The 461,373-nt window shown below is 50.6% G+C and carries 416 protein-coding genes, 11 tRNA genes, 3 rRNA genes, 6 pseudogenes and 1 riboswitch (1 of these 437 running past the window's edge); of the genes and pseudogenes, 163 read left to right on the forward strand and 273 right to left on the reverse strand.

The features are described from left to right. Positions 1-62: 62 nt before the first annotated feature. Complete coding sequence (locus tag EBB_RS26500) at positions 63-191, forward strand: hypothetical protein (RefSeq protein WP_306790073.1); 129 nt, start codon at positions 63-65, stop codon at positions 189-191. Positions 192-788: 597 nt separating this feature from the next. On the opposite strand, the gene EBB_RS14515 is transcribed toward EBB_RS26500, so the two are convergent. Both EBB_RS14515 and lnt read right to left on the reverse strand, forming a co-directional pair. Continuing rightward, a complete protein-coding gene (locus tag EBB_RS14515; RefSeq protein ID WP_306790006.1) occupies positions 789-2,249 on the reverse strand; it encodes an alkaline phosphatase in 1,461 nt (486 codons plus the stop codon). A gap of 93 nt (positions 2,250-2,342) precedes the next feature. Continuing rightward, positions 2,343-3,899 (reverse strand): apolipoprotein N-acyltransferase, encoded by a 1,557-nt coding sequence (lnt, locus tag EBB_RS14520; RefSeq protein WP_306790007.1) that lies wholly within the window; start codon positions 3,897-3,899, stop codon positions 2,343-2,345. Between the two features lie 102 nt (positions 3,900-4,001). Here lnt and EBB_RS14525 point away from each other — a divergent pair, with 102 nt between their 5' ends. After that, positions 4,002-5,510, forward strand: a complete 1,509-nt coding sequence (locus EBB_RS14525) for a cyclic-di-GMP receptor FimW-related protein (RefSeq protein WP_192394494.1) — start codon at positions 4,002-4,004, stop codon at positions 5,508-5,510. Here the strand turns inward: EBB_RS14525 and EBB_RS14530 are convergent. From EBB_RS14530 to EBB_RS14545, 4 genes are all read right to left on the reverse strand, one after another. Further along, a complete protein-coding gene (locus EBB_RS14530) occupies positions 5,488-6,387 on the reverse strand; it encodes a 5'-nucleotidase (protein WP_192394495.1) in 900 nt (299 codons plus the stop codon). The genes EBB_RS14525 and EBB_RS14530 overlap by 23 nt on opposite strands. A gap of 2 nt (positions 6,388-6,389) precedes the next feature. After that, positions 6,390-8,114 carry an SPOR domain-containing protein gene (locus EBB_RS14535; RefSeq protein WP_192394496.1) on the reverse strand — a complete coding sequence of 575 codons (1,725 nt, stop codon included), beginning with the start codon at positions 8,112-8,114 and terminating at the stop codon, positions 6,390-6,392. A 63-nt stretch (positions 8,115-8,177) separates the two neighbouring features. Then, positions 8,178-8,909 (reverse strand): class I SAM-dependent methyltransferase, encoded by a 732-nt coding sequence (locus EBB_RS14540; protein ID WP_192394497.1) that lies wholly within the window; start codon positions 8,907-8,909, stop codon positions 8,178-8,180. 2 nt (positions 8,910-8,911) lie between these two features. Beyond that, a complete protein-coding gene (locus EBB_RS14545) occupies positions 8,912-9,217 on the reverse strand; it encodes a DUF1244 domain-containing protein (RefSeq protein WP_192394498.1) in 306 nt (101 codons plus the stop codon). Positions 9,218-9,329: 112 nt separating this feature from the next. Here EBB_RS14545 and EBB_RS14550 point away from each other — a divergent pair, with 112 nt between their 5' ends. The 5 genes from EBB_RS14550 to EBB_RS14570 are packed head-to-tail and all read left to right on the forward strand — an operon-like array spanning position 9,330 to position 11,786. Beyond that, positions 9,330-9,659, forward strand: a complete 330-nt coding sequence (locus EBB_RS14550) for a hypothetical protein (protein ID WP_192394499.1) — start codon at positions 9,330-9,332, stop codon at positions 9,657-9,659. 27 nt (positions 9,660-9,686) lie between these two features. Next, complete coding sequence (locus EBB_RS14555) at positions 9,687-10,229, forward strand: septation protein A (RefSeq protein ID WP_192394500.1); 543 nt, start codon at positions 9,687-9,689, stop codon at positions 10,227-10,229. Next, entirely contained in the window at positions 10,229-10,531 is a 303-nt protein-coding gene (locus tag EBB_RS14560) for a YciI family protein (protein ID WP_192394501.1), read from the forward strand. Before EBB_RS14555 ends, EBB_RS14560 begins: the two co-directional genes overlap by 1 nt. Next, positions 10,528-10,791 (forward strand): BolA family protein, encoded by a 264-nt coding sequence (locus EBB_RS14565; protein ID WP_192394502.1) that lies wholly within the window; start codon positions 10,528-10,530, stop codon positions 10,789-10,791. Before EBB_RS14560 ends, EBB_RS14565 begins: the two co-directional genes overlap by 4 nt. 14 nt (positions 10,792-10,805) lie before the next feature. Further along, positions 10,806-11,786, forward strand: coding sequence for a peptidylprolyl isomerase (locus EBB_RS14570; RefSeq protein ID WP_192394503.1), 981 nt, complete (start codon positions 10,806-10,808; stop codon positions 11,784-11,786). A 91-nt stretch (positions 11,787-11,877) separates the two neighbouring features. Here EBB_RS14570 and EBB_RS14575 read toward each other — a convergent pair whose 3' ends face one another. Next, positions 11,878-12,081 (reverse strand): (2Fe-2S)-binding protein, encoded by a 204-nt coding sequence (locus EBB_RS14575; protein ID WP_192394504.1) that lies wholly within the window; start codon positions 12,079-12,081, stop codon positions 11,878-11,880. A gap of 238 nt (positions 12,082-12,319) precedes the next feature. Between EBB_RS14575 and EBB_RS14580 the strand changes: the two genes are divergently transcribed. The 5 genes from EBB_RS14580 to EBB_RS14600 are packed head-to-tail and all read left to right on the forward strand — an operon-like array spanning position 12,320 to position 18,280. Continuing rightward, positions 12,320-12,796: a formate dehydrogenase subunit gamma gene (locus EBB_RS14580; protein WP_192395039.1), complete on the forward strand. Its 477-nt coding sequence runs from the start codon at positions 12,320-12,322 to the stop codon at positions 12,794-12,796. Further along, on the forward strand, positions 12,796-14,337 hold the full coding sequence (locus EBB_RS14585) for a formate dehydrogenase beta subunit (protein WP_192394505.1): 1,542 nt from the start codon (positions 12,796-12,798) through the stop codon (positions 14,335-14,337). The genes EBB_RS14580 and EBB_RS14585 overlap by 1 nt, the downstream gene beginning before the upstream one ends. A gap of 20 nt (positions 14,338-14,357) precedes the next feature. Beyond that, the gene (gene fdhF, locus EBB_RS14590; protein WP_192394506.1) at positions 14,358-17,210 is read left to right on the forward strand and encodes a formate dehydrogenase subunit alpha; all 2,853 of its coding nucleotides are present in this window, start codon (positions 14,358-14,360) and stop codon (positions 17,208-17,210) included. A 14-nt stretch (positions 17,211-17,224) separates the two neighbouring features. Continuing rightward, positions 17,225-18,064, forward strand: coding sequence for a formate dehydrogenase accessory sulfurtransferase FdhD (gene fdhD / locus EBB_RS14595; protein ID WP_192394507.1), 840 nt, complete (start codon positions 17,225-17,227; stop codon positions 18,062-18,064). A 27-nt stretch (positions 18,065-18,091) separates the two neighbouring features. Next, positions 18,092-18,280, forward strand: coding sequence for a formate dehydrogenase subunit delta (locus EBB_RS14600; RefSeq protein WP_276308146.1), 189 nt, complete (start codon positions 18,092-18,094; stop codon positions 18,278-18,280). A gap of 129 nt (positions 18,281-18,409) precedes the next feature. On the opposite strand, the gene EBB_RS14605 is transcribed toward EBB_RS14600, so the two are convergent. From EBB_RS14605 to EBB_RS14655, 11 genes and pseudogenes are all read right to left on the reverse strand, one after another. Beyond that, positions 18,410-19,738: a TolC family outer membrane protein gene (locus EBB_RS14605; protein WP_225587454.1), complete on the reverse strand. Its 1,329-nt coding sequence runs from the start codon at positions 19,736-19,738 to the stop codon at positions 18,410-18,412. Beyond that, entirely contained in the window at positions 19,735-20,382 is a 648-nt protein-coding gene (locus tag EBB_RS14610) for a response regulator transcription factor (RefSeq protein WP_229427582.1), read from the reverse strand. Before EBB_RS14610 ends, EBB_RS14605 begins: the two co-directional genes overlap by 4 nt. A gap of 21 nt (positions 20,383-20,403) precedes the next feature. Then, positions 20,404-21,762: an HlyD family type I secretion periplasmic adaptor subunit gene (locus EBB_RS14615; protein WP_192394508.1), complete on the reverse strand. Its 1,359-nt coding sequence runs from the start codon at positions 21,760-21,762 to the stop codon at positions 20,404-20,406. A gap of 1 nt (position 21,763) precedes the next feature. Beyond that, positions 21,764-23,914, reverse strand: a complete 2,151-nt coding sequence (locus tag EBB_RS14620; protein WP_192394509.1) for a type I secretion system permease/ATPase — start codon at positions 23,912-23,914, stop codon at positions 21,764-21,766. A 111-nt stretch (positions 23,915-24,025) separates the two neighbouring features. Beyond that, positions 24,026-25,063 carry a tRNA pseudouridine(13) synthase TruD gene (gene truD / locus EBB_RS14625; protein WP_192394510.1) on the reverse strand — a complete coding sequence of 346 codons (1,038 nt, stop codon included), beginning with the start codon at positions 25,061-25,063 and terminating at the stop codon, positions 24,026-24,028. A gap of 79 nt (positions 25,064-25,142) precedes the next feature. After that, positions 25,143-25,480 (reverse strand): annotated as a pseudogene (locus EBB_RS14630) (transposase); the annotation flags it as partial. Between the two features lie 38 nt (positions 25,481-25,518). Next, entirely contained in the window at positions 25,519-25,917 is a 399-nt protein-coding gene (locus tag EBB_RS14635) for a hypothetical protein (protein ID WP_192394511.1), read from the reverse strand. Between the two features lie 105 nt (positions 25,918-26,022). Beyond that, positions 26,023-26,319 (reverse strand): HigA family addiction module antitoxin, encoded by a 297-nt coding sequence (locus EBB_RS14640; RefSeq protein WP_192394512.1) that lies wholly within the window; start codon positions 26,317-26,319, stop codon positions 26,023-26,025. 22 nt (positions 26,320-26,341) lie between these two features. Then, on the reverse strand, positions 26,342-27,349 hold the full coding sequence (locus tag EBB_RS14645; RefSeq protein ID WP_192394513.1) for an STAS-like domain-containing protein: 1,008 nt from the start codon (positions 27,347-27,349) through the stop codon (positions 26,342-26,344). A gap of 162 nt (positions 27,350-27,511) precedes the next feature. Continuing rightward, positions 27,512-28,765, reverse strand: a complete 1,254-nt coding sequence (locus EBB_RS14650; protein ID WP_192394514.1) for a tyrosine-type recombinase/integrase — start codon at positions 28,763-28,765, stop codon at positions 27,512-27,514. Further along, the gene (locus EBB_RS14655; protein WP_192394515.1) at positions 28,765-29,157 is read right to left on the reverse strand and encodes a hypothetical protein; all 393 of its coding nucleotides are present in this window, start codon (positions 29,155-29,157) and stop codon (positions 28,765-28,767) included. The genes EBB_RS14650 and EBB_RS14655 overlap by 1 nt, the downstream gene beginning before the upstream one ends. Positions 29,158-29,444: 287 nt before the next feature. On the opposite strand from EBB_RS14655, the gene EBB_RS14660 reads away from it, so the two are divergent. From EBB_RS14660 to EBB_RS14690, 8 genes are all read left to right on the forward strand, one after another. Then, positions 29,445-30,743 carry an AAA family ATPase gene (locus tag EBB_RS14660; RefSeq protein WP_195880881.1) on the forward strand — a complete coding sequence of 433 codons (1,299 nt, stop codon included), beginning with the start codon at positions 29,445-29,447 and terminating at the stop codon, positions 30,741-30,743. A 105-nt stretch (positions 30,744-30,848) separates the two neighbouring features. Next, complete coding sequence (locus EBB_RS14665) at positions 30,849-31,757, forward strand: ParB/RepB/Spo0J family partition protein (RefSeq protein WP_192394517.1); 909 nt, start codon at positions 30,849-30,851, stop codon at positions 31,755-31,757. 696 nt (positions 31,758-32,453) lie between these two features. Continuing rightward, complete coding sequence (locus tag EBB_RS14670; protein WP_192394518.1) at positions 32,454-33,470, forward strand: YagK/YfjJ domain-containing protein; 1,017 nt, start codon at positions 32,454-32,456, stop codon at positions 33,468-33,470. A gap of 408 nt (positions 33,471-33,878) precedes the next feature. Next, complete coding sequence (locus tag EBB_RS14675) at positions 33,879-34,811, forward strand: IS5 family transposase (protein ID WP_192394519.1); 933 nt, start codon at positions 33,879-33,881, stop codon at positions 34,809-34,811. A 476-nt stretch (positions 34,812-35,287) separates the two neighbouring features. Next, on the forward strand, positions 35,288-35,899 hold the full coding sequence (locus EBB_RS14680) for a hypothetical protein (RefSeq protein ID WP_192394520.1): 612 nt from the start codon (positions 35,288-35,290) through the stop codon (positions 35,897-35,899). A gap of 4 nt (positions 35,900-35,903) precedes the next feature. Further along, on the forward strand, positions 35,904-37,664 hold the full coding sequence (locus EBB_RS14685; protein WP_192394521.1) for a hypothetical protein: 1,761 nt from the start codon (positions 35,904-35,906) through the stop codon (positions 37,662-37,664). Positions 37,665-37,885: 221 nt separating this feature from the next. Then, the gene (locus tag EBB_RS25940) at positions 37,886-38,035 is read left to right on the forward strand and encodes a hypothetical protein (protein WP_195880882.1); all 150 of its coding nucleotides are present in this window, start codon (positions 37,886-37,888) and stop codon (positions 38,033-38,035) included. Positions 38,036-38,357: 322 nt separating this feature from the next. Further along, positions 38,358-38,867, forward strand: coding sequence for a hypothetical protein (locus EBB_RS14690; RefSeq protein WP_225587455.1), 510 nt, complete (start codon positions 38,358-38,360; stop codon positions 38,865-38,867). A gap of 648 nt (positions 38,868-39,515) precedes the next feature. Here the strand turns inward: EBB_RS14690 and EBB_RS14695 are convergent. From EBB_RS14695 to EBB_RS14725, 7 genes are all read right to left on the reverse strand, one after another. Beyond that, entirely contained in the window at positions 39,516-41,099 is a 1,584-nt protein-coding gene (locus EBB_RS14695; protein ID WP_192394522.1) for an ABC transporter substrate-binding protein, read from the reverse strand. After that, positions 41,083-41,547, reverse strand: a complete 465-nt coding sequence (locus EBB_RS14700) for an SCO family protein (protein WP_192394523.1) — start codon at positions 41,545-41,547, stop codon at positions 41,083-41,085. The genes EBB_RS14695 and EBB_RS14700 overlap by 17 nt, the downstream gene beginning before the upstream one ends. Positions 41,548-41,652: 105 nt before the next feature. Next, positions 41,653-43,197: a hypothetical protein gene (locus EBB_RS14705; protein ID WP_192394524.1), complete on the reverse strand. Its 1,545-nt coding sequence runs from the start codon at positions 43,195-43,197 to the stop codon at positions 41,653-41,655. A gap of 36 nt (positions 43,198-43,233) precedes the next feature. Continuing rightward, complete coding sequence (locus tag EBB_RS14710) at positions 43,234-45,051, reverse strand: YncE family protein (RefSeq protein WP_192394525.1); 1,818 nt, start codon at positions 45,049-45,051, stop codon at positions 43,234-43,236. A gap of 135 nt (positions 45,052-45,186) precedes the next feature. Continuing rightward, positions 45,187-45,741 (reverse strand): hypothetical protein, encoded by a 555-nt coding sequence (locus tag EBB_RS14715; RefSeq protein WP_192394526.1) that lies wholly within the window; start codon positions 45,739-45,741, stop codon positions 45,187-45,189. Between the two features lie 34 nt (positions 45,742-45,775). Next, positions 45,776-51,715, reverse strand: a complete 5,940-nt coding sequence (locus EBB_RS14720; RefSeq protein WP_192394527.1) for a cupredoxin domain-containing protein — start codon at positions 51,713-51,715, stop codon at positions 45,776-45,778. 1,011 nt (positions 51,716-52,726) lie between these two features. Further along, complete coding sequence (locus tag EBB_RS14725; RefSeq protein WP_192394528.1) at positions 52,727-53,236, reverse strand: DUF1993 domain-containing protein; 510 nt, start codon at positions 53,234-53,236, stop codon at positions 52,727-52,729. Positions 53,237-53,393: 157 nt separating this feature from the next. On the opposite strand from EBB_RS14725, the gene EBB_RS14730 reads away from it, so the two are divergent. The 7 genes from EBB_RS14730 to EBB_RS14760 all read left to right on the forward strand — a co-directional run bounded on the left by EBB_RS14730 (position 53,394) and on the right by EBB_RS14760 (position 63,426). Further along, positions 53,394-54,866, forward strand: a complete 1,473-nt coding sequence (locus tag EBB_RS14730; RefSeq protein WP_192394529.1) for an IS1182 family transposase — start codon at positions 53,394-53,396, stop codon at positions 54,864-54,866. Between the two features lie 581 nt (positions 54,867-55,447). Then, positions 55,448-57,502, forward strand: coding sequence for an HsdM family class I SAM-dependent methyltransferase (locus tag EBB_RS14735; protein WP_192394530.1), 2,055 nt, complete (start codon positions 55,448-55,450; stop codon positions 57,500-57,502). Beyond that, the gene (locus tag EBB_RS14740) at positions 57,499-58,791 is read left to right on the forward strand and encodes a restriction endonuclease subunit S (RefSeq protein WP_192394531.1); all 1,293 of its coding nucleotides are present in this window, start codon (positions 57,499-57,501) and stop codon (positions 58,789-58,791) included. The genes EBB_RS14735 and EBB_RS14740 overlap by 4 nt, the downstream gene beginning before the upstream one ends. Before the next feature lie 12 nt (positions 58,792-58,803). Continuing rightward, complete coding sequence (locus EBB_RS14745; protein WP_054762424.1) at positions 58,804-59,001, forward strand: ribbon-helix-helix domain-containing protein; 198 nt, start codon at positions 58,804-58,806, stop codon at positions 58,999-59,001. Further along, the gene (locus EBB_RS25945) at positions 58,994-59,512 is read left to right on the forward strand and encodes a PIN domain-containing protein (RefSeq protein WP_225587457.1); all 519 of its coding nucleotides are present in this window, start codon (positions 58,994-58,996) and stop codon (positions 59,510-59,512) included. The genes EBB_RS14745 and EBB_RS25945 overlap by 8 nt, the downstream gene beginning before the upstream one ends. Further along, the gene (locus EBB_RS14755) at positions 59,505-62,732 is read left to right on the forward strand and encodes a DEAD/DEAH box helicase family protein (RefSeq protein ID WP_192394532.1); all 3,228 of its coding nucleotides are present in this window, start codon (positions 59,505-59,507) and stop codon (positions 62,730-62,732) included. The genes EBB_RS25945 and EBB_RS14755 overlap by 8 nt, the downstream gene beginning before the upstream one ends. Before the next feature lie 94 nt (positions 62,733-62,826). After that, the gene (locus EBB_RS14760; protein WP_192394533.1) at positions 62,827-63,426 is read left to right on the forward strand and encodes a hypothetical protein; all 600 of its coding nucleotides are present in this window, start codon (positions 62,827-62,829) and stop codon (positions 63,424-63,426) included. A gap of 103 nt (positions 63,427-63,529) precedes the next feature. Here EBB_RS14760 and EBB_RS14765 read toward each other — a convergent pair whose 3' ends face one another. Then, the gene (locus EBB_RS14765) at positions 63,530-63,922 is read right to left on the reverse strand and encodes a hypothetical protein (protein WP_192394534.1); all 393 of its coding nucleotides are present in this window, start codon (positions 63,920-63,922) and stop codon (positions 63,530-63,532) included. Positions 63,923-64,095: 173 nt separating this feature from the next. Between EBB_RS14765 and EBB_RS14770 the strand changes: the two genes are divergently transcribed. Beyond that, on the forward strand, positions 64,096-64,710 hold the full coding sequence (locus EBB_RS14770; RefSeq protein WP_225587458.1) for a DsbA family protein: 615 nt from the start codon (positions 64,096-64,098) through the stop codon (positions 64,708-64,710). Positions 64,711-65,190: 480 nt separating this feature from the next. Here EBB_RS14770 and EBB_RS14775 read toward each other — a convergent pair whose 3' ends face one another. From EBB_RS14775 to EBB_RS14790, 4 genes are all read right to left on the reverse strand, one after another. Continuing rightward, the gene (locus EBB_RS14775; RefSeq protein ID WP_192394536.1) at positions 65,191-68,583 is read right to left on the reverse strand and encodes a caspase family protein; all 3,393 of its coding nucleotides are present in this window, start codon (positions 68,581-68,583) and stop codon (positions 65,191-65,193) included. Positions 68,584-68,647: 64 nt separating this feature from the next. After that, positions 68,648-69,217 (reverse strand): DUF4384 domain-containing protein, encoded by a 570-nt coding sequence (locus EBB_RS14780; RefSeq protein ID WP_192394537.1) that lies wholly within the window; start codon positions 69,215-69,217, stop codon positions 68,648-68,650. Further along, entirely contained in the window at positions 69,208-70,266 is a 1,059-nt protein-coding gene (locus EBB_RS14785) for a S1 family serine peptidase (RefSeq protein ID WP_192394538.1), read from the reverse strand. The genes EBB_RS14780 and EBB_RS14785 overlap by 10 nt, the downstream gene beginning before the upstream one ends. Before the next feature lie 55 nt (positions 70,267-70,321). Then, positions 70,322-71,314 carry a hypothetical protein gene (locus EBB_RS14790; RefSeq protein WP_192394539.1) on the reverse strand — a complete coding sequence of 331 codons (993 nt, stop codon included), beginning with the start codon at positions 71,312-71,314 and terminating at the stop codon, positions 70,322-70,324. Between the two features lie 832 nt (positions 71,315-72,146). Between EBB_RS14790 and EBB_RS14795 the strand changes: the two genes are divergently transcribed. From EBB_RS14795 to EBB_RS14825, 7 genes are all read left to right on the forward strand, one after another. Further along, the gene (locus EBB_RS14795; protein WP_306790024.1) at positions 72,147-73,406 is read left to right on the forward strand and encodes an IS4 family transposase; all 1,260 of its coding nucleotides are present in this window, start codon (positions 72,147-72,149) and stop codon (positions 73,404-73,406) included. A gap of 174 nt (positions 73,407-73,580) precedes the next feature. After that, positions 73,581-74,225: a thermonuclease family protein gene (locus tag EBB_RS14800; RefSeq protein WP_192394540.1), complete on the forward strand. Its 645-nt coding sequence runs from the start codon at positions 73,581-73,583 to the stop codon at positions 74,223-74,225. A gap of 129 nt (positions 74,226-74,354) precedes the next feature. After that, positions 74,355-75,794 (forward strand): MFS transporter, encoded by a 1,440-nt coding sequence (locus EBB_RS14805; RefSeq protein WP_192394541.1) that lies wholly within the window; start codon positions 74,355-74,357, stop codon positions 75,792-75,794. Next, entirely contained in the window at positions 75,778-76,626 is an 849-nt protein-coding gene (locus tag EBB_RS14810; protein ID WP_192394542.1) for a hypothetical protein, read from the forward strand. Before EBB_RS14805 ends, EBB_RS14810 begins: the two co-directional genes overlap by 17 nt. Beyond that, positions 76,616-78,049, forward strand: a complete 1,434-nt coding sequence (locus EBB_RS14815; RefSeq protein WP_192394543.1) for a hypothetical protein — start codon at positions 76,616-76,618, stop codon at positions 78,047-78,049. Before EBB_RS14810 ends, EBB_RS14815 begins: the two co-directional genes overlap by 11 nt. 62 nt (positions 78,050-78,111) lie before the next feature. Next, positions 78,112-79,002 (forward strand): MreC domain-containing protein, encoded by an 891-nt coding sequence (locus tag EBB_RS14820; protein WP_192394544.1) that lies wholly within the window; start codon positions 78,112-78,114, stop codon positions 79,000-79,002. After that, entirely contained in the window at positions 78,989-79,147 is a 159-nt protein-coding gene (locus EBB_RS14825) for a hypothetical protein (RefSeq protein WP_192394545.1), read from the forward strand. Before EBB_RS14820 ends, EBB_RS14825 begins: the two co-directional genes overlap by 14 nt. 274 nt (positions 79,148-79,421) lie before the next feature. Here the strand turns inward: EBB_RS14825 and radC are convergent, their stop codons facing one another. The 6 genes from radC to EBB_RS14855 all read right to left on the reverse strand — a co-directional run bounded on the left by radC (position 79,422) and on the right by EBB_RS14855 (position 85,438). After that, complete coding sequence (radC, locus tag EBB_RS14830) at positions 79,422-79,895, reverse strand: RadC family protein (protein ID WP_192394546.1); 474 nt, start codon at positions 79,893-79,895, stop codon at positions 79,422-79,424. An 88-nt stretch (positions 79,896-79,983) separates the two neighbouring features. Continuing rightward, complete coding sequence (locus tag EBB_RS14835; protein WP_225587459.1) at positions 79,984-81,000, reverse strand: recombination directionality factor; 1,017 nt, start codon at positions 80,998-81,000, stop codon at positions 79,984-79,986. An 87-nt stretch (positions 81,001-81,087) separates the two neighbouring features. Then, complete coding sequence (locus EBB_RS14840; protein ID WP_192394547.1) at positions 81,088-82,095, reverse strand: YqaJ viral recombinase family nuclease; 1,008 nt, start codon at positions 82,093-82,095, stop codon at positions 81,088-81,090. A gap of 250 nt (positions 82,096-82,345) precedes the next feature. Next, on the reverse strand, positions 82,346-83,320 hold the full coding sequence (locus tag EBB_RS14845; protein WP_192394548.1) for a DUF932 domain-containing protein: 975 nt from the start codon (positions 83,318-83,320) through the stop codon (positions 82,346-82,348). Between the two features lie 112 nt (positions 83,321-83,432). Beyond that, positions 83,433-83,777, reverse strand: coding sequence for a hypothetical protein (locus EBB_RS14850; RefSeq protein ID WP_192394549.1), 345 nt, complete (start codon positions 83,775-83,777; stop codon positions 83,433-83,435). Between the two features lie 419 nt (positions 83,778-84,196). After that, entirely contained in the window at positions 84,197-85,438 is a 1,242-nt protein-coding gene (locus tag EBB_RS14855) for a hypothetical protein (protein WP_192394550.1), read from the reverse strand. 297 nt (positions 85,439-85,735) lie between these two features. Here EBB_RS14855 and EBB_RS14860 point away from each other — a divergent pair, with 297 nt between their 5' ends. Next, positions 85,736-86,818 (forward strand): tyrosine-type recombinase/integrase, encoded by a 1,083-nt coding sequence (locus EBB_RS14860; RefSeq protein ID WP_192394551.1) that lies wholly within the window; start codon positions 85,736-85,738, stop codon positions 86,816-86,818. A gap of 89 nt (positions 86,819-86,907) precedes the next feature. Here EBB_RS14860 and EBB_RS14865 read toward each other — a convergent pair. The 4 genes from EBB_RS14865 to EBB_RS14880 form a co-directional block, all read right to left on the reverse strand. Continuing rightward, positions 86,908-86,983: transfer RNA gene (locus tag EBB_RS14865), tRNA-Lys, on the reverse strand. Between the two features lie 102 nt (positions 86,984-87,085). Continuing rightward, the gene (locus EBB_RS14870; protein ID WP_026603562.1) at positions 87,086-87,634 is read right to left on the reverse strand and encodes a response regulator transcription factor; all 549 of its coding nucleotides are present in this window, start codon (positions 87,632-87,634) and stop codon (positions 87,086-87,088) included. Then, positions 87,612-88,985, reverse strand: a complete 1,374-nt coding sequence (locus tag EBB_RS14875) for an ATP-binding protein (RefSeq protein WP_192394552.1) — start codon at positions 88,983-88,985, stop codon at positions 87,612-87,614. The genes EBB_RS14870 and EBB_RS14875 overlap by 23 nt, the downstream gene beginning before the upstream one ends. A gap of 267 nt (positions 88,986-89,252) precedes the next feature. Further along, complete coding sequence (locus EBB_RS14880) at positions 89,253-89,528, reverse strand: hypothetical protein (RefSeq protein WP_192394553.1); 276 nt, start codon at positions 89,526-89,528, stop codon at positions 89,253-89,255. A gap of 377 nt (positions 89,529-89,905) precedes the next feature. Beyond that, a riboswitch (cyclic di-GMP riboswitch) is annotated at positions 89,906-89,991 on the forward strand. A 100-nt stretch (positions 89,992-90,091) separates the two neighbouring features. Here EBB_RS14880 and EBB_RS25950 point away from each other — a divergent pair. Both EBB_RS25950 and EBB_RS14890 read left to right on the forward strand, forming a co-directional pair. Continuing rightward, positions 90,092-91,204: a hypothetical protein gene (locus tag EBB_RS25950; RefSeq protein ID WP_225587460.1), complete on the forward strand. Its 1,113-nt coding sequence runs from the start codon at positions 90,092-90,094 to the stop codon at positions 91,202-91,204. A 99-nt stretch (positions 91,205-91,303) separates the two neighbouring features. Continuing rightward, complete coding sequence (locus EBB_RS14890) at positions 91,304-92,074, forward strand: hypothetical protein (protein ID WP_192394554.1); 771 nt, start codon at positions 91,304-91,306, stop codon at positions 92,072-92,074. Between the two features lie 199 nt (positions 92,075-92,273). On the opposite strand, the gene EBB_RS14895 is transcribed toward EBB_RS14890, so the two are convergent. Genes EBB_RS14895 through EBB_RS14910 form a run of 4 tightly spaced genes read right to left on the reverse strand, consistent with a single transcriptional unit; the run spans position 92,274 to position 96,010 of the window. Further along, complete coding sequence (locus tag EBB_RS14895) at positions 92,274-93,926, reverse strand: tetratricopeptide repeat-containing sulfotransferase family protein (RefSeq protein WP_192395045.1); 1,653 nt, start codon at positions 93,924-93,926, stop codon at positions 92,274-92,276. 41 nt (positions 93,927-93,967) lie between these two features. Beyond that, positions 93,968-95,335, reverse strand: a complete 1,368-nt coding sequence (gene radA / locus EBB_RS14900; protein WP_192394555.1) for a DNA repair protein RadA — start codon at positions 95,333-95,335, stop codon at positions 93,968-93,970. 12 nt (positions 95,336-95,347) lie between these two features. Continuing rightward, on the reverse strand, positions 95,348-95,704 hold the full coding sequence (locus tag EBB_RS14905; protein WP_192394556.1) for a type II toxin-antitoxin system RelE/ParE family toxin: 357 nt from the start codon (positions 95,702-95,704) through the stop codon (positions 95,348-95,350). Between the two features lie 3 nt (positions 95,705-95,707). Further along, complete coding sequence (locus EBB_RS14910) at positions 95,708-96,010, reverse strand: type II toxin-antitoxin system Phd/YefM family antitoxin (protein ID WP_033158420.1); 303 nt, start codon at positions 96,008-96,010, stop codon at positions 95,708-95,710. Positions 96,011-96,277: 267 nt separating this feature from the next. On the opposite strand from EBB_RS14910, the gene EBB_RS14915 reads away from it, so the two are divergent. The 4 genes from EBB_RS14915 to EBB_RS14930 all read left to right on the forward strand — a co-directional run bounded on the left by EBB_RS14915 (position 96,278) and on the right by EBB_RS14930 (position 98,395). Further along, positions 96,278-96,487, forward strand: a complete 210-nt coding sequence (locus tag EBB_RS14915; RefSeq protein WP_192394557.1) for a hypothetical protein — start codon at positions 96,278-96,280, stop codon at positions 96,485-96,487. A 65-nt stretch (positions 96,488-96,552) separates the two neighbouring features. Further along, positions 96,553-97,005, forward strand: a complete 453-nt coding sequence (locus tag EBB_RS14920) for a hypothetical protein (RefSeq protein ID WP_192394558.1) — start codon at positions 96,553-96,555, stop codon at positions 97,003-97,005. A 106-nt stretch (positions 97,006-97,111) separates the two neighbouring features. Continuing rightward, the gene (locus tag EBB_RS14925) at positions 97,112-97,951 is read left to right on the forward strand and encodes a competence protein CoiA (protein WP_192394559.1); all 840 of its coding nucleotides are present in this window, start codon (positions 97,112-97,114) and stop codon (positions 97,949-97,951) included. A gap of 33 nt (positions 97,952-97,984) precedes the next feature. Beyond that, complete coding sequence (locus EBB_RS14930; RefSeq protein WP_192394560.1) at positions 97,985-98,395, forward strand: hypothetical protein; 411 nt, start codon at positions 97,985-97,987, stop codon at positions 98,393-98,395. Positions 98,396-98,559: 164 nt separating this feature from the next. Here the strand turns inward: EBB_RS14930 and EBB_RS14935 are convergent, their stop codons facing one another. The 4 genes from EBB_RS14935 to EBB_RS14950 are packed head-to-tail and all read right to left on the reverse strand — an operon-like array spanning position 98,560 to position 104,041. Beyond that, a complete protein-coding gene (locus EBB_RS14935) occupies positions 98,560-100,152 on the reverse strand; it encodes a phospholipase D-like domain-containing protein (RefSeq protein ID WP_192394561.1) in 1,593 nt (530 codons plus the stop codon). A gap of 60 nt (positions 100,153-100,212) precedes the next feature. Continuing rightward, the gene (locus tag EBB_RS14940; RefSeq protein WP_192394562.1) at positions 100,213-101,709 is read right to left on the reverse strand and encodes an endonuclease/exonuclease/phosphatase family protein; all 1,497 of its coding nucleotides are present in this window, start codon (positions 101,707-101,709) and stop codon (positions 100,213-100,215) included. A gap of 48 nt (positions 101,710-101,757) precedes the next feature. Further along, a complete protein-coding gene (locus EBB_RS14945; protein ID WP_192394563.1) occupies positions 101,758-103,347 on the reverse strand; it encodes a glycoside hydrolase family 57 protein in 1,590 nt (529 codons plus the stop codon). A gap of 7 nt (positions 103,348-103,354) precedes the next feature. After that, entirely contained in the window at positions 103,355-104,041 is a 687-nt protein-coding gene (locus EBB_RS14950; RefSeq protein ID WP_192394564.1) for a DUF4912 domain-containing protein, read from the reverse strand. Between the two features lie 184 nt (positions 104,042-104,225). On the opposite strand from EBB_RS14950, the gene glgX reads away from it, so the two are divergent. Beyond that, on the forward strand, positions 104,226-106,424 hold the full coding sequence (gene glgX, locus EBB_RS14955) for a glycogen debranching protein GlgX (RefSeq protein ID WP_192394565.1): 2,199 nt from the start codon (positions 104,226-104,228) through the stop codon (positions 106,422-106,424). 60 nt (positions 106,425-106,484) lie between these two features. On the opposite strand, the gene EBB_RS14960 is transcribed toward glgX, so the two are convergent. Genes EBB_RS14960 through EBB_RS14970 form a run of 3 tightly spaced genes read right to left on the reverse strand, consistent with a single transcriptional unit; the run spans position 106,485 to position 109,434 of the window. Next, the gene (locus EBB_RS14960; protein WP_192394566.1) at positions 106,485-106,997 is read right to left on the reverse strand and encodes a hypothetical protein; all 513 of its coding nucleotides are present in this window, start codon (positions 106,995-106,997) and stop codon (positions 106,485-106,487) included. Beyond that, on the reverse strand, positions 106,994-107,629 hold the full coding sequence (locus tag EBB_RS14965) for a hypothetical protein (RefSeq protein ID WP_192394567.1): 636 nt from the start codon (positions 107,627-107,629) through the stop codon (positions 106,994-106,996). The genes EBB_RS14960 and EBB_RS14965 overlap by 4 nt, the downstream gene beginning before the upstream one ends. Continuing rightward, positions 107,626-109,434, reverse strand: a complete 1,809-nt coding sequence (locus EBB_RS14970) for a VWA domain-containing protein (RefSeq protein WP_192394568.1) — start codon at positions 109,432-109,434, stop codon at positions 107,626-107,628. The genes EBB_RS14965 and EBB_RS14970 overlap by 4 nt, the downstream gene beginning before the upstream one ends. 136 nt (positions 109,435-109,570) lie before the next feature. Here EBB_RS14970 and EBB_RS14975 point away from each other — a divergent pair, with 136 nt between their 5' ends. From EBB_RS14975 to EBB_RS14985, 3 genes are all read left to right on the forward strand, one after another. After that, entirely contained in the window at positions 109,571-110,743 is a 1,173-nt protein-coding gene (locus EBB_RS14975) for a phosphoglycerate kinase (protein WP_192394569.1), read from the forward strand. Between the two features lie 734 nt (positions 110,744-111,477). Next, positions 111,478-111,897, forward strand: a complete 420-nt coding sequence (locus EBB_RS14980) for a GFA family protein (protein ID WP_192394570.1) — start codon at positions 111,478-111,480, stop codon at positions 111,895-111,897. A gap of 245 nt (positions 111,898-112,142) precedes the next feature. Further along, the gene (locus tag EBB_RS14985; RefSeq protein ID WP_192394571.1) at positions 112,143-112,577 is read left to right on the forward strand and encodes a DUF3617 family protein; all 435 of its coding nucleotides are present in this window, start codon (positions 112,143-112,145) and stop codon (positions 112,575-112,577) included. A gap of 237 nt (positions 112,578-112,814) precedes the next feature. On the opposite strand, the gene EBB_RS14990 is transcribed toward EBB_RS14985, so the two are convergent. The 6 genes from EBB_RS14990 to EBB_RS15015 form a co-directional block, all read right to left on the reverse strand. Beyond that, complete coding sequence (locus EBB_RS14990; RefSeq protein ID WP_192394572.1) at positions 112,815-115,916, reverse strand: efflux RND transporter permease subunit; 3,102 nt, start codon at positions 115,914-115,916, stop codon at positions 112,815-112,817. Continuing rightward, entirely contained in the window at positions 115,913-117,025 is a 1,113-nt protein-coding gene (locus EBB_RS14995; protein WP_192394573.1) for an efflux RND transporter periplasmic adaptor subunit, read from the reverse strand. The genes EBB_RS14990 and EBB_RS14995 overlap by 4 nt, the downstream gene beginning before the upstream one ends. Further along, positions 117,022-118,581 (reverse strand): efflux transporter outer membrane subunit, encoded by a 1,560-nt coding sequence (locus EBB_RS15000; protein WP_192394574.1) that lies wholly within the window; start codon positions 118,579-118,581, stop codon positions 117,022-117,024. Before EBB_RS15000 ends, EBB_RS14995 begins: the two co-directional genes overlap by 4 nt. Beyond that, positions 118,571-119,239, reverse strand: coding sequence for a CerR family C-terminal domain-containing protein (locus EBB_RS15005; RefSeq protein ID WP_192394575.1), 669 nt, complete (start codon positions 119,237-119,239; stop codon positions 118,571-118,573). Before EBB_RS15005 ends, EBB_RS15000 begins: the two co-directional genes overlap by 11 nt. A 512-nt stretch (positions 119,240-119,751) precedes the next feature. Next, positions 119,752-121,914: a hemerythrin domain-containing protein gene (locus tag EBB_RS15010; RefSeq protein ID WP_192394576.1), complete on the reverse strand. Its 2,163-nt coding sequence runs from the start codon at positions 121,912-121,914 to the stop codon at positions 119,752-119,754. 83 nt (positions 121,915-121,997) lie between these two features. Beyond that, entirely contained in the window at positions 121,998-123,023 is a 1,026-nt protein-coding gene (locus EBB_RS15015) for a GlxA family transcriptional regulator (RefSeq protein WP_192394577.1), read from the reverse strand. Between the two features lie 307 nt (positions 123,024-123,330). Between EBB_RS15015 and EBB_RS15020 the strand changes: the two genes are divergently transcribed. From EBB_RS15020 to EBB_RS15045, 6 genes are all read left to right on the forward strand, one after another. Beyond that, positions 123,331-123,846: an RNA polymerase sigma factor gene (locus EBB_RS15020; RefSeq protein ID WP_192394578.1), complete on the forward strand. Its 516-nt coding sequence runs from the start codon at positions 123,331-123,333 to the stop codon at positions 123,844-123,846. A 12-nt stretch (positions 123,847-123,858) separates the two neighbouring features. Next, complete coding sequence (locus EBB_RS15025; RefSeq protein ID WP_192394579.1) at positions 123,859-124,815, forward strand: FecR family protein; 957 nt, start codon at positions 123,859-123,861, stop codon at positions 124,813-124,815. A 126-nt stretch (positions 124,816-124,941) separates the two neighbouring features. Next, positions 124,942-127,287, forward strand: a complete 2,346-nt coding sequence (locus EBB_RS15030) for a TonB-dependent receptor (RefSeq protein WP_192394580.1) — start codon at positions 124,942-124,944, stop codon at positions 127,285-127,287. Between the two features lie 13 nt (positions 127,288-127,300). Beyond that, positions 127,301-128,497: a PepSY-associated TM helix domain-containing protein gene (locus EBB_RS15035; protein WP_192394581.1), complete on the forward strand. Its 1,197-nt coding sequence runs from the start codon at positions 127,301-127,303 to the stop codon at positions 128,495-128,497. A 171-nt stretch (positions 128,498-128,668) separates the two neighbouring features. Beyond that, positions 128,669-129,571, forward strand: coding sequence for a cation diffusion facilitator family transporter (locus EBB_RS15040; RefSeq protein ID WP_192394582.1), 903 nt, complete (start codon positions 128,669-128,671; stop codon positions 129,569-129,571). Positions 129,572-129,670: 99 nt separating this feature from the next. Next, the gene (locus tag EBB_RS15045) at positions 129,671-130,948 is read left to right on the forward strand and encodes a D-alanyl-D-alanine carboxypeptidase family protein (protein WP_192394583.1); all 1,278 of its coding nucleotides are present in this window, start codon (positions 129,671-129,673) and stop codon (positions 130,946-130,948) included. Positions 130,949-130,956: 8 nt separating this feature from the next. On the opposite strand, the gene EBB_RS15050 is transcribed toward EBB_RS15045, so the two are convergent. Continuing rightward, a complete protein-coding gene (locus EBB_RS15050) occupies positions 130,957-131,163 on the reverse strand; it encodes a SlyX family protein (protein ID WP_192394584.1) in 207 nt (68 codons plus the stop codon). 129 nt (positions 131,164-131,292) lie between these two features. On the opposite strand from EBB_RS15050, the gene EBB_RS15055 reads away from it, so the two are divergent. From EBB_RS15055 to EBB_RS15070, 4 genes are read left to right on the forward strand one after another with little or no spacing between them, the layout of a single operon-like run. Beyond that, positions 131,293-131,595: a DUF6763 family protein gene (locus EBB_RS15055; protein WP_033158396.1), complete on the forward strand. Its 303-nt coding sequence runs from the start codon at positions 131,293-131,295 to the stop codon at positions 131,593-131,595. A gap of 8 nt (positions 131,596-131,603) precedes the next feature. Beyond that, positions 131,604-132,452 carry an ATPase gene (locus EBB_RS15060; RefSeq protein ID WP_192394585.1) on the forward strand — a complete coding sequence of 283 codons (849 nt, stop codon included), beginning with the start codon at positions 131,604-131,606 and terminating at the stop codon, positions 132,450-132,452. A 13-nt stretch (positions 132,453-132,465) separates the two neighbouring features. Beyond that, the gene (gene metA / locus EBB_RS15065) at positions 132,466-133,530 is read left to right on the forward strand and encodes a homoserine O-succinyltransferase MetA (RefSeq protein WP_192394586.1); all 1,065 of its coding nucleotides are present in this window, start codon (positions 132,466-132,468) and stop codon (positions 133,528-133,530) included. After that, positions 133,530-133,994: a nucleoside deaminase gene (locus tag EBB_RS15070; RefSeq protein WP_192394587.1), complete on the forward strand. Its 465-nt coding sequence runs from the start codon at positions 133,530-133,532 to the stop codon at positions 133,992-133,994. Before metA ends, EBB_RS15070 begins: the two co-directional genes overlap by 1 nt. Here EBB_RS15070 and EBB_RS15075 read toward each other — a convergent pair. Beyond that, the gene (locus tag EBB_RS15075; RefSeq protein WP_192394588.1) at positions 133,988-134,434 is read right to left on the reverse strand and encodes a hypothetical protein; all 447 of its coding nucleotides are present in this window, start codon (positions 134,432-134,434) and stop codon (positions 133,988-133,990) included. The two genes, EBB_RS15070 and EBB_RS15075, sit on opposite strands and share 7 nt — an antisense overlap. A 210-nt stretch (positions 134,435-134,644) precedes the next feature. On the opposite strand from EBB_RS15075, the gene hslV reads away from it, so the two are divergent. The 10 genes from hslV (at position 134,645) to EBB_RS15125 (ending at position 144,954) form a co-directional block, all read left to right on the forward strand. After that, complete coding sequence (gene hslV, locus EBB_RS15080; protein WP_020483114.1) at positions 134,645-135,205, forward strand: ATP-dependent protease subunit HslV; 561 nt, start codon at positions 134,645-134,647, stop codon at positions 135,203-135,205. A 4-nt stretch (positions 135,206-135,209) separates the two neighbouring features. Further along, a complete protein-coding gene (hslU, locus tag EBB_RS15085; protein WP_192394589.1) occupies positions 135,210-136,529 on the forward strand; it encodes an ATP-dependent protease ATPase subunit HslU in 1,320 nt (439 codons plus the stop codon). 2 nt (positions 136,530-136,531) lie between these two features. After that, positions 136,532-136,921: a gamma-butyrobetaine hydroxylase family protein gene (locus tag EBB_RS15090; RefSeq protein ID WP_171694362.1), complete on the forward strand. Its 390-nt coding sequence runs from the start codon at positions 136,532-136,534 to the stop codon at positions 136,919-136,921. A gap of 8 nt (positions 136,922-136,929) precedes the next feature. Beyond that, positions 136,930-137,679 (forward strand): bifunctional demethylmenaquinone methyltransferase/2-methoxy-6-polyprenyl-1,4-benzoquinol methylase UbiE, encoded by a 750-nt coding sequence (gene ubiE / locus EBB_RS15095; RefSeq protein WP_192394590.1) that lies wholly within the window; start codon positions 136,930-136,932, stop codon positions 137,677-137,679. Between the two features lie 37 nt (positions 137,680-137,716). Next, on the forward strand, positions 137,717-138,325 hold the full coding sequence (locus tag EBB_RS15100) for a Uma2 family endonuclease (RefSeq protein ID WP_192394591.1): 609 nt from the start codon (positions 137,717-137,719) through the stop codon (positions 138,323-138,325). Continuing rightward, entirely contained in the window at positions 138,309-138,944 is a 636-nt protein-coding gene (locus tag EBB_RS15105) for a ubiquinone biosynthesis accessory factor UbiJ (protein WP_192394592.1), read from the forward strand. The genes EBB_RS15100 and EBB_RS15105 overlap by 17 nt, the downstream gene beginning before the upstream one ends. A gap of 14 nt (positions 138,945-138,958) precedes the next feature. Further along, the gene (ubiB, locus tag EBB_RS15110) at positions 138,959-140,527 is read left to right on the forward strand and encodes a ubiquinone biosynthesis regulatory protein kinase UbiB (RefSeq protein WP_192394593.1); all 1,569 of its coding nucleotides are present in this window, start codon (positions 138,959-138,961) and stop codon (positions 140,525-140,527) included. A 167-nt stretch (positions 140,528-140,694) separates the two neighbouring features. Further along, positions 140,695-141,582, forward strand: a complete 888-nt coding sequence (locus tag EBB_RS15115) for a hypothetical protein (protein ID WP_192394594.1) — start codon at positions 140,695-140,697, stop codon at positions 141,580-141,582. Positions 141,583-142,553: 971 nt separating this feature from the next. Continuing rightward, positions 142,554-144,140 carry an ExeA family protein gene (locus EBB_RS15120; protein WP_192394595.1) on the forward strand — a complete coding sequence of 529 codons (1,587 nt, stop codon included), beginning with the start codon at positions 142,554-142,556 and terminating at the stop codon, positions 144,138-144,140. Positions 144,141-144,150: 10 nt separating this feature from the next. Next, entirely contained in the window at positions 144,151-144,954 is an 804-nt protein-coding gene (locus tag EBB_RS15125; protein WP_192394596.1) for a general secretion pathway protein GspB, read from the forward strand. Between the two features lie 62 nt (positions 144,955-145,016). On the opposite strand, the gene EBB_RS15130 is transcribed toward EBB_RS15125, so the two are convergent. Together EBB_RS15130 and EBB_RS15135 are read right to left on the reverse strand one after the other, a co-directional pair. After that, entirely contained in the window at positions 145,017-146,504 is a 1,488-nt protein-coding gene (locus tag EBB_RS15130; RefSeq protein WP_192394597.1) for a DcaP family trimeric outer membrane transporter, read from the reverse strand. 3 nt (positions 146,505-146,507) lie between these two features. Then, complete coding sequence (locus tag EBB_RS15135; protein WP_192394598.1) at positions 146,508-146,981, reverse strand: cytochrome c; 474 nt, start codon at positions 146,979-146,981, stop codon at positions 146,508-146,510. 167 nt (positions 146,982-147,148) lie between these two features. Here EBB_RS15135 and glnE point away from each other — a divergent pair, with 167 nt between their 5' ends. The 3 genes from glnE to EBB_RS15150 all read left to right on the forward strand — a co-directional run bounded on the left by glnE (position 147,149) and on the right by EBB_RS15150 (position 152,468). Next, the gene (glnE, locus tag EBB_RS15140) at positions 147,149-150,022 is read left to right on the forward strand and encodes a bifunctional [glutamate--ammonia ligase]-adenylyl-L-tyrosine phosphorylase/[glutamate--ammonia-ligase] adenylyltransferase (RefSeq protein WP_192394599.1); all 2,874 of its coding nucleotides are present in this window, start codon (positions 147,149-147,151) and stop codon (positions 150,020-150,022) included. Positions 150,023-150,086: 64 nt separating this feature from the next. After that, complete coding sequence (locus EBB_RS15145; protein WP_192394600.1) at positions 150,087-150,719, forward strand: ribonuclease T2 family protein; 633 nt, start codon at positions 150,087-150,089, stop codon at positions 150,717-150,719. Between the two features lie 99 nt (positions 150,720-150,818). Continuing rightward, positions 150,819-152,468, forward strand: coding sequence for a phospholipase D-like domain-containing protein (locus EBB_RS15150; protein ID WP_192394601.1), 1,650 nt, complete (start codon positions 150,819-150,821; stop codon positions 152,466-152,468). 103 nt (positions 152,469-152,571) lie between these two features. Here the strand turns inward: EBB_RS15150 and EBB_RS15155 are convergent, their stop codons facing one another. Continuing rightward, positions 152,572-153,450: a TIR domain-containing protein gene (locus EBB_RS15155; RefSeq protein ID WP_192394602.1), complete on the reverse strand. Its 879-nt coding sequence runs from the start codon at positions 153,448-153,450 to the stop codon at positions 152,572-152,574. Positions 153,451-153,837: 387 nt separating this feature from the next. Between EBB_RS15155 and EBB_RS15160 the strand changes: the two genes are divergently transcribed. The 4 genes from EBB_RS15160 (at position 153,838) to EBB_RS15175 (ending at position 159,715) form a co-directional block, all read left to right on the forward strand. Then, positions 153,838-155,046: an efflux RND transporter periplasmic adaptor subunit gene (locus EBB_RS15160; RefSeq protein ID WP_192394603.1), complete on the forward strand. Its 1,209-nt coding sequence runs from the start codon at positions 153,838-153,840 to the stop codon at positions 155,044-155,046. Beyond that, positions 155,043-156,977 (forward strand): MacB family efflux pump subunit, encoded by a 1,935-nt coding sequence (locus EBB_RS15165; RefSeq protein WP_192394604.1) that lies wholly within the window; start codon positions 155,043-155,045, stop codon positions 156,975-156,977. Before EBB_RS15160 ends, EBB_RS15165 begins: the two co-directional genes overlap by 4 nt. Before the next feature lie 2 nt (positions 156,978-156,979). Then, complete coding sequence (locus EBB_RS15170; RefSeq protein WP_225587461.1) at positions 156,980-158,368, forward strand: efflux transporter outer membrane subunit; 1,389 nt, start codon at positions 156,980-156,982, stop codon at positions 158,366-158,368. Between the two features lie 288 nt (positions 158,369-158,656). Further along, complete coding sequence (locus tag EBB_RS15175; protein WP_192394606.1) at positions 158,657-159,715, forward strand: Ntn hydrolase family protein; 1,059 nt, start codon at positions 158,657-158,659, stop codon at positions 159,713-159,715. 49 nt (positions 159,716-159,764) lie between these two features. Here the strand turns inward: EBB_RS15175 and EBB_RS15180 are convergent, their stop codons facing one another. From EBB_RS15180 to EBB_RS15200, 5 genes are all read right to left on the reverse strand, one after another. Then, on the reverse strand, positions 159,765-160,751 hold the full coding sequence (locus EBB_RS15180; protein WP_192392300.1) for an IS110 family RNA-guided transposase: 987 nt from the start codon (positions 160,749-160,751) through the stop codon (positions 159,765-159,767). Between the two features lie 646 nt (positions 160,752-161,397). After that, on the reverse strand, positions 161,398-161,928 hold the full coding sequence (locus EBB_RS15185) for an REP-associated tyrosine transposase (RefSeq protein ID WP_192394607.1): 531 nt from the start codon (positions 161,926-161,928) through the stop codon (positions 161,398-161,400). A 58-nt stretch (positions 161,929-161,986) separates the two neighbouring features. Then, positions 161,987-162,169, reverse strand: a complete 183-nt coding sequence (locus EBB_RS15190; protein WP_192394608.1) for a hypothetical protein — start codon at positions 162,167-162,169, stop codon at positions 161,987-161,989. Positions 162,170-162,228: 59 nt separating this feature from the next. Continuing rightward, on the reverse strand, positions 162,229-162,774 hold the full coding sequence (locus EBB_RS15195; protein ID WP_192395046.1) for a uracil-DNA glycosylase family protein: 546 nt from the start codon (positions 162,772-162,774) through the stop codon (positions 162,229-162,231). A gap of 71 nt (positions 162,775-162,845) precedes the next feature. After that, entirely contained in the window at positions 162,846-163,610 is a 765-nt protein-coding gene (locus EBB_RS15200) for an exodeoxyribonuclease III (RefSeq protein WP_192394609.1), read from the reverse strand. Positions 163,611-163,682: 72 nt separating this feature from the next. On the opposite strand from EBB_RS15200, the gene EBB_RS15205 reads away from it, so the two are divergent. Continuing rightward, a complete protein-coding gene (locus EBB_RS15205) occupies positions 163,683-165,086 on the forward strand; it encodes an amino acid permease (protein WP_192394610.1) in 1,404 nt (467 codons plus the stop codon). 48 nt (positions 165,087-165,134) lie between these two features. Here EBB_RS15205 and EBB_RS15210 read toward each other — a convergent pair whose 3' ends face one another. After that, entirely contained in the window at positions 165,135-165,623 is a 489-nt protein-coding gene (locus EBB_RS15210; protein WP_192394611.1) for a TlpA family protein disulfide reductase, read from the reverse strand. 596 nt (positions 165,624-166,219) lie between these two features. On the opposite strand from EBB_RS15210, the gene EBB_RS15215 reads away from it, so the two are divergent. The 4 genes from EBB_RS15215 (at position 166,220) to EBB_RS15230 (ending at position 170,947) form a co-directional block, all read left to right on the forward strand. Further along, on the forward strand, positions 166,220-168,742 hold the full coding sequence (locus EBB_RS15215; protein WP_229427583.1) for a TonB-dependent receptor: 2,523 nt from the start codon (positions 166,220-166,222) through the stop codon (positions 168,740-168,742). Positions 168,743-168,995: 253 nt separating this feature from the next. Then, positions 168,996-170,237, forward strand: a complete 1,242-nt coding sequence (locus tag EBB_RS15220) for an amidohydrolase family protein (protein WP_192394612.1) — start codon at positions 168,996-168,998, stop codon at positions 170,235-170,237. A gap of 67 nt (positions 170,238-170,304) precedes the next feature. After that, complete coding sequence (locus EBB_RS15225) at positions 170,305-170,541, forward strand: FitA-like ribbon-helix-helix domain-containing protein (RefSeq protein WP_192394613.1); 237 nt, start codon at positions 170,305-170,307, stop codon at positions 170,539-170,541. Next, complete coding sequence (locus EBB_RS15230; RefSeq protein WP_192394614.1) at positions 170,528-170,947, forward strand: type II toxin-antitoxin system VapC family toxin; 420 nt, start codon at positions 170,528-170,530, stop codon at positions 170,945-170,947. The genes EBB_RS15225 and EBB_RS15230 overlap by 14 nt, the downstream gene beginning before the upstream one ends. Here EBB_RS15230 and EBB_RS15235 read toward each other — a convergent pair. The 4 genes from EBB_RS15235 to EBB_RS15250 form a co-directional block, all read right to left on the reverse strand. Then, a complete protein-coding gene (locus tag EBB_RS15235) occupies positions 170,944-171,846 on the reverse strand; it encodes a class I SAM-dependent methyltransferase (protein WP_192394615.1) in 903 nt (300 codons plus the stop codon). The genes EBB_RS15230 and EBB_RS15235 overlap by 4 nt on opposite strands. 126 nt (positions 171,847-171,972) lie before the next feature. Beyond that, on the reverse strand, positions 171,973-172,761 hold the full coding sequence (gene ygiD, locus EBB_RS15240; RefSeq protein ID WP_192394616.1) for a 4,5-DOPA-extradiol-dioxygenase: 789 nt from the start codon (positions 172,759-172,761) through the stop codon (positions 171,973-171,975). A 26-nt stretch (positions 172,762-172,787) separates the two neighbouring features. Continuing rightward, on the reverse strand, positions 172,788-173,669 hold the full coding sequence (locus tag EBB_RS15245; RefSeq protein WP_192394617.1) for a pirin family protein: 882 nt from the start codon (positions 173,667-173,669) through the stop codon (positions 172,788-172,790). A 27-nt stretch (positions 173,670-173,696) separates the two neighbouring features. After that, positions 173,697-174,296, reverse strand: coding sequence for an FMN-dependent NADH-azoreductase (locus EBB_RS15250; RefSeq protein ID WP_192394618.1), 600 nt, complete (start codon positions 174,294-174,296; stop codon positions 173,697-173,699). A 102-nt stretch (positions 174,297-174,398) separates the two neighbouring features. Here EBB_RS15250 and EBB_RS15255 point away from each other — a divergent pair, with 102 nt between their 5' ends. After that, a complete protein-coding gene (locus EBB_RS15255; RefSeq protein WP_192394619.1) occupies positions 174,399-175,298 on the forward strand; it encodes a LysR family transcriptional regulator in 900 nt (299 codons plus the stop codon). 144 nt (positions 175,299-175,442) lie between these two features. Continuing rightward, positions 175,443-176,120 carry a hypothetical protein gene (locus EBB_RS15260; protein ID WP_192394620.1) on the forward strand — a complete coding sequence of 226 codons (678 nt, stop codon included), beginning with the start codon at positions 175,443-175,445 and terminating at the stop codon, positions 176,118-176,120. 93 nt (positions 176,121-176,213) lie between these two features. Here EBB_RS15260 and EBB_RS15265 read toward each other — a convergent pair whose 3' ends face one another. From EBB_RS15265 to EBB_RS15275, 3 genes are all read right to left on the reverse strand, one after another. Further along, the gene (locus tag EBB_RS15265; RefSeq protein ID WP_192394621.1) at positions 176,214-177,806 is read right to left on the reverse strand and encodes a SulP family inorganic anion transporter; all 1,593 of its coding nucleotides are present in this window, start codon (positions 177,804-177,806) and stop codon (positions 176,214-176,216) included. Between the two features lie 30 nt (positions 177,807-177,836). Next, entirely contained in the window at positions 177,837-178,469 is a 633-nt protein-coding gene (locus tag EBB_RS15270) for a carbonic anhydrase (RefSeq protein WP_192394622.1), read from the reverse strand. Positions 178,470-178,734: 265 nt separating this feature from the next. Further along, the gene (locus tag EBB_RS15275) at positions 178,735-179,430 is read right to left on the reverse strand and encodes an SDR family oxidoreductase (RefSeq protein WP_192394623.1); all 696 of its coding nucleotides are present in this window, start codon (positions 179,428-179,430) and stop codon (positions 178,735-178,737) included. Positions 179,431-179,583: 153 nt separating this feature from the next. On the opposite strand from EBB_RS15275, the gene EBB_RS15280 reads away from it, so the two are divergent. Continuing rightward, entirely contained in the window at positions 179,584-179,784 is a 201-nt protein-coding gene (locus EBB_RS15280) for a KTSC domain-containing protein (protein WP_192394624.1), read from the forward strand. 24 nt (positions 179,785-179,808) lie between these two features. On the opposite strand, the gene EBB_RS15285 is transcribed toward EBB_RS15280, so the two are convergent. Both EBB_RS15285 and EBB_RS15290 read right to left on the reverse strand, forming a co-directional pair. Next, positions 179,809-180,693, reverse strand: a complete 885-nt coding sequence (locus EBB_RS15285) for a 3'(2'),5'-bisphosphate nucleotidase CysQ family protein (RefSeq protein ID WP_192394625.1) — start codon at positions 180,691-180,693, stop codon at positions 179,809-179,811. 17 nt (positions 180,694-180,710) lie between these two features. Then, on the reverse strand, positions 180,711-181,682 hold the full coding sequence (locus tag EBB_RS15290) for an oxidoreductase family protein (protein WP_192394626.1): 972 nt from the start codon (positions 181,680-181,682) through the stop codon (positions 180,711-180,713). 143 nt (positions 181,683-181,825) lie between these two features. Here EBB_RS15290 and EBB_RS15295 point away from each other — a divergent pair, with 143 nt between their 5' ends. The 4 genes from EBB_RS15295 (at position 181,826) to EBB_RS15310 (ending at position 185,373) form a co-directional block, all read left to right on the forward strand. Continuing rightward, positions 181,826-182,875: a threonine aldolase family protein gene (locus EBB_RS15295; protein WP_192394627.1), complete on the forward strand. Its 1,050-nt coding sequence runs from the start codon at positions 181,826-181,828 to the stop codon at positions 182,873-182,875. A 79-nt stretch (positions 182,876-182,954) separates the two neighbouring features. Continuing rightward, positions 182,955-184,826, forward strand: a complete 1,872-nt coding sequence (locus EBB_RS15300) for an intermembrane phospholipid transport protein YdbH family protein (protein ID WP_192394628.1) — start codon at positions 182,955-182,957, stop codon at positions 184,824-184,826. Next, on the forward strand, positions 184,823-185,020 hold the full coding sequence (locus EBB_RS15305) for a YnbE family lipoprotein (RefSeq protein ID WP_192394629.1): 198 nt from the start codon (positions 184,823-184,825) through the stop codon (positions 185,018-185,020). The genes EBB_RS15300 and EBB_RS15305 overlap by 4 nt, the downstream gene beginning before the upstream one ends. 11 nt (positions 185,021-185,031) lie before the next feature. Continuing rightward, the gene (locus tag EBB_RS15310) at positions 185,032-185,373 is read left to right on the forward strand and encodes a YdbL family probable chaperone protein (RefSeq protein WP_192394630.1); all 342 of its coding nucleotides are present in this window, start codon (positions 185,032-185,034) and stop codon (positions 185,371-185,373) included. Positions 185,374-185,948: 575 nt separating this feature from the next. On the opposite strand, the gene EBB_RS15315 is transcribed toward EBB_RS15310, so the two are convergent. After that, complete coding sequence (locus EBB_RS15315) at positions 185,949-186,722, reverse strand: hypothetical protein (protein ID WP_192394631.1); 774 nt, start codon at positions 186,720-186,722, stop codon at positions 185,949-185,951. 7 nt (positions 186,723-186,729) lie between these two features. Further along, positions 186,730-187,611, reverse strand: coding sequence for an Hsp33 family molecular chaperone HslO (gene hslO / locus EBB_RS15320; RefSeq protein ID WP_192394632.1), 882 nt, complete (start codon positions 187,609-187,611; stop codon positions 186,730-186,732). A 75-nt stretch (positions 187,612-187,686) separates the two neighbouring features. Here hslO and msrA point away from each other — a divergent pair, with 75 nt between their 5' ends. From msrA to EBB_RS15335, 3 genes are all read left to right on the forward strand, one after another. Further along, the gene (msrA, locus tag EBB_RS15325; protein ID WP_192394633.1) at positions 187,687-188,319 is read left to right on the forward strand and encodes a peptide-methionine (S)-S-oxide reductase MsrA; all 633 of its coding nucleotides are present in this window, start codon (positions 187,687-187,689) and stop codon (positions 188,317-188,319) included. A 256-nt stretch (positions 188,320-188,575) separates the two neighbouring features. After that, positions 188,576-190,429, forward strand: a complete 1,854-nt coding sequence (locus tag EBB_RS15330; protein ID WP_192394634.1) for a methanol/ethanol family PQQ-dependent dehydrogenase — start codon at positions 188,576-188,578, stop codon at positions 190,427-190,429. A 93-nt stretch (positions 190,430-190,522) separates the two neighbouring features. Then, on the forward strand, positions 190,523-191,380 hold the full coding sequence (locus EBB_RS15335; RefSeq protein ID WP_192394635.1) for a quinoprotein dehydrogenase-associated putative ABC transporter substrate-binding protein: 858 nt from the start codon (positions 190,523-190,525) through the stop codon (positions 191,378-191,380). 15 nt (positions 191,381-191,395) lie between these two features. On the opposite strand, the gene malQ is transcribed toward EBB_RS15335, so the two are convergent. The 3 genes from malQ to glgC are packed head-to-tail and all read right to left on the reverse strand — an operon-like array spanning position 191,396 to position 195,848. Beyond that, positions 191,396-192,868: a 4-alpha-glucanotransferase gene (gene malQ, locus EBB_RS15340; protein ID WP_192394636.1), complete on the reverse strand. Its 1,473-nt coding sequence runs from the start codon at positions 192,866-192,868 to the stop codon at positions 191,396-191,398. A gap of 18 nt (positions 192,869-192,886) precedes the next feature. After that, positions 192,887-194,578: a glycoside hydrolase family 57 protein gene (locus EBB_RS15345; protein WP_192394637.1), complete on the reverse strand. Its 1,692-nt coding sequence runs from the start codon at positions 194,576-194,578 to the stop codon at positions 192,887-192,889. Then, positions 194,568-195,848, reverse strand: coding sequence for a glucose-1-phosphate adenylyltransferase (glgC, locus tag EBB_RS15350; RefSeq protein WP_026146964.1), 1,281 nt, complete (start codon positions 195,846-195,848; stop codon positions 194,568-194,570). Before glgC ends, EBB_RS15345 begins: the two co-directional genes overlap by 11 nt. 215 nt (positions 195,849-196,063) lie before the next feature. Here glgC and glgB point away from each other — a divergent pair, with 215 nt between their 5' ends. The 5 genes from glgB to EBB_RS15375 all read left to right on the forward strand — a co-directional run bounded on the left by glgB (position 196,064) and on the right by EBB_RS15375 (position 205,429). Beyond that, complete coding sequence (glgB, locus tag EBB_RS15355; RefSeq protein ID WP_192394638.1) at positions 196,064-198,244, forward strand: 1,4-alpha-glucan branching protein GlgB; 2,181 nt, start codon at positions 196,064-196,066, stop codon at positions 198,242-198,244. Positions 198,245-198,254: 10 nt separating this feature from the next. Continuing rightward, positions 198,255-199,688 (forward strand): glycogen synthase GlgA, encoded by a 1,434-nt coding sequence (gene glgA / locus EBB_RS15360; RefSeq protein ID WP_192394639.1) that lies wholly within the window; start codon positions 198,255-198,257, stop codon positions 199,686-199,688. Beyond that, the gene (locus EBB_RS15365; RefSeq protein WP_192394640.1) at positions 199,678-200,469 is read left to right on the forward strand and encodes a secretin GspD/PilQ domain-containing protein; all 792 of its coding nucleotides are present in this window, start codon (positions 199,678-199,680) and stop codon (positions 200,467-200,469) included. Before glgA ends, EBB_RS15365 begins: the two co-directional genes overlap by 11 nt. Before the next feature lie 151 nt (positions 200,470-200,620). Continuing rightward, on the forward strand, positions 200,621-201,667 hold the full coding sequence (locus tag EBB_RS15370; RefSeq protein WP_225587462.1) for an extracellular solute-binding protein: 1,047 nt from the start codon (positions 200,621-200,623) through the stop codon (positions 201,665-201,667). After that, on the forward strand, positions 201,668-205,429 hold the full coding sequence (locus EBB_RS15375; RefSeq protein ID WP_192394642.1) for an EAL domain-containing protein: 3,762 nt from the start codon (positions 201,668-201,670) through the stop codon (positions 205,427-205,429). It begins immediately after the preceding gene. Here the strand turns inward: EBB_RS15375 and EBB_RS15380 are convergent. From EBB_RS15380 to serA, 21 genes are all read right to left on the reverse strand, one after another. Continuing rightward, positions 205,422-206,258 (reverse strand): CorC family transporter, encoded by an 837-nt coding sequence (locus EBB_RS15380; protein WP_192394643.1) that lies wholly within the window; start codon positions 206,256-206,258, stop codon positions 205,422-205,424. The genes EBB_RS15375 and EBB_RS15380 overlap by 8 nt on opposite strands. Then, positions 206,255-206,719 carry an rRNA maturation RNase YbeY gene (gene ybeY / locus EBB_RS15385; RefSeq protein ID WP_192394644.1) on the reverse strand — a complete coding sequence of 155 codons (465 nt, stop codon included), beginning with the start codon at positions 206,717-206,719 and terminating at the stop codon, positions 206,255-206,257. Before ybeY ends, EBB_RS15380 begins: the two co-directional genes overlap by 4 nt. A gap of 3 nt (positions 206,720-206,722) precedes the next feature. Next, positions 206,723-207,712, reverse strand: a complete 990-nt coding sequence (locus EBB_RS15390) for a PhoH family protein (RefSeq protein ID WP_192394645.1) — start codon at positions 207,710-207,712, stop codon at positions 206,723-206,725. Beyond that, on the reverse strand, positions 207,712-209,067 hold the full coding sequence (gene miaB / locus EBB_RS15395) for a tRNA (N6-isopentenyl adenosine(37)-C2)-methylthiotransferase MiaB (RefSeq protein ID WP_192394646.1): 1,356 nt from the start codon (positions 209,065-209,067) through the stop codon (positions 207,712-207,714). Before miaB ends, EBB_RS15390 begins: the two co-directional genes overlap by 1 nt. A 105-nt stretch (positions 209,068-209,172) precedes the next feature. Beyond that, positions 209,173-209,901, reverse strand: coding sequence for an oxygen-binding di-iron domain-containing protein (locus tag EBB_RS15400; RefSeq protein WP_192394647.1), 729 nt, complete (start codon positions 209,899-209,901; stop codon positions 209,173-209,175). Between the two features lie 41 nt (positions 209,902-209,942). Beyond that, positions 209,943-210,557, reverse strand: a complete 615-nt coding sequence (locus EBB_RS15405) for a hypothetical protein (protein ID WP_033158338.1) — start codon at positions 210,555-210,557, stop codon at positions 209,943-209,945. A gap of 100 nt (positions 210,558-210,657) precedes the next feature. Beyond that, positions 210,658-211,350 (reverse strand): 7-cyano-7-deazaguanine synthase QueC, encoded by a 693-nt coding sequence (gene queC, locus EBB_RS15410; protein WP_192394648.1) that lies wholly within the window; start codon positions 211,348-211,350, stop codon positions 210,658-210,660. Continuing rightward, positions 211,340-211,984: a 7-carboxy-7-deazaguanine synthase QueE gene (gene queE / locus EBB_RS15415; RefSeq protein ID WP_192394649.1), complete on the reverse strand. Its 645-nt coding sequence runs from the start codon at positions 211,982-211,984 to the stop codon at positions 211,340-211,342. The genes queC and queE overlap by 11 nt, the downstream gene beginning before the upstream one ends. A gap of 12 nt (positions 211,985-211,996) precedes the next feature. Continuing rightward, on the reverse strand, positions 211,997-212,863 hold the full coding sequence (gene ybgF, locus EBB_RS15420) for a tol-pal system protein YbgF (RefSeq protein ID WP_192394650.1): 867 nt from the start codon (positions 212,861-212,863) through the stop codon (positions 211,997-211,999). After that, positions 212,860-213,426: a peptidoglycan-associated lipoprotein Pal gene (pal, locus tag EBB_RS15425; RefSeq protein WP_192394651.1), complete on the reverse strand. Its 567-nt coding sequence runs from the start codon at positions 213,424-213,426 to the stop codon at positions 212,860-212,862. The genes ybgF and pal overlap by 4 nt, the downstream gene beginning before the upstream one ends. A 64-nt stretch (positions 213,427-213,490) precedes the next feature. After that, positions 213,491-214,756 (reverse strand): Tol-Pal system beta propeller repeat protein TolB, encoded by a 1,266-nt coding sequence (gene tolB, locus EBB_RS15430; RefSeq protein ID WP_225587550.1) that lies wholly within the window; start codon positions 214,754-214,756, stop codon positions 213,491-213,493. Between the two features lie 40 nt (positions 214,757-214,796). After that, a complete protein-coding gene (gene tolA, locus EBB_RS15435) occupies positions 214,797-216,320 on the reverse strand; it encodes a cell envelope integrity protein TolA (RefSeq protein WP_192394653.1) in 1,524 nt (507 codons plus the stop codon). A gap of 8 nt (positions 216,321-216,328) precedes the next feature. Further along, on the reverse strand, positions 216,329-216,739 hold the full coding sequence (gene tolR / locus EBB_RS15440; protein ID WP_225587463.1) for a protein TolR: 411 nt from the start codon (positions 216,737-216,739) through the stop codon (positions 216,329-216,331). 44 nt (positions 216,740-216,783) lie between these two features. Next, on the reverse strand, positions 216,784-217,461 hold the full coding sequence (gene tolQ / locus EBB_RS15445) for a protein TolQ (protein ID WP_020483188.1): 678 nt from the start codon (positions 217,459-217,461) through the stop codon (positions 216,784-216,786). After that, entirely contained in the window at positions 217,461-217,856 is a 396-nt protein-coding gene (gene ybgC, locus EBB_RS15450; protein WP_192394654.1) for a tol-pal system-associated acyl-CoA thioesterase, read from the reverse strand. Before ybgC ends, tolQ begins: the two co-directional genes overlap by 1 nt. 18 nt (positions 217,857-217,874) lie before the next feature. Continuing rightward, a complete protein-coding gene (gene ruvB, locus EBB_RS15455; protein ID WP_223146856.1) occupies positions 217,875-218,909 on the reverse strand; it encodes a Holliday junction branch migration DNA helicase RuvB in 1,035 nt (344 codons plus the stop codon). Then, a complete protein-coding gene (gene ruvA, locus EBB_RS15460) occupies positions 218,909-219,511 on the reverse strand; it encodes a Holliday junction branch migration protein RuvA (protein WP_192394656.1) in 603 nt (200 codons plus the stop codon). The genes ruvB and ruvA overlap by 1 nt, the downstream gene beginning before the upstream one ends. After that, positions 219,508-220,005: a crossover junction endodeoxyribonuclease RuvC gene (ruvC, locus tag EBB_RS15465; RefSeq protein WP_192394657.1), complete on the reverse strand. Its 498-nt coding sequence runs from the start codon at positions 220,003-220,005 to the stop codon at positions 219,508-219,510. The genes ruvA and ruvC overlap by 4 nt, the downstream gene beginning before the upstream one ends. Before the next feature lie 33 nt (positions 220,006-220,038). Then, a complete protein-coding gene (locus EBB_RS15470) occupies positions 220,039-220,791 on the reverse strand; it encodes a YebC/PmpR family DNA-binding transcriptional regulator (protein WP_192394658.1) in 753 nt (250 codons plus the stop codon). Positions 220,792-220,859: 68 nt separating this feature from the next. Next, positions 220,860-221,501, reverse strand: coding sequence for an HAD-IB family phosphatase (locus EBB_RS15475; protein ID WP_192394659.1), 642 nt, complete (start codon positions 221,499-221,501; stop codon positions 220,860-220,862). Beyond that, a complete protein-coding gene (serA, locus tag EBB_RS15480) occupies positions 221,498-223,081 on the reverse strand; it encodes a phosphoglycerate dehydrogenase (RefSeq protein ID WP_192394660.1) in 1,584 nt (527 codons plus the stop codon). Before serA ends, EBB_RS15475 begins: the two co-directional genes overlap by 4 nt. 95 nt (positions 223,082-223,176) lie before the next feature. On the opposite strand from serA, the gene EBB_RS15485 reads away from it, so the two are divergent. Then, positions 223,177-223,653, forward strand: a complete 477-nt coding sequence (locus EBB_RS15485) for a TlpA family protein disulfide reductase (protein WP_225587464.1) — start codon at positions 223,177-223,179, stop codon at positions 223,651-223,653. A gap of 130 nt (positions 223,654-223,783) precedes the next feature. On the opposite strand, the gene rrf is transcribed toward EBB_RS15485, so the two are convergent. From rrf to tyrS, 6 genes are all read right to left on the reverse strand, one after another. Beyond that, positions 223,784-223,899 (reverse strand): 5S ribosomal RNA (rrf, locus tag EBB_RS15490). Between the two features lie 199 nt (positions 223,900-224,098). After that, positions 224,099-226,994 (reverse strand): 23S ribosomal RNA (locus tag EBB_RS15495). 322 nt (positions 226,995-227,316) lie between these two features. After that, positions 227,317-227,392, reverse strand: a tRNA-Ala gene (locus tag EBB_RS15500). Between the two features lie 116 nt (positions 227,393-227,508). Further along, positions 227,509-227,585, reverse strand: a tRNA-Ile gene (locus EBB_RS15505). 60 nt (positions 227,586-227,645) lie between these two features. Continuing rightward, positions 227,646-229,179, reverse strand: a 16S ribosomal RNA gene (locus tag EBB_RS15510). The 16S, 23S and 5S rRNA genes sit together here with 2 tRNA genes alongside, the layout of an rRNA operon. Before the next feature lie 353 nt (positions 229,180-229,532). Further along, the gene (gene tyrS / locus EBB_RS15515) at positions 229,533-230,726 is read right to left on the reverse strand and encodes a tyrosine--tRNA ligase (RefSeq protein WP_371741588.1); all 1,194 of its coding nucleotides are present in this window, start codon (positions 230,724-230,726) and stop codon (positions 229,533-229,535) included. 147 nt (positions 230,727-230,873) lie between these two features. Between tyrS and EBB_RS15520 the strand changes: the two genes are divergently transcribed. Then, positions 230,874-232,169, forward strand: a complete 1,296-nt coding sequence (locus tag EBB_RS15520; protein WP_229427584.1) for a peptidoglycan DD-metalloendopeptidase family protein — start codon at positions 230,874-230,876, stop codon at positions 232,167-232,169. Between the two features lies 1 nt (position 232,170). Beyond that, positions 232,171-233,286, forward strand: a complete 1,116-nt coding sequence (locus EBB_RS15525) for an anhydro-N-acetylmuramic acid kinase (protein ID WP_192395049.1) — start codon at positions 232,171-232,173, stop codon at positions 233,284-233,286. Here EBB_RS15525 and erpA read toward each other — a convergent pair. Beyond that, complete coding sequence (gene erpA, locus EBB_RS15530) at positions 233,278-233,610, reverse strand: iron-sulfur cluster insertion protein ErpA (protein ID WP_033159303.1); 333 nt, start codon at positions 233,608-233,610, stop codon at positions 233,278-233,280. The genes EBB_RS15525 and erpA overlap by 9 nt on opposite strands. A gap of 254 nt (positions 233,611-233,864) precedes the next feature. Here erpA and EBB_RS15535 point away from each other — a divergent pair. Next, positions 233,865-234,614 (forward strand): annotated as a pseudogene (locus tag EBB_RS15535) (IS5 family transposase). An 80-nt stretch (positions 234,615-234,694) separates the two neighbouring features. After that, positions 234,695-235,192 carry a SixA phosphatase family protein gene (locus tag EBB_RS15540; protein WP_192394663.1) on the forward strand — a complete coding sequence of 166 codons (498 nt, stop codon included), beginning with the start codon at positions 234,695-234,697 and terminating at the stop codon, positions 235,190-235,192. Positions 235,193-235,208: 16 nt separating this feature from the next. Here the strand turns inward: EBB_RS15540 and nirJ are convergent, their stop codons facing one another. The 11 genes from nirJ to EBB_RS15595 form a co-directional block, all read right to left on the reverse strand. Further along, positions 235,209-236,348, reverse strand: a complete 1,140-nt coding sequence (nirJ, locus tag EBB_RS15545; RefSeq protein WP_192394664.1) for a heme d1 biosynthesis radical SAM protein NirJ — start codon at positions 236,346-236,348, stop codon at positions 235,209-235,211. Between the two features lie 3 nt (positions 236,349-236,351). Continuing rightward, positions 236,352-236,831, reverse strand: coding sequence for a siroheme decarboxylase subunit beta (gene ahbB, locus EBB_RS15550; protein ID WP_192394665.1), 480 nt, complete (start codon positions 236,829-236,831; stop codon positions 236,352-236,354). Continuing rightward, positions 236,831-237,274 carry an Lrp/AsnC family transcriptional regulator gene (locus EBB_RS15555; RefSeq protein ID WP_192394666.1) on the reverse strand — a complete coding sequence of 148 codons (444 nt, stop codon included), beginning with the start codon at positions 237,272-237,274 and terminating at the stop codon, positions 236,831-236,833. The genes ahbB (EBB_RS15550) and EBB_RS15555 overlap by 1 nt, the downstream gene beginning before the upstream one ends. A gap of 2 nt (positions 237,275-237,276) precedes the next feature. Continuing rightward, on the reverse strand, positions 237,277-237,846 hold the full coding sequence (gene ahbB / locus EBB_RS15560; RefSeq protein WP_192394667.1) for a siroheme decarboxylase subunit beta: 570 nt from the start codon (positions 237,844-237,846) through the stop codon (positions 237,277-237,279). Next, positions 237,839-238,294: an Lrp/AsnC family transcriptional regulator gene (locus EBB_RS15565; protein ID WP_192394668.1), complete on the reverse strand. Its 456-nt coding sequence runs from the start codon at positions 238,292-238,294 to the stop codon at positions 237,839-237,841. Before EBB_RS15565 ends, ahbB (EBB_RS15560) begins: the two co-directional genes overlap by 8 nt. A 1-nt stretch (position 238,295) precedes the next feature. Beyond that, on the reverse strand, positions 238,296-239,474 hold the full coding sequence (locus tag EBB_RS15570; protein WP_192394669.1) for a cytochrome D1 domain-containing protein: 1,179 nt from the start codon (positions 239,472-239,474) through the stop codon (positions 238,296-238,298). A gap of 17 nt (positions 239,475-239,491) precedes the next feature. Further along, a complete protein-coding gene (locus EBB_RS15575) occupies positions 239,492-239,602 on the reverse strand; it encodes an excalibur calcium-binding domain-containing protein (RefSeq protein WP_192394670.1) in 111 nt (36 codons plus the stop codon). Beyond that, positions 239,599-240,114 (reverse strand): cold shock domain-containing protein, encoded by a 516-nt coding sequence (locus EBB_RS15580; RefSeq protein ID WP_192394671.1) that lies wholly within the window; start codon positions 240,112-240,114, stop codon positions 239,599-239,601. Before EBB_RS15580 ends, EBB_RS15575 begins: the two co-directional genes overlap by 4 nt. 11 nt (positions 240,115-240,125) lie before the next feature. Next, positions 240,126-240,338 (reverse strand): c-type cytochrome, encoded by a 213-nt coding sequence (locus EBB_RS15585; RefSeq protein ID WP_225587465.1) that lies wholly within the window; start codon positions 240,336-240,338, stop codon positions 240,126-240,128. Between the two features lie 93 nt (positions 240,339-240,431). Beyond that, positions 240,432-240,743 (reverse strand): c-type cytochrome, encoded by a 312-nt coding sequence (locus EBB_RS15590; protein ID WP_192394673.1) that lies wholly within the window; start codon positions 240,741-240,743, stop codon positions 240,432-240,434. Next, positions 240,740-242,320, reverse strand: a complete 1,581-nt coding sequence (locus tag EBB_RS15595; RefSeq protein ID WP_192394674.1) for a nitrite reductase — start codon at positions 242,318-242,320, stop codon at positions 240,740-240,742. The genes EBB_RS15590 and EBB_RS15595 overlap by 4 nt, the downstream gene beginning before the upstream one ends. 205 nt (positions 242,321-242,525) lie before the next feature. Here EBB_RS15595 and EBB_RS15600 point away from each other — a divergent pair, with 205 nt between their 5' ends. From EBB_RS15600 to EBB_RS15650, 11 genes are all read left to right on the forward strand, one after another. Next, entirely contained in the window at positions 242,526-243,098 is a 573-nt protein-coding gene (locus EBB_RS15600; protein WP_082879783.1) for a MarR family winged helix-turn-helix transcriptional regulator, read from the forward strand. 86 nt (positions 243,099-243,184) lie between these two features. Then, entirely contained in the window at positions 243,185-244,168 is a 984-nt protein-coding gene (gene pdxA / locus EBB_RS15605; protein WP_192394675.1) for a 4-hydroxythreonine-4-phosphate dehydrogenase PdxA, read from the forward strand. Positions 244,169-244,180: 12 nt separating this feature from the next. Continuing rightward, positions 244,181-245,962 carry an SIR2 family protein gene (locus tag EBB_RS26720; RefSeq protein ID WP_192394676.1) on the forward strand — a complete coding sequence of 594 codons (1,782 nt, stop codon included), beginning with the start codon at positions 244,181-244,183 and terminating at the stop codon, positions 245,960-245,962. A 19-nt stretch (positions 245,963-245,981) separates the two neighbouring features. Beyond that, the gene (rsmA, locus tag EBB_RS15615) at positions 245,982-246,773 is read left to right on the forward strand and encodes a 16S rRNA (adenine(1518)-N(6)/adenine(1519)-N(6))-dimethyltransferase RsmA (RefSeq protein ID WP_192394677.1); all 792 of its coding nucleotides are present in this window, start codon (positions 245,982-245,984) and stop codon (positions 246,771-246,773) included. A 166-nt stretch (positions 246,774-246,939) separates the two neighbouring features. Then, positions 246,940-247,578 (forward strand): adenylate kinase, encoded by a 639-nt coding sequence (adk, locus tag EBB_RS15620; RefSeq protein WP_192394678.1) that lies wholly within the window; start codon positions 246,940-246,942, stop codon positions 247,576-247,578. A 75-nt stretch (positions 247,579-247,653) separates the two neighbouring features. After that, entirely contained in the window at positions 247,654-249,069 is a 1,416-nt protein-coding gene (gene leuC / locus EBB_RS15625) for a 3-isopropylmalate dehydratase large subunit (RefSeq protein WP_192394679.1), read from the forward strand. After that, the gene (gene leuD, locus EBB_RS15630; RefSeq protein WP_192394680.1) at positions 249,066-249,704 is read left to right on the forward strand and encodes a 3-isopropylmalate dehydratase small subunit; all 639 of its coding nucleotides are present in this window, start codon (positions 249,066-249,068) and stop codon (positions 249,702-249,704) included. The genes leuC and leuD overlap by 4 nt, the downstream gene beginning before the upstream one ends. A gap of 21 nt (positions 249,705-249,725) precedes the next feature. Further along, a complete protein-coding gene (gene leuB / locus EBB_RS15635; protein ID WP_192394681.1) occupies positions 249,726-250,805 on the forward strand; it encodes a 3-isopropylmalate dehydrogenase in 1,080 nt (359 codons plus the stop codon). 5 nt (positions 250,806-250,810) lie between these two features. Continuing rightward, positions 250,811-251,833, forward strand: a complete 1,023-nt coding sequence (locus EBB_RS15640; RefSeq protein ID WP_192394682.1) for an aspartate-semialdehyde dehydrogenase — start codon at positions 250,811-250,813, stop codon at positions 251,831-251,833. A 69-nt stretch (positions 251,834-251,902) separates the two neighbouring features. Next, positions 251,903-254,911: a FimV/HubP family polar landmark protein gene (locus EBB_RS15645; RefSeq protein WP_192394683.1), complete on the forward strand. Its 3,009-nt coding sequence runs from the start codon at positions 251,903-251,905 to the stop codon at positions 254,909-254,911. Between the two features lie 320 nt (positions 254,912-255,231). Continuing rightward, on the forward strand, positions 255,232-256,734 hold the full coding sequence (locus EBB_RS15650; RefSeq protein WP_192394684.1) for a B12-binding domain-containing radical SAM protein: 1,503 nt from the start codon (positions 255,232-255,234) through the stop codon (positions 256,732-256,734). A 12-nt stretch (positions 256,735-256,746) separates the two neighbouring features. On the opposite strand, the gene EBB_RS15655 is transcribed toward EBB_RS15650, so the two are convergent. Further along, complete coding sequence (locus tag EBB_RS15655) at positions 256,747-257,604, reverse strand: SDR family oxidoreductase (protein WP_192394685.1); 858 nt, start codon at positions 257,602-257,604, stop codon at positions 256,747-256,749. Positions 257,605-257,906: 302 nt separating this feature from the next. Next, positions 257,907-258,413 carry a hypothetical protein gene (locus EBB_RS15660; protein ID WP_033159282.1) on the reverse strand — a complete coding sequence of 169 codons (507 nt, stop codon included), beginning with the start codon at positions 258,411-258,413 and terminating at the stop codon, positions 257,907-257,909. A 704-nt stretch (positions 258,414-259,117) separates the two neighbouring features. Between EBB_RS15660 and EBB_RS15665 the strand changes: the two genes are divergently transcribed. From EBB_RS15665 to EBB_RS15675, 3 genes are all read left to right on the forward strand, one after another. Beyond that, the gene (locus EBB_RS15665) at positions 259,118-259,288 is read left to right on the forward strand and encodes a helix-turn-helix domain-containing protein (RefSeq protein WP_192394686.1); all 171 of its coding nucleotides are present in this window, start codon (positions 259,118-259,120) and stop codon (positions 259,286-259,288) included. A gap of 89 nt (positions 259,289-259,377) precedes the next feature. Further along, positions 259,378-260,649 carry an IS256 family transposase gene (locus tag EBB_RS15670; protein ID WP_192394687.1) on the forward strand — a complete coding sequence of 424 codons (1,272 nt, stop codon included), beginning with the start codon at positions 259,378-259,380 and terminating at the stop codon, positions 260,647-260,649. A 111-nt stretch (positions 260,650-260,760) separates the two neighbouring features. Then, entirely contained in the window at positions 260,761-261,372 is a 612-nt protein-coding gene (locus EBB_RS15675; RefSeq protein ID WP_192394688.1) for a transposase, read from the forward strand. On the opposite strand, the pseudogene EBB_RS15680 reads toward EBB_RS15675, so the two are convergent. Then, positions 261,298-262,917: pseudogene (locus EBB_RS15680) on the reverse strand (IS3 family transposase). The gene EBB_RS15675 and the pseudogene EBB_RS15680 sit on opposite strands and share 75 nt — an antisense overlap. Before the next feature lie 44 nt (positions 262,918-262,961). Beyond that, positions 262,962-263,966, reverse strand: coding sequence for a type I restriction enzyme subunit R domain-containing protein (locus EBB_RS15685; RefSeq protein WP_223146840.1), 1,005 nt, complete (start codon positions 263,964-263,966; stop codon positions 262,962-262,964). A gap of 108 nt (positions 263,967-264,074) precedes the next feature. Here EBB_RS15685 and EBB_RS15690 point away from each other — a divergent pair, with 108 nt between their 5' ends. After that, the gene (locus EBB_RS15690; RefSeq protein ID WP_192394689.1) at positions 264,075-264,485 is read left to right on the forward strand and encodes a transposase; all 411 of its coding nucleotides are present in this window, start codon (positions 264,075-264,077) and stop codon (positions 264,483-264,485) included. Between the two features lie 50 nt (positions 264,486-264,535). Here the strand turns inward: EBB_RS15690 and EBB_RS15695 are convergent. Further along, positions 264,536-265,623 (reverse strand): IS3 family transposase gene (locus tag EBB_RS15695; RefSeq protein ID WP_192394690.1). Its coding sequence is split into 2 segments (ribosomal slippage): positions 264,536-265,362 and positions 265,362-265,623, totalling 1,089 coding nucleotides; the frame shifts between segments, so codons are not numbered across the junction. Here EBB_RS15695 and tnpB point away from each other — a divergent pair. The 3 genes and pseudogenes from tnpB to EBB_RS15710 form a co-directional block, all read left to right on the forward strand. Beyond that, complete coding sequence (gene tnpB / locus EBB_RS15700; RefSeq protein ID WP_306790009.1) at positions 265,611-266,009, forward strand: IS66 family insertion sequence element accessory protein TnpB; 399 nt, start codon at positions 265,611-265,613, stop codon at positions 266,007-266,009. The two genes, EBB_RS15695 and tnpB, sit on opposite strands and share 13 nt — an antisense overlap. A gap of 31 nt (positions 266,010-266,040) precedes the next feature. Further along, positions 266,041-267,627, forward strand: coding sequence for an IS66 family transposase (gene tnpC, locus EBB_RS15705; RefSeq protein ID WP_192394692.1), 1,587 nt, complete (start codon positions 266,041-266,043; stop codon positions 267,625-267,627). 53 nt (positions 267,628-267,680) lie between these two features. Then, a pseudogene (locus tag EBB_RS15710) lies at positions 267,681-267,917 on the forward strand (IS256 family transposase); the annotation flags it as partial. A 262-nt stretch (positions 267,918-268,179) separates the two neighbouring features. Here EBB_RS15710 and EBB_RS15715 read toward each other — a convergent pair. From EBB_RS15715 to EBB_RS15725, 3 genes and pseudogenes are all read right to left on the reverse strand, one after another. Then, positions 268,180-268,925, reverse strand: a pseudogene (locus EBB_RS15715) (IS5 family transposase). A gap of 132 nt (positions 268,926-269,057) precedes the next feature. Beyond that, on the reverse strand, positions 269,058-270,947 hold the full coding sequence (gene parE, locus EBB_RS15720) for a DNA topoisomerase IV subunit B (protein WP_192394694.1): 1,890 nt from the start codon (positions 270,945-270,947) through the stop codon (positions 269,058-269,060). A gap of 234 nt (positions 270,948-271,181) precedes the next feature. Further along, a complete protein-coding gene (locus tag EBB_RS15725) occupies positions 271,182-271,679 on the reverse strand; it encodes a phage tail protein (protein ID WP_192394695.1) in 498 nt (165 codons plus the stop codon). 656 nt (positions 271,680-272,335) lie between these two features. Here EBB_RS15725 and EBB_RS15730 point away from each other — a divergent pair. From EBB_RS15730 to EBB_RS15745, 4 genes are all read left to right on the forward strand, one after another. Then, positions 272,336-272,569, forward strand: a complete 234-nt coding sequence (locus EBB_RS15730) for an exodeoxyribonuclease VII small subunit (protein ID WP_020484945.1) — start codon at positions 272,336-272,338, stop codon at positions 272,567-272,569. After that, entirely contained in the window at positions 272,562-273,455 is an 894-nt protein-coding gene (gene ispA, locus EBB_RS15735; protein WP_192394696.1) for a (2E,6E)-farnesyl diphosphate synthase, read from the forward strand. The genes EBB_RS15730 and ispA overlap by 8 nt, the downstream gene beginning before the upstream one ends. Before the next feature lie 118 nt (positions 273,456-273,573). Continuing rightward, positions 273,574-275,433 carry a 1-deoxy-D-xylulose-5-phosphate synthase gene (gene dxs, locus EBB_RS15740; RefSeq protein ID WP_192394697.1) on the forward strand — a complete coding sequence of 620 codons (1,860 nt, stop codon included), beginning with the start codon at positions 273,574-273,576 and terminating at the stop codon, positions 275,431-275,433. Positions 275,434-275,448: 15 nt separating this feature from the next. Beyond that, entirely contained in the window at positions 275,449-275,964 is a 516-nt protein-coding gene (locus tag EBB_RS15745) for an adenine phosphoribosyltransferase (RefSeq protein WP_192394698.1), read from the forward strand. A 42-nt stretch (positions 275,965-276,006) separates the two neighbouring features. Here the strand turns inward: EBB_RS15745 and EBB_RS15750 are convergent, their stop codons facing one another. From EBB_RS15750 to hpnH, 3 genes are read right to left on the reverse strand one after another with little or no spacing between them, the layout of a single operon-like run. Next, entirely contained in the window at positions 276,007-277,026 is a 1,020-nt protein-coding gene (locus tag EBB_RS15750; protein WP_192394699.1) for an MlaA family lipoprotein, read from the reverse strand. Between the two features lie 21 nt (positions 277,027-277,047). Further along, the gene (locus tag EBB_RS15755) at positions 277,048-277,653 is read right to left on the reverse strand and encodes an ABC transporter substrate-binding protein (RefSeq protein WP_171696413.1); all 606 of its coding nucleotides are present in this window, start codon (positions 277,651-277,653) and stop codon (positions 277,048-277,050) included. A 46-nt stretch (positions 277,654-277,699) separates the two neighbouring features. Beyond that, positions 277,700-278,803 carry an adenosyl-hopene transferase HpnH gene (gene hpnH, locus EBB_RS15760; protein ID WP_192394700.1) on the reverse strand — a complete coding sequence of 368 codons (1,104 nt, stop codon included), beginning with the start codon at positions 278,801-278,803 and terminating at the stop codon, positions 277,700-277,702. A gap of 439 nt (positions 278,804-279,242) precedes the next feature. On the opposite strand from hpnH, the gene EBB_RS15765 reads away from it, so the two are divergent. From EBB_RS15765 to EBB_RS15815, 11 genes and pseudogenes are all read left to right on the forward strand, one after another. After that, the gene (locus tag EBB_RS15765; protein ID WP_192394701.1) at positions 279,243-280,334 is read left to right on the forward strand and encodes a phytoene/squalene synthase family protein; all 1,092 of its coding nucleotides are present in this window, start codon (positions 279,243-279,245) and stop codon (positions 280,332-280,334) included. Positions 280,335-280,343: 9 nt separating this feature from the next. Then, on the forward strand, positions 280,344-282,302 hold the full coding sequence (gene shc, locus EBB_RS15770) for a squalene--hopene cyclase (protein WP_192394702.1): 1,959 nt from the start codon (positions 280,344-280,346) through the stop codon (positions 282,300-282,302). Then, on the forward strand, positions 282,299-283,003 hold the full coding sequence (locus EBB_RS15775) for a phosphorylase family protein (protein ID WP_192394703.1): 705 nt from the start codon (positions 282,299-282,301) through the stop codon (positions 283,001-283,003). The genes shc and EBB_RS15775 overlap by 4 nt, the downstream gene beginning before the upstream one ends. A gap of 81 nt (positions 283,004-283,084) precedes the next feature. Continuing rightward, complete coding sequence (locus tag EBB_RS15780) at positions 283,085-284,470, forward strand: aspartate aminotransferase family protein (protein WP_192394704.1); 1,386 nt, start codon at positions 283,085-283,087, stop codon at positions 284,468-284,470. 10 nt (positions 284,471-284,480) lie between these two features. Next, positions 284,481-284,840: a copper resistance CopC family protein gene (locus EBB_RS15785; protein ID WP_192394705.1), complete on the forward strand. Its 360-nt coding sequence runs from the start codon at positions 284,481-284,483 to the stop codon at positions 284,838-284,840. A gap of 5 nt (positions 284,841-284,845) precedes the next feature. Next, positions 284,846-286,477, forward strand: coding sequence for a CopD family protein (locus EBB_RS15790; protein ID WP_192394706.1), 1,632 nt, complete (start codon positions 284,846-284,848; stop codon positions 286,475-286,477). A gap of 2 nt (positions 286,478-286,479) precedes the next feature. Beyond that, positions 286,480-288,342, forward strand: coding sequence for a 1-deoxy-D-xylulose-5-phosphate synthase (dxs, locus tag EBB_RS15795; protein WP_192394707.1), 1,863 nt, complete (start codon positions 286,480-286,482; stop codon positions 288,340-288,342). Between the two features lie 47 nt (positions 288,343-288,389). Next, positions 288,390-289,088 carry a class I SAM-dependent methyltransferase gene (locus EBB_RS15800; RefSeq protein WP_192394708.1) on the forward strand — a complete coding sequence of 233 codons (699 nt, stop codon included), beginning with the start codon at positions 288,390-288,392 and terminating at the stop codon, positions 289,086-289,088. Between the two features lie 98 nt (positions 289,089-289,186). After that, a pseudogene (locus EBB_RS15805) lies at positions 289,187-289,932 on the forward strand (IS5 family transposase). Between the two features lie 35 nt (positions 289,933-289,967). Then, the gene (gene gloB, locus EBB_RS15810; RefSeq protein WP_192394709.1) at positions 289,968-290,735 is read left to right on the forward strand and encodes a hydroxyacylglutathione hydrolase; all 768 of its coding nucleotides are present in this window, start codon (positions 289,968-289,970) and stop codon (positions 290,733-290,735) included. Positions 290,736-290,820: 85 nt separating this feature from the next. Beyond that, positions 290,821-291,684: a glycosyltransferase family 2 protein gene (locus tag EBB_RS15815; RefSeq protein ID WP_192394710.1), complete on the forward strand. Its 864-nt coding sequence runs from the start codon at positions 290,821-290,823 to the stop codon at positions 291,682-291,684. Between the two features lies 1 nt (position 291,685). Here the strand turns inward: EBB_RS15815 and EBB_RS15820 are convergent, their stop codons facing one another. The 10 genes from EBB_RS15820 to EBB_RS15865 form a co-directional block, all read right to left on the reverse strand. Beyond that, entirely contained in the window at positions 291,686-292,819 is a 1,134-nt protein-coding gene (locus tag EBB_RS15820) for a methyltransferase (RefSeq protein ID WP_192394711.1), read from the reverse strand. Positions 292,820-293,069: 250 nt separating this feature from the next. Continuing rightward, positions 293,070-293,870: a TatD family hydrolase gene (locus EBB_RS15825; protein ID WP_192394712.1), complete on the reverse strand. Its 801-nt coding sequence runs from the start codon at positions 293,868-293,870 to the stop codon at positions 293,070-293,072. Positions 293,871-293,918: 48 nt separating this feature from the next. Continuing rightward, positions 293,919-294,272, reverse strand: a complete 354-nt coding sequence (locus EBB_RS15830; RefSeq protein WP_192394713.1) for a PilZ domain-containing protein — start codon at positions 294,270-294,272, stop codon at positions 293,919-293,921. Positions 294,273-294,276: 4 nt separating this feature from the next. Beyond that, positions 294,277-295,278 (reverse strand): DNA polymerase III subunit delta', encoded by a 1,002-nt coding sequence (locus tag EBB_RS15835; RefSeq protein ID WP_192394714.1) that lies wholly within the window; start codon positions 295,276-295,278, stop codon positions 294,277-294,279. Beyond that, a complete protein-coding gene (tmk, locus tag EBB_RS15840) occupies positions 295,278-295,904 on the reverse strand; it encodes a dTMP kinase (RefSeq protein ID WP_192394715.1) in 627 nt (208 codons plus the stop codon). The genes EBB_RS15835 and tmk overlap by 1 nt, the downstream gene beginning before the upstream one ends. Then, positions 295,901-296,890 carry an endolytic transglycosylase MltG gene (mltG, locus tag EBB_RS15845; RefSeq protein WP_306790012.1) on the reverse strand — a complete coding sequence of 330 codons (990 nt, stop codon included), beginning with the start codon at positions 296,888-296,890 and terminating at the stop codon, positions 295,901-295,903. Before mltG ends, tmk begins: the two co-directional genes overlap by 4 nt. A gap of 2 nt (positions 296,891-296,892) precedes the next feature. Then, entirely contained in the window at positions 296,893-297,714 is an 822-nt protein-coding gene (gene pabC, locus EBB_RS15850; RefSeq protein ID WP_192394716.1) for an aminodeoxychorismate lyase, read from the reverse strand. 30 nt (positions 297,715-297,744) lie between these two features. Further along, positions 297,745-298,989: a beta-ketoacyl-ACP synthase II gene (fabF, locus tag EBB_RS15855; protein ID WP_192394717.1), complete on the reverse strand. Its 1,245-nt coding sequence runs from the start codon at positions 298,987-298,989 to the stop codon at positions 297,745-297,747. A gap of 90 nt (positions 298,990-299,079) precedes the next feature. Continuing rightward, the gene (gene acpP, locus EBB_RS15860; RefSeq protein WP_013820083.1) at positions 299,080-299,313 is read right to left on the reverse strand and encodes an acyl carrier protein; all 234 of its coding nucleotides are present in this window, start codon (positions 299,311-299,313) and stop codon (positions 299,080-299,082) included. Between the two features lie 177 nt (positions 299,314-299,490). Next, positions 299,491-300,423, reverse strand: a complete 933-nt coding sequence (locus EBB_RS15865; RefSeq protein WP_192394718.1) for a hypothetical protein — start codon at positions 300,421-300,423, stop codon at positions 299,491-299,493. Between the two features lie 168 nt (positions 300,424-300,591). On the opposite strand from EBB_RS15865, the gene EBB_RS15870 reads away from it, so the two are divergent. Next, positions 300,592-301,278, forward strand: a complete 687-nt coding sequence (locus tag EBB_RS15870; RefSeq protein WP_192394719.1) for a VIT1/CCC1 transporter family protein — start codon at positions 300,592-300,594, stop codon at positions 301,276-301,278. A gap of 156 nt (positions 301,279-301,434) precedes the next feature. Next, positions 301,435-301,761, forward strand: a complete 327-nt coding sequence (locus EBB_RS15875; RefSeq protein WP_192394720.1) for a hypothetical protein — start codon at positions 301,435-301,437, stop codon at positions 301,759-301,761. Between the two features lie 130 nt (positions 301,762-301,891). Here the strand turns inward: EBB_RS15875 and draG are convergent, their stop codons facing one another. Both draG and EBB_RS15885 read right to left on the reverse strand, forming a co-directional pair. After that, positions 301,892-302,791 (reverse strand): ADP-ribosyl-[dinitrogen reductase] hydrolase, encoded by a 900-nt coding sequence (gene draG / locus EBB_RS15880; protein ID WP_192394721.1) that lies wholly within the window; start codon positions 302,789-302,791, stop codon positions 301,892-301,894. Continuing rightward, on the reverse strand, positions 302,788-303,594 hold the full coding sequence (locus EBB_RS15885; protein WP_192394722.1) for an NAD(+)--dinitrogen-reductase ADP-D-ribosyltransferase: 807 nt from the start codon (positions 303,592-303,594) through the stop codon (positions 302,788-302,790). Before EBB_RS15885 ends, draG begins: the two co-directional genes overlap by 4 nt. A gap of 307 nt (positions 303,595-303,901) precedes the next feature. Here EBB_RS15885 and aqpZ point away from each other — a divergent pair, with 307 nt between their 5' ends. The 9 genes from aqpZ to EBB_RS15930 all read left to right on the forward strand — a co-directional run bounded on the left by aqpZ (position 303,902) and on the right by EBB_RS15930 (position 309,795). Next, a complete protein-coding gene (aqpZ, locus tag EBB_RS15890; RefSeq protein WP_192394723.1) occupies positions 303,902-304,591 on the forward strand; it encodes an aquaporin Z in 690 nt (229 codons plus the stop codon). 177 nt (positions 304,592-304,768) lie between these two features. Next, on the forward strand, positions 304,769-305,116 hold the full coding sequence (locus tag EBB_RS15895) for a hypothetical protein (protein WP_192394724.1): 348 nt from the start codon (positions 304,769-304,771) through the stop codon (positions 305,114-305,116). A 579-nt stretch (positions 305,117-305,695) separates the two neighbouring features. Continuing rightward, on the forward strand, positions 305,696-307,042 hold the full coding sequence (locus tag EBB_RS15900; RefSeq protein ID WP_225587467.1) for an IS5 family transposase: 1,347 nt from the start codon (positions 305,696-305,698) through the stop codon (positions 307,040-307,042). 45 nt (positions 307,043-307,087) lie between these two features. Beyond that, positions 307,088-307,816, forward strand: coding sequence for a hypothetical protein (locus EBB_RS15905; RefSeq protein ID WP_192394725.1), 729 nt, complete (start codon positions 307,088-307,090; stop codon positions 307,814-307,816). After that, a complete protein-coding gene (locus EBB_RS15910; RefSeq protein ID WP_192394726.1) occupies positions 307,816-308,436 on the forward strand; it encodes a hypothetical protein in 621 nt (206 codons plus the stop codon). The genes EBB_RS15905 and EBB_RS15910 overlap by 1 nt, the downstream gene beginning before the upstream one ends. A 477-nt stretch (positions 308,437-308,913) precedes the next feature. Next, positions 308,914-309,459 (forward strand): hypothetical protein, encoded by a 546-nt coding sequence (locus EBB_RS15915; protein ID WP_192394727.1) that lies wholly within the window; start codon positions 308,914-308,916, stop codon positions 309,457-309,459. Positions 309,460-309,509: 50 nt separating this feature from the next. Next, positions 309,510-309,585, forward strand: a tRNA-Gly gene (locus EBB_RS15920). Between the two features lie 48 nt (positions 309,586-309,633). Beyond that, a tRNA-Cys gene (locus EBB_RS15925) sits at positions 309,634-309,707 on the forward strand. A 12-nt stretch (positions 309,708-309,719) separates the two neighbouring features. Continuing rightward, positions 309,720-309,795: transfer RNA gene (locus tag EBB_RS15930), tRNA-Gly, on the forward strand. Positions 309,796-309,937: 142 nt separating this feature from the next. On the opposite strand, the gene EBB_RS15935 is transcribed toward EBB_RS15930, so the two are convergent. Next, positions 309,938-313,864: a DUF3683 domain-containing protein gene (locus tag EBB_RS15935; protein ID WP_192394728.1), complete on the reverse strand. Its 3,927-nt coding sequence runs from the start codon at positions 313,862-313,864 to the stop codon at positions 309,938-309,940. A gap of 98 nt (positions 313,865-313,962) precedes the next feature. Further along, positions 313,963-315,630: a serine/threonine-protein kinase gene (locus EBB_RS15940; protein WP_192394729.1), complete on the reverse strand. Its 1,668-nt coding sequence runs from the start codon at positions 315,628-315,630 to the stop codon at positions 313,963-313,965. Between the two features lie 316 nt (positions 315,631-315,946). Between EBB_RS15940 and EBB_RS15945 the strand changes: the two genes are divergently transcribed. From EBB_RS15945 to EBB_RS15965, 5 genes are all read left to right on the forward strand, one after another. Further along, positions 315,947-317,695 (forward strand): DVUA0089 family protein, encoded by a 1,749-nt coding sequence (locus EBB_RS15945; protein WP_192394730.1) that lies wholly within the window; start codon positions 315,947-315,949, stop codon positions 317,693-317,695. Between the two features lie 110 nt (positions 317,696-317,805). Further along, positions 317,806-318,618 carry an alpha/beta fold hydrolase gene (locus EBB_RS15950; protein WP_192394731.1) on the forward strand — a complete coding sequence of 271 codons (813 nt, stop codon included), beginning with the start codon at positions 317,806-317,808 and terminating at the stop codon, positions 318,616-318,618. Positions 318,619-318,686: 68 nt separating this feature from the next. Then, complete coding sequence (locus EBB_RS15955; RefSeq protein WP_192394732.1) at positions 318,687-320,948, forward strand: caspase family protein; 2,262 nt, start codon at positions 318,687-318,689, stop codon at positions 320,946-320,948. A 267-nt stretch (positions 320,949-321,215) separates the two neighbouring features. Then, the gene (locus tag EBB_RS15960; protein ID WP_192394733.1) at positions 321,216-322,592 is read left to right on the forward strand and encodes an AAA family ATPase; all 1,377 of its coding nucleotides are present in this window, start codon (positions 321,216-321,218) and stop codon (positions 322,590-322,592) included. Next, complete coding sequence (locus EBB_RS15965) at positions 322,589-323,245, forward strand: retron system putative HNH endonuclease (RefSeq protein WP_192394734.1); 657 nt, start codon at positions 322,589-322,591, stop codon at positions 323,243-323,245. Before EBB_RS15960 ends, EBB_RS15965 begins: the two co-directional genes overlap by 4 nt. 237 nt (positions 323,246-323,482) lie before the next feature. On the opposite strand, the gene EBB_RS15970 is transcribed toward EBB_RS15965, so the two are convergent. The 26 genes from EBB_RS15970 to nifE all read right to left on the reverse strand — a co-directional run bounded on the left by EBB_RS15970 (position 323,483) and on the right by nifE (position 353,737). Next, positions 323,483-324,859 (reverse strand): hypothetical protein, encoded by a 1,377-nt coding sequence (locus EBB_RS15970; protein WP_192394735.1) that lies wholly within the window; start codon positions 324,857-324,859, stop codon positions 323,483-323,485. A 650-nt stretch (positions 324,860-325,509) separates the two neighbouring features. After that, the gene (locus tag EBB_RS15975; RefSeq protein WP_192394736.1) at positions 325,510-326,259 is read right to left on the reverse strand and encodes a PEP-CTERM/exosortase system-associated acyltransferase; all 750 of its coding nucleotides are present in this window, start codon (positions 326,257-326,259) and stop codon (positions 325,510-325,512) included. A 375-nt stretch (positions 326,260-326,634) separates the two neighbouring features. After that, positions 326,635-327,585: a glycosyltransferase family 2 protein gene (locus EBB_RS15980; protein ID WP_192394737.1), complete on the reverse strand. Its 951-nt coding sequence runs from the start codon at positions 327,583-327,585 to the stop codon at positions 326,635-326,637. Next, positions 327,578-328,780, reverse strand: coding sequence for a glycosyltransferase family 4 protein (locus EBB_RS15985; protein ID WP_192394738.1), 1,203 nt, complete (start codon positions 328,778-328,780; stop codon positions 327,578-327,580). Before EBB_RS15985 ends, EBB_RS15980 begins: the two co-directional genes overlap by 8 nt. Before the next feature lie 22 nt (positions 328,781-328,802). Further along, complete coding sequence (locus EBB_RS15990; protein WP_192394739.1) at positions 328,803-329,672, reverse strand: glycosyltransferase family 2 protein; 870 nt, start codon at positions 329,670-329,672, stop codon at positions 328,803-328,805. After that, entirely contained in the window at positions 329,669-330,460 is a 792-nt protein-coding gene (locus EBB_RS15995; RefSeq protein ID WP_192394740.1) for a glycosyltransferase family 2 protein, read from the reverse strand. Before EBB_RS15995 ends, EBB_RS15990 begins: the two co-directional genes overlap by 4 nt. A gap of 3 nt (positions 330,461-330,463) precedes the next feature. Next, positions 330,464-331,408, reverse strand: coding sequence for a class I SAM-dependent methyltransferase (locus EBB_RS16000; protein ID WP_225587468.1), 945 nt, complete (start codon positions 331,406-331,408; stop codon positions 330,464-330,466). A 20-nt stretch (positions 331,409-331,428) separates the two neighbouring features. Next, positions 331,429-332,748 (reverse strand): lipopolysaccharide biosynthesis protein, encoded by a 1,320-nt coding sequence (locus EBB_RS16005; protein WP_192394741.1) that lies wholly within the window; start codon positions 332,746-332,748, stop codon positions 331,429-331,431. A 10-nt stretch (positions 332,749-332,758) separates the two neighbouring features. Beyond that, a complete protein-coding gene (locus EBB_RS16010; RefSeq protein ID WP_192394742.1) occupies positions 332,759-334,003 on the reverse strand; it encodes an O-antigen ligase family protein in 1,245 nt (414 codons plus the stop codon). Positions 334,004-334,012: 9 nt separating this feature from the next. Continuing rightward, positions 334,013-336,232, reverse strand: coding sequence for a polysaccharide biosynthesis tyrosine autokinase (locus EBB_RS26725; RefSeq protein ID WP_371741582.1), 2,220 nt, complete (start codon positions 336,230-336,232; stop codon positions 334,013-334,015). Between the two features lie 137 nt (positions 336,233-336,369). Further along, the gene (locus EBB_RS16020; RefSeq protein WP_192394743.1) at positions 336,370-337,470 is read right to left on the reverse strand and encodes a polysaccharide biosynthesis/export family protein; all 1,101 of its coding nucleotides are present in this window, start codon (positions 337,468-337,470) and stop codon (positions 336,370-336,372) included. 12 nt (positions 337,471-337,482) lie between these two features. Then, the gene (locus EBB_RS16025; protein ID WP_192394744.1) at positions 337,483-338,904 is read right to left on the reverse strand and encodes an undecaprenyl-phosphate glucose phosphotransferase; all 1,422 of its coding nucleotides are present in this window, start codon (positions 338,902-338,904) and stop codon (positions 337,483-337,485) included. 620 nt (positions 338,905-339,524) lie between these two features. Further along, positions 339,525-340,145: a PEP-CTERM sorting domain-containing protein gene (locus EBB_RS16030; RefSeq protein ID WP_192394745.1), complete on the reverse strand. Its 621-nt coding sequence runs from the start codon at positions 340,143-340,145 to the stop codon at positions 339,525-339,527. 79 nt (positions 340,146-340,224) lie between these two features. Beyond that, complete coding sequence (locus tag EBB_RS16035; protein ID WP_192394746.1) at positions 340,225-343,650, reverse strand: dockerin type I repeat-containing protein; 3,426 nt, start codon at positions 343,648-343,650, stop codon at positions 340,225-340,227. A 766-nt stretch (positions 343,651-344,416) separates the two neighbouring features. Further along, positions 344,417-345,691, reverse strand: a complete 1,275-nt coding sequence (locus tag EBB_RS16040) for a (Fe-S)-binding protein (RefSeq protein WP_192394747.1) — start codon at positions 345,689-345,691, stop codon at positions 344,417-344,419. A 1-nt stretch (position 345,692) separates the two neighbouring features. After that, a complete protein-coding gene (locus EBB_RS16045; RefSeq protein WP_192394748.1) occupies positions 345,693-346,145 on the reverse strand; it encodes a hypothetical protein in 453 nt (150 codons plus the stop codon). Between the two features lie 3 nt (positions 346,146-346,148). After that, positions 346,149-347,111: a DUF364 domain-containing protein gene (locus tag EBB_RS16050; protein ID WP_192394749.1), complete on the reverse strand. Its 963-nt coding sequence runs from the start codon at positions 347,109-347,111 to the stop codon at positions 346,149-346,151. 8 nt (positions 347,112-347,119) lie between these two features. Continuing rightward, positions 347,120-347,500 (reverse strand): hypothetical protein, encoded by a 381-nt coding sequence (locus tag EBB_RS16055; protein ID WP_192394750.1) that lies wholly within the window; start codon positions 347,498-347,500, stop codon positions 347,120-347,122. Then, positions 347,497-348,003, reverse strand: a complete 507-nt coding sequence (locus tag EBB_RS16060; RefSeq protein ID WP_192394751.1) for a hypothetical protein — start codon at positions 348,001-348,003, stop codon at positions 347,497-347,499. The genes EBB_RS16055 and EBB_RS16060 overlap by 4 nt, the downstream gene beginning before the upstream one ends. A 3-nt stretch (positions 348,004-348,006) precedes the next feature. Further along, a complete protein-coding gene (locus EBB_RS16065) occupies positions 348,007-348,330 on the reverse strand; it encodes a (2Fe-2S) ferredoxin domain-containing protein (RefSeq protein WP_020484886.1) in 324 nt (107 codons plus the stop codon). 680 nt (positions 348,331-349,010) lie between these two features. Then, positions 349,011-349,328: a ferredoxin III, nif-specific gene (gene fdxB, locus EBB_RS16070; protein WP_033157155.1), complete on the reverse strand. Its 318-nt coding sequence runs from the start codon at positions 349,326-349,328 to the stop codon at positions 349,011-349,013. 9 nt (positions 349,329-349,337) lie between these two features. After that, positions 349,338-349,553: a CCE_0567 family metalloprotein gene (locus tag EBB_RS16075; protein WP_020484884.1), complete on the reverse strand. Its 216-nt coding sequence runs from the start codon at positions 349,551-349,553 to the stop codon at positions 349,338-349,340. Between the two features lie 8 nt (positions 349,554-349,561). Continuing rightward, positions 349,562-350,035, reverse strand: coding sequence for a NifX-associated nitrogen fixation protein (locus EBB_RS16080; protein ID WP_192394752.1), 474 nt, complete (start codon positions 350,033-350,035; stop codon positions 349,562-349,564). A gap of 347 nt (positions 350,036-350,382) precedes the next feature. Further along, positions 350,383-350,814, reverse strand: a complete 432-nt coding sequence (gene nifX, locus EBB_RS16085) for a nitrogen fixation protein NifX (protein ID WP_192394753.1) — start codon at positions 350,812-350,814, stop codon at positions 350,383-350,385. A gap of 44 nt (positions 350,815-350,858) precedes the next feature. Further along, positions 350,859-352,256: a nitrogenase iron-molybdenum cofactor biosynthesis protein NifN gene (gene nifN / locus EBB_RS16090; RefSeq protein ID WP_192395052.1), complete on the reverse strand. Its 1,398-nt coding sequence runs from the start codon at positions 352,254-352,256 to the stop codon at positions 350,859-350,861. A gap of 2 nt (positions 352,257-352,258) precedes the next feature. Then, complete coding sequence (gene nifE / locus EBB_RS16095; RefSeq protein WP_192394754.1) at positions 352,259-353,737, reverse strand: nitrogenase iron-molybdenum cofactor biosynthesis protein NifE; 1,479 nt, start codon at positions 353,735-353,737, stop codon at positions 352,259-352,261. 216 nt (positions 353,738-353,953) lie between these two features. On the opposite strand from nifE, the gene EBB_RS16100 reads away from it, so the two are divergent. Both EBB_RS16100 and EBB_RS16105 read left to right on the forward strand, forming a co-directional pair. After that, positions 353,954-354,811 (forward strand): ion transporter, encoded by an 858-nt coding sequence (locus EBB_RS16100; RefSeq protein ID WP_192394755.1) that lies wholly within the window; start codon positions 353,954-353,956, stop codon positions 354,809-354,811. Between the two features lie 43 nt (positions 354,812-354,854). Further along, the gene (locus EBB_RS16105) at positions 354,855-355,652 is read left to right on the forward strand and encodes a hypothetical protein (RefSeq protein ID WP_192394756.1); all 798 of its coding nucleotides are present in this window, start codon (positions 354,855-354,857) and stop codon (positions 355,650-355,652) included. A 96-nt stretch (positions 355,653-355,748) separates the two neighbouring features. Here EBB_RS16105 and EBB_RS16110 read toward each other — a convergent pair whose 3' ends face one another. Together EBB_RS16110 and EBB_RS16115 are read right to left on the reverse strand one after the other, a co-directional pair. Then, positions 355,749-355,949, reverse strand: coding sequence for a YgaP family membrane protein (locus EBB_RS16110; protein ID WP_192394757.1), 201 nt, complete (start codon positions 355,947-355,949; stop codon positions 355,749-355,751). A gap of 8 nt (positions 355,950-355,957) precedes the next feature. Next, positions 355,958-357,235, reverse strand: a complete 1,278-nt coding sequence (locus EBB_RS16115) for an NAD(P)/FAD-dependent oxidoreductase (RefSeq protein WP_192394758.1) — start codon at positions 357,233-357,235, stop codon at positions 355,958-355,960. 205 nt (positions 357,236-357,440) lie between these two features. Between EBB_RS16115 and msrB the strand changes: the two genes are divergently transcribed. The 5 genes from msrB to EBB_RS16140 are packed head-to-tail and all read left to right on the forward strand — an operon-like array spanning position 357,441 to position 364,287. Continuing rightward, a complete protein-coding gene (msrB, locus tag EBB_RS16120; protein WP_192394759.1) occupies positions 357,441-357,833 on the forward strand; it encodes a peptide-methionine (R)-S-oxide reductase MsrB in 393 nt (130 codons plus the stop codon). Beyond that, positions 357,833-359,137, forward strand: a complete 1,305-nt coding sequence (locus EBB_RS16125) for a M18 family aminopeptidase (protein ID WP_192395053.1) — start codon at positions 357,833-357,835, stop codon at positions 359,135-359,137. The genes msrB and EBB_RS16125 overlap by 1 nt, the downstream gene beginning before the upstream one ends. A 47-nt stretch (positions 359,138-359,184) precedes the next feature. Continuing rightward, a complete protein-coding gene (locus EBB_RS16130) occupies positions 359,185-359,766 on the forward strand; it encodes a YfiR family protein (RefSeq protein WP_192394760.1) in 582 nt (193 codons plus the stop codon). Beyond that, complete coding sequence (locus EBB_RS16135; RefSeq protein WP_192394761.1) at positions 359,759-362,119, forward strand: EAL domain-containing protein; 2,361 nt, start codon at positions 359,759-359,761, stop codon at positions 362,117-362,119. Before EBB_RS16130 ends, EBB_RS16135 begins: the two co-directional genes overlap by 8 nt. 8 nt (positions 362,120-362,127) lie before the next feature. Further along, positions 362,128-364,287, forward strand: a complete 2,160-nt coding sequence (locus EBB_RS16140) for a TonB-dependent receptor plug domain-containing protein (RefSeq protein WP_192394762.1) — start codon at positions 362,128-362,130, stop codon at positions 364,285-364,287. Here the strand turns inward: EBB_RS16140 and EBB_RS16145 are convergent. The 9 genes from EBB_RS16145 to ffh form a co-directional block, all read right to left on the reverse strand. Next, entirely contained in the window at positions 364,284-364,706 is a 423-nt protein-coding gene (locus tag EBB_RS16145; protein ID WP_192394763.1) for a transcriptional regulator, read from the reverse strand. The genes EBB_RS16140 and EBB_RS16145 overlap by 4 nt on opposite strands. A gap of 95 nt (positions 364,707-364,801) precedes the next feature. Then, positions 364,802-365,575, reverse strand: coding sequence for an acyl-ACP--UDP-N-acetylglucosamine O-acyltransferase (lpxA, locus tag EBB_RS16150; RefSeq protein WP_192394764.1), 774 nt, complete (start codon positions 365,573-365,575; stop codon positions 364,802-364,804). 2 nt (positions 365,576-365,577) lie between these two features. Beyond that, positions 365,578-366,462: a site-specific tyrosine recombinase XerD gene (gene xerD, locus EBB_RS16155; protein ID WP_192394765.1), complete on the reverse strand. Its 885-nt coding sequence runs from the start codon at positions 366,460-366,462 to the stop codon at positions 365,578-365,580. Beyond that, positions 366,459-366,965, reverse strand: coding sequence for a methylated-DNA--[protein]-cysteine S-methyltransferase (locus tag EBB_RS16160; RefSeq protein ID WP_192394766.1), 507 nt, complete (start codon positions 366,963-366,965; stop codon positions 366,459-366,461). Before EBB_RS16160 ends, xerD begins: the two co-directional genes overlap by 4 nt. 95 nt (positions 366,966-367,060) lie before the next feature. Beyond that, positions 367,061-367,408 (reverse strand): 50S ribosomal protein L19, encoded by a 348-nt coding sequence (rplS, locus tag EBB_RS16165; protein WP_020484866.1) that lies wholly within the window; start codon positions 367,406-367,408, stop codon positions 367,061-367,063. A gap of 12 nt (positions 367,409-367,420) precedes the next feature. Continuing rightward, entirely contained in the window at positions 367,421-368,161 is a 741-nt protein-coding gene (trmD, locus tag EBB_RS16170) for a tRNA (guanosine(37)-N1)-methyltransferase TrmD (RefSeq protein WP_192394767.1), read from the reverse strand. An 8-nt stretch (positions 368,162-368,169) separates the two neighbouring features. Continuing rightward, positions 368,170-368,661, reverse strand: coding sequence for a ribosome maturation factor RimM (gene rimM / locus EBB_RS16175; protein WP_225587469.1), 492 nt, complete (start codon positions 368,659-368,661; stop codon positions 368,170-368,172). Between the two features lie 26 nt (positions 368,662-368,687). Continuing rightward, positions 368,688-368,939, reverse strand: a complete 252-nt coding sequence (gene rpsP / locus EBB_RS16180) for a 30S ribosomal protein S16 (RefSeq protein WP_026602075.1) — start codon at positions 368,937-368,939, stop codon at positions 368,688-368,690. Positions 368,940-369,027: 88 nt separating this feature from the next. Then, complete coding sequence (gene ffh, locus EBB_RS16185) at positions 369,028-370,383, reverse strand: signal recognition particle protein (RefSeq protein ID WP_192394769.1); 1,356 nt, start codon at positions 370,381-370,383, stop codon at positions 369,028-369,030. A gap of 126 nt (positions 370,384-370,509) precedes the next feature. On the opposite strand from ffh, the gene EBB_RS16190 reads away from it, so the two are divergent. After that, positions 370,510-371,307: a cytochrome C assembly family protein gene (locus tag EBB_RS16190; RefSeq protein WP_192394770.1), complete on the forward strand. Its 798-nt coding sequence runs from the start codon at positions 370,510-370,512 to the stop codon at positions 371,305-371,307. A gap of 45 nt (positions 371,308-371,352) precedes the next feature. Here EBB_RS16190 and EBB_RS16195 read toward each other — a convergent pair whose 3' ends face one another. The 33 genes from EBB_RS16195 to EBB_RS16355 all read right to left on the reverse strand — a co-directional run bounded on the left by EBB_RS16195 (position 371,353) and on the right by EBB_RS16355 (position 411,836). Next, positions 371,353-373,848 (reverse strand): 6-hydroxymethylpterin diphosphokinase MptE-like protein, encoded by a 2,496-nt coding sequence (locus tag EBB_RS16195; RefSeq protein ID WP_192394771.1) that lies wholly within the window; start codon positions 373,846-373,848, stop codon positions 371,353-371,355. A gap of 106 nt (positions 373,849-373,954) precedes the next feature. After that, positions 373,955-374,812 (reverse strand): flagellin N-terminal helical domain-containing protein, encoded by an 858-nt coding sequence (locus EBB_RS16200; RefSeq protein ID WP_192394772.1) that lies wholly within the window; start codon positions 374,810-374,812, stop codon positions 373,955-373,957. 545 nt (positions 374,813-375,357) lie between these two features. Further along, on the reverse strand, positions 375,358-375,690 hold the full coding sequence (locus EBB_RS16205; protein ID WP_192394773.1) for a hypothetical protein: 333 nt from the start codon (positions 375,688-375,690) through the stop codon (positions 375,358-375,360). Next, the gene (gene fliS / locus EBB_RS16210; protein ID WP_026602079.1) at positions 375,690-376,076 is read right to left on the reverse strand and encodes a flagellar export chaperone FliS; all 387 of its coding nucleotides are present in this window, start codon (positions 376,074-376,076) and stop codon (positions 375,690-375,692) included. Before fliS ends, EBB_RS16205 begins: the two co-directional genes overlap by 1 nt. Before the next feature lie 15 nt (positions 376,077-376,091). Next, positions 376,092-377,489, reverse strand: coding sequence for a flagellar filament capping protein FliD (gene fliD, locus EBB_RS16215; protein WP_192394774.1), 1,398 nt, complete (start codon positions 377,487-377,489; stop codon positions 376,092-376,094). Positions 377,490-377,515: 26 nt separating this feature from the next. After that, positions 377,516-377,953, reverse strand: coding sequence for a flagellar protein FlaG (locus EBB_RS16220; protein ID WP_192394775.1), 438 nt, complete (start codon positions 377,951-377,953; stop codon positions 377,516-377,518). Positions 377,954-378,015: 62 nt separating this feature from the next. Continuing rightward, positions 378,016-378,867, reverse strand: coding sequence for a flagellin domain-containing protein (locus EBB_RS16225; protein ID WP_192394776.1), 852 nt, complete (start codon positions 378,865-378,867; stop codon positions 378,016-378,018). 127 nt (positions 378,868-378,994) lie between these two features. After that, complete coding sequence (locus EBB_RS16230; RefSeq protein ID WP_192394777.1) at positions 378,995-380,047, reverse strand: nucleotidyltransferase family protein; 1,053 nt, start codon at positions 380,045-380,047, stop codon at positions 378,995-378,997. Between the two features lie 3 nt (positions 380,048-380,050). After that, positions 380,051-380,698: an acetyltransferase gene (locus EBB_RS16235; RefSeq protein WP_192394778.1), complete on the reverse strand. Its 648-nt coding sequence runs from the start codon at positions 380,696-380,698 to the stop codon at positions 380,051-380,053. Then, positions 380,695-381,762: an N-acetylneuraminate synthase gene (gene neuB, locus EBB_RS16240; RefSeq protein WP_192394779.1), complete on the reverse strand. Its 1,068-nt coding sequence runs from the start codon at positions 381,760-381,762 to the stop codon at positions 380,695-380,697. Before neuB ends, EBB_RS16235 begins: the two co-directional genes overlap by 4 nt. Then, positions 381,759-382,937: a UDP-N-acetylglucosamine 2-epimerase gene (gene neuC / locus EBB_RS16245; RefSeq protein WP_192394780.1), complete on the reverse strand. Its 1,179-nt coding sequence runs from the start codon at positions 382,935-382,937 to the stop codon at positions 381,759-381,761. The genes neuB and neuC overlap by 4 nt, the downstream gene beginning before the upstream one ends. Next, positions 382,937-384,076: a LegC family aminotransferase gene (locus tag EBB_RS16250; RefSeq protein ID WP_192394781.1), complete on the reverse strand. Its 1,140-nt coding sequence runs from the start codon at positions 384,074-384,076 to the stop codon at positions 382,937-382,939. Before EBB_RS16250 ends, neuC begins: the two co-directional genes overlap by 1 nt. Then, complete coding sequence (locus EBB_RS16255; protein WP_192394782.1) at positions 384,069-385,049, reverse strand: NAD-dependent 4,6-dehydratase LegB; 981 nt, start codon at positions 385,047-385,049, stop codon at positions 384,069-384,071. The genes EBB_RS16250 and EBB_RS16255 overlap by 8 nt, the downstream gene beginning before the upstream one ends. Further along, a complete protein-coding gene (locus EBB_RS16260) occupies positions 385,046-385,771 on the reverse strand; it encodes an acylneuraminate cytidylyltransferase family protein (RefSeq protein ID WP_192394783.1) in 726 nt (241 codons plus the stop codon). The genes EBB_RS16255 and EBB_RS16260 overlap by 4 nt, the downstream gene beginning before the upstream one ends. Before the next feature lie 33 nt (positions 385,772-385,804). Then, entirely contained in the window at positions 385,805-386,869 is a 1,065-nt protein-coding gene (locus EBB_RS16265; RefSeq protein WP_192394784.1) for an SAM-dependent methyltransferase, read from the reverse strand. Positions 386,870-386,924: 55 nt separating this feature from the next. Next, the gene (locus EBB_RS16270; protein ID WP_192394785.1) at positions 386,925-388,052 is read right to left on the reverse strand and encodes a class I SAM-dependent methyltransferase; all 1,128 of its coding nucleotides are present in this window, start codon (positions 388,050-388,052) and stop codon (positions 386,925-386,927) included. A 16-nt stretch (positions 388,053-388,068) separates the two neighbouring features. Beyond that, entirely contained in the window at positions 388,069-389,208 is a 1,140-nt protein-coding gene (locus tag EBB_RS16275) for a glycosyltransferase family protein (protein WP_192394786.1), read from the reverse strand. 108 nt (positions 389,209-389,316) lie between these two features. Next, positions 389,317-390,135: a sulfotransferase domain-containing protein gene (locus EBB_RS16280; RefSeq protein ID WP_195880885.1), complete on the reverse strand. Its 819-nt coding sequence runs from the start codon at positions 390,133-390,135 to the stop codon at positions 389,317-389,319. 17 nt (positions 390,136-390,152) lie between these two features. Then, positions 390,153-390,989: a hypothetical protein gene (locus EBB_RS16285; protein ID WP_192394788.1), complete on the reverse strand. Its 837-nt coding sequence runs from the start codon at positions 390,987-390,989 to the stop codon at positions 390,153-390,155. Between the two features lie 80 nt (positions 390,990-391,069). After that, on the reverse strand, positions 391,070-392,191 hold the full coding sequence (locus EBB_RS16290; protein WP_192394789.1) for a glycosyltransferase family protein: 1,122 nt from the start codon (positions 392,189-392,191) through the stop codon (positions 391,070-391,072). An 88-nt stretch (positions 392,192-392,279) separates the two neighbouring features. Next, positions 392,280-393,200, reverse strand: a complete 921-nt coding sequence (locus EBB_RS16295) for an NAD-dependent epimerase/dehydratase family protein (protein ID WP_192394790.1) — start codon at positions 393,198-393,200, stop codon at positions 392,280-392,282. Next, a complete protein-coding gene (locus EBB_RS16300; RefSeq protein ID WP_192394791.1) occupies positions 393,200-394,312 on the reverse strand; it encodes a DegT/DnrJ/EryC1/StrS family aminotransferase in 1,113 nt (370 codons plus the stop codon). The genes EBB_RS16295 and EBB_RS16300 overlap by 1 nt, the downstream gene beginning before the upstream one ends. Positions 394,313-394,346: 34 nt before the next feature. After that, positions 394,347-396,260, reverse strand: coding sequence for a B12-binding domain-containing radical SAM protein (locus tag EBB_RS16305; protein ID WP_192394792.1), 1,914 nt, complete (start codon positions 396,258-396,260; stop codon positions 394,347-394,349). A gap of 12 nt (positions 396,261-396,272) precedes the next feature. Continuing rightward, positions 396,273-397,439: a glycosyltransferase family protein gene (locus EBB_RS16310; protein ID WP_192394793.1), complete on the reverse strand. Its 1,167-nt coding sequence runs from the start codon at positions 397,437-397,439 to the stop codon at positions 396,273-396,275. Continuing rightward, entirely contained in the window at positions 397,436-401,251 is a 3,816-nt protein-coding gene (locus EBB_RS16315; RefSeq protein ID WP_225587470.1) for a glycosyltransferase family protein, read from the reverse strand. Before EBB_RS16315 ends, EBB_RS16310 begins: the two co-directional genes overlap by 4 nt. Positions 401,252-401,268: 17 nt before the next feature. Next, a complete protein-coding gene (locus EBB_RS16320) occupies positions 401,269-402,660 on the reverse strand; it encodes a radical SAM/SPASM domain-containing protein (RefSeq protein WP_192394794.1) in 1,392 nt (463 codons plus the stop codon). Positions 402,661-402,683: 23 nt separating this feature from the next. After that, positions 402,684-403,757, reverse strand: a complete 1,074-nt coding sequence (locus EBB_RS16325; protein WP_192394795.1) for an alpha-ketoacid dehydrogenase subunit beta — start codon at positions 403,755-403,757, stop codon at positions 402,684-402,686. Next, a complete protein-coding gene (locus EBB_RS16330; protein WP_192394796.1) occupies positions 403,750-404,745 on the reverse strand; it encodes a thiamine pyrophosphate-dependent dehydrogenase E1 component subunit alpha in 996 nt (331 codons plus the stop codon). The genes EBB_RS16325 and EBB_RS16330 overlap by 8 nt, the downstream gene beginning before the upstream one ends. Beyond that, positions 404,742-406,262 carry a PfkB family carbohydrate kinase gene (locus EBB_RS16335; protein WP_192394797.1) on the reverse strand — a complete coding sequence of 507 codons (1,521 nt, stop codon included), beginning with the start codon at positions 406,260-406,262 and terminating at the stop codon, positions 404,742-404,744. The genes EBB_RS16330 and EBB_RS16335 overlap by 4 nt, the downstream gene beginning before the upstream one ends. A 4-nt stretch (positions 406,263-406,266) precedes the next feature. Next, entirely contained in the window at positions 406,267-406,830 is a 564-nt protein-coding gene (locus EBB_RS16340) for an SIS domain-containing protein (protein ID WP_192394798.1), read from the reverse strand. Between the two features lie 10 nt (positions 406,831-406,840). Then, positions 406,841-407,827, reverse strand: a complete 987-nt coding sequence (locus EBB_RS16345) for an SDR family oxidoreductase (protein ID WP_192394799.1) — start codon at positions 407,825-407,827, stop codon at positions 406,841-406,843. A 9-nt stretch (positions 407,828-407,836) separates the two neighbouring features. Beyond that, positions 407,837-408,937 (reverse strand): radical SAM protein, encoded by a 1,101-nt coding sequence (locus EBB_RS16350; protein WP_192394800.1) that lies wholly within the window; start codon positions 408,935-408,937, stop codon positions 407,837-407,839. Positions 408,938-409,067: 130 nt separating this feature from the next. Beyond that, positions 409,068-411,836 (reverse strand): Hsp70 family protein, encoded by a 2,769-nt coding sequence (locus EBB_RS16355; RefSeq protein WP_192394801.1) that lies wholly within the window; start codon positions 411,834-411,836, stop codon positions 409,068-409,070. 361 nt (positions 411,837-412,197) lie between these two features. Here EBB_RS16355 and EBB_RS16360 point away from each other — a divergent pair, with 361 nt between their 5' ends. Then, positions 412,198-413,121 carry a matrixin family metalloprotease gene (locus EBB_RS16360; RefSeq protein ID WP_192394802.1) on the forward strand — a complete coding sequence of 308 codons (924 nt, stop codon included), beginning with the start codon at positions 412,198-412,200 and terminating at the stop codon, positions 413,119-413,121. Positions 413,122-413,192: 71 nt separating this feature from the next. Here EBB_RS16360 and EBB_RS16365 read toward each other — a convergent pair whose 3' ends face one another. After that, positions 413,193-413,855, reverse strand: a complete 663-nt coding sequence (locus EBB_RS16365; protein WP_192394803.1) for a protein-L-isoaspartate(D-aspartate) O-methyltransferase — start codon at positions 413,853-413,855, stop codon at positions 413,193-413,195. Beyond that, complete coding sequence (gene surE / locus EBB_RS16370; RefSeq protein ID WP_192394804.1) at positions 413,852-414,607, reverse strand: 5'/3'-nucleotidase SurE; 756 nt, start codon at positions 414,605-414,607, stop codon at positions 413,852-413,854. Before surE ends, EBB_RS16365 begins: the two co-directional genes overlap by 4 nt. A gap of 64 nt (positions 414,608-414,671) precedes the next feature. On the opposite strand from surE, the gene EBB_RS16375 reads away from it, so the two are divergent. The 3 genes from EBB_RS16375 (at position 414,672) to EBB_RS16385 (ending at position 417,171) form a co-directional block, all read left to right on the forward strand. Continuing rightward, the gene (locus EBB_RS16375) at positions 414,672-415,241 is read left to right on the forward strand and encodes a Smr/MutS family protein (protein ID WP_192394805.1); all 570 of its coding nucleotides are present in this window, start codon (positions 414,672-414,674) and stop codon (positions 415,239-415,241) included. A gap of 253 nt (positions 415,242-415,494) precedes the next feature. Beyond that, entirely contained in the window at positions 415,495-416,535 is a 1,041-nt protein-coding gene (locus tag EBB_RS16380) for a type I glyceraldehyde-3-phosphate dehydrogenase (protein ID WP_192394806.1), read from the forward strand. Positions 416,536-416,586: 51 nt separating this feature from the next. After that, complete coding sequence (locus EBB_RS16385; RefSeq protein WP_192394807.1) at positions 416,587-417,171, forward strand: DNA-deoxyinosine glycosylase; 585 nt, start codon at positions 416,587-416,589, stop codon at positions 417,169-417,171. Positions 417,172-417,269: 98 nt separating this feature from the next. Here EBB_RS16385 and rplQ read toward each other — a convergent pair whose 3' ends face one another. From rplQ to EBB_RS16645, 52 genes are all read right to left on the reverse strand, one after another. Beyond that, complete coding sequence (gene rplQ, locus EBB_RS16390) at positions 417,270-417,650, reverse strand: 50S ribosomal protein L17 (protein WP_192394808.1); 381 nt, start codon at positions 417,648-417,650, stop codon at positions 417,270-417,272. Between the two features lie 18 nt (positions 417,651-417,668). Further along, complete coding sequence (locus tag EBB_RS16395) at positions 417,669-418,679, reverse strand: DNA-directed RNA polymerase subunit alpha (RefSeq protein WP_192394809.1); 1,011 nt, start codon at positions 418,677-418,679, stop codon at positions 417,669-417,671. 24 nt (positions 418,680-418,703) lie between these two features. Continuing rightward, the gene (rpsD, locus tag EBB_RS16400) at positions 418,704-419,324 is read right to left on the reverse strand and encodes a 30S ribosomal protein S4 (protein ID WP_192394810.1); all 621 of its coding nucleotides are present in this window, start codon (positions 419,322-419,324) and stop codon (positions 418,704-418,706) included. A gap of 18 nt (positions 419,325-419,342) precedes the next feature. Continuing rightward, positions 419,343-419,729, reverse strand: a complete 387-nt coding sequence (gene rpsK, locus EBB_RS16405; RefSeq protein ID WP_020484822.1) for a 30S ribosomal protein S11 — start codon at positions 419,727-419,729, stop codon at positions 419,343-419,345. A 23-nt stretch (positions 419,730-419,752) separates the two neighbouring features. After that, a complete protein-coding gene (gene rpsM / locus EBB_RS16410; protein ID WP_020484821.1) occupies positions 419,753-420,109 on the reverse strand; it encodes a 30S ribosomal protein S13 in 357 nt (118 codons plus the stop codon). Positions 420,110-420,185: 76 nt separating this feature from the next. Beyond that, positions 420,186-420,299: a 50S ribosomal protein L36 gene (rpmJ, locus tag EBB_RS16415; RefSeq protein ID WP_081607976.1), complete on the reverse strand. Its 114-nt coding sequence runs from the start codon at positions 420,297-420,299 to the stop codon at positions 420,186-420,188. A gap of 18 nt (positions 420,300-420,317) precedes the next feature. Further along, positions 420,318-421,643, reverse strand: a complete 1,326-nt coding sequence (secY, locus tag EBB_RS16420; protein WP_026602113.1) for a preprotein translocase subunit SecY — start codon at positions 421,641-421,643, stop codon at positions 420,318-420,320. After that, positions 421,644-422,078, reverse strand: coding sequence for a 50S ribosomal protein L15 (rplO, locus tag EBB_RS16425; RefSeq protein ID WP_192394811.1), 435 nt, complete (start codon positions 422,076-422,078; stop codon positions 421,644-421,646). Beyond that, positions 422,078-422,263 (reverse strand): 50S ribosomal protein L30, encoded by a 186-nt coding sequence (rpmD, locus tag EBB_RS16430; protein ID WP_020484818.1) that lies wholly within the window; start codon positions 422,261-422,263, stop codon positions 422,078-422,080. Before rpmD ends, rplO begins: the two co-directional genes overlap by 1 nt. 6 nt (positions 422,264-422,269) lie before the next feature. Then, positions 422,270-422,776 carry a 30S ribosomal protein S5 gene (gene rpsE / locus EBB_RS16435; RefSeq protein ID WP_020484817.1) on the reverse strand — a complete coding sequence of 169 codons (507 nt, stop codon included), beginning with the start codon at positions 422,774-422,776 and terminating at the stop codon, positions 422,270-422,272. 9 nt (positions 422,777-422,785) lie between these two features. Further along, positions 422,786-423,139: a 50S ribosomal protein L18 gene (rplR, locus tag EBB_RS16440; RefSeq protein WP_192394812.1), complete on the reverse strand. Its 354-nt coding sequence runs from the start codon at positions 423,137-423,139 to the stop codon at positions 422,786-422,788. Positions 423,140-423,147: 8 nt separating this feature from the next. Beyond that, positions 423,148-423,681: a 50S ribosomal protein L6 gene (gene rplF, locus EBB_RS16445; RefSeq protein WP_192394813.1), complete on the reverse strand. Its 534-nt coding sequence runs from the start codon at positions 423,679-423,681 to the stop codon at positions 423,148-423,150. Positions 423,682-423,696: 15 nt separating this feature from the next. Next, positions 423,697-424,092: a 30S ribosomal protein S8 gene (gene rpsH, locus EBB_RS16450; protein WP_192394814.1), complete on the reverse strand. Its 396-nt coding sequence runs from the start codon at positions 424,090-424,092 to the stop codon at positions 423,697-423,699. Between the two features lie 28 nt (positions 424,093-424,120). Beyond that, entirely contained in the window at positions 424,121-424,426 is a 306-nt protein-coding gene (rpsN, locus tag EBB_RS16455; RefSeq protein ID WP_192394815.1) for a 30S ribosomal protein S14, read from the reverse strand. Positions 424,427-424,437: 11 nt separating this feature from the next. After that, the gene (gene rplE, locus EBB_RS16460) at positions 424,438-424,977 is read right to left on the reverse strand and encodes a 50S ribosomal protein L5 (protein WP_192394816.1); all 540 of its coding nucleotides are present in this window, start codon (positions 424,975-424,977) and stop codon (positions 424,438-424,440) included. 12 nt (positions 424,978-424,989) lie between these two features. After that, positions 424,990-425,307: a 50S ribosomal protein L24 gene (gene rplX, locus EBB_RS16465; RefSeq protein ID WP_192394817.1), complete on the reverse strand. Its 318-nt coding sequence runs from the start codon at positions 425,305-425,307 to the stop codon at positions 424,990-424,992. A 10-nt stretch (positions 425,308-425,317) separates the two neighbouring features. Next, the gene (rplN, locus tag EBB_RS16470) at positions 425,318-425,686 is read right to left on the reverse strand and encodes a 50S ribosomal protein L14 (RefSeq protein ID WP_013820378.1); all 369 of its coding nucleotides are present in this window, start codon (positions 425,684-425,686) and stop codon (positions 425,318-425,320) included. A 27-nt stretch (positions 425,687-425,713) separates the two neighbouring features. Then, positions 425,714-425,977: a 30S ribosomal protein S17 gene (rpsQ, locus tag EBB_RS16475; protein WP_192394818.1), complete on the reverse strand. Its 264-nt coding sequence runs from the start codon at positions 425,975-425,977 to the stop codon at positions 425,714-425,716. 2 nt (positions 425,978-425,979) lie between these two features. After that, positions 425,980-426,171, reverse strand: coding sequence for a 50S ribosomal protein L29 (gene rpmC / locus EBB_RS16480; RefSeq protein WP_192394819.1), 192 nt, complete (start codon positions 426,169-426,171; stop codon positions 425,980-425,982). After that, on the reverse strand, positions 426,171-426,584 hold the full coding sequence (gene rplP, locus EBB_RS16485) for a 50S ribosomal protein L16 (RefSeq protein ID WP_026602118.1): 414 nt from the start codon (positions 426,582-426,584) through the stop codon (positions 426,171-426,173). The genes rpmC and rplP overlap by 1 nt, the downstream gene beginning before the upstream one ends. Before the next feature lie 19 nt (positions 426,585-426,603). Next, positions 426,604-427,275, reverse strand: coding sequence for a 30S ribosomal protein S3 (rpsC, locus tag EBB_RS16490; protein WP_033157219.1), 672 nt, complete (start codon positions 427,273-427,275; stop codon positions 426,604-426,606). Between the two features lie 9 nt (positions 427,276-427,284). Continuing rightward, entirely contained in the window at positions 427,285-427,617 is a 333-nt protein-coding gene (gene rplV / locus EBB_RS16495) for a 50S ribosomal protein L22 (protein ID WP_020484806.1), read from the reverse strand. Between the two features lie 9 nt (positions 427,618-427,626). After that, on the reverse strand, positions 427,627-427,899 hold the full coding sequence (gene rpsS, locus EBB_RS16500; RefSeq protein WP_081607975.1) for a 30S ribosomal protein S19: 273 nt from the start codon (positions 427,897-427,899) through the stop codon (positions 427,627-427,629). A gap of 12 nt (positions 427,900-427,911) precedes the next feature. Next, positions 427,912-428,739 carry a 50S ribosomal protein L2 gene (gene rplB / locus EBB_RS16505; protein WP_036277056.1) on the reverse strand — a complete coding sequence of 276 codons (828 nt, stop codon included), beginning with the start codon at positions 428,737-428,739 and terminating at the stop codon, positions 427,912-427,914. 33 nt (positions 428,740-428,772) lie between these two features. Beyond that, positions 428,773-429,066 carry a 50S ribosomal protein L23 gene (gene rplW / locus EBB_RS16510; protein ID WP_192395055.1) on the reverse strand — a complete coding sequence of 98 codons (294 nt, stop codon included), beginning with the start codon at positions 429,064-429,066 and terminating at the stop codon, positions 428,773-428,775. Positions 429,067-429,068: 2 nt separating this feature from the next. Beyond that, positions 429,069-429,689, reverse strand: coding sequence for a 50S ribosomal protein L4 (rplD, locus tag EBB_RS16515; RefSeq protein WP_192394820.1), 621 nt, complete (start codon positions 429,687-429,689; stop codon positions 429,069-429,071). Between the two features lie 3 nt (positions 429,690-429,692). After that, positions 429,693-430,343 (reverse strand): 50S ribosomal protein L3, encoded by a 651-nt coding sequence (gene rplC / locus EBB_RS16520; RefSeq protein WP_192394821.1) that lies wholly within the window; start codon positions 430,341-430,343, stop codon positions 429,693-429,695. A gap of 30 nt (positions 430,344-430,373) precedes the next feature. Continuing rightward, positions 430,374-430,685, reverse strand: coding sequence for a 30S ribosomal protein S10 (rpsJ, locus tag EBB_RS16525; RefSeq protein WP_020484801.1), 312 nt, complete (start codon positions 430,683-430,685; stop codon positions 430,374-430,376). A 5-nt stretch (positions 430,686-430,690) separates the two neighbouring features. Further along, positions 430,691-431,881: an elongation factor Tu gene (gene tuf, locus EBB_RS16530; protein WP_192394822.1), complete on the reverse strand. Its 1,191-nt coding sequence runs from the start codon at positions 431,879-431,881 to the stop codon at positions 430,691-430,693. A 26-nt stretch (positions 431,882-431,907) separates the two neighbouring features. Next, complete coding sequence (gene fusA, locus EBB_RS16535) at positions 431,908-434,001, reverse strand: elongation factor G (protein ID WP_192394823.1); 2,094 nt, start codon at positions 433,999-434,001, stop codon at positions 431,908-431,910. Positions 434,002-434,024: 23 nt separating this feature from the next. After that, on the reverse strand, positions 434,025-434,495 hold the full coding sequence (rpsG, locus tag EBB_RS16540) for a 30S ribosomal protein S7 (protein ID WP_020484799.1): 471 nt from the start codon (positions 434,493-434,495) through the stop codon (positions 434,025-434,027). 13 nt (positions 434,496-434,508) lie between these two features. Next, positions 434,509-434,883, reverse strand: a complete 375-nt coding sequence (gene rpsL, locus EBB_RS16545; RefSeq protein ID WP_013820393.1) for a 30S ribosomal protein S12 — start codon at positions 434,881-434,883, stop codon at positions 434,509-434,511. A 150-nt stretch (positions 434,884-435,033) separates the two neighbouring features. Continuing rightward, positions 435,034-439,245 (reverse strand): DNA-directed RNA polymerase subunit beta', encoded by a 4,212-nt coding sequence (gene rpoC / locus EBB_RS16550; RefSeq protein WP_306790013.1) that lies wholly within the window; start codon positions 439,243-439,245, stop codon positions 435,034-435,036. A gap of 61 nt (positions 439,246-439,306) precedes the next feature. Beyond that, on the reverse strand, positions 439,307-443,383 hold the full coding sequence (gene rpoB / locus EBB_RS16555) for a DNA-directed RNA polymerase subunit beta (protein ID WP_192394824.1): 4,077 nt from the start codon (positions 443,381-443,383) through the stop codon (positions 439,307-439,309). A 122-nt stretch (positions 443,384-443,505) separates the two neighbouring features. Further along, positions 443,506-443,874, reverse strand: a complete 369-nt coding sequence (gene rplL, locus EBB_RS16560) for a 50S ribosomal protein L7/L12 (RefSeq protein ID WP_020484796.1) — start codon at positions 443,872-443,874, stop codon at positions 443,506-443,508. 46 nt (positions 443,875-443,920) lie between these two features. Further along, positions 443,921-444,415 (reverse strand): 50S ribosomal protein L10, encoded by a 495-nt coding sequence (rplJ, locus tag EBB_RS16565; protein ID WP_026147170.1) that lies wholly within the window; start codon positions 444,413-444,415, stop codon positions 443,921-443,923. A gap of 189 nt (positions 444,416-444,604) precedes the next feature. Next, positions 444,605-445,300 carry a 50S ribosomal protein L1 gene (gene rplA / locus EBB_RS16570; protein WP_020484794.1) on the reverse strand — a complete coding sequence of 232 codons (696 nt, stop codon included), beginning with the start codon at positions 445,298-445,300 and terminating at the stop codon, positions 444,605-444,607. Further along, positions 445,300-445,731 (reverse strand): 50S ribosomal protein L11, encoded by a 432-nt coding sequence (gene rplK / locus EBB_RS16575; protein WP_020484793.1) that lies wholly within the window; start codon positions 445,729-445,731, stop codon positions 445,300-445,302. Before rplK ends, rplA begins: the two co-directional genes overlap by 1 nt. Positions 445,732-445,830: 99 nt before the next feature. Further along, positions 445,831-446,364, reverse strand: a complete 534-nt coding sequence (gene nusG, locus EBB_RS16580; protein WP_033159599.1) for a transcription termination/antitermination protein NusG — start codon at positions 446,362-446,364, stop codon at positions 445,831-445,833. Further along, positions 446,364-446,744, reverse strand: coding sequence for a preprotein translocase subunit SecE (gene secE, locus EBB_RS16585; RefSeq protein ID WP_192394825.1), 381 nt, complete (start codon positions 446,742-446,744; stop codon positions 446,364-446,366). The genes nusG and secE overlap by 1 nt, the downstream gene beginning before the upstream one ends. Before the next feature lie 37 nt (positions 446,745-446,781). After that, positions 446,782-446,857 (reverse strand) — tRNA-Trp (locus tag EBB_RS16590). Between the two features lie 34 nt (positions 446,858-446,891). Next, positions 446,892-448,082 (reverse strand): elongation factor Tu, encoded by a 1,191-nt coding sequence (tuf, locus tag EBB_RS16595; RefSeq protein WP_020484790.1) that lies wholly within the window; start codon positions 448,080-448,082, stop codon positions 446,892-446,894. A 41-nt stretch (positions 448,083-448,123) separates the two neighbouring features. Then, positions 448,124-448,199: transfer RNA gene (locus EBB_RS16600), tRNA-Thr, on the reverse strand. 20 nt (positions 448,200-448,219) lie between these two features. Further along, positions 448,220-448,293 (reverse strand) — tRNA-Gly (locus EBB_RS16605). An 18-nt stretch (positions 448,294-448,311) separates the two neighbouring features. Continuing rightward, positions 448,312-448,396 (reverse strand) — tRNA-Tyr (locus EBB_RS16610). Between the two features lie 75 nt (positions 448,397-448,471). Continuing rightward, positions 448,472-449,026 carry an aminoacyl-tRNA hydrolase gene (gene pth, locus EBB_RS16615; protein WP_192394826.1) on the reverse strand — a complete coding sequence of 185 codons (555 nt, stop codon included), beginning with the start codon at positions 449,024-449,026 and terminating at the stop codon, positions 448,472-448,474. 22 nt (positions 449,027-449,048) lie between these two features. Next, the gene (locus EBB_RS16620) at positions 449,049-449,645 is read right to left on the reverse strand and encodes a 50S ribosomal protein L25/general stress protein Ctc (protein WP_192394827.1); all 597 of its coding nucleotides are present in this window, start codon (positions 449,643-449,645) and stop codon (positions 449,049-449,051) included. Positions 449,646-449,690: 45 nt separating this feature from the next. Continuing rightward, entirely contained in the window at positions 449,691-450,644 is a 954-nt protein-coding gene (locus EBB_RS16625) for a ribose-phosphate diphosphokinase (RefSeq protein ID WP_192394828.1), read from the reverse strand. A gap of 35 nt (positions 450,645-450,679) precedes the next feature. Then, positions 450,680-450,754 (reverse strand) — tRNA-Gln (locus tag EBB_RS16630). Between the two features lie 9 nt (positions 450,755-450,763). Next, the gene (gene ispE / locus EBB_RS16635) at positions 450,764-451,630 is read right to left on the reverse strand and encodes a 4-(cytidine 5'-diphospho)-2-C-methyl-D-erythritol kinase (RefSeq protein ID WP_192394829.1); all 867 of its coding nucleotides are present in this window, start codon (positions 451,628-451,630) and stop codon (positions 450,764-450,766) included. A 5-nt stretch (positions 451,631-451,635) separates the two neighbouring features. Then, positions 451,636-452,202, reverse strand: a complete 567-nt coding sequence (gene lolB, locus EBB_RS16640) for a lipoprotein insertase outer membrane protein LolB (RefSeq protein ID WP_192394830.1) — start codon at positions 452,200-452,202, stop codon at positions 451,636-451,638. After that, positions 452,199-453,923 (reverse strand): tetratricopeptide repeat protein, encoded by a 1,725-nt coding sequence (locus EBB_RS16645; protein ID WP_225587472.1) that lies wholly within the window; start codon positions 453,921-453,923, stop codon positions 452,199-452,201. Before EBB_RS16645 ends, lolB begins: the two co-directional genes overlap by 4 nt. Before the next feature lie 146 nt (positions 453,924-454,069). On the opposite strand from EBB_RS16645, the gene hemA reads away from it, so the two are divergent. Genes hemA through EBB_RS16665 form a run of 4 tightly spaced genes read left to right on the forward strand, consistent with a single transcriptional unit; the run spans position 454,070 to position 457,686 of the window. Then, positions 454,070-455,320 (forward strand): glutamyl-tRNA reductase, encoded by a 1,251-nt coding sequence (gene hemA / locus EBB_RS16650; RefSeq protein WP_192394831.1) that lies wholly within the window; start codon positions 454,070-454,072, stop codon positions 455,318-455,320. Positions 455,321-455,328: 8 nt separating this feature from the next. Then, positions 455,329-456,414 (forward strand): peptide chain release factor 1, encoded by a 1,086-nt coding sequence (prfA, locus tag EBB_RS16655; protein ID WP_192394832.1) that lies wholly within the window; start codon positions 455,329-455,331, stop codon positions 456,412-456,414. Then, complete coding sequence (gene prmC / locus EBB_RS16660; RefSeq protein WP_192394833.1) at positions 456,407-457,267, forward strand: peptide chain release factor N(5)-glutamine methyltransferase; 861 nt, start codon at positions 456,407-456,409, stop codon at positions 457,265-457,267. Before prfA ends, prmC begins: the two co-directional genes overlap by 8 nt. Beyond that, positions 457,264-457,686 (forward strand): M67 family metallopeptidase, encoded by a 423-nt coding sequence (locus EBB_RS16665; RefSeq protein ID WP_192394834.1) that lies wholly within the window; start codon positions 457,264-457,266, stop codon positions 457,684-457,686. Before prmC ends, EBB_RS16665 begins: the two co-directional genes overlap by 4 nt. Before the next feature lie 25 nt (positions 457,687-457,711). On the opposite strand, the gene EBB_RS16670 is transcribed toward EBB_RS16665, so the two are convergent. The 3 genes from EBB_RS16670 to EBB_RS16680 all read right to left on the reverse strand — a co-directional run. Beyond that, positions 457,712-458,650, reverse strand: a complete 939-nt coding sequence (locus EBB_RS16670; protein ID WP_192394835.1) for a cation diffusion facilitator family transporter — start codon at positions 458,648-458,650, stop codon at positions 457,712-457,714. Positions 458,651-458,840: 190 nt separating this feature from the next. Next, positions 458,841-460,430: an OprO/OprP family phosphate-selective porin gene (locus EBB_RS16675; protein WP_192394836.1), complete on the reverse strand. Its 1,590-nt coding sequence runs from the start codon at positions 460,428-460,430 to the stop codon at positions 458,841-458,843. A 425-nt stretch (positions 460,431-460,855) separates the two neighbouring features. Then, positions 460,856-461,373, reverse strand: the 3' portion of a protein-coding gene (locus tag EBB_RS16680) for an HDOD domain-containing protein (protein WP_192394837.1). Its footprint extends 334 nt past the window's final position; only the last 518 of its 852 coding nucleotides appear in the window; the start codon falls outside the window, past its right edge; its stop codon occupies positions 460,856-460,858.

Genomic DNA, 461,373 nt, shown 5'->3' on the forward strand with positions numbered 1-461,373 from the left:
GCTGTTGAGTTTTAGCAAAAAGCTGGCAGAATCGAGTCAGCCGATAGCTTTTGGGAGGTCTTATGAAAATACTTGCACTGCTGATACTCGCCGGACTTACTTATGGTCTTGCGTTATTCATACTTGGAATAATCAAAGAATTGGCGGAATTCGCCATTGAGGCATGGTGTGACGTTGAGATCGGAAGATAATTTTATTTAATTCAGTCAGACGGACATACTTAGGTTTCAAAAACGCATTAAATTGTCAACTAGACAAGCAGAGCCGGGAGCAATATCCGGCTTTTTTGTGGCCGTAGTTTTCTCGTACACGTATCTAAACTATAAATACGGGTAATCTTAAAGGCGGCGTGGTTTTTATTGGCACGCTATTTGGGACAAACGCCGCCTGTCGGGCGGTCGATTTAGTTAACAGTCTCCCGCATTCCATACAGATAAAACTCCCGGTTGGCGACCCGTAGGCAAATTCCATCGTCAAGGTAGAGTGGTCGCAATAATTGCCGTCGGTATGGTTAGCTATTGGTATCGCTTTTATATTGTCCATAATTTTTTCCTTATAACCGTCTAAGCTAGATTTGTGTGTCGTTACTTTAATCAGGCTTCCTTAAATCTAGATTATGTGTGAATTAAGATTGCATTATTAGTGGCCCAAGCAAATCCGGCCACGCGCTAATTTGCCATGAATTTCTAAATTTGCCGGTATAGTTTGACTCGTACGCTTAATACAAGTACACGGTCTTAATGCCTTATCTGTGCGCTGAAAATCCTGTCCTCATGATTGGCGAGATTTTACCGACCGGCTTTAAACCTCAACGCATGCGCCATCACTTGATAGATGTAACTTTGCTCTTGTACTCCATGAAATAAATGCGCCTTGGGACCGAACGCGAAAATGGCCACATCTTCGGCGCCGTGCGTTTCGCTGCCTAGCGGGACGGCGGCTTCCTGCAGAAAATCGGGATGCGAGGTATCTACAACGCTTAGATCCGGGCGGCCGTTTTGGCCTCGATAGCCCGGCCCATTGGCATATCCCAGCGTCGCGTATGGCAGACCGTTGCTGTCTTTGGCAAAACCGTTCTCGCCGGTTTGTTTGACCAAGCCCATAATAGGATTGCCGCGCTGTGGATAGCCGACGATAGTAAAGGTATGGCTATGGTCGGCGGTAACGATGATTAACGTATCCTGAGGATTGGTTTTTTCCAGCGCCTTGCGTACCGCATTGGATAGCTCGATTGTTTCTGTCAAGGCTCTATAGGCATTACCGGCGTGATGGGCATGATCGATACGGCCCGCCTCCACCATCAGCACATAGCCTTTTTTATTTTTCGACAATATATCTATGGCTTTTTCGGTCATCTCGGTCAAAGACGGCTCCCCACCCTTATCGCCAAGCCGATCATGCTCATATTCCATATGCGAACGCTCGAAGAGTCCCAGCAAATGCTCGGTTTGCTTAGAGTCTATCGCGTCGAAGCCGGCTTTGTTATAGACATAGGCGGCTTTCGGATATTGGGTTAACCAACGCAGGGTCAAATCAACACCGTCTTTGCGGCTACCAAACTTATCACTATCTTCCGGATCCGGCGTCGTTTCGGGCAAAAACATGTTGCGCCCGCCACCCAACACCACTTCCAGGCCATTGCCGTATTCGAAATCCAGTAATTGTTTAGCAATATCGCGCACGGTGGCGCCCGCGGGAACTTGCGTATCTGACTCCCAATCGCGTTCAGAGGTGTGGGCGTAACAAGCAGCCGGCGTGGCATGTGTAACTCGGGCAGTAGAGACCACGCCAGTCGATAGGCCTTTTTCCTCGGCTTGCTCCAGCAAGGTTTTCACCTTGTAGGTATTGATAACCTCTGCACTTTTTTCCTGGCGAGCCACCTGCATGCCTACCGACAATTCGCCATCATTGGTTTTCACACCGGTAATAATGGCCGACATGGTCGGCGCTGAATCGGCGGTTTGTTGATTGGCGCTATAAGTTTTCGATAGCGCCACATAAGGCGCGGTTTCGAAACTCAATGAATTCTCCTCACCGCCACGATTACCCGGTTTGCGCTGCCCTTCCAAAATGCGCGCGGCGGTAATGGTCGAGATGCCCATACCATCACCAACGAATAGAATCACGTTTTTGGCGAATCCTTGATTGGCTTTAAGTTGCTCAGCCGCCTTGATGCGGTTTTGCCCAGATTCCAACCAGAACGCCGGCGTTTCCCAAACCGGTTCAGCCAGGGATGTTCCGACCGCCAAGATCAGTGTGCTTATCAGAATTACGGATTTACAGTGCTTGGGGATCATAAGTGCTTTTGATGAGGGATGTTTTCTAAATCAAGCGCCACATTTCTAAACGGCTTCAACGCCTTGCTTAGAAATACTGACACCGAACCGGCGATGCCGGACATATGTCACCAGCAGCAATACCGCCAACACCCCGAAAAAGCCTTTGTCACCCAAGATGACGTAAGGCGTAAGACCACGCATCGGCACTATATAGTCGGTTAAAGTAGTGGTGCTAAACAAAGGCGCTTGCTTACGTAACACGCCATCCGGACCAACAAAACCGGTCACACCGGTATTAGTCGCTCTCACCAAGTAGCGGCCGGTTTCCAGCGCCCGCATTTGCGCCATTTGCATGTGTTGATGCGGCTGCGAGGAATCGCCGAACCAAGCGTCGTTAGTCATATTGACGATATAAGCTGCATCCGCAACTTGCCTGGCAACCAATTCACCGAAGGCATCTTCATAACAGATAGTAGTGACAAACGCATGACCGCCCGCCGTCAACAACGTTTGCCGGTCGCCACCGGCCGCGAAATCGCCCAGCGGTATTTGCAATTTATCCAATACCCAGCCCGATAAAGGCTGAAGCGGCAGATATTCGCCAAACGGCAGTAAGTGATTTTTGTGATACAGGGCTTGTTTGTCGCCTAAGGTCATAACGCTGTTGTAATACTCTTTGCCCTGCCCACTGCTGGGTAGCCCAACCACCAAGTCAACCCCATGCGCTTGCGCGGCAGTTTGTAGCGGATCGATGTAGAACTCTTTGACTTGCGACAGAAAGGCCGGAATCGAGGTTTCCGGCCAGATGATTACATCAGAATCCCAATGCTGTTCGGTAAGTTCCTGATATAGCCTGAGTGTGTTGAGTTTCTGATTTTTCTGCCACTTCTGATCCTGGCCAATATTGCCTTGCACCAAGGTGACCTTGATCGGCGCGCCTGTGGCTTGAGTCCACGCCACCGTTTGCAAATAGCCACCGCCAGCCCAAATTACCTCTAAAACCAGCAGCCCCGGCAAAGGCGGTAATTTGCCGCGCAATAACTCGACTAAGGAAAAAGCCGATGCAGCCAACAAAAACCCGACCCCATAAACTCCGGCCAGTGGGGCGTAACCGGCCAACGGCGTAGATAATTGACTGTAAGCAATTTGCAGCCAGGGAAAACCGTTCAACAACCAATAACCGCGAAAGTACTCGACGGCTACCCACGCAATAGCGGCAGCCATGATACGTAGCCAGACCCCGGAACAGATTGAGGCTTTGGCAATAAACCAGCCGGTTAAGGCCGGAAATAAAGCCCAAACCGCTACCAGCAAAGCCGTCAGCGCAATCGAGCTATACGGGTCGCCGCCGCCGAAATCATGAATACTGATATACGTCCACCAAATCCCCGAACCGAACAAGCCCAAACCGAACAAATAACCAGTAAGAGCAGCCCTGTTCGGCGCCTGCCGCTGCCAAACCCAGTAAATAAAAGCTAACGCGCCGATTGCGGCGTAAGCATAATCGTATGGCGCAAAGGCCATGGTGAGCAATGCTCCAAAAACGGGTGCGGCAAGTTCCCATTTACAATTCAATATTCGCTTCATTACTCTGCTGTGGTTATTCGATGGAATCGGCATTTTATGCAGCTGCCGGGGTTTCGTAAAATTGGCAGCTGCCTATAGCCGTCAATCTGAACTAAACTGAGCTTATGTTTTCAACACAACTTAACTCGCAAGTACATGACCGATAACGCATCACTGCCTTTTGAGCTGTCAACGGAGTCCCTAGGCGCATGGATTAATTCATTAAGCGCGCTGCCGGCGGCGAACGCTGCAAATCAGTTGAATCTGGTCCTTAAACAACTGACTCGCAGTAACGGCACAGCCGCAAACGTGTTGCCGATACTCGTAAACTTAACCCCGCTGACATTGCATTTATCCAATGGCTTGACCAACGCGGCGCGTTCCGAAACCGATATAGCCACCAACACCAAAGCGCTGAAAATTGCGAAACTAGCCATCCAGCTACTCAGACATTTGAGCCTGGCTTTTTGCCGCACGGTCGAGACCAAACAACTCGATACATCGCTGACCCAACAAGCGATATTTTATGCCTTGCAGCTCGTGGGGTATTGTCTGCGCAGCACGGCGCTGTTTTACGAAATGCCGTCCACAACCTTGTGGAAAAAGAGCGGTCTGCTTTACACCATAGCCGGCGAACTGCAACTGTTAAAAAAACCGGTCTCGTCCAAACCTCAGGAATTCAAGTTACAAAGCACCATTGAAGCAGTCATAAAACGCAATGTATTGTTTGCACTCAGCAAACCCAACCAATACTCAACAACTGAAATCAGTCAATTATTTCAGTTGGCCAATCGGCATCAGGATCGCCTGGAGATCAGCAAAACTCCCAATCCGGATTGCGGTTTTATTTGGAATCTGGGCAGCGAACCAAGCCCGATACCGCGTACTAACAGCACATTGCCGCGCGGCTCGGTATACATCAACTGCCTAGGCCTCGGCCATGCCTTGCAACTTGGCGAAATCGAGACCGAACTGAATTCAAATATGCAAACCAAACTGGCCTTGCACTTGACGGGATACAGCAATATTTTCGCATCGGTGGCGATCGGCCCGCCGATGCCGGCACACTTACTCGAGGGCTTCGTTGCGGTCAGCGCCCATCTACAAGGTGAAGAAAAATTATCGAAAATCATGAACCTGAGCTCGCAGTTATCGCGAGGCAGATCTCTGGCCCGCGATATGTCTCTAGTGCCGTTGGAACATGAAAAAAGTTTCTACAAACCGCTCAATGCCAGCATTATCAGCTTCCCCGAACACGGCACTAATCTGAGTCTGTTACGCAACGTCAGCAAGCAATTCCTGGTGGCGGAAAGCCCCGCACCCAATTGCTCAACCGGCGATATTGGCTTACTTTGCCGGGAGCAGCAACCCGCCAAACTGGTAATAGTTCGCCAGCAAACTCTCTATGAAGATGTGACGCTAATTTTGCTGGAACCCATTATCGGCAACATTACCATCCACGACATCGAAAACGCCGGTGACAGCAACAGCCAAAAAGCGATAGTCATCGGAATGGAAACCGCTCAACCTGAAGTGTTATTAGCCAACGGCAAATACACCGTAGGCAGTAAAATCAAACTATTGTACGGCAACACCTTGTATTTGAAAGCTTGTGTGGAAAGCACCCCCTGGTTAGTGCGCTTCAAGGCCGGTGTTGATTTGTGACACCATGCGGGACGTGGGCTGCTGCGATTTGATGGGACTCCGCGGAATCGCAATGGCCTTTTTGATCATCGAAGAAAATATCAGCCCCAAACGCTTTTAAAAACGCCCCCTTGGGCATACCGCCTAAAAACAAGGCTTCATCTATCCTGATTCCCCAAGCCCGCAAGGTTCTAACGACCCGCTCGTGAGCAGGCGCCGCCCGTGCGGTGACCAGTGCGGTGCGAATCGGCGACAAATCTTGATCGAAATGGGTTTGGATCCGGTGCAAAGCAGTTAAAAACTCTTTCAAGGGCCCGTCGGATAAAGGCTTATGGGCTTCGTTACGCTCGTTGGCGGCAAAAGCGGCCAAACCGTGTTGTTGATAAATCCGCTCGGATTCGTCGGAAAACAACACCGCGTCACCATCAAACGCAATCCGCAATTGCGGAGACGGATTGGCTACCGCGCCGGAGACGATGGTCGCGGCGGCATAGCCGGCAGCCAACGCTTTTCTGACATCCTCGCCATTGGCGGATAGAAACAAATGCGCGCCGAACGCCGGGATATATTCGTAAGGCGAGACGCCGCTGGTAAACGCCGCGCGACTAATCGCCAAGTCGTAATGATTAATCGAATTGAAGATGCGCAAACCGGTATCCGCGCTATTTTGCGACAACAGGATAATCTCCACCAGTGGCGCTCCGGGAAAAGCTTTGTTGATATCCAGAAATTTCTTCACCAAGGAAAAGCCGAAACCCGGCGACAGAATTTCGTTTTCGTGCTCAACCTGATAACGGCAAAAGGCTTCCTTGCCCTGGGTTTCGAAAATCGCATGCGATTCATCCAGATTGAATAAGGCCCTGGACGATACTGCAACTACCAGTTTCTGATTATCCATGGTTATTCTTTATTGCGAGTAACCCAAACCGAATCGAGATTAAGGGTTTTCTTGATTTTCGCCGCGTAAGCCGCCGCTTCGTACTGGGTTTTAAAACCATCCACAAATAAGCGATACCAGTTTTCGCCCTTGGATTCGGTTTTGACTACCTTGGCCGGCACACCCTTGCCCGCGAACTCTTGGGCTTTGCTCTTGGCGTACCAATCCTGTTTAAACGCAATTAAATTGACCGCCCAATTTTCCTCGACCGGTTCCGGCTTTTTCTTTTCCGGCTTAGAGGCCGGCGCGGCAGCTTGCGCTCGACCTTTTTCCAAGGCGCTAACCTTGTTTTGCAAGGCTTCTATGGTTGCGCCGATTTGCATGATCTGGCTGCTGATTTCCGTAGAAGGCTTGGCCTGATCGCCGTTGGCTTTTGCCGCACCCGGATCAGTATGCCCAGCCTTACTTAATTCCGCGATCTGAGTTGCCATCACACCATTGCTGACCGTCAATTCATCCAACTGTTTGCGCAACATTTCCTTGTCCGCGGCATCGCTGGTAGGCGCAGCATTCACTTGTTCCTGCAATTTCCCGATAATAGTCACCAACTCGCCGACTTGCGACTTGGCAATCATGCCTTGAATGCCTAACCCAGTGCCAATCAGCAGCGCCGCCGCCGCTATGCCATTCGCCACATAGGCAGCTACCGGCTTTTTCGCCGCCAAGGCCTCCAATGCCCGCTTGGTTTTCTTTTGTTCGGTCTGCACGCTTTCCAGACTATCCAGACAACCCAGCAGCTCATTTTTACCCGCCGCCTCGGTTAGATCGTGGCGAATCTGCTGCTGATGCTTCTTAAGGTCGACGATATTCCGATTCAAAGCAGCAATTTCGCTACTATGATCGATGACTTGTACCGGCGGCACCGGGTTTGCTTGAACTTGCTCGACCGCAAGGGCAATCGGCGCTGTTTCCGCCTCGTTACTCTGGACAACGACTAATTCTTCCTCGCTGTCTTGCTCACTGACCGCTGCCGCCAATATCGAATCCAAATCTGGCTCCGTTTCCGGCGCGCTTGGTTGGACGCTGTTATCGGGTTCTTCCAAATCGGCGAACTCGTCGACAATTGGCGTTGCCGCTGGTGCATATTCGTCATCAGCCGAAATATCGAAATCCGCAATTAGAAAATCGGCATTACCGCCTGCTAAGTCAGCGTCATCGGAAAACTCGTCTATTTCGGCCATATTTTCCAGGTCGTCCACCGTGGTGTCCGGCAAACCCACCACGGCCACCGGAGCATCCTCCGCAAAATCATCGATTTGACCGACTCGCTCTAACTCTGCGACTTCTTCAAACACATCATCAACCGACAATTCTAAAGGGGCCTGCTGATTTTCGACATCGACGATGTCGGCAAGCTCGTCGTCAACTACTTGCTGCTCGAGTCGGGGATTAATACCTAAATCAACCTCCAAATCGTCGCCAAACTCATCAATATCATCTGCTAAACTCGATGCAACCTTGGGTTCATTCGCACTCAGCAATTCATCGATATCCGCAAACTCGTCGATTTCCTGTTGTGCTTCTGGCTCGAATGTCTCGTCGCCCACCAGCAAACGGTCAATCGCTTCGTCATCATCTATCGTGCCAACCTGTTGTTCGGAGGGATCACCAATATTGAGCATGGCATCCAGATCGTCGGCAAACGCATCCAAGGTTTTTTTATTTTTACTAGCAGTCGATTCAGCCATGTTTTTTCTCGTTTAAGCTGCACATAGTTCAGCAAATCCTGATTCGCAGAGCAGCACAAAATATCATTTAAGCGCAGTGACCAAGGCATTGACCTCCATGCGTTGCTGCAATTCGATGTCCCGAAAACCCACCTCAGCCATCTGCGCCAACGCGACGGATTCGCGCATCACGTGATTTTCCGACTCGTCGTTAAACAGATGGACTATCCAATGTTCGAGTAAATCCAACCGGTTGATATCGGTCAACACCTTAAAGTAGCCGCCGACTTCTCGCTGTATGCTGCGGGTATGCGCGCTAATATCATCCAAGGCATAACGGTCGCCATTGACGAATTTTCCACCCGGCTTTAATACCCGATATATTTCTGCCAACACTTGCCGCCGGTAATCGCTATGGAAATTATGCAAAGTGTATGCCGACGCCAAAATATCGACGCTGTCACTCGCTAATCCCTGCAACGCCGTCAGCGCATCCTCACCGGAAAAACGCAATCTGCCTGCGGCAACCCAGTCCCGCAAACTCTGTTTCGCCTGGTTTTGCATGGTGGGTTCGTTATCGTTACTCAATATATTTAGGTTATCCGCAGCAGACAGGATCGCCAGGGTGGTGATACCCGTGCCGCCCCCGAGCTCAACCACTGTCTGCGGGGTGCCCTGCTTCTCACAGTAGGTGCCAACAATTTCACCGACTAAGCGACTCATTTCCGTCGCAAATGGGCAGATCAAATTTAACATTTGATATTCTTGGCCAATCACGCTGGAGAACATCGCATCGAAGCGTTTTTCGACTGTCATGATCAAGATTGTGCTTTCAATTTTTGTTTTGCGTCATACGCTGCCAGTTGCTCAGGAGTGGCCTCGCGTTGATATTTGTCTTTCCATTCGCTGTAGGGCATACCGTAGACAATCTCGCGCGCTTGCTCGTAATTGATGTCAATTTCGCGCTCGGCTGCCGCAGCTGCATACCATTTAGCCAGGCAATTCCGGCAGAAATCGGCGAGCACCATCAGTTCGATATTTTGCACTTCGGTATGCTGTTGCAAATGGGCCAGCAATTGTCTGAAAGCAGCAGCTTCCAGCTCGACGTTATTGGACTGAATCATGAAATCCTCCTTTAAAACCGGCATTTTAGCAGCAAAGCCGTTAGGCTCATGTACAATTGCAGCCAAAGATTCTACAATGAACTAATTGATACTTGGGCTCTAATCGCGCTTTGTGAACACAATACACAGTTCATCCTTGGCTTTTTATCCGGTCGGCTACAACCAGCCGAGAGCCGTACGGCCCGATAATAATCTTGAACAAAAACAGAAGCCTAATAGCGACGAGACCGGGATACCTCGGCAGAGTCCTGATTTACCTAAAACCTCGTCAACCGCTCAAATCAAGGCCGCTTTGGCGGACAACGGGTTGACGGTAAGCAATAACGACCAGCCAAGTAATTCGCGCACCTTGAAAGCATTGAACGCCTACACAGAAAACCGCAATCAACCCGCTCAAAACCGGGTTGCCGAGATGATTTCCGGTATCGATCTTTACGTCTAACCTCCCTCCCATCTTTCAACGTCAATCATGAAACCGCTTTTAGAGTTTTTCCCAATCGTTCTATTTTTTGTCGCTTATAAACTGTACGACATTTACATTGCCACTGCCGTCGTAATCGCCGCCACAGTTGTGCAGGTCATCAGCTATTGGCTGCTATATCGAAAAGTGGAAACCATGCGGTGGATTACGCTGGGACTGATTTTGGTCATGGGTGGTGCGACGCTTTATTTACAAGACGAACAGTTTATTAAATGGAAATTGACCATTATTGAGTGGCTATTCGGCGGTGCATTTTTAGTCAGCCAATTCGTTGGCAAAAAGACTTTCATAGAACGCATGATGGGCGCAAACCTGGAATTGCCTGATCGCATCTGGAAACGCCTTAACATGAGCTGGTCCATGTTTTTTATCGGAGTCGGCTGTTTAAATTTGTACGTAATGGCGAACTACAGCACCGACGACTGGGTCAGTTTTAAAACTTTCGGTGTTCCCGGCCTGATGCTTATTTTTATTGCCGTACAAATAGTGTTCTTGTATAAGTTTATTCCCGCACCAGAGGCTAAAGAATAATGTTATATGCCATCATGGCCGAAGATGTCGTGGGCAGCCTGAGTAATCGCTTGGCCGCCCGTCCCCAGCATCTGCAACGATTAACCGTATTACAAAACCAAGGCCGCTTGGTATTGGCGGGACCGCATCCTGCGATAGATAGTGAAAACCCCGGCGATGCCGGATTTAGCGGCAGCCTGATTGTTGCCGAGTTTGCCAGTCAGCAGGATGCTCAAGACTGGGCCGATGCCGATCCTTATATCTCCGCGGGCGTGTATGCTCGTGTTACCGTTAAACCATTCAAACAAGTATTTCCCCAATGACAGCCGACCATATCAGACAGAAGCTGGAAGAAGCTTTTAAGCCAGAATTAATCGAAATCATCGACCATAGCGCCGCGCACGCCGGTCACGCCGGCAACAAAGGCGGCGGTCATTTCCATGTCACTCTCATATCCACTCAATTTGAAGGTAAATCACTGGTGCAAAGACATCAGATGGTTTATCAAGCTTTGGGCGACATGATGAAGGATGAAATCCATGCCCTGGGCATTAACGCCTTAACCCCCTCTGAAAACAGCTAAAGGAAATTCTTAAGATGAAACTGAAACTTATTCCCCTGATACTAGCCAGTAGCGTATTGTTACCCGGTTGCTTCGAAGAAAAAGCCAAGGAAGCTGCCGCACCAGCAGCACCGACTGTCAGCAAAGAGGACGCGGTTGCTTCGGTTAACGGCACCTATATCAGCAAGAAAACTTTGGAAACCTTGGAAAAAGAAATTGCAGAACGCAGCCAAGGCCAAACATTCCCAAAAGAACAGCTATTGGAAGAACTGATTCAACGCGAATTGCTGATTCAACAAGCAGTGCAAAAACAACTGGATAAATCGCCGGAAGTAATCGAACGCATGGCAACCGTGAGAAACTCCTTGCTGTCGCAAGCAGCGTTACAAGATTACCTGAAAGCCAACCCGGTCACCGACGAAGAAATCAAAGCGGAATATGACTCGAAAATGGCTAATATGGGCAGCGAATACAAAGCACGTCACATTTTGGTTAAAACCGAAGACGAAGCAAAAAAGCTGATCGCGGAACTCGAAAAAGGTGGCGATTTTACCGCGCTGGCTAAAAAGCACTCTATTGATCCGATGGGCTCCGAAGGTGGCGATTTAGGTTGGTTTACCGCCGACCGTATGGTCCCGCCATTCTCTGAAGCAGTAGTTGCACTGGAGAACGGCAAATTCAGCAAAACACCGGTTCAAACCCAATTTGGCTGGCACGTGATTCTGCGCGAAGAGTCCAGAGCTTTGACACCACCACCATTTGATTCAGTCAAAGAACAAATTCGTCCAATGTTACAGCGCCAAAAAGCGCAAGCCATGATCGAAAACTTGCGTAAAAACGCCAAAGTTGAAGTCTTGCTGCCGCCGACACCGCCAAAGCAAGAAGAGGCTCAACCAGCAGCGCCAGCTGATCAGGCTGCACCAGCACCTGCTGCGGAGGTCACTCCGGCCGAACCAGCCAGCGCCGCGCCAAACCCAGACGTAAAACCCACCGAACCTGCGGCTACAGCTAAATAACGCATACAAAACAGGGCGGTCCAACCGCCCTGTCTTTTTGCAGCATAAGTCTTAATTTCTTATATTGCTATAAGGTCGGATAACTAAATAACTATGCCGCTTGGACTTGAGCTTGGGCGTGCATCTTCCGATTCTGCGTATTTTCATCCAGCAAAGCTTTAATACTGGCTGTGCATTTTCCACATACACCGCCTGCACCCGTGCACTGCATCAGCTGCCTGCGATTACATACACCTTGACTAATTGCCTGCGTAACCTGCCTATCGGTGACCGCTTTACACACACATACGTACATAACACCCTCTCTTAAATCATATGCACATTAATGATAACAATTATCATTTAAAAGTAAAGCATCCACCATCACATTTTTTCCACTCGAACTTCCCAAACTAATCAGAGTCCGAAGATGCAATTACCTTGCTTTGCTTAGGAAATACGCGGGATTGAGGCACGAACCCGAATTGCAAATCCAGGTTTGTTCATGATTAAATAGGACGATAACCTTTTCGTCATTTATTACAGAGCCAATGATGCAAGACTATCAAACCCAAAAACCCACCGTCTTGGAAATACTGGACACTCATCAAGCGATGCCGGGTAATCTGCTGCCCATTCTGCATGGTATTCAGGACACGCTGGGCTACATCCCGCCGGCCGCCGTAGTAGACATTGCCAAATCGCTCAATCTTTCCCAAGCGGAAGTCCACGGGGTTATTAGTTTTTATCATTACTTCCGGGAGACACCGCCCGGAGATCACACGATAAGGATTTGCCGGGCCGAATCATGCCAAGCCATGAACGGTAAAGCATTGGAAGCCCATGCTAAACAACAGCTTGGCATCGATTTTCACGAAACAACAGCCGACGGAATTTTTTCATTGGAACCTGTTTATTGTTTGGGTAACTGCGCTTGTTCGCCATCAATCACGATAGACGACGAGGTGATTGGTCGCGTCACAACTGAAAAATTTGATCGCTTGCTAGCCACTTATAAAGGTGCCAAATAATGACACGCGTATTCATTTCCCGTGATTCCACCGCACTGTCCCTGGGTGCTGAACAAGTTGCCACGGCCTTGGAACAACAAGCTGCCAGCAAAGGCCTATCAGCCGAAATCGTCCGCAATGGCTCTCGCGGATTGTTTTGGCTGGAACCCCTAGTGGAAGTCGAAACCAGCCAAGGCAGAGTTGCCTATGGCCCTGTACAAGTAGAAGATGTGGCATCTTTACTCGACGCAGGCCTACTGGATGGCAAGCAAAATCCGCTTTATTTAGGCAACATTGAAGAAATAGCTTATTTCAAAAATCAAAATCGTCTTACCTTCGCCCGTGTCGGCTTAACAGACCCGGTCAACATCGAAGACTATTTGGCTCACGATGGGTACCGTGGCCTGAAAAACGCGCTGGCTTTGCAAGCCACCGAGATCGTCAAGCAGGTCACTGACTCGGGCCTGCGTGGTCGTGGCGGCGCCGCGTTTCCGACAGGCATAAAATGGAACACGGTGTTAAACGCCCCTGCGGACCAAAAATACATTGTCTGTAACGCTGACGAAGGCGACTCCGGCACATTCTCCGACAGGATGATCATGGAAGGCGACCCCTTCGTTTTGATCGAAGGCATGACAATCGCTGGCCTCGCCGTTGGAGCTACTCAAGGTTATATCTATCTGCGCGTCGAATACCCACACGCCAAGATCGCCCTTAATCAAGCCATCGAAGCGGCGTACAAAAACGGTTATTTGGGCGAAAACATCCAAAACAGCGGTAAAACCTTCCACCTGGAAGTACGAAGCGGCGCCGGTGCCTATATTTGCGGCGAAGAAACCTCCTTATTGGAAAGCTTGGAAGGTAAACGCGGATTGGTCCGTTTTAAGCCGCCACTTCCCGCTATCGTTGGCCTGTTCGGCAAACCCACCATCGTCAACAATGTCATTTCGTTGGCCTCGATTCCGGTGATCCTGGACAAAGGCGGCGAATATTATAAAAACTACGGCATGGGGCGTTCACGCGGCACCCTGCCTCTACAACTTGCTGGAAATATCAAGCACCCCGGTCTGTTTGAGGTCGCTTTCGGCATGACACTGCGTGAACTGCTTTACGACTACGGCGGCGGCTCCGCTAGCGGTCGACCGATACGCGCGGTGCAGGTCGGCGGCCCATTGGGCGCTTACTTACATGAAGGCCAATTCGATACCCCGCTCGATTATGAAGCCTTCGCGGCCATATCGGCGGTATTGGGCCATGGCGGCATCGTCGTGCATGACGACACCGTCAATATGGCGGATATGGCGCGCTACGCGATGGAATTTTGCGTGGAAGAATCCTGCGGCAAATGCACACCTTGCCGGATCGGATCGACACGCGGCGTCGAAGTGATAGACCGCATCGTCGACGGTGCGCAAAAGGAGAAAAACACCGTGTTGTTGCGCGACTTGTGTGACACCATGACTTACGGATCTTTGTGTGCGATGGGCGGCATGACACCTTTCCCGGTGTTGAGCGCGCTGAATCATTTCCCTGAAGACTTTGGCCTCACCGCCAAAGCCTGATCGATTACCAGGAGATAAATATGTCTGCCAATAACGAAATAGATTACGGAACTCCCGCGAGTTCGTCTGCAAATCAAGTCACTCTGGAAATCGACGGCCATAAGGTCACTGTCAACGCCGGCAGTTCCGTGATGCGCGCCGCCGCCGAAGCGGGGATCAGCATCCCCAAACTCTGCGCGACCGATAGCCTCGATCCGTTCGGCTCTTGTCGGATGTGCCTGGTACAAGTCGAAGGCGCGCGCGGCTATCCTGCTTCCTGCACTACCCCGGTCGCGGACGGCATGAAGGTCTGTACCCAGAACGATAAGTTGGCCAGCATCAGACGCGGCATTGCCGAGCTGTATATCTCTGATCATCCTTTGGACTGTTTAACCTGCGCCGCCAACGGCGATTGCGAATTGCAGGATACCGTCGGCCAGGTCGGCTTGCGTGAAGTGCGTTACGGTTTCGATGGCGAGAATCATCTGGATTCCGAAAAAGACACCAGCAATCCGTATTTCAGCTTTGATCCGTCGAAATGTATCGTTTGCTCGCGTTGCGTGCGCGCTTGCGAAGAAGTGCAGGGCACTTTCGCCCTAACTATCGACGGCCGCGGCTTCGACTCCAAAGTCTCTCCTGGACAAAATCAGCCGTTCATGGAATCTGAATGCGTATCCTGCGGCGCCTGCGTACAAGCTTGCCCGACCGCAACGTTAATGGAAAAATCGGTAATCGATAGTGGGGTACCGGAACACAGCACCATCACCACCTGCGCTTACTGCGGAGTCGGTTGCTCATTCAAAGCCGAAATGAAAGGCGAACAACTGGTGCGCATGGTGCCGGACAAAAACGGCCAAGCCAATCATGGACACTCTTGCGTCAAAGGCCGTTTCGCGTTCGGTTATGCCACGCACAAAGACCGCATCACTACTCCTATGGTCCGGGAAAACATTGCCGATCCGTGGCGCGAAGTAAGCTGGGAAGAAGCGATCAGTTTTGCCGCCAACAAATTGAAAGGTATTCAAGCCAAATACGGCAAAGACTCAATCGGTGGCATTACCTCATCGCGCTGCACCAACGAAGAAACCTATCTGGTGCAAAAATTAATCCGCGCCGGCTTCGGTAACAACAATGTCGATACCTGCGCCCGCGTTTGCCATTCGCCGACCGGCTATGGCTTGAAAAGCACCTTCGGTGAATCATCCGGCACCCAAACCTTTGACTCGGTCATGCAGTCCGATGTGATTATGGTCATCGGCGCAAACCCGACTGACGGCCATCCGGTGTTCGGTTCAATGATGAAACGCCGCTTACGCCAAGGCGCGAAACTGATCGTAGTTGATCCGCGCAGTATCGATTTGGTGAGCAATAGCCCGCATGTGAAAGCCGACTACCATCTTAAACTGCGCCCCGGCACCAATGTTGCGGTTGTCACCGCATTGGCTCACGTCATCGTCACCGAAGGCTTGGCGGATGAGAAATTCGCGCTGGAGCGTTGTGATGTTGAATCGTTCACTAAATGGAAAACCTTTGTTGCCCTGCCCCAACATTCACCTGAAGCCGTCGCCGAATTAACCGGCGTACCCGCCGAAACCATGCGTGCAGCGGCTCGCTTGTACGCAACGGGCGGCAATGGCGCGATTTATTACGGCTTGGGTGTGACCGAACATAGCCAAGGCTCAACAACCGTCATCGGTATCGCTAATCTGGCAATGGCCACCGGCAATATTGGCCGCGATGGAGTTGGTGTAAATCCGTTACGCGGACAAAACAATGTCCAAGGCTCTTGCGATATGGGTTCGTTCCCGCACGAGTTCGTCGGCTACCGCCATGTTTCCGACTCGCAAACTCGCGTTCAGTTTGAATCCGCCTGGAACGTGGCGCTGTCCTCAGAACCCGGCTTACGTATCCCGAATATGTTTGCCGCCGCTATCGACGGCAGTTTCAAAGGCTTGTACGTACAAGGCGAAGACATCGCTCAATCCGACCCTGACATCACCCATGTACATCACGCACTGCGTGAATTGGAATGTTTGGTCGTACAAGACATTTTCCTGAACGAAACCGCTAAATTTGCTCACGTATTTTTACCAGGCTCATCGTTCCTGGAAAAGAACGGCACCTTCACCAATGCTGAGCGCCGGATCTCGCCGGTTCGTAAAGTGATGACCCCGCTGGGTGGCAAGGAAGACTGGGAAGTGACCCAGGATTTGTCGAATGCATTGGGTTATCCAATGAATTACAGCCATCCTTCGGAAATCATGGACGAAATCGCGGCGCTGACGCCACAATTTGCCGGCGTCAGTTACGAAAAAATCGACGAAATGGGCAGCATTCAGTGGCCTTGCAATGAAGAAACACCGGATGGCACGCCTATCATGCACGCCGAACAGTTCGTGCGCGGCAAAGGTCGTTTCATGCTCACCGAATACGTTGCAACCGAAGAGCGTACCAGCAGCAAATATCCGTTGATCCTGACAACCGGTCGGATCTTGTCTCAGTACAACGTCGGCGCCCAAACGCGCCGCACGGAAAACGTCGCCTGGCACGAGGAAGACCGCCTGGAATTGCATCCGCACGATGCTGAAGTACTGGGTATTAGCGATGGCGACTGGTGCGGCGTGAAAAGCCGTTCCGGAGAAACCGTGTTGCGCGCCTTGATTACTGATCGCATGCAACCCGGCGTGGTTTACACCACGTTCCATTTCCCGCATTCAGGCGCTAACGTCATCACCACTGATAACTCGGACTGGGCAACCAACTGTCCGGAATACAAAGTCACCGCTGTACATGTCGCCAAAGTGGCACAAACTTCGGCATGGCAACAGGAATACCAAGACTTTTCCGACAATCAGTTGGCTCTACTGGAAAACCGCATCGCGGTCAACGAGTAAGCAGCAACCGCCTTATGGATGCAGTCTCAAGCGAACTAGGCTGGACCAGCTATCGAACCGGTACGTTCGATAGCTGGCGCGGCCCAGTTCACACCGCGAAAGAGGATTATGTCGCTGAAGAAGTGCCCGTGGTGTTGGTGTACAACACCATTCCGCACGTGGTGATGCTGACGACCCCCCTCAATCTGGAAGATTTTGCCTTGGGTTTCAGCCTGACCGAAGAGATCATCGGGCATACCTCGGAATTGCAAGCGATACGCGTCGTACAACGTTCCAAAGGTGTGGAAGTTAGGATGACGATCCCTGAAGAACGCTTTGAGAAGCTGCACGGCAAGGGAAAAAACATGACCGGCCGAACCGGTTGCGGTTTATGCGGAGCTACCACGCTGGAGCAAGCCATTCGGCGGCCACATCATGTGGGTCAAGGTTTAGCGCTGAACGCAGGACTATTAAGCAGCGGTTTTGCCGATATGGCGCAAAAACAATCTCTGAATTTATTGACCGGTGCGGTCCATGCGGCAGCTTGGCTGCACCCGGAACGCGGCATCGTTACAGTGAGGGAAGATGTCGGCCGTCATAATGCGCTGGATAAACTAATAGGCTCATTGGCCAAGGCCAACTGCGATTTTGAAAAGGGCTGGCTACTAGTGACCAGTCGCGCCAGTTACGAAATGGTACAAAAAGCAGCTAGCGTCGGCATCACCTTACTGGCCGCCATCTCGGCACCTACCGCGTTAGCAATTCAATTGGCGGAAGAATGCGGACTGACCCTGGTTGGCTTCGCCCGCCACGAAAATCACATGATCTACACTCACCCTCATCGTTTACAACATTACCAAGAATCAGCCGCATAAAACATGGATAACCATAACCTCATTAAAATGGCCAACAACATTGGCGCTTTTTTCAAATCCGAACCCGACCGGGAATTGGCCATTAAGGGCGTTGAACAACATATCCGCAACTTTTGGGAACCGCGCATGCGTAAAGCCATTGTCGAATATGTGCAACAAGGTGGTAAAGAGTTGATGGAGATAGTGTCGGAAGCTGTATTGCGTATTGCCAAATAATCTCTAGTTGGCTTGACACTCAGCTGCAAACTACTGAAATAAACGTTCAAGCTAAAATCTCAGCTTTCCCCAAATAGATCCTATTTGGGGAAGTCTAGTCGCAAGTCCTTTTCTTAACGCGCGAACAGTTTAATCGGCGGAGCTAAGGGGCTGAACCTCTGCAGGCAAAGTCGTACCCAAATATTTATTCAGCTGGCCTTTGCTCGCTAAAATTCGAAATTGCGAAAACAGCTCATCGTATTTGGCGTTGATATACGAACTTTTGGCGATATAGGCCTCGTTGAAGGTATCCAACAAGTCCAATAAGGTCCGTTGACCGATATTGAATTGCTGCTGATAAGCGCTGATGGTTTTTTCGCTGGAATCGACGTGTTGCTTAAAAAACTCCAGCTGGCTTTTCACGGTTTGATGAGCGACCCAAGACAAACGCATGCTTTCAACCACCTGCCTGTGGGTATTATCACGAATATCCTTGGCCTGATTGATTAACTGCGCGGTTTGCTCACGGCGGGCTACGTCCTTACCCCCGTTAAAAATGTTATAGCGCATGCGTAACATTGCCGTCATATCGGAGTTGGTGCCGCGGATGCCGTCCAGGTTGTAGTTATGACTGACGCCGGTCTCAATATCAAAACGCGGAAAATAAGGCGCCATAGCCGTAGCATGTTGCGCAAATGCCGAATCGATATCCGAATTGGCCGATTTCAGAATCGGATGGTCGGCCAACGCTTCCTCTATAGCTTGATCCAGCGACTGAGGCAATGCAGTTTCAGGGGATTGAATCGGCTGAATCCCTTCCGGCAGTATGCCGATGACCCGCAAGAAACTGGTCTCGGCATCTTTCAAATTACCGATTTCGGACAACACGTTCTTTTCCGCCAAGGCTACCCGGCCCATTGACTGATCGACGTCCGCCCGTTTACCCACGCCGCGTTCGCTACGCAGTTTGATTTGATCGTTGGTACCTTGATGGCGTTGCAAATTTTCCTTAGCCAGATTCAACAACTCCTGACGCCGCAACACTTTAATATAAGCTTCAACACCGTCAAGCGCGGTAATTTCCGAACGGCCAAATACGGTGTAGGCTCTTGAATCGGTGCGAGCTTCTTGCCTTTCCACTTCATTCGGAGTAGCTAGACCATCAAACAACATTTGTCTGGCCAGAATCGCCCCTTCCTCCCTATGATAAAAAACCGATCCGTCACCGCGGCCGCGGGTGGTAGGGTTATTCGATTCTTCCCAGCCGATGCCGGCTGTGACATCGACAGTTGGAAAATAACCGGCTTTGGCTTGGCCGATTTCCTCTTCAACCGCGCGGCGCTCTGATTTGGCAGCTTGAACTTGGGGATTTTCATCCAACACTTTCTGAATAGATTCTTGCAAACTCAACGCCTGACTGCTTGATACACAGGCCAAATGCATGACTATTCCTAAACTCAAACTCCTGCTGACTCTCATAACATTCCTCTCTGATATTGATCGATTTCTTTTAACAATAGAGCTAATCTCAATCGGTCGTCGACATTCAATTTCCTAAAAATCGACGATAAATGTGCTTTTACAGTCCGCTCGGAAATATTCATCGCAAAAGCAATACGCTTATTACTTTCGCCCTGCCGTATCATGTCCGCCACTTCCACTTCGCGCGCGGATAAACTAGCCAGTTGCTTTAGCTTTAATTCGGTATCGACGGTACTAGGCGTGAGTTGTGTGCGCCTGGTGCTGGTCAACACCCCAATGACCTTGGGCACCAAAGCTCGACGAATCCAAATATCGCCCGCCAAAATACAAGCTACCGCACGAGTTAAAAGCTCCGACGCTTCGGATTGTTCGCAATAGCCGGCGGCACCGTTAATCAGCACCTCGATCTGCTTATGTTCCGGCCAATCGCAGCCCATCACCAGGAACCGGACTTTTTTGTTGGCAAAAACCGTTAACAAACTGGCATCGTCATCCAGTTTTTTTGCATCGAAAATCACTGCATCGGCCGTATATTCGCTGCGGATACTGTGCAGCATACTAACGTTATATTCCGCGATCAGCGCATGAGTCCACTGCGCCGTCAGCTGAGGATTATTGGAATAAATCAGTATGTTAGCCACAAATGTAATCGTTGTTATGAGTTATCGTTCTCTTAAAGCCCTATCCCTGGCTTTCAATATCGGCTTCAAGAGGTAATCAAGCACTGTTTTTTTTCCGGTCAAAATATCAACTTCCGCGGTCATCCCGGCAATAATTTCCAAACGTTCGCCGCCCTTTTCCAGGTAGTTCTTAGCGGTACGTAAACGAATTAAGTAGTAATTGTCCTCATCTTTCTTCTCGCCGGGAATGCTGTCGGCGCTGATATGTTCCAAAGAGGCCTCCAGGCCGCCGTAGATCGAAAAATCATAAGCACTTAGTTTTACCACAGCTTTCTGCCCAGGGCGAAGAAAAGCAATGTCCGCCGGCCGTATTTTCGCTTCGATCAGCAACTGATCTTCCAGCGGCACGATTTCCAGCAAATCCATCCCCGGTTGAATGACGCCGCCCACCGTAGCCACTTTGATACGCTTTACCGTGCCTTTTACCGGCGACAGCACTCTGGTACGGCTAACTCTATCTTCCAAAGCCACCGCAGATTCGGATGTGCGATCCAGCTCCGCCTTCACTTCGTTCAACTCTTTCAGCGCTTCGGTTTTATAGCGAATCTTGATCTCCGCCAATTTGTTACGCGCTTCGTCCAATGACGAACGTAGACGCGGCATCGCTAGATTCGCGGAATTCAAATCGCCTTTCAAGTCATTGGCCGCGCGCTGCAAACGGAGTAATTCAACTTGCGACATCGCTCCGTCGGCTACCAGCGGTTCGGACATCTTCACTTCGTCTTGCAATAATTTGTAGCTACGCGCCAACTGGTCGCTTTTTGATTGAATTTCAATAATTTCCTGTTCTTTCTGCCGCACCTGCTCGGCAAAAATATCGCTATTCGACCTTATTTCGTTCTGCTTTGAAACCAGCAATTGCCTGACATTCTCGGCAATTTGCGGAGCGTTTTTCAAAACCTCCTCCGGAATAGCCAAGGGGGTACCGTTGATTTCGGCATTCAAGCGGGCGGTATTCGCCAATAACTCGTAATACTTTAACTTGGCTTCTTTAAACGAAGAAGCAAAACGGACTTGATCGAGTTGTAGCAACACCTGATCCTTGTCCACCAACTGGCCTTCTTGAACCAATATTTCCGAAACGATACCGCCCTCCAGATTCTGCACCACCTGGACCTGACTGGACGGTATGGTCTTGCCATCACCACGCGTGACTTCGTCCAAACTGGCAAACCCGGCCCAAACCAAAGCCACCGCCACAAATGCCGCCGATGACCACAGGATCAAATGGCTTTGCAAGGGTAATTCGTAAAGATTGGCAGCGTTGACATCACTTAAAAAGCGCTGATCTTCGGCTCGATAGCGATGCTCGGCGCGCCACTCGGCTATTTTTTTCAACATATTAGATAGCCACCTTGATCTGTCCTTGGCGCAAGGCTTCCAGCACATGGCCCTTGGGGCCGTCAGCGACCATATGTCCGCCGTCCATCACAATCAGCCGGTCCACCAAGCTGAGCAGCGACATGCGGTGCGTGACCAATATCAGAGTCTGTTCGCCCAATTGCGCAGCAAACCGCTGTTTAAACGCCTCTTCGCTACTGTTGTCCATCGCATTAGTCGGCTCGTCCATAATAAAAATCGACGGCGACAACAACAAAGCTCTGGCCAGCGCAATACTTTGCCGCTGACCACCGGACAAGGACGCACCGCGTTCTCCCACTTGCAAATCAAAACCCGCAGGATGTTTACTGACGAATTGATCCACACCGGCAATCGCCGCCGCCTTTAACACCGCAGCGTCATCGGCGTAGCGTGAACCCAAGACAATATTGTCCTTCACACTGCCAAACATTAAGGCAATATCTTGCGGCACATAGCCGATTTGCCGGCGTAAATCGGAAGGATCGATTTGGCGAATATCCGTGCCATCTATTAATATCGAACCCTCTTGCGCCTGATATAAACCCAGCATCAATTTTTCCAGCGTACTTTTGCCGGAACCAATGCGGCCGATAAATCCCACGCGTTCGCCAGCCTTGATCTTAAAGGATATGCCATCCAGAGCCTTGACCGGTTGCTGCGGATAGCTAAAACGGACATGCTTGAACTCTATCTCGCCCTTGAAATCCGGCCTATGCAAATAGTCCTTGCCGCTCTCGCGCTCAACCGGCAGAGCCATCATGCGGTTAAACGATCCCAAGGCCGTCACAGCCTGATGGTAACGCGTCAATAGTGCGGCAACCTGCCCGACGGGAGCCAAGGCCCGCGAGGTCAACATCGTGCAAGCCACCAAGCCGCCGGTCGTCAAATCGCCATCAGTAATCTGGTAGACGCCGGCCACCACCACCAATACCGATGCCAATTGCTGAAGAAAAGCGGTCAAATTGACGGTCAAGCCGGCATAAAACCGCGACTTTAAACCCAGCCGGGCAATTTCGCCGACATTCTGTTCCCAGCGCCGCTGCAATTGCCCTTCCGCACCGGCCGTTTTAATAGTTTCCAGATTGGACAGGGCTTCCACCAGCGTGGCATTTTTCTCGCCGCCGAATTTGAACATGGCATTGATCGTGTTTTTCAACGGCGCCTGCAAGGCGATGCCAATCAACATGGCCAGCGGTAAAATCGCTAACGGAATCAAAGCCAAATTGCCGCCGACGCTATAAATAATCAGTAAAAACAAAAACAAAAACGGCAAATCGATCAATGTTACTAGCGTAGCCGAGGTCAAAAACTCGCGAAACGATTCGAATTCGCTCAGGTTGTTGGCAAATGCGCCCACCGATGGCGGCCTGGCTTCCATGCGAATATTCATCAGTTTTTCGAAAATATTCGCCGACAAAATAATATCCGCGCGCTTGCCGGCCGCATCGATAAAATAACTTCGCAGCAGCTTCATCGCCAACTCGAAGCCAAATACAATCAGCACACCTACCGTCAGTACCCACAAGGTTTCCAGCGCGTGATTCGGTACCACGCGATCATAAACGTTCATGAAAAATAAGGGCGCCGCCAAAGCGAACAGATTGATTAATACCGAGGCCGCCAACACTTCCGCATAAATCGGCCAGGATTTATACAAGACGTCCCAAAACCAATGTTTGACCTTGGGCACGGCTGATTCCGCCGTTCTGCCGTCAAAACGATGCTGTAATTGCACAAAAAAAGCCGAACCGCTGTAACTGGCTTGCAGTTCCGCAAAGCTGACGGTCTTCTCGCTGCTCTCGGTTTCCGGTAACACCACGGTATAGTTTTCTGCGCTCTTGGCGAGCAACACGCAGGCGTTGCCATCTTTAAGCAACAGCACTGCCGGTAGCACTAAATTGGAAATTTTCTGCAAAGGCCTGCGCAACAAGCGACTGCTCAAACCGGCACGTTCAGCGGCGCGCACAAATAAGGCCGGCGTTAATTTATTGTCGACTAAAGGCAGTCCAGCCACCAAGGCCGTTGCGGTTTGCGAAATATGCAACAACTTGCAGACCGATAGCAAAGCCAACAATAAAGGATCGTCAAACGTGGAATCTGCTGGTCCGGTTATCTGGCCGCTTTCAGGCATGAAGGATGTGAATAGAAGTTATGGTTTGTATAACGCTAAGGCGCGCTACTGTACTTAAGTATTATAAAGCGCTGCCATTACAACTTAAAAAGCATTTTTATCAAAGCAAATTCAATCACTGGCACCAGGTGCGCCGCCAATAATTTCCCGTAACAAGGCGGTGGCATAGCTACCGGCGGGCAAATTAAAGCTCAATTTGAGTTGATTATCCAACCACTGCCACGCCATATCTTGCGGCAAAGCGCGCAAGGCCCGGCGATCTGCTTCCAGCTCAAACGCAATCAAGCCGTCCGCTATCGACGCGTTAGCGGCAATCACCGCATTTTCTATAGCGCCGGCCGCGGCCTTGGCAATCGTGCCGCCACGACCCCACAGGATCCCCGTGGGATGAATATCACCCTGCTCGACACGCACTGACAGACTATTGTCGTTGCTATCGTCGGTAAAACAACTATTGTTGCCCGCCAGTTTGAACACATCGCCATTTAACGCGCGATGCCAATTGGCTTGCTCGACACGTTGCGCCAAAATCATATTGAACAAATACGACCTCGCCGCGGATAAATAAATGGAACGTTGTTCGCGCTTGACCTTGGCGCCGGCAAACATGGTCAGCGCGCGCTGGATATTTTGACCATGATGCCCGAAACGCTGCGGGCCGAAGTAATTGGGAAAACCTTGGACTTTAATCTGTTGCAGCTGCTTTTCGGCGAGAGCCTGGTCGCCCGTCCAATTGCGGATCAGCAAAGTAAAGCGGTTGCCGGCCAATACCCCACGCTTCAGTTTCCGGGCATGACGCACCGTTTGCAAAATCTTCAAACGCTCGGTTTCAATGCCAGACCAATCAGGATCGTCCTTACCCGGCAGCCACACGCTAAACCATTGCCGGGTACGGCCATGTCTATCCTTCAGCCCGGCGTAGCTGACATCACGTTGGCGGACGCCCGCATAGCGGGCCAACTGCCGCGCGACAAACTCGGTGTTTTCGCCGATTTTTTCGATATTCAGGAATACATGCTCACCGCAGCCCTCAGGCTGGAAAGACAGGATTTCTTCAACGACGAAATCCTCAGGCTCGGTTTTAATGTCGCCGGAACCGGACGGGCCGCCGTAGGCATAAGGCCATTCGGGTAAACTAAATTCTGTCATTGGGTATGTAAAATATCGTAGGTCATGTTTCCGCGATACGACTGCATGGATGTGGGAGGTGTAGCATGCCTAAAGCCGCACACACCAACCGAAGACTGGCCCGCTTGGCCTGAATCAGGGGTTGCGCCATCTCGCGGAGGCAAGATGGCGTTAGGCCTTTTTTTCCAGGGCTTCCTTGATGATGTCGGCCTTCAGCCGTTCTTCGGCATACATTTTCTTCAGCCGCCGGTTTTCGTCTTCCAACTCTTTTAGGCGAACCATCAGGGACGCATCCATGCCGCCATATTTGGAGCGCCATTTGTAAAACGTGGCAGAGCTAACGCCGTGTTCACGACAGATCTCCGGTACGGGCGTGCCGGCTTCCGCTTGCTTCAATATCGCCAGAATCTGGCTGTCACTAAATCGTGAGGTCTTCATGTAAAACTTCCTTCGTCTGTTACGAGAAAATTCTACTTTTAAACGCTGCTTTTTTCAGGGGGGATTACCGCAGCATCTTCTTCGATTCCATATCTCTCTGCGACAATTTGAGCCGCGCCAGGTTTATCTTTATGCGATGTTAGGTTATTTCCTTCAGTTAGGTGACTATCTATTGATAACGCTATATTGAAATCTCGTTCTTTATCAGAATATCGTCCTTTAGGTCTTTTAATTATTCCAACTATAACGTCAGCAATAAAATCGCGCGTGTCTTTGCTCAAAACATCATCACTTCTTAATATGTATTCCAATCCAGTAATCCCATGAGCTTCAAAATTTTTCTTTACTTCTCTATACTGATAGTCCAAACCTATGGTTTTAAGAAGACCATATTTTTCCCCAACTCTAAGTATTTCTTTTAGGTTTTTGATAGCCATTTCCCACTCCATTCAAGTGCAAATCATTAAATTGGATAACCAGCCAGGCGGTTAATGACGCCGCTTTTCTCCCCGTCGGGATAGGCTGGTTAATTCGGATAATCGTTATGCCGCGCGCGGCCGATCAATCGGCGTGACGTTAGGCTTGGGCTTTTGTCGGGCCTGCCACAAATCGTATTCGGCCTGCATGCGTACCCAGGTATCGGCGGTCGGTCCGTTCAGCCAGGCTTCGAGCCGGATTGCCATATCGGCGCTGATCGCCGCCCGGCCATTGACGACGCGCGATAATGCGACGCGGGAGACGCCAAGCTGCGCGGCGGCTTCGGTGACGCCGATACCCAGCTCGGGTAACACATCCTCTTTCAAAATGCTGCCGGGGTGTGGGGGATTGAACGTTGTCATATTCGTTTCCTGTTAAATGTGCTCATTTCGCCGACAATGCCCGCTTGACCATGTTTTCCACGGCTAAGGTTAAATTGATCGGCAGCAACTGAGTGTTGGGATGAGCGTTGCCGAACACTCGGAAGACTTCGTCGGCAAACGCTTGGCCGATTTCCTCGACGCCGGCAAAATCCAATACTACGGTCTGAAAGCGCTCGAAGCGCATGGTCAAACGCTTTGCTTGCGACCGGGAAACCAGCTTTTCGCCTTCATGCTGAGCCAGCCGAACCGGCACAATGGTCTTGGCGAAGGTATACTCCTCCGGCGCGGCAAACTGATCGAAGACGTCTTGCAAGATGCGCGGGCTATCGTTGGCCAGGCGCATCAATACCAAGGTGCCCGGCGCATTGGCGGGACGTTCCAGCAGAATATCGGCGCCCCATTCGTCGTGCATGAAATGCAAAAGACCGGAGCGAATGTCGAAAGCATCCATCACCTTGGACGAAAAGAAAATGCCTTCGCCAGTATGATTGGCAGGGTCGGTGGTCAGCTTGCCCTTGGCCAGTTCTAGGATCGCCTCGCGCGGATCGTACAAATTCATCGCCCGCTGAATTTTCAGAAAGATACCTTCCCCTTCGTCGGCGATGTAAATGGTGGTGTTGAGGGCATCGCGAACCAATTCCACGGCGACGTTTTCGGAGCCGGAATGGTCGATGGCATTGTTCACCATCTCGGTGACGGCGTAATGCCAGATGTCGCGGACATTGCCGGGCAAATCGCTTAGTAACGGCGAAATGGATTCTGCCCAGACAATATCTTCGCGCAATCCGGCTCGGGGGTAGACGCGCTGCACTTGCGCCACCGTTGCCAATTGGTAACGCACGCCACGGCCCACGCCGGATGAGGTGATGACACCTTCTTTTTTCAGTTTTGTCAGCCAAGCACTGGCGGCTTGGCGGGAAACGCCGTGTTGATTTGCGAGACGGGCGGCTACATTGGTGCCGTCTTCGGCGATGGCGACTAGGATGGAATGACGAAGGTCGGTGCTCATAACGATTAAACGTAAAGTAATTTTAAATTAATTGTAAAGACAAGACCTGCTAAACGTAAAGCATTGCTTTATATTGTTGTTCTATTAATCCATTAAAAAAGCCAACCAAGCGGCTAACAACGCCGCCTGTCCCCGTCGTCGGGTAAGGTTGGCTCTATAGGATTACAGGTTGAACGCTTGCGCCAGCTCGTTGACGATCTGCCGCTTTTGGTCGCGCCCCTGATGGATATAGCGCATGGTGGTTTGGATGCTTTTGTGGCCGGCCAGCTTGGCTATTTGATTGATCTCCTTGCCGGAGTCGGATAGCGCCGAGCAGAAGCCATGCCGTAGGCAATGAAAGGTAAATTTCTCCAGCTTGACGCTGCCGTCCGGATTATGGATGTCCCGGTCGGCAATATTGGCGGCTTTCAGCACATTTCGCCAGGCCTTGCGAAAATCCATCGGCTGCTCGGGAAGCTCGACCGACGGAAAGATCAATCCGGTACCGACTTCCTGATGGCGCTTCAGCTCGGTCATGACGACCGGCGCTAAATACAGCTCCCGACTGGTACCGTTCTTGGTGTCACCCAGAAAGGCACTGCTGTCCTTGAAGTTAACATCGCTCCAGCGCAAGTTCATCAACTCGCCTTTGCGGGCACCGGTCGTCATGGCCATCACGACCAACAAATACAGCTTATCCCAATGCGATTCCCGGCAGGCTTTCAGTAACCGCTTACGTTCGGCCTCGCTTAACACCCGGTCCCGCCGCTTGGTGTCATCGTCGACCACCACACTGCGAACGAGATTTTCATCGACATATCCGCGGCTCAGGGCAAATTTGTATACGCTGGACAAGACCGCCTTCTTGCGATTGATGGTCGTGGCGCGCTGGCCCTCGTCGATCAAGTCGTCGATGTGTTCGCGAATGTCGAAAATATCGATGTCGGTCATGATGCGGTCGCCGAAGTATTGGCACCAGTAATCGATCCGTTGCATCTGGCCTTTGTAATCCTTCTTGTTCCAGCGAGACAGATATTCATCGCAGACTTCACGTAAGGTCTTGTACCGGATGCGTTTGCCGGCCTTGATGAATAGCTCGGCGCCGCCCATACGCTCGATTTCTTGCACGGTAAGCTGTAACAGTTCTTTTTTGGATAGGGCGTTGATGGCTTCCAGTTTAGCCTGATGGCGGATTGCAAACAGATCGATACCCAACTGCTTGAAAATATCCTCGCCACCCAAGGCGCAAATTTCATCCTCTGAAAGGGCCATTAATTGCGCCTGATCCAGGTTCAAAATAGTCTTGATGCCTTTCTCGATGTTATCGGCCCAGGCTTGCGCGAGACTTTCCGTTGGGAAGGTTTTGTTTTTGACGATGCCTTTTAAGCGGACATCTGCTCGGAAGTTACCATTTGGCAAAGGTCTGATGTAGGCCATTACACCCCCTCGCCGATTAGTTCACCTTGGCTAGAAGCCGTTCGCAGGCAACAAAGGCGTATTTGCTCGATCACATAGTCACTTTCCGAGCCAACACCAACAATTTCGGCTAATAGCTCTTGCCGACCAGCTTCATGTTTGGATCTGAAATATGATTTTCGTTGTTCGCCGTGGGCGTTCGGAAAGGCTAAGCGGACATGTTGTAGCACAACATCGTTTTGCGCCTTGGTGGCAAATAGCGGGCTGTGATACTTGCTTTCGTAATCGGCCACGCAAAAATATTCGACGTGATAAATCGCGGAAATTTCTTTGGACTTTTGAGACTCTTGAGAAGGTTGCTCGGACAAAACATCGTTTTGTGAGCTTTGAAGGGATAGATTTTGCTGGTTCATTACGCCACCTCATTGGAGCAAATAATGCAGAGTGCGCCTAAATTTGCGCCTTACTGCGGTTATGTTGCTTCAACTCGACGGCAATCCAGTTGATAAGCTATTGATTAGCTTAAAACATTCAGTGGTGGGTCGTGTGCGATTCGAACGCACGACCATCGCATTAAAAGTGCTATATCTATTTATAACGCATTGATTTAATTTAACTAAAACAAATAGCCTTCACGTTGCTTTGTATATTTGTGCATATCTTTGCGTATCCAAATTACCCAGATTTTACCCAAGCATCATTGTCTAGAGTCGCTTCTAGACAATTATTTGGCGTTATTTTTATTTTAAATCTGGAGTTTTTGAAAATGGCTAATGTTAATAAATTTCTGTTCGGTAACGTAGACTATGAGGGGGATGATTCCAACCCCTCTTACTCAAGTGATGTTCCAGGTGGGCGACATAACAGATGGTTTGACCCCAAACAAATCGCAAGTAGACGTAATGCAGCTTTAGCTCAAGAAGCCAGCAAATTAAATCGGCGAACTTTTTCAGATGTGACTTTAGAGCCAACCTCTTGGCTACTCGAAGGATTGATACCAAAAGGACATTTGACTGCGCTAGTCGGACCGCCAGGTACCAGCAAAAGTACAATAGCTTGCGCTATAGCGGCAGCCGTCTCTCAAGGTGCCGCGCTTTTACATCCGAACATTAAATGTAACAAGCGGGGCCGCGTTATTTTGGTAAGCAATGAAGATGACATAGGAACCCTAGCAATCCGATTAACAGCCGCAGGAGCAGATCTGACTCGTGTCTCTTGTATCAATGCAAAGGAAGGCAAAAATGGCGAGTCACCATTTTCTCTTGCGAACGAGCGTGATCAGAACCGTCTTAGAGGACTTAATTATCATTTCGAAGATAATGTTGAGCTGATCATCCTCGATCCATTTCAAATTGCCATTGAAGGTGATCATGCGAATAATGCCAAAGCACGTCAAGGCTTAGAGAGCGTAGCGAAATTTGCACATGATCTAGATTGTAGCATCTTGGTAATCGCTCACACCGTCAAAAATCCGATTGGTAAGGATCCTAACGCTAGAATTGCCGGAGCAGCCCCCGTGAGAGAAGTTCCACGTAGTATTCTCTTGACTGGTAAGATCAAAAGTGGCCCCACTGAGAGCCGGGGGACGCATGTTCTGGTTCAAGTCAAAAACAACCTGGGTAAAACTGACCGTGGCTTCGAGTATTGTGTAAGCGAAGTCGATATTCCTAACTTAACTGGCATTGGCGATCAAAATACAACGATACCATCGGTTAAGATTGTCTTCACGGCTGAAAGATTTGGTTCCGCAGAAGAAATTCTCCAAGAGGCTGAGCGACCTAAACCCGTCAAAAACAAAACAGACTTGGCAGAGGAGTTTTTGCTAACCACCCTCAAGAATGGACAGAAACCTTTGTTCGAAATCGAAGAGCTTGCATTGCTAGCCAATATAACGAAAGGGACATTGAAGCTTGCTAAATCGAATTTGAAGATCAAAGCTACCAAGCAGAAGGGAGATGGGCGTTCAATCTGGTCATTGCCGGAGAGTCCCACAGGTTAATATTGGGCTACCTAGCCACCCTGACCGTGGAGCTGGTAATTCCGCTTCCTTTGGCGGAGTTGCCAGCACTTTGCAGTCAACCTTCATTATCCCCCCAAAAAAAACATGCTAAACGTAGACGCTAAAGAAATCCTTTCAAATTTTGATGCTCAGATTGCTCTCAAGGAGCGCCATCGCTTGATCGATGTGAATCTGATCGATCCGAATCCTGAGCAACCACGTACCCATTTTCCCGAAGAAACATTAGACCGTCTTGCACAGTCAATCCAGGAAAATGGCCTGCTTCAACCCATTATTGTTCAAAAATTGGGTGATCGTTATCAACTCATTGCAGGCGAGCGACGATTGCGTGCTTTTATTGAGATGAAAGAGCAAAAAATTCCAGCAATAGTCAGAACAGTTGACAATCAAAACATCGCCATTTTGGCTCTAGCTGAAAATATAGTGCGGGAAGATTTGACTGACTATGATATCGGTAAGAAAATTCGAAGCATTGAGGAGAGGTTCCCTAATAAAAAAGACCTCGCCGCAATGATTGGTATAAATCGAACCGATATGTACCGCTATTTGGCTTTCGATAGTCTACCTGATTTCATTTTGAATGATTTGGATACGAATCCTAAGCTACTGTCACGCTCTTCGGCAGAGCAGATTAAAAAGATGCTAGCTCATTATACAAATTCCGATACCGTTCGCTCATCATTAGAGACTGCGTGGAATTTACTGAAAGATGGAAAGCTTCAACAAACCAAAATCACTGCTTACGTTAAAAACAAACTCAAGGAAGTCTGTGGGGTAAATCAGGCTTCTACTGAAAATTATTTACTGGATGAAAATGGTAGTGAGATTGGCCGGGTAAAACAAACTGGTAAGTACTGGGCCATTGAGCTGGGTGTTGATGTATTTGACGAGGATCAGCGGAGCCAGATTCTACGTTTTATCCATGGCTTACGCAGCGACCACTCCGGAAGTGTCGCAAGTTGCGACAACTTAGACGACCGATGCACGCCGTGATAGAAGCATCACGGACGGTTCTCAAACTAACAATGGCTCGATTACCAGCGCTCAGTAGACGGGCTTAGATTGCCTTTCTGCATGCCCATTTCGAATGGGTGGCTCTGTATTCGGCTGCTAATTCCGCTAATTTAGCAACATTAGCAGGTGTTTTTAGAGAGTATGTAGATTTATTGTTTTTCGGCTCATATAACAAGTTCTTATTCGCTGTCTTATGCTCTTTTGTTTTCTACCGTACGCCCATAGATTAATGGGCGTGTCTACTGATGACAGGTTAAAACTTATCGTAATGCATATCATATGAACTTGCACCAACTAGATATAAAAAACAGATTTAAATTTTACTTGGACTCAAGTGTAAATTAATTTTTGTTATTCATGATTGCTAGGGTTTTTTCAGTCTGGGTACTTTTGTATTATATGTTATTAATACACCTCTCCACAGACTCAGGCTTAGCTCAGGCTTTAGGCTTATACCCAGGCTTAGCTCAGGCTCAGACTTCAGACTGTTATTCTTAAACAGAGGCTTTACTATCTGACATGTCGATACTCCCTAAGTCTGATCTCTAGCATTTCTCCATACAATTAATACATCAAACAGAACACTCTGTGTTCGTTTAGATCAATATTGATTTTTGAAAGATGAATCGAAACTGCAAGTTCATAACTAAATCAATCAAACCAAGAGGTTTTGTCATGAACTCATTAAGCAACAAGCTCATACAATTAGGACAACTCACTGAAACCATCATCAATCACCCTGACGATCCGCTCTACATCGTCATCGATCAAGGCAATGGGATACTACAAGTGATGCCTACAGAACTTGCGATCTATATCGAACAAACTGTTCAACAGTGTTTGTTCGTGGTATTGAATCAATTCCCGATACATGGCTTCCATCCCTACGTAAGCGTTTTCGTCAACACTGTACTTGACTGTGATCTACCCGCTGCCATTGAACGGCATCGATCACTAAAAAAACAAAACGATCTGTATCAGGTCGGTATCGACTACGAACTGATGTTAGACCTTATCACACGTATGAAAACGAGTGTTAATAACATACTTGGAATGGCAGGGAGTGTCGAGTTTAAAAAATTGATCTATAACGCCCATCGTTCAGCGAAGAAGAATCATGACGGCATGATCCGTTACATCGATTCCTTGTTCGAGCATTACTCACGCTTGCAAGTGATTCGGTTGGACTTACACTATCACAAAGGTCATGCCATCCAACGTTACGACGATATCTCGACACGCTATTGGCAAGCTAAAAATGACTTCAAACATCTGTTAAACAACGCCAAGATGAACAGCCTGTTTGATGCCATGGTGGGTTATATCTGGTCGCTGGAATATGGATCAGAAAGAGGTTTCCATTACCACATCTTCCTGTTTTTTGATGGTTCTAAGGTCAGAGATGATGTTTATCTTGCTTGGCAAATCGGTGAATATTGGAAATCCTTGACCAAATCGTCTGGTACTTACTGGAACTGCAACGAAAAAAAGAAAGGCTACAGTCAACTTGGTATCGGTATGATTCATTTCAGTGATGCTGAAAAAGTCCACTATCTTAAAAAAGCAGCTGCATATTTGATTAAAGTTGATCACTACGTGCGGATTCTGACACCGGATAACGGTCGAACCTTTGGCCGTGGCGAGATATTACCTCCTAGAACCGTTATCAATGGCAGACCTAGAACTGCGTAATGTGGTGATTTGATCATCGGTACCGTTGGCATTTGCTTATATAGGCGTGTCAACGGTACTTCCTCTTAGTCATTTAAAAATGCTCTTTAAATAAAACACATTGAAAACAGTGATTGTGATGATTGTGTGATTGATTGCGTTATTTTTGAACAATTGAATAGTTAATAAAAAACAGTTACTTAAAGATCGCATATCGATCCCAATAATGCCCGCTATACGCCGTTATCGATCAAGGCAAGGGGTTTGTATCAACCAACCCTAAGTCGTTATTAAACGGTCTCTATGGCGCTCTGAGAGGCTATTTGTATCCATAGCTGAAACTGTTTCCATTGCATGATTCAATGGCTTTGTTGCATAAACCCAATGTTATCCCCATGTTATGGTCAAATTGACTGACTAATCGACCGGATGCCAAAGCCACAACCGCACAAATACCGAACCACGAACTGGCGAGACTACAACCGATCCTTGAAACAACGCGGCTCGCTATTACTGTGGATTGATAAGGAGATGGAGTGGTTAGCACCTGGCAGTGGCAAGCAAGGTCGGGCAGATAAGTTTTCCGATGCCGCTATTCAGTTCTGCCTGATGATCAAAAACCTGTTCGGATTGGCGTTGCGTCAAGCCAGTGGAATGGTAGCGAGTCTGTTGAAACTATCGGGACTCGATTGGTCGACACCGGATTACTCGACGTTATGTCGCCGCCAGCAACGCTTACAGGTCTGCATTTCCTATCGCCCTAATCCGAAAGGATTGCATTTGCTCGTCGATAGCACCGGCGTAAAAATGCTGGGCGAAGGCGAATGGAAAACCAAGAAGCACGGCGCCGAGTATCGTCGTCAATGGCGCAAGGTTCATTTGGGTGTCGATGCCGAAACCCTAGAAATCCGAGCGATTGAGGTGACTTCCAATCGCGAGGGGGATGCCCAAATCCTGCCGGCGCTACTGAATCAAATTCCCGCCGATGAACGCATAGAGTCTGTCAGCGGTGACGGCGCGTACAACACCAAGAAGGCTCATGCCGCAATTTCCGAACGGAACGCCGAGGCCATTATCCCTGTGCGCAAAAACGGTAAGCCCTGGAAGGAAAACACCGCAGGCGCCAAGGCTCGAAACGAAATCTTGCGGGCCATACAGCAATTGGGGCGAGCAATTTGGAAGACATGGAGCGGCTATCATCGACGCAGCCTGGTCGAAACGAAGATGCGCTGCTTCAAATTGTTGGGTGAACGCGTTAATGCTAGGCTCTTCAACAGCCAAGTTGCCGAATTACAAATTCGAGTGGCATTACTCAATCGGTTTACCCAACTGGGGACGCCGATGACTGTGGCCATGCCCTAAATCCGTCTTGCGGATTTGGGGTAGGGGAAATTTGGCTCTTATTGGGTTTATGCAACAAAGCCTGATTCAATACCAAGATTAACCTGTTCGTTAGAACCGTTATAACTACTAATCTTATGGAAAGTATCGAACAACACGGTTTATTGCAGCTTGATTCTGATTATCCAGTCATATACGCATTAATAACCAACATGCATCTCTGTGTGAATCAAATCAGACAAGAAATACAAAGTGATGCGTTTAAAACGATTATCTATAACGCCAATCGCGTGTCAAAAAAAATCATGAGTGAACGATGACTAGAGGGTTAGTATCTCATACGGGACGTGGCCGTCTTGATTCCGGTACGTTTGATTTTTGCTGTCAAACACAGTTCGCTTTGGATTCTTCACCTCGAATAAATCAAAAACTCGAAATAACAGCTATCTTTGTCAGCATCGGCTTTAATGATTACGATGCACAGGGGATGAAATTAAATGACAATTCTAGCTAAATTCGAACGCAAATTTCTATTTGGTTTAACCCGTGCCTTTGCGATGTTTTTTATCTTCACTACGCTGGCAGGTTTATTGATCGGTGGCGTGTTAGTGTTGCTGAATCAGGCAGGTAATCAATCCAGTCAAGTAACGCCGCAGGATGTCATTGATATTTTAAAACCGTCCTTGCCGGTTGAAAATGCCGCGCCTACCCCTCAAGCCCCTTCAAAACCGCAAGCTAAACATTTGCCTTTGGGTTTGAAATTACCCTTTATCCTGCAAAAGCATTTCAGTGAGCCTAATAATATGGAGATTCTGATTGGCTGGCTCAACACTGTTCCTTCTGATCAGCAACAAGTCTTTTTAGATGAAATGGCGGCAGCAGTTACTCAGGCTGAAAAAGAGCATCTTGCCCCTTTTGATGCAATCAATACCTATCATGAGCTAAAGAAAGAAAAATTAGCGGCGGAACAACTCTCGGCGGCGGCTCAGAAAGAAGCCTGGCTATGGTATTCCGGCGCCATCGGTAGTGCTATTGTCATTATTGCCTTGTTCAGTTTGATTCTGGTTTTACTGGCCATTGAACGCAATACCCGTCAGGATGGGGAATAAGCACATGAAAAAGTTTGCCTACACCTCGCTGGTGTTGTTATTGGCGGCATGCAGTCAATCGGACCAACCCAAGTCCGATCAGTATCCTGGCTTTGTGCAGATCGGTACAGATAGGGAAACATCGCACTTATTTGTCGATATGGATTCGGTGAAGCGGGATGCCAACGGTAACGTAACCTTCAAACAGCTGCGGGTACTGGATAGCGGTAGTTACGCGATTCAGGATGCGGTCACCAACTGTCGCGATACTTATAAAGGCTTAGCCGGTACAAAATTTACAAAAGACGGCGTCAGGGACGCCGATTATCCAGCCGATTCCTCGTTTAATGCTTACCGAGAGCAACCGGCGTTATCTGCACTCGTCAACAAAGCATGCGAGAAAGCAGAGGAAAGTCGTGTCATTGTGGGGACGTTTGATGACATAAAAGCTTTGGAATTAGTTTATGGTCCTTACCATCCTGAATTGAAAGGTGCTTATTGGACCACTATCAATCCACCTGCCGGCTTAAACCAGTCAGCTTCCGAGTTTTCCGGCAAGGATGGTGTTGTACAAATCGTGTTTTCTGAAGAATACACGGAGGGCAAAGACACGAAACACATCATATTCACGCAGACTCAACTAACCGATGGCAGTAACGATTGCCATCCCTGCGGTCCGTTGTTGGGTGCTATTGTCTTCGTTCGCGTCGGCGATAAATGGCGCATTGAATCCGATAACCGTTATTTAGACATCATGGGTGTATACGGGGCGCCGCCTGAGCTAAGTTGGATCAATCTCGGCAAAAATACTCATGCCATTTCGGCCAAGCTCACCGATATGCATCAAGGCGTCATCTCGGCTTATATGAGTATTTACACATTGAAAGCCGTTGGCTGGAATCAGATACTGGAATCGCTGGATGAGAGCGAAACCATTAGCGACCTGCATTTAAATCTGAACAATAGCAATCCCGAACAGAATTATGCAGAAGCCACGGTAGTATTAAATTTCGATGATGAAGGCAAAAAATCGGTGGTTGAAAAAAAATATAGCTTCGACGGCAACCGTTATCAACTGAATAATCCTACCCCACACACTACGATTGACTCACACGCAGCAACGTCTAATATCAATACCAGTAGACCAATTCCTGAAAATTCGAGCACTTCCGCAGATCAAATACCGGTACCTGGCCATGTCGTGGGCGATACCTATATTACCGAAGTGATCAATCTGGCTGATAACAAACCAGGGATAAAAACCGAACGTAAAGTGGTGTATTCGGACGCGACAAAAATGGTGGTGGAGTCGAAAAGCCTATCCAGTAAAAAAGGCACTGTGAGAGTATTGGATTACACGCCGGAATGGAACTTAGTTCGGTCAAGAAATCCGGATGGTAGTGGACTGGATTACGCACCCGCATTGAAGTATTACGACTTTCCTTTGTCGACCGGGAAAAAATGGCAACAAACCAGTATTGAAACCGATATAAAAACCGGCGCACAACGCAAACACACGCTGTCATCGGAGGTTTTGGGCAGGGAAAGAGTGACCGTTCCAGCCGGCACCTTCAATGCTATCAAACTGATCACAAAATCAGAACTGGTTGACCTTGCTAAAGGTGAAACCACTTTTGGTTCCGACACGTCATGGTATGTTCCAGAAATCCGTCGTAGCGTGAAATCAGAAACTGCTTCCCGAAAGCCCGATGGCACAGAAGATAGGCAAATTATTCAACTGATTGAATATAAACTTGGAAATGCAGAAGACATAAAAGGAGATTAACTTATCCTATTTTAGAAGCCACGGCATCTTGAAGTTTTAATATGTTTGCTACTGCTATGACTAAAAGTCAGAATATACGCCGCCTCTGGCGTTGTTAGCTTGGAAAAAGTCAAAACTTCATAGTGCCGGATCTATAGCTAATTTATTGAACAAGTCGATCAGTATTTTCTTGACTGACCACCGTAACCAAGGATGACGACTCAGAACAGTGACCAGTTTAGGTGAAATTTTTATTCGTCGTTTTAACGGTGCTGTTTTCTACGGCCATTTTACTGGTCGCCGGTTTTCAGCTGATTCGCTTGCTCGTCAGCGAAATGGCCGACTTTGTGTTGGAAGCTTGGCGAAGTCCCGAACTGCGATCTATGCATTGAGTTCAAATAGACGTTCATTTTCATGAAGTGCATGAATTATGTCATCGTTTTATCCGGGCAAGCAAACGGTCTAAGCCTATTCATTAAATCCATTGACAAAAATTTGGCCAATCTGAACCAAGTCCTTGTGCCACAACAAAAATACGGCCTTGGTCACGGCTTGGTCACAGTCTTATCCACAGAAGCTGTGCATAAAGATCGATGGAAAACCAATCAGCCAAAGCGAAGTGTAATTGGGCGTTAGCCCATTTGAATTGTTTGCCATGGCTTGCATCGCTAAGCGGGTGATGTTTTCATAATCCGTTTTAAGCTTCCAATCATCATGCAAGCACTCTCAGACCAACCGCTCTTTGCCGCCCTGCAATACGCTAGAAACCAAGATGAACAGGCCGGTCGTGCCATCATTGAACGTTTCCAAACCCGGCAACCGGCGTTTGCACAAACCCTGTTCAGTGTGTTTCCTTCGACGATGGTCGATTTAGATCAAGCCATGGCGCATCTGTTCATGGATCTATGCTTTGATGTCATCGCGGTTTACGAACACGCGTTCGGCAAAGTTCCTGATCAGCGGATCGTCGGCAATCGTTGGTTTGAAGAACGCGCAGAACACCTAGATCAAGAAATGAAACTGGCTGCCAAGACGCCGGCCGATGCCATTGATCAAGACCGGCAAACGGATCTGGTGAATTTTTTACATGCTGCTATCGATCAACAACCTTGTCGCTCGACCGATGCGGTTCGGTTAGCCAAAACGATGATCTTTACTACAGTGCAATTGATTGACGTACTCTATGACGCCGCTAATTCAAAGCCGGATCAAGCTATCCATTAAGCTATTGAAAATTGCGGATCTCGTACCCATCAAAGGCGAGATTCATCGTTTTATTTGATTTCAATGACACAATCGATTGCTACCAAACCCGAACCTCGCAAAGCACAATCCAACTGGTGTTACCAAACCTATTTTCTATCGCGACGACAGCACCGTGAAACAGTTGCCAATATAACATCAGCCGTTGCACTTCCTCTTTGGTCCAGGAGTAATCATCCGCAGACACTGCAAGTTGCACGGCGGGATCAGGTTATCGAGAAAATGGAGGCATTGGCGGCATCCATCGGTGTGCGTCTTACAATCATAGATGAGAGCTCTGCGCCGTAATGAACCAAAATCCCAATGCCAATGCCATCGCGAATGACGATGTCGCCAAATGCCCCCGTATTGGCTCTATGCATCTGATACATTGGGTTACATCACCTGCAAGTTAAAATCTGAAAGTCGATGATCTTGTATTAATTAGGTGGGCGAACTTAAGCTGACGTTTGCTAAACGTAATGATGACGCTCCAATCGGCCAAAACCGGCCGCTGAGGATGCTGGCGAAATTTTCCATCCCTAAGTTCGGCGAATGGCCGCTTTTCTGCAAGCAAATCGACTTTATGACCGCGTCACTAGGCCCATCTGCGGTTTCCACGTCATTAATTTATCGGACGGTGACCCATTCACTCCGATGGCTGTAGCCTATTTTATTATCTATATTCAGAACATAACCCCCTTTCATGCCGTAGGGACTGTACTTGCTAAACTCTAAAGCGGGCATAAAATCCATATTAAGGCTATTTCCATGCTTAAGCACATCGATAAAAGAGCTTCGGCTCACCTGCTTGCCAGCTTGTTTCAAGCCTGCATGAACGAACTCTACAGCTTTGCAGGCAACATTTTGCAATCCGGGATTCAGCAACTCAACGCCCTGACTGCTCAGCTTGGATCGGAAGACATCCAATCTGGCTTTTGAGAATGCAAAAGGAGTCGCTAACAACGCTTTGTTTACGGAGAAATCCGGAGAGTCCAGCACATTCCCTCCCAACAACTCAAGCAAACTTAATAAAACCGGCTGATTTTTCATATCTGCCAACAAAGGACTTAGGTGTTTGAATTCTTGTGCATTGCCCAAAAATAAAACCGCATCGATTTGCACATTGGCTAAGGTGGATAGATCGTCGACCGATTCCTTTTGATTCGGATGTAATGCAATCGATTGCGTTAACTCAATCTGAGGATAACGCTTTAAATAGGTCAGAATCTTCGGCAACAGCTTTCGATTCTGCAAATCATCACTGACTACGATAGCCAGTTTTGAAATTTCGGCATCCGCTTTTGGAGCAACATGTCCAATCCAATATTCAATAAGAGCCCGTGACTGATCGTAATAAGATGGCAAGAAATTGAAAAATGTAGCCGTCAACGGCGAATCTTCGTTCGGCGAGAAAGACAACGGCGAAATTACAGGTAGATTCTCTTGTTCAATCAGGCGATACATATCCGCTGTCACGACCGGAATGTAGGCGGAAACCAGGGCAAATACTTTGTTTTCAAGCAGCGAATTTTGGAGAGCTAACAACGTTTCTTCGGCATTCGCGCCGGAATCTAGCGCCGTCAAAGTTAATTTGCGCCCGTAAATAGCGCCGCGATCATTCAAATCGGCGATGCAGCTCTCTAGGGTAGCTTTCAATAGCTTCCCAGTTTCAGCCAGGGCGCCGGTCAAAGGTAGTAACGTGCCCAAACGTATCTCGGCTCTGTCGATGCCTGGGTCCCAATCCACATCGGTTCCCAAGCGTTGCAAATACGCCATCAACCGAGTCAGTTGCTGTTCTGTGAAAGCATATCGGGGCATGGCGCGACTCAGCGGTCGATGGTTTGGGTAGAGTCCCCGGATGATCGCCTGCTTCAGACTTTTGAGGTCATAGCGACGACGTACTGCCGAATCGGCAAATAGATCGGGGGCGCTAATGGCTGGTACGCTGATGCCTGCTTCGCGTTTACCCTCGCCTCTAAGGCCGTGGCAGTTGGCACAGGGAAACAGCGTTCCATCCAATTGGGTTTTGGTGTCTCCAACTTCAACCACAACGAGCGGATCGCCTCGGCGATAGAGTTGACGTCCCTGTAATTCGGAAGATGTCAACTTTTCTTGCGCATGAACACAATTGGCTATCCCTGTCAGTAACGAAAACAATATCAAGCCAAACAGGCCCAATCCGCCTTGTTGTCTATTATCTTCGAGCAGCACTAGAAACCTGGTCAATGGCGGCGACAATCTGTCGAGCCTGAGGCAGGCCATATAATCGAATCCAGCGTGCCGTGGCATCGTCGCCGACAATCACCATATTGCTGTGTTGATTCTTGTCCACGGTATAAACCCCAAGACTTTTCAATATTTCGACAATCACCGCTCGTTCACCGGTTACAAAGCGCCAGTTCGCGGCGGCGCCGAACTTTTGGCTGAACTGCTGCAATTGCTCGACGCTATCGAACGCTGGATCGACGCTGATGCTGATGAGTTGAACCTTACGGCCAGCCAATTGTTGTTGAACCTGGCGAAAAATGGCACCGGATATAGGGCAAATGGCAGTACAACGAGTAAATACAAAATTGATCGCAACGGTTTTGTCTTGAATCAAATGCTCATAAAACAATGTCTCGGCACCGCCCTGATCAAGCACAGTTTTATTGATCAAACTTTGCTCAGGGAAAAGCCATGGTTCAGCCGCTGAACTCGCAGCCAGCATTAGCAGCCATAACCCGCACCCAATGGCTTTAAATCTCTTCACGACAATCTTGTGTTAATTACAAAAACTGCTGCTGAGTCGGTCATGCCCAGATTCCGGCCAAGGTTCCAACGCTTGCAAGGGTTTATCTTCATCCTCCGGCCACCAGCCGCGTGATAAGAAGCACAGATCTTCGAAATTGGCAGGAATAGCGCCAGGCAATGGCTTTTTAGCGCCAAACACGCGTCCCTCCGGGAAAATATATTCGGCGACGGGCGCTGTGTATTCGCCGTAAATCAGGCCATTGGCTGCTTTAGCCGGTTCAGCAGGTGGTAAGACCGAGGATCCGAGGATGCCTTGTATCCGCGCACGAATTTCCCGGGTGGGTGGCATGAAAACTTGCTGATCAACCGTAATACGAAAACGTCCCATCGGCGCCACAGGTTCCGGCCTTACACTGGACAGCAAGCGTTCGGTAAACTTGCCCTTTTCAATTGGCATTTTTGCATCCAGCGCAAACACATCAACATTTCGGCTGGGATCGGTGGTGAAACCGACGATGCGAAAACGAGTGACCAGATTTTGACCTGGTACAACTTTGCCTGGCCCGGTCTCCTGATCAAGCCCAGGAAATGCAGAGCCTCCGCTACCCAATAATGCCTCCTCGATAAACACGTAGGCAGGATTCTTGCCCTTTTCGGTAAATATTCCCAAATCCGCCTCCAGAGCGGACGCCGAGATATAGCTGGCGTTTGGGTCGCTTGCAGTAGGTTCTTTGACGAGAATCCCCGTATAGGTCACGTAATCGTCGACAGCGAGGGGCACCATTTTATTGGCGTTACAAGCAGAACCACATGCCGGGGCATCGTTCAAAGCGGCCGTGGTTCCGACCGTAAATCGGTGTAAGGGCTTACCATCCGCGCCATTGGGTCGATTAGAAGCCGGACACTCCGGAGTTGCCGGCTTAGGAACGCAAAGCGGGTAGCCGGTCGCAGCATGAACCGTGGGATTGCCCTGATCGGCCCGGAATCTTTCGTCCGCGGATTGTGCCTTACCGTAGCGTCCTGTACCGGTACCGATGTCCGGGTCGTTGAGCCTTACTCTCATTGACACGGCAGGGTTATTTAATGCCGGACCAATCAGCATTTCGCCATCCGCGGTTATATCCTTGATAAAACCGGATGCGGTCTGCAACGGCAATTGCATGATATTGACCAATCCGGCCCGATATTCCCCGTCAACAATATTGCCGATCAGATCGGCCGTGTAGGGATAGGCTGGCGGCGGCGTATCTTCCAGCGCCAAACCGCTTTGTCCGACCCCAGCCACCGGCAATTTTTTGTCGAAAATATCCTTAGGCTTCAAATACGATCCGGGCATCACCACATAACTGTTTTTGGGAACAATCACCGTAATACCGTTAACTTTCATGATCGCTCCCGCCCTAGGATCATTCGGATCGGCGCACCATGGCCCATCGCTGGCAACGCACATGCGAAATTGCTGAATGTAGCCGATGAGATTGAACGAAGTGGTGGGCACCGGATCAGCTGCACTGGTCGCTCCGGCAAAGCCAACCAACGTTGCGGCAAGCAAATTTAGCGAGACAAATCTGTTCATGACATCCTCCAACCTCTAATAAATGGTTTGTAATCGTTATTGTTGTGTCAGAAGTTCCTTGCCAATAGTGGGCTGAGCCACCTTAACCGTTTGCAATGCCTGATTGTTTGACTCCAGATTCTTCGAACGAGCTTCCACCAAAACATTAAAATTTCCAACATGCGGAAAGGTAACTGATGCCTGATAAATGCCCTCCGACACTTCTTGCAACCACACCCATCTTTTCCAATTGGGCAGTTCAAATGCCAGTAAACGTGCATCGCGAATCCCTGACACCGGTTTTCCGGATGCGGCATCGTTGAACTGAACAGTCAATACCGTCTCGACATTGGGTTGCGGCATGTCGGACTGAGGTAGCAGCACAGGCTTGACAGTCTGCAATTCAGAAGGAGGATTAGCTGGCTGCTCGCCCGAAAACTTGGCGGTAAAACAATGCACAATTCGCGGCTGATCCAGCATCACAGCAACATCATAATTGCCTGGTTCCCGCACCGATACGGGAGCGGAGAACTCTCCTGGCGAGGTTTCATGCAAACTGTTATCTAACAGTAACAAACCCCTTGGCGCTCGCCGAGAATTGTCCAGCGATCCCATGACGACCATCATGCCTTCGGCGTAGTAATACAAACTCTTATCGGCTGCGCTGGCGATCATCATGCCGTTTTGATCTGGCAAGGGCGCCATCATCGCGGAGACACCGATCGCTTCCGGTAAAACCGCAGGCGCTTTCTCCCCGGCCTGTACCAGGGTGACTGACAGTTCAAGCAACTGACTATCCGACTGATCAGCCAGAGAGGAAATCTGTTTCAACTGGTTATGATTGATCAGTGCGAATTTCTCCGAGGCTAAGCCGCGAAAATAAACGTAGTCGGCGCTGAAAGCCAATTGATCCGGCTCTGCCGGTAAATTGGCGTAAGCCACTTTCCGATTGTCAGCGGCATCGACCACGAAAGCCTTGTTTTGCAATTGATTAACGACCCAAACATACCGCCCACCAGGATCGGTGGCCAACTCGGTTACCCCGCGGCCGACGTCGATTTGCGTCTCCACTTTTAGTTGGACCGGATCGATCACGCTCAACGAACCGTCATTGATTGCTGCCACATAAAAACGCTCGGCCTTGGCAACCCACACCGGTTTCAACGGCGTACCGGGTACCGGAATATCAGCCAGCTTTTTCAAGGTCTTGGTGTCGAATAGTGATACAGTGTTGGCCTCGGTATTGGTGACGGCAACATACCGGCTATCCGAGCTTAAGCCGATTTGGTGTAATCCTGCGCCCGCTTCGATAAACGTGACGCCGGATTTGCCAGCCCTGTCGATCACCGTCAATTTGGGTGAACCATCTAGCCCCACCCAGAGCGATTGCTGATCGGGCGCCAACCGAATTCTGGCTGGTTTGCTGCCTTGCCCGGTGGCGATGTTTGTGACCAAACGACGAGCCTTGGTGTCGATCACCGCCACTTGCGAAGCGTCTGGCATGGTTACGTATAACGTGCCATCTTGCGTCAATGCCCAATCCAGCCCCTGAGCCGGTAATTGCACCACGCCGGCCAATTTGCCGCTGGACCATGACACCAATGGATTCAGAAAAGTGACCGTTTTATCCTGATTCAAAGTCACGACAAAATAACTGTTTAAATCAACATCGGCACGAGTGGCTAACTGGCCGCTGGCGAAATTACGCACTTTTGCTTCGCAACTGGTTTCCGTCGCGACCTGCTCGGATCGGCGTAGAGACAACCAGACTTTGGGGCGCAAGCCTGTTACTGCCTGCCCCTGTTGTTTGACAGACAGAATCAACGGCTGATTGAGTGTCAATGATGTGGAATTTTTAGCATAATCCGAGCTCACCGTGTTCAAACTGAACTGGAGTTGATCCGGGCCAACGGATGTACTGGCAGCATTTGCCAAACTCACACCATTTAAAAGCCCAATCACAACACAGAGCCGGATCAATCGCATAGCCGTTATCCCCAAGCCCAGAAATCAGCCAACCAACAGTCTTAAACTGTTGATATAGAAGCCTTCGATGTTCGAATTGTTTTTCGGCAAGACATCGAATCGCGCAATCTCTATCGATTGCTCGCTCTCTGCGAGGGCTCCGAGAAATACCGCATTGTTGTCCATTGCATTGATGGTTTGCCCACTGTTCTGGTCGTCATAGCGCTTGCCATCAACATCCGATATACGAAGTAGCGCAACAAACTCACAACCGTTGACATTACTATCCACGGCATATTGCACCCCCACTCCCAATATCCTTTGCCCTGGTACGGTATGAAACTCAAGGCGAATACCCTGGATGAACGCTCCTGATGTCGGCATCCAGTTGGATTTGATCAACTTCTCATCGGCTGTGAAATTGACCAGCGCTCGTTCAATGGAACAACGGCTGCCACGCAATTCAATGCCACCGGCAATGGTTACAGCAACTTCATCAAATACGTTTTCTTTATCGGCCGGAATTAACTTGCCGGGAATTACTTGCCATTCAAAGTCCTGGCCAGGCAAGTCGTTTCGTTGTGTTTTTATAAATTTCATGGCGATCACCTTGCAAAGTAAATATCGGCTACGACTATTTCGGTTTCACCCGAAATATGCCCCACATTCCGCCCTGAAATTGAAACTGCTCCTGTACTCTGAATAAATAATCACCCGGCGTCGCAAACTCCCCGCCTGCCCGGGTAAGAATATTGACATGCCGAGTTGGACCAATTCCGCCAATGGCACCCAGGCGCATCGTTTTGGGTTTCTCCGATTCCGGCGTACTGTCGTCCCGTTCAAAAAGCCGGGTCGAAGCATTTATCCAGGGTTGATAATCCCAATTATGTCCGTACAGAACGAATGCATGTTGTCGGGAATGGCCACCTGGATGGACGATCCTGAATCGCACCGACTCGCCCGCCTTTGCTGAAAACACTGGCGTCTGGGGGTCGCCACAAGGTCCCTGGCAACCAGGATTGCTGTGCAGCGAACTCAAAGTATTGGTGTAGTCCACCGCATTCAGCACATTGAAATCAGCACCAGAAGTGCCCAAGCCATTTCTGGCCCAAAGGGGCTCGGTTCGGTAATTAAAGCCTTTCTGACCAGTGTCTTCGGCATCATCCGCCATGCGATGATTTGGCATCGGCTGATGATGCTGGCGTAAACTCAGATCATCTTGCACCACCAACACGAATTCTTTGAATTTTTCGCCAGACGGTGTCGAAATATCGGCCACGGTATTGGCGCTTGATGAGTATGTCGCATTGAGAGGCTCAACGACCAGCGCACCGACCAAGCCATGCGAACTGTGCTTGATGACATCGCCAAAACTGCGAATGGAAACCGCACCAAACTCCATGGGTGTATAGCGGATATAGCCGGTAACTTGTTCGCCATCCGGTTTAGTGGCATCCTTGATTTCCTGATCGATACAAGCCTGTCCACACGGCAACGCCTCTCTCTCGGACTTGCTCAGTACTTTTTGGTCCCCCATGTACCACCGATAAAGACTCACCAACTCGCTACTATCTTTGTCGCATTCCTTGAATGGCTCGTCACCCGCTATTTGGCAACCTTGTGCCATCGGAGAATCTGTTTGCCTTGGATTTAGGCCTACATTGGAACCTTCGCTAAGCGGCATGTTTTCCGCCACCAGTTGGGGCACCAAACCGATTCGACTGGACATCTGCAGCTGGTTAAAGTTGAAACCGTTCACGATCGGCGGCATCAGGTTATAACTCTCGCTGCCAGCGGCCACATGCTTGCCGTCCATGTTTTCGACAATTTTAGGCAAATAATTTTTGAACTGTATATCGACGCAATCGCCGGCATTGGCTCTGAGCACCAAAGGCTCTATGGGCTGGTTATCAGTGACATATTTTTGTTTCAAATAATCGAGGATTTTCTGGCCATTATTCCAGGCTGTCTTACCGCCACTTGAATCAACGACGACAGACTCCGGAACTTCAAAAAAGGCGATCGCATTAGGATCGTCAATCGCAAACGTCGGCCGATTGTTATAGAACAGATTCTTGATTTGCGAAACACGCCACGCCGTTAGGTACATGTTCTTTTTCGCTGCAGCATCGCTACTCGGACAAGGCAGGCGCTCCCCATCACCACTAACCAGTGGTGGTGTAGTAACCACAGTGTCAGGCAGGCGGGCCAAACCGTCAATTTTGGCCGGACTGCCCATTGCGCCAACCGGACCGTGGGCTCTGAGCATCCCCCACATCCCATCCCAGAGATTTTCCACCGCAGGCGAGCCCAACCAGTAATCACTGACGCTCGCCCTCGGCACGCTCACCAACGTATCGAATTCAAAATGCTCGGATATACCCAACTGTTGGCCATTCATATACCCTGAATTCGGCGCATGCGGTTCAGCCAGCCATTTCATGCCCTGCATTGAAAATACGTGCTGCTCTTCCTGTGCGCCTTGTATCAAATGCAGTTGCAATGGATCGCCTTCGTAGGCGGCCAGCACTGGCGTAGAGGGATCTCCCCCCTTCGAATCACGCCAAGGTTCCTGCAGATACAAATTTTTGACAAATTGCCGTCTTCTTTCTTCGCCGCGCTTGATGATGGCTTTTAATTCAACCTGGTCATCAATTTCATTCGGCACATTGGCCAACAGTTTTTTCAGCCGCTGTGCTGCATGCTGGTCGGCAGTCTGTGTCCAGGCTTGCTGGTTACCGGGATCAGCAGTCGAATCACGATGAGTCAATGAGCTGAATATGTTGGCCATATCACCTTGCGCGCCAGTTTTCTGGCGATATTCCAAACTATCGGCATCTTCCCCGCCAACCCGCAATGGAATGGGTTCATTACGATAATTCAATAGCCTTGTGCCCGGATCTTCTGCGGAAATACCCTCCGGTTTGGGTTTCAAGCCATCGCGCACCACGTGCGGCAACATCAAATCGGCTTGCCGACTAGGCGGGTTGACCGGACGCAAATCCGCGTTGTAGAGAATCGCAAAATCGGCGAAGGCCAGGTTGTACTCGCGCCGGACGTTTTGTTTGTTTTTCTTCAGTTGTTCTAGCGGATAATCCTTTGGATAGACGATGTTAGCTGCGTAACTGGTTGGCCCGCCGTCGCTACGACATGCACCGTTTTTCAGCGCGCCGCCAAGGGTTTGATCGTTACACCCTTGTTGACTATCGATTGCATCGGGCGCGGAATTGAGTTTCGCCCAGACACTGTCTTTAGGCTCCACCACCAATGCGGCGTAAAAACCGTGTTGCTGATGCGAGCTAGGGCCGTAATGATCGTGGGTAAACACGGCGCGCATGGTTCTGTCGTCCCATTTGTCGTTCAATACCGGATCGGCCCACCAACGTTGCACCGTGGTCTGTGCACCGCACCAGGGATGGTCTTTTTGCTCGCTACCTGTCGCACAAGTACCCAAAGCGGCTTTACTCTCCATGCTGCCACCAGCCTTAAACATTGGATGGGTTTTTGCGGTAAGCGCCGGGTGCGGTTGATCATCGTTCGAATAAACAACCTTGCCTTTATGACTAGCATCGATGCGTTCGCGCACTTCATCGGGGGAAAATGTTCCGTCCTCATAGTTCCAGCCATTGGCGGAACCGTCTGATGAAGTCACATCGAATTTCACCAAGTGAATGTGCTGACCGATGGTATCGGTCGGGGTATAGACCTGAAAGTCATCCAGATTAAGTACGCTGGGAATCAGATTGGTCGCCTGAAACTGGATACAGTCACCGGAATTGGCTCTGAAAAACAAAGGTTCCGCCAGCCGGGTACCATCAAGAGTTTTGGCCGCATCCTGCTCCAGCACCGGCATCCGCGCTTGCGGATCGTGCCAGCCATACTTATTGACCGTCATATCGAATTGAATATAAGCGGACTTGTAAATACGGGGATGACTACGATTTACCTCAACAGCGCTATTGGCATCCGTTGACTTGCCGAAATACTGCGATGGACAAGGATCGGCAAAGGGAGCGCCTTGAGCCGGCGGCAGGCCGTTCACCCTAAAATGCTTTCCTGAATCGAACGCTGGATTGGCTGTTTGGTCAACAGGGTCCGATTCTTTGGTGCTCTGATAGCCCAAGCCATTCCACAGCGGGTTCATAGGCGTCAGCGGACTTTTAGGGTCTTCGCCATCGTTATGAATCAAACGTTTGACCGGCCATTGCGTCGGCTCGGATTTCAAAGTCCATTGCAAGGAGTCATCCGATAGATTGGCCAGAACCTGTTTGAATTCGTCCTGACAAGCCTGCCACACTCCATGCGGCATGTTGGCCGGCTGCTGATCGCTTTTTAAACCTAAAATAGTTTTCTTCTCCCAGCCGGCATGAAAAGCCATAGCCAGAATTTCTTCTTTGGTGCCGCACTGAGGCAGTATTCTTAATGTGGCGGTCTCGACCTCCTTATCCAGACCTAGATTGTTGGGGTCACTATTGAGTTTCCAGACCCGATGGGCAACATAACGAGCGGATTTGTTTTCATTCTTATCGCCGTGGCTCTCGATCAACCGCTTCACCTCATTCGGATCATTCAGATCGATTTGTTTATTGCTGCCTTCGAGAATGACATGCCGAGGCAATCCGCCATCCAACCATTTTTCATCGGCACCGGACGCATTATCGTTGACGGCCATGTCCATCGGCGGCTGCGGCGGCCTATGCCCGACTTCGCCGGCGATAAAAAACGGATAGCCGCGCAAATCAGCGGTCGGTAATGGTGCCAAAGCGAATCCGGGAATCGGTACGATTGCCGGATTAGGCGAACCGTTCTCTTTAAGCTCGTTATCCGGCAAATTGCGCATCCTGGGATCGTTCTTCGCTGAAACGGATTGTTTTGGATCAAAATAACCCGGTTTACCGTCTTCGAATACATCGTGGTTGCGCCATAATTCCCACATGCCGGCGGCAAAATGTGGGTACAGATGGCAATGAAAGATGGCGTCCCCGACCGTCAAATTGCGGTTACCGCCGCCGCCATATTGAATGTCGTAGGTGTAGGACGAACCCGGCGAAATGGTTTGCGAGTCCAGATAATTGGCGTTTGGATCGTTCTTATCCTGTAACCATTGGTGAGCATGCAAATGAAACACGTGGGTTTCCTTGGGGCCCGCGTGAATATTGCGGAAACGCACCGGGTCGCCAAGATAGGAATGATGCACGTTGGACGGGTCGTCCGCATACAACGCTTCTACGCTGTGTCCATCCTGATCGCGGCGCACTATCATCGCCGGATCACCGTTAACCCATGAGCTTAAAAAGAATTCCTCAAGCTTGCATTCCGGACAATCCTTGCCAGGACCGATTTTTTTCAGATTCGCCAGCACCGCAGAACCCACGCCGGAGGCACCGTAATTGATTGCCATACCGTCGGCGATACGGCTAATCGGATTACTTTCGTCGGACAGTTCAGCAAACGCTTGAAACACCTTATTTTCGTCGTGAAATATGGTGGTAAATTCTCTGAACGACATTCCGCAGCTGGAACCGGGGGAACGTAAACTGCAGACTTCCGGCGTCTCGCTAGTCTTGTCGGTTTGATAAATCACCGCGTTAAGATCGGAATGCTGAATCACCCCATCTTTGACAATCGCCAGTCTCGGGTAATCGATGTGCGAGTAGTCACTGTCGCCACCCGCAGCCGCCACCAATTCGTCGTGAGTCACCTGGGAACGATACCAGACACTGCCTTTGGGTTCGACGTTGATCGAACCGAACAATCCAAGACCCAGTTGCCCGCCGTCACCCTCGCCACCCGCAAGCGCTCCCGCTGAATACATGAAGTATCCGCCTTCTTGCCGCGCGAACCAAACATAGGTGGTGTGCTGGCCAGGTTCGACCAGCGAATTAGGGTTATTGCCAACATTGGCGCCGTCGGATCCCATATTTTTTCCTGCACCTTTACAGGACGCTTTTAAGATGGCTTTGTCCTGTTCGCTGACTGTCGAGGTTGACGAATTCTCGTCTAGCTTTTTGCAGATTTCAGGACGAATCGCCACATAGTCCAAACCGTTAACATGTATCGATGCCGCGCGGGTGGTTGGATAATCCGGCTCCTCTTCCCGGGGGAAGGGAAAGCTATTTGGCAACTTGGGATCGCGTGGCGGAGTGGATATATCGGTAGCCTTGCTATCGCCTGATTCTGTGACCTGAACCGAATGTCGCTGCACACCGCCGCCGGCGTAATGCTCCTTGCCGGGCTCAAAATTTTTATCCCTGGGAAAATCGGCCCGCACGAAGGTAGAGTGGTTTTCCGGTAATGGTGCCAGCAGGTTCCAAAACTTGACCTGCAAGCAGTTACCCTCATTGACCCGCAACACCAATGGCCTGGGGCGTTTATTGCTTCTCAAACTGACCCTGCCGGCGATACTTTTGGCAAATGCCGGATCATCCAGCTTTGCCGCTTCAGGCAAAGGTAATTGCTCTTCTATCGAAGTCGACGGATCGTCATAAACCACGTCCTGACGCAGGGCATAGACCATACCTGCCGGATTGAATGCACCGAAACGATTGAAGGTGATTATTTGTTCTAACGCCACGACTTCAGCTGTAACGTTATTTTTGTTATTTGGATTGCACACATCCGGCAAAGAGTCATGGGCGGCGACATCAGGCTTGGGTTGTTGGGTAGGATCCTGTATTTGGTTGTCCCCGCATCCAACAAGCAGATAACTGATAAAACAACACAACGTTAAGATTGGCGCTCGAAAAGAGGCTGGTTTGGGCTGCGTCTCAACTGATGCGCTCACCCCGTTATGATGGAATAGATATGATTTCATGGCCGCTCCTATTTGCTGTCCATGGCGGACCAGCATTTATGATTATTTGAACAACCTGACGGCTTTAATTATGAGGTCATAAAAAATCTATGACTATCAACAAGCCGATACTGCCAAACTAAATAGGAATCCCTGCCTTGATAACGTTATGGTTCGAGCATGGTTTAGAACCGATTCAAAACAGGTTTAGTTGAATCGGCTTTTTATCTGAACTTAAAAAATTGCGAATAAATCCAACAATAACTTCAAAAACTTTGATGTAGATCAATGCTAGACGATTGACAAAAGGTATGCAAATAGTTTTGTCAAAATTTTCGTTGGTAAATCGATTCCTGGAATAAAGACACCTAGTCCAGTAACTTTGCAAGAGGAATAGTCCGAAAAAATCCGCCAAGTCAACGTGTGCAGCGACCAGGTAGCGCTTGAACATTAGTTAATTAAATTCACGCCAAGTCTGTTGAGCATTTCAGCCTGCTAGTAGTGCGTTTCAAGAAAGCAATTGCAAATTTTTCGGTGCTTTTATTGTATTTTAAAACATTGCTTTAGGAAAATATTGGCAATTATCTAATTGTAATCTTTTTAATGAAACGATCCACTAGATGGCTATTATTTGGGGTATCCACGCTTTGAATGTCTGTTTTGTGGATTTACAATTCGCAGAATCTGTATCTTAGGGACTGTCCGGTTTGGAGAAACATGAATGACGGGTTTGGGTCGAAATGTCACGGTCAATCAAACAAAGCGAATGCCCGCTTTCAAATCAACCCACTTTCACCCCACGTCACCCAGATAATCCTTCTTACCGATTTCCAGCCCGTTATGTCGCAGAATGGCGTAGGTAGTAGTAACGTGAAAATAAACATTCGGTAGCACAAAATCCGTCACATAGGCCAAGCCGGTAAAACTTGATGTGCGATCATGCCGGGGTAGCAAAATAGTGTTGCCCTCGGTGCCATCGATTTGATTGGCGTTAAACGAATTGATATGCGCCAGTGTTTTATCAATTCGCTCGATCAAATCAGGAAACGAATTTTCATTGTCTTCAAATTTCGGCGGCTCTTGTCCTGCTAGCCTGGAAACAGCACCCTTGGCAACGTCGCTAGCAATCTGCACTTGGCGTTTCAACGGGTACATGTCAGGAAACAACCTGGCATTGACCAAGACCGACGGTTCGATCTTCTTGGCTTCCGCGTAGGCAGCCGCCTTTTCCAAAATCTGTTGTAACTGCGTCAAGCTATGAGCCATGGGTAAAACCGTAATGGCATACATGGATAATGACATTTGAAGACTCCTGAGCGAATGAAACAAGATAACGTGCAGTTTAAGCCGCTTTGCAAAATCGCGCGATCACTATTGTCGATTCGCATTTGGCCCAGACTGTGTCAAAACGCCAGTTTTGGTATAATTTGGCTTAGGGTTTATTGATTGGAGCCAGCCGATGAATCGATTCATTAAAGGTGAATGCCGTACTCAAATTACCTTGCTACCGGAAAGTCTGGATGACTATGTGGTCGAGACCAATCCGGTTCGTGTCGTTGATGTCTTTGTCGACGAACTGGACCTGGGTCAACTGGGTTTCGAGGGTGTTCAACCGGCTGTTACCGGCAGACCCGCCTATCACCCAGCCGTTTTATTGAAGATTTACATCTACGGCTACCTCAATCGCATCCAATCCAGCCGTCGTTTGGAAAAAGAAACCCAGCGTAATATCGAGTTGATGTGGTTAACCGGGCGCTTGATGCCGGATTTCAAAACCATCGCCACGTTCCGTCAAGAGAACGGTAAGGCCATCCGCAACGTCTGTCGCCAATTCGTCATGCTTTGCCAGCAACTGGGATTATTTTCGGAAGCTTTGGTGGCTATAGACGGCAGCAAGTTCAAAGCCGTCAATAACCGTGATCGCAACTTCACCAGCGCCAAATTGCAACGGCGGATGGACGAGATCGAATCCAGTATCAATCGTTATTTAACGCAGCTGGATACCGCCGATCGTCAAGAACCCGCTGTAGCACAGCCGAAAACCGAGCGTTTGCAAGAGAAAATTGCCGCCTTAAAAGCGCAGATGAAAGCCCTGAAAGACATCGAGGTTCAGCTAAATCAGACAGCCGATAAACAGATTTCCCTGACCGACCCTGATGCCCGTTCCATGAAAACGCGGGGGACGGGCATCGTGGGTTATAACGTGCAAACCGCCGTAGATACTGAACATCATTTGATTGTGGAACACGAGGTGATCAACGAGGGTGTTGATCGCAGCCAGCTTTCAAACATGGCGAAAAAAGCCCGCTGTGCCATGGGGGTTGACGATTTAACCGTCATCGCCGATCGCGGTTATTTCAAAAGCGAAGAAATCCTCGCCTGCCTCGAAGCCGGCATTACCGCGATTGTGCCCAAGACCGTGACATCAATCGCCACAGCCGATGGCCGTTTTGGCAAAGCGGATTTCATTTTTGATGCCGAGAAAAACGAATACCGCTGCCCAGTTGGAGAGGCTTTGATTTGGCGATTTGCCACGATTGAGAAGGGTTTGAAATTACATTGCTACTGGAGTTCGGCCTGTCAAAGCTGTGCGCTCAAGGAGCAATGTACGCCCAGCCCACAACGGCGCGTCAAGCGTTGGGAGCATGAAGACATTCTTGATGCCATGCAATCCCGCTTGGACTTAGCACCTGACAGCATGAGAATTCGCCGGCAGACTGTCGAACATCCTTTCGGTACGCTCAAAGCCTGGATGGGCGCCACTCATTTTTTGATGAAAACCTTGGCGCACGTTCGCACCGAAATGAGCTTGCATGTGCTGGCCTATAATTTGAAGCGAGTGATCAATATCATAGGTCTTACAGCGCTGATTGACGGTATCAAAGCCAAGATGGCATGGTGTCGTCCTAGTGAATCAGCAATAGTCGGTTAATGGCTATTTCAGAGTACGGTTGTGTGAAGCCAATCGGCCAATAGGGCTTTACAGAGTCCCCTTTCGGCAAAAGTCGATTCCACTATTCCCAGAATGGAAGATCCCCCAGCAACCCACAATGGCTTTAAAACCCAACTAAATTCCATATTCTTGCTCAAACACCCCATTTTTGTGTTTTTACACGATCTGGGCCAAAGTGATACGACTTCCCGCCCCTCAAAAATCCGATGGCACGGAAGATAGGCAAGTTATTGATGTGATTGACTATAAATTTGGGCATGACGGCATCAACGCAGGAGACTAATTTGTCGCCTGAGGCGGGACATGCCTATTTAACCAATGTAACGATTTCTCCAGCGCCACAGCCGTCCATTATTTCGCCTTGCGCTAAATCAGCGGATTCGCCATTATTCCCAAGTTAATGGGTGTTGATCTGGAACATTTCAGCGTCAAGAGTTCAACTACTATATAGATCGGCGGATTTTTTCTTCAAAAGCCACAACACGCAACCCACAAAAACCCTGTACATTTAGCCGACACCCTGACTGTACAAACCAACGGATACGATCTACTTAGGAACCATGGCCGATAATCAAAACATCCTGCAATACGAATCCAAAATCTGGGCAACCGCCGATCTTTTAAGAGGCTGTGGTATCAAGGAATCGGAGTGGCCGTCGTTCATGATGCCGTTCTTTGCCCTGGTCATGATCGAAAGCCGGCTGTTTCGCATGTTGGACGATATGAAAGCCGAATACGGCGCAGACACCTTGGCGGGGATGGATCAGGACGATTTCATTGGCATGATTCGCGACAAGGGCCAGGGCTACAATGTCTATATCTTCGAGCGCCATAAAACCCTGAAAGATATTTGCGCCAACGACAAATCCTTCGATATTGATTTTGACGCTTATTTGCACGGCTTCGACGGCGAAACCAAAGACTTGCTGGGCGTGGATGCGACCGAAGGCGAGAAATTTCTGGACATCAAAGGCGTCATTACCAAACTCAAAGCCAAAAAAGTACTGCTGGGCTACACCAAGGAATGGAGCGAGATCGATCTCAAACCCTTCAACAACTCCGAAATCACCACGCTGGAAGAACACATCAAGCGTAAATGGGCGGACATTTCCGCCGAAACCGCCGGGGAGCAATACACACCCGATGACGTGATTGCGTTGATTGCCGAGATTATCGCTTCCAAGATTCAGCCATCCGAAAAACTGTTAAAGCTATACGACTGCAGCTGCGGCGGCGGCAACATGCTGTTTGGCTTGGAAGACCGGATCAGCGAGAAGGTCCAGCGCCTGACCCAGACCTTCGGCCAGGACTGGAACGATGCGCTTTACGCTTTGGCCAAGATCGAAAGCCGGTTTCGGATCGATTCCAAAATCGAGCACGGCAACACGCTGACCGATGACAAATTCTATAACGAAGAATTCGACGTGGTGGTCGCCAATCCGCCCTATGGCGTCAGCTGGAAAGGCTATCAAAAAGACATTCTCAACGACAAAACCGACCGCTTCAAATTCATCCCGTCCATCTCCGACGGCCAATTGCTGTTCATGCAGCACCTGATCGCCAAGCTCGATGCCACCGGCATGGGTGTAGTGGTTCACAACGGCTCGACCTTGTTTTCCGGCGATGCCGGTTCCGCTGAAAGCAATATCCGTAAATGGATGCTCGATACCGATGTGGTCGAAGCCATCATTCAGCTGCCGACCGATGAGTTTTTCAACACCGGCATTTATACCTATCTGTGGGTACTTAATAAAAACAAGGACGCCGCCCGCAAGGATAAAGTCATGCTGATCAACGCCAGCGAGAAATTCAAACCGCTGAAGAAAAGCAAAGGCTCCAAGCGCAAGGAAGTGGATGAACAAAGCCGCCTGGAGATCGTGGAAACATTGGCGGCGTTTGTAGACAATGACTATGCCCGCGTCTTCGACAAGGAGTATTTCTACTTCAACAAACAGGCCATCCTGCTCACAAATATCGATAGCAACGGCAAAAGCTTTGAAGCGCAACTGGCAGACGGCAAAAAAAGCCTGAAACTAAAGCCGATCAAACTGGACAATGGCGAACGCACCCTCACCGACTTTGACATCACCAGCTTCGATGCAGGGCAATTTGTCTCCCTGGCCGACTATTTTGAAAACGACATCAAACCGTTCGTCGCCGGGTTGGATTACAAGGAAGAGCCTGTGGTCGTCACCACCGCAAAAGCCCAATACCGCTTTGATAACGACAAAGAAACTCTGCTTAAAACCGAAAACGGCCAAATGGAAGAACTGGGCTGCGGTAAGATCGTGGTCAAAGCCAGTCTAAAAAACGCTAGCCGCAGCCAGCCGGAACGGATCGAAATCACGGTCGAACTCACCCCGGACACGCAGAAAGATTACGAGATTATTCCGTTTCATAAACACGAGGCCGAAAACCAACAGGCGATTGCCGCCTTCATGGCCAAATACATCAGCAAGCCGTTTGAGACTCTGGAAAACGTGGTCGGCGTGGAAATCAACTTTAATAAGGTGTTTTATAAGCCTGAAAAACTGCGGCCGGTCGGCGATATTCTGGCCGACATCGCTAAGTTGGATGAGCAAATCAAGGCTTTGGAAGAAGGGTTGGTACTATGATCCAGCAGGTTTCCAAGCGCTATGACGCTTATCGGGATAGTGGGGTTGAGTGGTTGGGTGAGATTCCAAAGCATTGGAAACAGAACCACCTAAAACGTATTTGCAGAAAAATAACAGATGGTGCCCATACATCGCCAGACTTATCATCGAATGATTACCCATTTTTAACTGTAGTAAATCTGAACAATGGAAAATTAGATTTCGATAATTGTTTATTTACATCCAGCGATGATTACGAAAAATTGGTTCGCAATGGGTGCCAGCCACGGAAATATGACGTTTTATATAGTAAGGATGGGACAATATCTGAAACAGCAGTAATACACAAAGATAAAAACTTCGTCGTGGGATCTTCTTTTATTATTATTCGCCCAGATTTAAACATAACTAATTCAGTTTATATTAGTTATTTATTGTCGTCTGTAGTTATGCGCTTTCAGGCAAGGATTTATGTTAAGGGGGCAAGTCTACCTAGAATTTCTATTTTCAATGTTTCTAAGTTAATATCAATTACTCCTTCCCTACCCGAACAAAAATCTATAGTCGATTATCTCGATGAAAAAACCGCGCAAATCGACCAACAAATCGACCTGCTTTCCCAAAAGGCCAAGCGCTATGGCGAACTAAAGCAAGCCCTGATTAACGAAACCGTCACGCGCGGACTGGATATAACCGTTCCCCTGAAAGACAGCGGGATTGAGTGGATTGGGGAGATTCCGACGCATTGGGATTTACAACGCATTGGAACGGCTTTCGAGGAAAGAAGCGAGAAGGTCAGCGACACCGATTACCCACCACTTTCTGTTTCAATGGGGGGGATTGTTCCGCAAATGGAGTCAGTCGCAAAAACTGATAATAACGACAATCGCAAAAGGGTCGCGGTTGGAGATTACGTTATAAATAGCCGTTCAGATCGTAGAGGAGCTTCCGGTATTTCTATTTATGACGGTTCTGTATCAGTTATCAATATTGTTTTAGCCCCAAGAAGGGCATTTTTTGGTAAATATCTTCATCATTTATTTAGAAGCTATCGTTTTATTGAAGAGTTTTATCGAGTAGGTCGTGGTATTGTCGATGATTTGTGGACAACACGATATTCAGTGATGAAAGCGATTGAATTTGCTTATCCCTCTTATGATGAGCAAAAAGCCATCGCCGATTATCTCGACCAAAAAACCGCACAAATCGACGCGATTGTCGAAACCATCAATACCCAAATCGACAACCTGAAAGCACTGCGTAAAACCCTGATTAACGATGTCGTGACCGGTAAAATCTGCATTCTTTAGGAGGACCTGACTATGAGCCAAACCGTACAAGCCGAAATACCTGATCAACTGTTCCAACAGGCGCAAACTCTGGTACATCAGGGGTGGGCCGGCAGTTTTCAGGAAATTGTCAATGATGCCCTGCGGCGTTATCTGGAATCCCATCAGGAAGCCTTGACCGAAGCCCTCATCCAGGACGATGTGCAATGGGGCTTGCATGGGGATGACTAAAGCCGCTCTGGTTGTCGCCGACGCCGGACCGTTGATCCATCTGGATGAATTGGCCGCCCTGGATGTGATCGGCGATTTCGCCGCCGTGATTGTTCCCGATGCGGTTTGGCGGGAAGTGCAACAACACCGGCCGCAGGCTTTATCACATCCCGCCGTAAAGCTGCTTAGGCAATCGATGCTGTCGGCCTCGGCGCAAGTGAACGCCGTCGCGGCTTTATATACCTTGCATCAGGGAGAACGCGAAGCGCTGGCCTTGTGTTTGCAACAGCACATTACGCTGCTGCTGACGGATGACACCGCCGCCCGTTTGGCCGCCAAAAACCTCAATATCAACGCCCACGGCACCTTGGGTTTGCTGATCCGGGCCGTGCGCAAACAACATCGCAGCCCTGCCGAGGTGTTAGCGTTATTGGCCGCCATTCCGGCTCAATCCAGCTTGCATATTCGCCCGAGTTTGTTGGATGAGGTGATCGCCCAAATCAAAGCGGAATGGATAACCGACGATGAATGAATTACACCTGCAAGACCGATTTTTAGTGCCTTTTCTGCGCGATGGCCTGGGTTACCGGGAAGTCAAAGCCAACACCGTCACACAGTCGCTGATTATCGAAGAAGACCTGCAAGCCTTTATTGCCGAAACCGAACTGAACCAAAAGCCCTATGAGGCCTTGCTGAAAAAATACGGTGGCAACCAAAAACAGCTGTTAACCGATTTGATCGAACTGATCCAGGAACGCTGCGGCAGCAGCCGTAACAAAGCCTTGTTCCTGAATGCCAATAAATCCGTGGCTTTGCAGGGCATCAAACTGCACTTGTTCTACACCGGCGACAGCGTGATACATGACAACGCCTTGTTCGAGCAGAACATTTTTTCGGTGGTACAGGAATTGCCCTACAAATACCGCTATCAGGATCAGCTGATCTATTCGTTCCGGCCGGATTTGGCCTTCTTCGTCAACGGCATTTATCTGGGCTATAGCGAGCTGAAATCCAATTACACCAACCAGAACGCCAGCAAGAATGGCCGTGGCAAGGTGATCAAGGACTATTTCGAGGCGGTGAAAGCCTATTACACCCATGTCGATGCCAACGCCATGCTCAGCGAGAAGGATAAGGAAGCCGTCCGCAGGGATTTTTTGAAAGTGTTTGAAAAAGCCATTCACATCAGTACCACCGATATTAAAGATACCTACGTGATTCGCACTATCTCGGACTTTTTCGAGGATATTCTGGAAACCTGCCGCCAAGGCAAGTTTGATCGCGATGACTATGAAAAACGGGTGATGAAGGTGTTCAAGCCGTATCCCTTGGCCAATCCCGATGCCGACAAAAAGGACAAATTCAAGGAACTGTTTACCGCCCATTACGGCAAGCCGTTCATCGAGAAGGAAATTCTGTATTACAACTTCATCGAGCGCGATGTTTACGTCGTCAAAGGCGTCAAGCAGCTTAAAGACGAGAAAGGCCAGCTGATTTCGCCCCGACCGAAACAGAAATTCGGCACCGATAAAATCATCGCCAAAATCGATGAGTTTCTGGAGCATGAAGGCGAAGATGATTACTTTATCGCCTTGCTGGAAAAGCAACTGGCCCATGTCTCGCCCGTCAGACGTCAAGAGCTGATCGACAAGCGTAAAGCCTACGCCAACAACAAAAACGTCTATTCTCTGCTGATGCAATACGCCGCCGGCTTTGGCAAGTCCAATATCATCGGCTGGACGGCGCTGCAGCTGAAGGACATGCGCCGCCATGGCGAGTATGTCTACGACAAGATCATGATTGTGGTGGATCGCTTGCAGTTGCGCAGCCAGATCGATTCGTTGATGTTGAATATGAACATCGACAACCGGATGTATATCGAGGCGCATAACAAGAAAACCTTTCAGGAGGCCTTGAAATCGGATATGCGGATTGTAATCGTCAATCTGCAAAAGTTTGGTGCTGCCCGCGACATGCTGGATAAAGAGGTATTGGATAAACTGGCCACGCTACGGATCGTGTTTCTGATCGATGAAATCCATCGCTCCAATAGCGGCGAGATGCACGAGGACATGGTGAATATCTTCGATGAATTGCAATCTGCGTTCGATCAGGACCGGGCTTATCAGGCAAAACGCGATAAAAAGAATCTGATTATCGGTTTCACCGCTACGCCGGACGATCATACGCTGGCCCGGTTTGGCGAATATAGCGGCTACGCCGAAAGTGAAAAGTTATGGGTGCCGTTTGATTCGTACACCATGAAAGAAGCCATCGAGGATGGTTTTATTCTGAATCCGCTGAAAAATATCGTACCGGTGGCCTCGAAGATGTTGTTCGACGTGCCCAAAAACGAGCTGGAAGGCTTGGAAGCCAAGACCTACAAGGACGCGCAAAAGAAACAGATTTATGAAAACCGCGAACGCATCGACGCCATTGCTGAATACGTGGCCGATATGCTGGTCAAGGACGTGTACCGGCAGATACGCGGCACCGGTAAAGCCATGCTGGCCGTGCATTCCATCAAAGCGGCGATTGCCTATAAACAGGAAGTGGCCAAGCATTTTAATGAACGAGTCAAGGAGCCTAAATATCAGAAGTACGCGGACGCGCCGATTTATATCGTCTATTCCGATAATCAGGATGAGCAAAGCGCCAAGGGCTTGAATGGCGGCTTGTCGGAAGAAAAGGTGTTGGAGCAATTTTCGTTGAGAAAAAATGGCTTGATCATCGTGGTCGCCAAGCTGCAAACTGGTTTCGATGAACGCCGGCTGCATACCTTGTTTCTGGATAAGGAGATTCGCGGCATCAGTGCCATTCAAACCATTTCTCGCGTCAACCGTACCACCAAGTACAAAAACGACTGCAAGATCATCGATTTCTCTTACGAGAATGTAAATGTGCAGAATATAAAAGATGCCTTCGAGCATTTTTCCGATGTGGTGGTCAGCGATTTCGACCCCTTCAGCGATAAACGGGTTCTGGAAATCCTGTTTACCGAGCTGAAAAAATCCGAGGTGTATCAGAAGTTTTTCGATGTCTTCATGGCGATTTTCAAGGATGCCAACAAGCGGGACGATCCGGAAAACTATCTGGATCTTGAAAACAGTATCGAAAAATTCATCGATGCCAATCCCAAGCGAACGGCGGATACCAAGGCGAAAACGGCCCAGTATTTTACGATCCTGAACCGAATTGAATACGTAATCGAACTGGAACTGAAATTCAGCGTGCCGTCCTTTTTGCGCTTCTGGCGGCTATTCAATACCTTGTACAACCAGATGCACCGAACGGATGATGTCAAAGACCCAATCGAGGTCTATTTCGACAATCAGATCGGCATCATTGAAGTGGAAACCCAGGAAACCGAGGCGAAGAAAAAAAAGCCGACCAAAGTGGCGGAAGGCACCGAATCTGGCGGCAGCTACCAGTTCGATATTTTGAAGATCATCGAAGCCCGCAACGAACAGGAAGCGATTGTCGGCGGCTTGATTAAAGACTTTGCAGGCAAGATTCAGGAGCTATTCGATTTTGTCCGCCAGGAAGATGAAGGCAAACGGCTGATGGTCAAGATTAAATCCCAGGTATCGGAAGATGAGATATACAGCGATTTTGCCAAGCTATACCGGCGCTTCAGAGCCTTACGAAAGAAGACGGTGGGCGATTATTTTTTCAAGGAAACCGAAGATTTGGTGGAAAAACTGTGCGATGATTTTGAAGTGAGCGTTAAGGCTAATAATGAAGGGATGTGAAAACGTGTCGAAATTACCATACCTCCATTCTGTCAATAAGCCGATGTTGCTCTGGAAATAGCCAACGGATTTTACAGTCACTCAGGCAGTCAATATGAAAACTATCCATCAATCAGTTCAGGCTTTGAGCAACTTTTTAAAAGACCTGCCTACTAATAAACGAAAGATTTCTGATGATTCCCGCCCTAAAGTTCTTGAGCTACTGCAAGAATGTTGGCCACACCTAAATGGGGGGGATGAGCAAAATACGCGGTCGGATAAGATTTATCGCGCAGAAAATTTACGCTGGATACAGCCGAAATTGCATTTTGAATTGGAGCGTCATGGCGCTACAGTCAATGGGTCTAGCAGAGCCGATGTTCACCACTGGGAAATTGATGTAGATGAAGGCACTGCTCAAGTCGTGAAGGTCGGACGTCGACAGCTTACAAAAACGGCACCTAGAATGGATGTCAGAGCAAAAGCCACGGAGATTGCTGATGCTATCTTAAACGGGCGCGAACATCCATCGTTCAACTGGGATAACAATCAAGAGTGGGTCGTGATTACGATTAGTGAAATTATTCCAGAAACAATACCCCAGACGACACAGTCTCGTAGAAAGCGTTTTAGAGATACCCTTGATTCGATATTATTCGAACAGGGTTGGGTGCGTAAAAATCATGGCAGTAAGCTAGGCTATAGTCGGGCATAGTGTGAGGGCCTCCTGAATTTTGCGTTAGCGAGAACTCAAGCATAGGAAAGAGGATGAGATAATAAAAGTAGCGTACTGGTCTATGCCAGTACGCTACTCGTGTTTAAAAATTCATCGCTTCGAATCCAGATGGGTAGCCAGGATTGGCTTTCTCAATCTCCAGTTGATAGCGATTAAAACGTTCACCGGATTGCTTGCCGAAAAACCTAATCAGGACGGCATCGCCCACTTCAGCCTGTTTACGTTTCATGCCTTCCTGTAACCAACCATTCAGAAAAGCCGAAGCGCTTTCACCCGTATCAGCGAGTTTCACAGTCACCACGTGTTGCTCGCCGTACTGGGGGTGTTCAAAGCTATGGAAGCTATTAATAATGCCCAACAAATTTCCGTCTCTTTCAAAGTTCCAGTACCTGACATTATCGTCTGAGCCTCCATTGTTACCGCCGGCAATCGCTCTTAATCTTGCGAATTTATCATTTGTGTTATTACTAGACATAGTATACTCCAACAATTAATTAATAAATGAAACACATGAGTTACGTCTTATTTAAATAAGTAACTAATTCATGGAAAGATATTCTCTCCATATAATATACAAAGTTAGTAGCTATTAATTTGATAAAAACAATATAAAGCGCTGATTATTAATAACTTTATCCAAATATGTCCATGAATCTTTATTATTTTCATGATCCGATGTGTAGCTGGTGTTGGGCATTCAGGCCAATATGGCAAGAGGTGGTGACGAGGCTTCCAGACAATGTGGTTGTCAAACGCATACTCGGAGGATTGGCCCCCGACACGGATCAACCCATGCCGACCGAGATGCAAGCGAAGTTAAAAGGCATTTGGCAGAAGATTCAGCAACCCGTACCCGGCACAGCTTTTAATTTCGACTTTTGGACGACCTGCATACCACGCCGATCGACGTATGCGGCGTGTCGTGCCGTCATCGCAGCACGTGAACAAGATTCGGTTAAAGAGGAGGCTATGATCTTGGCGATCCAGCAGGCTTATTATCTACACGCCAAGAATCCGGCCGATATGAGCACACTGTTTGCTCTGGCATCGGATATTGGATTAGATCGTGAACGCTTTGAAGCCAACATGACAAGTGCTGTCGTCAATCAAGCGCTCATGCGGGACATTGAATTTACCCAAACGCTGAATGTAAAAGGTTTTCCAACGCTGCTGTTAGAAAATCAGGGCATAGTTACCGCTATCGATTATGATTACACCAGTGCCAACAACGCACTGCGCCAAATCGAGCACCTTAGCCAGTGACTCATTTTCCGATTAAGATTTTAAGAGCCCCTTTGACTGCGGTCATACGTTTGACTGAAAGAGTTGAAGATAGTGTCCACCTATAACCAGGTGGACACCTATGAAGGAGCCCGCAACGAGGCTGGCGAAATTTTTCATCCATTAGGTTCAGCGAATGGCGGCTTTTTGGCAAGCAACCTTATGTCGCCTTCGGCTCAATCCGGCCGAGGCTGTGTAAAAACGCAAAAAATCAAAAGGCGGTGGAAAACTCAATCGACTTATTTCTACCTATTAACAACTGTGTGGAAAAATTAGACCCATAAATCAAAGAAATTACCAGTCAAGTGGTGCTAATTTTTATTTTTGCATTTCATTTTTACGTTTTTACACAGCCTCGGCCATTAGGAGACAGAGAATGGTTTCCAGTCAAGGGCTGGTCAACCCTTGAAAGCGGCCATTCAATTATTACTTTGGAACAAGAAAATATAGCTGTCTACCAACTCAAAACAGCGCGAATTCTCCAATCAAACCGCTACGGATCAACCATGGAGTCTGTGTACCAAGGCTTCGAGCTACTACATCTCCCTTTAATTTTCGATATAACTCACTAACCTCAATAAATCCGTTATTGTCGTTATCTGTTGCCGGATAATCCTCAAGTGCACGAACCAAAGAAGAGGTAAAATAGCCTCCAGTATCTTTGTCCTCCTTACTAGGTTGCCAGCCTTTTGAAGCAGCGAAAACTAAAATTGCTGAATTATTGTTGGTGAGCAGGCTATCCACCAAGTCATCGTTCCTTAATCGGTATAAATCTCCGCTTCCACCAGCCTGGCATGCATCAATGAATACCACGACTCGCCCTTTCGAATTAGAGAGAATTTCCGCGATTTTTTGCCAGGAGAGTGCTGTATTTTGTATTTCGTTTAATCTGGTGTCATTGGTCGATAGGTAATAATCTTTATCCGCAACTTTCAAGCCGTGGCCTGAGTAAGAAAATACAAGAGTGTCATCTATCTGAACTTGCGAAACCAGGTCTGCCAATGTCTGCTCGACTAAGTTTGCAGTGACTTTCATGCCGTCACTATCAGTGAGGGCATTTGCAACGCGGCGCTGGTAATAACGTTCACCATAATTATTAAGGGTGGAAGTCAGCTTATTTGCGTCATTTGCTGCTTGTTTCAATGGTAGCAAAAGATCCGCTTCAGCTGTGTGATCAACGCCAACGTTCAAAGCATATAATATACCAGGCATTGTAATGACTGATGACACCCGGGACGAAATCGGGCGACTGGTCAACCCATTGATATCGACTGCCCTCGCGGTAATCCAGTGAGCTCCTGTCGCTTCCGTTAATTCACTATCTACAGTGACGTTTTTTGTATCAACAGGAATCGTTTTCAGTAGTCGCCCGTCGACAAAGAGTTCTATCGATTTCAGTAGATTGCTACTTTTCACTGTCACTTGCACTTTCGTTTCATTGGGTTTGTTATCGTAGACTTTTAGCTCAATCGTTGGAGGTGAAGAAATAACAACATTCTGGCGTAAGTCTCCCCGTAAGACTTCACCCACTAAGCCAGGTCTACTGAGGACTTTTTCATATTGTTGGAGATTATGAAATGCTCTATCTCCGTCAAAATGGATTTGAACTAAATTAGCTCCTTCACCTGTCGCAGAAAAATACCCCTCGTCATTCCATACGATTACCTCGTCATCGACGATCAGCCCCGAAAGTATCTGGCGACCATCACTTATGCTGTAGACAAATAAAGTGCCATCGCGGTTTAGCTGAACCAACTGGTCATTGGTTTTGCTTAGAAAAATATGTTCTGCAAGCTCCGCGCGCTGTATGTCGCTGAACATGATTATTCGCTTGTCGCTCCTCAAGTCATAGATAACTAGCCGTGATTTTGGTATTGAAAGGAGCACCAGATATTGACGCGCCTCATCAAAAAATACTTTGGTTATTCCGACATACTCTGGCCTTGTTCCAAGGGATTTGTCGAGTTTTTTTTGATACATTCTAACTACTGGTATTAAATCGGCGACGGAGACATTAGCTTGTTCGCCGACACGGTAAGGAATCAAAGAATCTCCATCACTATCTTCGCTATCATCAATGAAGGCTTGACTTAGGTCGACATATTGATTTCCGGGTGCTCTATCGTTACGAATGAGTCTCAGGCGAAGGAAATCGTTACCATGATTGGTGCCCCATCCGTTTACAAATGCAGCTAAGTGAAAAGAAGTGCCACTATTTGTCCAGCGCCAATAATCGGCGGCACAACCTATTCGAAAAAATGGATTGTTATCATCATTATGTTCACCCACCAACTCCCAACTTGGGCTCCCACCGCATCCTTTGCTTGCAGTAACTTGGTTAGTAACATCCGGCGTCGATAATATGACTTCCTTTCGCAACTTTTCAGGAGACTCTGAGAGACGGCCCTCTGAAGTCACTAATGATGTTAGTTTCTGAGTACTGTGAAAGGAGACGCCACGATCTTCGAAAAAATCCATAAGTCGGCGGTCATTCTGGTTATATTGATTTTCTTCCCCCGCGACCACCTCCAATCCACGCCAGTCGCCCCGAAGTTGACCCTTGTTGACTGTTGTAGTTTTAGGCAAAGTACGCGCCTGGGCTTGGTGCGTGACCAAAAACTCTTGTTGCTGCTTTGTTTCAATGTGACTAAGCCGAACCCGCTCTATCAAATCAGTTGAGTTTATTTTTACTCTAGCCTTCGAAGTAGAAAGCAACTTACGTGGTCCTTTTGATGAATCAAAAGCACCGTAAAAAAACTCATCGAAATTCCTCAATCTATCCTCAAACTCAAAAACATCAACGCTCAAATCGTCCATGGCGATAAAAATTTGGTACTGATCCCAGGCTGAACCGCAGCCATTACATAATTCCTTACATATTAATTCGGATTCTGGAGAAATCTGCTCTGCCGTTCGACAACCTATTTTATGATCCGATATCTCTGGATCCCTTTCTTTATTTACCAGTAACTCTTCATTGCCGAGTCGACTAGATGGTGCTAGTGGGCGCACTAACCGAGTATCCAGTGTATCTATCAGGCTTTGTATGGCTACTATCTCGGCCCTCTGATTGTGAAGACTGATAACTATACTGTCCTCTTCCGCCCAAGCAAGTACCGGCCCTTCCAGGCGCGCAACTTGAGTTCTGCTCAAAAGGTCATAAATAACGAGGTGATACCCATCAGGGACTCCAACATCCGCAGCTACAAAACGAGATGTTGGGGAAAAATTTGGGTTATGTCCCTGCTGATCAACTAGGAGCAGGTCTGTTTCGACGTCGAAAACCTGAAAGCGGCCCCGTCTTGAACGAAGAACAAATTTTCCGTTATTTGAAATAACTGTCTTACTTCCGTCATCTATCGCAAATGGATCCTGTACGTGGATATGACCGCGTCCGAGACCAACCTCGATTCGGTTTTCTTTGCTCCACATTATATTTTCTCCACATGTTCCAATGCGGATTAAGGCCGTAGCAATGCTCGCTGGACCACTCTGGAAAAAACGGATTGCGATTGATCCGTTTTTATTAATGGGTACGATTGCCCGGAGGCGTCCATGTCCAAACGTAATGCCATGTGGTGCTCGTGCTTGTGGTGTTAGGCCATGGACTCCGCTACCTTCTATTCTGACCTCTTCTGGCAAGGCCACCACCAGATAAGTCGCAGCATCAGTAAGATCAATGGAATTCTGCCATGAAATGCTAAATGTCTCTCCTGCTCGTATCTCCTTGGATGTATCGAAATCGACCTGAAGTCCAATAAGATTCTTATCGTCTAAAGTATCTTTTTTGCCACACACTTGTGCTAATGAGCTGAAGCATGAGAACACAAGCAGCATAGAAAGTAAGATACGCAAATTCAACACTCGAATCCATGGGGAGCGGTATCGTATTCTTGAATGGACGCCAAGCAGCTCATGATCATTCGGTGACGACATAACCAAACTCTCCCATAGCCCAATCGGTTGAGGGCTTTATCCCCAACCCCTTATTGGATAACTCGGACTTTATCTGTGAGACGATGTGTGCAAGAAAATAACTCGGCGGTGATTCTTCGACGGCCAACCCTCTCGTTGTCCCTGGCTCAGCGATAAATGCAGCAGTGTTAAATGATGGTGGACCGACAATTGCCAGCACTCTAGATTCTCCTAAGGGTTTTTTTACCCGAATCTTAAACCCATAATTTTCCCCCGGAATTTCAACTACTTTTCTGGAAATAACTGCCTTGGGACCGCTGAAAACATTTGGAAACAGTTGTACTACATCTCCATCTGAGTTGATATCTAAAACAACCAAGTTGCCTTTGATCTTGCTGCGTATTTGAACGGTAACCGTCGACCCTATTTTCAGCTGTTTTCCTTCAGTCAAAGAAACTGATACTTTTTTATCGTTCGGATTTAAGTAGCGTTTAATTTCCGAGTACGCGCCGGCTGCTAGTGCACGGTTGATCCGGTCCGTGGATTTGGGTAAAATTCCATCACTTATTGGCAAGTCATCAATGGACTGTCTGATCCAAGGTGCAAAAGATGAAACTCGGGTATATACACCCCAGTCTTCCCTACTAGCACATCTATCCCCCAACTAGTAATACCCACTTGGTAGCCACATCCAAAACGATCCAGCCGGATCAAAGGCCCACCACTGTCGCCGTAACAGGTATCTTGCGGCTCCATATCCATCCTATCTGTTAGACTATACCCGGCACAAATCTGGCCTTGTCCTACCGCATCTTGAGGGTATCTTTCTTTACATTCAGATTCTGATACAGTCGGCAATTCAACCTCCATGAGTCGAGCCGAACCGGCTGATGCCAAAAAACCTTCTTTAGCACGAAATTGATTTGCGTTGGGATCAGGATGCAAAACACCAAATCCGGCGGCTAAAAGAAGATCTCCAGGTGGATCTATAGGGTCGAGGGACACACTTTGTGACAGACGAGATACTGGTTCATCCAAGCTCTTTTCTAAATAAAGTATAGCTATGTCATGTCCATCTTTTCTTGGATTTCCGTGGTAATCATCATGCAACTTAAATTCACGGACCCTGACGCCCTCTTCACTTCCAATGGTCGTCAGATCATATGTTCCATATACCACTTGAAGAACGCCGGAATCGTCATACTTCACGAAATCATTAACTATCTCAGCTTGACGTTTTCCCAACTCCCATAAGCAATGTGCTGCCGTAAGGACCGCCGTTGGAGAAACCAAAGTACCACCACAGAAATAACTTCCTACTGTGCTTCCTGAATAACTTAGTCGCAGAGCAACAAATCCAGGCCATTGTTTTATAGAATTTACAAAAATTCCATTTATAGCCCTGTTCTGAGTGTCGAGATCACGCGGGTTTTCACATATTCTATTATCTTTCAATGGGTTGACTATCGCCTTATCTTGAGTTTTCTCAGGGTTGGTATTTAGTATAACGGACTGTTTTGAGGAGGGGGAAGATACTGATTGGCAGTTAGCCAGGGGAATTAAAATTAGGTTTAGAAATAAAAAACCTTTCAACCTAGAATAGAACTGCTTAGAAGAGTGCATTAGAATTATCCTAGTTCCGAAAATAAATAAGTCTTGATTTACTTAATCGATACGACTATCTAAGAATCTCAGAAGCAATAGAATAATTTGTCATCGCTAGTTTCACGTTTCTGTGCTGAAGGACAATTTCTCTAAGGATGTTTTCACATTCTTGTTGTTTAGTTAAACTTCTTTCAGCGATCCCGATGCAGCCGAGCGTTCCCGGTGCTCGGCCATCGGGATGAATCCGAAACAAACTCCGTCCATATACATTGGTATCCGTTTCGGGAAGAACATCAAAAGAATAGGATACACCTTCGACCATCATTGCAGGGACGTCATGCCTGTCTGGTCGATAGTGATTGACGTTATATCTGCCAGGGGGTAAAGGACCTCCCCGCCGTTTAAACGAAGGTGCGCTCCCTCCTGTATTTGCCTGATAATGCACCCAACTACCGTTTAATTTCTTAATAAAAAGCGTACCAAATCGAATTGGATGGTTTTTGTGACTGGCACGTTCCTGACTTGCAGCAAATACAATGCTGCAACCGTCCACCGGTATTGGCGGACCTGGGTCAAATGCTCGACTCAAGTATTCGTCGTACTCCAAAACATGATATTCATCTCTTAGCTCCGGGGGTAACAAACTATTGATTGATACCTCCAAAGGTGTAATGGTCGGAGTCAAAGATCTACTTGTCACTTGACTTTGCTCCGCTTCCTGTATATTGGTTAGGAGGTCGTACAAACCTTCGTCGTTAAGGTTTTTGCAGGCTATATAAAGCTGAATGAACAATCGCTTCCAATCAACATTATTTAGAGAGTTTATTGCAGCCTGAGCTAAACGAAAAGCTTCTGGATAAATTTGATTATCATAAAGCTCCCCTAAATTCTCACCGCTTGAGGACTGTAGCGAATTTATTATTTCGTTAACCTTTTTTATATCTTCATAGTTCGGTGAACCTTTTTCACCACGAACTACTTCGCTTGAGCAAGCGACCATCGCAAGTGCAGGTATACCGAATGTCGTTAAAAGAATTCGGCGTCTATTCAAATTGACCTCATTCATGACCTAACTCCCTCTTTATCAATTTTGAGATGATATTTACTCTTGGGATAATAATATCCCTTAAAGAAATAAACCGAGTCGCAACCAATAACAGTGCTGATCCGATATCGTGAATTTTCTCGATGCAACTAGACATAACCTTTCAGCACAACAAGCAGATTGTTATCATCAAATTTGTTACAGTGCAAGTTGTATATTGTCAAATACTACAACTATGCAGATTTATTTACAATTTCTGTTCGGAAAAATTTCACATTGCCGAAAATAGAGGCCAAATCACAAGGCGATCAAATAGAAACCGATGAGGATATTTTTGTCAAAACCGCTAATACAAAAAGGATCCTTGTCGAATTCCTTTTCATACACCTAAATACATCTTATGGCAGGTGATGTCTGTTGATTCGTTAAAATAGATGACTGCTTTCCGTGGGAAAGCTGCAATTTGAATATAAATGACGAATGACTCTTCTGGGTCGTTTTGCCACTGTGACGATTGACCGCTTTCAGGTAACGTAATTTAATGACGGCTTTCCGGCGATGAATTTGAAGAGTGGACGGTCGTATCACGACCCTTTTTGACGGTCGAGTTTCTATAAGAGCGGTCACTCAAACTAAATACAGATTCTGCAAACTGCAGGACTTCAAAGCAGACTGTAAATTGCCCGGTTGAGTTGGGCGAGATGAGTTAAAATTAGGTGTCCAAACCTGAAGCGGGTACGGAGCACTAGAGTCAATGCCGTTAAGTTAAGGATTTTATGTTATAATATTTGCCACAACTAACTGAAAAATAAGGATAAATTAGTGAATCAGACTTAGCAGTATCCATGCCAGCATTCTTGCCCATCTTTCAAAGCTTCTCCACGCGCCCGACTTCATCGCCGCGCATCGGGCCCACGACAAAGCTTTTACCCGGCAACGCGTTCTTACCTTTCCCGTGCTGGTTTCATTCCTGCTCTGCTCGTTCAAAGGCAGCTTGCAAACCCTGTTGGACGACTTGTTCGCCACACTGGATGGCGGAGCGCTCCGTACCGTGACGAAAAGCGCCGTCTCGCAAGCCCGTCAAAAACTCAAGGCCACCGCCTTTGAAGCCCTCAACGACAGCCTGATCGGCTTGCTGAATGAACTGCTACCCGAACCGCGCTGGCAAGGCTTACGCCTGGTCGCCACCGATTCGACGACTTTACGCTTGCCGCCCTGGCAAGAAAATCAAGACGAATTCGGCGTTCAAACCGACAGCGCCAGCCAACCTTATGTGCTGGCTCGTGCGCTGGGACTGTTTGCCACCACGTCGAAGCTGATGATCAAAGCAGTGGTCGGTCGCTTCGATGACGCCGAACGGGCTTTGCTGGCATCACTGCTGCCGCATCTCAGCGGCGACGATCTATTGATCATGGATCGCGGTTTTCCCGCGATCTGGCTGTTCACCCTGTTACAACAGCGCGGCTTGCCGTTTCTGGCTCGCATGGACGGTAACCAATGGCCCGTCGTCGAAGACTTTTTGCGCTCAGCGCTATCGGAAACCGTGGTGACGCTACCGGTTTCCGCCCATGCCCGTCGCCAGGCGCAGGCTGCCGGCATGAATTTGATCGACAAAACCTTGACGCTACGACTGATCAAAGTCGTGCTATCGACTGGTCATATCGAAGTGTTGGCCACTTCGCTGATCGACAGCCAAGCTTTCCCCCTCCAGGCGTTCGGCGAGCTGTACCACGCCCGCTGGGCTATTGAAGAAGCCTTCAAAGTGCTCAAACATCGGCTCTACCTGGAACAATTCACCGGCGAATTGCCCGAATCAATTCGTCAGGATATCCATGCCAAAATTTTCACCGCTAATCTCGCCGAAGCCTTGGCTCGCGAGGCTTACGCTCTGCTGCCGGACGAAAAGGCCGCGCGCTATTTCCCCAATATCACCTATATCCTCCATTCCTTGAAGAATCGATTATTCGGCTGGCTGATCCAACGCGTGCCGCACGATCACGTTTTGGAACTGATTGCTCTCTATGCCCGAACCCTGGAACGCAAACGACCCGACCGAAAGACACCTAGGCCGAAAAACCGTGTCAGCCCCAAGCCCAGGCGACAGTATCGGTGAGGCTTAACTTAACGGCATTGGCACTAGAGTGAGTAGTACTCGCTTTAAATCTCTGGGATTGAGAAGCTACAAAAGGCATGTGTCCTGATTCAGATTGACTTTGTGGATAGATTTCAATACACAAAGTCGTAAAGCTGTAAAACAACAAATCCTTAAACTCACACGGAAGTGCCCATGCGTCCCGCTCTTGTTGTCCTATTCTTGAATCTGTTTCTATCTGTGCCGGCGCTGGCCGAGCAACACCAAGGCCGTGTGGTGGGGGTGCATGATGGCGACACTTTCACGCTGTTAGATGCGGGCAATCAACAAACCAAAGTGCGACTGGCCGAGATTGACGCGCCGGAATACGGACAGTCTTATGGCAAGAAAGCCAAGCAGGAGCTTTCCAGCTTAATCTTTGGGAAAGCGGTAATGGTGACGGTTCAGGATACCGACCGTTACGGCCGACTGGTGGGACGAGTGTTTGCGGATAATCAAGACGTGAATGCGCAAATGATTGAGCGCGGGGCGGCGTGGGTTTACCTGAAATACCTCAAAGACCCGTCACTCCTCCCGCTGCAAACCGACGCACAACAGGCCAAACGCGGGTTATGGAAATTACCGGAATCTGAGCGCATCCCGCCTTGGGAATGGCGACACCCAACCATACCAACGATAAAAACACCCCAAGCCAATGCCCAAGGCTTTACTTGCGCCACGAAACAAACCTGCCGGCAGATGACCAGTTGCGAAGAAGCCCGCTTCTACCTCAACAGCTGCGGCCTCTCCAGTCTCGACGGCAACCATGACGGGGTGCCGTGTGCGAGTTTGTGCCGGTGAGGTGAAAATGAGACATACTCAATCAGTTAGTCTAAATCCAATAAATCGGCGATAATTGAATCTTTGTGTTGTAAATACGTTGGGGAAACGCGCAGTTTCGGCGAATGATACGGAAGCATTGATACTAGAATGAAGACGCTCGATAAAATCAAAGATCTCCTTGTATCATCGGAGCAGATACATCTCTCTGGGATCGGCCAATTTCAGCGATTAGACATCAATAAACTTAAAAAAGAACTCCGGCTAGATGAACGAGCAAAGGAAAATGGCAGTAAACAGTTGCCAAGTTCAGGGAGCGAAGATTTCGACGACGTCGAAAGTGAAATCATTAATACCATCGAAGCCGAAAGAGGCATATGCCTGAACGAGTTTAGTGACCATCTGACAACTTATAATCAGAGATTGGCAAACCTGAACATTGAAGCGCGGCTAACACAGGTCACTCTTGCCGCCAAAGAAGCAATCGGTGACTTTAAGGCTCAGATTCATCAGGGACAGGATGACCTTGAAATTGCCCGAGATGATGTAGATAAACACGCAAACCAACTAAAAAACTTCAAGTTAGAACATGGCCTGACCCGCCCCGCTCACTATCCCCGTTCAAAAGTTTTCCATCTGGGCGTGATAGCTATCATATTTGTAGCTGAATGTTTATTTAACGCACTTTTTCTAGCTGTTGGTAACGAGTTCGGTCTTTTGGGTGGTGTGGGAGAAGCCTTCGTTATTTCTCTCGTCAATATCGGCATAGCTTTGTTTTTAGGCCGAAAAGCGGTGCCATTTATTTTCCACAAACATTTTGGCCTAAAGCTGTTTTGGGGCGCAATAATCCTGATTTTCTGTTTAGGAAACTTTGGATTTAATCTCCTCGTTGCCCACTATCGTGATGCACTCGCTATTGAAATGTCAGATAAGGCCGCTATCACCGCTATGTCATCTTTCATGGCAAGTCCGTTCAATATCACCGACTTTAAATCATGGATCATGGTTGGCGTTGGCTGTTTCTTTGCTCTCATCGCATTGTTTGATGGGCTTGGAATGGACGACCCTTATCCAAAATATGGCCATTGGGATAGGCTTCGTCGTAGAGCTTATGAAACCTATGCTGATAAAAAGGCTAGTTTGTTAGAAGATTTAAAAGACACCCGCGATGGTGCTTCTATTGGTTTAGCTCAACTCAAAGAAGACCTTATTAAACGTAGGCAAGAACATGATTCAATTATTGCAAATAGAACCAATTTGCTGATTAATTTTGACACCCACCAAAACTACCTTGAAAGCTGTGGCCGTGAACTCATCACCTTTTATCGAGCACGAAACCGAGAATCAAGGAACACCAAGCCACCTAAACACTTTGATCATGCTTGGCGGCTCGAACGAAAACATTCCCCCGTCCTTCCCCCATTATCTCTTTCCGATGAGCGTCTGAATGAAGTAATGATTGAGGCCAGCACAACCATACAAGCAGCGATTAGCGATGTTATGGATGAGTTTGACCGCGCAATAAATAAAATCGAGCAGATCAGCACAATCCTTTACCAAAAAGAAACGAACCATGTCGAGACGCAATAATCCTCGTAATCGCAAAGACGCACGGGTTGAGAAGGAAGACTATTGGGGTATTATCATGCTCATAGTCGCCGCGCTGATTATTATTGGAATTGGCGGGGCTTTTGTCTATTCGAAAAAAAATATGCCTGAAATCGAGAAAAGCACCTTATGCCCGAAATCTGGGGCGACAAGTGTCACTGCCTTATTGATTGATGCCACGGATAGCTTGTCCATTCAGCAAAAGCAGGCTTTTTTATCTGCCTTTCAGAGCTTGAGTGACTCCATATCCTTACATGGACGGCTGGATCTTTACTTTATTCACGACACTCAAACAAGTCTTCTGAAGCCGGTTGTTTCTCTCTGTAATCCAGGGCATGGGGCAGAAATCAGCGAGCTTGTGGGCAACCCACGCCATGTTGAACAAACATGGCAGGATGGTTTCGGGCAACCCCTTGAGCGTGAAATAACGCAGCTTCTTAATGCATCTCCTGAAAAGGAATCCCCTATTCTGGAAAGCATTCAGTCGGTGGTTCTGACCAGTTTATCTGCGCCGATAGATCGGGATAAACCTAAAAAAATCATTATCGTTTCCGACCTTATGCAACACACATCGAATGCCTCTCTCTATCGAGGAACGCCGGCTATCGAGAGCATCATCCAAAATAAATCGTTTAATCGTGTGAAAAGTGATTTACGCGATATAGATATTAGCGTTTGGATGCTTGCGCGAGATAACGCGCTGAGCCGCTCAAAACTCGTTGAGCTTTGGCAGAGGATATTTGCAGAGCAAGGCGCTCAAAACGCTTATTTTTGTGTCTTAGTTGAAAGCAATGGGTGCCAAAATGACCGATAAAATGCACACGCCACGGATGAAACCTGTGCGGAGTTTTTACGACAAATACCTATTTGGTCTCGTGTTTGGTATTGGGACAGCCGGTATAGTCGGACTCAAGTATTTTCAAATACCTCAGATTTATGTAACCGCATTTCCAGTTGCGTTAATGTGTGTCTACGCTGCGATACTTTTCAAGGTTAGAGAACGTAGACTTAGTGAAGATCAATCGGGCGATAACCTTTACTATTTAGGGTTTCTTTATACCCTCGTCAGCCTTTCTTACGCACTCTACAATTTCACGTCTTCAACCGAGCAATCTCCTGCGACAACCAGCATTGACCCCATCATTAACAGTTTTGGAATAGCCCTCGCGACAACGATTGTAGGGTTAATGTTTCGCATTATTTTCAATCAAATGCGCCATGACATTGTAGATGTTGAAGCGGAAGCACGAATAGAATTGGCGAATGCAGCAACACGTCTGCGAACCGAACTCGATCAAATCACGCTGGACATGAATCATTTTGGTCGTGCGACGAAACAATCTATAGCAGAGGGCTTGCAAGCCGTTTCGCAAGAGGCTTCCGATGCCATGAGCCAAAGTGCCACCAAGTTCGGTGAAGTAGCCGAAATGCTCGGGAGCCGCATGAACAAAACCCTTGACGGTTTTGTACAGAACACAGAGCAACTCAACATTACGTCTAGTGGTATGGTGGTGGCTATCGAATCCTTGTTAAAACGGGTCGAAAACATTGAAGCTCCGACCGATTTAATTACAACAAAAATTGCTCCCGCCATGGAGGCTATCAAAGAAGCGGGCGAGGCGATTAATAAAAGGGCTAGTGGTGATGGCAAAGTGCTTGCCAGATTAACAACAGCGATAGAAAACGCAGTAGCGAGCTCTAGCCTGCTTGAGCAAAACGTATCGGCGTTGAACGCGGTCGCTGTGCAAGCACAGGAAAACATGGTGACGCTGAATAAGTCTGCGGATATTGGGAACAGTATTTTATCGTCCATCTCACAGACCGTCGCAGAAGCCCAAAAACTTACGCAAGAACATGTTAATGCCCTCCATGAAGTTAAACAATCATTGGGAGGGACTTCGACAGTCATGTCATCCCTGATTGCTTCATGGCAAGCCGAGGTTGATGCGGCGATAGTGCTTATTTCTCAAAAGGGGTCTGAAGCCAAAAATAATATTGAACAATCAATTAATGACCTTAAAGGGCAGGAAATACGCGCTATTCAAGAAATGGCGAGTTCAGCGGAAACCATCCTCGAAACGGTTCGAAAACATTCTGATGAATTAGATAAAGAGCTTGAGAAGTCGCGGAAATCAACCATTCAAGTTCACGCTGGATTAAATGAAATCATTGACGAAATATCTGCACGTCTCCAATCAGAGACAGTGTCCAGACAAGCCCAAAAGATTGATTACTGATGCAACACTCCAATTCACGACAGGATCGCTCCTACCGTCGTGGACTCGTTCTCGGGTTCACGATGGCCGAAATTATGATTTTGATTCTGTTTGCGATTTTAATGGCACTTGGGGCAACTATCGTTTCTAAGGAGGAACGCCTCAAGGCACTCGCCCAAGTTGCTGGAGAAAATGCTGTTAGCTCTGCTCTGCTTATTCAAGAAATCCGTCGCGCTTTCCCTAATGCTCAAACCATTGATGAACAATTCAAAGAAATCAGGATGGCCATCCAAAACTCAAAAGAATTGGATGTCATTAAACGTGAGTTAGAAAAACTTCAAGCTGAACTTGAAAGTTATAAAGAATTGAAAGCGCTTTTGGAACGGGCTAAAGAATCGCCTCAAATCACCCCGAATGAAATTGCCCAAGATGTAATCCTTGGCAAAGAAATCAAAGAGTTCGCTAAAAATCAAAATCCCCCTATTGACCCCAAAGACGTTAAATCCGCGCTCTCTGCTTTGAATAATTCGACGGATTTAGTCAGCCAAAAGCGTGTTCTTGAAAAGGAAAACGAGACCTTAAAAGGTCAAATACTCAATTTGACGCAAAGGCTAGGTGGGCGCGGAACCGAATACCCGCCATGCTGGGTGGCGCCCAATGGTAAACCCGATTACATATTCGATGTGGCACTTAAATCGAATGGCTATGTGATCCGTGACCGCAAACTACCTCATCGCCAAGAAGAGCAAGCACAGTTGCCTCTTCAGCAAATATCCTTTGATACTGATATTTCCCAAAGCACCTTTTCGAAACAGACTGAAGCCCTCTTAAATTGGAGCAAAGAGCATAACTGTCGGTTTTTTGTGCGAATCTACGACCTGACAGGCCGGCAGGAAAAAGATAACTATAAGCTCAAAGAACGCATCCTTCAGCAAAGTTTTTATAGCTACGAGGTGTTGAATGAACGCTTCTGATGACGAAATCAGCAAGAAGATTGATACCTTGAAGGCTTTAGCCTCTCGACGCATTGATGAAATCCTGAAAGCGAGAATTACTGCCAAGCAAAGGGAAAGTGGTGTAGCGTTAATTAATTCCCTGTTCGGCTGGCTCAAAAAATAGCGAAGCGATGCAGGAACCTATAAAAATGGCTCCATCTGTTTGAACAACAAATCCGGAAATTAAAGATCAGCATTCAGCCACGGTCACCGACAATCAAAATGCAATCGTCCGACAACAAACTAACTAAAGAAAAAACACCCCGTTTGGAGCCCCATCAAGGGCAAAAACGGGGCGTATTGACGGCATCAGGTTTGTTTAGTTAGTGAGTTCCGGCTAGCTAGCCCGCTGGCTATGGTCAGGAACAGTTTTAAGTGACCCAAACACCCACCGCTCATCACAACAATCCATGCTCGGCAAAGGAATACACCGTTTCCCCGACCACGAAGTGATCGAGTACCCGGATATCGATTAAGGCTAAAGCCGTTTTCAGCTTCTCGGTAATCGTCCGATCCGCCTGACTGGGCTCGCTGATACCGGACGGATGGTTATGGGCAAAAATCAGGGCTGCGGCATTATGCCGTAACGCCGTCTTCACCACCTCGCGCGGATAGACGCTGGCACCATCAATGGTACCCCGGAATAATTCCTCGCAGGCAATGACTTTGTGCTGATTATCCAGAAACACCGCCATAAACACCTCGTGTTCGAACGGGGTGAGTTTGATTTGGATACAGTCCTTGGCTTTATCCGGACTGGTCAAGGCTTCGCCTCGGCTGAAACGGCGTTGGTAGATTTGCAACGCTTGGAACAGTATTGCCTCGTCATCGGCCACCTGATAACGCCGATTATGGCCTCGCTGGTATAACATGGGTGTTCTCCTGTCAAAACAACATCAAATCAAGAAGAAAACGGTCCCTTCCGGGGCGGTGTTCTCCAGAAGGGTTATCCGCATAGCCTCAAACCGCTGATAACTGCTGGGCTTTCGCCGCCAGTTTCGCGTTCAACGCATCGGTCGTCATTTCAGGTCGGATAACGTCTGCCGCTTTCGCGCCAGCGTTCACTTTTACCGCCTCAGTGGCTGTTTCCGTCTCTGCCGCTCCGGTCGCTGCATTCCTGCCATGCGCTGCAGAAGCGGATTGGGTGCTGGTCTCGCTCACCCTGCCGTCCGTATCGACACCCGGAAAAAACTCCTCCACCACCGCCGAGCCATCGTCCTCGTTATCTTCAAACGCGCCATTTCTAAAACCCACGCGTGCCGCCTGATCCAATGCCGCTTGATCGAAACCCGCTGCCTGGCGTTCGTCATCCAGGCGTTTCGCTTCACTTAAGGCCTCCTCGATGCTTTGATGCCCACGTAAGGTGATATCCACATAAAAGATCGCCGAACCGTGACTTTGCCGAGTGGACTTACCGCGCAGCTTCAGTTCCAACGGCAAACACGACAAGCGGTTACCGGACACGGCTTTAAAATATTCCAAGCGTGCCGCCAAGGTACGGATGCTGTTGAAACCCGTGGTACGAAAGATAAAACTACCCAAGGGATCGTCATCGCCGATCAGCACATTTAAACGCCCGTAGGGCTTGCAGGCGCCGTTCGCGGCTAACGGACAAGCTTCGGGTGCTGGACAAGGCAAGCTGTCCAAGCCATCGCGCCCACGCCGCTTACAGCGCTCGCCATCACCGACACATAACGGTCGCCCGTTGGCACGGTCGAACAAACTGTATTCGGCCCGAAAGTTTAAATCCGGCTCATTGAACAACAACCGAATCGGAATACTGCGAATCTTGCCGCCCTGGGCTTTACGCAAGACCTCATCGACGGGATGCAGAATCCAGCCGTCCCGCTGTTGTAATTGACTGGTGATGGTAAATTGGTCGTCTTTGACCGGTAAGCGTTTACCGTCTTTTTCAACCACCTTACCGATGGCAATCCGCCCCAATATCGGCGGGGTAATGGCTAAGCCTTTCAACATGAGAGTCTCCTGAAACGAAATAACATGAACGAAGACCAGGCGCTTTCGAAGCGCCGGGTCAATTTGAAGGGGGTGAATGGAGTGGTGCTACTGAATCAAAAAACGCCGACTGCCGGTTTTCGTAGTGGCATACTGCTGCAGCAATTCGGGTTGATCCTGCAGTAAGCGCTTGCTGTCCAAGGCCTGACTGTCCTTGGCTTTCTTCCAGGTGACGCTGCCGCTCTCAAACACCGCCTTGCTGGCCTCGCCCATGGCTTGCAGTAAGGTTTGTTTGAACTGGGCTTCCTTTTGCTCCAGTTCCGCCAAACTGAGCCGGACATTGACCAGATCGGCAAAGGTGGCGGACAGGGTTGCATCCTGACTGAAATCGACGGTTTGGCCGTAGTCCTGCGGATACAAACAGCGCAAGGCCAACTCCGCCGACTCCGAACCGTCCACCGGTGGCGGGGTATCGGTTTCCACGTACTGCCAAAACTGCCGTTCTAGTTGAATCAAACGGCCAATCAAGGCCTCGTCACGCTGAATCCGATGGATTTCCAGGTCCTGACCGCCCAGCAATACCGCGACATCCGCCGTGGTTTTGCCGGTAACGGCTAACTGGTGCTGTACTTGCAGTTGCACATACTCCGGCACCCCGTCTCGCCATAACCGGGCGCCGTTGATGCCAGCGGTTTTGCATTCCAGAATCTGCACCGCATCGCTACCGACCACTTCCCGGTCGACATTGGCCAGCATCCACAACAAACTCGGATGCGGGTGTTGCAATACCGCATTGACGCGTCTGACTTTGTTGCCGGTACGCCGGGTGTAATGCGCTGCTACAATGGGCTCTAACAGATTGCCCCAGTAAGTCGGACTGTCCTCGTCATTCGGATCAATCTTCGGTAAGTTGCCATCGCGGCCGGTCTTCTCCAGCCACAGTTCAAGCTGGGATTGATAAGGGTTCAACCCCACGGCGGCCGCCGCATCGGAACTGCCAATGCCGCGCTTTCTGACGTCCAGCCAGTCTTCGCGCGGTAGGTTTTTGGTGTTGACCAGCCGCAAGGCCGGTTTGCTGCGGGGTGCCGGTGGGGTTTGTAAAGCCACTTCGGTCATGATGACCTCCTATGAATAGTAAGAAGTAAGGAAAAACCTTGAAAAGCGTGACGCGGGTTCACAGCAAAGCCCTAAAACGGCTGCTTACCCGCGAAAACTAAAGCGATAATCCCTGTTCACCCTGCGCCCAAAACAAAAACGCCCAGTCGGAAAACCGACCAGGCGTTTTGTCACGGGATGGGGTGTGATGTCGTGTTAAAGCAATGCCAGATCAGACGAACGGCATGGGACGTAGGCAGTAGCGTTCGCGTTATGCCGCCAATTGCAACGCCGCATCCAAGGCCCGTTGCTTGATAGTGGCCCCTTGCCCGAACCAGGCCGAATCCATCCGGTGTTCCGTACTGCGGGCCCGTTTTTCATGATCGACGTATTCGGTCACGGCATTGAGTAAACCCCAGGCCGTGCCTTTGGCCGATTCCAAATCCGCGCCATGCCCTTGACCGTCATACAGGCTTTGTACCTTGTTCAAGGCCCGCTCATTGCTGAGTGCCACGGGTTCTGCCTTGGCGTTAGCCGGTTGTACATCGCACAATACCCGCAGGAAGTAGTTCATCGCTTCATGCGATTTCACTTTCCGCTCGGATAAGGTGCGCATCCGGTACATGAAAGCATCCCATTGCGACACTGCCACACCCAATTGCTGTTTCACGGCTTGTGCATCGAACTTGGTGCTGTGCGGCACTTTGATCGCTTGGGTGGCGCCATTGACGGCAATGCTCAGGGTGTTGTTACACACCACCCGAATGGTGGTCGGTGTCGCGGTAGTGGCTAACGTCCCATCGCAGGAGGTGGCTAACAACAGATAGCCATGCACCCGATCATTACCCTTCAAGGCCGCCGATTGTCCGGTCTTGGCCAAGGCCCAAAACTTCTTGCCGCCTTTCAACACCCCAGCGGTTTCCAGCTCATAACCGGCGACTTCGGTTAAATCCCGATAAAACTCCAATACCTCGCGCGGTTGCACCACTTGATAACGCTGGGAGACCACCGACAAGGCGGCTTTGCTATCGGACCGGTACAACACCTTGTGTTCCGGAAACGACTGAATCGCGCCCAGATGCCCCACGGTATCGGTCATAAATCGCACCGGGGATGCCTCAATCTGCCAGTCCATACCGGCTTGCTTGGCCCAAACCTCCAACGGTTGTTTGGGGGCTAATAAATTACCTAAGCCATGCCAGGGTTGTTCCCCAACGTAAGCCATTTGTTCGAGAAGATGCGCCATCAATAACTCCTATGATCAGTGGATCATGCACACAATTAAAAACAGAAACGAAAACGAAATCAAAAACAGGATGGTTGATAGACCATCCTAAAAACCCTAAACCAACCGACCTTCAGCTCAACCGGTCACCAAACGTCAGGCCGCAGTCTTGGCAGACATAGTTATCCAGCACCCGCTGATCGATCACCTCGCCCAACTTGGCGCCGGTGACACCGCCGGTAGCGGCACCGATCAAGGCACCAAAAATCGCACCGGCAACACTGCCGATGGCCACGCCTGCAGGACCTGCCATGACCCCCACGGTCATGCCCACTTCGGCCCCTGCCGACGCACCCGACAGGGCACCGGCTACACCGCTGGCCGCACCACCCACTGTACCGATGACGCCACCGATTTTTTTAGCGTGATCCAACGACACCACCCGATGCGAACGGCAGATAGGACATTGCATACTCATCACTGAGACTCCTTAATAAAAATACCGGACAGACGCCATGGATACCCGTACGCGTTAGCGCACAGAATCACCCCCAGGACGGAACACCGGCAGAAAAAGACCAGCGCGTGACGTGACGTCACACGCTGAAGGATGATTGAACAGCAAGCCTGTTTATCCGCGCTTGGACACGTGGTCTAGTGCGGATTAGGTAGGCTCAGGATAGGTATATGTGATTGGGATTTTTTAAAAGCGGGGAATGTCGGAAATTTAGGGAGTATATGATTAACTCGTAACATCGAAATTCAGCGTAAATTAAATCAATGACTTGCGCATCGCATTGTCTTGCAAAACAGAATTAATTAGAGGTCTTTAGGAAATAGATAAATGTATTTTAGAAATACTTATCAGTACGATCTGTTGGTTTTAAAGGGTTTGTATTAATTTTTAAATCTTGATTTATAAGTAGGAAATGTCTTTATGAGAGTCTCATTGATTGTCATAATCTGTTTTCGTACGTCGTCATAATTACTTACCAGGGACTCAATAGTTAACTTAATCTGCGAGTACGTATCTAAAACTTCCTTAGCTACCTCGTCAAGATTATTATTTTTGTCGTCTTTCAATGATTCTCGCCGGCTTTTCTTTAGCTTGGGTTTGCTTGGCTGTTGCTGCGCTTCTTTCTTTTTTACATGCGCGTCATAGAGCATCAGTCCGGAAAGGTATTTTGACACTGATTGGTATTTTTTGATCAGGTGGTAATTAGAACTTGACGCCTGGAGAAATGAAGATACGGACTCTTTGTGTACCTTAAATATACTTCTCGGACCGGTTCCGAAGTCGATTATGTCCATAATAAATTTATTTTGTTCATAAAAGAACGTCTTTAAAAATTCACGCATAATAATATTGATATTTTCGGCTTCTTGGTCAACCTGTATTGACAAAACGATTGAATTGGCTAGTTGCTGCCCATTGATACTTACCTTGGCTTCATTTGAGTTATAAATATCATAATTTGATTGTTTGTAAAGGATAACTTCTGGAGCTAAAAAATCAGGGAATGATAGGCTCAAATTATATTGAATATCTTTATTATCGCGCGAGGCTCTCGATTCGGCGGAAGTCAAACCTATTTTCCCGAGAAGCTTTTTCTGGCGCCGAAAATCCGGATCTAAGTTTAGTTTCCACCAATTTAGTACTTTTGAAATCTCGTTGGGAGACGTCAAATCTGAAAATTTATAATGGAAATTTTTTAAATCAGGTTTGATTGAGTCTTTTAGTTCTCTATACGGAGTTAATAATCCATCAAGGTCTTCTTTTGATAGCGATATATATAAAAAGTCCGAGTTGAGTAAAGCTAATTTGCAATACGAAAACTGAATGGCATCTAGAGTCCAGTCGGTCAATGCTTCAATATCCATTTCTAAAGGATACCTATACTCTGGTGCTTCCTCGAAGCTGAAAGTGTATGCCGCCAGCTTCTCAACCATGTTGAGCTCAATAAATCGCTGTTCAACTGACTGTTTTAACAACAGTAGTTGAGTGAATTCTTGATTACGAGCGCGTTTTAAATACCTCAAATAAAACTCAAACAAAAAGAATTTTTCGAACTGCCTTATAAGATTCGCTTCTGAGTCTAATTTTGCACGCTCTAGATCATGCTTCTTGATGTTTGTCAATGGATTCAGGGTTGCATATTCTCAAGTGGTGGATGTTGATCGTTCGATGTGGCTCAATGATTACACATTTAGACAGCACACGGATACGACAATGTATGGTTTTCCTCCAAGAATCTTAAGACCGGCAGAAGCTCAGTATTACTGCGGCATGGGGAGAACTGTGTTCGAAAGAGAGATTAGACCCTACGTGCCGGAAACTCAAATGGGAGATCAAGGAATCGGATTTGAACGAGTTGACCTTGATAACGCTTTAGATGAATATAAGACCCGCAACGTGAGGGTTAAGGAGAAACCATCATGGCAAAAAGAGACAGTCTCCCAGGCCTTTACTGGGACAAAGAAACAGGGAAAGCCTCGATTGACAAGCGCATCGACGGACTCGGAAGAGTTCGCCATCGCTTTACAGCGAGCACGTGGCACGAAGCAGAAGTCGAATACCACCGGGCCATAGCTGCTGCCAAAACGGAAGCGTCAGCGCCAAAGTTTAGGACGTTTCGAGAAGCGGCGACGAAGTATTTAAAAGAGGAAATGAAACCCAGTCTGTCTCGTGACGCCGATTGTTTGGCGAATCTTGATCCTTGGATTGGGTATTTAACCCTCAATCAAATTCATCAAGGGACGCTTCAGGTGTATATCGATCATCGTCGTGAGCAAGGTGTTAAAAGCGCTACGGTGGTTAGAGAACTGGCCGTCGTCAGGCGTATTCTGACCTTGGCATCCAGGGTGTGGCGTGATCTTGATAACGAACCGTGGCTGCCAGTAGCGCCACTTCTGCGGATGCCGGATTGGAATGATGCAGCGAAGGCGTATCCGCTTTCGATCGATGAGCAACGGCGGTTTTTTAAAGAGCTGCCAGCCCATCTAGCGGAAATGGCACTGTTTGCTGTACATACCGGTGCGCGGGAGCATGTGGTCGTGCAATTACGTTGGGAGTGGGAAGTTGAATATCCCGAACTCGATTCTTCTGTTTTCGTCGTGCCTGGCAAGTTCACGAAAAACGGAACGCCGTGTTTGATAGCACTTAACAGTGTGGCACGAAATGTCGTCGAGAGTCGACGAGGTCAGCACGATACGCATGTGTTTGATTATCGGGGTCGATCGATTGATCGCATGCACAATACCGCTTGGAAAAAGGCCTGGATTCGAGCTGAGCTTCCGGTGGGGAATGATGTGTTATCGGGTCCGCACAACCTCAGGCATACCTTTGCTCGGCGTTTGCGATTAGCGGGTGTGCCATTGGAAACGCGGAAAGCATTAATGCATCACATTGATGGTGATATCACCATCCATTATTCGCCTGCGGAAGTAGGTGAGTTGGTAAGTGCTGTTGAGAAACTGACGACAGTAGAAGGGGTAACCATGTTGCGATTAGGATCATGATTTACCCGCTGGGTAATTTTGGGGAATGACAGACACAAAAAAAGCAGTCGCCATGAGAAGCTAACTGCTTAATTTGTATAACATTTTGATGGTGGGTCGTGTGCGATTCGAACGCACGACCATCGCATTAAAAGTGCGGTGCTCTACCGGCTGAGCTAACGACCCCCTGAATGAGCCGCCCATTATACTCAGAAATATTAGTTTTGCAACGATTAGTTGTAATAAACACAAAAATAATACTTTCCGCCCCCAAATAGTGCCGGTCGCCTATTCTTTTACCGGCCGTTTTTCCAGCTTTCTTTGCAAGGTTCTTCTGTGCATATTCAATGCTCTGGCAGCGGCTGAGATGTTACCGTCGTGCTGCATCAGCACCTTTTGCAAGTGTTCCCACTCCAAGCGCTTTACCGATAGCGGATTGTCACTGATGGCAACTGACGCATCGCCTTCGTTTTTGTATAAGGCACTAACAATCTCATCGGCATTCGCCGGCTTGGTCAGATAATGAATCGCGCCCAATTTGATAGCCTCCACCGCAGTGGCAATACTGGCAAAGCCGGTCAGCATGACGATTTGGGTATTGTCATCCAAAGAAATCAATTTCTTAACCATTTCCAATCCGGAGTCAAAACCGATCCGCAAGTCGATTACCGCATATTCAGGCTCAGTTTGTTCCGCCAGTTTCATTGCCGTATCGACATCATTGGCGACAGTCACTTGAAAATTACGCTTTTCCAGTGCCGGCTTCAACACCGAACAAAAGGTGACGTCATCATCGACCAGCAATAAATTGGGCTTATCCATAGGTAATTGGTTCATGCATACTCTCCTTAGCTAAAAGCGGCAAACTGATTTCAACGCAAGCACCGCCCGACTCTAAATTACTAAACTGTATTTTACCGCCGAGCCGCTTGATAGTGGTATAAGTCAAAAACAAGCCGACCCCCATGCCTTGTTTATTGCTCTTGACCGGTTGATGCCCGGCAAACTCGATAAATTCAGCGGGCAAGCCTGGACCGAAATCCCGGATTTTCAAGTTTAGTGTTTCTTCATCCCACTCCACATGAAACTCAATGCCCGCATCGACCGGCGACGCCTCTGCAGCATTATTTAGGATATTAATGATGGAGTGAGTCACAGTACGTTCCGCAATCACGCGCGCTTCCATATCCACATTCGGCGAAATAAATAGCTTGAGCCGGGTAGCCGCTTTATGCGTGCGCCACTGGCCTAATACTTCATCGATATATTCGCTCACCAGCATCACCTTGCCGGATTCCGCCCTCATCTCGCCGGCGGAGGCCGACATCACCGACAAGGCCTGCTTACAGCGATCAATCTGCTGCTGAACAATCACCAGCTTCTGATGCATATCCGGATAACGATGCTCCGACAACTCTTCCGCCATCTCATGCGTCAAAATGGCAATTGTCCCCAGCGGCGTACCCATATCATGCGCGGCGCTGGCCGCCAAGGTACCTAAGGACACAACTCGTTCGTCGCGTAGCGCACTCTCGCGGGCATCCGCCAAATTGCGCTCCCGCTCTTTCAGGGTCTTGGACAGTTCGACCACAAAAAAGGCGACTAAGCCGGCGCTAAATACAAAACCAAACCACATGCCGAATACATGCAGATTGAAATAACGCCTGTCGTTCATCAAGTGCATTTGCAGGCTCATTTCCGGCGTCATCTCAGTCATCGCCGGATGGGCCATATGCGGCTCGACAGCCGGCAACGGTACGTTGTAGGCAATCAGTACCGTATAAACGCAGGACGTAATGATCACCATATTCCAGGCATAAGCCTGTGGCAGCATAATGGCCGTAACAATCAAAGGCAGCAGAAATACCCAAATGATCGGGTTTGACGCACCGCCGGTCAGATAAAGCAAATAGGCCAGCGCCAACACATCCATGCATATTTGCGAAAAAATCTCGTGCTCGGTAACTTCTTCCGGCGTTCTCAGCCGCAACCAGGTGTAAAGATTAAGTATGGAAATCGCAAAAATCGCCAGCCACAACTGATTTTGCGGCAAATTGATACCCAAGCCGTTAACCGCAATAAACACCGCCACCGTAACGGCAAACAGCATCAAATTTCTAAGAATGTATAACCAACGCAGGTTTTCGCGAATGGATATTTCGGCTTTGGGCAGAATGTGTGAAAGCATAGAAACAATACTAAATTGAAGAAAGCATCGCAGCGATGTACGACCGCCGCTTGCTTAACAAGGTGGAAAGCCGACCAAACCTGGATGGCAGCCGCCTGAGTATTCAATCGATTTTTGATAGCAACCTTCACCCCAACCGCTACGTGCCATGGCAAATACGGAATTAAGCTAGCTGCTTAAAAGATCGAACGACAATCTACGAGCTAATCTTTTCGGAGCAAGCGCCACGGTCTGACGAATCATGCCCCCAAAAAATAGTGCGGCATATCACGCACTAGCCAAACGCCAACCGCCGTTTTTATCCACCCATCTCATGCTCAGCCAATACCAAAACGTCATGGGCAGCATCATCGCAAACCATTCCCAATCGTCGATTAAAAATAATTTGGCAACCCAGCCGTTGCCATCGAAATATAGCGGCCAAGGCACACAGTAAACGGTAAAAACAATACTACTCCAGATCAACAGTAACGCGCCTTTGCGGGTTTCTATACTGGATAGAGCCAGGAACACCCACAGCGGGGTTTTATCGGTTTTTTGCATACATCTCTCCACTGAAAAATCTCGTGCCAACCCAATTAGTGGCGCAACAACCTAACAATAAACGACTAGAAAAGAAAGAACTTCCTGAGCAAATCCACCAAAACAAACTTCACCACCAAACCCGGATAATTTAACAGAAATTGAACTGTGTTATATAAAGCAAGCGCCTGAGCTATTTCGCTGAGTTTCGCCCGCAGCTCACTCACGCCATCCCAGGCAAAACACGCAGTAATATAATGAAATATATATATTTTATTAAGTTGGCCCATTATTCGCTTTAACTAGTGCACTTGCTTCGTGGTTTGCATTCCGAAAAGCGGTTAGTAGGTCTCTAACCCTGCCATGTCTGCCGCCGGCGGAATCAGTAAATCTCTGGAAGCAAGCATTGCCACACCCGTCGTGAGGCGGGGCCGGAAAATCACGGTTCTTAAAAAAACGATTTAAAGAAGGCCGGATTGCCCCCATGCGTGCCATGGGCGAGGGCAAAGTTTGGCTCGCTGCTGTTGGTCAAGTTTTGTCAGTTTCGCTGTTACCTTTAATTCCAATAACAAAAGAGGACGATCATGATCTTTCATAAAACGGCTATAGCAGCTATTTTGACAACTGGCCTAGCGGGTGTTTCCAGCCAAGCGTTCGCGCACTCTTACTACAACCTGACCGGCGCGGGCACAGTAGCCTCCGGTAACTCCGCCATCGGCTTCGGCATCGCCAACAGCATCAACGGCACAGACGGTGTATCTGCAAACTCCAACGGCACCAACAGAATCGCTAACGGTACCAACGTTTATACAGTCGGCGACTTAAACGCAAACACCTTAATTCCGGGCACAGGTACCGCGGCTGAGACAGCCACAGAAGTAGCAGGCAACCTACCCTATATGTGGTACTCAGGTCAGCATACAACCGCTGCCGGCTTCACCAAACGCGAGTTGCATACCGGCTCCAGCGCTACAGACAACGATGGCGCACTGACAGCAAATCTTATTAACTCAAACCCTAGTTTCGGTACCAATACTATCGGTAGCTTGTGGAAAGCTTACTCGGACAAGAACGGCGGTACCAACGCCGCCACCTGGGGCACCATCATGGCCGATCTGCCAGCTAATGGCGACCATCCTTACTTAGCGGTAGCAGGCAATTCGGCATCAACCGGCCTGGGACTGGATTACGGTTTGATTCATATTAGCTGCGGCGCAAACACAGCAAGCGCTAACTGCGCCAGCGCGGGCAATATCAAAACCACCATTACCGTGAAAAACGACGCCGATTACAGCCAGTTTAACGGCTTATTGGACGTGGCTCTCTATCGCAATGTGGACAGCAGTTCCACATCTGACCGTAACGCGGCTGCCACAATCGGCGAAACGGGCCTGCAAGGCTCAAGCTTGGGCGAAGCTATCTGGACAGCCAGCATGAACAGCACTTCCGACACCTTGTTCTACTCGTTTGTGTTCGATCAAGCCGAGTGGAATGCCACAGGCACACCCGGACTACACACCAATGGCTTTTATACCTTGGTGGTCGGCGCACACGGTGGCGGCGCTCTCGATGGCGTAACCTATGACGTACTGGTTACCACTTCGGCAGTGCCTGTTCCAGGCGCAGTCTGGCTGTTTAGCAGCGCCATGGCCGGCTTGATCGGTTTCGGCCGCCGCAAACAACAACTAGCGGCTTAATTGCCCAGCGGAATTGCCGCCACATAGCGGCAATCCCCTCACCAAGCGCTGCTTAACAACAGGCTTACGCTCATGTATTTAATTAGATAGAGATCCAAAATGACTGCAAACTTAACCTTTAAAAAACTAGCATTAGCCGGCGCCATGGGCGCATTGATGTCGGTCAGCGGCTTGGCTAGCGCTCACGTAACCTACAATTTGGCTGCCGGCGATACCTTGCCGCCGGACGGTTCCGCTACTGGCCCATGGTCGGCCGGCGATCCGGGCTATATCGGCAATTTGCCCGCCACCTGGGTCGCGATGATCCACAACGACGGCGGCATAGCTACCTCGCAAACCGCCAGCGGCCACGGCATAGGCATGGGCGCCAAAGCTTATAAAGACGGCACAACTAACTGGGGACATACCGCCGATTACGGTTTGTTTGAATTGCATGCCGACGCGGAAGTGACTATCACCGTATCGTCTGATGGCTCCAATCTGCGTCCGGCCTTTGGTTTATGGAGCGGCTGGGATACCGCGGGCAGCAGCAGTCGTCATCAAAGCTACCTGAACAACGGTGCTGTGCTTGCGATGGGAGCCAGCCCACTTGGCACCACACTGGCTTTGGTTGACGCAAACGCCTGGGCCTTCGCAGCCACTCAAGGCACCACCGCCACCGCAACGCTGACCCGCTTCCTGACTGCCGGTACTTACACACTGATTTTGGGCGGTTACGACGGCACGGTAGGCGGCGCCAATCTGGCCTATACCGCCACCATCGCCGCCGCTGCGTCGCCGGTACCCGTGCCGGGCGCGGTTTGGCTGTTCGGTAGCGCGATGGCGGGCTTAGTCGGTTTCGGCAAACGCAAAACTACAGAAAACGTCTGAGACGTATCTATGCCACTTAAAGCTGATTTTTAACCCGGCGCCCTTAATTACCAGCGTGATCAAGGGCCGGGTTAATCAGCAAGAAATTGGATCGGTTTCGGTCAAGGATGACCGGGGGCACGGAAGCTCCACTTTTACATCCGCTAGAACCTAGCCTGCTTGATCAAAAAGCTTAACCTACCCTGCCCATTCGCTTCATTCATTCGTAACCGAACGCATCGATATACGGCGCCAAGATCGGCAAAACCGGTTCGTAAAAACGTTCATAATGCTGCCAGCGTGCCACCGAGCGCGAATAAATCGGCTGCGCGACAGCGGCAAAACTCGGCGTGGCAATGTAACGGCCCTTAGCCTTTTCATGAAACGCGCTAACTTCGGCCACCCATTCCAAATCCAATAAGGTAAACACCCGGCGAAAACTGTTTTCGAAATCGTTGACCGTGTCCTCGTAACGCAATTCCATATAACGCGGCTGCATCATCGGCTTTATGTAAAGCCACAGGTCCATTACGGCCGCATATTGCTTGGCCACACCTTCCCAGCTCAGTAAATTGACTGTGACGCTAGACGGCTTAAACGCCTGCTGGAAACAGCTCAGACACACATCGCGCGGATCGCGCAGCGCAAAGATAATCCTGGCCTCCGGAAATAGGCAGCTAATCAGGCCAATATCGATACTATTCAGCGCCACTTTATCGATAAAGCATTTATTCAAGGCATCCGCGCCATATTCCTCACCAACCCGCCGCCAATAGTAAGCGCGCAACTTTCGGACATCGTCCAAACCAAGCTGGCGGAGAGCGGCCGGAATGTCTTCTCGAACACCACTCAACCTTTGCAGCTCTTGAATCAAACCATGAATCAGATCATTTTCATCGGAGGTAAACACATCGGGGTGCGCCGCCAGCACTTGCTCGGTCAACGTCGTGCCGGAACGCAAAAAGCCCAGCAAAAACGTCGGCGCCGGCAAGTGATCGGCAAAGTCGCTTAGCGCCCATCGATGCAGTAAAGTCTGATCGAAGCCCTGCTTGTTACGTTGAATCGCACGAAACACCTGTCCGGCGTCAAGCGAGCTGAGTTCAGGTAATTGCTTATACAAAGCCTTTGCTTGCTGGCAAGCCGCAAACGATGCCTCATATTCTTCCAGCTTATCCAACACCCCTACCAACTCCTGCCAGGCACGTGCGGTCTGCTGCATATTGCGATTGGCGGCTATCACAGCCTGAAAGCGCTGTTTGGCTGCAGGCAAACGGTTTAAATGTGCTTCCAGCACCGCCAGCATGTTATTGCAGGCCGGATCGTCCGGACGTAATTCGCAGACCTTGCTGGCAAAAGGCAAAGCCTCTTCGAATCGATTAACCCGTGTCAAATACAAGGCGCGATTATTCAGCGCGGCAGGATTCTCGGGCTCCAGCTTGACCGCCAATTCGGTTAATTTAAGCGCGGTATCCAGATCGCCCCAGTGGTGCAATTGCTCGGCCAGCTCCAGCATAAAGCGGATATTGCGGGTTTGCTGAGCGTCGATTTCCAGTTGCCGAGCGGCCTGCTGTAGATAGGCCAAGCCTTCCCGGCGCTGCTGCTGCCAACACAAAGCCTGCCCCAATCCGGCCAGCGCTTCCGCATGATCGGGTTGGATCGCCAAGACTTGCCGAAATCCCAGCAGCGTACCCGCCATATCGCGCCGGGCCACTGCTTGCCAGGCTTGCTTTAACGCATCGTCCACACTGGGTTTAACCGGCCTCGATGCCGCTTCGGCTTGCTTTAAACAACAGGCTTTGTATTTCTTGCCGCTGCCGCATGGGCACCGATCGTTACGGCCAAATTTAGCGTTGACGGCTGCTGTATTTTTCATATCGTTCCCTGACGAAGTTTGGCATTGATTATGGGCAGCAATTATAAATCCGCCAGCACCGCCAGTGCTTCTTGAATATTGCTGACCGCATGGATTTGCAAGTTCTTCAGCGCGTCCTTGGGTTTATTGCTTTTAGGAATGATCGCTCGCTTGAAGCCGTGTTTGGCGGCTTCGTTCAGGCGGGCGTGTCCATTAGCCACCGGGCGAATCTCGCCGTTTAAACCCACCTCGCCGAAGAACACCGTATCGTAAGGAATGATCCGGTCGCGCAGGCTGGACACCACACCGACCATGATTGCCAGGTCGGTACTGGTTTCGGACACCTTGATGCCGCCGACCACGTTAGCGTAAATCTCGTCGTTGCCGGTAAAAACCCCGCCGTGGCGCGACAACACCGCCAGCAACATGGCTAGCCGGTTTTGATCCAAACCCACCGCCAGCCGGCGCGGATTGCCGTACTGGCTTTCGGTGACTAGAGCCTGAATTTCCACCAGCAACGGCCTCGTGCCTTCCCACAACACCGTGACCACGCTGCCCGGCGACGGCTTTTCGGCGCGCGACAAAAACATCGCCGACGGGTTTTTCACTTCCTTTAAGCCGCTGCTTTCCATCGCAAAAAAACCCAGCTCGCCAACACTACCAAAGCGGTTCTTGTCGGCGCGCAACACCCGAAATCGCGAATCGTCCGTGGACGACAACACCACTTGCGCATCAACGATATGGCTCAAGGTCATAGGCCCGGCCAGCGATTGATCCTTGGTGACATGGCCGACCATGAAAAACGACACGCCGGTGCGTTTGGCGTATTGGGTCAGATAGCTGGCGGATTCGCGCACCTGCGACACGGAACCCGGCGCCGAATCCGAATCGGCGGTGTACATCACCTGGATCGAATCGATGATCACCACCTTGGGCTGCTCCTCGTCCAAGACTTGGCAAATCTGCTGTACCGAGGTTTCCGCTAGCATTTTGATACCGGCGGTATTCAATTGCAGACGGTGCGCACGCTCGGCAATTTGTTGCAGCGATTCCTCGCCGGACACATACAGTACCGGCAATTGCTGGGCGATATGAGCAATGGCTTGCAACAGAATGGTACTCTTGCCCGCACCCGGCGCGCCGCCGATCAGCACCACGCTGCCGGTGACGATGCCGCCACCCAGCACCCGGTCGAACTCGGCCAGACCGCTGGAAATCCGTTCGGCTTGGGCCAGATTAACTTCGGACAACAACCGAACCTCGCTGCGACTGCCGGCATAACCGGAGTTATCGCGCGCAGATTTGCCGCTACCCAGCTTCACTTCCTTGATGCTGTTCCAAGCTCCACATTGATTACACTGCCCGGACCAGCCGGGAAAATCGGCGCCGCATTCGGTGCAGACGTAGGCGGATTTTGATTTTTTAGCCATAGCGATAAAGATTTAACGATTTAGCCACAAGCCAGCCAAATCATAGCCGAGTTGTTGATGGTGTTTGATGGCGAGCAGATACACGGCGTCAGTCGGCAAGTACAACAGCAAATAATCCTCTAAAACATATTCGCGGACCGCCGGATAGCGGTCGGCGATTCGCCCTGTCGCGCTCAGCGCTTCGACCGAGTCGGGATTATGGCGAGCAAATAACCGACCCATTTCCGGATAACACTCGAGATTAGGGATAACGGAGTCCCCCAAACTATCAAGCAGCCGATCATAAGCCTGCGGAAAATTGTTTACTTGCCAATAGCCTTCTATGTCTTGCAAATTGGCGAGAAAGTTATCGGTAAAACGTACCTGCATGGGTCAGGTGGATACGGATTTAGCCCGATCTTGTTTGATTTGCTTTAACGCTTCGCGGGCATCCTGGTGGCGCCCTGCGTCGAGATCAGCCAATCCGCGTTCGATTTCATGCAGTAACAGTAAGTGGATATGCGCACGCTCCAGGCGATGGTAGTGATCCAAACGTTCCGCGCCGATCAACGCGGCTACGCCTTCACCGTTTTTAGTAATGATTTTTTCCTTACCGGTTTGCACCTCGCTTACCAAAGCGGATAACTGGGTCCTGGCCTCGGAAAACGGCACTATATCGGCCACGGCAATACTCATGACGACTCCTGAATAGTTTGCTCAAAATTTCGCTCAATATTATGAGCTTTTGGCTGATTTGCATAGCGAAACCTTCCGGTTTATCTCATCTTCTGCTGCCTATCTTTAACGCACCAGCTTGACCACACATTTGGCGCTGCAGCGATTGGCTATGTGCCGGAGCTTACGAGTGATTAATTCTGCCTTGTCGGATTCTCGGTAGTACTCGTCATTTCGGCAGGGATAGCCGAAATCCAGACCCCACGGACGGATCGAAGCTTGCCATCCATGGCACTGGATGCCCGCATCCCGGCGGGCATGACGGCGTTGCTTAAATCTGACAAAGTAGAATTAATGGCCGGGCTTTTTAAATCTGTTTCTATCGAGCCGTTGCGGACTATGGCTCGATCTGATTCAATGGCAACAGTCTGGCCGTTACCGGTCATTATTTCTCCGCCGAATGAGATACAGAAAGGAAGATCACATGCAGATCAATAAATTATCGTGCCAAAGATCATTTTTCGGTAGATATACCGAAACTATCTAATTCCTTGTTAGCCGTCATGAGTCTTCTGCCATCAATCGCTGATGTTCCGCACCTGTGGAGCCAAGACGGCTCCCTTCGTGACGTGTACTTCGTTGGTACAACGTTGGCGCATTGGAAAAGATTTCTCGCATTCGTCCGAAACAGCAAAAACCACTACGCCTTTGATGGAGAAGAAACTAGCCTTCCATCCATTGAAGAAATCTTTGCCAATCGAGATGGTCACCACATGTTGACGGTTACTACATCTGGCGTCTCAATAAATTGTCATTTCTTCATCGCTGGAGAGATTGAGCTTGATATCGACCCTCGCGAAATTCACGGAAAAAACGAACACGAGGCAGTGCTAGGGTTCATTGCATCGTTGGCGCACGCCATCGAAAGGCCGGCGCTCTTGACTCCAGAAAACGGAATAGATGTTCCGTTCCTTTCCTTTGAGCCTAACCAACGTACTTGGACTGTCCACGGCTAACATGGCGCTCAACCTCGCTCCTTTCAGTCGCTGGACGCTGCGCGATAAAGCCGCGCAGCGCCGGTTAGCTCTACGTTAGGGCAGCCGAAGGTTTGAGCATGCAGCTATGCAATTGGCATTAGTAAATAACGAAAAAGTAGAGGCATTTACAGGAGGCAGAGGAAACTGCCCTGTCTGTGGTGCTGAGACTATTGCCAAATGTGGGCCACGAATAATGCATCACTGGGCTCACCACAGAATCACAGATTGTGATCCGTGGTGGGAGAATGAGACCGCATGGCACCGGGAATGGAAAAACAAGTTTCCATTAGAATGTCGAGAGGTTTCAGATGTGGCAGAAGATGGAGAAATACACAGAGCGGATGTTAAAACCCCAACAGGCATAGTGATCGAAATTCAACATTCCACTATGACGGATGCAGAGAGGATTTCCCGCGAAGAATTTTACAAAAACTTAGTTTGGGTAATTGATGGAACTGTGTTTCAAGATAATTTTGACATCTATCATATGCTGCCAAATCCAAAATCAGAATTAGCCCAGGACTTGGTTTGGAGTAAAGCTAAAAGACATATGAATGGAGCTAATGCAGGGCTTTTTTTTCGGCTATCTGAAGCACTTGAAGATGCCCCATCTGTTACAAAAGCTACATTACGCGGCGGCTGGATTCATGGCATATATGATATTGAGGAGGAAGTAAAAAAATCCTATAACGGCTACCACCAATACGATTGGGTCAGGCCAAGAAAAACCTGGTTAGATGCAAAATGCCCTGTATATATTGATTTTGGTGACGAACACCTTGTGAAGCTGGATACATATGATGAATCTGGTCTTAAATGTATAAGGTTAGTTTCTAAACGGAAATTTGTGCATGATGTCATGGTCGAAGATAAGGCGGAAAATATTGCTACACGTTTTTACCCAATTACGTCAGGCAAGCCCTAACAAGGCCGTAAACTCGGACGCTTCGACAAGCTCATGGGTGTCTTCGAGCGCTATTACGCATCGCAGTCTGAACTGAACGAGGCTGGCGCTGAAGTGTGGGAGTCGTACAAGCGCCAAGTATTGGGACTTCTGGCAGCCAAGATGGTCAAGAAATCCGTCATCGCCGCTGGCTTGGAACAAGGCTTGCGCGAGCTCCGCGAGTTCCCGCCTGGTGCTAAGCAAGTGGGGCCTGCAGCAGTCGCCCTGGAACGTGCCATCGAGTTGGAGTATCCAGAGTTCCTGCGCGAAGACGAGGAGCGCTTATCCAAGGCGCTGAAGCGGGGCAGCATTCGGACAGAGCGTGAGTACTACTTGGTTCGTCACGCTATCGACCGGGAGGAAGGTAGTCCGTCCGATAGGCTTGCCGCGCTCTACAAACTGGCAGACAACTTCGACGCGAGGTGAGAATGGCGCCTAACCCTTCCATCTAGAGGACGTCGCCCGGCAAGCCGGGCGCTGCCTCTCATGTCAATCGTTAATCGTTCATTCAAAAATACACCACGATAGACAGCGTTTGGCCGAAAACGTTATTCAGGAAGATCTGAGTCGGCGCGCACCCGAGATGTTTGTCAGTAAAACACCCTGAACAAGCGCTGAATCTGTCCAAACTCGTACAAATACGGCTGCGCCACGTCGCGGTTGGCGGCGACGACTATCAGGTCGTGGGAGAAAACCGAGGTGTTGTACCAGTTGAAGCTGCCGTCGATGACGATGTAATCGTCGATCACGCAATATTTACTGTGGATGGGTGAGTAAGGTACCGGCAAGTCGTCCTGGCCGTAGACCAAACCCACGCGTATCCCGGCATCACGCAGACGTTGCACGGCCGGCAACAGCGGCCGGGCCAATTCGTCGGCCATGCTGCGCTCGACGCCGATTTTGCCTTGCCGCGCCAGATGACCGTTAAACAGCAATTGCACATCCACACCGCGGTCACGGGCCTGGATCAAGGCATTGACGACGCTGTCGTGATGATCGCCCAGCAAGTCGCCGATTAAAAACAAACACAGCTTTAAGGAACGGCGCGCTCTATGAATTTCCGCCAATATGGCGTGATGCGGCCGATAAACCCTGCCATTGGCCATGGTGTGGCGGCCAAAGGTATATAACAAGTTGAATGGGCTGAGCGGATCGACGCCATACTTTTGAATCACGCCGCCGCGCTGACTCTGGAAGATGTTATCCAGCAAGCGGCACACGCCCTTGGAATGAAAACTCATCCCCGATTCCCAATTGGCCCACCAACGATCAAAGGTGATATTGAACGAGCCGATGATGCAATCCTCGTCGTTGAAGATCACAAATTTGGTGTGCATGTCCGGCTCTACTTCGATCAAGTGGTGTTTGGGCGTGCAAAACACGCCAACCAGTTCGATGCCTGAGCGCTTCAAGCGCGCATAATTCTGGCTATTGGTTAGCGTCATCTTCCGCCAATCGACGATGCATTGCACCCACACTCCCTGCTGGCTGGCGTGAATCAAGTGGTTAATAAAATCGCCGTCGTCGATGCAATCCACACTGACTTTAATGGTGCATAAGCGGTCCGGTTGGCTGTGTTTGGCCGCGATGACTTTATCGATATGATCGTGAATAAAGCGCTTGGGGTGATAGGGGTGAAATTGCTGGCCCTTGGTAAATTTGGGCGTCAGTTGCAAGGAATCGAAATGATGGTTATACCAATCCACATCGCTTTGCAACTGGCCGGGGTCCAGCTCGTAACTGCGGAAATGGTTGGGCGTGGCCCAATGCTCGTTAATATGGCGTTGCTGCGGGTGGTTATCGCGTAACTGGTCGCCGTCCATGAAAATATAATCGTGCCGCGAGGCAATGGAATGCTCGCCCAAATGCACGATAAACGAAAACTTGATGCAGCTGATCTTGCCGAATTGCCCGGAGTGCGGCATCACGTAAAAATCCCGCGTCGAGCGTTTGTGCTTGTCCCATTCCACATCGTAAGCATCGGTGTCGACGATGTAGGTTTCGCAAATCGACTCCCGATAGACCTTCAGCACCACCTTCAAATTAGCGGCGATGCCGTGCGACATATGAAAGTCTATCTTGCCCCAGCGAACGTCGAAGGTTTCCCGGAAATCGTTACCGCGTTGAAAACAACCGCCCAATTTGCCAAATACCGGTTTGGCGTAATGTTCTGCTACTTGCATATGGTGCTGCCTAATTAAACAAGCTTTGTTTTAATTGTAAAATCGCCTTAGCAATTCAGTCTATAGCGGCTCAAAGGTCATCAGATAGCCGCAATGATCCGATACCGGCCCGTAATCCTGCTCGGTGAACACGGTTCGCGCCGAACTGGCCCGCAAGCCGCTATTCCTGTCCATGAAAATGTAATCGATTCGATAATCGTCGGCCAGATAATCCCGCCAATGAGCATCGTTAACCCGAAAAATCTGTTCGAACAACACCGGAGCGTTGGCGGCCAGATATTGATCTTCGTATTGGTGGCCGTTGACCACCAGCTGATAGCCGGTCGAGCCGGCGGCAATATTGAAATCGCCGCACAGCAAGGTGGCATCCACCTCGGCGCTGCGTTTGTCGTTCGCCCAGGCGGAAAGCCGTTGAAATTGTTGCTGAAAGCCGTCTTCCCACCAGCTCAAATGCGCGGAAAACACATCCAGGGTGCCAATATAAGGCACCTTGATACGGGCAGACACCACTTTGCGCGAATGAATGCTGTAAGCATCGTGGCTATCGGATACGTAGCGGGCTTCTTGCTCCATAAAGGGATAGCGGCTGAGAATGGCCACACCCTCGCGGAATTTGTCAAAACCCAGGTGCGACCAATCCGTGTACAGATGAAACGGTTTCGGCAAACGCTGGTTGATGATATTCGCGGAATTGGACGGCCAATCGCCGCGCCCGTCATTCCAAAACTCGGCCACTTCCTGCAGGCAAACCAGATCCGCGCCCAACTCGTCGATGGCATTGGCAATTTGCCAAAACTTCCGGTCTTGGTCTTCCTCTTGGTAACAATGCAGATTCAAAATCAACAGCCGCAGCGGCGTGCGGCTCAAAACATAATTTTGCCCGGCATTGTTATCCCACAGCCGCTGCTGCTTACTTTCACAGCAGATGCTGTATTGCAACCGAAACGCGTCCCCTACCCTGATCCGCCCGCTCCATACTTGCGCGAGGTGCAAGCCGGCGTAGACGGCCTTATTGGCGGACTTTCTTTGCGCCTGGCGGCGGCAGCTGGTGGTATGACTGTGCCGCCAATTGTCGATAGTCCAATGTATCGTGACATGGTCTATTTCCAGCCCGGCGTCCACCGCCAGCTTAACCGGCACGGAATGTTGCCCCTCCTGCAGTTGTTCGGCGTGGCTCAATTGCAGCATGGCCGCGGCGCTGGTCAATCTAGCGCCGCTGCCGGCACCGCTAAAATAATCACCACCTTCGTTGTTGTCCCAGTATTCGCTGCCGGCTGCTTGCAGACGCAAAGCAAAACGAATATCACCGGGAATGTCGGCATGTGGCTGCGGCGGAAAGACAATTTCGGCCTGCCAATACTCCTGACCGTCTTCTGCCTTGCGGTTGAACAAGGCCGGCAAAAAGTGCCAAACCCCATCTTCGCCGGCCCAGAGCACATCCACTTGCTTGTCATAATCCAGGTCCGCGACGCGCATCAAAAACAGCAAGGATTGCTGGCAAGCCGCGGCTTTGCCGGTCACATTATTGGCTACATACAACAATTGGATGTTATCCATAGCTCCCCCTGGAGGTTGGGTTAGGCAGTACCCGAAACGGGCCTTTGTCTAAGCGGCATAATGATGAAAATCGATGTCCGGAAAAATATCGTCCATGATCTCCAGCGCTGTCAGATAGCGTTCATCAATACGGTTTTTGCGAATCGCATCGTGCAGGTAATTAAAACGGGCCAAATGGTCGGTGATGCGTTTGCGCGCGTAATCGATAGTGGTGCCGGCCTTCATGATAAACGGCCAATCCGAAGACTGCGCCAGCAACAATGATCGGGCGGCTTGATTTAAAGCCCGTTGCTGTAAATCACTCACAGTAAAACCGCGTAAATCGTTGGCCAGCTTTTCCATTTCGGCGGCGGCCTTGTGCAACAGGGGATAAATCCAGTCATTGCTTTCGTTCAGCCAGTAACTGGAATAACCGTGTTCGCCCCAACTGGAAGCGGCAGGCCTAGCCTGCACGTGTTGCAAAGGCAATTGCAAATAGTCGCTGCAGCTAACGGTCTGGACACCGTTTTCGCTGCTGGCCGCCAAGCGTAGCACTTGCTCCAGCCATAAAGGTCCTTCGAACCACCAATGTCCGAATAGTTCAGCATCGTAAGGCGCGACGATAATCGGTGCTTGCGGCATTTCCGCAGCCAACGCATCGATTTGCTGCTGGCGGCGCAGGATAAAATCCTCGGCATGCCGGCGCGCCTTCAGCTTGGCCCGCTCCGGCTGGTAAACCTGCTTGGTTTGCTTGGCGCCGGTGATGCGGAAATACTTAATGCCGGTGTTGATCCGGGTTTCACCGTCCAGAATGTAGGGCGCGATATATTCCAGAGGCAAATCAAAACCGATGTCGCGATAATACTCACGATAATCGCCATCACCCGGATAGCCTTCCTCGGCGCTCCACACCTGCCGAGACGATGCCGGATCGCGGCCGAACGCCGCCGCACCATTGCCGCAATCCAGCGGCGCATACACACCATAGCGCGGCGACTGGTCGGCGTCCATGATCGCGTGGCTATCGACGAAAAAATAATCGATGCCTTCGGCGTTTAGCATCTGTTCCAGACCCGGATAGTAGCCGCATTCCGGCAACCAAAATCCACTGGGTGCAAAGCCGAATTGGCTCTTGAAGCTGGCAATGCCAACGCCGATTTGATTGCGCACCGACACCGGGCTGACATTTAGTAAGGGTAAAAAGCCATGCGTGGCTGCGGTGGTAATCAACTCCAGACCACCAGCGCTGTGATGGCGTTGGAACGCCGTCAGTAAATCGCACTCGTAGCGGTGCTGGTAGCGATGCAAGGCATCCTGAAACCACTGCATATACATCTGCGCCAGCGGCTCGAACTGCGGCAGCCGGCGCGTGCGCTCCAACTCCCGCTCCGCCAATTCCAGCCGGCCTTGCAGATAATGCAGATAGCGGTTTTGCAGCAGCGGATCGCGCAACATCGTCATCAGTGTCGGCGACAGGGATAAGGTCAGCCGGTAAGGCACTTGATCGACATGCAAGCGTTCCAGCATCGCCAGCAAGGGCAAATAGCATTCGGTAATGGCTTCGAACAACCAGTTTTCTTCAAAAAAACTGTCGTGTTCGGGATGATGCACATAGGGCAAATGGGCATGCAAAACGATGCTGAGATAGCCTTTGTTCATCGCGGAATTAGTTTTGTTGGCCGGACGCGGTTACGGCAAGCGCCGAAGACGCCTGAGATGGCAGCATTATAAACTGCGCCATCGCTGGCGACAGTCTTTCCGTCAGCGGCGACACTTGCGGCGCCACTGCGGCAGCTTGCGAATACGCCAAGGGATTGAATTCCTGCTGAGCATTGAGCCGGCCAATCGCCACTTGGTAAATCCCGGCGATGCAGGTGTCGCCGCTGGGCAGCGTAATCTGCTGTTGGCTGCGTTCGGCGGCGACTGGCACATCGAACCAGGTTTTGGCAGACTCCGCTGGCGACGAGACCGCTTCGGGCGGCGCAGGATGACGGTAAACGCGCAAGGTCAAAGACTGGGCATCTACTGGCGGTTCGGCAAGCAGTGGAGACGCCTGGTCCGCTTCATCCAGCTGCCAATAGACATGGATATGTTCCGGATCGACCGGCAACGCCACCAGCTTGGCGCTTTCAGCTTTGGTGGCAGCGCGTTGCAGGCGTGGGGCAAATTCGCGATTAATCTGCTGACTAATGCTTAACAACTCTTGCGGCGAGAAGCCGGTACTCGTCAACCGCGCCGCGCCGGATTTAAACCGGCGCGGGGCAAAGCCTCGGCTAATCTCCAGACTGATAGCCCGCATTTCCTCCGCAGAGAGCGGCATGCAGACTTGAGACGGTGAGGAGGAAAAGGCCATCGGCAATGTTAACGGGTCGGGTGACTAGGTTTTATCCTGTGGGTAGCGGACATTCCGCGACGTATCGCCGCAGCGACCGGGCTTTATAGACTCTAACCGTTGTCGATTATTTACGCAAGGCGTAGGCCCGCAGCCCCTATATGCAGTAAAATCAGGACTAATTCACAGTTTCTCGGTAAAGGGCATGCACAAACCATACAGTTTAAAGTCAGGGAGTCCCTATCCTCACGGCGCCAAGGTTAGCGAGGGCGGCGTCAACTTCTCCATCTCCAGCCGCCATGCGACGGACGTGGAACTGCTGTTATTTGCCGAGTCAGACAGCTTAAAGCCTTTACAAGTCATACACTTACAGAAAGAGAAAAACCACACTTTTTTCTCCTGGCACGTGTTTGTCGAAGCACTGCCGGTTGGCACCTGGTATGCCTGGCGCATCGACGGCCCCGCCAACACCCGCGAATCGGGCTTGCGGTTTGATTGCGAAAAATTATTGCTGGACCCGTGGGCGCGCGCGATCAGCGACAAATTATGGAACCGCGCCGCCGCCTGCAAGCCCGGTGATAATAGCCAACACGCCATGCGCGCGGTGGTAGTAGATGACCGTTACGACTGGGAAGGCGACACGCCGCTGGCCATTCGCAGCGAAAAAGCCATTATTTACGAATTGCATGTCGGCGGCTTTACCCGCCACACCTCCGCCAAGGTCAAAAACCCCGGCACCTTTATCGGCCTGATCGAAAAAATCCCTTATCTGAAGAAACTGGGCATTACCCATGTCGAACTGCTGCCTATCATGGCCTTCGACGAACAGGACGTGCCGCCGCATACCGCGGATCTGGGCTTGAAAAACTATTGGGGCTACAGTACGCACAGCTTCTTTAGCCCGCATCCCGGTTATTGCGTCACGCCGGAACAAGGCACGCATATCCGCGAGTTCCGCGATCTGGTGAAAGCCTTGCACAAGGCCGGCATCGGCGTGATCATGGACGTGGTGTTCAATCACACCTCGGAAGCCGGCGCCGACGGTCCGGTGATCAACTTCAAAGGCATCACCGGCAACAGCTTTTATTTAACCGACAAGCACGACAAACGCATATTTCACGACTATACCGGCTGCGGCAACACCGTGAACGCCAACCACCCGCTGGTGACCAACTTCATCATCAGCTGCCTGGAATACTGGGTGCGGGAAATGCATGTCGACGGCTTTAGATTCGACCTGGCCAGCGCGTTGGCGCGCGGCGAAGACGGCAGCGTACTGCAAGACCCGCCGCTGGTCTGGGGCATAGAACTATCCGAACAACTCGCCAAAACCAAGCTGATTGCGGAGGCCTGGGATGCCTCGGGGCTGTATCAAGTCGGCAACTTTCCCGGCTACCGCTGGGGCGAATGGAACGGCCGCTACCGCGATGTAATTCGCCGCTTCCTACGTGGCGACACCGGCATCATCGCCGAAGTGGCAACCCGGATTTGCGGCAGTAGCGATCTCTATCAACATCAGCACCGCTTGCCGATCAGCGGCATTAACTTTGTCACCTGCCACGACGGCTTTACGTTAAAAGATCTGTTCAGCTACAACGAAAAACACAATACCGCCAACGGCGAAAACAATCGAGACGGTTGCAGCAATAATCTCAGCAACAACTGCGGCGCGGAAGGCCCAACCCCCAACCCGGCCATAGGCAGACTGCGGCGGCAACAGGTGAAAAACGCCTTTACGGTTTTGCTGCTTAGCCATGGCGTACCGATGTTGCTGGCTGGCGACGAATTTCTGCACACCCAGCAAGGCAACAACAACTGCTATTGTCAGGATAACGAATTAAGCTGGCTGAATTGGGATAAAGCCAAGGAAAATGCCGACGTGCTGCATTTTGTGCAGCAGATGATCCGCTTGCGCAAACGCCATCCGGCCTTGATGCGCCGAAACTTCCTCACCGGCCGAAAAATGGAAGATAAGGATATGGCCGACATCAGCTGGCATGGCCTAGAAGTAGATCAACCGCCACGTTGGGACGACCCGAATACGCGGATTCTGGCCTTTACGCTGGCGGCATTAGGCAAAGATGAACCCGACCTGCACGCGATAATGAACATGTCCGACAGCAAACATAACATGCAACTGCCAGAGGCTGAGGGCAAGAGCTGGTGTCTGGCCGTGGATACCGCACAAACATCGCCCAAAGATATTATCGAGCCTGCCGAGCAAAAAGCGCTGAGCAAACCCTGGTATACCGTCGAGCCGCACTCCATTGTGGTGTTTGAAAACACCCATCAAGCCGGTATCGATGGTGGCGATAGCATGGCCAAACGGTCCGCCAGTTTTTTCAGCAAATTGACCGGCATCAAGTTGCTCGACCAGCCGGCGACGGAAATACCGACAAGTTAATGGAACAGCCTGTTGTCAGAGTACGCTATGGTGCTCCCTGACAACAGGCTGCCAAAATCATCAATCAAACACATCCCCCCAATCCGGTGGTGGTGGGGCCTCTTCGGCTGGGGTTGCATCAGAGTCAGCCGGTTTTGACTGCTCGGAATCGGTGTCGGCATATTGTTCTTCGGTCTTGGCAGCCGGCTCGTCGGCAACCGGTTTTTCAGCCACTTTGGGCAAACCTTCCAGATAACTATCCAGTAACCGGCACAGGTTTTCGTAAAAACCGGCTACGGTCTGCTGCTGCATTTGCTGCTCTATAAACCCATACAAAAACTGCTTTTCCGCCGCAATCAGGTTGTCGCTGACAGCCTGCGCGGTTGGTTCGCCTAAGTGATACTTATCGGCCAAGGCCAAGGCCAATCTGTCGCCGCGCCGTTCCTGCCGGTCCTTAATGTCTTCCAGCAACTCTTCGATGCTGGCCAGCCGTCGGCGTTTATTCCGGCGATTAACTACCAGCACTGCAATCAGGCCGGTCAACAACACCAACGATAATTCTCCCAAGCCGATAAGCAGCAGAGATTGCATCATTTCCCCAACTCCGTAATGCTTTCGCGCACACCACGTTCGGCATCATGAAAAATTTGCAGCATCTTTTTACTGCTGTTTTCCAACTCTAAGGCGGTCTGATTGCCGCTAAACACTCGGGTATATTCGGCGGACATTTCGTCTATGGTTTTCATCGCGTTATCCAGTTGCCGCACCAATTGTTGGTTAATCCGCTCCAAGCCGGCCAATTGATTCGCTTGCGGCGAATCCTGCACCGCAGCAAGCGGCGCAATCGTGCCGCGATTCGCCAGCAAATTCTGATACGGCTCGGTTAGCCGGCCGATACGTTGCTCGATCTCACTCAGCAACACCAGTTCGCGTTTTAGAAACAAGCGAATAACCCCTTCAAACACAGCGCGTTCGGACGCGTTGACTTCTTGCAACAATGGCTCGATCTCCGCTGTAGCCAACCCGCAGTTTTCCTCCAGAAATTGCTCCAACCAGCGACTTTTGACGATGGACTGCTCTTCAAGCTCGGTAATGAAATGATCAATTTCGGCCATCTCCCTCCCTCGCCGGTTTCTCGAGATAAAAAACAGCACGATGACCAACAGCGTCAAAACCCCTAACGCCTCCGCCGCAAATATCACTACCACGGAATCGAATGGATTCATGACAATCTCTCCAGTAACTGCTGATGTTTGTCCGCTTGGCTTTTTTTCAGGTAACGATAGGTAAAAAACCCACCCACACCCAGTATCAAATTAATGGCCAACAGGATGCCGCCAACCAATAACCAATTGGTTGGCGGGGCGTCCGGCGGCGGATGCTGCTCATGGTCAGCCTGCTCATGTTGCTCGGCATCGGTTTCATGATCGGTGTTTTCATGATCGGCTGATTCGTGATGCGCATCAGGCTCTGCGGCCGGTGCGGCAGCCTCTGCTTTCTCGGCAGGAACGAACCAACTGTCATCGATACTCAGCGGTTTGATCGCCGGCGTCAGCGGCTTGCCGGCATGATCTTTAGCCATCACATTGAAATTGACATGCGTGGTGGTCTGCGGCAGCAAACCAGCCAAATCCAGCAACCAAACCCCGTCTTTATTTATCAGTGGGCGGGTTTCCGGCTCATGCCCGGTTTGGTTAATCACCGCATTGACCACCAAGCCGGCGGGATCGATCAGCTTGGTATCCGGCAACAGTTTGAAGCTGATCTGGCGCTGAGCGGCATCGACGTGCTTCTCGACGCTAATCGGCGTGGCAACGACGTCGATCTCATGAATAATTTCCCGCTTGAAGGTTTTGCCGTCGGCAACAATTTTCAGCAAATGCTTGCCCAAACTGAAATGCTCGACCTGATGCTGGTAAAAACCGGGCTCTGCAAGCACGGTCTGCATTTTTGCCGGCGTTTGCTGATCCTGGATCACTTCCAGGGTCAGCATGCCTAGGAAATCGGCGCGGGTAATCAGCTTATCCTTGTCGGTAAAGTGCGCTTTTATCGGCAAGGCTTCGTTCTCGCCCAGAAAACTAGGTATCTCGCTAAGTTGCAGTTTCAAGTCGGTTACGATCATAACTTGGTTGTCCGGATCGACTTCCGCCACCAAACGCCATTCGCCGATCAACGGTTGCTTGACAGTGATCAGGTCGTAAGCCTGGCTTTCAAGCCAGGACACATTGGCGACCATGCTTTGTTTACTGATACTTTTGCCGTCCGGCGCAACCAACTGCGTCGGCGCGGCATGCGGTTTTTTGAACACCAACACCGAAAACTCGTGGATGCCGCTATCCACCTGGAATTTATTATCGGTCAGCGGCAAAGTCTCTTTCGGCGCGGCTTTTTGGGCCATTTTCAAAAACACCCGTTGCAATTGCTCGGCCGATTGCGCAGTTTCCGCCCAGCCGCCGGTCTCGAAGGCCAGTTTTTCCAACAATTCTTTATCGGCTTGCTCGGACAATGCCACGGTTTGTACGTTGATGTTTTGCTGCTGGAGCTTGGGTATCCACTCGCTGAGGATGCGCTCGCGGGAATCCGCGCTTTGCATGATGTCCTTGGAAATGTCCACAAAACCGTCGGTCAATAAAATCAGATGTTTCTTGCCGCCGCCCTTAAAGCCTTGACTCAGCGCTGTCTGAATCGCGTCCTCAATGTGCGTATACAGTCCACGAGAATGGATATTGGCAGTCGCTTTGCCGGCTTGCTGTTTCCAGGCTGCATTGACAGCATCGGTGGCGGACAGCGGCGCGGTTTTTTCCGCGAACAACCAAAATGCCGCTTTGGCACCGTCCGGCAACAAGTTGACCAGCAAGCGGCTGGCCTCGATGCGCAGATTGTCCGGATCGTTCTGTTTCATGCTGCCGGATACGTCTATTAACACCTGAATTTCGTCGGCGCCGGCAGCGGCAGGCACGGGTTGGCAACGCGCGGAATCAACAGTTAATACCAACACGCAGAACACCGTAAAAATAAACGACTTGAACATAAGTCCGCCGGTAAAAGTTTAGGCAATGGATAGCAAATATAGTCCAAGCGACTGACTATTCTGTTATTTTTTAATTCAGGCTGCGGCCGGCGTTACACTTTATAATGTTTTCACTATTTCAACCAAAGGAGAACTTATGTCTATCAAACGAATGGTCGATCTGGATTTGGCCGGCAAACGCGTGTTAATCCGCCAAGACTTGAATGTGCCTGTGAAAGACGGCAAAGTCACCAGCGACTTGCGCATCCAGGCCAGTGTCCCTACCGTGGAAGCCGCATTGGCCGGCGGCGCGGCGGTGATTTTGATGTCCCACTTGGGCCGTCCCACCGAAGGCGAATACGACGAAGCGTCCAGCCTTAAACCCGTCGCAGAGCGTTTTTCGCAGTTGCTAGGTCAACCGGTACGTTTGGTGAAAGATTGGCTGGAAGGCGTGGAAGTCAAACGCGGCGAAGTAGTGCTGTGCGAGAACGTACGTTTCAATAAAGGCGAAAAGAAAAACAGCGCCGAACTGGGCCAAAAAATGGCCGCGCTGTGCGACATTTTTGTGATGGACGCCTTTGGTACCGCGCACCGTGCCGAAGCCTCGACCCATGCGGTAGCCGAACACGCCGCCGTCGCTTGCGCCGGTCCGCTGTTAGCCGCTGAATTGGATGCACTGGGTAAAGCCCTGGAAACCCCTGCCCGGCCGTTAGTTGCCATCGTCGGCGGCTCCAAAGTATCTACCAAATTGACCGTGCTGGAGTCCTTGTCGTCAAAAGTCGATCAATTGATCGTCGGCGGTGGCATCGCCAACACCTTTATCGCCGCTGCCGGTTACCCGGTCGGTAAATCCTTGTACGAAGCGGATTTAATCCCTGAAGCCAAACGCTTGATCGCTTCGGCAAAAGAACGCGGCGCAGATATTCCGGTACCGGTGGATGTGGTCTGCGCGAAAGAATTTTCCGAAAGCGCTGCGGCCACAGTGAAAAACGTCGCCGACGTGGAAGCCGACGACCTGATCCTGGACATTGGACCGGAAACCAGCAAGCAATACGCCGAGATTCTGAAAACCGCCGGCACCATCGTCTGGAACGGCCCGGTTGGCGTATTCGAAATCGACCAATTCGGCGAAGGCACCAAATCACTATCCTTGGCAATCGCCGAAAGCCCGGCTTTCTCCATCGCCGGCGGCGGTGACACATTAGCGGCGATAGACAAATACGGCATCGCCGACAAAGTGTCTTACACCTCTACCGGTGGCGGCGCTTTCCTGGAGTTCCTGGAAGGTAAGGAGTTACCAGCGGTAGCGATTTTGCAAACTCGCGGCTAAGAACGCTGGTCTTGCAGGGCTAATCTGCCCTGTTAAAGCTCATAATTTATGAAACTGTATACCAGTCGGTCAGCATGGAGAGTTGCTGATCGGCTGGTTACGTCCCGTTCTTGTCTATCGTTCAATCTGATTCAATGACAGCAGTCTGATGGTTACCAGTCTTATCCACTCACTTACGATGATATATAGAAGGAAAATCATATGCTGATCAATGGATTAACGTTTCGAAGATCATTCTTCGGTATATATACGGAAACCATCTAATCACTAGTTAGGCGTCAAACATGCGCATTCCTCCAGTTCCACTCGTACCCACACCAGAAACGCCGGAGGCTCGGGCATCAGTTGGCTTTAAGTGGGCTGGCGATCCAATCGGAAAACGCCACCGCATAGGTGGTGAGCCCGATTGGATTCAATACGAGGAAGTCCCGCACTGCTCCTGCGGCAACCAGATGAGCTTCTACGCTCAGCTAGATTCCCTTGGAGATGACGTTTGCCTGGGTGATTGCGGCATGATCTACGTCTTCGTGTGCTGGGACTGTTTCGAGACAAAAAGTGTTCTTCAAAGCAGCTAGAGCCGCCACCTAAATGCAAGTTTGCGCAATTAGCAGCAACGCTTATCGGCTCCAGCGGTGGCCGGTGACGCCTAACCCCTCCGTCAAGGGGACCTGCCTTCGGCAGGCCCCTTACGTTGAACGTTATGCTTCTATGCTAATAAATATCGGAGATTAAAAGTGGATAAAACTTTAGGAAAATGTACTTGTGGTGAGCTGGAATTTGAGTGTGAAGGCGATCCAATAAATTCCGTGTTTTGTTATTGCCCTTCCTGTCAACGCCTGACAAACTCTGATAAGTGGTTTGGCCTCTGGTATCCAAAGAATAATATGAAGCTCTTAAAGGGTGAGCCCGTAGTATTTATTAGAAAAGGAAATTCAGGTAAAAATATGGAGCATTTGTTTTGTGGCGGTTGCGGTACGACTATTGCCGCATTCTGTGAAGCTGGCGATTTCTATAGCGTTGCGGCATCTTGCTTAAAAAATGGCAGTAGGGTTCTGCCAAAAATGCTCATATATACTTCTCAAGCTGCGAGTTGGGCGCAATTTCCGAGTGATATCCCGAAATTTGATATTTTGCCACCAGGAATGGGTGGGTAAGCATAACAAATCAATGCAGCCGACCGCTAAAGCGTCGGCTGATTGAGGCGTTAGGCATTATGAATCACGGATTTCCAACATACAGCCCAGTAGGATACGCACCGCGTACCTTTTAGCTTTCGCCGCCATGATGACTTTCCAACGGTACGCGATGCGTACAATTAATTTACGACCGATTAAGAGCCGGCAACTTACCAACGATCAAGAAGCCGAAGCCGGCCGGCTACAATCACACATCCACTAAAATGCCATCCATAATGCCTCGTCTGGCGATAGTCATAGCCTTGTATGCATCGCAAACTCAAGCCGAACCGCCGAATATTAAATCCGGCCTCTGGAGTATCAAACCGGAGAAAACCAACAACATTAAGGACAGAAAAACCAAATACACCTGTATCGACCGAAACGCTTTGACGGCACCTTCCCAACAAAACATGTTATTCAATTGCACCGGCAATTTGTTAACGATTTCTAGCTCGGCAGTGGAGTGGCGACTGACCTGCCCAAACGCAAAAACCACAAAGTGGAAAATGCGGGTCATATCGCCGCAACTCGTCGAAAACTTTAGCACCTCGTTCGACACCCATAGCAGCAATGATGAGCAATACACCTCCAAATCAATTGCTGAATGGATTTCGGCCGATTGCGGCGCGGCGCCTCAGTTCCCAAAAATCCGCTAATACTATCTCTTAAAACGCGCTCGCCGATCCGCTCAAGTTCGGTAGGGTACGCACCGCGTACCTTCTGATTTTCTCTGCCATGATGACCTTCTAACGCTACGCGGTGCGTACCCTACAACTAACTTCGGCAGCAGATTAAGAGCCGGCAGGCTCGTTGGGATAGAACCTGAAGCCCTACCCCGACAACCAATTCATCTGCCTGACCACCGCCTCATTGGTCCGGCCTTGCGTCAAACCTCACGACTCAACAGCCGCTGCTTTGGGCCCGGTAAAGCGTTTCCAAACTGCCATGCCCAGATTTTTGAAATCGTCCAGATAGGTGTAAGCCACCGGAATCACCAACAAACTCAGCAAGGTGGAGGTAACCAAACCGCCGATTACGGCGACGGCCATCGGGCTGCGAAACGAGGAATCGGCGTTGCCCATGCCTATCGCAATCGGCAACATACCGGCACCCATCGCAATCGTGGTCATCACAATCGGCCTGGCCCGTTTGTGACACGCATCCAATAGTGCATCCACCCGGCTCAGACCCTGTTCGCGGCGAGCGATAATGGCGTAATCAACCAGCAGGATGGAGTTTTTGGTGGCTATCCCCATCAGCATCACCAAACCAATCAAAGACGGCATCGAAAAGGCCTTGCCGGTCAACAGCAGCGCCACGAAGCCGCCGCCGAAGGACAGCGGTAGCGCCGCCAAAATGGTGATCGGTTGCAGGAAGTCTTTAAACAGCAACACCAGCACGATGAAGATGCACAACACGCCGGTCAACATCGCCAAGCCAAAGCTGGCGAACAGTTCCCCCATCATTTCCGCATCGCCAATGTTGATGCGTTTGACGCCGGCCGGCAGATTTTTAATGCTATCCAGATTTTCCACCGCAGCAGCAACGTCACCCAGCGGCTGACCGGACAATTCGATTTCGAAATTGATATTCCGCGACCTGTCGTATCTATCGATCACGGCCGGTCCGCTGGACAGTTCCAGTTTCGCCACCTGGCCGACCATCACCGCGCCGATGCCGGGCTTGGCGGACGGCACAGCCAAGCGTTCCAACACGCTCAAATCTTGCCGGCCTTTATCGGCCAGTTTGACGACCATCGGCACCTGGCGTTGCGCCAAATTGAGCTTGGACAAAGACCAATCGTAATCGCCCAAGGTGGCAATGCGCAGGGTTTCAGCGAGCGCGGTGGTGGTCACGCCCAGATCGGCGGCACGGGCGAAGTCCGGCCTTACCGCTATTTCCGGCCGCACCAGCGCCGCGCTGGAGGCGATGCTGCCCAGGCCGGGAATGGTTCTGAGGTCGCGTTCCAGATTGCGGGCGGCGGCGCTCAAGGCTTGCAGATCGTCGCCGCTCAATACCAATACATATTTTTCGCCGGAAGCGCCCAATCCCACCTTGGTACGCACGCCGGGCAGTTTTTGCAGGGCCAGGCGGATATTTTGTTCAATGGCTTGTTTACGCACCGGGCGGTCCTGGCGATTGGCCAAGGTAATCGTCAGCGTGGCTTTGCGTACCTCGCCGGCACCCTGGTTGCCGGCCATCGGGTCGCTACCCGCCGAACCGCTGCCGATGGTGGTGTAAATCGTTTTTACGTAGTCGATGCTGGCAATCAATTGCCTGGCCGCTTCGGCGGAAGCGCGCGTTTGCGCCAGACTCGAACCCGGCGGCAACTCGACGAATACCTGGGTTTGCGGATTATCGTCCGCCGGGATAAAGCCGGTCGGCAATAGCGGAATCAAAAACAGCGAGCCGATAAAGAACGCTGCCGCGCCGCCCATCGTAGCCAGCCGATGATGCAGACACCAGCCCGCCAACTTCATATAAGTGCGCATCACCGCACCTTCCTTGGGCTCAGAATGGTCGAGGTCTTTTAGCATATACGCCGCCATCATTGGCGTCAGCATCCTGGCGACCACCAACGACGCCATTATCGCCAGCGCCGCCGTCCAGCCGAATTGTTTGAAAAACCGCCCAGCCACACCGCTCATGAAGGCGGTCGGCAAAAACACTGCGACCAGCGCAAACGTGGTCGCGACCACGGCCAAGCCGATTTCGTCGGCAGCCTGCATCGCGGCTTGGTAAGGCGTTTTGCCCATCCGCAGGTGGCGGACGATGTTTTCCACTTCGACGATGGCGTCATCCACCAGAATGCCGATCACCAAGGACAAGGCCAACAGCGTGATCACATTTAGCGAAAAGCCCAAATAATCCATGCCCAGGAAGGCCGGAATGACCGACAGCGGTAATGCGACAGCGGAAATAAAGGTAGCCCGCCAATCGCGCAGGAACAGCCAAACCACTAAAACCGCCAATAAGGCGCCTTCGTAAAGCATGGTCATCGAGCCCTGAAACTCCTCTTCGACCGGCGTGACAAAGTTAAACGCTTCGGTGAATTCGATATCCGGATTGGCGACACGCAATTCGGCCAAGGCTTTTTGTACGCCGGCACCGACTTCGACTTCGCTGGCGCCCCGGCTACGAGTCACTTCAAAGCCCACCACCGGTTTGCCGTTCAGCAGTGCCAGCGCGCGTGGTTCTGCTACCGAGTCATCCACCTTGGCGACTTGATCGAGCCGAATGTGGCGACCATCGGCCAGTGAAAGCTGCAAGGGCCGTATTTCCTCGACCGAGGCCACGTTCGCCAAGGTACGCACCGGTTGCTCGCCGCTACCCAAATCGATCCGACCGCCGGCGCTCTCGCGCTGGATTTGCCGCAATTGCCGGGAAATGTCTGCCGCTGTCGCACCCAAGGCTTGCAGCTTGACCGGGTCCAACGCAATCGTCACTTCCCGGCTAACGCCGCCCACCCGATTGACCGCTCCGACGCCGCGGACCGCCAACAGGCGTTTGGCTACCGTGTCTTCGACAAACCAGGACAGCGCTTCTTCATCGCGCTGCGCGGAGCTGACGGTTAAGGCCAAAATCGGCGAACCGGCCAAATCCAGTTTGGTGACGACCGGATCGCGCAGGTCGCCCGGCAAATCGGCGCGGACTTTGGACACCGCTGAACGCACATCGCCCAAGGCTTCCTGCACCGGTTTTTCCAGGCGAAATTCGGCGGTAATCGTGGCGCTGCCATCTTGGACTTTAGAGGTGATATGTTTCAAACCCTGCAAAGTGGCGATGGCATTTTCGATTTTCCGTGCCACCTCGGTTTCCAGTTGCGACGGCGAAGCACCGGGCAGCGAGGTCGAGACCGTGATGGTCGGCAGATCCAGATCGGGGAAGTTCTGGATTTTCATTGATTTAAAGCTGAGCAAACCGGCGAAACTAAGCAGCACGAACAACATCATCGCCGGAATGGGATTGCGGATACACCAGGCTGAGACGTTCATTGTGTGACCACCCGCACGCTGTCGCCGTCGGCCAAAAACGAGGCACCGCCGGCCACCAGTCGGTCTTCGGCGGCCACGCCGGCTAAAATTTCCAGCTGGTCGCCGTTTCTGCGGCCCAACTGTACTTTGACCTGCTTAACGCGGGCCCGGTCTTCGGTTTGTTCGGTCAACAGAAACACATAGCTAAAGCCATCCCGCAGCGACAGCGCCTCTTGCGGCACCGTTAGCGCCGTGGAACTGCCCAAATCAAATTCGCCGCGGGCGAACATGCCGGCACGCAAACCGCTCTGCGCGGCATGGGGTAAATCCACATAAACCAGGCCATTGCGGTTTTGCACATCCAGGGTGGGCGCCAGGAAACGTACACTTCCCTCTATGCTGCCGACATTCGGCACTTCCACCTTCACCCTGTTGCCCGGTTTCAGTTGCGTCATTTCGACGGCGGTAAGCTCGCCGCGCCATTCCAGGCGGTTTTGCCGAATCAAACGAAACAATTCCTGGCCTTTCGTGGCGACCGCGCCCAAGGTGGCGCTGCGCGCGGAAATCACGCCGTCGTCGCTGGCCAATACTTTGGTGTATTTCAGGCGTAGTAATTGCGCATCCAACTGGGCTTTGGCGGATTGCAGTTTGGCCTCTGCGGTTTTGGCGCCGGTCAGGTATTGGTCCACTTGTTGCGCGCTCAAAGCGCCGGATACCGAGACTTTGCGCGCCCGCTCGGCGTTAAGCCGCGCTTCGGCCAGATTGGCTTCGGCTTCGGCCACGACGCCGCGGGCTTGCGCGACATCGGCCAATACGCTTTCGTCCGAAAAAGTCGCCAACACCTGGCCTTTTTTAACGGCTTCGCCGATTTGCACATTAACCGCGCTCAGACGCAGATCGCCAATTTCGGCGCCGATCACCGCTTCCTGCCAGGCCGCGATCGAACCGTTAGCCGTGAGGCTGAGCGGAATATCACGCATTTGCGGACGAATCGCGGAAACACTGAGCGCCGGATTGGCGGCCGGTGCTTCGGCCGATGGCGCGGGCTGGCTGACGCGGCCGATCGCCACGCCAACGCCGATTAATAGTAGTAAGGCGGCGAATAGCGCGCCTATTTTTCCCTTGGTCATGAGTTTCCTCCGTTAAGTGTGTCGTATAGATTCGGAAATAAATGCGTGTTGCCGATGGTTCTATGTTCGGCTGGGCCTGCCGCCCTATCCGGATTCGGCGAGTCGTCAGCATCCGTCCAGCCTCCGCCGGCCGCGCGATACAGCGCGATCCAGGCGCCGACCTGTTCCTGCTCCAGTTCTTCGAGCGCCAGTTCGGCGGCAAGCACGTTGCGGCGGGCCGTTTCCACGTCGAGCAAATTACCCAATCCGCTTTGGTAGAGCGTTTGCAGCGCCTGAAAGTTTGCCCGGTAGCCGTTGACCGCCTCGCGGCCTTGCGGCAAGCGTTGGCGGCTGCTGTCCAGACGCACCAGCGCGTCTTCGACTTCCTTGACCGCCGTGCGCACCTTGGCGCGGAAACGGCTTTCCGCTGCTTGGTATTGCACCTTGGCGACTTCGACGTCGGCTGCGCGCTTGCCGGCGTCGAACAGCGGCAAGCTTAGCGTCGGCCCTATCGCCCAAGTCTGCGCCAGCATCAGCGCCGCGCCGTTGATATTTTGCAGGGTCGGGGTGATGTTGCCGGACAGGCTCAATTTCGGAAATTGTTTGGCCCGTTGCACGCCGATATTGGCGCTGGCCTCGGCGAGGTCGCGTTCGGCGGCGGCCACATCGGGCCGTTGCAATAACACCTTGGCCGGTAAGGACGCCATTTCGAACGCTGGCGGAGTGGGCAGTTTCGCCACCTGATCGGCCGAGCCGTTCAATAACGACCGCAAGTCGGCTTCCGCGAGGCCGGTCATCGCCACCAGGCTTTTGATCGAACGTTCGCACTGGGCTTGTTGTTGCAGCAAGGTTCTGTTGCCTTCGGCGGCGCTGGCGGTAGCCAAGGCTACATCGCCCGGTGAGCGGAAACCGCTCTGGCCGGCAACCGCCGCTACCCGCGCCGATTCGCGGCGCGAATCGCTGTCGGTACGCAATAGCTGCACTTGTGCTTCGCAATAGCGGTAAGCCAGGTAGGCATCGGCCACTTCCACCGCCACCGCGACCCTGGCGTCGTGCCAGGAGGCGTTGCGCGATTCCAGCTGGCTTTGGGCCGCTTCCTGCTGCCGGGCCAAACCGCCAAACAAGTCTATTTCCCAGCTGGATTGCAGTCCGGCCGAGAATTGGTTCCAGATGAACGGCGTGCCGCCAAACGAAGACGAGGAACGTTTGGTGACGAACTCGGAATCCAGTTTCGGCAGGATGGCCGCATCGGCGCCCACGAGATTTGCTCTAGCTTCTTCGATGCGCGCTCGGGCATCGGCGACCGAGGCGCTCACCTGTTCTGCAGCGCTTAACAGGCGAGTCAGAGCCGGGTCCTGAAAACGCTCCCACCAGCGCATCAGCTCGGCGGGGTCGCCTTGATGCGCCTGTTGCCGTTTGGCCGCATCCGCTTGCGGCGCTTGCCAACCGGCCGGCGCGGGCAGCGGTTCGGATTGATAGTCCGGGCCGACGGTCGTCAATAAACCGCCGGACCCGCAGGCCGAAAGCAGCAAGGGGATCAGACTCAAGCCAAGCGGCCGCGAGATATTATTGTTCATGGTCGCCATCCCGAGCGCGCCGCGCGGCTTCACCTTCGATCATGGCCAGTGCGTAACCGGCCAGACGTTCGGCCAGCACGTCGATGTTTTGTGGGGAATTTAAAATTTGCGGGGAAATCATCGAGATGACGTCTTGTCCCACATAAAAATGCACCGCCATGCCTATCATCGCGAAAACCAGCCGATGTAACTCGTCGTCGATGCGGTTCAATCCCAAATGTTCCTTGAGCAGCAACACCAGGGATTCATGCTGTGGTTTGATTTCCGCATCGATTTCCTGCTGCCAGGCGCCGGTCGGCTCGATCATCTCCCGGAAGTGCAGTTTCATCACCAGTCCCAGTTCCTCGCCTTTTTTCAGCGGCTCCAGGAATTCGCTGAAAAACCGGGCCAACACTTCGGGCAGCGGTAAGTCGGCATAGGCCGCGACATCGGAGCCGCATGGCGTGTCGCCCATCGGTTCGAAAAATGCGGCGTGATATAGGCCGGCCTTATCGCCGAAGTAGTAGCGAATGGCCGAAATATTGGCGCCAGCCGCCTCGCAGATTTCCCGCGTGGAGGCGGCCTTGTAGCCTTTTTCGGCAAATAGCCGCAGTGCTGCCATGACCAGCCGGCTGCGTGCGTCGTGAGTTTCGGTTTCGGAGTTTTCGGGTGTGACCATGCTGCCTCGGCAAAGTACGGATAAAAATAAAATCAATCGATTGATTTACAAAATATCAATCAATCGATTGATTGTCAATCTCCAATCTCGCGCAGGTCAGACTCCCAAGATGCTCTGGAGTGTTTGACGTTGATTATCAGCTTTGGACTGCTTGCCTAAGCAGCTCAAGGCTAAAGGCTTGGATATAGGGTGTTCAGAACCCTTGGCAGAACTGCCGGAATTATTAACCCGCCCCTATTTATCACGAGTATTCCGTTCGGACTGAGCTCGTCGAAGCCCTGGCTGGCATGCCCTTCGACAAGCACAGTACCCTCAAGGGCATAAAGGCGAACGGTATTTAAGGGCCGGGTAAATAGGATTGATTTACTCAGTCCGAACGAAAATATCAGCAATATTGCCCGGACTAATACTCTTTTGAAGTGGATGCAGAGGGGACAGAATGCCCCAGACCGGCCGCCGACTTAGGCTAAATAGCCAAAGCCGGCTAGCTTCCCGCTGAGACTGTCAACAATTCAAACGCAAAACTTATACATTTCCTGCCAATGCTGATTAAAAGCCATATCGGATTTTAAAATGTGCTGGGTCCATTTATCGATGAAACCCATCACTTCCTCGGCATTCCAGTCGTCATGTTGAATTTTTTTGTCCATCTCCAACAATTTTTCCAGCATCAGATTGTGTTCCTTCACATGGCTTTTATAGTGATGAAACCCGACCTGATTCATGAAGGCTTCTTCCTCCCCAAAATGGACTTTGACGTGCTGATATAAATCAATTAGTGCGTCATTCATATCGTGCTTATTCGCGGCCGCTAATAGCTTCTCCGCCAAGACAAAAAAGTCCTTATGTTGATGGTCGATTTTTTCGTCGCCCAAGGCATAACTTTCTTGCCAGGCAAAATGCAACAAACTGCCGGGCGGTGGCGCCTTTAACGGCGCCACTAACCTGTGTTTGGCAATATTAACCGGTGTCTTGCTCGGACATTTTTTGAACACGAAACCTTGCCGCGCCTGATGATAAAGATCGTTTCCGTAAAAATTGGCGTACATTTGCGTCAGTTCGAATTTTCTGTAAACCGCCAGAGGCTTGGCGGCCTCGTCGGCGCAACGTCTTTCGGCTTTTTCATCCAGCAATAGCTTCAATGCACTCGGGTCGGCGAGATACGATTTAACCGACTGTTTCACTTGCGCGATAAAAATCACGTGTTGCCGATCCAGTACCTTGTCTACCAAGCCGATCCGCCAGGCTTTCTTGGCGCTGATGGGCAAGCGTTCTTCAGTCAGTTGCGTCGCCATCGGCAGTCCGACACGCTTGGGCAATAAGTAAGTCCAGTATTCGGAGCCATAAAGCTCGCCCATGTTTTTATAGTGGGGATTATAAATCACCCCATCCCTCGCCAACACCTTATCGGGCGCAATTGCCAATATCGCGCCGCCGGCTCCCGCGCCGCCAGCCAAGGCTGCTATGGTCAATTTATCCATGGTGGTGATGATCTGGTAAATCAGGTCGTCGATAGCGTTGATGTTTTGCCAAGATTCTTCGGCGGGATTGGCAGCGGCTTCGATATGATTGAGGTGTATGCCGTTGGACCAGCAATCTTCACCGCCCATCAACACAATGACTTTGACATCCAAGGTGGCGACGTGCCGATACGCCGATAAGAGCAGTTGGCATTGCGCCGTACTCATCCCTCCGTTATGAAAGGCAAAATGGATATAAGCCGCTTCACCATCAAGTTGATACCAAACTTCCTGACAAGGCAGCTGTCGCCCAGGCTTGGTGTAATCGATATCAATAGTCTTTAAGGCTTTGCCGAATAAACCACCCAAGCCGTTTGTCGGTTTTGGCAACAAGTCTTGCAACGCCAGCGTCGCAGGCAGTTTAATACCAGTCCCGTTGGGTAGTTTGGCCTTCAAGTGGCCAATCCACACCGCACCGTCTATCGTCGCCCGGCATATGGCTTGATTGGCAATCGCAATGATCTCGCCGGGTTTGCCACTTAGTTGGTTCTCTCGATGAGCGTTGAACAAATAAAAGGCCTGCCCGTAAATCTCATCCAGCACCCCGGGCATGCCATCGGCCGCGTGTATCCGTCTTAAAATCTGCTCGGTGCTGTGTTTTTTCCAATTGATAGCCCGGTCCGCCTGCTTCATTTGCGGTCGCAACTGCCCCTGCACATCGGGACGCGAGAAATCCAGCGGTTCTGGTTTGAAATCGATTGCTTCCAAGTAGCTCAGCGTCTCCCACAAGCATTCGACTGCGGCGATAGTCACTTCGCGGTTGAACAAACTGCTTTTGGTTCCAGCGCGTAACGAAAAGGTTTTACTAGCCCAAATCGCCCCGGCATCCATCTCATCGTCGGCCTGCAGCAAGGTTACCCCCCACTCTTTAAGCCCGGCCTGAATGGCCCAATCCAGTGACGAAGGACCTCTATCCCCCTTGATACCGGGATGCACGATCAAACACTTATAATGTTGGTAAATTGCCTTGGGGATACGCCGGGTTAAAAACGGGCAGAGGATCAAATCGGGCTTGAATAGCTTGACCCCTTCTAACACCTTAGATTCATTGCCTAGATGGAGCTCCACAGACACCGTATAACCGGCATCTTCCAGTTCGGTGTAATAGCGCTGAGTTAACCCCGAGAACGCGGTTGAAATCAGTAAAATACGCATGTTAATCCCCTTATTCTATTTATTATCGGCAAGCCTCAGGCGACTGCCCTTGGCGACAGCATCAAACTACTAGGTGCTTGGTATTAACCGGCTATCGCTTTGCTAAAACGCTGTCGGTAGTTCTGCGGGTTGACGCCAAGCTGACGAATAAACGCCCGCCGCATCCGCTCGGGATCTTTAAAACCGGCCTTGTCGGCTATCGTTTCCACGGCTATGTCCGTGGTTTCCAGTAAATGCCGAGCTTGATCGATGCGCGCCATTTCCACGAATTTGGCCGGTGTCATGCCGGTTTCCGCCAGAAATAGCCGAGCGAAATTGCGCGAACTCATTGCCATCCGTTCGGCTAATATTTCCACCTGTAAATCATCCCTGATATGCGCGATGATCCAGGCTTGCAACTCGCGCAGGTCCGGACGACGACTGGCCTCGCAGGTTAAATAATGACTAAATTGCGATTGACCGCCGGGCCGCTTCAAAAACACCACCAGAAAGCGCGCGACATAGAGCGCCAACTCCTGCCCCCAATCGTCTTCCAGCATGGCCAAGGCCAGGTCGATTCCCGAGGTAATGCCGCCCGACGTGAAGATATTGCCGTCCCTGACGAAGATATGGTCCGGCTCCAATTGCACCTGCGGATAATTCCTGGCTAGTTGCTGGCAATAATGCCAATGGGTGGTGGCCTTGCAGCCATCCAACAAACCTGACTCGGCCAACAAAAACGCACCGGTACAAACCGAAGCCAGACGATTGACTCTGGGCTCCATGGCCTTGATCCAATCCAGCAATTTGACGTTGGCTAACTCCCCGGTGATGTTGCCGCCGGCAATCATCAAGGTATCGAACTCGCTATCCGGATCGCCATAGGCCTGATCAGCAATGATTTGTAAGCCGGACATGGTCGTCACCGGTCCGGGTGTTGCCGCCAATACCGTCAACGTATAAATGTTTTGCTCACAAATACCCAACATTTGCAATGTACTGCTGGCAAAACTAAACACTTCAAACGGGCCGGTAATATCCAAACTCTGAGCATTGGGAAACGCCACGATACCGATTTTCCGGTTTTTGAAGATAAAGCTGTCGGGCTTGGCAAAACTGAATGTCGTCATGTCGATACCTCGGTAACGGACAGTGCCAGCAGCATGACCGAGAATACGGTTATGCTCAAGGACAACTTTCCCTCGATTCCTGCCGAAGAATGGCTTCCATTGCAGCTGATTTGAGTAGAAAAACCAAGTCATATGCCGCAGGTGGCCGTGTTATATGACATAGTTTTAGATGTAATCCTACCCCTACAGCTCCCCATCAGCAGCCTTACAGCCAAGCATTATCTGGATTGGACGGTTGCCTGCGTTTATTGGCACACAGCTTGCGGCATTTTCCGTCTTCCGTTCACAACAATCCGGAGCTTGTCGCTTGTCCGTCATCGCCATAAAGCACGATCAGATAGCCGAATTATTTCTGACTCATAAAGAAGCCATCGTCGATTTTTTGATGCACAAGGTAAAGTGCCCCGATGCCGCGCAAGATCTGAGCCAGGAAACTTATTTGCGTTTGCTGGGCAAGGACAGTCTGACACACACCGACAATCTGCCCGGCTACCTGTTTCGTACCGCCGAACGACTATCTATAGACTTTATTCGCCACCATCAACGCAGCGGTGCCAAGACGCAAGGATTGAACGACGAGCTGACTTGCCCGCTTATGCAACCGGAAGACTGTGCCATTCTTAGCCAGCAATGCGAACGCCTGTTACAGGCTATCGCCAGTTTGCCGCGGCAATGCCGGCATATTTTGCTGCTGCGCAAGATCGACGAACTCACTTATGCCCAAATCGCCGGAAAACTGGGGATTTCCGAGAAAACCGTGCAACGCCAATTGGTCAAAGCCATGTTGCACTGCCATCAAATGCTAATCGATCCGCAGCACTAAACCGGCAAATAGATGACGGCGCCCAAGCTTTCGCAACAGCAAAAAATTCTTCAGCAAGCCGCAACCTGGTTTGTGGAGTTACAGTCTGAATACTGCGATGAGCAGCGGCGTCAAGCATTCGCGCAATGGCTTCTGCAAAATCCAGGGCATCAGACCGCTTACGACGACATCGCAAACCTTTGGGGAAACCTGGACGAGCTAAAAGCCACCGAGGTCGCCGGTTTGAATACCGCGCGCTCCGCAAGGCCCCGAGCCTGGCGAAACGGCAAAATGTTAACCGGTAGCCTGCTGCTTGCCACGATGTTGACCGGCGCATGGCTGGATTTCAAGGCGCCCAGCAGGGTTTACCAAACAGGCATTGGCGAACGGCAAACCGTGCAACTGGCCGACGGCTCCCAACTGCAATTGAATACCGGCACACAACTACGTGTACGTCTGTCCTGGCGGCGCCGCGAGATCGAATTGCAGCAAGGCGAAGCCATGTTCAACGTCGCCCATCAGGCCTGGCGCCCTTTTACCGTACATACCGGCAATCTACAGATTAAAGACATCGGCACCGTGTTTAACGTGCGGCATGATAGTCACGGCACCGCCGTATCGGTGCTGGAAGGCGAAGTTGCCCTAAATGCAGGTCGCAGTTGGTTTGGCGAAAATTTACCCGCCGGCTTCAGCCGCAAAATAGATGCAGGCGGCCACTGGCAAAAACCCGAAAAAACCAATACCGAACAAGTGGCGGCTTGGCTCAACGGTCACCTATTGTTCGACCATACCCCGCTAACCGAAGTCGTCGCGGAACTGGAGCGTTATCACGCCGTGCGTTTTGCGTTTGCCGATCCTGCTTTGGCCAAACAAACCCTGAGCGGCAGTTTCAATACCGCCGATCTCAAGCCGTTTCTGCAGGCCCTGGAAAAAATCCTGCCTATCCGCGTGCAACGCCAAAAGCAATCCGTCGTGCTTTACAGCCGCTAACAAACAGGTGTTCGCGTTTGGGTAAAAAAAATATTCCCCAAACATGTCCAGTTTGACCAGTCTGCTTCGTTAATGGGGTATGGCGAGTCAAAAAATATTGCCACCCACGACTAACAGGAGACGATCATGGATTGCAAACTTAACACCACACCCGCGAAAAAACCGCGCCGACAGGCGCCTCTACTGGCTTTGGCCCTAGCTGCTTCAATCGACGCAAGCGCGGCAGGCAGCACCGGCGCAAGCCTAGACCTTCCCGCGCAGCCGCTGGCAGCGACGCTGGAGAACTTGGCAAAGTCCACCAATACCAAATTGATCTATGCCGACTCGATGGTGCAAGGCTTGCAAGCCCAGCCGTTGAAGGGCCAATACACCGTACAACAGGCGCTAGAAAAAGTATTAAGTCAGAATGGCTTACAGTACGAGCAAGTAGGCGAAGGCGTCATTGCGGTTAAAAAAGTCCCCGCGCCAAAAGCACAAGCCGTTAGGGACGATTCGACTTTCGAGCTCGGCGCGGTCACAGTGAGCGATCAAACCGATAGCATGAAATTAACCAGCAAGGACATTGCCACTTCAGTGGACATCATGTACGCCGATAAGATCGCCGACCAAAACGTGTTAACGGCTTACGATTTGTTCCACCGCATGCCCGGCGTTCAGGTGACCCAATTCGGCCAAGGCATCACGACCGGCAAAATGTCGTTTCGCGGTTTCAACGGCGAAGGCCGGGTTAACGCGGTCAAATTATTGATCGACGGCGTGCCCAGCAACACCAATAGCGGGGACACCTATTTCATCGACTCGCTGTTTCCGCTGGACATCGAATCCATCGAAGTGGTGCGGGGTACCAACGACGCCCGCTACGGCCTGCACTCTTTTGCCGGTAACATCAGCATGAACACCACCACTGGCGGCAACTACGCCAAGGGCCGGCTCAGTTACGGCAGTTTCAATACCCACGACATCCAGTCCGGGCTGGGTTACGAAAAAGACGGTCTCTCGCAAAACTATCAAATATCCTATCGCGCCAGCGACGGCTACCGCGACCACAGCGACACCGATAAAAACAGCTTTTCCGGCAAATGGTTTTACACCCCGGACGACCAAAAATACAAAATAGGTCTGATCGCCCGCTGGAGCGAAGCCGGCGCCCAAGAACCCGGCTATATGACTTACCAGGAACAGTTACTCAATCAAACCCAAACCTTTGCCCGAAATGCCACCGACGGCGGCAAACGTACGGTTGGTCAAGTCAGCACCCATTTGGACGTCAACCTCAGCCCCACCTTATTCTGGTCGTCCAAGGTCTACGGCACGTTGTTCGACGACCAGCGTTACGTGTCCTATGGCCCAGGGGCGATACAGCAAGAACGTGACCGCGACGAAATTCAGTACGGCGCGATGACCTCGCTGACCTACCATCCGGTCATCAGTTGGCTGGACGATTTTTCCCTGGAAACCGGCTTCGACTTTCAACAACAGGAAAACAAATATCTGCGCTATCTAACCACTAGCCGCGTTCGCAACAGCGGCGGTTTGCGTAACGACGAGAAATGGGACTTCCTGAACTATGGCGGCTACATCCAGGCGATCATCAAGCCCTTCAAATGGTTGAAACTAACGCCGGGTTACCGCGCCGACATCATCGACGGCAGCTTTTTCAGCTATCGCCCGAACGCATCGTTCGGCTCCTACCCTCTAAATGACTATGGCACGATTTCGCAACCGAAAATCGGCGCGGTGATTACGCCGATCGAAGGCTACAGCCTTTACGGCAACTGGGGCCGCACCTTCCAGGTCGGCCTGGGACAAGCCACCTTCATCGGCCGCAACCAAGCGAACATCGGCCCATCGTTGAATGACGGTTGGGAGGTTGGGGTCAAGTTGAAACCGGTGGATTGGGCCGAGGGCCGGGTCGCCTACTGGTCGCAAAAAGCCAGCAACGAAATTAGCCGCGACCTGGCCAGTGTGGAGTCGAGCCAGATCGGGCCCACACTGCGCCAAGGTGTCGACATTGAAGTCAAGGTTTATCCCACCGATAAAGTCGGCGTTTGGGCAGCGTACTCGTTGCAGGAGGCCAAGGTTACCAATCCGCCGGCCTTGACGGCTGGCACGATGGAATACGTCTCGGGTAATCAGGTCGTCAATACGCCAAATTATTTGTTTTCGGCCGGCATCGACTACCAAATCCTGCCGCAACTGCGTTCTTCGCTATGGACCAGCGGCCAAGGCGACTACTTTGTCGATCAAGCCAACCAGCGCGGCCAATACGGTGAGTACGCCCTGCTTAACCTCGATTTGGGCTATCAAGTCACCAAGGAAGTGGAATTGCAATTTCAAGCTAAAAACCTGACCGACGTTCGCCGGGAATATGTTTGGTATTCCGAATCATTCGGTGCCACCGCCCAACCGTTCTTCTCGCCGGGCGACGGCGTTGCCTTCTACGGCGCCGTCAACGTCAAGTTCGACTACTGAGTTAGCGTAAAACATGAGAGCAACGGCCAACAAGAAACAGGCTAGGCGCCAATTCTGGCTGGCCGTACATTTATACCTCGGACTGTCGCTGGGTTTGATCATCGCCCTGGTCGGCCTGACCGGCAGCCTGCTGGTGTTTTATATCGATCTGGACGAGTGGCTGAATCCACAGCTGATCATTTCCGAATCCAGCGCCCAACGGCAAAGCTACGAGGATATTTTTCAAGCCTTGCGCCACGCGGAGCCCACGCGGCAACGCGGCTGGCGGCTGGAAATTCCCGACGATCCACAACGCGCCATCACCGCCCGCTATTATAAGCCGCAAGAAACCGAGCATCACGGCTTTGCACCGCTGATGCTGTCGGTCGATCCGTATACCGGCACTGTCCTCGCCAATCGTTTCTGGGGCGAGTTTGCGATGACCTGGTTATACGACTTGCATTACAAGCTGCTACTGGACAATCCCGGCAAAATTTTGATGGCCATTGTCGGCGGTTTATTGCTGATTTCCTTGATCAGCGGTGTTTACCTGTGGTGGCCGCCGTTACACAAATTAAAGAGCGCCTTGAGCCTAAAGCGCCACGCCAGCCGCGAACGCCTGAATTACGATTTACATAAACTGGCGGGCGTCTACAGCTTGATCGTGATGATGGTATTGGCGGTAACCGGGGTAGCCTTGGAGATTCCGCAATACGTCAATCCGATACTGGGCTATTTCTCGCCTTTGCAAGCATCGCCCACGCCAAAATCGGCCATCACCGAAAACAACCCGGCGCGCATCAGCCTGGATCAAGCCGTCGCGGTCGGCCAAGCCCGGTTTCCGCAGGCACGTCTGTGTTGGATAGAGACACCGCACGATGCTAATGGCAGCTACCGCATCAATCTGCGCCAGGCTGGCGAGCCCAGTCAGCGCTTTCCCAAAACCAATGTCTGGGTCGATCAATATTCCGGCCAGGTGTTGGCGGTCAGCAATCCCGACGAACTTGGCGGCTCGGACACCGTCATCAACTGGCTGCATCCACTACATACCGGAGAAGCATTCGGCTTGACCGGCCAATTGCTGGTCTTGGTTTCCGGCTTGCTCTGCCCGCTGCTGTTCATCACCGGCGTCATACGCTGGCTGCAAAAACGCCGCGGCCGGCAACAGCATCCTCGGCGCCAGCAATCGGCAAATAACCCACCGCTACCGCCCGCCTTACAGAATCGATAAGCTCTTTATTGCCCCGTTGACAGTCAATGACGCAGTTGTCTGTCAACGGCTAAGTATTTGCAGCAAATCCGCTCGACTCATCTAAAATCTGCATAATTGCCTGATCTGTTTCGGTACTGTCTGCCGTAAATAATCGCAGCCTAATTCTTAATTTTATTTGGCCCATAACCCATGTCTCACAGTAATTCCGCCTCAGCCATCATCTATGCGTTCGCCGCTAATCTGGGCATCGCTTTGATTAAAACCGGCGCAGCAATCTGGACCGGTTCCGGCTCGCTGCTGGCGGAAGCCATTCATTCCTTTGCCGATTGCGGCAATCAGGTCTTGCTGTTTATCGGCATGAAACGCTCGGCCCGGGCAGCAACCCAGCACCATCCTATGGGCTATGGCCGGGAAGCGTATATCTGGTCGATGATGGTAGCGATTACGCTATTCTCGGTTGGCGGCTTGTTCTCGATCCACGAAGGTTGGTTGCGTTTTCACGAATCGCACACCGTGGAAAACGCCGGTATGGCTTTGGCGATACTGGCTATCGCCGTGGTTTTGGAAGGCTTTTCGTTGCGCGCGGCCTTGGGGGCCATGGCAAACGAACGTGGCGAACGCAGCATGTGGCAATGGTTTAAAGAAACTCAGTCTAGCGAATTGATGGTGGTCATCGGCGAGGACTTGGCCGCGCTGATTGGTCTGGTGATCGCAGCGGCGATGCTGGGCTTGACTATGCTTACCGGTAATTCGATGTACGACGCAGTGGGCTCGATGTTGATTGGCGCCTTATTGGTCGTCGTAGCGGTTTTAGTCGGCCGGGAAGTGCATTCCTTGCTGCTCGGTGAGGCCGATGCAGGGATTCGCGATGCCGTTCGCGGCTATCTGGAAAAGCAAGGCTGCGTCAATCGCGTCCTGAATATTTGGGCTATTAGCCACGGCAGCCAAGTGATGCTGGCTATTAAAGCCGAACTGCTGGCGGATTTAAGCGTGGGGGAAGCTGTTGAATTAATTAACGGAATGGAAAAACAGATAAAAATCGATCATCCCCGCATTAATTGGGTCTTTTTCGAAATCGATAATTCTGATTAAATAATATAGTCAAATGTTTAGGCCAACTATCTGGAGCAAAGTAATAACTTGAGCACCCTACCCAAAACCCGTTTAGCGTTACTTTCTCTAGCTTGCCTAATGTTGCAAAGCACTCCTGCGGCCGCCAGATATGCGGCAATAGTGATCGACGCCGACACCGGCCGCGTGGTTCACGAAACCGAATCCACTCAACGCTGGTATCCCGCGTCATTGACCAAAGTCATGACTATTTATTTAACGCTGTCGGCATTGGAAAATGGCCGTCTGCGACTGACCGATACCGTTTTCGCGTCAAAACACGCGGCCTCGCAACCGCCTTCCAAGCTGGGTTTGCGCACTGGCCAAAGTTTGACGGTGGAACAAGCCATCATGGCGGTCACCACCCGGTCCGCTAACGACGCGGCGGTCGTTCTGGCGGAAAAGCTGGGCGGTACGGAAAGCAATTTTGCGGCGATGATGACCCAGCAAGCGCGCACGCTTGGCATGTACAACAGCTCGTTCGAAAACGCCAGCGGCTTGCCCAACGACGGGCAAATCAGCAGCGCCCGCGACCTAGCCTTGTTATCTGCTGCGTTGATTCGCGATTTCCCGCAACATTATCATTATTTTTCGGCGACGGAATTTAACTACAAAGGCCGGGTAATGCCCAATACCAACCGCATTCTGAAAAGCTATCCGGATGCCGATGGTCTGAAAACCGGTTTTACCTGCGGCTCCGGCTACAACCTGATTGCCTCGGCCAAACGCAACGGTCATCGTTTGATCGGCGTGTTATTGGGCGCACACAGCAGCGGTGAACGTTTCGAACAAATGGGCAATCTGTTGGACATGGGCTTTGCCAATAGCGAAAAAGGCTTGTTCGGCGAGCATATTTCGCAATTGAAGGATTACAGCGCCCTGCCGCCACCGTTTCAATTGTCGTCCAACCGTTGTGCCGGCAGTGCGGAACAAATGGGGGCCGACTCCGGCAGCAGCCGATATGAACCGATTCATATCAACGCCCCATACAACAGTCGCCGCGAAAAACTCACGCAATTGGCACAAGCCAAACCGCAAAGCCGCGGCAATGTTTGGACCGTCAGCATGGGAAGTTTCCCTAGAAAAATCGACGCCGATGTCAATCTGCAGCGTGCACGTAACGCTCTTGGCCCGTTAGCTAAAACCGGGCATGTAGGCATCGTCAAAACCAAGACCAAAGGCAGCACGGCGTGGCGCGCGCAATGGACCGGCTTACAGCAAGACGACAGTCAGGATTTTTGCCGGCGGCTCCGCGCCAAACATCTGGATTGCAGCGCATCGCCACAGCCCAGACAGGCCTTGGCGGCCAACAACAGCCCATCTAAACCGGTACGCCGCGTCAATCATCGCAGATCCTGAGGTTAAAATCAGTAATGGGGCGGCCGCTCGTCGGCCGCACCAGCCTGGCGATCATCCAGCGCCAGGCTTTTGATCTTGTCGTTCAGCAATTTACAGGTTTCTTCCAGTTTGCCGATTTGCTTTTGCTGGTCTGCCACCACTTGGTTCAAAGCCTGAATCAAATCCTCCTGATACGCTTGTTTGATCTCCAATTCGATGAATCTTTCTTCGCTCATGGCTCCCGCCGCTGACTGTGTAAATTTGCCATTCTAATCGAAAATCCCGACAGTTTTGCCGCATGCACTCGCATAGCTTCTATAAACTCGCTATCATTGATAAGTCATCAACATAGCGAGGATGCAACTATGGCAACTATTACAGATCCGGTCATTGGCCGTTGGTATAAAGACCTGGAAAGTAATCTCACCTTCAAGGTGGTAGCGATTGAAGGTAACGACGAATCGGTGGAAGTTCAGTTCGCCAATGGCGATTTGGGCGAATACGACAACGAATCCTGGTACGGTTCCACTATCGATTACATTGAAGACCCGGAAGACTGGAGCGCGCCGTTCGATGAGTTGGAAGCCGACGATCTGGGCTACACAGACCCCGATAGACATGCCCGCCCGGATGCGGAAGATTTGGACATTAGCGATTTGTTGGATTGAGATAATTTATGAGAATGACCCCGCAACAATTTCTGGACTGGGAATCCAAGAGTATCACCCTGCTGGCCATGTCCGGCGCCGGCAAAACCACCCTCTCGGCCAAGTTACCCAGGGACAAATGGTTTCATTATTCCGGCGATTACCGCATCGGCACCAAATACCTAGAAGAACCGATTCTGGATAACATCAAACAGCAAGCGATGGGTGTGCCGTTTTTGCGCGATTTGCTCAAATCGGACTCTATCTATATTTGCAGCAATATCACCGTGGAAAACCTGGCACCGGTGTCTAGCTTTCTGGGCAAAATCGGCGATCCGGCTAAAGGCGGCTTGTCGCAAGCCGAATTCAAACGCCGCCAGGCGCTGCATCATCAAGCCGAAATCGCGGCGATGAACGACGTGCCGGACTTTATCCACAAAGCCGAAGACATCTACGGCTACAAACATTTCATCAACGACGCCGGCGGTAGCGTTTGCGAACTGGATTGCCCGGAGGTTCTGGAAAACCTGGCCAAACACACGCTGATTGTTTACATCAAAATTCCGCCGGCTTTGGAACAGACCATCATCGACCGCGCCAAAAAAGATCCCAAACCCTTGTATTACCGCCCTGAATTCGTCGATGAAAAACTGGACCAATTCATGACTGAGCGCGGTTACAGCTCGACCGACCAGATTCCACCGGACGAATTCGTCAGCTGGGTGTTTCCAGAATTATTCAAAGCCAGAGTGCCGCGCTACGAAGCGATTGCTGCGCATTACGGCTACACTATCAGTGCCGACGAAACCGCTAAAGTTAATAATGAAGACGACTTTATCCGTCTGATTGCCGAGGCGATTGCCCGGCAGCAATCTTGAGACCGTTCTTGTAATGCCGCTAGTTGCCCATACCGCTTTACCCACTTTTCAGCGCCTGCTTGAAGAAGGCGAAGAAATTCTCAGCCCGGACCGCGCCAGTCACCAATCGATTCGAGAACTGCACATCGGTCTGTTGAATATCATGCCGGACGCCGCGCTGGAAGCCACGGAGCGCCAGTTTTTCCGCTTGGTCGGTGCTTGCAATCAGATTGCCCAATTTCACGTGCATCCGTTTACGATTGAGGGCCTGGAAAGAAGTCCGCAAGCCCTGGCGCATATTCAGCAATATTACGAATCCTTCGAGCAAATCAAGCAAGACGGCCTGGATGCCTTGATTATCAGTGGCGCCAATGTCACCCACGACCATTTGCAAGATGAGGATTTTTGGCGGCCATTAACCGAAGTGTTCGAATGGGCCACGCAAAACGTCACCTCGGTACTGTGTTCTTGCCTAGCCACCCATGCCTTTATTCAGCATTGTTACGGCGTGGAACGCACGCGCCTGCCGGCCAAACGTTGGGGCGTGTTTTCGCATAAAGTGGTCGATAGGCAGCATCCCCTGGTGGCGGAAATCAACACCCGCTTCGATGTGCCGCATTCGCGTTTTAACGAAGTATTTCAGCGCGACATGGAAACACACGGACTGAAAGTCCTGGTGGCCAGCGAATCCGCCGGCGTGCATCTGGCCGTTAGTCCGGACGGTTTTCGCATTGTGTTCTTCCAGGGCCATCCGGAGTACGACGACATTAGCCTGCTTAAAGAATACAAGCGCGAAGTGCTTAGGTTTTACAACGGCGAGCGCGACGACTATCCGCCCTACCCAGAGCATTATTTCAATAGCGAAGTGCAACAGTTACTTAACGAGTACGCAAAACACGTGAAAGATGCCAAGCTCGGCAACTGCCCACTGCAAGCCATGCCGGAACCACAAATCTTTGCACACTTGGACATCACTTGGCGAGATTCCGCTAAAGCCGTGTTCAATAACTGGCTGGGGAAGGTTTATCAGATCACCAACGAAGACCGCCGCTTGCCGTTCATGGATGGCATCGATCCTGATAATCCGCTGGATTTGTAATGCACGAAGACTTTCTGAACCAAGCCATCGCACTGGCCTACGACAACATCGACCAAGGCGGCGGGCCGTTCGGGGCACTGGTGGCCAGAAATGGCGAAATTATTGCCGCTAGCGGGAATCGGGTCACGCCGGATCTTGACCCGACCGCTCACGCCGAAATCGTTGCGATTCGGCTGGCTTGTCAAAAACTAGGCGATTTTCAATTAAGCGATTGCACCCTCTACACGAGTTGCGAGCCTTGCCCGATGTGCTTGGGCGCCATCTATTGGGCAAGACTACAAGCCGTTTACTTCGCTTGCGACCGGTTCGACGCCGCTAAAGCCGGGTTCGACGACGGTTTTATTTATACCGAAATCGAGAAACCCGCCCAGCAACGCCGGATCGTCATGCAGCAACTCTCGCTCGACTCGGCCAATCGCCCGTTCCAATTGTGGCAGATCAAAACAGATAAAATTCGCTACTGAGCCGCCGCCGGCTGTTCCGCCGGTTTAGCAGCTTCCTCGCCTTTGATTTTCAGCAACCAGCCATCCTGCCCCAAACAACCGCTCTCCAATTTGCTTTCTGCGGATTTAGCAGTGAGATGGACACGGGCAAAACCCGGCGTCAATGACGGCAATTTGGCGGTCACAAAGTAAAAGGTCTTTTTATCCACCACATTGACTTTCATTTTTTCGCCGCGCGCTTCGGCGGTCACGGTCAAAGGATCAGCATTGTGGGAGATATGAAAAGAGATTTCCGCACCCGCATCGACCTCAGCTTTTTGCTCCGGCAAAAAATCCCGGAATTTCGGCCTTTTACACTCTTTCAAGCGCTCTTCTTCGTCCGGCGATAAAGCCAGCGCCGCCGTTGAAAACACCATAGCACCCAGCAAGCACGCACCTCTCCAGCGATTTGACAATTTCATGACTAGTTACCCTCTTGTTGTTATTGTAGTGTTGGAAACGCCGGTCAATGCGGCGCATCCTTAAAATACCAGCACTTTGAACTTTAATCAGTTTTCTTGCTTTGTTCAATCTTTGCCCTTTTTACCCTCCAAACTTGCGGTTTTAAACTTCTACCCTATCGCCGCCGAGAACATGTAAAATCGCCGCCTTTCCCTTTTTCATTCACAGACATGACGAATTTCAGAGGCACCACCATTCTTTCCGTCAGGCGCGGCGACAAAGTCGTGATCGGCGGCGATGGTCAAGTCACCCTGGGCAACACCGTGATGAAGGGCAATGCCCGTAAAGTCAGACGCCTGTATCACGACAAAGTGATTGCCGGATTCGCCGGCGCCACCGCCGATGCGTTTACCTTGTTCGAACACTTCGAAGGCAAGCTGGAAAAACATCGCGGCAACCTGACCCGCGCCGCCGTGGAAATGGCCAAAGACTGGCGCACCGACCGCGCCCTGCGCAAGTTGGAAGCTTTGTTGATTATCGCCGACAGCAAAACCTCGCTGGTCATTTCCGGCACCGGCGACGTGATTGAACCGGAATACGACTTTATCGCCATCGGCTCCGGCGGTGCCTTTGCGCAAAGCGCCGCGCGTGCCTTGCTGGAAAACACCGAACTCAGCGCCCGCGAGATCGTCGAAAAGTCCCTGGGTATTGCCGCAGACATCTGCATTTATACCAATCACAATCTGCGCATTGAAGAATTAGACGCCGAACCCCAACCGGCACAAGAGTAAAACCATGAGTCAAATGACCCCGAGAGAAATCGTCAGCGAACTGGACAAGCACATCGTCGGCCAAGCCGCCGCCAAACGCTCCGTCGCGATTGCCCTGCGTAACCGCTGGCGCCGTAGCCAGGTTGCCGCGGAACTGCGCGATGAAATCACCCCGAAAAATATCCTAATGATAGGCCCCACCGGCGTCGGTAAAACCGAAATCGCCCGCCGTCTGGCCCGACTCGCTAACGCGCCGTTTATTAAAATTGAAGCCACCAAATTTACCGAAGTGGGTTATGTCGGCCGCGACGTGGAATCGATTATTCGCGACTTGATCGATAGCGCCGTGAAAACCACCCGCATCTCGGCCATGGAACGGGTGCAAAACCGCGCCGCCGATGCCGCCGAAGAGAAGGTTCTGGACATTCTGTTGCCACGCGCCGAAGGCGGCATGCTCTCCGATTCCGAAGAATCCACGCGGCAGAAAATGCGTAAAAAACTGCGCGAAGGCGATTTGAACGACAAGGAAATTCAAATCGACGTCGCTGCACCGGCAGTGGGTGTGGAAATCATGGCGCCGCCGGGCATGGAAGAAATGACTAGTCAGTTGCAAGGCATGTTTCAAAACCTGGGCAGTGGCCGCACCAAAACCCGCAAATTAAAAATTAAAGATGCCTTGAAACAGTTGCAGGAAGAAGAAGCCGGCAAACTGGTCAACGAAGAAGAAATCAAGCAAGCCGCACTGGAAGCGGTTGAGCAACATGGCATCGTGTTTCTGGACGAGATCGACAAAATCTGCAAACGCGCGGAAATGGGTGGCGGCGAAGTGTCCCGCGAAGGCGTGCAACGCGATTTATTGCCGCTGGTGGAAGGCAGCACCGTCACCACTAAATACGGCATGATCAAGACCGATCATATTCTGTTTATCGCATCCGGCGCGTTTCATTTAACCAAGCCGTCGGATTTAATTCCGGAATTGCAGGGCCGCTTTCCGATCAGGGTCGAGTTGAACGCGTTGAGCGCGGACGACTTCGTGCGGATTCTGACCGAGCCGGACGCGTCGCTGACTGAGCAATATCAGGCACTCTTGAAAACCGAAGGTGTAGACGTACAATTTACCGCCGACGGCATTCAGCGCATCGCCGAGTTGGGCTGGCAAGTCAATGAAAAAACCGAAAACATCGGCGCGCGCCGATTACACACCATTCTGGAAAAACTGCTGGAAGACATTTCCTTCAATGCGCCGGACCTGACCGAAAAATCCATTACCATCGACGCCGCTTACGTGGACTCACACTTGATGGAATTGGCCGATGATGAAGACCTTAGCCGCTACATTTTATAATTATGCGCGTCAAAATCACTCCCACTCAGCGTGTGCCGACCGAAATCAAGCTGCATAAGGTTTCGGCCATCCTGGAAATTCATTTCGACGACGAAAGCATTTACGAATTACCCAGCGAATACCTGCGCGTATTCACCCAGTCGGCGGAAGCGGTTGGCCATGGCCCAGGCCAGGAAACACTGCAAATCGGCAAGGAAGACGTGACGATTACCGACATCCAACCCGTGGGCAATTACGCCATCAAACTGGTGTTCAGCGACGGCCACGACACTGGCATTTACAGCTGGGATTTACTGTATAAATTGGGTTCGGAATTCCCGTTGCTTTGGTCGCAATATCTTGAAACCCTGAAAGCCGCCGGCCTCAGCCGCCGCTCGCCCATCCATAATTAAACAACATCATGACAAACGACAATACTACCCACTTTGGTTTCAAACAGGTTCCCAAACAGGAAAAAGTCGCCCTGGTGCGCGGCGTGTTCGACTCGGTTGCCGGCCAATACGATGTCATGAACGATCTGATGTCGATGGGTATCCACCGCATCTGGAAACGGGTGGCGGTGCAACTAGCCAATGTCCGCGCCGGCGACAGCGTGCTGGATTTGGCAGGCGGTACTGGTGACTTGACCAAACTCTACGAAAAACGCGTCGGTAAATCCGGCCAAGTCGTCCTGGCGGACATCAACGCAGCGATGCTGCGCACTGGCCGCGACCGGCTGATCGACCATGGTTTGAGCGGCAACATCCGCTATGCCCAAGTGAATGCCGAATGCCTGCCGTTTGCCGACAACACCTTCGATTGCGTGACCATCGGCTTTGGCTTGCGCAACGTCACCGATAAAGACGCCGCCTTACGCTCCATGTACCGCGCATTAAAACCCGGTGGCCGCGTCATCGTCCTGGAGTTTTCCCACCCGATCGACCCGATTACCGAAAAAGTCTACGACTTTTACTCCTTCAAACTACTGCCAAAAATCGGTGCCGTCGTAGCCAAGGACGAAGACAGTTATCGTTATCTGGCCGAGTCCATCCGCATGCATCCCAAGCAGGATGAGCTGAAACACATGATGGAAAACGCCGGCCTGGAACGCTGCGAGTATTTCAATATGACCCAAGGTATCGTGGCGGTACACCGGGGCTATAAGTTTTAAGCATCCTGCTCGCCGATCTGACAACGGAGGATAGCCCATGGCTCTGAAACAGTCCCAGCATTACATCAGTGCAACCGACTATTTGGCCGGCGAGATGATCAGCGACATCAAGCATGAATTGATCGATGGCGAAGTTTACGCGATGGCTGGCGCCAGCCGTAACCACAATTTATTGGTCAGCAATATTGCGCGGATAGTTGGCAATCATTTACAAGACAGTCCCTGCGCCACCTTTTCGTCCGATTTAAAAATCAAAGCTGCGGCGAATTTTTTTTACCCCGATGTGATGGTGGTCTGCGCCGATGAAAACGGCGACGAGTACTACACCGAAAAGCCGAGCATTATCGTTGAAGTACTCTCCAAAGCCACGCGCCGCCTCGACAAGACCGTCAAGCTCAATGCTTACAAAGCCTTGCCCAGTTTGCAGGAGTACGTATTGATCGAACAAGATCATGTCGAAGTGGAAGTATTCAAACGCTCGGCGAATTGGTCGTCGGCGCATTATTTTCTCGGCGACAGCCTCACCCTGGAATCTATAGACTTAACCGTGACAGTCAACGATTTATACCAACGCGTCAATAACGAAGACATGCAAGAGTTTCTGCAACAACAGCAAGTACAGGCAAGTGATGTCGAGCAGCGTTAAGTCCTTATTTATCGCCGCGCTGGAAACCGCGCTGAATCGTTATTTGGCGCTAGACGATCACATCGAGCAATATCTAACGCCCATGGCCGGCAAAGTCATCGCCCTGCATGTGACGTCCTTCGACAGCAGCCTGTATCTTTGCCCTACTGCGCAAAGCATACAAATTCTGGAGAGTTATCCGGGCAGCGTCGATGCCACACTCAGCGGTTCGTTGTCGGCATTCGGCTTGATGGGTTTAAGCGCCACGCCGATGCGCTCGCTGTTTAAAGGCGAAGTTCGTATCGACGGCGACACCCAAGTCGCGCGCCGCCTGCAACGCCTGTTTGAAAAACTGGACATCAATCTGGAAAGCAAAATCGCCCGTTATACCGGCGATGCCTTTGCCCAACGCTTGGGCCAGTTGTTCCGCGGCAGCCGCGACTGGACGCAGCACACCTTGACCACCTTTCGCTTAAACCTGGAAGAATTCCTGCAAGAAGAAACTCGCGAGCTCCCGGCTAAATCGGAAGCCGAGTTATTTTTCCGCGACATCGACACCTGCCGCAGCGACTGCGACCGCCTCGATGCCCGCCTAGATCGTCTGGAAGCCTCACTCCAATCAACATCCGCGCCTCAATAACAAGGACCTGCACCGTGATTCGCCCGAAAATTCTGATGCGCCTCATCCACATCAACTGGGTGATGATGTACCACGGCCTGGATGAAATTGTTTTAAAAACCCATCTACTCCGCCCCATCCGCTATATCGCTTTCTTGTCGCCAAACTACTGGACCAGCAAAGCCCGCGAACCGCGCGGTGCGCGCATCCGTAAAACCCTGGAAGACCTGGGACCGATTTACGTCAAATTCGGCCAGACCCTGTCCACCCGCAAGGATTTGCTGCCGGAAGACATCGCCGAAGAGCTGGTCAAACTGCAAGATAAGGTGCCGCCGTTTTCCGCGGAAACTGCGCGCAAGATCATCGAACAGCAACTGGGGCAATCGATAGAAGAAGCCTTTGCCGAATTCGATCCGCAACCGCTGGCCTCGGCATCGGTCGCGCAAGTGCATACCGCTACGCTGAACAGCGGCGAAAAAGTCATCGTTAAAGTCTTGCGTCCAGACATCGAAGACAAAATCCATTCGGACGTCGGCTTGCTATACGAACTGGCGCGCTTGGCGGAACGCTTCTGGAGCGATGCCCGCCGGCTGCGGGCGATGGAAATCGTCGCCGAATTCGAAAAGACCATTCTCGACGAGCTGGATCTGGTACGCGAAGCCTCCAACGCCAGCGCCATCCGCGCCAATTTCAAGAACTCCGAGATGCTCTACATTCCGGAAATTCATTGGCCGCTGACCCGCCGCAAAGTCTTGGTGATGGAACGCATCTACGGCATCCCGGTCGGCGACATCGAGGCCTTGCGCAAAGGCAATGCCGATTTCAAAAAGCTGGCCGAGCGCGGCGTGGAAATCTTTTTCACCCAAGTATTCCGAGACAATTTTTTCCATGCCGACATGCATCCGGGCAATATTTTCGTGCAATTGCCGGACAAATACCTAGCGGTGGATTTTGGCATCGTCGGCAGCCTGTCCAGCTCCGACCAGCGTTATCTGGCCGAAAACTTCCTGGCCTTCTTCAACCACGACTACCGGAAAGTGGCGCAAATGCACATCGAATCCGGCTGGGTGCCGGCGACGACGCGGATCGAAGAATTCGAAGCGGCAATCCGCAGCGTCTGCGAACCGATTTTTGAAAAACCGCTGAAAGACATTTCCTTTGGCTTGTTGCTGCTAAGACTGTTCCAAACCGCCCGCCGCTTCGACATGGTGGTGCAACCTCAGCTGGTGTTGCTGCAAAAAACCCTGCTCAACATCGAAGGATTGGGTCGCCAGCTTTACCCCGACCTGGACTTGTGGCAAACCGCCAAACCCTTCCTGGAAAACTGGTTCAAAGAGCGCATCGGTCCCAGTAAAAAAATCAAGGAGTTATTCGCCAAACTCCCGGAAATCACCGAGCAAATCCCGGAAGTCCCCGGCCTGGTATTTCAAGCCCTGCAAAGCGCCGCGCACATGCAACAGCAACTTCAGCAGCAGCAAAAAGACATGCTGGAGCTACGCAAGCAACTGAAGCGTAACAATACCCGCACGTTGCGGGCTATTCTCAGTGCGGCGGTGTTGATTGCGGCGGCGATAGTGATGCAGTCGCCGTTGTTGGGGGGTTGAGTGGCTGGTTTTTCCTGCGAAGCAGAATACGACCGGCTATTTACAGTAACTAGGAGGATAGATAGAAGGAAATACACTTTTTGTAACATAGCCTTATTGGATCGAGATGTGATTCATGATAGATATGCAGTTAAACATCTAATTACTAGTTAGGCCTCGCAAAACACATGCAAGAGTTCGCCGTACTACTTCAAGCTCTGGCCGCCTTACTTTGGCCGGTTTTCGCCTTTACTACGCTCTTCGTCTTCAAGAAGCAGCTGGCAAATCTTCTTACGCGCCTTAAGAAGGGAAAACTACTCGGCCAAGAAATCGAGTTGAACGAATCGCTTGAAAAGCTTCAGCAGGCTGCCCAGGACGCACAGGTAGAAGTCGCAGCTTTGCCGCAGCCAAGCCCGCCACCTAAGTCCGAGGCTGAAAGTATCCAGGATCAGAACATCGCGCAGAGGATCATTGGCGAGGCAGCGATTTCTCCAAAGGCTGCCCTGATTAGCCTCGCGGCTGAGCTTGAACGTCTAGCGCGCGAGGTGCTCGCGACAACCGGACACTTGCGAGGACGGAGATTCGTGCCAATTCAGCAGGCAATCGCAGAGGTTCATCAGTCCTATGGCCTCGCAGCGCACGTGCCGAGTTCACTTCATCACTTCTGGGATGTCCGCAATCGCCTCATTCACAAAAATGAAGGCACGAATGAAGACATCCTTCGCGCCATAGATTCTGGAATATCCATTCTTCGTGCACTTCAAGCTATGCCGCGCGAAGTGAACGTTGTTCATGATCCGAACGTTCCCGTGTTCTCAGATCAAGCCCTCACGACCCCGATCACAAATGTGCATGGTGTGCTGCTTGAAACACACTCGGCCGGTGGAGTTTCAAAGACCTTTCGAATCTACCCCTCTTCGCAAAGCCACTTCGCGAAGGGAAAGCAAGTCTCGTGGGAATGGAACATGTCTTTGGTAGTTGGCCAAGCTTGGTATCGAGACCCGACGACAGGCGAGAGTAAAGAGGCCTGGTCGAGCTCCGCGGAGTTCATTGGCCGGCACCTAGACGAGCTTTAAGCCGCGGTGGGCACGGTTTTTTGTGCCCACACGATCAATAGGCTTTCGTGTTTTGTGTCGCTAAGGCGACGGCTTATTTTAATGTCGGGTCTCGGCCCGACAGCCGAGATACTTTTCTTTGCTTGTCCAAAGAAAAGTACCCAAAAGAAAAGACACCCGGATGCCGCTTGTTTCCTGCGCTCCTCGCTTTTGAACGGGGGTTGCCGAAAGGGGCTTCCTGCCCCTTCGCCAACGCGCCGCATCCCTGCGGCGCCCCTACGGGCTGATCCGTTCAAAAGCTCCGGTGCTCGGCGCGGCATACGGGGAGAAAACCATCCCGATTTTCGGTAGGCCTCTTTAGGTCCGAATAGCGATAGCATATTCGGACCCATGTTTTACAAAACCATTCCCTCGATTATGCTTCACTGTTCGGACGCATGTTGGCAATGCCTTAATCACTTTGGGCATGTGCTGCCTCGAAAATGGTCCAAACGACATTTCAAATACCTCCCGTTCCTCCGAATACGCTTCGCTATTCGCAGCTACACCATCATTCATCTAAATCCAAAAGAACCGTCAAAGCACTGAGCTCGCGACGGTTTTTCCCCGTATGCCGCGCCGAGCACCGGAGCTTTTGGTGGGAATAGCCCGAAGGGGTGCGGCAGGGATGCCGCACGTTGGCGAAGGGGCAGGAAGCCCCTTTCGCCAACCCCCACCAAAAGCTTCGGCGCGCAGGAAACAAGTGGCATCCGGGTGGCGTTTCTTTTGGTGACTTTTCTTTGGCCAAACAAAGAAAAGTTACTCGGCTGTCGGGCCGAGACCCGACATTAAAACAACCGTCGCGTTAGCGACACCTATGACCAAGCTTTACAAATCGCCCCCCAATTACGATCGCCAATCACAGTTACCAGTGGAGTTGCACAGACTTTTAAGTGCAATTTCCCCCAGTTTGAATTAGCATCGTCCGACCATTTTCTTGAAGCGCCAGAACCTTGTACCAGCAATACTTCAATTTCAGCGAATTGCCTTTCTCGATCTCGCCTGATCCGCATTTCATGTTCATGAGCGAGCGGCATCAGGAAGGCTTGGCGCATTTGCTGTATGGCATTAATCAGGGCGGAGGGTTTGTCGCTTTGACGGGCGAGGTGGGCACCGGCAAGACCACGCTGTGCCATTGCTTGCTGCAGCAATTGCCGGACAATGTGGATATTGCCTTAATTTTGAACCCTAAATTAACGGCACAGGAATTACTGGCGACGATCTGCGACGAATTGGGCATCAGCCATGCCGATTTCGCGGCGAAACAGCTAATCGACGCCATCAATCAATACCTGCTGGTCGCTTACTCGCAAGGCCGGCGCACGGTGTTGTTGATCGACGAAGCGCAGAACCTTAGCTTGGATGTGTTGGAACAAATTCGCCTGCTGACCAATCTGGAAACCAGCAAAGCCAAGCTGTTACAGATCATCTTGGTCGGGCAGCCGGAACTGAATGCGCTGCTGGGCCGCCAAGATTTGCGCCAACTCAATCAGCGCATCACCGCCCGCTATCATTTGCTCCCTTTGTCATTGGACGAAACCCGGGCTTATATCCGCCATCGCTTGCGGGTCTGCAAGGGCAACCATCGCCTGTTCAATCCTGCTGCCATCCGCAAGATTTACCAGTATTCGCAAGGCGTGCCGCGCTTGATCAACATTCTGTGCGACCGGGCCTTGTTGGGCGCTTACGCCACCAATGCGCGGGAAATTAACCCCGCGATCATTCGTCGGGCGGCGCAGGAAGTGTTGGGGTCGATAAAAACCAAACGTCGCTGGTATAGCGCAACCGCCGCGATTTTGGCGGTCGGCGCGTGGGCGGGACTGCAGATTTGGTCTCCGCCGATGCCCGTTGTCGAACCGGCCAAACCGGCTGTTACCCAACCAGCCGTGCTGCCGATACCGGCTATCCCCGTCGCCAAGCCGGTCAGTTTTGCCGATCAGTTGGATCAGGCCGGCCTCAGCTTTCCCGAAGCGGTGACCGAGTCGCTGAAAACATGGAATCTTTCCATACCCCCAGGCCGAACAGCGGATTGTGCGACGGTAGCGGCTCTGGGTTTGAATTGCTTATTCGGCAAGGGCAATTGGCAAGAACTGCTGACCTTAAACCGGCCGGCGATTCTGGCTTTTTCCGGCCCGACCGGAAGCAAACGCTATGTGTTATTGACAGGCATTGACCAGGATTCGGCGATCATCCGTTTGAAGGATACCGTCAACATCCCGCTCGCGGAGCTTTTAACCCTCTGGGACGGCAATTATTTGCTGCTGTGGCAGCCGCCGCATCCGGGGATCACGGAAATAGCTCCGCCGCAGCAATCCGCAGCAGTGCTTTGGCTGCGTAAACAGCTGGGTAAAATCACCGGCAAACCAGCCGGCGACATGACCTCCCAAGTGTTCGATGAAACGCTGAAAGCCGAGTTGCTTGCTTTCCAACACCGGCAACATCTAACGCCCGACGGCATAGCCGGCGCCCGCACCCTGATCCATCTGGATAATCAAAGCGGCGGCTCTGCTGCGCCTCATTTGGCAATCACCACTCGCTAGGCTTGTTGATATGTCTTACATCTTGAATGCATTGCGCAAATCCGAACGAGAACGCCAAGCCATGCAGCCCGACACGGTGACCAGTCGCATCGCTATCGAGCAAACGCCGGCACGACATGGCCTGACCAAGATCATCGTTGCGCTGGTCCTGTTGAATTTGGCGATTCTGGTCTATTTTCTGGGCATCGCCCCGCAGACACCTGCAGACAAAGCCCAGCCCCTCACCAATATCGCAGAACCCGCGCCACTGCCGGCGAAAACCAACCCGCCGATTCCGGCCAGCAACCCGCCGACACCGGCTAGGATGTCTCCCGCGCCCAAAATTGAGCCGCCGCGCAACCAAGCGCCGGCAGCTGAAAAACTTGCATCCAATACCAAACAAGCAATAGAACGGGTTAAACCGACGGTTGCGCCGCAGCCGCAACCGGTCAAGCCTATGCCAGCGGCAATCGCCGAAACAGCGCCAGCCAGCAAGCCGATTACTGAGCCTGAACCACGCTCCAGCATCGCTCTACAATCACACGCGGAAGCCGGCGAAGCTGCGGCCAAAAAACCGGAACTCGTCAAAACCCAGCCAGCGCAGAACAACTTGCCCACATTACAAGACTTGCCGCCGGAGGTGCGAATATCGTTGCCGAGTCTGCCGATTAATGTGTTTAGCTATTCATCAACACCGGCGGAGCGTTTCGTGATGATAGACATGATCAAATACGTACCCGGCCAAACCATCAAAGACCAGTTGGAACTGAAGGAAATAGCGGAGGACGGGATCATCGTCCGCTATCAGGGCCGGGTGTTCAAAATCAAACGCTAATAGCAGTTGGCGGAACGCCTATCGGCTTCCGCCCAGCCCATTGGAATTTGTTGCCGCCAAGCTCAAAAACTATATTTGGCTGAAAACTGCACCCGCTGTAACACACCATCCCGGCCATCTATCAATTCGCGCGTCGCATAAGTATATTCCACACCAAACATGGCCTGGCTGACCGGGCTCCAGAGCAAATTGGCATGCACGGACTGCACTTGGCGGCTCAGCACCGTATTCGCGTAACTGGGGTAATCCGCCTGCGCAAAACCATAGGTGACATTCGACCGCCATTGCTTATCCCACCAATGCTGATAAGACAACATGCCGCCGTAGGCATTGACCAGCTCGATAGCGCCGTGTTGATCGAGCGCCGCGTCGGCGAAGGTGTTATTGGTAGACACGTAGCGCCCGTCACCTTTGCCGTAATGCGCCATAAAGCGCATATTATCCAAACCGAAGGTACTTATCCGTCCGGCCAAATTAACCCCGCCACCCCACTCCGCTTGTCGATAACCGGTCGTGCCATTGGTATAGCGCAACTGTCTGCCGACTGCCGCCAAAGACACATTGCCCCAATCCGGATTTAGGTTAAGCCTAGCTATCATGTCTGGATAGCGATCGGCGTTGGGCGTCGTGTAATAAGCCGCATCCAGATTGGGATTAGCGCTTTTACTGGAAGAAGTCTCCAGCGCGGAATCGACCCATAAACGACTGCGCGGCGCCTCCAATGCCACTTGCCACTCCATCGGCGTATCCAGCCAATTAAACGGCTCGCTCCAGCGCACCAAAGGATCGCGCAGACTGCTGACAGCGCCAGCAGAGCCACCCACATCCAAAGTATCCGGCAATGCGGATACATTGAGAAAGGTGGTCCAGGTTTGTCCGGCCAGAAAATGACCAATCGAGCCATAGGCGTGGCGCAAACGCGGCGTGTAAGTGTAGGTTGCCGGATCACCGTAAAAGTCAAACTCGATATAGGTGTTGATGTCGCCCCAGTCACTAGTCGGCGTAAACGATTTGAACCACAAGCGGCTTTCTTTGCCGTGAAAGGTAATTTGCCCACGTTCACCGGCCGCACCCACCGGGATTTGCGCCATCGCCAACTGCTGATCGCCCAGCCTGTCCCGCCCGGCGCTGACGCTGTTAAACAAGGTATCCATTTTCACAAATCCGCCCAAACCCACCGACGTGTCGGTGCCGGGAATTTTAAACGTGCCTTTCACATCGCCAACCGTCACCACCGGTTTCTCTTTGGCTTTATCGCTCACCGAAGCGGAGCCGGTGCCCCCCGTCGCTACCGTTGTCGGTGACGCCGCCGCTTGCACCGTATTGCTGACCGGAGCCTTGCCGGCGGCAACTTGCTCGGCGCGGACATGCTGTAACTCCTGCTCAAGCTGTTCAATCCTGGAATTGGAACGCTCAACCTGACTCTGCAATTGAGTGACTTGCTGACTCAAGGCTTTCAGCAAAGCCTTGATGTCTTCGTCGGCAGCTTGCGCGGGATTGACTATCCAACAGCACGGCAACATGAGACATAGTTGTAGAAATTTGCTCATCCTCTAGCTCCCCAGTTTTCTGAATAAGGCATGACAAGAGGTACAGGTGGTGTTGATTTCATGCAAGCTATCCGGAATGGCGTCTATATGATTTTGCTCGGCAAGCTGCTGCAATTGGCGCATCTCTTCGCGCAGCTTGCCGGCCAAGGCCAGAAACGTGGTTTGTTCGGCCGCGTTTAACTGCAAACCGGGCATACGGGCAATCATGATCTCGACAGTAGCCGCCAAATCCCGCGCTGCTTCGCCGATTTGCCGTGAATATTTACGGCGCTCCACGTCTAGTTGCTGTTCGGTCATAAACCGCTCCTGCATCAGGCTATTCATCCGGTCCATCAATTCATGCAAGCGCTTGTCCCGCACCGCATGCAAGGCCGGCTGGCCGGTTTGGCGGCGCCCACCCTCCAAATTCGCATACTGATTATTTTGGCTACAAGCGCTCAACATCAATAGTATTGCGGCTAGATACAGGGTTTTCATGCGTTGCGCTCCGATTCGATCAATCTGAAAGATGCAGCGCTCAGCCGCATCATGGCCTAGCTTAAGTTTACCCGATTCCTGTAAGGATATTTTTTCAGCCGCCATCTAGGGTAGCGTTCGCAGTTTAGGTATCATGCTGCTTCCGTTCTTCCGACAGGATCCCGCCTATGTCACTTTTCGATTCGCTGTCCCAGCACACGGTATTGTTGCCGGATGAACTGCGGACCTTGGCCTCCGACTTTTGCACGCAGCTCGACGAAAAGCTTAGCCCGGAGCAACGCCACGTTTTCGACAACGCCGTATTTTCCGCCTCGGTGCTAAAAGTCTGTGTTTGCAGCCAATTTATCAGCGAAAGCTGGCTGCGCCATCCCGATCTGATTCCGGATCTGGTGACATCCACCGATCTATTCGCCCCTCTGCGCCGCGCCGATTATGCCGCCGCATTGCAACAGAGCGGCAATGCCGACGGCGAACCTGCCCTGGCCAGGCAATTACGCATATTCCGCCGCCGGGAGATGATCAGAATCGCCTGGCGCGACCTGGCCGGCTGGTCCGATCTGGACGAAACGCTGTCGGATTTAACCGCCTTGGCCGAGACCTGCATCCAAACCGCGCTGGATTTTTTATACCGGCAGGCGTGCATGCGCTGGGGCACACCGACGCTGGCCGACGGCACACCCTTTAATATCGTGGTGCTGGGCATGGGCAAACTCGGCGCCTGGGAGCTGAATTATTCCTCCGACATCGACTTGATTTTTGCTTACGCCGAGGATGGCGTCCTCACCGAGAAAAAAGAAATCAGTTACGGCGAGTTCTTCACCCGCATCTGCCGTTCCTTGGTGAAAATGCTGGACGAAATCACGGTGGACGGTTTTGTGTTCCGCACCGACGTGCGCTTGCGGCCATTTGGCGACAGCGGCCCGTTGATCATGAATTTCGACGGCATGGAGCATTACTACCTGACCCAAGCCAGGGAATGGGAACGCTATGCCATGATCAAGGCCCGGCAAGTAGCCGGCGACTTCAATACCGGCAAACACCTGGCCGCGTTAATCAAACCGTTTGTGTATCGCCGCTATCTGGATTACGGCGCGTTTGAGGAACTGCGCTCGTTAAAATTCCAAATTGCCCAGGAACTGAAACGCCGCGACCGCGCCGACAATGTCAAACTCGGCCCCGGCGGCATCCGTGAGGTAGAGTTCATCGGCCAAGCCTTTCAATTAATCCGCGGCGGCCAGGACATCGCCTTGCAGCAACGTGAAATCCAAACCATCCTCAGCGTGCTAGAGGAGTTGGGGTTGATGATGGTCGAGGATGTGGCGAGCTTAGAATTTGCCTACCGGTTTTTGCGGCGCGTGGAAAACCACATCCAGCAATACCAGGACAAACAAACCCACGACCTCCCCGCTAATCCGCTGGTGCAACAAATTCTGGCCTATTCGCTGGACTTTGAGGATTGGAGCGCGTTCAAAGCCGAACTGGACCAGGTGCGCGAATCGGTGCAGGACATTTTCGAGCAGGTGTTTTCGCTCAGCGAACAGGACAACAAACAACAAAGCGCGCGCTTGATCTGGACCAGCCCCGCCGATAACGAACTAGCGCTGGAAGCCCTAGCCGACTATGGCTTTGCCGATCCGCTGAACACCCAAAAAGCCCTCGTCGATTTTAAAGAATCCCATGCAATTAAACGCATGACCAGCAAGGGCGCCGGGGTGTTGGACCGGTTAATCCCGCAACTGATAGAACAAGTGGCAAACAGCGAAAAAAGCGATGCGACCTTGCTGCGCATTCTGGATTTATTCGAAGCCGTGGCCGGCCGCAACGTGTATCTGGCCTTGCTGGCCGAAAATCCGGACGCGCTGAATCAGCTGATCAAACTGGCCGCAGCCAGTCCGTGGATTTGCGAATATCTGTCGCTGTATCCGATTTTGTTCGACGAATTGCTGGATACCCGTTCGCTGTACGACCCGCTGCAAAAGCAGGCCTTGCGCGAGGACTTGCAGCGCGAACTGGCCCGCGTCGATACCCAGGACAGCGAACAACTGATGATTGCGCTGCGCCAGTTCAAGCATCTGAACGTGTTGCGGGTGGCCGCCGCCGACATCATGGGCGTGATACCGGTGATGATCGTCAGCGATTACCTGACCTGGACGGCCGAAGCCATTCTGGAGCAGGTGTTGCAATGCGCCTGGCATATGCTGGACAGCAAGCATGGCCACCCGCCCGGCACCGGCCCCGATCCGCAAAACTTTGCGATCATTGCCTTCGGTAAATTCGGCGGCATCGAACTGGGCTATGGCTCCGATCTGGATTTGGTATTTTTATACGCCTGCGCCGACGGCGATGCGCAAACCAACGGCGAAAAACCGATCAATTCCGGCCAGTTTTATTTACGCCTGGGCCAAAAAATCCGCCACATTCTGGATACCAAAATGCTGTCCGGCATCCTCTACGAAGCGGACTTACGCTTGCGGCCCAACGGCGATTCCGGTTTGCTGGTCACTCACATAGACCATTACGAAGCCTATTTAAAAAACGAAGCCTGGACCTGGGAACACCAAGCCTTGGTACGCGGCCGTTTCGTGGCCGGCGACGAAAACTTAAAACACAGCTACGAAGCGATTCGCGGCCGGATTTTAGCCTTACCGCGAGACCGCGAAGAACTGAAAACCCAAGTGCGGGAGATGCGCGAAAAAATGCGCGACAACCTGGCCCCCAAAGACCGGTCGGTATTCGATCTGAAACAAAGCCAGGGCGGCATCGCCGACATCGAGTTTATCGTCCAGTTCGGCGTACTCGCCGAAACCGCGCAGCAGCCCAGTCTGGCGACTTACACCGACAACGTCCGCCTGCTGGAAGGTCTGCAGCAGCACGGTTTTATCTCGCCAGCCGATGCCGCCTTGCTAAAACAAGCCTATTGCGCCTACCGCGATTACGGCCATCATCAAGTGTTGCAAGGCCTGAGCGCCACCGCGCACGGCGACGAGTTTCAAGAACTGCGCAAGGAAGTGGAGCGGATTTGGCAGCAGTTTATGCTCTGAATTTTGACCTAAAAAATGTAGACAGCGAATTTATCGCCCTAAACTCTAACATCTGGAGCAATTTATGAAAATTTGCTTACTGCTGTGTTTGGCAGCGTTCTCGACCGGCCTGGCCGCCAACGGCAAACCCGGCAAGTTTGACGCTTATGTACTGGCCTTATCCTGGTCGCCCACCTATTGCGAGGAACAGCCCAAAGACCGCGAACAGTGCGGCAAGAAACTGGGTTTGGTGCTGCATGGTCTATGGCCGCAATACAGCGTCGGCTATCCAAGCTTTTGCACCAAGGAAGCCTACGCGCCTAGCCAAGCCCAAGCGTTTCCGGAGCTTTATCCGTCCGAATTTCTATTCGAACACGAATGGGAAAAACACGGCACCTGCTCCGGCCTGACCCAAGCCGGCTATTTTCAATTATCGCAAGCACTGAAAAGCAAAGTCGCCATCCCGGAGGCCTATCAGCGGCCGCAAAAACCTTTCCGAACCACAGCGGACGGTTTGAAAAGCGACTTTACCGAGGCCAACCCCTGGCTGAAAGAGCAAGCCATCGCCCCCTTTTGTAGCGGCGGCGGACGGTTTTTCAAGGAAATATTCGTGTGTCTGGATAAGAACGGCGCGACCGCTAGTTGCAGCGCCGACGTGGTGAAAAGTGCGGCGAAATCTTGCGGGCAAAAGGATTTTTTGGTGCGGAATATTAAATAGCTGCGCTGGCTTACAGCGACTTCTTGACGCTTGCCAGCCTCGCAACCGAGGGTTAACAGACCTAAACTTGTCATCCACTCTATCTAAACGGAGACGGCCATGCGTAGCGAGATCAATATCAGCCCCAAGGGTTTGCAAGTCAGAGCGATTGCCGGCACCTACGTGGTGCTGTTGGCATTTACCTGCCCAAAAGCCTATTGCAGCGGCTTAAGCGGCTTTGGTATCCGCCGTGAAGATCATGAAAGCGGCGAAGTGACTTGGCTGCGCGGCTTAAAGCGCTTCGATCTACCCGGCGACGACGGTTACAGCGTCAGCAGCCGTCATCACCCGATCCAAAAATTCCATTGGGGTGACTACACCGCCAAGCCGGGGCGCAGTTACACCTACACCGTTCATGCCCTGACCGGCAAACCGGGCGCATTAGAGACTTTCGATTCGGTTGCCGTGCAAGTCAATAGCGAACAACCCGCCGCCATCGGCAGCCACGGTCATGCTGTGCATTTTAATCGTAGCGCGGCCGCCAGCCAGGCGTTTGCATCGCGCTTTCCACATTTACCGGCCGGCGAGATTGTCGATGAAAACGCCCGCCGCTGGCTGTCGCGCGGGCTGGAAGAAGCGCTGATCGCCTATATCGACGCAGCCAAAGCCAAACAGGGCTTACATTTATTTTTGTACGAATTTGCCAAAGACGCGTTTTTCGAGGCTTTAAAACGCGCCAAGCTACGCAAGGTTAAATTGGAAATTCTTTACGACGGCTTGCTGGACGCCAAAGGCGACGGCCCCTCGCTGGAGGCGCTACCGCAGATCAAAAAATACGGTTTAAAAAGCGTCTGCAAAGCCCGCACCGGTGCCGGCTTGAATATCTCGCATAACAAATTCATCGTACTGAGCAACGGTAAAGGCAAGCCGCTGTCGGTATGGACCGGCTCGACCAATTTCACCGATGGCGCGATTTACGGGCAATCCAACGTCGGCCACGTCATCAGCGATGCCGCAGTCGCCAAACAATATTTCGATTGGCATCAAGCCGTCTGGAAAAATCCGAGTTTGCCCGGCGCCGACTCACGGAAACTGGTGATGAGCTTAACCCAACCGCCGACCACGACCGCGGCCGGTTCGCATTTGGTGCTAAGCCCGCGCAAATCCACCGAAGCCGTCAGCGCATGCGCGGAATGGGTAACGGCAAGCAAACGCCTGATCTGTTTTACCGCGCCGTTTGCCATGCACGACGACCTGGAAGCGGCCCTGGCCGCAGCGCCGGCTCACGTCTTGGGCTTATTGAACACTCGCAACGTCGTCGGTAAAGCCTTGCACGACGCGCCCAACACCCAATTGGCAGCCAGTGCCGCCATAGATGAAAAATCCATTTTGGAACAATGGCAAGGCCGACTGCTGGCCGAATCCAAACATCATTCCGGTGTGCATGTGCATACCAAAATCCTGCTGGTAGATCCGCTCTCCGACAAGCCCTTGGTCGTCACCGGCTCGGCCAACTTCAGCACCAATTCCTGCCGTTACAACGACGAAAACCAGCTATTCATCATCGGCGATACTGCTGTCGCCGATGTCTATTTGGGCGAGTTCATGCGTATGTTCGATCATTACTATTTTCGCGACTATGTCAGCTGGACTGCCAAGCAAAAGAAAACCGATCCCAAGGCCGGCTTTCTGGACGCTACCGATCAATGGGCTTTGCGTTTTTTCGACGGCGGCGAGCGCGAGGCGGCGAGGTTGGCGTTTTTTGGTTGAGTTGGAAACGTACGTAGCGAACCAATGGGTTGGAAGTGTTGGTTTCAGTTCGGCCAATACCGGTCGGACGAGATTTATTTCTGAATGCCTGGTAAGTGCATGATTAGCTCTCCTTGCGGAGTAGTCGTATACGTTCCAATACAAATTGGGAACTTTGCTCAGCGGGAAATCTTGCCATGTCGACGTACCCATCATGCGCAAAGACTCCAGGGATAGAAGCATCATCCGCTCTAAAAAACATGACGGTTTCATCGCTACGGCTATTGATAAAACTTCGCACAGCTCGCCATTCTATGCCGCACCACATCTTCGTCTCGTAGTCCTTTGAAAGAAACACAACAATAAGGTCCGAATTTTTCAGATAGACGGTCTGAAGCAAGGTATCGAGGTTGGGACGTGCAAGCTGAGCTACAAAATCGTTATCGTAAAATACCGACCCTGGAGGAAGAGTCGCCTTAATAGCATTTGAAACTTGCTCAACGTATTCGCGCAGTTCACCTGGAAACGAAAATGCAACCTTGAACTTCATTTCCTCCAGCCGACCGACAGGCGCACCCTCGTTAGCCAGAGCTGGTGACACCAATCCATTAGTGCTGAGTAATCCAAGTAGATCAACCCTTTTTAATGCCCAATGAGTCCTGTACTGCTCACCCCGAAACTCATCAATTTGCAGCTGACTCGCAAGCTCCTTTATTCTTTCTCCTGGAACAGGATCGATATCTTGATCAAATTCATACTCGATATATATAGAATTCCCGCGTTCTTTTATGTCTCTTATATATCCAACAAGCGCAGTCTTCTCATATTGCTCGTAAAGAAATAATGCGGGATATGATTTGAGATCAGCAACCACTTTTGTTGATAGGTCGCCATGAGCATCGCGCATGCTCTCAACCGTATACTCAAGAAACCTGCTTCTAGGGAACTCGTAGGCGGGCAAATCCCAGGCGGTGTCATTCCCACTAACTAAAAGGTTGTACATAGTTCTCCATCAGAGCTAACAATGAATTAGATGATTACATCATATCTTTCGAAAAAATGATCTTCACGAAGTAACTGGGACCGTTATAGTTCCTAATTGCAGTCATTCAATCAGATGTAGTGAAAGTCCGTAACCGTTCGACTGCGTCTACTTCCCTACTCCCTCGACACCAACCAAAATCCGATACCCCATCTTTACCAAGCTTTACCTTCCCAGTATTGCCAAGCCCGATACCAAAGCATAAACTCCCCGCAGACTTGGCGGGCGGCTGGAGCTAGCGTTCCGGCATCCCACCAAGCCATATCCTGCTATCCGCTGTCGAAGCCATCGCCACTACTGCCGGTCGGGAAACTATCCGTCATCCTCAAGTAGACATACATTATTGCCATGCCGCAATCGCTCGATTCCTCCCCAAACCGCCGGCGTCTGCGCTGGCTTGCCCTATTTTTAATTGCTATCGCGGTCGCCGTCGGCGGCTGGTATTTTGCCAAGCAACCGAAACGCGCCGATCAAGCCAAAGCCGATACGGTAGAAGTGACGCTGGGCGATCTGGAAGAAAACGTCACCGCCCAAGGCAAGCTGGAGCCCAAGGAATACGTGGATGTCGGCGCCCAGGTCACCGGCCAGTTGCAAAAGATTTACGTCAAGATCGGCGATAACGTCCAGGCCGGCGAATTGCTGGCGCAGATCGACCCACGCATTTACGCGGCCCGCGTTGCTGCCGACGAGGCCAATATCAAAAACTTGCAGGCGCAACAGGCCGGCCAGCAAGCGCAAGTGGTGTTTGCCCAGCAACAATACGACCGCAACCGCGAGTTGCTGCAAAGTAAAGGTATCAGCGTTCAGGACTTTCAAAACAGCGAGTTCACCTTAAAAAACGCCAAAGCCACCGCCGAGTCGCTGCAAGCGCAGATCGAGCAAGTGCAATCGACTTTAAACGGTGACAAAACCAATCTGGGTTTCACCAAAATCTTCGCCTCGATGGACGGCACCATGGTCGATCAAAAGGCCCGCGAAGGCCAGACTTTGAACGCCAACCAAACCACCCCAACCATTCTGCAACTGGCCAAACTGGATACGATGACAGTGCGCGCTCAAGTCGCGGAGGCCGACGTGATGCGCTTGCGTTCCGACATGCCGGTGTATTTCACCACGCTGGGCTCCGGCGAGCGGCGTTGGCAAGGCACGGTGCGGCAGATTTTGCCGACGCCGGAAGTGATCAGTAACGTGGTGCTGTACAACGTGCTGGTCGATGTCGATAACCGCGACCGGCAACTGATGACCGGCATGAGCACCCAGATGTTTTTTGTGCTGGGCAAGGCCGAGCAAGTGCCGCTGATTCCTGTGAACACATTGGGCCCACGTCAGCGTAAGGAAGATCAAGGAAACGGCCATGCTTATCAAGTGAAAGTCGTTACAGAACGAGGCGTGCAAGACAAAGTTGTGCAAATTGGTTTAAGAACCCGCCGTTTTGCCCAAGTGCTGGATGGCCTGGCCGTCGGCGACAAACTACAAATCAACGCCGGCATGGACGATAAGGCCAAAAGCCGCAAAAACAATCAAGGCTACCCCGGCGCCGGAGTACCCAGACTATGAGCGTCCTACCCCTGCTGCAACTTGAGCATATTCAACGCTTTTACCCCAACGGCGACGCCATCGTCCGCGCGCTGGACGACGTCTCGCTGAGCATTTGGCCAGGCGAATTTGTGGCCATCATCGGCCAGTCCGGTTCCGGCAAATCGACATTAATGAACCTGATCGGCTGCCTGGACAAAGCCGATGTCGGCAGCTACCAAGTGCTGGGGCAAAATGTCGCAGATTTAGACCCGGACCAACTGGCTGAGCTGCGCCGGGAAAGCTTTGGCTTTGTTTTCCAACGCTACAACCTGTTGAATACCGCGACCGCCGCCGAAAATGTGGAGATTCCGGCCTTGTACGCCGGTCTGCCCAAAGCCGAGCGCCAGCAACGCGCCTTGCAATTACTAGGCAAGTTGGGCTTGGCTGAGCGTAGCGGCCATAAACCCATGCAACTGTCCGGCGGCCAACAGCAACGGGTTGCCATTGCCCGCGCCTTGATGAACGATCCACCGGTCATCCTGGCCGACGAACCCACCGGCGCTCTGGACAGCCAAAGCGGCACAGAAGTGATGGCCTTATTGAAAGCCTTGCATCAGGAAGGCCGCACCATTTTATTGATCACCCACGACGACAAAGTCGCCGCCCACGCCCAGCGTGTCATTCACATCGCCGATGGCAAAATCGTCAGCGACGGCATCGCCAATCAAAGCGGACAGCGATTGCCCCCGCCCCAGCACCGTGGCATCGGCGCGGCTGGGTTGCTCGCCGAACTGGGCGAAGCCGCCAAAACCGCGCTGCGTTCATTACGCGCCAATTTATTTCGTACCGCCCTCACCTTGCTGGGCATTGTGATCGGCGTCGCCGCGGTGGTGACGATGCTGGCGGTCGGCCAGGGCAGCCAGGAAAAAGTGCTGGATCAGATGCGGGCGATGGGCACCAACACCTTGTCCATTCGCCCCGGCCTGACCGGCTTTCGCGGCGGCGACGTGGCGACGCTAACGCTGGCCGACGCCGACGCCATTGCCGAGCTGGACAATGTCGAATCGGCCTCGCCGGAACGCAACAGCCGTTTGACGGTGCGTTATGGTTCGATTGATTATTCAACCAGTGTGCAAGGCGTTGCGCCCAGCATGCCCTCGGTGCGCGACTGGCCGGTCGGCAGCGGCGACTTCTTCGACGAACGCGACCAACGCCGCTATGCGCCGGTGATGGTGCTGGGCGAAACGGTGCGCAAACTGCTGTTTGTGGAAGGCGAAGACCCTATCGGCCGCTTTGTGATGATAGGCAATATTCCGTTTGAAGTGATCGGCGTGATGTCACCCAAAGGCGCCGATGCGACGGGAAGCGACCGCGACGATGGTGTGTTCGTGCCGATCAGCACCGGTTTGATTCGGCTGTTTGGGCAGAAATATCTGGGCGGCATCGCCGTCAAGGTCCGCGATTTAAGCCAAATCGACGCTACTCAACAAGCCATCAGCGACTTGTTGATCGCCCGCCACCAGACCGAGGATTTTCGCATCCGCAACATGGCCTCCATCATCGAATCGGCCACCGAAACCCAAAATACCTTTACCCTGATGCTGGGCATCGTCGCCGCCATTTCCTTGCTGGTCGGCGGCATTGGCGTGATGAACATCATGCTGGTCAGCGTCACTGAGCGTACCCGGGAGATTGGTATCCGCATCGCCACCGGCGCCCGCCGCCGCGACATTTTGCTGCAATTTAATACAGAGGCCGCCGTGGTCTGCACCCTGGGCGGGCTGATGGGCGTATTGCTGGGCTTTGCCGCCGGCTATGTGCTGAAGTATTTTGACATGGCGGTATTGTTCTCGCCGCTACCGGCGATATTGGCCTTCTCCTGCGCCTTCGGCACCGGCTTGCTGTTTGGTTATTTACCGGCCCGCAAAGCTGCTCATCTGGACCCGGTCGTGGCCTTGGCGGCGGAATGAGGATGCATCATCCCGCTCGCTTGTTAATAGCCAGTTTGCTGAGCGTCTCGGCCGGCTGCAATTTACTGACCGAATACCAACGCCCCGTCGTGGAAACCCCTGCGCAATGGAGGGAGGCCGAACAAGCCAACACCACCAACATCAATCCGCAATGGTGGCAGGCGTTTGCCAGCGAACAGTTAAACCGGCTGATGGCCGACGCGCTAGCCTATAACAACGACTTGAACGCCGCCCGCCAGCGGATCGAACAAGCCCGCGCCCAGGCCCGCATCGCCGGTGCCGGACTGTGGCCAGCCGCGACCCTGAACGGCGATTTTACCGACACCCGCAACAACGCCAGCGACACCCAAAAAACCAGCGGTCAGTTGGACATTGCTTACGAAGTGGATTTGTGGGGCGCCAACCGAGCCCGGCGCGATGCCGGCAGCGCGCGGCTGCTCAGCCAGGTGTTCGCCCGCGATGCCTTACAATTGGTGGTGATGGCCGATGTCGGCCAGGCCTACTTCAATTTGCTGGCCATTATGGAGCGGCGGCAAATCGCCAGCGACTTTTTGGATACGGTTACTGCGATTTTGACCATCGTCGAAGCCCGGCAGCGGGCCGGCGCCGCTTACGAGCTGGAAGTGGCGCAGCAACGCACCGCCCAAGCCAACGCCCGCGCCAACCTTGATTTACTGACGCAACAGCAAAACCTGGCGGCAAACACCCTGGCTATTTTGCTGGGCCATCCGCCGCAACATCTAGTGCTGGCGCCAGCGCAATTCGCCACACTAAGCGTACCGGCAATCGCCGCAGAGCAACCGGCCTCGCTGTTGCAACGTCGGCCCGACATCGGCCAGTTAGAGATGGAGTTGATCGCCGCCAATGCCGACATCGCCGTGGCCCGTGCGGCGTTTTATCCCAAACTGCAACTCAGCCTGAGCAGCGTGCTATCCAATCCGCAACCGGCCGGCGTCGCGGCCAGTCTGGCGGCCGGCCTGACCCAACCTTTGTTCCAGGGCGGCCGCCTGGAAGGCGCCCTGGGCAACGCCCTGGCAACGAATGCCGAATTGGTGGAAAACTACCGGAAAACCGTATTGACCGCCTTCAAGGAAGTCGAAGACGCGGCCACCATCTACGCCAATTCCAGCCGCCGCCTGCAAGCCCTGCAACACGCCGCCGCCCAAGCCAAACTGGCCTACGACATCTCGCAAAACCGCTACCGGCTCGGCGCAGTCGATTACCAGGCCCTACTTAACACGCAAAGCAGCTACCTGACCACCGAAAACAGCCGGGTACAAGCCAGATTGGACGTGCTGGTCGCCCAAGTGCAGATGTATAAGGCGCTGGGGGGTGGTTGGGCGTTGAGTGAGCAGAATACGGATTTGTCGGCTGTGGGGCCGGGGCCATAACCAGATGGGAATGCGGCGCGATGCCCTCTGGTTATTTTGCCCTAAGGGGGTTACGGTTTAAAAGTCTTGAGGGAATGACTTTGCCGTTAGGCCACTGCATAATACGGTTGTCGAAAAGACTGGCATCCCGTGTTTGACGGATTTATCCAGGGAATTAGGATCGGCTAAATTTTGATAACAGATTGAAAAAACCATGATTTTTTTAAAAAAGGATTAGACCGCTGTTTGATGCAATGTTTTGCGTCATTTATGATGGCTAATTCTAGTTATGTTGCTTGAGGTTAAGTCATGACGTACTGTCTAGGATGGAAATATGGCGGTTCCGTCTATCTGATCGCAGATAGCGCTGCCACGGGATTTGCGCATCCGCATGCGGCACGTTCCAGCTTCGATGAATTACACGACAGCGTAAGAGGCGAATTCGTCCAAGAATCTTTGTTGAAGCTGGTTAGGCTTAGCGATAAGCGTGCTGCCACGTACTCTGGCGATGTGGCAATAGCCACCGATTTGCTTTCAATCCTGAAGCAGCGCTGCGAATACGGAGACAGTATTCAGATTGCCTTAACCTCGGCTGCAGCCAGCGTTGGTCCGTTCACTTCGGAAAGACCGGTTTCTCTTCTCATCGCTGAACATGGGGAGCAAGGGCCTAGCCTGAAGCTTTGGCACTCAGTTCAACCTGGCGACATTAGCGAAGTTGCTATCGGCGAAATTGGCAGTCTACAAACCTACCATTCGGATTTCGCAAAGACTGCTTTGTCGTTGCTGTGCAGAGGTAATATTGAAGAGAGGCGCCTGCTTCCAATCGTGAGCGCTGTCGTCCAGACATACGGGGTCCACGACAACCTCATTCAACAAAACATCGGTGGATTGATATTCGGCCTTCAGGTGTGTTCCGAGGGTGTTGTGTGGCAGGAAGACACCAATTACTTTCTGTATCCGGACACCATATCACCGCTGACATATGTATCGGCATTCGCCCGTGATGATGTCGTAGTTGTAAATTCGTCAGTAACCAATGCAACCAGTTGCTTTTCAAATTCAGTCAACACCGTAGAGATCTCCGAATGGTTTGGCAAATGGGATGGGTACATTCAATCTCATATCAACTCGAACAACTACAGATACTGGGTATTCATAAGTTCTGCAAGGAAGGTCATAACGATTGTTCGACTTGAGGATTTAACAGCGGACAATCAATATTTTTCACTCACATTCCAAGGAAATGGCAAGTTTGATTTGGGGATTAGCCCCACTCTTAGGGATGCGCTTCTCGCGCCTATTGACCCGCAGGGCCATGACGCCATTCCTTTTAGGTTGAAATTCCTTAATGGCAAACCAACTCGATAACGTGCGCGAAATCCTGGCGAAAATAGCCATGTAGATACCGTCTTAAAAGTCAACTGTGGAGAGCGTAATCGACCCGGTAAGGCTCACGAGTTTTCAAGACGCCAAAGCACAAATGCACGAGTTTGCGCATGGCGCCACCGAGAGCCGACATTTTTGATTTACCGCGTGCTTGCAAGCGCAAATAGAGTGCTTTGAGGTGCGGATTGTATTGAACGCCGACTACGGCAGCCATATAGAGGATGGCCCGCATACGGGCCGGCCCGGCTTTGGATAGTCTGGGTCGCCCTTGAATCGACGAACCGGACTGTCGCTCCACGGGCACCAACCCCAGGTAAGCGGCCAGTTGTTCGGCGGATTGAAAGCGATGATTGTGCATGACCGCTAACAAGTGATTGCTAACCTGGGGACCGACGCCGGGAATACTGATTAACAGCATCCGGTCCGCTTTCAGTTCAGGGTACTGATCGATATGGTCGTCGATGTCGATCTGGAGTTTAGCGAGTTGTGCTTCCAGGAAGGTAATAGAGTCGAGCAAGGACTGGTGAATCAGTGCCGGGGTATCGGTGGCCTGGGCTTTTTCGAGGCGGTTGCGCTCACGTTGCAAATCCTGGGCAATCGCTTCGCGGCGGGATAGCAGGGCTTGCAACGTGCGAGCTTCTGGGGTTGGAGGTGTCCAAGGCTTGGGATTCAACAACGCGCCGTAACGGGCCAACACCAGGCTATCAACGCCGTCGGTTTTGGTGCGCACACCCAGGCTGCGGCCAAAATCCTTGACCTGTGCCGGGTTCACGATAGACACCGTTACCCCTGCATCCGCTAAGGCTAAGGCGGCCTGCTCGTGGTAAACGCCCGTGCCTTCGAGAATGGCATGCAATTCTTGTGGACACACGCGTTGTTTGGCGCACCAAGTCAGCAGATCGTCGAAGCCCGTTTTGGAATTGGCAACGGATTTGGCGCGACGTTTATTGATGCAGGTGTCCAGCAACAGACTACAGTCGAGCTTGGCTTTAGAGACATCGATACCGATAAAAAACATAAGGCAACTCAGTGTGAAGAAACAAAATAAACCAACTGAGCCCACTTGCCTTGTGCATGCAGGGTCATTGCCCTTGGCTACCGTTCAGTGTCTTCGTTGGCGTCAGAAGTGAGACAGAAGGCTTAATCTACATGCCAAGGTCGAACCTTAAGGGTACGCACAAGCTCTTTCTGTCTCAGTGCCAAGGTAGCTAACCATGGCGAGAAGTAAGATACAAGGGTCATTGCCCTTGGCTACCGTTCAGTGTCTTCGTTGGCGTCAGAAGTGAGACAGAAGGCTTAATCTACATGCCAAGGTCGAACCTTAAGGGTACGCACAAGCTCTTTCTGTCTCAGTGCCAAGGTAGCTAACCATGGCGAGAAGTAAGATACAAGGGTACGCACCGCGTACCTTATTTGAACTTGAGTTATATCCAAAAACTGAAAGGTACGCGATGCGTACCCTACCTCTCAATTAACACGATAACGTGCGCTAAATCCCGGCGAAAATAGGATGCTGCCGTTAGGCGCATCGATCGCGACCGTTGCGCCTCGCATGGCTCGGCACAACCTATTTTGGACTGTTGCGAATAATGACAACGCGGGGGTTCAATGCGATAACCTTCGCTAAATAGGATGTGCCGACGCCAGGAGGCGCATCTGTCGAGTTACTCGATGCCTTTAATATCAAGCGCTTCGCTCTTCCCCCAATTTTCTTCATAAACACCCTGTTTCACAAAACGGTGGAAGCTTGAATATTGCCAATCGATTACGTTTTTTACATGGCCGTGCTTTACCGGATTCCAATGAATATAATCGACATGGCGATTGTAATCATCCTGGTCTTCGATCAAATGCGCCCACAACCGGCGTTGCCAAATACCTCGTTCGCGGCGTTTTTGACGGCTTTTTGAAATTCGTTCTCCATGGTCAATTGACCTGGAAAACCGTCCTTTCAACATATTCCATCTGACAGAGAAATCACCGTCATCGGGCGGCAATGTCCAAATACAATGCAAATGATCAGGCATGATGACGATGGCATCAATATGAAAAGGTTTGCGTTGTTTTACATAGCGAAAGACATTTCGCAATTCATCAATCTTATCAATCAGCAGTTGATTGTTTTTCCGCTCCTCAAGATTGACGGTGAAAAACCACATGGCGTTGGGTATGTAAAATCGGCGGTATTCTGTCATGGCGTAATTGTTACACTATCGATGCGCCTCCTATCGTCGGCACATCCTATAGGCTAAGTTAGTCGATTACACATACATCCAGAAATTCACCGTCAGCCGCATAAAGCGCATATTCACCATCGCCCACCACGATAACGACTTTTCCGGGATTATCGAACAGCGCAGCGTGATTTCGAAGGGCATCCGGTAGACACGGATCATCAATATCTACCAATTCTTCGCCTTCCCAATCTTCATTCATCTTTTCCCTCTCAGCTACTACGCACTAACAACAGCGTAATGCAGGTATTGCGCCCCACCTCAACCAAGCAAAATCTGCCGCCAAGCGGGATGCTCCTGAATCTCCGCCAATGCCGCTTGCAGCAAACCGACACCCGGCTCGGTCCGATGCCAGGTGGAGGCACCGGAGGGATGCGGCAGCGGGATGACATCTGTGTCGTGGCCGTGAAAATTCAAACGATGCAAGCCACCGATAACATCGCTGAGTTTATCCACCGCCAGCATTTGCTGTATCGCCAATTTGCCGACCGGGATGATCAACTTGGGCTGCAACAGTTCGACTTCCGCTTGCAGCCACCCCGCACATTGTTGGATTTCCTGCGGATTGGGTACGCGGTCGCCGCCTTTGGGATTTTTACCGGGAAAGCAGCGACACACCGCCGCCATGTACACCCGCTCCCGAAAACTGGCTTCATCTAGCCCGATCTGGGCAAACCACTTAAACAGCGTCTTACCCGCCGTCCAGGCAAACGGCCCGCCCAGCACCCCTTCTTTATCGCCGGGCGCTTGGCCGATCAGCAACACCGGCGACAATACCGACTTACCGCTGACCACCGGGCGGATCATGGCCGGACAGGAGCTACAGGCCAGCAAGGCCTGACGATGTTGCTCCAACTGGTGCTGGCGGTCGCTAACGCTCAAAGCGCCAGCTCGATGCCGACCGGGCAATGATCCGAGCCGAACACGTCCGGCAGAATGAAGGCATCGCTGATTTGCCCGAGCAGCGTCTGGCTGGTCAACACGTAATCGATCCGCCAACCGATGTTTTTTTCGCGGGCATTGGCCCGGTAGCTCCACCAACTGTAGGCCACGGTATTGGGATGCAGATGGCGGAAGCTGTCGATCAGGCCGGCAGCAACGAAATTACTGAAACCGTCGATCTCGACCTGGGTATAGCCAGCCGACTTGTTGTAGTTGGCTTTGGGGCGGGCGATGTCGATGGCTTGATGGGCGACGTTAAAATCACCGCAGGCAATCAGCGGCTTTTGGCTTTGCAGTTTTTGCATGTAGGCCAGAAATTCTTTATCCCAGGTCTGCCGGTAATCCAGCCGCGCCAGGCCGTCGCCGGAGTTGGGCACGTAGACATTTAACAAATAAAACGTTTCGAATTCGGCGACGATGACCCGGCCTTCCTGGTCGTGTTCGGCGATGCCCATGTCGTGCACTAACTGAATTGGCTCCTGCCGGCTTAATATCGCCACGCCGGAATAACCCTTGCGTTCCGCCGAGTTGGAGTACAGGTGATAGCCGTGTATATTTTCCAAAGCTTTGCTGACTTGCTCGTCTTGGGCTTTGGTTTCTTGCAGCAACACGCAGTCGGCATCGAGTTGGCTGAGCGTATCGGCAAAACCTTTATCTTGCACGGCGCGGATGCCGTTGACGTTCCAGGAGATGATTTTCATGTGGAGTTCCATTGGGATAGACCGAATTGACTGGGTATTTTACCGGCTTGCGCGCCGCAATGGGGACACGACATGAACAATTGGCGCCAGCGTAAACCCTGGTCAGCCGCTAACAACCTGCCGGCAGAACAAAGACTGCAGGCTAATTTAAGCTGGCTGCACTTGATGGCACTGGGGGTGGGCGCGATTGTCGGCACCGGCATTTTGACTTTGATCGGGGTTGGCGCGGCCAAGGCCGGGCCGGGGGTGATCATGGCGTTTGTGATTGCCGGGGCGATATGTGCCTGCGCGGCCTTGGCTTATGCGGAGATGGCTACGCTGATGCCGGCCGCCGGCGGCGCTTACACCTATGCCTACATCGTGATCGGCGAATGGGCGGCCTGGTTGGTGGGTTGGAGTTTGATTTTGGAGTATTCGCTGGTGGTCAGTGCGGTGGCGGTCGGCTGGTCCGGTTATGCGGCGCCGCTGTTGCACGACGGATTGGACGTACCCATGCAATGGATGCAAGGCCCGGAATTGGGCGGGTTGATCAACCTGCCGGCGATTTTCATCATCCTGGTTGTCACCATGCTTTTGCTGGTCGGCACAAAGGAAAGCGCCAGCGTCAATGCCTTGTTAGTGGTGGTCAAGCTCACCGCATTACTGGTGTTTATCGCGGTGGTGTTGCCGCTGTTCCAAGCCGAGCATTTCCAACCTTTTATGCCGTTTGGCTTCATTAAAACCCAAGGCGCGGAAGGCGTCGAACGCGGGGTGATGGCTGCGGCGGCGATCATCTTTTTTGCCTTCTATGGCTTCGATGCAATTGCCACCGCGGCAGAAGAAACCCGCAACCCCGACCGCGATTTGGCGCTGGGTATCGTCGGCTCGATGCTGATCTGCGTGGCAATTTACGTGGCCGTGGCGGTGGCGGCACTGGGCGCTTTGGACTATCAGCGCTTCGCCGACAGCCCGGAGCCCCTGGCGCTGATTTTGCGCGAGTTGGGCAAACCTAACGCTGCACGCTGGCTGGCGGCATCAGCGGTGATCGCCTTGCCGACGGTAGTGCTGGCGTTTTTTTACGGACAAAGCCGGATTTTCTTTGCGATGGCCCGCGACGGCTTGCTGCCGCGCGGCTTGGCCAAAGTGTCGCCACGCGGTACGCCGGTTCGCACCAGTGTGTTTACCGCCGTGATCGTCAGTATCATCGCCGGCGTATTTCCGCTGGCGGACATTGCCGCACTGGCCAATGCAGGCACCTTGTTGGCCTTTATCACGGTGTCGGCGTGCATGCTGCTAACACGGCACAGGCAGCCGGCAATGGTTCGGAAGTTTTCTGCACCGTTTGCCTGGGTCACCGGCCCCATGGCAATAGCCGGCTGCTTGTACCTGTTTATCAGCCTGCCGAGCACTACGCAGCGGTATTTTCTGATCTGGAACATGCTGGGGATTGCGGTTTATTACCTGTATGGTTCCCGGCAAACCACAAAGACGAGCTAATACCTGCCTTTGCGTTGATGTGGTTACAGTGACATTTTGAGGTGCCGATTACATCTTCAACTTGCTGAATTGCGCCTCGAATTCTTCCAGCGACATCGCCCCGCTCTTACCCACCCGCTGGTGGCCGGCATCGAAGAAATAGGTTCTGGGCAATTCGCCATACCAGGCCGGGTCAATCTCGTAACGCAGTTTTTCCGGGTTATCGGAGGCGAAAGCCCAATTCTCCAGTCCGCCGAGTTTGTGGCTGTCGATAATCCGTTTGATCTCCGGCAAGGCTTCCGCATCGTCGGTGGCTAACATGACGATTTTCAAAGCCGGATGTTTTTCGTGCAGTTTACCCAGTGTGTCCATGTCCTTCAGGCAAGATGGGCAATCCACTGACCAGATCGCCAGCATTAACGACTTGTTGGCATTTGCCGCCAAAATCTGTTGGTAGCTGCCGGGAGTGAAGGGTTTTATTTCGGCCTGTTCCGCCAAAACCACGCTACCGCTAATGAGGTTTAAAGCTAGACCAACCAGAATGGTTCTTTTGTTCATAGTATCCTTATTAAATTAGCTGCCGGGGCTCGAATTTGGCATCAAAAAACTAAGCACCTTATCGCCAGTCAAGACGACATTCAAGCCCAAACGGCAGAGGTAACGATAAAGTTGCTGTGGTCCAGGTTCAATCTAGGAAAAGTAGTTATTTAACATAGTTTATTACTTTGCTTTTACCTGCCGGCTTCTTTAACGAATGGCTTAATCTTTTAAGCCGCTCAATCTTGTGCAAACCAATACGCCTATCAAATTATTGAACTATCGGGCATTTTTTAAAACACCTCGCTTGTTTAAAAGTTTATGTCTCAGACATAGCACCTTGGAATAACGAGGCGTATCGCCCAAAAAAACCTAAAAAATCAGGCAAATAACACAGTTTATTAAATATAAGCCACAACTATTAGTTATTTATCAATAAAATCAAAGCCATTTAATCTTGGCACCAATCTTGCCGGAAATTCGGAATATTTTTTATCCGGAAAACCTGTTAGCTATCAGCATGATCCAGCTCGGAAAATCGCTCACATCGAGTAGATCAGAAGGCTAAAACAAACTTAGCAATAATCCAGAAATAATAATTACAACCGAGATTAAACGTGAAAAATCAATCCGAAACATTTGATAAATCAGCGCCTTATAGATTGCCGATGCGTTCTTTATTGTCTACTGCTGTTCTGTTGGCCATCACCAGCAATTTCGCCGTCGCTGAAACACAGAAGAAAAACACTAGCGACGCCACGAAACATGCGGCAAAAAATGCGGAAGCTTCCAAGCCAACCGACCAAGCTATTGCTAGCGATAGCCAAACAGCATCAAAACAAGTGTCGTCGGAAACGCCTACCGCGGGCGGAAGCACCAAAGACGAGGTGATGGAAGAAATGGTTATAACCGGTGAAGTGGCGAAAGACTCGCACTTCACTTCGCCAACAACCCGCTTATCGCGCGCAGAAATTGAACGGCAAAACGCCCAAACCACAGAAGAAGCCGTCAAATACCAACCCAGCTTACAAATTCGCCAACGCTACATCGGCGATCCTAACGGTGTATTGGGCATTCGCGGTGCCGATATGTTTTCGACGGCCAGAAACATGGTCTATGCCGATGGCTTACCGCTGCACAATCAATTGCAGGCTTCTTTTAACGGTGCGCCGCGCTGGTCGATGGTGGGCCCAAACGAAATCGACGCGGTTGACGTGGTTTACGGTCCTTTTTCCGCGGAATACAGCGGTAACTCCATCGGCGGGGTAGTGAACCTTAAAACCCACATGCCAATGAAAGAAGAATACTACGCGGAAACCAGCTACTTTGTGCAGCCTTGGGAGAATATTGGCGCGGATGGCGGCACCTTTGACGGCAATCGGCAATATTTCTCGTACGGCAACCGTCTGGATAAATGGTCGGCGCTGCTTTCCTATAATCGCTTGGAAGCGGAAAGCCAACCTATGAGTTACTTCATCGATAATACCGGTTTGCGTAATCCTACCGGCGTAACGACCGCAGTAAATGGCGCGGTGCCGATGCTGGACACCCGCGGCACGCCCAGTTACATCTACGGCGACACAGGCCCCGAATTAGTCAATACCGATCTGGTTAAACTTAAAGTAGGCTACGACATCACCCCGGATTTGCAGGCGATATTTACTGGTTCGTTCGAGGAACGTACCCGCAAATCCGAAAAACCGCGCAATTATCTGACCACTGCAAACGGCAGCGCTTATTACGGAGATAACAATACCAACTCCCGTGACGCCGTTTATGCAGGAAGAGCGTTTAACGTGTTAAACAGCGGCTTCGGGCCGTCCGATGACGAACGACAAACCATGCAAATCGGTATGCAGCTTAAAGGGGCCATTACCGATACCTGGGATATAGACACCACCTTCAGCTACTTGGATGTCATCAAAGACGAGCGCAGAACCGCTTTTTTTAATCCTGACGATCCGCGCAACCAAAACACCGGCCAACTGCAAGTATTTGACGATTTCAATTGGAAAAACTACGATTTGAAACTGAGCACCCGAGAGTTTTTAGGCTGGAAACCCTTAGAATTTTTAGGCGGTTACCACTTTGATAACTACAACATGAACTTCAAACAGTTCTCCTATAACAGCTATTCCGCGGATCAGATAGGCTCAGAAACCATAGGACGGCGTAACCAAGGTGAAGTCACTACCAATGCGATGTTCGGTCAGTTCGCCTATCACTTTGCGCCAGACTGGGATTTGACATTGGGCGCACGTTACGAGTGGTGGCTGGCGTCCAGTGGCGTGGGTTCTAACCGTGCATTGTCAGATCGTAGCGACGATGCTATTTCCCCGAAAGCATCTTTGGGATTTGAGCCGTCCAATTGGAAATTCCGTTATTCGTTTGGTCGCGCCTACCGCTTTCCGGTCATCGCAGAGCTGTATCAAAACCTCCAGTCGCCGACGAGCATAACCACTGCGAACGAGAATTTAAAGGCCGAGGACGGCTGGCATCATAACTTCATGATCGAATACGGGCTGGATAACGGTTACGTGCGGGTCAATGTGTTCCGCGACGACATCCGCAACACTATCCAGCAGGTTAGACGGGCCACCGGCATCTTGACAGAAAATGCCTTCCAAAACATTCCCGCTACCAGCACTACCGGAGTGGAACTGGTATACGACCAAGCGCGGGTGCTCGACTCTGACTTCGATCTTAATTTCAACGCTACCTGGATGAACGCTATTGTAGAAGACGGCGGGCCGGACATTAACTTTCAAGAAGCGGATGGATCACTTACCCGCTTTAATCTCACCGGCAAAGAACGGATTCGCCTACCCGAATGGCGCTTTAATGCCTTGGCAACCTACCACATCAACGAGGCGTGGGATACATCAATGGCCGGCCGCTACACCAGCGACTCTTACAACGATATTGATAACAAAGACCATGTGAACAATGTGTTCGGCTCTCAGGACGGCTTTTTCTTCCTGGACTTTAAAACCAGCTACCGCTTCAAATACGATTTGCTGGGTAAACCTGCGAAAAGCCGCATCTCATTCGGTATCAACAACCTGACGGACAAAACAGCTTATGTGTTCCATCCTTATCCACAAAGAACGTTCTTCCTTGAGGGCGCAATTAGTTTCTAAATTCTAAGAAATTTTTTCACCCTGCTTTACACATCGTCGCTCCCGCAAAGGCGGGAGCCCTGCGGCGATGCAGAATTCCTAAGCCGTCTAACGACTCCCACCTTCCAGGAAACTTAAGAGCCGGGTTAATAATCACCCAATCTGCTAAGCCATCGCGCTAACACCAACCCAATCGAAATCCGCCCTTGCCTCTTTACAAGCAATTTAATTTTGCGGATCCTATCCCCACAGTATCCGACCTAGAAAACACCCCATGACAGCAAACCATCGCGTGCCTGCTACAAGTCGCGCCCGCCGCCGCTTTTTAAAACTGGCCGCAACCGGTCTGGCCACCGCCAGCATGCCGGCGTCTGCACTGTTTCGCTTAACTAACCCCTGTCTCGATCAGGCTGGGACGCCGGCATCAGCCCTAGAAACCGCCGCTTGGCAAGACATCGATCCGGCCGATTGGTGGGATTGTCACACGCATATCATCGGTTCCGGCGACGGCGGTAGCGGCATTACGCAAACGCCGGATATGCACGCCCCGCTCAAGCACCCGGTGCAAACCCTGCAACATTGGGCTTACGCCAATGCGGCGTGCATCCCTGACACGGACCAAGACACCGCCTTCGTCAAACGTTTACATGCCCTGATGGACACCATGCCCAAGGGAGCGAAGGCCATGTTGTATGCGTTTGACCGTGCTCATGGCGCCAGCGGCGACCCGGATCATGCGAATACCGCATTTTTTGTCCCCAATGAGTATGCTCAGCGTTTGGCACAAGCCTATCCGCAGCGCTTTGAATGGGTAGCCAGCATTCATCCTTATCGCCCCGATTGCGTATCTGTACTGGAACAAGCCGCCGCCAACGGTGCCCGCGCCGTGAAATGGCTGCCGCCGGCAATGGGCATAGACCCGGCTTCGCCGCAATGCGACCGGTTTTATAAAGCGGCTGCGCAATTGAACATACCGATCATTACCCACGGCGGCGAAGAGAACGCATTGCATGGCGCCGACCAACCTTTATTCGGCAATCCGCTGCGTTTGCGGCGGGCTCTCGATGCCGGCGTCCGGGTGGTGATTGCCCATTGCGCGACATTGGGCAAGGATGTAGACGAAGACGGTCGGGAAGTGCGAAGTTTTGATTTGTTCAGCAAACTGATGGCCGATAAACAGTGGCAGGACCGGCTATACGGTGACATTTCGGCGATTGTGTTGCGCAACCGCGATATGGGCGTGATCAAAACCCTGCTGACGGAAACCAGCTGGCATAGCCGCCTACTGTATGGCTCAGATTACCCGTTGACCGGCATTTTGCCGTTGATCTCGCCGTCGGCTTTTGCCGAGGCCGGCTTGCTAGCGGACGATGCCGTCGAACCGTTGCTGGCTCTACAGGAATATCATCCGTTTCGCTTCGATTTTGTGTTGAAACGCAGTTTGTCGTGGCAGGGTAAGCGTTTTGCCGACAGTGTATTTGCGACTCGACCGTTTTTTACGGGCCAACAACGTTAGAGTTAAAAGACTACCGCTACGCCAAAGCGCGTGCTAGCATTGATAGCACCACCCCTTGGAGTTAGCTATGCCCAGCCTTGTTGTTAGAAATCTTGATGAAACACTGGTTAAGGCTTTGAAAGCCAGAGCTGCCGCCCACCATCGTTCCACAGAAGCAGAACATCGCGCCATCCTGGCGGAGGTTTTGACCGGGCCGCAACGGAAATCTTTTACGGAAGCGCTAGCCGACATGCCCAATGTCGGCTCGGATACTGACTTTCTGCGTGTTGATACCGAGAGCGATTTGGCTGATGTATTTGATTGACACGAATGTGATTAGCGAAATCCGCAAAGGCAACAAGACAAATCCGGGCGTTAACCAGTTCTTTGCCGGCGTCGCCCAAAATGACCACAAGCTGTATATTTCTATCGTCACCGTCGGTGAATTGCGGCGCGGCGTGGATCTGATTTATCACCGCGGCGATTTTAGCCAAGGCAAGTTACTCGAGAACTGGCTAAACCAGCTTATGCAGGAATATCGCCATCATGTCTTGCCTATCGACACCGAGATTGCGCTGGTTTGGGGGAAAATGCGCGTACCAAATCCTCAACACCCCTTGGATAAATTGATCGCTGCTACGGCGTTAATTTATGATCTTACCGTTGTCACCCGGAATGTTGGTGACTTTGCCGGCACAGGAATTCGGGTCCTCAATCCATTCACGGATTAAGCTGTCGCCCGCAGCAAATTGCCGTAAAACAAGGCCTTGCCGGTTTTGCTCTGCATCCAGAGCTGTTTTATTTCGATTTGGTTTTTAGCAAAGCATGGGGCGGCGGTATTGGCTAAATCCTCCAATTCCACTTTCGGCGAGTAAGTATTCAGGATTAGAAACCCGCCGGGATTCATCAAGCCGCGCGCGGTTTCGATCAAGTCGGCCAGCTGATTTTCCAGTTTCCATTTTTCGCCCTTGGCACCCAAGCCCCAGGCCGGCGGGTCCATGATGATGCCGTGGTAGCGGTTGCCGCGCTTTAGTTCGCGCTTGGCAAATTTCAAGGCATCTTCCAGTATCCATTGGACGTCGGTTAAGCCGCTACGCGTCATGTTGTCGTTAGTCCAATCCAGCATTTGCTTGACTGAATCCACATGCACGACTTGCGCGCCATTCGCCCTCGCCACCAGGGAGGCCGCGCCGGTGTAGGCAAACAGATTTAGTATTTTGTCGCCCGGTTTCACCCGTTCGGCGATGAAGCGCCAGTTGGCTTGTTGTTCCGGAAACAAGCCCAGGTGTTTGAATTTGGTGAGCTTCAAACCGAACTTCAACTGTTGATAAGCAATTTGCCAGTGCTCGCTAGCCTGCGGCTTTAACTTTTGCCAGGTACCTTGAGTGGACGACAGCTCTGCAAATTCCCAATCTGCCCGCGCCTGCCAATCCGACCACGACCAACCCGGCTGGAAATGCGCTTGAATCTCCGGGCGTATCGTCACCACCTCCCCCCAGCGCTCCAGCTTCTTACCGTCACCGGCATCCAGCAATTCATAATCTGGCCAGCCAACAGCGTATTCGCGCTGTGAATTTCCAGGTACGGCAAAGTTTTCAGATGACTTACGGCGAATTTGATCGTTAGGCATATTTCAGGCGGTGCACAGAATGGTTAATCAGCGGATTTTATGCCCGAATGCGGAAACAGACCACCACAAACGAATATGCAACGATCAGCGGGAAGTAAGCCAAACACAAAGTCTATATAAGGGCTGCTAGCCTATTTGGACCGACAACATGGCAATCGCGCCCAGCGTGGTTTTGTCCGTGATAAAACCGACCTGTTCGCCGTCTTCTTGCAAACCCAGGATGTACAGCAGCGGCAGAAAATGTTCGTCTGTCGGGATGGCCAAAGCCGCATCGCTTAACTCGCGGTATTTGACGACGGCGCTGTGATCGCCTGCGGCAATCAAGCGTTTAACAAGTTCGGCAAACGCGACGGCCCAGTCATGAGCAGTATCCCGCCAAATCGCCGCTTGCAAGTTGTGCACGATATTGCCGCTGCCGACGATCAACACTCCCTCGTCTCGCAAGCAGCGTAAGGCTTTACCCAGTTGGTAATGCTGCTCAGGCGACTTTTTTGTATCCAGACTGAGTTGTAAAACTGGGATGTCTGCATTGCGAAACAGATGGCACAAAATCGACCAACTGCCATGATCCAAACCCCAGTCCTGATCCAACTCAATCCCAGCCATCTGCACCTTGATCCTCGTCGCCAACGCCGGGCTGCCCGGCGCAGGATAGACAAAATCGAATAAGGCTTGTGGAAAGCCGTAAAAATCGTGGATGGTCTTTGGCTGCGGCATCGCAGTAACCCGTGTGCCATCGGTTTGCCAATGGGCCGAGATACACAAAATGGCCTTGGGCCTGGGCAGATTTTGCCCCAGTGCCGCCCAGGCCTGGCTATATTCGCTATCTTCAAGCGCATTCAACGGGCTGCCGTGGCCGATGAATAAGGCCGGCATCCTCGGCAAGTTTTGGTCGTCGGGCTTGGCCGCATTCATCGTCTCTACTCCCATATACTTATCTTCTAAGCCGCGACGTTAAAACGACCGGCTTGGTAATCGTCTATGGCTTGTTCGATTTGCTCGTGAGTGTTCATCACAAACGGCCCATGCTGCGCTATCGGTTCTCGCAAGGGCTTGCCGGCCACCAGGATCAAACGACTGCCTTGCTTGGCCTGCAAAATCACCCCATCCGCCGCCGCGCCGTTGCTCAGCACCGCCATGCGTTGCTCGGCAACGGATCGATCTGCCACTGCCACCTCGCCGCGATACACATAGAAAAAGGCGTTATGGCCAGCAGCTAGAGACTGGCTGAAACTGGCGCCAGCCGGCAACTGCACATCCAGAAACAACGGTTCGGTATCGGGCCGTTGAATCGCACCGCTCACTCCATGGCTGCTGCCGACAATCACCCGCACCTTGACGCCATTGGCTGTGAGCAATTCCGGAATCTGCTCGCTTTGCACATCTTGATAACCGGCCGGCTGCATTTTCTCGGTAGCGGGCAGATTGATCCACAATTGAAAACCTTCCAGCATGCCGTCTTTTTGCTCCGGCATTTCCGAATGAATAATCCCGCGCCCCGCCGTCATCCATTGAATGCCGCCGGTTTCCAGTAAACCTTGATGGCCGGCGTTATCGCTATGCCGCATCCGCCCGGTAATCAGATAAGTCAGGGTTTCGAAGCCACGATGCGGATGATTGGGAAAGCCGGCGATGTAATCGTTGGGCTTATCGCTGCCGAAGGCATCCAGCATCAAGAACGGATCGAGGCGTTGCTGCAAGGCTTGACCCAGCATGCGAGTCAACTTCACGCCGGCGCCATCCGACGTGGCATGACCCTCTACCAACTGCTCGATAACGCGGGACCGCGTTACTTCATCGTTTTTTACTGTGTCTGTGTTCATCGCTGTTCTCCTATTTAAGGTAAACGGTCAGGCCGCCAACGCGGCGATTTGCGTAGCGGCGGCTTGCAGGGCCAATTGCTCGGCGTCGCCGCCCATCGCCAAACCTTCCGCATAAATAAAAGTGACATCAGTCATACCTAAAAATCCCAAGACGGTGCGCAAATACGTGCTTTGGCTGTCGGTCTCGGTACCGCTGTGTTTACCGCCGGCGGTTTGAATCACATACACCTGTTTGTTTTTCAGCAAGCCTTCCAGGCCGTTTTCGGTGTATTGAAACGTCACTTTGGCGCGAGCGATAGCGTCTATCCAGGCTTTCAGTTGCGCCGGAATCCCAAAGTTATACATCGGCGCAGTCAACACCACGATGTCGGCGTGCTGGATCTCGGCAATCAAGGCATCGTCCAGTGCCACCCGTTGCGCCTGCTCCGGAGTGCGTTGCTCGGCGGGTGTACTCAATGCAATCAGGGCTGTTTCATCCAAAAATGGGTGTGGAGTTTTGGCCAAATCGCGCACTACCAATTGCGCAGCTGGCGTTTGCCGACGTAAACCGGCGACCAAATTATCGGCCAGACGGCTGGAATAAGCGTTTTCGGCGCGGATACTGGAATTGATTTGCAGAATGTTCATGTCGATCTCCCAAAGGTGTTGAAGTTGGGTTGACTATACGCCGGAACAATATTGGGCATAAGACCGGAAAATGGATAACATTGTTCCACTGGAGGAACAATCATGCAGATAGAACCTAACGACCTGTGGCTATTCGCCAAAATCGCCGATGCCGGCAGTTTTTCCAAAGCCGGCGAATTGCTGGGTTTGCCTAAGTCAACCTTGTCGCGGCGCATCAGCAATTTGGAAAAACAACTGGGCGAGCGCTTGCTGCAACGCACCACCCGGCAACTGAATTTGACCGAATTTGGACTGCGCTTGTTACAACACGGCCGGCAGGTCAGCGAGGAAATCGAAGCGGCGATGGCCTTGGCGCAGCATCGGCAAATTCAGCCCAGCGGCGTACTGCGCATCTCGATGCCCAACGACTTTGCCAATCTGTTTTTGGCGCCACTGCTGGCTCAATTCAGCGACAGCTACCCGGCCATTGTCTTGGAAATCGACTTATCAGCGCGACGGGTGGATTTAGTCGGCGAGAGTTTCGATCTGGCGATTCGGATGGGCGACTTGCCCGATGACGCGACGTTGACGGCCAAGCGTCTGAATCTGCAAACCTGGGGTCTGTATGCGTCTGAAGCTTATTTGCATAAACGCGGCACACCGGCGCACCCCGAGGAATTATTAGAACACGATGCCCTCAGCCTGCTGGCCGGCAATCGGGAAGCGCCGGCCTGGCGCTTGACAAGGGGCGAACAACAATGGCTGGGCATGCCGCCGATACGCATCAAAGCCAATTCGCCGGAATTATTGGTCAAACTGGCAATGCAGGACCAAGGCATCGTCGCCGCGCCTGATTCTTACGCCAGCACTTACCTGCATAATCAGGAATTGGTGCGCGTACTACCGGAATGGTGTTTACCGCAAACCACGGCTTGGTTGGTGTTCCCCGGCCGGCGTTTGATGCCGACCAAGACCCGGGTGTTTATCGATTTCTTGGAAACGCACTTAAAAGACTTTACATGACACGTAATCGGCAACTAAGGAAATGGCAAAACCGCCTAGCCGCATAGCTTATTTGTTTGACTGAAATTACCTGTTGCCTATAGAATCGGCGCCGCCTAACGCATGGTTAGGAAGCCTGTCATTTCAACAATTTAAGGAAAACTCATGTTTAGATCCTTGGCTATTTCACGCGGTATCGTTCTGTTAGGCGGCATGCTGGCGATCAGTTCGGCACAAGCAACCGTGGTTGCCGGCTCCGATTTCATCAAGACTGCAACGACTCATTACGTTATTAACTCAGCGGGAAGCTTTGCTACCTACATCCCCTCTTTTATCGTAATCGGCGCAGACGGTTCGGAGCCAAGTGAGAATTTAGGACCGTTCAGCATATCGGGGTCGTTTGACGTCGAACGCTATCAAAGCACGGCAAGTCCTTCTACAACGTCGGCAAGCGGTGAAATTACCGACAAGCTATTATTTACCAACGCCAACGTCACGCTGAACGGCGCAATCCATAGCTTCTATTTCCCGAGTTTTCTTAGTCTTATGACCAGCGACACAGCGTTTCAGTCGGAGTCGGCATCTCTCAGTTGTCCTGTCCCACTGGGCCTTATCGCTTCCTGTGTGGCAATGCCCAATCCAAACCCAACTTCTTGGTTCGGAACCCTAAGCAATGAGTCCATAAGCATGGACGGCTTCGCGGCAGTCGATAACATAAAAGCGGGTTACAGTTATCACATACGGGCGTCCGTGGTCCCGTTGCCAGCAAGCGTCTGGCTATTTGCTTCAGCCCTGGGACTTGCCGGCATCACGCAAAGAAAACAGCGTGTCATTAAAAAGTAGTTCGTAAGGCATCGGATCCGCTGAGCGCAAGGCTTTGCATCTTGCTGGATTGATGCAAAGCCCGCATATCACAGATCCTATGAACGTGTCCCGCTAATGCCCCGCCGCAGCCAAGCGGGGCATGAAAACGGCTTCCTGCTCAAGCAATCGAGACTCCAAGGCCAAACCTTGTAATTCCACTTGGATATTACGATCCGGTGCCGCCTGCAGGAAATCACTTAGCGTTTCCAGAATATCGTGATCGATAAACAGGGCTTTGCCGCCGTCGATGATCAATTCGCTATCGTCGGCGATACTGCTTAGATAATTACGAAGCAAGGCTTTATTTAAAAAAGACACGTCCTTGTGCAGCCTCAGCAAATAGTTGGGCCCATGCTGGGTTAAGGTAATAGCCGCATGGAAGTTGGCCCGCAATACGAAAAAAATACCGCATACCATGCCGATCGCGATACCTTCCAACAAGTCGGTAAATAAAATCGCGAACACGGTAATCGCAAACGGCACAAATTGATTCAAACCTTTTTTGTAAAACTCCACAAACATGGCCGGCTTCGCCAGCTTATAACCGGTTTGCAGCAAGATTGCCGCCAGACAGGCTAATGGGATCATGTTCAGAAAATGGGCAAAAAACAATACGCTGATCAATAAAAGTACCCCGTGGAAAAAACTGGATACCCGAGTTTGGCCGCCGGCATTGATGTTAGCGGAGCTGCGCACAATCACGGCCGTGATCGGCAAGCCGCCCATCAAACCGCTGAGCAGGTTGCCCAAGCCCTGTGCTTTCAATTCGCGATTGGTCGGTGAAACCCGTTTATGCGGATCGAGCTTGTCTACCGCCTCAACGCTTAGCAGGGTCTCCAGGCTGGCGATGATGGCCAGGGTGAGCGCGATGCTATATATCTTGGGATTGCCGAGATAGCTGAAATCCGGCAAGCGCAACTGGTTTACAAAATTGCTGGTAGAGCCAAGTTCCGGCAAAGACACCAGATACTTGACACCGATAGACCATTCAGGTGCCGCAGCCAAGGCCCAGGCATTGAAGGACACTCCCCAAATCACCGCCAACAGCGGGCCAGGAATCATCCGTAAGGCGTTAAATTGTTTGATGAACGCGCTTTCCCAAAAAATCAGGATCAATAAGGCCACGCCAGCCACCAGGGTCGCTCCGGGCGAAATGCCGTGCAGTGAGTGGGTAAACTCAATGAAGCTGGAGCCCGCGGTATCCGGCATATAACTCTCGTCAGCGGCGTAGCCCTCATCGTAACCAGTCGCATGCGGCGTTTGCTTGATGATCAGGATCATGCCGATAGCCGCCAACATACCTTTGATCACCGCGGTAGGGAAAAACGCGGCAATTGCCCCGGCGCGAACGAAACCAAACAGCATTTGGAAAATCCCGGCAAACATCAGGCTCAACAAAAAAGCCTTGTAATTGCCCAAGGTTTCGATGGCGTTGAAGACGATAACCGTCAGGCCAGCCGCGGGGCCGGAGACACTGAGCTGCGAACCGCTGCACAAGGACACCACGATACCGCCGATCATGCCGGCGATAACCCCGGCGAATAAGGGCGCGCCGGACGCCAGCGCCACCCCCAGACACAAGGGCAAGGCCACCAGAAATACCACGATACTGGCCGAGAAATCCTGACGAAAATATTTCAGGTAATCATTAAATTGCATTTTCATAGACGGTCTCCGTGCGGATAACTGGGAGCCTTAATGGGCGTATTGGTAGATGTTGTGAATCGGCGAGGTGGCGTCGATGTGTATCAATTCATTCAGCAAACCGTCGTGTAAACCGTATACCCAGCCGCGCAAACTGACTTTTTGGCCCGACTTCCAGGCCGATTGCACGATAGAGGTGTGGGCCAAGCGTTGCACTTGTTCGATGACATTCCATTCGATCAATTTGTTGAGTTTGCGTTCGGGCTGCAAATTGTCCAGTTCGTCTTGGTGCAAACGATACACTTCCTTAATGTGCGTCAACCACTTGTTGGCAATGGCCAGATCACCGCGTTGCTGGCGCAAGGCGGCTTCCACACCACCGCAGCCGTAATGGCCGCAGACAATCACATGCTTTACTTTCAATGCGTTAATCGCGTACTGCAGCACGCTTAAACCGTTGAAATCGGTGGTGATGACTTGATTGGCGATATTGCGATGCACGAATATTTCGCCGGGTTGAGCATGGACTATGGTATCGACCGGCACGCGGCTATCGGAACAGCCTATCCATAAAAATTCCGGATGTTGCTCCTTGGCTATATTGATGAAGTAATCGGGCTGTTTACCGGTCATGGCTTCTGACCAGGCTTTGTTTTCCAGCAGCAATTTGTTGGGAGTCTGCATAAACCCCTCCTCTTGTGTCGTTGCAATGTAAACGATGCGATTCTTAGGTGTCGCACTTGAGCCACCGATGTATTAGAAGATCGTATCGGCACCGAACAAATAATATCGAATCGAAATATTTATGCAAGCAATAAAGTTTCGATTCGATATTTTTTATCGCTAATGAGGCCTTAGCTTGAGGGGATGTACGCACCGCTTATGCAGACTTAAGCAGCGGTTCTCATACTGAATTATTTAAGACGTGAAAACTTAGAAGGCAAAACGCTTACCAAGGTAAGGCCGAGCCATCATATTTAACAAAGCTGCCGCTATCGGCCAAACTGAAATTGGCAATCACCTTACGCATGCCCGATACACTTTCTTCAACGTCGATCAGGCCGTTCGGTCCGCCCATATCGGTTCTGACCCAACCCGGATGCAGAATCAATACGCCAACGGACGAAGACCGCAAATCGATGGACAGGCTTTTCAATGCCGCATTCAAACCGGCCTTACTAGAGCGGTACAGGATGCTGCCGCCACTGGTATTGTCAGTCATACTGCCCATCAAGCTGCTCAAGGCCACAATCAAGCGTTTGTCACCGCGCTGCACTTGCGGCAGGAAGGCTTCGGCCAATTTCAGCGGCGCCATTACATTGACTGCCAGCACGTTCGCCCAGGTTTGGTAATCCAGTTGCCCGAAACCGCGACCGGCTTGATCGCCGTAAACACCGGCATTATTCAGCAATACATCGATTTTGCGGTCGGCTAGTTTGCTTGCCAACGCATCGATTTGACTGAAATCCGCCACATCCAGCGTCTCGATTTGAATATGCGGATATTGTTTGGCAAGCGCCGCCAATTGCTCGGCCTGGTCCGGATTACGGCAGGCCGCGATGACCTGGTAATCGGCGGCGGCATATTGCCGGCAAAACTCCAAACCCAAGCCGCGATTGGCACCGGTGATTAAAACAGTTTGCATCGTTACGTCTCCAAACGAGTGATTGAAAAATAAGGGGCGCGCTACCGCTTGCTGCAATCCTAGCAGGTCCGCCAGTAAAATTACCGATTGAACTATTCGTAGTTAGCCATGCCTCATCGACACCGTTTTAGCATGCAATACCGGGAGGCTACTATGCAAATGCAATCCGTAAAATCCAGCACTATAGACGTGATCGGCTACGACGAACAAACCCATAAACTGCGGGTGTCGTTCAAAGACCAACAAGCACAGGATTTTTGCCACGTTCCTGAGCAGCTATTCGCCGAGTTTCTAAATGCGCGCTCTAAAAATCGGTTTTACAAGCGTCACTTACAGAACTTCTTTCCCTGCTGAAAACCAAACTAGAAGCGGCGGCGATTACTCCGGACGCAATTGCCGATAAAGCCCAATCATCCGGTCAACGACCGCCTGATCGGAACCATACAACACGCCGCAATGATTCATAAAGGTCGAGCCTTCCGGATTTAATACCAACGCTTTGCCGTGTATATCGCTGACCGGCGCGCCGGCTTCTTGGAACAAACAGGTGGTGGCGGCGTAATCCCACACGCTGCCGCCGCCCTTATCCGGCTTAGGAAATTTGAAATAACACGCCGGCGCCTCGGTCAGCGCTTGGCAGGCGTTTAAGGCCGCGCCGCCTTGCAAACGCAGCTTGGCGTTGGCATAGCCCAACTCAACGGCTATGTTCTGCAATGCGGCCTGCGTAGCATGATACAAAGGATCTTGAGCAAAACTTTTATCGGTGATGAAGGTCAACGTTTGCGCAGGCGTTGACGGCTTAAAAGCGTGTTGGTTTTGCAAGGCACCTTGATTTTTAATCGCGTGATAAAGCGTCTGAGTTAAGGGATCGTAAACGACGCCAATCAGCGCTTGTCCGGCTCGCGACACCAAAGCGATCGACACCGAATAACCCGGCACGCCTTCGATAAACGGCAAGGTACCGTCCAAAGGATCGATACACCAGAAATAATCCTGTTGCAGACGTGCGCCATCGTCGGGACTTTCCTCGGACAATAAGGCCAAATCATATCTGGCGCAGGTCGGCCGCAAGGCTTGCAAAATGCTGTCCTGGCTCCAATGATCGATTTCCGTCACGACCTGAGCCGCCAAGCTGCTGCCGCCGTCCTTGGTATCAACCGCAACGGCATCTTGCGAATGCCTGACAATCAATTGGCCGGCCTGCATCGCCGCAGAGATGGCACATTGGCCAAGTAAGTACAGATCGTCCGTCGACAAACGCATCGGTTCTCCTGGTAATTTTATAACTGCGCGATGACTTGTCGCGCCAGCCGTTCGCTATAGCTGTTGGGCGACCAATAGCCTGGGCTCCAACCCTTCAAAAAACGGTGAAAATCGGTCCAAGCTACTGGATAAAGAGCCCGCCAATCGCGTTCGACGGCATCGGCATCGACGGTTTTTTGCTGACGCCGCAACGCTTGTTGCAAAGCCTGAAAATAAATATCCAGCAATTCGCTCTCCCGGCGCTGACACTCTTCCTGGCCCAAACAGCTATCGATAAAATACGCGACATCCTTGATTCCGCAGCCGCCACCGACGTATTGAAAATCCACCGCCGCGACCCGGCTGCCGTCCGCCGAAAAACAAAAATTAGCCAATTTGGCATCGCCATGCACAAAGGTTTGATAAGGCGTGTCGCGCAGTTTTTGATCTATCGCCGGCGCGGCATTTTTCAAGGCAATATCCTGCAAGGCCTCCCATTCGTTGGGCCGGGTTTGCAGATGCCAATAGGTGCCGGTGGGCCACAAGCCCTTAGGTTTTTCGCCAAGAAACGTGGCATGGAAATTGGCCAGCCAATTAAGACAAGTGCGTATCTCCCGTTCCCCGGCTCGAGAGCGGCGTTGCGGAAACCCCACCGGATGCAGGTCTTCCAAGACCATGACTATATCTTCGCCGAACATTTCAAAAGCCAAACACGCCGGTACTCGGCAATCAGCATCGCAATGCTTTGCCCAGCTTTGGTACCAGGCCGCTTCAATCTGATAAGAGCGGACTTTGCGCCGATGCGATAAATCTTCATTGGAACCGGGCGTCTGTAGGCTTTGCGCCGATAATTTTACGTGTTTGACGATCACGCTGGCCCTGTCGCAGCCGCTTAAGCCGTAGCGCAGAATATAGCCGTAGCCGCTCCACAAACTTTGAATAGTCTCGATTTGCAACGCGTCTTCGGCACCGGTCGCCTGAAGCACGAGGTCGCGAATGGTATTTTGCATGTGTATAGAGTGCCTAAAAGATTGCTATTTTCCGGGAATACGCCGAACGAAAGCCAGGCTCGCGTGTCGGAGTGCGGTATCGTTGTTATAGTTCATACTGTCGTCTAGCCCATACATTAAACATCACCATCATGATACGAAACATGAATTTTGCATCCGATAATTGGGCCGGCGCTCATCCGGCCATTTCCCAACGTTTGTTGGCTGCCTCCGCAGGCTTTTCGGCACCCTATGGCGCCAGCGCTCTGGATCGCAAAATCGAACAACAGTTTAACGAGCTATTCGAACGGGAAGTCGCGGTCTATTTCGTCAGCACCGGCACGGCGGCCAATTCGCTGGCGCTGGCGGCAGTCAATCGTCCCGGCGGTGTTTCATTTTGTCACCGCGAAGCACACATGCTGGAAGACGAATGCGGCGCACCGGAGTTTTTTACCCATGGCGCACGCTTAGCACCGGTGGACGGCGACAACGGCAAAATCGACCTCAACAATCTAAAAGCGGAAATCGAACGTTTCCCTCCCAATTTTGTGCATGCCGGGCAACCGATGGCCATTTCCATCACTCAGGCAACCGAGATCGGCACGCTTTATCAACCCGAGGAGATTGCCGCGATTGCCGAAATTGCCCAAACTTATGGTTTACCGCTGCATATGGACGGCGCGCGTTTTGCCAATGCGCTGGTCTCGCTAGGGTTAACGCCTGCGGAAATGAGCTGGAAACTAGGGGTAGATATTATGTCTTTCGGCGCGACCAAAAACGGCTGCTGGTGCGCGGAAGCCCTGATATTTATGAATCCGGCGCAGGCCAAAGATTTACCGTTTATCCGCAAGCGCGCCGCGCAGTTGGTATCCAAAAGCCGGTTTATCGCCTGCCAGTTTGAGGCTTATTTAGACGACGGACTTTGGCTAAATCTGGCCCGCCACGCCAACGCGATGGCAGCGCGTTTGCAAAACGGCATTGCCCACTCAAAACACGCCCGACTGGCCTGGCATGCCGAAGCCAATGAGGTGTTTGCTGTGTTAGACCAAGCGCATGCTGATCGCTTGCAACAACAAGGCGCGGTGTTTTACCCCTGGAATCCGCCGCGCGCGAAACCGAGCCTGGTGGCTGACCAAGAAGTATTGGTGCGTTTGGTCACCAGTTTTGCGACGGAAGCGGAGCAAGTCGATGCCTTTATCGAACTATTGGACTGAGGGTTATCGATTTGCGCCGCTATCATCCTGAGCTCAACATTATCGTCTGCCTGTTGACACTGCTGCCGATAGGTAAGTCGTGACCTTGCAGCCCACCTTAAATGCGTTAAAACAGCGCGGTTCATGGCTTGGACGAGTCGCCGTCAAGCTCCTGGCAATGACATTGTTTTGCCTGGCTGTATGGTGGCAACGGGCGGTTTTACTTGAGCTGATACTGCAACAGGCACTAAAAAACAGCGCACTCCGTTCACCCTCGCTGACCGGACTGTCATTTGATTATAAACAAGCCAAACTGGCAGAATTCAGCTTCGACATTGCCACGCCCGCGGGCGACTTAAAGGTTGCGATGCAGGAAGTCGCCACCGATTACGATATTGAAAAACGAATAATCCACAACGTCAGCATCGGCCACGCCGCGCTCAAATTTAACTACCGCCCTACCGACCAGGCCGCAACACAGACATCGGCAAACACTCTCATCAGTTTACCGCTGAACCGACTGAGCATCGCGAAACTGGAAGTTGACATCGATACGCCTTGGGGATTGAGCGGTTTCTCCGGCCAAGCTGACATTCAGCGTGGTCCGACAGATGCCATAGACGCAACATTTCAGGATGCCCGGCAAGCGCTTCATCTGAATATCGACCCCGGCTTCAGCGCAGCCAAACTCCGCGTCGAACGGCTACCGAGTGGCAATATATTCGAACTGGCAGTCCAACAATTGGATCGACCTGCCAAGCAAATTAGTCTGCATGCCGGCGCACTCGGGCTTATCGAGTGGTTTAACAGCAGCTTGCTGATACCGCAAACTTTGCGGGCAAAAACCCAGGCATACGATGTATCGAAATTAAGCCCCTTGCTAAGTGCTACGCAGTTAAGCATAAACACCAAAACGGCCGACAACTTTGCCACGCTGCACGCTGAAGCCGCGCTGACACGGCATAAGCAGGCTTTAATTGCTGTGGATCTGTCGATGTCGGACAAGCACGCTATCGATGCGACCGGCCGTCTGGACATAGCCGCCGCCGAGGGGTTCGATTTAATCAAACCCTGGCTACCAGCCATCACCGCTAGCTGGACGGTTGCCGGCGGTGCCATGCAAGGGAACCTACAACTGCACAAGCCAAGTAAGCAAGATGCATCCGGAACGGCACAATTGACCGTTACCGATTTGGCCTTGACGGCCGGTGCGGCAAAAGTTGAGAACGCTAAGATCGAACTGAACATACCGGAGTTGGCGAATCGTAGTGTGGACTTGTCTGCCGAAGCGCCGACACTGGGATTGGGTAAAGATTTAATAGCCCACAATCTTAGTATCAAGGCTAACTATCTCGATCAGGAACTGACACTAAGCCAAGCCAAGCTGGCACTATTCGGCGGCACGATGGAATTGAAACCAGACAAAATCAGGTTGGCGCAAACGCCGATACTGTTGACCTTAGGACTGCACGATGTCGATCTGGCGCAACTCTTAATGAGCCTGCATTACCCAAATATATCCGGGACCGGCAAGATAGCCGGCGAACTGCCGTTGCAGCTAGCGGCGGGAGCCATAGACGTGCAAGACGGCAGCATCAGTGGCACTCAGCCGGGTGTGTTACGCTATGTCGGACCGGCCGATAATCAGAATATCGCCTTTAAGGCTCTCAAAAACCTAGTTTACCGGAATCTGCAAGCCAAGGTAAATTATCGCCCAAACGGCGACTATCACCTGGGCTTACGCCTGGAAGGCAATAACCCGGAAGTATTGTCCGGCCATCCGCTGGCGTTTAACCTGAATATCAGCGGTCAACTACCTGAATTATTGCAAAAAGGTATTTTAGCCGGCGATTTGGAACGAACCATTTTGGAACAGGCCATCGCCAAACCGACAAATGCCGAAAATTCGCCGAAGCCCCCAAGCGGGGATCAATTACCCAAACCGCCGCCGGCGGACCGGAGGACTCAATGAACTGGAAAGCTGTAACTAGCGCCGCCATATGCTGCGGCAGCATCTACCTGACGGGGTGTTCGCCCTCCGTCAGGCTGGAAGCACCGGACAAACCGATCGAAATCAACATGAACGTCAAGATCGAGCATGAAATCCGTTTGAAAGTGGAAAAAGACGTAGACGAATTGCTTTCCAGCCAGAAGGGCTTGTTTTAAAGGAGCGCGTAATGAAAAACAAAAATTTGCTATCAATTTTACCGTCACTGTTTTTAGGCTTATGCCTGGTCGCCCTGCCGGTTAGTGCCGTCGATCTGGCTCAGGCAAAATCGGCTGGCTTGGTCGGTGAACAACTGAATGGTTTCTTAGGTATGGTCAAGCCCGATGCATCCGCAGAGATAAAAGCACTGGTTGACAGCATTAATGCCCAACGCCTGGCGGAATATCAACGCATAGGCACTAAAAACGGCGTGCCAGCTGAGGAAGTGGGCCGACTGACTGCGCAGAAAGTCATAGGCCAAGCGGCACCGGGACAATTTGTAGAAACGGCTTCGGGCTGGACCCAGCGCTGACGGGCAAGAGCCTATCAGGCAATACTGGACGGTATTCAAACGGCTCGAGGTTTAGCCGGCAGCAAAGTAAAAATACCGTCATTTGTTCGCAGTGGCACTAATAAGTCAAATTTAGCTATCTCCCGACCTAAACGTGAACATCACCAGCACCACTCGGGAGAAGTTACCTTGCGATCCCACTTAGTCAAGGCGGGCACAACTCGTTAAAACCGCTGTCTGGACAAGTAGTTAGCTCTTTAAAGCGTCAATAATCAGACGATTCGGACATTCGCTCACGCCAAAGAGAAACCAGACAGAATGTCCACAAATCCAGTGTGCGACAAATTGTCACACTTTTTTGTGGACAGCTGTATTTTAATCCAATAGAATGCGCCCACTTTCAGCGAAACGCAGATGATTCGAAAGGATCATGACCGTTAAATGAGGGGGGGGATAGGCGACCGTTAATCCGGTATAAGAACAACAATAAACGCAAGAAATTAACCTGCCGTACAACGGTAGGCGTCCAATCAATATAAAAAATAATACCGGACGAAGCCCACTTTACGTGGGCTTTTTTATGCCTGCCGTCTAGCTCACAAGCCCGCCACTTTTTTATCGTCTTCTTCCTGAAAATTCCTGTAGTTGATGGATATTTTCAAACCGGCAAAGCGGCCAGACATCTTGATCAATTCAGAGGTAGTTTTATCGAACATCAACCTGACTTCGCTCAAAGCCCTGTCCTCGTAGCCTTCTTCTATATCCTTGGCATCCAGCCGAAAATGGTAAAGATACACTTCCTGTTTTTCTTCATCGGTGATTTCCAGAGGCTCGCCCAATTGCTTAATCACCGTGGCTTTTTTGGGCAGCAGCGCGGCTATTTTTTCCATTTGATCAGCCTTCGCTCTTAACTGTTTTTTCTCTTCGTTGATTTCCGCACCGCCCAGCGAACGAAATGAAGCCTCCAAAAACTCCGGCGGAGCGATTTGTAAGAATAGGTTGGAGAAAGTCCAGTCAGTGATTTTATCTTCCTTGTTAAAGGCCAGATCCAGATAAAAACTGATTTCCGGCGCAATCAGCTTGCTGTCTTTGTCGATCTTACGAAACCAATAGCGCCAGCGTTTGCCGTCGCCGGTATGCTCTTCACTGCTGGCGTGCAGCTTGGCCAGCGACACGAAATCTTCACTAAGCAGTTTGGGTTGCTTGAAATGCACGGTGAAATCTTCTTTAGATGTCACCGCAAAATAACGATCAAACTCATCCATTTGCAAATAAGTCTGGTAAGCGTGCAACCAGTGCAAACAACCTGTCATGCTGCTGAGTAATACAAAAGCCAGAGACAGGCGAAAAAAGCGGTTAATTTTAGTCATAGCACCCTCAGTGCCGGGTAGGCGAGTGATTATCGGTTTCGGCTGACGGATTGGTCAGCAGGTTCTCCACATCAACCTTGTCAAAGTGGTATTGCGCTCCGCAAAATTGGCAATCGACTTCGATGTCGTCGCGTTCCCGCAAAATTGCTTCCAACTCAGACCGCCCCAATGCCGCTAAAGTGCCGCCGATTTTTTGCCGTGAGCAATTGCATTTAAATTCCACCGGCTCCAGATCGTAAATTCTGACCTTTTCTTGATGAAATAAACGGTGCAATAAGTCCTCGCAATCCAGACTCAACAGTTCGTCGGAGGTAACGGTATTCGCCAATATTTCGATGCGTTCCCAGTCAGCTTTATTCTGATTGCTGCTCGGTAACTCCTGGATGAACAGGCCGGCCGCATGGGTTTTATTGGCAAACAGCCAAAAACGGGTATCGAGCTGCTCGGACTGAGTGAAATAGGTTCTCAGCACATCCGCCAGCGTTTCCGCCTCCACACCGACTATGCCTTGATACGGTTCGGCATTCTCCGATTCCACGGTCAATACCAGCCGGCCGCCCTCACCTATCATGTCCTGCAAATTTGCACCGGCCACAGTGGCTTCACTGCGTACCAAGCCTCTGATTTGCCGTTCGTTGCTGGATTGCGCCACCAGGGCTTTCAAATCGCCGCCGCCCTGAATCTGCATGATCATCGCGCCTTTAAACTTGATGGTTGCCGACAATAACACCACCGCCGCCAAGGCCTGTCCCATTTGTGCATCGACGGCATCGTTGACTAAATGTTGATATTGTTTGGCTTGCTGCCAACTTTGTTCCAGCCGCACCCATTCGCCACGAACTCCGTGTTCCTCAAAAATAAAGCGGCGTAAGCAATCTTGTTGTTTCATGATTTAGTGGAATCCTCTTGAATGAGCGGGGATTATAATCCGCACACCCCCATCATTCGACCTCGGGATGCACTTATGTCTTTTCTATTCAAAAAAACCGTCATGCCCAGCGCCGACCAAGCCTTACCCGGACGCCAGCAAGCCATAGACAGCGGCCAATTTCACGCCGTCAACGGACACCCCATCCATCCGCCATTTCCCGCGCATCTGCGACAGGCCGTGTTCGGCATGGGTTGTTTCTGGGGAGCCGAGCGTAAATTCTGGCAACAAGCTGGCGTATTCAGCACCGCCGTGGGCTATGCCGGCGGTTTTACGCCCAACCCGACTTATCAGGAAATTTGCACCGGCATGACCGGCCACGCCGAAGTGGTGTTGGTGGTGTTCGATCCGAGCGTAGTGTCTTATAAAGATTTACTGGCAGTATTTTGGGAATCTCATAATCCCACTCAAGGCATGCGGCAAGGCAACGATGTCGGCACCCAATACCGGTCAGTTATCTATTGCCAGGACGACCAATATCAAGCAGCCGTGACAAGCCAACAACAATACCAAGCAAAATTAACAGCCGCCGGCTTTCCAGCAATAACCACCGAAATTCGCAATGCCCCGACTTTTTATTATGCCGAGGAAGATCATCAACAGTATCTGGCTAAAAACCCGTCCGGTTACTGCGGCTTGGGCGGCTTGGGTGTCTGTTTTTCCAGATAGCCCAATCGCCGAGAAATCCTAAGGCATTATAAGACTTGAGATTATTGTTTCCCCGCCATCCCGAGAGAGTTTTTCCGGTTGACTTTTAGGAAAAAATCCTTCAATTTACGCGCTTGGTGTGGCTCTCCCTCTGCGCTCGGTTATAGCCGAACAAGCCCTAAAGGGCAGTCATCCAAACAGAGCTTTAAAACTAATATTAGTCTTAACAACACAAAACCGTACTCTGTCTCATCAACAGATTACCAGGAGGAAACATATGAAGAAGCCTGTAAAAAACTGGCTGCTTGCTTCGACTGTAGCTACTTTACTTGCTGCACCAACTGTCTCTACCGCTAACAGCGATGTTGAAAAACTGACACAAGACCCAGCCAACTGGGCTACATGGGGCGGCGACTACGCCGGCACACGTTACAGCAAACTGTCGCAAATCAACGCTCAAAACGTTAAAAACCTGCAACCAGCTTGGTCTTTTTCTACAGGTGTTTTGCGTGGTCATGAAGGCGGCCCTTTGGTTGTTAACGGCGTTATGTTCATCCACACTCCGTTCCCAAACACCGTTTACGCGATCGACCAAAAAACTAAAGCTGTCATCTGGGAATTCACCCCTACCATGGACGCTGACGTAACCATCCCAGTGATGTGCTGCGATACCGTTAACCGTGGTCTGGCTTACGGCGACGGCAAAATCTTCCTGCAACAATCAGACACCGTACTGACTGCACTGGATGCCAAAACCGGTAAACGCGTATGGAGCGTACAAAACGGCGACCCTAAATTGGGTATGACCAACACCAACGCACCTATCGTTGTTAAAGATAAAGTCATTACCGGTATTTCCGGCGGTGAGTTTGGTGTTCGCGGCTTCTTGGCTGCTTACAACATCCGTACCGGCCAATTGGATTGGAAAGGCTACAGCATGGGTCCGGATAAAGACACCTTGTTGAAACCCGGTAAATCTACCACCTGGCAAGATGGCAAAGTCACGCCTGTTGGCGCTGATTCAGGTACTAGCACCTGGAAAGGCGACCAATGGAAAATCGGCGGCGGCACCACCTGGGGTTGGTACTCTTACGATCCTAAACTGAACCTGGTTTACTACGGCTCAGGCAACCCATCTACTTGGAACCCTGTACAACGTCCAGGCGACAACAAATGGTCTATGTCATTGTGGGCGCGTGACGCCGACACCGGCGAAGTCAAATGGGTTTACCAAATGACTCCACACGACGAATGGGACTATGACGGTATCAACGAAACCGTTCTGGTTGACCAAGAAGTCAAAGGCAAAATGCACAAAACCATCGTGCATTTCGACCGTAACGGCTTCGGTTATACCCTGGACCGCGAAACCGGCGAACTGTTGGTTGCTGAGAAATTCGACAAATCGGTTAACTGGGCTTCTCACGTCGACCTGAAATCAGGCCGTCCTGAAGTTGTGCCTGAGTTTTCTACAGAGCATAACGGTGAAGACGTTAACACTGTAGGCACCTGCCCTGCGGCGTTGGGTTCTAAAAACCAACAACCTGTTTCTTACTCTCCACAAACCGGCCTGTTCTATATTTCAGGCAACCACTTGTGCATGGAGTACGAACCGTTTGAAGTTTCATACACCGCTGGTCAACCTTATGTAGGTGCAACCCTGTCTATGATGCCTGCCGGCGCTGACGTGCTGACTGGTAAAAAAGACGGCACCACCAACTTGGGTCAGTTCACCGCTTATGACGCTAAAACCGGCAAAATCGCTTGGTCTAACAAAGAGCAGTTCTCTGTATGGTCAGGTTCGGTTGCTACTGCAGGCGGCGTCGTATTCTACGGCACCCTGGAAGGCTACCTGAAAGCAGTTGATGCTAAAACCGGTAAAGAATTGTACAAATTCAAAACCCCATCTGGCATCATCGGTAACGTCAATACCTGGGAATTCGAAGGCAAACAATACGTTGGCGTTCTGTCAGGTATCGGCGGTTGGGCTGGTATCGGTATCGCTGCCGGTATCGACGACGGTACTTCCGCATCCAGCTCAGAAGGCTTGGGCGCGGTAGGTGCTTACAGAAGCTTAAGCTCTTACACCAAGTTGGGTGGTACACTGACTGTGTTCGCTCTGCCTAACTAAGATCTAACCCGTTAGATTTCAGTAAAGCAAGCCTTGGCCGAGTAATCGGCCAAGGCTTTTTTACGTATAGACCCCAGCTAAAAGGAAACTGCGATGAAAATGTTCTCAAACGCCTCAAGACTGTTAATAACTGCGGCCTTGGCGGTAGCCACTATTTCCGTGAATGCCCAAGATAAATTCCGGGTTTGCGCCGACCCGTTAAACCCGCCCTATTCGACCAAAGAACAGACCGGCTACGAAAACAAAATCGCCGCCCTATTTGCCGAACAGTTAGGACAGGAATTGGAATATACTTGGCTACCGGAAAGAATCGGCTTTATCCGCAACACATTGAAAGCCGAGAACGATAACGGCGAAGGCTTTAAATGCGATGTAGTAATGGGCGTGCCAGCCGGCTACGATCTTACCGATACCAGCAAACCTTACTTCCATTCGACCTATGTACTACTAATTGCCAAAGGCCGCGGCTGGGACGATATTAAAGACAGCGCACAACTAGCCAATCTCCCACTGGACAGGCAGGAAAAGCTGAAAATAGCAATGTTCGACCGCGGTCCAGGTACCGAATGGCTGCAAAAAAACGGCTTGCTGGAGCAAGGGATTCCCTACCAAAGCATGACCGGAGACAGCGAACACAACACCGCCATGCAAATCGAAAAAGACTTACGCGCCAAAAAAATAGACATGGTGATACTTTGGGGACCTATGGCGGGATATGTGCAATCGCAAGCCCCAAAAGGCAGTTATATTGCTATACCTATGCAATCTTCACCGGGCTTAAAGTTTGATTTTTCAATAGCCATGGGCCTGCGCCAAGGCGACAACAAACGCAAGCAACAACTGAATGATTTGATCGACAAAAACCTGGATAAAATCCAAGCCATCATCGCAAGTTACGACATCGCTGTATTGCCGCCCCCCGCAGACACCGGCAAAAAAGACGACGATTGAAATGCCCTTTAAGGTCTAACGTCCAAACAATCTAACCAGATGCGCAAAATGTCCGGCTTTATCATCGGTTAATTGCGACCAATCGAACCGCCAGCGCCAATTTCCTTCGGTTGTGCCTGGCGTGTTCATCCGGTCAGGTGACCCGAGCTTGAGAATATCCTGCATCGGAATCACCGCCAGATTGGCGACAGACCCGAACGCAGCATGAATCAAAGCACTGGGCATAGGTAGGCTAGACCAACCAAGATAATCGTATATACGCTGTTTCTCGCCATCATTAAGCCCTTCGAACCAACCCAGCGTGGTATCGTTATCGTGGGTACCGGTGTAGACCACGCTATTTTTTTGGTAATTGCAGGGCAAATAAGGATTGCGACTATCGTCGCCGAAAGCAAACTGCAAAATTTTCATCCCCGGCAAATCGAAATCGTCGCGCAAAGCTTCTACTTCTTCGGTAATAATCCCAAGATCCTCTGCTACCAAGGACAGGGAGGCAAATTGCTCCTGAATAGCCGCCAGCAACTCAGCACCCGGCGCTTTAACCCAACACCCGTTGATGGCGGTATGCTCACTGGCCGGAATCTCCCATGCCGCCTCTAAGCCGCGAAAATGATCGATTCGCAAAATATCGAACATTTCGTACTGGGATTTGATTCTATCCAACCACCATTTAAAACCGGTTTTCTGCAAATATTTCCAGTCATAGTGCGGGTTCCCCCAACGCTGACCGTTCTCGGAGAAATAATCGGGCGGCACGCCGGCCACGGCATCCATTTCACCCAAATCGTTAAGTTTGAAGACCGCCCGGTTCGCCCAAACGTCGGCACTGTCGTACGACACAAAGATCGGAATGTCGCCAAACATCAGTACGCCATGCTTGGCGGCGTAATCTTTCAACTCGTGCCATTGCCGGAAAAACACATACTGTTCGAATTTGATCGTTTCGATCACAGCCTTTAATAACTGCTTCGATTCGTTCAGTGCGCCCGGCTCGCGTTGCTTCAGCGCATCCGGCCATTGATTCCAGCTTTTATGTCCAAACACATTACGCAAAGCGATGAACAAGGCAAAGTCGTCCAGCCAATCGGCCTTTTCCACGCAAAACTGTTTAAAATCGTGTTGCTGCTCGGCATCAGCCAAACTTTGAAAACCGTAAAAGGCTTTGGTGACCAGACAACTTTTGGTGTATTCGGCGTTGGTATGGCAATCGCCGCAACGGTCGGTAGTTTGCAGCCAACCCTTATCGGCTAGCCATTGAATGTTAATCAAGGCAGGATTGCCGGCATGTGCCGACAAGCACTGATAAGGTGAACCGTCGCCATGGGTCATGCCCAGCGGCAAGGTCTGCCAGACAGTGGCACCTATATCGTGCAGAAAATTGACAAAATTGAAGGCTTCCTTACCCAAATCACCACACTCTCCACGGCCCGGGAGCGATGTTATATGTAACAAAACACCTGCGCGGCGTTTATCCAAGAGAGCACCCATGTTGTTTATTCCGTTTTATTATATTTGAATTCCGCGCCGCATTGCGCCACCCATCACCGGGCTGCCGCTGCCTTGCGTAAACGACAAGGCCAGATAGGGCGGCGGCTCTTCGCCCAGCAAACGATAGAGATTGCTCAAATTAAGCCGATACTGTTTTTCAAAATCGCTGACCGCTTCCCCGGGATTATAATCACCGAACCACCAAAACCAATCCGACCCCTCGCAGACGCCCAATTGCACCTGGGCAGCAGCCAGTTGTTGCTCGGAGAGTTTGCCGTTGGCGACCGCTTTGTCGAAAGCGTTTTTGACATCAGCCAACATCTCCCAGCCGCAGTTCTTATCGGCATCGCCGATCCAGGTCGAAAACGTACCATACACCCAACTACCGGCCACCAATTTCGGCAAGGCCCCGGATTGGGGAGCGGCGCTATCCAGATAGTCAGAAAAAGTGGTTAATTCGATACGCGGATGTTCGCTAAGCCGCTTATACAGCGCACTAAGAAAATGATACCCGTTATCCGGAAAATATTCCCAGGCATTTTCGCCATCCATGATTATCGAAACCAGGGGCGTCTGTGGCTCATAATCGGCGATATTTTCCAAGTGCTGAATCAGATCGGCCACCGCATCATCGGCATGCCATTTTGAATATTCAAATCCGATTAAATCCGACAAGCCGTCGTCGCGGAAAAAACAGGCGATCTCCGCGGCACCCAACTTAAAGGGGCGATGCACAGCAACCGCTTCGCCAACCGCACTGGCGCGTATGCTGTTATGCAAGACATTACCGCCACTGGCCGCCCATTTGAAACCAAAATCAGCTAACACTTCCAGGGTACGCTGACTGATACTGCCCTCGGACGGCCAGCAACCTTGCGGTTCAAAACCGAAAAAATGCCGAAAAGTCGCCAAGCCTTTTTGCAAATGCCAACGCACGCGCTCTTCTCCGCCGGGGTAATGACTAATACCCGGCAAGGTTACGCCAGGCATTGCCTCGCGAGCACTGCCTATCTCAAGCATCAACGGCATGATCGGATGCGCATAAGGCGTCACCGACAATTCGATGCGGCCTTTTCTGGCCAAAGCTTTGTAGCGGTAGATAACTTTCGACAACAGATCGCGGATAATTTCAACAATCTCGATCCGATCATGCAGACTAAAGCCGTTGCCTTTTTCGATTAAGCGTTTGACACGGTTATCGTTGAGTTTGACCGTCTCGCCCATCCAGACCAAGTGATACCAGACCAAAATGTCGGAAATAAATTGCGCATTCAGGTAATTGACTGAGTCCTGGTGAGCTTCAAACCAGTTGGCCATATCGATTAGCTTACGAAAAGCCGGGTAGCGTTCTATCTGCCGCTCCCGGTTGGCTTTCCGGCAATCCCGCAACAACTTTAAGCGTTTCTCCGGATCGGCGGAAACCGACGGTTCGACCAAAGCCGCCAGCAAGGGGTCCTTGATGGCAATTCTGTCGTGCAAATAGCCGCTGACCTGATTGGAATAATCTTCGATCTGCTCCAGTAGGATAGGCGCAAAATTCACTACCGCTTTGGCCCCCGGCACGGCTTCCAGGTGCGCGACCATATCCACATAATCCTTGATCACATGCAAATAGGTCCACGGCAGCTTGAATTCGCCGCTCTGCATGTCGCGGTACTCCGGCTGGTGCATGTGCCAGCACAGCACCAGCTTAAGCTTTTTATCGGACATAGTTCCGTCTTTGTCCGAGCATATCGGATGTCACCAACACCACGCCGCCCTCGCTGACGTGAAAGCGCTTTTCGTCTTCCGCCCTGTCCTCGCCGATAACGGTACCTTCCGGTATCTGACAACCTTTTTCGATGATGGCTTTGGTAATCCGACAGTGTCGGCCGATATTCACCTCGGGCAATACCACCGAATCCTGCACGGAGCTGTATGAATTGACCCGCACCATAGAAAACAGCAGGGAGTGGCGCACCGTGGCGCCGGAAATTACGCAACCGCCGGAGACCATGGAGTCAATCGCCTGACCGCGTCTATCGTCGTCGTCGAACACGAATTTAGCCGGCGGGGTTTGCGCTTGATAAGTCCAGATCGGCCAAGTATTGTCGTATAGATTCATATCGGGTTTAACGCCGACCAATTCCATATTGGCCGCCCAATAGGCATCAATGGTCCCCACATCGCGCCAGTAACTTTGCTGGCCGCTTTGTAAATCCAGGAACGGATAGGCGTTGACCCGGTATTTTTCGATCACTGATGGAATGATGTCCTTACCAAAATCACGGCTGGAGCCTTTGGTATCGGCATCTTTGATCAGTTGTTCGAACAAGAAGCCAGCATTGAAAATATAAATACCCATGGAAGCCAGCGCGGTGTTTTCCCGGCCAGGCATCACAGGCGGATTTTCAGGCTTTTCCACAAACGCCTTCACCCGGCGATTTTCATCCACGTGCATCACACCAAACGCTTTGGCGTCTTCCAGCGACACTTCGATGCAGCCTATCGTCAGATCGGCCTTGTTGGCAACATGATCGGCCAGCATCACCGAATAGTCCATCTTGTAAATATGATCGCCGGCCAGTACCAATACAAACTCAGGATTGCGGGCCCGCAGGATGTCGATGTTTTGGTAAATCGCGTCAGCAGTACCTTGGTACCAGGAATGTTCGTCATGCCGTTGTTGCGCCGGCATCAAATCGACATATTCACCAAACTCGCCGCGCAAAAAGCCCCAGCCTTGTTGAATGTGGCGAATTAGCGAATCCGCCTTATACTGGGTAAGGATACCAATCTTGCGGATGTCGGAGTTGATACAGTTGGATAGAGGAAAGTCGATGATACGGAATTTACCGCCAAACGGCACCGCCGGCTTGGCCCGCCAGTCGGTCATATCCTTCAGCCGCGATCCGCGTCCGCCAGCCAGAATTAACGCAATGGTGTTGCGGGTTAAATCATTGACCCGTCTCTCCGTTTGATGTGTATCGACGACTGACATGTGTATCCTCTTTCAATTAAATAAACTGTACCGCCCCAAACCGGCTGCAACCGACATTTCACAGATTTCTCTACCTGCCACTTGCCGCGTAGAGCCATTATCGTTACTCTTCACGGAAAAGTAAAAACTCAAGCGATTTGATGCTGAAAAGTCGGTCATTACCAAAATTGCTATTCCTGCCAACCGATAACTAACTATAACTGAGGCATTGCAAAATGAACAAGCCAAGCAAAACCAACACGCTTGATTCAGAACTAATAAAACTCACCGAAGCAAAGCATCACGATCCTTTCGCCCTGCTAGGCCGTCATGGACAAGGCCGCGATAATGTCATCAGAGTGTATTTGCCCTATGCGGAAACCGTAAGAATCAACAGCCCAAAAGGCCCTGAATTCTCTCGTACTCCCGACACCGATTTTTTCGAATACCATCCGGGCAACGAAGCCATCCCTGAGCATTACCCATTATTTTGGACGGATAAGGACGGCTATGACCATCAACACTACGATCCGTACTGCTTCGGCCCGGTGCTGCCGGAATTCGACCAGCATCTGTTTGCCGAAGGCCGGCATTGGCATATCTATCAAAAGCTGGGCTCGCATCTACACAGCGTAGCCGATATTCCCGGCGTGCATTTTGCGGTCTGGGCACCGAACGCACAGCGGGTCAGCGTGATCGGCGACTTCAATCGCTGGGACGGCCGCTGCCATCCGATGCGCAGCCTGGGCAGTAGCGGCATCTGGGAAATTTTCATTCCAGGCTTGACCGTCGGCTGCCTGTACAAGTTTGAAATTCTGAATCGCCACACCGGCCAACTGCTAGTCAAAACCGACCCTTACGGCCAGCAATTTGAATTCCGTCCGCAAACCGCCGCGATTGTCACAGCAGAAGACAGTTATACCTGGCAAGACGGCAGCTGGATGGATCACCGTCCGCAGCACGATTGGCTGCATCAGCCGATGTCGATTTACGAGGTACACCTAGGCTCCTGGCGGCGCGACCATCGCGGCAATTTCCTGAATTACCGGGAACTGGCCGAGCAATTGGTGGATTACGTCAAGGAATTGGGCTTTACTCATATCGAGCTGTTGCCGGTCACCGAGCATCCGCTGGACATTTCCTGGGGTTATCAAACCACTGGTTATTTTGCGCCGACCAGTCGTCACGGCACCCCTGACGATTTCCGCTATTTCGTCGATCATTGCCATCAAAACGGCATCGGCGTGATTTTGGATTGGGTGCCCGCCCACTTTCCAAAAGACAGCTTCGCGTTGGGCCGCTTCGACGGCACGCCGCTGTACGAACACGAAGACCCGCGCAAGGGCGAGCACCGCGATTGGGGCACCTTGATTTACAACTACAGCCGCAACGAAGTGAAAAACTTCCTGCTGTCCAGCGCTTTCTTCTGGTTGGAGGAATTCCATCTGGACGGCCTGCGGGTTGATGCGGTGGCCTCGATGTTGTATCTGGATTATTCCCGCGACGCCAACGACTGGATTCCCAACATGTACGGCGGCAACGAAAACCTGGAAGCCATCGACTTCCTGCGTCAGATGAATACCGTCACCCACGAGCAGCATCCCGGCACGGTGATCATGGCGGAGGAATCGACTTCTTGGCCGCAAGTCACTCGCCCGACCTGGACCGGAGGCTTGGGTTTCTCGATGAAGTGGAACATGGGCTGGATGCACGACATTCTGCATTACATGCAGGAGCAACCGATTCATCGCTCATACCACCATGATTCTCTGACTTTCGGCCTGCTTTACGCATTTACCGAAAATTTTGTACTGCCGTTTTCGCACGACGAAGTGGTGCACGGCAAAGGCTCGATGTTGAATAAGATGCCAGGCGATGAATGGCAGCGCTTTGCCAATTTGCGCCTGCTGTATACGATGATGTTTACCTATCCAGGCAAAAAATTGTTGTTCATGGGCTGCGAATTCGGTCAAGGCACCGAGTGGAGTTGCAACCGCACCCTGGATTGGTACGTATTGGATTATGCGCATCACAAAGGCCTGCAAACCCTGGTGAAAGACTTGAATAAGCTCTATGCCAACCATGCCGCCCTGCACCGTTACGACTTCGACCATCACGGATTTGAATGGATAGATTGCCACGACTATCAACAATCTATCATTAGTTATCGCCGCAAATCGGCGCATGAAGATTTGATCGTGATCCTGAACTTCACCCCGGTACCACGCGAAAGTTACCGGATCGGCGTACCCAATCCAGGCACTTACTACGAAATCTTCAACTCGGATTCGCAGTATTACGACGGCAGCAACACCGGCAATGGCGCGGTGCTCTCCGAACCGCAACCATGGATGAACCAAGACCACTCCATTTCCGTCACCTTGCCGCCCCTGGCCGGCATCATTTTGAAAATGTAGTTTTATCGCCATGAAAAAAATTCTGTTCGCGAGCAGCGAAACCCATCCGTTGATCAAGACCGGCGGCCTGGCGGATGTCGCCGGCAGCCTGCCTCTGGCCCTGGCCGAATTGGGCCAGGACGTGCGTATCATCATGCCCAATTACCAGGGCATCAAGAACTGTGAGCCCGGCCGCTACCTATGCACGGTGCGGGTCAACAATTGCGACGTCAATCTTTTGGAAACGCGCTTGCCGGACAGCGATGTCATCGTCTGGCTGGTTGACTACCCACCGTTCTTCAATTTTCCCGGTAATCCGTATCTCGATGAAGCCGGGCGACCCTGGCCGAACATCGGTGAGCGCTTTGCACTGTTCTGCCGCATCATCGTGGAAGTGGCCACCAACCGGGCTTATTTAGACTGGCACGCCGACATCGTGCATTGCAACGATTGGCAAACCGGCTTGGTGCCGGCACTGCTGTCATTGGAACCCAACCCGCCGGCGACGATTTTTACCATTCACAATATGGCCTACCAAGGGCTGTTTCCCGGCAGCACCTACGCCCAGTTAAATCTACCAGGACAATTACTACACCCGGATGGCCTGGAATTCCACGGCATGCTGTCCTTTATCAAGGGCGGGTTGAGCTATTCCGACCGTATTACCACGGTGAGTCCCACTTATGCCCAGGAGATCCAAACTCCTGAATTCGGTTACGGCTTGGAAGGTCTGTTGGCGCATAAACAAAGCCAGTTACGCGGCATTTTGAACGGCATTGATGTGTCGGTCTGGAATCCGGCGAACGACGCCTATATTGCAAAGCCTTTCAGCGTCGATACGCTAAAAGACAAGCAAATCAATAAAGCGGCGCTCCAACAACAACTGGGCTTGCCGGTGGAATCGGAAACTCCTTTGTTTGGCTTGATTGGCCGCCTGGTCGAGCAAAAAGGTATCGATCTAGTACTAAGCTGTTTACAGGAGATGACCACCCTACCCTTGCAATTTGCCTTACTGGGCAGCGGCGATAAAAGCATCGAATACCGCCTGCAGGAATTTGCCCGCCTATATCCGGAAAAAGTATCCATCACCATTGGCTACGACGAACGCTTGGCGCATCAAATCGAAGCCGGCGCAGACATCTTCCTGATGCCTTCGCGCTTCGAACCTTGCGGCTTAAATCAAATGTACAGCCAATGCTATGGCACGATACCTATCGTCAGAAAAACCGGCGGTTTGGCGGACACTGTAGTCGACGCACTGCCGGAAAGTATTGCCAACGGCAGCGCCAGCGGCATCTCGTTTAACGATGCGTCGGCGGCCGCACTGATAGAAGCCATCAAACGCAGCCTGGTGTTATTCCACAACCGACCGGTCTGGAAGAAAATTCAACGTAATGCCATGCTTAAGGATTTCTCCTGGCAAAACAGTGCGAATCAATATCTAGCACTTTACAATGAAATCTAGACTCTGCTGGGCCGGCCTGATGTTGATAGCCGGCCTCGCGGTTGCCGACGAATCGGTGATAGAAGTCATCCCCCTGATGAACCGTCCGGCCTCCGACGTACACGCTTTACTGGCACCGCTGCTGGATGCAGATGATCGCGTCATCGAGAACGGTGCCAGTCTGATCGTGAAAACCAATCCCGCCAAACTCGGCGAAATCAGGGCCGTCATTCAAAAACTCGATGCTCGGCTCAGCAATTTAGTCATCAGCGTCTTACAAACCAGTAGCAAAACCGCAGCCGAATTGAACGCGGAAGCGGCCATTGCCGCCACGCCGAATAGGATTCGGATACGGGGCATGATGGGCAACACCGAAGACTTGCGAAACCGGCAACAACATCAACAAATACGCACCCTGGAAGGTCAGGCAGCCCATATCAAAACCGGACAGGTCCGGCCGGTGCAAAATTACAGCGTATATGACTCGGGCTATGGTTACGGCTCCGCGGTAAGCAGCAATACCCAGATGATTGAAGCCAGTACCGGCTTCGTTGTTACGCCGCGCTTGGCCGGCAACCAGGTCACTCTCGATATCGAACCCTGGTCGGATAGCTTTCAGCGCAACGGCCATATCGAAACCCAATCCGCACACACCACTTTACGCACCAATCTCGGCGAATGGGTGGAACTTGCCGGCAACGCCGACACTGAACAATCCGACAATCACGGCTTCAACAGTTTCAACCACAGTACCCGGCAAAATGCTTTACGCATTCTGATTAAAGTCGATCAAGCCGACTAATCCGGACCAGTCTTAAACGACAATCCAACCAGACAGCCTCACGGCATTATTTTCGAAATCTGTGCGCGGCGACATAATATCAATATCGACATTGGCGGAAAGCGCATACTAATTAGTTATGATGGCCCGACAAATTTATGCCGACAGCCTTATGAGCATTACTGCCACATGTTCCGCCACCGTTCTGACATATTTTCTAACGATCATATGCCTGACAACATCCGGAGGGGTATCCGCCCAGGAAACGCTGCGCTTGCTCAGTTGGGACGGTTACGCCGATAATGAAGTGGTTATGGCATTCCAGCGGCGGTTCGACGTTGCGATAGAGTTGACCCTGGTAACGTCCGACGACGACCTTTGGCAGAAAATCACTAGCGGCAACTATGACGTGTTTGCTGTCAATACGGCGGAATTGCAGCGTTATATCGATCAAGGCCTGAGCAGGCCGATCAGCATGGCGAATATCCCCAATCATGCCCGGCAATTGCCGCGTTTCCAAAATTTGCAAGCTATCCCCGGCCTGGTTCGTGGGAACGACACGTATGCTGTCCCTTATACCTACTCGGAAATGGGGCTGATCTATAACCGCAAACTCATTAGCACGGCCCCACAATCCATGTCGGCGATGTGGGACCCTGCCTATCGGGGCCGAGTGCTGGCTTTTAACGCCAGTAATCACAATTTCTCCATGGTCGGCTTATTAAAAGGTTTCTCCAATCCGTTCCGAATGACAGATCCCGAGCTAAAACAGGCTGCTCGCGAACTGGCCCAGTTACGCCGTAATGTTTTGACCTTTTACGCGACCGCAGAGGAAGCGACCAGGCTTTTTGTCAAATACGACATAGCCTTGATTTTCGGTAATTACGGCACCCAACAACTGAAAGCCCTGCGCGAAGCCGGTGCCGACATTGGCTATGTGATTCCCCGCGAAGGCGCGCTGGCCTGGCTGGATTGCTGGGCCATCACCCAAAATAGCCGGAACCCCGAATTGGCAGAAAAATGGATTAATTACACCTTGGAAAAATCGGTCAGCGAACGGCTAACCCAGCAATACGGCTTGGCAAACACCATTACAGCGCCGGAGAACGACAGCACCCAAAACCAACCTATTATTTGGCTGGAACCGATACTCAATCCGCTGGCGCGCAAAACGCTATGGGATAGAATCATTTCCGGCGAAGCGCCTGAGGCATTTTAAGTGCGCTCCAGCATAGGCATAAAACTGGGTTTCTGGCTGGCACTGCTGGGCACGCTATCCACAGGCCTGACCGGTTATTATGTCTATGACCGCAGCCGAGTCATGCTGCTGGGAACAGCCAAGGATAAGCTGCTCAACGACACCCAAGCTTTGGGAAACCGATTTGCCGATGCGTTGGCAGCTACCGCCAGCAGCGTCAAGTTTCTAAGCAATTTGCCGGTCAGCGCCGACATTGTCTCGGCAGCACCTAACGCAAAGTTGAGCATACGTAAAAATCAATTGGCGGAGATTTTTGTCAGCCTGCTGAATGCCCACCCCGAATACAGTCAAATCCGTTTGATCGACACACAACATTACGGCAAGGAATTGGTAAGAGTCGATAGAGACCAAGACAACCTCAAAGTGATTGCCGACGCGCAGTTGCAAGAGAAAAACCATTTCCCTTACGTATTCGAAACTGTGCCGCTAGCGGCGGAGCAATATTACGTTTCCGAAATCAATTTAAATCAGGAATTAGGCACTCACCTGGGATTCGGTAAACCCACACTGCGGATAGCGATGCCCATCAAGTCGGCCAACGCCACCATCGCAGTGATCGTCATCAATGTCGATTTACAAGGGCTGTTCGAGCAAGTACGCGGCAATATTCCCGACGATATTGAATTGCTGCTCAGCAACGACAGAGGGGACTACTTAATTCACCCCGACGTGGCAAAAACCTTTGGATTTGAGAGCGGCCGCAGTTTCCTGATTCAGGAAGACATCCCGAACGTAAAAGCGATTCTGGCTGGCAAACAAGCGCATTCGGTATTCGCGACCAGCGATACGCAAAGCTTGGCCGCTTCTTCACTAGCCGCTTTCGTCAAACTGCCGTTGGGCTCGGAAAGCCGTGGACGCTTCGCGATGCTGGGTTTATATACGCCACTGAAAAACGTTTTACAGGAAAGTAAAGCGCTGGGGGTGAGCGTTATCGAAATAACCTTGTTGTTCAGCCTGCTGGCAAGTGCAATTTCGCTAATGTTGGCACGCGTTCTGGCAAAACCGCTCAATTCGATGACCACCGCCATCGGTCAATTCAAGCTAGGCACACCGCTGATCGGGCTACCAACGCATCGTAACGACGAAATCGGCTACCTGGCCAATAGCTTCATGTCGATGACCGAGCAATTAAACTCGCAAATTGCCGAGTTACATGCCTCCGAAGCTAAGTTGCATGCCATTCTCGACAACGCCCCTGTCGGCATTTGGTTGGCCGACCTTGATAAGCGCTTTTTGTTTGTAAATCATACCTTTTGTGACGCTCTTGGCCTGCCGGAAGCCCGTTTCATTGCCAACGAACCATTGGCCGAGCTGTTCGACGCGGAGATCGCGGCCCGTTTTTTGAGTGCCGATCAAGCCTGTTTAGCGCAAGTAAATCAAGCACATCAATCCATCGAGCAAATAAAGTTTGCCGATGGCAAACGGCACACCATACAAATAACCCGCACGCCATTGCAGGACATCAACAAAGAAACGGTCGGCATCATCGGCATTGCCATGGATATTACTGACCGCCAACAAGCGGCCAATCGTGAGCGCGCCCATAACCATGTGCTGGAATTAGTATCCAAAGGCGCGGCGCTGCCGGAGATCCTGGAAGCGGTGGTATTGGGTGTGGAAACCCAAAATCCGGACTTAATTTGTTCGATATTGCTATTAAATAGCGAAGGTAATCGCTTGTTCATAGGCTCTGCACCGCATCTGCCCGACTTCTACAATTCTGCTGTAGACGGCCTTTACGTAGGCCCCGGTGTCGGCTCATGCGGTACTGCGGCGTATTTCGGCCAGCGAGTGATTGTCGAAGATATTCAAAACCATGCTTATTGGGCGCCGTTTACCGAACTGGCGACTGAGGCCGGTTTAGGGTCCTGCTGGTCTGAACCAATACGTGGCGCGTCCGGCCAATTGTTGGGTACTTTTGGCATTTACCAGCAACATCCCGCGGCGCCCGGAACCGACGATATTCAGATGATTGAACAGGCCTCGCATTTGGCAGGCATTGCAATTGACCGTAGCCGCAGTAATGAAGAACTGCAATTGGCTTCGTTAGTCTATCAAAACAGCAGCGAAGCGATGGCCGTGACCGACGCACAAGGTATGATTATCAACGTCAATCCGGCTTTCACCGCGTTGACGGGTTACACCTTGGATGAAGTCATCGGCAAAAACCATAACATCCTGAACTCCGAGCGGCAGGGCGAACAGTTTTATCAAGCCATGTGGCAAGCCATCAACACTAGCGGTCACTGGAAAGGTGAAATTTGGAATCGCCGGAAGAACGGCGAGATATTTGCTGAGCAACTGACCATCAATACCATATTTAGCCCGGATGGTATGCCGCAGCGACGGGTTGCTTTATTTTCCGACATCACCCAAAAGAAGCAGTCCGAAGAACTGATCTGGACCCAAGCCAATTTCGATCCGCTCACCGGCCTGCCCAACCGCCGCATGTTTCACGACAGACTGGATCAAGAAATCAAAAAGGCCCATCGCAGCGGCTTACAGGTCGCTTTGATATTGCTTGATCTGGACCGTTTCAAGGAAGTTAACGATACGCTGGGTCACGATATGGGCGATTTATTATTAAAAGACGCCTCGCAACGGCTGCTGCATTGCGTACGCGATTCTGACACTGTCGCCCGATTGGGTGGCGACGAATTCACCGTCATCCTCGGCGAACTTGATGATGCTGAGGATGCCGAACGCGTCGTCAAAAACATCCTGCAAAGATTGGCCGAACCTTTCCAGCTGAAAAGCAAAGTGGCCTATATCTCCGCCAGTATCGGCATCACCCTGTACCCGAAGGACGCGGAGAGAATCGATACCTTAATAAAAAATGCCGATCAGGCAATGTACGCCGCGAAACACCAGGGCCGTAATCGCTATTGTTATTTCACGCCGTCAATGCAGGAAGCCGCTCTAGCGCGCATGCTGATTGCCGACGATTTGCGCCATGCGTTGGAGGCCAACCAGTTTGAAGTGTATTACCAGCCGGTCGTGGAACTGGGCTCCGGCGCCATCCATAAAGCCGAAGCACTGATCCGCTGGCAACACCCGACACGCGGCATGGTCAGCCCCAGCGAATTTGTACATATTGCGGAAGATATAGGCCTGATTGCCGAAATCGGCGCTTGGGTATTTAAACAGGCGGCGAACCAGGTTAAACAATGGCGCTCCCGTTATCATCCGGACTTTCAGATCAGCGTCAACAAATCGCCGGTGCAGTTTTACGACGACCAGTCCCACGGTACTTGGCTGGAATACTTGCAAACACTTGAGCTGCCGGGACAAAGCATCGTGGCGGAAATTACCGAGGGATTGCTGCTGGACGCCAGCAATGTGGTGAAAGATCAATTACTGGCTTTTCGAGACGCCGGCATTCAAGTATCGCTGGACGATTTCGGCACCGGCTATTCGTCGCTGGCTTATCTGAAGAAATTCGATATCGATTATCTGAAAATAGATCAGTCTTTCGTTGGCAATTTGTCGCCGAACTCCAGCGACAAAATTCTCTGCGAAGCGATTATCGTTATGGCGCACAAGTTGGGGATGAAAGTCATCGCGGAAGGCATAGAAACCGAACAACAACGCCAACTACTGCTGGAAGCGGAGTGCGACTACGGGCAGGGCTATTTATTCTCCAGAGCCCTGCCGGCCGATGCGTTCGAGGAACTGCTAATGCTTAATGTCTCAGACACCAGCGCACAGAACACACTTATTTGATCTTCAATTTCAGTAAATGCACCCGCCGATTGTCGGCCCGCAATACCTCGAAACAGAAATCGTCCAGCTCCACTTTCTCGCCTTTCTTCGGAAAATGTTCAAGGCGCTGCACAATCAAACCGCCTAGCGTATCGTATTCGTCGTCTTCCAGCGCAGCGGAAAAATAATCGTTAAACTCTTCGATGGGTGTCAGCGCGCTGACGATAAATTCTTTTTCGCTACGCTGAGAAATAAATTCTTGTACTTCGTCGTCATCGTGTTCGTCTTCGATCTTGCCGACGATTTGCTCCAGGACATCTTCAATCGTCACCAAGCCGGCGGCGTTGCCGTATTCGTCGACCACGATGGCCATGTGGTTACGCTCGGTGCGAAATTCCTTTAGTAACACGTTTAAGCGCTTGCTTTCCGGCACCACGTTCACCGGCCGCATCACATCTTCGACTTTCAGGGTTTTATCCCGTAAAGCATGAGCCAGCAAGTCTTTGGCAAGCAAAACGCCGACCACCTTACTACGATCTTCTTCGATGACCGGAAAACGGGAATGGGCAAATTCGACCACTAAAGGAAAGATGGTTTCCAGTTCCGCATCCCTGGGCACGACCACCATTTGTGAACGCGGAATCATGATGTCTCTGACCCGCATCTCCGCCACATGCATCACGCCTTCCATCATGGCCAACGCGTCGGAGTCTAAAAGATGTTTTTCTTGCGATTCTCTCAATATCTCCAGCAAGTCTTCCTGATCTTGCGGTTCCCCACTCAGAAAATGACCGATGCGTTCGATCAAGCTCTTATGGGGTTGACTACTCGGGGGGTTACCATCGCTCATTGCTTTCCATCCTCCATATAAGGGTTTGCTATACCTAATTTGCTCAAAATCTCAATCTCTAATGCTTCCATTTGTTCGGCATCCTGATCCTCTATATGGTCATACCCTAGCAAATGCAATACGCCGTGTATAGTGATATGCGCCCAATGATGTTCCGCCAATTTGTTTTGCTGTGATGCTTCCTGTGCGATCAGTGGTGCACAAATCACCAAATCGCCCAGCAAGTCCATGTCCATCCCCGCCGGGGCTTCAAAGGGAAAACTGAGGATATTGGTAGGTCCGCTCTTGTGACGGTACTGCTGATTCAGCTCTGAGATTTCCTCAGCATCGACCAAACGAATCACCAGTTCGCTGTCCGCGCCATCTTCAAAAATTGCCAGGGCGGCATCCGCCCATTGCTGAAACTGCCCCAATTCGGGGTGAGGCGCCGACGTAGCAATTTGCATGTCGATATAATTCATACACTAAGCCGAGGGCGTGTGCTCTTTTTCATAGTGCTCGTAAGCGGCGACTATCCGCTGCACCAAAGGATGCCGGACCACGTCCCGCACGCCGAAAAAGGTAAAACTGATACCCTCCACATCCTTCAGCACTTTCAACACATGTTTCAAACCGGACATTTTTTCGTTCGGTAAATCGATTTGCGTGACATCGCCGGTAATGACGGCGGTGGAGCCAAAACCGATCCGGGTCAGAAACATCTTGATCTGTTCCACCGTCGTGTTTTGCGCCTCGTCCAGAATAATAAACGAGTCGTTCAAGGTTCTACCACGCATGAAGGCTAAGGGTGCCACTTCGATGACATTTTTTTCCAGTAGTTTTTCGACGCGTTCGAAGCCCAACATATCGTAAAGCGCATCGTACAAGGGCCGCAAATAAGGATCCACTTTTTGCGCCATGTCGCCCGGCAGGAAACCCAATTTCTCGCCGGCTTCCACTGCTGGCCGCACCAGGATAATCCGCCGCACGGTCTCGTTTTGCAACGCATCAACCGCACACGCCACCGCCAGATAGGTTTTACCGGTACCGGCCGGGCCGACACCAAAATTAATGTCGTGCGAAATGATCTTGCGCAAATAGTCCTGCTGATTAAAACCGCGTCCCTTGATCACACCGCGCTTGGTTTTAATCGCCACCGGCTCCAATTTCACGTTCGGCGTAGCCTGTAGTAACTGGTCGATACTGGCATCCTGCAAACTCAAATGCACTTGCTCCGGGGTAATTTCTTCCCGCTCGGTCAATTCGAACAATTTCTGAATCACCGCGCAAGCTGCCGTGACCGCTGCATCAACGCCCGTCACCTTAAAATGATTGCTGCGATTGGCGATCTCCACCTGCAAGCGTTGCTCTATCTGGCGAATATGCGCATCCAACTGCCCACAAAAATTGGACAATCGCTGCGCATCGGCGGGTAACAGGGTGATTTCTTGCGAAAAATGGCTGGCGTTCAACACTAGAGGGTCTGCGTAATTTTTTCGATGGACGATTCTACAAGACGGCCGCGTAACGAATTCGGCAAGGCTTCGGCAATGTAGACATCGACGAACTGCCCGATTAAACGCGGGTGCCCGGCAAAATTGACGGCGCGGTTATTCTCGGTCCGGCCAGTGAGATGCAAAGGGTTTTTCTTGGAGATGCCTTCCACCAACACACTCTGCACGCTACCGATCATCGATTCCGAAATAGCCATGAACATTTCGTTCAGACGGTCTTTCAAGCGTTTCAGGCGTTGTTCCTTAACTGCCATACTGACATCGTCGGCAAAGTTGGCTGCCGGCGTACCCGGTCTGGCACTGAAGATGAAACTGTAAGACAGGTCGTAACCGACTTCCTCGATCAAGGCCATAGTATCTTCAAAATCTTCTTCGGTTTCGCCGGGAAAGCCAACGATAAAATCCGACGACAAACTAATGCCTGGCCGCACCGCTTTCATCTTGCGCATGATTTCCAGATAATCTTCGCGCCTATGGCCACGCTTCATTTCCGCCAAAATGCGGTTGCTGCCGCTCTGCACGGGCAAATGCAAGTGATTGACCAACTGCGGAATCTCGGCAAACGCCTCGATAATATCGTCAGTGAATTCTAAAGGATGCGATGTGGTGAAACGAATACGATCTATACCATCGACCGCGGCAACACAATGCAACAACAGCGCAAAACTAGCCACATCGCCATCTTCCATCGCGCCGCGATAAGCATTAACGTTTTGGCCGAGCAGATTGATCTCGCGCACGCCTTGCCTAGCCAACGTTTCGATTTCGGCAATCACATCGTTAAGCGGCCGGCTGACTTCTTCTCCGCGGGTGTACGGCACGACACAATAGGTACAGTACTTACTGCAACCTTCCATCACGGACACATAGGCCTTGGGCCCTTCTGCACGCGGTTCCGGTAAATTATCGAATTTTTCGATTTCGGGAAAAGAAATGTCTACCACGTGCTTACCGGCACTACGCGCTTGGTTCAACAATTCGGGTAAACGGTGCAAGGTCTGCGGACCAAACACGATGTCTACATACGGCGCGCGTTTTTGCAGCGCTGCGCCTTCCTGGCTGGCCACGCAGCCACCAACACCAATAATCACACCGGGACGCTTATCTTTGATTTTTTTCCAGCGCCCGACCGCGGAAAACACTTTTTCCTGAGCTTTTTCGCGGATCGAACAAGTGTTTAGTAACAACACATCGGCTTGTTCCGGAATATCGGTCAATTCCATGCCATGCGACGCCATCAATACGTCCCGCATCTTGTCGGAATCGTATTCGTTCATTTGACAGCCGTTAGTCTGTATATAAAGTTTTTGCGCCATGCTTGATGAGATACCTCAACTACTCTCACTAACAAAAAACCCCCGTCTCGCGACGGGGGCTCGTAATGGCCGGATTATAAACCCAATTTTCGGCAAATGCTTGTTTTATACGGCAATCCCCACTTGCAGGGCCTCGAACCAATCCAGAAAACGCTTCACATCATCGCCTTTAAACATCCGACCATGTTGCGGCGCCAGTATGTCGATATCCAACTTCCTGACCCGATCAATCCAGGCCCGCTTAGCTTGATTAGAAGGCATCCAGCGCTGATGAAAGAAACGCATTTTCTCGACGTGCATATCGAAGTTGTCCACAAATACCGGCGTACCCGGCGCTTCCAAGGCTGCACCGACATCGCCGGACATCAGGATTTTGGCGTGTGGATCGTAAATATGGAAATTGGCAGAGGCGTGCAGGTAGTGCGCGGGCACGATCTGCAACTCGGTAGTACCGAGATTGATGACCCCGCCATGATCAGGAATCGGCACATATTCGATAGTTTCGCAGCCGAAATGCCTTAAAAAACCTTCCCATAACGTTGCGGCATGCAGTTTGGCGTTAGGCAGCGCTTGATCCCATAAACCCAAAGACGAAATGATGTCGGGATCTTGATGCGATGCGAACAAATCAGTAATTTCCTCGACTGGCGCATGGTGTAAAACCGCCGCCAGCATTGGCGCAAACAGCTCTATGCCGCCGGGATCGATTAATAAGCAGCGATTAGCCGTCCTCACCATGTATTGGTTGGTATCGATAATTTTCTCGGGCTTATGTACGTCGCGGCCAAACATTATCCATTGATAGGCGCCCTCATAAATTTTGGTCATTCTCATACTAACTGTACCTCTTGGCCATACTGGGTTTGGTGGGTGCGCTATTCGGCGACGTTTATAATCGTCAATGCACTCCGGCATTTATGTACTTTATCGTTGATTATTTGCGCGGCGTTATCGACGCTTTCGGCAACCGCTTGTAGACTTTGCAGATACTCTCCCGCTTGCGAAGCCTCGATGCGAGAGTTGGCAGCAATCACCCGGGCCGCTCTGGCCGGATGCATCACATCAGCCAACTTAATCAATAATTCCGAAACCTGGATAATAAACTCTCGATGACAAATCTGCGTTCTTAGCCTGACTTCCTGCAACGGGGTGGCCAAAGAATCGGCATATCTAGCGCCGACAGCCAACTGCCCCACTTTCTCGAAGCGCCTGCATGCTTCGGTCATCCGTTGTTCATTGACTGTCAGGCGATAAAGGTGGAAAGCATATTCGTTGATGTTATTGACCAATTCGATCGTATCCTTGGCCAATTCGTTTATGAAGTCGGTGATGGGCTGGAAGCCCTTGGCCTTTTCTCCGGCCCTGAAAGCAATCGCTTTGGCATTGGCTGCGGCGAGAGAAATTTCCTTGGCCACTTCCATCACCGCACTCAATTCGGCGGCTATGGAAGCCACAGCGACAAATTGGGACTTGGTTTGATTGACTTGCATACTGAAAGACCCTCAGATCGACGATAAATTTATTTATAGCTTAGCCGACAAATAAATACCCGTGCTATTTGAGTTTCTAATAAATGCGCGTCAACCCCGGTTATTTAGGTCGATAATGAGTTGGATCAGCCACACCCAGATTTTGAAAACCGGCCGCCCGCAATCTGCAGGCATCGCACACGCCGCAGGCTCTACCTTTAATATCAGCGGAATAACAGGAAACCGTATCCGCGTAATTGACGCCCAGTTCTAAACCTTTTTGGATAATCTCGGCTTTGCTGAGTGCTATCAGCGGTGTGTGAATTTGAATTTTATGGCCTTCCACTCCCGCTTTGGTGCCCAGGTTGGCCATATCCTGAAAAGCTTTGATAAATTCCGGCCGGCAGTCTGGGTAACCGGAATAATCGACGGCGTTAACGCCGATGAATACGTCGTGAGCGTTCACCACTTCCGCCCAACCCAAGGCAAATGCCAGAAATATAGTATTTCTGGCCGGCACATAAGTCACGGGAATGCCGGCTTGCGGCGTAGTCGGCACATCGATCCGGGCGTCTGTCAACGCGGAACCGCCGATTGCGCTCAAGCCGAGGTTGATAATTTTATGATCGGCAACCTGATAGTGCTTGGCAATCCTCCTCGACGCTTCCAATTCGGCATTATGGCGCTGGCCGTAATCGAAACTCAGGGCGTAGCAAGTAAACCCTTGTTGCTTGGCAAGTGCCAAGACCGTTATAGAATCCAGGCCACCGGACAATAAAATAATTGCCGGCCTGGAACTGCTGCTATTTTCCACGCGCGTCGTTCCAAAGAAATTTATGTAATTGAATTTGAAACCGAACCTGCAGTTGGTCGGCCAAAATGCGCTCGGCTAGTTCGGTCGGCGACATCACATCCATCACCGGCGAGAATAGTACTTGGCAATGTTCCACTAAGCGATACCGCTCAAGTTGTTGCTTGGCCCATTGGTAATCGGCGGCGTCGGCAATCACGAATTTGACTTGATCGTGGGACGTTAAATACTGGATATTGTCATATCGATTTCGCTCAAGCTCTCCGGAACTCGGTGTTTTTAGATCCATGACTTTACTGACCCGACTGTCAACCATCGACACATCCAAAGCACCGCTGGTTTCCAGCGAAACCTTGTAACCGGCATCGAGCAGTCTAACCATTAAAGGATTGCAGCCAGGTTGTGCTAAAGGTTCGCCGCCGGTTACCGTCACATAGCGGGTGTTGTAACGCCCAACTTGCTCGAAAATATCGTCGATGCTGAGTTTTTCGCCACCAGTAAACGCATAGGCGGTATCGCAATAGGAACAGCGCAATGGACAGCCGGTCAAGCGAATAAAGACGGTGGGCAATCCCACCGTATTCGCCTCACCCTGTAGGGAATAAAAAATTTCGGTAATACGTAGCGTTTGTTCCATCCCAACGCCAACTTATTGCGGCATTTGCGCCAGCTTTTTTTCCGCCAAATGCGCGGCAGTGGTGCCTGGATAGCTGGTCGTCACCCGCGTCAGATAATCGCGAGCTTTTGCGATGTTTTGCAAATCGAATTCGATATAACCCAGTTTCAGTAAGGCATCAGGGACTTTCGAGCTATTGGGATATTGACTAACCACCTTATTGAATGCGCCGCGCGCCGCATCGAATTCGCGGTTGATCTTATACGCTTCCGCCAACCAATACTGAGAATTGTCGGCAAACTCGCCGGCCGGAAAATCCTTCAGCAACTCCTGAAACATTTTTATGGCTTGGGCATTGTGGCCATTGCGTAAAGTGTCGTAAGCCGATTGATACCTTTCCTTTTCATTGCCTTGTGTCGCGGTCGCGGTCGGCTTATTGTCCACTACGGGCGAAGCAGCCGGAGCAGGAGTCGCAGTTGCAACTGGCGCCGGAATTGGTGCAGCCGGGGCCGCTGGCGTAGCGGGCTGAGCAGCTGTAACCGACGCTTGTCCAGTCGTAGCAGCGTCCGCCGGTACGGTTGCAGGAGATGGCTGAACCGCCGGCGTTTGCCCGCCTGCGGTAAGCGCCTGCATCCGATCATCCAGATCGGAGTACATATTGCTTTGCTTTCTTTGTAAGTCGGCGATGGTCTGGGATTGCTCCTCGACCATGCCGCGCAATTGTTGCACTTCCGACTGTAACTGCTCCAATCTGCCCAATACCTCAAAAATAGCATTGTCAGTGGCGGCCGGCTGTGCATAAGCATTCCCAGCCGGGTAACCCGCACCGTTAGGGGCAGCACCAGCTTCGGCAGATAAACCAAAGCCGAGAGTCAGTATCAGAAGCGCACGCTTACTCATTGATAGCCAACTTCCACACGACGATTTTGGCCCCACGCGGATTCGTCATGCCCGGAAACAGCAGGCTTTTCCTCGCCGTAGCTAACCACTTCCAATTGGCCGGCGGTAACGCCTTGCGAACGCATCATTCTTTCCACGGACTTTGCCCGCTGTTCGCCCAGTGCGATGTTGTATTCACTGGAACCACGTTCGTCAGCATGGCCGGATAGAATCACATGCTGGTTTGGGTGCGAAGCCAAATAACGAGCATGCGCCGCGACAACAGGGACGTAGTCTTGTTTGACTTGGCTGCTATCCAATTCAAAATAAATCACTTGTTTAGACAATGGATTGTTAGGGTCGCTGAACTCAGGACCCAGGTTCGCGCCGGAACCGGAGCCAAAGCTGCTGCCATTGCCTGAACCAAATTGGCTGCCGGACATAGAACCATCATTGTAACCGCTGGTAGACGCATCCGTACCTTGGGTAGAATCTGCCAAGCCTTCTTCTTCGGTTGAGCTACAGCCTGTTGTTACCAAAATCGCAGTCATGGCCAAAGCCAAATAGGTTTTGTTAAATCTCATCAATTTTCTCCAAATATTAAGTAAAACTCAGGTAGCGATAGTGTGAGGGCTATCGCGCTTGCAATCAAGGTGCCCAGGCCGGTTCACGGACCTCGCCACTCTCGAATGCCAATTTCTGTTGCATCGCGCCATCGGTGGACACCACCGATAAGGCCGACCGGCCGCCGCGATTAGCGGCAAATAAAACCATGCTGCCATTGGGCGCAAAACTAGGTGACTCGTCAAGATTGCCTTCGGTCAACACATTCACGGTGCGCGAAGCCATATCCATCACTGCAATCTTATAACCGCCGCCACTGCTGGTGACCATCGCCAGGCTTCTGCCATCAGCGGAAAAACGGCCTCTGGCGTTATAGTCGCCCTGAAATGTCACCCGACTGGCCTTGCCACCGGAGGCTGGCATCAGGTAAAGCTGGGGTTTGCCACCTTGATCAGACGTAAACAAGATAGAGCTGCCATCCGGAGACCATGTTGGCTCGGTGTCAATGGACAAACCGCTGGTCAGGCGCGTCAATGCCCGGCTGCCTAAATTCAAAACATAGACATCTGGACTGCCATCTTTAGACAAGGTAATCGCCAGACGGCTGCCGTCCGGCGAAAAAGCCGGCGCGCCGTTGATGCCGGGATACGAGGAAACGCTTTCGCGTTGCCCGGTGGCCAGCGTTTGCACCCAAATTTCCGAACGCTTGGTATGGAACGACACGTAAGCAATTTTACTACCGTCAGGTGACCAAGCCGGCGCCATGATAGGTTCCGGGGATTCGGCGATGGTCCGGGGGTTATAACCATCGGCATCGGCCACTTGCAGCATGAACTGCTTGCCATTGCCGCGGCGCACGCTGGTGACATAGGCAATCCGGGTATTGAACGCACCCTTACGTCCGGTCAGTTTTTCGTAAATCAGATCACTGATGTGGTGCGCAGCGCGACGCAATTCGTTGGCGCCGGCAGTCAGACGGTAACCCATCAACAACTGGCCGTTATGCACATTGAACAAATGAAACTGGATGTTGTAACTGCCGCCATTACCAACCACTTGGCCTATCGCCATATAGTCTTGGCCCAGTACCTGCCAATCCTTGAAATTAACCCGCTCGGGTTCGCTAGGTTTGGTCAGCATATCGTCTTCGGACAAGGTTTTGAAAAACCCGCTGCCGCCCAAATCAGAACTGATCACATCGGACAATTTAACATTGCCGATAGAGCCTTGTTGAGCAAACGGCACGATGGCGATAGGGACCGCAGTTTGCGAACCTTTGGTAATTTCTATGGTTAAACCGACCGCCTGCGCCACTGTAAACATCCCAGCCAAAATGCCGCCGACTAACATTCTTGTGATTAACATCATTCTCTCGTTTCCGTTTTACTGATTATTCCGGTTTAAACACGAAGGTAAAAACTCTAAATTCCTGATCAAATAATTTTCTATCTTGCGGTACCGGCAAAGGCGAGGCTTTTCTCACTGCATTCTCCGCCGAACGGTCAAAAATCGGATCACCGCTACTACCAATTACCACAGCGTCCATCACATCACCACTAGCCAACAATTTTACCTGAATTGTGCATCTCAAGCCTTGCGTTGCGTTGATCGGCCGCGTCCAGGCGCCTTCTACTTTGCGCGCAATCATCTGCTTGGCAGAATCGACAGCCTGCTTATCCGAGGCTGCTTTTGCCGCAGCCGCCGCGGCAGCTTCCGCAACCTGCCGCTCTTTTTCCGCTTTTTCAGCCGCCGCTATCGCAGCTTGGCGCTCTTGTTCTGCTTTAGCTTTTGCCGCCGCTTCCGTCGCGAGCCTTTCTTTCTCGGCCTTCTCTGCCTTTTCCGCTGCCAGCTTGGCCTGACGTTCTTTCTCAGCCTTAGCCTTGGCTTCCGCTTCGGCAGCCATGCGTTCCTTTTCGGCTTTTTCCGTGGCTATTTTGGCTTGGCGTTCTTTCTCCGCTTTTTCGGCGGCGAGCTGTTTATCTTTTTCCGCTTTGGCTCTGGCCTCGGCTTCAGCGGCTTGCTTGGCTTTTTCAGCATTAAGCGCAGCCTGTTTCTCCTTCTCGGCCTTGGCTTTTTCGTCAGCTAATTGCCTTTCCTTTTCCGCCTTTGCCTTGGCTTCCGCTTGCTTTGCTTGTTCCTGACGCTTGGCTTCTTCGTTCTTTTGCTCCTGCAGTTTCTTTTGCTGTTCCAGGGCTTTTTGTTCCTGTAACTTTTTTTCCTGCTCCAGCTTTTTGATTTCCGCTTCCTGCTGCTGTTTCTCTCGCGCCGCTTCCGCCAGTTTTTGTTCCTTCAACTTGGCTTCGCGCTCCATTTCCTGTTGTTTTTGCTTTTCCAGCAATTTCTGTTTCTCTACTTCCCTTTGTTTTTCCGCCAACTCCTTCTGTTTGTCCAGTTCGGCTTGCTTCTGCTTTTCCGCTGCTTCCTTTTGTTTGTCCAGTTCGGCCTGTTTCTGCTTTTCCGCGGCTTCCTTGGCTTTTTTCTGTTCGAGAGCTTGCCGTTCCTTGGCCTCCTCTAACTTTTTTTCCTCTTCCTTACGCTTCGCAGCGAGTTGTTCCTGCATCTTCTTTTCTTCTAATGCTTCCTGCTTGCGCTTTTCGGCGGCTTCCTGAATTTTTTGTTCTTCCAGCACACGTTGTTTTTTAGCTTGCTGCAACAACTGCTCTTCGGCTTTTCTGGCGTTTTCCAGTTGCTCTTGATGCTGTTTCTCGGCTTGTTGCTTGTTTGTTTCGTTCTGCTTTAAGCGCTCGGCTTCCGCATCGATTTCCGCGCCGTCCAATACAGTCGCTTCAATAATGTCCGCGGGCGGCGACATTTGCGCGTCCTCAGTCTCAGTGAGAAAACTGAAACTGAACAACAACACAATCAGAATATGCAGCGCTATCGCCTGCGCGAGCGAAGGTTTAAAACTTTTCATGGTGGTGTTTATTTGCTGTCTGGCGGCGGCGCGGTCATCAAGCCCACTTTTGGGGCGCCGGTTTTCTTCAGTTCCACCATCACTTTGACGATGCTGCCGTAATCCACTTCATGGTCGCCACGCACGTAGAGCTGGGCTTTGGGATTATTTCTGAATACCGCCGCGACTCTGGTTTTAACCGTATCGACATCGACAGGCGTATCGGCTTCTTCGTCGCCGTTGCCAATATCAACATATAAGCTGCCGTCCTTCTTGATCGACACGATCACCGGCACTTGGTCTTGTAGATCTACCGACTCGGCCTCGGCTTGCGGCAACTCGACATCGACACCGGTTTGCACCAGCGGCGCGGTAATCATGAATATCATCAACAGCACAAAAGTCACGTCAATATAAGGAACGACGTTGATTTCGGCCATTACCCCGCGTTTTTTTCGCGATCTGCGATTGCTGCCGCCTACATTCATTTGCTGTGCGCCTGTCTTTGCAGTAATACCACGAACTCGTCGACGAATAACTCGTAACGACCGGCCAAACGATCCAAACGGGTAGAGAAACGGTTATAGGCAATTACCGCTGGAATCGCCGCGAACAAACCGATCGCGGTAGCTATTAACGCTTCCGAAATACCCGGCGCGACATTCGCCAAGGTGGCGTTTTTAATTTCCCCCAAAGCGCGGAATGAATTCATGATGCCCCAGACTGTGCCAAACAGGCCTATGTAAGGACTGGTCGAACCGACTGTCGCCAAGAACGGCAAAGTCTCGTCTAGCCTATCCAACTCGCGGGATAACTCAATGCGCATCGCCCTTTGCGCACTTTCAACCTGGACAGAAGGTTCGACATCGCCCTTCTGGCGCATCCGCGCGAACTCGCGGTAGCCGGCCAGAAAGATTTTCTCAATACCTTCCGGCTCGAATCGATCGCTGGACATTTTTTTATACAACTCGGCCAAACCGACGCCAGACCAAAACTCTTCTTCGAAATCGTCGGTGATGGCAATGGCCTGCTTCAATTCTTTACGTTTGGAAAAGATGAAGGTCCAGGACGCAACCGATGCCGACAACAGAATGAACATAACAAACTGCACGACGATACTGGCTTCTTTGACCAGCGTCAGGATGGATAAATCGGTATTCATTAGTTTAAATGTTCCAAAATAGCAGAGGGAATAAGTTTGGGCTTCATGCTTTGCGCATCAAGGCAGGCAATCCGGATTTCACCGGTGCATAAAATATCTTGTTGCCGGGTGATCGCTTGCTCAAAGGTAAAATTAGTTTTTTTGTACTCAATAACTTTTGCGCTAACGTCCAACAGTTCGTTGAAGCGGGCGGGTTTTAAATAGTCGACTTTCACCGAACGGACTACAAAAATCAGATTTTGTTCGGCTAGAAGATTATCCTGCTCAAAACCCACACTACGCAGCATTTCGGTTCTGGCCCGTTCAAAAAACTTCAAATAATTCGCGTAAAACACTACGCCACCCGCATCGGTATCTTCGTAATAAACGCGTACCGGCCAGTTAAATTCTTTCATTCGTCTCTTAACGAATTATTAAATGTCAAAGATGTCATCGCTGCCGATTTGCTGCCTGGGCGCTGGCAGGCCAAAATGGCTGTATGCCTTATGCGTGACCACTCTCCCTCTGGGGGTACGCATGATAAAACCTTGTTGCAATAAGTAAGGTTCCAACACGTCTTCAACCGTGCCACGTTCCTCACTGATTACCGCAGCTAGCGTATCCAGTCCAACCGGACCACCTTGAAAATGTTCTATCATGGCTGTCAATAATTTCCGGTCCAGCATATCAAAGCCTTGCTGATCGATTTTCAGCATATCCAAGGCTTGTTTGGCAATCTCGCGAGTCACCGTGCCATTGCCTTTGACTTCGGCAAAATCGCGCACCCTACGTAATAATCGGTTGGCGATGCGCGGAGTGCCTCGCGAACGGCAAGCGATCTCGTCGGCACCGCCACTATCCATGCCAATATTCAACAGCTTCGCAGAGCGGCTGACGATACTGGCCAGTTCCTCGACGGTGTAAAACTCAAGGCGTTGGACGATACCGAAACGGTCGCGTAAAGGCGATGTCAACAAACCGGCTCGGGTCGTCGCGCCTATCAGCGTAAATGGCGGCAAATCCAGCTTAATCGAGCGGGCTGCCGGACCTTCGCCTATTATAATATCAATTTGGTAGTCTTCCATAGCCGGATACAGCACCTCTTCCACCGCCGGGCTGAGTCTATGGATTTCATCAATGAATAACACATCATGCGCTTGCAGATTGGTCAGCAAAGCCGCCAAATCGCCGGCTTTATCCAGCACCGGCCCCGAGGTTTGACGGATGTTGACATTCATTTCCGCAGCCACGATGTTGGCCAGCGTGGTTTTCCCCAAACCGGGCGGACCGAAGATCAATACATGATCCAACGCTTCAGAGCGCGTAACCGCCGCCTGGATAAAGATTTCCATTTGTTCGCGGAGTTCTTTTTGCCCGACATAGTCTTTCAAGCGCTTGGGGCGAATAGCTCTATCCACTCGCTCTTCTTCATTATTACCGTGCGCAGTAACCAATCTGTCGCTTTCGATCATTTAACCGCACCGCGCAGCGCCAGCCGAATAATGTCCTCACAGCTTTTATCTTCCGTAGCAACAGCCTGCACCATCCGCGCCGCGTCCGTTGGTTTATAACCTAAGGCACACAAGGCGCTAATCGCTTCTTGCTTGGGACTGGCTACCGAACCGGGAAGCGAACTTGGTCGATCACTAGCTGCCGATAGTTTGTTTAGTTCCGGCAAACGACCGCGCATTTCGATAATCAAGCGTTCAGCTGTTTTTTGGCCGACGCCCGGCAAGCGCACTAAACCTTTTACATCGTTATCATGAACGCAACGATAGAATTCTTCGGTGCTTTGCCCGGACAGAACAGTCAAGGCCAGCTTGGGGCCGACGCCATTGACTTTGATCAGGGTTCTGAACAGCATGCGTTCGCTTTCCGTGGCAAAACCGAACAGGATATGTGCATCCTCGCGAACCACGAGATGCGTATGCAGCTTAACTACTTCACCCAATGCAGGCAGGTCGTAAAAGGTATTCATCGGCGCTTCAATTTCGTAGCCGACACCGTGGACATCCAACAACAGTTGCGGAGGAGCTTTGTAAATCAATTTACCGCATAAAAAACCGATCATGAAATCGCCTTCTGCAAACGCATCGCGGTCTCCTGATAGTGGCTATGACACAGGCCAATCGCCAACGCATCGCTAGCATCGATCTGCATGTCGCCTTGAATGCTCAACAAAATTTTCACCATATGCTGAACTTGCAGTTTATCGGCACTGCCTTTGCCTACCAAGGCCTGTTTAACTTGCCTAGCCGCATATTCGAACACCGGCAGATCTCGATTTAAGGTGGCGCAAATTGCTGCGCCGCGCGCCTGCCCCAGCTTCAGGGCCGAATCGGCATTCTTGTGCATAAACACTTGCTCGATGGCCATTTGCTCGGGACGGTACAACTCAATCACCTGACTAACGCCATCGAAAATCTGCTTCAAGCGCTCGGGAAATTCGTCGGATTTGATACGAATGCAGCCACTGGCTACGTAGCGAATACCGCGCGATGTCGACTCCACCACACCATATCCGGTGATACGCGAGCCTGGATCTATTCCTAAAATTCTGGTCAATAGTCTATTGATACGATTAATTTTGCGGTGTGATTAGGCATCGAGCGCAGTCATGATGTCATCGCTGATGTCTGCATTGGAGTAAACGTCCTGCACATCGTCCAGGTCTTCCAAGCGGTCGATCAGCTTCAGCATTTTTTCAGCGGATTCGCTATCCAACTCAGTCTTGACGTCGGCGTGCATCGTCACTTCGGCGTTTTCCGGCTCGAAGCCGGCAGCAAGCATAGCTTCCTTGACGGTCATATAGTCTTCAGGGCTGGTAAACACGTCGATAGAACCATCGTCGTTGGTGACCACATCCTCGGCGCCGGCCTCCATCGCGGCTTCCATCACTGCGTCTTCATCGACGCCATTGGCGTAGCTGATAATGCCAACCTTGCGAAACATATAAGCCACCGAACCGTCGGTGCCCAAGTTGCCGCCAGCCTTGGAGAACGCGTGCCTGACGTCGGCGACGGTACGATTGCGATTATCGGTCAAGCAATTCACCATCACCGCCGTGCCGCCAGGACCATAACCTTCGTAACGCACTTCTTCGTAAACCACGCCATCAACCGCGCCGATGGCCTTCTTGATGGTGTTGTCGATGGTATCGCGCTTCATGTTAGCACCAAGCGCTTTATCGATAGCGGTACGCAAACTCGGATTATTGGCGGGATCACCACCACCCGATCCTTTTGCGGCCACGGTAATCTCGCGAATCATTTTGGTAAAAATCTTGCCGCGTTTTGCGTCCTGCGCGCCTTTACGATGCTTGATGTTAGCCCATTTACTATGCCCTGCCATTCTATCTCTCTGAATCTTCTAAAAATTTGGAAATTTTACCATCGTCCCGCCGGCTTATCGACCCTTGCTTATAGCACTAGTGGCAATATTGCCGCTAACGAAGCATCGGAGACGTAGCTATCCGCTTGCGCTTCCACCAACGGCCTGCGAACGACACCACCGAAACCGATCATATAGGCGCCTGCCAATTTCGCTTCCAAATCGGTCTTGCCGTCGCCTATCATTACTAAAGACGAATGATGCATTCTCAGTCGCCGGCAAATCCGCGCTTTGCCGCCGCTGACTGCCAAGGGAGAATGTCGGGCAAAATCCCGATAATTACCGTCTTCATCAAACAACACATCGACCGCGTGCACATGTGCTTCGGGTATCCCCAGTTGTTCCGCCAAAGGCAGTATCGCCTGTCGCAAGCCGCCGCTGATGATGTGGATCAGCTTATTATTGGCTTGCAGGATTTTAATTGTGTCTCTAACACCATCTACCATTTCGGCAATATACAGATCGGCCAACCAGTCTATCGCGGCTTGGTCAGGTTTGATCAAATCCAGCCGATTCGCGTAGACATCCTCAAGGGCCAATTCGCCGTTCATGGCCGCATCGGTTAACGCCGCAACCTGTTCGAATAAACCCTTACGCCTAGCCAATTCATCGATACCCTCGACCCGACTTAGCGTACTATCGCAATCGAAACAAATAACGTCATAACTCATAAAGCAATTTGCCTCGCCGTATGTACCGCCGGCACTTCGCAGACCGATTTCAGCACTTGCTCACTTAGTGGATCTGACACACTGATGACCATCATCGCCAATTGATGCTCGTCAGCAATGCTGACCTGCATGCGGGTGATATTGATATTGGCGACGCCCAAAATAGAGCTAATCGCGGCGATCACGCCCGGCTTATCATCGTGGCGAGTGATTAATAGCGCGCCTTCGGGCACCACTTCGATTTCGAAATGATTGATGCTGACTAAGCGCGGATGTTGATTACCCAACAAAGTACCCGCCAAGGACACCGATTTATCCGCGCAATGTCCGGTGATTTTGATTAGGGATTGATAGCCCTCCGATTCCTCGGTCTGCGACTCAATTAGCGTTATACCTTGGCGCTTGGCAATGTTCTCGACATTGACGCGGTTAACCGGCGTGGAAAGCTGCCCGCCCAACAAACCAACCATCGCTTCTGCGGAAATCGGCCGAATTTTTACCTCAGCAGCCTTTCCATAAACCGCAACTTCCAATTTTTGAATCGGTTGATCGATCAATCCGACTAAAACCTTACCGAGAATATTAGCAAGGTTCATAAATGGTTGAGCCTTGGATAGCTCTTCTGCCGACAACCTAGGGAGATTCAAAGCATTAACAGCTTCACCGGTTTGCAAATATTTAACCGCCTGACGGGCAATTTCGACACTCACCGCCACTTGCGCTTCTTTGGTCGAAGCACCCAAATGGGGCGTAAATACCACATTGTCCAATGTTAGCAGCGGCGAATCCTTGGGAGGTTCTTGCTCATAAACATCCAGCGCCGCACCGGCAATCCGACCTTCTTTCAATGCGTCGTATAATCCAGATTCGTCAACCAAACCACCACGGGCACAATTGATCAACCTTGCAGATTTTTTCATCATGGCCAATTGATCACGGCCAATAATATTTTTAGTTTTTTCCAGTAAAGGACAATGCAGGGTCAAATAGTCAGCTTGCTTAACCAGGGCCTCCAAATCGACCATTTCCGCGCCATGCTTGGCAAAAACATCCGGTGCTACAAACGGGTCATAAGCGATCACACGCATACCCAAACCGTTGCCGCGTTGCGCGACTATTCGACCTATCGTGCCGAAACCCAGCACAGCTAGTGTTTTATGAGCAATTTCGGCGCCCATCAACTTAGAGCGCTCCCATTTGCCGTCTCTGACCGATTGATTGGCAAACGGTAGATTGCGACTCAGGGAAAACATATGCGCAATAGCGAGTTCCGCCGTCGTCGTGGCATTGGCATCAGGCGTATTCATTACGATAACCCCTTGCTCAGTCGCTGCATTTAAGTCGACATTGTCAACCCCGATACCGGCGCGCCCGACTACTTTCAGACGAGTCGCCGCTTTTAAAACCTTAGCCGTGACCTGTGTGTCGCTGCGGATCAATAAAGCATCGAACTCCGGAATAATTTCGCATAACTCGTCTTCACTCAAGCCGGTTTGAATATGTATCTGTATGCCTTCCTGGGCATTCAAGAAATTAATGCCGTCTTCCGCAAGCTTGTCTGAAATTAGTATCTTTTTCATCGCCGTGACTGGATTATTGGATAAGGCCGGCATTCTAGCAGCTTTGCTATAATCGCCGTAATGCGCGTTCCCGACAAAATACCGGATCTATGCTTATGAAAATAAAAGCGGCGCTTGGCGTCCTATCGGTGATCTGTTTACTTGGCGCAATCGCCTGGTGGCTGACTTACACTAAAAGCTTTGCCCCCAACGCCGTTTTTACAACATTGACAGGCGAACGGCTGGCAATCGCCGAACTAAAAGGTAAACCCGTATTGATAACGTTTTGGGCAACCGACTGCCCTAGCTGTATAGAGGAAATTCCGAATTTGATCGCATTGCATCAGCAAGGCACCCAAATCATTGCGGTGGCAATGCCATACGACCCGCCTAGCCGCGTGCAAGCGTTAGCCAAAGAAAGACAGCTTCCCTATCCAGTGGCTCTTGATATAGACAGTAGTCTTGTACACGCTTTTGGTGATGTGCAGTTGACCCCAACCATGTTTTTAATAGATAGGCAAGGCGCGATCATTATGCACAAAATCGGCCCCTTCGATTTAGCATCTTTAAAAACACTTCTGACACGATTATAAAAAACTGCCTTGCTATTGAGCTTCGGAAGTCTTGACTACCCTGCCCGCAAAAGAGAAGGGTGTTGCAGTATGGGTGATTGAGGGTCAAAAAAAAAGCCCGGCTATTGCTAGCGGGGCTTTCGTATTAAGAGCTTGGCGATGACCTACTTTCACATGGCAACCTGCCACACTATCATCGGCGCTAAGCGGTTTCACTTCCGAGTTCGGGATGGGATCGGGTGGTTCACGCTTGCTATGTTCACCAAGCAAACTGGTTTGGCTGGTTTTAGTCAGCCGTCATAAACAGGTTATAAGCCTTTGGCTTTTAGGAAAATACCTTTGGGTCATGCGTTCGCAATTAACTTAGGTTGTTTCCGGTCCTGTTTTTCATGGAAATCTGTATCGAGTGTGTCGTTTTCTTACGTTTATCAGCGTGTCAGTGACACCCAAACGCATTGGGTGTTATATGGTCAAGCCTCACGGGCAATTAGTACACGTTAGCTTCACACATTACTGCGCTTCCACACCGTGCCTATCAACGTCGTAGTCTCCGACGGCCCTTCAGGGGACTTAAAGTCCCAGTGAGATCTCATCTTGGGAGGGGCTTCCCGCTTAGATGCTTTCAGCGGTTATCCTGTCCGAACGTGGCTACCCGGCAATGCCATTGGCATGACAACCGGAACACCAGAGGTTCGTCCACTCCGGTCCTCTCGTACTAGGAGCAGCTTCCCTCAAATCTCAAACGCCCACGGCAGATAGGGACCGAACTGTCTCACGACGTTCTGAACCCAGCTCGCGTACCACTTTAAATGGCGAACAGCCATACCCTTGGGACCTGCTTCAGCCCCAGGATGTGATGAGCCGACATCGAGGTGCCAAACACCGCCGTCGATATGAACTCTTGGGCGGTATCAGCCTGTTATCCCCGGCGTACCTTTTATCCGTTGAGCGATGGCCCTTCCATACAGAACCACCGGATCACTAAGACCTACTTTCGTACCTGCTCGACTTGTCCGTCTCGCAGTCAAGCACCCTTATGCCTTTGCACTCATTGCCTGATTTCCGACCAGGCTGAGGGTACCTTCGTGCTCCTCCGTTACTCTTTAGGAGGAGACCGCCCCAGTCAAACTACCCACCAGACACTGTCCCTAACCCGGATAACGGGTCGAGGTTAGAACTCCAAACATACCAGGGTGGTATTTCAAGGTTGGCTCCACGAGAACTGGCGTTCCCGCTTCAAAGCCTCCCACCTATCCTACACAAGTAGGTTCAAAGTCCAGTGTCAAGCTATAGTAAAGGTGCACGGGGTCTTTCCGTCTAGCCGCGGGTACACTGCATCTTCACAGCGATTTCAATTTCACTGAGTCCCAGGTGGAGACAGTGTGGCCATCGTTACGCCATTCGTGCAGGTCGGAACTTACCCGACAAGGAATTTCGCTACCTTAGGACCGTTATAGTTACGGCCGCCGTTTACTGGGGCTTCGATCAAGAGCTTCTCCGAAGATAACCCCATCAATTAACCTTCCAGCACCGGGCAGGCGTCACACCCTATACGTCCACTTTCGTGTTTGCAGAGTGCTATGTTTTTGCTAAACAGTCGCAGCCACCGATTTTTTGCAACCCCCTTCCGCTCCAGTCGCGAGGACCTTCACGTAATGAGGGCATACCTTCTCCCGAAGTTACGGTATCATTTTGCCTAGTTCCTTCACCTGGGTTCTCTCAAGCGCCTTAGAATTTTCATCCCACCCACCTGTGTCGGTTTGGGGTACGGCCACTAGTAACCTGAAGCTTAGAGGTTTTTCCTGGAAGCAGGGCATCTATCACTTCGCTGTTCTTTCGAACCGCTCGTCATCACGTCTCAGCATAGAGCACCCCGGATTTGCCTAAGATGCATGCCTACCTGCTTAAACTGCCACTTCCAACCGACAGCTGATATAGCCTTCTCCGTCACCCCATCGCAGTTACTACTGGTACAGGAATATTAACCTGTTTTCCATCGACTACGCTTTTCAGCCTCGCCTTAGGTGCCGACTAACCCTGCGTCGATTAACGTTGCGCAGGAAACCTTGGGTTTTCGGCGAGGGGGTTTTTCACCCCCTTTATCGTTACTTATGTCAGCATTCGCACTTCCGATACCTCCAGCCCACTTCTCAATGAACCTTCGCAGGCGTACGGAACGCTCCTCTACCACTCACGCTTAACGCGTAAATCCGTAGCTTCGGTACTATGCTTAGCCCCGGTAAATCTTCCGCGCAGACCGACTCGACCAGTGAGCTATTACGCTTTCTTTAAAGGATGGCTGCTTCTAAGCCAACCTCCTGGCTGTCTGTGCCTTTCCACATCGTTTCCCACTGAGCATAGATTTGGGGACCTTAGCTGACGGTCTGGGCTGTTTCCCTTTTCACGACGGACCTTATCACCCGCCGTGTGTCTCCCGTGCTTGCACTTGCTGGTATTCGGAGTTTGCATCGGGTTGGTAAGTCGGGATGACCCCCTAGCCGAAACAGTGCTCTACCCCCAGCAGTGATACACGAGGCGCTACCTAAATAGCTTTCGAGGAGAACCAGCTATCTCCGAGCTTGATTAGCCTTTCACTCCGATCCACAACTCATCCCCGTATTTTTCAACAGACGTGGGTTCGGCCCTCCAGTTAGTATTACCCAACCTTCAGCCTGGTCATGGATAGATCGCCCGGTTTCGGGTCTACACCTTGCGACTAAACGCCCTATTAAGACTCGCTTTCGCTACGCCTCCCCTATTCGGTTAAGCTTGCCACAAAATGTAAGTCGCTGACCCATTATACAAAAGGTACGCAGTCACCCCACGAAGGGGCTCCCACTGCTTGTACGCATACGGTTTCAGGTTCTATTTCACTCCGCTCTCCGCGGTTCTTTTCGCCTTTCCCTCACGGTACTAGTTCACTATCGGTCAGTAAGGAGTATTTAGCCTTGGAGGATGGTCCCCCCATATTCAGTCAAAGTTTCACGTGCTCCGACCTACTCGATTTCACTAGAAAAAGGTTTTCGTGTACGGGGCTATCACCCTGTATCGCCGGACTTTCCAGACCGTTCCACTAACCTTATCCTAGCTTAAGGGCTAGTCCCCGTTCGCTCGCCACTACTTAGGGAATCTCGGTTGATTTCTTTTCCTCCGGGTACTTAGATGTTTCAGTTCTCCGGGTTCGCTTCAGTGAGCTATGTATTCACTCAAAGATGACGTGCTTATGCACGCCGGGTTTCCCCATTCGGACATCTCTGGATCACAGCCGGTTTGCAGGCTCCCCAAAGCTTTTCGCATGCTACAACGTCCTTCATCGCCTCTTACTGCCTAGGCATTCACCGTATGCGCTTATTCACTTGACCATATAACCCGAATACGTCTGTATTTTGGTTATACTGTCAGCTGACATTTTCGCTGATTTTTTCTGCTTGAGAACGACATGCTGCTTGTATTCCACCTGCCTCATTCGAGCCAGACTTCATCCAAACCGCAACTCGTTTTAGTTTTGATCATTGCTGATCGTTACTATAGTTACAGATTTCCATATTGTTAAAGAGCTATCGGTACGAATACCAATGCTATAAAGTCTTTATCTATTAACGAAGATAAAACCTCATAGCGTTGATGTTCTAACATCGACTATCTATTGGCGACGAACTGGTTGACCCTCAGCATTCAGCGTGATGGTGGAGCCAGGGAGGATCGAACTCCCGACCTCCTGCGTGCAAGGCAGGCGCTCTCCCAGCTGAGCTATGGCCCCTAAAACAGACTAAAGACCAAGACTCAAGCAGAAACCCAACTATTCGCAACCCTATCTATCTAAGCAGGAGTGTTGCTTGATCGTTTTCCGCCTTATTGCTTTCGCCTTTTATGCGTTGGTGGGTCTGGGAGGAGTTGAACCTCCGACCTCACCCTTATCAGGGGTGCGCTCTAACCAACTGAGCTACAGACCCAGGTGCGTCTTTCAATCGAAATAATTTGTTGTGAGTACGTGCAACGGTGTGCCGTCTTTGTAAGGAGGTGATCCAGCCCCAGGTTCCCCTAGGGCTACCTTGTTACGACTTCACCCCAGTCATGAATCACAAAGTGGTAAGCGCCCTCCCGAAGGTTAAACTACCTACTTCTTTTGCAACCCACTCCCATGGTGTGACGGGCGGTGTGTACAAGGCCCGGGAACGTATTCACCGCGGCATTCTGATCCGCGATTACTAGCGATTCCGACTTCACGCAGTCGAGTTGCAGACTGCGATCCGGACTGGGACCGGCTTTTTGGGATTCGCTTACTCTCGCGAGTTCGCAGCCCTCTGTACCGGCCATTGTAGCACGTGTGTAGCCCTACCCATAAGGGCCATGATGACTTGACGTCGTCCCCACCTTCCTCCGGTTTATCACCGGCAGTCTCCCTAGAGTTCCCGGCATGACCCGCTGGCAACTAAGGATAAGGGTTGCGCTCGTTACGGGACTTAACCCAACATTTCACAACACGAGCTGACGACAGCCATGCAGCACCTGTCTCAGAGTTCCCGAAGGCACTCCGCTATCTCTAACAGATTCTCTGGATGTCAAGGGTAGGTAAGGTTCTTCGCGTTGCATCGAATTAAACCACATGCTCCACCGCTTGTGCGGGCCCCCGTCAATTCATTTGAGTTTTAGCCTTGCGGCCGTACTCCCCAGGCGGTCAACTTAATACGTTAGCTCCACTACTAAGTTCTTTAAGAACCCAACAGTTAGTTGACATCGTTTACGGCGTGGACTACCAGGGTATCTAATCCTGTTTGCTACCCACGCTTTCGTACCTCAGCGTCAGTTTTAGTCCAGGGAGCCGCCTTCGCCACTGGTGTTCCTTCAGATCTCTACGCATTTCACCGCTACACCTGAAATTCCACTCCCCTCTACTAAACTCTAGTTGCCCAGTATCAAATGCAGTTCCCAGGTTAAGCCCAGGGCTTTCACATCTGACTTAAACAACCGCCTACGCACGCTTTACGCCCAGTAATTCCGATTAACGCTTGCACCCTCCGTATTACCGCGGCTGCTGGCACGGAGTTAGCCGGTGCTTCTTGTATAGGTAATGTCAGTCTACCGGGTATTAACCGGCAGGTATTCCTTCCTATTGAAAGTGCTTTACAACCCTCAGGCCTTCTTCACACACGCGGTATTGCTGGATCAGGCTTTCGCCCATTGTCCAATATTCCCCACTGCTGCCTCCCGTAGGAGTCTGGGCCGTGTCTCAGTCCCAGTGTGGCTGATCATCCTCTCAGACCAGCTATGGATCGTCGCCTTGGTAGGCCTTTACCCTACCAACTAGCTAATCCAACATAGGCTCATCTATTAGCGCCAGGCCCGAAGGTCCCCAGCTTTCCCCCGTAGGGCGTATGCGGTATTAGCGTGAGTTTCCCCACGTTGTCCCCCACTAATAGGCAGATTCCTATGCATTACTCACCCGTCCGCCACTCGTCAGCGCCCGAAGGCCTGCTACCGTTCGACTTGCATGTGTTAAGCATACCGCCAGCGTTCAATCTGAGCCATGATCAAACTCTTCAGTTTAATTTTAACTTGTTACTAAATAAGATTAGTAACCAATCTTGGCTCGACTACAGAACATCTTTTCTTGCGAATTGACGTGGTTTCTGTGTCGACTATTTTTAAACAGCACATAGTCGCTACACATACCCACACAAATTATTTCGATTTCGTTTGTTAAAGAGCTAGAGCATTTCGCCCTGTTGAGCCGACATATTCTACAGCGTTTTCAATGTTTGTCAAATTTATTTTTAAGTCATTTCAAAAACCGAAACCCAAAAAACAAACCCGCCAAACCAAGCCGACCACTTCACCGCTAAAATTTAAAAGTCAGAGCAGTGAAGAGCCGCTCATTCTAATCACTCGCCAGCCTCGCGTCAAGAAATTATTTCTATTCGCGCAAATTTTCTTTTCCCTACTTGATAAACATGCGTGCCAGGCGCCGAAATTGAAGCTTTCGGATCCTCCAGTTTTTCACCATCAATCTTTACTGCACCTTGTTTGATCAAACGTAGTGCTTCAGAAGTACTTTCCACTAACCCAGCATTTTTCAAAACATTAGCAATTGGCATACCCTGTTCATCGACTTTTATTTGAACCTCTTCGATAACATCCGGCAAAGCCCCTCGCTGAAACCGGGCCTCAAAACTTTCCAGAGCCGTTTTTGCAGCCTGCAGCCCATGAAATCTGCCAACAATCTCCTGTGCAAGCGCAACTTTGTAATTTCTTGGGTTTTCGCCACCCTCGCACGCAGCCCGCCAACCTTCTATTTCAGTCATTGGCTTAAAGCTCAATAACTTAAAATAACGCCACATGAGCTCGTCGGAAATCGACATGACCTTGCCAAACATATCGTCGGGCGCGTCCGCAATGCCTATGTAGTTATTAAGTGACTTGGACATTTTCTGCACGCCATCAAGCCCTTCCAAAATCGGCATAGTCAACACCACCTGAGGTTTTTGCCCATAACCTTCCTGCAATTGCCTGCCCATCAATAAATTAAACTTCTGATCGGTGCCACCCAGCTCAACATCTGCTTTCATGACCACTGAGTCATATCCCTGAATTAAGGGGTATAAGAATTCGTGAATTGCAATCGGCTGCCCACCCTTATACCGCTTACTGAAATCATCACGCTCCAGCATTCTCGCCACGGTATTTCTTGCCGCCAACTGGATTAACTCGGCACTGGTCATCGCCCCCATCCATGCCGAATTGAACTTCACTTCGGTTTTATCGGGATCAAGAATCTTAAACACCTGCGCCTGATAGGTTTTCGCGTTTTCCGCCACTTCTTCACGACTCAACGGCTTACGTGTGACGTTTTTGCCAGTCGGATCGCCGATCATCGCGGTAAAATCGCCTATCAAAAATTGCACGTTATGCCCCGCATCCTGAAATTGCTTCAGCTTATTAATGAGCACCGTGTGCCCCAGATGCAAATCGGGCGCTGTCGGGTCAAATCCGGCCTTGATTGTTAGCGGCCGATTTTCCTCCAACTTTTTGACCAAGTCAGATTCAAGCAAAATTTCTTCAGCGCCGTAACGCAACTGAGCCAAGGTTTCTTGCAACAATTTATTCTCCAAATAGCCTTAAGTTTTGGGCGCGCATTATAAGTGATGCAATTGTACGGAAGGATAAAAAATGGCCTTTTGTTGGCCTTATGCACCAAAATTCCCTACAATGAAACGCTCGACAAACAATGAAGTGTGATTACTGTGAAGAACAGAATACTCAAGTCGGTGCTTTTAGGCACCTGCACCGTTGTTGCCGCCAGCGCAAGTTACGGATTGATACCGCATAAAGGTTTTGAAGACGCAAAGACCTTGGAGCAAGACAGACTGATCTCGTCCAAGATCAACCAATACACTAAATACGTTGCCCCACCCGAAGTACAACATCTCGATATTACCGAAGAACTGGAACATACCGTTAAATCCGGCGAAAACCTTTCCAGCATTTTCTCCGACTTAAATCTTAGCCGAGAAGATTTGCATAAAATCATCCATGCCAACGCCACGGGCAAGCAGTTTGCCGATGTCGAACCTGGTCAGGATGTTGTTGCCACCCTGAATGCGTCAGGCGAACTGGAACAGCTTACCTACAGCAAAAACCCTTTCGAAACATTGATTGCCACCCGGCATGACGACGAATTCGATGTGGCATTGTTAAGCAAAAAAGTCGATTACCAAATTGCCAGCTCCAAAGGCTCTATCGATTCCTCACTGTTCGAAGACGGCAAGGAAGCAGGCCTGCCGGAAAAACTAATCCTGAAACTGGCTGACATCTTTGCCTGGGACATCGACTTTGCACTGAACTTAAGAGACGGCGACCAATTTACCGTCGTCTATGAAAAGCTGTTTGTGGACGGCAAAGAATTCGACACAGGCGAAATCCTGTCGGTTGAATTCGTCAACCAAGGCAAAACTTATACCGCCGTGCGGTTTGAAGACAACCAAGGCAACACCGGCTATTACACCCCGGAAGGCAACGGCCTGCGCAAAGCCTTCCTGCAAACGCCGATGGATTTTGCCAAAATCAGCTCGCATTTTGATTTGCACCGCAAGCATCCCATCCTGAACACCATCCGCGCTCACAAAGGCGTCGATTATTCCGCGGCCATCGGCACACCGGTTAAAACCACCGGCGACGGCAAAATCGTCTTCCGCGGCGTGAAAAACGGCTACGGCAATGTAGTGGAAATCGAACACGGCCAAAAATACTCAACCTTGTACGCCCACCTGTCCGGTTTCAAATCCGGTCAAAAACTCGGTAGCGCTATCAAGCAAGGCGACGTGATCGGTTATGTCGGCAAAACCGGCTTAGCTACCGGCCCGCATTTGCATTATGAATTCCGCATCGGTGGCGCGCATGTCAACCCGGTTACCGCCAAAATACCGCGCTCCATGCCTATGGATAACGCTTTACTGGCAAAATTCAAAGCACAAACCCAGCCATTTCTGGCGCAATTGAAACAAGCCAAAGGCGACGCATTGGTTGCTCAAAACCAATAAAGTGTCCGAGCTTTATATAGGCTTAATGTCAGGGACCAGCGTCGATGGTATCGATGCTGGTCTTGTAGATTTTAGCGACGGCAAAATACAACTTGTCGCATTCCATTACCAACCCTTTTCCGCCGAACTCCGGCAAAAAATTCACAAGCTTAGTCAAGCGAATCAGCCTGTTTTGTTAACAGATTACGGCTCGCTAGATAGCCAGATCGGTCGTTTATTCGGCGAAACCACGCTGACTTTATTAAGTAACGCTCAGATCCCAGCGAGCGCAATCAAAGCTGTCGGTAGTCACGGCCAAACCGTTTATCACGCCCCGGAGACCGGCAATGGCTTTTCTCTGCAAATCGGAGACCCGAATCGCATCGCCGAAATCACAGGCCTCACCACTGTCGCCGATTTTCGTCGCCGCGACATTGCCGTTGGCGGCCAAGGAGCCCCGTTGGTTCCAGCCTTTCATCAAGCGGTTTTTAGCGATGCAGCACAAGCCAGAGTCATCGTTAATATTGGCGGCATCGCCAACATAACGGTGTTAAACGATAAACCGGTCATCGGCTTCGATACCGGCCCCGGCAATGGTTTAATGGACTTATGGTGTCAAAAACATTGCAACCAGCCTTATGACTGCAACGGCGACTGGGCAGCGAAGGGCACCCCACATACTGCCCTTCTAGATACTTTAAAGGACGACGATTATTTCCGAGTAGCTCCGCCGAAAAGCACTGGCAAGGAATATTTTTCGCCTGCATGGTTACAGCAGAAGCTCAGCTTATTTCCAAACCTTGAGCCCGAGGATATTCAAGCCACACTCTGCCAATTCAGCGCCGATACTATCGCCGACGCCATTCGCCAATATGCGCCAAATACCTTGCAAACTTTGATTTGCGGCGGCGGAGCGCATAACAGGCAATTGATGAAGCTATTACGGAAAAGTCTCGATATGTCTGTAACTTCGACAGCGGAATGGGGAATCGCCCCGGACCATGTCGAAGCGATTGCTTTTGCCTGGCTGGCACGGCAAACCCTGAACAATTTGCCGGGAAATCTATGCAGCGTCACGGGCGCAGCTACGCCCGTGGTTTTAGGTGGGATTTATCCGGGTAAAAACGGCTTAAGCTGAGAAAGACGAGCCGCAACCGCAGGTAGTGGTCGCATTTGGATTGCGAATCACGAATTGCGCACCAGACAAGTCCTCCTTGTAATCGATTTCGGCACCGCTAAGGTACTGAATACTCATCGAATCGATCAGTACCGTCACACCGTCTTTGAGGATTTGCGTATCGTCGTCATTCACCTCTTCGTCAAAGGTAAAACCATACTGAAATCCGGAACAGCCGCCACCGCTGATATAGACTCTGAGCTTAAGATTATCGTTACCCTCTTCCTGAATTAAACCCGCTACTTTTTGCGCGGCACTGTCGGTAAAAACAATAGGATCGGACATATAAAACTCTATAAGCAATTGAAAGACTGGATGATTATGACTATACCCAGTAATTCAGTCAAGAATTATCAACTATATTTCCCAGGCTAGCGGTTAAAGCCCTAAAGACGCAACAACTACGCAATTATTTGCGCTAAATTTAGCTGGAACTTTACAACTCACTCTAGGGGCTGTTGCCGTTTTGGGCTGATAGCCTTGAAAACGAACTGATTTGCCCAAATGCTTGAGTTTTTCAATCAACCGATACTCAAGCGATGCCACGACAGTTGTTTACGGATGAATACTGGAATAAATTCAAAGCCATCATGTTGAGCCTGGGGATTTATGACAAGCCTTCGCTAAGACAAACGGTAGAGGGGATTTTTTATCGCTTGCGAGTAGGCTGCCCCTGGCGAGACTTACCTATAACGCTTGGCAAATGGAATGCCGTGTATAAACGATTCAACGCTTGGTCGCTTCAGGAAAAGTTGATGGGTATCTTTCGGGGACTGGTGGTGGAACCGGATTTGGAATGGGCATTTATCGACGGCAGTATTGTGAAGGCTCATCAACATAGTAGTGGCGCGGCCCATGAGCAGGAAACAGCCATCGGAAAATCCGTCGCGGGTAACACCACCAAAATCCATATGGTCGTTGATGCTTGCGGGCTGCCCATTCATTTCTCGGTGACGGGGGGCGAGGTGCACGACTGTAAAGAAGCGCCGGAATTGGTGGCTAAACTCCCTTTGGCTACCCACATGATTGCTGACAAAGGCTATGACAGTGAGTCTTTACGTATTCAAATTCGAGACAAAGGGAGTGTGCCTAGCATTCCTAGAAAACAGAACTCAACCATCGGGAATGACGAAATGGACTGGTGTCTCTACAAATATCGCCACCTCGTTGAAAATGTATTTGCGCGACTGAAACATTTCAGAGCCATCGCAACGTGATATGACAAATTGAAACGCAATTTTGAAAGTGTCGTCGCTTTGGCCTGCGCTTTCATTTGGTTGCCCATGTAAAACGGCAACAGCCCCTATTGCTTCGCCGAAAGTCCAAATGTGTCGATAGCCTAAAGATTCGCCCGACCAGGAGACGTACCATGCTTATCACCTTCCTCAGACACGCTACCGCAGAAGTTGGCGGCGTATCGACGCCCGACGCGGACAGAGCCTTAATCGATAAAGGTGAAAAGCAGGTAAAACGCGTCGCTGCATTTTGTTTGGCCAACGGCTTAATTCCGGGATCGATTTATTGCAGTCCGCTGTTACGCGCCCAACAGACCGCAAGAATCCTCAACCAGCGCCTGCCTGGCAGTCCAGCCCCGCAAACCGTTAATTGGTTGGCAATCGACACATCTAGCCCCAATATAATCACCGAACTTAGCAAACTAGCAGAGCAGGGCCTGGAGGACGTTTGGCTGGTCGGCCACGAACCGGACTTTTCGACTACCATTTCCCGGCTACTAGGCGTGGCTCCCGAGAACATTGTTATCAAAAAAGCCTCTTTAACTCGATTGGATGCCGATTTTTCGGATCAAGCTTCGGCTAAATTGCTGTGGAGCATCCCGTGCGCATTGATGCGCCAAGGTCAAGCCTAACGAAACTCAAGCCCATCTAAGCAAAAATTTCTTCGTCCAGCAGATAACAGCCCGGATCCTCGGCCCAAAAATCGCCCGTCATTTGCTGGGCGCGAACACGCGTATTGCCGTTGCAGATGCTTTGATAATGGCATTCACCACAGCGCCCTTTCAGCGGCCGTGGCGACGTTTTCAATCCGGTCATCAGCGGATCATTAACATCCATCCAGATTTCGGAAAAAGGTCGTTTACGCACATTACCCAAGCCGTAATGCCACCAGAACGTATCCGGATGGACATTACCGAGATTATCGATATTGGCTACGTTGACGCCCGAGGCGTTGCCGCCCCATTGCTTCAGCTTGGTGCGGATGTGCTCCGCGCGCTCAGGAAAGCGCCGCTTGACCCAATGTAGAAAATATACGGCATCCGCATCGTTGTTGCCGGTCACCACTTCGCGGTGTAAGCCTTGCTGTTCCCAACTTAACGACTTTTCGAACAAACTGTCCATAACCTCGCGGGTCAACTGAAACTCGGCGTCGTCTTTACGGTTTTTGTTGCCGCGGCCACCGTAATTCAAATGCGACAGATAGAATTTGTCGATGTCTTCGTCATCCATTAATTGCAACAAACCTTCGAAATCGTGGGCATTATCTTGGGTCAGCGTGAACCTGACGCCGGCTTTAATGTCGTGTTCACGGCATAAACGAATACCGGCCAGCGATGCCTCGAACGAACCTTGCTTCTGGCGGAACGTGTCATGGGTCTGACCAATACCATCCAGGCTAACGCCGATATATTGGTAGTCGATGGCGGCAATTTGCTTGATGTTAGATGGATTGATTAAGGTGCCATTACTGGACAAGGCCACATAAAATCCCATGTCGCGAGCGCGCTGCGAGATGGCAAAAATATCCGGATGCAGCAGCGGCTCGCCGCCGGACAGAATCAACACAGGGACTTTAAACGCCTTCAGGTCATCCATCACCGTGTAAATTTCCGGAGTGCTCAATTCGCCGGGGAAATTGATGTCGGCGGAAGTGGTATAGCAGTGTTTGCAGGTTAAATTGCAGCGGCGGATCAAGTTCCAAATCACTACCGGCCCGGCGGGTTTGCGCGGCGCCGTCAGCGGGGTTGGATGCAGCAGTTCGCGCATATATTGGCTCAATCTGAACATGCTTTATCCTCCGATTCTTAAACCGGTTTTTTTTAGAATTTTAGTGCTGTACAACACCTCATGGCTGCGTGCTTGCGCACCCAATAGTTCGGCAATGATAGCCACTTGCTCGCTGGCATCCTGTTCGGTCTTGCCGTGCACCATGGCGAACAGGTTATAGGACCACTCAGGCAAGTGCCGGGGGCGCTGATAGCAATGACTGACAAACGGCAGCATAGCCACTTTTTGTCCCAGTTCGTCGACATAGCCATCTTCGACATCCCACACTGTCATACCGTTAAAGCGGTAACCCAGTTTGTAATGATTGGGCACCGCAGCAATGCGGCGGACCACCCCGGTCTGTTGCATTTCGGCCAGGTGCAACATCACGGTTTGAGCAGACAAGCCCAGTTGCTCGGCAACAGCTTGGTACGGCTCGCTAACCAAGGGCAAACCGGCCTGGGTGGCCTGGATAATTTTCCGGTCTATCTCATCGATTGGCATTAGGCTTCCAATTGCAAACCAACATAGTATTCGCTGATCTTTGGCATATTGAAGACTCGCAGACCAGTTCGACGCTCGATTTCCGCGATCACCGTCGCCACTTGCTCGGGTTGTTCGGTAGCCAGCACAAACCACATATTTAATAAATGATTGCGGGCATAGTTATGCGCCACTTCAGGGAAGCTGTTGACGATTTCAGTGACTTCGTCAAAACGTTCGCCGGGTACTTTCAGCGCTGCCAAAGTCAGAGCCCCACCCATTTGTTCGGCATGATACATAGGCCCAAAGCGTGACAGGACGCCGTCGGCCAGCATGGTTTGTAATCTTGAGAGCAACTCTGCTTCAACAAGCCCCAATTCCTCGGCAACTCGTTGATAGGGTGCTGCGCAAATTGGGAAGCCTTGTTGCAGGCGGTTGATAATAGCTTTGTCTATGGCGTCCATGTTTAGGCGTGCATACCAAAAGACTGTTTGTTTTTAATCTCCTCAGCCCTGCTCTCTCCGGCAATACAGGGAACGGCCCCATCGCCATTGGCAATAGGGCGAGCATATAGAGCGCCACGCTGTTTAAAACAACGCCGGCTAAACAATACTTCGAATGGATACTCGCATAGATTACAGGCATGCCGCAGTTCGGCCCATTGTTCCAACACCACGTCTCGGGTCTTGCCATGAATCATGCAATACAGGTTATACGGCCAGATTTCGCCTTGGCGCGGGCGTTGATAACACAGATTCACACAAGCCTGTTGGCTGATCAAAGCCCCCACCCGAGCCACCCGGTCGTCTGGCACATCCATCACAATCATCGCATTAGCCCGGTAGCCGAGTTGACGATGCTTGACGACTACGCCCCAACGCTTGATTAATCCCAGGGTCTTCAAGCGGGCCAAACGCTCTATCACGTCTTGCTCGGCTATCGCCAATTGCTCCGCTATTGCCGCATAAGGCCTCGCCGCAATCGGCAAACCGGTTTGCACGGCGGCAATCAGTTGATAGTCGATAGCGTCAATCATGCAGATTTAGCTCAAATCCCAGGTTGATGAAATAGTCGGCCAGCATTGGCAGCAACATGGCGGGATAGCCGGTTTGGGACTCGATATCCGCAATAACGGCTTTAAGATGGATTTCGCTATCGGCAATCAACACAAACCATAAATTGAAACGATTTTCGCGTTCGTAGTTATGATTGACTTCCGGATAAGCGCTGACCAATTCGGCAACCCTTGGCAAATCAAATTCCGGCACCGCCATCGCCACCAGCGCGCTATTACCAATGCTATTGGGCGCGATAACTGGACCGATGCGGCTGATCATCTGCTGCTCGGATAATGTTTGAAACGCATTTAACACCTCATCCTCGCTGACACCAAGCTGTTCGGCAATATCGCGGTAGGGCGTCGGACTCAACGGAAAATCCTGTTGGTAGTCGTTGAGCAAGCGTTTGTGCAAGGGTGCTAGCATGTTACCAACCTATGCGATTGGCGCGATCAGTGAAGAAAATCCCGCTGGGTTTTTGCGCCGGCAGACGGGCCGTCTCTTGAAAAGTTTCGGTGTCGTAAACCATCATCCGATCCTCGTCGCGCACCGCCAGCCACACCGATTCGCCGCGCGGACTGAATTCCATATGCAGCACGGCCTTGCCGGGTTGCAGCGTTTTAAGCACATTAAAATCTTTCAAATCGATCACTTGCACGGTCTGATTATCCGGGAAGGCGAAATTCACCCAGACTTGCCGCCCATCCGGCCGCGAGGTAACAAACACCGGCTGCCCGGCCACCGGAATGCGTTTGACCAGCTCCCACTCGCGCGTATCGATCACCAACACTTCATGCAAGCCGACAGCCGGCACCAATAGCCAATCGCCGGCTACGGTCCAGCCTTCCAGGTGCGGCATTTTATAAACCGGCATTTGTTCGTCATCTTTGCCGTAGTCTTCCAGAATATGCTCGACGCCTTTTTCCGGCTGCCACAAATCCAGCAAAGCCAAACCTTTTTCACCAAACAACCCAGCGGCGTAGTAATGACCATCCGGTGTCAGTAAGGCGTCGTAAGGTTGTTTGCCGATGTCTTTAAATTTTTTCACCACAGGTTGACGCGGATTTTTAGCGTCAATCAACCAAATTTCGTTGCCTTCGAACAGGCTGCAAACGAAGCGTTGGCCCGGCGCATCCACCAAACCGACGACTTTGGATAATTTATTGTCTTCGCCATAAACTGCCGGAATCTCGGCCAGTTGCTCCAGCGTATCCGCCGAAAAAATCTTTACGCCGCCCGGCGTATAGTTCGATACGGCGATTAATTTGCCGTCTTGAGAAATCGCCCCGCCGATACTATTGCCGGCCTGAATGACGCGCTTGTCGATTTTATCCTGGAGTAAATCGATCTTGGTCAACCCACCGTCACGGCCGAACACATAGGCGAAGCGCTGATCGCGTGAGAACACGACGGAAGCATGCGATAAATCGCCCAAGCCTTCGATACGGCTCAGCGACGCGGGTTTCGTGGTGTTGACGATCTGGATGCTGCCGGTCTCCCGCTCGATCACTACGCCGAGATCGCCGGTGGGGCGCAACTCGGCACTGACTTCGCAAACCCACAATAACGAGACAGCAATGATTATTTTACGAATTAATCGGTTCATATGGACGCCAAGAGAAATTAATAATGCCCGCACCATTGATCTTCGCAAGGCCGCCCGTCATCATCACCATCCGTCACGCTACCAGGACAATTATTCAAATAAAACATAGCTTCTTCACATGAAGTCATTTGCGTACATCGCGTTTTACCTTCACATGTAAATTTCGTAGAAAATTGTATTTCAGGCTGTTTTTGTGCCCGATAGCTAACCTCGGTGGCCGGAGGCGGCCAAGAAGTAGAGCCTCACGACTTTTAAATTTATTCACCGCAAGACCAACGACAAGTACGGCAATAAAAACAGCACCAAATACTGATCGATAGTTACTACTTCTATGCCTATAAGCACTCGTCTTATTAGGTTGGGATTTAATCGCATTTTTTCGCGGAGCTAGCGGGGCCAAATTCACGAGCCGCCGTTCCGAGAATACGCTTTTCATCCCTTCGATAGTAACGCCGACGGCTCTTCTTTGACCTGTCAGATCGATGATTACATCGAAATAAACTATGTCACTTTCAACCGGCCTTCGGGTTGCACCTTTCAAGGACGAAATATGCAAAAACACATCATCACCGCCATCGTCGGGAGTAATAAAACCATACCTCTTATCGTCGATCCAACGTTTTAAAGTACCCTTTTGCACGCTAAACGAGTCTAATTTTGCCGTAGGCGTTGAATTAGCCAGTTAGTTTCATCAATATTGAGAAAATTCTTCCACGGCGGCATCGCCGTACCGGCTCGACCATTCTGGATTGCATCGATCAACAAAGCATCACTTTTATCAGCCAACGCATCCGGCATCAACGATGGCCCCAAGCCGCCTTTCGGCGGCAGGCCGTGACAGGAACCGCAATCGTGCTTAAGCATATTTAACAGCTCCTGCTGCCTTTGCGGCTTGGGTTGCTCCGCAAAGACACAGGATGATATTAAGCCGATAAACAGCCAACAATAGCGCATTGCCTAGGGCTTGACGCTGCCGTAATACGTGGCGATGTCGTTGATTTCGGCATCGGTCAGCGAACCGGCGATCGCATTCATGATGTCGGATTTCCGAGTCTTGTCGCGGTATTGTTTGATCGCGGTTTTCAAATACTCGGGATCACGTCCACCCAAAGGAGGAAACGGCGCATCGGCGCTGGGCATCCGGATGCCGTGGCATTGTGCACACACCGCGCCAGCCTTGGCTTGACCGACATACAAACTGGTAGCCTGCGCGCTACCGGCGGCCAACACCCCCGCCAGTAACGACACGATAAAATGAGTCATCTTCATTTTGATTGCTCCATTTCGTCGGGCGACAAGCCGCGGGTCATGTATTTAACCCGGCCGCGCGAGAAGATGCCCGCCGGGCTTTCCATCGGCACGGTTGCGACTTTTTGCAAGGTGTTGGAATCGTACACCACCACTTCGTCACCGTTGTAACCGGCGCTGATATACAGGAATTTACCGTCGGCGCTGTATTCAGGGAAGTAAGCGTGACCGCCGACATCCAGCGTTCTAGCTACTTCCAGGGTTTTCTTGTCGATCAACTGTACAGTACGGGCGCGTCTATCCTTGCTGATGATGTCAACCGCCACATAAGGTGCGTTGGCATGTGCAGCCGGTGATTCGGTGCCGCCGGAAACCGGTACTTGTTTGACGACTTCCATTTTGTCCAGGTCCCAAACGCTGACCACGGTTTTATCGCAATCGCCGAAGTTGGTGCCGAAGCCCAAAGTACGGCCATCCACTTTAACCGCAGAACCGCCACCGACGTGCGGTACGCAACCGGCTTCCAATTTTTTGATGATTTCGCGTTTTTCCAGATCGATGGCAGCGACGATGCTGTCGTCGTAAGACGCGATCATCAATTTTTTGCCGCCGTGAGTCAGGAAGGCGTCATGCAAATGTCGGCCGACGTTCTCGATCCGGGTAACCGGAAAACCTTCTTTGTTTAAATCGATGACCCAAACCTGACCGGCATTTTCCAATGCAATCGCGAAAATATCCGCATAAGGGGTGCCAATGATCATGCCTGAGTCGGAGGAAACATGTTTACCGTCCGGATCAGTGCCTTCCAGTTCGAAGGTTTTTAGTGGCTCCAACGTATCGGCATTCAGAATCACGGCGTTATGTGGGACGAAAGAACCCGCCATGATGTATTTCCCGTCGCGCGATACACCCATGCCCGGGCCGTTCCAGCCGGTTTTGATGCTGCGCACCGCTTGCATGGAATATAAATCAACTTTAAAAATCTCGGCGGTATCGGTTTTTACATAGGCCCAACGCGGATTGGCCGGATTGAAATCGATAATATGTGCGGCAGTGCCGGTCGGTACTTCGCCGACTTTTTGATGGGTGGAGCTATTAATAAAGATAGCTTTAGAACCTTCGCCACGGCCGTATTTGCCGCGCGCCGCCACACCGATCAGGTTTTCGAATTTATCGTCGATTTGGAAAGTTGGCTTGGCAGGTAATGTACTTTCATCTTTGACATAGACTTTCAACGACTTTTTCATGTCGTCGATGGTCCAAGCCGGGTTGGGTTGTTTTGGCGTTTCTTGCAGATGTTTGATCACGCCGCGAATTTGGTCGTCATCAAGCTTGCCGTAGAACGGAGGCATCAAGGTGTCGAAGCTACCAGCCATCACGATGGTACGCAATGCGGTGGGGCTGCGGCCTTTCAAGGTCGCCGAGTTCAGTGCTGGCGCCAAATAACCGCCATGGTCGGAACCGTGACAGCTCGCACAATTGTCTTGGTAGAGCTTATGGAAATCGTCGGATTTTGCCATCGCCACTCCGGATGACAACAGCATGGCGATGGAACTCGCCAGTAGGGACTTATTCAGCATTTTTAGAGTATTTTTCATTTAAAATTCCTGCCACCCGCAAGTTAAAAAAAAGAGCCAACTTGGTGCATTAAACCATAAAAGACCAGGACGAACAGACACCCGATTTAGCATGGTAAAATAACAGCTTGTTGACTCCAGGCCGATGTTATAAAGTAAAGTTTCGATTCGCTATCAATTTACTCCTTAAACTATCGCCTTGTCAACCTAGTGGGTCACGATGAGAATGCAATTTATGCAACAAACTGATATTTACGAACTTATTGAGTGCATGACCACATTGATCCGCTCCGAAGAGCGGAAAAAATGTACGGAACTGGGCTTGCAGCCGGTACACTTCCAAGTGCTCAATTACCTTTCACGCTGCAATAAATATAGCAACACCCCTGCGGCTGTCGCCAATTATCTGGGAATGACTCGCGGCACCGTTTCGCAATCACTGATTATTCTGGAAAAGAAGGGCTACATCGGTAAAACGCCGGATGCCAACGACAAGCGCGTGGTGCATTTACAGCTGCTGCCGGACGGTGCGGCCATACTTAAACAGGCGCGACCGTCTGATTTATTCCACGGGGCTACGGCCATCCTGCAAAGCAGCGATTCGCCGCCGTCAGACGCCAATGTGTTCCAACAAGCCCTTACCGCGCTGCAAAAGGCGAATCAGTCGCAATCATTTGGTGTATGCAAAACCTGCCGCAATTTCAGCGAAAAAGACGGCGGATTTTTCTGCCAACTGACCCAGGAAAAGCTCAGCACAGACGATAGCGAGCAAATTTGCCAGGAACACAACCCTGTCTAGCTATCAGTGCAATGCTCAGATAGGCGTTAAACAGATCCCGGACCGGCATATACTGCTGGCTTTATCGAATAGATTTGGGAGTTAATATGGCCATTCCTCGCATCGCCTTGACGCCAGGCGAACCGACCGGCATTGGCCCGGATTTATGCATACAACTGGCGCAGCAGGAACAGGTTTGTCAACTCGTTGCCATTGCCGATCCGGAACTATTGCAACAAAGGGCGGAGCAGCTGGGTCTGCCACTGGCAATTCAACTTTTCGACATCGATCAAGCTGTTAACAAACAACAAGCCGGCACCCTAACCGTGCTGCCCATCAGCCTAAACGAACCAGCCGTTTGCGGACGCCTGAATCCAAACAATAGCCCTTATGTTCTGGAAACCATCCGCCAAGCCAGCTTGGGCTGCATGAGCGGCGCATTTGCCGCAATGGTGACCGGCCCAGTCCACAAAGGCGTGATCAACGACGCCGGGATTCCGTTCAGCGGCCACACCGAGTTTATCGCCGAACTGACCGGCGGCACCCCGGTCATGATGTTGGCGACACCGGGCCTGCGCGTCGCGTTGGCGACCACGCATTTGCCGTTGTCGGAGGTAAGCGCCGCCATCACCCCGGATGCATTGGCGACCGTTATCCGGTTGCTGGACCGTGATTTGAAGCAACGCTTTGCGATAGCCCAACCGAAAATCCTGGTCTGCGGCCTCAATCCGCATGCAGGCGAAAGCGGCCATCTCGGGCGAGAAGAAATCGACATCATCGAACCAACACTGGAAAGTCTGCGTTGCGAAGGTATCAACCTGTATGGCCCGCTACCTGCCGACACCCTGTTTACCCCAAAATACTTGGAAACCGCCGACGCTGTGTTAGCGATGTATCACGACCAAGGCCTGCCGGTATTGAAATACAAAGGCTTCGGCCAAGCCGTGAATATCACCCTGGGTTTACCTATCGTCCGTACCTCGGTCGACCACGGCACCGCATTGGAACTGGCCGGCACCGGCAAAGCCAACCTCGGCAGCTTGCAGTTTGCGTTGCAAACTGCGCTGGATATGCTGCACGGAAAAGAATAAAGGAAAATAGCAGTGAGCGAAAACATTCAAGAACCGGAACAATGGAGTACCCAAGGATTTCTAGCGCAGTTCATGCGTATTCACGAACAAATGCCTGACCGCTCGTTCGCCTTTATCCTAGGCGCCGGAGCGTCGCGTGCCTCCAGGATTCCGGCCGGCGGTGAACTGGTGCAAAAATGGCTTGAAGAACTTCATCAAAGAGCCGACGGACAAAGCGCTCTTGCCGATTGGGCCACAGCCTACAATTTGCAGATCGAAGATTTCGATTATGCCCGCAAAGCTGAGTTCTATCCGCAAATCTATGAACGTCGATTCCGCCGCGACCCAGACGAAGGCTACGCCGACCTGGAAACTGTAATGGCCGACAAAGAACCCAGTTTCGGCTATTCGGTGTTGGCCAACATCCTCGATCAAACCCGACATAAAGTAGTAATTACCACCAACTTCGACAATTTGGTGGCCGATGCCTTATCTATTTACACCCGTTCTTACCCTTTGGTTTGCGGCCACGAATCGTTGGCCGGCTTCGTTCGCACCCGTCTGCGCCGACCGCTGATCGCCAAAATCCATCGCGACTTGCTGCTTGCGCCCATCAACGACAGTGACGGCGTCAACCACTTGGCGGAAAGCTGGAAAAAGGCCTTGACTGCCCTGTTTTCCCACCACACTCCCATCGTGCTCGGCTACGGCGGAAACGACGGCAGCCTGATGGATTTTTTGCAAGCCATGCCTCCAGAAACTATCCCAGGCGGCATATTCTGGTGCTACCGCAAAGATGACGGTTTGCCCAACGAGCGAATTCGTTCACTGGTTTCGCAACATCGCGGCGCTTTGGTTCCAGTACTGGGTTTCGACGAATTCATGTTGCAATTAAACGACAAACTTAAGTTCCAGTTTTTGGCCGATGCGGTTAGACAAAGGGCCAACGAGCGCGCCGAGCATTATCAAAACCAAGTGGAAGCGATTCAGAAACGGCTGGATGACTCCACGACCGACACCTCACCGGAAACCTTGGCCGTCAAACAAGCGATGCAAGACAGCGTTGCCCGCCAGCAGCTCAACAGCTGGTGGGATTGGGAACTCAAAGCCCGTCAGACACAAAACCCTGAAGAACGTGAGAGGATTTACCGCGACGGCTTGGCGCAATTCCCCGACAGTGTAGAACTGACCGGCAATTTCGCCGTATTCATGGATGATGTCCGCAAGAATTACGACGAGGCCGAACGCCTGTACCGTAAAGCCTTGGAACTCGATCCGAATAGCGCTAAAAACACCGGCAATTTCGCAATTTTCATAGCGGCTATCCGCAAGGATTACAACGAAGCCGAACGGCTGTACCGTAAAGCCTTGGAACTCGACCCAAAAAACGCCAACAACGCAGGTAATTTCGCCTGTTTCAAGTTGATACAAAATCAACTGATAGAAGCCGAAACATTGGCAAAGCAAGCCTGGCAACTCAACGCCGGCCACGCCGAACAAGTCGGCGCCGAAGCAGCACTTTATTTGGGCTTGATCGCCAGATTACAGCAACGTGACGACCAGGCCGCATTGGGCCGCTTGAAGACCTTGCTACAAACCGGTTTTATGCACGTTAGCTGGTCTTTCGATACTCTATTGGCAACCGCGCAAAGCCGTTTAGCTGAACCCGATTATCGAATGTATGCGGCACTAGCCTCAGCCATTCTGGACACCGACCAAGTTGGCGATTTGGACCAATATCCCCGCTGGCGAGAAGTCGCCCCAATCGCATTGAACGTATACTGGGAAGACCAACAGCCAGTGGATTCCGATTAAATACAAAAAACTTATCATCATGACCCACACCGCCCGCAAACGCTTCGGCCAGAACTTTCTGCACGATCACAGCATTATTTACAACATTCTAGCCAGTGCTCATCCGCAGACTGGCGAACATTGGGTGGAGATCGGCCCCGGGCTGGGTGCGTTGACCCAACCTTTATTGGAGTCCGGCGCTAAACTCGATGTCGTTGAACTGGATCGAGATTTAGTCAGTCGTCTGCAAAAGCAGTTTGTCGGCCACAGCAACTTAACCGTGCATAGCGCCGATGCTTTGAAGTTCGATTTTGCCGCGCTGGCACAAGCCGGCGAGAAACTGCGCATCATCGGTAATCTGCCTTACAACATTTCCACGCCGCTAATGTTTCATCTATTGGAAACCACCGATTGCGTGGAAGACATGCTGTTCATGCTGCAAAAAGAAGTAGTGGAGCGGATTTGCGCCGAGCCGGGCAGCAAGAAATACGGCAGGTTGAGCGTGATGATGCAATATTACTGCGAAACCGAATTGCTGTTCGACGTGCCGCCGGAAAGCTTCGATCCGATTCCGCAAGTGATGTCGGCCATTGTTCGGCTGACGCCGCATGCGCAGCCACCGGTTGAGATTCCTGATCTGAAAAGCTTTAGCCAATTGGTGACGCACGCGTTTTCGCAGCGCCGGAAAACCATCCGCAATTCGCTGAAAAACTTCATCACTGAGCAACAGATCGTCGACCTAGGAATCGATGCCAATCTGCGAGCGGAGTCGATCAGTCTCGCCGAGTTCGCCCTGCTCAGCGCTCACAGCCAAGCAAACATCGCCAGCTAGATTCGCAACTCCCTAAGCCCTCGACTAGACAAGATTTGACGGCATTCATAGGGCAAGTGCGATAAAATGCCGAATTTTTCCGCCAGGCTCACGAACTGATGCGCTTGAGCCGGCTCTCTTTATATAGCAAGGCAACCAGCCTGATTCATACACTGGAGTGATTGATATGCGCATTATCCTGTTAGGCAGTCCCGGTTCGGGTAAAGGCACCCAAGCCCAGTTCATCACCGAGAAGTTCGCGATTCCGCAAATTTCTACCGGCGACATGCTGCGTGCCGCCGTCCGCGAAGGCACCCCGCTGGGTATAGCAGCCAAAAAAGTCATGGATGCCGGTGGACTGGTGTCCGACGAGATCATTTTAGGGCTGATTAAAGAGCGTATCGCTCAGGACGATTGTAAAAATGGCTTCTTACTGGACGGCTTCCCGCGCACGATTGCTCAGGCTGAAGGCTTGGCTAACATGGGCGTGGAACTGGACCATGTGATCGAAATCGCCGTGGACGACGAGGAAATCATCAAACGCATGAGCGGCCGCCGTGTGCATCCGGCTTCCGGCCGTAGCTACCACGTGGTTTTCAATCCGCCGAAACAGCAAGGTATCGACGATGTAACCGGCGAGCCGTTAATTCAACGCGACGACGACCAAGAAGACACGGTACGTAAACGCCTGAGCGTTTATCACGAACAAACCAAACCACTGGTCGGTTTCTATTCGGCGGCCGATCAAAAGGCCAAATTCGCATCGATTGCCGGCGTCGGCTCGGTGCAAGACATTACCGACAAAGTGTTCGCGGTGTTGGCATAAAAAATTAGTAGGGTACGCAATGCGTACCTTTTAGCTTTCGGTACGCGATGCGTACCCTACAGTAGAGAAACCCAAATGGCTGGTAAAACCTTATACGACAAACTCTGGGACGACCACGTCGTCCATACCGAAGACGACGGCTCTTGCCTGATCTACATCGACCGGCAGTTGCTGCACGAAGTGACTTCGCCGCAAGCTTTCGACGGCTTGCGCCTGTCTGGCCGCCAACCTTGGCGGATTGCCCGTAATCTGGCGGTGGCCGACCACAACGTGCCAACCACTGATCGCGAAAAAGGCATCGCTGATCCGGTTTCAAAATTACAAGTGGAAACACTGGAAAACAACTGCAAAGAATTCGGCATTACTGAATTCGATATGGCCGATATTCGCCAAGGTATCGTGCACGTGATCGGCCCCGAACAAGGCGCCACTTTGCCCGGCATGACCATCGTCTGTGGCGACTCGCATACCTCTACGCATGGTGCTTCCGCGGCCTTGGCGTTCGGTATCGGCACCTCGGAAGTGGAGCATGCGTTGGCAACACAATGCCTGGTGCAGAAAAAAGCTAAAAACATGTTGATCAAAGTCAACGGCAAAACCGGTGCGGGCGTTACCGCCAAAGACATCGTGTTGGCGATCATCGGCCAAATCGGTACCGCCGGCGGCAATGGTTACACCATCGAATTCGGTGGCGACGCGATTTGGTCTTTGTCCATGGAAGGCCGGATGACGGTCTGCAACATGGCCATCGAAGCGGGCGCTCGCGCCGGCTTGATCGCGGTCGACGACACTACTATCGATTATTACCAAGGCCGTCCCTATGCGCCCAAAGGCGACGATTGGAACATGGCGGTACGTTATTGGCAAAACCTGCGTTCCGACAGCTACAGCGGTGATTTATTCGACAAAGTCATCAATATTGATGCCGCCGGCATCAAACCGCAAGTCAGCTGGGGCACTTCACCGGAGATGGTGGTGGCAGTCGATGCCAATGTGCCTGATCCAGCGCAAGAAGCCGATCCGGTCAAACGCCAAAGCATTGAGCGGGCGTTGCAATACATGGGCTTGCAAGCCGGTCAAAAAATTACCGACATCAAACTGGACAAAGTCTTTATCGGTTCTTGCACCAATTCACGGATCGAAGACTTGCGTGCAGCCGCAGCTGTAATCAAAGGCCGGAAAAAAGCCGCATCGGTGAAACAAGTCTTGATCGTGCCTGGCTCAGGCTTGATCAAACAACAAGCCGAAGCAGAAGGCCTGGACAAAATCTTCACTGCCGCCGATTTCGAATGGCGTGATCCCGGTTGCTCCATGTGCCTGGCGATGAACGCCGACCGCCTGGAAGCGGGCGAGCATTGCGCGTCGACCTCTAATCGTAATTTTGAAGGCCGACAAGGCTACGGTGGTCGCACCCATTTAGTCAGCCCGGCCATGGCCGCTGCAGCAGCGATTGCCGGTCATTTTGTTAACGTTGCGGAGGACGTTGCATGAAAGCTTTTACTACTTTGACTGCGTTGGTTGCGCCGCTGGACAGAGCCAACATCGATACCGATGCGATTATTCCCAAGCAATTTTTGAAATCGATCCGTCGCGCGGGTTTCGGCCCGTATCTGTTCGACGAATGGCGCTATCTGGATAGAGGCGAGCCGGAAATGGATTGCACTAACCGGCCTTTGAACAAAGACTTCGTGCTGAACCAAGCCCAATACCAAGGCGCACAAATCCTGTTGACCCGTGAAAACTTTGGCTGCGGTTCTTCGCGTGAACATGCGCCTTGGGCGCTGGAAGATTACGGTTTCCGGGCCATTATTGCGCCGAGCTTTGCCGATATTTTCTTTAACAACTGCTTCAAGAACGGCATTTTGCCTATCGTGTTGCCAGCTGAAACTGTCGATTTGTTGTTCCAGGAAGTCGTCGATGGCTATCAGTTAACCATCGATTTGCAGGCGCAAACCATCACTACACCTAGCGGTCAAAGCATCGTATTTAGTGTGGATGAGAACCGCCGTTTCCGTCTGATGAATGGTTTGGACGATATTGCCCTGTCGCTGCAACACGCCGACAAAATTAAAACCTATGAAGCTGAGCGCGCCAAACGCGCCCCGTGGTTGTTCAAAGACGCGTAAGCTCCATTGAAAGGTAAAAAAATGCCCAAAAAAATAGCAGTCCTGGCCGGCGACGGCATCGGACCGGAAATTGTCGCCGAAGCGATCAAAGTACTAAGCTTTCTAAATACCGATATGAATCTGGGGTTGGTATTCGAGAACGCCTTGATTGGCGGCGCGGCTTATGACGCTTTCGGCACTCCCCTGCCGCAAACCACATTGAATCTATGCAAAAACGCTGATGCGGTGCTGCTGGGTGCTGTCGGCGGCCCTAAGTGGGAGCCTCTGGCACATGCAGTGCGACCGGAGCGTGGCTTATTGGGCATTCGTTCCGAGTTAAATCTGTTCTCCAATCTACGCCCGGCTATTTTATATCCACAACTGGTCGAAGCTTCGACTTTGAAACCGGAAGTAGTGTCGGGTCTGGACCTCATGATCGTTCGTGAATTGACCGGCGGCATTTATTTCGGCCAACCGCGCGGCGTGCATGTGGCGGAAAATGGCGAAAAAGTCGGCATCAATACCAAGATTTACAGTGAATCGGAAATCCGTCGTATCGCCCATTCCGCGTTCAAAATTGCCCAAAAACGCCACAAAAAACTGTGTTCGGTGGATAAAGCCAATGTGTTGGAAGTCACCGAACTGTGGCGTAGCGTGATGACCGAAGTGGGTAAGGACTATCCCGATGTACAGTTGAGCCATATGTACGTCGACAACGCCGCGATGCAACTGGTACGGGCGCCGAAGCAGTTCGATGTGATTGTGACCAGCAATATGTTCGGCGACATTTTGTCCGACATCGCGGCGATGCTGACTGGCTCCATCGGCATGCTGCCGTCGGCTTCCTTGGATGCCAACGCCAAGGGCATGTATGAACCGATTCACGGTTCCGCGCCGGACATCGCCGGGCAAGGTATCGCCAATCCATTGGCGACGATTTTGTCGGTGGCGATGATGTTGCGTTACACCTTTAACCAGCCGGATGCCGCCGAGCGTATCGAACGCGCGGTGAACAGCGCATTGGACAGTAAAGTCAGAACCGCGGACATTTATTCGGAAGGCATGACCAAAGTCAGCACTTCCGGCATGGGCGATGCTGTTCTTAACGCCTTAAAAGGATAAGCAATATGTCTAAAACTTATGATGTAGCAGTCGTCGGCGCCACTGGCGCGGTCGGCGAAACCATGATTTCCATTTTGGAAGAACGCAACTTTCCGGTCGGCAAAGTGTATGCCCTGGCCAGTGAGCGCTCGGCCGGCAAACGTATCCCGTTTAAAGGCGGCTCGTTGGTGGTGGAAGATTTGGCGACCTTTGATTTTTCGAAAGTGCAGATCGGCTTGTTTTCTCCCGGCGCGTCAGTGTCTGCGGAATATGCGCCCAAAGCGGCCGCAGCCGGCTGTGTGGTCATCGACAATACCTCGCAATTTCGCTACGACGACGACATTCCGCTGGTGGTGCCGGAAGTCAATCCGGAAAAAGTCGCCGATTACAAAAATCGCGGCATTATCGCTAACCCCAATTGCTCAACCATCCAGATGTTGGTGGCCTTGAAGCCGATCTACGATGCGGCAGGTATCAGCCGCATCAACGTCGCTACCTATCAAGCCGTTTCCGGGACTGGCAAGGAAGCGATTGAAGAATTGGCCACGCAAACCGCGAATTTGTTGAATGCCAAACCGGTCGAGCCTAGCGTGTATCCAAAGCAAATTGCTTTCAACGTGTTGCCGCAAATCGATGTCTTCATGGATAACGGCTACACCAAGGAAGAGATGAAAATGGTCTGGGAAACTCGAAAAATTCTGGGCGACCCCGATATTCTGGTCAATCCCACAGCGGTGCGGGTGCCGGTGTTTTTTGGACATTCCGAGGCCGTGCATATTGAGACTAAAACCAAGATTTCTGCTGAGCAGGTTCGCGAGCTGTTGGCGTCTGCTCCCGGCGTAACATTATTGGACGAACGTGAGAACGGCGGCTATCCGACGGCGGTGACGGAATCGTCGGGCAACGACGATGTATTTGTCGGCAGAATCCGCGAGGATATTTCCCATCCGACCGGCATAGATCTATGGGTAGTTAGTGATAACGTCAGAAAAGGTGCTGCGCTTAACAGTGTGCAAATAGCCGAAGTGCTGGTAAAAAGCTACATCTAGTCTACGCTTAGCTCTGTGTTTTATAGTGGGTCAGTAAGTACCGAGGTATTACAAGTGAAGGAAAGCAATGTGAGCAATTTAACTAAAGCCTTAGCGGTTGTATCGTTACTGGCACCAGTCAGTGCCCAACCCTTAGGTATCGGCGAAATTGAATTACATTCTGCCCTAAACCAAAAACTCAATGCCGAAATCAGACTCAGCGTCGCGCCGGGCGAAAATCCGGCCGATGTCTCGGTTAAATTGGCCCCGCCAGAAAAATTTGACCAAGCCGGCGTGGTTTGGAATTATTTTCTGTCGAAGATCAAGCTGGAGCCGGTTGTACAAGCAAACGGCTCCATCATCGTAAAAGTCTCCTCAAGGGAAGCCTTAACCGAGCCGTTTCTGGATTTCCTGTTGGAAGTGACTTGGCCGCAAGGCAGTATGATGCGCGAATTCACATTGCTCATCGACCCGCCGACCGCTTATAACCAGCCGGTAACGCCTGTCGTGGAAACCAGCGGTTACAGTGCCGAGCCCATTGAACCACTAGAGCGCCCGATCAAGAGAACTCGAACCGCACCAAAACGAGCAGTGCGTGCCGCCCCTGCCGACAACATTACCCCAGAAACACCCACCAGCGGCGAATTCGGTCCTATCCAAAAATCAGATACTTTATGGAGTATCGCCGCCCAAGTAGGTCAGGAAAAGAACATTCCGACCCAGAAAATGCTGACCGCTTTGTACAAAGCCAATCCGGACGCATTTAACAACGGCAATATCAATTCGCTGAAAGAAGGCACCACCTTAAAGATTCCTGAACCGGATACGATTATGAATCCGGCGCAAAGACAAGCGCAAAACGAGCGAAAAGCCACCAATAAGCAGGTCAAGCCGGACGCTACACAAGCAGAAACCAAGAAAGCGCTTGAATTGGTAGCTCCTACCGAAGCGAAGGCCGCCGGCACGGGTTCAACAAAAACCGAACAAAACTCGGCGGCGACAGCTAATCCTGCTTTAAATAGTGCTGCCGATCAAGCCAGCGAAGGGAAAGACCTGGAGTTACAAGCTCGCATTGAAAAGCTAGAGCAACAACTCGGCATGATGCAGCAATTGCTGGCCTTAAAAGATCAGCAACTAGCCACTTTACAAAACAACAAACCAGCAACGACTGAGCCTAGCCCTCAGCCCGCGCAACCGGCTCCTCAGCCCCCCGTTGCCAGCCCCGAGCCCCAAACACCGGCAGTAACGCCGGCTCCGCAACCATCGGTTTCCGAGCCTGCCGTCGTGACACCACCGGCCCCCAAGCCCGTTGTTCCACCCGCACCCAAAGTTACTCCACCGCCACCTCCGCCGGTTGTTGCAGAAGACGAAGGCTTATTTGGCTCGGATGCTTACTATTGGGTTGCCGGCACCTTAGGCACTGGCATTTTGGGCTTGCTGGGCTGGTTGCTATGGCGCAAACGTAAAATCGACGAGCGCACCAACACCGAAAGCATGTTCGCATCGGCCAGCCAAATTCGGCTGCCCGATTCTGAGAGCAGCCTTTCCGTGCCGATTATGGACATCAGCAGTACCGATGACTACGACGTTGGCACTGTAGGCGAAAGTTCGTTTATCAGCGACTTTACTCCTAGCGATTTCGATGCCTTCGACACCGACCAAAATGAAGTTGACCCGATCTCGGAAGCCGACGTTTACCTGGCCTATGGCCGCTACCAACAAGCGGAAGAACTGATCCGCCATGCAATAAGCGAACAGCCTAACCGCGACGAATGCAAACTGAAATTACTGGAAATCTATTACGCCAGTGAAAACAAAGACGGCTTTGCCGGTTATGCGCAAGAACTGGCCGATGCCGGCAAACAAGCAGATAAGCCATTCTGGAAAAAAGTCACGGACATGGCTAAAGAAATCGTCCCAGATTTAGCCTTGTTTGGAGGCAGTTTTGCCGCTACCACCGCCCCCACCAGCAAAAGCGATACTAGCGTCGACATAGCGAGTTCGACCGCGGCCGATACGGAAATTATTGATTTGGATAAAAGCTTTGCGCTGCTCGACGACGATTTGTCGGATCTGGATATCGATAAAGATTTGGCGCTGGAAGACAACGGACTGGATTTTGATTTGGGAAGTTTCGGCGGCAGCGCCAAATCACCGCTTGAAAGCAAGCAAGCCGATGCAAGTATCGAAAGTATCGATTTCGATCAGCCACCTGCTTCCAAATCTGCGGCGGAGACTATCGAAACCACGGAAAGTAACGCAGTTTCCAGCAACGATGACATAGAATCGTTCGACTTCGACTTTGCACTAGATACTGACTCGGAAAAAACTCAAGCCGATTCGGCTGCTTTGGAACTTGAATCTCTGGATTTTGCCAATTTTGCCGAAATTGCTGCGGATGCTGAATCCGAAACTGCTGACAACAAAGAGGAGATGGAAACACTATCTCCTAGCTCGATGGATGCGTTGGAGAGTTTCGATTTTAACTTCGATGTCGACAATGCTGCCCCGGAAGCAACTGCGGATAAAACCACCGAAGATGCAGCAAAAGCCGAAATATCGCACACAGATATAGAGTCGTTCGACTTTAACGATTTCAATGATATAAAAAAGACTACGTCAGACCTGACCGATACCAGCAAAGAAGCGTTAGCGGACGCAGACAGTTTCAATTTCGACTTCGACAGCATCACCCCCAAAGCGAAAACTGACGATAGCCTAAGCATCGAACCGGAGCTGAATTTAGAATCGCAGTTAAAACTGGAAACATTCGATTTTTCCGATTTTGACAATATCACCCCTAAATCAGCGCAATCTTCAGACCAAGTTTTGGAAACATCGGCGCAACCGGGCGGCGAGTTCGATTTTAACTTCGACTTTGACACGCCAATCATCAGCACCACGGACAACGACGAGTTTGAGTTGGGGGTTTCCGATTTGACCGATATGGACGAATTCGAAACCAAAATCGATTTGGCGAAAGCCTATATCGACATGGGCGATACCGAGGCGGCAAAATTGATAGCCGAGGATGTATTGTCCAAAGGCTCAAAACAACAACAGCAAGCCGCACAGGCTTTACTTGACGAACTTAAATAAGCATCGATTGCAGCAGCCGATTTCTCTAAATTGTTAGATCCCGCTTTTTGGAAAAATCGGTAGCTGCTCAGTTATTTCATAGGCCGTTTAGCGCAAGTGTTTTATCCCCCACCTATCACCGGCCTAATCAGAACTCGGCAACATAATTTTCCCTGCCAAGCCGATACTGCCCGGCATTTTCGGCGCAAAGCCAGTTTCCACAATAGTTTGCACTAGCGCGTAGCCTGCATTTGCTGACCAACCGAGAGCAGCTTCCAACACCCAAATTGATGCTATGCTGGCGCATTACCGCAATTTAGACGCTATCCGCCACATCAGACATGCCCAGCATCGTTATATCTACCCTCAACGCCCGATACATTCACACTGCTTTTGGCTTACGCTATCTGTACGCCAACATGGGCACGTTGCAAACAGACACTGCCTTATTAGAATTCGGCATCCAGCAGCGGCCAATCGAAATTGTCGAAAAACTACTGCAACAACAAGCGCGGATTATCGGCTTTGGCGTTTACATCTGGAATGTGGCGGAAATCAGCGCAGTGATCGCCATCCTGAAACAAGTTGCACCGGACATTATCATCGTACTTGGCGGACCGGAAGTCAGTCATCCGCCCGATTTACCAAGCATTGCCGAATCGGCGGACTATATCGTCACCGGCAACGGCGAAATAAGTTTCCCGCAATTATGCCGGCAGTTGTTGTCAGGATTTAAACCAACCGAAAAAATCGTGGCCGGCGAAATGGCCGCATTGGACAGCTTGGCATCGCCATATCCACACTATACCGACACCGACATCCGTCAACGGATTATCTACGTGGAAGCATCGCGCGGCTGTCCGTTCAAATGCGAATTTTGCCTGTCATCCCTGGACACCACCGCCAAGCCATTCAACCTAAACGGCTTTTTGCGCGAAATGGAAATTCTATACCGGCGTGGTGCGCGACACTTTAAGTTCATTGACCGCACCTTCAATCTGAAAGTAGACAGCAGCGTCGCCATACTCGAGTTCTTTTTGACTCGCTTGAGCGAAGATTTATATTTGCACTTTGAAGTGATTCCGGACAATTTACCCGAGCGCCTGAAGCAGGCCATCAGCCAATTCCCGCCCGGTGTACTGCAATTTGAAGTGGGTGTACAAACCTTTGATCCAGCCATTCAACATCTGATCAGCCGCAAACAGGACAACCAAAAGACCGAAGCCAATTTAAGCTGGCTCCGGCAGTATTCCAACGCCCATATTCATGCCGATCTAATCGCCGGCCTGCCTGGCGACACGCTTGCCGGCTTCGGCGCCAGTTTCGATAAATTGTTTGCGCTCAATCCCCAAGAAATTCAGGTCGGGATTTTAAAACGTCTGCGCGGTGCGCCAATCAATCGACACAATGACGGCTACCAGCTACGTTATGACCCGCAGCCGCCCTATGCCATTCTCAGCACCCGAGATATAAGCTTTACTGACTTACAACGTATTACCCGATTCGCCCGCTTTTGGGATTTAATCGGCAACTCCGGCCGGTTTGCCACGACCTTACCGCTCATTGTCGCCGAACAACCGTTTACCCGCTTTTTACAATTTAGCGATGCGCTATACGCCTTAACAGACAGTACCTGGCAAATTGCTTTGAAGCGCTTATTCGAATTAACCTATTCGGTCATGACCGACACACTGCTTATAACGCCCGCCAAAGCCATGACTGCGCTAGAAGAGGACTACAGTAGGAGCGGCGAAAAAAGTCGGCCAGCGTTCTTACAACACGCCACAACATTGACTGCGGCAAAGCGTGGCGTGGCAAACAAGCGGCAAACCCAGCATCGATAAACTTGCTTGAGCTTACCCATCCGCGGTTGGCAAAGGCCGCACCGTTGCATAACCGTCGCGATAACTAGGGTACAAAAAACGATAGCCCAAGGCCTTCAGCCTAGCGTTTTGGCAGCGTTTGTTTTGCGGGGAGTCTGGAGCTACGAGCAACGGTGAGGGCGGAGGACAAGCAAATTGCTGGGACAACCAATTCATCACCTCCCAAAGCGGGGCCGGCTCGTCGTCAGTCGCCAGATAGCAAGGCTCCAAGGCTACACCGGCGAGTTGTTTTTCCAGTAAAAATAACAACACAGCCACACAATCCTCCGAGTGAATGCGGTTGGTATAACTGGGCGGTTGCTGTTGGATGCTCTCCCCTCGCTCCGCTCGGCGTAATAACCAATCACGACCCGGCCCGTAAATTCCGGAAAAACGCACGACGCAACTGCGATCACTCGCAATCCACAAGCGTGTCTCCGCCGCAGCCAGCCAGCGGCTCGTGGCGCTAGCCGGTTCAGTGACGCTGGTTTCATCGACCCATTCACCACTATTCTGTTCGTAAACACTGGTTGACGATACCATCAACCAACAGGGTGATGTTTCAGCTGCCGCAAAATGCGCTAACAAATTGCGCAAACCGACATCGTACAGCGCCTGATATTCCTCAGCCTGTCGGCTATCGGGAGCTACGATAAATATCACCGCATCAAAGCTACTTGGTAAAGCAACCAATGACGACGCCAATCTTATATCGGCAATAAAAATGGGAAACGGGGTCGAGTTAGCCGGCGCGCTACGCTTCAACCCGGTTACCTGATGTCCCAGCTGATGCAAGCGCAAAGCCACCGGATAGCCAATATCACCACAACCGATCACTAGTATTTTTGCCATAGTATTTACCCAAGAGAATCTGCACACCGCCTATTATGGCCTGCCGCAGGAAGATAAATGCTATAAAAATCCGTGTCTCGAACGCTTTCGGAAATTAGCGTTCTGATTTTGCGAGCACAAAGAATAGGTATCGTTAGAAATTCGCCAAATCGGCTTTCCTGTAATGGAATTTATTCCCGGATTCGCTCACAGCTTTGTTTAAACACTTCTAAAAAAACCGGCCTGGAATATTCAATAGGCATAAAAAAACCGGGTGGAGTACTGGACTCCAACCGGCCTAAAAGCCCAATGATAGCTTGGGATTAAACGACCTGTTTACGACGACCTATGTACAGAAAGCCCATCAACGCACTTGTCATAAACCATACAGAAGCAGGGAGAGGCACGCTAGTGACAGGATTTTGATTAGCTGCTGCTTTCAGATCAAATCCAAACAGAAAGCTTAAGTTGTTGGTAATCACGCCAGGTTTTACAAAGGACAACAAGAAGGTATTAGGAGCGCTCAGCTCGTAATTCCCGGCTTCGCTAACCCAACCGCTTGCTGTCAACAGGCCCAATTTAAAAGGGCTTGCAGAGGCAAAGCTACCTACACCGTTAAAAGTGTACACAGGTGCATCAGCAGCCAGATCAGCGGTAGCAGCAAAGATACCGAAGGTGTCACTTGAAGTAAATGGGAATGCACTAGAGCCGAAGGAGATAAAATTACTATCGCCGTCAGTAGCTTCCCAAATGATGCCTGCAGAGCTTGCAGTCGAAACTGCAAACAGGCAAACAGCAAGCCAAAGTTTTAAAGATAAAAGCATTTTCATGGATTGTTCCCCATTTTCACTTACGTTAACAAACGGCTATCCTTTAGCCACCTTATACTCCGAAGCCGATATTGCATAACAACATCAGCTTTAGCAGAGTTCTGTCCGCTTACAAGGAGTCTTTAACTCTCGTAAGCCGCTATTGCCGAATATTCGTTGATCGCTGGGCAATAGCTCAAAATGGTTAATCCCTGAAACAGAGATCAAGTTCAATAGATGAATTAATATATTCAAACGACTTTACTGAAACGGCGCTTTTTACAAAGCCATGGCAACCACTTGAATAACTAGGCTAAATGGCGCATACCCCTCCGGCTTTCTCCCGAGACTTATCCCTATTCAACGGCATAAACCACTGAATGCAAGCCCCGCTACCCACCATCAATCACTCCCAACTCTACCGCGCAATATAATGCGCCACAATCCATTGCTAAGACAGAAACGCCCGTCACCTCTATGAGAGGTCGTGCATCTGCGGGACAAATCGGTTGTTCAAGACTAAAAACTGGAATTAGAAATTGGGTATGCCGAGATTCTACAGCCGGCAACTTAATCCTTTATTAACAAAATATTAAGTTTTGATTAAAGCCTTTAACTAAGTAAAAACATATAACCGATTTAAAAACATAGGTTAAGCTGATGTCGTTTAGAACTTACCTTAGCCAGCGATGTTGCCACCGTTTGAATTGAGCGAAGCAGAATGCATGACACTCCAAGAGTTAGCCGAGCATCACCCGTACCCCGACTTTCGTCGCCGAGCGTTGGGCTTGCTTGCGCTGGCCAAAGGCCACGCGTTCGCGGTGGTTGCCGACATACTCGGTGTCACGTTGCCTACCCCTTACAACTGGGCCAAGGCGTGGCGGAGTTATAACTAAATCTGGAGTACAGCCGGACTTGAAGAAAGGTGGCGCCCTCTGCTGAAATGAGATTGTCGAGATCGAATACCAGCAAAATGAGAGACGCCATGAGTAAAGATAATGCAAAAGAGTGGGATAGCGCTAGTGCGCTCAACGACCCTTTGACAGATTTGTTGAAGATGGGCGCTAAGGCCTTGATCCAACAGGCCGTTGAGGCGGAGTTACAAGCGTTTCTGGGCGAATATGCCAAGGTGACCGATTTACGGGGCCGACAAACGGTGGTGCGTAATGGCTATTTGCCGGAGCGGGAAATCGTGACGGGTGTGGGTAACGTGACGGTCAAAATCCCCAAGGTTCGAGATCGTTCTGGCGGCGGGGTCAAGTTCAACTCGTCGCTAGTGCCGCCGTATGTTCGCAAGGCCAAGCGGGTGGAAGCGGCATTGCCCTGGCTGTATTTGCGCGGTATATCGACGGGTGACATGCAGGACGCCTTGTCGGTCCTGCTGGGCACAGAGGCGAAAGGCTTGTCGCCAGCGGTGGTCAGTCGTTTGAAAGCGCAATGGGCCGAGGATTATCAAGCCTGGCATCGGCGGGATTTGTCGAATCAGCGCTATGTGTATGTGTGGGCCGACGGTATTTATTCGACCCTGCGCGGCGAAGATGACCGCTTGTGTCTGTTGGTGATCATTGGTGTCAATGAGCACGGTGAAAAGCGGCTTTTGGCGCTCTCGGATGGCTATCGAGAATCCAAGGCATCCTGGCTGAGCGTGTTGCAAGATTTGCAGACTCGCGGTTTACAGGACGCGCCGAAACTGGCCACCGGCGATGGGGCTCTGGGTTTCTGGGCGGCGGTGAATGAAACCTGGCCGCAGACACGGACGCAACGCTGCTGGGTGCATAAAACGGCGAATGTGCTGGCTGCATTACCGGATTCGATTCAGGCTAAAGCCAAGGCTGGCTTGAAAAATATCTGGCTGGCAGAAACCAAAGACCATGCCAGCAAAGCCTTTGACAGCTTCCGGCGTGACTTTGAGGCCAAATACCCCAAAGCGGTCAATATTCTGGAAAAAGACCGTGAATCGTTACTGGCGTTTTACGATTTTCCCGCTGAACACTGGGTACACATCCGCACCACCAATCCGATCGAATCGAGCTTTGCGACCATTCGCCATCGGACAACGCGGACCAAGAACTGCGTGTCACGGCATTCGCTGCTAGGCCTAGTGTTCCAGTTGGCACTGACCGCCGAAAAAAGTTGGCGCAAGATACGCGGATTTAAACAACTACCGGATGTGATCAACGGCATTCGATTTCAGGATGGCATTGCTGTCATTACTGAGTCGGATAAAGCCGCAGAAAATCAGCAGATCGCCGCCTGATTCAATTTGCCTATACACCAGATTTGACTATTTCTCGGCGTGGCGGAACCAAGGTGTAGTCGGCCTGTTAAGCGGTCACCAAGGCGGCGCCCCAATCAAACTTCGCTCGGAATGGCTCGACACCGCCGAGCGCATTGCGCGCGAATCGCCCTGTACCTTGGCCGAAATCGACCGGCAGTTGCGAGAAATCCATCCCGATGCAGTGACCTTCAGTCTCGATGCCTTGGCACGCCATCTGAAAAAGCGCGGCTTGTCGTTTACTCGTACCCGGTTATCACTGAAAAAAAACGCGACCCCGAACACTTCGATGCCACGCAAGACAACCTGAAACGCTTGCAAGCAGCCGCACTCGCTGATCAATTGAGCCTGTTCTATCTGGACGAAAGCGGTTTTTCCACGATTCCCAATGTGCAAAGAGCGTGGGCGCCCAAAGGCAAACCGCATGTGGCCGATGCCAGTTCGTGCAGACAGCGCGTCAATGTGATTGGCGCCTTGGAATTTAACACCGGTCGTCTTTGGTATGACTTACACGGCCAAGCCGTCAAACGACCACACGTCACTGAATTGATTGACCGGATTGCTCGGCGCGAACAACGCATGCCTCTGACCGGAAAATTTCAAGCTAGTTGTCGCCTCACGGTGAAAATCTTAAGCAGCTATTTTCTCCTGGTTATTAATCTCCTGGGTGGTTTTGTTTTGGGGTTCGGCATGATCGGGATTTAATTTCACGGTATGGACTCTGTTCCAATTCCGAGTGTTTTGGCACCATCGTCGCGGATTTTGGCGGCGGGCGTCTTCATAGAGCGATTTGCGTTGATTCAATAGCGCCTCGTCCAATCCAGCATGGCGTTGGGCCGGCGTCACAAAGCCAATGGCGCTATGTCGGTGTTCGTGGTTATACCAATGTACCAAGTCAGCTACCCACTGCCGGGCGCGGGTGAGATCAGCAAACGGTTTCAACGGGTATGGCGGCCGATATTTCAAGGTTTTGAACAGCGATTCCGAAAACGGATTGTCGTTACTCACCGCCGGGCGACTCAGCGAGGGCATGACGCCGAGCTGTTGCAGTGTGGCCAGCATGGTGGCACCTTTCACTTGTGCCCTGTGGGTATGGGGCTACCGTTATCGGAATGTAGGGTGACTTGCCCAGGTTGTAGGTGTTGGCGCTCAACAATATCCCGCAACAGCTCACTAGCATAGTGGCTGCTTTCTTCTTCAAACACCTGCCATCCGACGATCTGACGACTGAAAATATCGAGGAATAGGTAGAGGTAGTAGAACTGGCCTTTGATGGCCGTCGGCAGATAGGTAATATCCCAGCTGTAAAGCTGATTGGGCGCGGTGGCGCTCAAGGCCTTGGGCTTGGTGCGCGACTGACTAGGGCGTTCACTGCGGCGGTGTTTCAGTTGCTGGGCGGCTTTCAGGATGCGGTAGAACGTCGATTCGGACGCCAGATAAATACCTTGGTCGGCTAGGCGTGGGACAATCTGACTCGGCGGACAATCCGCAAACTCAGCGGAATTGGCCACCGCCAAGACTTCGGCGCGCTCAGATTCCGTTAGCGCGTGCGTCGGTGAGTATTGACGCTGCGATCGTCGATCTTCAGCCTGGGTTTCACCGACTTGCCAGCGCTGCAAGGTGCGCGAACTCAGACCCAGTACGGCACAGGCTTGGTCTTGGCGGGCACCGGCGGTTATCGCTTCGGTAGTAGCATCAATCAGATTTTGGCGCTGTTGCACAGAGGTCATTCGACCTCTCCCCCCAACAGCGCCCGGACCTTTTCTTGTGCCCTGTGGGTATTTGCAGGATCAGCAAGGCAGCGGCTTCAGCCAGGGCTTTGTCCTTACGGTTCAGTTCGCGCTCCAGACGTTGATTCTCGGCTTTCAGGCCGCGCAGCATCAGACTGTCATCGCCACCTGAACGCGGTCGAGCGGCAGCGCAAAAATCGCTTCGCCACTGGACGAGTTGATGCGCAAATAGCCCGCGTTGCCGACACCAGGCATTCAGCGCCTCACCGCTCAAACTATGGCTTTCCTGGAGGGCCAGCAAACGTTCTTCGGGCCGCCAATCTTGAGGCCACTGGGCGGACTTGGCTGTGACAGGACGGTGATCGGTCGAGGAGGTGTGGCTCATCCAGGTTTTTAGGGTATGTATGCTCAGGTTTCATTCATCGGCAACCGTTTGAATGGATCGGTTGCCCCGGCTGTAGACTTTCGCCAACGCTTGGTCTTTGAATGCATCAGAATACTGCTTTTTGGAACGGCTCATGGTTCATCTCAAATTTCAAAAGGAATGGAAATTTGAGGCGACAACTATTCTGACTCAGGGGGGGCCATGGGTTCCAGTTTTTTATAGTCACCCGTTTCCAGCGCTAAATCACGTTTGCCGGTGCGCTTCAGATTGTGGTGGGTCAAGATGACCTTGGATAAATCAATCCCTTCGCGTTCCCGACCAAACTCCAGCAGCGGCAGTAAGCGCCTGTAAAAGATGAAGCGCTTTTCGATGGCGGTGTTGCCGTAATCGAAGATTTGCGATAGGAAGGCATACATCCGCTGGAAGGCGGACATGTCATGCTTGAACAGCATGAGGGCGTCCAGTTCGTTCTGCGCGTCTGCCGCCGCTTTGCCGTCGTCCTTGGCCTTGGCACTATTCAGCTTGTCCTGTGCCGCTTTGTAACGCAGCAACAGCCGAGACACGACCGACTCCAGTGCGCCAGCCAATTCGCTTTGCTTGGCATGGGGATTAAACTCGACCTCCACCACGCGGTTGACTTCAAACTCGTCATAAAAGCCGGCCGCATCTAGCTTCATGCGTAAATCGAATACCAAATGCGGGTCAGTCACATTCGAGAGTTCAGCGGTTTCATAATAGGTTTTAAAGGCGGCGAGAATAATGTCTTCCGGATCGTTGACGAAGTCCACGACATAGGTGGTGTCTTTGCCCTGATGGGCACGATTGAGGCGGGATAGCGTCTGCACGGCGGCAATACCGGCCAGCCGTTTGTCCACATACATACCGCACAGCAAGGGTTGGTCGAAGCCGGTCTGAAACTTATTGGCGACCAAAAGAATTTGATAGTCGTCGGTGTTGAACGCCTCGCAGATGTCTTGCCCTTTCAGGCTTGGGTTCATGGTTTTACTGGTTTCGCTGAACGGGTCTGCGCCGGATTGTGGGTCGTTCACTTCGCCGGAAAAGGCTACCAGTGTGCCAATTTTGTAGCCGTTTTCTTTAATGTATTTATCAATCGCCAAGCGCCAGCGCACCGCTTCCAAGCGGCTGCCGACCACCACCATCGCCTTGCCTTTGCCATTCAACAACGGGGCGACGTTCTCGCGAAAATGCTCGTAAGCGATCTATAGACAGCGTCTATATCACTTGCTCGAAAGGAGCGAAGATAGTGTCCACTTATAATCAGGTGGACACTTATGAAGGAGCACACTACTCGCCGCTTATCGCGCCCATTGATTGCAGGACAAGGGCGAGATGGCCGATGTCTTTATGATCCGGAAGCCAAACGGGAGTTGGTTCGAATCTGTTTGCAACGCGGACTATCAGTTGCCAAGGTCGCGCTGGAACACGGTATCAATGCCAATCTGCTGCGTAAATGGATAGGCTTATACCCAGAACCAGGCGCCTCTGTCCGGAACGGCGCATTAGCGTTGCCGACTTTTGCGCCCGTTTTAGCGCTGGGCGCGGAGCAGCCGGCTAAGCCAGCGCTAAACGTAAGCTTACCCAACGGCATCAGGCTTGAACTGCCGTCTGTCGCATTGAGCGATCTGCCGTTAATTTTGCACACGTTGGCCGAGCTGCCATGTTCCGTTTCGACGCGGGATTAAAAGTCTACCTGGGTAATCCCCCCATTTTGAGCAGAGTCTAAAAGTAGAGGTTAAGCGGCGAGTGCCGACTTTTGTTTTGGAGTGATGCCGCCAATAGCCATGTTGGGCCGTTCATGATTGTAGATCCATAACCAGTGCGCCGCAAAATCTTGAACCTGCCCGATCGATTCAAATAGGTATTGGGCAAGCCATTCGTAACGCACCGTTCGGTTGTAACGTTCAACGTAGGCATTCTGTTGCGGCTTGCCCGGTTGGATATAGTTAATCTGGATACCCTGTTGCTCGGCCCAGGTTTTTAGAGTCTCGCTGATATATTCCGGTCCATTGTCACAGCGAATGGCGTCAGGCTTTCCACGCCACTCGATGATGCGATCCAATGTGCGGGTGACCCGCACAGCCGGTAACGAGAAATCCACTTCAATGCCTAAACCTTCCCGATTAAAGTCATCAATGACGTTGAGCAAACGGAAAGCCCGCCCGTCAGCCAGTTGATCATGCATGAAATCCATCGACCACACGGCATTGATGTGATCCGGGACCGTCAAGGGTTGCGGGGTTTCCCGTACCAAGCGCTTCTTGGGCTTGATGCGCAGGTTGAGTGCCAGGTCCCGGTAAATCCGATAGACCCGTTTGTGATTCCAACGAAAGCCTTTCACGTTGCGCAAATATAAAAAACATAATCCAAATCCCCAGGTACGGTGCGTGGCGGTCAGGCGTAGCAGCCAGTCGGCAATTTCGGCGTTTTCAGTCGAGCGCTTTGACCGATAGCGATAACCGCTCGGGCTGATGCCTAAAGCCGCACACACCAACCGAAGACTGGCCCGCTTGGCCTGAATCAGGGGTTGCGCCATCTCGCGGAGGCAAGATGGCGTTAGGCCTTTTTTTCCAGGGCTTCCTTGATGATTTCGGCCTTCAGCCGTTCTTCGGCATACATTTTCTTCAGCCGCCGGTTTTCGTCTTCCAACTCTTTTAGGCGAGCCATCAGGGACGCATCCATGCCGCCATATTTGGAGCGCCATTTGTAAAACGTGGCAGAGCTAACGCCGTGTTCACGACAGATCTCCGGTACGGGCGTGCCGGCTTCCGCTTGCTTCAATATCGCCAGAATCTGGCTGTCACTAAATCGTGAGGTCTTCATGTAAAACTTCCTTCGTCTGTTACGAGAAAATTCTACTTTTAAACGCTGCTTTTTCAGGGGGATTACCCCTGCACCGGGAGCCGGTGGACGGTCGCAAGGCGATCAATGGTTTGGTTGTGCTGGTTGAGCAGGCATTGGGCTTGAACCCCTTCGAGCCGGCCATCTATGTATTCAGCAATCGGCGTCGGGATCGGATCAAATTGTTGTTGTGGGACCGTACGGGTTTCTGGCTGATGATCAAGCGACTGGAAGCCGATCGATTCTGCTGGCCGAAAGACGCGGCCGTGGTGACCTTGACGGTAGAACAACTCCATGGGTTGTTAGCCGGTATTGACCTGGCTGCGATGCAGCCGCATCCGGTGCGGATCTATACAAAAACCAGCTGAAACAATGACTTAAATCGCGTAAAATAGTGGCATGACGACCACCATCACGCTGTCCACCGAAGACTATCAAGCCTTGTTAACGGACAAGCAAGCCTTAGTGCTTGAACATCAGCGGCTGGCGAATCAATTGCGCTTGGTGACGGTCGAGCGTGATCTGTTGAAAGAACGCGTGGATGCTTTTCTGCATCGTCTGTATGCCGCCAAATCCGAGGCGCGGAGCAATCCCGCTCAGCGTGATCTCTTCCTGAACGAAGCCGAAGCGTTGGCGCCGAACGCCGCGCCAATCGCTGAGGAAAGCACGCCCGAAGCGGTTGAGGTGGCCTGTCACAGCCGCAAGAAACGCGGCCGCAAGCCGCTCGATCCGCTTCTGCCGCGCGAGATTGTGCGCCATGAACTGCCGGAAGCCGAACGCGTCTGCGCGCATGACGGCCATACGTTGGTGGAAATCGGCGCGGACATCAGCGAGCAACTCGACATCGTGCCGCAACAGGTGCGGGTGATTCAGCATCAGCGCATCAAATATGCCTGCCCCTGCTGCGACAACAGCATTCGGGTGACGCCGGCACCGGCGCGCGTCATTCCCAAAGGTTTATTGACCGAAACGGCCTTGGCCTGGATCGTCACCGCCAAATACCAAGATGGTCTGCCATTGTATCGGCAAGCCGCCTTGCTTAGCCGCTTTGGCGGCGATTTGTCGCGCACCACGCTGGCCGCCAGCATGGTGCGGGTCGGTCAGGCGGTGCAGCCCATCATCAATCTGCTGCGCGACCATCTGCTGGAAGCCGATCTGATCCTGGGCGACGAAACCGTGGTGCAAGTGCTCAAGGAATCCGGGCGAGCGGCGCAAACGAAAAGTTATTTGTGGGCACAGATGACCGGTTCCGGGCCGCCAATTCGGCTGTTCAGCTACACGCCCGGTCGTGGCGGAAGTCATGCGCAACCACTCTATGAAGGCATTAAGCCCGGTACGGTCCTGATGAGCGACGGCTATGAGGTCTATAACGGCATCACAACAGCCCGAGGAATAATCCATCTCGGCTGCTGGGCGCATGCGCGCCGCTATTTTGTCGAAGCGGAAGCGGCCATCCCCAAAGCCGCGCGTGGACCGGAATCACTGGCGACAGAGTTTATTGCGGCAATCGGTGAACTGTATGCCATTGAAGCCAGGGCGAAAGACCTGAGCGCCGAACAGCGTCGACAACAGCGCCAACAGTTAAGCAAGCCGGTTTTGGGCAAGATCGAAGGCTTGCTGATACAGCATCTGCATGGGATCATGCCCGGCAGTTTGCTGGGCAAAGCCTTGCATTATCTACCGTCGCAATGGCCGAAGCTAATCCGCTTTGTTGAAAACGGTCACTGGCCTATTGATAACAACCTCTGCGAAAACGCCATACGCCCGTTTGTGGTGGGACGCCGCAACTGGTTATTCTGCGACACGGTGGCCGGTGCTCAAGCCAGCGCGAATCTCTACTCACTTATTGAAACCTGCAAAGCGAACGGCATCGCCCCCTACACCTATCTGGTGGCGTTGTTCCGGCAGTTACCTCTGGCCAAAACCGTCGAAGACTTCGAGACGCTGCTGCCCTGGCAACTCGTCGAACCAAAAACTGCACAATAAACTGCTTCCACTTCGTTTTGAAAATCAATGGCGTGGCTTAAAAGGCGCATACGATCGAATCGAGCTTTGCGACCATTCGCCATCGGACAACGCGGACCAAGAACTGCGTGTCACGGAATTCGCTGCTAGGCCTAGTGTTCCAGTTGGCACTGACCGCCGAAAAAAGTTGGCGCAAGATACGCGGATTTAAACAACTACCGGATGTGATCAACGGCATTCGATTTCAGGATGGCATTGCTGTCATTACTGAGTCGGATAAAGCGGCAGAAAATCAGCAGATCGCCGCCTGATTCAATTTGCCTATACACCAGATTTGACTATTTCTCATCAAATTCCAAATGCAGACAGTATTTCGATTCGAGAATGGATTCGACGAGGATTGTCTTGCCACCATTTGCCTTGATGGCGGGAAATCGGACGATGTTCTTAACAGCTGATCTTTTAAGCTTGCGGGCAGAATTTGTCATTTTTATGCGTATTCCGAGCTTCCATGCTCAAACTATACGCTTTTTATAGGCTTCTTATAAAAATCTTATAGGGGCTGTTGCCGTTTTACATGGGCAACCATATAAAAGCGCAAGCCAAAGCGATGACGCTTTCAAAATTGCGTTTCAGTTTGTCATACCGCGTCGCGATGGCTCTGAAATGTTTCAGCCGCGCAAACACATTTTCAACCAGGTGGCGATACTTGTAGAGGCACCAATCCACAGCATCATTGCCAATGGTTGAATTCTGCTTTCTTGGTATGATTGGCTCAGCACCTTTCTCACGAATTTGAATCCGTAAGGGTTCGCTGTCATAGCCTTTGTCAGCAATCATATAGCTAAGGGAAGCTTCGCCACTAATTCGGGTGCTTCTTTACAATCGTGGACTTCGCCGCCCGTGACCGAGAAATGAATGGGCAGTCCGCAGGCATCCACGGCCATATGGATTTTGGTGGTGTTACCCGCTACCGATTTTCCGATCGCCGTTTCCCGTTCATGGGCTGCGCCGCTACTATGCTGATGTGCTTTCACAATACTGCCATCAATGAATGTCCACTCCAAATCCGGATCCACAACCAGCTCCTGAAAGATACCCATCAGTTTTTCTTGAAGCGACCAGGCATTGAATCGCTTATACACGGCATTCCACTTGCCAAATGTTGCCGGCAGATCTCGCCAAGGACAGCCGATTCGCATGCGATAAAAAATACCTTCTACCGTTTGCCGAAGCGTCGGCTTGTCGTAAATCCTCACGCTCAACAGGATGGCTTTGAATTTATTCCAGTATTCATCCGTAAACATTTGTCGCGGCATAGTTTGCTTGTCTTTTGATTGAAAAGCTCAATCAATCAGGCAGAGCAGCTCAATTTCAAGGTTATCGATCCAAAATGGCAACAGCCCCTAATGTTTTCCTAAATTTTTATAAATTTTCCATAAAATTCACACTTATATCTGCGCGAGATTACCTCTATCTTCCAGCCAACTTTTCCTATCTCCCGCTCGCTTCTTCGCCAGCAATAAGTCCATCTGTTCGCGAGTGTCGTCGTTTTCTTCGATGGTCAACTGCACCAAACGACGCGTATCCGGATTCATAGTGGTTTCCCGCAATTGCGAGGGATTCATCTCGCCCAAACCTTTAAAACGCTGAATGTTGATCTTGCCGGTGAGTTTTTCAGCTTCGATGCGCGCCAACACCCCCAAGCGCTCGGATTCGTCCAGCGCGTAAAACACCTTCTTGCCCACGTCGATACGATACAGCGGCGGCATTGCCACGAATACATGCCCTGCCCTGACCAGCGCGTTGAAATGCTGGTAAAACAGCGCGCAAATCAAGGTGGCGATGTGGTTACCGTCCGAGTCGGCATCGGCCAGGATGCATATCTTGCCGTAACGCAGGTTTTGCAGGTCGTTGCTGTCCGGCTCTATACCCAGCGCCACCGCGATGTCGTGGACTTCCTGCGAGGCCATCACCTCGCCCGAATCGACTTCCCAGGTGTTCAGAATTTTGCCGCGCAAGGGCATGATGGCCTGAAACTCTCGGTCACGCGCCTGCTTGGCCGAACCACCGGCCGAATCGCCCTCGACCAGGAACAGTTCGGTTCTGCTCAAATCCTGACCGGAACAATCGGCCAATTTGCCGGGCAAGGCCGGGCCACTGGTGATTTTTTTGCGGACGATCTTTTTGCCTGCTCTAAGACGCTTCTGTGCGCTAGCCAAAATGATTTCGGCGATCTTTTCGCCTTCCTGCGGATGCTGATTCAGCCACAGGCTGAACGTATCCTTGGCTACACCGGATACAAAGGTCACGCATTCCCGCGAACTCAGTCTTTCCTTGGTTTGCCCGGAAAATTGCGGGTCTTCCAGTTTTACTGACAATACGAAATGGCAGCTTTCCCAGACATCTTCCGGGGCGATTTTCACCCCGCGCGGCAATAAGTTGCGAAAATCCAGAAATTCGCGCATGGCTTCGGTCAATCCAGCGCGCAAGCCATTGACGTGAGTACCGCCTTGGGCAGTCGGCACCAGGTTCACATAACTCTCGGCGATGGTTTCCGGCAAACTGTCCGGCGTCCAAACTATGCCCCACTCCACCGCTTCGTTGCTGGCCGCCATGTTGGCCATGAACGGCGGTTGTGGAAAAATCTCGGCATCGCCGACCCTATCCAGCAGATATTCCTGCAAGCCGTTCTGATAGCACCATTCGAATTGTTCGTCGCTGAGTTCGGAATTTAAAGTAATTTTCAAGCCCGGACACAGTACCGCCTTGGCCCGCAACACATGTTTGAGCTTGCTGACCGACACCCGATTGGAATCGAAATATTTACCGTCCGGCCAGAAATGCACGCTGGTGCCGGTGTTGTTTTTCCCGACCGTACCGCTCTGTTGCAATTCGCTGACCTTATCGCCGCCGGCAAACGCCATTTGATAGACGCCGCCGCCACGCTTGATCTCCACCAGCAGTTTTTCCGACAGGGCATTCACTACCGACACACCGACACCGTGCAGGCCGCCGGAAAATTGATAATTTTTGTTGGAGAATTTACCGCCGGCATGCAATTGGGTCAGGATCACTTCCACGCCGGGAATGCCCTGCTCGGGATGTATATCCACCGGCATGCCCCGGCCGTTATCATCCACCCGCACCGAGCCGTCTTTATACAAAACCACATTGATGGTATCGGCGTAGCCGGCCAAAGCCTCGTCAACGCTGTTGTCCACCACTTCCTGTACCAAATGGTTGGGACGAGTGGTGTCGGTGTACATGCCCGGTCGTTTACGTACTGGGTCCAGGCCGCTTAGTACTTCTATGGCGGCCGCGTTATATTCTTGGGTCATGATGTCTAGTAAAAGGTAATAAGAGAGTGTCGGCTGACCATTATATGTCAGCAACGTGCACCAGGGCGGCTCCGGAAAGCCGGTCCTCATCACCCGGCTCACCATGCCTCAACTTCCGCAAGCGCCATCTGAAATTACCTAAGCGCTGGAAAAGCCCGACCCACGGCGTTTTCCAGGGCGCCGCCACCGATTTTTGACCACAAGCCAACTGTTTGTCGCCAGCCCCTGCTTCGATCAGCGCAAACGTAGAACTTGGTCGGCGGCGAACACGATGGTTTCTTTGCCGGGCGTTGTTTCGTTGAAATCGATCGATGCCGGCCACAAGCCATTGAAGCTCCACTCCGCGATGGGAGTCATCGACTGGTCATAGGCTATCAGCGTCGCATCGACCCGCGACCGGCCCGACCTACCGCTGACAAACTGTTGTCGCCAAGTCCAAAGATCCATCGACTTACTCAAGCCTTTGCTGCAAGTAATATTTTTAGCCGATAAGCGTCCGGGTATCTTAACTGTAAGGTTCTCTCCGCGCGCACTAACCCTGGTTTGCTCCACTTCGTTCTGCGACCCCATGCCTTTGCAATCGGTGAAATAAGTGGTGACCCCGCCGGCGCTGAATTCGTAATAAACCAATGGGGCGGAATTTTCCATGACATTCTCAACGGCGCCGCCACTGGCTGACGAGACCACGACTACACCCAATAAAACGCTGATAAAACGGCTAGTTGTTTTCATGACATATCCTCAAAAAGTTTGATTCGGTTGAGCTTAAACGGCGGCCGAACGGTTCGATAATTTGGTTTAGAAGAAAGCCACCGATCCGATGTTTAAACAATCTGTCGTAAAAATCGATGAACTTCGACTCGTATGAGCAAATGGAATGCCAATTTGCGAAAACCCAATTACCAACAGAATAAATCATTGAATAAAAACAATTATTTTTAAACCGCCATCGACAACCAGAACCGCCAAAACAGTCTATAGCCCACGGCATATCGTTTTTTGCACGAAATATCGTAAAACCTCGAAAGGTTAGTTGGTCTGGCTTGCGGACCGTTCGTACCGAACGATGTAAAAGCTATCGAATAATGGCCTAAGCGGAGAGCGGTTCCGGCGGAAACGGGATAGGGATAATTGCAACGTGACATTTTTGATGAACCACGCTGAGTGTGCAGGTTCGGAGCATGTGAATGGATCGGGAAGCTGGAGCCTAGGAATCCAGGTAAACCCGGGTAACCCCAAAAATGTCACCGTAACTGCAAGTGAACAACTGAGCGAACCGAATTGCTGCCACTAAATCGAAAACAACAGATGCAATCCAAACTCAATGGCAGGGCAATTCATACTATAATGCTTGGTCATTTTTTGAGCACCGCAAGCCACTTTATAATATGTCGAGACGTAAAAGCGCATCCCAATTTGAGGAAGCGATGGAAGAACTGGAGAAATTGGTCGAACAAATGGAACGCGGCGATATTTCTCTAGAAGAGTCCTTAAAATCCTTCGAACGCGGCATCAGATTAACCCGCACCTGCCAGCAAGCCCTGCAAGACGCCGAGCAGAAAGTCCAAATCTTATTAGAAAAAAACGGCCAGCAAACTTTGGAGCCATTCACCGATGAGTAACTTAAAAGCCTATCTTACCGCCTGCCAGAACCGCGTCGAACGGGCGTTGGACGCCCGGCTACCCGGCGAGAACATTCTGCCGCAAACCCTGCATCAAGCCATGCGCTACAGCGTGCTGGACGGCGGCAAACGTACCCGCCCACTGCTGACTTATGCCACCGGCCAAGCCTTGGGCTTGAGCGAAGACTTGCTGGACGCCCAAGCTTGCGCAGTGGAATTTATCCACGTCTATTCGTTGATTCATGACGACTTGCCGGCTATGGATAACGACGATTTGCGTCGTGGTAAACCCACTTGCCACAAAGCATACGACGAGGCCACCGCTATTTTGGCGGGCGATGCCTTGCAAGCATTAGCTTTTGACGTGTTAGCCAACGACTCTGCCATTCAGGCCGGTGCGGAAGCCCGGGTAAAAATGATCGCGGCATTGACCCGTGCCAGCGGTTCGCAAGGCATGGTTGGCGGGCAAGCAATCGATCTGGGGTCGGTTGGCCGCAAACTGACTTTGCCGGAACTGGAAAACATGCATATTCACAAGACCGGCGCTTTAATACGCGCCAGCGTCAATCTGGCTTCGCTATCCAAACCGGATCTCGACGCGGATGTGGCTAAAAAACTGGATCATTATGCCAAATGCATAGGCCTGTCCTTCCAAGTCAAAGACGACATTCTGGATGTGGAAAGCGACACCGCTACGCTGGGTAAAACCCAGGGGAAAGATGTCGATAACGACAAACCGACTTACCCTGCGTTGCTGGGAATGGCCGGAGCCAAGGAAAAAGCTCAGGAATTGCATGAACAAGCCGTCGCCAGCCTAGCCGGCTTTGGTAACGAAGCAGATTTGTTGCGCGATTTGTCGCTGTATATCATCGAACGTACGCACTAAGCGTAGCGAACTGCACGATTTATACTTCTTGCGCCACAATCCTGCCGGTTTTCCGCTTGCATCTACTTGGCTGGCGCGGAATATTGAGACGCAAACATATAAAGGAATTTTTTAAAACATGACAGTCTCTGACTTTCCGCTTCTCAACACCATCCAGACCCCCGCCGACGTTCGGGCCCTGAAGCCAGAACAACTCGAACCGCTGGCCGATGAGTTGCGTCGCTATCTGACCCATACCGTCAGTATCTCGGGCGGTCATTTCTCCGCTGGCCTGGGCACGGTGGAGCTGACGGTAGCGCTGCATTATGTGTTCGATACGCCTTCGGATCAGTTGGTGTGGGACGTGGGCCATCAGGCTTATCCGCATAAGATTTTGACCGGCCGGAAAGAGCGGATGCCGACCATTCGCACTTTGGGCGGGGTATCGGCGTTTCCGTGCCGCTCGGAGAGTGCGTATGACGCGTTTGGCGTGGGCCATTCGTCGACGTCGATCAGCGCGGCACTGGGCATGGCGATTGCCTCGCAGTTGCGCGGGGAAGATAAGAAGATGGTGGCGATCATCGGTGACGGTTCGATTACCGGCGGCATGGCGTATGAGGCGATGAATCATGCCGGCGATGTGAACGCTAATTTGTTGGTGATTTTGAACGATAACGATATGTCGATTTCACCGCCGGTCGGGGCGATGAATAATTATCTGACCAAGGTGTTGTCGAGTAAGTTTTATTCCTCGGTGCGGGAAGAAAGTAAGAAGGCTTTAGCCAGCATGCCGTCGGTGTGGGAGTTGGCCCGGAAGACGGAAGAGCATGTGAAGGGCATGATTGTGCCGGGTACTTTGTTCGAGGAGTTGGGCTTTAATTATTTCGGGCCGATCGACGGCCACGATGTGGAGATGCTGGTTTCGACTTTAGAGAAGTTGAAGGATTTGTCCGGGCCGGTGTTTTTGCATGTGGTGACCAAGAAAGGTAAAGGGTATGCACCGGCCGAGAAAGATCCACTGGCGTATCACGGGGTGCCGGCCTTCGATCCGAGCAAGGATTATTTACCCAAAGCCGCACCGTCGCCGCATCCGACCTATACAGAAGTGTTCGGTACTTGGCTGTGCGATATGGCTAAGCAGGATGAGCGGCTGTTGGGGATTACCCCGGCAATGCGCGAGGGTTCGGGTTTGGTGGCGTTTTCCCAGCAGTTTCCGAAACGCTATTTCGATGTGGCGATTGCCGAGCAGCACGCGGTGACCTTGGCGGCCGGTCAAGCCTGTCAGGGCGCGAAGCCGGTAGTGGCGATTTATTCGACCTTCTTGCAACGGGCTTACGATCAGTTAATCCACGACGTGGCTTTGCAGAATTTGGATGTGTTGTTTGCCTTGGATAGAGCGGGCTTGGTGGGACCGGACGGTCCGACCCATGCCGGGGCGTTTGATTACAGTTATATGCGCTGTATTCCGAATATGCTGGTGATGGCGCCGGCCGACGAGAACGAATGTCGGCAGATGCTGACTACCGGCTTCAAACACAATGGCCCGGCCTCGGTACGTTATCCACGCGGCAAAGGACCCGGGGCCACGGTCGATAAGGCTTTGACCGAGCTCCCTATCGGCAAGGGCGAAATCCGCCATCAAGGCAGCCGGTTAGCGATTCTGGCCTGGGGCAGTATGGTGACTCCATCCGTGGAAGTCGGCAAACAGCTGGGCGCCACGGTGGTGAACATGCGCTTTGTCAAACCGCTGGATGAGGCACTTATCCTGGAAATGGCGAAAAGCCATGATGTGATCGTCACCGTCGAAGAGAACGTGATTGCCGGCGGTGCCGGCGGTGCGGTGAACGAGTTTCTGCAGGCACAAAACATTCTGATGCCGGTGTTGAACATCGGCTTGCCGGATCGCTTTGTGGAGCAAGGCAGTCGCGAGGAATTGCTGACGCTGTGTGGACTGGATACCAAGGGTATCTTGGCGAAAATTCAGGCGGTGTGTGCGTAAACCTAGGGGATAGAAATGGATAGATTGAGAAACAAGATTCGCGACATTCCGGATTTCCCAAAACCCGGCATCATTTTCAAAGACATAACGCCGCTGGTCAAAGACCCGGCAACGCTACGCTTGGCCGTGCACCAACTGCTACATCCGTTTTTGGGTCGCGACATCACCGCAGTGGCCGGTATGGAAGCGCGCGGCTTTATCTTCGGTTCGCTGGTGGCCTGGGAACTGGGCATTCCCTTTATACCGCTCAGAAAACCGGGCAAATTGCCTTACGATGTGCAAAGTGTATCTTATGATCTGGAATACGGCTCGGCGGAACTGGAAGTGCATATAGACGCAGTAGACAGTAACGATAAAGTATTGTTAATCGACGATTTATTGGCCACCGGCGGCACCGCCAAGGCGAGTTGCGAACTAGTCGAAAAGCTCGGCGCTACCGTAGTAGCCTGCGCTTTTGTAGTGGAACTAGACTTCTTACAAGGACGGGAAAAGCTGGGGAGCTATGAGGTGCATTCCTTGCTGCATTACTGAGAAATACTACAGAGACGCCTCCCTGCGTCTCTTCAAACAAATTTAACGGCGCTTAAGCGGTCTTTTTTTTTTACTCATTTGATCCATTTTGTCCGAGGCTTTTTCAAATTCCAAAGCAGCATTATCGAACGATTTGGACATTCTATCGAACGCAGCACTACTGGGCTTTATGCTACCAGGACCTACCTCAATGCCATTTTGCACGTGACCGGGTAGTTTTTTGGCCGTATCAGCTTTTGGTTTTTGCGTCGCGTTAGTTTCTTTAGGCTTTGCTGAAGAAATTTCGCCGACATCGACATCCGCGTCTATGTCAAGATCATAGTCAGTCGAGTTACTCTTGCCGTCATTAATCAAGTTCTTGCGATATTGCAAAAATGACTCACGGGTAAACACATAAGGATCCAACGCTGCTTCGTCGATAAAATTCAACGCGCCTTCGGCATTGGCTCTATCGTTAATCCCTTCCACAATGCCGGTACCCGGCACGTAAGTTCCTGGATTGGCGGCTTTATCGACCACAATTGCCGCGCCATCACGCACAGTAGTCGGACCCAAAACCGGCAACACCAAATAAGGGCCTTGATCAACACCCCAGACCGCGAGTGTTTGCCCAAAATCTTCAACATTGCTTTGCAATCCCAGGTCGCTGGCCACATCAAATAAACCGAGCAAACCAACCGTGGAATTGGTCAAGAAACGCCCGGTATCGGAAGCACCTTGTTCAAATTTACCTTGCAGAACATCGTTCAAAACAACATTGATACCTTTAAGATTGGTAAAAAAGTTGCTGACTCCAGTTTGCATAAAATTGGGCGTTACAGTCTTATAACCATTAGCAATGGGCTTCAGCAAATGCTTGTCCAGACCCATGTTAAAACCATACATGGAGCGATTGAAACCCTCATAAGGATCTTCTGCGTCTGACTTAGCTTTAGACGCTCTGTTAGCATCAACCGGATGCTTATCCGTAGTAGCACACCCGGTTACCGATAATGCGCTTGAAAATAACACCACCCAGAACAGGGATGCCTGGCTGCTGCCTTGATAACGAGGGCTATACATTACTGACGATTCCTAACAAACTTATTGCTTTGCGTAACTTTCAATTTTCTCAGTGATTTTAACGATCAAGGCATCAAAGCCATCACGGCTTAATACACTAGTGTAATCCGATCTTTTCAATGCCAAATCACTGACGCCATCGGCTATTATATTGATAATTTGCCAGCCATCGTCTTTTTTCTTCATCATATAATCGAACTTGACGTCCTTTTCGCCGGGAATATGCAAGTTGGTATGAATCACTACGCCGCCCCTACCAGTCTCCTCTTCAGAAGCAAAGGTAAATGATTCGCCCGAATAGTCTTTAAAGTTATGAGCATACGCCGACACACTGAGCTTGCTGAAAACGCTTTCCAGCTTGTTCTGCTGCTCCGTTGTTAACTCTTCCCATTGCTTGCCTACCACAATTCTGGCGATTTTAGGCAGATCATGACTCTTTTTTACCGCCACATCCAGCTTGTCGTAGCGCCCTTGAAAGCCAAGCTCTTTGCCGGCCTTCATTACGCTCAGCAGCTGATTTTGAAACTCTTCGACAACTTGGCGAGCTGAAATTTCTTCAGCATTAGCCAAGGACGACAGACAGACAAGCACTAGCAAACTAAGACCGAAATACAATTTTTTAAACATAATCGTTATAAAAACCTGTTAATGAGGATGACTTCCTGGGTTCGTCTTAAGACTCTACTTTTACCGGAATATCGGAAATTGCCGATTTTTTGAAAGAAGCAACAAACTCCGGCTGCTTTTCGGCAACCATTTCACCTGAAGTTTTCGGACCGCGCACCGCCGCCCACAAAGCTTTCAATGGATGAGCCAAGGTATCCTCAACCGCCGTTGCTTCATAACCACAATGAGCCATGCAATTAGCACATTTAGGGTTTTTCACCGTGCCGTATTTGTCCCAAGGAGTGTCATCCAGCAACTCTTGAAAAGAATTGGCATTACCTTCGTCAGCCAACAAATAGCAAGGTTTTTGCCAGCCAAATACGTTGCGCGTTGGATTACCCCATGGCGTACAGTCGTAATTCTGATTGCCGGCCAAATAATCCAAGTACAGCGACGAATGGTTCAATTTCCATTTGCGAGTCTTGCCGATTTTGAAAATACCGCGAAACAGGTTTTTAACGTCAAGGCCTTTAATGAACACGTCCTGCTTAGGCGCGCGCTCGTAGCTGAATCCCGGCGCAATAGTGACGCCTTCGACGCCCAACTCCATCGCATAATCCAAAAACTCCGCCACTTCTTCCGGGGTTTCGCCTTGGAACAAAGTACAGTTAACGGTGACCCTAAAACCTTTACCCAAGGCCAATTTGATCGCTTCGACAGCGATGTCGAAAACCCCTTCCTGGCAAACAGAAGCATCATGCCGATCTTTTAAACCGTCCAGATGCACGGAAAAGGTCAAATAAGGCGACGGCGTGTAATCGTTAATTCGTTTTCTTAACAGCAAGGCGTTGGTGCACAGATAAACAAACTTCTTTCTAGCAACGATACCGGCCACAATCTGCGGCATTTCTTTATGAATCAAGGGTTCGCCGCCTGGAATGGACACCATCGGCGCGCCGCATTCATCAACCGCAGCCAAACACTCCTCAACAGAGAGCCGCTTGTCGAGAATATCATCGGGATAATCGATTTTACCGCAGCCCGCGCATGCTAAATTGCATCTGAACAGGGGCTCCAGCATCAAAACCAAAGGATATTTTTTTACACCTTTGATCTTTTGCTTGATCAGATAACTACCTACAGCTAATTGCTGACGTAAAGGAACACTCACAGCATTATTCTCCAAAAACTATCACGACATCCAGCGACCACGGCTGTTACAAAAAAACAACAACCGCAAACCGATAACCATCCTAGAAGTGACACCCGCTGCGGCCTATTTAGACCATCAATGAGGCTCAAGGCGCACAATTAGATGTGGTCAGAATACCACTTTCCAACAACATACTCCAGATAAAATACGCAAAAAACAACAAGAACACGCGCACATTTCCTGAAAGCCACACAAAGCCGCTTAACAACCACAAGAAAGACTAGCCGCCAAAAAACCATAATTATTTTTCTAAAACAACAACAAAGACCAGAAGCTCGGACTCATATGTCGCTTTTGACAGCAGCATTTCGACAAATTTGCCATAAAGCAACATCACTTTGCAAAACACCAACAAACAGTCTATCATTTGGGCAACTAATAGTTAGCCTTGATAAAGATGAACGGATCTCAAACACTAATCAACAATCCGGAGTTGCTCAGACAACTACCCGACGCCGAACTGCAAGCCACCCTACTTGAAGGCGTGTCGCGCACGTTTGCGCTAACTATTCCGCAACTGCCAGGAGAGTTGTATCCGGCTGTGGCGAATGCTTATTTGCTATGCCGGATTGTCGACACTATAGAAGACGAAGTATCCCTTAGCGCCGAACAAAAAAAATACTTTTGCAGCGCTTTTATAGACATAGTCAACACTGGCAATAACGCAGACGTATTCAGCGCCGAGCTAGCCCCGTTGCTTTCAGAGCAAACCATTCCGGCCGAACATAGCTTGATCCAACTGGTGCCTCGCGTAATTGCCATAACCCGCTCACTGGACGCTCCGCAAATCGAAGCCCTGACTTGTTGCGTGGAAACCATGGCGAACGGCATGCCGGTCTATCAAGCGCTGGATTTACATGCCGGCTTGAAAACCCTCAAAGACATGGACGACTACTGCTACTACGTGGCCGGCTGCGTCGGTGAGATGCTGGCGAAGTTGTTCTGCCATTATTCGCCGGAAATCGCCGCGCATCGCGAGGAGCTACTAAGACTCTCAGTCTCCTTTGGTCAAGGCCTGCAAATGACCAATATCCTGAAAGATATTTGGGACGATGCCAAACGTGGTGTCTGCTGGTTACCGCAAGACATTTTCAACGAAACCGGCTTCAATCTGGCCGAACTGACGCCGGCGACCGACGACGAGCGTTTCCGACTAGGCCTGAGCCACCTGGTGGCTATAGCTCACGGGCACTTGCAAAATGCATTAACTTACACTCAGCTCCTGCCCAGCCACGAAACCGGCATCCGCAACTTTTGCCTTTGGGCGCTGGGCATGGCCGTACTGACCTTGAAGAAAATCAAGGCAAACCTTAATTTCAACGAATCGAATCAGGTCAAAATCAGCCGTAATAGTGTGAAAGCCACTATTGTCGCGACCAAGTTGACCGTGCGCAGCAATCTGCTGCTATCCCTACTGTTTAACCTGACCAGCCGTAATTTGAAATCGCCGGATTGGCACTATTCACCTATATCGCACACTGGACAATAAGGAATAACTATGTTTACTGAAGCCCATATAGATACCAGCAGCCAAGACATTAGCAATGCCAATACCGGCAAAACGGCCGGCCTTGGCTTACTGAATGCCGCTATCGAACGCGCCCAAGCCAAATTACTCAGCTTGCAAAGCCCGGAAGGTTATTGGGTATTTGAGCTGGAAGCCGACTGCACTATCCCGTCCGAATACATCATGATGATGCACTACCTGGACGACATCGACGAAGAATTGCAGCGCAAAATCGCCGTTTACCTGCGCAGCCGCCAAGCCGAAGACGGCAGCTATCCGCTATTTACCGGCGGCCCCGGCGACATCAGCGGTAGTGTAAAAACCTATTACGCTTTGAAAATGGCGGGCGACCCCATAGATGCTCCGCATATGGTCAAACTGCGCGACTGGATACTCAGCCAAGGCGGTGCAGCGCGCGCCAACGTCTTCACACGTATCGCGCTGGCGATATTCGAACAATTGCCCTGGCGCGGCGTACCCTATATTCCGGTGGAAATTATGCTGCTGCCCAGCTGGTTTCCGTTTCATCTGGACAAAGTATCGTATTGGTCACGCACCGTTATGGTACCGCTGTTCATCATGTGCACCTTAAAGGCCAGAGCCAAAAATCCGCATAAGGTCAACGTCCTGGAATTGTTTGTCGTTCATCCGGACGAAGAGAAACATTACTTTCCGGAACGGACTCTGCTGAATAAGTTCTTCCTGGGCCTGGATAAACTGGGCCGTGTTACCGAGCCGTTGATTCCACAACGCATGCGCGAACACGCCGTTCAAAAAGCCGTTGATTGGTTTACCGAACGCCTGAATGGCGAAGATGGTTTGGGCGGCATTTTCCCTGCCATGGTTAACGCCTATCAGTCGATGTTATTGCTGGGTTTTCCAAAAGACCACCCTAATGTCGTGATCGCCCGCCAGTCCATCGACAAATTACTGGTGGTCAAAGACGATTATGCCTATTGCCAACCTTGCTTATCACCCGTCTGGGATACGGCGCTTGCCGCACTGGCATTGCAGGAATCCGATAAGGCAGCAAATACCCCTAGCCTTAGCAAAGCATACGATTGGCTGAAAAGCGTGCAATTATCCGACGAACCGGGCGACTGGCGAGTACGCCGACCCCATCTGGCCGGTGGCGGCTGGGCGTTTCAATTCGCCAACCCGCATTACCCGGATGTCGACGACACGGCTGTAGTGGGTTTTGCGATGGCCGATTCCAATCTGCCTGAATTAGACGAGTCCATCCACAGAGCGACACGTTGGATCGTCGGTATGCAATCGCAAAACGGCGGCTACGGCGCGTTCGATGTCGATAACACCTACTATTATTTGAACGAAATCCCGTTCGCCGACCACGGCGCCCTGCTCGACCCACCGACTGTCGACGTCAGCGCTCGCTGTGCGATGTTGATGGCCCGAGTGGCGAAGGATCACGACGAATATTTGCCGGCCCTGAAACGCACTATCGAATACATACGCGGTGATCAAGAAGCCGACGGTTCGTGGTTCGGCCGCTGGGGCACCAATTACATTTACGGCACTTGGTCTGCCTTGCTGGGCCTGGAGCAAACCGATGTACCGAAAACCGACCCGATGTACACCAAAGCTGCGGCATGGCTGAAAAGCGTCCAACGCGAAGACGGCGGCTGGGGCGAAGACAACTTGAGTTATCACGACGATAAAAAATTTCGCGGCCGCTACCATTTCAGCACAGCCTTCCAAACCGCTTGGGCGGTGCTGGGCTTGATCGCCGCCGGCGAAGTCCACAGCCAGGAAGTCAAAGCCGGCATCGACTTCTTGCTGCGCAGCCAGCAAGCTGACGGGGTTTGGAATGACCCCTGCTTTACCGCACCGGGCTTTCCAAAGGTGTTTTATTTGAAGTATCACGGCTATGACAAGTTCTTCCCATTATGGGCGTTGGCTAGATACCGTAACGAATTAGCCAAACAGTGACCATAGGAATACTTGTTGCCTTACCGGAAGAGCTCTCCACCCTGACCCGTCTAAAGCTGGTTCAGGGTGATTGCGTCAGAATCGCCGACAACATTCTCCTGGCATTTGCCGGCGCCGGACCGGTCAACGCGGAACGGGCTACGCACCTGTTAATCGCCAAAGGCGCTAAAAAACTGATCAGTTGGGGCTGTGCGGCCGCATTGTCGCCGCAATTGAAACCGGGCGATCTAATGTTGGCCGAACAGCTATTATCAGAGCAACAACAGGTGTTCGATACCGATCCCCGTTGGCGTAAGCGTCTACATGAGTTGCTGGATAAGCAGTTTCCAATTTCCAATGGCAAGTTGGCTGAAAGCAGCCATATCGTCAGCAACAGTAGCGATAAGCACAAACTATACCGGCAAACCGGTGCGATTGCCTTGGACATGGAAAGCTGCGCCATGGCTAAAATTGCCGAGCAATCGAACTTACCTTGTCTGGCAATTCGTACGATTGCCGATCCGGTAAGCATGAGCCTACCCCAAGCGGTTACTCAGGCCTTGAATGGCCAGGGGCAGGTAGAAACCAGCAAACTCTTGCGTTTTTTGGCAACCCACCCATGGGAAGCGCTCAGCCTGATCAAGTTGGGCTTACATTTTCATGCCGCTCAAAAAACCTTGAAAATCATTGCCAAACAACTAAACGAAATCATCGTTTTTTAGCAAAACCATGAATTATTGAAGGATTAAGCAGCGGGAACATAGCGTAATCCAGAAATAAACCAAGCACTTACGAGGTATTACATGTCTTTTAGCATTGCCGATCTTTTTACTCAGCATTTCGACGAGAAATTCGACCTGCATGAGCATTATCTTAACAACCAGATGGTGCGCGTCTTACGCACTATCGGTTACGACAGAAACTATAAAAAAGCGATCGGCCAATATCTTTACGACGAAGAGGGTAACGAATACCTGGACTTGCTAAGTGGTTTCGGCGTGTTTGCGATGGGACGCAACCATCCGACCATTATCAAAGCCCTGCAAGAAACCCTGACGCTGGAATTACCCAGCCTGGTACAGATGGATGTGTCCTTGCTCAGCGGCCTGCTGGCCAAAGAAATTCTGGCTACCTGCCCGGACAATCTGGAAAAGATGTTTTTCTGCAACTCCGGCACCGAAGCCGTCGAGGCGGCGATCAAATTCGCCCGCTACACCACCAAACGCTCGCGCATCGTCCATTGCGACCACGGCTATCACGGCCTGACGATGGGCTCATTATCGCTGACCGGCGAGCACATCTTCCGCGAAGGCTTTGGCCCCCTATTGCCGGAATGCACTTCCGTACCGTTCAATGACTTGGCCGCACTGGAACAAGCCTTGAGCAGCAAAGATGTGGCAGCCTTCATTGTCGAACCGATTCAAGGCAAAGGCGTCAACATTCCGAACGACAACTACCTGCCGGAAGTCGAGCGTTTATGTAAAAAATACGGCACCTTGTTCGTGGCCGACGAAATCCAGACCGGCATAGGCCGCACCGGCAAGTTCTGGGCCATCGAGCACTGGGGCGTCAAACCGGACATGATTTTGATGGCCAAAGCCTTGTCCGGCGGCTTCATCCCTGTCGGCGGCGTAGCCATGACCACCCATATCATGGACACCGTGTTCAACCGTATGGATAGAGCCGTCGTCCACGGTTCGACCTTCTCGAAAAACAATATGGCGATGGCTGCCGGCCTGTCTGCCCTGCATGTGGTTCACGAAGAAAAACTGGTCGAAAACAGTGCCAAGGTCGGCGAAGACATCATCGCTACCATCAACGCCATGGCGCCAAAATACGAATTCCTGAAGGAAGCGCGCGGCAAAGGCTCAATGATCGCCATCGAATTCCAGTCGCCGAAAAGTTTGGGGTTAAAAGCCGCCTGGGCCATGCTGGAAGCCGCCAACAAAGGCCTGTTCTGCCAGATGATCCTGATCCCACTGTTCAAGGAACACCGGGTACTGGCACAAGTGGCCGGCCACGGCATGAACGTGGTCAAATTTTTACCGCCCCTGACGCTGACTCAAAAAGACCGCGATTGGATTGTCAATTCCGTGGAAAAAACCATTGCCGATACGCACAACGTCACCGGCTCGATCTGGACGCTGGGTAAAAACCTGGCCGGCCATGCCCTGAAAAACAAAAAATAAGGTGCCATATATGAATTTTTTCAAACCTGCTTTGTTCGCATTGGCACTGATCGCCAGTAACAGCGCTTTCGGCCACGCAGTCGTCACGCATAATTCTTTAAAACTCAAACCCGTGCCGGTCAATTTAGCCAGCCAAGTGGAGCTATCGTTCAATTCCAAAGTGGAATTGGATTTGTCGGAAGTATTCCTGGTCAGTGCCGGCGATAAAATGCAAACCATCACTGCCACGCCGGGCGAAAAACCCGGGCAAGTCTTGCTGCACCTGCCAGCCCTGGAGCCGGGGGAATATGCTATCAAATTGAAGATATTTGCCGCAGACGGTCATCTCAGCGAAGACCTATTACGTTTTTTCGTTAAACCAACTAAGTAACCAGCATGGAAGGCATTGCAAACTATTTAGATTCACTGATTGGCGGCGTCGATCTCACTTTTTATTCCATCACTATCGGTGGATTGCTGTGGGGACTGTTCGTGCTGCGCCCTTGGCATGAAGAGGCACTCTATAACACGGCTTTATTGACCAAAACTGTCAACCTGATTCATTTCGGCAGCAAAGCCCTGGTCATCACCCAATTGTCGAAAATTGGCCTGAAAATATGGCTGATGGCCGTAACCTTGGGCAAATCACCGTTTCCGGCGTTTTTCCAAACCGTGCAGTTCCAGGCCGGTTTAGCGCGTGCCACCTGCGCTTTTATTTTGGCGGTGTTCATCCGACAAGCGTTAAAAAGCAATCCACGCTCCAAACAATTCTGGGTACTATCCACTGCGATCATCGTGCCGCTGGTCATTTCCGCGGCCTGGTTGGTCCATGGCGCCAGTCGTCTAGAGGATCGCGGCCTGTTAATGACGCTGACCGTCACTCATCAAATGGCCGCCGCCACCTGGGTGGGCGGTATTTTTCAAATCCTGGCTTTGTGGAGTCTGAAAAAACGCAATTTGATTGCTGTCGAAGTTTGGCCGTTATTATTAAAACGTTTCTCGATAGTGGGCATCAGCGCCGTCGTGGTTTTACTAGCTACTGGCACACCGCTGGCTTGGTATTACATCCGCACCTTCCAAGGCTTTATTGGTGCGGGTTACGGCAATCTGTTATTGGTAAAAATTATCATGCTGGGTCTGGCGCTGGGCTTTGCCTGGTTGAATCGCCAAGCCGTCAATACCTATTTCACCAGCCGCAGCCTTTATGCCCTGACCGCGCGCGTGCCCTACTATATCGAAGCGGAAACCCTGATTCTGCTGACCATCCTGTTCACCGCCGCCAGTTTGGCATCGCAACCGCCCGCAGTCGATATTCCGCACCTGACCGCCAGCTTCGAAGAAGTGTTGAACATGTTCCATCCGCGTATACCGCGCTGGGAATCGCCCACTCATGAAGCCTTAATTGCCGGTGAAGCCGGACGGGTGGCCATCGTCGGCCAAGTACCATCGGAAGCAGCTACCGCTTGGTCGGACTACAACCACAATATCTCAGGTATCTTCCTGACGACGATGAGCTTTTTTGCGATGTTGTCGTTCTCCAACCGTTTCCATCGCTGGGCACGCTTTTGGCCGGTCGGTTTTATGGCTTTGGGTATATTCCTGTTTTTCCGTAGCGACGCGGAAAGCTGGCCGCTCGGTCCTATCGGTTTCTGGGAAAGTACGTTTAACAACGGCGAAATTCTGCAGCATCGCATCGCCACCTTGCTGGTATTTGTGCTGGGCTTGATCGAAGTCAGAGCCCGCCTCAACAACAACAGTGGCTTCATGCCCTACATGTTTCCGTTATTGGCTGCGTTCGGCGGCATGATGTTGCTGGCGCATTCGCATGTCGGTTTTGAGGCGAAATCGGCCTTCTTGATTCAGGTCGGCCATACCATGATGGGCGTATTCTCGCTGATCCTGGCTTGCGGCCGCTGGCTGGAACTCAAACTAGATTCGCCCGGTAAAAACGTAGCCGGATTTATTTCAGTGTTCGCTTTATTCCAGATAGGCGTCATCCTGATGTTCTATCGTGAACCCCTGTACTGATCATGAAACAGACTAACGAATTCCCGTTACTAGACACCATCCAGACCCCCGCCGACGTTCGGGCCCTGAAGCCAGAACAACTCGAACCGCTGGCCGATGAGTTGCGTCGCTATCTGACCCATACCGTCAGTATCTCGGGCGGTCATTTCTCCGCTGGCCTGGGCACGGTGGAGCTGACGGTAGCGCTGCATTATGTGTTCGATACGCCTTCGGATCAGTTGGTGTGGGACGTGGGCCATCAGGCTTATCCGCATAAGATTTTGACCGGCCGGAAAGAGCGGATGCCGACCATTCGCACTTTGGGCGGGGTATCGGCGTTTCCGTGCCGCTCGGAGAGTGCGTATGACGCGTTTGGCGTGGGCCATTCGTCGACGTCGATCAGCGCGGCACTGGGCATGGCGATTGCCTCGCAGTTGCGCGGGGAAGATAAGAAGATGGTGGCGATCATCGGTGACGGTTCGATTACCGGCGGCATGGCGTATGAGGCGATGAATCATGCCGGCGATGTGAACGCTAATTTGTTGGTGATTTTGAACGATAACGATATGTCGATTTCACCGCCGGTCGGGGCGATGAATAATTATCTGACCAAGGTGTTGTCGAGTAAGTTTTATTCCTCGGTGCGGGAAGAAAGTAAGAAGGCTTTAGCCAGCATGCCGTCGGTGTGGGAGTTGGCCCGGAAGACGGAAGAGCATGTGAAGGGCATGATTGTGCCGGGTACTTTGTTCGAGGAGTTGGGCTTTAATTATTTCGGGCCGATCGACGGCCACGATGTGGAGATGCTGGTTTCGACTTTAGAGAAGTTGAAGGATTTGTCCGGGCCGGTGTTTTTGCATGTGGTGACCAAGAAAGGTAAAGGGTATGCACCGGCCGAGAAAGATCCACTGGCGTATCACGGGGTGCCGGCCTTCGATCCGAGCAAGGATTATTTACCCAAAGCCGCACCGTCGCCGCATCCGACCTATACAGAAGTGTTCGGTACTTGGCTGTGCGATATGGCTAAGCAGGATGAGCGGCTGTTGGGGATTACCCCGGCAATGCGCGAGGGTTCGGGTTTGGTGGCGTTTTCCCAGCAGTTTCCGAAACGCTATTTCGATGTGGCGATTGCCGAGCAGCACGCGGTGACCTTGGCGGCCGGTCAAGCCTGTCAGGGCGCGAAGCCGGTAGTGGCGATTTATTCGACCTTCTTGCAACGGGCTTACGATCAGTTAATCCACGACGTGGCTTTGCAGAATTTGGATGTGTTGTTTGCCTTGGATAGAGCGGGCTTGGTGGGACCGGACGGTCCGACCCATGCCGGGGCGTTTGATTACAGTTATATGCGCTGTATTCCGAATATGCTGGTGATGGCGCCGGCCGACGAGAACGAATGTCGGCAGATGCTGACTACCGGCTTCAAACACAATGGCCCGGCCTCGGTACGTTATCCACGCGGCAAAGGACCCGGGGCCACGGTCGATAAGGCTTTGACCGAGCTCCCTATCGGCAAGGGCGAAATCCGCCATCAAGGCAGCCGGTTAGCGATTCTGGCCTGGGGCAGTATGGTGACTCCATCCGTGGAAGTCGGCAAACAGCTGGGCGCCACGGTGGTGAACATGCGCTTTGTCAAACCGCTGGATGAGGCACTTATCCTGGAAATGGCGAAAAGCCATGATGTGATCGTCACCGTCGAAGAGAACGTGATTGCCGGCGGTGCCGGCGGTGCGGTGAACGAGTTTCTGCAGGCACAAAACATTCTGATGCCGGTGTTGAACATCGGCTTGCCGGATCGCTTTGTGGAGCAAGGCAGTCGCGAGGAATTGCTGACGCTGTGTGGACTGGATACCAAGGGTATCTTGGCGAAAATTCAGGCGGTGTGTGCGTAAACAGCCAGATGTTACAAAGCTATTTCAAATCCTTGTACCAACGCACGATGTCGGAAGCGTATGCGTTGGCGGCCAGGGAAATAGTATCGGCGCTAAAAGAGAATGGCGCTGCATGTCTTGACTGTGGTGCCAACAGCGGCTACTGGTTTGATCGCCTTGCTACCGAAATAGGTTTGACGCCCGCTCAATACCACGGTATCGAATGGGACATTAACAGCGTCAATGCGGCCCAATTGAAGCAGCTTAATGTGCAGCAGGGCGATTTGAATAAAAAGCTGCCTTTTGAAAACGATCAGTTCAGTTGTGTGTTTGCGCTGTCTGTTTTGGAACATTTACTAAATGGCTGTCATTTTCTCAAAGAGACGCACAGAACATTAAAGCCGGGGGGCAAACTGGTGCTTTTAACCCCAAACATCAGCACCTATTTCACCGCCGCCCTGATTCTTGCTGGAAAAATGCCATCTAGCGGCCCACATCCCGACTCGGATATTTTGATGAAATCTGAGGAGGTTTTTAAGGTCAGCGCAGATGAACTCCGCTGGGATACCGAGTCCGATACACCTGTTCACCGCCATTTAGTGGTATTCAGTTACTTGACCCTGAAGAAATATCTAAACACTATTGGTTTCTCACAAGTCACAGGCTATGGCTTTGGTTTATATCCGCTGCCAAACTTTATTCAGCCCGTTTTTGAAAAAATCGATCCTTACCATTGCCACCAAATGGTCTTCATTGCCAAAAAATAAGCATTGATTAGGGGCTGTTGCCATTTTGGATCGATAACCTTGAAATTGAGCTGCTCTGCCTGATTGATTGAGCTTTTCAATCAAAAGACAAGCAAACTATGCCGCGACAAATGTTTACGGATGAATACTGGAATAAATTCAAAGCCATCCTGTTGAGCGTGAGGATTTACGACAAGCCGACGCTTCGGCAAACGGTAGAAGGTATTTTTTATCGCATGCGAATCGGCTGTCCTTGGCGAGATCTGCCGGCAACATTTGGCAAGTGGAATGCCGTGTATAAGCGATTCAATGCCTGGTCGCTTCAAGAAAAACTGATGGGTATCTTTCAGGAGCTGGTTGTGGATCCGGATTTGGAGTGGACATTCATTGATGGCAGTATTGTGAAAGCACATCAGCATAGTAGCGGCGCAGCCCATGAACGGGAAACGGCGATCGGAAAATCGGTAGCGGGTAACACCACCAAAATCCATATGGCCGTGGATGCCTGCGGACTGCCCATTCATTTCTCGGTCACGGGCGGCGAAGTCCACGATTGTAAAGAAGCACCCGAATTAGTGGCGAAGCTTCCCTTAGCTATATGATTGCTGACAAAGGCTATGACAGCGAACCCTTACGGATTCAAATTCGTGAGAAAGGTGCTGAGCCAATCATACCAAGAAAGCAGAATTCAACCATTGGCAATGATGCTGTGGATTGGTGCCTCTACAAGTATCGCCACCTAGTTGAAAATGTGTTTGCGCGGCTGAAACATTTCAGAGCCATCGCGACGCGGTATGACAAACTGAAACGCAATTTTGAAAGCGTCATCGCTTTGGCTTGCGCTTTTATATGGTTGCCCATGTAAAACGGCAACAGCCCCTAACTATTGCGCATAGATAAATGTTAGAAATCCTGCCATTACCGGATTTACAAGACAATTACATTTATCTATTACACGACACGGATTCCGGATTGACCGCCGTGATTGACCCTGCCGTTGCCGATGCGGTTATTGATGTTTTAGCCGAAAAATCCTGGCAACTTGATTACATTTTTAACACTCATCACCACAACGACCACGTAGGCGCCAATTTGCAACTCAAGCAGCAAACTGGCTGCAAAATTGTCGGCGCGGCAGCGGACCAGGCGCGTATCCCCGGTATTGACATCCGGCTCGGCGACGGGGATGTAGTAGAACTCGGCAATCAGTGCTTTCAGGTCATCGATACACCCGGCCATACCGTAGGGCATATCGTTTATTACAGCGCCGATAGCCAGGCTTTGTTTTGCGGCGATACTTTGTTTTCGCTGGGTTGCGGTCGATTGTTCGAAGGCAGCGCCGAACAGATGTGGCATTCGCTACAAAAACTGCAAGTATTGCCAGCCGAAACCCGCATCTACTGCGCCCACGAATACACCGCCGCGAATGGCCGTTTTGCGTTGTCGGTTGATCCGGACAATCCGCAGCTGCGGCAGCGGATCGCTCAAGTCGCCGAGCTCCGCCAACAAAACCGCCCCACCCTGCCCTCGACTATCGGCATGGAGCTGGCAACCAACCCTTTTTTTAGAGCGCATGACCTCGGTATTCGCAATAATATCGGCATGGCGGATCAATCCGACTCGGCGGTTTTCAGGCAATTACGCCTATTGAAAGACCAGTTTCGATAAATCTACCCCAGCTGTCGATACTGTTTAATTCTGCTAGACTGTTGTCCACATTTCGGCATGTTTCCTTGCCAAGCTTTGGATTTTCATGAATAACATCCCATCGATCAGCATCGTTATCCCCGCGAAAAACGAGTCGAAAAATCTGCCGTCATTTTTACCGATGTTACATCTGCTGTACCCTGATGCGGAGATTCTGCTGATAAACGATGGCTCGACAGACGATACCGCCGCCATCGCTCGCGCGGCCGGTGTTACGGTGATTGATCATCCTTACAGCATGGGTAATGGCGCAGCTATTAAAACCGGCGCCAGGCATGCAAAAAACGATATTTTGGTGTTTATGGATGCCGACGGCCAGCATGACCCCGGCGACATTCCGGCATTGCTGACCAGGCTAAACGAGGGTTACGACATGGTGGTCGGCGCCCGAAACGCCGGTAGCCATGCTTCTTGGTTCCGACGTGTGGCGAATAAGTTCTACAATAAGCTGGCATCAATGATGACCGGACACAAAATAGAAGACCTTACCTCCGGATTTCGTGCGGCCAGGGCCAACAAATTCCGCAAATTTCTTTACCTATTACCCAACGGTTTTTCTTATCCAACCACCAGCACGATGGCGTTTTTTCGTTCCGGCTTCCCGGTAGCCTACATTCCTATCCACGCCGGCAAACGCAGCGGCAAGAGCCATATCCGGCTGATGCATGACGGTTTTCGATTTTTTATTATTATCTTGCGGATTGGCGTGCTGTTCTCCCCCATGCGGTTGTTTTTACCCATCAGCAGCATAGTATTTAGCTTGGGAGCCGGCTATTACGGCTACACTTATTTTACGGAAAACCGATTTACCAATATGAGCGCGGTACTGTTTTTGTCGTCCTTATTTATCTTTCTGATCGGCATCGTTTCCGAACAGATTTCATCCTTACATTATAAAAATATCGAATAGCTCAAACCTTCACGCTGCTGAAAATCACAAACTTGGCATTAGCCGCCACTTGCCGGCAATTGCCGAATAATTTCTTCAGTGCCAGATGATAGTTCAAATGGCGATTACCGATTACCCGTAACTCACCGCCCTTACGCAAGACCTTATGCGCCTGCCGAAACATCTGCCAAGCAATATGATCGCCTATGGTGTGCTGTTGATGGAACGGCGGGTTACAGACTATGCAGTCTGCACTGTTCTCCGGATAGTCAGTTAAACAGTCGGCGACTAAAAAATTGGCCTGCCGACTATCGGCAAAGGCTGCCACAAAATTTTCCCGGGCCGAGGCGATGGCCATAAACGATTCGTCGATAAACCCCATTCGCGCGTTCGGGTTTTGCTTCGCAAGCATCACGCCGACTATCCCATTGCCGCAACCCAAATCGATAAAATCGTAATATTCGGGATTTTGCGGCAGATGCTCCAATAAAAAACGAGTGCCTATGTCCAGGCTATCGCGGGAAAACACATTGGCATGATTACAAACCGTAAGATCGCTGTTCTCCAATGGATAGCGCGTCGGATAAGGGTTAACAGGCAATGACAGATTCGGGTCCACCCGGGCAAAAATCAGCCGGGCTTTTTTTACCGCCAAAGCCGGTTGCGTCGGTCCGACCAACCGGTCCAGCAATTTCCAGGCAGTGGGCGGCAAGCTCTTCACCATGCCGGTGGCTATCACTTGGCAATCGGCTTTTAACAAAGGCTTGAGCGCATGCAGTTGATATTCCAGCAGCGCCAGGGTTTTGGGAATTTTAATCAGTAGATAATCAATGCCGGCTTCCGGTAGCGACAAGCTATCCAGCGAGCGCACTCGCTCGTGGTCTATGCCATTCAATACCAGATTGTTACGCGTCGCTTGCTGCGAAAGCCAGGAATCGGACATAGCGGTTGGCCGGAAAGCGCTTAGCGAAACTGCCAACGCACCGAAGTTATCGTTGAGGATGACTATGTTGGCATGCTCGGCAACGCCTACGGCAGCTAGGTGATTTAGTAGATATTCGTCTGCAGCGTCCCAAGCCCGCAGCAGTTCATTTTTGCGAAAAGGTAAGCGCTGGAGTTGAAAGATTCCTAGCGAACTAGCTAATTCCATATCCATATTGCGAGAAAAATAACGTTGCTATAACCCAGGGTATAAAAGGCAGATTGATGTCATGACGGCATTTCAAAGAATTATGTTAACCGCCAGGCCAGCGACAATTTGCCACGCGGCAAAATGCCACATTTTCAGGACCGTGCCGCTTCAGTAAACTGCATGCAACTCTTGTATGCGCCCCTATGGGGAATGAGAGTTATACCCCACCTCTCCGAACGACCGGTCCATCGCAACATGGACCCGGTCGTTTTTTTTAGCTGGCCCGGCGTAGCTTATCGGCCGAAGATCCGGCAAACAGGCGATAAAAGTTCTCGGTTGATTGCTCGGCAATGGCTTCGACAGAGGTCCCGCGCAAATCCGCAATATGTTCCGCCACATAGCGGACATAGGTCGGATAGTTCGGTTTACCGCGATACGGGACCGGTGCCAGATACGGTGAGTCGGTTTCAATCAGAAAACGGTCGGCTGGAATTTTACGCGCCACATCCTTGATGGCTTCCGCATTCTTGAAGGTCACAATGCCGGAAAAAGAAATATAGAAATTCAAATCCAACGCCTTTTCCGCATAAGCCCAATCCTCGGTAAAGCAATGGATGATCCCACCCACTTGGTCCGCGCCTTCTTGCCGCAACACATCCAAGGAATCTTGCCCAGCCTCGCGAGTATGGATAATTAAAGGCTTGTTGAGTATCTTAGCGGCGGCGATATGGGTGCGAAACCGTTGAAACTGCCATTCCAAATCGCCTTCGCTGCGAAAATAGTCCAGCCCCGTCTCACCAATGGCGATCACCTTTTCGTTATCGGCCAACTGCAGCAAGTCATCCAGCGTGGGCTCACGCCCATCATGAACATTTGGATGCACGCCCACCGACAAGGAGATGTCCGAATACGGCATGACTTGCTCCAGCATGGCAGGATAGGCTTCCATATCGATGGCAATACACAGCATATGCCTGATCTGGGCCGCGCGTGCCGCTTGCACAAAGGTATTGAAATCATTAGCGTAGGGCGCCAAGTCGATACGATCAAGATGACAGTGGGAATCGATGAACATGAATTTAGAAAAGTAAAGACAAGCGGCAAAGTCCGCCCGCAAAAGAGTTTACATGGTATGCGTGGAACGGTCAGATTCCAACGCATCGGCCAGATAGGTTTCGATTTTATTGCGAGCGGCGCCGCCGTCCTGATCGCTGAATTGCACACCAATACCTGCGGCGCGATAGCCTTCCGCGCCAGACGGCGTTTTCCAGATAATTTTACCGGCAATCGGCAAGCGTTCGGTTTCGTCCATTAAATTCAGCAACATGAACACTTCCTCACCCATCTCGTATTCGCGTTTGGTCGGAATGAACAAGCCACCATTTTTCACGAAGGGCATGTACGCCGCATACAGTGCGTTTTTATCCTTGATCGATAAGGACAGGATACCCTGTCTGGGTGCTGCTGATTCTGCCATGGGCTTATTGTCTGTTCAGTTGCGACCAGCTAATCAATAGCTGCTCGACCATCAATTGTTTATTAAGTTGCGTGTTCAATTGCGACTTGGTGGTAAGCACATTATCGTAAAACCGATAGAGGCGTTTCAATTCTAGCCGCTCGGCAAGGGCTTGCAAGGCATTTTTCAGATCAGGGTTGGCAAGCACCGGCGATTCCGCCCGATAAGCATATTTAACAATGTCAGCAACCCAGCTTGCCATCCAGCGCAACACCACGACCAAATCAACCTTTTCCTGCTTTTGCCAGAGCTCGGCGACGGTTAACAGATTCTCCTTGCCTTGCGCCACTTGCAACCAAGCGTCGAAATACTGCCGCCGGAGCTGAATCATATTGAGCTCGGCGTATTGCTTGGCCAATAGAGGAGAGCCTTGGGCCAGTGTTAAGAGCAGATCGGCCTGCTCTCCAACACGCTGCTGCCGCAACCAAGTCATTGCCAGTTCGCGGGCGGGGGTTACGCAATCGATTTTCTGGCAACGACTGCGAATCGTCGCCGGCAAGCGGCTCGGTTGCTCGCTAATCAACAACAAACAAGTGCGTTCGGTCGGCTCTTCCAGACACTTCAAAAACGCATTCGCCGAAGCCGTGTTCAAGGCGTCGGCCGGCTGAATAACCACAACGCGGTAGGCATCGTCGTATTGCGGTTTCAAAGCCAGCTTGACGATTAACTGTCTGATTTTGTCGATACCGATGGCCTTGCCCGGTTCGTCGGGTTCTATCGTCAGAAAATCGGGATGGGTTTGTGCATCGAACAATTTACAAGCCACGCAATGACCGCATGCACTCGCATCGGTTCGCGGTGTATGGCACAACAGGGTTCGAGCGTAGTATCCGGCCAAATGCCGCTTGCCTTGACCAGCCGCGCCGGAAAACAGCAAAGCTTGCGGGATGCGCTGCTGTTCGATATAACCACGCAACTGTCGCCAATTATCCTGTTGCCAGGGATAAACCTGCACTTGGGTACGCATCAATCGGCCCACAAGTCAGCCAACTCAAGGCGCAACTGTTGTTGCACCTCGCTTAAAGGCAAGCTGGCATCGATAATCTTGTAGCGACGCAAATCCGTCGCGGCACGTTGTAAATACGCTTGCCGGACCCGGTCGAAAAACGCCAACTGCTCGGTTTCAAAGCGGTCCAGTTCGCCTCTGTGCTTGGCGCGCTGCATGCCAATTTCTATCGGCGCATCGAAGACAAAGGTCAAATCCGGTCTAAGCGTGCCCTGCACGGTATTTTCCAGCCAGGCTATAGTCTGTAGATCCATATGGCGGCCACCGCCCTGGTACGCATAAGTAGCGTCAGTGAAACGGTCGCACACCACCCACTGCCCTTGCTGCAAAGCCGGCAAGATCACTTGTTGAATATGTTGAGCGCGCGCGGCGAACACCAACAACAACTCGGCTTGCTCGGTCAAACTTTCCTGTTGCCTTTCCAACAAAATCCCGCGAATCTTTTCGGCAATGCCGGTACCGCCCGGCTCGCGGGTCAGCACGAACGGGATGCCCCGCTCTTCCAGAAACTGTTTGATAAATTGCAAATTGGTGGATTTGCCGACGCCTTCACCACCTTCCAGCGTGATAAATCGACCGTGTGTCATCGTTGATATTGATCGACGTATTTTTCGTGTTCCGCCAAGGTCGAAGAAAACGCATGGCGGCCATTGCCGCGGGCGACAAAAAACAAGGCATCGCTATGGTCCGGATGCAAGGCGGCTACAATCGCCTGTTTACCGGGCATCGCAATCGGTGTGGGCGGCAGGCCTTCGATGATATAGGTGTTGTAGGGCGTGGGTTCCCGCAAATCTTTATGTCGGATATCGCCATGGTAATCGTCACCCATACCATAGATGACAGTAGGGTCGGTTTGCAACAACATGCCCTTCTTTAACCGCCGCGCAAATACCCCGGCTATCTTTCTGCGCTCTTCGCCGGCGCCGGTCTCTTTTTCGACGATAGACGCCAAAATCAACGCCTCGTAAGGATTTTCCAAGGGTACGCCGTCATCGCGTTTTTGCCATTCTTCGTTCAACACCGCCTGCATCCGATCATGCGCACGCTTCAGTAAATCGACATCCGAGGTATTTTTTTCAAAGAAATAGGTATCGGGAAAAAACAAACCCTCCGGATGATTCTTATCCGAGCCGATTTGCGCCATCAAGTCTTCCAATTGATTATCGGTCAGCGTGTGTTGCAGGTTGGGGTTGTTTTTGATGGTATTGAACATTTGTTTGAAGGACCAACCCTCTGGAAACGTAATCGAATATTTGCGGGTCTTACCATCGGTCAATTGTTGCAGAATATCCGCGGCGGTAGATCCTTTAGCCAACACATACTCGCCCACTTTCAACAAATGATCGAGATTTTTCCGATAGGCAAACAACCGAAACCACAAGCGATTCACGGTCACCTGCTGGGCACGCAGATTTTTCACCACCGATTCCAGCGTATCGCCTTTTTTAATTTCAATGACAGTTTCTGTCATTACCACCGGCTTTTTGAGAATCAGTTGATAGTGCATGCCGGCCCAAATCGACACCAAACCCAATACCATCAATAATGTAAATGCGATAATGCTTCTAAACACTGCTATACCTCTGCCATGCGGGCTGTGTTGAGCAGGTCTTGCAAACGCCGAGTGATGACACCGACATTAAAAACCTGCGCTTCCAGCCGTTTAATCGGCCAGATACCGATTACCGAGTTGCTGACAAATAACTCGTCAGCGTGCAAAACGGCAGTTTGATCGATTGCTTGCTCAAACAACGGTAGCTTGATGCGCTGCGCGAACTCCATCACCAACTGCCGTACAATACCCGCAACTCCGCATTGCCCTAGCGGCGGCGTGTATAAACTGCCTGACTTGACGATGAATAGATTACTCATCGTGCCTTCTACGACTCTGTCTTGAGTATCCAACATCAAACCCTCTTGAATCGAATCATCTTGCCATTCCGCTCTGGCTAAAATCTGCTCGAGTCGATTCATGTGTTTGATACCGGCCAAGCTCGGATTCAAAGACAAACGCTGTTCGCAAAAACGCGCGGCGATGCCGTCTGTTTGGAACTGAAGGGGATAATCGGGGTAAGGATGCAGGCTGAACAGCCTGGTAGGGACAATTTGCTCGGGTTGCCGATAGCCGCGACCGCCGCTGCCACGCGTGACCATCAACTTCAGCACGGCCCGCTCGCTGGATTCGCATAATTGCCGGGCTTCCCTGTCGAGCAAGGCAGTATCCGGCATCGGGATGCGCAGCCGGCGACAACCCTCTGCTAAGCGTATTAGGTGGCGATCAAAAAACAGCGGTTTGCCCTGCAATACTTCGACAGTCTCGAACAGACCGTCGCCATATTGAAAACCTCGATCAGAAACATCGACACAGTGCCTGTGCTCGCCGTTTAATAAAAACATAGCCAGACGACACTGCGGAAGCGGAAGCGCTTATTGGTAACGTTTGAAAACCAGAGAGCCATTGGTGCCGCCAAAGCCAAACGAGTTGGATATTGCGACATCGATGTTCATGTTTCTGGCGATATTCGGGACGTAATCCAGATCGCATTCGGGATCGGGGTTTTCCAGATTGATGGTCGGCGGTGCTATTTGATGTTGGATAGCCAAGGCGGTCAATACCGCTTCGATACCGCCCGCAGCGCCCAGCAAATGGCCGATCATGGATTTGGTGGAGCTGACGGCCACTTTATAAGCACAATCGCCCAACGCCAATTTCATCGCATGCGTTTCGCCAATATCGCCCGCTGGCGTCGAAGTACCGTGGGCGTTGATATAGTGCACGTCTTCAGGATTAACTTTGGCGTCACGCATCGCATTGCGCATGCAGCGCGCCGCGCCTTCGCCACCTTCCGACGGCGAGGTGATGTGGTAAGCGTCACCGCTCATCCCATAACCGACGAGTTCCGCGTAAATTTTTGCCCCACGCGCCTTGGCGTGCTCCAATTCTTCCAGGACCACTACGCCGGCGCCATCGCTGAGGACGAAACCGTCACGGTCGCGATCCCAGGGCCGGCTAGCGGTGGTAGGGCTGTCATTACGACGGGACAAGGCTTTTGCCGAAGCAAATCCACCCATCGCGGTCGGCGAGGTGGTGCAACGCTCTGCGCCACCAGCCACCATCACATCGGCGTCGCCGTATTTGATCAGCCTTGCCGCGTCGCCGATATTATGCGTACCCGTGGAACAGGCGGTGACGATGGCAAAGTTGGGGCCTTTCAAACCGTATTTGATCGACAGATTACCGGAAATCATATTGATGATATTGCCCGGCACAAAAAACGGCGAGATCCGCCGTGGCCCGCCCGCCACGTAGGTGGCATAGCATTCTTCAATGCCGGTGATACCACCGATGCCGGCGCCGATGGCTACGCCGATCCGTTCGGCATTTTCTTCGGTGACTTCAAAACCGGAATCCTCAATCGCCTGGCAACCCGCCGCGATGCCGTAGTGCACGAAACCGTCCATGCGTTTAGCATCTTTCTCGGCTATATAGTCGCCGATATTGAAATTTCTGATGACACCGCCGAACGTCGTTGCAAAAGGGGATATGTCAAATGAATCGATCGGACTAATGCCGCTCTTCCCGTTGACAATGCCATCCCAGGTATCGGCAACATTATTGGCTAACGGCGTAATGGCGCCTAAGCCCGTTATAACAACTCGACGTGTGCTCACAGTAAACTACCGGTAAAAAAAGAAGACAACCAGAGAAGGGAGATAAACCGGCTAGTGGATGGCAAGCACCCACTAACTTTTGGAAACAACTTACTGCAGATTGGCGTTGATGTAATCGATAGCCAATTGGACTGTGGTGATTTTTTCAGCTTCTTCGTCTGGAATTTCGCATTCGAATTCTTCTTCCAGAGCCATGACGAGTTCAACTGTGTCTAAAGAATCAGCACCAAGATCGTCAACAAAAGACGCATCGTTCGCGATTTCTTCTTTTACGCCTAATTGTTCTGCGACAATCTTTTTTACTCGTTCTTCGATATTACTCATATTTTTTTCCTCGAACAATGCAAATGCCTGACTGCGAGCACTTACCTTATCTTTAGTGTTGTATTAATTGAATTTGCAATCTCGTCACTGGCCTTGCCTAACGACAACGCGGATTATACTTTATGTTCCAAAAAATTCACAACATTCGCCCGCGACTAGGCGATTCGCGGCCTGCGGCTATGTTTTCCCGCTCAAATTTTTAATAATTTCTTCCAACGGCACCAAATTCAGTTTGATCCGGAACAAAACCGCCTTGTTCTCCAACACCCCAAAGCATTCGTAGGTGCGCAACATGATGCTGGTGTGATTCAAGGTCTTGTCCGGCGACTCCGGCAATTGCTTGACCAGAATATGTAGCTTGTCGTTGTTTTTCAGCTTTGCCAGATGCACGCGATCAACCGATATATCGTGCGAGGTGTACACCATCGGATTGCGCTTGAAATCGTGATTTTCCAACTGCGCTTTCTCCAGCAAGGCGCCGGACGTCAAACTACAGGGAAACACTTCTGGATACTGCGCCACTTGCAATAACTCGTCGAAATAATCGGACTGTTCCGCAAACGAACCAGACAGAAAATTCTTGACGTTGCCGTTATTCATCCACTTGCGTTTCAGAAAAAACTCGGTGCCGGGCACCACGGTTTTATCGGGTAGCGCATTCAAATCCGGTAGACCGTCTAAATCGGTATCCGCTAAAAACAAAGGCTGTTTCGTTTCTTTTTTATACCCGAGCAAGATGGTTTTACCTTGCGATTTGATGGCGATGCGGTTAGTCAGAGTCAGCTCGGGTATTGTTGCGATCAGGGTTTTTTTAATATCCAGCGTCATCGGCTGCCGCGGCCGCAAGGCATTGACGAAGATGATCTGATAATTGCTGAACCGTAGCTGATTGTCGGCAATAATCTGGTCTTCGTGATGCGCCTCCCTATACAAGCGCATTTGGTATTCGATCAGCGTGTTCAACTGAAAACCCAACACAATCGGACCTTTGAACGGATTGTGGGTAACCTGTAGCCATTTATGCTTGTCGTGAAACAGGTTGAAATCGTCGGACGCGTTGCGGGCGACTTCGATATGAATTTGTTCGAAAGTAAACGACTGATCTTTCATCGATGGCCAATAACTATAGAGATTAGCCGGCTATTCTAGGCCGATTGCCACGAATCTGGAAATAACGCACCCAACCAGCCCATTCTGAGCCGACAACAATCCTCGGCGTGGACCGGAAATCAGGGTACTATCGACAACACCTCACTTTCTCGGGCAGCGAAAAGCCACATGCATATCGAACGACACAAAAACCACCGAATCGGCTGGCTCCGCGCCGCCGTATTGGGCGCGAATGACGGCATCGTTTCCACCGCCAGCCTGATTTTGGGCGTCGCGGCAGCGGGCGTGGATGGCAAACATATCTTGATCGCCGGTGTTGCCGGTTTGGTTGCCGGCGCGATGTCCATGGCTGCCGGCGAATATGTATCGGTGTGTTCGCAAGCCGACACCGAACACGCCGACCTGGAGCGCGAGCGTCGGGAACTCGCTGCGTACCCGGAACACGAGCATGCGGAAATGACCTCCATTTACGTCGAACGCGGCCTGGACGAAACGCTGGCCGCCGAAGTTGCCCGCCAGCTCATGGCCTACGACGCGTTAGGCGCGCACAGCCGCGACGAACTTGGCATCACAGACACCTCTGCCGCGCGCCCGGTGTTGGCGGCGTTTTCATCCGCAGCTAGTTTTTCGATCGGCGCCATATTGCCTTTATCGATTGTGTTTTGGGCACCGGCAGCGCTGTTGATTTGGGCCGTAGCGAGCGGCTCCTTGGCGCTGTTGGTATCGCTAGGCGTCCTATCCGCCCGTGCCGGCGGTGCCTCCATGCTAGTTGCAGGGGCTCGGGTGAGTTTTTTGGGTGCCCTAGCGATGGGATTAACCACGGCAGTCGGAACGCTTTTTGGCGTCGCGGTTTAACCCCCATGACATGAACAAATCCGGTTCTGCAGCAGCACACAATCCATACACCAACCTCACGGTAATATCTCTCACCTTAGCGGTGTAAAAGTTAACTTACTAACGCTCCGGATAGCCACAATGATTGCCGCCAAACAATCAAATCGGGAGACCATCATGAAAACACGTTCCTACTTATTTATATTCACAGCGATTATTACCGGATTTATTACCAACGCATCGGCCCAGACTAGCATTCTGGCAAAAAGCCCGACCACCAGAACGACGCCCTTTTCCGGGACCTACCTTGTTAAAAAAACCGATGGTGGCGATAACCCGCAACCTATCGTTACAACCTGTAGCGCCGGTCAAAATGAAAGTTGCGCCCAGTTTGCCAGCGACTGCTTGGCGGCCGACGGCTATTACGACGGAGATAAAACAGGCGGCACCTGCTGCGCCGGCGTGGATCATCCCAGCAACAATCCCGGCAGCGCTTGCAATTGAGTTTTAGCCATAACAAATTTCAGTTTATCGACCACGGATTAATCCGCCAGCCCGTCTCTATCAACACCGCTAGGAAGTCAGCAGCGAGATGGGCTGGCGCTCAACCCCGGATAGCAATCTATCGAAGAAGTCAGCCTTGCCGAATTTGACCTTCACCGAGCCCCACCCCCAGCAACGCCGAAGTCTGCTCCTGAATCTTTACATCGATACTTCGATCCAAGCTATCGAGCCAACGCTGCGGAATCTGTTCCAACCCGTATTTCGCCCCGGCCAACATCCCCGCCAAGGCTCCCGTCGTATCCGCATCCCCCCCCTGATTCACGATAGCGATCAGGTAAGACTCAAAACTGTCGGTGTTGAAAAAATAATGCAACACCGTCTGCACAGTATCGACAATATAGCCCGAGGCTTTGCCCGGATACGGGTTGTAGGCAAATTCGCTGTGCTGGTCAATCAATCGTTCGGCTTCCAGCCGACAGGCGTCAAGGCCTTGCCCGTGAATCAATAGATTGGTCATCCGTCCCAATGCTAACGTTGCGGCATCGGACAGCGAATTGTGGTGGGTGATATGACTCTGCTCCAGGCTCCAAGCTTCTAAATCGTCCGGTCGGTCCAAAGTTGCCAGCACCACCGGCAAATTACGCATGCAGGCACCATTGCCGGCATCGTCTTCACGCGGCAAACCCGCCAATAAACCTTCGTCACGATACCGCAGGATGCCGCGCCGGCAAGTATTGCCCACATCCGGCGGATCGCTTTCCAGCCAGGCCAGGAAATTGTCGGCCACGGCCCGTAAGTTCCAGCCTTGATGATCGATGATGGCTTGGCCCAAGGCCAGCGACATTTGCGTGTCGTCGGTGACTTGCCCTGGCTCCAAGCCCAGCCAGCCGCCACCTATCATTTCGGTATGCACGCCGTAACGGTTCTGAATTTGCTTCGGCGCCATGAATTCCACCGTCGCGCCCAATGCATCGCCGCAGGCAAAACCCAAGTAAGTCCCCAAGGCCCTATTCATTAACTGCTCGTTCATCGCTGCACCTTTACTCGATAATCGCCGCCGATCACTAAGTATTCGCCTTCCCCACGCAAAGCATGATGCGGCAGTAAGTCGCTAAAAAACACCAGTTTCACCATCGGCACCTCAACTTTTAATATATACCCGCCAAATTCGCTGGCGATACTAGGGCGGTCGGTAAAAGACACGATGCTATTGAAGCGGACGATTTTGTGCTGTTTGTCTTGCTCGGTAACGCTCCAATCGTCCAACGCATTGACCCCGCGATAAAGGGTTTTATGGGTCGCGGCCGGCACCTGAAAACGCTCAATCACCCATTGGCAAAATTCATACAGCAAATCCAGTTGCATATAGATGCAATTGTTGTGATAGCGGCTGTTCATCTTTTCTTCGATGTAAGTTAGCCAGTCCTTGCTCATGAAACTGCTGATTTGTTGTTTATGGTAATTGGGGAACAGGCCAAAGCGGCTTTCCACCCACCCCTTCAGTACTGCACCTTGAGCGTTATTGGAATCCAGCCCCCAATCCTGAATCAGGCGTAGATAACTGTTGCGGTAACGCCGCCGGCCCTCGGCATCGTCGCGCAAACGCTGCTCGGTTTCGAAGCCGAATACCACGCACATGTAGTCTTGAAATATCCGCCCGCAATCCGCCAATGTGGATTGTCCGGCCAACTGTTCAAACAGTCCGGGCGCTGACTCACGGGTGCCGGCGATATGCAGGGGTTTGGGGTATTCATTAAATAGGTGACTGGCCAAACACGCCGTCGCCATGCCGATCAAATTGGTACTGTGGCCGTGCTGGGAAATATCGGACATGGGTTAACCGGGAAGAATGTCGGGCGGTGATAAGCCCTAATTCTCACATCGAATAGGGAATTTAGCCATATTGAAAAGACCTGGCCAGATTAATTTTTCGGAATTCACAGCAGCATAAAAATTCGCACCATTCCACGCAACCGGGTAGCTAGCTGGAAATAGCAAGAACCAAGCAAGAACCTAGCCGTTTTTTGTGATTGACATCACACAAAGACAGAGAATACAGTGCGCTAGCCGATTGATTATTAAACAAAAACAATAGGTGATCAATGACGGGCAAAACAATAACAAAACACAGGAGAGTCATATGAAAAAGTATGTAGCCGAGTCCTTCGGGACATTTTGGTTGGTTCTTGGTGGCTGCGGAAGCGCGGTATTAGCAGCCGCATTTCCGAATGTGGGCATCGGCTTGCTCGGCGTTTCGCTGGCGTTCGGTTTGACGGTACTGACCATGGCCTATGCCATCGGCCATATTTCCGGCTGCCATCTCAATCCGGCGGTGTCGGTTGGCTTGTGGATGGGCGGCCGGTTTCCAGCCAATCAATTGCTGCCTTACATTGTCGCCCAAGTCATCGGCGCGATTGCGGCCGGCGGTGTACTGTATTTAATCGCCAGCGGCAAGGCAGGTTTTGATGTGGCTGCGGGATTTGCCTCCAACGGTTACGGCGAACATTCGCCGGGCGGTTACTCCCTGCTATCCGCTCTGGTTACCGAAGTGGTGATGACGATGATGTTTTTACTGATCATCCTCGGCGCCACCGATGCCCGCGCCCCGGCCGGCCTGGCACCTATCGCGATTGGCTTGGGACTAACCTTAATTCACTTGATCAGCATTCCGGTCACCAACACCTCGGTCAATCCCGCACGTAGCCTGGGCGTGGCGGTGTATGTCGGCGATTGGGCCTTGGCGCAACTTTGGCTGTTCTGGCTGGCACCGATTATCGGCGGGGTGTTGGGCGCTTTGGTCTATCGTTTTATCGGTAGCCCCGACGAGTAAACCCTGAGCTTAGTTCAGCGCAGCTCCGCAAGCCTTCGTCATTCCCGCGAAAGCGGGAATCCATTTTGACAACTGGGCTACCTGCTGCGCGTCATCGACAGCATTAGGGCCGGATTAATTCAGGCATCGTCGGCCGACCACCTATCTTGAAATCAAAATTTCGCCAGCGATTCTGATATGAATATAAAAACCTACCAGGGCCGATCAAATGTATCCAGCGCAATAGCCCTAAGTGCCCCTTACCTCATCGTTGCGGACGACGAAGACAACAAGCTAAGCGTGTTCGACCATCTGACGCAAAATCCAGCCGATCCCGAAGAGCTGAATATCGAAGCCACGTTCTTTTTTCCGAATGCGGGGAGTCGCTATTTTTGCCGAAAGATTTTTTCGAGCTTCCCAGCAGGAAAAAATCGGCAAAAATCACGCGACCGCTTATGCCTTCGGCACCCCGATTCGTCCGCGTCACCACGTTTCGACCCAACAAGGGGATCGAAACATTGGCTCTCGCATGACTTGACGCCGTAGCGCCTTGCAGGTTTTCGCAGCGAAGCGGAGAAAACCTGCAAGGCGCTACGGCTATCGGGGACTAAAAATCTTCACTTCGCTGACGCTCCGTTTCCAAGATTTTCAGCGAATAAAAACCAGGTCGTACTGCTAAGCGACGATGGCAAGGACAAGAAAAGCTTTCAATGCGTTTCCGTGGCGCGTAAAGGGAAATACCCGATTTTTAGATTCGAATTAATTAAGGTAAAAAACGCCCCGCTTTGAATATTTCTGCTTCCACCCGGAAGAGATTCAATAACAAATCGTATTTGAGTAGGCGACTTGAACCCGCCTTGTATATCACCCTGGATTAGGGCGACACACAGAAACCGCATCATTACTACATATACTGCACAAAATAACACTTATATAATATTGGAAAAGTAAAATGGAAAACTTTGTTATATTGATTGGCGGCCCAGGTTTATTTAGTCGCCCCTGAAAAGCCACAAATTCACGGCTAAAGCATTGAAACACAATAAATAATTGAAGAAAAAGACGGGCAATAATTGCAAGAAATTAGTAAAATAGATATTAATTTCTTGCAAATTTTTATCGAAAATGAAGCCAAAATCCCAAGAAAGTAGCGGCCAAATCGATCTATTCAACACACCACTGGCCGACCTGTTGAATCCGAAGCATGAGCTTTACCAACTGGCAAATTTGATCGATTGGAAAGTACTGGATGATGCGTTCGGTGAATTTTTTACCGAGAACCAAGGCGCTCCGGCGTTGCCAACGCGTCTTATTGCCGGGCTTCATTACCTCAAACATGCGTTTGCACGCTCGGACGAAGCGGTCGTGGCACAGTGGCTTGAAAATCCCTATTGGCAATATTTTTGTGGCGAAGAGTATTTCCAACACCAGATACCTTGCCACCCCACGTCACTGACCTATTGGCGAAAACGGATCGGAGAAGAAGGTTGCGAGTGGATGTTATCGGTGACGATCCAGGCTGGCGTAGCCAGCAAGACCGTGAAGAAACAGGATTTTGAATCGGTGACGGTTGATAGCACGGTGCAAGAGAAAGCCATCACGTATCCGACCGATGGAAAATTGTATGAACGCTGTCGCCAGCACATGGTACGTCTGGCTGAGCAGCATGAGATTACACTACGGCAGAACTACAACCGCAAAGCCCCCTATTTGCTGATGATGGCGAACCGGTACAGTCATGCCAAGCAAATGAAGCGCAAACGCAAAATGCTCAAACAGCTCAAAACTTTGGTGGGTCGGGTTTACCGAGATATCGAGCGCCAATTGACGGATCAATCCGATGCAGTCAAATTGGCTTTTAAAGAGACGCTAGAGAAAACCCAACGGATTTTGAACCAACAACCCCAGGATAAAAACAAGCTGTACAGTTTCCACGCCACGGAAGTCGAATGCATTTCCAAAGGCAAAGTCCACAAGAAGTATGAATTCGGCGTCAAAGTGGGCATCACCGTCACCAACAAAAGTAATTTTGTGCTCGGCGCCCGCAGCTTTTCCGGTAATCCCTACGATGGACACACCCTGGAATCGTGTCTGGAACAGGCGGAGATTCTAAGCGGTACACGCGCAAAAGAAGCTTTTGTGGATTTAGGATACCGTGGTGTCGAGGTCCCGAACGTGACCATTTACAAAGCCCGGCAAAAGAGAGGAATAAACACCCGGCGACTCAAACGCGCCCTCAAACGCCGCAATGCCATCGAACCCGTCATCGGGCACCTCAAAAACGACGGATTGCTGGGCCGCAATTACCTGAAAGGCGAACTGGGCGATGCCATGCATGCCATCTTATGCGGTGCTGACCACAATATCCGTATAATCCTCAGGCAGTTGAGGATTTTTTTGCCTCATTTTTGGAGACCGCCATGTCGGATTTTGGCGCGGCCATTGAGCGCGCCGTTTTTATTGTCGGCCTGAATGCTGGTGTTCGGAAAATATCGGCTTTTTCAGGGACGACTATTTATGGGTTGTGATAAAGCTCATGACCAGCGTTGGTCAAATTATATTGTGCCACTGCAGTTGGCTGCGATGAAGAACTTGTACAATAAACAACCCAAGGAATTGATTCATTGGGTGTTATACGAGCCGCCTTATAAAAAAAGATGGGAAGCTGATTCAATTATCACCAAAACGGAAGAAAAGGAAGATGACGGATATAACCTACACAGCATCCGAAAAATGGCAACAGATAAATTAATAGCAGCAGGCGGCACCAGCTATATAAATAAAATTCAAACTATTGCTAAAACCTATAGCATTCAATACAAAGGAATTAACCAACCAGAAGACTTTTGGAATTATCTGCTATCACTGAGCGATAACTCTATTAGCCGGGTTTGGTATAGCGGACATGCTAGTGGGGATGGATTAATGCTAGCACTTACTCATAATTCGGCATGTCAAGCGGCTGCTTTTGCTACTGATATGCTATATAAAGCAGATATTTTAAAAAAGAGCGTTCTAGTTAAGAAGTTCATCAAAAAACCCAAGCAGGTTTCAAAATTTTATGGATGCCACACCGAAGGCTTCGCAAAAACCTGGAATGGAGTTTTCGGCGTGGCTACCGCAGGGGCAAAAAATAAAATCGATTTTGGCGTTGTTGATACTCCATCTAACATAGCAAATATAATGGAAAGGATTGAAAAAACCCCCACTTCACTCGGTAATCCAGACTGGACGGAATACAAGTAATGCATATAACAGTCCTTTCCAGAACTATCATTTTAGTGCTGTTTTTAATTTTTAGTTTCAGCTGCGACGCTGCAAATAGTGAACAAAAAAATCTTGAATTTATTTTACCAAAATCCTTTGAGCAAATATATCTCGCCAAATTTGGCCTGGACTTTCCTAAAACACTAGACATCTTAAATAGATGCATTCAATATAATGACAAGCAATGTTTGAAAGCTTATAACGAGGTTATGGAAGGAAAAAAAACACTCCAATCCGTTCATTCCTCTGATGCCCTAGAAACAACACTAAATATTATTGAAAAAGCCTGTCTTTCCAAAGATGAAAACCTGGCAAATTTTACTTGCTATGGCGGCATTATATCCTTGTATTTTTATAACTCTCCGGAACAGGATGCCAAAATTCTTGAGCGAATAAAAATCTATCCAAAGAAGATTAAAAACATGATTTTTGATAATGAATTCTATTGGTTTTACAACAGGCCAAATAAGGATGTGTGGATAAACGCGGTATCAACGATGGATGTCGATTGGAAAAATGACACTTACAAACAATATATTTTGAGCCTTTTTAGAAAAAGCATTGAAGAAGCAAAAGGTGAAACTTGGGTATCGAGATAGGACCGCAGATTGGTTTGGAGCAAAACGGAAAACCAGTTTTCCTCCAAGATTGATGGATTAACCAGCCCAACGAACTCTTCCGTCTCCACAACCTTAGCCATATCCCGATTAGTCAAAAAATACACCATCGAAATAGCCACCAAAAAGAACAAGTCGAAGTAAAAATCACATTCATGATCGGACCAAAAAGATCTGACTCCTATCATCACAGACCCGAGCACCACCACAACAACCACTATCAAAGAATCCAGATTCAAACTGGTAACGCCGAACTCGACAATCACATCCGCCAACCCCATGCAAAGCCAGCAAACCAGCGATCCAACTAGCTTTTTTATCCCAGCCTGTTCATTTTTGCTACAGTTCCCCTTAAGATACGACCAAATGACTAAAAAAATGAATGCTTGAAATGTTCGAACGGCGTGGTAACTTTAGCCACTTAACCATAATAATAACTAGCTTAAGAGGAAACATCGCATGAGCCTTGACGAAAACAACAACGAGACTGAAGCCCAAAATCAAGCTGAAGAGCCTAAGCAACCGGAAACAAGTTCAGCCGGTGATTCCGCTGCGGCAGCAAAAGATGCGGCCGGCAATATTGTCGCTAACCTGTTGGCCCTGAAAGAATCCAATCCTAAAGTATTTTTTGGCGGTGTCGGCGCGTTAGCACTGATCGTGGTAGCCATGTTTTTGGGCGGCGGTTCTGATGCCAAATTGCCGGTTCACCAAGCGAAAGCCATGGTCCCAGGCCAAAACTACGTATTGAAAAGCCCCAACACTTACGATCCAAATGCAACTGTCAGATTAGTCGCCGTCCCCGGCTCCATGGCCGCTTACGATGATACCGAAGAAAATGATCGCGACGGCGCTTGCAAACACATGCCGCTTAACACCGCAGTGAAACTGATTCAAGCTCAAGCGGATACCACAGACAAAAACGTTCAGTGGGCGGAAGTTGAGATCACGGAATCCGGCGAATGCCAAGGCCGAAAAGCCTGGACTTCAGCAATAAACCTGCAATAACTGTTGACACAAAAAAATATCTTTTTATAATACGCAGGATAGTAAGCCAAGCGGGAATAGCTCAGTTGGTAGAGCACGACCTTGCCAAGGTCGGGGTCGCGAGTTCGAGTCTCGTTTCCCGCTCCAAATTTGAAAAGCCGCGGCAAATCGCGGCTTTTTTATTGCACCTATAAAGGCTGCGTAGCAAAATGGTTATGCAGCGGCCTGCAAAGCCGTATATACCGGTTCGATTCCGGTCGCAGCCTCCACTATTATATTTTGCGGGAATAGCTCAGTTGGTAGAGCACGACCTTGCCAAGGTCGGGGTCGCGAGTTCGAGTCTCGTTTCCCGCTCCAAATTTAAAAAGCCGTGATTTATCGCGGCTTTTTTATTGTCTGAAGATAAGTAAACCACAGCTTGTGGACGGGCGTAAAAACCAGTTTTTACGCCGTACAAATGCCAAAGCCGACTAAAGATCGCCTGCTAACCAATTCTAACTCACACCAAAACCCGCTCAATACCGCCCTTACTGACCCGATCCAAATATCCTGTCATCCAGTTTTCACCCAGCACATGCTTGGCGATTTCCACGACGATGTAATCGACTTCCATTTGCTCGACTTCGTCTTCGAACCGCTGTAAGCCTTGCATGCACGACGGACAGGAGGTCAACATCTTCACCGCGCCGTCGTAACCGTCTGACCGTAATTTAGCCGTGTCTTTCTGTAATTCTTCCGCCTTTCGAAAACGAATCTGGGTAGAAATATCCGGCCGCGCCACCGCCAAAGTACCCGACTCGCCGCAACAGCGCTCGGATTTGGCGACCGGCGCGCCAATCAACTGATTGACCACTTTGATCGGGTCTTGCTGCTTGAACGGACTATGACACGGGTCGTGATATAGATAACGCGCCCCGTTCACTCCTTCCAGCCGTACGCCTTTTTCCAGCAGATATTCGTGAATATCGATCAGGCGGCAACCCGGAAAAATTTTCTCAAATTCGTAATCCTGCAATTGATCCTGGCAAGTACCGCAACTCACCACTACGGTCTTAATATCCAGATAATTCAAGGTATTGGCCACCCGGTGGAACAACACCCGGTTGTCAGTGGTAATTTTCTGCGCCTTATCAAACTGCCCGCCGGCGCGTTGCGGGTAACCGCAGCACAAATAGCCAGGGGGCAACACGGTTTGCACACCAATCTCGTACAACATGGCCTGGGTCGCCAATCCGACTTGCGAGAACAGGCGCTCGGAACCGCAGCCCGGAAAATAAAACACGGCTTCGGAATCGGTGCGGGTTTTGGCATGGTCGCGAATGATAGGCACAATCTGGCCGTCTTCGATGTCCAGCAGCGCCCGCGCGGTTTTGGTCGGTAAATCGCCAGGCATTTTCCGATTCATGAAATGAATCACTTGCTCACGCACCGGCGGCTTGCCGACCGTGGCCGGCGGCTGGGCGATCTGCGCCTTACTCCATGGCTTTAACAATGTATTGCCAATGCGCTGCGCTTTATAAGTCCAGTCGATCATCGCCGTGCGCATCGCCTTGACCGTGTTCGGGTTGGACGCAGTCAAGAAAGCAATCGCCATGGTTTTGGCCGGGTTGAAACTTTGCTTGCCCATCTTGCGCAGCAGATTGCGCATATTCATCGACACATCGCCGAAATCGATGTCCACCGGACACGGATTGAAGCATTTGTGACACACCGTGCAATGGTCGGCGACGTCTTCGAACTCTTTCCAATGGGTAATCGAAATCCCGCGCCGGGTTTGTTCTTCATATAAAAACGCTTCGATCAATAGCGAAGTCGCCAAGATTTTATTACGCGGTGAATACAACAAATTGGCCGGCGGTACGTGTGTGGCGCAAACCGGCTTGCATTTGCCGCAACGCAGACAATCCTTAACCGAATCGGAAATCGCGCCGATGTCGCTTTGCTGCATAATCAACGACTCAAAACCCATCAAACTAAATGACGTGGTATAAGCCGAACGCAAATCGGCACCCGGCATCAACTTGCCGCGGTTGAAACGGCCTTCCGGATCGATACGGTTTTTATACGCATGAAAATCCGCCAACTCATCCTCGGTCAAGAACTCGTATTTGGTAATGCCTATGCCATGTTCGCCGGAAATAGCCCCTCCCAATGAGCGTGCCAAAGCCATGATCCGCGCCACGGCTGCATTGGCCTCTTGCAGCATTTCGTAATGATCGGAGTTGACCGGCAGATTGGTGTGCACATTGCCATCACCGGCGTGCATGTGCAGAGCCACGAACACTCGGCCGCGCAGAATTTCTTTATGTAAAGTCTCGATGCGCTCGACGATGGGCCGGAAATTATCGCCTTCGAAAATTTCCCGCAAGCGTGGCAGCAACTCCTGCTTCCACGACACCCGTAACGAGTAATCCTGCAAGCGATGAAACAAAATCGGCTCGGCGGCGCGATTGCTCAGTTCGCCGATCTTGATACCCCGCGATTCGAAGGCTTTTTCGGCTTCTGCCAACGGCAAATCCAGATTGTCGTAAATCCATTGCCAGCGCTGTTTTACCGTGCCTACCGCATCCAGAGCCAAGGCCCGGCGCTCGTCCAACAACTCGGACTTATTCACGCCCTCCTCGTAGGCCCGCAATGGCAAATCGCCGCTCAACAGTTCGGTCAACGCTTGGCATAAGCGCAATTTATTGTTCAGTGACAATTCGATGTTGATGCGCTCGATGCCGTCGCAATAATCGCCCATCCTCGGCAGCGGGATCACCACATCTTCGTTGATTTTAAAGGCATTGGTATGCCGGGCAATCGCCGCGGTGCGACCGCGATCCAACCAGAATTTCTTGCGGGTTTCCGGATTGACGGCGATAAAGCCCTCGGCGCCGCGCGCATTACATATGCGCACTACTTCGGACGCCGCCATCGCGACTTGGTTTTCATCGTCGCCGACGATGTCGCCGATCAGCACCATTTTCGGCCGACCGTGGCGTTTGGCTTTAGTGGCATAACCGACGGCTTTAACGTAGCGCTCGTCCAGATGCTCCAGACCGGCCAGCATCACTCGGCTAGCGCCCTCTTTCGGCAAATCAGCCAGGTAATCGCGAATTTCGACGATAGAAGGCACCGCCTCGCGGACCTGCCCGAAGAACTCCAGGCAAAACGTGCGGCTAACCGGCGGCATTTCGTGCAGAATCCAGCGTGCGGAGGTGATGATGCCGTCACAGCCTTCTTTTTGAATACCGGGCAGACCACCGAGAAACTTGTCGGTGACATCCTTGCCCAAACCGGTCTTGCGGAAAAAACTGCCGGAAATTTCCAGGATTTCTTCGCCCAGCAATTGCTTGCCGCTGGCATCGAAGCGCTTCAGCAAAAACGCGGCTTTATCTTGTTCGTGGATCTTGCCCAGATTGTGATTCAGCCGCTCGACCTCCAGCCAATTACCGTCCGGCGTCACCATCCGCCAGGAAGCCAAATTGTCCAGCGCCGTTCCCCACAACACGGCCTTTTTGCCGCCAGCATTCATCGCAATATTGCCGCCGATGCAGGATGCGTCCGCGGACGTTGGATCGCAGGCAAACACCAAACCGGACTGTTCCGCGGCTTCCATCACCCGTCGAGTAACGACGCCGGCGCCGGTGTGGATCGTCGCATACGAACTATCCACTCCAGGCAATAAAGTATGCCGCTCTACCGGTCCCATCACCAACAGCTTTTCGGTGTTGATCACCGCCGAATAAGCATTGAGCGGCACCGCGCCACCGGTGTAACCCGTGCCACCGCCGCGAGGAATGATGGTCAAGCCCAGTTCGATGCAACCCCGCACCAAATGCCCGACTTCGTCTTCTGAGGTTGGGTACAGCACTACGAACGGATACTCCACCCGCCAGTCGGTGGCGTCGGTCACGTGACTAACCCGCGCGAAACCATCGAAGCTGATATTGTCTTTGCGGGTGTATTGCGATAACAGCGTCAACACGCTGCGGCGCAGTTGCGCGGTGCGTTCGAAATGGGCTTCGAATTCATTGACCGCCTGATGGGCGGCGGCGATCAATTGCGCTACACGCTCGGCCCGCCCGGTGTGCTGGTTCTCCAGTTCGGTTTGCCGGCCCTCCATCTGCCCCAAACGATGCCGCAAGGCTTGCAGCAAGGCGCGACGCCGCTTGGCATTATCAAGCAAATCGTCTTCGAGATAAGGGTTGCGCTGTACCGCCCAAATGTCGCCCAACACTTCATACAACATCCGCGCGGAGCGCCCGGTAATCCTCTCACCGCGTAACGACTCAAGCACCCACCACATGTCTTCACCGAGCAAGCGAATGACTATTTCGCGATCGGAAAACGAGGTGTAGTTATAAGGAATTTCCCGCAGTCGCGCGGGCGTTGCATCATCGGATACTGGGAATAATTGAGAAGCCACTGGCAATCGACGCATAGGAAGTCATAATGCGCCAAATTTTAGCATGCCAGCGGATGAGGCATGACCGAAAAATCAGCTTACAAACCGCGAATTATCTGAGGTTAATCGATTCGCTAATTGAATCTGAGCTTATCTCGCAAACTCTGTAAGCCCTTGTGCGCAGGGTTGACTTCCAAACCTTCCTGCACTTTTTTCAAGGCCTCCGAGCGGTCGTTCTTTTCGTAAAACTCCCACGCCTGCTGTTCCAGCGTATCGGCAATTTTATTGATACCGTCTATTGCCGCTTTGTTGTATGGATCGATTTTTAAAACCTCTTGATAGGCCCAAAACGCGTTGCTACCGGTGGGCGCCGTGAGGTAACCGACATCGAAATGAATATCCGCCAACTCCAATAAATCCTTAATTTTTTGGTTTTGCTCCGGATTGAGTTCAACAGCAACCTTTACCACTTCGGTAGCCGCTTGCTTTTCGTTTAGGGTCCAATAGACGTTCAAACCGATCAAACAAGCCAGCAACACGCCAGTTGACCACAGTCCGTAATAGACGGACGAATGCGGTCCGATAGCCGTTAAAAATTCGTCGATACTGGCGCTGCGATCCTCCTGTCTAAAGGCCAAAGCCCTTTGTAGACCTTTCCATTGCCGACGCTTAAGCTGAGCGATGGGTTTAGGCTGCAGATTGACTTCCATGGCTTTTTCCGCGGATAAACGGCCGAACGGATGCTTGCCGCTCAACAGTTCGTAAGTGATGCAGGCCAAGGCATAAATATCGTCGCGCGGATCGGGATCGCTATTTTGCAGCTGTTCCAAACTGGCATAGGCCGGGGTCATCGCGCCCAGCGACCGCGCATTAAAAATCGTGGCGTCGTGGCCGTCTTTTTCGCTGCGACCGATGGCGCAAGCGATCCCGAAATCCAGGACGCGGATTTCGCCGTCGTCCCCGACAAACACATTCCCCGGTTTAAAGTCGGAGTGAACGATATTTTTTTTATGCGCATGCGCTAAGGCTTCTGCCATCGCACTGATAATAGGCCAGGCTTTTTTGAAGGGTAATCCGCTGTCGACATGCTCACGGATCAAGTGACTGAGCGGCTTGCCTTGCAAGTACTCCATCGACATAAACACGTGCGTGCCGTCCCGATCAAAGTCGTAGACTTTAATAATATTGGGATGAGACAAGGTTTGCGCGCGCTTGGTCTCCCGCTGCAAAGCCACCAACGCCATCGGATTGAATTGAAAATCCTGGTTTAATACCTTTAAAGCGACGAAAGGCTCTTTATCCGAGGCCTCTACTTTGCGCAAGTCGGTGGCTTTAAACACCATCCCCATGCCGCCCACTCCGAGCAATTCTTCGAGCACAAAACGACCTTTCAAGGTACTTCCGACTGTCAGCTCGGCGCGCGGCTGCGAGGGGTCCAAGCCTTGCAACAAGGATTCGGTCGTCAGTGTCGGTGGTTGCGTAGCGGGTGAAACCGGCAGTATCGTCGTCGCCGTAGCCGGTGCGGAAACTATGCTGGTTGCATCGTCTGCAGCGGAGTCCCGTGAAGGCGCCATTTGGGTTTGGTCGCCGACAATCCGGGTTTCGTCTTGCATGGCCGTTTGCAAACCGCGATAAACATCCGCGCCAATTTTTCCGTTCCGATATTCGTTTTCCAAGAATTGCCGGGCCGCATCTAAAACCTGTTCGGGTTCCGCGCTTAACGCGGCCGCCACGCCCAATAAATCTTCATAGGCTAGTTGAGCCTGCTGAAAGGCTTTCAATGCGAGCTCGAATCTGGACATGGCAAACGACAGTCAGGGAAAGTGTAAGGATTTTAGCCGAAGAGCTTGTTCGTGTCGCTGCAATTGCCCTTTACGGTCTAAAAACCTCCAAGCCCCAACATCGGCCAGGAAAAATCCCGTCCAGGTCCGGCAAATTCGCGCCACCAGCGCATTTGCTGTTTCCCGGGCCTGACGGCCATCAGAAATTTACTGACCACTATTGAGTAAGAAAAAGCTCGATTGGTCGATGCCGAATCTCCAAACAAAATTTAATTACTATTGAAAACATCAACATGCATCTATAATAAGTTGCAAAAATTATTTCGGATAAATGCCCATGAAATCACTGTTTTTTTTTGAACTATTCTGTTCTAAAACCGCTGTTGCACGATTGAACAAACGGCAATCCCTAACCGCAGGCTCGTTAGTGACGTTGCTGCTGGCATCGCCACTCGCGGCAGGCGTGGAATTTGCGAGCGGCACATTCAATCTAACCGGCTCCGGCGCGGGGTCTGTCGGCTATCTGCCCTTTTCGCTGTCACAAACCACGCTGGTCGATATTGCCACCAGCGGCCCCACAACGGACCCCTATATTTTCCTGCTGAGCGGCACCGGTAATTTTACCAGCCTCTCCGTACTCACTCAGAACGACGACGGCTGCAACCAGGTAGACTGTGGCGCGGCGGGGGTTTCTCCAAACTTTAACTCGCTGATTAACGACTACCCCTTGAGTCCCGGCAGTTATACCGTCGCGCTGGCAAACTACCCGTTTGGGTCAACCGACGCTATCGCGGGTTCTAATATAAACAGTGACACGGGCAATGTGTTATTGATAGTCGGCGACTCCGGACTGATCATTCCCGGCACCGGCACCGGCTCGGGCAGTGCGAGATTGATTAGCTATGCCGGCAGCGGTGGCGCAGTCATTTCCCAATCGCAAATTATCGAATCCACTTCTAACGCCAGCGCCACATCCCTGGCAATCAACAGCTTATGCGCCTCACCCACCAGCAGCGCTGTTATCAGTGACTGCGCCAGAATCGCCGGCCTGGGCGCGGCCGCCAAAGCCGATGTTATCGATCAAATCACTCCCGAAGAGATCAATACGATTGCAGCCACCACGGTTGCAACGTCCCGTGCGAATTTCAGCAGCGTGATGGATCGCATCGCCACCTTGCGCGCCGGCAATGCCGGCGGCATTAACCTGGGCGGCACCAAAATCGGCGGCGGCAGCGGTGATGAACTGCCGGAAATATTTCAACGCCTGGGCTTATACGGCAATATCGACGGCAGTTTCGGTAGCCGGAACCGCACTGCCAACGAACAGGGTTACAGCTTTGACAATCAAGGCGTCACGGTCGGTGCGGATTATGCGTTCACCGATAATTTTTTTGTAGGGGTGGCATTTAATAACGCTCACAACAAAGCCGATTTCAGTAACCGCGCCGGTCAGCTCTATACCGCAGCCTATACCGGCTCCTTATACAGCACTTTGAATATTCAGGATTTCTATATCGACGCGCTGGCCAGCGTTGGTGGCATCGATTACGAATCCGAACGGGCCATGAGCTTTTTCAACACCTCGGCAAAAGGCAGCACCTCGGGCATGCAGTATGCGTCCAGCTTAGGCGCAGGTTATAACTACCACATCGACAAGGTAGTGGTCGGACCTTATATCGGTTTCGACTACGCCAAAACCGAAGTGGACGGCTACCGCGAAACAGGTGGCGCCAGTTTCGGCACCAGCTACGGCAAACAAAACATAGAATCCATGCTGACCAAAGCAGGCGCCAGGGCTTCGTATGCTTGGAGCTTGCCTTGGGGCGTGATCGTGCCGCAAGTCAATGCCGAATGGGTACATGAATCCAGCTATAACGCCCAAGTCAGCGTCGTGCGCTTCGTGCAAAACAATGCCGGCTTTAATATCCGCTCCGACAATCCAGACCGCGATTTCATGCAACTGGGATTTAATGTAGCCGGCCAATTTGCCGATGGCATGTCTGCGTTCGTAGCCTACAACACCATCATCGACCGGGCAAACGTTTCAAACCACGCCTTTTCCAGTGGCTTGCGGCTGTCGTTTTAAAACAATCCAGCAATCCAATAAACAAAAAGTCGATTGCTGATCGACCACGCATACCGACCACGCTGCCAGCCTCGCAAGCGGCGTGGTCTATTCCAAATCGCCTGTACCTCATGCCGGTCAAGCGGCTACATTTGCTGATTAAACTGAGTCTGCTGCTTTTCCTGGCAGCTTGCAGCACACCGGCGATGCGCCTGCATGAGCAAGCCACGGCATTCGGCTTTCAGGCCTTGGAAATTGAAGCAGCCGGATTCAAACTCACATCGTTTACCCATCTGCCGCCATCCAACGGCAAACGCCTGCATGTTTACCTCGAAGGTGACGGCCGCCCTTGGGAACGTGGACTATTTCCAGCCTCTGACCCCACTACCCGCACAGCTACCGTTCTGTCATTAATGTCTTCCGACCCCAAGCCGGCGTTGTACCTGGGACGGCCTTGCTACAACGGCCACGCCGGCGACCCCGGTTGCACGCAAAACTTGTGGACCGGCGCCCGTTATAGTGAAAGCGTGGTCGCGGCTATGACCCAAGCATTAACAGAGTTCTGCGCACTAAACGGTTACAGCGAAGTGGTGTTGATCGGCCACAGCGGCGGCGGCACGTTGGCACTATTGATAGCCGAGCGCTTGCCGCAAACCGTCGCGGTGGTCACGCTGGCGGGGAATTACGACATCGATATTTGGGCCGATCATCACGGCTACCAGCGTTTGCATGACTCTCTAAATCCGGCTAAGCGCGCCGCTAAGCCCAGCATTGCGGAATGGCATCTGCTAGGCCAGCGCGATAACAACATTCCGCCGGCATTATTCCAACAAGCCTTACAGCAACGCCCCAACAGCCACGTCGAAATCGTTGACGCCGATCACAGCAATGGCTGGCAAGCCATTTGGCCGCAGATGCTAAAACGCCTGGACCACCTGCCCTAGCCATTTGCGGGCTAGCGGATTTCTGCTATGGTTGCCGGATAAAACCATTCATTCGAAGGCGGCACCCCATGGCTACACAAAGAGTATTGAACCGTACGCTGGCATTGGCAATCAGCGGGATTTTAATGTCCGCCTGCGCCCGCGATGTCAGCCAGGAAGAAATGGCTAAAGCCACCGAAGGCTATATCGTGGCCGATACCAGCAAACTGTTTGTCGTCGATTGCCTGCTGCCCGGACAAGTACGCAAGCTAGGTTCGCAAATGACTTATCTCAGCGCCCGCCGCCCTATTCGCACGACCGCCGCCGATTGCGAAGTACGTGGCGGCGAATATGTCGCTTACGACCGCGCCAACTACGCCAGCGCCTTAAATATCTGGCTGCCCAAAGCCCAGGAAGGCGATGCCGCCGCTCAATTGTACGTCGGCGAGATTTTCGAAAAAGGCCTGGGTACGCCAGCCGACTACAAAGCCGCCGCGCAGTGGTACGAAAAAGCCGCCAATCAAGGTAACTCGCAAGCACAATTGAACTTGGGCCATCTCTATGAAAAAGGTCTGGGCGTTACCGAAGACAAGGAAACTGCATTGCGTTGGTATCGCAAATCGGCCGGCCTGGAGGACGCCGGCATCCAGTTCGCGCCCGCCGTCAATGCCCAAGCCATCGCCAATAGCGAAGAATTAGCCACTTTGCGCAGCGAAGTAGCCGAATCCCGCCGCGAAGCGGAACAGCTGCGCGAGCAACTGCAAAGCACCCGCCAGCGAACCATGGATCAACAGGAAAGTTTGCGCAAGGCTCAGGACGAGTTGGAAGCCTTGCGTAACAAACTGCAACAACAAAAATCCACTACACCTAGCGGCTCCAGCGACATCGAATCGCTGGAAAAGCAGTTGCACGAAAAAGAAAACCAATTAAAAGACCAACAAGCCAAATTGGGCAGTTTGACACAGTCTCTCAGCCAGGAAAGGCAACGCATGAAACGCGAACTGGAAGCGGCGCGCCAGCAAAGCCCCAGCGCTAAAGCCGTCGAAAGCAAAACCAACGACATCGAAAACAAGCTCAACGAAAAAATCGAAACCTACCAAAAACAATCGGCGGAACTGACCGGCTGGCTGACCTCATCCGACAAACTGGACAGAAACCAGATAGATTTGCGCAAGCAGGCCTTGCAACAGCAAGCCAAGGAAATTGCCGCACTGAAAGAAAAGTTACAGCAACAAGCATCCAACGTGGTGGCCTCCGGCAACGGTCCGAATATCGAATTGCTGGAACCCGCCGTCACCGTCACCCGGGGTATTCCCAGCATTCAATTTGGCTTGGGTGAAAGCAGCAAACGCATCGTCGGCAAAATCGACGCGGCGACCGGCCTGAGCCGCTTGCTGTTGAATGACAAAGCGATAAAAGTCGATGCCAACGGCCGTTTTGAAACCGACGTTAGCTTGAAAGGCGATGAAACCTTGGTGCGCATCGTCGCTACCGACAAACGCAATCAAAGCAGCGATTTAAGCCTGCGCCTGCTGGCTTCCGGTAATTCGGCAGAGGAGGTATTCCCCAGCAGCAATAGCAGTGAAATCAAGCGCTCGGGTGACATTCAATTCGGCAAATTCTACGCCATCATCATCGGCAATAACGAGTACGGCGCTTATCCGTCTTTGAAAACCCCCATCGCCGACGCGAAAAGCTTGGAGCTTTTGCTACGCGAGCGTTACGGCTTTAAAACCAAATTGCTGATCAATGCCAATCGCCACACGATCATGTCGGCGTTTAACGAACTGAATCAAAAACTCACCGAACAGGATAATTTGCTGGTTTATTATGCCGGCCACGGCGAGATCGACAAGAAAAGTCAGACCGCCTATTGGCTGCCGGTCGATTCGGAAACCGGCAATAGCGCCAACTGGATTTCCAGCCAAAGCATCACGGAATTTTTGAGCATCATGCCGGCCAAGCACATTATGGTGGTAGCCGATTCCTGCTATTCCGGCGCATTGACCGGTTCGGCAGTCGCCAAACTGCCGGAGGGCATGGACGACGCCAAGCGTGAACGCTGGTTAAAAGCCATGAACAGCCGCAAAGCCCGTACCGTGCTGACTTCCGGCGGCGTGAAACCGGTGATGGACCAAGGCGGCGGCGACCATTCGGTATTTGCCAATGCGTTTTTGAAAGTCTTGCGCGGCAACAAACGCATCATCGAAGACTACGACATTTTCCGGGACGTGGCCAATCAAGTGCGGGCTTCGGCGGCAAAAGGTGGTTTCGAGCAAATGCCGCAATACGCCCCCTTGCAGCACGCCGGCCACGAAGGCAGCCCGTTCTTTTTTGTGCCGGAAGTTTAGACGGATTGGCTATTCCGATTGAAGTCCGCCACGTATTTCGATGGAGTAGCCAAGAAGAGAACAAGTTCTTCAGAAACAATCGGATTGCCATTAGCAACCCAAAAAGGAAATAGGCGAAACAATATTTCGTGCAGATTAAAATTTCAAACACCACAATCAGGACGAAAAATAGCTTTACTCATAAATTAGGTATCGCTTCGCCCAATCCAATCTGAAAAATGTCAAACGTCCATTTTGTTCAGAATCCAGTAAAAATTCGATGTCGATTTGCAACGTAATAGTGAACATCACGGCGCGAAAATGCTAAGGAAGTACGCAATCATGAGAATAGAGTCAATTAATCTAGTGAATTACCGATGCCATGCCTTGTTGCAAGTTGATTTGAAACCTGGCTTTAACGTCATCGTTGGTGTGAATGGCAGCGGTAAAACATCCTTGCTTAAGGCAATCTGCGATGTTCTGACTGGATTTAGCCAACACTTATCACTTATGAACGGCAACTACCATGCCTTAGACGATGCCAATGTGGTTCGATTGAAGGGAGAGGTTATTCAAGGCAGCTATAGATTCGAACCACAATATCCCGTCCAAATTACTGCTACGGGATATGCATTCGAAGCAAAATGCCGCTGGACCGTCCAAAAAAACAGTCAAGTTGACGCTACTCAAATTAATGGTCCATCCCCTGGGCTCATTTGGCAAACTAAGCAGTATGCTATAGGACAAACTAGCGAGAATGTTCAGGCAAGACTTAACCTGCCCATCATCGCGTTCTATCGTGCCAACCGGCATTGGAACCAACCCCAACCCCATGAGATGCAGGCTGCTACTGCTCGAAATGCTCGCACGGATGGGTACACAAGTTGGTGGGATGCGTCACTGGACTCCAGTGCCCTACAGTACTGGGTGATTGGTAAATGCCTAGAGAGGTTCCAGACATCGTCTGAAACAGGGATTTCATTTGACGATATACGATCAGATGAGCTGGCCCTCGTCAATCAAGCCTTAGCATTAGCCGTCGAAGGGACTAAAGGCTTAAAGTACGACCTTAAACAAAAGAGTTTGCTTGTGGAGTGGTCAAATACTATCGATTCTCCGCGAGAACCCACAGCCTTTGAAAACCTGAGTGACGGTCAGCGCGCCGTCATCGGCCTAGTTGCCGACATTGCGAGGCGAATGTGCGTTTTGAATCCGCAACTGGGCCACGAAGTCACTAATGAAACGCCGGGAGTGGTGTTAATTGACGAACTCGATATGCATCTCCACCCACGTTGGCAGCGAATACTGACCTCTGGACTGAAGCGCGCCTTCCCCAAGATTCAGTTCATTGTGGCGAGCCACTCGCCTCAGGTGCTCGGCGAGCTGAAACCGGAGGAAATTATCCTACTACGCCCAAGTGGTACCGCTCATCCCCAAGTTAGCTACGGACTGACGTCCAGCCAAGTGCTTGAGGAAATTATGGACGCCACCGCCAGAACGCCGGATGTGGAAAGGCTACTTTCCGAGATTTTTGAATTACTGGAACGTGGTGCATTGCTTACAGCCAAGGAAAAGCTCGATGCATTGAAAACCACCGCTCCTGGCATTCCTGAACTGGCGGGGGCGCAAGCACTTCTTCGTCGTAAAGAGGTACTTGGCCGATGAGACGAATCGTCAAGGCAATAGAGCCACAAACATTCTCTGACTGGAAAGCCCAAGCAAACGACGTATGGCAACCGAGTTATAGCAATTTGCAGAATCCAGAGAAGCGGAATCTGCATGATGCCTTACTCAACGAACAGGGTGGGCTATGCTGCTATTGCGGGCGAACAATTGCATTGACAGACAGTCATATTGAGCACTTTCGTCCTCAAGAACGGTTTCAAGAACTTGCCATGGATTACAGTAACCTTCACGCGTCCTGCATCCGCGAAACCGAACCCGGCACCCCTTTGCACTGCGGCCATTCCAAAGGTAAAGATTTTGACAAAGACAAAATCATATCGCCCCTGGATGACGGGTGCGAACAGCGATTCATATATTCGGCTCAAGATGGGGCTATCTATCCTACCGACAATAGCGATGAGTCTGCTACTTACATGATTGGACTTTTGAAACTGGATATTAAGTTTTTACGTGACCGTCGAGCAGAGGCTTTGAAAAGAGTCTTCGACTACGACTTTATAAGCTCAGCCAGCAATGACGAGTTAGAAAAGCTTGCAAGCGCTTATCAGCAACCTAATGCAGCTGGATTTCTTATTAATTTTGCTCATGTTCTGTCCCGATATGCTGAACAGCTTATTGGACACCAGTCATGAAGTTCAAAGTAAGCGAGCTTTGCTTGTTAAATGTTGTGTTCTCCTGAATTTTGAACAAACCAAACTTGGCAGGATTACAGGGGCGGACAGTCGTTAATCAATACAAGCTTCTTGGCTTCTCGGCATCACTTGCTTATTTCGATTATAAAGTCCGGCGGATTAAAAACCCGAGTCGGCGCGGCTTAAGCAACCGGGAGAAGAAGGTCGCCCGGTTGCTATACGAACAAACAAGAGGATTTATTTCCACTTTTTAAGCAAACCTTTTAGCCCGGCAGGTTTGGCGGGTTCGGCTGCGGCGGCGACTGTTTCGGCAATCGGCTCGGGTTCTGCTGCTACCGGTTCAGGCGCAACGACAGGCTCTGCCGATTTTTTACCGAACAAACCTTTCAGCTTACCGCCAACGCCGGCCGCCGGTTCTTTGATTGCTTCGGCAGCAGTTTCAGCGATTTCCACCACATTTTCCTTAAGTTCAGCGGCCGCCTCCACGACAGGCGCGGCGATTTCTTCCAGTTCTTCCTGGATAGCCTCGGCAGCGACTTCTGTTTGTGTACCCAGTTTCTGATCCAACTTGGCCATTTGCTGCATGGTGTTGTTCAACATTTGCTTGAACTTGCCGAAACCGCCGCTTTTCTCGGCCAATTTATCGACGGATGACTGTTTTGCCGGTGCCGGCTCGGCAACCACCGGTTTGGGCTTGTCCACAACCGGCGCAACTTCGCGCTCGACCGGCTTTGGCGGCTCGACAGGCGCCTGAACCACAACAGGCTCAGCAACAATAGCCGGGGACGGCTGGATAACGGCGGGAGCTTCGTTGATAACCACTTTGGGCTCCGGCTGAGATACCGGCTGCGAGTAAACAGGCGCAGGAATCGCCGAATGTTTGGCCGAGTCGGCGTAACGCGCCAGTTCGGCTTGATGTTTTGCTTGGGCATCTGCCAGCAGTTTTGCCGCGCTGGCTTGTTCGCGCTCGCGCAGAATTTTTTGCTCTTCCACCGCCAATTCCAGTTTATTCAACTGTTCGGTTTGCGATTCCAGACGTAATTGCAACGGCCCCAATAGCGCATCTTTTTCAGCGACTTTGGAGGTTTCCGCCCACAGCGCCAGTTGCAGCTCGGTTTTGCCTTGTTGTTCGGCTTTAAAGCGTTCGGTAATTTGCGCGGTAAGCGCGAAATATCGTGGCCACAGATCGGCCGATTGCAGATCGTTTGCTGCCGGCAAGGCCGGCTCGGTCAATTCAAAACTGGTAGCCAAGGTTTTGATGCTGTCGATCACCTGCCGATTTGCCTGTACCAGTTTTTCTTCCAGACCGGCAGCCCGTTGCGCTTCGTTATCGGCAACAGCTTTGGCGGCCTCCAACTGCTCGGTATTGGCAGTCAATTGTTCTTGCAAGGTTTGCTGCTGCTGTTGCGCCGCTTCCAAATCAGCTTGTAAGGCAAGGCGCGCTTTTAAATTGATGGCATTGGTTTTTTTTAAAAAATAAATCCTGATACTGTAAAACATCGCCGTCAGCAACCACACGGCAAGCGCTAACGCACCGGCATATTCCTGGTTTTCCAGCGTAAATCGATACCAATCCGACAGTATGCTTTGAATCATGGGCAAATAAGCTTCCATAAATAATCCTGGCTAATATAGTTTTTATAATAATGACGTAGGTTTCCGACCCGGAACAGCAGATAGCTAAGCTGAGACAGACGAAAGCCAGTATATCAGTTTGACTCTGCAACTTTACCGTAAGCTGCTGGAATAAGACAGAAAAACGCCCACCAAAAAACGGCCGCACAGTGTCTGCAACGGTGGCCGGCAGCCTTGGTAAATTCAACATGGATTGTTTATGTCCGGGCTGTATCTTATGTAGATTCCCGGTTCGGCTTGCCCTGAGGCATCAAGTTTTCGGTTTGAGGTGTGTGGTTCTTTTCGGCTGGCGCTAGTTAAACAGCTCAAGCCTAATCGGTCTGGCGTTAGCGGAACGGGGAGAATAAAGGCTTAACGACGAGCCGCGACGTAATGACTTTCAGAAGAGGGAAGTTTCCGGGAATAACCTATGCAGGGTTTAAACACCGCCGACACTATCGCACGACAACTGCCGCATGACATAGTACTGTTTTGGTATCAGTAACGACACTAGCGGTTTACTCCAATCTGGCAGCCGCGCCGCCCAAGTTTAGTGGGTCGCCAGCGCAAGCTGGGCTTTTTTGGATGCGATAAATATGCTCTGAAAACCGCTTAGTATCTGAAACCGGGCATGATCGCGGGCCGATATTCTAGGCTCTTTGCCGCTTAGCCACCGATTGCTCAAGCAGTTCTGAATATTTGCGATAATCCAACTGATAGTCTTTTTGCCACAAAGGATTGGCAAGAATATGCTCAACATCCAATGCATAAGGAATACGCTGACCGCGATGGTCGCAAGCGCCGCCTACCTGTTGCATTTCGAAACCCTCTTTCTTAACCGCGTAAGCCAAAGACGGCGTCACCAATATGTACCACTGTTTAATATCGTTCTGCGCCGAGTAGACAACCGCCGCCCGATACAAACCCCACATAATGCTGCGAGTCTGATTTTTGATGGTATGCAGATAACGGATGTTACCGTTCTCCTTAGCAACTTGTTCAGCGTCTTGCTCCTGTTGCGGCAAAGCCCTCGGGGCAAAGCGTCTGGCTTCTCTCAATACGCAGAGGCGGGATATTTCTATTGATTGTTGGTATTGCTGAGGCGTTATAGGCTGGTCGGGAACGCACTTGGCTTCGAAAGGGAAAACGGCTTGGTTCTGATAAACCAATCGTAACGCGCCCAGCCATTGCCCGGTGTATCTGTGCCGAACCATGAAATGCACGGAGTGGCGGTCCCATTCGTCAAACTCCATTTGTTCCGGAAAGTTTTCTTTGTCCTCATAACCCATTTCGTCGCAATAAACTTGGTATCTGAGGTTGTAATGAATGCGTTTGCTTTCAGGCGTGTCAGCTAAAAAAACCTCAAAACAACTATCAAATGAATGCTTTTCAGAAATCAAGATGAAACTCCATAACGTAATTAATCAAATTCCCTAAACATCCGGGCACTACTCTTCAAACTCAAAGAATTGATAACAAATGTTGCTGTTATCCCCGCTCTATCGATGAAAGACCCTGTCGGCCTCTACGCACATCCAACGGTGTGTTTTTGCCGAATTTTTGCTGAACCATACCGGCGCAACGCCTACGTACAATGAACAGAAAAAACCGGTTCTGACCGGAAAAACACAATGTTGGTTAGGAATCTACAGAGTCAAGATGAAGAAAAACTGTAATTTAGATTAGGATAAGATGAAGATTGGATTAATTTTAGAACCAGTTTTGCCGTTATTCCGCGGAAATACTGGCTTAATCGACGTAAGGAAATTATCGATTTACGACCTGCCGTTAAGGATATTTTCAGAAATAGCGCCCGCCCAATAAGCTTTATGCAAACTCAAGCGTCTGTTCAAGCTCTGCGGCATTCTAGCGTGCATTCCCCCGCCCATTTTATAGCCCAGCCATTTCAGAGCGGTGCGCAAACAGGCGGACGACAGCAGCCAAGGCGCATTTTTCGCTAGATACTTCAACTCTGACACGACAAAACGCCTGCCTTCGCCCGAAGCACCGCCAAAAGTTCGCTGCAACCAAGGTGTATGGGCGTGGAACACGCCGATGTCGAAATAGCGCTTAAATTCGTCGGCAAATCCATAATCGTGGGAATGAAATACGGCGGCATCACCGCAATATGCCACTTTCCAGCCGTTTAGCAACATCTTGCCGACGACAAAAGTGTCTTCGTTCATGATGGTATTGAGTGGAAACCCTCCAACCCCCATCAACGCACTGCGCCGATACGCGGCAAACGAATTGGAAATAAACGCTGTCTTGATGCCGAATTGCGCCTTATCCTGCAAACCGCGCAACTGGCTTTGCGGCGGATAATTGAATAAACGGGCATGCGCGCCGATTGGCCCGGCATTGCGGTGCGGCAATTGCCGGCCATAAGCTGCGCCGACGCTATCGTCTGTAAACGCTGCCAGTAACCTTTCGATGGCATCGGGGGCCGCCAGCAAAGCGTCCTGAGTCAGAAACACCAGAATATCGGCATCCGCCAGCCGGTTCACGCCAAATTGCCGGGTGCCGCCGTGATTGAACTCGGACTTAGCTATCACCTGCACCTCAAAACCCGCTTCAATCGCCAAAGCCACCGTCTGGTCGTCGGATGAGGAATCTATCAGCAGCAAATAATCCGGCTTCACCGTTTGCGCGGCAAAAGCCTGCAACCACGATTCCCAAAGTTCACCGGCATTTAGGGTCGGTACAATCAAGCCCACTTTATTCATAAGAAGAACCCTCTATCAAGGATTGCGCCGGACTGGGATGACTCGCCTTAGTCAACACGTTCCAGACTTTATCGCCCAGTTTAACAGGGTCCAACTGCTGTTCGACATATTCGCGGCTGCGCAGCGACATTTCTTGCCAGGTCGCTTGATTAACCACTTGCGTTTGCCGCAGCACGGCGCAGACCGAAGCCTCGTTGCGCTCGAACACCAAGCCGGCGCCATACGCCGCCAAGTGATCCCAGGCCAGGCCTTTCGCGACCAGCACCGGCCGGCCGGCTGCCATCGCCTCGGCAACCACATTACCAAAGTTCTCGCGCATGCCGCCGGTTTCCTCCAAGCCTGATGGCAATACCAGAAAGTGACTTTCGGCCAACAATTGCTTCACCTCTGCGACCGGCAGATAGCCTTTGTAACTGATGGCTCCTTGTGCTTGCGCCAGCAAATACTGGAACTCGTCAAAATACGCACCATCCACGCTACGCCCAGCCACGACCAGACGATCTGCCGGTCGGCGGGTTTGCAGCCAGGCCCGGATAAACGCATTAATGCCTTTTTCTTGCTGCACGTGCCCCAGAAAACACAATTGGGTGCCCTCGCCTTGCGGATAGCCGGCGACTTGAAACTCGCGACTGTCGATGCCATTCGGCACCAATAAAACCTTGGCGTCCTTCCCCAACACGTCGGATACGCCCATCGCTTCGGTATCGCTAGTACAATGTACCGCGATGGCCCGGCGCAAGGTCGGAAACGTCAGCCACTTATAAAACAACCATTTATGCGGTTTCTGCCGACGAATCAGCGCCACGTGTTCCGGCATCAAACCACCGTGTACCGCCACCATGAATGGCCGGCGCAGCACCACGCAAAACAGTGCCGCCAAGGTGGAAGGCCACGTAGCAATGCCATGGATATAGACCTGCGGCGCTTGCCAGCATAATTTGAATATTGCCGGAATAGCGCCCAAACCAAAGCCCCAACGCCGGAACCCGTAACAGCGATAAAGCCTGACATCAACACGCTTACCCAGATTGACATCGGCAGCGCGCAAGCGCCCATCTATTGACTCGTCCGCAGCGACCAAAGCCATCTGATAACCACGTTCTGCCCACGCTCTGGTCAAAACCCCACAGGTGACCGATACGCCACCATAACCTTTAGCCGGTGGCACATGCGTTGTGACAATGCCTACATCCATTTCATTTCTCCTGAAACAGTCTTTAAATACATTTTTCCGATTTACCGTAGGTCAAAAACCCTCGCCAGATCCCGACCAGGTTATAAAACGAATACGCCAGTTTTTGCGGATTGAAGGTGAGCAGCGCCAAGGCCATTTTCAACACCGGCGCAACAAACATCTTGCGGGCTATGTAGTACCAAATAAACACATCGTGCTGATTGGTAAACTTACGGATATACGCGCCGATGCCGGTGGAATACATCAACATCCTGGCCGTGCCAAGCTTGTAATGATCCTTGTTGGCGTGAAAAATCTTGATCTCGGGCGTGTAAAACGCATTCCCGCCGGCGCGCAGCAAGCGGTACAGCAGCTCAAAACCTTCGGCACCGGAATATTTGGAACCGATGCCAAAATCGTGATCCAAATGAAACTGCTGCCTGTCGACCCTTTGCAGATCAAAAAACTGAGTAAACTCCACCCCCATCATCCGAAAGCGGTTGAAATAGCCGGCTTTGTGGCTATTCACGCCGATGCTGAACCGGGTCGCGGAAAAGTCGTAGGAACCGGCCACCAGAATAGCCATATCTGCGCGCCGCTTAAATTCCGCGACCACTTTTTCCAACACATCCTGGTCATAGGCACAATCGTCGTCCGGAAAGGCCACAATGCGGCCTTGCGCCAAACCGATACCGTAATCCCTGGCCCGGGCGTTGCCGGTGAATTGCACTTTTATGTGCTTGATGTCCATCAACGCTCGGTAAGAGTCCAAAATGGCGTCGATCTTGCCGTCGCGATTTTGATCGATAACGATCAGCTCGAAGTTTTTATAGGTCTGAAACAGCAGCGATTTCAAAAAATCCAAGACTTCCGCGTCCCTGCCCAAGGTTGCCAACACCAACGAAATTTTCATACCGCACTCCTTGCCCAGTTACCGGCTTTTGCTTGCAAATAAATCGTGGCTTCATACCAGGTGAACATCAGCGCAAATTCCAACCCGGCCGCACCGTCCAAAAAACCGCCACGTAACAAATAGTGATAACAAAACCTCGCTAGTATTCGCAGCCATGAACGTCCCAGTAATACGCTTAAGCGGCCGCGCGTGGTCATCACCGCGCCGGCGGTGGGTTGCAATTGCACTTCTTGCGCGGCCTTACCGACGTGCTTATGCATCCACTCGATAATTTCACCGTGGTAAAAATAATGCTCGTAAGGAATATCGGAATAGCCGATGCGGCAGCTATCCAGCACGGCTTCGCCATGCCCGGTGTGGTTGCGTACAAAGCGGGTAGTTTCGCAGCGCACCAGTCTAGGGTGATAAATGGGATAGCCGGGCGCATGGTTCAAACGCTTACCGCGCAAATACAGCACCGAAGGCACCATCAACACGTCGATGCCGTGTGTTTCGGATAATTTGGCTTCAAACCAGTCGTAAAAGGCTTGCGGATAGATTTCGTCAGCGTCGACGAACAAGATCCACGGGGTGTCTATGCCGCATTGCCGGATCGCAAAATTGCGTTGTTCGGCAAAACCCGGCCAGGGATTACGATGAATCGCGCAGCCCCGTTCTTGGGCAATCGCCAGCGTGCCATCAGTACTGCCAGAATCAACAATCACGATGGGATAGCGCGCGGGAATGCCGGCTAAACAGCGCGGCAGATTGGCTTCCTCGTTTTGGGTCAGAATAACGACGGTCAACATGGCTTATCGCTTCACCGCGTAGACGTTCAGGTAAATCCCCAAACCCAAGCTGTCCATTAACGCAGCAAACGGTATCTGCGCGTACTTCACCAGGGTGTCGGCCAGCTTGGCCAAGCTGCCGGTTAGACCCAAGCGCCTGGATAGCGCGTTGTACTGAATCCGGGTAACTTGCTCGGTTTTAACCACCCGCAAGCCGTGCCGCTCCAACAAACTTTTCAGACCTTTTTCGGTAAAGTAATTGACGTGTTCCGGCACCCACAAGCAAGCGTTCTCTTTGGTACCCAGCAGTTTAACCAAAAACGACGCATAGTTAGGCACCGCACAGGCCAACACGCCACCGCTGTCCAGCAGATCGGCCACTTTGGCAATAGTGCGGTCCGGTTCGAGTATGTGCTCCAACACCTGCGACATCACCACCACACCAAAGGCTTGCTCGGGCTGATACTGCTCGAACATGATGGGCAAGGGCTCGTCGCCGTTTAAATCCTGGAACACCCGGTTTTCATACTGACCGGGATTGATGCTGACGGTGCGATAACCCAACAAGCGCAAGGCGCGGGTATAAAAGCCAAACCCGGAACCAATGTCCAAAGCCCGGTGATTGCCGGATTTGTTCAACTGATCGGCTTGCAGCGCCATGCGCTTGGCATCCACGATGCAGTTAGGAAACGCCGCCTCGCGATCCATCACTTCGGCCAGCGTAATCGCTTGCGTCAAGGCCTGCCCGGAGTATTGATAGATGGCTTGCAACCATTGCCGATGCGGCGGTTGATTCAAAAATCCGGTGCCGCAGCAGGCACAGCGGTAAATCCGGAAGGCTTTTCTGCTGGCGCTATCGGTATACAGATAGTCTTTTTCCCGCCAAAAACCAATTTTTTCCGCGCCGCAAGCCACGCAGGCGCGCAGCACTTCGCCATAGATTTCTGTTGTCATTGTTGCGTATGTCATCGTGTTCACCGTTGTCACTTTTAAGCATCCGCCGTGAGCGGCTCTTGTCTCAATGTTTGAATCGTTCCAGACTTGGCGCGTCGGTCGGCTTGCCAAGGTTTTGCCAAGATTGCCAACACCACGGCTTCGATGCCGAAATAAACCGGATTGGCCCAGGCCGCGCCAGGCAAGCCGTATTGGCTGACCAGCACTGGAATAGTAATCGCCGCCGCGACGGCACCGCACAAACGGCCTTTCAACAAGGTTTTGGTATGTTTGTGCGCCAACAGCGGTTGCGCCAGCGCCGTACCCAAGGCATGCAAAGCACAGCCCAGCGCCATGGCCGGCATTAAATCCACCGCAGCGTGATAGGATTTTGCCAAAACCACTGAAGCCACCCAATCCTTAGTCAGCAGTAACAGCAACAAACCGAGCGCACCCAGGGCAGCGACACTGGTTATCCAGACCCATAAAATCGAAAAGGCCTTTTGCAATTGCTGTGCGGAGAAAGCTTGAAAATAGGCTGGCTGAAACGTACGCAGCAGCACCATCGCGCTGCGGTTAAAGGCCTCGTTGACGATCATGTACGTCGCGGCATACAAGCCTACATCGGCAGCAGTCAGCAAATAACCGATTACATAGCGATCGCCCAGACCATTGATCCAGAAAATCAATTCCATCGGAATCAAGGGCAAGGCATAGACCCAAACTTCGCGGCGGAACGACTGACTGGTGGTCGCCGGCGTCCGCACGGCATTGCGACGCTGCACCACGATCCAAACCAGATTGGATAGCAAGCTGGCCAGGATGTAACCCAGCAACACCCATTCCGGATTGCCGCCCCACCACCAGACCAGCACTATCGCCAAAGCCGGCCTCAACACGCTGTCGCTAGTTTGCCATAGACTAGCCAGACGCTGTTTACGCTCGCCTATCGCCAACTGTATGCCCAATTCCCGCTGTACCGTCATTGCCAACAACACGCCGGTCAGCAAAAACAACACGCTGCTGACCTCGGAAAAATAGCCGTAGGCAAAGCCACCCAACACCAGCAAGCCAATCGCCAACATAGTGGCTTGCAGCGTCAAACCGGCGACGGCAGCGTGCAAGCCGCTACGCTGGCCAGCGGTTTCGCATTCCGGCACGATACGCATCCCGGCGCAGATAAACGGATAGGAAAACACCGCCACACCCAAAGCGACAAAGCCGTTCAACAAGGCCACTTGGCCGTAAACCGCCGGGCTAACCAGTTCGGTCAATAAGCGCGTACCCAGCAATAAGGCTAAAGCCGATGCCGCCTGACCGAATAAGGCCCAAAAGGCATCGCCAAATAATTTGCTCTGTTTCAATGCAGCGAACATTGCCGATTTCCTAAGGTAAACGCGGGGAGTAATCGGTTCTGGCCGGCATGGGCTGAACCATTGCTCCGGCTTTAGCCGTGCAGCCCAGTACCATGCCCCACAGCATCATTAACAAGGCGTTCTGCGGAAAATACTCCCACATATTAAAAGTCAGGCCGGCAGCGAAGATGAACATCGCCACCAAGCCTTTGTTTGGGTGGACAGACATCCGTGTCGTGATCCATAAAAATGTCAGATAAGCCAGCAAGCCAATCACACCGTAGCCGTTCAACAAGAATAAATACAGGCTGTCGGAATCGAACTGGCCGGGAAAATACTCGACACCGAACAGCAGATTGACGGTATTGGAACTCAGGCCCAAGCCCCAACCAAACAGCACATCCATCGGGTCGTGCACATGATTGGTAAACACCCGCTGCCACAAATCGATCCGGCCGTCCTGGGTGGGATCCGCATCGTCGCGGCCGCTCAATAATGGGCTGGAAGCCAAAATCAACGCGCCCACCGCCAAAATTGGCGCGGGCATCACTAAAGCCCAGCGATCACGTGGCCGCAGCGCGGCATATACTTGAAAAAACACCACTAGCAAGGAACTGATAAAAGCGGTACGCGAGCCACTCAACAACGCTAAAAATACGCTCAACGCTAACCAACGGCGCATGCCCGGCACCAAGGCAAATACCAACGCGCAAGTTGCCATCGTCGCCCCGAATAAATTAGGACTGACAAAGGTGCCGAACGGCCGACCGCCACCCAACATCGACACGCCGAACAACGGCGGCGCCCACAGGGCCTGGGCCAACGCGAGACCGGTTTGCAACACCAAGTAATAGCGCAGGTAGCTGGCGAATTTGTACAACACGTAATCGCCGGCACCCAAACGACTGGTGACGAAACCGATCAAGGCTACCGGCAGATATTCAAACACCCGCAAGCCGGTCATCGGCACGACCAGCGGCAAATCCAGATAAAGGGCGTAGCCCACTTCAAACAACACATAACTGCAAATCACGCCCAGAAACGCCAATACCGAGCTGGTAAAAATCCCGTTACGCAACCGCGGCTCCAGCCAGGCGTAAACGATCAGCACGCCCAATAACGCCTCGCGCAGAATCCGCAAACCCATTTCCTGCTCGCCGTAGACTTCCTTGATACCGGCCCAAGCCGATTCGACCTGCGGCAGCGAGGCCACCGTTGATGCACCAACCAGCGCAATCAACAGCACCGGCAGGTCTTTTTCCAGGCGGATTCTCATCGGCGTTATTTAAACCCGCTCGTCGCTTTCGGCAGGAACCGGCAACAGTTCCCTATCCAACTGCTTACCCAACCAATCACCCACTGCGTGGTATTTATCGCTCCAGCTGGATTCATCCTTCGGTTCCTGATCGGCGCGCTGATAGGCGTAGCCGTAGTAGGGATAGTAAGACGAGCCTTCCTTCATATCGTTGATAATGAAGCCGTTAGGTTTGATGCCGACTTGTTGGAAGCGGCGGGCACTGACTTCCAGTTCTTGCGCGGTATAGCGGCCTTCTTTCACTACCAGGAAGGTAGCATCGGCATGCTTGCCCAGAATCGCCGCGTCGGTCGCGCCCAGAATCGGCGGCGAGTCTATGACGATGTGGTTGTAAAAACTTTTCAGTTGTTCCAGCGTTTCCGACAATTCGCCCAGCACCAGCAATTCCGCCGGATTCAGCACCATATTACCGCGCGGGATCAAATCGATACCCACATCCGGCAGACTGACGATGACTTCGCCCAGCGTGGCCCGGCCGGACAATAAATCGGACAGACCGGGTTGTTTGCCGATTGAAAAGGTATCGTGCAAACGGCCGTTGCGCATGTCGGCGTCGATCACCAACACACGTTTCTTAATGCTGGCCAGCAAGGCGGCCAAGTTAGAGCTAACAAAGGACTTGCCCATGCCCGGCGCCGGGCTGCTGACCATGATTACCTTGCTTTCGTGCTGAGCCAACGTGGCTTCCAGCGTGGTGCGCAGACCGCGCAGCGACTCGACGGAAATATCCAACGGATCCTGAGAAACCAGAATACCGTTGTCTTTATCCTTGCCCAGCAAGCGTCCTAATTTATGCTGCTTTTTGCTATGCGGAATCGCGGCAAACAAGGGCAAGCCCACTTGATATTCCAGCAAGGCCGGATAGTTGTCGTGACGTTGCAAGGAATGTCTGAGAAAAATCAAGGCCGAGCCCAAGCTCAAGCCCAGCAAGCTGGCTATCGCCAGCAACAAGCTCGGTTTGGGCCAGTAAGGTTTTTCCGGCGTGACCGCAAAATCGACGATACGCGAATTACCCAAGGAGCCGGCGGCAGCGATGCGTTGTTCCTGCGCGCTGTTCAGCAGCGAGGTGTACAACTCGGTGTTGACCTGCACATCGCGCGACAGACTCACCATGTTTTGCTGGGTTTTCGGTAAATCCTTGATGCGTTTTTCCAAAGCCGCCAGCTTGTTATTCACTCGCTTAATCTGGGCATTGGTGGAGATCATGTCCGGATGCTCGGATTCCAAACGCTGGCTTTGTTCGTCGTATTTTTGCTTGAGCTGAATGCCCAGGGTCTCCATATCCGACGCCTGTTTCAACAGAATCTCGGCTTCGGCGGAAATATCCACCGCGCCGTGTTGCTGACGATAGGCACTCAAACCTTGCTCGGCTTTTTCCAGGCGTTCCTTGACGATAGGCAACTGGCTTTCCAGAAAGCTCAGTTTTTGCGAGGCCTCCGCCGACTCCCAATTGACGGTGGCGTTGACGTAAATCGCCGCAATATCGTTCACCGACTTAGCCAGTTGCTCCGGGTCGCTGCCTTTCAATTCCACGCTCAGAATATCGGTGTCTTTCGATACTTCCTTGACCGCGAAGGCTTTTTGCAAGGTTTCGATGGCCGACAGCGCGGTGCGGCGGGTTAATTCAAAATGCGTACCCGGATGCGCTTCCAGGGTTTCAACTTTAATCGTCACCGGGGTTTTCTCGCCAATCTCGGCGCTCAACACTTCGCCGACCTGACCAGCCAGCAATTCGTCGCCGCGCGGGTCGAACAGTTGAAAACGCCCGGCTTCCAAGGCGATCAAGGTAAATTCTTTTTCCAGATAACGGTCTGGCACGCTGAACGCGGCGATTTTCAGCTTTTCGCCACCCCAAGCCCAGCGACTAAAGCCCCACCAGGCATCGGCTATGCCGTCATGCGCATCGTGCTTGCGTGCCAGGGTTTCGCCAATTAATGGAAAAAAGTAAGGCTCGGTTTCGATGGTCAAATTCAGGTTATCCACGACTTTGCCCAGCACCGAACGCGAGCGCAAAATCTCCACTTCGCGCTGCGCGCGTGGGCTTTCTGCTTCCGCTGGCGCTTGGTTGTTCTCACTGCGTAGCGTCGCGGACAGCAAGGCCTTGTTTTTATCGATCCGCAGCAAGGCATCGGCTTTGTAGGTACGGGGGCCAGCACCAGATACACGGTGGTGACCAGCAACACCGAACACAGCGCGATAAAAATGGTTTTCCGACCTTCGATCAGCAAATCGACGTAGTCGCGAATACTGACGCTAGGCTCTGGCATCCGCGCCTGGTTCAGCGGTTGTAAGACCGGCGTGGCTTCGTTTTGTGAGTAAATCATCTGTTACATCCCCATCATCGCGGCTTGCGACATGATTGCGGTAAACGAGCCAGGTAAGATTTGGTTCAACACCCGCGACCATTGCGTGACGCCTGCGGTACCGATAAATAATGTATCGTGCGCTTGCAGCGGAAATTGATCGGCCAGAATCATCGCATCGGGCGATTCGGCATCCAGTTGGAAAATTTCCGGCTGCATGTCGCCGGCGCGAATTACGTAAATATCGCCGGGCCGCGAGGTATTGAAATCAACCCCGGAGGCTTCGGCCAAGGCTTGCGACAAACTCATCCGGCCTTTGTTGATTTGGATGGCTTGCTGGCGGTTGGCCTCGCCCATCACAAATACCTTGCTGTCCTTTTGATCGCCCACATTCAACACATCGCCGTCTTTCAACAGCAAATTCTGGGTGGTCAGGCCTTTTTCGTACATAGACTGCACATCCAGTTTGTAGAGTTTGCCGTCGCGGGCCAACGCCACATTGGCAAAATCGGAATCCTTGGTCGAGCCGCCGGCACGGGTGATCGCTTCCGCGACCGTCAAAGGCGTTTCGTTCATGGTTTGCACACCGGGCCGCACGACTTCACCCACCACCGCTACTCGATGCGCCTGGAAGGACAGCACGCGGATGTCGAGTTTGACCTTTTTGAAATATTTGGACAGCTCGCGAGTCAGGTCGGCGCGTGCTTCCGTGACCGTTTTGCCGGCGACATGGATACTGCCAACGTAGGGGTAATACAGGTCGCCATTCTCATCCACCACCTTACCGGCCATTTCCGGCGCAATTTTCTCGCCGCCGGGATCGTTCAGTTCCGGATGCTCCCACACGGTGATTTGCAATCTATCTTGCGGACCGATGCGGTAGCTGGTTTTGTTGGGGTCCACCGGCGGCAAATTATTAATACCCTGGCGACGGTTCGCCTCGCGTTCGATGATCAAATCGGCGGTAATCGGCACGATGCGGACTTTCTCCTTGACCAATTGCCCGTCCTTTTTCATCGGCATCTCGATTTCGGTCAGGCCATTATCGGTATTCATATCCATGCCCGGCGCCAGGAAACAACCGGGCAAGGTTAAGATCAGCATGATGGGAATCAATCTAAACATGTAAGCGTGTCCTTAGTAGGCGTTTTTATTGATAAAACCGGTCAGCACGGTGCGGAAGGCGATCTCCAGATCGAACCACAGCGACCAATGCTGGATGTAATACAAATCGTGTTCGATGCGGCGGTTGAGGTCGGTGTCGCCGCGCCAGCCGTTGACTTGTGCCCAACCGGTGATGCCGGCTTTCACCATGTGTTTTTTCATGTAGTTAGGCACTTGCTCTTTAAATACTTCGACGAAATCCGGACGCTCGGGGCGTGGGCCAACCAGCGACATATCTCCGCGCAACACGTTGATCAATTGCGGCAGTTCGTCCAGACTGGTTTTGCGTAGGAAGGCACCGAAAGGCGTGGCGCGATTTTCACCGGGCTTGGCCCAGACTGCGCCGGTTTTCGCTTCTGCGTCCACTGGCATCGAACGGAATTTCAACATCGTAAATGAGCGATTATTCCAGCCCACCCGCTCCTGGCGATAAAACACCGGGCCGCGCGAACTCAGCTTCACGCCCACTGCCAGGAACACCATCAAGGGGCTGATCAGCAGTAATAAAATCAAAGCCAAAAGTCGATCTTCGATTTCTTTGATGTAACGATTGATGCCATGCAACGGCGATACCGAGAAATCCAGAGTCGGAATACCGGCCACGGTGTTCAAGCTCAGGAATTTGCTTTGTTTGAAGGCGAAGCAGTCGATCACTAAACGGATGCTGACCGGCAGATGACGCAGTTGGTATTGGGCGCGTTCGGTCAACGATTCGCCTTGGTAGGCTACCCAGACTTCATCAATCGCTTGAGCCGAGATGATGCCGGGTAGGTCTTCCAGTTTACCCAGACGCGGCAGTGCGAAATCGTTAATCGCGTTTCTATCATCGCCCCTATCGTCTACATAACCGACCACTTGCAGGCCGGCCCAGGAGGAATGATTCAACTGCCGCGCCACCGCCACCGCCATTTGATTCAAACCGACCATGACGATACGGCCTTGCGACCAACCGCGGGCCCGCAAGAAACGCAGCACTTGCGACAGCACGCCACGAGCCACCAACACAAAGGCCAAACCCAGCACGCCCCAGGAGGCAATCCAGCGATAACTGGAACCGAACCAAAAATGCAGCCTGATTAAGGCGACGATGGACACCACCGCCACTAACGCCGAAATCCAGGCTCTGACGATACGGGCAATTTCGCCGCGCATCGCATCGTTACGCCAGGGCCGATACACCTGGCCGATTTCAAAGAAGATGATGGCGCCGAGTATGCCCAGCGCAATGACGATCCGATAATCCTGATCGATAACATATTCGCGCAACCAGAAATAATGCGTCACCCAAGCGGCAGCAAACAACATGGCGACGTCGATGACGCGCAGCAACAGAATCACCGTGTGACCGTACTGTTTAAAAAGCCCGTTGAAAATATTTCCCAAACCGAGTGGCATGATGGCTTAACCCCTATATCGTCTTTATCCAATGACTAAGGGTCACCGTCCCTGGAAACCCAACCTGATGCGAACGGGTTGATAATCCCCATTCGCTTGAGTAGTAGATTACCGAGACAAGATGAGAGAAAGCCTGAGGGTTTAATTAAGAATGTATTAGGAACGACTTAACTTTGGATGAAGGAGTTTTCTGAAGATAGTGTTGTCAGATTCCGGAATGGGGTTGCATCTGATTGTTGGCATTTTTCCAGACTCACGGCCCGGAAAGTCACTATTTTTGCCAGGGGACTTTTTCGGACATCCCGCTAAAAAATTGGCACAAACTACACGACAGCTTATGCCTTCGTCGTAGCGATTCGTCCGCGTCACCTCGTTCCGACCCAACACGGGGTCGAAACATAGGCTCTTGTTGACTTGACGCGGGGAGTCCCGATGCCGTGCAGATTTTCCTAGCCAATCGAAGAAAATCTGTCCTGAGCAGCGGTTATCGAGGACTAAAACCTTCTCGCTCGGTTTCCAGGATTTTCAGCGGTAGCGGGTGATATACCTTTTTACTTATCCTGGAGCGCTTGTGGAACGAGGTAATCGACGATAGGCACTTATTGCCCGCAAGACATTTCTCAGCCGCTTGCCTTGCCCTTTCGCCGGGCCGATACGGCGAACGCCATCGTCACCAGCCCAACGCCAATCAGCGCCAGCAACGACGGTTCGGGAATATTGCCGTTTGCGCTTACGCTTATACTTGTGTCGGTAACCGGTGGCAGAAAATTGACTAATCCTGGGTCTTCCGGAATGAGTCCTTCTGTGAAAAAGAAATTCAGATCGTCGGCCAAGAGGCCAAGAATCCCGGTCCCGATACCGACTGCCTTGAGGTCTATCGTGCCGAGCAGGATGCCATTTCCGAAAATGCCGGGTCCGGAGAACAAATCGCCGTTCGACGCACCGCGAATCCCGTCGCTATCACTGAATGGGGCCAGATTTAACGGGTCGTCGGCGAACTGAGCTCCCGGGGTAAACCCTATAAAATCAAATACCCCGCCCGGACTCAAAGACAGGTCGAAACCGAATCCGATGATAGCTTCCGTTGCATCAATATCCGCCGAAATTGCCACCTGTACGGTATCGCCGAGTAATGCCGTCGTACTGGAGGGCGTCAAATTAATGAAGGCCGCACTTGCGGTTTGCAAAAATGCGCATCCGCTTAGAAAAAGAATTCCGCAAAGAATTGATTTTTTTGACATGAAATACCCCATGGTTTGTTTATGCTCGTTCGATCAACAAAATGAAGCGGCCACGACGCCGGCCGCTCCGTACATTGCGTTATAGTTTGGATTTCCTAATCAAATCGCGAAGTATGCGCAGATCGTTCACCGTAACCCGTCCGTCGCCATCCAGGTCCGCGTCCGGATTGTACTTCGGATCCCCGACTACGCTGCCCAGACTTTGCTGGAACAACGCCACATCGGCCTGATCCAGTTTACCGTCGAGGTTGATATCGCCCGGCATTTTAGCTACGTAACCTTCAAACTCGCTGGCCTTATATGCCGAAGTCGCGGCCACATCGGTGGCTACCAGATTGGTGTTGGTCCCGTACATCAACAGGCTCTTCACGAAATAAGGCCCGTCTCTACCATTCTTGCCGATTCGGGTGCCGTCGAAGACAAAATCAATTTGGCTGTTGCCGGCATTCAAGGACGCCCTTCTCGTATAGAAACCGATCTCCGTACCGCGCGAATCAACCAGTCGAGCACTCCATTCGTAAGTACCGCTGTTTATCAGTTTGACGGCGACACCGACATGAAGTTGATTAAACAAGCCGTTTCCATCCGTATCAACACCGTTGTCGTTCGAAGCACCAGTCAGGGTAATCGCCGATACATTTCGAGTCGGATCGAAGTCGGTATATTGGTATCCTTTGGTTTCTTCCGGCAGCGCCAGCCGGTCGATGACTTCCTGACTCGACGGGTCGCGAAGTGAAACCTCTATGCGGTAAGGTCCGTCGATACGCTGCCCGTAAATATCCGGACCTGCAAAGTTGAGCGTCACTTGCCTGACGCCGGGCGTTACCGTGATCAACTGTTCGCTAAACACGGTGTTGGTCCCGGCAGCATTACCGAGCGTACCGGTCAGCAGGAAGGTACCACCACGGGAGAACGACGCGCCAAAGGAGACGGAGAGGGTGTCGTAAAGCCCGTTACCATTGCTGTCGACACCTTGATCGGACTGAGCCCCGACCGGCTCGATCACCGAGGCGAAGTTCCTGGCCGGATAGGCCGCTGTGACGAAGTCGAAGTCAGAAACGGTATGACTGTTGCTGTCGATCAGCGACACAACGCCTTCATAGGGACCGTCCTGCCCGGAGCGCTTGAGCGGCAACCCGGGGATAGTCAAGGATATAGTCTGTTGGCCTGCCACGATGGAGACGTCGGCATTGGCGTTGACCAAAGTTGTACCGTTTTTGATCAATGCGCCTAGCAAACGATAGTTGCCGGCCGTGCGACCACTCACGTCAACATCGGCGCGAATCCCTTCCAGCTTGCCGTCGTTGTTTTGATCAATACCTCGATCGCTGACTGCGGTAATAGCGGTCAGTATCTCGCCGAAGGAACGGTGATCATAAGCCGGGGTTTGCAGGGAAGTATTGATGTTGTTACCTCTCAACACCAGATCATAAGGGCCGTCTTGCCCGGACTGGTAAATCAGTTCCCCGGAAAAGACAATAGTGACCTTGCGGCGACCGGTGGCGCTCGCTTCAAAGGTAACGCGACTAGATAACTGAGATTCGTAAGCCGGCCGGTTTGCCACCACATTGCGGTTTTTTTCCAGCCGTCCAACTATGGTGTAAGTACCCGCGGTCAATACCTCCACATCAATATCGGCGGCAAGGCCTTCATATACGCCGTCGCCATTGCTATCCAGCGTTCGGAAACTTGCCGTACCCGGAAGTTGCAGCTCAGTGCTCACCATGGCCATGACCACCGGTGCTAACAGCCTCGGAGCGGGAGCAGCCGGCAGAGTATATTCGTAGTCGCCCCAACCGTCATAGTGGCTGCTGAAAAGGTCGTAGACCCTGGCCCCTTCCGACGTAATAAAATACTCTCTCCCCCCGGCATCGTTTGCGGTTGCGCCGGTTAGGTTGAATGCGATGAATTGAGTTTTGTTGCCGTAGACTCCATCAAACGTAGCATCGTAGTAGTCTGGAAAAAACCATCCGCGCTTGACGAGGCTGTGGCTCGAAAAATAGTAGCGATCAAACGCTCCGCCACCGAGAGGTTTGGCACTACCGCGAAATGCCGGGTCAAGCGAAGGTGAACCGCTAGTTATGAAGTGATTGTCACCCGGCGCCGTTACCGGTGGCACAGCTGACAATCCACTCACACCAAGGGTAGCAGTCATATGGGTCAATACATCGCTAAAAACATAGCAGTCGGAGTAGTTGCACGTAATTGGATCCACAAGCAGCTCTTCCCACATACATTTGGGAATAACAGGGATAGGCACACCAAAGGCGTTGATGCATCCATACCGGCTGGCAATTGCTCCGGGCACAAAATTGCAGTATCCATATCGCCAATTAGCACCGCCAAAGCTATATAAGCCGTCCAGCACACCCTTGATGATGGCATCGTCGCCGGATTGACCCGAAGCCCAATCGGTAGCTTTTTCGTACCAAGTTAATCGGGGCGGGTCGACAATACCTAAAGGCGTCCCCTTGGTGACAAACAATTTGCGGCTTGCGGTAAGGCTCTGTGTGCCGTTAACGGTATAGGTGAAATCCACGGTATAACTACCAACGTTACCCGGCATTTTAACGGTAACATCGCCTTCGAAACCGTTCCAAGTAGTGGTTCCGCCAGGCCCTCCGCCGCTGGTGGTCCAATCGGCTTTGATTTCCGGCGGATCGATGCTGTTTTCGGGACAGGTTTTGAGTTTGGCCCGGAGCTTCGATTCTCCGCTGAACCAGCCAAACAGTCCTGAAGTCGCGGGCCCGGAAAAGGGGTACTCGTTAATCGGCCCTATGCGGGTACTCACATTGCAGGCCGCATCGAAATCCTGCTGGTAAATCGTGTCGATCGTCGCAGAGCCGGCATTCTGCCTTATTTTGTTGCCGTCAATAACCTTGAGCTCCAGCGCCAGTTTAGGCCGCACCGGTATGACCAAGGCAACCCAGTCGATAGCGGCGCACCAACGACCGCTACTCAAAGTGTCAACATTGATTTGAACTTTGTTGATTACCGGAACCACGTTGCCGCCACTGGCGGGACGGGAAGGAAACTTTATTTTACGAATATCTACGCTGAAGCTGTTCAGCTTCCAAATGTTGTTGTCGCCAGTTAAAAAACCCAGGCTTTGTCCGTTGAACAACGCTTCATCTCGTTCCGGCGGCGGCGTTCCATTAACATCAATGTCGTATGCAGGCATGATAATGTCGACAGTGGCGGGAATAATACCGGCCGAAACCAGCGGCGCCGGATTGACCAGATAACCGTTTGCATCGACATCACCCACAAACTTGTCTATGACCACACTGATTACCAGCGGGTGCCCGGGGTCGTTATTGAAGGTGCAACCGGTATCCAACCCTGCACCGCCATCCGTAAAAAAGACGTCTTGCGTAGGCGGATCGAAAGGCGAAGTTCTTGGCCCCAGGGCGCTACGGAATAATATTCTAGGAGTTTGCGGCGCTGTCGCCCTGTCGTCGCCATCTTGCTGGGCCGCGCGCGCCACCGGAACCAACAGCAGCAACGCGCTAAATATGAGTAACGGCAAAACTGATCTGTCTATAGCGTACAACCAGCAAAGATGTCGGCGGATTTTCATAATCCCTCCATTTGTGTTGAAAGTTATTGATGCGTTCGTGCCTTGATTACGTAAACATTAAAACTACTGCGAAACCTTAATTTTGGGATAAGCGCTTGTCCGCGCTGCGGTTGAGCCGCAGATAAACACCATTCAGGCGAGCGCCGGGAAGATCAACAGCTTTAGGCATATAACCAAGTGTCCGCTACGCTCTAACATTGCCGCTAGGGTGATAGGTTTGTCAGCCGACAATTGACAGTCTCCGGGCAACCGTACGCTTGATTTCGCCTTACTGGGCTGAATACGCGGCCATTCTCGATTGACTGTGGGGCTAACACTTACGACCCCAAACGAACATGTCGGCCGAGGTAAACAGCAAAAAACGATTCTCGCTTTGCGACGGACTTGATTAATTTTTTGCAATCTTTATCACAAAATTCTCTGTAAATCTACTGAACTTTTTAATCAACTTTTATCGGCTGGCGATATTTGTAAAAATCACTTGAAGGCGATCTTTTGTATACAACGGCGGCAAGTCTGAAAATGCTGAACGTTCTCGTGGTTTAACCGCCGGTCTCACGCGAGTTTGTTATCTTCAGGAAGAAGAGTTTGTGGTGGCTGAAATGACGCGAGCTCGAATATCGAACTCAAAAAAATAGCCCAAATCAATGCGCCCGGCCGAATCACTCCGGGCTTTAAGACAATCGCAGAACTACACCCTATCCGCCAACAAGCGGATCGGATGCACTAGCTTTCTGGCGGTCTCGGCGCGTTCGGCATTCAGGTAAAACGCGCAGCTGAAATTACTACTGACCACCACATCGGCACCGGAGCCTTCGATGGCCTGGCGTTTGGCGTTGCGCAGTTGTTGGGCGTTGTCTGGGTGGCTGAGCATGTAACTACCGCCGGCACCGCAGCAGAGTTGATTATCCGGCAGGGCTTCGATATTCAAACCGGGGATTTTCCTCAGCAATTCGTGAACGGCACGGCCATTTTTCAACACATTGCGCTGGCTGCACGGCTCGTGTACCGCCACATTCATATTGGACGCTGCCGGCTCCAAATTATCCGGCCAATGCGCCAATAAAAATTCGTTGATGTCCTGCAGGCGCTTGGCAAACCAACCGGCGGTTTCGCTATTATCGCCTTCGTACTCGCTCAACATTGCGCCGCAGCCGCTGGCCACGTAAATCACCGCGTCCACTTCCAGCTGGTAAAACACTTCGATATTTTTATCTTTCAAGGCTTGCGCGGAACAGCCGTTGTGCTGATGAATCGCGCCGCAGCAGCCTTGGCCTTCCGGCACCACGACTTCGTAGCCTATGGTATTGAGTAGTTTGATTGCGGCGCGTTGGGTGGCGCGGTCGAAATGCTCGGCCAAGCAACCGGTAAACAAGGCTACTCGCCCGCGCTGACGCTGCCGCCTGCCGACCGGATAAATCCCGGCCAAACTGCCCAAGGCCGGCTCGTTCAGCAAACTTTCGACGGTAGCCAATTTCAATTTGCGCAACAAGCCGCTGGCTCTCAGCGGTTTTCGTAATCCCGAACGTAAATACAAAGAAAGCAAGGGTAACAATATCCGCCGCCGGCGTTTGTGCTCGATAAAGTACATCGCCAGCTTGGCTAACCACGGGCGGGTCGCCGTTTCCTGCAATTTCGCTCGGGCCTGATCGAACAAGGCGCCGTAACTCATCCTACTGGGACAGGCAGTTTCGCAGGCCCGGCATTGCAAACAGTTGTCCAGATGCTCGCGTTCTTCCGCGCTAATCGGCACATCCTCTACCAATACTTTACTGATGGTGCGGATGCGTTGCCGGGGCGTTTCGGCGTCGATTTCGAACAAACGAAAGGTCGGACAGCTGCTGACACACATTCCGCAGCGCATGCATTCGCTGGCTTCCGGGATATACGGACCGTTGGGCGCAGGCGACTGTGAGCCGTTATCGCCCGTGAATTCGCCCATGCCAAAATCCATCATATCGAACATGTTAGCCCTCCATCATTTTGGTGTAAGCCCGGCGCAGCAATTCCATCTCGGCCGGCGGCCGACCGCGTAACTCCGGCAAAGTGCGCATCTGGCAACCCAAGGCTTGCATCAAGCGGTGCGGCGGGTCCAGCAGTTTGAAACGCGCCATATACACCGTGACGGTGCCTTTTGGGGTATCGACGTATTCCTTAAAACCCGCTTCGGCGTACAGCAAATCATTATCAAACCCCAGCAGACGATTGATGGCATTAACCAGCGTTGCCGGGTGCACGGTGATTTTACCTTCAGTTACCGTCGCGTCTTCATCGAAGGCAACCGACAGCGCCGGCAAGGACTGCGGAAAGCACACGCTGCCGCCGGCCTGCTGGGCAAACAAGGTCAAGGCGCTGATATCGCCTTTGTACATCAATAATAAGCGGTGGCTATTAAACGCCTCCGGCACTGCGTTGTTCATTGCTTAGCCAGGTGCACAATTGTCCCACAACGATTTAAAGCTGCTATCCAAGCGCGACAGCCGGCTGTTGATTTGGTCCAACAGCGAGTACTGCGGGAAGCGCGCCTTATTGCCGTCGCGATACCATTGCTCCATCGCTTCGGTAAGCTGGGTTCTTTCATTAAAACAATCGGCAATTTGCTGTTTCAGCCAGCTAATACTGCTTTGCGGGGCCAGTTCCGCCACACGATAGCGCAAGCCGTTGTTAAAGATCCGCACGCCCCCGCCTTGCGCGGCGGTGTGATACAAGGCATCCTGATCGACGATTTCCACCCCGGCCAGATAATCGATGCCAAACTCGTGCAACTGCGGCAGCCAAGGCACGGTAGGCCCCATCAGCACAGTCTTGGCATGACTGGATAGTTCCACCAAGCGCGGAAAAGTTTTATTCGGAATACTGCTGGCGGTCAAAAACACCCAGTCGGCTTGCGGCAATAAAAATTCGCACGCGGAATCCGGCAAATCGGCGGCGGACGGCTGCCGTTCCAAAATGGTTAAATGCATTTTGTCTTGATAGCGTTCGATGCCCGGATAGCGGCCGATCACCACCACGTTTTTGCCTTTCAGCTGCGGCAAAAAATGCTCGAACACCGCCAGATTGGCGTGTTCGTCGTGGCTATCCAACACCAGCGAATCCGGCAAGGGCCGGGCGTTGATGCAACTATTGATGGCTGCCATGGCAACCGTGGCTTTATACGGTTCCCATTCGGTAATCCAGGCGGCCAAATCCGTCACCGGTTTGCCCACCAAGGTGCCGGACCACGGCAAGGTGCGCGTGTTCTGCCCCGGACTCATCGCCAAACCGGCGGTGGCCCGACCCTGACTTTGGCACACGGTCCAGACTAAACCGATCATCAGATTGTCCACCACGGCATCGCTGCTGCAATAGTCCAGCAGCAGTTCGTACAAGCGTTTTGGGTTAGCCATTGCCCCCCTTATTGCGGGATGTCTAGCAATTTTGCTTCGGTTTTGATGTTGTCTTGCTGCCCCCAGGCATTAATGGCCTCGACGAACCATTGTTTTTTGCTCGGGTGCGGCTGCACAACATCGTATTCGGCATAAAAACTGCCGTCGCCATGAAATTTGATCTGGCCGATGCGCTGCTTACCAGCGCTGTACCAATAACCCACCAGATCCTGGGTTTGGGTAAAGGGATCTGTCACTAAACTGAATTCAGCGTGATCGTATTTCGGCAAACTGAGTTCGGTTTGCAACGGAAAGCCCAGCTTGACGATATTCTCGGTGATGCGTTGGCAGACTGTCTCGCCGAAAACCCGCCTTGCCGCGACGTGCTCGGCAACCAGTTCGCTACTCATGCGGCATCCTCCAGCACGGCATTCGCCAAATCCATAATCACCGAGGCGCCGGAACGGTCTTCCGGATCTAATGCACGCATCAACACCAGAATGGACTGGGCTTCCGCGTCCAACTGTCGCCGCAGTTTAATAAAAGCCAAGGCTTTTAAGCTGTAAAGATAAAACAGCGCGACTTCGCTGGCGTACATATCCCACTGCGCCAGCTCCCGGCCCAGTTGCCGATAGTCGGCCGGAAAACCGCCCTGCCGAGCCGCTTCGTTTAGCGCAGCCATCACTTCAAGCTCGGCTTCCAGCAGGCGGCCTTGGTAAAAATAGAATTTATACAAGGCAAAATAGGTTTGCAGACAATTGGCGTCCAAGGCTTGCGCCTGTCTGAAATACTTTTCCGCCAAGGGCTTGTCGGCATGACTGGCCGCTACCGCCATCTGCAACAGTCTATTTACCTCTTCCGGCACATCCGGACTGAATAAAACCCGTTCTTCAAAAAAGCCGAGCTGAGCCATGGTTTACCAAACCTCGGCAGGTGCAACCAACGCGGCGACCGGCTCACCGCCCAACAAATGCTGGTCGATGATGGTTTTGACATCATCTTTGGTGACTTTGCCGTACATCACTCCTTCCGGATAGACCAACACGCTGGGCCCCAGCATGCACGGGCCCATGCAACCGGTGTTGGTCAAACCAATTTTCTCGAACAGGTTGCGGGCCTGAATTTGATTCATGAACTCGTTCATAACCTCGGCACAGCCGCTGGCGGTACAGGAGCCGCGCGGATGGCCTTGCGGACGGGCTTGAGTGCAGACGAATACGTGTTTATCGGGACGAGGCATGATAGCTTTCCTTTTTTAAGATGAAAAATTGGTGTCGCTATCGCGACGGATATTTGAATGTCGGTTCTCGGACCGACAACCGAGACACTTTCTTTTGCTCCGCCAAAAGAAAGTATCCAAAGAAAAGGCGGCCCTGATGCCGCTTATTCCCTGCGCTCCTCGCTTTTGAACGGGGTTGCCGAAAGGGGCTTCCTGCCCCTTCGGCAACGAGCGGCATCCATGCCGCTCCCCTCCGGGCTAATCCCGCAAAAAACTGCGATGCTCGGGGTCGAAATACGGGACCACACCCTTCCCCTGGAAAACAATCTTTCAATTCGAGAACAGCAATCCAATCCAGCTACACAGAGACGGTGTTCCCCCCCTATGCCGCGCCGAGCACCGGAGCGTTTATCGAGAATTGCCCGAAGGGGCACCGCAGGGATGCGGTGCGTCGGCGGAGGGGCTGGGAAGCCCCTTCTGCCGACCCTCGATAAACGCTCCGGCGCGCAGGATCAAAGCGGCATCGGGGTGGCTTTTTCTTTGGGTACTTTCTTTTGGCCAAACAAAAGAAAGTACCTCGGCTGTCGGGCCGAGACCCGACATTAAAAAAGCCCTCGCGCCAGCGACACATTGTTTAAAATCCGCGTGGGCACAAAAACCGTGCCCACCCTACGATCAGCCGAAACTTAAAAACTAAAAAATCAAGCCGCCGCCTTATGCTCATGCGTAAAACAATCCTTAGGACACACCTTGGAACACGCCTCGCAACCAATGCAGTCGGCAGCATTTTTCAAGCTCATCACCATGCTGTTATCGTCATCATCCTCAAAGTCGCCGTAATCGTCGCCAAAATCTTCGGCCGACAACGCTTCGTCTTTTTCGACCAAGTCAAACACATCGCGCGGACAAACTTTGAAACAACGGCCGCAACCGATACAAGTACGCTGATTGATGTCGGTAACATAGGACGGTGTCCAGACGGTGCCGCCAAATGTCACGCCGGTTACAAATTCGCTCATGATCGTCTCCTAAGCCGTTTCTTTGCTGGCAGCCAAAAATTTCTTGTTGGCATCATCCCAGGCTTTGCACGCATCGTAAGTGGCTTGCGCAATGCCCATCAGCTCGCCATAGGCATCCGGCAATCTGTCTTCGATCAAATCGTGCAATACCGAGGCAGCCTCGCTAGCAATGCGCTTGGCTTTCTTCACGTCTTTTTCCAATACTTTCAGTTCTTCGTCGCTCATCATTCACCTCAAGCTTCGGCTACTTCTCTATAGGTTGTGATCAAACCCAGCGCTTTCTCAACCGTTGCATCGGTTTTGGATGCTAGATCTTCCAGACTGGGAAATCCAAATCGGTGCACATCACGCAAGACTTTATCCACCACGATCAATTTACCGACCAGTACCAAAGCCCGGCCGAAACCTTCGTGGGTGATGTTGATGACCGGCACGGCCATCAAGCCGCCTTTCTTCTCGATCAACGAAGCGATGGAGTTGTAATAGGCTTTGACCCGCGCCAAGGTAATTTCATCCGGGTCGCCGATTATCGGAATCTCACGTTTACGTTCTTTGGTCATCACCAAAGGATCGATAATCTTTTCTTCCGACCAGCCTTCGTAAGTGTCGTAGGTATCGAGTGCGCGCAATTGTTTGACCATCTCGACGACGATTTCCGAGTTCATGAACGGGTCGCCTGCTTCGACGACTAATGCGGGTTGGGCCATGGTGGTTCTCCTAATTTAGTGTTTGATCAATTTGAATACTTTTAATCGCGCTAGGCGCTAAATCCCGTATGCCGCGCCGAGCACCGTAGCGTTTATCGAGAATTGCCCGAAGGGGTGCGGCAAGGATGCCGCACGTCGGCGGAGGGGCAGGGAAGCCCCTTCTGCCGACCCTCGATAAACGCTTCGGCGCGCAGGATCAAAGCGGCATTTCGGGTGTCGTTTCTTTTGGATACTTTTCTTTGGACAAGCAAAGAAAAGTATCGCGGTCGTCGGTCCGCGAACCGACATTAAAATCAGTCGTCGCGTCAGCAACACAAAAATCTGGCCGTTAAGTAGCCGCGGCAAAATCATTCATCCCACCCCTCTTCTTCCATCGCGTTAAACCGCTCCGGATTGGGGCCTTTGTGTAGGTTGATAGCTTTGGCCAGCCAACTGGATGGGCCGGCTTTCATTTCGGCCTGTAAATCCGCGATCAGATCCTTGACGGTGCTGCCTTCGTGGACTTTGATCGGCTGAATGCCTTGCGCGACGATTTGTTTCACTGCCGAGGCACCAATGGCCAGGCAATACACGGCCGCGCAGCCTTCCAGCAATTGAATCTTCACCGATAGCTTGTCTTCGTTACCGTCCTGCGCGAGTTCGCCAAATTGCGCGGCTTCCATGAATTCGGACTGCTCCGGATCCACTGCGTAGACAGCAAACGATTTGGCTGAGCCAAAATGCTGGTCGACGTGCACCATGTCGGTAGTGGCAAATGCGACTTTAATAGCGGTTTCCATAGGCATCCTCTGTTCGTGGGTATGCAAAACGTGTATGCGGCGGGCTAATGACATGACGGCGAGCACGCTTGACGTTCGGATTCGGGTTTTTGCGCATACGGCGAGTAGTACGGTTCGATCTCCTCGTGGGCAAAGTTGATCACCAAATTGGCTAAATCAAACAAGGTTTGCCGAGTGCCGCGATAGCCTATCCAGGTTTTTTGATAACCGCCGATGATGTCGTACAACGGAAAACCGATGCGCAGGATTGGTATCCCCAAGCGTTCGGCGCTAGCCACGGCATGCGAGTTACCGATCAGCAATTGCGCCTTGCGTTCCTTAGCCATTATTTCCAAGTCTTCCAGGTCGCCGATTTTGATGCTGTCCACCGGTGCCGTTGCCAGCACCGGGGTATTGCCGGCACAGATGGCTGTGACCACTTCCGCACCCATGCCTTGTACCAAATGAATCAGGGCATTGAGTTGATCTGGATCGGCGGCAATCGCTACCCGCAGTTGGCCCAGCATGAAGTGAGTATCGAGCATGGCGTCTTGCAATTGCGCGCGCTGCCGTTCAATCTTTTGCGGCACTGGCACTTCGCTGATGTCCGCTAGCGCAGTAATCAAGGCGTCGTTAGCCTGGAGACCGTAAAGATGATCGAAATAGAAACTGGGGACGCCGGTTTTTTCCTGCAACAGCTCCCCGGACTTGCGTAAGGAGGAGCCGATTATCAAGCTGGCTTTCGCTTCACCCAAAGTCGCCAGCTCCGACACTGGCGTACCGCCGATGGTCACCGGCGAAAAGTCGTCGTCGGTTAGGCTGCCGTCCAGAGAGTCGGACAAGTCCGGCACCAGCACGGGGCGTAAATTGAACTGTTCGATCAAATCGCGCAGCGCTTCCAGATCGCCGGGCGTCAACATGGGGCTAACCAAACAATTGACCTGGCGCTGGCGATTGCCCGGCTTGGTCCCAGCAGTTTCCGCGTCGGGCACCAGGGCTTTGACGATTTCGTAAATGGTCGCCGCATAGCCGGTTTCCACACAACCGGTGAAATCGGGCGTGTTCACCGCGACCAACGCCACGTGCGCGTATTCTGGGTAACGCTCGCGAAACTCACGGACGTTACGATGCACGTCGCAGCCTTGGGTTTCCGCTAATCCGGTGGTCAGGACCGCAATCAAGGCCGGGTTGGATTTTTCGGCAATCGCTTTGATGCCTTCAATGACATTTTCGTCGGCACCCAACACGGAGCTGGCTTGATCCATCGCGGTGGTTTGCAACGGAATCGGCTCGCGAAAATGCCGCACGAAGAACACCTTGGCAAACGCGGTGCAACCTTGCGAGCCATGCAGCATCGGAATCGCCCGATCAAAACCCAGGCAAGCCAGGGAACCGCCGGTAGGTTGGCTGGCCTTTAGCGGATTGACCGATAGGGCCTTGTTGCGTTTGACGATGTCGGCCATGGCTACCCCGCAGTAGGGTACGCATTGCGTACCGGGTTTGCTGAAGCGGTACGCGGTGCGTACCCTACGTTTTCGATCACCGCGGCCGATTTTTTCAGCCCGCCAGTCCGCCAGGGTGGTGTCGCCCGCACGGCTTCCCAAACCGGGCTTTCCAGGGTTAAGGCCAGCTGCCGGACCAGTTCCAACATGCCTTGATAACCTTCGTAACCGAATTCACGCTCTTGGTTGATGTCCAGGAACGGAATCCGCGCTTTCAACGCGGTATACATATTCCGGCCGCCGGCGATCAGGATGTCGGCTTTGTAATCGGCGACAACTTTTAACAAGGCTTTCGGGCTGCCGTCTTCGATCATCAGCGTGTCTTCGCCCATTAATTCGCGAATCCGCGCTTTGTCTTCCTCGGTGGATTTCTTGGTGCCGGTGGCCACGACCACCATCCCCAAATCCTGCAGTGCCGAAATCACCGACCAGCTTTTCACGCCGCCGGTAAACAACAATACCCGTTTGCCTTTTAGCCTTTCTCTCCAGGGCGCTAGTGCTTCGCGGATGCGATTTTCCTCGCGGGCGATGATGGCTTCGGTGCGTTCGATTAAATCAGGATCGTTGATGACTCGGGCGAAGTCGCGCAAAGCCTGGCTGGTATCGGTAATGCCGTAAAAACTGCCTTCGAACCAGGGCGTACCATAGCTTTGTTGCAGCTTGCGGGCCACGTTGACCATGGCTTTGGAGCAGACCATCATGTTGACCTCGGCCTTGTGCATGGTTTGCACTTCGCGGAAACGGGCGTCTCCGGACAGGGTGCACAATACCCGCAGACCCATTTCGTCCAGAAGCGGCAACACATGCCAGAACTCACCGGCGATGTTGTATTCCCCGACCAGATTGACGTCGTGCACCTTGATACCGGGCCGTTCTGTACCGGGCGGCAACGGGTCGGGATCACGGGTGCCAATCACGTGATTGACCATCGCGTCGCCGGCGATGCGGTTACCCAGGTTTTTGGTGCCGTAGAAGCCGGCGCAATCGATGGGTACCACTGGCACACCCCAGCGTTCGGCGGCGGATTTGCAAGTGGCGTTGATGTCGTCACCGACCAAGGCCGGCACGCAAGTGTTATAAATAAACACCGCCGGCGGATTGTAGGTTTCGATGGCTTGTTTGATGGCGTGAAACAGGCGCTTTTCGCTACGTCCCATCACCACGTCTTGCTCGGTCAAATCGGTGGTCATACCAATCCGATACAGCTCCGAACCGGAAGAGCGGGTACCGCGGTTGTCCCAGGAGCTACCAGCGCAGGCGATGGGACCGTGAACAATGTGAGCGACGTCGGCGATCGGTAATAGTGCAATCTGTGCACCATCGAAGGCACATCCGCCCGCCGCCGAACCGGGTTTGGGTTTGGCGCAGCCGGACTTTTCCTTTTTGTTATGCTCGCAAGCCGGTTCGTCCAGCAGTTCCGCAATGTCTTTGGTCGATTTCATAACACAACCTCACGTTTTTATTAATGCTTTTGCAACGGTTGTGCCAACTTATAAACGCTTGAATTTTCTATGCTTTGAGCCAAGCTCATTTGTAGCAAACCCGACAATCGACCGCTGGCGCCAAACAAAATATTGTCTGAGTTAGCCCGACCGCCGGGACCGGATTTATACTTTGCTCGCCAAGCAGCACTCCCCTACCGTTCACCATCGAGAACTATGACCTCTAAGCCCAAACGCCAGCACCGCTACAATCAAGGCAGGACACTGTCCGCGTGGCGCGAGGCGCTGAACCAAATCGTGTTTGGTTCAGAAACCGCCGCCGGGCGGCGCTTCGATATCGCCTTGATCGTGGCAATTTTGCTGAGCATCCTGGTGGTGATGCTGGACAGTGTCGCCGACTTTCAACAACGCTACGCGACGGCGGTGTTCTGGGCGGAATGGCTGTTTACCGGTTTGTTTACGTTGGAGTACGCGCTCCGTTTGATTTGCGTGCGTCGCCCTTGGCTGTATGCACGCAGCTTTTTCGGGATTGTTGACTTGTTATCGATACTGCCGGCTTACCTGGGCTTGCTGCTACCCGGCTCGGAATATATGCTGACTTTGCGGATTTTGCGGCTGTTACGGATTTTCCGGGTACTGAAGCTTTCCGAATATCTGGAAGAAGCCGACATTCTGGTGGTGGCTTTGGTGAATAGCCTGCGAAAAATCACCGTGTTTTTATACGCGGTGCTGACCCTGGTAGTGGTATTCGGCACTTTGATGTATGTGGTGGAAGGTCCGGCCGCCGGCTTTACCAGCATCCCGAAAGCCGTGTACTGGGCCATCGTCACTATCACCACGGTCGGTTACGGCGACATCGCGCCGAAAACGCCGGTAGGGCAAATGATCGCTTCGACCATTATGATCATGGGTTACGGCATCATTGCGGTGCCGACCGGCATTTATAGCGCCGAATTACTGAACACCCGCAAAAACCAAAATCTGGATAACCGCGCTTGCCGAAATTGCGGCGCCGCCAGCCACGATTTCGACGCGGCGCATTGCAAGTATTGTGGGCATCGCTTGGACGAATAGTGGTTGCGCTAACCGTTAAACCACCTATAACGCAACACGACTAATGCTGGAAGAGTTTTGGCATTATTTGGGCGTGCGCACCGCCAGCCGCGAAGCGCGCTTATTGGGTTACGCTCGGGAAATGGCCGCTTTGCAAGTCCGGCACCGCCGCTGTCGCCAAGCCTGGCGCCCACATATCCAAGCCACTCAACAGGCATTGCTGAGTGCCGCACAATTGCTAGGCGATAAGGGTGGCACTGCCCTGATTATCGGCGGCGGTAGCGCACACGATCTACCCATCCCCGAGTTATTGCAGCATTTCGATCAGATAGTGTTGCTGGACATCGCCTTTACTTACCCAAGCCGACGCCTTGCCAAATATTGGCCAAACCGGGTGTTTTGTCATCCGCATGACGCCACCGGCATCGTGGACTGGCTGGCTCAGCATCGGCAAATACCGCCAGCAGCGTTGGTGCAGAATCCCATAGCACCCAAGTTAGCGGTCAAACCGCGTTGGGTCGCGTCGGTCAATTGCCTGACACAATTGCCTTTGCTTCCGCTGGACTGGTTGGCAAATACCGCCGACGAGCCTCGGCAATTGGAAGCTTTCGGCCGGGCCTTGATGCTCGCCCATTTAAACACGTTGGATAACTGGCAAACGCCGGTTTGTCTGATCACGGAAATTGCAGATCAACGCCATAGCCGCGCCGGCTTGCTTGACCGAACAGATTACTGGCCCGTTTTGAGTGCCTATATTCAAAATGCCGATCAATTGGCCAGCTGGGATTGGCTGGTCAATCCACCAGGTGAATTGCTGGAAGGGGGTTGGGAATCGCGAACAGTGGCGGCCTATTTGAAATAGACTGCTATGCCCTATGCGAGAATCAAGTTCGCTCACACAGAACAGAAAACAGCCGAATCGCCGCCTGGCAACGATCCGGCACTTTGACTTAGGCCATCAGAACGCGCAGCCCGATTTAACCCCAAGCTTTTTCAGAATAATCGCCAGCGGACAAAAACCGCTGAACGACGCCTGCAGAAGATTGGCGCCCACAAACGCGGTAAACCACAGCCAATTCGGCGAATGCCAGTGAGCCAGCGCCAGACTGATCAGAACGAACGAGCCGGCAAACGCCATTACCAGACGATCAATAGACATATAGCCTCCTATTTCAAACGCACCACGCCGAGGAATTTCAAGATCATACGTTCGTAAAACGGCTCGCTGATGCCGTTTTTAATCTTGCGCATAAAGTATTTCTCAAAACCGATTTTTGCCAGATGCACCCATTTGCCGTGGTTGGACCAAGTGGTGTTACGCGGCGGAATTTGCGGCACGGCCAAAAACGCCACTCCAGTATCGCCCAAGTCGGCCAGACACAACGCGCTTAAACTGGGTATATCGGACGGCTGTTTGCCGGCCAATTCATCGCGAATGTTATGCGCGGTAGCCGTCACCATGGATTCGATCATGTAGCCGGTTTTGGGGGTACCGGTCGGCACCGGGGTTTTTTCCACCGGCGGCAAGGCGATGCAGACCCCAACCGAATAAATGTTTTTGTAGGTGGGATTGCGCTGATGTTGATCGACAATGACGAAACCGCGCGGATTGGTTAAACCCTCCGCGCCGGAGTGGCGCACCGCATCCACGCCGGTAAACGCCGGCAGCATCATCGAATGCTTAAACGGCACTTCATGTTTTTTCTTTTCGTTACCGTCTTCATCCACTTCGGTAACATACATCATGCCGGCTTCGATGCGGTCCACTTTGGCGTTGGTGATCCATTTAATGGTCTTGTCGCGTAGCGCGCTTTCCAGCAAGCCTTTGGTATCGCCGACGCCGCCCAACCCCAGGTGACCGATATAAGGTTCCGAGGTGACAAAAGTCATCGGCACTTTGTCGCGGATTTTGCGTTTACGTAGCTCGGTTTCCAGAATCATCAGATATTCGTAAGCCGGGCCGAAACAGGACGCGCCCTGCACCGCGCCAACCACAATCGGACCGGGATCGGCCATGAATTTAGCCCAATCCTCGGCAGCCAATGCCGCGTGATCGACATGGCAGACCGATGAGGTATGCCCGCCGTGCGGCCCCAAACCCGGTACTTCATCGAAGGCCAGGCGCGGACCGGTCGCGATAATCAGATAGTCGTATTCAACCGAGGAGCCATCCGCCAGATCAATTTTGTTGTTGGCCGGATCGACTTTAATCGCGGCCTTTTGAATGAAATTGATGCCTTTTTTCGCCATCACCGGCGCCAGCTCGATTTTCAAATCCTCGGGTTTGCGCCATTTCGGCGGCACCCAGGGGTTGGACGGCACAAAGTGGAAAGTCGGCGAATCGGAAATCACCACGACTTCATGTGCATTACCGACTGTTTCCTTCATTTCGTAAGCCATCGGCACGCCGCCGATCCCCGCACCTAACACTACAATTCTTGCCATGACCTTCTCCTCGCTGCTGTTTAGATGAACACACTCTGCGTATTTATTATTTTTATACTGTTGTTATAAGCTTCAAAACCGTGCGGCTCAAGAATATTAGAACATCCTGATGCAATCAACTGAAATATTCCCGGCTTTTGATTGCTTTTGATGCCGAGGTAGACTGGGTACAATGCCCACTAACCCCAGCCTGCGGAACACCACCATGACCGAGAAACACGATACCGAACAAGCCTGGCGCGAGAAGCTAACCCCCGAGCAATATCATGTCTGCCGGGAAAAAGGCACCGAGCCGCCGTTTACCGGCAAATATACCGACTGCGACGAAGCCGGTATCTACCGCTGCGTTTGCTGCGGCCACGCCCTATTTACCTCCGAGCATAAATTCCATTCCGGCTGCGGCTGGCCCAGCTTTTGGGACCCGCTAAATTCGGAAAGTCTGGATCAGCATCCCGATAACAGCCATGGCATGCGCCGGGTAGAGGTAACCTGCCAATCCTGCGGCGCCCATCTGGGTCATGTGTTCGAAGACGGCCCGCAACCAACCGGCCTGCGCTATTGCATCAATTCCGTGGCGTTGACACTGGAAAAATCATGATGCCCGCTCAGCAACAAGTGCAAGATTTGCTGGACTTCATCGACGCCAGCCCTAGTCCTTGGCATGCAGTTGCCAGCATAGAAGAACGCTTGCAGGCATATCAGTTCCAACGCATCCAGGAAAGCGACGCATGGTCATTGGCTAGCGGCGGGCGCTACTATGTGATCAGAGACGATTCCTCCATCGCCGCATTTGTGATTGGCAAACAAGCTTTGGCGGAAACCGGCTTCAAAATACTCGGCGCCCATACCGATTCGCCGGGGCTGCGCGTCAAACCGCAGCCGCTGATCGACTCGGACCAGCTGTTGCGTCTGGCCGTGGAAGTATACGGGGGCCCGATTCTCGCCACGTTTACTGATCGTGATCTGAGTCTGGCCGGCCGTATTGCCTATCTGGATAGCGACGGCAACATCGCCAGCCAACTGCTGCGCTTCGCCGAACCGCTGCTGCGTCTGCCGAATCTGGCGATTCATATGAACCGCGGCGTCAACGAAGACGGCCTGAAGCTGAAAAAACAAACTGAGTTGCCGCTAATTTTTTCGGCCAGTGTCGAGCAACAATTACCAGCCGACCGGTTTCGGCAATTGCTGGCGCAAGCGAGCAACGTTGACGCCGAGCGAATTTTAAGTTGGGAGCTCAATGCCTACGACACCCAGAAAGGCACTCTGTGGGGTGACGGGCAATTGTTTTATGCCGATAGCCAATTGGATAATCTGGCGTCTTGCCATGCCGGACTGACGGCTTTGCTGGATGCGCAAACACTGGATACCAATAGCACGCTGGTCTGTGCGTTTTTCGATCACGAGGAAATCGGCAGCGAAAGCTGCAAAGGCGCGGCCGGCAGTTTCCTGCCCGATGTGCTTGAGCGCATCGCCAATGCGGTCGGAAGTAACCCGGACGACTACCGGCGTTCGCTAGCTAACAGTTTTATGGTTAGCGCGGATATGGCGCATGCCTATCAACCCAACTTTCCCGGCGCCTACGAGCCCGGCCACAAAATTATCGTCAACCAAGGTCCGGTCATCAAGGTAAATGTTAACCATCGTTATTCCTCCGAATGCATTTCAGAGGCGACTTTCATCCACATTTGCCAACAAACCGGAGTGCCTTATCAAAAATACGCGCACCACGGCAATCTGCCCTGCGGCAGCACGATAGGCCCGATAACGTCGGCGAAATTAGGTATCCGCAGTGTCGATGTCGGCTCACCCATGTGGGCCATGCACAGCCTGAGGGAAAGTGCCGGCGTACTCGACCATGCCTATATGATTCGGGCCTTGCGGGGATTTTTCAGCAACCAATAATTTTTCAACTATCCTTGCCTGATGATTTTATCCGGTAGGGAATAACCTTGGTTTCCGTCTTTTCCACTGATGACGCATTGTCGTTGCGGCGCGCTTTTGAGCTCGTAAAGTGGGTAATCCTATTTTGCTTTGTTAGTCAGCCGTCGCCGGCAGACGAACTGAACCTGGAATATAAGGTCAAGGCCGCCTATCTCTATAACTTCACCAAATTCATCACTTGGCCGGAAAAAGCCAGCCCCACCTTTAATATCTGCATCATCGGCCACGACCCCTTCGGGAGTCTGCTGAGCCCGTTGGAGAACAAGACCGTTCAGGAAAAACCCATTCGCTTGTTCAAGTTCGATGCGCCCAAACAGGCGAAAGATTGCGATATCGTCTATTTCGACAATCCCGAACAGCGGGCGGACCTTGCGTTACCGGGTGTGTTACTAGTCGGCTCGCTGAAAAAATCACTGACGGTCAGCAGCGAGCCGTTTTTTGCCGAATCCGGCGGCATGATCGGCTTTGCGCTGGACGACGGCAAAGTCAAACTGCACCTTAACCTCAAGGCTTTGAAGCAAAGCGGTTTTAACGTCAGCGCCAAACTCATCGAAGTTGCCATACTGGTGGAGGGGGGTGAGCATGAGTAGATTCTTCTCGCGGCTATCCATCAAAGGCAAATTGTTCAGCATCGCCATTACCTCCAGTCTATTTTCCATGCTGTTGGCCTTGGTGATTTTGGTAACGGTGAACGTCACCGAAGTAAAACGCAAGGCCCAAAGCGATTTAATCGCCGTAGCCAGCCTGATCGCCAACCGAAGTGTCGCCGCAGTGATGTTCGACGACGCCAATTTGGCCAAGGAAAACCTGGTGTCCTTGAATAACCTCCCCGATTTGCGCAGCGCTTGCGTCTACACCAAAAGAGGTCAGCTATTCACCTCGCTGGACAAGCAATCCGCCACCTGCCCGATCGTATCGCATGGCTTGCGTAATTATTTCGATAAACTCAACCTTTATGTTTATCAGCCCATGCGCCTGGACGACGAAATTGTCGGCGGCATTTTTCTATCCTCCGACCTCAGTGCGGCCTTCTGGCGAGAACTGCAATTTGTCGGTGTGGTGCTGATTGTGTTGTTTGTGGCTTTATCCATTACCTTTTTGCTGACCGCCCCCCTACTAAACCGGGTGGCAAAACCCATCGCGCAACTAGCTAAAACCGCGCAGAAAGTCAGTCAGGAACACGACTATTCCTTGCGTGCAGCCAAGCACAGCAATGATGAAATGGGAATTTTGGTCGATGCGTTCAACGGTATGCTGGATACCGTCGAGATTCAAAACAAAGCCTTGATTAGCGTCAAAAATAATTTCCAGGCTTTGTACGACAACAACCCTACCATGGTGTTTAACCTGGATATGCAGGGGCAAATCATCTCGGTAAACCGCTTCGGCGCCCGCCAGCTGGGTTTGAGCGTTGAGGAACTGCAAGGCTGCTCTATTTTCAACTTCGCCCATCCCGAAGATATCAGCAACTGCAACCAGTTCTTCCAAATCTGCCGTAATCATCCCGAACAAGTACATAAGCTGGAAAGCCGCATCATCTGCCGCAACGGCAACATCATCTGGGCTAGGGAAACCGCGCGCTTGGTGAAGGACGAAAACAATCGTTCTCACTTGTTGTTGGTTTGCGAAGACATTACCGAAACCCGGCGCCTATCGGAGAAAATAGCCTATCAGGCCAGCCACGACGAATTAACCGGCCTAGTCAACCGCCGCCAATTCGACATCCATATTCAAAACTTGGTGTTGGAGGCGCAAGCCAACGATAGCCATCACGTTCTGTGTTATTTGGATCTGGATCAGTTCAAAATCGTCAATGATACCTGCGGCCATCTGGCGGGCGACGAGCTGCTACGGCAGCTCGGCGAAGTACTGCGCCAACAAGTACGCAGAATGGACATATTGGCTAGACTGGGCGGCGACGAATTTGGCATCCTAATGTCGTATTGCTCTCTGGAACAAGCCATCATCACCGGCGAAAAGCTACGCAATGCGGTATGCGACTTCCAATTTGCCTGGGAAAACCGTAGTTTCAATATCGGGGTCAGCATTGGTATCGCCCCGATCAATCGCGCCTGCGGGAATGCCGTGGATGTACTGAAAGAAGCCGATGCCGCCTGTTATGCCGCCAAGGAAAAAGGCCGCAATCGGGTACATATATTCAGTCCGGACGACGAAGAACTCACGCTGCGCCAAGGCGAAATGCAATGGGTGGAAAAAATCCGCCAGGGAATCGAGCGAGACCGCTTCCAGCTATTCGGTCAACTAATCGTACCGATAGCCGCCAATCGTGGCGGTCTGCATTTCGAAACCTTAATCCGCTACCGAGACGATCAAGATAAGGTGATTCCGCCTGGCGCCTTTTTACCTGCCGCGGAGCGCTACAATATGGCTTCGCCGTTAGACCGTTGGGTAATCTCCCGTTTGTTCCAGCACTTGGCAACGACGCCCGGCTTCCTGGAACGGCTGGAAATGTGCTCGGTCAATCTGTCCGGTTTGTCGCTGTCGGACCAAGCCATGCTGGGCTTTATCGATCAGCAATTCCGCAAATGGCAGATACCCACCCATAAAATTTGCTTCGAAATCACCGAAACAGCGGCTATCAGCAATCTTTCCTATGCACGGCAATTTATCGATTCGCTACGCCAAAAGGGCTGCTCGTTCTCCCTGGATGATTTTGGCAGTGGCCTATCGTCTTTTGCTTACCTAAAGAACCTACCGGTAGATTATTTAAAGATAGACGGGCTATTCGTGAAAGACATAATGGATGATCGGGTGGATTTGACTATGGTTAAAGCGATCAACGAGGTCGCCCATGTGATGGGCAAAAAGACCATCGCCGAATTTGTAGAAACCCAAAAAATTTTCGATCTCCTACAAACCTTGGGTGTGAATTATGCGCAAGGCTACGGTATTGCCAAACCGGTGCCCCTGCGGGAATTATGAGAAATACTATGTTGAAAACAGTTAAGAAACGGCTTTTCAAACACTCTCTACTCCTCAGCCTTCTTGGCCAACAGGTATATGCCGAACAAACCGTCAACGATTTTCTGGATTTATCGCCAGCGGAATTAGCCAATATTTCAGTGAGTATTGCCTCGGGTACCGCCAAATCGGTATCGCAATCGGCAGCGGTGACCACCGTTATCACCGCCGAGCAAATTGCCACGATGGGCGCTACCGATCTGCACGAGGTGCTGGAAACCGTACCTGGCATGCATGTTACGATCCAACCGGTGACTAACGACTATAGTTACACGATGCGCGGCATGCGGAACGAAACCAATGCCGAGGTGTTGCTGATGCTTAACGGCACACGTTTCTCGGTGCCTTATCAGGGCACGCATATGGCGGGAATGATTATTCCCGTCGAAAATATTCAACGCGTTGAGGTGATTCGCGGGCCGGGCTCCGCGCTTTACGGCGCCGACGCCTTCGCCGGGGTGATTAATATCGTCACCAAAAAGGCAGCCGATATTGATGGTGTCACGATCGGCGCACGCGGCGGCAATGCCGATACTAAAAGCGCTTGGGGCCAATACGGCGGTAAATGGCAAGGCTGGGATGTGGCGGGTAGCCTGCAATATAGCCATAACGGGGTCGATCCGGATCGAATCATCGCTGCCGACGCGCAAACCCAAGTCGACCAAACGTTGGGTACCAATATATCCTTGGCTCCCGGCCCCATGCAAACCCAAAACGAACGCTGGAACGGCCATCTCAGTTTACAGCGCAAGCATTGGGATTTGGGGTTTTGGGCTTTTAACGAGGGCGGATACGGTTTTCGCTCCGGCACCTTCGGCGCGCTGGATAATAAAGGCAGGGGGAATGGCTCCAACTATCTGGCTGATGTGCGTTACTCGACCGAGGATGAGTTAGAGAACTGGGAACTGCAAGCCCACGCCAGCTTTCTGCATACTGACGTCTCAGCCGATATATACGGTTTTCCAGCCGGTGCAATATTACCAATCGGCGCGGACGGTAATATCACCGAGCAGTTGGCATCGACTAGGGGCTTGGTGCTATTTCCGGAGGGGCTACGCTTTGTCGCCGGCTTTAAAAACACCGTACCCAGTTTTGAACTCACTAGCATTTATAAAGGTTTTTCCGATCATTTGATCCGCATGATCGCCGGCTTCCGCTATGAGGAGATGAACACTCAGGAAGCGCGCAATTACGGCGTAGGCGTTATCAACGGCACCCGGTTATCTGCATTTCCCGCCATCAACCTTGCCGGCGGCTTACAAGATTTAACCGGGACCCCTCTTACATTTATTGACGACCATCATCGCGACATCTGGTCCGCGGCGATACAAGACGAATGGCAATTTGCCAAAGACTGGCACCTGACCACCGGTTTGCGCTTTGACCACTATTCCGACTTTGGTGGCACATTGAACCCCCGCGCAGCGCTGGTTTGGAACATCAATTCTGAATTGACTACTAAATTGCTCTACGGCCAGGCTTACCGAGCACCAAGCTTTGTAGAACAATATCAGCAAAACAGTCCGCTTTTCCTTGGTAACCCGACTTTGAGCCCGGAAACCATCTCAACTACCGAACTGGCATTCGATTATCGTCCGACGAAGAATCTGAGAACCGCGTTGAATTTGTACCATTATGAGATCCGCGATTTGATTAGCGGCCCGATTTCTGGCGCACGCACGCTAACCGAGCGTAACACGTCAGGCCAAGACGGCTATGGCAGCGAGTTTGAATGGGATTGGAAATTTCACTCCGATTGGAATCTACGTGGTAACTATGCATGGCAATTTGCCCGCAACGAATCTACTCACACCCGAGTTAGCAACGTCCCAGAACATCATGTTTACACCGCACTCGCCTGGAATTTTATGCCGAAATGGCAGATTCAAACCCAAATCAACTGGATAGGTCACCGCCTTAGCAGCCCGGAAGATACGAGAGTTTTAAAAGATTATGAAACAATCGATTTGACTTTAAACGCTAAAAAACTGATGGGCTATCTGGATCTGACTGCATCCGCTCGGAACTTGTTCGATAGCAATGGGAAGGAACCGGCTACGTCCAGTTATCCTTATAATCTGCCCGTCGCCGGACAAACTTTTTATTTCGAGGCCGGTTTACACTTTTAGCTAATTGCTTGCGCCGAATAATTTCGGTGAATAGCGTCCAGAAGGTAAGCAACGATCTTACGGCTCAACCAAGCCTCCCCCGCAGCCACGGCATGGATCATTCTATTGATATAGGCCGCCAGAGACAGGCTATTTTGATAACCCTTGGCTCCCGCTAGTATGCAGTGCAGAATTTGCTCTTCATGTAAGTCATCGCCGATGATCACGATATTACTGGTAGGACAGGCAGCCAATAATAAGTTGGTATAGTCCGCTGTTTGGCTACCGCGCAACGCAAAATTCAGCAAAATGATATTGGGTTGCAGTTGTTCGGCAGCATTAAGAGCCTGAATCTCATCCGAATAAAAAGCAACATCCGCTTCCGCCATCAGCATCAGTGGCTGGATTTGGCCGATGTTATCGATTACTTGTATTTTCATGATAAATCTTGCTGTCTGTTAGCGGAATGGCTTGCAACTTTAGCCTCCGGAACTAATTTGTTAGATTCCTACGGCATTGCCCCTGACTATTGAATTCAGTTGGTAACATCGATAAATCCGTGTAATCCACGCTTGGAATCGACTGCCAGCCAACGCCGTAAGTATTGCAGCTCTTCGGTAGATTGCAATTCTTCAAGGCTTTTTTTATTTTTCAACAATCTGAACGCGGCGGAAAGCACTTTGTAATTCTCACCTACTATACCGGCTCGCCGTAAGCCCACTATGTTGAGCCGATAATGCTTCGCGGGCCGGCCACCTATCAACATAAACGGGATTACATCCATATTAATCCCAGTAGTGCCTTGCACGATGGCGTAAGCGCCGATCCGGCAAAATTGATGAACGACTACCGCCCCGCCCATAAACACGTTATGACCCACCTCTACATGGCCACCAATCGCCACATTATTGGCAAAAATAGTTTTGTCACCAACCGAGCAATCATGGGCAACGTGGCTGTTGTTCATGAAATAGCAACCTGACCCGATCCTGGTAGCGCTGCCAACTACTGTAGCCCTGTGCGCAGTAAATCCTTCCCGAAATACGTTATCGTCGCCAATCTCCAGCCACGACTCCGTTTGGGCATCAAAACCCAAATCCTGCGGTAAACCGCCCAGTACAGCGTGCGGGTGTAGCACATTACCGTTACCCATTTTGACGTGTGCATGCACTACGGCATGCGCACCTATTAGACTATTCGCGCCAATCACCGCGCCCGCCTCTATCACCGCAAACGGCCCAACGCTGACATTTTCTCCAAGTATGGCGCCGGTTTCGATAAAAGCGGTGGGATGAATCGATGTAGTCATGGTTAGCCTCTTGGATGATGTTGGGTGTGTAACGCTTTCAAGCGCTGCTGGGCAATATGCGTATAAATTTGGGTAGTGGATAAATCCGAGTGACCGAGCAATAGCTGCACGACTCTGAGGTCAGCACCATGATTCAACAAATGCGTGGCAAACGCATGACGCAGCGTATGCGGCGACAAATGTTTTTCGATGCCGGCCAGCGCGGCATAGCGTTTGATAATGTGCCAAAAAGCCTGTCTGGTCATAGAAGAGCCCCTGCTGGTAACAAACAAATAGTCGCTTTGTCTATTTCCCAGGATTGCTTGTCTGGCAGTATTCAGATAACGTTCTGCCCAATCCATGGCTTCTTCACCAACCGGCACCAGGCGCTCCTTATCGCCTTTGCCGACGATGCGCACACAACCTTGCCGGAAATTGATTTGGCTAAACTTGAGTTCGACTAACTCGGACACCCGCAGCCCTGTGGCGTAAAGCATTTCAAGCATCGTTCTATCCCTGAAACCCAACTTGTCGGTAACTTCCGGAGCATTTAACAATAATTCGACATCGGTTTCTGACAATGAATCAGGCAACGTGCGGCCAAGCTGTGGCGCGTCTATCAATTGGGTAGGATCGATATTAATCTTACCTTCGCGCAGCAAATAACCGTAAAAGCGCCGCAAACAAGACACAATTCTGGCCGACGAACGGCTGCTTATACCTTGTTGCTGTCGGTGAGCCAAAAAGCTCTTGATCGTCGTGTCGTCAACGGTCGCTATATCCTTATCCTTCAGCCACTTCGCAAACAATTTTAGATCGCTACCGTAAGCCGATAGCGTATTGTCGCTTAATCCAAATTCCAGCCACAATGCGTTTAAGAAAGACTCTATGGTCTGCGCCGAATTCATTCGCCGGCCAATCCCAAACCACGCTCGTACTCAAGTAAACGGTGTTTAAGCGCGACAAACTCGCCGTCAGCCTGCCCCATAAAACCGCCGATACCATGCTTTGCCACCACCCGATGACACGGGATAATTCCGGCATAAGGATTATTGCGGCAAGCCCCCGCTATTGCTCTAGGTCCTGAACCCAGCTTCTCCGCCAATCCCGAGTATGTTTCCACTTGCCCGACAGGAATAGCCAATAACGCACTCCAAACCGCTTTACCGTATGCGCTACCCTGACTTAGCAAGTGGACATACAGTTCATTTTGCATCGGGTTTAACAGATAACTTTGCACGCGAACAGCCTGCGGTGACAAAGTCTTAGTTAACTCCCCCCCAACGTGCCAAGATGCATCCGTAATGATTTCACCAGCCATGGTTAATCTTAATTCCGCATCGAGTATTGGCACGGCGAGCTGAGACTCTTCACCATCCGCAACAGTTTGCCAAACGATATGTAAAGGCATCACTTATCTCTTGCTCTCGGCAAAAAAAAAGGCAGCTAAGCAGGCCGCCTTTTCTCATTACCTGATTCGATATAAACGAACCAGATTGCAACGTATTAAGAAAGTTTCTCTTTGATACGTGCGGCTTTACCAGCCAAGTCGCGCAGGTAGTAAAGTTTAGCGCGGCGAACGTCACCGCGACGTTTTACTTCGATGCTGCCAACCGATGGGCTGTGGGTTTGGAAAACACGCTCAACACCAACGCCATGCGAAATTTTTCTGACGGTAAATGCTGAATTCAAACCGCGATTACGTTTAGCAATCACGATGCCTTCAAAAGCCTGTAATCTTTCCCGAGTGCCTTCAGTTACTCTAACTTGCACCACGACAGTGTCGCCAGGTCCGAATTCCGGTACGTCTTTTTTCAGCTGTTCAGCTTCCAATTCTTCAATAATTTTACTCATAACCACACCCTATTAAACAACTTCAGTTCTAAATTCTTTCAGCAAAGCGTCCTGCTCTGCGCTTAATGTTACTTTTCCCAGCATATCCGGGCGCCTGATCCAAGTCCGTCCCAACGCTTGCTTCATACGCCACCGTTTGATGTCGGCATGATTTCCACCGAGTAGCACATCCGGCACATCGCCAATATCGCTACGCTCGGGCCGCGTATAATGCGGGCAATCCAACAAACCATCAAAATGCGAATCTTGTTTAGCAGATTCTTCGTCGCCCAGTACACCAGGAATTAACCTGGTAACCGCGTCGATTACTATCAAGGCTGCCAACTCGCCGCCACTGATCACGTAATCCCCCAGCGACCATTCCTCGTCGCAAGCATGCTGGATAAATCGCTCGTCTATACCTTCATAACGCCCGGATACCAGAATCAATTGATCGCAGCAACTTGCATCCAACAACAGCCCCTGAGTAAGCAATCGCCCCTGTGGACTCAAGCAAATCACCTTACTGCTAGCCAAGGCATTATGTTGTTTGGCTGCAGCTAACGTGTCGAGCAAAGGTTGGCATTTCATTACCATGCCCGGCCCGCCGCCATAAGGCCTGTCATCCACTGTCCGATGTTTATCGTGTGTGTAATCACGAGGATTCCAAACGGATAGATCAACCAAGCCTCGCTCAATTGCTCTGCCGGTTACCCCGTAAGCAGCAGCATCAGATACCATGTCAGGAAAGAGACTGATAACATCGAAACGCATACCTTGAGTTAAAAGTCGGGATCCCAATCGACGATAATGATGCCATCGTCAAGATCGATTTTTAAAATGGTACTCTGCTGCAAAAACGGAATCAGGCGCTCTACCTCGCCATCTACTACTACCAGCACGTCATTAGCACCGGTCTCCAGCAGATGATCAACCTTACCTAGCTTGCAACCTTGTTGGTTACATACTTCCAACCCTATCAGATCGGCCCAGTAATATTCGCCATCGTCTGCTTTAGGTAGTTGTTGCTTGCGTATAAGAATATCCGCCCCCATCAACTCAGCGGCACTATCTCTATCGCTAATGCCTTGCAATTCTGCGACAACCAAGTTGCCTTGACGCCTACCACCAAGCAATTTAACTTCTTGTAGCCTGCTGTTTTTCTGGAGAATCCACGGCGAATACTGCAATATATTTTCCCGGGGATCGGTGAAAGAGTAGACTTTTACCCATCCTTTTACACCAAAAACGCCGGACACTTGGCCGACGTTCAAAAACTCCCCTGCTGGCAAAACTAAACTTAAGCGGCTGCTTTATCGGCGTCTTTAATCAATCTAGCGACGCGATCAGTCGGCTGCGCGCCATTGGATTTCCAGTATTGGACGCGCTCGCTATCCAATACCAATCTTTGCTCACCACCGCGAGCTAAAGGATTGAAAAAACCTACGCGCTCAATGTAACGACCATCGCGACTGCTTCTGCTGTCGGTAACAACAACATGATAGAAAGGACGATTCTTAGCGCCGCCTCTGGACAAACGAATGCTTACCATTTGGATACCTTAAATAACATTGAATCAAAAAACTTAATCAAACTATTCTACGCGATTTTTACAATAAGTGAAGGACAAATTACGACAATCACATTCTCATGCCGCGCATATTGCTCTTCAAACCGCGCATCATGTTAGCGATATTACCTTTGCTGAATTTTTTCATCATCTTTTCCATCATTTGATGCTGCTTCAACACACGATTTACAGCTTGCAAGTCCAAGCCGCAACCATCGGCGATACGTTGCTTACGCCCACCCTTAATTAGATCGGGAAAACGCCGTTCTTGCTTGGTCATTGAGTTGATTACGGCAATCTGATGCGCCAAATCCTTGTCGTTGACTTTATCCTTAATGTCTTTGGGCACGCCACTCATACCCGGCAGCTTATCCATCATAGCGCCAAGTCCACCCATATTCTGCATTTGTTCAAGCTGCTCTTTGAGGTCGTTCAAATCGAAGCTTTTGCCTTTTTGCAGCTTTTTGGCTAATTGTTCGGCCTTTTTCTTGTCGACATTTTGCTCGATATTCTCAATCAGCGACAACATGTCGCCCATACCGAGAATACGCGAAGCCAACCGATCGGGATAGAAAGGCTCTAAGGCATCGGTTTTTTCGCCGACACCGATAAATTTAATCGGCTTACCGGTTACATGTCGAATGGAAAGCGCAGCTCCACCACGCGCGTCGCCGTCGGCCTTGGTCAGAATTACACCGGTCAAGGGCAAGGCATCATGAAAAGCCTTAGCAGTGTTCGCAGCATCTTGACCCGTCATGCTATCAACCACAAATAAGGTCTCGATCGGCTTGATCGCGGCATGCAAAGCCTTGATCTCTGCCATCATCTCGTCATCGACATGCAAACGCCCGGCGGTATCGACAATTACCACATCTAAAAATTGACGCTTTGCCGCATCTATAGCTCTGTTAACAATGTCGACCGGATTTTCGCTGGCATCGCTTTCGAAAAACTTTAAACCAACATCGGCAGCCAATGTCTCCAATTGTTTAATCGCTGCCGGACGATAAACGTCGACACTCACCACCCCAACTTTTTTCTTTTTCTTTTCTTTTAGATGGCGGCCTAATTTTGCCACCGTAGTCGTTTTACCCGCCCCCTGAAGACCTGCCATCAATACGATTGCCGGCGGATTGGTCCGCAGATTCAGCTCTTCGTTAGCCGAACCCATCACTTTAACCAGTTCGGACTGCACCACCTTGATCATTGCCTGGCCTGGCGTCAAACTGGTTTGCACTTCCTGACCCAACGCGCGCTGAGTAACTTGATCGATAAAATCGGTCACTACCGGCAAAGCAACATCGGCTTCCAGCAAAGCCATTCTTACTTCGCGCATGGTGTCCTGGATATTGCTCTCGGTCAGACGACCTTGGCCTTTAATTTTTTTTAGTGTGCCACTGAGGCGATCAGATAAATTATCAAACATAGCTGCGTCTTTATTTTTCTAGGGTTCCGGCGGATGTCTGCCAACACAAACGGATTACAACAATTGGTCTGCTTAGTTTAACATAACCGTATCGCAACACCTTTTGATTATTCCCCTGCCATCGCCATGTACACCACACCCGTCGGTCTATTTTCGATATTAAGCTATGCGATTGCCGCGACATTGATCGTTAAAGAAATCTTTGGCGCCAAACAGCACCGGCTATCCATGCAACTAGCTTGGCTTGGCGCAGGCTTGCATAGCGCCTACACCGTTTTGAATGTACAACACCATGACGGATTCAACTTTAGTTTTTTCAGTACCGCATCGCTGGCAGGCTTGGTTATTTGCCTTCTGCTGTTAATTGCCTCGCTGGACAAACCAGTGGCAAAACTTGGCGTGTTGATTTTTCCTGTCGCAGCAGCAATGCTGGCTTTAGATATTCATTACCCAGCTACGCCGCGCCTGCTTGTGAACCACAATTGGCAGATGAGCACTCACATACTGACATCGATATTGGCATTCAGCCTATTAAATATCGCTGCCTTACAAGCCATTTTATTGGCCGTTCAAGATCAACAATTACGCCATCGCCACCCCAAACGCTTTATGTTGGCTTTACCACCTTTACAGGCGATGGAATCACTGTTATTTCAAATGATTGCAACGGGATTACTGTTTTTGACCGCCTCCTTGGTCACCGGCTTCTTTTTCGTCGAGGATTTATTTGCGCAGCATTTGGTTCATAAAACCGTACTATCGATTCTGGCCTGGATAATTTTTTCCGCACTACTGTTCGGCAGGATTCGCTATGGCTGGCGCGGACAAAGCGCAATTCAGTGGACCCTCATAGGCTTTACTTCATTACTACTAGCCTATTTCGGCAGTAAATTGGTTTTGGAATTGATATTGAAAAAAGTTTGACCCTTTAAAATCATAGCGCAAGACTACGAGACACCATATCCGCAGCTAAAATCCAGCGGAAACCAACGCAGCCTTCATGGTCACGGCAACTTCAAGACCAGGTTTTTGAGTCAAAATGTAATCCAGCATCATGATAGCCGCATCATAGATTCCTTGCTCCGTATACAAGTTAGCCAATTTTATTTGCGCCAACGTATCGCTGGGAAATTGGCCGATGTAATTATTGTAGGCGTCTATCGCGACCATCACATCGCCATGCAGCCTTTGCATTTCCGCATACAAGGGCAAGTAGAAGGGATTCAATTGCGACAAACACTGTAACGCTAAATTGGCGGTATGAGCGTCATCGCTATCGATACCGATATCTGCAATTCTAATCAGGGCCTGCTCGACCAACACACCACCACCGTCAACAATTTGTCGATAAGCATCCAGAGCCTGAGCCGATGCGTGTTGCAATTCGGCCAAGTAGCCAGTAATCAGATTGCGATACGGCTCAACCGCCTGCTGATCCTGATGTTTACTCAAACTGACCAGCAAATCACTCAATTCTTCGATTTTTTTATGCTTGAATAACAAGCCAGCCCTTTGCTTCAGACTTGAAAGATTTCCCTGGCTTTTGGCCTTGGCAAAATGCCGAGTATTTTTATCATGCACAATATCTAAGAAGCGTTTTTCAAAATCGGCAAATTGAGCCTGAACATCTAACGGCACCTCAGCGGCAGCAGTCTTCCACAATCTTACGCGCCCAAAACTTCTGTCTTTTTGATATTGCTCTATTACCAAACCAAAATTCGGTACATCCGCATATTCCTGCTGCCTAGCCTTAACTCTTTCGACAGCGTCATCCAACAAACACATCAATTTCGCCGCGCCTTCCTGATAGGCGTCATAGAAAACATTGCCAAGTTGCTTGGCTTCTTCAGCACTCCATGCTTCATCGTTAAATGCCTTAGTCAACTTGATAAAACTTCTGATACCAAAGCTTTTCACCAACTTGCTGTAATGCCTATGTTCTCGCTTAAACTTCTTCTCGATCTGATCCAGTCTTTTTTTATCCTTATAGTTTTCAATGACTCCATCAGCACTATACATCTCGTCATTGACACGGCGCGCATTCTCCGCCAGACGGGCAATTCCTTTGATCTGAAATTGGGCACGCCCCAATTCATCAAGAATTTGTTTATGATATTTACTATGTTCGGTGGATTCGCTAACCCGCTCGACTACGATTTCAGCCACATTAATGGAGCCATCCCCAAATTCGATTTCGGATATGGGTGAATACTCGATATTGTCGACCTTGGCAGAACCGCCGGAAATATTGAAAATCCGACATCCCATGCCCGACAACTGTTTCGCCTGGAAATTCAGCGAGAGAATGGCTTGGGCAAAGTCACAACTAGTAGGCGCCATAAATCCGGCATTTGTCTCTACTTGCAACGATGTCAAATTAAAGCGTGGCCCGGCCAGTTGCTCGTCGCTACCGGTGGCGTGAGTAAAGCCTTCCTTGGTAAAGCACAAGTCTACGCCGGCGAGCACCATTCTTTTGAAGCCAAAATGATAGGCCACGCTCAACGCTGTATTGGTCACGGTGGGCCCAGCACTGCCAATATTCGCTACGTTTAGTGGTGACGGCCAAGGCAGTCGCGGACCAAGATAAAGCCCAAGGCCATGCCATTGATTAACTAATGTTGGGACGGTGTGGTAGGAATATACAAAAATAGGCTTGCTGCTGAACTCGAGCATTTCCTTGCTAATATCAAAGCTCAGATCAGTCGGATCCACCGAAAACACAAAATCCGGCTCGACATTGGCTTGTAATAACTGGCGAGAAATTCTGGAAACAGCAAAAACCACAACTTCGTTGCGATGCAATCTAAGCCATGGCAAAACCTCGTCAAGCGAGGGACCACCCGCCAAGATTAACACCGTCTTATCGACAAAGGCCTTTTCAAGCAATTTTGCCGGCCTTTGGTTATCGGCTAAGTTAATAATCTGTCTGGCAATAAACGCCTCGCTACCCAGCTCGACACTAATTTGCCAATACAGTTGCGACAGTACTTCCGTGACATGCCAACTTAACTCTGCATACTCCTCTATATAATCGTCTTGCGCACAAATTGCGTTGTAGGATCGTACTGCGTTGATATATAGATAATCGTTTATTTTGAAACTTTTAATAGCCTCCGGCCATTGTTCCAAACTGATACACAGAATTCTCTCATCCAATCCATCAAGCAATTGGTTGCATTTTAACCCCTGTAACACGCCTTCCGGTTCAACGAAGATATAGCGCGTACCCTTAGGTAAAAACTTAGTTTGCAAGTATTTTGGCAGTAACCCGGAATCCGTGCCGATAACCACATTAAGCGTATCTTCAGCAAACAGATCCTTACCAAACTTCGCATCAAACAACGCTTCAGCACTAACTTTATCGAAGCTGTTTCTATTTACGTTGAAAAAATATTTTTCACCAAAGTTGTTTACGCGTATTGGCCCTAAATCATATTGTCTCACCTGATCAAGTTCATCAACCATTTGCTACTTCTTGACTAAAGTTTACGGAATCTCGCTAGCTACGCATCAGCTTAGCATTCCTATATTCAAATGCACCGTGAATTCAGACTAAATACTGCGGCTGCTTTTATTTCAATAGCTGCAATACGCCTTGGGTTACTTGATTAGCCTGAGCCAACATCGCTGTACCCGCCTGCTGCAGAATCTGACTGCGGCTTAAATTTGCTGTTTCGGCAGCGAAATCGGCATCCATAATCCGCGAACGCGCCGAGCTTTGATTTTCAATGGAAGACTGTAAGTTAGAGATAGTGGTCATAAATCGATTTTGTATCGCACCTAAATTCGAGCGGAACGTATCTATCCGTTTTATGGCGGTATCAATAGCAGATATTGCTGACCGTACTTTAGCAGAAGCTGCTCCAGATCCAATAGAGTAACCAGCCGCACCAAAAAGTGCGCTTAGACTTGTAACTTTTATCAAGTCTGAAACCGTAACAGAAACTTGGTTGTCTGCTGCAGTATTCGCACCCACTTGAAAATTCGCACCTATTAACGAGCCGTTTAAGATTTTTTTCCCGTTGAATTCGGTATTTTGAATAATCCTTTTCACTTCAGACCCCAATTGCCTGAATTCAGTCTGTAGTTTATCTCTGTCACTACCACTTACAGCGGCCCTGTTAGCGGCTTGCACAGCCAAGTCACGCATCCGTTGCAATGTCTCAGTTATTGTACCCATCCCAGCTTCCGCTGTTTGCGCCATGGAGATACCGTCGTTGGCATTCCGCATGGCAACAGTCATACCGCGAATTTGCGACGTCATCCGGTCGGCAATCGCCAAACCGGCGGCATCGTCTTTAGCACTGTTGACTCTGAGACCTGATGATAAGCGCTCCATAGACATTTGCAGACTATCGTTAGTCCGCGTCAGAAACTTCTGACTATTCAGTGACGCGATGTTTGTATTGATGACCATTGATGATGGCATGATCGTTCTCCCGGTTGATACTAAATGGAATAGGCATTATTGCCGCCACTAAACATCAATCACTTTTCATGCCAATATATAAAAATCCCTTTTAAATTCAATAATTAAAAAAATAAAATGCTATTAATATCTTCAAACATGGCTGAAACACCCCAGATCAAAGGCCGTTTCGCCAATTTACCCGCCTTAAGACAATTAGAACGACATTTTTTTGACTCGCCCATCCGAAATCCGTTACCTAGAACAACCACATGCCGAACATCCTCAATAAAAGCAAAAAATATCGAATTAAATCAATAATATGCATGATTTTTTACATATTTTGAGAATCGTTAATTCAAGACACGAAAGGCTTAAAAAACGACGAGGAAAGCTGTAAGCTGAAATCAGACAGCAAATGAGGATCTAAGAAGAAGACAAAGGGGAGCGGCATTTCATTGCCGCCAAGACCACAATCAAGAATTGAAGGGATATATCGATACGCTGAACAGCGTGTTGTAACGGAATGATCTGGAAAGAACGAGGATGGGGCTGAATCAGATGGCTTAGTAACTATTATAAGCCTGCATTGCCTTGCGACCGCGATCCAAGACCGATTGCTGGGCGGCCGAGAGCGACTTTTGCTCTTCGATATAAGAAATAAAAACCGCATCCTGCTCAAGCATCAACTGAGCTACTTGCTTGATAAGTAGTTTTTTATGCTCTGGCAAGGACGCTACGCCCGCAAAAAACTGTTCTAAACAAACTTGCCTTTTATCCAATATATCAGCCAGATTCTCCCATTCCGCCTTTAGTATGCACTCTTGGATATTGTCGGCAAAACCTTGTAACTGCTGTCGCCACTCCAAGAAATTAGGATCCGGGAAATCGAGAGACATCAGGCAATCGCATCCCAGGCTTCTTTAACATCTTTCATCAACACAGTTACCTCATTTAGTATGTCTTCGCTGTTTTCACTGCTTGCCTGTAACAGCCGAAAGTTGATGTAATCGTACAATTGGCGGAGATTGACAGCAATTTCGCCACCCTGCTCTAAGTCCAGCACCTCGTTCAGACCACCGACTATGCCAATTGCTTTAGATATATAGATACTTTTCGCTTCCATATCCCCGTGAGTAATTGCACCTTTAGCAGAATTGATTCGAGCCAAAAACCCTTCCATCAACATTTGAATCAGCCGATGGGGAGATTCCTCGCCAAAATTGCTGGAGGTATGAACCTCAGCGTATTGTCTAGCGCCTTTTCTATGAGCATCAACGTACATGGGAAAACCTCTTCATTACAATTTGCTGATCCAGTTACTTAGAAAAGAACCGGTTGACTTAAATTTACCTACATTGACGTCCATGGCAGTGAATTGCTTTTGCAAAGTCTTTTGCAAATTATCCAGCCTCACCTGCACGTCGGCTTTACGGCTATCCAAGGCTGACAATTGTTTTTTCAGCGATGTTTGCTGACTATCCAACGGCCCACCTGATTGCAATACGTTATCCAATTTTGAATAAAGCCGAGTCGCTACGCCATCAGCCGACGAAAACACGTCACTTACAGATTGTAAACTGGCACTCAATGCGGTGTTAAGCTGCGTGCTATCCAATGACATCACGCCATCTTTATCTATTTTTATGCCGATCATGGCTAGCGAGTTATAGCTGCCGGTTGCTGAAGAAACCGGATTTGCCGAATCCTGCCTGACTTGAGAAGTCACGTAACGCAGGGTAGCATCGCCGATTAACGCACCATTTCCGGAACTGCTACCGCCAGTACCTCCACCATATTTGCCCAAATCTTTGGAAGTGGTATGTAACTTGTTGTACGCAGTTACGAAACTTGTCAGCGTTTTATTGACAGCCTCATTGTCCAAACTAACATCGACGTTTACTTTGGTACCCACTTGAGCAGATTTCAAATCTAGGGTCAGACCTTGAATGACATCGGTTATGGAATTGGTGCTTCGCGTCGCGGTTTGACCATCGACTTTGATAATGGCGTCGGTAGCCGCTGTCTGAGCACTCAAATTAGAAGAAAAAATTTGTGACAATCCTGACGTATCGGCGTTGTTACCATCGTCATCGCTACCTGTCACAGTAAATGCGTTGGCGAGTCCTGAGTTTTTGGCTGTTAGGACTAACTTGGAAATCGTACCGGTGCCAGTCGAGTTATCGACGTTAACGATACTTGCGGTAACGGAGGTATTGCCGGAAGCGTTGTTGATAGCATCCCTAATCCCCAACAACGTGTTATTACCCGAAGCGACCGTCACGTTGAACGAAGCTCCTGCGGTGGTTGCGATAGTCAAAGACCCAGTCCCAATGGTGGCAGCTGAGTTGGCAAACTCACCCGAAATAGATTTTTGCGCCTTTGCCAACTGGGTGACTTCCACGGCATAAGACCCCGCTACCGATCCTGCGCCCGCCACGACTTTTAGGATAGATTCGTCGGCAGATGCGGCTTTATGCGTTTTAAACAGATTCGCATCTTTAAGTTTACTTACGACCGCCTGAAAATCGGACAACGCGCTTTTCAAGGTCCCCAACCCACTCAAGCGCGTATTCGTTGTGTCTTGTTGCCGCTGTATCGCATTCAGTGCCGGCTGACCTTCAGCTGTCACCAATTGCGTCACCAGGGTGCCAATATCGATACCGCTACCAATACCCGTCGACGAAACTATGCTCATGACACTCTCCTCATCCGACTCACTTACTAAGCACGATCCTGAATCATAGAGCCTTGTTGGCCATCCAACTCCTGCATTCTTCTGATAAACGCCAGCATTTCTTCAGACGGAATTTGCCGCACGACATCACCGGTTTCACTATCAACGACTTTCACCACTAACTCCTTGGTTGAATCATCTACTTTGAATTGGAGATTACGGTTAACCGATTGAAGCAACGAATTTCCCTTATCCGCCGCTTTTTTTACCGAATCGAAAGAAGGCTTAACTTCGTTCTGTTTGTCCTGATCTTGGTTCGAAACTGCAGAGGACACAGTCGAGTCATTTTGCAACGCGGAAATACCAGGGTTACGCTTTTCAGCATCGACCCTGGCTCCCGCAAATGATTTTTCATCCGTTTGCTTATCAGCTTTAGCAACAGTCACGGGAGATAGCTTTAATACATTTGAAATCTCACTGTTCATGACATTCACCTTATGCTTTTCGTATTAAACGGGGGGTTACGGACCGTAACCCCCTATCAAAACTACCTTAGCAAACTCAACACGGATTGACCGGACTGATTAGCCTGAGCCAGCATCGCTGTACCGGCTTGTTGCAATATTTGCGTTTTGCTCAAATTGGATGTCTCTGTGGCAAAATCGGTATCCAAGATACGGGATCTAGCGGCGCTTTGGTTTTCTATCGAAGACTGCAGGTTGGCTACAGTAGTAGTGAACCTGTTTTGAATAGCACCCAAAGTTGACCTGAAAGTATCGATCTTTTTGATCGCACTATCAATAGCTGAAATTGCCGATCTAACTTTGGCGGAAGCCGCACCCGAACCGATCGAATATCCCGCAGCGCCAAACAAGGCACTAAGACTGTTAACTTTTTCCAAGTTCGAAACAGTAACAGAAACTTGGTTGTCTGTCGTGGTATTGGCACCTACTTGGAAGTTAGCACCCGCCAATGAGCCGTTCAAGATTTTTTTACCGTTAAATTCGGTGTTCTGAATAATCCTTTTGATCTCAAGACCCAGCTGTTTAAATTCGGTTTGCAGTTTGTCCCGGTCGGAACCACTTACCGCCGCCCTGTTGGCCGCTTGAACCGCAAGGTCACGCATACGTTGCAACGTATCGGTAATAGCTCCCATACCGGATTCAGCTGTTTGCGCCATCGAAATACCGTCGTTGGCGTTTCTCACTGCTACGGTCATACCGCGAATTTGCGATGTCATTTTATCGCTGATGGCTAAACCTGCCGCGTCGTCTTTTGCAGAGTTAATCCGCAAACCAGAAGACAAGCGCTCCATTGATGTCGCCAGTGAATCGTTGGTTTTATTCAAAAAACGTTGACTGTTCAACGATCCGACGTTTGTGTTGATTACCATTGCCATGATGTTACCCTCCAAATTTCGAGAACGTTCAGCGCTTCGAAGATTTTGTGTTGTGTTGAATTAAAAAGATTTGTTTCAAACTCGAATGATGTATCGGCCCGGATTTGGAGAACTTTAACCCTCTAATTCAGAAATATTGGGCGAATTCGCCCTGTGCTCTTAGAAAATCGGCTTCGCGCCCTATGTCCAACCAATAGTCATTGACCGGAAACATAGAGACTATCTCGCCTGCAGCCACTTGTTGATTGAATAAGGTCGGCATATCCAGCTTTTTCTGCTTTGCGATGCTGTTGATCAAACTGTGATCCAGCACATAAATTCCCGCGTTGGCCAAGCAGCTTTGCACGGGCTTTTCTTCAATGCCGATGACTCTCTGCTGCTCCAATCTCACGACACCGTAGGGAATTTGATACTCGTATTGGCGTACGCACAAGGTAGCAATCGCTTGTTGTTCGTTGTGATACGCCAACAGCCTGGAAAAGTCGATCTGGGTCAGAATATCGCCGTTCATCACAATCAAGGGTACATCCGGCAAATTGTCCGGCATTAAACCGATTGCACCGGCAGTGCCCATTGGTTCGGTCTCATCGATATAGTCGATTTTAATTCCCCAACGCCCGCCATCACCAAAGTAGTCTTTGATTTGCTGCGCTCGGTAATGCACAGCTATATAAAATTGTCTAAATCCTGACTTAACAAAATTCTCAATGATGGTCTCCAGAATCGGCTTGCCGCCGATTTCTAACAGCGGCTTGGGGCATTCGTCCGTATAGGGCCGCAAACGCGTACCGAATCCACCCGCCATCAAAAACACCGGATTGGGGAATGCCGGCTGCTTATACAGCGCCTGCAGCGACTCCAGCCGCACCACCCTGCCTTGTTCATCGACAACCGGCAATTGGTAGAGATGATGACCTTCCATCACGGCGATCAACTGGGTCTTGCTGTCATTTAATGCGGCAACTTTCGGCCGCTTATTCATCACCTCAAAAACCGGGTGATCCAAAGACAACCCACGGATCAAAGCCCGGCGAATATCACCATCCGTCACCACACCCAGCAATTTTTCTTGGTCGTCCACGACCAAAGCAATCTGCAATGCGGCTCGATCAATCACCTCGATGGTCGCTCGCAACGTCGCTTCCGGACGAATCAATACCTGCTGCCAATGCTGTTTCATTTATCAATCCTGTTGCAAATCCTGTATGTGCGAACGCGGCGGATAGACAATCTGCTTGCAACCGACATCGCGCGTCACCACGCTGCCCGCACCAACCACACTGCCGGAACCGATACGTATGCCTTGAATGATGGTGGCACCAGTGCCGATGTGCACCTTATCGCCCAATTCCACCCCACCACTCAGCACCGCACCGGGCGCGATGTGCACATCGCGGCCAATGCGACAATCGTGCTCGACAATCGCCCCGCTATTAACTATGCAGTTTTCAGCAATTTCTGTGCCCGCCTGAATAATGACACCCGCCATGACCTGCACGCCCTCAGCCAGTTGCACATCGCCCGCCGCAAACGCGCGAGGATCAACCACCGTGTGAAACCGATAACCTTGCACCACACATCGTTGATACAAGTTCGCGCGCAAACCGGCATCGCCTGGCAGAGAGCCGATGCCATTGACTAACGCGACACCATCCGCTGCATAAGCGCGTATTACCGAGTCATCGCCCAGCACCCTGACCCCGAAATGCTCGCCGCCGGGCAGTCGGTGAGGATCGGTGATGCCCAGTATTTCAATATCCAACCGCCGTAACATGTCGAGCAGCACCCGCGCATGTCCGCCGCTTCCCAGCAAAATGACCGGCTTACTCATTCGATCAAGTCATCCACGTCATAACCACGACGACTGGCTTGGCCAAGCAATCGCCAATATTCCATCGGACTCAGGCCGGTTCCAGGCCGCTTGCTTGTCAAATTTTCGGCGCTAAATTTGTCGCCGGCGTTTATAGCAGCCGCAGCCATCAAACTTTTACGCGCAACCGTGCGATTTTGTAATTCCACTGCTTGCGGCGTCTTGCCGGGACGGCCCAGCGCCTGTTCGACGGCGCGAATATCCCGTACCATTTGCTTTAATTCAGCGGGCTCCAGTGACACTTGGTGATCCGGACCTTTTTGACTGCGATCCAAGGTGAAATGTTTTTCTATCAATATTGCCCCCCGCGCCACAGCGGCAATCGGCACGACCAGCCCTTCGGTGTGATCCGAATAACCGACCGGCAGGCAAAAAGCCTGCTGCAACACGTCCATCGCCCGCAAATTCACATCCTTCATCGGCGTCGGGTATTCGCTGGTGCAATGCAGCAAGGTGACTTTTTCATGTAAAACCGCTTGCCCGGTTTCCGAACTATAGGCTTGCTGAAATGCCGCCAAAGACGGTTGCTCCCCACCCAACAAGCCAAACGCCAAAACCCCCAACGCGGCTTCCACCTCACCTAGCGTAGCCATGCCGGTGGAGACAATGATGTCCTTGCCAGTTTGGGCATGGGCCAGTAAAAAAGGCCCGTTGGTAATCTCACCCGACGGAATTTTCAGTTTGCATAGACCAAGTTCGTCCACCAAAAATGCCAGACTATCGAAATCAAATGCGGTCGAAAGAAACTCGATACCTAGGCTTTGGCAATAGTCACGTAACTGAAAATGAAACTCGTATTTCAACTCCAGCTTGCGCAACATATCCAATTGGCTTTCGGCGGCGCCTGTCGTGTGTTTTTGATAGTCGGCCTTACTGGCAGACTGGGTGACCAATTTCTCGGCTTTAAAGGTCTGAAACTTCACCGCGTCGGCACCCGCCGCGACTGCGGCATCGACCAACTGCATCGCGGTTTGCAAGCTGCCGTTATGGTTGACACCCGCTTCAGCAATGATGAACACACTCATTCAAGCACCTCTAAATCGAAAAAACGCTTCTTAAGCAGCCCATTCATCGACGTCTGCTTCAGTAAATCTTTGATCTTCAGCGATGCGCCACCTCGACCGTAGGGATTTTCAACCTGCGCCAAAGTGTCGGTAAACACCCCGGAAAATACCGTGAGCAAGGCAGCCCGGATCGCATCGGCCTGCGGCTGGCAATGCAATACGCTATCCGCACAAATTCTTCCACGCTGGCGATCACCGATATTCACGGTGGCGACATGAAAAGCCGGCGCTTCTATAATCCCACTGGACGAATTGCCGACGACAGCATCGACCAACTTCAGGGTCGACAAATAACGCAGAGAACCCATGGATTTAAAGCTGGCTACTCGGCGGGAATGGCGTTGTCGATAATCCTCTATCATGCTGGCGATCACCCTGCCGTCGGCATCAGCGTTGGCATGGGTGAATATGATATGCACACCGTCAAACTCATCCAAAGCCCGCAGCAGCTGGGCAAACTGCTCAGCCGCCGTCGCCGCTTCCAACGTCACCGGATGAAAAGTCACCAACAGGTTGCGTGTCCCAAACTTGAAATCCAGCGCTTGTTCAAGCTCAGATTTATCCAGCAATGGCAACTTATAAACGCTGTCCAGTCCCGGTGCGCCAACGTTGAACACGCGATCCGGCTGCTCACCGAGTTGAATCACCCGCTGCCGGTAGATCTCAGTTGACGTGAAATGCAGGTGAGCCATTTTAGTGATGGCATGACGAATGGCATCATCCACCGCGCCTTCGGTCAGTTCGCCGCCGTGGATATGCGCGATGGGGAGGCGCAAGTTCATTGCAGCCTGCGCCGCCGCGAATATTTCGAAGCGATCACCCAGCACAACGACGATGTCCGGTTGTAAATCGTCTAAGGCATCAGCGAAACCGATCAAGCCCAAGCCCATGGCCTTGCTGATGCCCACCGGCGTATCCGACGATAGCAGCATTTCCACCTTGCGATTGATCGTGAAGCCGTCAGCGGCAATTTGCTGCCAGGTCAAACCGAACTCCGGCGACAAGTGCATGCCGGTCACAACCAACTGTAAGTCCAGGTCCGGGTCCGCTTGAATTTCCTTCAGTAGCCAATACAGCAGACCGTATTCGGCTCTGGAACCGGTGACAACGCAAATTTTGCGCGGCACGCCATTCATCACGAAACCACGCTACTGGGCACGTTGACCAGCCGCTCAGCCAGTTGGCGCGATTGCCGCAAGCCATCCCGTTGACAATGTTTGTACATCGGCAAATCAGACATCAGCTCCCACAGCGGCCGAGTCATCACACCGCGCGTATTGCTAAATTCCAGAAAGGTGTCGCGCTGCGTCAGGTCATCGAGCAACAAGGCGTTGAGCCAGTAATTGGCATGAGTTCCGGCAGGTTCTTCGACGAAGTGCGCGCCGCTGGCTTGCGCCCAATCAAGATAGCGTCGCGCCAATGCGCGTTTACGCTCGACAAAATCAGGCAGTTGCTCAAGCTGCGCCAAGCCCAAGGCGGCATTCAAATTCGGCATTCGGTAGTTGTAGCCAACTTGGTCGTGTTCGAATTTCCAGGCATGCGGCAGTTTGGCCGTGGTCGTCAAATGCTTAGCCCGGCGCGCCAGATCCGCGTCGTCGGTCAAAATCATGCCGCCGCCGCCGGTGGTGATGATTTTGTTGCCGTTGAAGCTGAGCACGCCAAGTTTGCCGAAAGTGCCGCAATGCCGGCCATTGAGCCGGCTACCCAACGCTTCCGCCGCGTCTTCCACCAACGGTATCCCATAGCCGTCGCATACGCGAATCAACCCAGCCAGATCGCAGGGATGGCCGAAGGTATGCATCGGCAGACAGGCGGCAATGCGCTTACCGCTGGTTTTGTTGTAAACGCCATCGTCTCGGTGCTCGCAAAATTGCTCTAAAAATCCAGCCAAAGCTGCCGGCGACAAACCCAGCGTCGATGCATCAACGTCCACAAACACCGGCTCTGCGCCGCAGTAATGAATCGCATTGCAGGTGGCGACAAAAGTCACAGCTTGAGTAATCACTTCTTCGCCGGGCTGAACGCCAGCCAGCAACAGGGCAATATGTAACGCAGCGGTGCCGTTGACGGTCGCTATCGCGTGTTTGGCCCCCGTGTATTCAGCGATTTTGGTTTCAAATTGGCTGACATAAGGCCCGACACTGGACACGAAAGTACTGTCGATCACATCCAGCAAATACTGCTTTTCGTTGCCGGCAAAGCGCGGTTCGTGCAAGGGGATGAATTGTTCGGTTTGATAGATTTCCCGGACCAAGCGGATAAAGCCGTCAAACATTGTAAATATCCGCTTTGTATCGTTTCAGATTATCCGGCTCGGTAAACCAGGCCACGGTTCGGCACAGACCTTCCTCTAAAGTCACTTCCGGCGCAAAACCGGTCAACGCCTTGATCTTGCTGTTATCGCACCACAAGCGGTTTACTTCGGACTTCTCCGGCCGCAGCCGTTGCTCGTCCACCAAAAACTCCACATCGCTAGCCATGATGTTTTTAATCAGGTTTAGCGTGTCGCCGACAGAAATTTCAAAGTTAGAACCGATATTCACGGTTTCGCCGATGGCTTGCTCCGCTTCGGCCAGGGCGATAAAACCCCGGCAGGTATCTTCCACATAATTGAAATCCCGGGTCGGCGAAACGTCGCCCAGTTGAATCTGTTTTTTACCGGTGGCAATCTGCGTGATGATGGTCGGAATCACTGCCCGTGCCGATTGCCGAGGGCCGTAGGTATTGAAGGGCCTGGCGATGGTAACAGGCAGATTAAAGGCATTGAAAAAACTCATCGCCATCGCATCGGCGGCAATTTTCGAAGCACTGTAGGGCGACTGCGGTTGCAGCGGATGCTTTTCGTCGATAGGCACGTATTGCGCTGTGCCATAAACCTCGCTGGTGGAGGTATGAATCAGACGTTTCACACCATTGTCCCTCGCCGCCTGACAAATATTTAAAGTGCCGCGAATGTTGGTATCGACATAGCTATCCGGCGCCTGATAAGAATACGGAATCGCGATCAGCGCTGCCAGATGAAACACCGTATCGCAGTCACGACTCGCAAGCCGGCAAAACTGCGGATCACGGACATCGCCGCAGATCACCTCAATCTGATTTTTACAGGCCGCCTCCTCCAGCCAACCCCAGTCATTGAAGGAGTTGTACTGCGCCAGCGCCCGCACCTGGAAGCCACGCGCTACCAACATTTCCACCAGATGCGAGCCGATAAAACCGTCCGCGCCGGTGACTAAAACTTTATTCATACCAGTCCTTGTTTAATGTACGCCTCAGCAATGGCCCAATCTTCTTCGGTATCTATGTCCAGACTTTGGATCGCATTCATCACCAGTGGCACCGTTTTTGGCGGGTAAAACGATTTGTGTTCCAGCAAATAATCGGTCTTGCATAAGTACATCGCTCCATTCGGTGTCAGCAATGGCTGGCTCTGCTGACGAGCAGCCTGGGTAGATTTGATTTTATCCAATGGCGACAAAAATCCTTCATCACAGCGAAACAAGGTGGTTAAGTTACGGTGAATTTCTTTACACCCAATCACTGCATCGGCACTTTCAGACTTCAAAATGGCTATAGCTTGATGAATTATAGTCGGGGAACGAAATGGGGAAGTGGGTTGCAACCACATGGTTTGCTGGGGTAAATAACCATGTTCCCCACAAAACCATTGCAAAGCATGCTGGATCACCTGCAACGCAGTAGCAGTATCTCCGGCACAGTCTGCAGGCCGCAAAAAAGGCACAGTAAGCCCAAGCTTGAGCCCAAGCTCCCCATAAGCAGGGCTATCGGTTGACAATAATGGCAATACATTGGCCAATCCCGCGCGCGCTATCGCATCGGTAGTCCACTGTAACAATGGCTTACCGACGAGTATCTTAATGTTTTTGTCGGCGACACCTTTAGACCCGCTACGCGCCGGAACAATCAACAAGGTCTGAAAAACTGTGTCCACAACACCATTTGCTTTCATTTAGAATAGTCCGCCATGCCAGACAAATAGCGGTCATCGGGGCCGCGTAGCTAGCAGCGACACCCAACTCCCTTCAGTCAACTCAGGAAATATCTCGGTAGCCCCCCAGTCTCGCGTTCCCCAAACATTAATTAAAGACAAGCCAGCTAAACTCATTGCCCCCTCAATCTCTTTAACCCTCCAAATCCAATCCATGTGAGAAAACCCTTCAGGCTCACAACTCGGCGAAAGTTTTACAGTTCGAAAGTAAAACTTAAGTTCGCTAGGGATATAACGCCACTCTTTTAGCAAAAAGGTTCGATTTTCCTCCTCTTCCCAAAATTGCCTAACAAATACATCGTCTACAGATTGTCCACCAAACCAACCTCTCACACAACAATCGAACTGCCAACAATCAGCAATTAAGATTCTACCGCCTGGCCGAACTACACGAGCAATACGATCAAACAGTGTCACCACGTCATCCGGCTTCGCAGGCAGGGCCGCTCCCGCGAAAAAACAACCAACAGACACCAATGCATCGAAGGAATGCTCCGTTGTATCAAGATATTCCAACGCGTCGAGGCTCACAAACTTGGGAGTTACTGACTTCAATACGGCAAGTTCACTAGCCATAGCCACAGATGTCGGATCAGGTTCAACACCAGTAACCTGAAACCCATGCTCAGCCATACGAGTAGCAACTCGACCAAACCCCGACCCCAACTCCAAAATCGTCGCTCCTGCGGCGAGGTCGAGTTGCTCTATTAACTTATCCACCGACGCTTCGGCAAGTTTTGCATCCGGACAACTATTCCAAAACTGGGCTTTTTCTAACGGGGTAACTCCAGGGAATCGTTGCGCGTGACTAAATCCAGACGGATTTCCGGAATATTCCGCCAACGAAGAACCGATACGATGCCATCCCCAACGAGCTTGATCCGCTAATATCGAAGTTAGAAAGTCCATCGTAACATTCGACAAACCCGCACCACGCGCGGCTGATTCGATTTTTTCCCGATGTCGGCGTCGTAAATGAATTGTCGCAATTGTCGGGTTCTCCAATTTATTAAGCCATTGTGTCGCCTCCAACTCCCAACGCAACTCATCAGCAGGCATTATGCGAATCCCTCATATTGATTGGACTCCTGACCTGATAGCATGACCTCTTAAATTAATTCCGACGGATAAAACTAACATGCTGTTGGCCCCGACCAAAAAGTGAAGAAAACTCGGCAAAACCATCCAGGATGCCTACATCTAAATATTTCCGCAAGACATTATGATAGTCGCGTAAAGCCAATTCAGTATCATGGGAAAAGCCTGCGGCTAAATCGATTACCTGCTGCAAATTATCCAATACGGACTCAACTAATCTCAGTTCCCGTTCAGATTCGAAGCGGTGAATCAACCGAAAAATTTTCGAACATAATTTAATTAGCAATTTGTTGATATGAACGGGGACCGCAGGCGTCCAATCCCGATGGTTGATTAAGTTATGGACATTGGCCATGTAAGCCGTACGACCAATTTCATTAAACCCCGAATTACTATTGCGTATAGTTCGATACCATCGACTATCGTCAATGAATCGTGGTGATGTTCCATGAATATCGAATTCCCCTTCCAATGCATCAATGGCATCCGAAATTGAAAACGAAACTTCTTCCCACGGTCGTAACAAATTATCCAATATCCAGTCAGCCGACGACCTATTTATACCGTCAATGGTTTTTAGATGCGAGTCAAATAAAGGTATTAGAACACCTAACTTTGTATCCAACGAATCGCTCGGCGAAACCACTAATAACGCTATTAATCGCCTCAGTAATTCCGCAAACGTGGATACTGCGTCTTGGCACGTAATAATTAAAATACCACCCGCTGAGACGCGCTTGGCCACTTTTGCCAATAATTTCTCCGGCTTGGGCTCTCTAGGAATGACGCTTTCACAAATTACCACATCGAAAAAATCAGCGCTTTCAAAAGCCTCAATAGAACTTAGCCGAAATTCTAACTTAGTTTCCGGAGAGCAAAATTCCATCAACCGACCCCTAGTCTTTTCCAGGCAAACCTCATTCGAATCAACCAGCATATAGTGATTAGGACGCTGCAATAACGGAAAAATAGCGTTTTCACCGAATCCGGGACCAAATTCCAAAATAGATTGCTTATTAAGAAACTTCGGAACAATGCCTAGATGCTTATACAACGCACTACGACAATTTATAAATCTGTCCAAATCCGAAACCTCTCTTTGGAACGGTTGAACTTGCTTATAATAGCCAATTTGATCTTTCATCAAATTATTCCTTTCATTAAAAAAAGCTCAGATCATCTACGAGTTTCTGAACGCGGTGATTCCATGTGTGTTTTTGCAATACTTCCAAACTAGCCTTATCGCAAATTTCCAATCGCTCTTCGGGATGGGCCAGATAAAAAGCTACTTTTTCAGAAAAATTGGCCTCTTGAACCTCAACATAGTGGATGCCAGGTGTAAAAACAGTCCGAATCCCACCTGTTATTTTATCGTCAGGACCTGCCAAATAAAACAATAACCCACCTGATGCCATGCAATCCAAAGTTCTAAAATGAACACCGACACCTTCATGGAGATTAATCCTAGACGAGCCATAAACCCGACGAATGTCATCGGGATCAGTTAATGTAGTTTGATAATACGGCCTATATTTGTCCCATTTGCCCCATCCACCAGGCCCATAAAATCTCAGGGAAACATCACACGCAGCAGCCATATCTAGTAATTTACGCCTAAACATCATTCGCAAAACGGCCCTGCAACCCAAATCGTATTGAACGCAATTATCTAGATTAATTTGCCGTCTATGTGATTCCGGTAAAAAAGACAACGCAACAGCAATATAGTCATCCTCATTAAACCCGGTCAAATCAACTTTCAAAACACCGTCCTCTAAATGTCGCAAGGCATCTGCAAACGTCACGACAAAATCACTGGATTTGTAAATAACCCGTTTAAGCTCTCTAGAAGTCCAAGGAAACGAAAGATGCCCTACAAAGGAAACATCCGAAATAAAATCTAACGACTCAGGATAATAAATATCCTTATCAACTCCTGGGGGAAACCAATCCATAATTTTTGTAGCGGAAGCCTGGCAGTCTTTCATCCAGTTTTGCCAGAACAGATAAATAATATCACTGCCAGAAAAAGTATTAATCTTCCTACCCTGATTATCGACTATCCATGCGATATGTATTATGTCTTTCGGAAACTCTGGAATATCACTCCTAGTTCGGTTCATTTCAAAAACAATATCCGGTCTTCCTCTTTTACAAAACTCTATTAACTCATTACCGGCTAACAAGCCCGGCCATCCGATGACTTGAAAACCATGGCTTTCCAATGCTTTTTTTATAGAAAAAAAAAGTGTTATGTAAAAAGGTGTTATATTTGGAAGAAAAAGTGCAATTCTAGCCATTTAGAATATATGAAGAGCTCAAGACTTGGTGAAAAAGCAAAATACATCTACCACTATGACGCAGTAATTTGACCACGAAGCTTTACTTCTATCAAATTAATACATCGCTTAGTGACTGGCTTTGAAAATAGAATTTACTTCCAGTACATGTGAAAGATTAGCTGCTTCCAATAGACTGGGAAGCATTGGGGCGTGGGAACAGAGTTCGTTCCTGATCTTGTGAATATGATCAACAGTCAACTCTTCGACGTGACTACCAGAAACCCCTTTTCGAAAATGCGAACTGGTATTTTGGCGAATCGCGTGAGCTTTCATAACATCAAAACGACTATTGAAAACAATTTTTTCCAGTGTTTTTTCGTCTAAGTTGATTTGCAGAAAATTAGCAAGCCTTTGAACTTCCTCAGGTTTCCGCTTAGTCATATCCTCGTAACTAGTAACAAAACAAGGATAAACCTCGGCAAATTCCAACATTAATTCCATTTGCCGAAAATGGGGCCCCACCCCCTTCCACACAAAATCCGGCTTTAGCATACCCTCGATAATACCGCTAAAACCATCATTTTTACTGATACTTTTAAAATAATGATCTACATTGCGACCGCGACCAACATCAGCATCGATATTGTTGGCAAATTGATAATACATTGACACTGCAAGGTCATAAATATTCCGCATTATAAAAACGGGGCGAGCCTGATGTAACATTAGGCTTTCCTGTACCTCTTTTGTTGGAAACAAATGCCAAGCATAAAAACCTCCATCGGGATAAAACAACTTACTTGCATCCATATAATTAACTTTACCAGGCGTGATCTCCGGCTCCATAGAAGAAAGCCCTGTCAAATCCTCGACTATTCGCTTCATCATCTCTGTCCCTGATTTGAAAACAGAGAGTAATACTATTGGAAAAGGCTGCTTATACACCTGCTCTCCAAAGCCTGCTAAAGTATATAGCCATATCCTTCAAACATTTGCATAGCTTCTTCATTAACAATTTTTTTAAATGCATACTTTTTCCAGTCCGGCCAAAGAGCATATTCTTCTCTTGGCAATATTCGTTTAGGCAGCCCTCCACGAAACGGGGTATAGACCCATGAATAAACAAGCTCCATAAGAACAGAATCGAACTGTACCCTTCCATGAGTCAAGTAAGATACAATCTTATTAAATAAATCAGGACTTTTGACTATATCTTCCAAACAATAATTTCTCACATCGGACCTTAAATCTGAGACCATCCGGTTTAAAATGAGCATTCCCTGATAAGACGACCAAATATCAACATCTTCGCGGGTATACGGTTTCAGATTTAAAGCGGACAAAACCTCATGATTAACTACACTCCACTCGTGATCCAGAGGAGCAGAGTTACCCAAGGGCATTCCCATATTGCCACAGCGCCAAGTAACATAAAAATGTAGCCAACAGTAGGGGTGACGAACCAGATTGACGAAACAAACATCCTGCTGAAAAACGTCCCATAATTGTTCGAGTTGATAGGCTCTATAACAATAGCAATTTCCAATTGCTAAATATGCCCGCCCCAAATCAGCCAAAAAACGGGTAAACTGGATCAAATCCGGTCTTTCTTTTCTGGATCGTTCGTTCAAATACTTCTGCCGTACACTTTCCCCAAAGTAAATCATAATATCGGGATGACTATTGAGAGCCTTGGCAAACCAGTTAAACCAATGATCGTCAGCCGAACCATGCGACGAGACATAAAAAACATGACTTACAGACTCATGGATTAGTGAATTACTATGTATGTTTTTCAAAAACCTTTTCCTTTAGATTTTAGCCCAATCGATATATTATTAAAAAACCTACGACAAAACTGGAAAAAACAGAGTATTCGTCACCCAATCTTGTACCCCAAATACATAAGATCATCTAATATCGATTTAACTCGATGGGTCCATGTGTGATTTTCTCGAATAATCACTGCAGCAGAATAGCGTATTTTTTGAGCTTGCCGGGGGTTATTGACATAAAACTGATATTTATCCTCAAGATCGCCAATATCAAATTCGACATAATGCTTATCGGACATAAAGAAATTCTTTATTCCTCCAGTTCTGTCATCATACTCGCCTTTAGGAATGAATATTAATCCGCCGGACGCCATGCAATCCATTACGCGAAAATGCATGCCATTACCGTTCTCGTGAAAATTGAATCTTGATCGACAATACACCCATCTCATTTCTTCACTGGTTTCCAAAAACCTGTGATAACAATTCTTGTAATTTGGCCACTCTAACCAATTTGCAGGCCCAAATATCGCTAAATTTGTAATGTCTAAAATCTTATCCAGCAATTGCTGCCTATTTAATAATCGGATTAACCTACCACTCAAATCGTATTTAAGCACATTATCCAATACAACCTCAGAACCGAAAACATTTTCCGCAATATCGTAAAGAATATCAACGTAATCTTCTGGAATTTTTAATCTAGATTTAAATTCTATAAAATTTTTCTCCAACTCAGGCAAAACCTCCGAAAATAGCAGCCGCTTATCGTTAGAAGAAATATTTCGACTCAACTCACCCGGGGACCATGGCCTAGGTATATGCCCAATAAACGATGATTGGTATTTAAACTCACAGGCCTCAGGAAAATATTCTTGCTCACAAGCGCCCGGCCCAAACCATCGATAAAAACTATTGAAAGGAAATTTCTCTATCCATTTTGGCCCAAACAGATACGTAATATCACTCCCATTAAAATCTGTAATTGGCCGCCCATTGAAATCGACTACCCAACAAATATGCACTATATGCCTTGGCAAGAACGATATATCTCCTCTCGGCCTATTCATTTCAAATATCAATTGTGGATTATAGTTATTTATCCATTGCAACAAATCAGCTTCGTCCAACAAACCGCAATGAAATGATACCTCAATATCAAAGGCTCTAAAGCCGCGCGCAATTTGCCTTGCCACCCCCTGATACCAAAGAGTATTTCTTGGCATGAAAATTGACACATGCCTTATCTTCACCACCCCTCCACCATAAAAAGATTCGTTACTTATTGTTAAATACTATTTAAAAATTGGTTAGTTAATAGTTTTCCGACAACCTACCTATCTCTTCCCTGAGGCTAAACTTGGGCGTAAACTGCCATTCTCGACAATTAAAGCTGATTTGTTCTGTAGTTTCTACGGCCGATGGCACAGCATAATCTATCCTCGAGTTTGAATTAAAACTAGATACCACTAAAGCAGCCAATTCTTCCGCAGTATATGATTCTTCCGACCAAAGCTCGAAGCATCTTTGCATATACCCCGGCATTTGCAATAGCTCCGAGATCTCCAATATTGAAATAATCACATCTTGCACGTGCGTAAAATGAAAACGTGTTTCGTTATCTAAAACCCGAACCAGCTTATTCTGTTTTGCCCTTTTCATGAATGTGGGCAACAATTTATTGACATGATCTCGCTTTCCGCCATACACATCGGATAACCTGCAAATAGCAAGAGGTATGTTAAAACTGTTAGAAAATGCTAGCAGCAATTGCTCTGCAGCCTTTTTCGAAATAGCATAGATATGATCCACCGACACTTGGGATTCTTCTAAGCGGTCATAAAAAGATACTTCGCGAGTACTGAGATAGATAAGCAACGGTACTTTCGCTCCAGTTCCTTGCGCAATATTGGATATGATTTCGACCAGATTTGTGGTGGCCAAAATAGTTGAACTCACACAATCCATTGGCCTTGCCCTTGCCTCGCTGACCCTGGAAACACCAGCCGCATGAATTATGACATCGACATTCGCTAACAACGGCTCCAACTGGGCCTTATTTAACAAGTCGAGATTGACATACTCTATCCCCAACTCGGAGAATTCTTCAGCCGTTTCCGCATTAGGAAATGCGCGATCAACACCCAGGACCTTGTGCCCCAGCCCCGCCAAGCTCAAAGCCAATTCGCTACCAACGAATCCAGCTATACCGGTTATAAAATATTTTACGGCCATTAAAAAAACTCTCTGATCACAGAAATTACATAATCGCATTGCTCGTCGCTAAGAAATGGATGCATAGGCAAAGAAAGAACTTCTCGGGAAACGCTTTCTGTCATGGGTAAAGCATGTTTCTCTGACCAAATCTTGGAATTTTTATGTAAAGGCTTATCCCAATGCGTAAAACATTCAATACCCTTATTGAATAAGTGGGATCGCAATTTATCTCGGTTCACACACCGAATAGGATAGGAACTGAATACGTCAAAGTAAGCATCATTTTGCGGAGGCCGAGGTAATTTCAAGGCCTCGCAATTGGATAATCTCGAATGGTAACGCAAAGCAATTGCTCGACGCCTTTCCGTATCCTCATGGAAATACTTAAAGTTTACGTTTAATAACGCCGCCTGTAGATTATCCAATCGCGAATTAAATCCAAATTCCAGTAACTCTCGACTTTCGCTTTGGCCGTGATTACGCATTCGCAACAATCGATCTGCCAAATTCGAATCATTGGTCGTTATAAACCCACCGTCTCCATAACAATGCAAATTCTTCATTGGATGTAAGCTAAATGCATTGATAACACCAAAATTACCCGCATACACCCCATCGACTTGCGCACCCATCGACTGCGCTGCATCCTCAATGACCGATAAGTCGTGCTCTTCCGCGACCGCCAAAATGGAACGCATATCGCAACAACGACCATTCATATGCACAGGTATGATAGCCTTTGTAGAAGGACCTATCGCTTGCCTTAACAATTCGACAGACATATTAAAATCGTCAGCAATATCGACAAGAATAGGTTTGGCTCCAGAATGCACTATCGCCGAAATAGTCGCGACAAACGTATGGGCTACTGTTATAACCTCATCTCCACGACCAATGTTTAATGCCTTCAATGCCAAAAACAATGCATCGGTACCGCTATTCACAGCAATTGCGTGGCGCACACCGAGTAGTTTTGTAACTGCAACCTCAAAATGCTTAACGTCTTCTCTTAAAATATAACTAGCACTCTCACCAACATTAACAAACGCCGCCAATAGCTCATTCTTACGTTTTTCAAACTCTTGTTTTAACCCCACATATGGAACCAAAAAAGAATTATGCTTATCCAATGAATACTCCTATTTTTAATTTACAATATTCCTATTATAAAAATAAATTATTCCAGCACAATATTTTACTTGGCTTTACATCGCTATCACCCAAAAGATTAATTACATTTTCATACTCAATCCAAGGCAATACAACCAATACTTTATTATTTAAATCATTGACATTTTCTTGATCAATTATTTTCGTCATCTTCCCCAAAAACTTTCTACCCCTTCTAAATTCTCTTGTGTCATAAACGTCTTCCACTAAACTTTCATCTATATTAATATCCTCCAAGAATGTTGCTGCAAAACGATCAAGTGATGGCATAAAAATCGCCTTATCATTATTTCGCATTATTGAATCAATTTCGTTTTGAAATTCCGTATAAACAACTTTCATATGAGGAATGTCTTTCGCTTTCAAATGCATTTTTTCAGCGCACTCTGGACACAGTATATTCATACCTTGAATCCCCACCGGCCCTTTTAAAATAGGTCCGTTTTTATCTTGTTCGAACGGAAATCGGAATGTCATATTTTGATGGCAACCACAACAAGGACAAGCCACCGTAATCTCCGACATCCATCGAGATATTATCTTGCCAGATATTATAGTTGCACATCTTTTTCTATGATTTTGATCATTTAATTCACGCAGATATATGTACCAATACTTATAATTATCGTCTGACATTTGCGTCATATTGACTTGACTGCTATAAAGATATCCGGAAATATTACACAAACTGCGCATAAATATTTCCCTATCCTGGATTAAACCTTTTTCTACCGAAAAATTATATATCGGCGTACCCGCGTAGGGAATCACAGCAGACCAATCGCAAAAATACAATTCATTATCATCTTGAAACTGCAAACTTTCTCTTATGGTTTCTTCGGTTTCAACGGGATCACCAAATAAAAAATTCCCCTGAATACCAATTTTTGCTTCTCTAACTATCTTTACGGCATCGGAAATTATTTTCTTGGTAATCTTTTTCTTCATACTATCTAAAACGACATCGCTACCGCTTTCTATACCAAACGAGATGTAATTGCAGCCAGTATCTCTCATCATTTGTAGCATAGGCAAATCAAGCTGATCCATTCTTAGCTGGCAGAACCATTTAATATGAATATTTCGTTCCTTTAATAAGCGACAAAACTCAACAACTCGAGCCTTATTGGCCGAAAACAATTCATCATATATGGAAAAACCATTGATACCGTAGATTTTAATATAGTCTTCAATCTGATCAACGACCCTAACAATATCCCGTTTTTTATACGTCCCCATGCCAGCATGATGACAAAAGGTGCACTTAAACGGACATGATCGACTAGCGGAAATGGGGAAGGAACGCCCAACATCAAGGCGAGTTAAATGATAAGAATACTGTCCATGCTCACCTTGAAGTTGAATATGATCTCTGATTCCAAAAGAATCCAAATCGGGTAACGGCAATTCGTCTAAGTCTTTTGGCGACTCCCCGTCACCTGTATATTTAGGCAGAGCGCCCTCCCAACACCAGATACCAGCAATTTTGCTCGCATCCTCACCTTTTTCTAGCGTAGCCAGCAACCTAGAAAATATAAACTCGCCCTCCCCGACAACCGCAAAGTCTGGACGAAGAGTATTCATCATCAATTCTCCTTCTACGGATGTTATCCCGCCCCCTAATACAATTGGAATTTGTGGATTAATTCGCCGTATTTCTTGCATTAATCTATCTATTTCATTAAAAGCTACTGTTAGACCGCTTATGCCTATTACGTCAATATTATGGCTATCAAGTGTATTCTTTATAGCACAAGCCCTTTCTTCCGTAGGCATATGGTTTAAATTTAAACCAACAACGGAATGACCCTGGGTCTTAATATACGCAGAAATACAGGCAAGCCCGAGTGGAAAATAAGAAGCGTTTGCTTGCGGATAATAACTTGGCGATATTAATAGGGTTTTCATTAAACTAAACCTTTAGACCATTGCAAGATCGTTTATAATTTTATTGGCACGACTTAACCAAGTGTGCTCGGAACGTATAATTTTTCCGACCTCAGAAATCACATTTTTTCTTGCAAAATTATTGTTGATAATCCTGGAATATACCTCGTCAAAGGTATCATTTCGAAATGCATAATAATGTTTACCGTTTTCGAAATGATTGTGCAATCCGCGGTCATATTTCTTGGTTATTATTTCTTTATTTTTTTTTACATCACAATTGTCATACCACAATAACAATCCACCTGACGCCAAGCAATCTATAGACCTAAAATGAAAACTGAGGCCATCGTGTAGATTTATCAAAGACTTCTGATGAAGCGTATTTATTTCATTCGCGCACTCAACAAAATACCGATAAAACTTTCCGTAAGCATCCCATAGCTTCCAGTTTTGGGAGCCATAAATAGCAATAGAGTCGGTTTTTTTTAACGCAAAGCTCAATAATTCGGTACGATTTCTTAGGCGCTTGGTTCTTTCCAATAAGTCATAGTAAACGCTATCAGACAACTCTACTTTTTTTGCAACAACTTCCTGGACAATATCGTCGACAATATTCCTTAAATCTCCATGCGTTTTTGCCCGATGTTTGGTTCTATCCAAACATGCCGCATACCGACTCAATAAATCGCCGAATACCAAATTGGTATTTTCAACGACTTTCCTATTCAACTCTTCTTGACTCCAGGGCAACGGAATATGTCCGACAAAATTGAACTCAACTTCGACATCAGCAAACCGACTGAAAGGCTTAAACGTATCTGTACAGGTTCCTGGTGGCAACCAATCCTGTAAGCCGCCTGTCGCGTAATTGCAATCCCAACCAGGATCAAAAAAATAGGTAATGTCGCTACCCTTTATCTGTGCCTCAGTCCGACCTTGAAAATCCACGATCCAGGTTATATGCGGGATTTTGTATTCATGTAGTACCGGTATGTCATCTTTCACCCGGTTCATTTCGAATACAGCGTCCGGCCGTCGTTCGCGCAACCACTCGTCCATCTGGGACTCATTCAACTGTTGACATTGTCCGCTGACTTCTATGCCCAATTGGCTGAACGCATCGCGTAAAAAGCCAAAAATCCGACGATAGAATGCGGTATTTTGCGGCAAAAAAATTGAGAGATGCCTTACTTTCACGCAGTCACCTTTTTATCCAGTCGAGTAATGACCGACATTAATATGCGACCGGCAATAGCTTGATAAGACAATTTGGCTTGTAGCGCCAGCAAGCCCTTGGCGGCAAATTTCGCCCGCTCAGCGGGATTATTCAGGAAATACGCGATTTTGACGAGGAAGTCGGCTTCGTCATCATAAAGCACCACTTCTTCTTCACTAAAAAAGTCGGCGAGCGGCGAACCATCGTATACCATACGCCGCGACAACATGAACGAACCGCTGGCCATGATTTCCAATGCCCGCATATGCAAGGTCACGCCCGGGTTACTGTTGAGGCAGATCTTGGCTTTGCTCATGATCTTATTAAGCGACTTACCGTTGTCGGCCACACCCTTGGCAAATCGGCGATAAGCCGGATAATGTTGCCAATTTTTGCCGTATACGTGGATTTCCAGCTCTGGGCATGAGCTTGCCAGTAGTTGAATCGGCCAAGTCTTCATCCGGTTCAAATAATCAAAGTGCAGACGGTTACCTTTGGTACACAGCAATACCTCAATCACTCGGTCGCTCACTGCCAAGCCATGACCGGCATAGAGATTGCGAAATTCGTCAGCGGTTTCGCCCAGATGGAACGTGCAGAACTCTTCAAATTCAGTCATCGTCATCAATGCACAGTGGCGTTCGAGCACGGCGTACAACTCGCGCAACTGTGCCAAATTCAGTGCACCGCTTCGAAGCATAGCGTCTTCTTGCTCAAGCAAGCTCATATCCAAAGTAGGGTCGCGTAGGGGTTGTAAAGTTTTGCCTGGCGCCTCCAAATGACTGACCAGCAACACGTCGCAATCGACGGTCTCTTCCTGCAGCGGATAATATTGGCTGTCATTGAACCCCAAAGGTAAAAACTGTAGCGGGTAATCACGGTACAAGGGCAGCGTGTTGAAACTTAGCCAGCGCCGCGCAAACACAAAATTCAAATCGCACGGACCAGGCGCCATTTCATTGAAGCGAATGTTCGGCAACATATCCTGAATCCAATTTACAAAAGGCACAGACTCGGGGATACCTTCAAATTCATGCCGAAAATGGTCTATGGTTAAAATCAAGTCCGGTTTGAAGCGGTTAATCTCGTCAATCAGATGCTCGATGTTGGTTAGATAATAATTTTCAGTTTCGCTACACAGTAGCGTCGTCGCACCCAATCTTTGAAAACCGTCCAACCAGTCGCGCATGCAGTATTTCAAAAAGCTGGAAAAGCGCGAAATAAAACCCATTACCCGCAAATCGCCGGCTTTCTCCGCGCTGAATTTTTGCCGCCACTGTTCAATACTGATGCTCTGATAGTAGTCAGCGACTTGCCGCAAATTAGCGGCATGCCGTTCGGCACGGGCCTGCTTTGCCTCGACCGACAGCTGATAAACCCGCTCTGAGCTGATAGCGGCGTCGGTGTCAGGATTGAACAGTATGTCCGGCAGCGCTGCTTCGAACTTCGAAAATTCGGCGACTAAATCAGCCTCCGCTGCGAGGTCGGAAAAAATACGCAGACGGCCGGCCGCCAGCAGCGGCTGAAGGTCATGCAACAGCAAATTTAACAACCATACGGCCGGCTTGGATTCAATCAAATACACCGGCACCTCAAATTCGGCCATTTCCGGGATCGGCGACTCGGTGGCGCGGAACGCCGCCAACAATTCGTAACCGGCACCCAAACCGACCAGCGCATAACAGCAGGTATTTTCCCGGGTCAGCGTTTGCGCATTTTCGGCAATCAAGCGTCTGTGTTCGAGCAAGGCGATGTTATCCAGACGATAGACTTGTCCGCCAGCCTGCGCTACCGATACCTGCCAATATTCACCGCGTATAGCCTGATCAACGAAGATCGTAATAGGCTGCTGCGACCAAGCTGCCGACAGGGCCTCGTGCAAAGCCGGGCGATGCTGGGCCAGGCAGGCCAGATTGGTTTGCAACTGTGCCAAAAAAGTTTGCGAACCTAATTCCGCGCTGGCAAGCAAATGCAACTTATCGCCGAACAGTTCCGGCAACAGGGCGACAGGCTCCGGTGCAGGAGGGGCAGCCACTTTAGCGAACAAACGCAAGTCGCTCAACTCGATCAAGCGCTCCGCAGCGGCCCGATAGGTAAATTGCGCCGCTAAACCCTCCGGTGCCTTGGCCGGTTGCAAGCGCTTATGCAGAATGTTCCGCAACTGATCGGCCGTCTTGAAGAACAAGCAGTAGTCGTCCCAATACGGCGGTTCGGCTACATCCCGGCAATCGTAAACCACAGGGATACAGCCGCAGGCGGCCGCTTCAGCCAACCTTTGCGAATTGATTTCGAACGGATGGCAAACCAGGGCATAACGAGCGGAACGGTAAACTTCCGCCACCGCGTCGCCGTGCGGCAATTCGCCTCGATAAAACGGTGCTACCGCGGCATCTTGGTCCCAGTAGCGTCCGTAAACCTCCACAGGCAGACCGGGGTCGGCGCATAGCCACTTCACCGAATAATCGCGGATCACATAATGCAGTAATTTCCAGAACACAAATTCATAACTTAGCCCGTTGGCCTCGGCAATTTTCTGCACACTCGCTTCGTCAAAGCAAGCACCGGATTCCATCGCCGAAATCAAGCTATCCAGAGCCTGCCGATGTTGGCTATATTCGATATTGATCACCGGCAGATAGGAACTGCCGATGAACACAATCTTGTCGGCTCGCGCCTGATTGTTACCGGCATGAAACACCACATCGTCTATCACAAAATGTAAGCGTTGCACCGAGGCAGCCTGGCGTTGCTCTAGATAACGATCAAACAACGGCGAAATCGAGAAATTGAAATCCCTGGCCCGCCATTTCAGCGGCTGCGAATCCTTCAATTGCGGCATCAAATCCTGCCACCAGACAATATTGACAATATCGTCGTGCATGAAACTGTTGTTCAAACTATTGACATACAAGCAGGCATGCGGATCGAAATCGATATACTGTTCCAGCATATCGACCATATTGCTGCCTTCCATGTCGTTATCCTGAATGTAAAACAGCACCTCCCAACCCAGAGCGGCAAAGGCCTTGGCTAAGCCTTGCGAGCTATATTGCATAACGGTGGTCAAACGACTCGTCGGAATAAATATCCGCGGCGGCCGATTGCCGACCCTGCGCGGTGGCAAGGCTTTGGCTTTGTTCAGCAATTGTTGGATTAGCCACATACGCTTGCGCTTGATCGATTCACCGGCTGTGGCAATATCCTGCCCGATAGCTGCCTTAACCTCCTCTTCCAAGCCGTCAGGAATATCGATATTTTCCGGAATACGCAAACGGGAGCGGATGAAAAATTCCTCGTAATCCGGCAATTCCAGATGTATCAGGTTCGGCAAATCCGATGCGGGTAACTCGCCCCGGTAATAGCAAACCTGCAAACCGTCTATGGTCGGATGTCCACAGGAAATTCGATTGGCCTGCTTGGCCACGTTTAACGCCTGCAGCGGATCGATAAAATAGGTATCGAAATGCACATAATCCGGCACGCGATACTGACTGCGGTACTGCATCACTTCGTCAATGACATCGCCGGGCATGTCGTTGAAATGTACGGCGCCGTCTTGAGAAATGGCGATCAGTTGCGGTATCGGTAATTGGTTGTGCGAAAAAAACTCGACAAACTTGTCGGCAGGAACCTGAATAAAATTCGGTAACACAATATCGGTCAACAGCCCGTCGTAATAGCAATATTGCCGGCGCACACGGCCGGATTCATCGACGATGCTCTGTTGCTTGGACGCCTCCATGTAGGCATCCTCGATATTCAGAAAAAATACGTCCTTAACCGCCGAATTCATCATGCGTTCCAGCGCAGTCAAATGAAGTTGATGTGTTCCGGCGGATTTTTCAAATCCCACAAAAACTTGTTCACGTAGTCCTGCCGGCAGCCGATCGCACAGTCTTTATGCACATCCACCGACTCGGCCACGTCTTTATGTACCTGCCAATAGCGTTCACTGGTGGCGACCAAATCGTAAAAAGAGTCGGTATGCAAATCGCCTATGTAAAAGCGCTCTTTGTTAAAGAACGGTCCGCAAGGATAGATTTTGCCGTTGCCGGAAATTTGCAGCAGAAAAGGCGTACCGAAACACTGGTCGTATTTTCTGTAACCGTCTTTGTATAGATTGGTTTCGCCGGCGGCGTTGATCTTGTTCCACTTGGCCTGGACCACATAGTTTTCATTGCTCAGCGCCTCGGCCTGTTTCAAGACGTCGCCGATTTTCAGATAGGCATCGTAGTCAATGCCGATTTCCTTGTATTCGGAATCCGAGCAATGCTTGATCACGAAATAATCTACACCCAATTCAGCACCTAACTGGGCTTCGGCCAACACTTCGTCGAAGCATTCCGGGATCAACACCATCTGCAAACCCAGTGTGCATTTGTAGTTGTTCTCCTTTTTGATTTTCACCAGTTCGCGGATCTTGTCGATCAACAAGTGAAAATTGACTTCCTTGGATTGATGTACTCGTCTGAAGCCTTCGGGAGTGCCGGCGGATAGATTGAAGCGGATGTAGCTCATGTTTTTCAGCAAATCATGGGCACGATCCATATCCAGCAATAAACCGTTGGTGGCCATTGCGGTATCGATGCCTAATTCGCCAGCCAAAACGGTGGCGTCGTACAGTGTCGGGTTGAGCGTCGGTTCGCCATCGCCGATAAAGCCCAAGGAACGCACGCCCAATTTGCCGCAGTCGCGGACAAAGTTCAGCAACGCATCCCGGCCTATCATGGTGCCCTTGGTCATGTTCTGTACCACCGCGTAGCAATACAGGCAGGCTGTATTGCAAAACTTGGTCAGCCCCATATCGATATGCACCGGCGCAAAGCGCTGGCCATTTTGCCAAGCCTGCACCCTATCCAAATGGTGCATCATTTTGTGCCCGTCGAAACGGAAGCGTTCGCGCTGGGTGCGAAAACTCGGGCCGGTGAACTGATTCGGCACGTTTTGTTCCTGCTCACTGCCCGCATCCAGACGAATAATACCTTCCTGGTCATCATGCGAAATACTCTGCAATTTCTGTCCGGGCAATTTAGCCAACTGGCTGGTGTCGATTACCTGATAGTCAGTTGATAACGCGCTGCGATCCACGATGTTGTTGGACGTGCGCAGTTTATGTCCGGGTTGGCTGAACATGGGCACGTTGTCGGGTATATCGGTTACGGCGCTGTTGCCGAAGCGATTGGTTTGTTCAATTTTAGACATGGTCTGATGCTCTTTGTTATTCGTTAAAACGGGCCGACAAAACTGCGGTCGGGCTGATCTTTAGGCAAATCGGACTGCAAAGCCCCGATTACCGCTTCTGTTAATTCCGATCTGTCCAACATGTCCAGCACTGCGGAGACGATCTGTTCGGCTCCCGGATAATAGTGGTTGGCGACAAAATGCGAGGTCGGTACCGGATGGTTGGGATACGCAATCAAGCGCGGCGCTTGTTGCAAACAATGCCCATGGGCCAACACCAGCTTGGATAGCAACTGATGACCGATTGACGCCATTTCCGGCGCGCAATCCGCTATGACCAAATTACCGCCGGTTTTAGCCAACGAGGCCGCAACCCTCTGCACATCCAACGAGCTGACGCAACGCATATCCAATACTTCGACGTCAATGCCGTGCTCGGCCAGTGTGGTCGCTGTCTTCAAAGCTTCAATACTCATATGCGAGAACGCCGCCAGCGTCACATCCCGACCTTCGCGCAGCAGCGCTGCACCGTCCAAGCCAGCCGACGGCGTCTGTTTATCCACCTCGCCCATGATGTGATGCAGCCAGCGGTGCTCGATAAACAGCACCGGATTGTTATCGGCAATCGCCGCCGACATGAAATGGTAGGCATCGCCAGCCGTGGTCGGCATTACTACCTTTAAACCCGGCACTTGCGCAAACATGCCTTGCAAACTTTGCGAATGCTGCGGCCCCTGCCCCCAACCGCGGCCGATGATGACACGGATCACCAAGGGTACTTTTTGTTGGCCATCGAACATGTAATGCCACTTGGCGGCGTTATTGACTAGTTGATCAACCGACAGCAAAGCAAAATCGATACGCTGATGTACCAGCACCGGCCGCATGCCGGCCAAAGCCGCGCCGATACAAATACCAGTCATGCCGTTTTCCGCCAAAGGCATGTCCAACACCCGCTCGGCGCCGTACTTCTCGCGCAAACCCTGAGTTGTGGCAAAGATGGTCTTCGGGTCCGGCACGCCTTCGCCGATTAATAGCATTTCCGGATATTTGGCCAAAGCATCATCCAAAGCCTCGCGGATTGCCTCACCATAAGTCATCATCTCTACTTCATGCATACAGATGTTGCCTCATGCTATCGACAGTCGGACGTGTGCCTTGCAAAGCCCAGGTAAAGGCTTGTTCAATTTCCTCGGCCAAGCGGGTTTCCATTTGTGTTAGTTCGGCATCATCGCTCAACTGCGCTTCAAGCAAGGTCTGCCGGGTTTGCAATAGCGGGCAGCGCAATTTCCACTCAGCCAATTCACCGGGGCTGCGATAGCCCAAATCGTCGTCTTCGTTCGGCCCGCAATGCTCCGGCCAGCGATGCGTGTGCAACTCCAAAAACTGCGGCCCCAAGCCATTTCGGGCGTTGTTAACGGCGGCTTGCGCCAAGCTATACACTTCATCAACTCGATTACCGTCGCCGCTAATGGCGTGTAAGCCGTGGGCAGCGGCTATTTTATAAATATCGCGTTTGGGTTGGCGTTCGGCCAACGGCGTCATCACCGAGTATTGGTTGTTCTCGCAGATAAACAGCAACGGCAATTGTTTCAGCACCGCAAAATTCATCGTTTCGTGCATCACACCTTCTTCAAAGCAGCCATCGCCAAAGAAAATCACCACGACACTGGCACATCCCTGTGCGGCGCCGGATTTTTTCATCTGCTCGGCCCAGGCATAACCGGCAGCCAAAGGCACGGTGCCGCCGACGATAGGGGTGGAGGCAATAAAACCGGCAGCTAGATCGGTCAGATGCATGGAGCCGCCCCGACCACCGCAGCAGCCTTCGGCAAAACCGTACAACTCCGCCAACAGGCGTGGCAAATCACCGCCTTTAGCCAAATAATGGCCATGGCCGCGATGATTGCTGAACACCTTGTCTTGATTCGTCAAATGTGCACAAACACCGACTGCAATGGCTTCCTCGCCGATGCAAAGGTGAGTGGGGCAACGCATTTGCTGTTCGGCATAGCGACGGGCGATTGCCTCTTCGGCGCGGCGAATACGCAGCATCTGATAATACAGCTGCTTCAAATCTGCAGATGCAGGACTGATGACGGTCATTTCAACAAGGTGGTAATGTATTTAAATAAGGCCACTGCCCGCACCGGCTCGCGGTTACAGACAATCTGTACATCCAGCGCGGCAGCAGCGCTACCGGCGAACAAGGCTTGCTCCGGCGACAACCCGCCACCCAAGCACAAACCAGCCACTGACAGGAAGGCGTCGCCGGCACCGATGCGATCCACCACTTTGGAAGACAAAGCGGGAATCTTGTAAGCCGTTTTGGTTTGGTCCAGCATCAACGCGCCTTTCGTACCGCGGGTGATGGCGATGTGCTGGGCGCTTAACTTGTCGGCCAACTGGCCGGCTAACTCCTCTATGGCAGCACCTCTATCGTGGCTCGCCAACCGTAATTCCGGTTCGTTCAACGACAAAAAATCCGCGTTCGGATACCGCGTGATCAAGTGGTACCCTCGATTGCCGCTGTTAACTTGCGCATTCACCGCCAGATATTTAGCGCCTTTGGACAAGGCCGCAACCATTTGATTGGAGATAAAGCCGTTACCGAAATCCGGCACGATCACCACATCGTAATCGCGTAAATGCTTATCCAGCCAAGCCACGATCTTGCGGTTGGTTTCCTCCGGCAACGGCGCATCGTTATAAAAATACACTTCAAATAACTTGGCGATGTCGGCATCGACATAGCGTCGTTTCACAATCGTCGGTCTATCCTGGCTAAAGAAAAACACCGGATCAATGGCCGGGTTCAGATTAGTCCGAATAAAATCCTCGTGGCTTTTGGTAGCCCCTAGACCGGACAGCAAAGTCACGTTATGAGCAAATTCCGCAACGTGATTCGCCACCGCGATAGCGCCGCCGGCAAAGCGTTCGTAATCGTTGTATTTCACTGAAAACACATTGCCTTTGCCGGTCTGGCCCAAGGGAGAGGTGTAATGGTATTCGTCGACTATCGCTTCGCCCACCACCAACACATTCAAACCGCTCAAGCCTTTGAGTTTGCCGATAATCTCATTGGCACCGACTGTGTCCTTGAATTGATCGAGATACGCGGATATTTCCGGAGAGAACACCTCAAAATACTCGTTCAATAAGCGCGTGGAGCTGGACGTCAATTCGTCGGTAAAGTAAATCTTGCCGCCATGCCGTTCCACTGCGTCTTTTTCATGCTGAATATTGCCGGTCAGATCGTCGCTGGTGCTTTTGTAATCGCTGCCCTTTACATACAAATCCGGCTTGACCTGATCGAGTACTTCCACCGCGGTAATCGCATGATTGATTGCCACGCTATCGACGCAAGCCAACGCCGCGATGTTTTCGGCGCGCAAATATTGATTAAACACCGGCCGCCCGGGGCCCTTGTTGACGTATTCGTCGGCGGTGACACTAACCAACAACGCATCGGCCTGCCGCGCGCCGCTTTGCAAATGACGGATATGGCCGATATGCAGTAAATCGAAGGTGCCGTGGCACAAGGCTACGGTTTTACCTTGCGCTTTCAGTTCGGCGGCGCGTTGCGCCAGTTGTTCGATGGAAACGATTTTTTCCGTAGACATGAGCTTATTTCCTGAGCAGATGATCGGTAATATGGTGCAACACGAACAGATGCCCCAACTCGACCATGCCGTAATGGCTGCTATCCAGCCAGCAATTCCAGCGCCCCAATTTACGAAGCGGATTCTCGGCCTTAAACCCGCTGAGTGTCATCACCGGTAAGCCTTTAGCATTGGCGGCCAATACCGCGTTGACGATGTTCAAAGATTGCCCGGAACTGCTGATCGCGATCAATAAATCATCGGGGTTGGCAAACGCGCTGATTTGTTTGGCAAAAGCCTGCTCATATCCGAAATCGTTGGTAAAACAGGTCAAGGGCGCAGCTTCGTGCAAGGTTAAGGCGCACAAGCCACCAACATTACGCAAGTCGGTAATCACATGACTGGCAATCGCCGCGCTGCCGCCGTTACCCAATACCATGATCTTGGCCTGTTGTTCGCGTACCCTGGCAAACTCGGCAAGCAATTGCTGAATCACCGATTCGCCGTCCAGGGTTTGGCCCTGCGCGTCGGTAAATACGCTGTGGCTCAATAATGTCGCAAAATCCGCTGCCGCTTGTCCGATAGCCATTGGCTTCTCCCTATTTATCCAGGTACTTAAACCAGCCCGCAGTAGCGTCAGCGATAGAAGCTGAGGTCCACAGTGGCGCATTTTGCCAGTAATCGATATGCGCCAGCATGTTGGCAACACCTTGCTCGAAACTCACCTGGGGCTGCCAACCGAGCTTTGCCTTGATTTTACCGGTCTCGGCAAAGGTGCAATCAGGCTCGCCGGGGCGTTTGGGGATGTATTCGATAGGGCCGCCCAACAATCCCACCAGTTGGTTGACGCTGTAGGTGCCGCCGCTACCGACATTCATAATCTCACCGCGCAATTGCGATTCCGCAGCAGCGATAAAGGCATTGGCCACATCGGTGACATAGGTAAAGTCGCGGGTCTGCGTGCCGTCGCCGACCACGGTAAACGGTTTGCCGTTAATTTTTTGCGCCAGAAACACCCCGAACACCGCGCCGTAAGCGCCGGTAGTACGGGCGTGCGGGCCATAGACGTTGAATAAGCGCAGCGACACAGCCGGCAGGCCATACAACTGCGCCCAATGCATCACCAATTCCTCGCCCAGGTATTTGGTCAAGGCATAGGGATATTGCGGCTGAATCGCAGCCGTTTCCGGTGTGGGAAATTGTGCGGGGATGCCGTAGCAGGACGAAGAAGCCGCATAGACAAAACGTTTAATGCCGGCAGCGCGCGCTGCTTCCAATACATTGAATGTGCCGCTGACATTGGTTTCGTAATAAGCGCGCGGTTGCTCGATGGACGGCACGATGTCTGCCAGACCGGCCAAATGAAATACCCAGTCGATACCCGCGAATAGTGGCGCGATGGTTTGGGCGTCGCGAATATCGGCGTGCTGAAATTCGAAACGCTCTTGTCCCAGCAAATCGGCGATGGTTTCTTTGCGACCGCCAACCAGACTGTCAATGACGGTGACTTCATGACCTTGCCGCCATAGCTCGCGGCTCAAATGACTGCCGATGAATCCCGCGCCGCCGGTAACCAATACTTTCATGCGTCTGTCCTAGATAAAGTTGATATGGGCCGGCTGGTTGGCCGTGAGTTTGTCCAAATATTGATTCACCGATTCCATCCGGCAATTTTTCCGGCATTGGCTGATATCCAATTCCTGGGTGATGTACTGCCAGTTCTCCCGGCGTTTCTCGCCTTCCCAGATGTCCTGGAAAGACTGCTGATGGATGTTGCCGTAAGCAAACCGTTGATCGGTCAAATACGCGCTGCACCCGTAGACTTCGCCGTCAGCCATAATGTAGCCCCAAAAATACGGGGTGGCGTGGCAGGTTTTATAGCGTTGGGTTTCCGATTGGCTGTAGTTTTTCATGGTCTGTTCGCGAAACACCACGTTAAAACCATCGCCGTTGAATTGGGCCAGTTCCTCGGCCATGCCCAGCAGATTGTCGTAACGCAAGCTTTCGTAGCGGCGGGTTTCGCTAAACAAGTGCTGGGAATAAGGTTTGACCACCAGATAGTCCAAACCAATATCGCGGCAGATACTTGCCAAGGTAGTTACTTCGTGCTGATTTTCCGGCAACAACAGAATTTGCGCACCCAATGTGCAGGACAATTGCTCGGCTTTCTTATGCTCGACCGCGCGGCGCAGATTGTTGAGTACTAAATCGAAATCGGACGCTTTGGTTTGATGAATGGCAGCGTAATTTTCGGCGCTGCCGGCATTCAGCGACACCTTGATCCACGATACCAAGGCTAAGGATTGCTCGACAAAGCGTTGATTCATCAACGTGCCGTTGGTAGTGAAAGACACATCGATACCTGCGTCGTAAGTCCATTTGACGATGTCGTTAATTTCCTTATGCAACATTGGCTCGCCTTCGCCAGCATACATGATGCTTTTCACGCCAAGCTTGCCCATCTCCGTCAAACGCTCCGCCAAAATTTTGACATCCAGCCGCTGCGCTTTGTAGCCGATATAGTCCACCGCGCAAAACGTGCAGCGATGATTGCAAGCACCTACCGGCGAGACCTCCATGTAGATGGGGTACACGGCTTTCGCTTGTTGCCAGTCATGCCTGCCATCCAACCATTGCGCCACCCGCTGCGGGTGATACACCAGTTTATGACTGTCTATGCCGTATTTGTCTGCCATGTTTTTGTCGTTTAATATGCTTTCAGAGTTAAAAACCGCTACAGAACGGGATAAAGCGATTTCTATGCCAATATACGGTTCAGGTAACCTGCCGCTGTTGATTGTTATATCGGCATCACAAAGCTTAGCATTAAACGATTAGTTTCAAGCCCGGAGGTAACGCCTCACCGAAGACTTGCTTTTCCTGTTGCTCATCCAGTTGTCTGAATTCGGCAACCATATCTATCCAGGAGGATGGCGATTTAGCTTGCTTGAGCTTGTCGATCACCTGCGTGCGCAGGCTGTCGTCGATGTCCCTGGCCCGATCATCGCATCGTCTAGCCAGCAAGGTGGCGGCAAAGCCGGCCTGGGTTAGCTTTTTCCAATCAACTTTCAATAGCTGTTGCAACCAGCTCTCGACCGTCGCCGCGGGAATGACCTGATGATTGTTGCCGTGGAACAGAATCCGCCCGCCGATACGGCCGACCGCCCACCAACTCTGCTCCGGCTCGCCGGCTTTTTCCAGACGCTTTAGCAGCCATTCGCCCAATTGAATTTTATCGACAATCGCTAACCGCTCCAGAGCCGCCGCCAGCCGCACCATATCGTCGTAACCGCGTGTCGCGAGTTGTTTGGCAACACCCGCTTGGCGCGCGGATGCCGGGTTGATGAATTTGGCGATGTCATTGAAGATACGTTGCTGGGCATCCGCACCCAGACCACCGGCAACGCGCCGCCATAAAGTCCACCACTCGGCCCAATTCTGCTTTTCGTTGACGAACTGTAATCCTTCTGGATATAGCTTCCAAAGCTGCTCTACCCGCCAGTCGTCGAGTGGATAACCGAAGCCGGGCCGCAAACAAAACCCGGCCAAACTCAACCAGAGGCGTTCGTGCTGTTCGCTCCGCCGCCGATATTTACCGCCCTCCAACAAGGCCGTGAACAACTCGCGCAGCAACGGGGTTTGCCAGTCCCCGCGCGGTGCGGCAAGAGTTCTTTCCAGGTCGGCGCGCAAGGTTTTTACCGCCTGCGGATCGACTTGTTTGGATTTGGCGCCGAATACGGCCTGAATTTTTTCCAGCGCTTGCGGTAGTTGGCTAGGCAATTCGGCGTTGGCGATGATTTGGGCCTTTTTACGAATCTGAAACTCTACGTCCCATCGCTGGCTAGCATCGTCCACCGCCACACACTGGATTTGCAAGGTACCGACTTCCGTATAAGTTGCCAGCAATTGCACCGCTACTTCGGCTTTTTGCTGGCCTTCGAATGCCACAGCCAGCGGCGGCAAGCTGTGAAAACGTTCGTCGTCGAGTTCGACTATGTCGCCGGGCTGGTAAGTACCGTCTCCGCTACTGGACAACAAATGAAAACGTACCGGCTGTCCCACCCTAAGAGCGAATTGCCTATCGTTCAACAGAATCTCATGACCTTCCTCGCTGCCTTTCGGCAATATACAAACGCCACGGCCGGCTTGCTTAGCATCACCACTTTTGACCATGGCATCAACCAGCAGAAAATAACTACGCGCCGCGCCACCGCCGATTTTTAATTTCTTATCGCGGCGGGCCACCGCATAACTGACCGCGCCGTAAGCCACTGCCAATTCCGGATGGCGGTTATCCAGTAATACGGGGGGTTGCCCGCCGCGCCAACTGGCTAATAAATCGATTAATCGTTGCACCATGGCCGGACTGCGAAACACGCCGCCGTTCAGCAATAATGCGTCGGGGACAATTTGATGCTCTGTACCGGTTCCTCTTAAAGCCATTTGCGCAGCCTGGGCATGCATTTGCAAAAAGGCCGCAATATGCTTACTGATAGCCGGCTCCGCCGCATAGGGCAAGCCAAACTCCACTACGCCGCTACGCTTCCTATCCGGCAGGTCTTGCAAGCCGGACATAGGTAAAAAACCATCCAATGCAATTTGCTTAACCTCTTCTTTGCTTAGCGACGTGCTTTTTGTGCCGCCGATCAACCTGGAGCCGCCACCCAACAAGGTCACAGCAAGATGCTCCGGTGCATCGTCAGCCAATAGCAACTCCTTGGCGATCCGGCATTGCTCCAGCAATTGCGATAAATCGGCAGTCGAAAGTTTTTTATCGCCGGTTCGCAAGCGGCTTTCCGCTAGATGCGCCAGAGCAAGGTCAATATTGTCACCACCCAACATCAAGTGGTCGCCGACACCTATGCGCGTCAGCTTAGGTTCGTCTGGCCCCTGCTCAATCTTGATCAAGGTTAAATCGGTAGTACCACCGCCGACATCGCAAACCAGCAATAAGCGCCTATCGGCCAGACTGGATTTGATGGTACCTGCATGCCGGCGCAGCCAGTCGTAACAGACTGCTTGCGGCTCTTCCAGCAACCTGACACCGCTCAAGCCGGCCATCTTGGCCGCTTCCAATGTTAAGGAGCGCGCGGACTCGTCAAAGGACGCCGGCACCGTAATCACTACTTCCTGAAGCGCAAGTGGTGCTTTGGGAAAACGGTGCTCCCAAACGGCGCAGACATGTCGCAAATAACTAGCACTGGCTTCCAGCGGCGAGACTTTAAATACCGATTCGTCACTGCCCCAAGGCAAAATAGCCGCGCTGTGATCGACTGAGGTGTGCGACAACCAGCTTTTAGCGCTGGTAACCAATCGACCTTGCGACTTCGCGCCCAGCAAGCGCGCCGCCTCACCAAGCACAGCGCCGTTTTCCTGGGTCAAAAACCCGGCCTCCTCCGTTATTTCGCCTGGCGCAGGATGGTAACGCACTGACGGTAATAACGGCTTGGCACTCACTTCTCCTGGCGCGATCAACTGAGGAATTTCAAACAGGTGAATAGCTTTGGCAGGGTCACCTATGTCGGAGCATGCGACCACTGTATGGGTGGTGCCTAGATCGATTCCGACCGAATAAGTAGCAGTGTAGTTTTTCAAAAGTACTTAGTATGTTTATTCTAATTATGTTAGGCAGCCTGCCAAGTATTCAAGCAAGCGCGCGCGAGCGCCTATTTTAGTCGGCTTTCTGATCGAACACTCTCGTTTTTCTGATACCACTATCCAAGCCGTGGTTGCCAAGTGAAATGAATTTCCACAAAGAACAATCTTTCAACGCGTTTCGAATAAAATGCTTGCGCGCCTAATGTTTGCGATGTTACTTTCCGCCTACGGCAAACATCAGTGCATTGCCTTACTGAATGCGCCCACCGAGAACAAAATCTAGCGCTGTAAAGTAGTCGAGTCGGAATCAAGACCAGGCACCGCAGCAATTATTAACCAACTTGAGCGAGTTAAATTCATGCTTATTAAACCATCCGCATTAGCTGGCGTCGTGTTGCTGGCCGCCAGCCAATCAACAGAGGCAGTCGTCATCAACTTTGACTACACCTACGATGGCGGCTTTTTCTCCGGCAACAACGCAAATAGACGAGACATCCTGGATGCAGCAGGCGGTTTTTTTGGAGGCATCTTAACTGACAGCTTGACAGCGATTACATCCGGCGGCAGCAATAATTTCAGCGCGGTATTTCAACGTCCTGATACCGGCGCCAGCACCACCCTGAGCAATTTTAGCGTGGCAGCCGACACACTCACAGTGTTTGTTGGCGGACAAACCATGGGATCTGGCAACCTGGGTTACGGCGGCTATGGCGGTTACAACGTCAGTGGCACCCAAGATTTTTTGACCAATGCAGCACAACGTGGCCAATCAAATACGACCGGCCCGTCAGCAACTGATTTTGCACCATGGGGCGGCCAATTGACCTTCAGCAGTTCGGCAAACTGGTATTTCGACACCGATCTTTCTACCACCGAGACATTTAGCGGCAATGATTTTTATTCGGTGGCACTACATGAGTTAGGTCACTTATTAGGTCTAGGCAGCTCGGATTCTTGGGATAATCAAGCAACAGGCCCTGGCTTTACCGGTGCCAATGCAGTGGCGGCTTATGGCGGGACTGTACCACTGGCGGGTGATAAGGTTCATTGGTTAGACGGCACCAAAAGCACGGTAGACGGGATTGAGCAAGAAGCTGCCATGGACCCTACTTTACGCATCGGCACGCGCAAGGTGTTTACGCAACTCGATCTAGCCGCGTTGAAAGATGTGGGCTGGCAAGTTTCGGTAACCGCTGTGCCGGTTCCTTCCGCTGTTTGGTTATTCGGCTCTGCGTTATTGGGTTTTATTGCCAGTAAACGTAAGCAGCATTTGAATTTCTAGCAAAATCATCACTGTCGCGCCGGACACGCCAATTGGCTATAACAAAACCGGCGCGATAAAACGATTAAAACTTATTGACTGACACCTGATAAAAACGGCACAAAACTGACCCGCTCAATTACTTCATCCTCAAAGCCATGCTCGGTGCGGGTTACCCGATGCAATTCCTGCATCCCTTCCAACCCGACTGGAATCACCATCACCCCCCCCACAGCCATTTGCTCAAGAAGGGCTTCTGGAATTTCCGCCGGTGCGGCGGCAGCTAATATCCCATCATATGGCGCATGCTCCGGCCAACCCCAACCGCCATCGCTATGCTTAAAACCCACGGTCTTGATACCCAACTCCCAAAGCGTATCTCGGGCTTTTTTCATCAACGGCGCAATTCTTTCCACCGAATAAACTTGTTCTACCAACTTCGACAATATTGCGGTTTGGTACCCGCAACCCGTACCGATTTCCAGTACCTTTTGCAGCGGACCTTTTTCCAATAGCAATTCCGTCATTTTGGCGACAATATACGGCTGCGATATAGTTTGATTGTGGCCGATAGGCAAGGCGGTGTCTTCATAAGCGCGACTCTCCAAAGCTTCGTCGACAAAAATATGCCTCGGCGTGTCAGACATTACCGCCAGGACTTTACTGTTATAGATACCTTGCTCGCGCAACCGCGAAATCATCCGCTCTCTGGTCCGCCGAGAAGTCATGCCTATACCCTGGATGCGTCTACTCATACGAGCGCCTCCATTGCCAGCCACTTGCTTAATCCGTCCAATCGGTCATAACGCGTTAAATCCAGCTGTAACGGCGTTACGGACACGTACCCGTTTCTTATCGCATCAAAATCGGTACCGGGCCCGGCGTCTTGTTCACTACCGGGTGGTCCCACCCAGTAAATAACTTGGCCCCGCGGATCATGGGAACGTATTACTGCTTCCGCTTTGTGCCGCTGTCCGAGTCGGGTAGATTGATAACCTTTTAATTCAGCAATCGGCAAATCAGGCACGTTGACGTTTAACAAAGTGTCTTCCGGCAAGGGATGAGCGAGGATTTTTTGCATTAATGTCACAGCCACATGTGCCGCCGTATCGAAATGTTTAGGATCGCTGGATGCCAAAGATATAGCCACCGCAGGCAGCCCAAGAAAACGCCCTTCGGTAGCTGCCGCCACGGTGCCAGAGTAAAGCACATCATCGCCGAGATTGGCCCCATGATTGATACCGGCGAATACCATATCAGGTTCGTTCGCTAACAATCCTGTAATGGCCAGATGAACGCAATCCGTCGGCGTACCATCCACCCTAACAAAACCGTTTTCACATTGAGTGGCTCGCAAAGGCATATCCAGGGTTAAAGAATTACTTGCGGCACTCCGGTTTTTATCGGGCGCCACTACTGATACGTTCGCGTATTGACGTAGAGCCTCAGCCAGTGTGTTGATGCCTTGCGCTAAATAACCGTCGTCGTTGCTGATTAGTATGTGCATACTGCCGTGAAACGCTTTAAAATTCCCGCATAGTAGCAAAAAAACCGCAAAACCAGCAGCTTACGTGACAAAAAAAACCACTTCCGCAGACGATGTCCTCTTGTTTCGAAACTCGATAGGTAAAGTCCAGACCATAGACACCAATACCGTTATTCTTAAGCCTGATAAGAAACCACGGCCGATACCCTCATTTAAGCCGCTCGAGCAAGTTAATCCGTTACAAAAAGATGTTGAGGGTAGCTTGGAGACCGTGTTCCAAGAAGACAAGATCGCATTCCTAGTGCCAGGCATGCAAAAAAGCGTCATCAAAAAGCTTCGCAAGGGATATTACGGCCTGGATGCCGATATCGATCTACATGGCTTAAGCAGCCGCGATGCGCAACAGCAATTATTGCGATTTTTACACTATTGCGTTGAAGACGGTTATCGCTGCGTACAAATCATTCACGGCAAGGGCTACAACTCTACGGACAATCAACCAGTTTTAAAAAATGATATAAACCTTTGGCTACGCCAACATAAAGATGTCCTGGCGTTTTGCTCTGCCCCCCCGAAGGCTGGCGGTACGGGTGCCTTGTTCGTGTTGTTACGCTTATCAGAAAAATTTGTTACATCCGAAGAGGAACCTCAATGAGAGCAATCCCCTCTCTTTAGACCCCCAAATCTCCAGCGCCTACCCAAACAGACGTGGCGTCCTCCGTTATATTCTGCCTTGCCTTGACTTGGACGGCTTGTTGCTCTAGTTTTTCAAGCATAGTTATTCCCTATCGTGACACATAAAAACAAAATCAACGCCATGACCATAAATCAACACCAGCGACCGCCCCAATCCACAGGGGCAATTGGCGTTTCAACGCAAAGGATTATCAAAGCGGAGATTTTCAACAATGAGCCTTAAAATTGGGATCGTCGGTTTAGGCAGAATTGGTCGCGGGGTACTAAGGGGAAATTTCGCGCAAGAAAAAGGCGGCAGATTCGATATACGCGTAGTCTGTGACGTAATGGCTATCGATCACGTTGCTTACCTATTAGCAAACGACAGCACCTATGGCCGCCCTCCGTTTAATGTAGATTGCGATGGCGACGATTTAATCATAGACGACAAAAGAGTTCGCTATCAGAAGGTAGATCGGCGCCGTAGCTCGCCGGATGACGACAGCTTCGGTGTATTGCGCCAATTTGATCTCGATGTATTATTTGACGCCACGGGCACCGCCACGATCCATGATTTCCGCTCATTGATTACACAGGAAGTCGCTAAAAAAATCCTTTGCACTTGGAATGTTAGCGGTTGCGATATTAGTGTGGTGTTCGGAGTAAATCATTCGGCATACGATCCATTACGCCATGACGTCATCTCGGCCAGTACTTGCACGGGTAATGCACTGGTTCCTATCTGTCATGTACTGGATAAACACATTGGCATCAATTACGCCCGAGCCATCACTATCCATCCGCAACTTTCAGATCAACGTGTATTGGATGGTTATCACGCGTCATCCCAACTTGGCCGCGGGTGTGCGTCTTCCATTATCCCAACCAGCACGAACGTAGGTAAATCCACTACATTGGTATTACCGAGACTCGAAGGCAAACTGGAAGCCATGTCCTACAGAGTGCCAACAGCGATTGTCTCAGTCATTGATTTAACAGCCACTCTTTCACGGAAAACGTCACTAGAAGAATGCGTAGAACTGTTTGAGGATTACGCCAACAAACAATTAGCAGGAATTATTCATTGTGACTATGGTGCGTGGGGCCATCAAAAGGCTAGCATCGATTATATGGAAACCCAATATTCTTCCATATTATTGATGCATCATCTCACTGTCAGCCAAGGCCACCAAATCGGCCTATCTTTGATGCATGACAATGAGCACGCATATTGCTGCCGAGTATTAGACGTATTGGGCATTTTACAAAACTAGTGTTAGCGAGTTTGCAAAACACCCAATGAATCCCGATCAAATTCAGGCTGAATGAACCGAATAACCAGCTTCTCAGCGGAGTCTTCACCGGATGCGACCGTTTTGATTCTTGGCAGCATTCCTGGAAAAGCATCACTGGAAGCTAATCAATATTACGCCCATCCACGTAATCATTTTTGGCCAATCATAACCGAGCTTCTGAAACTTGAACCAAGTAGCTCATACTCAGCGAGAATAGAAGCAATAAAATTAGCGCGCATCGCACTATGGGATGTCGTCAAGTCATGCCATCGACACAATAGCAGTCTCGATACGAAAATAGACAAAAACAGTATTGTTACGAATGATTTTCCAGGCTTTTTCCTAACCCACCCAAATATTACGCATTTATTTTTTAACGGATTAACTGCGGAAAAAACCTTTCAAAAGCATGTTCAACCTTATATATTCACAACAGAGCTTATTTACCACCGGTTACCTTCTACAAGCCCCGCACATGCAACAATGCCATTCCAACAAAAACTGGAAAGTTGGCGCATATTAACAAGGGTAATGTCAGAAACCTCGCACAGCGAAACAGGTGAGATTTCAAAAACAAAAACAAACCCAATAACCAGAACAAGAAATATACCCTAGGAATTTAAAGTAAAAATGAATGGCACAAAAAAAACGGCAGAGAAGCTATCTAGCCACTCTGCCGCCTAAGAACTCAAGATTTAAATACCTACTGGCACCTATTCTTCAGTTTGTATGGGCTCCGGCCTATCTACTAACTCAACGTAAGCCATAGGCGCGTCATCACCAGATCGAAATCCGCACTTAATAATCCTTAAATACCCACCGTTTCTGGATTGGTATCTTGGACCAAGCTCGTTAAATAATTTCGTTACAACATCTCTATCACGCAACTTAGAGAACGCCTGGCGACGTTTCGCAACAGAATCGACTTTAGATAATGTAATCAAAGGCTCAGCGATCACGCGTAACTCTTTTGCTTTTGGTAACGTAGTCTTGATTAACTCGTGTCTAAACAAAGAGCAAGCCATGTTGCTAAATAGCGCTTTTCTGTGGCTACTATTTTTATTTAACTGTCTTCCAGATTTACGGTGTCTCATTTTTCAAATGCCTTATATTCAAATTCCAGCTTGCGATTGATCAGCCAGATTTTCAGGTGGCCAGTTTTCCAACCGCATACCCAATGACAGACCTTTAATTGCAAGAATATCTTTAATTTCCGTTAACGACTTCTTACCTAAATTCGGTGTTCTCAGCAACTCTACTTCAGTCCGCTGAATCAGATCACCGATATAGAAAATGTTTTCTGCCTTTAGGCAGTTGGCAGAACGAACCGTCAACTCCAAATCATCTACAGGACGCAACAACACCGGGTCGAAGGACTCCTCTTCAATTGCCACCTCTTCATGTATTTGTTCGTTAACTTTTTCAAAATCAACGAACACGGATAACTGGTCATGAAGAATCGAAGCGGCCAACTTGATTGCCTGTTCAGGATCAACTGTACCATTTGTCTCCAGTTCGATAACGAGCCTATCCAGATTAGTGCGCTGCTCGACACGGGTGCTTTCTACGTGGTAAGCGACCTTTATGATCGGGCTGAACGCCGCATCGACCATTAACACGCCTACAGGCGCATCATCATTCATTTCCTTCCTCAGACTAGCAGGAACGTAGCCCCTACCACGCTCCACCTTAATCTTGATATTGAGCGAACAATCCTGATTATTGATGTTTGCAATTACCAGATCGGGATTTACTAACTCTACATTGTGAGGTAGATCAATATCCCGAGCACTTACTACACCAACACCTGATTTGGACAGGGTGAGGGTTACTTCATCCTTTGAATGGACAACGACAGCTAATTTTTTAAGGTTAAGAATGATGTCAATAACATCCTCTTGAACACCTTCTATCGTAGTGAATTCATGCAACACACCCTCGATAGAGATTTCTGTAACTGCGCAACCTGGAATTGACGACAGCATGACCCGCCTTAAAGCATTGCCTAAAGAATGCCCAAAGCCGCGTTCCAGAGGCTCGATAACGATTCTCGAGTGGTTGGCCGATTCGTTAATCACCTCGACAAGTCTAGGCTTCAGTAGGCCAACAATAGAACTCTGCATAATTTAAATCCTGGACTTATTTTATTACTTAGAATAAAGCTCAACAACCAGCTGCTCGTTGATGTCAGAGCCTAAATCCACGCGATCAGGCACAGACTTGAATGTTCCACTCATCTCTTTCGAATTCACTTCAACCCAAACTGGAAAACCGTACTGTTCGGTAACAACCAGCGAGTCTTTAATACGTTGTTGGCTCTTAGCTTTTTCTCTAACCTTAATTACGTCGCCGGCAGCAACTTGGTATGAGGGTATATTAATTAACCTATCATTGACCAAAATGGCTTTGTGAGATACCAACTGCCTAGCTTCCGCACGAGTAGCAGCATAGCCCATCCGATAAACGACGTTATCCAAGCGAGACTCTAAAAAATCGAGCAAATTCTGACCAGTAGCGCCTTTTTGTAGGTCAGCGGCTTTGTAATAGTTCCGGAATTGTTTTTCCAACACCCCGTATATGCGACGCAAGCGCTGTTTGGCGCGGAGCTGCATAGCATAATCAGAATTCCTTGTACGCTTAGCACCATGTTGACCAGGTCTTTGTTCTAATTTACATTTGCTTTCCAGAGATTTGCCTCTGCTTTTCAAAAATAAATCAGTACCTTCCCTACGACTCAGCTTGCAAGCAGGACCAAGATATCTTGCCATTAAATTTACTCCACTATCCTAAACACGACGTTTTTTGGGTGGACGACAACCATTATGAGGTATGGGAGTAACGTCCACGATATTTGAAATTTTGAACCCCATACTGTTCAAAGAGCGAACAGCAGATTCCCTGCCAGGGCCTGGCCCCTTTATCATAACATCCAGATTTTTCATGCCGTATTCCTGAGCTACCGCTCCAGCTTTCTCAGCGGCTACTTGAGCTGCGAAAGGCGTGCTTTTGCGTGAGCCACGAAAACCGGATCCACCAGATGTAGCCCAAGATAACGCGTTACCTTTTCTGTCTGTAATAGTAACGATTGTATTGTTAAAGGAAGCGTGGACGTGAACAATACCGTCCGCTACTTCTTTCTTAATACGCTTTTTAACTCGATTCTGGGTTGCCATCAAAAATGCCTATCTAGATGTATTTATTTAGTAACTGACTTGCGCGGCCCTTTGCGAGTCCGAGCATTTGTTCTGGTTCTTTGTCCTCTCAATGGCAAGCCACGGCGATGCCTGATACCACGATAACAACCTAGATCCATTAATCTTTTTATATTCATCGAAACTTCTCTGCGAAGATCACCTTCAACAGTCATCGCAGAAATAACCTTACGTATAGATTCAACTTGATCCTCAGAAAGGTCTCGAATCTTGACGGTTGGCTGAACCCCAACTTCATCGCAGATATTTCTAGCAGTTTGCCTGCCAATTCCATAGATAGCAGTCAACGCTATCTCCGCATGCTTATGGTCAGCCACGTTTATACCGGCAATACGAGCCATTCAAATACTCCAAAAACAGTACTATAAGGTTAAACAGGGGATTATATCACCCTGCAAAATAAATCACAAAAACAAGTTAGCCTTGACGCTGTTTGTGCCTGCCATCTTTGCAGATAACTCGCACAACACCGTTTCTTTTAATTACTTTACAACTTTTGCATATGGCTTTTATTGAAGCTCGTACTTTCACGGCAAACTCCTGGAAATTTTAAGATTTTTTCAAATTGGCTTTTTTCATCAAGCCTTCGTATTGCTGTGACATCAAATGCGTCTGCATTTGTGAAATAAAGTCCATCACAACAACTACAATAATGAGCAAAGAGGTGCCGCCAAAAGAAAACGGCACATTCCAATAGACGATCAGAAACTCAGGCAACAAACATATCAATGTGATGTAAACCGCGCCTATCAAAGTGAGCCGCGTCATAACCTTATCGATGTAACTGGTAGTGTGAGCACCCGGCCTAATCCCGGGCAAATAGGCGCCTGATTTCTTGAGGTTTTCTGCGGTTTCTTTTGAATTAAATACCAGAGCAGTATAAAAGAAACAAAAGAACACGATAGCCAACGCATAACATAAAACATACACAGGCTGACCGGGAGAAAGCACCGACGAAATATCCTGGAGCCAAGAAAAGCCGTCAACATTCCCGAACCACCCCGCAATTGTCGCAGGAAACAATATAATACTCGATGCAAAAATAGGTGGAATGACGCCTGCCATATTTAACTTAAGCGGCAAAAACGAACTCTGCCCCGAATAGACCTTATTACCTTGCTGCCTTTTTGGATAATTAATGGTTATCCGCCTTTGCCCTCTTTCAACAAAAACGACAATACCCGTTACAACTATCGACAAGGCAAACAACACAACAATAAACGCACCATTCATTTCACCAGTACGAGCAAGCTCGAGTGTTCCACCGATTGCGGAAGGCAAACCCGACACGATACCTGCGAAGATAATCAGTGATATACCGTTACCAATACCCCTCTCTGTAACCTGCTCGCCGAGCCACATTAAGAAAATTGTGCCAGTGACCAAAGTTATGGTGGTTATAAGCACAAAACTCACGCCAGGCTGGATAACAACAGCTAGGCCACCAGCTGTTTGGTTTTGCAAGGCTACTGAAATACCGATAGATTGGAACATCGCCAACACAACGGTGCCGTAACGAGTGTACTGAGAAATCTTTCTACGCCCGGATTCACCTTCTTTTTTCAGCTGCTCCATAGCAGGAATGACGATAGTCATAAGCTGCATAATGATAGAAGCCGAAATATAGGGCATTATGCCCAGCGCAAAAAGACTCAAACGCATCAACGCCCCACCCGAAAACATGTTAAACATGTTTAAGATCGAGCCAGACTGCTGTTCAAACATTATCGATAACGCCTTTGGATCTATCCCTGGAACAGGAATATGCGCACCAATTCTGTATACGACAAAAGCGCCTAAAACAAACAACAATCTTGACTTGAGCTCACCAAACCGAAATGTGCCTGCAGAAACATCAACTCCTTTAGCACTCACTTAAGCCTCGACTTTGCCACCAGCAGCTTCAATAGTTAATTTTGCACCAGCCGTTACACCAAGCCCTTTTAAAACCAAAGACCGAGTAACAGATCCAGTATTCACTACCTTAACTTTTTTGGAAAATACCGGGATGATGTTTTCGCTAATCAATAATTGAATATCTACAACGTCAGACTGAAGCGCATCAATTTCAGCCAAACGAACCTCTGCGGTAAATTTTTTAGTTCTGGAAGTAAAACCGACTTTGGGAAGCCTGCGTTGCAAAGGCATCTGACCACCCTCAAAACCGACCTTATGGAAACCTCCAGATCTGGCCTTTTGACCCTTATGGCCTCTGCCGCAGGTTTTACCATCAGTAGATCCTATACCCCGCCCGACGCGCTTCGCCTTTTTTCTGGCGCCGCATGCAGATTGTATTGTGTTCAGATACATTAAACTTCCTCAACCTTTAGCATATATGCGATTTTATTGATCATCCCGCGGTTCTCAGGCGTATCGATAACTTCCACGACCTGCCGGATTCTGCTTAGACCCAGTCCTTTTAAACACTGCTGATGACTCTTTAAGCGACCATTTTTACTTTTAGTCATCATTACGCTTAATTTTTTGCCACTCATATCGTTTTACCCTGTTATTTGATCAACAGATAAACCGCGTTTTGCTGCGATTTTCTTAGCATCATGCATTGCGGTCAAACCGTTAATTGTGGCACGCACAACATTGATAGGGTTACTCGTGCCGATGCATTTAGCCAGCACATTATGAACACCGACAACCTCGAATACGGCACGCATAGCACCGCCGGCGATGATACCAGTACCTTCTGAAGCCGGCTGCATGTAAACCTTGGCCGCACCGGTATTGGACATAATTGAGTATTGCAACGTGCCTTCTTTCAATGCCACTTTGCGCATATTCTTTCTTGCTTGCTCAAGCGATTTCTGAATCGCTACCGGCACTTCCCTCGCTTTAGACACGCCGTAACCGACACGTCCGTCGCCATCACCAACGACTGTAAGCGCAGCGAAACCAAAAACCCGACCGCCTTTAACTACCTTTGCTACACGTCTTACCGAAACTAATTTTTCCTGTAATCCGTCTGTACTACCTTGAGATGGTGCTGTTGCCATGCTATTCCCCTAAAACTTCAAGCCAGCTTCACGTGCGGCGTCGGCTAATGCCTTTACGCGGCCATGATATTTAAAACCAGAGCGATCAAACGCGACCTCAGTTACACCAGCCGCAATCGCTCTTTCAGCAACAATACGCCCCACCTCGGTAGCGGCCTTAATATTACTGGTATTACCGAGCCCCGCCTTTACGTCAGCTTGCAATGTAGACGCCGCCGCGAGAGTAGCAGTGCCATCAGCACTAAGAACCTGTGCATAAATATGCTGGGAAGTTCTATGTATGGTAAGTCTATTTACATTTAACTTTTTGATTTTGCAGCGTAGTCTTAACGCTCTTTTTAATCTTGAAGACTTCTTATCCATCACTTCACCTATTTCTTTTTGGCTTCTTTTCTAGCCACGTATTCATCAGCTATTCTCACACCCTTCCCTTTGTAAGGCTCGGGCGGACGAAAAGCCCTGATCTCAGATGCGACCTGGCCGACTTTCTGCTTATCATTGCTCTTCACATGCAACTCTGTTTGCGTTGGCGCTTCAACGGTTACACCGTCGGGAATTAAATATTCGACAGGATTTGAATACCCCAAGGACAGGGTTAAAAGATTATCTTTAACCTGCGCTCTATAGCCAACCCCAACCAACAACATCTTTTTGACGAAGCCCTCAGAGACTCCTTTCACCATATTGTTAATTGACGCTCTGGCAGTACCAGCATGGGCCTTAGCACCTTTTACACTATCGTCCCATTTGACTCTGATTACGTTAGATTCGATTTCAAGATCAACAGCATCACAAAGATCAAACGCAAGTTGACCCAGTTTACCGTTAACTATCATTTGCTTGCCGTCAACTTTTACATCTACGCCTGATGGCAAAGTTATAGGCGCATTAGCTACTCTAGACATGATATACCTCTTAAATTAGCAGACAGTGCAAATGACTTCGCCGCCGTGCCCTATAGCACGCGCAGCGCGATCAGTCATCACACCATTAGAGGTTGAAACTATAGCTATGCCTAAACCACCTAGCACTTTGGGCAACTCGTCTTTAGACTTGTATATTCTAAGACCTGGACGGCTAACTCGCTTAACGCTCTCAATTACAGGAACCCCGTTGTAATACTTCAACTCAACGGTCATTTCTGTATGGCAACCGGTAACCTCAGTTTTAAAATCGGCAATATATCCCTCTTCTTTCAAAACCTTTGCTATAGCCAGCTTTAACTTAGATGAAGGGATTTTTACACTTTTTTTGCCAGCAGATTGACCATTTCTAATTCTGGTTAGCATATCCGCTATTGGATCTGTCATACTCATTTTTCAATTCTCCAAAACTTAAACAGAACTACCAGCTAGCCTTTGATAAACCGGGCACATCACCACGCATGGTGGCTTCCCTTAATTTATTTCTGCTAAGACCAAATTTTCTGTAGTATCCATGCGGACGCCCGGTCAGATTGCATCTGTTGCGCAACCTAGACTGACTGGAGTCTCTGGGTAGTTTTTGAAGTTGAATTTGAGCGATCTCTTTGTCTTCAAATGACGCATTTGGAGATCTAATTATTTCCTTTAATTCGTTTCTTTTTGCCTGATATTTTTTTATCAGGCCCTCACGCTTTACTTCGCGCGCAATCATTGATTTTTTTGCCATGTCGATACGCCCTAGCTTTTAAATGGAAAATTGAATAATTTCAACAGTGCCAAACCTTCTTCATCTGTTTTGGCAGTTGTTGTGATACAAATATCCATACCACGGAGCGCATCGATCTTGTCGTAATCTATTTCAGGGAAAATAATTTGCTCTTTAATTCCCATTGAATAGTTACCACGACCGTCGAAGCTCTTAGAACTCATGCCTCTAAAATCGCGTATTCTAGGTATAGAGATTGTAATTAATCTATCCAGAAATTCATACATTTTATCTGCGCGCAATGTAACTTTGCAACCAATAGGCATGTCGTCGCGAATCTTAAATCCGGCGATTGACTTTCTAGCCAAGGTAATCACTGCTTTTTGCCCTGATATTTTTTCCATATCAGAAACAGCAGATTGCAGAACTTTTTTATCTGCAATAGCCCCACCAACACCCATATTCAGTGTTATTTTTGTGAGCTTCGGCACTTGCATTATTGTTTTGTAGCCAAACTGCTGCTGCATTGCAGGAACAATTTCGGATTTATATTTACTTTGTAGTCTAGCCATAGCGTTATTACCTTAGAGACCAACGTTTTCGTTAGTAGATTTAAAATATCTGACTTTTTTTCCATCATCTAGAATTCTAAAACCCACTCTGTCGCCTTTTTTCGTTTTTGGATTAAATAAAGCAACATTCGAAATGTCAATTGGCATGTTTTTATCAACAATACCACCAGAAACACCCAGATTCGGATTACCTCTTTGGTGCTTCTTTACTAAGTTAATACCTTCGACTAATAGCTTATGGTCTTCAAGTACTTTACTAACCTTCCCTAGCTTGCCTTTATCTTTTCCCACTATTACGATGACTTCATCGCCTTGTTTAATCTTTTGCATCTTTGGACCTCTACAATACTTCTGGCGCTAGAGAGATAATCTTCATGAATTTATCGCCTCTTAATTCACGAGTAACCGGCCCAAAGATACGAGTACCAATTGGTTGTAGTTGGTTATTTAAAATTACCGCGGCATTGCCGTCAAAGCGTATAACAGAACCATCAGCTCGACGAACACCTTTACGAGTCCTCACGACCAAAGCATTATATACGTCGCCTTTTTTCACCCTAGTACGCGGCATAGCGTCTTTTACGCTTACCTTGATGATGTCACCGATGCCAGCGTAGCGGCGGTGCGAACCTCCAAGGACCTTGATACACATGACCTTTTTTGCGCCACTGTTATCGGCGACGTCAAGGCTAGTTTGCATCTGAATCATTTTTAAAATCCCAACTAAAATTATTGATTATCTATTGGCAGCTTCTAAGACTTCCAACAGTTTGAACGCCTTATTCTTGGAAATAGGACGACACGAGGCAATAGAGACCACGTCCCCCTCTTGGCATATATTGTTTTCGTCGTGAACGAGAAGCTTGGTAGATCGCTTTATATACTTTCCGTATACAGGGTGCTTTACCAGGCGCTCAACCAAAACAGAAGCAGTCTTATCCATTTTATTGCTAACTACCCGACCAGTTACCCTACGTACAGTATCTAGATTTTCGCTCATATCTATACTCTTACCATTTCACTTAGAATAGTATTAATGCGAGCAATATCTCGCCTCACCTGCTTAACTTGACTAGGCTTGCTAAGCTGCCCAGTTCCCTTTTGCATTCTCAAATTGAATTGCTCGCGAGACAACTCCAAAAGACTGGAATTCAACTCTTCTTTTGTTTTGCTTCTTAAATCTTTCGCTTTCATTACATTATTGTCCGTGCAGAGAATGTAGTTTTCACAGGCAGCTTAGCAGCGGCCAATTCAAAGGCTTCTCTTGCTAATTCCTCAGAAACACCCTCAATTTCAAACAGCATTGTGCCGGGTTTGATCTGAGCAACCCAGTATTCTACACTACCTTTACCTTTACCCATACGAACTTCTAATGGTTTTTTAGTAATAGGCTTATCCGGAAAAATTCTGATCCAGATTTTCCCACCACGCTTTACGTGACGACTAATAGCCCTTCTGGCTGCCTCAATTTGGCGGGCAGTCATTCTACCACGGCTAATTGACTTTAAACCATACTCGCCGAAGCTTACTGACGAACCGCGCAACGCAGTACCGTTATTTCTACCGGTATGTTGTTTGCGAAATTTTGTTCTTTTTGGCTGAAGCATCTCTTATATACTCCTTCAACTATTTTTTTGAGTCGGCGTTTAATGACGCTGCATGAGCATCCATATCAAACACCTCACCCTTAAATATCCAAACCTTTATACCGATAATTCCGTAAGTGGTTTTGGCTTCAGCAGTTCCGTAATCAATATCCGCTCTCAAAGTATGAAGCGGCACACGGCCCTCGCGATACCATTCCGTTCTAGCGATCTCAGCTCCGTTCAATCTACCTGCTACGGTGATCTTTATACCCTCAGCACCTAAACGCATGGTATTGGTAACAGCCCGCTTCATTGCACGGCGGTACATGATCCTTTTTTCAAGCTGCTGAGCTATGCTTTCGGCCACCAAATACGCGTCGAGTTCTGGCTTACGAATCTCTTCGACATTTAATTGGACGGGAACCCCCATCATCGCAGATATACTCTGCCTCAACACATCTATATCTTCACCTTTTTTACCTATCACAATCCCAGGACGGGCAGTGTGCACAGTAATATTGGCATTATTAGCAGGACGATTTATTTGTACCCTGCTGACAGATGCGTGAGCTAACTTTTGTTTGATGTATTCTCTAACCTTCAGATCCTGCAAGAGAAACACAGGGTAATTCTGGCTATTTGCATACCATCTCGAAGTCCAATCTTTTACTATCCCGAGACGAATCCCAGTGGGATGTACCTTTTGTCCCATTTGCTACCTCTATTTCTCTGCTACTTTAATTGTTATATGACAAGTTCTTTTTAGGATGTGATTCGCACGCCCTTTTGCCCTTGCGCTAACTCTCTTTAACGTTCTGCCTTCGTTAACGAATACGGTCGAAACCCTTAATTCATCAACATCAGCACTTTCGTTATGTTCCGCGTTAGCTATTGCCGACTCTAGAACTTTTTTGATTATCGCAGCAGCTTTCTTAGAGCTGAAACTCAGCAAATTCAATGCTTTTTCAACAGGTAACCCGCGTATTTGATCCCCTACAAGCCGTGCTTTTTGCGCAGAAAGAGGAGCGTTACTTAATTTAGCCGAAACTTCCACATTCACTCCTTATCTTGATTTCTTGTCTGCTATATGGCCTTTGTAAGTCCTTGTAGGCGAGAACTCACCCAGCTTATGCCCGACCATATTTTCTGAAATCAGCACTGGCACATGCTGCTTGCCATTATGCACGGCAATAGTCAATCCCAGCATATCAGGGCTGATCATTGACCTTCTAGACCAGGTTTTAATCGGTTTCCTATTATTCGCCCTCACTGCTTCTTCTACTTTCTTAAGCAAGTGATGATCTATAAATGGACCTTTTTTAATTGAACGTGGCACGTCAAATACCTCTTATTTTTGCTTACGGCGTCTGACAATCATGTTGTCAGTACGTTTGTTTTTTCGAGTTTTATAGCCTTTTGTCGGCGTTCCCCAAGGAGACACTGGGTGTCTACCACCCGAGGTTCTGCCCTCACCACCACCATGAGGGTGATCTACAGGGTTCATCGCTACGCCCCTAACAGTAGGCCTAACCCCGCGCCACCTTTTGGCACCAGCCTTACCTAACGATATAAGATTGTGCTCAGAGTTGGAGACTTCGCCAACTACACCTTTGCAATCTGACGGCACCTTTCTCATCTCGCCAGACCTGAGGCGAATGGTTACGTACGCACCATCTTTAGCAACCAATTGAACCGAGGTTCCCGCGCTTCTAGCAATCTGGGCGCCTTTTCCGGGCTTCAGCTCGATACAATGAATTGTGGTACCCAAAGGCATGTTTCGCAGAGGCATACAATTCCCAGGCTTAACCGGGGTTGTTTCTGCGCTCAGTATCTCCTGACCAATTTCGATTCCTTTGGGGGCGATTATGTATTTTCGCTCACCATCTTTAAATAGAATCAACGCTATATTCGCCGTCCGATTCGGATCATATTCAATGCGCTCCACCAACGCGGGAATATCAGTCTTATCGCGCTTAAAGTCCACTATCCGATAGAATTTTTTGTGCCCACCGCCAATATGGCGAGTTGTTATTCTACCCAGGTTGTTACGACCGCCGGTATTGCTCTTTTTGTCTAGTAGTTGTGCAAATGGCTTACCCTTATGCAAATCATTATTTTGTACACGCACTACAAACCGAGAACCCGGAGATGTCGGTTTTGATTTTAGAATAGCCATGCTCTTCTACCGCTCCTTATTTGCCTTAAAGTATTATGCTGTCGCTAATTCAATGTTATGACCAGGGCTAAGCTTAACATAAGCTTTTTTCCAGTCAGATCGCTTACCCAATGTACGTCCGAATCGCTTTATTTTTCCTTTAACATTCAGAACACGAACGGCAGCTACTTCAACACCAAACATCAATTCAACTGCATTTTTAATCTGCAATTTTGTCGCAGACTTTTTTACTTTGAATACAAACTGATTGCTTTGGTCAGCAGCGTTGGAACTTTTCTCGGACACAATTGGCGCATACAAAACACTTGCTAATTTAATTTGCTCAATACTCATGCCAAACGCTCCTCAATCTGTTTCAGCGCTGTTGCTGTAGCAATTACTTTATCAGCGGAAACCAAAGAAACTGGATCGACGCTACTTGGAGTCACTACCGCTATATAAGGAATATTTCTCGCCGCCAGAATTAAATTCTCATTTAAATCGTCCGCAACCACTAACAACCTTTTCGCATCGATACCCTTTATCTTACTCAAAAAGTCCTTTGTTTTTGGCGTTGCCGGCGTTATGTCGTTACATACTGCCAATCTACCCTGTCTCAACAACTCAGAAAAAATAGATCTAATACCAACTTTATACATTTTTTTGTTCAGCTTCTGATCAAAAGATCTTGGTTGAGCTGCGAATGTGACACCACCCGTGCGCCATACCGGGCTTCTGGTTGTTCCGGCACGCGCTCGACCAGTACCTTTTTGGCGGAACGGCTTAGCCCCACCACCACTTACCGCAGCACGATTCTTTTGGCCTTTAGTACCTGCTCTTGCTGCTGAAAGATATTTGGTTACCAGCTGATGCACCAGCGTTTCGTTAAAATCCTGTCCGAATACCAACTCGGAGACATCGAGTGCCTGTGCAGAATCTTGATTATTGATTGCAGGTATTTGCAAAGTCATAAATTAACCTTTATTTAACATTTTTACTGCTGGCGTGATAACTACATCACCACCCTTGGCACCAGGCACAGCGCCTCTGACTAAAATCAGATTCCGCTCAGCATCTACAGCATGGATAGTCAAATTCTGTACTGTAGTTTTGACCGCCCCCATGTGCCCGCACATTTTCTTACCTTTGAATACGCGGCCCGGAGTTTGGTTCATACCGCTGGAACCAGGAACCCGATGAGAGCGAGAGTTACCGTGCGTTGCATCTTGCGTTCTGAAATTATGGCGTTTTACTGTACCGGCAAAACCTTTACCAATGCTAGTACCGGACACATCGACGACCTGCCCAGCTTCAAACACACTAACTTTTAACTCTGATCCTGCAGAAAACTCAGCTGCCTCGCTATCGCTTAGCCTAAACTCCCACAAACCACGCCCAGCGGTCACATTGGCAGATGCGTAATGCCCAGCCATTGCTTTGTTGACTTTTGAAGACTTCACATCACCCGCCGCTACCTGAATAGCGCGATAACCATCAGTTTCAACGCTCTTTACCTGTATGACCCTGTTTGAGTCAATATGAAGTACGGTAACAGGTACCGAAGAGCCATCTTCGCAAAATATTCTGGTCATACCACATTTACGACCAATAAGACCTATTGACATCTGCCAATCCCTCTAAATTATTACTTGCTGCTATTTAAGCTTAATTTGAACATCGACCCCAGCCGCCAGATCCAACTTCATCAAGGCGTCAACAGTCTTATCGGTTGGCTCAACGATATCAAGCAACCTTTTGTAAGTTCTCAGTTCATATTGATCACGAGCATCTTTATTAACATGCGGCGAAATCAACACAGTAAAACGTTCTTTTCTAGTAGGCAAAGGAATAGGCCCCTTTACTTGGGCACCGGTTCTCTTCGCTGTTTCTACTATCTCACCCGCTGACTGATCAATCAATTTATGATCAAACGCTTTTAATTGGATTCTGATAGTTTGATTGGCCATCTTGATTACTCGACAATAGAAGCAACAACACCCGCACCCACGGTGCGACCACCTTCGCGAATTGCAAAACGTAAGCCGTCTTCCATCGCAATCGGTGAGATAAGTTTTACGGTAACGGCGATGTTATCGCCAGGCATCACCATTTCCACACCTTCTGGCAAATCAACCGCACCCGTTACGTCGGTCGTTCTGAAGTAGAACTGTGGGCGGTAGCCGTTGAAGAACGGGGTATGACGACCACCCTCTTCTTTGGACAACACGTAAATCTCCGCTTTAAAGTGAGCGTGCGGCTTGATGGAGTTAACATGCGCCAACACTTGACCACGTTCAACATCTTCTCTTTTGGTACCACGCAGCAGGACACCGACGTTATCTCCCGCTTGACCTTGATCCAGCAGTTTGCGGAACATTTCCACACCTGTGCAGGTAGTTTGAACGGTATCTTTGATGCCGACGATTTCAACTGCTTCGCCTACTTTGATGATGCCCCGCTCAACACGACCGGTTACTACGGTGCCACGACCTGAAATTGAGAACACGTCTTCGATAGGCATCAAGAATTTGCCGTCGATCGCACGCTCTGGCTCAGGAATGTAACTATCCAACGCCTCAACCAAGCGAACAACGGATTGTACACCAATTTCGCTTTGCTCGCCTTCTAAAGCTTTCAACGCAGAACCGACGATAATCGGAGTATCATCACCAGGAAATTCATATTGGTTCAGCAGCTCGCGAATTTCCATTTCAACCAGCTCAATCAACTCAGCGTCATCAACCATATCGGCTTTGTTCAAAAACACGACGATATAAGGCACGCCGACTTGGCGTGACAACAGAATGTGCTCACGTGTTTGCGGCATAGGGCCATCCGCAGCCGAGCAAACCAGAATCGCGCCATCCATTTGGGCAGCACCGGTAATCATGTTTTTAACGTAGTCAGCGTGACCCGGGCAGTCAACGTGGGCATAATGGCGATTGGCCGACTCATACTCTACATGCGAGGTAGAAATGGTGATACCGCGAGCACGCTCTTCCGGGGCATTGTCGATTTGATCAAAAGCCTTCACTTCGCCGCCCTGCAGCTCTGCCATGACTTTTGTTAATGCCGCTGTCAATGTGGTTTTACCATGGTCAACGTGACCAATAGTGCCTACGTTTACGTGCGGTTTCTTTCTTTCAAATTTTTCTTTAGCCATGATTCAATACCTGATATGTAAAAAATTTAAGATACTTTTCTAATAATCGCTTCCGCAATATTTGCAGGTGCTTCGTTATATCTTTCAAACTGCATACTGTACGTTGCTCTGCCCTGAGTCGCCGACCTAAGATCTGTGGCATAACCGAACATTTCAGCAAGAGGGACTTCGCACTCTATTACCTTCCCGGCAGGAACATCTTCCATTCCATGAATGACGCCTCTTCGCCGATTAATGTCACCCACTACCTCACCCATATAATCTTCGGGGGTTACCACCTCGACTTTCATAATAGGTTCAAGCAACGCAGGATTTGCAGTCTTAGCCCCATCCCTGAAGCACATAGATCCTGCTATCTTGAAAGCCATTTCATTCGAATCGACATCATGATATGAACCATCGAATAAACTAACCTTTACATCCACAACTGGAAATCCCGCTAAAACGCCGTTTTCCATTTGCTCTTGCACACCTTTATCGATGGCTGGAATATATTCCTTTGGAATAGCACCACCAACCACTTCACTCACAAACTCATAACCAGTGCCCGACTCTTTTGGCTCTAATCTGAGCCATACATGTCCGTATTGACCCTTGCCGCCAGATTGCCTGATAAATTTCCCTTCGCATTCCACGGCACGCTTGATTGTTTCCCTGTAAGCAACCTGGGGCGCACCCACATTTACAGCAACATTAAACTCTCTTTTCATCCGGTCCACGATAATTTCAAGATGCAATTCGCCCATTCCTGAAATTATTGTCTGACCGGACTCTGGGTCACTACCCACTCTAAAGGAGGGATCCTCCTGGGCAAGTTTAGCTAGCGCCGCCCCCATTTTATCTTGATCAGCCTTTGTCCTAGGCTCAACAGCCACAGCAATTACTGGCTCAGGGAATTCCATTTTTTCAAGCAGAATTGGCCTTTCAATATCACAAAGCGTATCACCCGTGGTAACGTCTTTCAGCCCAATCAGAGCAGCTATCTCACCAGCCCTCACCTCATTGATTTCGACGCGACTATTGGCATGCAGCTGAACAATGCGTCCAATTCTTTCTTTCTTACCCTTACCGGCATTTAAAACCGCATCTCCGGACTTTACCAAACCGGAGTACACCCTAAAAAATGTCAAGGTTCCGACAAATGGATCAGTGGCTATTTTAAACGCTAACGCGGAGAAGGCCTCATCATCAGAAGCACCTCGAGTCGAAACAATGCCAGTATCCGACAAACCTTCTACCGACTTTATATCGAGAGGGGATGGCAAAAAATCAATCACACCATCAAGAACACACTGCACACCTTTGTTCTTAAAGGCCGAACCGCAATAAGCCGGGACCAACTTATTCTGCAGAACCCGCGCCCTTATACCCTGCTTTATTTCTTGGTTTGTCAAAACACCTTTTTCAAGATATTTATCCATTAATTCTTCGGATGCATCCGCAGCTGCTTCTATCATTCGCTCGCGCCACTCTGCAGCGGACTTTTCCATTTCTGCGGGAATTTCCGTTTCCGCAAAACTCACACCCATATTGGCGTCTTCCCAGTAGATTGCCTTCATTTTCAGCAAATCCACAACACCTTTAAAGCTTTCTTCCGCCCCAATTGGCAACTGCATAGGAATTACATCACTACCAAGTCGTGATTTAATTTGCTCAACGACACGCAAAAAGTTTGCGCCAGAACGATCCATCTTGTTGACAAAAGCCAATCTTGGCACATGGTATTTGTTTGCCTGACGCCAGACCGTTTCCGACTGAGGCTCTACCCCACCCACAGCACAAAAAACAGCACACGCACCATCCAAGACACGCAACGACCGCTCTACTTCTATAGTGAAATCGACATGCCCAGGCGTATCTATAATATTGATTCGATGCTCTGGGTATTGCTTTTCCATTCCTAACCAAAAGCAAGTCGTCGCAGCAGAAGTGATTGTTATCCCTCTCTCCTGCTCTTGCTCCATCCAATCCATGGTAGCAGCACCGTCATGAACCTCGCCCATCTTGTGCGAAACCCCGGTGTAAAACAATATCCGTTCGGTTGTAGTTGTTTTCCCAGCATCTATGTGAGCCATGATGCCTATATTACGATAACGCTCTATAGGCGTCTTACGAGCCACAACAACAATCCTGCTTAACTTTACTACCAGCGATAATGAGCAAAGGCTTTATTTGCTTCAGCCATTCTATGCGTATCTTCGCGTTTCTTTGCAGCCGCACCCCGACCTTCAGACGCGTCTAACAACTCGCCAGCCAACTTAGCAGCCATAGTTCTTTCATTACGCTTACGCGCCGCATCAATTAGCCAACGCATCGATAGAGCCAATCTTCTAGCAGGACGCACCTCGACAGGCACTTGATAAGTAGCACCACCAACCCGGCGAGACTTAACCTCAACTCGTGGCTGTACGTTTTCCAATGCTTTTGCAACCAAATCTAAAGATTCTTTATGACCTTTACCTTCGATAACATCCAATGCGCCGTAAACAATTTTCTCAGCGACAGATTTTTTGCCATCCTCCATGATCATGTTCATGAATTTTGACAGCATATCGCTACCAAAACGCGGATCCGGATTAATGACTCTTTTTGCAGCAACTCTTCTTCTTGACATCTGTTATCAACCTTTATTTCTTAGGTCTTTTCGCGCCATATTTGGAGCGACCACATTTTCTATCCTTAACACCAGAAGTATCGAGACTTCCCCGAACCACGTGATAGCGAACACCCGGCAAATCCTTCACACGCCCACCCCGAATCAGCACCACAGAGTGCTCCTGAAGGTTGTGCCCCTCACCACCGATATAGCTACTTACTTCCGCTCCGTTGGTCAGCCTTACCCTTGCAACCTTACGCAAAGCCGAGTTCGGCTTTTTCGGCGTCGTGGTGTAGACCCTGGTACAAACCCCACGCCTTTGCGGACAAGCCTCCAACGCCGGAACATTAGTTTTTTCTATCTTTTTAGCACGAGGCTTACGGACCAATTGATTGATCGTGGCCATTCTTAACTACTCCGAATATGCAATGTTTAATAAGCAATAAAGAAATCTGTGCGATCACAGATTAATATAGCTCCGCCCAAACCTATTGGCTGATGTGAGCAGAGCATAATACCTTTACAATAGAACTAGGTCAAGCGTTTTTAAGAATCTCTACTCTACATTCAAAGCTTGTTTCAACGCTTCCTCCACGTCAACTGCTTCAATGGCCTGGGTAGATGCTTCTGAACCGGAACCAGAGTCCGCAGCTCTTCTCTTACGTCGTTGCTCATGGTAAGCCAAACCAGTACCAGCTGGAATGAGACGTCCAACAATGACGTTCTCCTTTAAGCCATTCAAGCTATCGCTGATACCTCTCACCGCAGCATCTGTCAATACACGAGTCGTCTCTTGGAACGACGCCGCCGAAATAAATGACTCGGTAGCCAACGATGCTTTCGTGATACCGAGCAGCAAAGAATCGTAGCTGGCCGGAATCTTACCTTCTCTTTCAACTTGGTCGTTCACTGCGTTAATCATGGTACGTTCGACCTGCTCTCCTTTGACGAAATCGGTGTCTCCAGAGGCGGTAATCTCAACTTTTCTGAGCATTTGGCGGATGATTGCCTCAATATGCTTGTCGTTGATTTTTACACCTTGCAGACGATATACATCTTGAATTTCTTTTACCAGGTAGTCGGCCAATTCTTCGATACCACGCAGCCTTAAAATATCATGCGGCGTCAACTCACCTTCTGCGATGGTTTCGCCTTTATCAACAAACTCACCCTCGAACACGGTGATATGCCGCCACTTTGGAATCAGGGTCTCGTATTGCTCGCCTTCCGAATCCGTGATGATGACGCGCTGCTTACCCTTTGTTTCTTTACCGAAGGAGACCATACCGGTTGCCTCCGCCAAAATCGCTGGATCCTTGGTTTTACGCGCCTCAAATAAGTCAGCAACCCTTGGCAAACCACCGGTGATATCCCTTGTTTTACTGGACTCTTGCGGAATTCTCGCTAAAACGTCACCAACCTTTACTTCCCCGCCGTCTTTAACACCGACGATAGCGCCCGCTGGTAAGAAGTATTGGGCAGGAATATCAGTTCCCGGCAAATTTATTTGTCCGCCTTGCTCATCGAGAAGACGAACCATAGGCCGCAACTCTTTACCCGCTGAGCTTCTTTGCTTAGGATCCGTCACCACTCGCGAGGTTAAGCCAGTGACGTCATCTGATTGCTCTTGAACAGTGATCCCGTCCATAAAATCAATCAGCTGAATAAAACCGTCTACTTCGGTGATAACGGGATGAGTATGCGGGTCCCAGTTCACGATAATATCGCCAGCGCTGACCGGGCTTCCATCACCCACCGACAACACCGCACCGTAAGGTATTTTATAACGCTCCCGCTCGCGACCGTAATCATCCATAACCCCAACCTCACCAGACCGAGATACGGCAACAAGATTGCTTTCTCTGTTCTTGACGGTTTTCAAGTTATTGAGTTTCGCAGTACCGCTGGATTTAACTTGCAAGTTACTAACCGCAGCAGACCGCGAGGCAGCACCACCGATATGAAAGGTCCGCATCGTCAGCTGAGTCCCCGGCTCACCAATCGACTGTGCTGCTACAACCCCCACAGCTTCGCCGATGTTCACCAAATGCCCCCGCCCTAAATCACGACCGTAACATTTGGCACAAACACCTTGACGCGATTCGCAAGTAATCACGGAGCGTACCAACATCTTGTCGACGCCGTTATCTTCCAGAACCGCGACCAGATTTTCGTCGATCATGGTGCCGGCAGGAATCAGAATGTTATTGCCAGCTGGATCAGTTACATCTATCGCTGCGACTCGTCCCAATACGCGGTCAGCCAAAGGCTCAACAACGTCTCCGCCTTCAATAATCGGCATCATGGTCAGACCGTTTTGCGTACCACAATCAGATTCAGCAATCACCAAATCCTGTGCGACGTCAACCAAACGCCGAGTCAAATAACCCGAGTTAGCGGTTTTCAGCGCGGTATCAGCCAAACCTTTGCGAGCACCGTGGGTTGAAATAAAGTATTGCAATACGTCCAAACCTTCACGGAAGTTCGCAGTAATTGGGGTCTCGATAATGGAGCCATCAGGCTTTGCCATCAAACCACGCATACCCGCCAACTGGCGAATCTGCGCAGCAGAACCCCGCGCACCGGACTCGGCCATCATAAAGATAGAGTTAAACGATTTTTGCTTTACATTCTCGCCTTTTGAGTTGACAACTTCGTCTTCACCCAAACCTTCCATCATTACTTTCGCGACCTGATCATTGGCGCGAGACCAAATATCAACGACCTTATTGTAACGCTCGCCGTCCGTAACCAAACCGGAGGCGTACTGGTTTTGAATTTCATTAACCTCGGCGTCGGCAGAACGAATGATGTCGGCTTTCTTGACGGGAATTTCCATGTCTTCGATACCGAAAGACACCCCGGAACGCGTCGCGTATTTAAATCCCAGGTACATGATCTTATCTGCCAACATCACGGTTTCTTTGATACCGAGATAGCGGTAGCTATAGTTGATCAGCCGGGAAATATTCTTCTTGGTCATGTCGACGTTGACCAATTCGTAAGGCATACCGTCTGGCACAATACCCCAAACTATTGAGCGTCCTACCGTAGTTTTCTTTCTGCTGACGATAGTTTCGAAGTCGCCTTCCGGAGTTTTCAATTTCTCGGTGACGCGTACTTCAATTTTACTTTGCAATTCAATAGCCTTAGCGTCCAGAGCGAGCATTACCTCTGACAAATCACCGAATACGCTACCCTCGCCTACCGCGTTGACCTTTTCGCGCGTAATGTAATACAAGCCCAATACCACGTCCTGAGACGGGTTGATCACTGGCTCACCGTTAGCAGGTGACAAAATATTGTTCGTCGCCATCATTAAGGTACGCGCTTCCAATTGCGCCTCGATTGACAACGGAATATGCACGGCCATTTGGTCTCCGTCGAAGTCGGCGTTGAATGCGCTACAGACCAAGGGATGCAACTGAATAGCTTTGCCTTCGATCAAAATCGGCTCAAATGCTTGAATACCTAATCTATGCAACGTTGGAGCACGGTTTAGTAATACAGGATGCTCGCGAATTACTTCTTCAAGAATATCCCATACTTCTGCGCCCTCGCGCTCTACCATTTTTTTGGCAGCTTTGATCGTCGTCGCTAAGCCGCGCAGCTGCAATTTGCTGAATATGAAAGGCTTGAACAATTCCAAAGCCATTTTTTTCGGCAAACCGCATTGATGGAGTCTTAATGTCGGCCCCACCACGATGACCGAACGTCCGGAATAATCGACGCGCTTGCCCAACAAGTTTTGCCGGAAACGACCTTGCTTACCTTTGATCATATCAGCCAAAGACTTCAAAGGACGTCTGTTGCTACCGGTGATAGCACGACCTCGGCGACCGTTATCCAATAAGGCATCGACAGCCTCTTGTAGCATGCGTTTTTCGTTGCGAACGATAATGTCAGGCGCGTTCAGATCCAACAGGCGTGTCAAACGATTGTTTCGGTTGATCACCCGACGATACAAATCATTCAAATCGGAGGTTGCGAAACGTCCGCCATCCAGCGGCACCAGTGGGCGCAACTCGGGCGGCAGCACTGGCAACACCGTCATAATCATCCATTCCGGACGATTGTTAGAAGCCAGCAAAGAATCGATAACCTTCAGACGTTTCGAATATTTTTTAATTTTTGTATCTGAATTCGTCGCGTTGATTTCTTCACGTAGCGTGTTGATTTCTTCTTTTAAATCAATTGATTTGAGCAAATCATAGATCGCTTCCGCGCCCATTTTCGCAACGAAATCGTCGCCATGTTCCTCAACGGCGTTCAAATATTCTTCGTCGGTTAATAGTTGGCCTTTCTCCAGCGGCGACATACCCGGATCGATTACGACGAATGTTTCGAAATACAACACCCGCTCAATGGAACGCAATGTCATATCCAAAAGTAAGGCAATACGAGACGGCAGTGATTTCAGAAACCAAATATGCGCCACCGGGCTGGCCAAATCGATATGGCCCATTCGCTCCCTGCGTACCTTAGACAGGGTAACTTCGACGCCGCATTTTTCGCAGATGACGCCGCGATGTTTTAGACGCTTGTATTTACCGCACAAGCACTCGTAATCGCTGATGGGTCCAAAAATCTTGGCGCAAAACAGGCCATCACGTTCTGGTTTAAAGGTACGGTAATTGATTGTCTCAGGCTTTTTCACTTCACCATAAGACCATGAACGAATCATGTCCGGCGAGGCCAATCCAATCCGGATATTGTCAAAATCATCTGTCCGACCTTGACGTTTTAAGAAATTCATTAAATCTTTCAAGAGCTTATCCCCTTTAAATGTTATCCGATATTGTCCAGAATCTATCTCACAAAGAACGGAATTAGTCTTGTTCCATTTCGATATTCACTGCCAGCGAACGAATCTCTTTCACTAAGACATTGAATGATTCCGGCATGCCGGCTTCCATTGAATGGTTGCCATCGACAATGTTTTTATACATTCGAGTTCTGCCTGTCACGTCGTCGGATTTGACAGTCAACATTTCTTGCAATGTGTAAGCTGCGCCATAAGCTTCCAGAGCCCAGACCTCCATCTCACCAAAACGCTGACCACCGAATTGCGCTTTACCGCCCAAAGGTTGCTGCGTTACCAAACTGTAAGGACCGGTCGAACGCGCATGCATCTTATCGTCCACCAAGTGGTTCAATTTCAGCATATACATGTAACCCACAGTAACTTCACGCTCAAACGGTTCGCCTGTTAAGCCGTCGTACAGTACGGTTTGCCCGTGCTCCGGTAAATCGGCCAAACGCAACATGGTACGAATATCTTCTTCCGAAGCCCCGTCGAAGACCGGCGTCGCCATAGGCACACCGGCAACTAAGTTGACCGCCATCTCGAGAATTTCTTTATCGGTAAACGAATTCAGATCTTCCTTTCGGCCGCTGCAATTGTAAATTTTCTCCATGAAACCACGTATTTCCGCGACTTTTGCTTGAGCTTCCAGCATCTTACCGATCTTGATACCCAAGCCTTTGGATGCCCAACCCAAATGCGTTTCCAACACCTGACCAACGTTCATCCGCGAAGGTACGCCAAGAGGATTCAACAGAATGTCGACTGGATTGCCGTCAGCTGTATAAGGCATATCTTCAATCGGCACGATTTGGGAGATAACACCCTTGTTACCGTGACGACCGGCCATCTTATCGCCCGGCTGAATACGTTTTTTAACAGCCAAATAAACTTTGACCATCTTCAACACGCCCGGCGCCAAGTCGTCGCCCATCGTGATTTTTTTCTTTTTCTGCTCGAAACGCTCGTCGAACTCTTTACGTTGCTGATCGACATGCTCAGCAACGGTCTCCAATTGCACGTTGACATCTTCGTCCAGAGTGCGGATTTTCAACAGCTCGGAAGGCACCAACCCATCCAAATACTCAGCGGTAATTTCTTCGCCTTTTTTCAAGCCATTCGGGGCTTTTTCGGCCTTTTTACCCGCTAACAAGGTTTTTACCCGGGCAAAAATATCATGCTCGACAATTTTCAGCTGGTCGTCCAAGTCTTTCCGGTAACGCTTGATTTCCGCGTCCTCGATTTCCAGGGCGCGCTTGTCCTTTTTCACACCATCACGGGTGAAAACCTGAACATCAATCACAGTACCGCGGACGTTGCCCGGCACACGTAGCGACGTGTCTTTAACATCGGCTGCTTTTTCGCCGAAGATCGCTCTCAGTAATTTCTCTTCTGGCGTTAATTGCGTTTCACCTTTCGGCGTCACTTTACCCACCAGAATGTCGCCACCTTTCACTTCCGCGCCGACGTATACAATGCCGGATTCATCCAATTTGGATAAGGCTTCTTCGCTGACGTTAGGAATGTCCGCGGTAATCTCTTCTGGACTGTGCTTGGTTTCGCGTGCGACGCAAGTTTTCTCTTCGATGTGAATAGTCGTGAAACGATCTTCCTTTACCACCCGTTCGGACACCAAAATGGAGTCTTCGAAGTTATAACCATTCCATGGCATGAAGGCGATTAACATGTTTTGACCCAAGGCCAATTCGCCGATGTCGGTCGAAGGACCATCTGCCAAAATGTCGCCGGCTCTCACAATGTCACCGAGCTTAACCAGTGGCTTTTGATTGATACAGGTGTTTTGGTTGGAACGCGTGTATTTAATCAAGTTATAAATATCGACACCTGGCACACCGGCCACGGTTTCGTTGTCGTTCGCCCGCACCACGATGCGAGCCGCGTCGACCGCTTCGATACGACCGCCACGAGTCGCGACCACGGTTACACCCGAGTCTTTCGCCACGACGCGTTCCATACCGGTACCGACCAACGGTTTTTCAGCGCGCAAAGTTGGAACGGCTTGGCGTTGCATGTTCGAACCCATCAACGCCCGGTTCGCGTCGTCATGCTCCAAGAACGGAATGATGGATGCCGCCACGGATACGATCTGCTTGGATGATACGTCCATGTATTGTACGGTTTCGGACGAAGCCAAGGTGAATTCGTCTTTGTAACGGCAAGACACCAAGCCTTCAACCAATTTGCCGCTTTCATCAACCGCCACGCTGGACTGTGCGATAACGTATTCGCCTTCTTCGATTGCGGAAATGTAATCGACCTGATCGGTTACTTTACCGTCGACCACTTTCCGGTACGGGGTTTCCAGGAAGCCGTATTCGTTGGTTCTGGCGTAGACGGATAATGAGTTAATCAGACCAATGTTTGGACCCTCTGGGGTTTCGATAGGGCACACCCGACCATAATGGGTGGTGTGAACGTCACGAACCTCGAATCCTGCACGTTCTCTGGCTAAACCGCCAGGACCCAGTGCCGAAACACGGCGTTTGTGGGTAACTTGCGATAGCGGATTGTTTTGGTCCATAAATTGCGACAACTGGCTGGAACCAAAGAATTCCTTGACTGCCGCAGAAACAGGTTTAGCGTTGATGATTTCCTGCGGCATATAGCCCTCGGAATCCGCCAAGGTCAAACGCTCTCTGACAGCTCGTTCGACACGTACCAGACCTATGCGGAACTGGTTCTCGATCATTTCGCCAACAGAACGTACTCGTCTGTTACCCAAATGGTCAATATCGTCCACAGTACCATTGCCATTTCTAATCTTTATTAGCTCTTTAAGTACGTCAATGATGTCTTCTTTACTTAGCGTACCCAAACCTTCTGTTTCTTCACGCCCCAAACGACGATTGAATTTCATCCTGCCAACGGCGGATAGATCGTAACGTTCGTCGGTAAAGAACAGGTTTTCGAATAAGTTTTCCGCAGACTCTACGGTAGGCGGCTCGCCAGGACGCATCATTCTGTAGATTTCCACCAAGGCTTCCAAGCGATTTGTGGTGGTGTCCAGACGCATCGAATTGGAGATGTAAGGACCTCTATCCAAATCGTTAACATACAAAGTATTGATCTCGCGAACACCCGCATCGATCAACTTCTGTAATAAATTATCGGTGATTTCGTCATTAACGCTGGCCAACAATTCACCGGTAGATGTATCGACAACATTGTGGCCGAGAATTTTTCCGTACAAATAGTCCCTGGGCACTTCGATTTCAGTGACACCGGACTTTTCCAGTTGGCGAACATGTTTGGCAGTAATTCTGCGACCCTCTTCGATGACGACGTTACCGTCGTGCTTAATATCGAAGACAGCCATTTCACCACGCAACCTATCAGGGATAACGTGGAACATCAATTTTTCGGCGCTCAATGAGAACTTGTTGGTTTCGAAGAAAATGTTAATCATTTCTTCGTTTTCGTATCCCAAAGCCCGTAACAAAATAGTAGCCGGAATTTTTCTGCGTCTATCTATACGCACATAAACGGCGTCTTTATGATCGAATTCGAAATCCAACCACGAGCCGCGATAAGGAATCACCCGCGCGTTGAACAGCAATTTACCGGACGAATGGGTTTTACCTTTGTCGTGATCGTAAAATACACCGGGCGATCTGTGCAACTGCGACACAATGACCCGCTCGGTACCGTTAATCACGAACGTGCCGTTATCGGTCATTAGCGGAAGTTCACCCATGTAAACTTCTTGCTCTCTAATATCTTTAACGACCTTGGTATTAGCAGGCGCGTCTTTATCATAAATAACTAAACGCACTAAAACGCGCAACGGAGCTGAAAATGTAGCGCCGCGCTGTTGACATTCTCTTACATCGAATGCGGGTTCCCCCAAGCGATATTTAACGTACTCCAATACAGCATAGCCGGAATGACTTACTACCGGAAAGACACTGGAGAATGCGGCATGCAGTCCTTGATTGCGCCGTTTATCCGGCTCTATGCCGGACTGCAAAAAATTTGCATACGAATCAATTTGTGTTGCCAAAAGATAGGGAACTTCCAATACTTCGGAACCCTTCCCAAAATTATTACGGATACGCTTTTTTTCGGTAAAAGAATAGGCCATATTGCTTCTATACCTTCGTCGTCAGAGATTATTTACTACTGTTTTAGAAACAGTAAAAGGCCGACGGCAAAATGCCGTCAGCCCGGTTTGGTAGGCTTATGCCTGGTATGCAGTCAAGATGCTTATTTGATTTCGGCAGTTGCGCCAGCTTCTTCAAGCTCTTTTTTAGCCGCTTCAGCTTCGGCTTTGTTGACACCTTCTTTAACGGTAGTTGGCGCGCCTTCAACAGCGTCTTTAGCTTCTTTCAAGCCCAAGCCTGTCAAGCCGCGAACTGCTTTAATAACCGCTACTTTGTTTTCGCCGAAACCGGTCAAGATAACATCGAACTCGGTTTGCTCTTCAACAACAGCCGCCGCTACAGGAGCTGCAACCGCCACTGCCGCAGCAGCAGAAACGCCAAACTTTTCTTCCATCGCTGAAATCAGATCAACGATTTCCATCACAGTCATGTTAGAGACTGCTTCCAAGATGTCTTGTTGTGAAATTGCCATTGTATATTCCTCTAAAATTAATGAGTTTTAACTGGTTAACGCGAGATTATGCCGCTTCTTTCTCGTCTCTGATTGCAGCCAGAGTACGCGCGAGTTTCTCAACCGGTGCTTTCATGACCGACATCAGCATGCTGATACCTTGATCACGGGTTGGCAATCTTGCCAATCTATCCAACTCCGATCCGTCAAAAGCCTGTCCGCCGATCGCGACTACTTTTGCGATCAGTTTGTTATGGCCTTTGGAGAATTCGCTGATGAGTCGTGCCGCGCAGCCTGGATCTTCCATGGAAAATGCCAGAATTAAAGGACCAACCAGTCCTTCCTGCATACATTCAAACTCAGTCCCAGCGACAGCACGTTTAGCCAGTGTATTTTTGACTACGCGCAAATAAACGCCCGTTTCTCTCGCGGTTTTACGCAGCTCCGTTAATTCGGTAACTGTCAAACCCCGATATTCCGCAGCAATAGCGGAATGGGCTTTAGCGGCGAATTCAGCAACTTCCTCTACGACAACTTTTTTGCTATCTAAATTGAGTGCCACATCTACCTCCGGTACTTTCCGATTGTCCATCGGAATATATGAAACGCATCTTTCGATGCCCCTTTCACGGTCCCTTTCACCAACTTTGCGGCTCCAGCTCCCGTCTGCGTAGGAAAATTAAGCTTTCGCACCTACGGTCTTTGACGGTTACCGACTACTCGGCAACCCAAAGCCTTAAAACTTACTATTTTAAATATCGATACTGCTTTGATCGATCCACAAACCCGGCCCCATTGTTGATGACAATGCGATCTTTTTCAGATACACGCCTTTGGCAGCTGTGGGTTTCGCTTTTTTCAAATCTGAAATTAAGAATTCCAGATTTTGCTTAAGTGAGGTTTCATCAAAAGATACTTTACCGATAGAGCAATGAATAATGCCTGATTTATCAGTGCGGTATCTGACCTGCCCTGATTTGGCATTTTTAACTGCTGTCACAACGTCAGGCGTCACGGTACCTACTTTCGGGTTTGGCATCAGGCCTCTTGGACCTAAGATTTGCCCCAATTGGCCCACTACGCGCATTGCATCAGGTGAGGCAATTACCACATCAAAGTTCATTTCGCCGCGTTTTACTTGCTCAGCTAAATCATCCATACCAACGATGTCCGCACCCGCTTCGCGTGCCGCATCAGCATTTGGACCTTGAGTAAACACAGCAACTCTTACCGTTTTGCCCGTTCCGTTAGGCAACACAGAGGCGCCACGAACGTTTTGATCAGATTTACGTGGATCAACACCCAAGTTAACACTAACATCCACAGACTCATCAAACTTGCTATTTGCGAACTCTTTTAATAGAGCCACTGCTTCGGCAACCGAATATTGTTTGCTTCTAACTACCTTTTCTTTGATAGCCTTTGCTTTTTTAGTTACTTTTGCCATTACACGCCCTCCACGTTCAAGCCCATGCTGCGAGCGCTTCCCGCAATAATTCTTATCGCCGCTTCCAAATTAGCTGCGTTCAAATCTTCCATTTTGGTTTTAGCGATTTCTTCCAACTGCGCACGTGAAACTGTGCCGACTTTATTAGAATTGGGTTTGCTACTTCCGCTTTTAATACCGACTGCTTTTTTCAGCAAAACCGAAGCTGGCGGCGTCTTGGTAATAAAAGTAAAGCTTTTATCACTATAAACGGTGATAACAACAGGCAAAGGCAAGCCTTTCTCAACTTCTTGAGTTCTCGCATTAAATGCCTTACAGAACTCCATAATATTGACACCACGCTGACCCAGTGCAGGACCAATTGGTGGACTTGGATTAGCCTCACCTGCTTTAACTTGCAGCTTGATGTACGAATCAATTTTTTTTGCCATTTTATACTCCTAACGGGTGCAAGCGCTTTTTAGCTCCCCAACAAACAAAAATCCCGGCCATGCAAATGACAGGGATTCGTAAAAACCTCAAACTTTAGATTAGACTTTTTCAACCTGTCCAAATTCTAATTCAACTGGTGTAGATCGACCAAAAATAAGAACCGACACGCGCAACCGGCTTTTCTCGTAATTGACTTCTTCTATATTGCCGTTAAAGTCTTTAAATGGGCCGTCGGTAATCCGAACAACTTCCCCAACCTCAAATAAGACTTTAGGCCGCGGCTTATTCACGCCTTCTTCAACGCGATTCAATATTGCCATCGCCTCTTTCTCCGAGATCGGTGACGGCCTATCTGATGCTCCGCCTATAAAGCCCAATACTCTAGGAACATTCCTTACCAAATGCCATGTTTCGTCATTCAATTCCATTTGTACAAGCACATATCCGGGAAAGAATTTTCTTTCACTTTTACGCTGCTGACCCATGCGCATTTCAACGACTTCTTCAGTGGGAACCAGAATTTTTCCAAAAAACTCTTCCAGACCTTCGCGTTTTATACGCTCTTCCAGAGCTTGTTTGACTTTATTTTCAAAGTTGGAATATGCATGAACGACATACCAGCGAAGCGACATTATTTAATCCCCTGGCTCATCAAAATCTGAACACCCCAAAACAAAAACATATCTAACAACCACAGTATTAAGCCGACTATGAAGACCATTAAAAAAACCATCAGCGTAGTACGAACCGCCTCGTCTTTAGTGGGCCACACTATCCTTTTGAATTCCTGCTTGGACTCCAGCATAAAACCCCATAGACCACGACCTTTAGCAGTATTAAAAGCGACAGCTACAGCAGCCGTAAAAACGGCGACCAAAACCAAAACGCGATAAAGAAGCTGCAAATCGGAAAAATAGTAGAATGCTGATATGCCAACGACAACAAAAACCAAAGATAAAGCCAACTTTACGATGTCCACCACTGAGGAGACTTCTTCTGCCTGTGCGTTCATTTAGTCAACTTGAATTAAATTATGAAGATTTTCTGAATGGCAGGCCAGGAGGGACTCGAACCCCCAACTTGCGGTTTTGGAGACCGCTGCTCTACCAATTGAACTACTGACCTATTCAGAAAATATTTTTTGAATCAAAAACGGTTATTACTCGATAATAGAAGCAACAACACCCGCACCCACGGTGCGACCACCTTCGCGAATTGCAAAACGTAAGCCGTCTTCCATCGCAATCGGTGAGATAAGTTTTACGGTAACGGCGATGTTATCGCCAGGCATCACCATTTCCACACCTTCTGGCAAATCAACCGCACCCGTTACGTCGGTCGTTCTGAAGTAGAACTGTGGGCGGTAGCCGTTGAAGAACGGGGTATGACGACCACCCTCTTCTTTGGACAACACGTAAATCTCCGCTTTAAAGTGCGCGTGCGGCTTGATGGAGTTAACATGCGCCAACACTTGACCACGTTCAACATCTTCTCTTTTGGTACCACGCAGCAGGACACCGACGTTATCTCCCGCTTGACCTTGATCCAGCAGTTTGCGGAACATTTCCACACCTGTGCAGGTAGTTTGAACGGTATCTTTGATGCCGACGATTTCAACTGCTTCGCCTACTTTGATGATGCCCCGCTCAACACGACCGGTTACTACGGTGCCACGACCTGAAATTGAGAACACGTCTTCGATAGGCATCAAGAATTTGCCGTCGATCGCACGCTCTGGCTCAGGAATGTAACTATCCAACGCCTCAACCAAGCGAACAACGGATTGTACACCAATTTCGCTTTGCTCGCCTTCTAAAGCTTTCAACGCAGAACCGACGATAATCGGAGTATCATCACCAGGAAATTCATATTGGTTCAGCAGCTCGCGAATTTCCATTTCAACCAGCTCAATCAACTCAGCGTCATCAACCATATCGGCTTTGTTCAAAAACACGACGATATAAGGCACGCCGACTTGGCGTGACAACAGAATGTGCTCACGTGTTTGCGGCATAGGGCCATCCGCAGCCGAGCAAACCAGAATCGCGCCATCCATTTGGGCAGCACCGGTAATCATGTTTTTAACGTAGTCAGCGTGACCCGGGCAGTCAACGTGGGCATAATGGCGATTGGCCGACTCATACTCTACATGCGAGGTAGAAATGGTGATACCGCGAGCACGCTCTTCCGGGGCATTGTCGATTTGATCAAAAGCCTTCACTTCGCCGCCCTGCAGCTCTGCCATGACTTTTGTTAATGCCGCTGTCAATGTGGTTTTACCATGGTCAACGTGACCAATAGTGCCTACGTTTACGTGCGGTTTCTTTCTTTCAAATTTTTCTTTAGCCATTATGGAACACCCTAACTACAACAGAAACAATCAACCCTATCTGGAGCTCATAACCGGATTCGAACCGGTGACCTCTTCCTTACCAAGGAAGTGCTCTACCTACTGAGCTATATGAGCGAGTACCATTACATCGAGAATGGAGCGGGTGATGGGAATCGAACCCACGCAATCAGCTTGGAAGGCTGGAGTTCTACCATTGAACTACACCCGCAGATCCCATTAAATTTGGTGGTGGAGGGGGGAGGATTCGAACCTCCGAAGGTAGAACCGGCAGATTTACAGTCTGATCCCTTTGGCCGCTCGGGAACCCCTCCGTTACTTATTCGATCAATTATCCTTATTTACAAAATCCTAGTCAAGCTTTTTTTAAGAATCCCTTCTAAATACTCTTAGGCATTGATAAGTGCAAGATTGCCCGCAATTAGCGCCTCCATGTTTTTTGCCAACCCCTCAAACATACCAAGCAACCTCACCTGACCATCTAGCGACAACCCAGACAATACGTAATCAGCCACCGCCCCCCTTGCGACGGGACGACCAATACCGAGCCTCAGCCGGTAAAAATCACGAGAATCAATGTGAGCAATGATGTCGCGAAGCCCATTATGCCCCCCATGCCCGCCATCCCGCTTTAACCTGACAACACCCTCGGCAAGCTCAAGATCATCATGAACAACAAGCATCTCTTCTGGATTAAGCTTGTAATATCGCAAAAGCTTACCAACAGACACGCCGCTCTTATTCATAAAAGTCATCGGCTTTAGCAATACAAGCCTGAACCCACCAATATTGCACTCAGCCACCTCACCGGAAAACTGACTACTGCTCGACCAACCGACATTAGCAAGCCCCGCCAGGTAGTCCACAAACAAAAACCCGGCATTATGCCGGGTTTTTTCGTATTGCCGCCCAGGATTACCCAGACCAACAACTAACTTAATCATTCAAGCAAAACTCTAAATGCTATTACTCAGCAGACTCCACAGACCTTGGCTTGACGATTTGCGCAACCGGATGATCATGCTCAACACCATGCTGCAAGGCAGCAATCTCAACACCAGCCGGCAAAACCAAATCAGACAAATGAATTGTCGAACCGACATCTACACCAGCCAGATCTACCTCGATATATTCCGGCAAAGCAGAAGGCATACACAAAACCTCCACATCAGCCATAGCATGATTGACCAAACCACCCTTTTTAACGCCGACCGAAATAGCTTCATTGATAAAATGCAAAGGAACATGAACTTTCAATTTATGCGTCTCATCAACACGCATAAAGTCCATATGCAAAACTATCGGCTTTGCAGGATGCCTTTGTATATGCTTAAGAACAGCTTTTTCTGTTTTGCCGTCGATTTTAAGATCAAGCACATGCGAATAAACCGCCTCATGCACCAAATGTTTAACCACTTCGTTATGATCCAACAACAACATCTCAGGAGCACCACTACCACCATAAACTACTGCCGGCACCTTACCCTGACGACGAACAACTTTGGCCGCGCTACTGCCCGAGGCACTGCGAGCTTCTGCAACAAATTCAAACACGTTAGCCATTTTTTTCTCCAAAAGCTTGTTCCACAAGCACTACTTTAATTCTTATCAGTCAACATAAAGCGAACTGACAGACTCGCCCACAGCTATCCGCCGTATTGTCTCTGCCAACATCTCCGCAACGCTTAGCTGCCTAATCTTATTAATCCAGGACAATTCTGCAGTCAACGGAATCGTATCAGTAACTACCAACTCATCAAGAACGGAATTTTCAACATTTTCCGCAGCCGCACCAGACAACACCGGGTGAGTACAATATGCAACGACTTTTTTAGCACCATTTTTTTTGAGCGCTTCTGCCGCATGACACAAAGTACCGGCCGTATCAACCAAGTCATCTACCATGACACAGGTCCGCCCCTCTACATCGCCGATAATGTGCATTATTTCCGAAACATTCGGCCTAGGCCTACGCTTGTCGATTATCGCCAGATCAGCGTCACCTAGACGCTTGGCAATGGCTCTAGCCCTCACCACACCACCAACATCCGGCGAAACAACGATCAAATTTTCGTATTCTTGCCGCCAAATGTCGCCTAGCAAAATTGGCGAAGCATACACATTATCAACCGGAATCCCAAAGAACCCCATAATTTGATCCGCATGCAAGTCAACAGTCAACGCCCTGTCAGCACCGGCATTACCTATCATATCCGCAACCAATCTTGCAGTAATAGGCACCCTAGCCGACCTCGAACGCCTATCTTGCCGCGCATAACCATAATACGGCATAACTGCAGTTATTCTCGCCGCAGATGCCCGCCTCATAGCATCGATCATCACCAACAATTCCATCAGATTTTCGTTGGTGGGTGCACAGGTAGGCTGGATGACAAATACATCCCTACCCCTAACATTCTCTTCTATCTCAACAAAAATCTCGCCATCACTAAAACGACCAACTGTGGCCATGCCGAGACGCATATTGAGCTTCTTCACAATACCTTCAGACAACGCCTTATTGGCATTCCCGGAGAATACCATTACCGAGGCTTCACGCATTCAAGCACTCCTAAGGAACTATTGTGTGGAGATTATGGCTGGGCTGCAAGGATTCGAACCTTGGTATGCGAGGATCAAAACCTCGTGCCTTACCGCTTGGCGACAGCCCATTAAATTGATTAAACAGATCCCTGTTCTAATTTTTCATGCAGAGGCGATACATTAAGCCCTCGAGCCAAATAAACCAACCAATCCTGACTCAATGCAGAAAACGCTTCACGGGCCGATTCTTCTGAATTAAACTGAGCAAAAACACAAGCCCCAGTACCTGTCAATCTTGCTTCTGCATATTGAGACAATGCATCCAATGCATTACTCACCGACTTATACAACCTGCTAACGACCGGAAGACAATCATTCCGCCAATCGCCTGCAATGAAGTCGCGCATTTTGATGGGTTTGCTGTCTCTTGTCAACTCTTCCGTCAAAAAAATCTGCTTCGTGTTCACATGACAATCCGGCTTGATTACTACGACCCATTGTTCCGGAATCATTATAGGCTTTAATTCCTCACCAACACCCTCCCCCCAAGCGGTGTAGCCATAGACAAAAACAGGCACATCAGCGCCAAGCTGCAAACCCAACTCCATCAACTTTTCTAATGGCAACTGCAGATTCCACAACCTATTCAGCACCACCAGCGTAGTAGCCGCATCGGAACTACCACCACCCAAGCCGCCACCCATAGGCAGATTCTTTTCGACATCGATACATACCCCGGATGAACACCCAGTATATTGCTTCAATAAGTTGGCGGCACGAACAGTTAAGTCTTCGTGCTCCAGGACACCTGGAATTGGATGACGCAAATAAACCCGCCCATTTTCCGCAGGAAAAAATGTTATCCAATCACACAAATCAATAATCTGAAATACTGTTTGCAGCAAATGGTAGCCATCAGGACGACGCCCAGTGATCCTCAACATTAAATTCAACTTAGCCGGCGCAGGCCATTTTTCACCCCAACCCGCCGCTTGTTCTTGCATTTCCGTCACGACAAATCCCATTGATCCACTATTAATTTAATTCTTGTCTTATCTTTTTCCGCATTGAGCTTTCTCGGCAGCACCACAGCATTAACACGCTGCATTTCCCTGAAACCAACCCGCCATCCAGCCTGAAAAAATCCATCAATTTGCTCGACAAACGACTGCTCCGGATCCGGCACGCCAAGCACCCAATACCTCAAAGCGTTCACGGGAATCGCGACACCTAACTGCTCCGCCAGCACCTCTTCTGCAGGTCCGCGAAATTCTTTGTGATTGTCGCCGTCATCCACCGCCACAAAATCAGCTTCGACAGCGATCATCAGCTTACCCTGAGCCAATGGCCCCGAAAGCTCAATATCATCTCTCCCAGAGCGATGCCGCCAACTCACCGACGCAGAAAACGAATCCTTCTCATCAGCCAGCGCCAATCGCCCCTCAAAATACCATTGCTGTTGCTGCAACACTCTCATATCTTGCAAACGGTAGGCGTCTCCCGGCTTTTCTGAAAATAAAGAACAGCCGGACAAGAGCATCACAGCCAACAAAAATACACTGCCCTTAAAAATCATTGCCCGTTTTGCAAAAAGCGTTTTTTAAACTCCAACAAATATTCGTCATCAGGAGATTTTTTATAAACACTGTCGAAAAGCTCTTTTGCTTCCTTTTTCTCACCTAAAGACCAAAGCACTTCGGCAATATGCGCAGCAATTTCATTTTCCGGCTGCTTCTCGTACGCTCTACGCAAAAATTCCAGCGCCCGCTCAGGCTTTCCGAGCTTAAACTGCAACCATCCGTAGCTGTCTATTACCACTGCCTCATCGGGCTGCAAACTGAGAGCGCGCTCCAAATATTTGGCCGCCTCCTCATAGCGTTGCGTTCTATCGGTCAACGTATAACCCAACGCATTCAGCGCCCCTACATCGTCCGGCTTTTTCTCTAAAATTTTCTGCAGGTCGGATTCAAGCACATCAAGCTTGTCCAAGCGCTCAGCAACCAATGCCCTGGCATATAGCACTTCGCGATTCTCGGGCATGTCTTTTAAAGCCAGCGTAAGAACATCAAAGGCTTCTTGGTATTTACCCAATTGATTGTAAAGCTCCGCCTTAACCATCAAGACTCGCAAATGCTGTTCAGGATATTTGTTATCCATGCGCTTGATGCGGGCCTCGATCTCGTCGAAGCGTTTTTGATTCATCAACAAAGACACCGCTGCCATATCCGCGTCGAATGCGTAATTGCCGTCGCTCACCCGATCAAACCAAGTTAATGCCTTATCAGGATGCTGTTGATCAACTTCAATCTTGCCCAAGTAAAAACTAGCCTGCCCTTCCCACTCGGGATTATTCAGCAACTTCTCAAGTACGTTTTCAGCCTTATCGATCTGGCTTTGCTGCATATACACCAAAGCCAAGGTAAACAGCGTTTCAGCATCGTCCGGCTTGTCTTCCAGCACACTCTGGCAAAGCTTTATCGCATCGTCATAGTCGTGACCGTTAACCAACACTTCCAACAACATCTTTCTCAGCATTCTATCTTCCGGCGCCGCCTTGACCGCTTTTTCCAAAGAGGCGCGCGCCTTAGCCAAGTCGCCGGAGCGTCCGGCCAGCTGTGCCTGCAAGATCACAGCCTTATTCCAATCAGGCTGGATTAACAATGCTTGATTAACTTTCTGCTGGGCCAACTCGTTGTTTTGCAAAACCGACGCCAAAACCGCCTGCAAGAAAAATACGCTGGCTTGATTAGGATGCTCAACAGCCAACTCTTCCAGCACATCATAGGTAAATTGCGTGCGACCTTCTTTTTCCATCAACTTGGTCATTTCCAGCACACCAGCCTCAAAACCAGCTGGATCATCTGCCAGCATGGCATTGAGATTTTCGACAGCCGCCTTTTGATCTGAATTTTTGATCGCCAATAACACGGCAAACTTTCTCGCCGCCAAATTTTTTCCGTCTTTCGACAACCAAACCGTCAAGGCCTCACGGGTACGCTGCTCATCTTTCAAAAACAAACCAATTTTGACGGCTCGCTCCGCAATCCGCGGATCATCCACTCGCTTAGCGGCTTGCAGATACGCATCCATCGCCAAATGATACTGATTACGCTGCCCAGCCAATTCAGCAGCCATCAGTAAATACAGCACCTCTTCGTCGATCACCGTATTGCGGTTAACTCTGCTTTCCAAGCCCTCAGGCTTGACTGGCAAACCTTCTGCCTCAGGCTCTTTCTCAGGAGAAACGGCACATCCTGACATCGATAAAAACATTGCGATGGCTATCCATTTTTTCATGCAATCAATTGACCCACTTTTGAAAAACTATTGACGATAGATTACCAGAAAAAGCCCCTAAATCGGACTGCCGTTTCATTGTATTTGGACAAAAACAGCGCATTCCTTAAAATAGTGCACTTTTCTTGTGCTATTGTTCGCAACCGATGACTCTTCTTGCCGTAGGGATAAATTACAATACAGCGCCGGTCGCCATCCGCGAACGCTTGGCGTTCCCAACGGACATGCTCGATAACACGCTGAAAAACTTGTGGAATCTTCGCGAAATCAGCGAGGCGGCCATTCTATCGACTTGCAACCGCACCGAGTTTTACTATCAGGCCGACAGTGACAACCAATCCTCGCTGGTAAACTGGATAGCGGATACCAAACAGATCAAACCAGCCGATTTCACCCCTTATCTTTACAGCTACAAAGACAGCCAATCGATAAGACATATGTTTCGAGTGGCCTGCGGCCTGGATTCGATGATCCTGGGCGAACCGCAAATTCTCGGCCAAATGAAAACGGCCTACCACGCCGCTTCACAAGCTGGCACCTTGGGTCGAAATCTCAGCAAATTATTTCAACACACCTTTTCCGCCGCTAAAAAGGTCCGCACCGACACCGCTATCGGCTCCAGCCCAGTCTCGGTCGCTTTTGCCGCCGTGCAACTGGCACAACAAATTTTCGACAAACTCAGCGAACAAACAGCGTTACTGATAGGTGCCGGCGAAACCATAGAACTCACAGCCCGCCATCTATACCAACACGGCATAGGCCGTATCATCATTGCCAATCGCACTTACGACAAAGCCCATGCCCTGGCGATGCAATTCAACGGCTACGCGATCAACCTCGCCGAGTTGCCGAATCACTTGGCGGAAGCCGATATCGTGGTCTCATCCACCGCCAGCCAATTGCCGATCCTTGGTAAAGGCCGCGTGGAAAGCGCGATCAAAGTCCGCAAGCACAAACCGATGTTCATGGTCGATTTGGCCGTGCCGCGCGACATCGAAGCCGAAGTTGCGCAGCTACGCGACGTTTATCTGTATACGGTTGACGACCTACAAAACACCGTCAATCAAAACATGGACTCGCGCCGCCGCGCCGCCGAGCAGGCCGAGGAAATCATCGACACTCAAGTCGAACACTTTATGGCTTGGCTACGCTCTCAAGGCGCACAGGAAACCATCCGCGATTTCCGCACCCAGGCCGAGCAGACCCGCGACGAAGCCTTGCAAAAGGCTTTAGCCCAACTCAACAGCGGCGCAGCGGCCGATGAAGTATTGCAGCGCCTCGCTTACACCTTGACCAACAAACTGATCCACACCCCCTGCGCGCAACTGCGCGAGGCCGGCGCCAATGAACGCCACGACCTGATCGCCGCTTCCCGCGAAATTTTCAAATTACGATAAGCCACTGAATGAAACCCTCGATACAAACCAAACTGGAAAACCTCGGCGAACGCTTCGAAGAAATCACCGCCCTGCTGTCACAACCGGAAGTACAAAGCAATCAAAACCAATTCCGCAGCCTGAGCCAGGAATACGCGCAAATCGAGCCGCTGGTCGCCTGTTATAAAACCTATCAGGAAAACGAAGCCAATCTCGAATCGGCCCAGGAAATGGCTAAAGACAGCGACCCGGAGTTACGGGAAATGGCCAAAGAAGAAATCCAGGCCGCCGAAGCCCAACGCGAGGAATTGACCCAGCAACTGCAAATCCTGTTGCTCCCCAAAGACCCGAACGACAACCGTAACGTATTCCTGGAAGTCCGAGCCGGTACCGGCGGCGACGAAGCGGCGATCTTCTCCGGCGACCTTGCACGAATGTATCAACGCTATGCGGAAAGACAGGGGTGGAGCAGCGAAATTATCAACGAAAATCGCGGTGAACACGGCGGCTTCAAAGAGGTCATCATGCGCATCAGCGGCCAGAATGTTTACTCGCAATTGAAATTCGAGTCAGGCACCCACCGCGTACAACGCGTGCCGGAAACCGAATCGCAAGGCCGCGTGCATACTTCGGCCTGCACCGTGGCGATCATGCCGGAAGTCGACGCCGTCGACGAAATAGACATCAATCCCGCCGATCTACGCGTCGACACCTACCGCGCCTCCGGCGCAGGCGGCCAGCACGTTAACCGTACTGAATCGGCGATCCGCATTACTCACATCCCATCTGGTGTTGTAGTGGAATGTCAGGACGAGCGCTCGCAGCATAAAAACCGCGCCCGAGCGATGGGGGTATTACAAGCGCGCTTGATGTCCGCCGCCCAGGAAAAGCAACATGCCGAACAGTCTGAAAGCCGCAAACTGCAAGTGGGTAGCGGCGATCGATCCGAACGCATCCGCACCTACAACTATCCACAAGGGCGACTAACCGATCACCGTATCAATCTGACGCTCTACAAACTGGAAGAGATTATGGAAGGCGGACTGGAACACGTGATTCAACCGCTGATACACGAACATCAGGCGGAATTATTGACGCAGTTGGGCAATGTCTAAAAGCAATGACCAGTCGCTACTAAGCCTGTTGATCGCGGCAAACGAACAACTAAGCAGGACATCCGAAACCGCAATGCTTGACGCCGAAGTATTGCTTTGCCACTGCCTGAACAAAAACCGCTCATTTCTCCGAGCCTGGCCGGAACATCAACCCAGCGAGGAACAAATCGCTCAGTTTCAAATATTGGTAGAGCAGCGCGCGCAAGGCACGCCGGTTGCCTACTTAACCGGCCAACGCGAATTCTGGTCGCGCAATTTCAAAGTCAGCCCGGATGTCTTGATCCCCAGACCCGACACCGAATTGCTGATAGAGCTCAGCCTGTCGCTATTACCGACCGACCAGCCCTGTAAAATCATCGATCTCGGCACCGGCTCCGGGATTATTGCCATCACACTGGCCGCCGAACGCCCATTGACCCAAGTATTTGCCAGCGATCTAAGCTCAGCGGCTTTGGACGTCGCCCGCTATAATGCGCAGCAACTCAAGGCTGGCAATGTGCGCTTTGCGCAATCGCACTGGTTCGACAACATCGAAGAAACCGGCTTTGATTTGGTGCTTAGCAATCCACCCTACATCGCCGATAACGACCCGCACTTAACCATCGGCGACGTGCGCTTTGAGCCTGACAGTGCGTTGATTAGCCCCGACAACGGCCTGCAAGACATTCGGCAACTGGCCGAACAAGCTCGTACGCATTTGAAAGACCAAGGGCAATTATTAATCGAACACGGCTACAATCAACAAACCGAGGTACAAGCCATTTTTCACGAATGCGGTTACCGCCAGATCAATACACACGCCGACTTATCCGGCAACCCTCGGGTGACATCAGGAATATGGAAACCATTATGAACCACTGCCAAATTTCTCTACCGCGCAAGCTCACCAACCAGTTACTGCACTTGGCGCAACGATCCCCGGATACCGAGGTTTGCGGCCTAATCGGCGCGGACATTAACGGCATGCCGGCAAGTTGTTATCCGGTGGACAATAGCGCAGCCACGCCGGCAACTCGCTTTTTATTAGACGCCAGCCAGCAAATCGAGGCCATGCGCCAAATCCGCGAAAAAGGCGAAACGCTATTTGCAATCTACCACTCGCACCCGCATACGCCGGCCCAGCCCTCACCGACCGATATCCAGGAAGCCAGCTATCCGGATGCACTGCATCTGATCATTTCCCTAAATACCAAGGGCGTACTGGAAATGCGCGGCTTTAAAATGGCCGGAGACAGCGCGGAAGAAGTGGCATTAAATCTGATTGAAGCTTAATTCCACGCTTTAGGATTGCGCCAGTTCAATGCTCCCAAGAGGCCACATCCTCGATAGGCTCGAGATGGGTGTCGATGTCGATATTATCGAACTTGTCCTTGATCCGCTGCTCGATGGCTTCCAGCAAATCATGCCCCTGCTGCACTGTCCAACTCCCAGGCACCAGCACATGCACTGACATAAAACGCCTGGCGCCCGCGTAACGAGTTCGTAACGCATGATAAGCAATACCGTCGCCGGCCACATACTCATCCAGTACCGCGACGATTTCCGAAATTTCCTCCGGCGATAACGCCGCATCCAATAAGCCCGACACTGTCCGGCGAATTAATTGCAAGCCGGCCCAGACGATATTGAGCGCCACGCCGATGGCAATAATCGGATCGAGTATTTCCCACCCATTCAGGCCTAATTGCTTGGCAAACGCCAGACTCGGCTCGAAACGGTTTGCCACCGAGATGATGGCGATGCCGACCAAAATCCCGACCGTCGTCCAGACATCGGTCATCAAATGCTTACCGTCGGCTTCCAGCGTAATCGATTGCCGACGCCGGCCGACACCAATCAAAACTCGGGCAACCGCCAAATTGATCAGGGAAGCAAACACTGAAACCGCAATCCCCAGATCAAGTTGCTGCAGCGCCAGCGGATGCCACAACCGCTCCCAGGCCGCATAACCGATACTGAAAGCCGCCAACAGAATCATGATGCCTTCCGCACCGCTGGAGAAATATTCGACTTTTTCGTGACCGTAGGCATGCGTATCGTCCGGCGGCCGCGCCGAAATAGTCAGCACCACCAGCATGATGATTGCCGCTACCAAATTGATTAGCGACTCCAACGCATCGGACAGCAAGCCCACGGAGCCGGTCAGCCAATAGGCGTAACTTTTTAATGCGATTGTACTGACAGCGGCCGCAATAGAGAGCCAACCGTATCGGGCCAGTGATTGTTGTTCTGTCATAGTATCAACGTAGTCTGAATCGATCTAATAGTCTAGCAGACAGCTCCATAGCAGGATTCATTTCCCTCACCTCGAGATCCTTGGCCTAATGACGCATGGATCGCACCCATAAAAAAACCGCCTGGATCTATCAAGGTCGAGGCGGTTTTTTTGATTTTACGCGAGGCTATCCTTGCCCCCCAAGCTTGGCTTAGAAGTCAACCTGTCCGCGTAGTTCAAAGGCGTCAAGTTTGGAACCATCGTAACCCGCCCCGTTTGTTGGCGCAGTTAAGCTGCTGGTACCTGGGCGTTGAATTTCGAGGGCATGAATGTAGTTGGCCATCATTTTGATATGCGAATTTGGATACCAATTCAGACCAAACTTAGCCACGGCAGCCCGACCTCCTCTAACATTCTTATCGTTTAGATCAAGATAATCGTAACCAGCCGCTACTTCCCAGGCACCCAAACCACCTTTCATGTCAAAGTTACGTTTTGGTTTCAAACGATCCCAAGCCCCGGTTTTTGTTTTGTAGGCGCGGGATTCTCCGGTCAAGAAATAGCTAACATATCCGTAGTAGCCATAGAGGCTCTCGTTGTTATTAATCCGGCCAGAAAGATCTGCTTGTATGTATTCGGCTTGGGCCGAGAAAGGACCATAGACCAACGCGGATTCACCGCCCATTCTGGTAATCGTAGAGACATTGTCGAATATTCCCGTTCCGGTATCGATGACAGCAGTTCTGTCAACGTTGGTAATCGCTGCCTGATACCTCATAGCATTGTTGTTTCCAACGTCATTCAGATAACGTTGCGAACCCGACGCGCCGACATGCAAAAACTTGGTTTTATCTTCAAACCAAGGCAAGCCGGTAACGCGACCAGTCAATTCCCAGCCCATATCCCCAGATCCCCCGTTACGGTTGTTATTGCCGTTACTACCACGTGAAGAGGTATAAGCCCAACCGCCACCGACTGGCTCAGTCATAATCGCGCCCGCTGCAGTCCAGCGAGGATCTGACCAAGACAAACTAAAACCAGTTTTATAGGCGTTTGGATTATCTGAAAACGCATTTACTGCCATGTTACGTTCGATAAAGGTCAACCAACGGTTGCTAGTCGCTTCTTCCAAGCTGAAAGGCTCTTTGAATGAACCAACTTTTACACCAAGCGGATCGTAACCTCTCCAATTGATGTAAGCATCAGTGATGCCTGCCGCTACGCCGGAGTTACCTCCGCGGCTGAAATCATATTCAAATTTGTATTCCCAATCATGGTAGTAGCTACCTTCTACACCGAGACGGGCACGTCTAATATTGGCACCATCGGCTAACTGTTGCGTGTCATTAGGTGTAGCTGTTGAATTGCTGATTGGCGATCCATCGGAGACATTCATTTGTGCATCAACCTGCATCCGGCCATTAATGGCCATTTCGAAATTGCCATCCTTGCTTTCGAATTTAATACCTTTTTCGCTCAACTCCAGTTCGCTGTATTTCGGATCTTTAATGTGCTCGTCCAGCGCTTTCAATTCGTTGTTTTTCAAAGCCAAGTCTTCTTTGATTTGTGCGATTTCAGCTTTCTGAGCTTCCACGGCTGCTTTCTGAGCTTGAACTTCCGCTTTTTGACTTGCCGACTCCTCGACTTTTTCGAAAGACCCTAACTTAGTACGACCTGGACCTGGCTCGGCAAAAATTTGCTTGGTTTTGGCATCAACATACAAATCCAGCGCCATCGCCTCGGCGCAGATACCCGAGCCAATAATGGCGACCACTGCCAGGCTCAGCTTAGAAAGTCTCATCAAATTTCTCCAATAATTATATAAATCAATGCGTTAACCCAAAGACCACAACGATCAACGAGCTTGGGCGCATTGTATGGAGGCAATATGACAACTTTATGACAAAACGAATTTAATTGGCCTATCCGTTGTTTTTTTGCGACAAAAACCGCATTCGATACAAGTCGTTAGCGTATCGGCGGCTTGATGATGAGACAGTCGAGCTCGGCCCCTGTCACCTTTAAGCAACAGATATTCCAAAAAGGGTAAGAACCCAAGCGGGCTTAGACGGTCACTGCGATTTAATTGCGGCAGGGCTCTCTGTACCCATTAGGCACAAAGGAAAAGGCTAGGATTTACTGGGCAAAAAGCCTTTTGCCTAATTTATTCCCTCCCTCCTATCCAGCAGGAGAAGGGGCTCTTTACTTCGGTTAAAGGTAACGGGCTTAGACAGTGGGATAGAACAATTTAAAAATGACTTCGAACTCGTCGCTGATTTTGTCCAGTATGAAACTGATTTGCTCCGGCGTCAGATTCAATGCGTTTACCGCATGAGCGTCATAGGGGTTTTCGATTCGACTCAAGCAGTTCGCCAGTCTGACCATGGCGGCCAAATCGGCGTAAGGCCCAATCAAATCGGGAAAGCAATGCAAGCGAATACTTTCCACAATAACGTCGGGTAACATCCATTGTTTACACAACTCGGCGCCCGCCTGAAAGTGATCGAAGCCGATCACGTTCTGCTCTATCGTGACCTCTTCGTCAACCGCGAGCGGGGTTTGCGATTGCAGTAATAAGTCGACTTCCCGGGCCAATACCGGAATCCGCCGATAAAACACCAATTGCCCGATGTTGTGGACCAAACCGCACAGAAATGCGGTATCGACATAGTGCTTGCCGAAATGAATATCCAACTCACGTGCAATCAGCGCGCAACGCAAATTTCTGGCCCAAAAATCGTGAA

This window comes from Methylomonas fluvii, from assembly GCF_014850975.1.
GTDB classification, from domain to species: Bacteria; Pseudomonadota; Gammaproteobacteria; order Methylococcales; family Methylomonadaceae; genus Methylomonas; species Methylomonas fluvii.

What these genes read in the sequence shown, in the direction of transcription:
- EBB_RS26500 (WP_306790073.1), top strand. Translation starts at nt 63, where the DNA reads ATGAAAATACTTGCACTGCTGATACTCGCCGGACTTACTTATGGTCTT.
- lnt (WP_306790007.1), bottom strand. Translation starts at nt 3,899, where the DNA reads ATGCCGATTCCATCGAATAACCACAGCAGAGTAATGAAGCGAATATTG.
- EBB_RS14525 (WP_192394494.1), top strand. Translation starts at nt 4,002, where the DNA reads ATGACCGATAACGCATCACTGCCTTTTGAGCTGTCAACGGAGTCCCTA.
- EBB_RS14530 (WP_192394495.1), bottom strand. Translation starts at nt 6,387, where the DNA reads ATGGATAATCAGAAACTGGTAGTTGCAGTATCGTCCAGGGCCTTATTC.
- EBB_RS14535 (WP_192394496.1), bottom strand. Translation starts at nt 8,114, where the DNA reads ATGGCTGAATCGACTGCTAGTAAAAATAAAAAAACCTTGGATGCGTTT.
- EBB_RS14540 (WP_192394497.1), bottom strand. Translation starts at nt 8,909, where the DNA reads ATGACAGTCGAAAAACGCTTCGATGCGATGTTCTCCAGCGTGATTGGC.
- EBB_RS14545 (WP_192394498.1), bottom strand. Translation starts at nt 9,217, where the DNA reads ATGATTCAGTCCAATAACGTCGAGCTGGAAGCTGCTGCTTTCAGACAA.
- EBB_RS14555 (WP_192394500.1), top strand. Translation starts at nt 9,687, where the DNA reads ATGAAACCGCTTTTAGAGTTTTTCCCAATCGTTCTATTTTTTGTCGCT.
- EBB_RS14560 (WP_192394501.1), top strand. Translation starts at nt 10,229, where the DNA reads ATGTTATATGCCATCATGGCCGAAGATGTCGTGGGCAGCCTGAGTAAT.
- EBB_RS14565 (WP_192394502.1), top strand. Translation starts at nt 10,528, where the DNA reads ATGACAGCCGACCATATCAGACAGAAGCTGGAAGAAGCTTTTAAGCCA.
- EBB_RS14570 (WP_192394503.1), top strand. Translation starts at nt 10,806, where the DNA reads ATGAAACTGAAACTTATTCCCCTGATACTAGCCAGTAGCGTATTGTTA.
- EBB_RS14575 (WP_192394504.1), bottom strand. Translation starts at nt 12,081, where the DNA reads ATGTACGTATGTGTGTGTAAAGCGGTCACCGATAGGCAGGTTACGCAG.
- EBB_RS14580 (WP_192395039.1), top strand. Translation starts at nt 12,320, where the DNA reads ATGCAAGACTATCAAACCCAAAAACCCACCGTCTTGGAAATACTGGAC.
- EBB_RS14585 (WP_192394505.1), top strand. Translation starts at nt 12,796, where the DNA reads ATGACACGCGTATTCATTTCCCGTGATTCCACCGCACTGTCCCTGGGT.
- fdhF (WP_192394506.1), top strand. Translation starts at nt 14,358, where the DNA reads ATGTCTGCCAATAACGAAATAGATTACGGAACTCCCGCGAGTTCGTCT.
- fdhD (WP_192394507.1), top strand. Translation starts at nt 17,225, where the DNA reads ATGGATGCAGTCTCAAGCGAACTAGGCTGGACCAGCTATCGAACCGGT.
- EBB_RS14600 (WP_276308146.1), top strand. Translation starts at nt 18,092, where the DNA reads ATGGCCAACAACATTGGCGCTTTTTTCAAATCCGAACCCGACCGGGAA.
- EBB_RS14605 (WP_225587454.1), bottom strand. Translation starts at nt 19,738, where the DNA reads ATGAGAGTCAGCAGGAGTTTGAGTTTAGGAATAGTCATGCATTTGGCC.
- EBB_RS14615 (WP_192394508.1), bottom strand. Translation starts at nt 21,762, where the DNA reads ATGTTGAAAAAAATAGCCGAGTGGCGCGCCGAGCATCGCTATCGAGCC.
- EBB_RS14620 (WP_192394509.1), bottom strand. Translation starts at nt 23,914, where the DNA reads ATGCCTGAAAGCGGCCAGATAACCGGACCAGCAGATTCCACGTTTGAC.
- truD (WP_192394510.1), bottom strand. Translation starts at nt 25,063, where the DNA reads ATGACAGAATTTAGTTTACCCGAATGGCCTTATGCCTACGGCGGCCCG.
- EBB_RS14635 (WP_192394511.1), bottom strand. Translation starts at nt 25,917, where the DNA reads ATGGCTATCAAAAACCTAAAAGAAATACTTAGAGTTGGGGAAAAATAT.
- EBB_RS14640 (WP_192394512.1), bottom strand. Translation starts at nt 26,319, where the DNA reads ATGACAACGTTCAATCCCCCACACCCCGGCAGCATTTTGAAAGAGGAT.
- EBB_RS14645 (WP_192394513.1), bottom strand. Translation starts at nt 27,349, where the DNA reads ATGAGCACCGACCTTCGTCATTCCATCCTAGTCGCCATCGCCGAAGAC.
- EBB_RS14650 (WP_192394514.1), bottom strand. Translation starts at nt 28,765, where the DNA reads ATGGCCTACATCAGACCTTTGCCAAATGGTAACTTCCGAGCAGATGTC.
- EBB_RS14655 (WP_192394515.1), bottom strand. Translation starts at nt 29,157, where the DNA reads ATGAACCAGCAAAATCTATCCCTTCAAAGCTCACAAAACGATGTTTTG.
- EBB_RS14665 (WP_192394517.1), top strand. Translation starts at nt 30,849, where the DNA reads ATGCTAAACGTAGACGCTAAAGAAATCCTTTCAAATTTTGATGCTCAG.
- EBB_RS14670 (WP_192394518.1), top strand. Translation starts at nt 32,454, where the DNA reads ATGAACTCATTAAGCAACAAGCTCATACAATTAGGACAACTCACTGAA.
- EBB_RS14675 (WP_192394519.1), top strand. Translation starts at nt 33,879, where the DNA reads ATGCCAAAGCCACAACCGCACAAATACCGAACCACGAACTGGCGAGAC.
- EBB_RS14680 (WP_192394520.1), top strand. Translation starts at nt 35,288, where the DNA reads ATGACAATTCTAGCTAAATTCGAACGCAAATTTCTATTTGGTTTAACC.
- EBB_RS14685 (WP_192394521.1), top strand. Translation starts at nt 35,904, where the DNA reads ATGAAAAAGTTTGCCTACACCTCGCTGGTGTTGTTATTGGCGGCATGC.
- EBB_RS14690 (WP_225587455.1), top strand. Translation starts at nt 38,358, where the DNA reads ATGCAAGCACTCTCAGACCAACCGCTCTTTGCCGCCCTGCAATACGCT.
- EBB_RS14705 (WP_192394524.1), bottom strand. Translation starts at nt 43,197, where the DNA reads ATGAACAGATTTGTCTCGCTAAATTTGCTTGCCGCAACGTTGGTTGGC.
- EBB_RS14715 (WP_192394526.1), bottom strand. Translation starts at nt 45,741, where the DNA reads ATGAAATTTATAAAAACACAACGAAACGACTTGCCTGGCCAGGACTTT.
- EBB_RS14725 (WP_192394528.1), bottom strand. Translation starts at nt 53,236, where the DNA reads ATGTCATTATCCATGTATGCCATTACGGTTTTACCCATGGCTCATAGC.
- EBB_RS14730 (WP_192394529.1), top strand. Translation starts at nt 53,394, where the DNA reads ATGAATCGATTCATTAAAGGTGAATGCCGTACTCAAATTACCTTGCTA.
- EBB_RS14735 (WP_192394530.1), top strand. Translation starts at nt 55,448, where the DNA reads ATGGCCGATAATCAAAACATCCTGCAATACGAATCCAAAATCTGGGCA.
- EBB_RS14740 (WP_192394531.1), top strand. Translation starts at nt 57,499, where the DNA reads ATGATCCAGCAGGTTTCCAAGCGCTATGACGCTTATCGGGATAGTGGG.
- EBB_RS14745 (WP_054762424.1), top strand. Translation starts at nt 58,804, where the DNA reads ATGAGCCAAACCGTACAAGCCGAAATACCTGATCAACTGTTCCAACAG.
- EBB_RS25945 (WP_225587457.1), top strand. Translation starts at nt 58,994, where the DNA reads ATGACTAAAGCCGCTCTGGTTGTCGCCGACGCCGGACCGTTGATCCAT.
- EBB_RS14755 (WP_192394532.1), top strand. Translation starts at nt 59,505, where the DNA reads ATGAATGAATTACACCTGCAAGACCGATTTTTAGTGCCTTTTCTGCGC.
- EBB_RS14760 (WP_192394533.1), top strand. Translation starts at nt 62,827, where the DNA reads ATGAAAACTATCCATCAATCAGTTCAGGCTTTGAGCAACTTTTTAAAA.
- EBB_RS14765 (WP_192394534.1), bottom strand. Translation starts at nt 63,922, where the DNA reads ATGTCTAGTAATAACACAAATGATAAATTCGCAAGATTAAGAGCGATT.
- EBB_RS14770 (WP_225587458.1), top strand. Translation starts at nt 64,096, where the DNA reads ATGAATCTTTATTATTTTCATGATCCGATGTGTAGCTGGTGTTGGGCA.
- EBB_RS14785 (WP_192394538.1), bottom strand. Translation starts at nt 70,266, where the DNA reads ATGCACTCTTCTAAGCAGTTCTATTCTAGGTTGAAAGGTTTTTTATTT.
- EBB_RS14790 (WP_192394539.1), bottom strand. Translation starts at nt 71,314, where the DNA reads ATGAATGAGGTCAATTTGAATAGACGCCGAATTCTTTTAACGACATTC.
- EBB_RS14800 (WP_192394540.1), top strand. Translation starts at nt 73,581, where the DNA reads ATGCGTCCCGCTCTTGTTGTCCTATTCTTGAATCTGTTTCTATCTGTG.
- EBB_RS14805 (WP_192394541.1), top strand. Translation starts at nt 74,355, where the DNA reads ATGAAGACGCTCGATAAAATCAAAGATCTCCTTGTATCATCGGAGCAG.
- EBB_RS14810 (WP_192394542.1), top strand. Translation starts at nt 75,778, where the DNA reads ATGTCGAGACGCAATAATCCTCGTAATCGCAAAGACGCACGGGTTGAG.
- EBB_RS14815 (WP_192394543.1), top strand. Translation starts at nt 76,616, where the DNA reads ATGACCGATAAAATGCACACGCCACGGATGAAACCTGTGCGGAGTTTT.
- EBB_RS14820 (WP_192394544.1), top strand. Translation starts at nt 78,112, where the DNA reads ATGGCCGAAATTATGATTTTGATTCTGTTTGCGATTTTAATGGCACTT.
- EBB_RS14825 (WP_192394545.1), top strand. Translation starts at nt 78,989, where the DNA reads ATGAACGCTTCTGATGACGAAATCAGCAAGAAGATTGATACCTTGAAG.
- radC (WP_192394546.1), bottom strand. Translation starts at nt 79,895, where the DNA reads ATGTTATACCAGCGAGGCCATAATCGGCGTTATCAGGTGGCCGATGAC.
- EBB_RS14835 (WP_225587459.1), bottom strand. Translation starts at nt 81,000, where the DNA reads ATGTTGAAAGGCTTAGCCATTACCCCGCCGATATTGGGGCGGATTGCC.
- EBB_RS14840 (WP_192394547.1), bottom strand. Translation starts at nt 82,095, where the DNA reads ATGACCGAAGTGGCTTTACAAACCCCACCGGCACCCCGCAGCAAACCG.
- EBB_RS14845 (WP_192394548.1), bottom strand. Translation starts at nt 83,320, where the DNA reads ATGGCGCATCTTCTCGAACAAATGGCTTACGTTGGGGAACAACCCTGG.
- EBB_RS14850 (WP_192394549.1), bottom strand. Translation starts at nt 83,777, where the DNA reads ATGAGTATGCAATGTCCTATCTGCCGTTCGCATCGGGTGGTGTCGTTG.
- EBB_RS14860 (WP_192394551.1), top strand. Translation starts at nt 85,736, where the DNA reads ATGGCAAAAAGAGACAGTCTCCCAGGCCTTTACTGGGACAAAGAAACA.
- EBB_RS14870 (WP_026603562.1), bottom strand. Translation starts at nt 87,634, where the DNA reads ATGAACCAATTACCTATGGATAAGCCCAATTTATTGCTGGTCGATGAT.
- EBB_RS14875 (WP_192394552.1), bottom strand. Translation starts at nt 88,985, where the DNA reads ATGCTTTCACACATTCTGCCCAAAGCCGAAATATCCATTCGCGAAAAC.
- EBB_RS14880 (WP_192394553.1), bottom strand. Translation starts at nt 89,528, where the DNA reads ATGCAAAAAACCGATAAAACCCCGCTGTGGGTGTTCCTGGCTCTATCC.
- EBB_RS25950 (WP_225587460.1), top strand. Translation starts at nt 90,092, where the DNA reads ATGATCTTTCATAAAACGGCTATAGCAGCTATTTTGACAACTGGCCTA.
- EBB_RS14890 (WP_192394554.1), top strand. Translation starts at nt 91,304, where the DNA reads ATGACTGCAAACTTAACCTTTAAAAAACTAGCATTAGCCGGCGCCATG.
- EBB_RS14895 (WP_192395045.1), bottom strand. Translation starts at nt 93,926, where the DNA reads ATGAAAAATACAGCAGCCGTCAACGCTAAATTTGGCCGTAACGATCGG.
- radA (WP_192394555.1), bottom strand. Translation starts at nt 95,335, where the DNA reads ATGGCTAAAAAATCAAAATCCGCCTACGTCTGCACCGAATGCGGCGCC.
- EBB_RS14905 (WP_192394556.1), bottom strand. Translation starts at nt 95,704, where the DNA reads ATGCAGGTACGTTTTACCGATAACTTTCTCGCCAATTTGCAAGACATA.
- EBB_RS14910 (WP_033158420.1), bottom strand. Translation starts at nt 96,010, where the DNA reads ATGAGTATTGCCGTGGCCGATATAGTGCCGTTTTCCGAGGCCAGGACC.
- EBB_RS14915 (WP_192394557.1), top strand. Translation starts at nt 96,278, where the DNA reads ATGGCACTGGATGCCCGCATCCCGGCGGGCATGACGGCGTTGCTTAAA.
- EBB_RS14920 (WP_192394558.1), top strand. Translation starts at nt 96,553, where the DNA reads ATGAGTCTTCTGCCATCAATCGCTGATGTTCCGCACCTGTGGAGCCAA.
- EBB_RS14925 (WP_192394559.1), top strand. Translation starts at nt 97,112, where the DNA reads ATGCAATTGGCATTAGTAAATAACGAAAAAGTAGAGGCATTTACAGGA.
- EBB_RS14930 (WP_192394560.1), top strand. Translation starts at nt 97,985, where the DNA reads ATGGGTGTCTTCGAGCGCTATTACGCATCGCAGTCTGAACTGAACGAG.
- EBB_RS14935 (WP_192394561.1), bottom strand. Translation starts at nt 100,152, where the DNA reads ATGCAAGTAGCAGAACATTACGCCAAACCGGTATTTGGCAAATTGGGC.
- EBB_RS14940 (WP_192394562.1), bottom strand. Translation starts at nt 101,709, where the DNA reads ATGGATAACATCCAATTGTTGTATGTAGCCAATAATGTGACCGGCAAA.
- EBB_RS14945 (WP_192394563.1), bottom strand. Translation starts at nt 103,347, where the DNA reads ATGAACAAAGGCTATCTCAGCATCGTTTTGCATGCCCATTTGCCCTAT.
- EBB_RS14950 (WP_192394564.1), bottom strand. Translation starts at nt 104,041, where the DNA reads ATGGCCTTTTCCTCCTCACCGTCTCAAGTCTGCATGCCGCTCTCTGCG.
- glgX (WP_192394565.1), top strand. Translation starts at nt 104,226, where the DNA reads ATGCACAAACCATACAGTTTAAAGTCAGGGAGTCCCTATCCTCACGGC.
- EBB_RS14960 (WP_192394566.1), bottom strand. Translation starts at nt 106,997, where the DNA reads ATGATGCAATCTCTGCTGCTTATCGGCTTGGGAGAATTATCGTTGGTG.
- EBB_RS14965 (WP_192394567.1), bottom strand. Translation starts at nt 107,629, where the DNA reads ATGAATCCATTCGATTCCGTGGTAGTGATATTTGCGGCGGAGGCGTTA.
- EBB_RS14970 (WP_192394568.1), bottom strand. Translation starts at nt 109,434, where the DNA reads ATGTTCAAGTCGTTTATTTTTACGGTGTTCTGCGTGTTGGTATTAACT.
- EBB_RS14975 (WP_192394569.1), top strand. Translation starts at nt 109,571, where the DNA reads ATGTCTATCAAACGAATGGTCGATCTGGATTTGGCCGGCAAACGCGTG.
- EBB_RS14985 (WP_192394571.1), top strand. Translation starts at nt 112,143, where the DNA reads ATGCCATCCATAATGCCTCGTCTGGCGATAGTCATAGCCTTGTATGCA.
- EBB_RS14990 (WP_192394572.1), bottom strand. Translation starts at nt 115,916, where the DNA reads ATGAACGTCTCAGCCTGGTGTATCCGCAATCCCATTCCGGCGATGATG.
- EBB_RS14995 (WP_192394573.1), bottom strand. Translation starts at nt 117,025, where the DNA reads ATGACCAAGGGAAAAATAGGCGCGCTATTCGCCGCCTTACTACTATTA.
- EBB_RS15000 (WP_192394574.1), bottom strand. Translation starts at nt 118,581, where the DNA reads ATGAACAATAATATCTCGCGGCCGCTTGGCTTGAGTCTGATCCCCTTG.
- EBB_RS15005 (WP_192394575.1), bottom strand. Translation starts at nt 119,239, where the DNA reads ATGGTCACACCCGAAAACTCCGAAACCGAAACTCACGACGCACGCAGC.
- EBB_RS15010 (WP_192394576.1), bottom strand. Translation starts at nt 121,914, where the DNA reads ATGCGTATTTTACTGATTTCAACCGCGTTCTCGGGGTTAACTCAGCGC.
- EBB_RS15015 (WP_192394577.1), bottom strand. Translation starts at nt 123,023, where the DNA reads ATGACGACATTCAGTTTTGCCAAGCCCGACAGCTTTATCTTCAAAAAC.
- EBB_RS15025 (WP_192394579.1), top strand. Translation starts at nt 123,859, where the DNA reads ATGACGGCGCCCAAGCTTTCGCAACAGCAAAAAATTCTTCAGCAAGCC.
- EBB_RS15030 (WP_192394580.1), top strand. Translation starts at nt 124,942, where the DNA reads ATGGATTGCAAACTTAACACCACACCCGCGAAAAAACCGCGCCGACAG.
- EBB_RS15035 (WP_192394581.1), top strand. Translation starts at nt 127,301, where the DNA reads ATGAGAGCAACGGCCAACAAGAAACAGGCTAGGCGCCAATTCTGGCTG.
- EBB_RS15040 (WP_192394582.1), top strand. Translation starts at nt 128,669, where the DNA reads ATGTCTCACAGTAATTCCGCCTCAGCCATCATCTATGCGTTCGCCGCT.
- EBB_RS15045 (WP_192394583.1), top strand. Translation starts at nt 129,671, where the DNA reads ATGTTGCAAAGCACTCCTGCGGCCGCCAGATATGCGGCAATAGTGATC.
- EBB_RS15050 (WP_192394584.1), bottom strand. Translation starts at nt 131,163, where the DNA reads ATGAGCGAAGAAAGATTCATCGAATTGGAGATCAAACAAGCGTATCAG.
- EBB_RS15055 (WP_033158396.1), top strand. Translation starts at nt 131,293, where the DNA reads ATGGCAACTATTACAGATCCGGTCATTGGCCGTTGGTATAAAGACCTG.
- EBB_RS15060 (WP_192394585.1), top strand. Translation starts at nt 131,604, where the DNA reads ATGAGAATGACCCCGCAACAATTTCTGGACTGGGAATCCAAGAGTATC.
- metA (WP_192394586.1), top strand. Translation starts at nt 132,466, where the DNA reads ATGCCGCTAGTTGCCCATACCGCTTTACCCACTTTTCAGCGCCTGCTT.
- EBB_RS15070 (WP_192394587.1), top strand. Translation starts at nt 133,530, where the DNA reads ATGCACGAAGACTTTCTGAACCAAGCCATCGCACTGGCCTACGACAAC.
- EBB_RS15075 (WP_192394588.1), bottom strand. Translation starts at nt 134,434, where the DNA reads ATGAAATTGTCAAATCGCTGGAGAGGTGCGTGCTTGCTGGGTGCTATG.
- hslV (WP_020483114.1), top strand. Translation starts at nt 134,645, where the DNA reads ATGACGAATTTCAGAGGCACCACCATTCTTTCCGTCAGGCGCGGCGAC.
- hslU (WP_192394589.1), top strand. Translation starts at nt 135,210, where the DNA reads ATGAGTCAAATGACCCCGAGAGAAATCGTCAGCGAACTGGACAAGCAC.
- EBB_RS15090 (WP_171694362.1), top strand. Translation starts at nt 136,532, where the DNA reads ATGCGCGTCAAAATCACTCCCACTCAGCGTGTGCCGACCGAAATCAAG.
- ubiE (WP_192394590.1), top strand. Translation starts at nt 136,930, where the DNA reads ATGACAAACGACAATACTACCCACTTTGGTTTCAAACAGGTTCCCAAA.
- EBB_RS15100 (WP_192394591.1), top strand. Translation starts at nt 137,717, where the DNA reads ATGGCTCTGAAACAGTCCCAGCATTACATCAGTGCAACCGACTATTTG.
- EBB_RS15105 (WP_192394592.1), top strand. Translation starts at nt 138,309, where the DNA reads ATGTCGAGCAGCGTTAAGTCCTTATTTATCGCCGCGCTGGAAACCGCG.
- EBB_RS15115 (WP_192394594.1), top strand. Translation starts at nt 140,695, where the DNA reads ATGCAAGAGTTCGCCGTACTACTTCAAGCTCTGGCCGCCTTACTTTGG.
- EBB_RS15125 (WP_192394596.1), top strand. Translation starts at nt 144,151, where the DNA reads ATGTCTTACATCTTGAATGCATTGCGCAAATCCGAACGAGAACGCCAA.
- EBB_RS15130 (WP_192394597.1), bottom strand. Translation starts at nt 146,504, where the DNA reads ATGAGCAAATTTCTACAACTATGTCTCATGTTGCCGTGCTGTTGGATA.
- EBB_RS15135 (WP_192394598.1), bottom strand. Translation starts at nt 146,981, where the DNA reads ATGAAAACCCTGTATCTAGCCGCAATACTATTGATGTTGAGCGCTTGT.
- glnE (WP_192394599.1), top strand. Translation starts at nt 147,149, where the DNA reads ATGTCACTTTTCGATTCGCTGTCCCAGCACACGGTATTGTTGCCGGAT.
- EBB_RS15145 (WP_192394600.1), top strand. Translation starts at nt 150,087, where the DNA reads ATGAAAATTTGCTTACTGCTGTGTTTGGCAGCGTTCTCGACCGGCCTG.
- EBB_RS15150 (WP_192394601.1), top strand. Translation starts at nt 150,819, where the DNA reads ATGCGTAGCGAGATCAATATCAGCCCCAAGGGTTTGCAAGTCAGAGCG.
- EBB_RS15155 (WP_192394602.1), bottom strand. Translation starts at nt 153,450, where the DNA reads ATGTACAACCTTTTAGTTAGTGGGAATGACACCGCCTGGGATTTGCCC.
- EBB_RS15160 (WP_192394603.1), top strand. Translation starts at nt 153,838, where the DNA reads ATGCCGCAATCGCTCGATTCCTCCCCAAACCGCCGGCGTCTGCGCTGG.
- EBB_RS15165 (WP_192394604.1), top strand. Translation starts at nt 155,043, where the DNA reads ATGAGCGTCCTACCCCTGCTGCAACTTGAGCATATTCAACGCTTTTAC.
- EBB_RS15170 (WP_225587461.1), top strand. Translation starts at nt 156,980, where the DNA reads ATGCATCATCCCGCTCGCTTGTTAATAGCCAGTTTGCTGAGCGTCTCG.
- EBB_RS15175 (WP_192394606.1), top strand. Translation starts at nt 158,657, where the DNA reads ATGACGTACTGTCTAGGATGGAAATATGGCGGTTCCGTCTATCTGATC.
- EBB_RS15180 (WP_192392300.1), bottom strand. Translation starts at nt 160,751, where the DNA reads ATGTTTTTTATCGGTATCGATGTCTCTAAAGCCAAGCTCGACTGTAGT.
- EBB_RS15185 (WP_192394607.1), bottom strand. Translation starts at nt 161,928, where the DNA reads ATGACAGAATACCGCCGATTTTACATACCCAACGCCATGTGGTTTTTC.
- EBB_RS15190 (WP_192394608.1), bottom strand. Translation starts at nt 162,169, where the DNA reads ATGAATGAAGATTGGGAAGGCGAAGAATTGGTAGATATTGATGATCCG.
- EBB_RS15195 (WP_192395046.1), bottom strand. Translation starts at nt 162,774, where the DNA reads ATGATCCGCCCGGTGGTCAGCGGTAAGTCGGTATTGTCGCCGGTGTTG.
- EBB_RS15200 (WP_192394609.1), bottom strand. Translation starts at nt 163,610, where the DNA reads ATGAAAATCATCTCCTGGAACGTCAACGGCATCCGCGCCGTGCAAGAT.
- EBB_RS15205 (WP_192394610.1), top strand. Translation starts at nt 163,683, where the DNA reads ATGAACAATTGGCGCCAGCGTAAACCCTGGTCAGCCGCTAACAACCTG.
- EBB_RS15210 (WP_192394611.1), bottom strand. Translation starts at nt 165,623, where the DNA reads ATGAACAAAAGAACCATTCTGGTTGGTCTAGCTTTAAACCTCATTAGC.
- EBB_RS15220 (WP_192394612.1), top strand. Translation starts at nt 168,996, where the DNA reads ATGACAGCAAACCATCGCGTGCCTGCTACAAGTCGCGCCCGCCGCCGC.
- EBB_RS15225 (WP_192394613.1), top strand. Translation starts at nt 170,305, where the DNA reads ATGCCCAGCCTTGTTGTTAGAAATCTTGATGAAACACTGGTTAAGGCT.
- EBB_RS15230 (WP_192394614.1), top strand. Translation starts at nt 170,528, where the DNA reads ATGTATTTGATTGACACGAATGTGATTAGCGAAATCCGCAAAGGCAAC.
- EBB_RS15235 (WP_192394615.1), bottom strand. Translation starts at nt 171,846, where the DNA reads ATGCCTAACGATCAAATTCGCCGTAAGTCATCTGAAAACTTTGCCGTA.
- ygiD (WP_192394616.1), bottom strand. Translation starts at nt 172,761, where the DNA reads ATGAATGCGGCCAAGCCCGACGACCAAAACTTGCCGAGGATGCCGGCC.
- EBB_RS15245 (WP_192394617.1), bottom strand. Translation starts at nt 173,669, where the DNA reads ATGAACACAGACACAGTAAAAAACGATGAAGTAACGCGGTCCCGCGTT.
- EBB_RS15250 (WP_192394618.1), bottom strand. Translation starts at nt 174,296, where the DNA reads ATGAACATTCTGCAAATCAATTCCAGTATCCGCGCCGAAAACGCTTAT.
- EBB_RS15255 (WP_192394619.1), top strand. Translation starts at nt 174,399, where the DNA reads ATGCAGATAGAACCTAACGACCTGTGGCTATTCGCCAAAATCGCCGAT.
- EBB_RS15260 (WP_192394620.1), top strand. Translation starts at nt 175,443, where the DNA reads ATGTTTAGATCCTTGGCTATTTCACGCGGTATCGTTCTGTTAGGCGGC.
- EBB_RS15265 (WP_192394621.1), bottom strand. Translation starts at nt 177,806, where the DNA reads ATGAAAATGCAATTTAATGATTACCTGAAATATTTTCGTCAGGATTTC.
- EBB_RS15270 (WP_192394622.1), bottom strand. Translation starts at nt 178,469, where the DNA reads ATGCAGACTCCCAACAAATTGCTGCTGGAAAACAAAGCCTGGTCAGAA.
- EBB_RS15275 (WP_192394623.1), bottom strand. Translation starts at nt 179,430, where the DNA reads ATGCAAACTGTTTTAATCACCGGTGCCAATCGCGGCTTGGGTTTGGAG.
- EBB_RS15280 (WP_192394624.1), top strand. Translation starts at nt 179,584, where the DNA reads ATGCAAATGCAATCCGTAAAATCCAGCACTATAGACGTGATCGGCTAC.
- EBB_RS15285 (WP_192394625.1), bottom strand. Translation starts at nt 180,693, where the DNA reads ATGCGTTTGTCGACGGACGATCTGTACTTACTTGGCCAATGTGCCATC.
- EBB_RS15290 (WP_192394626.1), bottom strand. Translation starts at nt 181,682, where the DNA reads ATGCAAAATACCATTCGCGACCTCGTGCTTCAGGCGACCGGTGCCGAA.
- EBB_RS15295 (WP_192394627.1), top strand. Translation starts at nt 181,826, where the DNA reads ATGAATTTTGCATCCGATAATTGGGCCGGCGCTCATCCGGCCATTTCC.
- EBB_RS15305 (WP_192394629.1), top strand. Translation starts at nt 184,823, where the DNA reads ATGAACTGGAAAGCTGTAACTAGCGCCGCCATATGCTGCGGCAGCATC.
- EBB_RS15310 (WP_192394630.1), top strand. Translation starts at nt 185,032, where the DNA reads ATGAAAAACAAAAATTTGCTATCAATTTTACCGTCACTGTTTTTAGGC.
- EBB_RS15315 (WP_192394631.1), bottom strand. Translation starts at nt 186,722, where the DNA reads ATGACTAAAATTAACCGCTTTTTTCGCCTGTCTCTGGCTTTTGTATTA.
- hslO (WP_192394632.1), bottom strand. Translation starts at nt 187,611, where the DNA reads ATGAAACAACAAGATTGCTTACGCCGCTTTATTTTTGAGGAACACGGA.
- msrA (WP_192394633.1), top strand. Translation starts at nt 187,687, where the DNA reads ATGTCTTTTCTATTCAAAAAAACCGTCATGCCCAGCGCCGACCAAGCC.
- EBB_RS15330 (WP_192394634.1), top strand. Translation starts at nt 188,576, where the DNA reads ATGAAGAAGCCTGTAAAAAACTGGCTGCTTGCTTCGACTGTAGCTACT.
- EBB_RS15335 (WP_192394635.1), top strand. Translation starts at nt 190,523, where the DNA reads ATGAAAATGTTCTCAAACGCCTCAAGACTGTTAATAACTGCGGCCTTG.
- malQ (WP_192394636.1), bottom strand. Translation starts at nt 192,868, where the DNA reads ATGGGTGCTCTCTTGGATAAACGCCGCGCAGGTGTTTTGTTACATATA.
- EBB_RS15345 (WP_192394637.1), bottom strand. Translation starts at nt 194,578, where the DNA reads ATGTCCGATAAAAAGCTTAAGCTGGTGCTGTGCTGGCACATGCACCAG.
- glgC (WP_026146964.1), bottom strand. Translation starts at nt 195,848, where the DNA reads ATGTCAGTCGTCGATACACATCAAACGGAGAGACGGGTCAATGATTTA.
- glgB (WP_192394638.1), top strand. Translation starts at nt 196,064, where the DNA reads ATGAACAAGCCAAGCAAAACCAACACGCTTGATTCAGAACTAATAAAA.
- glgA (WP_192394639.1), top strand. Translation starts at nt 198,255, where the DNA reads ATGAAAAAAATTCTGTTCGCGAGCAGCGAAACCCATCCGTTGATCAAG.
- EBB_RS15365 (WP_192394640.1), top strand. Translation starts at nt 199,678, where the DNA reads ATGAAATCTAGACTCTGCTGGGCCGGCCTGATGTTGATAGCCGGCCTC.
- EBB_RS15370 (WP_225587462.1), top strand. Translation starts at nt 200,621, where the DNA reads ATGAGCATTACTGCCACATGTTCCGCCACCGTTCTGACATATTTTCTA.
- EBB_RS15380 (WP_192394643.1), bottom strand. Translation starts at nt 206,258, where the DNA reads ATGAGCGATGGTAACCCCCCGAGTAGTCAACCCCATAAGAGCTTGATC.
- ybeY (WP_192394644.1), bottom strand. Translation starts at nt 206,719, where the DNA reads ATGAATTATATCGACATGCAAATTGCTACGTCGGCGCCTCACCCCGAA.
- miaB (WP_192394646.1), bottom strand. Translation starts at nt 209,067, where the DNA reads ATGGCGCAAAAACTTTATATACAGACTAACGGCTGTCAAATGAACGAA.
- EBB_RS15400 (WP_192394647.1), bottom strand. Translation starts at nt 209,901, where the DNA reads ATGAGAATGACCAAAATTTATGAGGGCGCCTATCAATGGATAATGTTT.
- EBB_RS15405 (WP_033158338.1), bottom strand. Translation starts at nt 210,557, where the DNA reads ATGCAAGTCAATCAAACCAAGTCCCAATTTGTCGCTGTGGCTTCCATA.
- queE (WP_192394649.1), bottom strand. Translation starts at nt 211,984, where the DNA reads ATGGAACAAACGCTACGTATTACCGAAATTTTTTATTCCCTACAGGGT.
- ybgF (WP_192394650.1), bottom strand. Translation starts at nt 212,863, where the DNA reads ATGAGTAAGCGTGCGCTTCTGATACTGACTCTCGGCTTTGGTTTATCT.
- pal (WP_192394651.1), bottom strand. Translation starts at nt 213,426, where the DNA reads ATGAGATTTAACAAAACCTATTTGGCTTTGGCCATGACTGCGATTTTG.
- tolB (WP_225587550.1), bottom strand. Translation starts at nt 214,756, where the DNA reads ATGTTAGTCGGCGGCATTTTGGCTGGGATGTTTACAGTGGCGCAGGCG.
- tolA (WP_192394653.1), bottom strand. Translation starts at nt 216,320, where the DNA reads ATGAAAAGTTTTAAACCTTCGCTCGCGCAGGCGATAGCGCTGCATATT.
- tolR (WP_225587463.1), bottom strand. Translation starts at nt 216,739, where the DNA reads ATGGCCGAAATCAACGTCGTTCCTTATATTGACGTGACTTTTGTGCTG.
- tolQ (WP_020483188.1), bottom strand. Translation starts at nt 217,461, where the DNA reads ATGAATACCGATTTATCCATCCTGACGCTGGTCAAAGAAGCCAGTATC.
- ybgC (WP_192394654.1), bottom strand. Translation starts at nt 217,856, where the DNA reads ATGAAAGAATTTAACTGGCCGGTACGCGTTTATTACGAAGATACCGAT.
- ruvA (WP_192394656.1), bottom strand. Translation starts at nt 219,511, where the DNA reads ATGATCGGTTTTTTATGCGGTAAATTGATTTACAAAGCTCCTCCGCAA.
- EBB_RS15470 (WP_192394658.1), bottom strand. Translation starts at nt 220,791, where the DNA reads ATGGCAGGGCATAGTAAATGGGCTAACATCAAGCATCGTAAAGGCGCG.
- EBB_RS15475 (WP_192394659.1), bottom strand. Translation starts at nt 221,501, where the DNA reads ATGAGTTATGACGTTATTTGTTTCGATTGCGATAGTACGCTAAGTCGG.
- serA (WP_192394660.1), bottom strand. Translation starts at nt 223,081, where the DNA reads ATGAAAAAGATACTAATTTCAGACAAGCTTGCGGAAGACGGCATTAAT.
- EBB_RS15485 (WP_225587464.1), top strand. Translation starts at nt 223,177, where the DNA reads ATGAAAATAAAAGCGGCGCTTGGCGTCCTATCGGTGATCTGTTTACTT.
- erpA (WP_033159303.1), bottom strand. Translation starts at nt 233,610, where the DNA reads ATGTCCGATCCTATTGTTTTTACCGACAGTGCCGCGCAAAAAGTAGCG.
- EBB_RS15540 (WP_192394663.1), top strand. Translation starts at nt 234,695, where the DNA reads ATGCTTATCACCTTCCTCAGACACGCTACCGCAGAAGTTGGCGGCGTA.
- nirJ (WP_192394664.1), bottom strand. Translation starts at nt 236,348, where the DNA reads ATGTTCAGATTGAGCCAATATATGCGCGAACTGCTGCATCCAACCCCG.
- ahbB (WP_192394665.1), bottom strand. Translation starts at nt 236,831, where the DNA reads ATGCCAATCGATGAGATAGACCGGAAAATTATCCAGGCCACCCAGGCC.
- EBB_RS15555 (WP_192394666.1), bottom strand. Translation starts at nt 237,274, where the DNA reads ATGGACGCCATAGACAAAGCTATTATCAACCGCCTGCAACAAGGCTTC.
- ahbB (WP_192394667.1), bottom strand. Translation starts at nt 237,846, where the DNA reads ATGATTGACGCTATCGACTATCAACTGATTGCCGCCGTGCAAACCGGT.
- EBB_RS15565 (WP_192394668.1), bottom strand. Translation starts at nt 238,294, where the DNA reads ATGCTAGCACCCTTGCACAAACGCTTGCTCAACGACTACCAACAGGAT.
- EBB_RS15570 (WP_192394669.1), bottom strand. Translation starts at nt 239,474, where the DNA reads ATGAACCGATTAATTCGTAAAATAATCATTGCTGTCTCGTTATTGTGG.
- EBB_RS15575 (WP_192394670.1), bottom strand. Translation starts at nt 239,602, where the DNA reads ATGACTTCATGTGAAGAAGCTATGTTTTATTTGAATAATTGTCCTGGT.
- EBB_RS15585 (WP_225587465.1), bottom strand. Translation starts at nt 240,338, where the DNA reads ATGCTTAAGCACGATTGCGGTTCCTGTCACGGCCTGCCGCCGAAAGGC.
- EBB_RS15590 (WP_192394673.1), bottom strand. Translation starts at nt 240,743, where the DNA reads ATGAAGATGACTCATTTTATCGTGTCGTTACTGGCGGGGGTGTTGGCC.
- EBB_RS15595 (WP_192394674.1), bottom strand. Translation starts at nt 242,320, where the DNA reads ATGAAAAATACTCTAAAAATGCTGAATAAGTCCCTACTGGCGAGTTCC.
- EBB_RS15600 (WP_082879783.1), top strand. Translation starts at nt 242,526, where the DNA reads ATGCAATTTATGCAACAAACTGATATTTACGAACTTATTGAGTGCATG.
- pdxA (WP_192394675.1), top strand. Translation starts at nt 243,185, where the DNA reads ATGGCCATTCCTCGCATCGCCTTGACGCCAGGCGAACCGACCGGCATT.
- rsmA (WP_192394677.1), top strand. Translation starts at nt 245,982, where the DNA reads ATGACCCACACCGCCCGCAAACGCTTCGGCCAGAACTTTCTGCACGAT.
- adk (WP_192394678.1), top strand. Translation starts at nt 246,940, where the DNA reads ATGCGCATTATCCTGTTAGGCAGTCCCGGTTCGGGTAAAGGCACCCAA.
- leuC (WP_192394679.1), top strand. Translation starts at nt 247,654, where the DNA reads ATGGCTGGTAAAACCTTATACGACAAACTCTGGGACGACCACGTCGTC.
- leuD (WP_192394680.1), top strand. Translation starts at nt 249,066, where the DNA reads ATGAAAGCTTTTACTACTTTGACTGCGTTGGTTGCGCCGCTGGACAGA.
- leuB (WP_192394681.1), top strand. Translation starts at nt 249,726, where the DNA reads ATGCCCAAAAAAATAGCAGTCCTGGCCGGCGACGGCATCGGACCGGAA.
- EBB_RS15640 (WP_192394682.1), top strand. Translation starts at nt 250,811, where the DNA reads ATGTCTAAAACTTATGATGTAGCAGTCGTCGGCGCCACTGGCGCGGTC.
- EBB_RS15650 (WP_192394684.1), top strand. Translation starts at nt 255,232, where the DNA reads ATGCCCAGCATCGTTATATCTACCCTCAACGCCCGATACATTCACACT.
- EBB_RS15655 (WP_192394685.1), bottom strand. Translation starts at nt 257,604, where the DNA reads ATGGCAAAAATACTAGTGATCGGTTGTGGTGATATTGGCTATCCGGTG.
- EBB_RS15660 (WP_033159282.1), bottom strand. Translation starts at nt 258,413, where the DNA reads ATGAAAATGCTTTTATCTTTAAAACTTTGGCTTGCTGTTTGCCTGTTT.
- EBB_RS15665 (WP_192394686.1), top strand. Translation starts at nt 259,118, where the DNA reads ATGACACTCCAAGAGTTAGCCGAGCATCACCCGTACCCCGACTTTCGT.
- EBB_RS15670 (WP_192394687.1), top strand. Translation starts at nt 259,378, where the DNA reads ATGAGTAAAGATAATGCAAAAGAGTGGGATAGCGCTAGTGCGCTCAAC.
- EBB_RS15675 (WP_192394688.1), top strand. Translation starts at nt 260,761, where the DNA reads ATGGCTCGACACCGCCGAGCGCATTGCGCGCGAATCGCCCTGTACCTT.
- EBB_RS15690 (WP_192394689.1), top strand. Translation starts at nt 264,075, where the DNA reads ATGAAGGAGCACACTACTCGCCGCTTATCGCGCCCATTGATTGCAGGA.
- tnpC (WP_192394692.1), top strand. Translation starts at nt 266,041, where the DNA reads ATGACGACCACCATCACGCTGTCCACCGAAGACTATCAAGCCTTGTTA.
- parE (WP_192394694.1), bottom strand. Translation starts at nt 270,947, where the DNA reads ATGACCCAAGAATATAACGCGGCCGCCATAGAAGTACTAAGCGGCCTG.
- EBB_RS15725 (WP_192394695.1), bottom strand. Translation starts at nt 271,679, where the DNA reads ATGAAAACAACTAGCCGTTTTATCAGCGTTTTATTGGGTGTAGTCGTG.
- EBB_RS15730 (WP_020484945.1), top strand. Translation starts at nt 272,336, where the DNA reads ATGTCGAGACGTAAAAGCGCATCCCAATTTGAGGAAGCGATGGAAGAA.
- ispA (WP_192394696.1), top strand. Translation starts at nt 272,562, where the DNA reads ATGAGTAACTTAAAAGCCTATCTTACCGCCTGCCAGAACCGCGTCGAA.
- dxs (WP_192394697.1), top strand. Translation starts at nt 273,574, where the DNA reads ATGACAGTCTCTGACTTTCCGCTTCTCAACACCATCCAGACCCCCGCC.
- EBB_RS15745 (WP_192394698.1), top strand. Translation starts at nt 275,449, where the DNA reads ATGGATAGATTGAGAAACAAGATTCGCGACATTCCGGATTTCCCAAAA.
- EBB_RS15750 (WP_192394699.1), bottom strand. Translation starts at nt 277,026, where the DNA reads ATGTATAGCCCTCGTTATCAAGGCAGCAGCCAGGCATCCCTGTTCTGG.
- EBB_RS15755 (WP_171696413.1), bottom strand. Translation starts at nt 277,653, where the DNA reads ATGTTTAAAAAATTGTATTTCGGTCTTAGTTTGCTAGTGCTTGTCTGT.
- EBB_RS15765 (WP_192394701.1), top strand. Translation starts at nt 279,243, where the DNA reads ATGAACGGATCTCAAACACTAATCAACAATCCGGAGTTGCTCAGACAA.
- shc (WP_192394702.1), top strand. Translation starts at nt 280,344, where the DNA reads ATGTTTACTGAAGCCCATATAGATACCAGCAGCCAAGACATTAGCAAT.
- EBB_RS15780 (WP_192394704.1), top strand. Translation starts at nt 283,085, where the DNA reads ATGTCTTTTAGCATTGCCGATCTTTTTACTCAGCATTTCGACGAGAAA.
- EBB_RS15785 (WP_192394705.1), top strand. Translation starts at nt 284,481, where the DNA reads ATGAATTTTTTCAAACCTGCTTTGTTCGCATTGGCACTGATCGCCAGT.
- EBB_RS15790 (WP_192394706.1), top strand. Translation starts at nt 284,846, where the DNA reads ATGGAAGGCATTGCAAACTATTTAGATTCACTGATTGGCGGCGTCGAT.
- dxs (WP_192394707.1), top strand. Translation starts at nt 286,480, where the DNA reads ATGAAACAGACTAACGAATTCCCGTTACTAGACACCATCCAGACCCCC.
- EBB_RS15800 (WP_192394708.1), top strand. Translation starts at nt 288,390, where the DNA reads ATGTCGGAAGCGTATGCGTTGGCGGCCAGGGAAATAGTATCGGCGCTA.
- gloB (WP_192394709.1), top strand. Translation starts at nt 289,968, where the DNA reads ATGTTAGAAATCCTGCCATTACCGGATTTACAAGACAATTACATTTAT.
- EBB_RS15815 (WP_192394710.1), top strand. Translation starts at nt 290,821, where the DNA reads ATGAATAACATCCCATCGATCAGCATCGTTATCCCCGCGAAAAACGAG.
- EBB_RS15820 (WP_192394711.1), bottom strand. Translation starts at nt 292,819, where the DNA reads ATGGATATGGAATTAGCTAGTTCGCTAGGAATCTTTCAACTCCAGCGC.
- EBB_RS15825 (WP_192394712.1), bottom strand. Translation starts at nt 293,870, where the DNA reads ATGTTCATCGATTCCCACTGTCATCTTGATCGTATCGACTTGGCGCCC.
- EBB_RS15830 (WP_192394713.1), bottom strand. Translation starts at nt 294,272, where the DNA reads ATGGCAGAATCAGCAGCACCCAGACAGGGTATCCTGTCCTTATCGATC.
- EBB_RS15835 (WP_192394714.1), bottom strand. Translation starts at nt 295,278, where the DNA reads ATGCGTACCCAAGTGCAGGTTTATCCCTGGCAACAGGATAATTGGCGA.
- tmk (WP_192394715.1), bottom strand. Translation starts at nt 295,904, where the DNA reads ATGACACACGGTCGATTTATCACGCTGGAAGGTGGTGAAGGCGTCGGC.
- pabC (WP_192394716.1), bottom strand. Translation starts at nt 297,714, where the DNA reads ATGTTTTTATTAAACGGCGAGCACAGGCACTGTGTCGATGTTTCTGAT.
- acpP (WP_013820083.1), bottom strand. Translation starts at nt 299,313, where the DNA reads ATGAGTAATATCGAAGAACGAGTAAAAAAGATTGTCGCAGAACAATTA.
- EBB_RS15865 (WP_192394718.1), bottom strand. Translation starts at nt 300,423, where the DNA reads ATGAAAGATCAGTCGTTTACTTTCGAACAAATTCATATCGAAGTCGCC.
- EBB_RS15870 (WP_192394719.1), top strand. Translation starts at nt 300,592, where the DNA reads ATGCATATCGAACGACACAAAAACCACCGAATCGGCTGGCTCCGCGCC.
- EBB_RS15875 (WP_192394720.1), top strand. Translation starts at nt 301,435, where the DNA reads ATGAAAACACGTTCCTACTTATTTATATTCACAGCGATTATTACCGGA.
- draG (WP_192394721.1), bottom strand. Translation starts at nt 302,791, where the DNA reads ATGAACGAGCAGTTAATGAATAGGGCCTTGGGGACTTACTTGGGTTTT.
- EBB_RS15885 (WP_192394722.1), bottom strand. Translation starts at nt 303,594, where the DNA reads ATGTCCGATATTTCCCAGCACGGCCACAGTACCAATTTGATCGGCATG.
- aqpZ (WP_192394723.1), top strand. Translation starts at nt 303,902, where the DNA reads ATGAAAAAGTATGTAGCCGAGTCCTTCGGGACATTTTGGTTGGTTCTT.
- EBB_RS15895 (WP_192394724.1), top strand. Translation starts at nt 304,769, where the DNA reads ATGAATATAAAAACCTACCAGGGCCGATCAAATGTATCCAGCGCAATA.
- EBB_RS15900 (WP_225587467.1), top strand. Translation starts at nt 305,696, where the DNA reads ATGAAGCCAAAATCCCAAGAAAGTAGCGGCCAAATCGATCTATTCAAC.
- EBB_RS15905 (WP_192394725.1), top strand. Translation starts at nt 307,088, where the DNA reads ATGGGTTGTGATAAAGCTCATGACCAGCGTTGGTCAAATTATATTGTG.
- EBB_RS15910 (WP_192394726.1), top strand. Translation starts at nt 307,816, where the DNA reads ATGCATATAACAGTCCTTTCCAGAACTATCATTTTAGTGCTGTTTTTA.
- EBB_RS15915 (WP_192394727.1), top strand. Translation starts at nt 308,914, where the DNA reads ATGAGCCTTGACGAAAACAACAACGAGACTGAAGCCCAAAATCAAGCT.
- EBB_RS15935 (WP_192394728.1), bottom strand. Translation starts at nt 313,864, where the DNA reads ATGCGTCGATTGCCAGTGGCTTCTCAATTATTCCCAGTATCCGATGAT.
- EBB_RS15940 (WP_192394729.1), bottom strand. Translation starts at nt 315,630, where the DNA reads ATGTCCAGATTCGAGCTCGCATTGAAAGCCTTTCAGCAGGCTCAACTA.
- EBB_RS15945 (WP_192394730.1), top strand. Translation starts at nt 315,947, where the DNA reads ATGAAATCACTGTTTTTTTTTGAACTATTCTGTTCTAAAACCGCTGTT.
- EBB_RS15950 (WP_192394731.1), top strand. Translation starts at nt 317,806, where the DNA reads ATGCCGGTCAAGCGGCTACATTTGCTGATTAAACTGAGTCTGCTGCTT.
- EBB_RS15955 (WP_192394732.1), top strand. Translation starts at nt 318,687, where the DNA reads ATGGCTACACAAAGAGTATTGAACCGTACGCTGGCATTGGCAATCAGC.
- EBB_RS15965 (WP_192394734.1), top strand. Translation starts at nt 322,589, where the DNA reads ATGAGACGAATCGTCAAGGCAATAGAGCCACAAACATTCTCTGACTGG.
- EBB_RS15970 (WP_192394735.1), bottom strand. Translation starts at nt 324,859, where the DNA reads ATGGAAGCTTATTTGCCCATGATTCAAAGCATACTGTCGGATTGGTAT.
- EBB_RS15980 (WP_192394737.1), bottom strand. Translation starts at nt 327,585, where the DNA reads ATGAATAAAGTGGGCTTGATTGTACCGACCCTAAATGCCGGTGAACTT.
- EBB_RS15985 (WP_192394738.1), bottom strand. Translation starts at nt 328,780, where the DNA reads ATGGATGTAGGCATTGTCACAACGCATGTGCCACCGGCTAAAGGTTAT.
- EBB_RS15990 (WP_192394739.1), bottom strand. Translation starts at nt 329,672, where the DNA reads ATGAAAATTTCGTTGGTGTTGGCAACCTTGGGCAGGGACGCGGAAGTC.
- EBB_RS15995 (WP_192394740.1), bottom strand. Translation starts at nt 330,460, where the DNA reads ATGTTGACCGTCGTTATTCTGACCCAAAACGAGGAAGCCAATCTGCCG.
- EBB_RS16000 (WP_225587468.1), bottom strand. Translation starts at nt 331,408, where the DNA reads ATGACATACGCAACAATGACAACAGAAATCTATGGCGAAGTGCTGCGC.
- EBB_RS16005 (WP_192394741.1), bottom strand. Translation starts at nt 332,748, where the DNA reads ATGTTCGCTGCATTGAAACAGAGCAAATTATTTGGCGATGCCTTTTGG.
- EBB_RS16010 (WP_192394742.1), bottom strand. Translation starts at nt 334,003, where the DNA reads ATGAGAATCCGCCTGGAAAAAGACCTGCCGGTGCTGTTGATTGCGCTG.
- EBB_RS16020 (WP_192394743.1), bottom strand. Translation starts at nt 337,470, where the DNA reads ATGTTTAGATTGATTCCCATCATGCTGATCTTAACCTTGCCCGGTTGT.
- EBB_RS16025 (WP_192394744.1), bottom strand. Translation starts at nt 338,904, where the DNA reads ATGCCACTCGGTTTGGGAAATATTTTCAACGGGCTTTTTAAACAGTAC.
- EBB_RS16030 (WP_192394745.1), bottom strand. Translation starts at nt 340,145, where the DNA reads ATGTCAAAAAAATCAATTCTTTGCGGAATTCTTTTTCTAAGCGGATGC.
- EBB_RS16040 (WP_192394747.1), bottom strand. Translation starts at nt 345,691, where the DNA reads ATGTTCGATATGATGGATTTTGGCATGGGCGAATTCACGGGCGATAAC.
- EBB_RS16045 (WP_192394748.1), bottom strand. Translation starts at nt 346,145, where the DNA reads ATGAACAACGCAGTGCCGGAGGCGTTTAATAGCCACCGCTTATTATTG.
- EBB_RS16050 (WP_192394749.1), bottom strand. Translation starts at nt 347,111, where the DNA reads ATGGCTAACCCAAAACGCTTGTACGAACTGCTGCTGGACTATTGCAGC.
- EBB_RS16055 (WP_192394750.1), bottom strand. Translation starts at nt 347,500, where the DNA reads ATGAGTAGCGAACTGGTTGCCGAGCACGTCGCGGCAAGGCGGGTTTTC.
- EBB_RS16060 (WP_192394751.1), bottom strand. Translation starts at nt 348,003, where the DNA reads ATGGCTCAGCTCGGCTTTTTTGAAGAACGGGTTTTATTCAGTCCGGAT.
- EBB_RS16065 (WP_020484886.1), bottom strand. Translation starts at nt 348,330, where the DNA reads ATGCCTCGTCCCGATAAACACGTATTCGTCTGCACTCAAGCCCGTCCG.
- fdxB (WP_033157155.1), bottom strand. Translation starts at nt 349,328, where the DNA reads ATGAGCGAATTTGTAACCGGCGTGACATTTGGCGGCACCGTCTGGACA.
- EBB_RS16075 (WP_020484884.1), bottom strand. Translation starts at nt 349,553, where the DNA reads ATGAGCGACGAAGAACTGAAAGTATTGGAAAAAGACGTGAAGAAAGCC.
- EBB_RS16080 (WP_192394752.1), bottom strand. Translation starts at nt 350,035, where the DNA reads ATGGCCCAACCCGCATTAGTCGTCGAAGCAGGCGACCCGTTCATGAAC.
- nifX (WP_192394753.1), bottom strand. Translation starts at nt 350,814, where the DNA reads ATGGAAACCGCTATTAAAGTCGCATTTGCCACTACCGACATGGTGCAC.
- nifN (WP_192395052.1), bottom strand. Translation starts at nt 352,256, where the DNA reads ATGGCCGACATCGTCAAACGCAACAAGGCCCTATCGGTCAATCCGCTA.
- nifE (WP_192394754.1), bottom strand. Translation starts at nt 353,737, where the DNA reads ATGAAATCGACCAAAGACATTGCGGAACTGCTGGACGAACCGGCTTGC.
- EBB_RS16100 (WP_192394755.1), top strand. Translation starts at nt 353,954, where the DNA reads ATGACCTCTAAGCCCAAACGCCAGCACCGCTACAATCAAGGCAGGACA.
- EBB_RS16105 (WP_192394756.1), top strand. Translation starts at nt 354,855, where the DNA reads ATGCTGGAAGAGTTTTGGCATTATTTGGGCGTGCGCACCGCCAGCCGC.
- EBB_RS16110 (WP_192394757.1), bottom strand. Translation starts at nt 355,949, where the DNA reads ATGTCTATTGATCGTCTGGTAATGGCGTTTGCCGGCTCGTTCGTTCTG.
- EBB_RS16115 (WP_192394758.1), bottom strand. Translation starts at nt 357,235, where the DNA reads ATGGCAAGAATTGTAGTGTTAGGTGCGGGGATCGGCGGCGTGCCGATG.
- msrB (WP_192394759.1), top strand. Translation starts at nt 357,441, where the DNA reads ATGACCGAGAAACACGATACCGAACAAGCCTGGCGCGAGAAGCTAACC.
- EBB_RS16125 (WP_192395053.1), top strand. Translation starts at nt 357,833, where the DNA reads ATGCCCGCTCAGCAACAAGTGCAAGATTTGCTGGACTTCATCGACGCC.
- EBB_RS16135 (WP_192394761.1), top strand. Translation starts at nt 359,759, where the DNA reads ATGAGTAGATTCTTCTCGCGGCTATCCATCAAAGGCAAATTGTTCAGC.
- EBB_RS16140 (WP_192394762.1), top strand. Translation starts at nt 362,128, where the DNA reads ATGTTGAAAACAGTTAAGAAACGGCTTTTCAAACACTCTCTACTCCTC.
- EBB_RS16145 (WP_192394763.1), bottom strand. Translation starts at nt 364,706, where the DNA reads ATGAAAATACAAGTAATCGATAACATCGGCCAAATCCAGCCACTGATG.
- lpxA (WP_192394764.1), bottom strand. Translation starts at nt 365,575, where the DNA reads ATGACTACATCGATTCATCCCACCGCTTTTATCGAAACCGGCGCCATA.
- xerD (WP_192394765.1), bottom strand. Translation starts at nt 366,462, where the DNA reads ATGAATTCGGCGCAGACCATAGAGTCTTTCTTAAACGCATTGTGGCTG.
- EBB_RS16160 (WP_192394766.1), bottom strand. Translation starts at nt 366,965, where the DNA reads ATGCCTTTACATATCGTTTGGCAAACTGTTGCGGATGGTGAAGAGTCT.
- rplS (WP_020484866.1), bottom strand. Translation starts at nt 367,408, where the DNA reads ATGAGTAAAATTATTGAAGAATTGGAAGCTGAACAGCTGAAAAAAGAC.
- trmD (WP_192394767.1), bottom strand. Translation starts at nt 368,161, where the DNA reads ATGCGTTTCGATGTTATCAGTCTCTTTCCTGACATGGTATCTGATGCT.
- rpsP (WP_026602075.1), bottom strand. Translation starts at nt 368,939, where the DNA reads ATGGTAAGCATTCGTTTGTCCAGAGGCGGCGCTAAGAATCGTCCTTTC.
- ffh (WP_192394769.1), bottom strand. Translation starts at nt 370,383, where the DNA reads ATGTTTGATAATTTATCTGATCGCCTCAGTGGCACACTAAAAAAAATT.
- EBB_RS16190 (WP_192394770.1), top strand. Translation starts at nt 370,510, where the DNA reads ATGTACACCACACCCGTCGGTCTATTTTCGATATTAAGCTATGCGATT.
- EBB_RS16195 (WP_192394771.1), bottom strand. Translation starts at nt 373,848, where the DNA reads ATGGTTGATGAACTTGATCAGGTGAGACAATATGATTTAGGGCCAATA.
- EBB_RS16200 (WP_192394772.1), bottom strand. Translation starts at nt 374,812, where the DNA reads ATGCCATCATCAATGGTCATCAATACAAACATCGCGTCACTGAATAGT.
- EBB_RS16205 (WP_192394773.1), bottom strand. Translation starts at nt 375,690, where the DNA reads ATGTCTCTCGATTTCCCGGATCCTAATTTCTTGGAGTGGCGACAGCAG.
- fliS (WP_026602079.1), bottom strand. Translation starts at nt 376,076, where the DNA reads ATGTACGTTGATGCTCATAGAAAAGGCGCTAGACAATACGCTGAGGTT.
- fliD (WP_192394774.1), bottom strand. Translation starts at nt 377,489, where the DNA reads ATGAGCATAGTTTCGTCGACGGGTATTGGTAGCGGTATCGATATTGGC.
- EBB_RS16220 (WP_192394775.1), bottom strand. Translation starts at nt 377,953, where the DNA reads ATGAACAGTGAGATTTCAAATGTATTAAAGCTATCTCCCGTGACTGTT.
- EBB_RS16225 (WP_192394776.1), bottom strand. Translation starts at nt 378,867, where the DNA reads ATGGCAATGGTAATCAACACAAACGTCGGATCGTTGAACAGTCAACGT.
- EBB_RS16230 (WP_192394777.1), bottom strand. Translation starts at nt 380,047, where the DNA reads ATGAAACAGCATTGGCAGCAGGTATTGATTCGTCCGGAAGCGACGTTG.
- EBB_RS16235 (WP_192394778.1), bottom strand. Translation starts at nt 380,698, where the DNA reads ATGAGTAAGCCGGTCATTTTGCTGGGAAGCGGCGGACATGCGCGGGTG.
- neuB (WP_192394779.1), bottom strand. Translation starts at nt 381,762, where the DNA reads ATGAGTGTGTTCATCATTGCTGAAGCGGGTGTCAACCATAACGGCAGC.
- neuC (WP_192394780.1), bottom strand. Translation starts at nt 382,937, where the DNA reads ATGAATGGCGTGCCGCGCAAAATTTGCGTTGTCACCGGTTCCAGAGCC.
- EBB_RS16250 (WP_192394781.1), bottom strand. Translation starts at nt 384,076, where the DNA reads ATGTTTGACGGCTTTATCCGCTTGGTCCGGGAAATCTATCAAACCGAA.
- EBB_RS16255 (WP_192394782.1), bottom strand. Translation starts at nt 385,049, where the DNA reads ATGAATAAAGTTTTAGTCACCGGCGCGGACGGTTTTATCGGCTCGCAT.
- EBB_RS16260 (WP_192394783.1), bottom strand. Translation starts at nt 385,771, where the DNA reads ATGAAAGCAAATGGTGTTGTGGACACAGTTTTTCAGACCTTGTTGATT.
- EBB_RS16265 (WP_192394784.1), bottom strand. Translation starts at nt 386,869, where the DNA reads ATGCCTGCTGATGAGTTGCGTTGGGAGTTGGAGGCGACACAATGGCTT.
- EBB_RS16270 (WP_192394785.1), bottom strand. Translation starts at nt 388,052, where the DNA reads ATGAAAGATCAAATTGGCTATTATAAGCAAGTTCAACCGTTCCAAAGA.
- EBB_RS16275 (WP_192394786.1), bottom strand. Translation starts at nt 389,208, where the DNA reads ATGGCTAGAATTGCACTTTTTCTTCCAAATATAACACCTTTTTACATA.
- EBB_RS16290 (WP_192394789.1), bottom strand. Translation starts at nt 392,191, where the DNA reads ATGCCAAGAAATACTCTTTGGTATCAGGGGGTGGCAAGGCAAATTGCG.
- EBB_RS16295 (WP_192394790.1), bottom strand. Translation starts at nt 393,200, where the DNA reads ATGGCCGTAAAATATTTTATAACCGGTATAGCTGGATTCGTTGGTAGC.
- EBB_RS16305 (WP_192394792.1), bottom strand. Translation starts at nt 396,260, where the DNA reads ATGAAAACCCTATTAATATCGCCAAGTTATTATCCGCAAGCAAACGCT.
- EBB_RS16315 (WP_225587470.1), bottom strand. Translation starts at nt 401,251, where the DNA reads ATGAATTCGGCGGTTAAGGACGTATTTTTTCTGAATATCGAGGATGCC.
- EBB_RS16320 (WP_192394794.1), bottom strand. Translation starts at nt 402,660, where the DNA reads ATGTCTAAAATTGAACAAACCAATCGCTTCGGCAACAGCGCCGTAACC.
- EBB_RS16325 (WP_192394795.1), bottom strand. Translation starts at nt 403,757, where the DNA reads ATGCATGAAGTAGAGATGATGACTTATGGTGAGGCAATCCGCGAGGCT.
- EBB_RS16330 (WP_192394796.1), bottom strand. Translation starts at nt 404,745, where the DNA reads ATGACCGTCATCAGTCCTGCATCTGCAGATTTGAAGCAGCTGTATTAT.
- EBB_RS16335 (WP_192394797.1), bottom strand. Translation starts at nt 406,262, where the DNA reads ATGTCTACGGAAAAAATCGTTTCCATCGAACAACTGGCGCAACGCGCC.
- EBB_RS16340 (WP_192394798.1), bottom strand. Translation starts at nt 406,830, where the DNA reads ATGGCTATCGGACAAGCGGCAGCGGATTTTGCGACATTATTGAGCCAC.
- EBB_RS16345 (WP_192394799.1), bottom strand. Translation starts at nt 407,827, where the DNA reads ATGAAAGTATTGGTTACCGGCGGCGCGGGATTCATCGGCAGTCATTTG.
- EBB_RS16350 (WP_192394800.1), bottom strand. Translation starts at nt 408,937, where the DNA reads ATGGCAGACAAATACGGCATAGACAGTCATAAACTGGTGTATCACCCG.
- EBB_RS16360 (WP_192394802.1), top strand. Translation starts at nt 412,198, where the DNA reads ATGCTTATTAAACCATCCGCATTAGCTGGCGTCGTGTTGCTGGCCGCC.
- EBB_RS16365 (WP_192394803.1), bottom strand. Translation starts at nt 413,855, where the DNA reads ATGAGTAGACGCATCCAGGGTATAGGCATGACTTCTCGGCGGACCAGA.
- surE (WP_192394804.1), bottom strand. Translation starts at nt 414,607, where the DNA reads ATGCACATACTAATCAGCAACGACGACGGTTATTTAGCGCAAGGCATC.
- EBB_RS16380 (WP_192394806.1), top strand. Translation starts at nt 415,495, where the DNA reads ATGAGCCTTAAAATTGGGATCGTCGGTTTAGGCAGAATTGGTCGCGGG.
- EBB_RS16385 (WP_192394807.1), top strand. Translation starts at nt 416,587, where the DNA reads ATGAACCGAATAACCAGCTTCTCAGCGGAGTCTTCACCGGATGCGACC.
- rplQ (WP_192394808.1), bottom strand. Translation starts at nt 417,650, where the DNA reads ATGAGACACCGTAAATCTGGAAGACAGTTAAATAAAAATAGTAGCCAC.
- EBB_RS16395 (WP_192394809.1), bottom strand. Translation starts at nt 418,679, where the DNA reads ATGCAGAGTTCTATTGTTGGCCTACTGAAGCCTAGACTTGTCGAGGTG.
- rpsD (WP_192394810.1), bottom strand. Translation starts at nt 419,324, where the DNA reads ATGGCAAGATATCTTGGTCCTGCTTGCAAGCTGAGTCGTAGGGAAGGT.
- rpsK (WP_020484822.1), bottom strand. Translation starts at nt 419,729, where the DNA reads ATGGCAACCCAGAATCGAGTTAAAAAGCGTATTAAGAAAGAAGTAGCG.
- rpsM (WP_020484821.1), bottom strand. Translation starts at nt 420,109, where the DNA reads ATGGCTCGTATTGCCGGTATAAACGTGGCTGACCATAAGCATGCGGAG.
- rplO (WP_192394811.1), bottom strand. Translation starts at nt 422,078, where the DNA reads ATGTATCTGAACACAATACAATCTGCATGCGGCGCCAGAAAAAAGGCG.
- rpmD (WP_020484818.1), bottom strand. Translation starts at nt 422,263, where the DNA reads ATGAGTGGCAAAAAATTAAGCGTAATGATGACTAAAAGTAAAAATGGT.
- rpsE (WP_020484817.1), bottom strand. Translation starts at nt 422,776, where the DNA reads ATGGCAACAGCACCATCTCAAGGTAGTACAGACGGATTACAGGAAAAA.
- rplR (WP_192394812.1), bottom strand. Translation starts at nt 423,139, where the DNA reads ATGGATAAGAAGTCTTCAAGATTAAAAAGAGCGTTAAGACTACGCTGC.
- rplF (WP_192394813.1), bottom strand. Translation starts at nt 423,681, where the DNA reads ATGTCTAGAGTAGCTAATGCGCCTATAACTTTGCCATCAGGCGTAGAT.
- rpsH (WP_192394814.1), bottom strand. Translation starts at nt 424,092, where the DNA reads ATGAGTATGACAGATCCAATAGCGGATATGCTAACCAGAATTAGAAAT.
- rpsN (WP_192394815.1), bottom strand. Translation starts at nt 424,426, where the DNA reads ATGGCAAAAAAATCAATGATTGCGCGCGAAGTAAAGCGTGAGGGCCTG.
- rplE (WP_192394816.1), bottom strand. Translation starts at nt 424,977, where the DNA reads ATGGCTAGACTACAAAGTAAATATAAATCCGAAATTGTTCCTGCAATG.
- rplX (WP_192394817.1), bottom strand. Translation starts at nt 425,307, where the DNA reads ATGCAAAAGATTAAACAAGGCGATGAAGTCATCGTAATAGTGGGAAAA.
- rplN (WP_013820378.1), bottom strand. Translation starts at nt 425,686, where the DNA reads ATGATTCAGATGCAAACTAGCCTTGACGTCGCCGATAACAGTGGCGCA.
- rpsQ (WP_192394818.1), bottom strand. Translation starts at nt 425,977, where the DNA reads ATGAGCGAAAATCTAGATACTGTACGTAGGGTAACTGGTCGGGTAGTT.
- rpmC (WP_192394819.1), bottom strand. Translation starts at nt 426,171, where the DNA reads ATGAAAGCGAAAGATTTAAGAAGCAAAACAAAAGAAGAGTTGAATTCC.
- rplP (WP_026602118.1), bottom strand. Translation starts at nt 426,584, where the DNA reads ATGCTTCAGCCAAAAAGAACAAAATTTCGCAAACAACATACCGGTAGA.
- rpsC (WP_033157219.1), bottom strand. Translation starts at nt 427,275, where the DNA reads ATGGGACAAAAGGTACATCCCACTGGGATTCGTCTCGGGATAGTAAAA.
- rplB (WP_036277056.1), bottom strand. Translation starts at nt 428,739, where the DNA reads ATGGCTATTCTAAAATCAAAACCGACATCTCCGGGTTCTCGGTTTGTA.
- rplD (WP_192394820.1), bottom strand. Translation starts at nt 429,689, where the DNA reads ATGACTTTGCAAATACCTGCAATCAATAATCAAGATTCTGCACAGGCA.
- rplC (WP_192394821.1), bottom strand. Translation starts at nt 430,343, where the DNA reads ATGTCAATAGGTCTTATTGGTCGTAAATGTGGTATGACCAGAATATTT.
- rpsJ (WP_020484801.1), bottom strand. Translation starts at nt 430,685, where the DNA reads ATGGCCAATCAAACTATCAGAATCCAATTAAAAGCGTTTGATCATAAA.
- tuf (WP_192394822.1), bottom strand. Translation starts at nt 431,881, where the DNA reads ATGGCTAAAGAAAAATTTGAAAGAAAGAAACCGCACGTAAACGTAGGC.
- rpsG (WP_020484799.1), bottom strand. Translation starts at nt 434,495, where the DNA reads ATGTCAAGAAGAAGAGTTGCTGCAAAAAGAGTCATTAATCCGGATCCG.
- rpsL (WP_013820393.1), bottom strand. Translation starts at nt 434,883, where the DNA reads ATGGCCACGATCAATCAATTGGTCCGTAAGCCTCGTGCTAAAAAGATA.
- rpoB (WP_192394824.1), bottom strand. Translation starts at nt 443,383, where the DNA reads ATGGCCTATTCTTTTACCGAAAAAAAGCGTATCCGTAATAATTTTGGG.
- rplL (WP_020484796.1), bottom strand. Translation starts at nt 443,874, where the DNA reads ATGGCAATTTCACAACAAGACATCTTGGAAGCAGTCTCTAACATGACT.
- rplA (WP_020484794.1), bottom strand. Translation starts at nt 445,300, where the DNA reads ATGGCAAAAGTAACTAAAAAAGCAAAGGCTATCAAAGAAAAGGTAGTT.
- rplK (WP_020484793.1), bottom strand. Translation starts at nt 445,731, where the DNA reads ATGGCAAAAAAAATTGATTCGTACATCAAGCTGCAAGTTAAAGCAGGT.
- nusG (WP_033159599.1), bottom strand. Translation starts at nt 446,364, where the DNA reads ATGTCGCTTCGCTGGTATGTCGTTCATGCATATTCCAACTTTGAAAAT.
- secE (WP_192394825.1), bottom strand. Translation starts at nt 446,744, where the DNA reads ATGAACGCACAGGCAGAAGAAGTCTCCTCAGTGGTGGACATCGTAAAG.
- tuf (WP_020484790.1), bottom strand. Translation starts at nt 448,082, where the DNA reads ATGGCTAAAGAAAAATTTGAAAGAAAGAAACCGCACGTAAACGTAGGC.
- pth (WP_192394826.1), bottom strand. Translation starts at nt 449,026, where the DNA reads ATGATTAAGTTAGTTGTTGGTCTGGGTAATCCTGGGCGGCAATACGAA.
- EBB_RS16620 (WP_192394827.1), bottom strand. Translation starts at nt 449,645, where the DNA reads ATGGCTAACGTGTTTGAATTTGTTGCAGAAGCTCGCAGTGCCTCGGGC.
- EBB_RS16625 (WP_192394828.1), bottom strand. Translation starts at nt 450,644, where the DNA reads ATGCGTGAAGCCTCGGTAATGGTATTCTCCGGGAATGCCAATAAGGCG.
- ispE (WP_192394829.1), bottom strand. Translation starts at nt 451,630, where the DNA reads ATGCAAGAACAAGCGGCGGGTTGGGGTGAAAAATGGCCTGCGCCGGCT.
- lolB (WP_192394830.1), bottom strand. Translation starts at nt 452,202, where the DNA reads ATGATTTTTAAGGGCAGTGTATTTTTGTTGGCTGTGATGCTCTTGTCC.
- EBB_RS16645 (WP_225587472.1), bottom strand. Translation starts at nt 453,923, where the DNA reads ATGAAAAAATGGATAGCCATCGCAATGTTTTTATCGATGTCAGGATGT.
- hemA (WP_192394831.1), top strand. Translation starts at nt 454,070, where the DNA reads ATGACTCTTCTTGCCGTAGGGATAAATTACAATACAGCGCCGGTCGCC.
- prfA (WP_192394832.1), top strand. Translation starts at nt 455,329, where the DNA reads ATGAAACCCTCGATACAAACCAAACTGGAAAACCTCGGCGAACGCTTC.
- prmC (WP_192394833.1), top strand. Translation starts at nt 456,407, where the DNA reads ATGTCTAAAAGCAATGACCAGTCGCTACTAAGCCTGTTGATCGCGGCA.
- EBB_RS16665 (WP_192394834.1), top strand. Translation starts at nt 457,264, where the DNA reads ATGAACCACTGCCAAATTTCTCTACCGCGCAAGCTCACCAACCAGTTA.
- EBB_RS16670 (WP_192394835.1), bottom strand. Translation starts at nt 458,650, where the DNA reads ATGACAGAACAACAATCACTGGCCCGATACGGTTGGCTCTCTATTGCG.
- EBB_RS16675 (WP_192394836.1), bottom strand. Translation starts at nt 460,430, where the DNA reads ATGAGACTTTCTAAGCTGAGCCTGGCAGTGGTCGCCATTATTGGCTCG.